Raw genomic sequence first — 461373 nt, 5'->3', positions numbered from 1 at the left:
TGCGAATTGTCCGAATGACTTCACTGTTGAAGAAACCGAAAAACTGTATGAGCTTGCATACGAGCTAGGCTGCAAAGGGGTTACGATCTATCGTGATGGTAGCCGAGATGTTCAGGTTCTGTCTACCACTGAAAAGAGTGATAAGAGCAACGAGGGCAATAAAGCTGAAACAAACCTTGTATCAACAACTAACCATACTACGGAGCCTGCTGTACAAACAACTGGAGCGATGGATGCAGGCGGCAACGTTCTGCCTGCTGTTAGTCAGGCTGACCGTCAATACAAGCGTCGTCCTCAAGTGCTGCATGGTGCAACGTATCGCATGAATACACCGTTAGGCATGGCGTACATTACTATAAATGATCTCGATCATGTTCCTTCTGAAATCTTCTTGATTGTCGGCAAAGCAGGGTCAGACGTTTTTGCTATGGCAGAAGCGCTTGGACGCGTGTGCTCGTTGTTCCTTCGTTACGGGGATCATGGCAATAAAGTGCAGCTGCTTATTAAGCACTTGAAAGGAATCGGCGGCACAGGCGCAATCGGCTTTGGACAAAATCGTGTTGAATCGATTGCCGATGCGGTAGCAAAAGCGCTTGAGCTTCACCTGCAAGCAAAGGAGCATGCTTCGTCAGTCGAGCTTCCGGGACACTTCCTCGCAGAGGATACGGTAGCGCCTGCCGGAGAAACGGCTGAGGCATATGCGGCGACGCCCGAAAGTGTCGACCTTTGCCCTTCTTGCGGATCCGCTGCTTTAATTAATATTGAAGGCTGCAAGCAATGCAGCTCTTGCGGCTATAGCAAATGTAATTAAGGTGTAAACAACTATCGAAGCCACTACGTATACAGGGTCATTTTAGATATGACTGTGCATACGTAGTGGTTTTCTTATTTTCCTTAAAACTACTCGTTTGAACTCGCAACAAATGATGGAATGAATGGGGCGAAACACTATCAGAAAATTTTATGGCAAAATATTAATTTGACTAACATACGATTGCTCTTCATTATAGTAATGATGTTGACAGCATAGTATTGATATTGACAGCTCTACAAGAGTTTTATTGCTACAGGGGGAGACAACTATGAATAATCAACCTTTACATAAAAATCAAGAGAGTCAAAGCAGGCTCTCCGGATTCTTTAAGCTGTTAAAACGATTCCGTATATGGCTTATCGGAATAGTTCTTTTATTTTTTTCGCTATTAGCAATCGGGGCCTATTGGATTCATACTCTTGATATCGAAAAGCTAGTTGTTCCGATATCTGCACCAACAAAGTTCATAGATCGGTACGGCGAGGTTAGCTCCGAGGTCACTTCTGAAAAGATCGAATATGTGTCGATCGATCACATTCCGCTGCATTTCCAGCAAGCGATCGTAGCGGTCGAAGATAAAAGATATTATGATCATACCGGAGTGGACATCTTCGGAATCGTTCGAGCAGCTTTCCGTAATGTAAAGGAAGGCGGTGCAGTACAAGGTGGTAGTACGATTACCCAGCAGCTTGCCAAAAACGTATTTTTGACGGGTGAAAAAACGTTCTCGCGTAAGCTGACAGAAGCTGCCTATGCAATCAAGATCGAGGCACTTTATGACAAAGACCAAATTCTCGAAATGTATTTGAATCAAATTTATTTCGGAGAAGGCCAATGGGGAGTGCAAAAAGCTGCCAAGCGGTATTTCGGCAAACAAACGACGGATTTGACGTTGGCCGAGAGTGCTTTGCTTGCTGCATTACCGAAAGCTCCAACTCGATATTCTCCGCTTAAAAACAAGGAGATTGCTTTAGAGCGTCGCAATCTTGTGCTCCGCTTAATGAAAGATGAGGGCTTTATCTCTGAAACCGATTATCAACACGCTAAAGCAGAACCGATTAAAGTGCTCAAGGAAATTCCCCAAGAGCATGTCAACCATTTGCTCGGTCAATACGCGTCTTATATGGATCAAGTAATCGATGAGGCGATTTCAGTATATGGATTTACCGAGCGCCAATTGTTGGCGGGGAATCTACTCATCTACACAGAGCTGGATCCAGTGGTTCAGAACGCAATGGAAGAAACGTACCGCAATGAAGCGCTATTCCCAGAAAGCACATCCGACCAGCTGCTGCAGAGCGGGGCAGTCATCATGGACCCGTCTACTGGGGGGATACGCGGAATTGTGGGGCAGCGAGGAGAGCATACATTCCGTGGTTTCAACCATGCAACACAGCTTGTAAGACAACCTGGATCGGTATTCAAGCCATTAATCGTCTACGCTCCTGCTCTGGAGAGAGGGTATGACAAAAATTCACAGCTTTATGATGGTCCATTAGATATCGGGGGTTACCGTCCTAATAATGTAGACAATCGAACGTTAGGGCAAGTATCGCTTCAAGAGGCGGTTATCCATTCGAGAAACATTCCAGCAGTATGGCTGTTGAACGAAATTGGACTTAATACCGGCATAGAGTTTGTAGAGAAACTTGGTATTCCGCTAGGAGAGGAAGATCGTAATTTAAGCTTGGCGCTTGGTGGATTATCTCAAGGGGTCTCTCCGCTTCAAATGGCACAGGGCTATAGTGTATTCCCTAACCTTGGAGTACAGGTTCAAGCGCATACCATTTCGAAAATTACAACTGTGGACGGCCAAGTTTTAGCTGAGGCTGAGCATCAACCTGTATCGGTTATGTCTCCGGAGAACGCATATGTGATGACCGAAATGCTGCAAAATGTTATCAAGGAAGGCACAGGAAAGAATGCGGCAATCGATCGTCCGGTGGCCGGGAAAACGGGAACGACACAGCTTCCGCGGAATAGTCAATTCGAAGGGATCACCGGCGGTGCCAAAGATGCTTGGTTTGTCGGCTATACGCCAGAACTGGTAGGGGCAGTTTGGATAGGCTACGATCAGACGGATAAAAATCATTATTTGACAACATCCGGTGGGCAATATCCTGCTTTAATCTTCAGAGAAATGATGTCTTTGGCCTTAAAGGACGTTCCAGCTTCTGAGTTTAAACGTCCTCTGCTCGAAAAATCGAAAGAAAATACGAGCATTGGGGGTAAGACAGATCAGGGAAATGGGGAAGAAGGGAAAAAAGAGAAGAAAAAGAAGAAAGAAGAAGAGAAAAAGAAAAGAGAAGAAGAGAAAAAGAAAAGAGAGGAAAAGAAAAAGGAGGAGAAAAAGAAGAAGGAGGAGAAAAAGAAAAAGGAGGAAGAGAAAAAGAAGAAAGAAAAAGACTAAATGATGACTGTTATGAACGTACACAGGTAACATCTACAATCATCTACAATAGCTCTATGCAGTATAACCGTAGCATGTAACATACATTTTTTGAATGATTTTTTGGGACAGTCCTATTTTGGGCTGTCCTTTCTTTATGATTTGTAGGACAATGCAGAAGCAAAACACGATCCATGAACTTCATCAAAAACATGATGTCGTAGTCCTTCCCCAAAGAGCGAAGTTGTCTGTTTTTAAGCATGAAGTGAAAAATAAAATTTCAAATCAAATGCAGTGTTTACGATTTAAAACCGGGAACGGTAGAAGTTTGATTTTTATGTTAGAGTAGATTTTGACCTCAGGGTATTACAAAAAAATTTTAATGCTAGACGAGGGCTGGAACCGTTTGATACAATATAATATAAGAACACTGTTTTATAATATAAAACATAGGGGGTGAGTCGTGTGCCGATTATTCAGTCGTTAGACAGGGCGCTTAACATACTAGATCTATTCGATGACCAGCATCGGGAATTGAAAATTACTGAAATTAGTTCGCGCCTGGGTTTGCATAAAAGTACTGTTCATTCTCTTCTTAAGACGCTTCAATTACATGGTTATATTGAACAGGATGATAATGGACTGTATAGACTCGGCATGAAATTATTAGAAAAGGGTCAGTTATTGTTAAGAGGTTTAGATATCAGAGAGGTTTCTAATGGGTATCTGAAAAAACTATCAGAGGAAACAGGACAAACGGTTCATCTAGTCATTCAGGATGGAGCTGAAGGTGTATACATCGATAAGGTGGAAGGAAGCAAAGCTGCCATTCGCTACTCTTGGATTGGTCGTAGAATTCCGCTTCATAGTAGTGCAGTAGGAAAAGTGCTCGCTGCATATATGGAACATGTTGAACGCGAAAAACTGTTGGAAAATTATACATACTCCGTTCATACTTCGAATACGATAACAACCGAAGACAAATTTCTAGCCGAACTGGAGCAGGTAAGAGAAAAAGGGATTGCCTACGATAGGGAGGAAAATGAAGTTGGAGTACGCTGCATCGCTGCCCCGATATATAATCATAGTCGGAAGGTTGTTGCAGCAATAAGCATGTCTACGTTAGTTACGTCCGTTAATGATCAAGAGCTTCAGGACTTAGTGCTGCGATTAATTGAAACGTCGAAACAAATATCGAATGGTTTAGGTTACAGAGAGATAGGGTAGGAGATCAAACTTCTCCCTCTTTATTTTATTATGATTCAAGAACGTTGTTTTATATTATAAAACAAATGACAGGAGTTGGATTACTATGAAGATTTTCCGTTACCGTGATGAGGGCAATGTTTATTTGGGGGCATTGGTGGAGCAAGGACAATTATATCAGCTGAAAGAATCGAATGTAATGGAGCTTGTTGCTGCAGCACGTCAAAATGGTAAGACAACGGAGGGATATGTGCGTGCTGCCTTGCAGCAAGCGACACCGATCCCACAGTCTATTGAGGAGCTTCACTTACTAACACCGGTAGACGCACCAGAAGTATGGGCAGCAGGTGTTACTTATCAACGCAGCAGAGAAGCAAGAAATTATGAAGCAACCGATGGAAAGCTGGATAGCACTACGTTTTACGATAAAGTGTATGATGCGCCTCGGCCAGAATTGTTTATGAAATCAACAGCCGCTCGTACGGTAGGTCATCGTGATCAGGTTTGTCTTCGAACCGATTCAACATGGCAAGTGCCTGAGGCAGAGCTTGGTCTGGTTCTGGATGAAAACGGTGCCATTATTGGATACACCGTTGGGAATGACATGAGCTGCCGTGATATTGAAGGTGAAAATCCGCTATATTTGCCGCAAGCGAAAATTTGGAAACGATCCTGCTCGATTGGCCCTTTTATACGATTAGCAGAAACGCTTGAGGACCCTTATGCGCTATCAATAGCTTGCCGAATCTATCGAGATGGCGAAAAAGTAGTTGATGAGCAAGCGAATACCAATCAATTGAAGCGTAAATTTACTGAGCTTGTAGATTACTTGAAAAAAGACAATGAATTGTTTGCAGGAACCGTGTTGCTGACGGGGACATGTCTCGTTCCGCCTAATCAATTCACATTAAATTCTGGCGACATCATTGAAATCGAAATCGAAGGCATCGGTACGCTCGTTAATGTTGCGGTTTATGAACAAGAATTAGGGTTTAACTAAAAATTTAGGAGGCGAAATTATGGGACGTGAGGTACAAGTGACAATCGAGAATTATATCAATGGAGAGTGGTGCAAGCCAGTATCTGAAAAGTATATTGTTAATAAAAATCCTGCTAATTTAGCTGAGGAAGTAGGCAATGTACCCGATTCGAACGAGCAGGACTTGGATGCGGCAGTTGCTGCCGCTTCTGGCGCTCGCAAAGCTTGGCGTAGCATGGCAGGAGCAGAGCGAGGAAACTTCCTTTACAAAGTCGCAAGCATTATGGAGCAAAATGTAGATATTATCGGAACTATGATGACAAGAGAGATGGGTAAGACATTAGGCGAAGCGAAAGGAGAGGTTTTACGAGGCATTGCCATCTTGAAATATTATGCAGGTGAAGGCATGCGCCCAGTTGGAGATGTCATTCCTGCAACCGATCCAACGGCGCTTATGTATACAACACGAGTACCATTGGGCGTTGTTGGCGTTATATCCCCTTGGAACTTTCCAGTTGCTATCCCGATATGGAAGATCGCTCCTGCCTTGATATACGGGAACACAGTCGTATGGAAACCAGCTCGGGAAACAGCTGTTACAGCCTCGTTAGTGATGAAATGCTTCCATGAAGCGGGTCTACCAGCTGGTGTTTTGAATATGGTCATCGGCGAAGGAAAGCTTATCGGACAAAAACTAACAGAGCATCGCCAAGTACAAGGTATTACATTTACAGGCTCTAATGCAGTAGGTAAGGTTGTTGGCCAAACTGCTGCAGCAAGAGGAGCAAAGTATCAGCTTGAAATGGGTGGGAAAAATCCTATCATTATTGCAGCTGATGCTGATCTGGAGCTTGCAGTTGAAGCAACGATTAGCGGTGGCTTGCGATCCACTGGACAGAAGTGTACAGCAACAAGCAGGGTCATCGTAGTCCGCGATATCTATGAATCTTTCCGGGAATTATTGATTGAGAGAGTTAAGCAGTTAAAAGTAGGAAATGGGCTCGATGGCGATACATGGCTTGGGCCTTGTGCGAATCAAAAACAGTATGAAACAGTGCAGCATTATATCGAAAAAGGTATAGCAGAGGGGGCAGAACTAGTAATCGGAGGCGAGCCTCAGCAAGAAGCCAGCTTACAGCAAGGTTATTTTGTAGCTCCTGTCGTTTTTGATCAAGTGACCTCGCGTATGACGATTGCTCAAGAGGAAGTATTTGGACCAGTGCTTGCGTTAATTAAAGCAGACAGCTTTGAAGAAGCAATTTCATTGGCGAATGATACGCAATACGGTTTAAGCGCATCGATCTATACGAAAAACATCGCGCAAGCGCTTGCCTTTATTAATGAGACTGAAGCTGGCCTAGTTCGAGTAAATGCGGAAACAGCAGGAGTCGAGCTGCAGGCACCATTCGGAGGATTGAAAAATTCAAGCTCACATTCACGTGAGCAAGGTCAAGCTGCTATAGAATTCTATACAGCGATCAAGACGGTATTTATCAAGCCCTAATAGAAGGAGCGATGTGCAATGAATGATCCTCTTCATCATGTCATGGGGAACGAGAGTACAGCGTTCTTTAATATCACAACCCATGCAGCTGGTCCTGAAGGTGTTTTGCCGTTAACGCATGATATGCTATTAAATGCGCCAAGTGGTGATCTTTTTGGTTGGAGTCAAAATGTAGGCATGGGCTGGAAGCCGAATCGACTCAATGGCAAGGAAATTTTATTACTTGGAACGCAAGGTGGAATTCGCTCTGAGGATGGTCAACCTGTTGCATTAGGCTATCATACTGGTCATTGGGAAATTGGATTGTTAATGCGTGAAGCAGCAGATGAAATTAATCAGAGCGGAAATATTCCTTTTGCGGGATACGTCAGTGATCCTTGCGATGGTCGTTCACAAGGCACGACAGGCATGTTCGATTCTTTACCGTATCGAAATGACGCCGCAATCGTCATGAGAAGATTGATACGTTCTTTGCCGAATCGCGCAGCTGTACTTGGCGTGGCGACCTGTGACAAAGGGCTGCCCGCCATGATGCTTGCATTATCAGGAATGAAGCATATACCGGGGGTTATCGTGCCAGGTGGCGTGACGCTTCCGCCTACTCATGGTGAGGATGCCGGCAAAATTCAAACGATTGGCGCCAGGTATGCTAACGGAGAGTTATCGCTGGAAGAAGCTGCTGATTTGGGCTGTCGTGCATGCGCTACACCAGGCGGTGGCTGTCAATTTCTCGGAACGGCTGGAACAGCACAGGTCGTTGCCGAGGCACTTGGCTTAACGGTCCCTCATGCTGCGTTATCGCCTTCAGGTCAGCCAGTGTGGCTGGAGATGGCACGTCAATCTGCTCGTGCTGCGATGCAGCTTGCCAATAAAGGCATGAAGATGTCTGATGTGCTTGTCGATGCGTCCATCCGAAATGCGATGGTTGTGCATGCAGCATTCGGAGGCTCTACTAATTTATTGCTTCATATTCCAGCCATTGCACAAGCAGCGGGCTTAGCAGTTCCTGATGCTGCCGAGTGGGCTCGAATCAATCGTAGTGTGCCGCGGTTAGTCAGTGTACTGCCTAATGGTCCTATTCCACATCCAACGATCCGTCTGTTTTTAGCAGGAGGTGTTCCTGAGGTTATGCTCCATCTAAGACGACTAGGATTATTGGAAGAGCAGGTAATGACCGTTTCAGGTGTTACCTTATCCGAAACACTTGACTGGTGGGAAGCTTCAGAGCGCCGCAAGCAAATGCGAGCGTATCTTCAGCAGCAGGAGGGAATTGATCCTGACACCGTTATTTATAGCCCTGAACAGGCTAAGGTTGCAGGATTGACGCCTACATTAACATTTCCTGTTGGGAATATAGCGCCAGAAGGCTCCGTTATCAAATCAACAGCGATCGATCCAGAAATGCTTGATAAGGATGGCGTATTCCGCCATGTTGGCAGAGTAAAAGTTTTCGCTACTGAACGAGAAGCTATTAAGGCAATTAAAACGGGCGGTATCGCAGCGGGTGATATTTTGGCCTTGGTAGGTCGAGGACCGTCGGGCACTGGAATGGAAGAAACGTACCAGCTGACCTCAGCCTTAAAGCATTTGTCATATGGGAAGCACGTCTCGCTTCTAACCGATGCACGCTTCTCCGGTGTTTCAACTGGAGCTTGTATCGGACATATCGGGCCAGAGGCTCTCGCAGGAGGACCGATCGGCAGACTTCGTAATGGAGATTGGATCGACATACGCATCGATACCCATAAGCTTGAAGGGGAAATTAATATGGTTGGGTGTGGCGAGTCGCCGGATACTCCAGCAGCAGGCACACATATTTTATCGAGTCGGACGATGCTTGATTCGATTCGAGAGGATGCGAATCTGCCGGATGACACTCGATTATGGGCAGCATTGCAAGCAGCGAGTGGAGGTACATGGAAGGGATGCGTATACGATACGGAGCGCATTATCTCTGTACTTGAAGCTGGCATGCGAGCAATTGAGACAGAAAAAGCGGAAACTAGCCATCCTTATCATCATTCAGCTGATCATGCAGGTATAGACTAAGAAGCAAGCAAAGCCGGATTCATTCTTGAATCCGGCTTTGCTATTACAACATTAAAAAGCAGCAGCTTATTCCAAAACTATTTCGTATACAGAGCAACAACGGATTGTGAGCTGCAATTCATTGTTATGAATATCCATTGATTCAGCTGTTTGAATGGCAATTTGATCTGGATGTTCAAATGTATTATGGTCGGTAATGGCTCCCGTTACATATCGTATATGAGCCTTTGTAAAGCTTCTTCCTTCCAGATAGCTGTGCAAGGCCACATCTGCATTAGCGGATAAATTCACAATCGTAAGGTGCATACGGTGATCTTCTCTTTCTGATGCACTCACATGTAAATGAGGAAGCTGAGCATCGTTGATGTGCAAGTCATCTGCTTGAATATAGCTTTCGACTAAGGTAGCATTTTGGTGCCCTTTATAGAGGTCGAATACATGATAGGTTGGCGTAAGAACCATCTTGTCCCCTTCTGTTAAAATAACAGACTGCAAAACATTGATCATTTGCGCAAGATTTGCCATCGTAACGCGATCACTGTGTAAGTTAAAAATGTTCAACGTAAGAGCAGCTACAATCGCATCTCGCATTGTGTTCTGCTGATATAAAAATGCCGGGTTTGTCCCTTCCTCAGCAAGGTGCCAAGTTCCCCATTCATCAACGATCAAAGCGACCTTTTTATCAGGGTCATATTGATCCATTATATGTTTATGTCGCGTTATTAGCTCATCCATAAAATAAGCTCGATCTAGCGTTCGATAATAATTGCTTTCATCAAAAGCTGTAGCGGAGGCTTTCGATTCCCATTTGTACTTATCTGTTTTATAGTAGCCAGGCATTGTATAGTAGTGCAGGGATAGGCCATCCATTCGATTGCCCGCAAGCTGCATGACGGTTTCTGTCCAATTTTGGTCATCTCCATCAGGTCCGCATGCCACTCGTTGAATGCGCTTACCATAGTGGCGAATAAAGCTTTCGAATTGTCTGTACAGGTCTGAGTAATATTCAGGACGCATTTGTCCGCCACAACCCCAGTTCTCATTCCCGATTCCGATAAAGTCTAACGTCCAAGGCTTTTCACGACCATTCTTACGTCTTAATTCGGTCATTTCGGATTCACCATCGAAGGTTATGTACTCGACCCATTCACTGACTTCTCTTGGCGTGCCGGATCCAATATTAGCTGCAATATAGCTTGAACATTCAAGCAGCTCACATAAATCAAAATACTCATGCGTACCAAATGAATTGTTTTCAATAACACCGCCCCAGCTGCTGTTTATCATTTTTTTGCGATGCTCACCAATGCCGTCTTTCCAATAATAATATTCGGCAAAGCACCCGCCAGGCCAGCGGATTACAGGTACGGCAATATGTTTTAGCGCCTGCAACACATCTGTTCGAATGCCTCGAATATTCGGTATGGGGCTGTCCTTGCCAACAAAGATTCCGTCGTAAATGCCTCTACCTAGATGCTCTGCAAAATGTCCGTATATATTCTTGTTAATGACCGATAGTTTTCGATCTGCACGTACAAATAATTTTGCCACGTAGCCACAACCTTTCTTGATTTTACGAATCACCCAAGCGGGATTAAGTCTATTATGACGATTAACGAAAGGTTTGGGGATTGCATTTTAAAAGATAGTAAAGAAATGACAATCATCTAAAGAAGTGAACGCTTAATTGGAACAATTTAGTAAAGAGATGAAAGTGAAGTCACAATTTGAAAATATACGTATCATTCTTCTTAAATTAAAATAAAAAACGAGCAACAAAAAAATGCAAATGAGAGAGGGGTATAAATGTGAAGTTTTCAAAAGCAAGTCTTATTCTGATTATACTAATGATCGCAACAGGGGTGCTTTCCGCTTGCAGTACCAATTCTAACAAAGAAACGAATTCCTCAACTCAGACAAACACAAGCAATAGTAATACCGGCAACAATGACTCGAATCCAACGGTTTCTGGGGATGCTAGTCCTTTAGGTAAGTATGAAACCCCGATTACAATTCGATTTACACGCGATGTCGATAATGACATGCAGGACAATATTATTCCTAAAACACCTGGTGAGACGGTTGAAGACAACAGATGGTTGAAAGCGTATTCAGAAAAACTTGGTATTAATGTAGTATATGATTGGACCGTTAGCGGCGGCGATGCCTATACGCAAAAAATGAACGTAACCTTAACATCTGGTGATTTACCCGATATGCTGCGAGTAACCCCAGCACAAATGAAGCAGCTTGCAGAAGCAGATCTGATTGAGGATTTAACACCATATTGGGAACAGTACGCGTCTGATGATCTGAAGGAGCTGTATGCTGAACAAGGACCGGCGGTCATTAATTCAGCTGTAGTTAATGGAAAGATCATGGGGATTGGTAAGGCAGACGTATATGGTGATGGTGTTTACTTATGGCTTCGCAAGGATTGGCTAGATAACTTAGGACTTCAAGAGCCAACTTCCATGCAGGATTTATTGAAAATATCGGAAGCGTTTACAACGCAGGATCCAGACGGCAACAATATCAATGACACATATGGCTTAGCAATAACAAAAGATTTATACGGCGGTGCAATGGGCTTGGATGGATTTTTTGCCGGCATGCATGCCTATCCGTATATGTGGATTGATGACGGCGAAGGCAATCTGGTATGGGGTAGTACGCTTCCTGAAGTAAAGGAAGCATTGAAGACTCTGTCAGAAATGTACAAAACGGGCCAGTTGGATAAAGAGTTTGGGGTTAAAGATGGTGGTAAAGTAGCTGAAAGTATTGCAGCTGGTAAAATTGGTATCAATTTTGGCGCACAATGGAATCCAATGTATCCGCTAATCAGCAATTATCAAAATGATCCGGATGCGAACTGGGTAGGGTATTCACTTGTTTCGATTGATGATAAACCTGCACTTTCTCCTCAGAGATTCCAAGCCGATAGCTATTGGGTAGTAAGAAAGGGCTTCTCTAATCCTGAAGCGCTTGTCAAAATGTTCAATTTACATGTGGAGCTTAACTGGGGTGAAACAGGAGATTTCGACTATTATTACATGCCAGCAGCCAATGATAGCGTAGGAGTATGGAAGTATTCTCCAGTACAGCCAGCGTCAGCATTTAAGAACATTCGAGCCTTCCAAGAAATTGAAGAGGCTAGAAAAAATAATAGCTTTGAGAGCTTAACGGGTGAAGCACTAGCTATTTATCGTAATATTACAGCTTTCGAAAATGGAGATACTTCACAATGGGGTTGGCCTAAAATCTATGGCGCAGAAGGCGTTTACAGACACGGGGTTAATTATATGGACAATGACCTATTTATGTATGAAGCGTTTGCTGGTCCACCAACAGAAACGATGGCTGAAAGATTGTCGACACTGGAATCGTTGGAAAAGGAAACATTTGTGAAAATTATTATGGGTGCGGCTCCTTTGGATGAATTCGATAAATTCGTAGACAACTGGTACAAAGTAGGCGGCACCGAAATTACGAAAGAAGTAAATGAATGGTATGCATCAACCAAATAATTCGTTAATGGAAAGCAAGGAGCTGCTCCTTGCTTTCCATCTTCTCAAACCATAGGAAAAGGTGATTGAAATGGGTATGAAAAAGTTTAAGAGAGAATTGCCGTTAAATCTCATGATATTGCCAGGGTTTATATTTATCATCATTTTTAGCTATGTTCCTATGGCTGGTATTATTATAGCGTTTCAGCGATTTATTCCAGCTAAAAAGCTTTTTGGTGATCAACAATGGATAGGCTTAGACAATTTTAGATATGTGATGAGCTTGCCTAATTTCGGCAATATTATGTGGAATACATTTTACATTGCGTCCATGAAAGTCATTTTAGGTCTGATCGTACCGATTATTATTGCACTGCTTTTAAATGAGATGAAGAACGCACTATTGAAACGAAGCATTCAAACCGCCATTTACTTGCCGCACTTTTTGTCATGGGTAGTATTAGGTGGAATTTTTATCGATATGCTCTCACCAACGGATGGTCTTATTAACACCTTTTTAAATAAGCTTGGCATAGAGTCCATATTCTTTTTGGGCGACAATAAATGGTTCCCGACTACGATGATCATAACGGATACCTGGAAAGACTTTGGATATGGAACGATTATATATCTCGCAGCTTTAACAGGCATTAATCCGAATTTATATGAAGCGGCACAAATTGACGGGGCTAATCGATGGAAGCAGACTCTACATGTTAGCTTGCCTGGAATCCAAATGGTCGTTGTCCTGTTAATGGTGCTTAGCCTTGGTAATTTGTTAAATGCGGGATTCGATCAAATCTTTAACATGTATAGCCCAATGGTCTATCAAAGTGGAGATATTTTGGATACGTTTGTCTATCGAATTGGCTTGCTAGATGCACAGTTTGGCGTAGCAACCGCAGTTGGCTTGTTTAAATCGCTTATTGCGCTAGTGCTAGTTTCGACTTCATACTATTTTGCTTATAAATTTGCTGATTACAGAATTTTTTAGGAGGGGTTCGTCATGCGAATCAAAAAAAGGATTGACTGGTTCCTTGTCATTAACAATATATTTCTCATTTTGGTCGCGGCCCTTTGTGTGCTTCCAATGATTCATATTTTAGCGATATCCTTCTCCTCAAGTGCAGTTGCGGCTACAGGGACGGTAACGTTTTGGCCCAAAGAGTTTTCGTTGACCTCCTATGAATTTGTCGCACAGCGTAAAGCGTTTTGGGATTCGATGCTGGTATCTTTAGAGAGGATCGCTATAGGTGGAGCAATCAATGTATTTCTTGCCACAACGATCGCTTACCCATTGTCGAAGGAGAAGAGGGAGTTTAGGCTACGAACCTTTTATGCATGGGTATTTTTTATTACGATGATTTTTGGTGCCGGATTGATCCCAACCTATATGCTAGTAAAGGAATTAGGGTTAATAGATACGATTTGGGCATTAATCTTACCAGGTGCAGTGCCTGTATTTAGTGTGATCATCCTATTGAATTTCTTCAGAACTACACCTAAAGAGCTAAGTGAGTCAGCCTTTATAGACGGTGCGGGTCACTGGAGAACATTATGGAGCATATATATACCCGTTTCGATGCCAGCCATTGCTACAATATTATTATTTTCTTTAGTAGGTCACTGGAATAGCTGGTTTGACGGCTTAATATATATGAACAACCCTAGCAATTATCCACTACAAAGCTATATACAAACAATCGTCGTACAAAAATCATTTACGACATTAACGCCTGAAGAAGCGAAGATTATGGCTAAAATTTCAGATAAAACGTTAAAGTCCGCTCAAATCTTTTTAGGTGCCTTGCCAATCCTTTGCGTATATCCTTTCTTGCAGCGGTATTTTGTAAAAGGCATGGTGTTAGGTAGTGTGAAAGGCTAAAGACTGATTTAACAAAATTATGTATTATGATAAAATATGTTAAATTGTATGATACGATTTTATCATAAAGGAGGGGGTGACGATTAGATCTAGCATTTTTGTTAGATTGATGGCAACATTTCTTGCTGCAATTATCGTCATAGCTGCATTAGGGATTTATATGTATAATTGGAGCTTGAAAACGGTTAAGGATGAAATTTTCAAGTCTACGACAGCTCAAGCAACCTTCTATCTGGAAGGTCTGGAGGCAGAAATTGATCGTATAAAAATATTGCAATATGATGCATTGAATGATGAGGATCTCAATAAGCTTGCGATTAGGTATCCGATTATGGACGAATATGAAACGATGGAAAGTATGAGAAAATTACTACATCGCCTTGTGTCCATTCAGAACAGTAATGCACATATTTCGAATGTTAGCGCACATATTGAGCCGATCCAAAAAACGATATCATCCAAGAAATCGGTAAGCATATTGGATCGCGATAAATTTCAGTCATTAAGAATACCTGAGGAGATGAAGGGCGCTCAATTATTAGTCTATAATCAGAACCTTCATCTAACCACTTTTTTAATGGGCAATATGGGGCTGAATCCACTGTATATGATAGAAATCGAATTGAATACTTCCGTATTTCGTGAAGCATTGAAGCAGCTCGACACCTATCCTGGAAGCGGCTCCCTTTTATTGGATGTAACAAATGGTCTAGCTATACATAGTAATGAAACCGTTCAACCATTTGTTGAATTGATTGATACATTCGAATCGAATGAAAGCGATTTCAAATATGGGAAAGTGTACAGCTATGGTGATACATTTATTGTTGCTGCGAAATCCGATTACTTGAATATGGTGCTGTTTAGATATATACCAAAAGATGTTGTTCTGGTTCCGATTGAAGACTTTTATGTTTGGCTATGGGTATTTACTGGAGTTGTAATCCTGCTTGTTGTATTTATTTATGTCTATACATATAAATTAATTCAGCGCCCAATGAAAGAGCTAGTTAAAGCGTTTCGTGGTGTTGAAAAAGGGAATTTTAATGTCAAAGTTGAAGTGAATCAAAACAACGAATTTGATTATTTGAACAAAGGATTTAATTCAATGGTTCAAAACGTATCAAATTTAATCGATCAGGTGTATAAGCATAAAATTCTTGAACAAAAAGCCGAGCTAAAGCATCTTCAGTCTCAAATAAGCCCTCATTTTTTATATAACAGCTTTTTCCTAATTAATACGATGGCGAGAGTCAAGGATGACAATTTAATTCCTTTCACCAAATTATTGGGGGAGTACTTTCAATTTATTACGAAAAACGATGCTGATTTTGTCACGTTATATGAGGAAATTGAGCATGCTCGTACGTATGCAGATATTCAGTTAATGCGCTACCCGAGTAAACTAACAATTGAGTTTGAAAGCTGTCCTGATCAATTTAAGGAGACTCATGTTCCCAGACTTATTGTTCAGCCTATTATAGAAAATGCATTCAAATATGCAGTTGAGCACTCTAAGGGGCCAGTTTTCATTTTAGTATATTTTCAATTAACTGATGATAGATTAACGATTGTTGTAGAGGACGATGGAACACAATTAACGAATGAGAAGCTAATCGAATTACAGAAGCAGTTTAATCAAGCTCATATGAGTGAATCTTCCGGTTTGAACAATATTCATCGACGAGTACAGCTAATATACGGTGATGAATACGGATTGCAGGTCGAAAGAAGTAGCTTGGGAGGATTAAAAGTCATGCTGCAAATTAATCCTGGGATGAGGGAGTAGTCATGTTAAGACTTTTAATTGTAGATAACGAAGAAATCATCGTTAATCATCTTTTTGAAGTTTTTCGAGGTATGGAGCATTTAGCATTAGACGTATACAAGGCATATAGTGGAGAAGAAGCGATAGAATGGCTGCATCGAACAAGAATAGATATTGTCCTAACCGATATCGATATGCCCAACATTAATGGCTTGCAACTGATGGAGGAGATTTTTAAAAGCTGGCCGCAATGTAAAATTATTTTTTTAACAGGACATAGTGAGTTTAGCTATATTTACAAGGCAATTCAGCATCCTGATGTAAGCTATCTGTTGAAAGTAGAGGATATCGACAAAGTTATACAAGTCGTAGAAGAAACCGCATCAAAGATTCGTAAAGAAATCAAGACGGGTGACTTGATTCGTGAAGCGAAAGAAAACATTCATATGGCATTAGAACTGTTTCAAGAGGATTATTTGTTGAGCTTGTTGAAAGGAAATAAATATGTTCAAGCAACAAAGGATCAATTTGATCAGCTCTCCTTGCCACTTTCTGTAAATGTTCCGGTCATTATTGTTGTAGGCAAATTAGATACAATTATTGAAGAAGCTGACTATATGCAAAAAATTCAGCAAGTTTACTCTGTCCGTCAAATGATCAAGAGATACCTTTCCGTTCATTTGAAAAGTGTCATTATTTTAGATCACTTTCGATTCACAATACTTGTGCAGCCTAAGGAATATAAGCAAGACCTGACAGGGGAGTATTATGAGCAAACACTCCAATTTTTGAAAGGTATGCTGGAATCCATTCAGCAGAGCTGCATGGATAAGCTTAATCATTCGATTAGCTTTACGGTAGGAAGCATGCCGACAAAGTGGAATGAGGTAGCCAAGCAGTACGCTGATTTGCATTCGCTCATAAATTATCGAATTGGTTCAGAAAGGTCAATATTATTGGTAGATAATGAAGTAAACCAAAAAGACGAACAATTGATAACATCAGAAAGTTCTGACTATGAAGAGAATACAGCAGAACAAAAATTGTTAGCTATGACGACGTCAAATCTGGTTTCCTTGCTGGAGCAATATTTGGAATCTGGACAGAAGGGGAAATATTTTGAAGAATTAGAGCAGATGTTACAGCCATTAGCGATCATTAAAAATAAAAACAACTTACTCGCACAACAAGCCTATTGCTCTATTTCCATGTACTTACTCTCCTATATGAATCGATGGGGGCTTCATGAAAAAATAAAGTTGAAACTCGGGGAAGTTCATCTATTAAATACAGCAATCTTTCATAGTTGGAGTGATGCTGCAACCTATTTAAGAGAGTTGTCCATGTGTGTGTTTGATTTACAAAAAAGTGAGCAGAAAAAAAGAGCAGACAACATGATTTCATTTATTCAGGATTTCATCGTTAATCACTTAGGTGAGGATTTGTCTCTCGTTAGATTGTCGGAGCAGGTGTATTTGAATCCATCCTACTTATCGAGAATTTTTAAGCAAGAAACAAAAAGAAATTTAACAGAGTTTATTGATGCTGCCAGAATTCAAAAAGCGAAAGAGCTGTTGGTTAACGAGAATATGAGAATCAATGAGATTGCAAGACAGGTTGGTTATGAAACCGCTACTTCATTTACGAGATTTTTCAAAAACTTGACAGGCTGCTCGCCACAAGAATTTAGAGATGCTCAGATTATACGGACGAAATGTACAGCCAAAGACGGCTCTTTGGCAGGTGCTGTAATAGATGACTAATTGGTATCAAGTTGTACTGACTGCTGACTGCAAAAGAACGAACAGCAAAAGGAGTTAACCGTTAATGAATAATCAAGCATGGCAGGAAGAAGCATGGGCGCATATCGTTAAGAAAGTCGAGAAAACAAGCAAGAGAATCCAAAATCAATTTCCACATGCGAGTGTAGGAGGCGTCTATCAGCTTGAGCCAGCCTCATGGTGGACAGCTGGCTTTTGGCCCGGCTTGCTCTGGTTGGTTTATCGTGATACGAAGGATGAGCGTCTAAGCGGCTATGCTAAGTCATGTGAACAGCAATTAGATCAAGTGATACTGGATTATGAAAAATTAGATCACGACATCGGATTTATGTGGATTCTGACAAGTGTCGCACGCTACAAGCTGCAGGGAGACGGTTCAGCGAAAAGAAAGGCGCTGCTTGCAGCTAATTTGCTTAGTGCTCGATTTAATCTGAAAGGCAACTACATTCGAGCATGGAATCCTTGGAATCCATCAGAAGATAACGCTGGATGGGCAATTATTGACTGCATGATGAATTTATCGCTGTTGTTTTGGGCCTCACAAGAAACAGGAGACCTGAGGTACAAGCATATTGCTAAGGCACATGCCAATACGGTACTTGAGCATTTCATAAGACCTGATGGCTCAGTCAATCATATTGTGCGTTTCGATCCTTTTACCGGAGAACAGCTTGAAGTGATAGGCGGGCAGGGCTATGCCCCGAACTCTGCATGGTCAAGAGGGACGTCATGGGCACTGTATGGACTTGCGCTTGCTTATCACTATACAAATGAGAGGAAGTATCTCGAAGCATCAAAGCGTGTTGCGCATTTCTTTATCGCTAATCTGCCAGGGGATTATGTGCCGCATTGGGATTTTCGTCTGCCAGAATCGATTGCAAGACCAAGAGATTCTTCAGCAGGTGCTTGTGCAGCATCGGGCTTGCTGCTGCTTTCTCGACTTGTTCCTGTAGAAGAACAGGGGTTGTATCGCCGTGCGGCTGAGAACATGCTCTATTCATTATATACATGCTATGGAACGTGGGAACAGCCGGAAGAGGAAGGGCTGCTGCTGCATGGCACGAGTCATTTTCCTGAACTACGCAATGTTGATGTGCCGCTCATTTACGGAGACTACTTTTTTGCAGAAGCGATTGCTCAATTGAATGGTCATACTGAGTTGTTTTGGTGAATTATAAAACCAGCTGGTTATCCAGCTGGTTTTTGTTATTTATTGAAATTTCAGGAATAAAAAATAAATCGATGGTTAAGTTAACATTACCAGAATAATAACAGGCAGGAGTGGAATAACTTGCATTCGCACTCAGATTCCCTAGCTGAGCTTGATTCCATGCAAACAAGTGAATTCGAAGTGATTCATGATCGCTTGGAGAAAAATCTTGATGCCCTGATGGCTGCTTCCGGTCATAGCACGGATGTTGTCGTTAGACGATTAAAACCTGTCGGTCATGCCCAGGAAATGGCGATTATTTATATTGCAGGATTAGTGGAAAATGATACGATTATGAACAATATTATTGAACCGCTGCAACAAATGAAAGCGTATCAGGCTTCTATTCTGGAAAGTGTTAAGCAGGCGGTAACGGTTAGCGAACTTAAAACTGCTCAATCCTTGCATGCCGCATTGATTAGCCTGTATGAGGGACACACCATCATCTTAATGGATGGTCAGGCAATCGCCTATACGGGTAACTCATCCGGCGGTGAACGAAGAAACATAACTGAGCCTACGACTCAAATGATTATTCGTGGACCACGAGACTCTTTCACTGAATCCATTATTACAAACACCGCCTTGATACGGAGAAAAATAAGGTCGCCCAAGCTATGGCTCGAAACGTTCCATCTTGGAACGGTTTCGAAAACAGCGGTCAGCATTATGTATATTGATGGTATTGTACAACCGTCAATTGTTGAGGAAGTTAAAAAAAGAATACAGAATATTAAAATCGATAGCATTCTGGAAAGCGGATATATAGAGGAGTATATTCAAGACAAAACATTAACACCATTTCCAACGATTCAAAATACAGATCGTCCTGATACATCTGCAGCAGCATTACTGGAAGGAAGAGTAGTCATAATTGTAGATGGCTCTCCTTTTGTGTTGATCGTTCCTACCTTGTTCAATCAATTTTTTCAAGCTAGTGAAGACTACTATCAGCGTTGGGATGTTTCATCGTTAATTCGTCTATTGCGCTACGTTGCTTTTTTTATTGCCAGTTTTGCACCTGCTATATATATCGCAATTACGACATATCATCAGGAGATGGTTCCTTCGCCATTACTGTTTACATTAGCAGCACAGCGTGAAGGCACACCCTTTCCAGCTTTTATTGAAGCCGTTATTATGGAGCTCGTATTTGAGGTGCTGCGTGAAGCCGCAATTCGAACGGGAAAGGCGATAGGCAACTCCATTTCAATTGTTGGAACGTTGGTCATCGGTCAGGCTGCTGTTGAAGCCGGTATTGTGGCCGCTGCGATGGTAATTGTCGTTGCGATTACAGCAATTTCCAATTTCGTACTGCCGTCATACAATCTGGGAATTGCTGCGCGCATTATACGGTTTTTATTTATGGCGTTAGCGGCAACATTAGGGTTATATGGCATCACAGTAGGGTTGATTGTAATGATCCTGCATTTATGCAACCTAAAATCATTTGGCATCCCTTATTTAAGCTCTTTGGCACCCTATTATAAAGATGATCAGCAGGATGTGCTGATTCGGTTGCCTCGCTGGATGATGATAAAACGTCCTGCGCCTTTTCGTAACTGGAATGAGAACCGTGAATCGAAAAATATATTGGAAAATAAGCTTGAAAAGAAGTGATATAGTTGAGAAAGCAATGGTGCAAGCTCATCCTGCTCTTTTTTAGTATGCTGCTACTGTCAGGCTGCTGGGATCGGCAAGAGCTGAATGATATTGCTATTGTGGTAGGCATGGGCATTGATAAGCAAGAAGATCAGATTAAACTGTCCGTTCAAATTGTCAATCCAGGCAGTGTGTCTTCCCAACGAAATGCCGGCTCGCAAGGTGCACCTGTATTGACCTATACGGAAACGGGCAAGACCATTATGGAGGTTATTCGGAAGCTAACGACAATATCTCCTCGCAAGCTATACTTATCGCATCTAAGAGTGGTCATTATTGGCGAAGAAGCAGCGAGAGAAGGAATAGCGCCGCTACTTGACTTTCTGGCAAGAGATCATGAAGTACGTACCGATTTTTACTTGATTGTTAGTCACGGTCATAGCGCAGAAGATGTATTAGATGTAGCAACACTCGTTGATAAGATTCCTTCTAATAAAATGTTTGACTCGCTTGAGACCTCTGAAGGACGATGGGCGGCAACAGGAAAAATTACGATTGATGAGGTTATCCATGACATCGCTAGTGTAGGGGAGGAGGCTGTTCTTACTGGAATTGTAGTGAAAGGCGATATAAAGCAAGGCTCATCTTACGAAAATTTAAACAGAATTGCCTTGCGTACCATGCTGCAATTTGATGGGATGGCGATGTTTAAAGATGATCGCTTAATCGGTTGGCTGACAACAGAACAAAGCAAAGCCTACAATTATATAAAGGGACATGTCAGGAGCACATTGGCAGTTGTCCCTTGCATGGATATGCAAGGAGAAATTGGACTTGAGGTGAGAAGAAGTTCCAGCAAAATAAAAGGAGCTATCAGAAACAATAAGCCGAGTATACATATATCATTGGACATAACAGCTAATATTGCAGAGGTAATGTGCCCCCTTGATTTATCTAATCCGAATGTCATTCGGCAATTGGAACAACAAACCGAGGAGTTAATGCAAACTCATTTAACAGGCGCAATTCAACAAATTCAAACGGTTGGCAGTGATATTTTTGGATTCGGAGAAGCAATTCATCGGTCAAATCCAACGTATTGGAGCAGTCATAAGACGGAATGGGACAGACTATTTAAGGAATTAGAGGTCAAGGTGCAGGTAGATGTACAAATAAAAAATATTGGATCCTACACTCGGTATATCCATATGAAGGAGGAATAACGTTGTTAAGTTCAATATTCGTTATAATCATTGTGATTATGATTATGAAATCCTCCTTCCCAACTCTCGTTAAAAACAAGCAATACAAGGAGCTGCTGCTAGCATCGTTCTTTTTATTCATTGGGACGCTGATGTGTATGCTTTACAGTCTGAAAATGATTAATTTCGATGCTACGGAGTGGCTGAATACGATGTTTTCACCGATTAGTCAGATGATTACTTCTTTATACCAAACGTAACAAGCGAGGGATGAATGATGGAACAAATTAGTCCAAGACAATTTACAATTCTGACAGTTCTATTTACGATCGGAACCTCTTTACTTGTCATCCCGTCCCAATTGGCCACTGATGTAGAGCAGGATACATGGATTGGATCGATGATCGCTTGTTTATTCGATTTTGCGTATTTGCTGCTATATATTAAGCTTCTCAATAAGTATCCTGATCAAAGCTTTATCCAAATCATAGAAGCGATATTAGGGAAGTGGATAGGTAAAGCTGTCTCTTGGGTGTACATTATTTTTTTTATAATGCTGACCATCTTTATCGTAAAGTTTTTGGGGGATTTTATTAAGACGATGATGCTTCCAGCAACACCTCCATGGTTTATATACCTTTCATTTCTTTTGGTCGTTGTCATCGCATTGAGATATGGTGTTGAAACGATTGCGCGCTCAGCGGAGCTCTTTTTTCCTATCGTCATCGTTTTCCTATCCATTATTATGGTGATGCTGATTAAAGATAGCGATATGAACAATATAAAGCCTGTTGGTGAGCATGGTATAATGGCGATTACTGTGGCAGGATTAAAAATGTCCCCTTTCCAGGAACACATTTGCTTGCTCATGTTAATACCGTTTGTCAAAAGAAATGGCAAGTATAGAGCAAATCGATCACTCCTAGTCGGTACAATGATTGGTTCTATATTTTTAATTGTTTTTTCTCTTTTTACGATCCTAATACTAGGCAACTATAACACGGCCAACATGTTGTATCCCGTGTTTATTATCGTACAAAAAATAAGTATTGGAGACTTTTTTCAACGCATCGAGGTCCTCATGATTGCAGTATGGTTTTTAGCTGTATTTATTAAAAGCTGCATTATCTATCACTCAGCTTTGACAGGAATCAGTCACGCCATGAATATTAAAGACTGCAAGCCGCTTATTCTGCCACTCGGTGTAGTGATTGCCGTTTTTTCAAACTTTATTTATCAGAACACGGCTTCGTTTTTAACACTTTCTTCAGAAGGCTGGTTTACCTTCGCGCTTATCTATTTATTGCTCATACCGCTATTGCTATTGGTCATTGATTGGATTAAATCAGCAATGACCAATAAAGACAGCTTTAATTTGGATGATGCATAACAACTTGGTTACGGCCCTTTCGCTTTGCTTCATACAAGGCTTGATCTGCTTGAATAAGCAGCTGTTGAAGCGATTGATCATGTCTACTACTACGTTCAGATAGACCAAAGCTTGCAGTAACGTTCCATGTATGATCTTCGATTGACATAGGCTGGTTAGCTAAAAGCTCGCGAAGCCTGTCAGCTAGTTGGAATGCTTGATCAGAAGAATGGCCGATTAATGAAATAACAAACTCTTCTCCGCCGTACCGAGCTAACCAGGCAGGCTCAGGCAAAGCTTGCTTTAATAAGTTTGCTACGTATGCAAGCAGCTGATCTCCGATATCGTGACCGAAATTATCGTTAATCTGTTTGAAGTAATCAATATCCAGTAACACTAGACTATAGGGCTTGTTTGCATGCAACGCTTGCTGAAATTCCTCGGAAGCAAGCTTGAAGAAATAGGTGCGGCTATAAACTTGTGTAAGTCCGTCGTAATACGCTAGCAATTCCAGCTCCTGTTGAAGCTTCACTTGTTCTGTTATGTCAATCATCATGATGAGAGAACCCGCAATCTTATCGTTTCTATGTCGAATGAGGGAGGTTCTGGCCTGGTAGTAAGTGGCATGACCGTTATCATGCTCAAGTGAAAAATCAAACAAAGCCTGCTCCTTCTGAGGAGAGATTGGAAAACTTGAGTCTGTTAGTTCCTTCCACGTTTCATCAAGTGGTTGTCCGATCATCGAAAGATTTAGCTTGGGAAAAATTATTTGTGCGGATGAGTTATAATCAATAAGTCGAGACCTATCATCAAGGACGATTACGCCCTCACGCATATTGTTAAACAGAGTGTCCTTCGCAACTGGCATTAGCGCAAACATATTAGAAGAAACGATTGCCCAAATATATAGAGCTGACGTAAGCCATATAACGAGCGGAACAGGATCAATACCCGCTGGTGTTGCACCAATTAAGTATAAAAACGCGGTTGTCATCGGTACTAATTGACCAAACAACAGGACAAGTAATTGAAGGCGATAAGAACGTAAGGTTTCCCTCCATTTTATAAGCAAGCTTAAAAATGCATAAAACATGCAGCTAAACGTAAAGATGCCGTGAACGACATACCATAACCCGATTTCAATATCTACGAAAGGCAAGGACATGCCTTCTCTTACGTTCATTGATTTGTAAAATAAATGGTGAAACTCATTTGTTGCGACGAGCAGAAAGGAGATGGACGGTATGATAAACAGCGCAGCCTTCTTTTTTCTATTCCATTCGACGCCTAAAAATTGCAGGACAATAAGTAAACCAAGTGGCGAGGCAGCGGGCATGCCAATATATTGAATCGTCGTCCAGAAAAGCATTTGTTCCATCGAGCTGCTCGTTAATGCAATCGCATAAGCAAAACAATAGATCGTTATTGCAAACGTATACAAGATGAATATACTTGACCCGCGTAAATGCTTTCTACGTGAATACGCATATAAGCAGAGGAATAAATTCAATACGCCTGAGACACTAACAAGTGCAATATAGGCTGTTAACGATGAATCCATATATGTTCAACTCCAATAGGCATTCATTTCACACCCTAGTGTAACATATTTTTTATTTTATATGAGTTAGTTGACAACATTTTTGGAATTCGGCTATACTGTCTGTAATCTTATATGAGCAATACTGTGAAAGAGCCCAGTAGCATTTTTGTCTCTGTTCTAGAAAGTCAGGGGTTGATGGAACCTGATACAAGCAAAGATTGCGAATTACACTCTGGAGTACTTGGGTAATGCCAAGCGGAAGCAGCGAACGATATCTCGCTAAGAGTGGCATAGGCATGTTTCTTGTTCTATGCAATTTGGGTGGTAACACGGTTCTAATCGTCCCTTTGTCTGCAATGCAGATAAAGGGACTTTTTTATTGCAATCGAGAAAAGAAAAGGAGTGTACTACGATGAATATTATTGATGAATTGGAATGGCGCGAAGCTATTAATCAGCAAACAGACGCTGAAGGCTTGCGTCAACTGACAAGCGAAAAGTCAATTTCACTATATTGTGGTGTCGATCCGACTGGAGACAGCATGCATATTGGTCACTTGATACCATTTATGATGCTGAAGCGTTTCCAGCTTGCCGGGCATCGTCCCGTGATTTTGATTGGCGGGGCAACAGGTACTATTGGCGATCCGAGTGGACGCGCATCCGAACGTTCACTGCAAACGCTGGAGCAAATTGAGCAAAACGTAGCGGCACTAACCGCTCAAATGAAAAAGCTGTTTGTTACAGAGGGTGATAATCAGGTACGTCTGGTGAACAACTATGATTGGATATCCAGTATTAACGTGATTGAGTTTTTACGCGATTATGGGAAAAACTTCAGCATTAATACGATGCTTGCCAAGGATGTCGTAGCAAGTCGTCTTGATAGTGGGATTTCTTTCACAGAATTCTCTTACCAAATTCTGCAGTCACTTGATTTCCTGCACCTTTACCAGCATGAGGATGTACAGCTGCAAATTGGCGGTTCTGATCAATGGGGCAATATTACAGCTGGCCTTGATCTGATTCGGAAAAAGGAAGGGGCAGAGGCTAAGGCATTCGGCTTGACGATTCCGTTGATGTTGAAATCTGATGGTACGAAGTTCGGTAAAACAGCAGGCGGCGCGATTTGGCTTGATCCCAATAAAACGACTCCATTCGAATTTTACCAATTTTGGGCAAATACAGATGATCGCGACGTTATTAAATACTTGAAATACTTTACATTCCTGAGCAAGGAAGAAATTGATGCTTTAGCTGAAAAGGTAGCAGCTGAGCCTCATAAGCGTGATGCGCAAAAGGCATTAGCGGAAGAGATGACCCGTTTTGTACACGGTGAAGAAATGCTGGAGCAAGCAAAACGTATTACAGCTGCGTTGTTCAGCGGAGATATTCGTTCGTTGACTGCTGATGAGATCGAGCAAGGCTTTAAGGAAATGCCGACCTTTACAGCGAATCGTGAGGAGAAAAATTTGGTTGATTGGCTTGTCGAGTTAGGCATAGAGCCTTCTAAGCGTCAGGCACGAGAGGATGTTACCAAAGGCGCGATTACACTCAATGGTGAAAAGGTTACGGATACTGCTTACGCAGTAACGGATGAACTGGCGATTGGTGGAAGATTCATTATTATTCGTAAAGGCAAGAAAAACTACAGTCTCGTTAGATTAGAACAAAATTAAAAAGTTTAAGATGTGTACACATAGCGTACACATCTTTTTTTTATAATCAATACATCAAAGTACAATAATAATGAGATCGAAGCGTTTGAGGTGAAAAGATGAAACGAACCCTTCTACTTGTAGAAGACGATGTGCATTTAAGAGAAATTATTCATGATTATTTTGCAGCAGATCATTGGGAAGTCGTGGAGGCTGACAATGGGGTGGCTGCACTGGAAGCATTCGATCACCAGTCGTTTGATCTTCTTATACTTGATATCATGATGCCATTATTGGATGGGTTTTCAGTATGTCGTTCGATACGCAAGCGTTCGGATATACCGATTATTATGATTACCGCTCGTGAAGCTGATGAGGATCAAGTACATGGCTATGAGCTGGGTGCAGATGAATATGTGACGAAGCCGCTAAGTCCGAAAGTGTTGGTTGCGAGAGCTAATGCATTAATCAAACGAGTCGAAGGAACAGTAGGCGCGGAAGATGATCGGCTCAATTTCGGATTGCTATCGATTCAGCTTCAATCTCATCAAGTAAAGGTGCAAGAGGATGAAATACACTTATCACCAAAAGAATATGAGCTGCTTGTGTACTTAGCCAAGCATCATGGGAAGGTGTTGAGTCGTGAGCGGCTGCTTACGGCAGTATGGGGCTTTGATTATGAAGGAGATGATCGAACGGTGGATACCCATGTAAAAAAATTAAGAGCCAAATTAGGAAGCGAAGGACACTTGATTAAGACTGTCATTCGTACAGGCTATAAATTTGATTCAAGATGTTGAAGCACCACTCCATAGCGCGCAAATTGTTTATCATCACCTCTCTTATTATTATTGGCTTATTATCGCTTGTGCTTGTTTTTGAAAGCTTGTTTTTTGAATCATTTTATCGACATGTCAAGCAGCACGAGCAAGAGACTGCAATAACAAAGCTGACTGGTCAATTAGAAGTCATGCAAGCTGATGAACAAGCGATAGCCTACACGATTGGGTCAGCAATGAACGAATATGATGCTAGCATTGCTTTGCTCAATGAAGACTATCGTATCAAGCAGTTGGATATTTATGTTATTCATCTCGTTTCTGGTGAGCAAACGATCAAAGTTATCATTAATGAAGAAGGATTAAGATACGGGGACCTTCCTGTAGAACTATTGCCTGGGGATAAGCTTGTCGTTGACGGGATTTTCATGGATCAGCACAATGCCGTTTTGCATCCTGTTCACTTTAATCCTGAAACCGTAGAGCCAGAAATCGGATTGGTTCGTGTACAAGGAACCATTACGAGCCTATTGCTGCCAGAGCAGCGATCTTACAATCCGATGTATCAGGATATGCTAATTTCCAATGTGCTTGCAGACTGGAAGCCATGGGAGCTTACTGATATACAATCAGCTCAATCTATGACGATGCAATGGAGAGATGCATGGAGCGGAGTACAATATATTGCAACGCTCGCCAAGATGAGTGACATTGACTCCTATGTGATCATGCTATCCTCGCTTCAGCCTGTTGATGAAGCCATTTCGATATTGCGGAAGTATGTACTGGTGTTGTTTCCATTTATCGTTTTGATTGTCATCATTCTTGCTGTAGTGTACTCGCGATATATCGCCCGACCATTGGTGAAAATCAATGCCTTTGCAGAAAAGCTTGCACAATTACAGTTTTCGGCAACGCCCCCCATCCAATCGAAGGATGAGTATGGGCAGCTCTCTCAGCATCTTGTAACGCTGTCGCACAATTTAGAGAAGGCGTTAGAAGAGGTAACTGAGAGAAATGAACAGCTTCAGGTAGAAATAAGCAAGAAGATTCATTTGGAGGAGCTTAGAAAAGAGCTGGTTGCGAATATTGCGCATGAGCTGAAAACGCCGCTCGCCGTTTTGAAAGGATATGCAGAAGGCTTGCAGGACGGGATTGCAAGCCATAAGCAAGAGGCTTATCTCGCTCATATCGTTCGCGAGACGGATGTTATGAATGAATTGATTATGGATTTACTGGAATTGTCGAAATACGAAGTGAACGCGATAACGTTGAAGCCAGCTCATTTTCATATCATTCGATTAGTACAGGATGAGGTTGATGCCTTAGCCATTCAGCTTACGGATAAAAATTTGCATGTTAAGATTGATACTACAGCATTAAGCAATTTGAATGTTATAGGAGATCGAAAGCGAATTAAACAGGTTGTTGTGAATGTATTAAGCAATGCAGTTCGCCATGCTAAGGCAGGCTCTACGTTACGTATAACCTTAACAACGCTCCCGCTTAATAAGGTTGAAGTTCGTGTGTACAATGAGGGAGATGCGATCCCTGTAGAGCATCTCCAACTGATATGGGAGAAGTTTTACCGCGTTGAGCAAGCACGAGATCGACGTTCTGGTGGAACAGGGTTAGGTCTGACGATTGCCAGACATATTTTACAGCTACACGAGAGTCAATTCGGAGCCAAGAATACAGAACATGGCGTAGAATTTTACTTTACACTAAAAGAGGGAAGTGCAAACCATGACAATGAAAAATAAGGGATTAATCGGAATTATCGCGCTAGCCATTATGCTAAGCGGATGCAACACAGTTCATGTAGAGCATCAAAATGGAAATAAGGGTAAGTCTGTCATAGATGGTGAAGAGCAACATGAAGATCGGAACGGCGCAGGAGAGACGACTAATGGAGAAGCTGGAGACGAGCAAGAGCACAAAAACGAGCAGGAGCAACCAGCAGCGAGCAACGATGACATTCTTATTATTATCGACCAAACAGAAAAGCCGATTGAGGGGAGCAAAAACAGCTTTGATTTTACTGTCCAAAAACGTCCAGAAGGCTATATGTTAACAACGATGGAGTGGAATTCAGCTAATCATAATGTTATAAACAGCCTTGAAGAAGCGATCCAGCATGGCGGGGACGGAGAGGATGGATTTTACGTTAGCGGCAACGGCCAATTTATGGGCTTTTTCTACGATAAAGCCTTCTCAGGTGAAACTGGAACTGTATCCTTTACATTTGAGAATGAACAAGGAGATTCATTAATTTGGAGCAAGGAAATTACATTGCATTAGTAATGGATAGAAAAGCGCTCAGCTTGTCACACTTGCGACGATACTGAGCGCTTTATCTGATTATAGAGGCTTATGAGCGACTAGAGCGCAGCTTAAAATGAACAGAAGCCGTGTATAGCATTTTCTCATGAAGCGGATGAAAAACAGCTTGATGCTGCACAGCTGCCGGCTCAAGCATAAGCGCTTTATTATTGTCGATTTGCTGAGCGATTTTCGCCTCCAGCTCTTTCAGTGAAAAAGCTTCGTAAAATTCAATTTTAGTTTCTAACAAATCAAGTCTGAATTCCATATCGTTTCTCCTTCGTTCGAAATTTGTTCAAATTTCCAATAATTTTCGAACCCGATTTCGTGTACACTGACTATAAGATGAGAAAGGAGGGGGAACTATGGCGGATGTACCGGGTTCAGTTTGGTTTTTTAGCGTTGTCATTATAGCCCTAATAACCTGGATCACACTATGGGTTACGAAAAAAGCTTATTCTAAAAAATGGGATGAATCGGATAAGAATGAAATTCAATAACTGCCGCAAATGCGGTAGTTTTTTTATTGGCTTTAATCCAGTATACAAAAAAACTTCTTCGCCAGCGGCAGAAGAAGTAACAGGAACTGATGGTGCCGCCTAGAGGACTTGAACCCCCAACCTACTGATTACAAGTCAGTTGCTCTACCAATTGAGCTAAAGCGGCGTGTTGTGATGCTTGATTATGTTGTAGTGGTGCCGCCTAGAGGACTTGAACCCCCAACCTACTGATTACAAGTCAGTTGCTCTACCAATTGAGCTAAAGCGGCACGCGCTGAACACAGAAAGTATTATCACACAGATATGCCAAATAATCAACCCCTCTTAGTAAAGATTAAATTTTCGGAAAATTCCACTGAAAATTGATACGATTATCAATAAAAAACAGACTATGCTGATTCAAAGATCATGCATAGTCTGCGGTATTGAACGTTTTATGCGGTTTCTTCATTCGTTGCTTCAAGCGGCTCATTGATTTGCATTTCAATTTTACGAATGCGGTTTTTACTCGTCTCACGAACAATAAAGGTCAAATGCTCATATTCAAGCTTCTTGTTTGGCTTTGGCTCCTGCAGATTACTGTAGATCCAACCACCAATCGTTTCGACCTCTTCTTCCTCGAAGGAAACTCCCGTAAGCTGATGGACTTCATCCAGCAATACCTTACCATCCAGCAAATAGCAATTTTCATCGAGAAGCTCAATTTCTTTTCTTTCGTCAGTGTCGAATTCATCGCGAATTTCCCCAACGATTTCTTCAATAATATCTTCAATTGTAATGAGACCTGAAGTTCCACCATATTCATCGACCAATATGGCGATGTGTACACGTTCCTGCTGCATTCGCTTCAGCAATGTTTTGACAGGAGTCACCTCAGAAACGCTAAGCACCGGATGAATGAGTGCTTTCATATCGAAGTTTTCTCCCTTTTGATACTCGAGAAAAAGCTGTTTGGTATGAATCATGCCAACGATATTGTCCTTGCTTTCCATTGCCACAGGAAAGCGTGTATATTGCTCTCGTTGAATAATGTCAAGATTTTCTTCCAATGTGTGATTCGCATACAAGCACACCATATCGGTTCGAGGCACCATAATTTCTTTGGCAAGCAACTCGTCAAATGCGAAAATTCGGCTAACATAACCATACTCTGTATTGTTGATTTTTCCACTTTGAAAGCTTTCATTTAATATAATTTGAATCTCTTCTTCGGTATGCGCGTCCTCGTGCTCTTTGGCGGGACGAAGTCCAAACATTCTGACAAGTGCATTAGCAGAACCGTTTAAGGACCATATAAATGGATATAGCAGCTTATGGAACAAAATAAGTGGACGGGCAATTAGGAACGTTACCTGCTCTGCTTTTTGAATCGCCCATGTTTTTGGTGCAAGCTCACCGACGACAACATGCAAAAAGGTAATGACGAAGAAAGCAATACCTATCGATAACGGGTGACTTAAAGAAACAGGCAATCCAAGGTCATGGAATACTGGCGAGAGAATAGCCTCTACTGTCGGTTCACCTAGAAAACCTAATCCTAGTGCGGTACAAGTAATACCTAACTGACAGGCAGATAAATAAGCATCCAGATTACTTGTTATTTTTTGAACGGAAGCGACACCTTTCTTAGCTTCTAGCACGAGCTGATCAATTCGGCTTGAACGTATCCGAACAATCGCAAACTCTGCTGCAACGAAAAATCCAGTCAAAAAAATTAATAAAGCAATCATGAACAACTTCAGACCTATGTCCATTTCTAATATTCACTATCCTTTTTATATAAATTTTTTTACCTATTATATATACTATATCGAATCAATCCATTGTCTATCAACTTAAGAAAGGCCAAATTCCGTGGATTATAGGGAATAAAGAGCATGAATAACTGATTAATACGGGCAAACAGTGCTATTTCACTCCAAAACCCTATAGTTTTCGCTCGAAAGCTTCTTTTTATGGATTTGACTGGTTAAATTTTACTTTTGAAATGCTGTTGAAATGAGAAATGACGATGCAGCTTGTTTATGGAAAATATGCTATAATACAGATTACATGTACATCGGTAGTTCACATGAAGCGCATTCATATATTGCAATCGTTGGATGAGATGGAGGTAAAAAAGTGGAAGCGAATGACCTGAAGGTTTTAAAGCAACAACAGCTGACAGCTCAGCTTGATTATTATACAGGCAAAAAGGTTATAAAGTCGGAGTCGGCAGTGTTTGACAAGCTGCTGGAGCAATCAGAGCAGAAGGTATGGGACCCGAATCAGACGGAATCGCTTGATCAGCAGCGTGTATGGGGCTATTTGCAGGCAACTGGTATAAGCCATGTTCAAAAGTATGGCGAATATGAGGCATCTGCCGTGTATAGTGGCGTAAATACGATTGCGAATGCGACTCAGCTAAACAAAGCATCTGCTAATAGCAGCTTTGATGGATTGATCGAGGCGTCAGCCGAAAAATATGGAGTGAGTGCAGCTTTAATACAAGCTGTCATTCAGACGGAATCCAATTTTAATCCTAATGCTGTTTCTTCAGCAGGTGCAAAGGGCTTGATGCAGCTCATGGATGGTACGGCAAGAGGTCTTGGCGTGACGAACTCGTTTGAGCCTGCTCAGAATATAGAAGGCGGCACGAAGTATCTAGCCATGCTGCTTAAAAAATACAATGGAAATGAAAATGTCGCATTAGCTGCATATAACGCAGGTCCAGGTCGCATCGATCGACTTGGAATAGCTTCGGAAATAGAGCTACAGCAAAAATACAATCTGCTGCCAGTCGAAACACAGCGATACATTAGCAAGGTACAAGCAGCAAGGGCTTAATTGAGGACGGGAATACGTTGTTCCACTTTTTGAGAGCTAGAGTGGGGTTTCGTAGCTCCCTTTTTTATTGTATATTGTACGTTGTAGCATGATTTTGAACGGAAGAAGGGTAAAAGGATGCTTTATTTTGACCATTGTGCATCGACTCCTCCACATGAGGATGTTGTGCGAACGATGATGGAAGTGATGACGAAGCACTATGCAAATCCTTCATCTTTGCATAGTGGCGGTGTTGCGGCCGCTCGTCTAATAGAGAAATCAAGAGAGCAGGTTGCTTCCTTGATGAAAACAAAACAAGGCAGGTGGATTTTCACTTCCGGAGGAACGGAGTCCAATAATCTGGCTGTAAAAGGAGTTGCGCGTACGTTCAGTAATCGAGGCAAGCATATTATTACAAGCAGCATCGAACATGCCTCCATCTACGAAACGATGCAGCAGCTAAAAGCAGAAGGCTTTGAAATTACCGAGCTGCCTGTTGACCAGACTGGTCATGTATCGCTCGATGATCTTGCTGCAGCTCTAAGAGAGGATACGATCTTAGTAAGTATTATGCATGTCAATAATGAGCTCGGCAGCGTGCAGCCGATTGCTGACATAGGCAAGTTCTTGAAGCAATATCCAAAGCTGCAGTTTCATGTTGATGCTGTGCAAAGTCTTGGCAAGCTTCCGCTTGAGATTGAAGAATGGGGCATCGATCTGTTAAGCGGATCGGCTCATAAAATAAGAGGTCCACGCGGTGTAGGCTTTTTGTACATTCGCAACGGGTTGCCATTATCACCAATGCAAGCTGGTGGTACACAGGAATTTAGTCTTCGCGCCGGAACTGAAAACATTCCTGCTATTGTGGCAAGCGCGAAAGCGTTGCGTCTTGCAATCGATGCTCAACAAGCTAATTATGAGCAAGCAGAGGCCCTTTCTTCCTATTTAAAAGAAGAGATTAGCAAGCTGCCCGAGCTGAAGCTGAACGGCGGAGCCCCTCAATCACCTTATATTGTTCATTTTTCTTATCCGGGAATGAAGCCCGAGGTTGTGATTCATATGCTTGAGCAGCGAGGGATATTAGCCTCTACACGCTCTGCTTGCTCATCCAAAGATGATAAGCCTAGCCGAGTGTTACTTGCCATCGGTGCAACGAGAAGTGAAGCAACGGGAGGTATTCGCATCAGCTTTGGGCAAGAGCATACTGAGAGAGATGTGGATCAGCTTATTGCTGCTATTAAAGATATTATACATTCATTGAAACCGCTTGAGAGGGGAAATACACGTTGAATTATGATCGCATCGTATTGCGTTATGGTGATTTGACCATGAAGGGACGCAATCGTAAAGTTTTTGAAGATAAAATGCTCAAGTCTGTGAAACGGGCGATGAAGCCATTTGAACAGGTGACCTATTGGAGAACGTATGGAAGATTGTATGTTTTGCTTAATGGCACCCCTCATCAGCCTGTTATAGATAGACTGAAGGATTTATTCGGGATCGTTTCTGTAAGTCCGGTTGTTTCCGTACCGACGGAGCTGTCTGCGATACAAGCTGCTGCTCTTGAGGTGATGGAATCGTTGGACTGGACGCCTAAAACCTTTAAAGTGAATACAAAGCGTGCTTGGAAAGGATTTGCCCATGGCTCGCATGAAATGAATCATCTTGTCGGCGGGCATATTTTGCCGCGCTTCCCAGAGCTGAGAGTTGATGTGCGACAGCCGGAGCTGGAGCTGAAAGTTGATATTCATGAAGAAGCGACGTATTTGTACTGGGATAGCATTCCAGCTGCCGGCGGTTTTCCTTACGGAACAAGCGGCAAGGCGATGCTGCTGCTGTCAGGCGGCATAGATAGCCCTGTAGCTGGATGGATGGCTCTCCGAAAAGGACTGGAGCTGGAGGCTGTTCATTTTCACAGTTATCCGTTTACGAGCGTTCAGGCAACTGAGAAGGTGAAAACATTAGCTAAAAGACTTTCTTACTATAGCGGTGTGCCGATTCGCCTTCACTTGGTTCCATTTACAGATATTCAAACGAAAATTGCACACGGCAATCAAGAAAATTTAACGATAACGCTTATGCGCAGAGCCATGCTTCGGATTACGGAGCAGATTGCTGCGAAGGTGAAAGCAAACGGGATTGTTACAGGTGAAAGCTTGGGGCAAGTGGCAAGTCAAACCCTGTCGAGCATGAATGTAATTGGCAGAGCAGCGGTTCTTCCCATGATTAAGCCGCTCATCATGATGGACAAGCAGGAAATTATCGAAATCGCGCGTAAAATTGACACGTTTGAAACTTCGATTTTGCCGTTCGAGGATTGCTGCACCTTATTTTTGCCGAAATCTCCTAGCACGAACCCGAACCTGCGCGTTGTAGAGCGTGTTGAAAGCAGCATGGAGGATTATGATTTGCTCATTCAGCAAGCGGTAGAAGGTACGGAAACCGTATTGCTTAGCTACAACGAGCCACAAAGCGAGCAACGTGACGAAGAGGATTGGTTCTAGTATTCCTATAAGAAAAGCACCCGTCTGTCAGAGGTTTGGAGGCTCGCTGCCTTCCAAGCATCTATACAGAACGAGGTGCTTTTTGATTATAGCTAGATTAGTTTAAGCTGCAGGCTGCGCTTTGTTTTGCTTGCGTTTATTCGTTAAGTATCCGCCTACCAGCACGCCTAATACGACAAGAATAATGAAAGCCCAATATAAAACGGGGCGATCTGCAAAATACCCTTTTAGGTTGAAAACAGCTGCCTTTTCGCCTGCAATCATTTTTGCTGCAGTAAAGGCAAGAACGCCTCCACCCACATACAAGATCCAGTTGAATCTGTTAACGAGCTTGATAAATAGCGTGCTTCCCCATACAACAACTGGAATACTAATAATAAGACCGATAACAACAAGCATCATATGTCCGCTTGCCGCACCTGCAACAGCAATAACGTTGTCCAATCCCATCGCAGCATCTGCAATAATAATAGTACGAATCGCCTGCCAAAGCGTAGCTCCTGCCTTAATGTCCTCGTGTTGTTCTTCTTGAACGAGCAGCCTTACGGCGATCCAAACAAGAAGAATGCCGCCAGCCAAATGCAGCCAAGGTAGATCTAACAGTTTTACGACAAGAAGTGTAGCTAATATTCTTATTGTTATGGCACCGACTGTTCCCCAAATAATTGCTTTTTTCTGTTTGTCTGCTGGCAAGTTGCGTGCCGCCAATGCAATAACGATGGCATTGTCTCCTGCAAGCACAAGGTCGATGAAAATAATGTTCAGCAGCGCAAACCACCATTCTGCGGATGTAATATCCATAAGTCGGTTCCTCCTTAATAAATGTCCATAGAGAAGCTTACACCAAAATCTGTTATTCGTGAAGTGAAATATTGCTAGATTCATATCATAAATGGTCAAGCTTCCTCATACCCCTAATACAGGGAGGGGAATCCGTGGACAGCTTCATTATTTTTAGTCAAATTGTGTTAATTAATCTGTTGCTAAGTGGAGATAATGCTATTGTCATCTCAATGGTAAGTAACCGGCTTCCAGCTGCGCAACGCAATAAAGCGATCTGGTTAGGAACGATGGTTGCCGTAGTGCTGCGTTGTGTACTTGTTTTTCTAGCGCTTCCTCTGCTGAAAATTCCTTTTCTTCAAGCGGCAGGAGGACTCATTTTGCTGTTTATTGCGATGAAACTGCTCGTTGATCTGCAAAAAGGCGATCATCACGAGCAGGAAGGTCAGCAGTTAACGATGCTTGGTGCAATTTGGACAATAATAACAGCAGATTTTGTTATGAGCCTGGATAATGTTCTTGCTATAGCTGCAGTTGCAAAAGGTGATCTAGTGCTTATTATGCTCGGAATTGCAATTAGCATTCCTATGATTATCTGGGGAAGCAAGCTGCTGGAGCTACTGCTCAAGCGATTTTCGTTTTTAGGTTATGTTGGAGCAGGGTGCCTGGCTTTTGCTGCAGGTGAGATGATTATTAAGGATCAAGGCCTGTACACCTTGCTTTTGTATAAAATGGAAAGTATGATCTCGATCATTCCATTCATGTGCATTCCGCTTGTCATAATCGTTGCGGTAATGGGCCAACAAGTAAAACAGCAGTGAAACTGAAAAACCATAAAAAACATATTTCCATTATTTTTTGAATGGGAATATGTTTTTTTGTGCAAACATAGTCTAAAGCCTAGTTTTTTTATCTCAATTCCGTTAAACTAAAAAAGATCAAAAAATGTAAGAAGCTTAAGGAGCGGAATGCAAAATGAACAATAGATATTCCGCTGGAATTATTTTGTTGATTGTTGGTATTGTAATTTTGTTAGGAAAAGCAGGATTATTCAGCTTTCTGGGAATGATGTTCTGGCCGCTTCTGGTACTTATTCCTGGTATTTTAATTCATGTGCTTTATTTCGGCAGAGTGCTTCCAGCAATAACATTGATTCCAGCTGGTATGCTGGTAGTGTATGCTGTACTCTTTATTTTCTGTAATATTTTTGGTTGGGATAGCTTGCGTTATCTTTGGCCGCTGTTTATTTTTGGAGTTGCCGTTGGATTGTTTGAATATCATCTATTCGGCTCGCCTAAGCAGCGTTATATAAAGACATCCGCCATAGGGCTTGGTGCCGCATCATTGATTTGCTTGTTATTAATAGCGCTTTGGGGCTGGGGCATTTATGTCGTAGCATTAATTTGCGTGTTAGTTGGGCTGTATTTAATGTTCGGATCTCGAGTACGTTGGTAATTTTACTTTAAAATGGAGTGGACACATCTAATATGAAAGCAAGAGAAAACTTACGCAACATTGCAATTATTGCACACGTAGACCACGGTAAAACAACGCTGGTCGACAAACTTCTTCAACAGTCAGGCACATTTAAGGAGCATGAAAGCGTTCAGGAAAGAGCAATGGATTCCAACGATATTGAACGTGAACGTGGGATTACCATTCTTGCAAAAAATACAGCTATTACGTATAAGGATTTCCTTATTAACATTGTAGACACGCCTGGACATGCTGATTTTGGTGGCGAAGTAGAGCGGATTATGAAAATGGTTGACGGCGTACTGCTTGTTGTTGATGCATTCGAAGGCTGCATGCCGCAGACGAAGTTTGTATTACGCAAGGCGCTTGAGTCTAATTTGACTCCAATCGTTGTCCTGAACAAAATTGACCGTCCTAATGCGCGTCCTGTAGAAGTTATCGATGAAGTGCTGGATCTGTTTATTGAACTGGGCGCGAACGATGATCAGCTTGAGTTCCCGGTTGTTTATGCATCAGCTCTGATGGGTACATCAAGTCTTGATCCTGAAAAACAAGATGAAAATATGTTGGCGTTATATGAAACAATTGTTGAACATATTCCGTCTCCTAAAGAGAGCGTAGATGATTCATTGCAATTTTTAGTCACGCTGCTTGACTACAATGAGTATCTTGGCCGTATCGCTATCGGTCGTGTAAACCGTGGTATTATTAAACAAGGACAACCAATTGCGGTCATTAACCGCGAAGGTGTTGTGAAGCAGGCTAGAATTGAAAAGCTGTTTGGCTTCCAAGGCTTGAAGCGTTTGGAAATTGAGCAAGCAGGTGCTGGCGATATCGTAGCGATTGCTGGTATTAAAGACATTAATATCGGAGAAACGATTGCAGATCCGGCTAACCCTGAGCCGCTGCCTGTCTTGAAAATTGATGAACCTACTTTGCAAATGACTTTCCTTGTAAACAACTCACCATTTGCCGGTCGTGAAGGTAAATGGGTAACATCCCGCAAGCTGCGTGAACGTCTATTCAAAGAGCTTGAAACAGACGTAGCGCTTCGTGTAGAGGAGACTGAATCGCCAGATGCCTTTATCGTATCAGGTCGCGGTGAGCTTCATCTTAGTATTCTGATCGAGAATATGAGACGTGAGGGCTATGAGCTTCAGGTTTCTAAGCCAGAGGTTATTGTTAAGGATGTTGACGGCGTAAGAAGTGAACCGTATGAGCGCTTGCTGATTGATATTCCAGAAGAAAGCATGGGTGCAGTAATGGAGTCTCTTGGCACACGCAAAGCTGAAATGGTCAATATGATCAATGATGGCTCTGGACAAGTGCGTCTTGAGTTTATTATTCCAGCTCGTGGCCTGATCGGATACCGTACGATGTTCTTGACGTTAACACGCGGCTACGGCATTATGAACCATGCATTTGACAGCTACGGTGAGTACGTTCCTTCAACAGTTGGCGGCAGACATCAAGGTGTGCTTGTTAGCAGTGAAAACGGCGTAAGCACCTTCTATGGCATGATGGGCGTAGAGGATCGTGGTGTACTCTTCCTTGAGCCTGGAACAGAAGTATATGAGGGAATGATCGTGGGCGAGCACAACCGCGATAACGACATCATCGTCAACATCTGTAAGGAAAAACAACTTACAAACGTACGTTCATCAGGCAAGGACGATACGGTTAAGCTTAAAACACCTGTGTTGTTCTCGCTGGAGCAGGCGCTTGAGTATCTGAATGATGATGAATATTGTGAAATCACGCCAAAAACAGTACGACTACGCAAAAAAATCTTGAACAAAAGTGAGCGCGAGCGTGCTGAAAAACATCGTAAAATGGCACAAGCCAATTTATAATGGCTTGAGGGAGGCATAAAGAATGCAAGCATGGTTAAGTGAGCATCCGCTCATTTCATATCTACTCATTCTTGGCATGACGTTTTACATTTTTCAAAATGTGTTTAGACCTCAGCAAGTTAGGCTGCCGCTGTTGAAGGCGATATTCATGTATTTGACAATGATCATCGGATCGGGAATTTTGCTGATATTGCAACTTGACCGTTTGCCAATCGTACAATGTATGGCTGTAGCAATTGTAATGATGGTTATGCTGCGTGCACGTCAAATTTATGATAAATGGAAAGGCAAATCAACGACGGCAGAGTAAAAATGGTGTACAAGCAAGCAGCATCTACCAACATAACCACGTTGGATGAAGGGTGCTGCTTTTTATTTAAGAATTTAAGACTAAATGATTGTAGGTGAAAGCATGGCTGCAAATAAACCTCAGCATGCTGGCGAACAACAACTGGCGAGCCGAGCTGCAACAAGAGGAAAAAAGAAACCTAAGAAAAAGAAACATCCGATTATAAAGGTATTAATATTCATTATTATAGTAGTATGTTTAGCAATTGTAGCAGGCGGTGTCTACATAGTAACAAAGGGTAATGAGTTCATGAATACGATTAGTATTGCTAAAGTAGATGACGAAACTGGCAAGGTCAATTCCATTCCTGTAGGCGAGTCTGTAAAGGAAAAACCACTTACGATGCTGCTGCTTGGTATTGATCAGCGTAGTGGTGGAGGTGGTTTGAACACGGATGTTATTATGGTAGCTGCACTGAATCCTACGACTAAAAAGGGCGCAGTGATTGCAATGCCGCGTGATACCCGTATTACTTATGACGGTAAAACGCGCAAAGCAAACGCGTTTTATGCGAATGCCTATGTAGCTGCCCAGCGGGGCGGTGCAGACCGAGTGGAAGTGATGCGCGAGGCTAAAAATACGGCAAAAACGATTTTTGGTGAGTTTTATGGTGTTCCGTTGCAGTATGCAGCTTCAATTAACTTTCAAGGATTTCAGGATGTAGTTGATGTTCTTGGAGGTATTCATGTCAATGTAGATATGCGGATGCAGTATAAGGATTCTCATGATGGCACCAATATTGACCTACAACCAGGCGAACAAACGCTTTATGGAAAAGAAGCGCTCGATTTTGTTCGTTTTAGAAAATCCAACTCGAATCCGAATGCTTCAAGTGACTTTGAACGTAACACACGCCAAACGGTTGTCATTAAAGCGATTATGAAAAAGATGATATCGTTCGGCGGCGTGACGAAGATTAATAAAGTCATTGATGAATTAGCAGAGGATGTTCACACGGATATGCCAAGTGAAGAACTATCTCGACTAATTAGTACTTATTACAATATTGATGTAGACAACATTACGTTTATGACCTTGCAAGGGAAATGGCAAAATCCTTATGTTGTTGCGGACGAAGCCTCTCTTGAAGAAGCAAGACAGTTATTGCAATCAATAATATCAGAATGAGTCTCCTCATTTGATCATATACTGTAGTAGTTAAGCAGCTACAGTCATACTAATGATCGTGAGTGAGGAGGCAGAGCTATGATGAAGATGAACTGGAAAAGGACAGAGCGTCATAAGCTGACACGTAAAGCCTAGTACAAGCGACTAGGCTTTTTGTGTTTTTATTTTCCTTTAATCCTTTGCTCATGCTCGTTAACTAATTCTTCAGGCGTGGAGTAGGTGCCTGTTTCATTCTGGGTATCAATCTCGTGTTCTTTTTGTGCAGGGATGAGATCAGATGGGATTTGCGGCACGATACGTCCAACGATGTCAGCTAGCTCCTCGGCTATGCCTTGAAACGGGCGGCCAGCACGAATGTCTTCACCCATTTCAGCGATGCGCTCTCTAAGATCAAGGTCAGCCGTCACAATGGCTTGAACCCCTAATGGGTCATTACTGAAGGCTTCAGCTACGGAGTATTTAATCGTTCCGACGCGTGTACGCTCTAGATCTGGATCAACATCTATACCGACTATTGCGCTATTGCCCATGATGACAACATGTGCATCCTGTACACCCTCAATGCCTTTTGCAAGATTTTCAAGATGAGCGATTGCTTCCTCTTGATTAGCAGCTATTGACTGGGGCTTAACTTGCTGCATCTGCATGGATTGATCATTATTATTATTGTTGTTGGAGGGTGGGGTTGCATTCGAATTACAGCCAGCAAGCAGAGCGAGCATCGTAGTTAATACAACAAGTTCCTTTTTCATATGTTTCACCTCGAATAGTTACCATACTAATATCGATTGTAGTGTGACCATCGCAGCTACTTTCTATGTACATTGCAGAGAATGAGGAGGGAGCTCCATGAGCCAAATTGTAGTTCTTGATACGAATGTGCTATTGCACGACCCACAAGCGATTTTCGCTTATCCGAAGGATGAAATCGTCATTCCCGCTATCGTATTGGAGGAAATTGACTCAAAAAAAAGGCTTGCAGACGAGCTTGGTCGCAATGCTCGCTCTGTATCCCGTTTATTAGATAAAATCAAGGAGGAAGGAAAGCTTCATAGCGGCATTAAGCTGCCAAACGGCAGTATTATTCGTGTAGAGCTCAATCATCGGAACTTTACTCAAGTACAGGATCTTTTCGGTGAAATAACGAACGATCACCGAATTATTGCAGTTGCAATGAATTACCATGTCGAGCAGCAGGCTTTGCCGGAACAAGAACGAAAGCAGGTTGTGCTTGTAAGCAAGGACGTCTTAATGCGTATTAAGGCCGATGTGCTCGGTCTTCCGGCAAAAGACTACATAAGTGATCCACATCTGCAAGCGGATGACCGTTATAATGGGTATTTCACGCTGCATGTTCATCCATCTATAATCGATGAGTTTTACACCTACCGATATTTGATGGTTCACAATCTTGGATTAAGGCATCAATTGAATCCTCATGAATTTGTCATTTTGAAGGATGAGCTTGGCACCACCAAATCCGCACTTCTTAAGGTAAATGCCAACGCAACCAAGCTGGAGCCGTTATTTTTAAGCAATGATCCTGTATGGGGAATTACGGCGCGCAATGCTCAGCAGCGTATGGCGCTTGAATTATTAATGAATGATGAAATCCCGCTAGTGACGCTTACTGGAAAAGCCGGAACAGGTAAAACATTGCTTGCTTTAGCTGCTGGACTTCTAAAGGTGGAGGATGAGCATAAGTATAAAAAACTGCTTATCGCTAGGCCTGTCGTGCCGATGGGGAAAGATATCGGCTATTTGCCAGGGGAGAAGGAAGAAAAGCTTCGCCCGTGGATGCAGCCTATTTACGATAATCTGGAATATCTTTTTGATACGAAAAAATCGGGCGATATTGATAAAATTTTAATGGGACTTGGAAGCATTCATGTCGAAGCGCTCACTTATATTAGAGGAAGATCGATACCCGGACAATTTATTATCATTGATGAGGCACAAAACTTAACCAGTCATGAAATTAAAACAATCGTATCACGTGTAGGTGAAGGTAGTAAAATTGTACTAGTGGGTGATCCTGAGCAGATTGACCATCCATACCTCGACTCCATGAGTAATGGTCTAACCTATGTGGTAGAAAGATTCAAACAAGAAGGCATAAGCGGCCATATTGCGCTTGAAAAAGGAGAGCGCTCCAAGCTTGCACAGCTTGCAGCAGACTTGCTGTAGATGTAACGTATTAAACCGTTCTTTACGTATGTGGCAATGGCTACCGTACTAAGGAACGGTTTTTTCTAATTTAAAATCTCGTTACGCTTGTGACATGTTAATCATTGGATGCAGACGATGATAATGGAATGAAAGCGATATACATTCTGCCGGGATCTTGCTATACTTAGTGTATCCGTATGAAAAGGAGACGAGCTGTGTTTACTAGAAAAACGATTCCGTTTGTTATTGGTTCTATTTTGCTAGTAGCTGTTGCGTTTCTGTTTTTAACGCGTGCACTTGATTGGACCTATGTGTCTGAATTATACAAGGACGAACCCGCGATCATTATGGAGCCTGAAGCGGTAGAGGTTCAAACGGTCGAGCTGGAAGTCTCAGTCATGCTGGATCAACAAAAGTATGATGAACTAGTGCTATTGTCCCAAAGGGTTAGTGATCGCTATCCGCATATTCACGTTACATTCAACAATTTGGTTGACCAACAGATGAGCTTTAAGGAGTGGGAGAGTGAAACTCAACTAGGAAGGCTTGGGGATATTCAACTCGTTCCGAATGAGTGGGTCGTTCCACTAGCTATCAAAGGGTTCTATCAACCGGTTGATCGTCTTATGAATAATGATGTGCTCACAGATCAACTGCCTTCAGTAATAGACGCACTTAGATGGAATGGCTATTTGTGGGCTGTTCCTTATGAAACGAATCCTTATCTTATTTTTATTCATCAGAAAGCGTACGAGGGTCTCAACATTAAGCCTGTCGTGATGGCGCCACCTGTCGTACTTGACAATAGCTTGGCTCTTAAGGATGTATCAGGTGCTTCTACATTTCCCGATGATCAGTCTGCGCAAGGCAGCGATGTTACCTTGCCGTGGGGCTTCACAGAGTGGCTGGAGCGATACGAAGCGACTGCCTTTAATGGTCCGTTGCTATCTTGGGATGAAGATCAGCTGTCCAGCATGCTTGCATGGCTTAGTATATGGAGAGAGGATAACGATCAACCAATGAAGCTTTCCGAGCTCAGTGAGCAGCAGCTGAAGGCTCTTCAATACTTGAAGCAGCACCCTGAGTTCGTACGACAATCTATTGATTGGGATGAAGAAGAGCTGCCATTGCTTTATATGACTACAGTTGCTGATTATTTTATGAAACGTGATCGGATTGATGCTCATTATGCAAGCAGTGCAGTTGCCGCTCCACTCCCTTGGCTGAATGGAAAAAGCTTCATGATGAGCTCGCATACGGTTCATTCCGAGGCTGCCATGCTATGGATCGAAACAATGAATCGTAATCAGCCTGAATCCACTGTCATCCATCGTAAAATGTACTCGACGTATAGCAGCGATTCCATGCAGCATGTATTACGGGAGCTGCTGCAGCAGAAGTTGTTGAACCGTCAATTGTTTGCTGTGGATTTGGATTGGGTTAATCAGTATGAGCAGCTGGACATAGCCTGGAAGGCCGCGGTAACCATTGAAGAAAAGCTTGCACTGCTGTTAGAAAAAGCAGATGCTGAGGAGTAAGAAAGAAGCATGACAGCGCGTATCGTGAAAAATGCGTTCAGTCATGCTTCTTTTGACTTTAAAATGCGAGCTTTAGCTCGATGCTAAGTTCATTTTCAGTTACAGCAACACTTCTCGCACGCAGAAACTTGACGAGCAGGCTAGGGTAGAAATTCAAATCAAAGCGTTGAGCAAGCTCCTGCTTAGTAGAATCTGGAAGAGAAAACCCATTGAAATACAGTTCATCAATCGTGAATTGAATGTAATTGGAAGGTTCTTCAACAATACTGTAATGCCCGCTAATTTCGATATCAATATCCTCTTTTTTGCCTCGGGCTGTAATCGAATCCTCTTTAAAATCAAACTCGAAGTAGCGAAACATCGGATCATAATCCTGCAAATACTGATTAAGTACCTCTTCTGGAAGTGTGATGGTGTAATTAAAGCCTTTATAGCTTAGGTATTGGCTGTTTTTTTGCAACCAGCCTGGAAGCTCATTCATGGCATATGCAAGTGCTTCAAAATAAGCCTCGACATGCGCGATTCCTTGCTGTTCCCAAAATTGTGTAAGCTGCTTGATTAGCAGCTCAACTCGCTCGGCATCCGTTCTACCGCTTAACTGGTCATCTATTTGCTTCTCAAGCGTTAATACTCGTTCTCGCTGCTGCTGCAGCTCCTGCTCAGCATAAAGGAGCTGTTCATTTTCTGCTGCGAATTGTTCATAAAGGCTTTGCAAATCCCGTTGCTCTTTGATGAACAGATCCAGCACTTCACGATCCTTCGATAAAATATACTCAATCATTTCAAATGAAAACAGGAATTGCTCCAGATTCCTGGATTTTAGCAAGCTTAGGTACAGATCAATTCGTTCTCCCTTATAGTAAGCGACAAGCACTTTGCCAGCTTGCTCGCGTTTCTGCTCAATGTCCATTTCTCGCTCATAGAGACGCAGCTCTGTATCGATAAGCTGCTCCTGCAGGATAAGCTGTCTCGCTTGAATGCGTTCAATTTCTTTATCTATTTCAACAATGGATAGGCTGGATTGCAAGATCTCCTGCAGCTCCTCATCTTCTGACACGAGAGGAGGTGCGGAATATGAAGAGGGTGGCTCTGCGGTTACAACGAGCCTCGACTCTAGCATAAGCGACACAATGACAAGAAGGCAGATCGCAAGCTTCATTAGTTTCCATTTATTCAAAACGTCCGACCCTCCTTATCCTCATTGTATGCACCAGGTTGGACTAATATTTCATAACGCTGAATAGAAAAAGGTCGTACAAGAGGAACTTGTACGACCTTTAGACAACTTAGATGTTTTAGAACGGTATGCTCATCTTGAAGACAGACCAATAGGTGAATCCCACAAACGAGATTGCCATATATCCCCAAAACATCGTTATGTAAGTTTTTTCTGAGAATTTCAAATAGCCAAGAAAAACGAATGCAGCAGCCTGCGCTAGAAATAGCAACGAAAATTCATACATATGACCAGCAAATGCCATCAAACCAATTACAAGGCACCAGAAGCCAAGTACACGATACATACGTGCCATATCGCTACCCCCTTTCTTGTTGAACGACCCAAATTCCTAAATCTCATTATATCGTTAGGTGTGAGAAGTGTAAACTATCCCCATGTCGAAAAAATGAAATTATTTCGTCCGAATTGTGAATTTGTTCATAGTATGTTCAACATTATGAAGTTATATGTATGAGAATTTTTGAAAATGGTTATACAAAATAGTAACCAATAGATTCTATGAACTCTACTAAGAACATAGAGATAAGTAAGTGCCTTTTACGTTAGGAGGTTATAAAAGCATGACAGCAATTAGACAGGACGCATGGACGCCAGATGATGATCTTATGCTGGCAGAGGTTACTTTGCGTCATATTAGAGAGGGCAGCACCCAGCTCTCAGCTTTCGAGGAAGTGGGTGAGCGAATTGGTCGCACATCTGCTGCTTGCGGCTTTCGCTGGAACAGTTTTGTTAGAAAACAATATGAGGAAGCGATTCAAATCGCGAAGCAGCAGCGTCATAAGCGTAATTACATGAAAAAGCAGGCAGCATCATTGCCGCAGGTTTCTTCATTAGTTACTTATGATACGGATGAACGTACTGTGAAATCGGAATCTTCCTCACTAGAGGAAAGTCTATCGATCGACGCCGTAATTCGTTATTTGCGTGAGTGGAAGGTTACGTATCAAGATCTCAGCAGACAAATTCGTAACTACGAAAAATCTCTGAAAGAAAAAGAAGATGAACTACATCGACTTCGTGTAGAAAATGAAAGATTAACAAAAGAAGTAAATATGGTTCAAAATGATTATCATGCTGTGAATGATGATTACAAAACACTGATTCAAATAATGGATCGTGCCCGTCGCTTAACCGTGCTTAATGCTGAGGATGAAAACAAGCCTCGCTTTAAGATGGATGCGAACGGAAATCTCGAACGAATTGAATAAGCTGTTCAAAAAAAGTGCTACTTGAGTAGCACTTTTTTTGTTGTTCCTGTATGCTGATATAGAGGATGAAGCAGGAGATAGGAGAACGTCATGAATATTGATGTCATAGGTTCAGGTTCAATTGGTATGCTAATGGCAGCAAAATTGCTGCAGACACCATATCATGTGCATCTATGGACACGCAGCGAGCAGGCTGCAGCTGTAATACGCAATAGAGGCATTGTCTTACATACGACGGATCATCAAAACCAACACGTATACCATTGTCCTTGCTCTTCCATGGAGCTCATTGTGGAGCAAGATGAGATTCTAGCAGGTCAGCAGGAAGAATGGTATGCCATTATAGCGGTAAAGCAAACCCATATACACGATCAGTTTCTTGAGCAGCTAGATCGACTTGCTAGACTAAGACGCTATCGTGCTATTATGGTCATCCAAAATGGTGTAGGTCATGTGCGAAAAATAGCCAGCATTATGGCGATGCCAATTATTTCGGTCGTAACAAGTGAAGGCGCAAAGCGGCAAGGGCTGAACGAGGTAGTACATGCTGGAAGCGGGACAACTGTACTCGGTGATGAATTAGGTCGAGACAAGGCGCGGTACTACCAGAAAAAATTGGGGAATGCCTTGGAAATAGCAGGATTTACCGTGTTCGTGTCGAAAAACATCAAAGAGCATATTTATCGGAAATTAATGCTGAATGCAGTAATTAATCCATTAACTGCATTATTTAATGTAATGAATGGCGAGCTTCCCGAATCAAGCACCCGACTGGTGCTTATGAAGCAGCTCTTTCAAGAATCGAAGGAGATATTGCTTGAAGAAGAGCCAGCACTAGCGGCGTGTACATTTGACGAAGTATTGGGCATTTGCCAAGCGACAGCAGCCAATACATCCTCTATGAGAGCAGATGTGTTAGCAGGAAGACGAACGGAGATTGCCAGCATCAATGGCGCCATAGCAACAATTGCAGCAACCAACAAGAAAAATGCGCCTCTGAATGAAAGCATGGTACATATCATCGAAGCACTACATCCTGAAAATAAGGAGTGAGCATTCAGAGTTTATGTGGGATATTATTAAATATATATTTTCCGCTATAGCAACGTTTCCTATTTTGCCATTTATTATCGTTTTTATTGGATATGAGTTGTATTCGAAAGATCGCAAACGCTCAATTCGAATGGCGATGGACGTTTCAACTGTATTTTTTATATTAAGTGTAGGAGCCCTATTCAATGAATTGTTCAATAGCGGCTTCGGTTTATACGGCATTATGCTTGCTATGATTATTGGGGCCGGCCTTCTCGGCAATGCGCATTATCGCAAAAATGGCACGATACCATGGAAACGCATGCTTCGCGTCATATGGCGAGTTGCGTTTTTTGTTACCGCGTTTTTATGGCTCGTTCTCATTACATTTGTTCTGCTCAAACTTGCTTTTACAGTGTGAAAATGGTATGAATAGAGCGTCTCTGCTGCTGCAGAGACGTTTTTTTACATCTAACATAATCCATATGTACAACAGTGCTAAGATCATGTATCGTTATCAGAGTGGGCTTCAATCCATTAGAGGAGGTAGAGGAGAAGTGAATGATCTACAGAAATATGAGCTGCCAGTTGCCCAGCAATTGACAGCTGATTATATAGAAGGAAAATCCGGCGTTATTGAGGCTTTATATGGGTATTACAGTGGGCATGAAGCGGATTGGGCGCTTCGTTCGAAGCGTTTGGATGAAAGCAAGGATAAACGGGCTTCATCTGCAGAGCTGGCTGCCGTTTTGCGTTCATATATGAGCAAATATGAACTGAGCGAGCAACAGCAGGCAAATCTTCTGCAAATTGAGCAAGGGGCGCAAGTTGTCGTTGGCGGTCAACAAGCTGGTCTATGGAGTGGGCCGCTGCTAGTGATGCATAAGGCGGTTTCCATTCTGCAGGCTGCCGCTTCTGCAAGCGAGCAGTTGAATCGACCAATTGTACCCGTTTTTTGGATTGCAGGAGAGGACCATGACTGGGACGAGGTTAATCATACATACATCGTTGCCGCTGATCAAAGCTTGAAGAAGCTTAGTCTTGCTAAAACAACAGATGGCCGTACGTCAGTTAGTCGCACCATAATAACTCAGGAACAGTGGCAGGAAGCGATCGCAGAGCTGAATGAACAGCTTCCGGGCTCTGAGTTCAAGGAAGGATTGATTGCACAGCTTAGTACGATTGCAGAGCAAAGCACTTCTCTGTCTGATTTCTTTGCTGCTATGATGCATACGTTGTTTGCGTCATATGGTCTGTTGTTTATTGACTCTGATGCTGAGCAGCTAAGAGCGCTTGAGAAGCCTATGTTTAAGGAAATTTTGAAACACAACGATCAACTGGAAGCAGCGTACGCTGAAGCGGCTTCACAGGTTAAAGAGATGGGGTATACACTCCAGGCCGACGTCAATGCCGGGAGCAGCAATCTATTTGTATTTGCAGAGCAGCTTGGCGGCGACCGTATATTGCTGTACAAATCAGCAGAAGGCTTTCAGGATCGAAAAGGACAGATTCAATACAGCTATCAGCAATTGGAAGAGCTAATCGAAACGAATCCTGCTGCTTTCAGTAACAATGTTCTGACACGACCGCTTATGCAGGACTACGTGTTCCCAGTACTTGCGACCGTGCTTGGTCCAGGTGAAATCTCGTACTGGGCACTAACGGGACGAGCATTCCAGGCGCTTGATATGCAAATGCCGATAATTGTACCTCGAATGTCCTATACGCTTATTGAAGGCATCATTGCTAAAAATATGGATAAATACAGCCTGAGCTTCCATGATGTTATGGGGAATTTCCAGGAGAAGAAGAAGCAATGGCTTCAGGAGCAGGATGAGCTTCATATTAAGGAGCAATTTGAATCTGTTAAACAACAGTTTACGTCGATGTATGCACCGCTTATTGAGTTGGCTGGTTCAATTCAAAGCGGCTTGGTGAAGCTCGGTGAAACCAATATGACGAAAATCGTTGAGCAAATTAGCTACATGGAATCGAAAACGATAGATGCGCAGGAAAAACAGTTCGAGGCAGCAATTAGACAGCTTGATCGCATAGAGCTTGCAATTAAGCCGGGCGGCAAGCCGCAGGAGCGGGTATTGTCGATGATCTCTTACTGGAATCGTTATGATCGTACATGGCTAGATTCCTTAATGCAGGCGCCGTATTCACGGACTGGCGGACATGAAATCGTGAAGCTGTAACTGAATGATAAATAGGAGGATTAAGATGAGTGCAAAAGAAAGAAGTGTAATAACGGATATATCTTTAGCCCCAGAGGGGCGTTTGAAAATTGATTGGGCAAGCTCCCATATGCCTGTTTTGAACCGTGTACGTAAGCAATTTGAAAAAGAGCAGCCATTTAAAGGACTTAAAGTTTCTATTACGCTTCATCTTGAAGCAAAAACAGCTTATTTGGCTAAAGTAATTCAAGCTGGCGGGGCAGAGGTTACGATAACAGGAAGCAACCCGCTTTCTACTCAGGATGATATATGTGCTGCATTAGTTGAGGACGGTATTACGGTATTTGCCAAATACAACCCTTCTCCTGAGGAGTTTAAGCAGCTTAACGTGATGGCGCTTGAAAGCAAGCCTGATCTGATCATTGATGATGGCGGCGATTTTGCTACATTGCTGCACGGCGAATACCCGCAGTATGCTGAAAACCTGCGCGGCGGTGCAGAGGAAACAACGACGGGTATTATTCGACTGAATGCTCTTAAGAAAGAAGGCAAGCTAAGCTTTCCGATGGTAGCTGTAAATGATGCGTACTGCAAATACTTATTCGATAATCGCTACGGAACAGGCCAGTCAGCATTTGACGGCATTATCCGTACGACGAATTTGATGATCGCAGGCAAAACCGTTGTTGTTGCCGGCTATGGCTGGTGCGGCAAAGGTGTAGCGATGCGCGCCAAAGGATTGGGTGCTCAAGTAATCGTAACTGAAATCGATCCAATTAAAGCGGTTGAGGCTTACATGGACGGCTTCTCCGTTATGCCGATGGTGGAAGCAGCTAAGCTGGGTGATTACTTCATTACGGTAACCGGCAATCGTGATATTGTTCGCAGGGAGCATTATGAAGTAATGAAGGACGGCGCGATCTTGTGTAATGCCGGCCATTTCGATGTAGAGGTTAACAAGATTGATCTGGCAGAAATGAGCGTCAGCAAGCGTGTTGTTCGTCGCAATATCGAAGAATATACGATGGAAGATGGACGCAAGTTTTACTTGCTGGCAGAAGGACGCCTTGTAAACCTGGCAGCTGGAGACGGACATCCTGCGGAAATTATGGATATGACGTTCGCCTTGCAAGCGCTGGGCTTGAAATACGTTAATGAAAATTATCAATCAATGGGGAACGACGTAGCGAAAGTGCCGTATGAAATCGATCAGCAAGTTGCGCGCTACAAGCTTGAAGCGCTAGGAATGAGTCTTGATCAATTAACAGACACGCAAATCGCGTATTTAGATAGCTGGAAATAATTACAACAGAATATTTTTAATAAATCCTGCTAACATTAGCAGGATTTTTGTTTTAGGTGGCGAATTATTCTCACTGAGTGGTGGAAAGTGGGGGAAAGTGGAGTAAAAAGGGGAAGGAGTGGAGCGAAATTATGTTTATGGGAGAATATCAGCATACGATCGATGAAAAAGGTCGGCTTATTATCCCTGCCAAATTTCGTGATCAGCTCGGAACCACCTTTATTGCAACGCGAGGCCTCGATAACTGTTTATTCGTTTACCCGGAAAGTGAGTGGACGATTTTGGAGCAGAAATTAAAAGCACTTCCATTGATGAAATCAGATGCACGTGCGTTTACACGCTTCTTCTTCTCGGGTGCTACCGAATGTGAGCTGGACAAGCAAGGACGGGTTAATATTCCGCCACATCTACGTGAATATGCCAAGCTTGAGAAGGATTGTATGGTGCTTGGCGTATCGAATCGGGTTGAGGTATGGAGTAAATCAACTTGGGAAGGCTATTATCAACAATCTGAGGAAGCCTTTAATGAGATTGCTGAAAAGCTCGTAGACTTTGATTTTAATTTCTAGCATGACAACGAGAATTGGGGGATGTAGGTGTTTGCGCACACAACTGTACTATTGAATGAAGCTGTAGAAGGCTTGAATATTAAGCCGGATGGCATATATGTGGATTGCACCTTGGGTGGTGCGGGGCACAGCTCTCTTATCGTAGAGCAGCTGGGCCAGCATGGACGACTGATCGCGTTTGACCAGGATGATTGGGCGCATGAGAATGCGAAGCAGCGACTTGCTCCACATTTGGATAAAGTAACACTTGTACGCAGCAATTTTCGCTATCTGGAAGAGGAACTGCTGAATTGCAATGTGCCTGTAGTAGATGGTGTGCCGCAGGTGGACGGCATCTTGTTTGATCTTGGTGTTTCAAGTCCGCAGCTGGACGAAGCTGAGCGGGGCTTCAGCTACAATCACGATGCGCCGCTCGATATGCGAATGGATCGCGAGCAGGAGCTGACCGCTTATCATATTGTAAATGAATGGGAAGAACGTGAACTTTCTCGCATTCTGGATCGGTATGGGGAAGAAAAATTTGCCCGCAACATCGCTCGCTCGATTGTGAAAAATCGGCAGTCTGGACCGATCACTTCAACTGCAGTGCTCGCTGAAATCGTGAAAAATGCTATTCCGGCAGCTACTAGAAGAACGGGTGGACATCCTGCCAAGCGCTCGTTTCAAGCGTTGAGAATTGCGGTTAATGATGAATTGGGTGCAGAGGAGACAGCATTAGAGGCGGCAGTACGCTGCACAGCATCAGGAGGCAGAATTTCCGTTATTACCTTTCATTCTCTGGAGGATCGAATCTGCAAGCAGACCTTTGCCAAATACGTTGAAAAATGTACATGCCCGCCTGACTTTCCGATGTGTGTCTGTGGAAATGAAGGGGTACTGAAATTAGTGAATCGAAAGCCAATCGTACCGAGTGACGCAGAGCTGGAAGCGAACCCTCGTGCTAGATCGGCTAAATTAAGAGTTGCAGAAAAGCTGTAGGGGGGAATATTCGTGGCCTATCATTATGGAAATCTAGCAGTAAAACCAAAGCGTAAGCAGCAAGAAGAATACGTCATTCGAGAAACGAGAAAAAAAGTAGTAAAAAGAAAATCAATACCAGTAGGAGAAAAACTGCTCTATCTAATGACGGTGCTAGTCTGCGTGATCGTCGCTAGTATAATCATTTCTAGGTATGCGGATATTTATAATATTAACCTACATATCAAGCAGGTCAATAGTGAGATGCAGAGCATGCAGCTTGACGTGCAGCAGCTAGAGCGAGAGGTTCAAACCTTAAATGATCCCGAGCGCATTCGCAAATATGCTGAGTCGCAAGGGATGTATAGCAGCCTTGAATCCGGTATCGTCGTTAAAAAGTCCGATGTTCTTGAAGGGACAGCAAGGGTGGAATAGAAAGTGAAGACGATGATAAAGCGAATGAAATTGCGCACATTGACACTGGGAGGGCTGATTACCCTCCTTTTTCTTTTTTTAATTTTTCATCTCTATAAAACTCAAATTGTTGAAGGGGCCAAATGGCTGGAGCTCGCCGAGAAACGCTGGTCAACATCTGAAACCTTCCAGGCTAAGCGTGGAACCATTACCGATCGTGATGGCAATGTGCTTGCGATGGACGCATTGGCCTACAATGTATCTATTAATCCGCGAGTCATTCATGAGCATGGCATGCAGGATAAAGTTACAGATGCACTGACCTCTATTTTAGAGGTAAGCAAGGACTATATTCAAGGTCATCTGAATGCGAAACGAGATGACGGCTCTTATTTTGCCAATCGCGAGCTGCGTCAAGGAGGCTGGCAAATTGAAAAGGAAAAGGCTGATTTGCTTCGTGCTTTTTCTGATGAATTGAAAAAGGAGCTGTCTGACAAAAAGCTCGGCAGTGATACCGGCATCTATTTGTCTGAAACCTATGAACGATTGTATCCTCGTCATGAATTGGCCTCGCAAATCATCGGGTATATTAGCCTCGATGGCGAAAACAAGATAGGGATGGAATCCACCTTCAATGACATATTGGAAGGCCAAGATGGCTATATATCCTATCAGAAGGACGGTCAGCGTGTACAGATCGTTGGTAGTGATGTCGAGTATGTTGCACCGAAGGACGGTCAGACGATTCAGCTTACGCTAGACGGCGAGATCCAAAACTATGCTGAAATTGCTTTGCGTAATGTCGTTGAGAAATATTCACCGAAAAGTGCAACGGCGATTGTTGCGAATCCGAAAACGATGGAAATTTTGGCGATGGCTAATATGCCTGAGTTCAATCCGAATGAATATTGGAAGAGCGCAGACAACTATGCGGCTATGTACAACCACGCTGTAGGCTCGCTTTATGAGCCAGGCTCAACCTTTAAAATTGCTACGCTTGCTGCTGCTATTGAGGAAGGCGTATTCGATCCAACTGAAGAGTACCAATCTGGTAGCATCAAGGTTGCGGGCGACCCTACGCCAATCAATGACCATAATCGAGTCGGCTGGGGAAAAATCAGCTTCCTGGAAGGCTTGAAATATTCCAGTAACGTTGCTTTTGTTAAACTCGGCTACGAGCGTTTAGGCGGTGAAAAGCTGAGAGAGTACTTTACGAACTTTGGCTTCGCTCAGAAAACCGGCATTGAAGTACCGAACGAGGCGGTTGGTACGATTCGCTTCCAATATCCGCGTGATATCGCGGCAGCGACATTCGGACAGGGCGTCGTTCTCGTAACACCGATCCAGCAAATTGCCGCGGTTGCAGCAGTTGCCAACGGCGGTGAGCTAATGAAGCCGTATCTTGTTAAAAGTGTTACCGATCCTGTAACGAAGACAACGACCGTAACCGAACCAACAGTCGTAAGACGTGTCATTTCTGAGGGAACGTCGAAGCTAGCTGGTGAGTATTTGGAGCAGGTAGTATCTGACCTTGAGAAAGGTACTGGTCGTAATGCATATATTGAAGGCTATCGTGTAGCGGGGAAAACAGGTACTGCGCAAAAGGTTGTCAACAACCAATACGCATCGGACAAGTTTGTTGTCTCCTTTATCGGCTATGCTCCGGTAGAGGACCCACAGCTCATTGTGTATGTCATCATTGATGAACCGAATGATCCGCTCGCTGGCGGTGGTGCAGTTGCCGCTCCTGTATTCCGTGAAATTATGCTGAAAAGCTTGCGTAAGCTGGAAATCGCGCCAAGCTATGAGGTAACGCAGAATCATTCTGACGATGAAGATGCAGCTCCAACAGTTGCGATGATCAAAGTTCCTGATGTGACAGGGATGAAGGGCGCGCTTGCGAAGGAGAAGCTGAAGGTAACGGGATTAAAGCATGAATTTATTGGTGATGGTGTTATCATCGAACAGCAAATTCCTGCTGCGGGATCGCTAGTGCATCCTTCACAGTCGATATATCTGGTAACAGAGCAGCAGGAAAAGCTCGTTGTCCCTGATCTGATCGGTGCTTCTCTGCGCGATGCAGTGGAAATTACCGCCCTGCTAGGGGTGAAGCTGAAAATAGAGGGCAGCGGCTATGTATATGAGCAGCAGCTTATTGAGGACAAGGGCACAAGGACGCTAACGGTCAAGCTGAAGCCGCTTGTTGAATCGGACTATGTGCAACCTGTGCAATCAAGCGACTCTGATTCGCAACAAGGAGAAGAGCAATCTGGCCAGGAGCAAACTTCTACTGAGGAAGATTCAGACAATCCTGCATCTGAAGACAACGCTGACGAGCAACCTACCTCTGATGACGAAGGCGGGAATGACTCAGCGCAAGCATAATGAATGAGGAGATGGCCGACAAGGTCATCTCCTTGTTTTGTTTTGTCCACGTACAAGTTCTATCTTGTCCTATGGTTGAATACGCATGAAGAGAGAGCAATCAGGAGCATCATGTAGATTCAACGATAGGGGGATCGTGATGAAAGTTTCAAATGTGACCGTAAGAAGACGATTATTTATCATCCTTATGATAGCGATCGTAGCATTTATCGGTTTAATTGTACGTCTTAGCTATGTGCAATTAATAAAAGGGTCGGAGCTGTCAGCGAAGGCAGAGGATTCATGGCGGCGAGATATTCCATATGTGGCAAAGCGTGGTGAAATCTGGGATCGCAATGGTGTGCGTCTCGCCTACAATATTAGTACACCTACGGTATGGGCTATTCCTGTTCAAGTAAAAGACAAGGAAGGTACTGCTAAAACGCTTGCTCCAATGCTTGATATGTCAGAAGAGGATGTACTGCAAAAAGTATCTAAAAAAGAAATGATCATTAGGCTTGGTCCAGGCGGAAGAAAGATGACGCCTGAGCAAGCTGCTGAAATACGGGCACTGAATTTGCCGGGGATTGTAGTAGCAGAGGATAATAAGCGCTATTATCCATACGATCAATTGGCGGCTCATATGCTCGGATTCACTGGAATTGACAATCAAGGTTTGACAGGGCTTGAGCTGACGCATGACGACAAGCTGACAGGCGTTGGCGGAATGGTGAGCTTCCTCTCAGATGCAGCGGGGCGTCAAATGCCTAACTCATCTGATACGTACGTAGAGCCGCATGAAGGACTAACCTTGCAGCTAACGCTTGATCAGCAAATTCAGACGGTAATGGAGCGAGAGCTGGATCAAGCAATGACCGGACTAAACGCAGATGCCGTTATTGCCATTGCGATGAACCCGAATACTGGCGAAATATTAGGCATGGCTAGTCGGCCGGGCTTCAGCCCAAGCAATTATCAGCAAGTAGATCCAGTCGTTTATAATCGCAATCTGCCTATTTGGATGACCTATGAGCCAGGTTCAACCTTCAAAATTATTACACTTGCTGCAGCGTTGGAGGAGAAGAAGGTAGATTTGATGAATGAGCGCTTTTATGATGGCGGTGCGGTTGAAATTGGCGGAGCAAGACTGCGTTGCTGGAAAAAGGGGGGGCATGGCAGTCAAACCTTCCTTCAAGTTGTTGAGAATTCCTGCAACCCCGGGTTTGTTGAGCTAGGCAATCGTCTTGGCAAGGATAAACTGTTCGAATATATTCGCAATTTTGGCTTTGGCTCAAAGACGGGCATCGATATTGGCGGCGAGGAGAACGGAATCCTGTTCAAGCTTAGTCAGGTTGGCCCTGTTGAGCTTGCCACAACCGCATTTGGTCAGGGGGTATCGGTTACACCGATTCAACAGATTACTGCGGTCTCAGCCGCCATCAACGGAGGTACCTTATACAAGCCATACGTGACCAAGTCGTGGATTAATCGGGAAACAGGCGAGGTTGTCCAAGAGGTAGAGCCGACGGTTGTACGGGAGGTTATCTCCGAAGAAACATCGAAGCAGGTGCGAGAGGCGCTGGAGAGCGTCGTAGCGCTTGGTACAGGTAGAAATGCGTTTATAGACGGCTATCGTGTTGGCGGCAAGACAGGGACCGCTCAGAAGGTTGTGAATGGACGTTATTCAACGACCGAGCATATTGTCTCCTTTATCGGCTTCGCCCCAGCGGATGATCCGCAGATCGTCGTGTATGTAGCTGTCGACAATCCCGAGGGCATTCAGTTCGGCGGCGTTGTTGCAGCACCGATAGTCCGTAACATATTAGAGGATTCCCTGCAAATTTTAGAGGTGCCCAAGCGTGAAAAGCAAATTGATCGCTTATACCGTTATGGCGAAACGCCAGTCGTTACCGTTCCGAACTTAATCGGGAAAACGATCACTGAAATTTACGAGGATTTGAATATGAACTTCAACCTGACTAGCGCGGGTTCCGGAAATACCGTGATTAAGCAGGCACCTGCTGCCGGAGAGCGTGTGGAGCGAGGCTCGACTATCCGCATTTATTTGGGAGATGAGTCGGATTTACCAGAGGGTGCGGTGCATCACCACAATTAATCGACCAAGTTATAAAGTGGCATAAGCGAGAGAAAATAGCGGAACCTTTCCTCTGATTCTCTCGCTTGCCGTTTCACATGCTATAATAAAAGAGCATGTTTCAGAGTCTATCTACATAATTGTTAAAAATAGCTATTGAATTGGCAAGCTATTGCGGGGTAGTATATTGTTCGGGCTATGTAGTTGGAAATCATTAGGCTCAGCATGTAGATCATGAAGAAGGAGTTAATGACATTGATAACAAGAACGATTGCGCAGCTGGTTGATATGAGCGGTGCAATATATAAAGGTGAGCATCGTGATCGCATCATAAAAGGTGTTAAGACTGATTCAAGAGCAGAGGCGGGTGAACTGTTTGTTCCATTAAGCGGTGAACGTTTTGATGGGCATCAGTTTATTCAGCAGGCAATTGAAACTGGTGCAAAGGCAGCGCTTTGGAAAAAAGGGGTTGCTGTGCCTGAGGAGCTTGCTGATTTTCCGCTGCTGTATGTTCGCGATCCTCTTGCTGCGCTGCAAAAGCTGGCGATGAGTTATCGAAGCGAGCTGTTTACTCGCGTTGTCGCAATTACAGGAAGCAATGGCAAGACGACGACTAAGGATATGACCGCTGCCCTGCTTGGCACAGCCTACAAGGTTAGCAAGACGGCAGGCAATCTGAATAACCATATCGGCTTGCCGCTTACCATATTGGCGCTTGAAGAGGATACAGATGTAGCAGTTGTTGAGCTTGGTATGAGTGGCTTTGGCGAAATCGAGCTGCTGACTAAAATTGCCCAGCCTGATGTCGCTGTTATTACAAACATCGGGGATGCGCATTTGCTTCAGCTTGGAAGCCGAAGGGGCATTGCCCAGGCAAAGCTTGAAATTGTTCAAGGCTTGGGGGATGAAGGAGTATTCCTATATAACGGGGATGAGCCACTTTTAGAGGAAGAAATGGCGAAGCTGCTCATTCCAAGCACAATTGAGAAAAAAACGTTTGGACTACAGGAAAAGCATGTCTGGTCAGCTGCCAACATTGAGCTGGATCCATTTCAAAGCAGCTTTGACGTGCTCTATTTGGGCAAGTCTTGTAGTGTGGGACAGCAACAAATCATGATCCCTGGACGTCATAACGTAAGCAATGCCTTAGCGGCGATCGCGGTCGCAAGACTGTTTGGCGTGTCGGCTGAGCAGATCAAGGAAGGCTTTAAGGCAATGCAGCTTACCGGGATGCGGATTGCACCTGCTAAAGCGTATAATGGCGCAACTCTGCTCAATGATGCATACAATGCCAATCCGACTGCGATGAAGGCCGCAATTGATCTGGTAGCCAGCTTGTCTGGATTCCGAAAAAAATGGGTTGTGCTTGCTGATATGCTTGAGCTGGGTCCAGACGAGATACAGCTTCACCGCGAAATGGGCGAATATGCTGATGCAACTAAGGTGGATGCCGTTATTACATGCGGTCCGCTTGGCAAGCATATCTCCGAAGGCGCAGCTGCTTCATTTAACGATAGCGAGCAGCGCAGTCATTTTGATACAAAGGAAGAGCTTATCGCCTGGCTGCTGCCTCGTGTAATGCCGGAGGACCTCGTGCTGGTCAAGGGCTCGCGAGGTATGAAGATGGAGCAGGTTGTCGAAGCTTTGGAAAAGGGGTGAGTGTATGGACATGGTGGTCATTTTATTATCATTAGGCGTTTCTTTCATACTAGCAGTCTTATTCGGACCATTGTTCATACCGCTATTAAGACGTTTGAAGTTTGGGCAGCAGATTCGTACAGACGGACCGCAAAGTCATTTGAAAAAAAGTGGAACGCCTACGATGGGCGGCATCATTATTATGCTTGCTTTGCTCATTACGTTTATCAAGTTTGCAGATAAATCCGATGAATTTTGGGTGCTGCTGACCGCATCGCTTGGGTTCGGCATTGTCGGGTTTTTGGATGACTATATTAAAATCGTATTCAAGCGCTCGCTTGGACTAACAGCAAAGCAAAAGCTTGCAGGTCAGCTGATTTTCTCAATTATTGTATGCTGGCAGCTTTTCAATATGGGGCACAGCACGGAGCTGCTGATTCCAGGCACATCCGTTGGCATTGATCTTGGCTGGCTTTATTATCCGTTTGTTGTCATCATTATGTTTGCAGCGAGCAACTCGGTCAACTTTACAGACGGTGTCGATGGACTGCTGGCAGGAACAAGCGCCATAGCCTTCGGTGCCTTTACGATTGTTTCCCTAACGGTAGTGGAATATGATGCAGCTATTTTCTCGGCTGCAATGGTTGGTGCCGTGTTAGGCTTTCTAGTCTACAATGCACACCCGGCTAAGGTGTTCATGGGGGATATGGGCTCGCTTGGCATCGGCGGCGGTATTGCCGCTGTTGCGATATTGACCAAGACAGAGCTGCTTCTGATTTTGATTGGCGGTGTTTTTGTATTGGAAATGCTGTCTGTCATCATTCAGGTGACATCCTTTAAACTCCGGAAGAAGCGCGTTTTCAAAATGAGTCCGATCCATCATCATTTTGAGCTTTCCGGCTGGTCGGAATGGAAGGTTGTTACGGTGTTCTGGTCAGTAGGTCTATTGCTTGCTGTGCTAGGACTATTGTTTGTGATATAGATATAGGCTACGGTTCTCGCAAGGCGGGAACCTTTTCAGCTATATAGGTAGGTTCAAAAGCTCGGCTTTGATGACGATGTGAAGCGTTGGAGATTATTCGACGGCGAAGCTTGAATTCATCGGGATTTTCCGATGCTCACGTACCAAAAACGTACGCTCCGCTTCTCAAATCCCTAGCTTCATTCAATCTTCTTGGTCCTGAAAGTAGAGCTTTTGAACCCTGATTTGAAAAGGTAGGTTCAAAAGTCCGGCTTTGATGACGATGTACTACTGAAAGCTTACTCGACGGCGAATATGTCACGCTACCGAAGGCTCCGGTGCTCACGTAGCTTGTGCCTACGCTGCGCGCCTCGCCTTCTAGTATCGTGCCATCTTCTTGGTCCTGAAAGCCGAACTTTTGAACCCTGATTTGAAAAGGTAGGTTCAAAAGTCCGGCTTTGATGACGGTGTGAAGCGCTGGAGATTATTCGACTGCGAAGCTTGAATTCATCGAGGGAACATGCTTCCGAGGTATGTTTTCTGCGAAAACATTGTAGCTCACGTACCAAAAACGTACGCTGCGCGCCTCGCCTTCTAGTATCGTGCCATCTTCTTGGTCCTGAAAGCCGATCCTTTGAACCCTGATTTGAAAAGGTAGGTTCAAATGTCCGGCTTTGATGACGATGTGAAGCACTGGAGATTATTCGACTGCGAAGCTTGAATTCATCGGGATTTTCCGATGCTCACGTACCAAAAACGTACGCTCCGCTTCTCAAATCCCTAGCTTCATTCAATCTTCTTGGTCCTGAAAGCCGAGCCTTTGAACCCTGATTTGAAAAGGTAGGTTCAAATGTCCGGCTTTGATGACATTGTGAAGCGTTGGAGATTATTCGAGGGTGAATATGTCACGCTACCGAAGGGTTATGCTTCCGAGGTATGTTTTCTGCGAAAACATTGTATCTCACGTACTCAAAACGTATGCTGCGATTTTCCAATCCCTACTTCGTCCAAGTTTCTTGGTGCTGAAAGTCGAATTTTTGAAACTTTTTGAGTTAAAAGTCCAACAACTTTTGAACATACTATCCGTACATATTGTCAAAGAGAGGTCGTTATTATATGAAGCATCCAACCCAGTATAAAAATAAAAAAATAGTCGTGCTAGGTTTGGCAAGAAGCGGGGTCAGCGTCGCGAAGCTGTTTCATCAGCTGGGGGCAGTTGTGACGGTTAATGATCGCAAATCTCGCGAGCAATCTCCTGAGGCTGACGAACTGGAGGCGCTCGGCATAGAGGTCATATGCGGACATCATCCTGACGATCTTGTGCAGGAAGATACCGCTTTGCTAGTAAAAAATCCAGGAATACCTTACTCTGCTCCTCCTATCGAGCGGGCAAAGCAATTAAAAATAGAAATTATAACAGAAGTAGAAGTAGCATATTGGATTAGCGAGGCTCCGATTATTGGCATCACAGGCTCCAACGGCAAGACGACAACAACGACGCTGATTGGCGAGCTGCTATCGGCGGCCAAGCTTCAGCCTGTTGTCGGCGGTAATATTGGCTTGCCGCTCTGTGAGATTGCACTAGAGGTGACGAAAGAGCAGTGGATTGTTGCTGAGCTTAGCAGCTTTCAACTGAAGGGGACCGTTGCGTTTGCACCGAAGATTGCGCTTATCTTGAATTTGGCAGAAACTCACCTTGATTATCATGGGGATATGCAGGATTATATTCAGTCAAAGGCGAAAATATTAGAGAACCAGACAGAGGACGATATCGCTGTTTTGAATTGGGATGATCCAGTTACGAAGGCGTTAATCTCCTCCTGTAAAGGAAGAAGCTTTCCGTTCTCGATTTATGACACGCTGGAGCAAGGGGTTTATATTGATCCGCCATTTGCCCCGATACAAGCTGGAGATCCGTTGCCTAACGCAGCTGAGGAAGCATCAATTCGCAGCATCGTATATCGCATGTCTTCTGATGACGAGCCGCAGCGCTTAATGCCGCTGGAGCGCTTGGGCATTCCAGGGCGGCATAATGCTGCCAATGCGATTGCAGCGATCGCAGCATGCCTGGTGGCGGGTGCTGAGCCGTCTGCCTTGGTAGAGCCGCTGGAGCAATTCCGAGGTGTGGAGCATCGCCTCGAATATGTGCGTCAGCTGGAGGGTGTGTCGTACTATAATGATTCAAAGGCAACCAATGCAACTGCGACGACGATGACCATTCGCTCGTTGTCAGCGCCTATCGTGCTAATAGCAGGCGGATTGGATCGCGGCTCGGACTATATGGAGCTGCTTCCCATTTTGCGAGATCGCTTAAAGGGACTTGTGGCAATTGGTGAAACCCGCAAGAAGCTTGCGTCAGTTGCAGAACTGGCAGGTTTAGAAGCGGTGCAGATCGTCGAACCTAAAGCTAGTGCCGAGGAAACGCTTGATGAAGCGGTTAAGCTTGCGGCAAAGCTGGCTGACAAGGGAGATATTGTACTGCTGTCGCCTGCTTGCGCAAGCTGGGATATGTTTTCTTCCTATGAACAAAGAGGAAGCATGTTTAAGAAATCGGTGCATACCTTGTAAGTAGGGGGCTAGTCCCTACTTCATTTGTGTAGAGGTGTGTATGATATGGTGAAGGCTCGCTCTGCCCCAGACATTTGGCTGCTCATATCCATTCTGATGATTTTAGGTATTGGGCTAATGATGGTGTATAGCGCCAGTGCAGTAAAAGCTTTTCATGAATTTGGCGATCAATTTTACTTTCTAAAGCGTCAAGCCATTTTTGCTGGGCTAGGTTTGGTTTCGATGCTGTTTTTATCTCGTATTCATTATACGATGTGGAAAAAGTGGGCTCCGATCATGCTAATCGTATGCTTTGGCCTACTGCTGCTCGTTCTTATACCGGGTGTTGGGGTTGTACGCGGTGGCGCGCGCAGCTGGCTTGGAATCGGCTCCTTCGGTATTCAGCCATCTGAATTTATGAAGCTTGCGATGATTATTTTTTTGGCGAAGTGGCTCTCGATTGAACAGCAAAAAATTACTCACTTTACGAAGGGATTGTTGCCGCCGCTTGGTCTTGTATTTCTCGCTTTCGGCTTAATTATGCTGCAGCCGGATTTGGGAACCGGGGCCGTTATGGTTGGCGCGTCCATGATTTTGATCTTTACTGCAGGAGCAAGACTGATTCATCTCGGCGGACTTGCAATGATTGGTGTAGTCGGTTTTGTAGGGCTTATTATTGCCGCACCGTATCGCTTAAAGCGTATAACAAGCTTTCTTGATCCGTGGTCCGATCCGCTCGGTGGAGGCTATCAAATTATTCAGTCGTTATTTGCCATTGGTCCGGGTGGTTTAGTTGGCTTGGGACTTGGCGCTAGCCGTCAAAAGTTCAGCTACTTGCCTGAACCGCAAACGGATTTTATTTTTTCCATTTTGGCAGAAGAGCTTGGCTTTATTGGAGGCGCAACGCTTATTCTGTTGTTTTTGATTGTTGTTTGGCGAGGGGTGCGCACTGCGATTTCGGCGCCGGACACATTTGGAAGTCTGATGGCAATAGGCATTACGAGCATCATTGGTGTACAGGTGCTGATTAATATTGGCGTTGTTATCGGAATGATGCCTGTTACAGGGATCACGCTGCCGCTCGTAAGCTACGGCGGATCATCGTTAACCCTTTTATTAACAGCTCTTGGCATTTTGCTCAATATTTCTCGGTATTCGAGGTGAAAGACATGAAAATTTTGTTGACAGGCGGAGGTACTGGAGGTCATATTTACCCAGCCTTGGCGATTGGTCAATATTTGAAGCAGCAGGATTCATCAACCGAGCTGTTATACATTGGAACAGACAAGGGAATGGAGAGCAAGATCGTCCCGAAAGCGGGCATTCCTTTTGAAAGTATAGAAATTACAGGTTTCAAGCGGAAACTGTCCTACGATAATGTACGGACAGTTATCCGTTTTTTACAGGGGGTATCACGCTCGAAGCAGCTGATCAAGCAATTTCAGCCAGATGTTGTTGTAGGCACTGGCGGCTATGTATGCGGGCCAGTCGTCTATGCGGCTGCCCGTTTAGGCGTGCCCACCTTTATTCATGAGCAAAATGCGATACCAGGACTGACGAATAAATTTTTGACGCGATTCGTTTCGCATGTAGGCGTCAGCTTCGAGGATTCTCTCGCAGCCTTTGCCAAAGCCAAGCAGGTGAGCTTTACAGGCAACCCTTGCGCTTCTCAAGTGCTGGAGGCCATTCCTGGTCGCGGAAGAGCCTCGCTTGAGCTGGGTCCTAACCAGCGTTATGCATTGATTGTAGGCGGCAGCAGAGGTGCTAAAGCGCTAAATGAAGCAGTTATTGCTATGGCTGAAGAGGAAGAGCAGCTGCAGAAGCTGAAGCAATTTGTGATTGTATTCGCAACAGGTGATACGTATTATGAGGGTACGCATGAGCGACTGAGGTCAACGGCCGCTTATCAGAGCGGTACCATCAAGCTGCTCCCGTATATTAACAATATGGCAGAGGTGCTGACGGATGCCTCGATCGTCGTAAGTCGTTCTGGCGCATCCTCGCTTGCTGAAATTACTGCGCTTGGCAAGCCGTCGATCCTTATTCCGTCGCCTAATGTGACGAATAACCATCAGGAGGCTAATGCACGCAGTCTGGAATCAGTAGGCGCAGCGGAAATTATTTTGGAGCGTGAGCTGAGCGGCAGCTCGCTAATTGACAGAATGTCGGCGTTGCTGCTTGATGATCATCGTCTTGCAAAAATGTCGCAGGCCTCGCAGTTTCTAGCAGTTCCTGATTCAGCCAGTCGCATTGCACTGGCACTTAGTAGAATTACAACAAATCGGTAAGATCGCTTTGGGCGATTGTCACATAAATGAGCGATGAGGCATAAGATACCGTATAATTCGTGATCAGAACTATGCGGCGCCTGTGTTTACGCTCATTGAACTGTGATTGCCATGAGAATATGTGCAGCTATTCTCAAAAGGAGGAGAACATAATGAATCTATTTATAGAGGAGCTTGAAGAGCAAAATGTTGGGGAATATCTCTTCAATGAACCACTATCCAAGCATACAACATGGAAGATTGGCGGCAATGCTGATCTGATGGTTATTCCTCGAGGCAAGGAGCAGCTCATCACGCTAATCCAACTGCTTAACAAGCATCAGCTGCCGTGGACGACAATTGGCCGCGGCTCCAATATGCTAGTAGGCGATAAAGGGATTCGTGGCGTCGTAATTAAGCCGGGTGAAGGGCTTGATTATGTTCGCTTTGATGGCACTACGGTAACTGCTGGAGCGGCGTATTCCTTCATTAAGCTTGCCGTTACTGCTGGCAGACAGGGACTTGCTGGACTGGAGTTTGCTGGAGGCATTCCTGGAACGGTTGGTGGCGCTGTCTATATGAACGCTGGCGCGCATGGATCTGATGTATCACGTATTTTCAAGTCAGCTGAGATTGTACTGTCAAACGGAGAATTGGTTACTTATTACAGCGAAGATATGAATTTCTCATATCGCCATTCCATTTTACAGGAGATGTCAGGCATTGTCGTGGAAGCTACCTTCGAGCTTGAAAAGGGCGACCGCGAAGCGATATCTGCTGAAATGGCGCGGCATAAGGAACGAAGATTGCAAACACAGCCTTTGAAATCGGCAACGTGCGGCAGTGTGTTTCGCAATCCGCCGGGGGATTACTCGGCACGGTTAATTGAGGAGGCTGGCCTCAAAGGGTTCCAATGTGGAGGAGCACAAGTATCCGAGCTTCATGCCAATTTTATCGTCAACACAGGACAGGCGACAGCTAATGACGTTCTCGCTCTAATTACTCACATACAAGGCGTTATTAAGGAGCGCAATGGTATCCTCTTAATTCCTGAAGTATTGGTGGTGGGCGAGCGGTAATTCGGAGGTGATACATTGGACAGATTGGTGATCGAAGGCGGCAAGCCTTTATCAGGAACTGTTATAATCCAAGGTGCCAAAAACGCGGTGCTGCCGATTATGGCTGCCAGTCTGCTGGCTGAAGGAACAACCGTACTAGAAAATGTTCCTCATTTATTGGATATCGAGGTTATGATCTCGATTTTACGTGAGCTCGGTTGTCGAGTTGAGCATAAGGGAAGTACGATTATCATTGACACAACAGGAGCATCTGCCTCGCATGTGCCCGAAGGGCTTATGAAGCGAATGAGGTCATCCATCTTCTTGATGGGGCCGCTTTTAGCGAAGTATGGCAGGACGCAAGTGTATCAACCAGGAGGGTGTGCAATCGGGGAACGGAAAATTGACATCCATCTGGAAGGTTTGAAGGCGCTGGGCGCATTGATCGAAGAAACGGGCAATTCGATCATATGCACGGCTGATCAATTGAAGGGCGCTGATATTCATCTGCATTTTCCGAGTGTAGGAGCAACGGAAAATATTATGATGGCGGCAGTGCTTGCTGAGGGTCGTACGACGATAACAAATGCTGCACGCGAGCCGGAAATACAAGATCTTCAGCATTTTCTCAATGCGATGGGCGCCAAAGTGCTTGGTGCTGGAACAGACACCATCACGATTGACGGCGTAACATCCTTAAAGCCGTGCGAGCACCGTGTGATCCCGGATCGTATAGTAACAGGAACGCTAATGATAGCCGCTGCTGCAACAAGAGGTCAAATCACGCTGCACAAAACTCAGCCTAGTCACATTACATCACTTATTCATGTGATGAGACGTGCAGGTGTTCAAATTCAGGTTGATGGTGATATAATTAAAATCGATAGTCGCGTGCGAAGCAAGGCTGTCGAAAAAATTGTAACTGCACCATACCCTGCCTTTCCTACAGATCTTCAATCCCAAATGATGGTGATGCTGGCGCTCGCAGATGGTGTGAGTGTCATCAAGGAAACGATCTTTGAAGGCAGATTGAAGCATGTGGATGAACTGGCAAGGATGGGTGCTGACATTAGAGTTGATATGAATACAGCCTATATTCGAGGTGTGCCTCGATTATATGGTGCAACGGTTGAAGCAACTGACTTGCGGGCAGGAGCGGCGCTTGTTATAGCAGGGCTTGCCGCACAAGGAAGAACAGTAGTAGAGCGTATTCATCATATTGATCGTGGATATGAACGAATCGAAGATACGCTGTCCTTGTTAGGTGCCCAAATAACGAGATTAACAGCACTTTCCAAAAATGAATCCTACGCGCAGTAGACTTTGGAATGATAATCGGCTTCCTCATCTTTGGTGAGGAGGCCGCGTTGTGTTAAGGAGTGGACGAGCATGCACATGCAAACGGATTTGCCGGTGCTTAAAGAGCCAGAACCGAAGAAAAAAAGCAATATTAAGCTCATTTCGATCATCGTTATCTTGTTTCTTGCACTATTAATTATTATATTTTTTAATTCTTCTCTTAGTAAAATTACAGAAGTGCAAATTACTGGCGGTCAATTTATTAGCAGCACGGAAGTCATGAAATATGCTGATGTAAAAGTAGGCGATTCTTTTATTTTTAGCTCATCTCGCAAAATAGAAGCGTCACTACTAAAAAACAGCAGTATTCAGGATGTAACGGTAAAAAAACAGTTTCCTGGCATTATTAAAATTACGGTGCATGAATATAAGGTCGTGGCGTTCGAGCTCTCTGATAATGGAGATCTAATCGCACTGCTCGCAAGCGGTGCAAGCATCGTAACGAATAGTGAGCGTATGCAAATTATGGACAAGCCGATTTTAACAGGCTGGGATCCGGATGATATGAATAAGAAAGAGTTAATGAAGCAGCTGGCAACGATTGATAGTGCGATGCTTTCCGATATTTCGGAAATCTCACCGATTCCGTCGTCTGCTTTTCCAGACCGTATTCTTATTTATACTCGTACAAAATACGAGGTTGTTACAGCAATTAGTTTGCTGAGAGAAAAAATCGGAACGATGAATGGTGTAATCGAAACGCAAGCTCCTGGTAGATTGACGCTGTTGCTCGCGGATACATTTGTTCCATTCGAGCTTGAAATGGAAGAAGAAGAGACGTCAAACCAAGCAAACTAAGTAAAAAGACACTACTCAAGCGGATCAAACAGTGGTAAACTTTTATGTGGGAAACTTTCAAAACATTCTGGTAGAACTTTATGCCTAGCTCTTATATTTTTGATGTTCATAATAGGGTTTTTTACCTAGATTTAATTAAAAGTTTCGAAAATAATGTTGAAAAAAGAGGGAAAGCACAAGATATGTTGAATAGATGATAGTGGGCTTTCCACAATTAGAATGAGAAGGCGATTGAATAACACCTATTCATCGTTACTACTATAAATATTTATTGAAACGGAGGTGCCGCGCAGTGAGCAACGGTGACATAATTGTCAGTTTGGACATCGGTACATCCAAGGTTCGAGCAATTATCGGTGAAATTAACGATGGTGCGATTAATATCATTGGTGTAGGTTCGGCAGATTCTGAAGGAATTCGCAAAGGTGCGATTGTGGATATCGATCAAACCGTCCAATCTATTAAAAATGCGGTTGAACAAGCTGAACGTATGGTAGATATCGAAATTTCCGAGGTGTATGTAGGTATTCAAGGCAACCATATTGGCGTGCAGACGAATCATGGAGTAGTTGCTGTGTCTAATGAAGACCGTGAAATCGGAGAAGAAGATATCGAGCGTGTACTGCAAGCAGCGAAAGTTGTTACCTTACCACCAGATCGAGAAATTATAAACCTTGTACCGAAGCAATATATTGTAGACGGATTGGAAGGTATATCTGATCCACGAGGCATGATAGGTGTAAGATTAGAAGTAGAAGCAACCGTAATAACAGGCGCGAAGTCTGCTGTACATAACCTTGTTCGATGTGTGGACAAGGCTGGCTTGAAAATTAACGGTGTAATTCTGTTAACGCTGGCATCCGGCGTAATGACGCTTTCCAAGGATGAAAAGGAAACAGGAACTGCACTCGTTGATATTGGCGGCGGCTCGACAACGATTGCGATTTATGAAAATGGAGGAATCAGTGCGATCTCCTCATTGCCAATCGGCGGTCAATTTGTTACCAATGATATCGCTTATGGACTTCGCTCACAAAGCGATCATGCTGAGAAGATTAAGCTGAAATTTGGATGTGCTAATGTTGCTGATGCAGCAGAGGAAGTGAAATTCAAGGTCACTCGAATGGGCAGTAATGTCGAGAAGGAATTTTCACAGAAGGATTTGGCGAGCATTATTGAGCCGCGCATGCAGGAAATCTTCCAGCTTATTAAAGCGGAGGTAGCAGCGCTAGGCTACGGTGATAAGGTTGATAGCTACGTGTTGACTGGCGGTTCAGTCACCTTGCCAGGCACACTTGCACTTGCCCAGATAGAGCTTGATGCTAGTGTAAGAATCGCAGTGCCGGATTACATCGGTGTAAAAGATCCATCCTTTAGCAGTGGAGTTGGAATGATACAGTATGTTTCAAAGTACATGGGTGTCCGAGGAGCTAGCACTACTACGAAAAAGCCGGTTAGTCGCAAGGGAAGTACTCCAGCTTCGTCCAAACCCCGTATGTTAGAACGAATAAAAAATATGTTTCAGGAATTTATTTGACAGGGGGAAGAGAGTAGATGTTGGAATTCGACTTAGAACTAGAGCAGCTGGCTCAAATTAAAGTAATCGGTGTAGGTGGCGGTGGCAGCAACGCTGTTAACCGAATGATTGAGAATGGGGTAAAAGGTGTAGAATTTATAACCGTTAATACTGATGCTCAAGCTCTGAATCTTGCAAAATCAGAGCACAAGCTGCAAATAGGAGATAAATTAACACGTGGGCTTGGTGCTGGAGCAAACCCTGAAGTAGGAAAAAAAGCAGCTGAGGAATCTCGTGATCTTATCGCTAATCAGCTGAAGGGCGCAGATATGGTATTCGTTACGGCAGGTATGGGAGGCGGTACAGGTACTGGTGCAGCTCCTGTCATAGCTGAAATCGCTCGCGAATGCGGTGCGCTAACTGTTGGTGTCGTTACTCGACCATTTACTTTTGAAGGACGCAAGCGTTTCGGACAGGCTGAATCAGGCATCGAGGCGCTTAAGGAAAAAGTAGATACGCTTATCGTTATTCCAAATGACCGTTTGCTGGAAATCGTCGATAAAAAGACGCCTATGCTTGAAGCGTTCCGTGAGGCAGATAATGTACTAAGACAAGCGGTTCAAGGCATCTCTGATTTGATCCAAGTGCCAGGACTAATCAACCTTGACTTTGCAGATGTGAAGACAATTATGACAGAGCGCGGCTCTGCTCTGATGGGGATTGGTGTGGCGACTGGCGAAAACCGTGCGGCAGAAGCTGCTCGCAAGGCGATCCAAAGTCCGCTGCTTGAAACTTCAATTGACGGAGCACGCGGTGTCATCATGAACATTACTGGCGGCAGCAACTTGTCCCTTTATGAAGTGAATGAAGCTGCTGAAATCGTAATCTCCGCATCTGATCCTGATGTCAACATGATCTTCGGTGCGATTATCGATGAGGAACTGAAGGATGAGATCAAAGTAACGGTTATTGCGACTGGCTTTGAAACAAAAGCAAGCGAAGCTCCTCCTCGTCGACCAGTAAGTCAAACGAGTGATGCCGGCGAATCAGCAAAAGCACAGTCTTCTAAACCAATCGGCACGAATTTGACGAGTGACTTGGAAATCCCTGCATTTTTACGTCGCAAACAATAGAATAGATTTCATATATAAGAATAGGAATTGAAAAAAGCTTGTTTATAGCAGTTGTGCTGCTATAAACAAGCTTTTTTTCATTGAATAGCCTCTCTTCTTTGACAAAATTAGAGCGAAAGGCGTGACATAAACTGACAGACTTTGGAATAGATATAACCTATACTGTTTACATTGTTCAGGTTAGACAAACGCAATATTAAAGCTGCGGCGGAGTTGAAAATCATGGCTATATATGCAGATATCATCTTTTTAAGAGAGCTGCTAGTAGATGGGATAATACTATTTTTAACTGGTTGGGTTCGAGGTATGAGACCCAAGCCGTGGCGATTGCTGCTTGCTTCTGCATTAGGTGCGATGTATACGCTTGCGATGCTAATTCCAAGTCTGGCCGACATGTATCATTTTTTTATTAAGCTGTTTATTTCATTCCTTATGATCTATATCAGCTTTGGCTATTATTCTCTGCAGACGTATCTTAAAGACTTAGTGAGCTTTTATTTAATCAGCTTTGTGCTCGCAGGCGGCTTGATGGGCATCTATTACATGCTGATGAGCAGCTCGCAGCAGGTGTGGGCCGATCTCATTTTTATTGGCGGCGAAGTGACAACGAAGCTGCAAATGGGAACCTTTTATGTGATTGTATGCAGTCTTATCATTTTTTATTTATGGATGCACTTTGTACGAAGTAAACGGAAGCAGCAGCTAATGGAGCAGCATTTGGCAGAGGTAGAGCTTCATCTTGCTGGACAGGTCGTTCACTGTCAGGGGTTGATTGATACAGGGAATCAACTCTATGATCCTTTAACGAAAACACCAGTTATGATCGTAGAAGTTAAACAGCTGGCACATATGCTGCCATCTGTGCTGGTGGAGCAGTTGAAGCAAGGCAATATGAATGATGTGCTGACAACGATTACCGATCATGCTGAGATGGAAAGCTGGCAGGATCGTATTCGAATCGTTCCTTATCGTGGAGTAAACCGCAATGCTCAATTTATGCTTGCGCTACGACCAGATCTTGTTCGAGTCAAGCATAATGATACCGTTTATGACGCAGTAAAAGTGCTGATAGGCTTTGATGGTGGACAGCTGAGCGCAGATGGTTCTTATCAAGCGATTGTTCATCCATCGCTAATGATCAATCAAACATCATCCGTAGGATAAGGGAGGAGCTTTTCATGCTAGTCAAATATAAATTACGCATGCAGCTTACGTATTATAAGATTTTATTTAAGCTGGGACTGAAATCCGAAACGATTTATTATATTGGAGGCAGTGAGGCATTACCTCCGCCGTTGACTAGAGAAGAAGAGGAATATTTACTCCAGCGATTGCCTTCAGGGGATGAGGCGGTGCGTTCGATGCTAATCGAGCGGAATTTGCGACTTGTCGTGTATATCGCCAGAAAATTTGAAAATACAGGGATTAATATTGAGGACCTTGTATCGATAGGAGCAATTGGCTTGATTAAAGCTGTCAACACGTTTGATCCTGAAAAGAAAATCAAGCTGGCTACATATGCGTCCCGTTGTATTGAAAATGAAATATTAATGCATTTGCGCCGCAATAACAAAACAAGAACCGAGGTCAGCTTTGACGAGCCGCTTAACATCGATTGGGATGGCAATGAGCTGCTGCTTTCCGATGTGCTAGGAACAGAAAATGACACGATATACCGCAATATCGAGGAGCAGGTAGACCGCAAGCTGCTGCAAAAAGCACTGGAAAAGCTGTCTGAGCGGGAGCGGGTCATTATGGAGCTTCGTTTTGGACTAGCAGATGGCGAAGAGAAGACCCAGAAGGATGTGGCGGATATGCTTGGCATATCGCAATCCTACATCTCACGCCTTGAAAAACGAATTATTAAACGACTCCGCAAGGAGTTTAATAAAATGCTTTAAGTGCTACCTGAACATGTTAGTGAACAGCAGCATATGTGGCAACAGCATAGCGCAATGAGAGGATGTGTAGAATCGCATGTCGAACAGTACGACTTCTCTGGAATCGGAAAGCGTCACGCTTGATGATAAGAATATAAGCCTTTCTTTTTCGGGGCTGGAATTGGAGCAGGACGCTCATTCGGTCATAGTCAAGATGGTCATGACCAATTGTTCGGCGCAGGAGCAGGTGATCAGCAGTCAGTACTTTGTCATAGCTGATGATATAAGGGTGATGTATCCGCAAGCAAGCTATTTGAGCGAGCCAAGCAAGCCGGGTATGCTGTGGTCATGGAAGCGGTTGATGCCTGGAGAAATATGCACCATCATTATGCGTTATGACCTTGTCGGCAAAGTCAAGCAATACGAATTAAAAATGATTTATCGGAATCATGAGTACCCGATTAAACGTTTTTATCAACCTTCATAAATGCGCGACAGTATGCGGGCTGCCCCCTTTTGGACAGCCCGCTTGCTGTCGCAAAATGTCAAAATAGGAATAAAATCGTCCCCCGAGGAGATAATGATTGTTAATGTTTCCCCTTGGGAGGTAATAAGAATGACCCGTAATAAAGTTGAGATTTGTGGCGTAGATACCGCTAAACTGCCAGTGCTTACTAACGTTGAAATGCGCGAATTGTTCACAGCTCTACAAACCCGCAACGAATGGGGAGCGAGAGAAAAATTAGTTAATGGAAATTTGCGATTAGTTCTCAGTGTAATTCAACGCTTCAACAACCGAGGAGAATTTGTCGATGACTTGTTTCAAGTCGGCTGCATCGGATTGATGAAAGCCATTGACAATTTTGACCTCGGACAAAATGTTAAATTTTCAACGTATGCTGTTCCGATGATCATTGGCGAGATCCGCAGATATTTGCGTGACAACAATCCGATTCGCGTATCTCGAAGCTTGCGTGACATCGCCTATAAGGCGCTGCAGGCACGTGACAGCTTAACGAATAAGTTTTCACGCGAACCTACGGTTCATGAAATTTCCGAGGTGCTGAATGTACCGAAGGAGGATGTTGTATTCGCTCTTGATGCCATTCAAGACCCTGTATCGCTTTATGAGCCTATTTTTAATGATGGCGGCGATCCGATTTATGTGCTTGATCAAATTAGCGATGATAAGAACAAGGACATAACATGGATAGAGGAAATTGCGCTTCGTGAGGCTATGCAGCGTTTGAATGAACGTGAAAAAATGATCTTATCTATGCGATTTTTTGAAGGCAAAACGCAGATGGAGGTAGCGGAGGAAATCGGAATATCGCAGGCTCAAGTGTCGCGTTTGGAAAAGTCTGCTATTGGACAAATGCAAAAGTACGTCAATGCGTAGCATTGACACAGCTAAGCTGCCAGGGGAAGCCTGGCAGCTTTTTTATGGTACAACTTCAGATATACTTTGCTTCAGCCCATCATATACTTAGGGCATAAGGATGAAGGGGCGTGAGGTCATGAAAATATCTGATTTGCAGGCCAAGGATGTCATTAATATTGTAGACGGTAAAAAATTGGGCAATGTTAGCGATATTGAACTCGACCTAAGACAAGGGAAAATCGATGCCATCGTTGTGCCACAGCTGCAGCGAATGTTCGGGTTCTTTGGCTCCCCCGGCACTGAAATTATTATTCCTTGGCGCAATATCGTGAAGATTGGCCAGGATGTAGTGCTTGTTCGACTGGAAGAAGCGAAATCATTGCGAAATGAAGAGGATGATTTGCATGTCCACTCTTAACAGGATAAACTAGGGTGTGTCTGAAACTCTGAGGACAGCAAATGCTGCCGAAAACCATGCAAGGCGCGCTGGTGAAGGCGTACGGGGGTACGTCAAGCAAGCGGAACGCAGCAGGGGGCGAAAAGGCGGTGAAAGGTGCCACTAAACGGGTTTTCAGATACGCCCTAGTTACAGCAAAAACATGAGGTGAGAGACATGGAACCGTTCGTTCAAGGTGAAGAGACGCATATGCTGCTGCTGCCACAATGGATGAAGCAGTATAAGCAGTTAACGGCTGGATTTACAACGCGAAAGGGAGGCGTAAGCAAGGCTCCCTTTCATTCGTTTAATATAGGATTGCATGTTCAGGATGAACCAGATGATGTACTCGCTAATCGCAAGAAGCTTGCTGAAAGTGTTGGCATGAGCTTCGAGGCATGGACGAGTGGGGAACAGATTCACGGTAATCAAATTGCGATAGTGACAAGCAAAGAGCGGGGCAGAGGAAGAGCGAGCATGCAGGATGCAATTATAGGTGTTGATGGCTTAGTCACCAATGAGAAAGATGTGCTGCTGACTTCCTTCTATGCGGATTGCGTACCGCTTTATTTCTGGGATGCTGAGCATCATGTGATCGGATTGGCTCATGCTGGCTGGAAAGGCACGGTTACAGCAATTGCCAGGGAAATGATTGAGGTTATGTCACAGCACTATGGAACAAAACCGGAGCAGCTTCAATGTGCGATTGGGCCCTCAATTGGTGCCTGCTGTTATGAAGTGAATCACGTTGTCATTGACCGTGTTGTAGGTCTTTGGGAGGAGCTTGAACTGCCTGAGGTCATACTGGAGTCTGTTTTTTTGAACAAGCGTGAAGGGAAAGCACATATAAACTTGAAAGAAATAAATCGACAGATTATGATAAAAGCAGGAATATTGCCGAGTCATATCGAAATAAGTGAGAGGTGTACTGGTTGTCAACATGATTTGTTCTACAGCCATCGCATGGAAAACGGCAAAACAGGCCGCATGGCAAGCTGGATTGGCATACGAAAAGGGTGAGCAGATTATGAGCATACAAAATCGCGTGAAAGAGATACAGCAGCGTATAGAAGCTGCTGCATTGCGCTCTGGACGAGCAGTTGCAGATATACATGTCATAGGAGTTACCAAGTATGTATCTACAGAACGAACCGTTGAGGCGTTGCATGCCGGTGTATTGGAGCTTGGTGAAAACCGCTGGCAGGTTGCAAAGCCGAAATGGGAATACATACATGAACATAAAGACAAACTGCCGGAGCCGATCTGGCATTATATCGGATCGCTGCAAAGCAATAAGGTAAAGGATGTTGTCGGACGCTTCGACTATATTCATTCCTTGGATAGAATTTCGCTGGCAGAAGCTATACAGAAGTATGCTGAGAAGCATGATCTAACCGTGAAATGCTTCATACAGGTTAATGTCTCTGGGGAACAATCTAAACAAGGCTTGAATCCCGAGGAAGTGATGGCCTTTGCAGAACAATTACAGGGCTATGATCGAATCATCCCGGTTGGGCTAATGACAATGGCGCCTTTCGAGATGAAGGCAGAGCAGACAAGACCGGTTTTTGCAGGCTTGCGAAAATTGCGTGATGAGCTGCTTCGTCAGCTCGGGGCCGATTGCACCATTAGGGAGCTATCAATGGGGATGTCGAATGATTTTGAAGTTGCAATTGAAGAGGGAGCCACCTACGTACGGCTTGGCACCTCACTTATTGGGACAGAGGAGGATGAAGGATGAGCGTTTTTGGGAAATTTATGAACTATTTCGGACTGCAGGAGGAGGAAGAAATTGTAGAACGTGAACGAGTTCCTGCACAGGATGAGCAAGAAGTTGAAACGAATTCGTTTGAACAACGTAAACAATCTAGGAATGCCCACCTGACGAGCGTAGGTGGTGGCAACGTAGTAAGCTTGCACACACAAAAAAATACACGTATGGTGCTTTGCGAGCCTAAAAGCTATGATGAAGCACAGCAAATTGCAGACGAGTTGCGCAACCGTCGCTCGGTCGTTGTCAATTTGCAGCGTGTGCGTTCTGATCTTGGTTTGAGAATTGTTGATTTTCTATCGGGGACAGTATATGCGCTAAGCGGCACAATTTCCAAGCTTGGGCCGAATATTTATTTGTGTGCGCCGGAGTCAGTTGAAGTTCACGGCTCTATTACGGAGTTGACGACCGAATAATAAATACATAAATGAGGTGACACACTTTTGGAATCAACGTTAATATCCATAGTATCTTTACTCTTTATGGTCTACAATTACCTAATCCTGGCATATATTTTAATGTCATGGTTCCCGAATGCGCGTGAAAGCTCGATCGGTCAATTTATCGGGAGATTGGTAGAACCGTACTTATCGATTTTCCGCCGCTTTATTCCGCCAATAGGCGGTGTACTCGATCTATCCCCGATCGTAGCTTTTATTGCACTTCGATTTATACAATCGGGCGTTATGTACTTGCTAGACATGCTTTTCAGCTTGTTTAGGTAATCAAATATGACTACTACTTTTCTAAGGTGAGTGTACAATGAATACAGGCTTTTACAGTCATTTTCATGCCGAAGAGAAGGCGTTTGTTGATCGAGCGCAAGAATGGATAGAACGGTCCGCCGAGCTTCATGAGCTAAGGCGGACTGATTTTTTAGATCCAAGACAGCAATTTATCATGTCAACGCTTTGTAATCGGAATGGATCTGTTACGATAAAATTAGATGGCGGTTACACGGAAGCAGAGCGAAAACGTGCGATTATTGCTCCAGATTATCGTGATCTTGAGTATGAGGATGCCGAGCTGGCCGTTCTCCAGGTCACAAGCCCCAGCGATAAATTTCATGAGCTGGACCATGGTGATTTTTTAGGCGCGCTGCTGGGACTAGGTATAAAACGTGATAAGGTTGGTGATATTCATCTTCATGAAACGTTTTGCCATATTGTCGTTGCACAGGAGCTTTCTTCTTATTTTGATTTGAACTTAAGACAGGTTCACCGCTTGTCGGTGTTAACCGACATTATAGCTGTTGATCAGCTGCAGCCTGCTGTGCAGCAGCTGGAGGAGCTAAGCTTTACAGTTGCTTCGATGAGACTGGACGGGATTGCAAGCGATGCGTATCGAATAAGCCGAGCAAAGATCGTTGATCCGATAAAAGCTGGCCGCTGCCGCTTGAATTGGAAAACGGAGGAGGACCCTTCTGCACAACTGAAGGAAGGCGATGTTGTCTCAATTAAAGGCTTAGGTCGCTTTAAGCTGTTGCAGGTGGATGGTGTCACAAAAAAGGGAAGAACACGCGTGAAAATCGGTAAATATCTTTAAATATATTGCAGGAAATTGCTTGGCGTTGTCGAATATGGAATGTTAACGACGATATAAGGTGATGCATTTTTTGATATATTCATAGGAGGTGCTCCAATGTCATTGACACCATTGGACATACATAACAAGGAATTTTCACGCAGAATTCGCGGTTACGATGAAGACGAGGTTAATGAGTTTCTTGATCTGATCATTAAGGATTATGAATCAATGATCCGCGAAAACAAGGAAATGCAAAATCAAATTCTTTCGCTGCAGGAGCGTTTAAATCATTTTTCCAATATTGAAGATACGTTAAGCAAGACGATCATTGTGGCACAGGAAGCTGCGGACGAAGTGCGCAACAACGCAAAGAAGGAAGCGCAGCTGATTGTGAAGGAAGCTGAGAAGAATGCGGACCGTATTGTGAACGAGGCGTTGAACAAGTCTCGTAAAATCTCGCTTGAAGTGGATGAGCTTAAAAAGCAAGCTTCCATCTATCGCGCACGCTTCCGTACATTAGTTGAAGCACAGCTTGAGTTGTTGACGGAAGAGGCTTGGGAGAGTCTTGATATCAACAAACCAGAAACACGTGTCGCAGCAGTAGAATAAGCTGCTGAACAATGGGCGATACTGTAGCTGAATAATCCGCAGTTTACATTTGACAACAACAATGGAATCCGCTATAACTATTGTATAATTGATAATTCGATGACGAGAACAAGTACATGGATGCTCAAGCCTCAGAGAGCCGATGGTTGGTGAAAATCGGTGCTATGGCATGTATGGAAGATCATCTCCGAGAAGCTGCGCTGAACATAACCGCAAGGTTTTAGTAAGCGTGGACGGATGTCCTCCGATAACAGGATGCAAATGACGCTGTCATTTGGCTAAGGTGCCGTTTTAGCTTGCTGATCTATTAAGCTTAAGCGGAACAAGGGTGGTAACGCGAGCAACCTCGTCCCTTTTAGGGACGGGGTTTATTTTTGTTTAAGGAACGAGAGGGGTTAGAACTATGCAACGTGTAGACGTAAAGGAACGCGCGCGTACTCGTGAAATGCGCGTGCTTGAAAAATGGCAGAAGGAAGACACATTTAAAAAATCTATTGAGAACCGCGAAGGCAAGCCGAACTTCGTTTTTTATGAAGGGCCTCCAACGGCAAACGGCAGGCCGCATATCGGTCATGTGCTAGGACGCGTAATCAAGGATTTTATTTGCCGATACCGTACGATGAGCGGCTACCGCGTTATTCGCAAAGCGGGATGGGATACACATGGCTTGCCAGTTGAGCTAGGTGTTGAAAAGCAGCTTGGCATCTCAGGTAAACAGGAAATCGAAGCATACGGTGTTGAAAAGTTCGTTAAGCAATGTAAAGCAAGTGTATTCGAATACGAAAAGCAATGGCGAGAGCTAACCGAAGCGATCGGTTATTGGACAGATATGGATCATCCATACATTACACTTGATAACAACTATATTGAAAGTGTATGGCATATTTTATCAACGATTCATGAAAAAGGCTTGCTATACCGTGGTCATCGCGTAAGTCCATACTGTCCTTGCTGCCAAACAACGCTAAGCTCACATGAGGTTGCGCAAGGCTATGAGGACGTTAAGGATCTAAGTGCTACCGTTAAATTCAAGCTTAATGATTCAGAGGAATCTATTCTTGCTTGGACAACAACACCTTGGACACTGCCTGCTAACGTAGCGCTTGCAGTAAATCCAGAGCTGGTCTATGTACGAGTTAAAAAAGACGGAGAAGTATATATCGTTGCTGAAAATCTAGTTGAATCCGTAATGAAGGAAAACTATGAAGTTATGGGTACGGTAAAGGGAAGCGAGCTAGTAGGTCGCAGCTACTTGGCACCATTCAATTATGTATCCGTTGAAAAAGCGCATGTCGTGATCGCAGGCGACTTCGTTAGTGACACAAGCGGTACTGGTATCGTTCATATCGCGCCTGCGCACGGGGAAGACGATTATCGCGTTTCTCGTCAAAATGGAATCAGTATGCTATCGGTTGTCAACAATGCTGGTCGCTATATTGATGAAGTAACAGATCTTGCTGGACGCTTCGTTAAGGATTGCGATGTGGATATCGTTAAAATGCTTAGTGAGAAAGGGCTGTTGTTCTCGAAAGAACGCTATGAGCACAGCTATCCATTCTGCTGGCGTTGTAAATCCCCGCTGCTTTATTATGCAACGGAAAGCTGGTTTATCGAGACAACCGCTGTTAAAGATCAGTTAATTAAAAACAATAGCGAGGTTGAATGGTATCCAGGTCATATTCGCGAAGGACGCTTCGGCAAATTCCTTGAGGATCTTGTTGACTGGAACATTAGCCGTAATCGTTATTGGGGTACGCCGCTTAACGTATGGATTTGCGAAGCGACAGGCAAGCAGTATGCACCGAAGAGCATTGCAGATTTGCGTGAGCGTGCAGTCGATTTTGTGCCCGAGGACATCGAGCTTCATAAGCCATATGTAGACGATATTTTGCTGAAGAGTCCATTTGCAGAAGGCGCTGTTATGCGTCGTACGCCAGAAGTGATTGACGTATGGTTCGACAGTGGCTCAATGCCATTTGCGCAGCAGCATTATCCGTTTGAAAATAAAGAGAAATTTGAAGAGCAATACCCTGCCGACATTATTTGTGAAGGGATTGACCAAACGCGCGGCTGGTTCTATAGCTTGCTTGCTGTTTCAACGTTGTTCAATGGTAAGGCGCCTTACAAGGCTGTTCTGTCCACAGGTCATATTTTGGATGAAAACGGACAAAAAATGTCCAAATCAAAAGGCAATGTTATTGACCCTTGGGAGATCATCAATGAGTTTGGTACAGATGCATTCCGCTGGGCGCTGCTGGCAGACAGTGCGCCATGGAACAGCAAACGATTCTCTAAAGGCATCGTAGCAGAAGCTAAGTCAAAAGTAGTTGACACCATCGTCAATACACATGCATTTTACGCACTGTATGCTTCGATTGACGGCTTTAACTACGACGAGCATAAGCCGATTGTGTCAACGAACAAGCTGGATCGCTGGATCATTAGTCGCTTGAACAGCTTGATTGGTACAGTTAAAAAGGGACTTGAGGTTAACGACTTCCTGAATCCTGCCAAAGCGATTGAGACATTTGTTGATGAGCTGAGCAACTGGTATATCCGCCGTTCACGTGATCGTTTCTGGGGAAGTGGCCTTTCAGAGGATAAGGTAGCGGCATATCAAACGCTTCACAATGTGCTGATTACGCTGGCTAAAGTAATTGCGCCATACACACCTCTTGTGGCAGAAGATGTGTATGTAAATCTTGGCGGAGGCGAAAGCGTGCATCTAGCAGATTTCCCGACTGCTGATGAATCGTTGATCGACGCTGAGCTTGAGCGTGATATGGAAAGCTCCAAAGTAATCGTTGAGCTGGCTCGCAATGTGCGCAATGAAACCGGCATTAAAACACGCCAGCCGCTTAGTGAGCTGATTGTATCGCTGGATCGCGAATTCGAGTTATCTTCTTATGAGGATATTATTAAGGATGAAATCAACGTCAAGCACATTATCGTTCAAAACTCGGACAGCGGCTTCGTTGACTTTACTTTGAAATTGAATCTTAAGGTAGCAGGACGTAAATTCGGCAAGCAGGTCGCTCCAATCCAGCAAGCATTCAAGGAAATGTCTGCTGATGAAACGAGAGCGATCGTTCAAGCTGGACAGTATGAATTTACAACGGCTGAAGGGGAACAGCTTACGGTTGAGCTGGAAGAAATGCTTGTAGAGAAGAAAGCGAAATCCGGCTTTGCTTCAGCATCTGGCAATGGTGTAACGGTAGCGTTGAATACAGACATTACACCTGAGCTTGAGCAGGAGGGCTGGGTTCGTGAAGTGATTCGTGCTGTGCAGGATACCCGTAAAAAGCTTGATTTGCCGATTGAAAAACGAATTGATTTGGTGCTTTCAGTAGATGAGGAGCTTCAACAGGCACTGCAGGCATTTGAAGAGGTTCTTCGTGACAATGTACTGCTTCAATCCGTGAGATACGAGGCAGTTGATCATATGGAAAATGTACAGCTAGGCGATAAAACGGTTGGCATTTTCATTAGCAAATAGGGATATATTAATACAAGCCCGCTTGCCTAAGTGGCAAGTGGGCTTGCTATTTGAATGCGTAATAGAAAGGATGACGACTGTTGCGAGAACAAGATCATGAAGAGCTCTCAAAGCTTAAACAATCATTGGATGCGGTTGAACAGCGCTTGATCAAAGTGACAAACGACCTTGAGCGTACGCAAATTGCTGATTATGTGAATTTAATGAATCGGCCATTTAAGCTAATGTGGCGCAACTTTATGGCAGGTATCGCAAGAGGTATCGGATCAGCAGTCGGTTGGGTATTTCTGGCAACAGTTATTTTATATTTATTACAAATGCTTGGTGCGCTTAACTTGCCAATAATCGGTGATTACATAGCAGATATTGTTCGAATTGTGCAGAATCAGTTGGATATTAAGCCGTAATCATTTACAGCTGTTCCAGCTCTTGATCCCCTTCATCACTGTGTATATAACGTTGATACACGTGATTGCGGACGATAAATACATCGTTGCCGGTAATATCCGTCGCGATAAAGCTTTCAATCGGCTCACAGAAGCCTTCAAGTTCATCGTCTAGTTCTCGTGCGAACTCGGTATCGAGCATCGTTATGGCTTCATCATAAGAGGAGTTTCCGTATTGAAGCAGGGAGCGCATTGTATCTTCACCATCATAAGCGGCGTAGTCCATATCATCTTTACTAATTTGCTCCATTTTGATCGGCTCGTACTCATAATTAGCTCGAAACTCTTCAATTCTAGGTGAATGCTGCTCACAGGTTGCAGTTTCTGGGACAGCTTCCAGACGCTCTATCGGAATAGGTTGGCTGCATACATTACATACCCCGTATTGATGCTCGTCAATACGCTTGATTGCATCCTCCAAGCGCGAGAGATGCCTTTGTTTAGCTCGGTAAAACGCAATATCGCGTTCCTGTTCAAACAGCTCGGTTCCCATATCGGCAAAGTGATTATCGTATTTCGCAAGCTCGGAGGACAAGTTTGGATCGCTGCTAATGGATGTTTCACGATGATGACGATCTATTTGGGCAAGCAGTTCCTCGCGCTCCTTAAATAATACTTTTTTAAATTGACCGAGCTGCTGCTCAGTTAAGTGCGATTGCATTTCGATCACCTCATTTCTTGATAGCGTGCACTATAGTGTGTGTCGGAATCGGTAAAACTAACAGGGCAAAGCTTGGATGGGCAGGTCATTGCAGGGAGTGCAGGTAGAATGTGAATTGCGGTTATGCTACACTAGCTATTATGAAGTTTATACCAGCCACGTATTAGGAGTGAAATCATGAGAATTTTGTTTTTCTTAATTGCCATTGTTGCATTCGTTCTCGACTTCATCACAAAGAAATGGATTGCGACAAATATGAAGATTGGTGAGGAGTTCAGCGTTATTGGCGACTTTTTTCTCATTACCTCGCATCGCAATCGGGGCGCTGCATTTGGGATATTGCAGGACCAGCGCATATTTTTCATCATTATTACAATTGCCATTCTTTCGGGCATACTGTATTATGCGCACATTATGAGAGAAAAAGGAACGAAAACGCTGCTGATTGGCTTAGCGCTTGTACTAGGCGGCGCGCTTGGCAATTTTATTGATCGTGTTCGCTTTGGTGAGGTTGTGGACTTTTTCAAATTCAATTTTGGCAGCTATACGTTTCCCATTTTCAATATTGCGGACTCAGCGATCGTGATAGGTGTCGGTTTAATTATGCTGGATACACTGCTTGATGTTAGGCGCGAACAGAAACAGAAAGGTAAGGTTGCATTAGAAAATGAAGAATGATGAACAGCTGCATGAAGAAACGTTCGAGTTTCAGGCTGAAGCCGAGCATAAAGGAATTCGAATAGATAAATTTATAACGGATCAGCTAAACGATCCTGCAATCTCGCGTACTCAGGTTCAGGATTGGATTAAAAACGGTCATGTGCTGGTTAATGATCAAGCTATAAAAAGCAATTACAAGCTACTCGCTGACGATCTTGTAACGGTTCGCGTTCCTGAAGCAACAAATTTGGAAATTGTTGCAGAGCCGATTGAGCTTGATGTGGTGTATGAGGACCAAGACGTTATCGTCATTAATAAACCGCGAGGCATGGTTGTTCATCCGGCTCCGGGTCACTCGAGCGGGACTTTGGTAAATGCGCTTATGCATCATTGCAAGGATCTGTCAGGCATTAATGGCGTGCTGCGTCCGGGCATCGTGCATCGTATTGATCGTGATACGACAGGCTTGCTGATGGTTGCCAAAAACGATCTTGCTCATATATCGCTTGCCGAGCAGCTGAAGGATCATACGGTAACACGACGTTATACAGCGCTTGTGCATGGCAATATGCCGCATGACGAAGGAACAATCGATGCACCCATTGGACGGGATACTAGGGACCGTAAGCTTTATACAGTGACCGATCATAATGCCAAGGATGCGATCACTCATTTTCGAGTGCTTGAGCGCATAGGCAATGACTATACGCTAGTGGAGCTGCAGCTGGAAACAGGAAGAACGCATCAAATCCGCGTGCATATGAAATACATAGGGTATCCACTGGCAGGGGACCCTGTCTATGGACGCAACAAAACGGTTCCATTGAATGGACAAGCGCTGCATGCGGGCGTGCTTGGATTTACACACCCGCGCACAGGAGAGCGTCTTCAATTCGAAGTGCCGCTTCCAGAGGATTTTGCTGTCATTCTGCACAATCTGCGATCTCGATAGGTCGCAGATTTTTTCATTTCTGTGGAGCTTTTCGTAAATATGTACAAAGATTTGATTAGTTACTGCATTATGTTTTATTTGGTTGTACGTTATCCTTAAACATAGTTAAACAGAGGAAAAAAGGATAGGTGATTTCGTATGACTACAGTAAATCAGCATTTTCTAGAGCTGCAGGGCAGCTATTTATTTTCAGAAGTAGCGAAGCGCAGAACAAAATATATGGAACAAAATCCTTCCGCTGACGTGATCAGCCTTGGAATCGGGGATGTAACACGCGGCTTGCCGCAAGCGGTCATTGATGCCATGCATAAAGCAGTCGATGATATGGTGAATCCTTCATCGTTCAGAGGCTACGGTCCAGAGCAAGGATATTCTTTCCTGATTGATGAAATTATTGCGGGCGACTATAATACGCGCGGCGTAACGCTTGGCAACGATGAAGTGTTTTTAAGCGATGGCTCCAAATGCGATGTCGGAAATATTCAAGAAATTTTTAGCACCAGCAGCATTGTTGCCGTGCAGGACCCCGTATATCCAGTATATGTCGATACGAACGTAATGGCTGGACGAGCAGGAAGCTTTGAGAGCGAGCTTGGCCGTTATGAGAAAATCGTATACCTGGATTGCTCTGCAGAAAATAATTTCAAGCCGAGTCTCCCGACTGAACGTGTAGACTTGATTTACTTGTGCTACCCGAACAACCCTACGGGCATGACGCTAACGAAGGATGAGCTGAAAGTATGGGTTGATTATGCAATCGAGAACGAGTGTATTATTTTATTCGACTCGGCTTATGAGGCATTTATTACAGAAGATAATGTGCCGCACAGCATCTATGAAGTAGAAGGTGCACGTCAGGTTGCAATCGAATTCCGCAGCTTTTCGAAAACAGCTGGCTTTACTGGAATCCGTTGTGCGTATACCGTTGTTCCAAAAGAACTAAAAGGCCGCGATGCAAACGGAGATTATGTTAGCATCAACGAGCTGTGGAACCGTCGTCACACAACGAAATTCAATGGCGTTTCCTACGTTACACAAAAAGGTGCAGCAGCGATTTACTCTCCTGAAGGCCGCGCGCAAATTAAAGAGCTTGTCGAGTATTACATGACGAATGCGGCAATGATTCGCGATGGTTTAAGAGAGGTTGGCTTTACCGTGTTTGGCGGTGTTAATGCCCCTTACATTTGGCTAAAAACACCTGAAGGCTACACCTCTTGGAGTTTCTTCGATTATCTTCTAAGCGAGGCTAATATTGTCGGAACACCAGGCGTTGGCTTTGGACAATGCGGTGAGGGTTACTTCCGCCTTACAGCATTTGGCAGCCGTGAAAACACAGAGCGTGCCATTGAGCGTATTAAAAAACTAAGCCTATAATTAGAATGAAACTGCTTGGGTTGCTTGGCAACGCAAGCAGTTTTTTCTTTTAGAATAATAGACAAAGAAATCTTGACTTATGCTGTCGAAAGTGAGATAATTTTTTCAATACAGATGTACCTTTAATTCAGTCCCGTGAGGCTGGCAAGGTAACGTGAATCATTAGATAGGAATAGCTGTCTCCATGCAGATATTTGTGCGTACGTACAAATAGGCTGCCAGGTCTTGACGGCTGGTTGTACCTGTCTGGATTTTCAGAACTCCTTGCGAAATCGCAAGGAGTTTTTTCGTTGCCCTGGGAAACAATCTGCACAAAGCGAAGAGGAAAGTGGTGAGATGCTGATGGTGGAAGGAGAACGCCATATTTTAATGGATGATACGGCAATTCGCAGAGCCTTGACAAGAATTGCGCATGAGATTGTAGAGAAGAATAAAGGAATTGAGGATTGCATTGTTGTAGGCATTAAAACGAGAGGCGTTTATCTTGCCAATCGCATCGCAGCTAGAATTTCTGACATCGAAGGCATTGACGTGCCGGTTTATGAGCTGGATATTACGAAATACCGAGACGATCTTGTTGAGGAGTATCAGCTCGAAGCAGCTCAGCAACTGGGAGAAACGGAGCTTGCTGGCATCAATGTCAAAAACAAAAAGGTCATTCTGTTCGACGATGTACTGTACACTGGACGTACGATTAGAGCAGCGATGGATGCGATTATGGATTGTGGACGACCACAAAGCATTCAACTGGCAGTTCTGGTTGATCGCGGGCATCGCGAGCTGCCGATCAGGCCGGACTTTATCGGTAAAAACGTTCCTACCTCCAAGCACGAGGTCATCCAAGTACAGTTGTCTGAGATCGATGGGATTGACCAAGTTACGATTTATCACTAGGGAGGCAACACAATAATGAGCATTGCAACCGTTCAAACAAGAAGCTTACTCGGGTTAAAGGACTTAAGCCAGCAGGAGATTCAATCAATTCTTGATCGGGCAGCATACTGGGAACAGCATCCAAGCAAGACACATGATCTGCTAAAGGGCAGATTTATCTCAAATATGTTTTTTGAAAATAGTACGCGTACGCGAACCTCATTCGAGGTGGCGCAGAAGCGCCTTGGGGCAGAGGTTATCAATTTTACAGCTGCAGCATCCAGTGTTGAAAAGGGCGAGTCGATCTATGATACGGTGCGTACGCTTGAGTCGATGGGAATTGATGCAGGCGTTATTCGTCTGAAACCTATTGGACTGCTTGCTCAGATGGCTGAAAAAATTAAAGTGCCACTGATTAATGCAGGAGATGGCAATAACGAGCATCCAACGCAAGCGCTGCTTGACCTATATACGATGCAAAAGCATTTTGGCTCCCTAAAGGGGTTGAAGGTAGCGATCATTGGCGATATTCTTCACAGTCGTGTAGCTCGAAGCAATTTATACGCGCTTCGTAAATTCGGAGCACAGGTTGTTTTCTGCGCGCCGGAGAATATGCAGGCTGCTGAGCTCGATGTTGAATACGTCAGTATGGAGCAGGCGATTAACGCCGATGTCGTGATGATGCTGAGAGTTCAGCTTGAGCGTCATGCAGCAGGCATGCTGAAATCAGCTGAGGCATACCGTGAAAGCTACGGCTTGACCGTGGAGCGTGCAGCTGCTATGCAGCCTCATGCGATCATTATGCATCCAGCACCTGTTAACCGAGATGTGGAAATTGACAGCGAGCTGGTAGAAGCTCCTACCAGCAAAATATTCCCGCAAATGTCCAACGGCGTGCCAGTTCGTATGGCAGTCGTGGAACGTGCAATGAACTAATTAAGCAAGCGAACGCCAATAATCATGTATGGTGATGAATCGGATGAGGGGGATTACGAAAAATGTCTTTGTGGATTTTGAACGGCAAGGTTTGGAATGAATCAATGGCTTCACTGGAAAGCAAGCATATCAAGGTTGAAAATGGTGTGATTGCAGCGATTGTAGATAATAACGAGCAGGTTTCAACCGAAGGCTCCGAAGTGATAGATGCAGCAGGCAAGCTTGTATCACCTGGTTTTATCGATATGCACGTGCATTTGCGCGATCCAGGCTTTACGCATAAGGAGGACATCGTAACAGGCTCTCAGGCAGCTGCAAAAGGCGGATTTACAACAATTGCTTGTATGCCGAACACACGTCCAGTCACTGATACGCCTGAGACGGTAAAATATATTATTGAAAAGTCAGAGGAAGCGAAGCTTGTCAAAGTACTTCCATATGCAGCGATTACAAAAAATGAGCTTGGCCGCGAGCTGACTGATTTTGCAGCGCTTAAGGAAGCTGGCGCAATCGGATTTACCGATGATGGCGTAGGTGTACAAAACGCGCAAATGATGAAAAACGCAATGGCGCTTGCTCATTCACTGGATATGCCGGTCATTGCACATTGCGAGGATGACTCGCTTGTTGAAGGCGCCTGGGCAAGCGAAGGAGAATTTTCACGCAAGCACGGCATTAAAGGAATCCCAAATGAATCAGAAGCGATCCATGTAGGACGCGACGTACTGCTTGCTGAGGCGACGGGTGTACATTATCATGTGTGCCATGTTAGTACGGAGCAATCGGTTCGCTTGATCCGCCTTGCAAAACAGGTTGGCGTTAACGTAACCGCAGAGGTATGTCCGCATCATCTTATTTTGTCTGATGAGGATATTCCTGGACTGGACGATGCGAACTGGAAAATGAACCCGCCGCTTCGTACGCCGCGCGATGTGCAAGCAGTGCTGGAAGCACTTGAGGACGGTACGATCGACATGATCGTAACCGACCATGCGCCGCACAGTTCGGAAGAAAAGGCAAAAGGTGTTGACCTTGCTCCTTTTGGAATCGTTGGATTGGAAACTGCATTCCCGTTGCTATATACGAAGTTTGTGGCAACTGGTCGCTGGTCGCTTGGCTTCCTTCTAAAGCGCATGACTGAAGATCCTGCGCGCGTATTCCGCTTGAATCAAGGCAGCATAGCAGTAGGCAAACCAGCTGATTTGACGGTCGTGGATTTGGAGTCTACACGCAAAGTTGACCCAAGCACTTTCCTGTCCAAGAGCACAAATACGCCATTCACTGGCTGGGAGCTGCAAGGCTGGCCTTGCGCGACAATCGTCGACGGAAATGTAGTCTGGACTGAATAGATAAGAACAACTTATGAGGAGTGAAACGGATGCAAGCAAGATTATTGTTAGAAGATGGAACGTTGTTTACTGGAGTATCATTTGGTGCTGAAACAGAAAAAATCGGTGAAGTTGTTTTCAATACAGGTATGACAGGTTATCAGGAGCTATTGTCTGACCCATCCTACTGCGGACAAATCGTTACGATGACGTATCCGCTAATCGGGAACTACGGCATTACGCGCGATGATTTTGAAGCGGTTCGTCCTAACTTGTTCGGAATGGCCGTACGCCGCTATGAGCCAATCCCAAGCAACTGGCGTTCTCAATTCTCGCTTGGCGAGCTGTTGAAAGAATATGAAATTCCAGGTATTGCTGGCATTGATACACGTATGCTTACTCGTAAAATTCGTCAATTTGGTTCTATGAGAGGCTTGCTTACTACAGGGCAAGAGCAGGTAGAGGAGCTGCTAGAGCGTTTGACATCATCGCCAGTGCCGCATGATCAAGTGGCGCGCACTTCGACTAACGTTGTATACTCTGTGCCAGGCAGAAAAGAGCGCATCGTTGTACTTGATTGCGGTTCGAAAAACGGTATCGTGCATGAGCTGTCTCAGCGCAACTGCGATATCATCGTTGTACCTCACACAACGACAGCAGACCAAATTCGTCGCCTTGCACCAGACGGTGTGCAGCTTTCCAACGGTCCTGGGGACCCGAAAGACAATCTGCATGTTGTAGAAACGATCAAGCAATTGCTTGGTGAATTCCCGATCTTCGGTATCTGTCTTGGTCATCAGCTGCTGGCACTGGCTTGCGGCGCAGATACAAGCAAGCTGAAATTCGGACATCGTGGTGGAAACCATCCAGTTAAAGAGCTTGAAACTGGCCGCTGCTACATTACTTCTCAAAACCATAGCTATGCTGTAACAGAAGAGTCTATCCAAAGCACGGACTTAGTTGTAACGCATATTAACAATAATGATAAAACGATTGAAGGCTTAAAGCATAAAACGCACCCTGCATTCTCAGTTCAGTATCATCCAGAGGCTGCTCCGGGTCCAAATGATTCAAGCTATCTGTTTGATCAATTCATTGAAATGATTCGCAAGCATAAGCAGGAAAATCCGCAAAGACCTCGTCAAGCTGTGTTGTCGGAAATGTTGAGAGGAGAACTAACAAATGCCTAAAAATACGAAACTTAAAAAGATTCTTGTAATTGGTTCTGGTCCAATTGTTATCGGACAAGCGGCTGAGTTCGACTATGCAGGAACTCAAGCATGTCAAGCGTTGAAAGAAGAAGGCTATGAGGTTGTGTTGATCAACAGCAACCCGGCTACAATTATGACAGACACGAATATGGCAGATAAGGTGTATATCGAGCCGATCACGCTAGACTTCGTATCGCAAATCATTCGTCAAGAGCGCCCGGACGGATTGCTGCCTACGCTTGGCGGTCAAACGGGTCTTAATATGGCGGTAGAGCTTGCCCGCGCAGGAGTGCTGGAGCAGGAAAATGTACAATTGCTTGGTACGCAGCTGACTGCGATTGAAAAAGCGGAAGATCGTGATTTGTTCCGTGAATTGATGCGCGAGCTTGAACAGCCGGTTCCGGAAAGCGACATCGTGACGACAGTCGAAGAAGCGGTAAGCTTCGCCAACCAAATCGGATATCCGATTATTGTGCGTCCTGCCTATACGCTTGGTGGAACAGGCGGCGGTATTTGTGCCAATGAAGAAGAGCTTCGTGAAACGGTAGCATCCGGCATTCGTTACTCACCAATCAATCAATGCCTAATCGAGAAATCAATAGCGGGCATGAAAGAAGTAGAGTACGAGGTTATGCGCGATGCTAATGATAACTGTATCGTAGTATGTAACATGGAAAACTTCGATCCAGTTGGCGTGCATACAGGCGACTCTATCGTTGTGGCACCGTCTCAAACACTATCTGATCGCGAGTACCAAATGCTGCGTTCAGCTTCCTTGAAAATTATTCGCGCCTTGAACATTGAGGGCGGCTGTAACGTTCAGTTTGCGCTTGATCCACACAGCTTCCAATACTATGTCATCGAGGTTAACCCGCGTGTATCTCGTTCATCTGCACTTGCGTCAAAAGCAACGGGTTATCCGATTGCGAAAATGGCTGCTAAAATTGCAATTGGCTACACGCTAGATGAAATCGTCAATCCAGTAACAGGCCAGACATATGCTTGCTTTGAGCCTGCACTTGACTATATCGTATCTAAAATTCCTCGCTGGCCGTTCGATAAATTTGTCGATGCGAACCGCAAGCTAGGTACGCAGATGAAAGCAACGGGCGAAGTTATGGCAATCGGTCGTACATTTGAGGAATCGATGCACAAGGCTGTTCGTTCCCTTGAAATTGGTGTACACCGCATGCATTTGAAGGAAGCTGCTGATCTATCTGATGATGTGCTTCGCACTCGTCTGCTTAAGCCGGATGATGAGCGCATGTTCCTTGTAGCTGAAGCATTCCGCCGTGGCTATGCGCTTCAAGAAATTCAAGACATTACAAAAATTGACTGGTGGTTCCTTGATAAGATCGAAGGTATCGTGAAATTCGAGGATAAGCTTCGCACAACTTCTGAGCTGTCTCAGGAGCTGCTATATGAAGCAAAACGACTTGGCTTCTCTGACCGCTCTATTGCAGAGCTTCGTCAAGAAGGGTTTCCAGGCGGTGCTTATACAAACGAGCATGATATCCGTGCGTATCGCAAGTCGCTGGAAATGGTGCCAGTATATAAAATGGTAGATACTTGCGCTGCTGAATTTGAAGCAGTAACACCATATTACTACTCCACTTATGAAGTAGAGAATGAAGTAACAGAAACAACGAAAGAAAAAATTCTGGTGCTTGGCTCTGGTCCAATTCGCATCGGTCAAGGGATTGAGTTCGACTACTCTACTGTTCATGCAGTATGGGCAATTCAAAATGCAGGATATGAAGCGGTTATCATTAATAACAACCCTGAAACGGTATCAACAGACTTCAGTACATCTGACCGCCTATACTTCGAGCCGCTATTCTTCGAGGATGTTATGAACGTAATCGAACAGGAGCAGCCTGTCGGTGTTATCGTTCAGTTCGGTGGTCAAACTGCGATAAATCTTGCAGCTCCACTTGCAAAAGCAGGTGTGAAAATTCTTGGCTCTAGCCTTGAAAGCATTGATACAGCAGAGGATCGCAAAAAATTCGAAGCATTACTTCGCAGCTTGAATATTGCACAGCCAGAAGGCAGCACGGTTACTTCGGTTGACGAAGCAGTAGCAACGGCACAACGTCTCGGTTATCCGGTACTTGTTCGTCCGTCCTATGTACTAGGCGGTCGCGCAATGGAAATCGTATATTCCGATCATGACCTGCTAAACTACATGAAGGTTGCAGTTAAAATTAATCCGGAGCACCCTGTGCTAATTGACCGCTATATGCTGGGCAAAGAGGCTGAGGTGGATGCGATTTGTGTTGGCGAAACGGTATTAATCCCAGGCATCATGGAGCACGTGGAACGCGCAGGGGTTCACTCTGGCGACTCCATCGCTGTATATCCGCCGCAATCGTTATCCGATGATATTAAACAGCAAATCGTTGACATTACAATCAAGATTTCTAAAGCGCTGAAGGTAGTTGGCCTTGTCAACATCCAGTTTGTTATTCATGACGATAAAGTATATGTAATCGAGGTAAATCCTCGTTCATCCCGTACCGTTCCATTCTTGAGCAAGGTAACGAACATTCCGATGGCTAATCTTGCAACAAGAGCGATCTTGAACGATAAGCTAGCTGATCTAGGTTATGTTGATGGTCTATGGAAAGAGGATGATCACGTATCTGTGAAGGTGCCTGTATTCTCCTTCGCCAAGCTTCGCCGTGTTGACCCAACTTTGACGCCTGAGATGAAATCAACAGGTGAGGTTATGGGCCGCGATGTGCAGTTTGCCAAAGCGTTGTACAAAGGCTTGCTAGGCGCAGGTATGAAAATTCCTACTTCTGGTACGATCCTTGTAACCGTAAGCGATAAAGATAAAGAGGAAACAGTCGAGTTGATGCGCGGTTTTGCTAACTGCGGATACAAGCTAATGGCAACTGGCGGTACTGCGGATGCGCTTGAAGCTGCTGGTCTGTTCGTAGAGCGTGTCAATAAACTAAGCGAAGGCACTCCGAATATTCTGGATCATATTCGCGAAGGCCATGCGCAATTCGTTGTCAACACGTTGACAAAAGGTAAAACGCCTGAGCGTGACGGCTTCCGAATTCGTCGCGAAGCAGTTGAAAATGGCGTAGTCGTGATGACTTCTCTTGATACAGTGCGAGCACTGCTATCCATGATGCAGACGATTAACTTCTCTTCTCGCTCCATGCCGGTATTACAACAAAAATAAGCAATGCTTACTCGATGCTACTTCACCTCGTGAGGTAGCATCGAACCCTATATAGCACTTTTTGGCAATAGTTAAAATGGATGAAGTGGAGGAGTATCGATGACAGCAATAACAAAAGCGGATGCAGCTGGAAAAGTGATGGTTGCGCTTGATTATCCAAGTGCTTCAGAAGCGGAGAAGCTGCTTGAACAAATTAGCGGAATTCCATGCTATATCAAGGTTGGGATGCAGCTGTTTTATGCATCGGGTCCTTCCTTCGTGGAAAGCTTAAAGCAGCGCGGGTTTAATGTGTTTCTTGACTTAAAAATGCATGATATTCCGAATACGGTAAAGGGCGGAGCTGCGAGCATTGCATCGCTTGGCGTGGATATGTTTAACGTTCACGCCGCTGGCGGAAGCACAATGATGGAGGCAGCAATGGAAGGCGTCCATTCAGTAAACGGTCTTGCCAAGCGTCCGACTGTAATCGCAGTGACTCAGCTGACAAGCACCTCACAGCAGATGATGAACGAGGAAATCGGTATTCAAGGTACGGTAGAGGATACGGTTATTCGTTATGCTCAGCTGGCAAAGCAAGCAGGACTGGACGGTGTTGTCGCTTCTCCTTCTGAAGTCGTTGCAATTAAGCAGGCCTGTGGAGTTTCGTTTCAAACGATTACTCCTGGCATTCGTCCAAAAGGGGCTGCCTTGAACGATCAGTCGAGAATTATGACGCCAAGCGAGGCATTGAAGCAAGGGACAGATTTTATGGTCATTGGCCGACCAATTACAGCAGCGGCAGATGCTAGAGCCGCATTAGAATCAATTATTGAGGAGCTGACGTCATATGAGTAATGTAGCACTAGAGCAATTGGCAAAGGATATTGCGCAAGCGTTATTGAACATTGAAGCTGTAGCGCTTCGCCCTAATGAACCCTTCACATGGACATCCGGCATCAAGTCGCCTATTTACTGCGATAATCGCTTGACGATGACGTATCCTGAAATACGCGAGCAGGTCGCTGACGGATTTGTAACCATGATCAAGGAGCTATATCCGAATGTTGAGGTCATTGCAGGTACATCAACTGCAGGCATACCACATGCGGCATGGGTTGCGCAAAAGCTTAATCTGCCTATGGTTTATATCCGCGATAAAGCGAAAGGGCATGGCAAGCAAAATCAGATCGAAGGACGCTTGCAGCCAGGACAAAAGGTTGTTGTGATCGAAGACCTGATTTCTACGGGCGGCAGCTCGCTAAAGGCGGCGCTAGCTGTTCGTGAGGCTGGAGCTGAGCCGCTGGCAGTGCTGGCAATCTTCACGTATCAATTCCAAACTGCAGTAGATGCCTTTGCAGAGGCAGGAGTTCCGCTCCATACGATATCAAACTATTCAGCATTAATTGAACAAGCTCTTGCTTCAGGGAAAATTGCAGAGGCAGACGTTGCATCACTGCAAGCGTGGCGCGAAAACCCGCAAGCATACGGGCAAGCTTAAAGTTCATTCTACAAAAAGGCTATTTTGATCGTTGATCAGAATAGCCTTTTTCTACTAATCTATGAAATAGAAATGAAATCCAGTTTTATTTTCAGAATTCTAATAATTCTTGTAACCTTTTTGCTGCAACCAACGTCTGTACATTAGATTAACTGTGGGGAGTGTCGTGAAATCAAATGAATAAAGAGACAGAAGTACATAACGATGCCGCTAGCAACGCTCCTTTATTAGAAGTGAAAGAGATGGAGCGAAGCTTTCAGGTCGGCAGTAAAGAGCTTCATGTGTTGAAAGGCATTAATATGAAAGTCGAGCGGCAGAAGCTTGTCATGCTCAAGGGTCGTTCAGGCTCCGGCAAGACGACACTGCTTAACAGCCTGGGCGGCTTGGATACGCCAAGCAAAGGAGCCATACATTTTAATGGCAAGCCGTTCAGTACATTAAGCGATAAGCAGCGAACGAAAATACGCCGCAATGATATGGGGTTTATTTTTCAGGCTTTTGCGCTTATGCCGCTGCTATCGGCCTATGAAAACGTCGAGCTTTCCTTACGCATGGCGAATAAGCCTAAAAAGGAGTGGAAGGACCGCGTAGAAGAATGTCTGGAGCTCGTTGGCCTGGAGAAAAGGATGCACCATCGTCCCTTTGAGCTTTCAGGCGGTGAGCAGCAGCGTGTGGCGATTGCAAAAGCAATTGCACATCGACCTATTTTGCTGCTGGCGGATGAGCCTACGGCAGAGCTAGATACAGCGATGTCAGCTCAGGTTATGGCCTTATTTCAAAACATTATTAGAAATGAACAAATCGCAATATGCATGACGACTCATGATCCTACAATTTTGGAGGTTGCAGACCATGTCTATGAAATGGTGGATGGAAAATTTATCTCGTAAAGCTGGTATCGTACTAATAGCCTCAGCAGTTATGCTAAGTGGCTGCAGTTTACTTCCAAACGAGAAGGAAGAAGAGGTGCTTCCTGAAATCAAACCGCCTCAAATATCGCAAAGACCGGAATATACAGTACAAACTAAAACATTAGAATCGACCGTATCCGTCATGGGTAAGGTGATCTCACTGGAAGAAGAAACGGTCTACTTCACCACGGGTGACCACAATGTTATGGATGTGTATGTGAAATCAGGTGATCAGGTAAAAGCTGGTGATTCGATTGCGACGCTTGATATGAGCGAGATGGAAAAAACGCTTCGTATGGAACGATTAGCGTTTCAGCGTGATGAGCTTGCGATGAAGGAATTGCTTCGTACACGCGATGAAATGGATCAGTCTGATTTTGAGCAGCAGCGAATTGCCTTTGAAGAAAAACGTCAAAAGCTGGCTGACATGGAAGCAGAAATCGCCAAATCGACCATTACTGCACCTTTTTCAGGAACGGTTGTCTCTTTGACTGTTAAAAAAGGCGATAAGGTAAAGGCCTATGATCCGATTGCGATTATCGCAAATACGGATATGCTTGTACCGGCTTCCAAGCTGACTAAATCAGAGCAGGAAAAAATCGCTGTAGGCATGGAGGCGATTATTACGATTTCCAATGGCGGCACAATTAGAGGCAAGGTGAAGCAGCTGCCTGTGCAAACCACCGAATCTGGTGGTGGTAATGGCGGCGGCGGAGGTGCAGCAGAGATTGAGCGCGTAGAGGACTTCATGATTATTGATGTGGAAAGTTTACCAGAAGGCGCAACTCGCGGTATTCCAGCTTCTATTAAAGTCGTGACGAAGCGTACCGAAAATGCGATCGTCATTCCGCCTTCCGCATTGCGCACGATCGGTAATCGCACCTATGTGCAGGTAACAGACGAGAATGGAAAACGTGAAGTGGATGTAGAGGTTGGACAGCAAACATCTACAGATGTTGAAATATTACAAGGGCTGACGCCTGGTCAGAAAGTTGTAGGTCGATAATCGATGAGGCTTCCTTTCTTTCGTTTTATTTTCCGCAAAATGTGGAATACACGTTGGCTTACGTTAAGTACACTTGCTGGACTTATCGTTGCTGTCGCATTTGCCACTAGTATTCCGATGTATGCGGATGGTGCGTTAAAGCGAGTGATCGCCAAACAGCTTGAAAATGACAGCGTTGATTCACCTGCAGGATCCTTGCTTATGAAGTATCAGGGAGTTGCTTCGGCTCCTACCAATTTGGAAGGCTTCCAAACGGTAGAACAATATATTCATGAGGAACTTCCTGAGACAATAGGCTTTGACTATCATACATTTGTACAGCAATACGGCATTCGCAGCAGTAATGTTCTGCCGACAGATACCTCGTTGGTGGATGCGAGTCGTACGCGTACGTTGACCATTCAGAGCATGAGCGGCTTGCAGGAGCATAATGAGCTTGTTCAAGGGCAATGGTTTAAGGATACGGTTGACGGTAGCGGCATGATTGAAGCCGTTATGCTGGAAGAGGGTATGTTCCGTACCGATGTTCACATTGGTGATATATATCAATACCGTATTGGCAATACTTCACAGAGTTTGCTTGTGAAAGTAGTAGGGGCCGTAACGCCCAATGATATGACGGATTCGTACTGGATGCTAGGCCTGGAGAGCAACTTTACGACACTGTTCATTTCAGAAAAAGTAATGAAGGAATACGTATTAGATAAACAGAAGATTGTGCTGCAAAATGCAGCTTGGTATTATAACTTTGATCTTTCACAAATTCAAAGCAGTCAAATTAATCCGTTATCGACGACCTTAAGTCGATTGGATATTGAGCTGTATCAGCGCTTGAAGGATACTCGTGTAGACCAATCGTTCGCTAGTACACTCGATCAATTTCGTCAGCAAAGCAATCAGCTTCAATCGCTGTTGTTTACTCTCGCAGCACCAATGCTGGCAATGGTCTTCTACTTTATTACAATGAATGCCAAGCAGGCACTGGATAAGCAGCGAAGCGATATTGCTGTGCTGCGCAGTCGTGGAGCGGGTACTAGACAGATCGTATGGATGTACGTCATTGAGAGCGTCATGCTCGGACTTGTTGCGCTTATCATTGGGCCGCTGCTCGGCTGGTTCATGTCGAAGAGCATTGGCTCGGCTGACGGTTTCCTGTCATTCGTTAATCGTAAGTCGATTACGATAGGCTTTTCGACAGAAACGATAATTGCAGGTTTAGTAGCGGTATTTATTGCAATGTTGGCAACCATCGTGCCTGCTATTCAATACGCGCGTGCTTCGATTGTCAGCTATAAGCAGGATCTTGCGCGTTCGGATAAAAAGCCGTTCTGGCAAAAATGGTTCCTGGACGTGGTGCTTGTTCTCGTATCAGCATATGGCTGGTACTTGTTCAATGAGCGTCAACTGCTCACCATGAATACAGGACTTGGCGCTGATGAAATGCAAGTACAGCCGTTTCTGTTTTTTGTTCCGGCCATCTCGATATTTGCAGTCGGACTTGTATGTCTTCGCATATTTCCATGGATATTGGCCTTGTTTAACTGGCTGGGCAAAAAGTTTTTGCCTGTATCGCTTTATTTGACCCTGACGCAGCTGTCACGCTCATCTAAAGGCTATTATCCTTTGATGACGCTGCTTATTTTAACTATTGGGCTAGGTGTTTATAACGCTTCAGCAGCAAGAACGATTGACTTAAACTCAACTGAGCGGACGCTATATCAATACGGAACTGATGTTGTGATTAAAACCGTTTGGGACGGCGTTCCAGAGCGCACTCCGAGCCAGCAGCCTGGTGGTGGTGGCGGTTCTGGCGGCGGTGGCAATGGCGGCGGTGGCAATGGCGGTGGTGGCAATGGCGGCGGTGGCTCAGGTGGCGGGCCTGGCGGCGGCGGACCCGGTGGTGGTGGTGGCGGAGGCGGCGGTGGTGGCAATCAGCCACCTGCCAAAATCCTTTACAGTGAGCCTCCATTCGAGGTGTTCCGATCCAGTCCGGGCGTAGAGGCTGCTGCTCGTGTATTGCAAACGCAACATAACATTATCGTCTCAGGTAAAACTGTTGGCAAAGGTACGATTATGGGAATCGACAACAAGGATTTCTCAGACGTTGCCTGGTTCGGTGAAGATCTGTATCCGGTGCATCCGGCCTATTATCTCGCGTATTTGGGTGAGTATGAGCATGGTGCGATTGTGCCGCAAAACATAGCGGATCGTTATCAGCTGAAGGTTGGAGATTTTGTTTCGGTTGCTTTTACGGATGGAACCGTGGAGTTTTCAGTAGTTGGTATCGTACCGTTCTGGCCGAGCCTGTACCCTGATGACGAACCTTTCATCATTGCGAATTTGGATTATATCTATGATCAACTGCCGCTTATCCCTTACGAGGTATGGCTGAAGCTGGACCCGGATGCGTTGGTTACGCCAATTGTTGAGAAGCTGCAGGCTGCCAATATGGATGTTGCGAGCGTAAAGGATGTGCGCAATGAGCTTATCGTCCAGTCCAAGCTTCCAACGCGCGGTGGAGTATTCGGGATATTAAGTCTTGGCTTCCTCGTGACGGTTGCGATTACACTTGCAGGGTATTTGCTATACTGGTTCTTTAACTTGTCTGGCCGCGTTGTACAGTTTGGTGTGCTGCGTGCAATGGGACTTTCAAAAAGTCAGCTGACGAGCATGCTGCTGCTAGAGCAGTTGTTTACAGCTGGTTTGGCGATTGCGCTTGGCTTCGGAATTGGCAAGCTCATTAGTTATCTGTTCCTTCCGTTTCTTCAAACGGCGGATTCGGCATCGAAAATGGTACCGCCTTTCCGCGTCGTGTTTGAATCCAGTGATACGAATCAGCTTCTTGCTGTCGTAATCACGATGATGCTAATTGGAGCAGCATTGCTGTTTATGCACATTCGCAAGCTTAAAGTGCATCAGGCAGTGAAGATGGGAGAGGAGCGTTAACAGATGATACATTGCGAAGGACTCGTGAAAATATACAAAACCGATGATCTTGAGGTTGTCGCACTGCAAGGTCTTAATCTAACGGTGACGCAAGGCGAGCTCATGGCGATTATCGGGAATAGTGGTAGTGGTAAATCTACGCTGCTTAACACGCTTGGTGGGCTTGATCGACCTTCTGCTGGTCAGGTTCGGGTAGGCAAATGGGATTTGCTGAAAATGACTGATGAGCAGCTCGTGGAATACAAACGCGATACTGTTGGCTTCATCTGGCAAAATAACGCGAGAAATTTGCTCCCTTATTTGACGGCTTTGGAAAATGTAGAGATGCCGATGATGCTATCGGGAAAGCTCGATCGTGCCTATGCCAAGCAGCTGCTGGAGTGGGTAGGACTTGGACATCGCATCAATAACAAGCTGCATCAGCTCTCCGGGGGCGAACAGCAGCGGGTAGCGATTGCTATTTCGCTGGCGAATCGTCCTCAGCTGTTGCTTGCCGATGAGCCGACCGGTTCGGTAGATACTGCAACGTCTGATATGATTATGAATATTTTCCGCAAGCTGAATAAGGAAATTGGCGTTACAATTGTGATTGTTACGCATGATATGGAACTGGCAAGTCAGGTAGATCGGGTTGTCGCGATTCGTGACGGCTTGACGAGCACGGAGTTCGTGAAGCATAACCCTGATCTTGCAGCGAATCGTGATGGCTTTGTCTCATTTTCTGCGCATCAGAAAGAGCAAAATGCTCACGTTGCTTATGTTGTTGTAGACCGAGTAGGTAGATTGCAGGTGCCTAAGGAGTACCTCAAGGCTATGAATATCAAGGATAAGGTGCTGATGGAATTTGATGGGGAGAAAATAACGATCACATCACCAGAGGCTCCTGCAGCTTCCAAGCAGAAGGAAGAGCAAGCAGATGAATCTCAGCCTGCTGAAGCTGATACAAGCGCTCAAGACGCTGCTGAAGCTGTCGAACGACACTAACACTTGCAAGGGTCTGACCTTAAGGTCAGACCCTTATATGTTTATCGCATGAATGCTTGGAAATTGGGTACTCTATCGGTAAAAATGATGGAGGTGCATTCAGGATGTGGGTGTATTGGATTCGTTTATATGAATCAAAGTTTCAAGCCAGCTGTGTCGTGCAGCGTATGGAGCATGATTACTGGATGTATGGTATGGACTGCCCAAAAGAAATTGAAATCTACAAATCCAATCGAGGCCGTTACGGCGTTAGATTTATGCCGGCGAGACAATAAAATAGCTGTAGTTAAGGGTCTATTTCTATAATGAATGTAGAATTTGAAGAAAATGTTGTAAAAAATGCTTGACGTGAGATGTTTATCTATAGTATATTAATTTATGTCGCCATTGCGAGTGACTTATTTTTAATGACGCGGGGTGGAGCAGTTCGGCAGCTCGTCGGGCTCATAACCCGAAGGTCACAGGTTCAAATCCTGTCCCCGCAACCAATTCTCTAGTCGGTAATGATTGCATTCATTATATGAACGAGGGCCCTTAGCTCAGTTGGTTAGAGCAGTCGGCTCATAACCGATTTGTCGGGGGTTCGAGTCCCTCAGGGCCCACCATTTTTGCCGGGGTGGCGGAACTGGCAGACGCACAGGACTTAAAATCCTGCGGTAGGTGACTACCGTACCGGTTCGATTCCGGTCCTCGGCACCACTAAGAAAACAAAGCTCTAATCATTGTTGAATATACATATTAAGCCGGGGTGGCGGAACTGGCAGACGCACAGGACTTAAAATCCTGCGGTAGGTGACTACCGTACCGGTTCGATTCCGGTCCTCGGCACCATTTGATAGATTTGTATATTGCACATATAGAGTGAATGTTTGTCCATTAAGCTAAGCTTAATGGTTTTTTTATTTTTTAGCGTTGCTGTGGCAGAACACAGCTGCATCATTACCAAAAGTTCCATCCTGTTATAAGGAATATACTCATGCTATAATGGAATCAGCAGAGGAGCAAGTCTCTTCGCTAAACAAGGAGCGTTGACGTTAGCTTGGCAGCTTGCGTTGAATCGCTCTTTTTGTGTTTTAAAGCCAGTTTGATTTTATTTAATGGTTCTAGGCAAGAGGTAGCTCGTATACTCTTCGGTTCGATCAAGCTACATACTTGAAATAGAACATACGTTCGGTTATAATGATTTCAAAGGCGGTGGTTATATGCAGCACGTAGTAGGTACATGGGTGCAGCTTATATATGTAGATAGCAAGCAACAAGTATCCATCAGGGATGTACGCGTATTGGCTGTTGGAGAGAAGCGTCTATTAGCTTATTGTGACACGGCTAAAGCCGTTCGGACATTCATGCTTGATAGAATTGTGGATATGGAGGGGTTGAAGTGGCGATTGAATGCAAAGCCTCAGAAGCAGCAGCAGGCATAGCCAGCTCCAATACAACTTGCTTGCAAGCGTGTAGCGGCAGATTTCCTGCTGAGCTAATCCGTTCCTTGCAGGAGCATATAGAGGTAGTCGTTATGATGCGTGACAGCCAGGAAGCAGAAGAGCTCAAGGTTGTAGGCACGGTAGAATGTATCGATCAACAGGCTGGTCGATTTCGTGTAGATGGTGAGTGGTTTAACGGTAATGAGATCGAGGCTGTTTATTTGAAAGAGCGAAGCTGATGGATTTACTAGCGCTTTTCGCTTCTAATTGTGTTAAGGTAAAAGGTTAATCAGTTTAAACAGTTTGAGCTCAAACAGCGTCATAAGCTCGAGCAACGTGAATCAAGTGTCAGTGCAAGCGTGCTGACGCTTTTTTGCGTTTAACTATTTATTTTTCTCGAGCTTCTTATCTGACAGACAACTATGTAAAGTCGATAATAATGAATACATATAAGGAAGGAATGTATGTATTTCCCCCGGAAGCTCGTTTAACAAACGCAACTTTCGGGGGATGCATCTTTTGGAGTTTATCACAATGGGGCTACTCAGTATCCTCGTTGAACGTATCCTGTGCGGCATTGCCTTTCCCTTGGTCATCTGGATATACACGTTCAGTTCCTTTATGCAGCGCCCGATTCTCATAATCGAATCGATTAGGTGGCCGCTGATCCTTGCGCCATGGTGTGCTTTTGCCAAGTGTTTCTGCGTTGATAGGCGAGCCGTAGGGGCCCTCTGCAAACTCCTCAGCCGTTAAGTCATTACGCTGGGACTCTACGGTAGCCAGATCCGTATACTCGCTTCGTTCTTCCTTAAGAAAGCCTTCCTCTTTTGTCATAGACACCCTCCTTAGCATGGTCATTAGTATACCCATTGGACGAGTGAAAATTGCAAATGTAGAAACCTATAGTACAGCTTTAAACGAAAGGTTAACATGGTTGGTGCAATGATACTGTGAAGAGCGCTACACAACGGTTTTAGGTTAATACGTATTTGATTCATATTGTGAAGGAGCGAATTACTAGTGACAATGCAATTTTTTTCATTCTTGACTACTACTAAATAGAAAAAACCGCCTTTTTCAAGACGGTTAGATTGAGTTGACAAACTGTTCCCTATCAATTGATGATTTTACCCAAATGAATACTGATCTCCTAATGTATCTAATCTACAAATTTCAGTATATCTAATGGCTTTTCAAACTTGTATTTTGCGGGTATGTTTTCATGATTTTTACATCCCCATAAAGCTAATCCGAAATCAACACCAGCATCTCTGGCACATTCAAAATCATAAATAGTGTCACCTATGTATATTGAAGATGAGGGTTCAGCTTTTGAAATCTCTAAAAACTTAATAATTGGTTCAGGATTTGGTTTATGTTTCTTTGTATCATCTGCACAAACTATATATGAAAGATAACTCATTAGGCCAAATGGTTCAAAATCATCTTTTAATTCTTGTTTCGTCTTTGATGTGACAATACCTTGGTCTAGACCCTTTTTCTTTAAAGTATCCAAAAGAATGTTGATTTCATTGTAAACATGAATTGAATGATAGAAGTCTTTCATAAAGAAATTCCATCTTTCATTAGCCTTATCAATATTATCTATACCAAGTTTAGGCAAAGAATCGGAACCTGGAATCCCTAATACAAATGACAATTCTGACCGTGCAACATCCTTGTTGTAATCTGTTTTTAGAAGCTTTTGAAGTGATCCCAAAACCGCATCTTCTGTATTAATAAGTGTTCCGTCAACATCGAAAATAATAGTCTTATACATTGTTCCACAAACCTCCTATAAATTGCCGTGTACTTCTAATTTTATAGTATCACTTAAGATTGATTGCTTTCAAATTTTTTAATTAATACTGGACAGTGTTATGAAGCGTTAGTTGGAATGCTGCACAGTACGACGAAACAATGAATGGGATTAGACTAGATATTGATTACAAAAAAATAAGTAAGAAACGTTTCAAGCCGCTGAAATTGTACATAATATTTTTATCTTGCTATGTAGAAATCGTTAGCTTGAAAAAAAGATTCTCTACGGTAAAAGTAATTAGGATCATAATATGGGTGGAGGACGTATTGGATTCATTCTCAATAAACAGGATGACAGGAGTGGACGATAGTTGGAGGAGAGTGGAAAACTGATAGAATCTAGCAATACTTTAAGATAACTGATAGTTCCTGGCAAAAGAATAGAAGACGAAAATGATAAGTACAAACGCTTAGTTTGTACTTATGTTCAATCGAATCAATAATAATTTCGTCCCCAAAAATATTAGGACATCATAACGATAAAAAACCAAGAGATAATTCACCTTGTAAAACAAGAAAACCCCTTGATATATCAAGGGGTTGAACGTTTATATTCTGGTAGGACGGGCGGGGATCGAACCCGCGACTTCTACCCTGTCAAGGTAGCACTCTCCCGCTGAGTTACCGTCCTATAGCACGTATAGCAACATTAGCTATATTATCACAGCGTATAGCAATTATCAAGCATTTTATATCAAAAACAGTTAGGCAATAACTGATATGAATAGGACAATAGACTTAAAATTTCATTGTTGCGCAACAATTTTTTGAGCTGCTTCGTTTAATCGTGTGAAACCAAATTAAAGGAGGAATTGATGTGAAAGGGAAACGTATGGCAGCAATCGTATTGTCGCTTGCAACGGTGATGGCCTTGACTCCTGTTGCTTCAGCTTTTAGTGATATTAAAGGACTGAAGGGAGAAAAGCATATTCTTCAATTGAAGGAGAGAGGCGTCATTAAGGGTGATGCGAAAGGGAAAGGTGCATATCATCCTCAAGACAAATTAAGCTACGCACAAGCAGCAGTCATGCTTGATGAGGCGTTCGAACTCAGTCTAGCTCATATCCTATTTGTAAAAGAGCCAAAGGCTAGTGATGTGTACACTAAAGTAAAGGATAATACATGGTATTCTCAAGCATTTGTAGATGGATATCACAATGGTCTTATCTTTGATAAAGACATTAATCCAAACGCACCAATTAGCCGTGAAGAGTTCGCTGCTCAACTAATGAAGCAAGTGGATCGTTTAGGCGACTATGCGTTAATTAAAATGTATGTTGGGTATACTGATGAAGATAAAGGCAAAGACGAATACAAGGGTGAAATCCAAAAGCTGCTATTGCTAAAATTCGCTGAGCTGAATAAGGACGGGTCCTTTAATCCAACAAAGCCGATCACCCGTGAAGACGCTGCGATTTGGGTAAGCAATGCTTTGAAATTTGTAGAAGAGCAATTTGGTGATAAAGAAGAAGAACAAGGTGACAAGCAAGTGGCATTGTCTGAGCTAACATTCAAAACTGAAAAAATCAACGATGATGTGAACAAGGTTACGGTTAGCGCAACTGTACCGCATCCAGGTTATGGCATGAATATTTCTGAAATCAGCTTTGAGGGTGATGTTGCGATTATCAAGCTGACGCAAGTAGATCCAAATCCGGATATGATGTATCCACAGGTGATCTCAACGGTAACAGCTGATACGTATATTTCATCTCAATACAAGATTAAGCTTATAGCTGAATAATAAACAGAAAAGAAAGATGGAGGAGATACCTTCCATCTTTCTTTTCTGTTTATTGACTTCTTACGAAAAAACTTCATAATATAACCATTACCAATTTTGAGGTGAGAACTGTGAAGGCTTTGATTGTCATTGATTATACGATTGATTTTGTTACAGGGAAGCTTCCTTGCGGTGATCCAGCGATTGCCATTGAGGAGCGGATAAGTGCTTTAACGGAGCAATTTGTGAAGGAAGGCCAATATGTGGTGATGGCTGTAGATCTTCACGAGGAAAACGATTCGTATCATCCGGAAACAAAACTTTTTCCTCCTCATAATATTAAGGGCACTTCAGGGAGACATTTATATGGTAAGCTGCAGCACGTTTATGATACGAATGCCAGCAGCATTTATTGGATGGACAAAACGCGATACAGCGCATTTTGCGGAACTGATCTGGAGCAGCGCTTACGGGCAAGAGGGATTCATGAGCTGCATCTCGTAGGGGTTTGCACCGATATTTGCGTGCTTCATACAGCCGTTGATGCATATAATAAAGGCTTCGCCATCACGGTTTATGAGGATGCAACGGCAAGCTTTAACGCTGCAGGTCATGAATGGGCGCTGGGACATTTCAAAAATTCGCTGGGTGCGAAGGTTTTGCGAGAAGGAGAGCAGGTGTAGGTTATGACAGAACAGCATTTAATGCTGCACACGGATAAATATCAAATTAATATGATGTATGCGCATTGGAAGCACCACACTCATCATCAAAAAGCTGTGTTTGATGTTTATTTTCGCAAGCTGCCATTTGGCAACGGCTTTGCTGTTGCAGCAGGCTTGGAGCGGATCGTTCGCTATATTGAAAATTTACGATTTACTGATGAGGAAATTGAGTTTCTCGCGAGGCAGGAAGAGCAGTACGACCTGGCCTTTCTTGAGGAATTGAGACAATTTAGATTCCACGGTGATCTGTATGCAGCAGTAGAAGGGACTTTGGTGTTTCCAAATGAGCCTATATTGCGAGTAGAGGCTTCTATTTTTGAAGCACAAATTATTGAGACGGCTATTTTGAACTTTCTTAATTTCCAAACCTTGATTGCGACGAAGGCTGCACGCATTAAGCAAGTTGCCCCGAATGATATATTGCTTGAGTTTGGCTCAAGAAGGGCACAGGAGGCTGATGCGGCGATTTGGGGAGCAAGAGCGGCTTGTATCGTAGGATTCCATGCGACGAGCAATTTACGAGCTGCGATGCTGTTTGGCCTGGACGCCAAAGGTACGCATGCACACGCATGGGTGCAAATTCATGAAAGTGAGCAAGAGGCGTTCGATCGTTATGCAGAGGCACTGCCAGATAATGTAACGCTGCTTGTTGACACCTATGACACGCTGCGTGACGGTGTGCCTCATGCGATTGAGACAGGTAAAAAGCTTGCAGCAAAAGGCAAAAGCTTGAAGGCAATTCGTTTGGATAGCGGTGACTTGGCTTATCTGTCCAAGAAGGCGCGCGTCATGCTCGATCAGGCAGGCCTGCAGGATGTGAACATTGTTGCCTCCAACGATTTGGATGAAAATATTATCGTGGAGTTGAAAGCGCAAGGAGCGAAAATCGACAGTTGGGGTATCGGCACGAAGCTGATTACCGCTTCAGACAATCCAGCGTTAGGTGGCGTATACAAGCTTGTTGCGAAGGAGCAGGACGGAGGCTATGAACCGGTCATCAAAATTTCCGGCAATCCCGAGAAAATAACGACGCCAGGGAAGAAAAATGTATATCGCATTATCAACAACGAGACAGGCAAGGCGGAAGCCGATTATATCGTGATGCATGATGAGGTGCTGGAGGGCAGCAAAGAGCCGCTGATGCTTTATGATCCTTCTCATCCGTTTATTCGGCGCAAGGTGGAAAATTATCGCGTACAGCCGCTGTTGACACCTATATTTGCTGCGGGACAGCGTGTATATGAGCTTCCAACTGTAACAGAAATAGCCGCTTATCATGTAAGCCAGCTCGATTTATTTTGGCCGGAGACACTCCGCAAGCTGAATCCTGAGAAATACGATGTTGTGTTAAGTGATAAAGTGTGGAATATGAGAAAAGAGCTGATTAATCAGCACGCCAAATAAAAAGAAGGTAGGATGAAGCAGGCGGCAAGCCTGACATCCTACCTTCTTTTCATTAAAAGGTTGGCAATTGATCTAGATTATTTGAAGGTGTATCGTCCGGAATCGACCGAATATGCTGTTCATGGTCGCGGCCTTTAAAAAGCTGCAAGTTTTTGATTTCTCCGTTTTTAACCATTTCCTGTGCCTGCAAATAATCTACCACTGTTCCGGAGGATAGCTTGAATTCTACAATATCACCCTCACTATTTCGTCTTACAGCGACAACCTCTTGCTGCATAGGATCAGCTCCTTATTCGATAATAGACGGTTTGCCTTGCTCGACAATTTCCATAGCACCCGTCTTACCGATATAGTTCCCAATTGTATCGCCATAATGCATGAGTTTAATTTTTCGTTGAAGCTCAACCGGAAGGGTTAGCAGCTCCTCAAGTGTTGCGTGCACTTGTCCAGGCGGCTCTAGCTGGCAATCATGATAAATCGTTTGGATTCCAGATTGGTGAAGCTCTATGAGCAGATTTGGACTGAACACCATATCTGCGGAATAAAAGAACGCATCATTAAAAATAAATGAGTAGCTATCTTTGTTTTTAATATGCTCGGTTTTTAACAGCTTCACCTTGAGATCAGGTGCGAGTTCAATATCGACATTCGGTTGAAGGGGGACAACGTGAAAGAAATCTTCTATCTGATTCAGTTCCCCCTGGGCCATTCCACCGCGCAAGGAATGGTTCCATAATGGCTTGATCAAGGATTCTGCTATGTACAGCGTAGGCTTGCGAGAATACGTGTACATCATCTGAAAAGCAAGTTCCTCAAGCCCTCCAATGTGATCGGCATGAATATGACTAATTAACACACCGTCCAAGTCAGAAAAATTTCTCCCTGATTGATATAAGGCATGAGGCAGAGTGATTCCACAATCGATCAAAAGCCTCAGATGTTTGGTTTCGATTAGAGCATTATTATTAAAAAAGTTTTTAGCAAAGGCGTTCCCTGTACCAAGCATTGTAATGTTCAATCAGAAGCCTCCTCCCACGACATTCATTTAAATATAGGGCATCTTTTTATGTACTGTCAGTAATATGGATCACAAAATTGGAAAATCGTATTAGTTGCATTTTATAGAAAGTACTTCGAATTTTCAATTAGTCAACAGATTTTCACAAACATACAGCTGTTGATTTCTAAAGATGAAAAATATTTTATCATTAATTTTCTTTCATTCTACGCAACTTTTTTACAGATTGCCAGTCTAACCTTGTATAGGAAAGCTCATATACTGGAGGTTATTCAGACAATGAAAGGTAAAAAAATAATGCTGTTCATTTGTGTCATCATGGTATGGGGCTCAACCATTGTATTCGCTAATGCATCCAGTCAGAAGATTAAAGTTCTTGTCAACGATGTGAGTTTGGGCGAGGTTGGTGCGCTTATCGATAACTCGACGTATTTACCGCTTCGTCGAATAGGTGAATCGCTTAATGCCATTATCGAGTGGAATGCTAGCAGCAAAACTGCGATGATCTACAGCCCGAATGTACATATGTTTGTCTATAACAGCAGCGGTGGTTCAGAGACAACGTTTGGCGAAGTATCCAAAGGCTTCAATGGAAAGATTAAAGTGTTTGCGCAAGTTGATGATGTTCAATTTAAATTAAACGCTGTTCGATTCACGATTGTTGACCCAAGCGGCAAAGAAACACAAATTCAAAGAATCCCCGTAGATAAAAACAGAGACAACTATTGGTTTGTTACGGATGAGACAAGCTATCGGTTTAGTTCTTCTGGCAAATATACGCTGCGCTGTTACATGCAAACAGAATTTAGTGAAGATTGGGTCGTTACTTCTGAAAAAATTATTACATCGACCTAATTCAGTTTGACCGTACCATCACATTCTGATAGGATGAGAATGGTGAATATACAAATTGAAAAGAGGTAACGACTGTGAGTGAACATCAACACGGACCAGACTGCGGATGCGGACATGATCACGATCATGAGCATGAAGAGCATGTGTTTATTATAGCAAATGATGAAGGCGAAGAGCGAGAGATGGTAATGGTCTACACGTTTGAGTCAGAAGATAATGTGTATGCTGTTTTGCTTGACCGTCAAGATCCAGAACGTGACGGTGTTATTTTCCGAGTCGAGGAAGAGGATGAAGAAACATTCCTGGTCGGCATTGAGGACGACCAAGAATGGGATCGTGTTCAAGCGATCTATGAAGAAATTGCTCGTACTGAAAACGGTGAATAAGCAAGAAGTGAAAGCGGCTGTGCATATCCATGCATAGCCGTTTTTTAACGTGTTCTGTGTGTCTAAAAAAAGAATTTTTTGCAAAATTAAGAAATTGTTAGAGACAAACGCTGAAATTTATTGTATATTATTATCACGATAAAACACAGCGGAATAATCGGATATAGTTCTCTACGGTTTTATCATGGTTAGTTCGGGTAGAGCTGCCAATCTATTGGTGTGCACATTGCACGTTGCGCGTTGGTAATCACAGGCTTCTTGTTTAGCATATAAAGGCAACTGAACAGGAATACTATCATCAACAACCTTCGCAGTAGAAAGGTCTGATAAACACGAATATATAACCTCAAGCAAGTAGGAGGTAACTCAATTGATACAGCTTAAAGAAATTACTAAAATATACGGGAAAAAAAACAAAACGACGACTGCGCTTTCCAAGCTGAGTCTTGATGTAAAAAAAGGAGAAATTTATGGCGTTATCGGCCATTCGGGTGCGGGAAAAAGTACATTAATTCGCTGTATTAATCTTCTTGAGCGTCCAACAGAAGGGGAAGTATGGGTTGGAGGCGTTGAGCTGACTCGATTAGGAAAAAAAGAATTGCAGCAGCAGCGTGGCAAAATCGGCATGATTTTTCAGCATTTTAATTTATTATCGTCATCTACTGTTTATGATAATATAGCTTTTCCGCTAATGCTAAGAGGAGCATCGAGAGCCGAAAGTAAACAAAAGGTTGATGAGCTGTTAAGCTTAGTAGGCTTGGAGGCTCACCGCAGCAAATATCCTGCCCAGCTGTCAGGTGGTCAAAAGCAGCGGGTCGGAATTGCTCGGGCCTTGGCCAGCGACCCTGATGTACTTCTATGTGATGAGGCAACCTCGGCATTGGACCCTCAAACGACAGATTCAATCTTAAGCTTGCTGCTTGATATTAATCGGCGGTTTAATTTGACTATTATGCTGATTACTCATGAAATGCATGTTATACAAACGATTTGTGATCGAGTGGCTGTTATCCATGAAGGCGGTATTGTCGAGGAAGGGCCCGTATCAGAAGTATTCCTAAAACCAAAGCATTTCGTTACGAAGGAATTCATCAATCGCAATTCAATTGGCAGTGAAGGAGTAAAGCTTGCAGAAGCGCTGTCAGGCCAAGCCTGGAATCGCTTGATTAAAATTACGTATCTTGGCGCTAAAACATATGAATCTGCACTTTCGCAAGTGGTCAAAGAAACGAACGTCAATTTTGCGATATTGCAAGGTGAAATCTCAACGATTAAGGACGTGCCGTACGGAAAGCTGACCGTATCACTTGAAGGAAGCGATGATGCCGTGCAGCGCACGATCGAGATGCTGAAACAACGAGAGTTAGATGTGGAGGTGATCGATTAATGGATTTCTCTAGTATCGACTGGTCTGAAATGAGACAAGCTACGCTAGATACGCTGTTGATGATGGGCTTCTCTACACTGTTTACATTTCTAATCGGGTTGCCTCTTGGCATTTTATTATATGTATGTTCACGAACGAATTCTATCGTCTTGCAATTTGTTTATAGGATCTTATCTTTTATTGTCAATATCATTCGATCTGTTCCGTTTATTATTTTGATTGTAGCTCTTATTCCGGTGACGCGCGCCATTATGGGAGTATCAACGGGAGTAGAGGGAACGATTCCTCCACTAGTAATTGCAGCTGCACCATTTTTTGCTCGTTTGGTTGAAACAGCTTTGAGAGAAGTCGACCGAGGCGTTATTGAGGCGGCATATTCGATGGGAGCTTCAACACTTCAGGTCATTCGCAAGGTATTGTTGCCAGAATCGTTCCCAGGACTTATTGCTGGTATGACGATTACAGCCATTACGTTAATTTCCTATACTGCGATGTCTGGTATGGTAGGTGGTGGCGGATTAGGGGATCTGGCGATTCGATATGGGTACTACCGTTATGAATCCGAAATTATGTTAATTGCAGTCGTATTAATGGTTGTGCTAGTGCAGATCCTACAAATGCTGGGCGACCGCCTTGTAATTTATTTTTCTAGGAAATAAGGACATTAACATAGATAGATTTTCCTTATTTATAAAAACAATGGAGGGTAAACTGTTATGAAAAAATGGTCATTATCTTTACTTACTCTGGTGATGGTACTAGTGCTTGCTGCTTGTGGTGAAGGCAACAATGGTACAGGCAACACATCGAATCAAGGTACAACAAATACTGGCGCAGCAAATGAGACGCCAACGGAGCCGCCTGCTGAACCAATTAAACTGGTTGTTGGTGCGACCGTACCACATGCCGACATTCTGAAATTTGTTGCTCCGTCATTGGAAGAGCAAGGAATTGAACTGCAAGTGAAAGAATTTACAGATTATGTCCAGCCAAACGTTCAAGTGTATGAAAAACAGCTTGATGCGAACTATTTCCAGCATCAGCCTTACCTTGATGATCAGAACGAAAAAAACAATTTTGATCTGGTATCTGTAGCGGGCATCCACGTCGAGCCGTTCGGTGCTTATTCCAAAAAGTACACATCTGCCGAAGAAATCGAAGATGGTGCGAAGGTAGCGATTCCAAACGATCCAACTAATGGCGGACGCGCACTGCTATTGCTTGAAAAGCAGGGCTTCATCACTTTAAGCGAAGATGCAGGGATTCAGGCAACAAAGAAGGACATTGTTGAGAATGTGAAAAACTTGAATATTATCGAAGTAGATGCAGCAATGCTTCCACGTCAATTGGATGAGGTTGATTTTGCATTAATTAATACGAACTTTGCGCTTGAAGGCGGACTAAACCCTACAACAGACGCATTGTTTATCGAAGATAAAGAGTCGCCATATACGAATATTGTAGTAGCTCGTCCTGATAACAAGGATTCTGAAGCGATACAAAAGCTGGTTGAGGCTCTAACAACTGACGAAGTTCGACAGTTCATCGAAGAGAACTATGAGGGTGCTCTTGTTCCAGTATTCTAATTCACATCATATAATTGAAGCTTTACGAGACGAGCCAGTGTTGGCGGACTAGTTCCCTAACACTGGCTCGTTTGCTTTCTTTTGCTTTTTAATTGGAAAAAGCTCGTGAAATGAAGTACAATATTGTGGTATTACTGAAGTCAGATTGTGTCTTAATGGAGGAAATTATGTTGAATTGGAAGCAGATGTTAAAGGGAATGCTGATGGGCACAGTGGAGACGGTTCCGGGCGTAAGCAGCAGCACGATTGCGATGCTGATGGGAATCTATGAGAAGCTGATAGAATCAATAGGGCAATTGACTTCGAAGCGCTGGAAGGAAGGGGTTGCTTACCTGATTCCGATTGGGATCGGCATGGTAGGCGGCTTTCTTGTATCGGTATTGTTAATTAGTTATTTACTTGAGAATTTTCAGCAGTTCACTCATTTCTTATTTATGGGGCTAGTAATTGGGATCTTGCCATCTCTATGGAATACTTCAAGACAGAAGGAGAACGGCACTTATAAATGGACACATTTTATTGCAATGGCCATTGCATTTGCAGTAGTAGCGGCGACACGCTTTTTTGATGATAAAGGGACTGCTATTATGACAGATCTATCTGTACTTGATTACGTGTTCTTATTCTTTTCGGGTTGGCTTGCAAGTACAGCCTTAGTGCTGCCAGGTATAAGCGGAGCGCTTGTATTAACAATTTTAGGTGTGTACTATACTGCAATTTCAGCGATATCTTCGCTTGATATTCCGATTATCTTGACGCTTGGAGCAGGGATCGTCGTAGGTGTGTTAATTACGAGCAAGCTGATCCGTTTTCTGATGAGTACGTATACGATGCTTATGTATGCGTTAATGATCGGTTTGATTGCAGGATCGAATGTCGTGCTGTATCCAGGCCTGCAAGGCGGCATTTTGAATGGATTCATCTGTCTGATTGCAGTCGCTGCCGGATTCATAATTGCTTATTATGGCGGGCGCATAAGCCGTCAAAGCAATACTAAATCAGAAGATTCGTCCAGTATAGCAAAAGTATCATAACATCAAGGCGAGATGCGAGTTTGCACAGGAATCATGACTAACCACGTCCACTCCAATTAAAGGGGACGTGGTTTTTATATTATTCGTACAAAAACTCTCCTACAAAAAACGAGCAGGAGGGAGGCTCGTGCTCTCCATTCCTGCTCGTTCACTTATTGACCAATCATGAGCAGCAATTAGAAGATCGCTTGCTCCTCGACGATTACTTTTACATATTCAATTGTTCGATCCTCAGGCCCTTTGACAGGCAAACCAACCTCAACATGCTCAATGATATAGTCGATGTTGTTCTGCGATATGACTTCGCCCGGCAATAGAATTGGAATGCCTGGCGGATAGACATAAATAAATTCAGCCATGATGCGTCCTGCAGATTCTTTGAACGGAATAACCTCCGTCTCTGCATAGAAAGCATCGCGAGGTGTAAGCGACAGCTGTGGAATTTCAGGGATTTTCACGACTAGCTCTCGCGCTTTGGCACCCTCGTAATAGGTTTCAGATAATGTTTTTAAGGCAATAATAAGCTTTTGTACCGACTCTGCATTGTCACCTGGAGTGATCAGACACAAGATGTTGTACATATCACTCATTTCGATTTCGAGATTGAAATGCTCACGCAGCCAATTTTCAGTATCGTAGCCTGTTACACCTAGATGACGAACGTGAATGGTCACTTTCGTAGGGTCATAATCATAGGTTGCTTCATCGCCCAAAATATCCTCGCCAAAGCAATATAGACCAGGAATTTGATTAATTGCTTCACGAGCCTGCTGGGCAAGCTCGATTGCCTGATTCGCGATTTGTTCGCCATATAGCGCAAGCTGACGGCGGGACGTATCAAGAGAAGCAAGCAATAAATACGATGTCGATGTTGTTGTCAGCATACTTAAAATCGTTTGGACGCGATGAGGATTAATAAGCCCTTTTTTTACATTAAGCACCGAGCTTTGTGTCATGGAGCCTCCAAGCTTATGCACACTAGTGGCTGCCATATCTGCCCCTGCCTCCATGGCAGACATCGGAAGCTTCTTGTTGAAATGAATAAGTACGCCATGCGCCTCGTCTACCAGTACTGGAATATGATAGCTGTGCACAAGGTCTACAATCTCTTTCAAATTAGCACAGATGCCAAAATAAGTTGGATTGATGACAAGCACGGCTTTTGCATCTGGGTGACGCTCTAATGCACGGCGAACGGAACGTGTTGTAATGCCGTGATCTATTCCTAGGTTTTTATCTTGAGCAGGTGATATGAAAACTGGACGCGCACCTGCAAATATAATCGCAGACAACACTGACTTATGAATATTGCGCGGAATAATAATTTTATCACCAGGCGCACAAACCGATAAAATCATCGTCATAATCGCGCCGCTTGTGCCTTGGACGGAAAAGTACGTATAGTCAGCACCGAAAGCATCGGCAGCGAGCTTCTGTGCTTCCTCAATAACGCCTGTAGGCTGATGAAGATCATCTAGTGGTGCAATGTTAATTAAATCAATGGACAGAGCATTTTCGCCGATAAAGGAACGAAATTCGGGATCACTTCCCATGCCTTTCTTATGTCCTGGGATATGAAACTGTACGGGGTTCTGCGCTGCATGCTCAGTTAGCGCGGTAAAGAGTGGTGTACGATGATGATCCATCGCTTACATCCCTGCCTTTCATCAGATGTACAAACATATAGAGTATAACAAAAACAAAATGATATGCAAGCTGTTTTTGTATGGAGCAGCGAGCACAGACTGATCACGTAAAAAAGTTGTGACGAAAAGTTCATAGTTTCACGCTGTGCAATTGTGTTACGATTAAGAAATGGAGGGATATCGAAAAATGGATAAACGCATGCTAGTTGTGATGGCAATTTTAATGATCACCTTTATAGGCTTTGGCATTATTATACCTGTTATGCCTGAAATTATATTAGATACAGCAGCAACGAATGCAGAAATACATAATGGAGCGATACTGGCGATCTATTCTCTTGTATCCTTTATCTTATCTCCGATCTGGGGGGGCTGGTCAGATCGGGTTGGTAGACGAAAAATTATTATTGTCGGCTTGATCGGTTTTAGCATCAGCTTTTTAATGTTTGGATTAGTAGCGGGCAATCTTGTCCTGATGTACGTCGCCAGAGCGCTTGGAGGCTTGTTCTCAGGCGCAGTCACATCAGTAATTGTGGCGTATGTAGCAGATATTACGACGGCGGAAACTCGGACGAAAGGAATGGCATTCGTCGGAATCTCGATTGGCTTCGGATTTATGATTGGTCCAGCTGTTGGCGGCATGTTGAGCGTCATCTCGCTAACGACACCATTTTATGTAGCAGCTGTGCTATCACTGCTAACGTCCATGCTGGCAGTCTTCGTATTAAAAGATACTGCGATTCGTGCAAGCGAAGAGCCAAAAATGTCTAGATGGAAGGCTTTCGAAGGGGTATCGAAATATTTGTACGTGCTTGCTTTTTTCGTTACGTTTACGCTGGCATTTCTGGAGGCCACGCTGCAGCTGTTTGGAATCGCTCGTTTTGATGTAACACCTGGACAAGTCGGCTTAATGTTCTTGTATTCTGGACTTGCCGGCGCACTTATTCAGGGAGGAGTCGTTCGCCGCTACGTTAAGCCTGGTCAAGAGCCCAAATTTATTGTAATCGGCCTTATCATATCTGCAGTTGGATTTTTTATGCTGCTTAGTGCGCATTCCTTTACATGGGCAACGATTTCTATTGTAGTATTCGGTATCGGAAATGCAATCACAAGACCTTGCATTACTTCACTTATTACATTAAAGACTCGGGTAAGCATTGGCGTTGCATCAGGGTTAAGCAATTCAATGGATAGCCTGGGACGTATTGCAGGACCGATCATTGGCTCGTTCCTGTTTGCCTTCTCCATTACACTCCCTTATGCGGTAGCTGGCGTGTTGAGCCTGTTGGCATTAATCCTTGTCTACTACTACAAGCTTGCTGACCGTAGAGCTCATTCAATCGCATCGTAAGCGTTTAGCCTGTTTATAGGAAACTAAAAAAACTGCCTCGGTTTCTACCGGGGCAGTTTTTTTAGACATTACGCATATGCAAGACATGCTTTTTTATAAAGAGGCATAAGCTGATGGTAGGTGCGCGCTGCAAATTCAATCAGCTTTTGTTCATCCTGCACAATCGGATCATCCGGAGCAAGATGCTGACCAATAAGCAGCTCAGCCTTGCCAACGTCGCGGAAGCGGCCGAGCAGCTTTTCCCAGTCCTCATAACCTAGCTCTGCAGCTGAGATTGCATCCTTTTTCATATGGTCGGAGGAAACAACATATTGCTTCGGAATTTGTGCGATGAAATCATCAAGCTCATTCAAATAAGCCGTCGCGATATTTCGTTTGCCTGGAACCTCATAGATTAAGGCAAGCCATATAAACAGATGGTCATCAAAAAGCCCTAATTGAAAATGGGGATGTGCTTTGTAGCCGCGCTTGGAAGCACATAGCGCGAGCCATGTGTCGTTCGGTGGATTAACCGTGCGGCGTGCGTGCTTGGCGATATGAAGATGCATTTCATTGCCGACAGCAGGGCTGATCTCTGCCGCAAGCTGTTCGCCAATGCTTTGGAATTTAGGTCTAATATGTTCAATAATGCCAGACATGCGTTCTTCCAGCCCAGGGAGATGAAATACTTCGAAATCTTTTTTGCTGAAGCCGGAAGCGGCAGTTGTTGTTTTGGTCATAGCGTACATCCTTTCTTTGTTTCAGGCCCCACAGTTGAGAAGTCTTATCATTTAATAATTATTATAACATAATGCTTCTATGATGTCTTGTCCCGCAATGAAAGTTTATGAAAATTTGTGAAAGTCAGTTTCGAACGATTAGGATGCGCCCAACCTGAGAAAAATAGTCAATAAACCAAGTTGCCAATACATAAGATGAAGTATAAGATAATGGTAAGAGCAAATAGTCAGAACATTTAGGCGATTTGCTTAGCAGTAAGATTAGGAGGGATTGCCGTGAATAGAAACTATGAAGTAGAATATTGCAACCTTGAGCTTCGTTTCGAGCGGCGGCAAATCCAAAATCTAATACGGGAGCTTATTCAAGAGGGCTATTCCCTATATTGGAGTGAAACGGATGGCAAATTTCTTGTTTCGATCCGAACGGGGCGAAAGCTGGTAAAGCTTCACTTCGAAAAGGTGAATGAACGCTACCGTATAGTTGGGGATTACATTATTAAGGATGAGCGATTATCCGAGCTGCTTGAGAAGTTGATTAATGATTCACGTGGGCATGCAGTGGTGAAAAGAATCAAGGATCGTCAAATTGTGATTGAGAACATTATGTTTGGAGAAATTATTCGATTGGTGGAGGTGTCTGGTATGGAGCATCGTATTATTTATCAGAAAAAGCCTTTTGTAACCTTTGAGGACATGATTCAAGCGTTTCAATCCAAGCGAGCAGAGGAACGTATTGGGGTTCTGCGCATGGAGCTCGATTACGAGTTAAGCAATTTGCATGAAGCCATCATGGAGCAAAATGATGAAAAAATTGAACAGATTACGACGAAGCTGCAGGCACTGAGACTTGAAATGCTACAGCTCGAAATGTGATTGAATCAATAGATGAAAAACGAGTGAACGGATGAATTCACTCGTTTTTTTTGTTCCAGAAATGGATACTATAAACTAAACTTAAGTGTATTATTGAGAAATGTGATGAGATTTTCATCACAAATTCATCGTTACCTGTTTTCTTCTTGTATTAAAAAGAGTAAAATATAGCTATTGTAAAAAACTAAAGAAGAAGGATGGAATAAACCAAATGTCTAAACAACAAATTGGCGTTATCGGTATGGCTGTAATGGGCCGTAACTTGGCTCTTAATATTGAAAGCCGTGGTTTTACTGTATCAGTATTCAATCGCTCCAGAGAAAAAACAGATGAGCTGATGACTGAAATTGAAGGACAAGGCAAAAATCTTGTGCCAACCTATACAATTGAAGAGTTCGTGCAATCTCTAGAAGTACCTCGCAAAATTCTGATCATGGTACAAGCTGGTGCGGGTACAGACGCGACAATCAACTCCTTGATTCCGCATCTGTCTGAAGGCGACATCATCATTGATGGTGGTAATGCTTACTTCCCTGATACTCAACGCCGCAGCAAAGAGCTAGAAGCACAAGGCTTCCGCTTTATCGGCACAGGTGTTTCCGGTGGTGAAGAAGGCGCGCTTAAAGGACCTTCCATCATGCCAGGCGGACAAAAATCCGCTTACGAGCTTGTTGAGCCGATTCTAACTGCGATTTCTGCAAAAGTTGGCGACGATGCATGCTGCACATACATTGGACCAGACGGTGCTGGACACTATGTGAAAATGGTTCACAACGGTATCGAATATGGTGATATGCAGTTGATTTGTGAAGCGTATGACCTATTGAAAAATGTACTTAATGTTTCAACAGAAGAGCTTCATGAGATTTTCACAGAGTGGAACAAAGGGGAACTGGACAGCTACCTGATCGAAATTACTCGTGATATCTTCTCTAAATACGATCCTGAAACTGGCAAGCCAATGGTTGATGTTATTCTTGACTCAGCTGGCCAAAAAGGTACTGGTAAATGGACAAGCCAAAGCTCTCTAGATCTAGGCGTACCATTGTCCATCATTACAGAATCTGTATTCACTCGCTTCTTGTCCGCAATGAAAGAAGAGCGTGTAGCTGCAAGCAAAGTGCTTAGCGGCCCAGAGCGCCCTCAATTTGCAGGTGACAAGTCAGAGTTTATCGAAGCGATTCGCAAAGCACTTTATGCAAGTAAAATTTGTTCCTATGCACAAGGTTTTGCACAAATGCGTGCAGCATCTGAAGAATACGGTTGGGATCTGCGCTACGGCGATATCGCAATGATCTTCCGCGGCGGCTGCATTATCCGCGCTCGTTTCCTTCAAAACATCAAGGATGCTTACGATCGTGATCCTAACCTTCGTAACCTTTTGCTTGATGAATATTTCAAAAACATTGTGGAATCTTATCAATCCGCATGGCGTGAAGTTGTTGCAACTGCTGTTAAATACGGCGTACCTGTACCGGCATTCTCAAGCGCGCTAGCTTACTTCGACAGCTATCGTTCCGAGCGTCTGCCTGCCAACCTGCTGCAAGCGCAACGCGATTACTTCGGTGCTCATACGTTCAAGCGTGTGGACAAAGAAGGAACGTTCCACTTCAACTGGTTGTCTTAATTTTTCATTTTAGTTTAATCCCGATGGAGTCCGTGCGATGCTTCGCGAAGCCAATCGCGAAGCCGCTCGGCTTCCTGTTCACTGCTTGCACGTCGATGAAGCAGAGCCATAGCGGCTTCCGCATAGGCGTGAAAGTTTTTCATCAATCGTGGCTGAGACAGCTCCAGTACTGCTGGGTCTGCATCAGCCACTTTTTTTGTAATATAACCAAGCATCCAGACCACGTCATCGCGTGACAGTGGATAAGTTGGATCAAGAATTTGATCTATTTTTCGCTTGGTCTGATCTTGAAACGTACGATTCGGTAGTTCTTTCATCGTTGTTCCTCCTTAGCGTGAAAAGTTAAGCTTTTCTCAACATTCATCTACCCTTCACAGAGCTAAAGTGTTATGATAATAAAGATGAGCATTGGTAAAGGATGATAACATGAGTACTCGCAACAAAATTATTTTAATTGGCTTTATGGGCACTGGTAAATCAAGTGTTGCCGCAGCCTTGTCACAATTGCTGCAGCTTCAAAGCCTGGATGTTGATAAAGAAATCGTATCAGTCGAGGGTCGCAGCATTCCCGATATCTTCTCTCAGGATGGAGAAGAAGCGTTTCGCTCGATCGAAACGAACGTACTTAGGCAGCTGCTGCAGTCACCACAGCCTGCTATTATTGCAACTGGCGGCGGGGCGGTTCTGAAGCAGGAAAATCGAGAGCTGATGCTCAAGCATGGACTAGTCGTACATCTCAGCGCTAGCGCGGATGTCATCATTGCCCGCGTATCTCAAGATCAGGGCCGTCCGTTGTTGCAAGGGGACGTATCAGAGCGCGTTCATGCCTTGCTGAATACGCGAGCTCATGCCTACGACTTTGCACCTGTTACCATTGATACATCGCATCGATCCATACCCGAGATCGCTGCTGACATTGCGAACGCTTGGCAACATGCCAATCAAGATACATAAGAAAAGGAGATTCGAGCATGGATGTAATTGTAACCCCAACTCCCAACCTTCAAGGTGAAATCGGAGCACTATCTTCTAAAAACTATACGACACGCTACCTGCTTGTTGCCGCTTTGGCAGAAGGGACAAGCACCATCTATTTTCCAGCACACAGCGAGGACAGTGATGCAATGCGACGCTGTATTCGTGACCTGGGTGCAATCATAGAAGAGGATGATGAAAAAATCGTCATCACTGGCTTCGGTCGTCAACCTAAGGATGTGAAGGAGCTGGATGTTGGCAATGCTGGCGCCGTGCTTCGCTTTTTAATGGCAATAGCTTCTTTATGTCCAGATGTAACGTTTATTAATCGTTATCCGGATTCTTTGGGCAAACGTCCGCACATGGATTTGATTGATTCGTTGACAGCAATGGGCGTGGAAATCGAGCATCAAGAGGGCAAGCTTCCGATCCGCATTAAGGGCGGTAAGCCTCGTGGCGGTCACATTAAAGTATCAGGAAATATTAGCTCTCAGTTTTTAAGTGCTCTTTTATTCCTTACTCCGCTGTTGGAAGAAGATAGTGAAATAGAAGTATTGCATGATTTGAAATCAAAGGTTGTTGTTGGACAAACACTTGAGGTGCTGGAACAGGCTGGTATTATCATTCATGCGAGTGATGACTACATGAATTTCAAGGTGCCAGGCAACCAGTCCTATCAGGCACGCGAATATACGGTGCAGGGTGATTATCCAGGCTCTGCGGCAATTTTAGCTGCTGCAGCTGTAACAAACTCTAATGTTATTGTACACCGTTTAATGGAAAATAGTAAGCAGGGCGAACGCGCAATCGTTGATGTTCTGAAAATGATGGATGTTCCGCTTACGCATGAGAATAATACGGTGCATGTCCAAGGCAACAGCAAGCTGAAAGCAGTCGAATTTGATGGCGATCATGCAACGGATGCCGTGCTTGCTATGGTAGCAGCAGCGGTATTTGCTGAAGGAACGTCACGCTTCTATAATGTCGAGAACTTGCGCTATAAGGAATGTGATCGGATTACAGATTACTTAAATGAGCTGCGCAAGGCTGGCGCTGATGTAGAGGAGCGTCAAGCAGAAATTATCGTTCATGGTCGTCCTGAAGGATTGCCAGGCGGTGTAGAAATTAATGCCCATTATGACCATCGCGTTATTATGGCGCTGACGATTGTCGGACTTCGTTCCGCCGCTCCGATTCGTATTAAGGATGCGCACCATGTCGCAAAATCTTATCCAAATTACTTTGATCATCTAAAAGCATTAGGTGCTCAAGTTGAGTGGGTTCCCGCTAAATAGCAGCATATGCTAGATATTAATTCTGGCGTAAGGAGGCTTATCCAAGACAACAGGATAAGCCTCCTTACATATATATCCATCATTCGAACATACTATGACAAGAGGTGATAAATCATGGCGTTTTCCAATCCAAGTCGCGAGCAAATCAAGCAGCTGCTTGAAGATACAGCTACGATAGCTGTTGTAGGGTTGTCCGACAATCGTGATCGAGTGTCATACATGGTGTCGGAGGCAATGAAAAAAAAGGGTTACCGCATCATTCCTGTGAATCCGAATGCAACAGAAATTTTGGATGAAACGTGCTATGCAAGCTTGTCTGATATTCCGTTTCCGATTGATCTTGTCAACGTATTCCGGCGTAGCGAGTACACGCCAGAGGTAGCTGAGGAGGCAGTAAAAATTGGAGCCAAGGCCTTATGGCTTCAATTAGGTGTTTATTCAGACGAAGCAGCGAGTATTGCAGAAGAAGGCGGTCTAACCGTTGTCATGGATCGCTGTATAAAAGTTGAGGATTCGATTTTGCTGCCACAGGGCAAGCAAGCCTAGGGGCGATCATTCTTACATGCGATAGTCGTGTTCGTCAAGCTGCTCCACTTGCTTTTATGCAAATGTGGCAGCTTTTTTATATTAAGCTTGTTTTGACAAATGATAGGATTACCCTTAACATCGAATTAGGGTTTTTACATAACATTAATCATTCGTCAGTTCGTCGCTTAATTCAGCAGGATGGAGGATAGTGATGGCGTTCATAGGGAATTTGCAGCAGCTTGGCAGGGCGGTAATGCTGCCGATGATTATATTGCCAGCCGCAGCTGTGTTTCAAAGTCTGGCTCAGCTTCCATGGGAACAGATTGGTTTGCCAGCAATGGCCTCGTATTTAGCAATCGCATCAGCATCCATCTTTCAGTTTTTACCGTATATTTTTGCGCTGGGCATCGCCTTGGGCCTTACGAGCAACGGTCTAGGTGCCGGGATGGCTGCACTGGTAGGCATGTTTATTTACTCAGGTATCACTGCAAAATTTGCACCGGATACAGAGCCTACCGTTTTAATCGGAACCTTTATAGGCATTGTGGCAGGTGTTTCTCATCTCAGATTCAAGGACCTGCGCTTGCCTGAATATATACAGTTTTTTGGTGGGCCACGGTTTGTACCGCTGTTCGTCAGCTTTTTTACGCTGTTGTTTTCAATGTTTATCGTAAATTTGTCAGAGCAGCTGGAATGGCTGCTAATTGAGCTAGGTGAAGTCGTTTCGCTTGCAGGAGGCTTTGGCGTATTTTTGTATGGCTTCATTCATCGCATACTTGTTATATTCGGACTGCATCATCTCGTTAGTCATCTGTTTTGGTTCCAGGTAGGCGGCTACGAGACAGCGGAAGGCTACATGGTATATGGAGATCTGCCGCGCTTTTTTGCAGGTGATCCAACTGCGGGCGTATTTATGGCAGGCTTATATCCTACCATGATGTTTGCGCTTCCGGCCATCGCGCTTGCGATTGTTCATGAAGCACGTGAGGATTTGAAGCCGCAGATCAGAAGAACCTTTACATTGGCGGCGCTATCTTCGTTCTTAACAGGAGTAACAGAGCCTGTTGAGTTCGCGTTTTTGTTCGTAGCACCATATTTGTATGTCGTTCATGCGCTTCTATCAGGCTTAATTATGTGGCTGACAAGCACGCTGGGCATCTTGCACGGTTTTTCTTTTTCGGCAGGAGCAATTGATTATTTGCTCAACATGCACCTTGCAACGAATGGCTGGCTGATTATCCCGATTGGGATTGTGACGGGAATTGTCTATTATTTCTTGTTTCGCTGGGCGATACGCCGCTTTCAGATTCCAACGCCTGGGCGCGAAGAAGGCTCTCAGCTTGATGAATGGGTTGGCGATATCCCATACCGCGCTCCGCTTATTTTGCAAGCGATTGGCGGCAAGAAAAACATTATTCAGATGGAGTCGTGCATCACGCGCCTGCGTCTAAAGGTTCATTCCGAGAAAGACATGGATATTAATGCACTGCGTAATTTGGGTGCTGCGGGAGTCATTCGCCTCGGCGGCGGACATGTTCAGGTTGTATTCGGTACATACTCTGAATTAATTCGTGAAGAAATGATGAAGACGATTCATCGCGATCAGCAGCAGGTTTCGTTCCATTCACCGATGCAAGGTCGAATGATTCCGCTGTCAGAGGTTCCTGATCCGATATTTTCTGCTCAGCTGGTTGGCAATGGCGTGGCGTTTATTCCAGACCGCGGAGAACTCGTATCACCAGTCAAGGGTAAAGTCATGCACATATACCCGACGATGCATGCGATTGGAATTCTGACTGAGGAAGGACTTGAGGTACTGCTTCATATCGGGATCGATACGTCAAAGCTGGTCGGGAAGGATTATTTTACAGCAGTTGTTAAAGAAGGCGAAGAGATCGAGCCTGGACAGCTTTTAATTCGCTTTAATCTGCATAAAGTTAAAAAAGACAGTAAGTCTCTTGCTACACCAATGGTGATAACGAACTCTGACCTGGTTAAGGCATGGCGCTTCGCTCCTTTTATGACAGTGAAAAAAGGACAGTCCTCCATTATGTCGGTTGTACTAGAGGATAGCAAGAATGAGGGGGAAGTACGATGATTCAAGGAATTGGCGCATCATCAGGCATCGCGATAGGAAAAGCGTTTGTGCTGCCGAACTGGGAGCTTGAAGTACCAGAGGAGCGCATCGATGTTGCGGATTTCGCTAGAGAATTTGAAAGAGTTTACGAAGGCATAAAAACCTCTAAGGATGAAATCAATCAGATCAAGGATGAGCTGAAGGATACGGTAGGCGTAGAGGAAACGCAAATTTTTGATGCTCATCTTGCGATTCTTGATGATCCAATTTTTATGAATGAAATCCAAGGCATTATTCAGCGGCAATACAAAGCGGCAGAGGTGGCGGTTAAGGAAGCGATTGATCACTTTGTCACGATGTTCGATCTGCTGGAGGATGAGTACATGAAGGAGCGGGCGCTCGATATACGCGATGTCGGCAATCGACTGCTGAAGCATTTGCTTGGCGTGCCGGAGATCCAGCTGCCGATTGACAATCAGCCCTTTATCCTGATCGCCAAAGAAATTTCACCTTCACAGCTTGCTCATCTTAATCCTGAAAATGTACTTGGCATCGTCACGCTGTCAGGCAGCACGACCTCGCATTCTGCAATTATGGCTCGAGCACTTGGCATTCCGCTTGTAGTTGGAGTCGAAGGAAAGCTGATAGAATCGGTTGTAACCGGTCAGAACATGGTTATCGATGGAAGTGACGGTTCGATCTACGTAGAGCCTGCAGAGCACATTGTAGAGCTTTACAGACAGCTTCAGCAGCAGCAGCAGGAAGCAAAGGAAATGCTCAAGCATTTGGCGGGTTATCGTTCTGTAACTGCTGATGGCAAGTACGTAAGGCTGGAGGCGAATATCAGCTCGCTGAAGGAGCTTGAAATTGCACTACAGGGCGGAGCACAGGGGGTAGGGCTGTTTCGTACAGAGTTTTTATACATGGATCGTCAGCACTTCCCTTCCGAAGAGGAGCAGTACAGCGTCTACGCGAGCGTTGCTGAAAAGCTGCAGGGAGGCTCTGTTGTCATCCGCACGCTTGATATTGGCGGCGACAAGCAGCTTGATTATTACGAGATCGACGAAGAGCAAAACCCGTTTATGGGCTACCGAGCGATTCGCATCTCGCTGGATCAGAAGCAGCTGTTCAAGACACAGCTTCGGGCTATCCTGCGGGCAAGCGTACACGGCTCGATCAAGATCATGTATCCGTTCATCACATCTGTTAATGAAGTGCGTGCAGCAAAAGCGCTGCTAGAGGAAGCGAAGCAGGAATTGCGCGAAGCAGGAATTATGTTTGAAGAGCACATCGCTGTAGGCTGCATGATTGAGGTGCCTGCGGCTGTTATGATCGCAGATGCACTAGCGAAGGAGGTTGACTTCTTCAGCATCGGGACGAACGATCTCATCCAGTTTACGCTTGCTGTTGATCGGATGAACGATCGCATCTCGCAAATGTATGAGCCGTATCATCCAGCAGTCATTCGCATGCTGAGTCTAATTGTTGAGGCAGCTAAGCGCAATCATTTGCCGATAAGCGTATGCGGTGAGCTTGCAGGGGATATTCGTGCCTTGCCGATATGGCTGAGCCTGGGCGTCGATTCATTAAGCATGTCGGCGCACTCAATCCTGCCGTTGAAGTCGCGATTGATCTATGCTTCACAAGAGGAATGCAAGGATATTTTTGCTGAGGTGCAGGAATGCGTCACAAGCGAGGAAATTAAAGCATGTCTTGACCAGTATATGGAGATTTTCGACCTGACAGCGAATGGTTAACCCATTCGCTGTTCTAGTGCTTGTACGAAAGCTTGTGCATATGGCGGCAAATCAGGTGGTCGGCGAGCCGAGATCAGGTTGCCGTCTACGACAACAGGCTCGTCGAGCCAAATTGCTCCCGCGTTTTCCATGTCGTCACGAATGCCTGGTGTTGACGTTACGGTGCGGCCTTGCAAAATTTTAGCAGAAATCAGCACCCAGCCAGCGTGGCAAATTTGCCCGATTGGCTTATTTTGAGCGTTCAGCTGCTGCACGACCTCAAGCACCTTTGGATAGCGTCTTAGCTTATCAGGGGCCCAGCCGCCTGGAACAAGCAGGCCGTCTATCGTATCGGCATCCAGCTCGTCAAACGAAAGATCAGCAACAGCCGGGACGCCGTATTTGCCGATGTGCTCGGCACCTTTTTTCGGTCCTGCAAATTGAACCGTTGCACCCGTCTCGCGCGTGCGATAGACCGGATACCATAGCTCCAAATCTTCAAATTCATCATCCAACAAGCAAATGATGTTTGCGTTTGCTAATGACATATAAACCCTCCTTATGTAGTGGACTAATGTCCATTGTAACGAAGCTGAAAGGTGGAGGCAAATGAATCAGACTAATCATCAACAATCCAATCAAGAAATTCATCAACAATTGAAGCAAGGTAGGTGGAGGAAGTGGCAACGAAAGCTGCGCTGGCTGCCTGCTATTGTGTGGATGGGCGTTATTTTTTATTTATCCTCGAAAACTGGCGATGAGCTTAATACGGTGCTGCCCTTTATTCAGCAATATTTCCCGTTTATCCAAGATTTTAATTGGGGGCACTATGTCAGCTACTTCATATTAGCAATGGCCGTAGATTACGGGTTTGGAGCAAGCGCTAGAAGCTGGCGTACAAAGCTGTACATTGTACTGATCTGTACAGTGTATGGGGTGACGGATGAAATTCATCAATATTTTGTCGGAGGCAGAATGATGGACATCTATGATGTGCGCAATGATGCGATTGGCGCTGCGGTTTGGGTACTGCTGGCGAAGGTTCCTTTTGTGGAAACGATATGGAAAAAATTAAGTTATGATCGCTAGCAGGAAATGAATCAAAAAATGTCGAATCCCTTAGGCATAGCACGATAGATTTAAAGCTGTTGTGAGAACGTGTGAGGGAGTGATATTCTCATGCAAAAGCAATGTAATTGTGGAGAATTGATGAATCTGAAACTGAGAACAGTTATTTTTTCAGGCAAGGTTGAGATCGATAACGTTCCTATTTATACATGTGCGATTTGCAGTCATAGTGAGGTTATACCAGAAGTAAAGGCAGATCTGTCAGGTCTAATACAGGAGCTTGGAGATCGTCCGGAAAAACAAAGCTATTTGTTTAACGAATGCAATGAGTGGGCAAATATATTAGTAGAGTATAAATTGGTGCAGAAAACGGCTCAATCCGCACAATACAAGCTGGAGCAGATGATCGAGCAGCGTACCAATGATTTGCTTGATCTTTATTTGCTTGCCCAGGGACTGAAGGATGAGGTTTGGCTGGATTCAATCCGTAAACGCTTGCTACAAATCGGGGCACAAATGAAGAATTGATGAAGGTTTCGAATACATAGTACGGAATATATAATCTTTGCAGGTTAGAAACGTAGAAACATTGCGAAAAATGTTATTTTACAGTATTATAATTCCAATATGTGTCGAACGTATCAATCAATTTTATAGTAAATGGAGAGAGTGCTCGTGACGGTAACCATATATGATGTAGCAAGAGAAGCGGGAGTGTCCATGGCAACAGTATCTCGCGTAGTAAACAACAATCCTAATGTTAAGCCTGCAACACGTAAAAAGGTGTTTGAGGCGATCGAAAGACTTGGCTATCGTCCAAATGCAGTAGCTCGTGGACTTGCAAGCAAAAAGACCACTACAGTTGGTGTTGTCATTCCTGACATTTCGAACGCAATCTTTGCAGAGGTTGCACGCGGTATTGAGGATATCGCAAATATGTACCATTACAATATTATTTTGTGTAATGCGGATAAAAAGAAAGAAAAAGAAATCCGCGTTATCAACACGCTGCTGGAGAAGCAGGTAGATGGCTTGCTGTTTATGGGCGGGGCTGTAACAGAGGAGCATCAGCAAGCATTCCGCACGGCAAATGTACCAATTGTGCTGTGCGCAACATCTGAAGAATCGGGAAATCTTGCATCTGTTGATATTGATCATGAGGCTGCGGCCTATGACGCGGTACAAGCACTGATCAAGCAAGGACATACCTCCATAGCAATGATCAGCGGCACGTTAGAAGATCCTTCCAATGGCTATGCTCGATTTAGCGGCTATAAAAAGGCTCTCGCTGAAGCTGGAATTACATACGATGAATCGCTGGTTCGCATCGGCAATTATCGTTATGAGTCCGGTGCTGATGCTATGCGCTACTTCCTGGATCTTGAACAGCGTCCAACAGCTGTATTCTCTGCAACGGATGAAATGGCAATTGGCGCTATTCACTCTATTCAGGATCGCGGACTGCAGGTTCCAGGCGACATTTCAGTAATTAGTGTGGACAATAGCCGCATGGCATCAATGGTCCGTCCGCAGCTGACAACTGTTGCACAGCCTATGTATGATATCGGTGCAGTATCAATGCGTCTATTGACGAAGCTGATGAAGAAGGAAAATGTAGATCAGGCACAAGTGGTGCTGCCGCATGAGCTGGTTGTTCGCCAATCAGTAGGAGGCAGCAAGTAATGACATTTACGCGCATTGGCATTATTGGAGCTATGGTTGAGGAAATCGAGCTGCTTCATCAAAATGTAAAAGATATTAAGGCATCTCAGCAGGCAGGCGTTACCTATTATGAAGGTAAGCTGCATGGGGTTGAGGTTATCTATTGCAAGTCTGGCGTAGGCAAAGTGAATGCGGCTATTTGTACCCAGGTGCTGTTATCGTCTTATCAAGTGGATTGCGTGCTGTTTACAGGCGTAGCTGGCGCACTTGATCCAGGCTTGAATGTAGGCGACATCGTCATTTCAAGCAGTGCAATGCAGCATGATATGGATGTGTCCCCGCTTGGTTTCAGCAAAGGGATTATTCCATTTCAGGAAATCTCTGATTTCCCTGCAGACTCATCGTTAGTTGAGCTGGCTAAAGCTGCTGGACAAGCACTTTTCCCAGGTCGTACCCTCGTAGGACGCGTCGTTTCAGGAGATCAGTTCATTGCCAGCGTCGATAAAGTAAAAGAGCTGCATGAGCATTTTGGTGGCGTATGTGCTGAGATGGAAGGCTCTGCTGTTGCTCAGGTATGCACAGCAAACGGCATTCCATTTGTTGTCATTCGTTCAATGTCGGATAAAGCAGATGGTTCTGCTGAAGTGACTTATAATGAATTCGTGGTAACAGCAGCGAACAATTCTTATGCGATGATCGATCATATGATTTCTAATCTATAGGATAGCTGCTTAGCAGTTAAGGCTGGTTGCATGCTCTGCATGCGACCAGCCTTTTATGTTTAATCCCTCCTCGTATACACGATATCTTCACACGTATGCAATGATCGCTGCAATGACTTGCTATAAATCCTGCACCGCAACCACAGCAATTTGCTTATTGCGAGCAGTAATTTCTTCGCGTCGCGGAATAGCCTCGATGCTGCCAGCAACATCCTGCCAATATTTTGGCAGCTGTTCAGGACTAAGCGATTGCCATTGCTGCACCCAGCTCTCAGGGAGGGGCGTAAGCACGTTGCTGCTTCGTGCGTGAAGCAGCTCATCACGTAATGGGTGATCGCTCATTTCAAGCCATACAAGCGACCAGGCACGCGGTACAACACGCCATAGATCATAGCCTCCACCGCCCAGAGCAACCCATTTGCCACCACAATACGTGTGTGCAAGCTCATGAATGATCATCGGAATGCGTTCATAGATGGCGATTGAGCAATGCAAATGCGACAATGGATCATAAGCATGTGCGTCACAGCCATGCTGGCTAATGATAAGGTCCGGTTTATAATAGTCAATCGTCTTTCGTAATGTATATTCAAAGCTATCCAGCCACGATTCATCCTCAGTGTAAGGTTCGAGCGGGACATTAATACACGTTCCGTAGCCTTGCTCAATGCCTCGCTCATATTGATATCCGGTGCCAGGGAACAGAAACTTGCCTGTTTCATGGATTGAATAGGTGCAGACGGATGGATCAGCGTAGAACGCTAGCTGTACGCCGTCGCCGTGATGCACGTCCGTATCGATATATAGCACGCGAGCTTGATGCTTTTGCTGGGCAGCCCGTATCGCAATGACAGCATCGTTGTAAATGCAGAAGCCCGCAGCTCGATTAGGAAGGGCGTGGTGCAAACCACCAGCCATATGATAGGCGTGCTCCGTTCGTCCGCTAAGCACCTCTTCTACGGCATGTACCGTACCAGCGACAATTGCACAGGCGGCTTCGTGCATGCCTGCAAAAAATGGCGTGTCGTCTGCATGAAATCCATAGAGCTCAGCATTTTCCCGCAGCTCGGAAGGCGCACTTGCAGCGCTTAGCTGTTGAATTGCTTCGACGTAGGATTCATGATGGGCAAGCCGCAGCATGTCTTTCATCTCATAAGAAGGAGGCTCCATGATAGCTGCAGCTGTTAAGGCGTGCACATGCTCTAATAAAGAAATGGACAGCGCATATCGGATAGGATGGAAGGGATGATTATGTTCAAATTGATAGCTATTGGCTGAGCTGGAATGGATAAATCGAATCTTGGGATTCGTCATAGCCTTGCGTTCATTCCTTTCTGCTTGGTGCGATGCTAATACATAAATCGATTGCGAAACCGGACACGGTCAAACTGCTCAATCGAGGATAAAGGAACCTCTGGTCCGATTTTCACCATAAGACAGTTCGCTGGATGTGCGCAAATTTCAGGATCATCTGTGGCGTACCAGATCATATCGACCGCTTGCATCAGCTTCTCCATCATCTTGCGGTAATCCCACACGTTTAGACCGCTGCCTTCCAAGTCCCAGTGCCAATAATACTCGGTTGTATAAACAATCATATTGTCAAGCTGCTGCTCGGCAAATGCGGTAGTAATAAGCTGCTTGCCTAATCCACAGCCTCTATAAGCATCAGCGACCTCAATAGCGCCAAGCTCAACCAAGTCCGGCATATTTCCTTCAGACCAACGCTCGTATTCATCAGGGTAATGAAAGGTAACATAACCGACAATGAGCCCATCGACATGAGCAGCAATAATCCGACCTTCAGGAAGTCCGGCAATTTCTATTAATGCTTCATGCTGATCTTTAGGCTTGCGAAATGCGTCCAGAGTCGTATCCAGCACTAAGCTCTTTAGCTGCTCTGGGGGGATAGGACCTTCAATTCGCAATGTTTGGTCTAAAGAAGGGACATAGTAGTCCTTTGATTGGAAACGTTTTCTATGCTCCATATGCCGTTCCTCTTTCTATAAGCTAGTTTATATTCTACTATACAGAATTGTTCGCGATATGGAAAGATATAGTGCAATGGATTATTTCATGTTATAATTATTCCATTGTAAGCGCATACTTTCGATTTTATTGAATGGATGGGAGAGTGAAACGATGATTGACCTACATCAAGAGCGTATTCCAGCAACTGTTACAGATGGTAATCTGCCAAATTACGAAGCTGCCCGCGAGCAATTTTCTTGGGAGCAGATTGAAGCACAATTTAGTTGGGCTAGTACAGGGAAGGTTAATATTGCCTATGAGGCAATTGATCGACATGTAGAGCAGGGACGCGGCGAAAAGCTTGCCCTTATATACAGTGATCAGCAGCGTGAGGAGCGTTATACGTTCCAGGAACTGAGCTTGCAAAGCAATCGTTTCGCAAATGGAATCCGCAGCTTGGGTATAGGTAAAGGAGATCGTGTCTTTATTTTTATGCCGCGAACGCCCGAGCTTTATGTTAGCGTGCTAGGAAGCATTAAAGTTGGTGCAATAATAGGTCCATTGTTTGAAGCATTCATGGAAACTGCGGTAAAGGATCGCTTACAGGATAGCGGTGCAGTAGCAATCGTTACAACCCCTGCTCTGCTCTCCCGTATTAAACGAGACGAGTTGCCTGAGCTAAAGCACATTATCGTGTTTGGCGACGAGGTGGAAGAGGGAGATGGCATTGTCAGCTATAGTCAGCTGATGACTGGACAAAGCGAAGAAGCCGAAATTGAATGGGTGGATCGCGAGGACGGCTTGATTCTGCATTATACCTCCGGCTCTACAGGTAAACCGAAGGGCATCTATCATGTTCACAACGTGATGGTGCAACAGAAGTATACAGGACAGATTGTTCTTGATCTGAAGGAGAACGATGTATACTGGTGCACCGCGGATCCAGGCTGGGTAACTGGAACCGCTTATGGAATTTTTGCTCCATGGCTGAACGGTGTGACGAACGTTGTACGCGGTGGTCGCTTTAGTCCAAGTGATTGGTATAGCGTGATCCAGAAATATGGCGTTACCGTATGGTACAGCGCGCCGACAGCGTTCCGCATGCTAATGGGAGCTGGAGATGACGTGGTGAAGGACTTTGATCTTAGCAGCCTTCGCCATGTGCTTAGTGTCGGTGAACCACTGAATCCAGAGGTTGTACGCTGGGGAATGAAGGTATATAATCAACGAATTCATGATACATGGTGGATGACGGAAACAGGCGGTCAGCTTATTTGCAACTATCCGTGCATGGACATTAAGCCAGGCTCAATGGGTAAGCCGATTCCTGGGGTAGAAGCTGCTATACTTGATGATCAAGGCAATAAACTGCCTCCATATCGCATGGGTAATCTTGCAATCAAGGCTGGCTGGCCTTCGATGATGCGCAAGGTATGGAACAATGATGCGAAATATGCAGAGTACTTCAGAATTCAGGATTGGTACGTCTCTGGCGACTCCGCATATTGTGATGAGGACGGCTACTTCTGGTTCCAGGGCAGAGTCGATGATGTGATTAACACGTCTGGTGAGCGAGTCGGACCGTTTGAGGTCGAGTCGAAGCTTGTTGAGCACCCAGCGGTAGCAGAGGCTGGCGTAATCGGCAAGCCAGACCCAGTACGGGGTGAAATTATAAAAGCGTTTATCGCGCTTCGTGACGGCTATACGCCTACGGAGGAGCTTGAACAGGAAATTAAGCAGTTTGTAAAGGTTGGGCTGTCAGCTCATGCTGCGCCAAGAGAAATCGAATTTAAAGACAAGCTGCCTAAAACGCGCAGCGGTAAAATTATGCGTCGCGTATTGAAAGCATGGGAACTGAATTTGCCGACTGGCGATTTATCGACGATTGAGGACTAATTGAATCAGTTATATCGTAACGTTTTATACACAAAAGCCTGTTGACCCTATTATTGGGTTGGCAGGCTTTACAATTTATGCGATGCTGTTTAGCATAGATACCAAGGATGCTTATAACACTTGCAGGACGTAAGGAGAGAAAGAGGATGGACCTAATACTGGAGGCTGCTGTGACAGAGCAGCAATATGAAAAGCTGGCAGCAATGGCTTCAAGCATTTGGAATGAATGCTACAGCAGTCTGTTGACGCCATCGCAGATCGAATACATGCTTGCTCGCTTCCAATCAGCTGAAGCGATACAGGAGCAGATTGAGCAGCAGGGCTATCGCTATTATTTCATTGTAGCGAACGGACAAAAAGTCGGCTATACTGCGCTAAAGATCGAGTTTCAAGCATTGTTTCTAAGCAAGCTGTACATACAAAGCAAGGTTCGAGGAAAGGGGTATAGTAAATTAGTCATTGGCAAGCTTGTAGAAATAGCTAATCAAGCGAAGCTGAAATCAATCTGGCTGACGGTCAATCGTTATAACGAAGCCGCGATTGCGGCATATAAACGCAGCGGGTTTGTGATAACAGATGAGAAAGTAACCGACATTGGCAACGGTTATGTGATGGATGACTATATTATGGAGCTTGCATTAGTGTAGTGTTGCATTCTAGTCCTTATAATACGAACACATGAAAAATGCAGGGCAAATGTCAGATTCGATCTAACATTTGCCCTGCATTGCTTTTATGTGGATAGAACGTGCTTCACAATTGAAGCTAACAATAAATTATTGTGCGACAAGCTTCGTAGAATAGCTGGATTCGCCTTCATCGTTGACGGCTGTCACGACATAGGCGCCGCCAGATTGAACCCCATTGTGTTCATAGAAGGCAGTATTGGTTGAACCAAGCTTCGTATAATGACCGTCGTTGTTTGCACTATAATAGACATTATACTGTGTAACCTGCTCGGATACGGAATTGCTCGACCAGCTAATAAGCAAGCTCATGCCAACATACTCAGCAGACAGTCCACCTGGAGCTGAAGGGATGGACAGCGTAGAGCTGTTTCCATTACCGTTGTTGCCCCCAGGATTACCGTTCCCGTTCCCATTTCCATTACCATTCCCGTTACCGTTGTTTCCAATATTGCCGTTGTTACCACTGTTATTGCTATTCAAGCTGTCTTCGTCTTCGTGTTCATCTTCCCAGTCAGAGCCAGGAAGTGTATGACTATTGCCGACTTCCACTTTAAGACTAGGCTCCGATTGCTTGCCTACAACATCCACTGCTACGACATAGAAGCTCGTATGTTGAGACTGATTTAATGAAACCGGAACAGAATAGCTGCTCTTGCTGTACAGAATCGAATCTCCAAATTTCTCATACGGTCCGCCATTAATGGAGCGGTAGATACGATAGCCAACAACATCACTAGAGCTGCTGTTGCTAAACGTTAGGACATATGAGCCATTGTCAGCTCGATTTAATCGAACATTCGGAGGGTAGGCTGGAATTTCACCATCATCCTCGCGTGGATCAATAACGGAAGGAGCATCCATTCCCGCATCAGCTGGCACGAATATCGACATATCGCGTCGGCTAGTAGCTGGAAGCTTCGCTTGTGCAGCCTGCAAGTCAAGCATAAGCTGATCAAGCGGTGTTTTCCGTACGATAACGAGCTTTTCCTTCAGCATATCATCCGGCGTTAACGGATTAGGCTTATAGTTGACACCGTTATATTCAATCACTTTAACATTTACAAGCGAATCATCTGTTTTGGTCGGCAAGTATTCCTTGTTGAACCAGTCTGTAACTATTAATCCTGCAGATTTGTTCAAGCTGGATGGGACTAAGCCGCTTGTTGATGATACCGAAGCCTTTACAATGTTATCTGGCTGCGTGAACTTCTTGTTTTCGAACAAATCTGGACGCTTTTCTGTTAATTCATTCATCACAATTGCCCAAACTGAACGAGCACGCGTACGGCCATTTGTCGTTAGCGTATGAATTGGTTTTTCATAACCAGCCCATACCCCTAGTGTTACGTCAGGGGTATATCCAACGAACCAAACATCACCATAGCTTTGCGTAGAACCAGTTTTACCAGCGAAGTCAATCGAGTTATACGCTTTTAATTGACCGCGCAACGCTGCACCAGTTCCAGAACCATCAGCGATAACGGTACGAAGCATATCCGTCATCAAGAATGCCGTTTGCTCGGAGAACAAGCGTTTAGGTGCTGGCTTATGCTCATAGATGACTTTTCCATTCGCATCTGTAATCTTCGAGATCATGTATGCATCATTAAATTCACCATAATTGGCAATTGAGCCGTATGCATTAGTAATTTCTTCAACGGTAACACCGCGCTCCAAGCCGCCAATAACGCCTGTTTTCGCATGATAATCGGAGTCTGTTATCGTCGTAATCCCAAGCTGCTTTACAAAATCCAGCGCAACTGGAATGGTTAAATCCTCATTGTAAATTTTCAACGCAGGAATATTTAATGAACGATTCAACGCAGTTCGAGCCGTAACAAGCCCCGCAAACTTCCGATTGGAGTTGAGCGGAATATGATAGCCCTTCTGTCCATCCTCCAGGATGAGCGGCGCATCATCAATAATGCTTGCAGGCTGCACAATGCCCATCTCAATCGCAGGCAAGTAAGCTGCAAGAGTTTTCATCGTTGAACCAGGCTGACGTATCATTTGCGTAGCATGATTGAGCTGTTCCTTGTAAAAATCTCGTCCCTCTAACATGCCAAGAATTTCACCAGTTGCATGATTGATAAGCATAGCTCCAACCTGCTCGATGCCCTTTTCAGGACTATCTGGCGTAAAGTTGTCGGGATTGCTGCCGATCTCATGCATAATGTCGTAAACCTCTTTATCGATCGTGGTGTAGACATGGTATCCACCGCGCAGCAATGTTTCGCGTGCTTCCTCGACCAGGTAAGCATTTTCTTCCTTATTCAGATCCTCAATTGTTAGCTCCTTATTATCCTGCAGCAAAAGTCGCTTCGCTGCTTCTCGCTCTGCCTCGAGCATCAAGAAAGGATACGTATTGTAGGCTTTTTCAGTTGGTTCTGTGATCGAAGAGCGAATATCAAAGGCTAACGCCTCGCTGTACTCTGCTTCAGTAATTTTTCCAGTGTCAAGCATTCGGCTTAAGACGAGCTTTTGACGTCTGATGGCATTTTCTATCCCTTGCTCGTTATACTGACCAGTTCCTGTAAATGCAGTATATTTGCTAGGCAGCTGCGGCAAGCCTACCAAGTATGCAGCTTGTGCAGTATTTAGTTGATTAAGGTCCTCAATGCCGAAGATTCCTTTAGCCGCGGCCTTGATCCCGAAAACTTGATAACCATTAGAACCATTACCGAAAGGCATTTTATTTAAATACGCAGTTATGATTTCTTCTTTTTGCAAATATCTTTCCATACGGATCGATAGGAAAATCTCTTTGATTTTTCTGCTTTCGGTTCTATCCAAATTCAAAAATACGCGACGCGCCAACTGCTGTGTTAGCGTGCTTCCCCCAGTTTGCGTATCTTCATTGAATAGGCGTTCCTTGACAGCACGTCCCAAACCATGCGCATCAACACCGATATGCTTCCAGAAGTTTTGATCTTCTGTTGCAACAAGGGCATCTAACACAATGGTTGGTATATCATCGTATGTAACGACAATTCGGTCCTCGTCGGTGCGAAGCTGACCGACTAATGTTCCATCATTAAAGTAAACATAGCCTGTCATTGAATATTCTTCGATTTTGCTTTGGATATAGGATTGGGGACGAATTTCCTCATCTTTCACATTAGCCGCAACATAACCTGCAATTGCGCCGCCTGCTAGCAAGCCTCCAAAAATCAGGAATAGCAAAATCCATTTGAAGGTTAAGAAGCTAATAAGGCTAAACCACCGAAAAGCGCCATAAGGCCTCGACTGTGATTTTTGTTCCTCTTCCATAAGTTCACATTCCTCCTCTAGCATAACATTCGTATTATACCATAAATGTAAAGGGTGAGTATATTACGGATGAAAGCGTCTGACACACTATAGTTGACGCGTTTTTCATAGCGAAAGTTGCTCGAATTTAGGAAATATTGACAAGCTATAACGAAATTAAATGAAACCTAACACAGGTAATTGATGTATAATCTAATAAGATGACCCATATTTTCAAAATATCATATTGGGAGGGAGGAGTATGGAAACTTTATTCTGGGTATGTTTTCTAATCGGCATTGTATACACCGTAGCAGTTGTCATTTTTGGAGACGCACTGGCAGGAGCGCTGGATGCTTCTCTTGAATGGCTGCAGCTCGATAATTTGCCGGTCCTGCAGCCCCTTACATTAATAAGCGGGCTTACGATTTTTGGTGGTTCAGGTATAGTACTTCTAAACTTTTCTCTCTTATCGATGGCATTAGTTATTACATTTGCACTTGTGATCGCAGTCATTGGCGTCATCATTGTTTACTTTGTCTATATTAAACCGATGGCGAATGCTGAAAATTCTACTGGCTACTCCATTTTTGATTTGGTAGGAAAAGAAGCCCAAGTGGTTGTTCCAATTCCTTCTAATGGTTATGGAGAGGTGATTGTCAAAACGGCTGGTGGTATATCGAATCACACAGCTGCCAGCTATGACCAAGTGGAAATAGTGGGTGATCAGTCAGTTGTTGTCATTGAGGTTAAGGAAGGCGTATTGTTTGTTTCACCACTTTCATTAGATTAGGAGGAATGTGGAAGATGAATGAGTTTTTGACGATCCCTTTAATCGTAGTAGGGGTAATAATTGTACTGGGATTGGCGTTTTGGGCAAGATACAAGACGGTCAGTCCAGATGAAGCAATGCTTGTAACAGGCTCATTTCTCGGGTCAAGAAACATATTGGTGGATGAATCAGGACGAAAGGTGAAAATTATTCGCGGCGGCGGTTCATTTATTCTCCCGATTTTTCAGCAATCTCAGTTTCTATCACTATTATCACATAAGCTCGATATTGCGACACCAGAGGTATACTCTGCCCAGGGGGTTCCTGTTTTCTCCAACGGTGTAGCAATTATTAAAATCGGCGGTTCAATCGAGGATATTGCAACCGCAGCAGAGCAGTTTCTAGGAAAACCGACTGAAGCGCTGCAATCCGAGGCGCAAGAGGTGCTAGAAGGTCATCTTCGCGCGATTCTTGGTACGATGACGGTTGAGGAAATTTATCGCAACCGTGATAAATTTGCGCAAGAGGTGCAAGGTGTAGCTGCACGCGATCTAAAGAAGATGGGTCTGCAAATTGTATCCTTCACGATCAAAGATGTGCGTGATAAGCACGGATACTTAGATGCGCTTGGTAAGCCAAGAATTGCAGCTGTAAAGCGTGATGCTGAAATCGCCGAGGCAGAAGCCGCGCGTGATGCAACGATTCAAAAGGCGCTCGCAACCGAGGCAGCACAAAAAGCACAGCTACTTACAGAGACGAATATTTCAGAGGCTGAACGCGATAAGGAAATGAAAATTGCGTCTTTCAAAAGAGACCAGGATACAGCTAAAGCGGAAGCGGATCAGGCTTACTCGATTCAAGAGGCGAAAGCTAAACAAATCGTGGTTGAAGAGCAAATGAGAGTAGAGCTTGTACGTAAAGAACGTGAAATCGATCTTGAAGCAAAAGAAATATTAAGACGCGAGAAGCAGTATGATGCGGAAGTAAAGAAAAAAGCAGATGCTGATCGTTATGCGGTCGAGCAGGCAGCGGAAGCGAACAAGGCTAGGCAGCTAAGAGAAGCGGACGCAGTTCAATATCGTATTGAAGCGGAAGCGAAAGCGGTAGCCGAGCAGAAACGATTGGAAGGTATTGCGGTAGCTGAGGTTGAGCGCGCACAAGGTACAGCAACTGCGGAGGTTATTAGACTGAAGGGGCTAGCTGAGGCTGAGGCAAAGGAAAAGCTGGCGCTTGCCTTCGAGAAGTTCGGCGAAGCAGCTGTACTCGATATCGTATTGAAAATGCTTCCTGAGCTTGCAGGCAAGGTTGCAGAGCCGATTGGCAAAATTGATAAGCTGTCTGTTGTCGACACGGGCAACGGGGAAGGCGCAGCAAGACTAAGCAATTATGTTACATCGCTAATGGCGACAGCGCCGGAAATGCTGGAAAATGTTACGGGTATTGAAGTGAACAATCTAATTTCCCGTCTTGCTAACGGCAAGGGTAAGCTGCAAAAGGACGGCTCTATCTCAGTAGAGCAAATTGCTGCAGCCGCAACAGCGCTGCAGGCCAACCAAACAAAGGAAACAAAAGTACCAAATGATCCAAAAGAAAATTAAAAAATAATTCATGTGTACTCATAAAATAAATAGTGAAACAAAAAAAAAGGACTGCAATTGCTTGCAGTCCTTTTTGTAGAGCTTATTAACGAGAGTAGAACTCGACAATTTGCTTCTCGTCGATTTCTTGAGAAAGCTCCGAACGCTCAGGCAAACGAACGTATTTACCTTCAACAGCTTGGTCGTTGAACTCAAGGTAACCTGGAAGGTGAAGACGGTTTTCTAGCGCTTCCTTAACGGATTTTAGACCGCGGCTGCGCTCGCGAAGACCGATTACGTCGCCAACAGAAACGGAATAGGATGCGATGTCAACTTTTTTGCCGTTAACTGTGATGTGACCGTGAGCAACTAGCTGACGAGCACCTGCACGAGAATTAGCAAAACCTAGACGATATACTAGGTTGTCTAGGCGGCTTTCAAGAAGCACCATGAAGTTTTCACCGGCAATACCTTTCATTTTTGTAGCTTTACCGTAAAGGTTGCGGAATTGTTTTTCGCCCAAGCCGTACATATGGCGAAGTTTTTGCTTCTCCATAAGTTGTAGACCATAGCCGCTAATTTTGCGACGAGAGTTAGGGCCATGTTGTCCCGGAGGGAATGCTCTCTTAAGATCTTTACCGTTTCCAGCTAGAGAAATTCCAAGACGGCGGCTTAGTTTAAATTTAGGACCAGTATAACGTGACATGTGTCGATTAACTCCTTCTTCAAATGAGATTATTGAGGATGGGGTTGTGTTTCGCGGATAAGAAGGTGCAGCTTGTACTGCACTGTCAGACACATCAGCCGCAGGTCCGACAGTCCTTGCAAATCCTGAGGGTGACACAAAACCGTACGCCCATAATACCATCACTAATATTATAAAGACTCCTATGGAAAAGTCAAGAAATGTTATATGGGAGCTTGATGCCGCATTTAACTTTGCAAAATATACCGTCTAAAGACCTAATAATTTGTAGGTTATTAGTGCAAAATTCTCAGAAATAGAGTATGATAATGTGAGAGAAAGCTCATCTCCTTAGGGCAGTAAAGGAAAGGGTTGGGTGCAAAATGATGGACGGAACTTTTGGAATGAAAAAACCAACAATCTGGTTTGCTAATGAAGACTTCCATGATGCAGATGAACCATACTTACCAGAGCTATTCAAGGAAAGCTTTCATGCATGGTTTGAGGATGCACAGGACTTGGATGTATGCCAATATGGAGTGTTCCGCCTGTATTCACGTTCAGCTTCCTTTTACAGCACAGAGCCCCGCAATCAGCAACAGTTGAACAGCGCAAATTGGGATGAGGTTATGAACAGGCTGGCTAACCAATGCATTCAAAGTGAATCGTATACGGTTTTGCTTGAGCAAAACGTACAATATAGTGCAGTTCCAATCCGTAGACGCAAGGACAATAAGATGTTTGCTGTATTTGTAAGTGCAGTGAACAAAGAGCACGCGATAAGCAAGGCCGAGCTGGAAGGCTACATGAAGCATTACCGCGTACATTTTTATCGTGCTTTCGAAAGTGTGTTTGTCAAAGAAATTATGCTTCAAAAATCAATGATTGATAAAGAAGCGACACATCGGGAGCGCCTTTTTTTAATTTCCAAACGATTATATGATCAGATCGATGCTGAAAGTGTAGTGCGTGAGATGCTGCATAGTTTGGAAGAACTGTATCAGGACTCGAAAATCCACTTGTATTTATCCCAGGACCATCTGGAAGGCGATAGCCGAGTACGTCCGCTTGAATTTCGAAATTCTACGAATAATATTGTGACAGAGGCGTTTCTTGAAGGTAAGCATTGCATTGACCGCGATCAGCCAGGCTATATCCGCTTGGCAATTCCGATGAATGGCAAGCAGGCCGCTTACGGGGTACTGTGTATTGAGATCAATCGAGTGCATTGGGATGAGTCGGATTTGCCGGCATTTATGCTTATCGCAGACACGGCAGGATCAGCCTTTGAAAATGCGAAATTATACGAGCAATCCAATATGCTTATTAATGAGCTTCGCATCATTAATGAGATGACGAAGCGCTTGAATCAATCCTTGCGTTCACGTGAAATTTTTCAATATGCTACAGCTGAGCTTTTGAAAGTATTTAATGCAGATTATTGCTGCGTGCTGCAGCTTGATCGCAAAAAGAATGAATTCAAGGTTCGGGCAAGCAATCTTGAATCACTGCTTGGCAAAGCCTACGCCAATGACTACGGGTTTACAGGCATTGTATACCGAACACGCGAAGCGCTAATTACATCAGACTATTGGAACAAGCAAAATGTATCGTCCGAGTTAATGGAGGATACCAATTCCAGGTCGCTGATTGGAGCGCCAATTTTTGTTGATGGTGAGGTCGCTGGCGTTATATTAGTGACGCATCGTCAGGCCAATTATTTTTCATATGATAACTTCAAGCTGCTTCAAGTCGTCAGCACGCATATTGGCTTGGCAATTACCAATGCATCGCTGCACGCTGAAATGCATAAGATGATTATTACAGATAATTTGACAAATTTGCATGCTCGCCACTATCTGGACGAACAAATTCAGCGCAAGCAGCGAGTAGATATGCAAGGATCGCTCATCCTTGTCGATATTGACTTCTTCAAAACGATTAACGACACGTATGGTCATCAGGTAGGCGACCGGATTCTGATACAAGTGAGCGCCATCATCAAGTCGTCGATTCGTAATGGGGATATCGCAGCTCGCTGGGGCGGTGAAGAGCTCGCAATTTATTTGCCCAATGTTCCCGCAACACGAGCAGTTCAAATTGCTGAACGTATCCGTATGAGAGTTGAGCATGAAACCGATCCCAAGGTTACTGTATCCTGCGGCATAAGCGAATGGGAAATGTCTCATGATAAAATAAGCGTTGAATCGCTGTTTTATCGAGCTGACATGGCATTGTACGAGTCCAAGAAGAATGGACGAAATCGAATCAACATCGGTTAACAGCAAAAAAGATAAGATGTAGTAGAGGGATAGGCATATGCTTATTCCTCTTTTTATTTTCATACGAATTGCGCATAACGAGCCATTAAATGAGAAACCCTACTGTGGTAAGTCTCGTTATAATTGAGGTGAATGATGCGTAAAAATAGTAGTCTGATTGGTGTGCTTGCCTGCTGTGTCATTATTGCAGCATGCAGCATCGTAACAGGTAATCGAACAGCAGAGCAATGGTTAGAGCTTTTACAAGCTGGCGTAGTGGCAGAGGATAATTTTCGCTTCAGCGGAACCGTTGTGATGGGATTTGAAGATGGTCTTGCGCTGACCCCCTTTGCATTTAACGGGGAAATTGAGGAACATAAGCAAATCGCACTGCACGCAGAGCAAAGCAGCAGTCTCGTTCACAATCCAGTCAATGAGATCGAATTTATTGCACAACACTATAAAGAGGCGGAGATTACGCATAACGGACTGGATGAAGCACATGCAAGCAATATTGTCGTGCTTCAAGTTCAGGTGGATGAAAAGGCGGCTACCGAACGGTGGAAGGAGCTGTTGAAGCAGGAATTAAGCAATGTAGGGTTAGAGGCACTCACATCAGCAAAAGAGCAAAACAAGCATTTGGCGCTTGTTCAACAGGAAATTGATCGTTCGCAACGAGAGCTGGAAGAGATGCTGAATAAGCTCAATGTAGAGATGCAGGTAGAACTTACAATTGATCCATCACGCATTGTACCGCTGCAAATGAATGAGAATATTACGATGAAATACGTGAAGGATGGTATGGACATTCATGAGTTTCGCAAAAGTAATATCAAGTTTGATCTAAGTCCAGATGAAGTGGTACGATAGAATGGCACAAGATAGCGGTAAGGGGGAATAACGAATGCGTGATGCTAGAATCGAGCAATTGGCAAAAAATTTAGTTCAGTATTCGATTGATGTACAGCCAAATGAAAATGTTTTGATTGAAATGGTCGGCGGAGAGGTAGAGCTTGTAAAGGCGCTTGTTGAAGAAGTCAGCAAGCGGGGCGGGCGCCCTTTTGTCGAACTTAGTGACCGTTCAGTAACACGCAGCCTGTTGAAGCATGCCACAAAGGAGCAAATAGAGCTGTGGGCAGAACTTGATCTGGCACGTATGAAACATATGCAGGCCTATATCGGCATACGTGCTGGCGACAATGTCAATGAGTTAAGCGATGTCCCCGAGCAGCAAATGAAATGGTTTGAGTCGATTCACCGACATCACGTACATATCGAGCAGCGTGTTAATCATACAAAATGGGTGGTATTGCGCTATCCGAATGCCTCAATGGCACAGCTTGCAGGCATGAGCACAGAGGCATTTGAAGATTTCTACTTTAACGTATGCAACCTGGATTATGCGAAGATGGAACGAGCAATGGAGGCACTTTATCAGCGTATGAGCAAGGCTGATCAGGTTCGGATTACAGCACCTGGAACTGATCTAAGCTTCTCGATTAAAGGGATCGGTGCAAAAAAATGTTCGGGTCATCGCAATATTCCTGACGGGGAAGTATACTCAGCACCTGTTCGGGATAGCGTTGAAGGAACAATTCATTACAATACACCGACGGTGTATTCCGGGACGACCTTTCAGAACATTAAGCTTACATTCAAAAACGGGAAAATCGTCCAAGCAGAAGCGGGTGATCAAACGGATAAACTGAATCAAATTCTCGATACAGATGAAGGAGCTCGTTATATCGGAGAATTTGCAATCGGCTTCAATCCATATATCTTACACCCGATGAATGATATTCTTTTCGACGAAAAAATAGCGGGCAGCCTGCACTTCACGCCAGGACAATGCTACAAGACATGCGATAACGGCAACAATAGCGCGATCCATTGGGATTTGGTTTTAATACAGCGCGCCGACTACGGTGGCGGCGAGATTTACTTTGATGGAGAGCTTATACGCAAGGATGGTATTTTCGTAACGGACGATTTGCTCGCGTTAAATCCTGAGCAATTGAAGGCGTAAACAAATTTATTTGGAAAATGCTTGAAGGATACCACTTTTCAGGGTATGATTGTATCTGATAATACTTATTTTTCTATGGAGGGATCTCCCATGTCAAATAACGCTGCAATTGTAGAAATCTCACAAACGGCGAGTAAGTTTACTTCTTCTATCGTGCTACAAGCAGATAGCAAGTACATTGATGTGAAAAGTATTCTTGGTCTATTCACAACATTAGTGGGTGGTCACGCATATGAGCTGCATGTTCACGGTCCAGATGCTGAAGAAGCTAAACAAGCAATGGCGGAAGTTTTCGCAAAGCACAGTTTGAATGTAAAGATTATTTCAGAGTAATGAAATAAACAGGCACTTCTCTTTTAAGAGAGGTGCTTTTTTATTGTTCGTACAGTTTATCCTTGTACTTCTCACATTTTTCGTCTAATATAAAGAGAGGTTAACTCGTTGGAGAAGCAGTGAAGGAGGGATTCGATGTCTGCACTAGAGCGTACGGAATTACTAACGGATCGAGCACTACGTCTTCTTCAGGAAGATGCAGCTAAAATAGAAAAGCTTATAGAAGTCCAGATGGCGAATCTTACTACCCGTCAGTGTCCATTATATGAAGAGGTACTTGATACACAAATGTATGGATTTTCACGCGAGGTCGATTTTGCCATTCGTATCGGATTAGTATCAGATAAGGATGGCAAGGACATTTTAAGTCGACTAGAACGCAATCTGGCCGTATTATACGAAGCATTGGATCAAAAGGGGCAGTCTCAATAGAGATTGTCTTTTTTTTGTTTCACAAAGTAGACCGCCGACAATAGGGCGGTCTTGACCTTGGTTCACGTTAAAGAACGATAAACATGATCCGTATAATTCGTAATTGCTTTATCGTAATCTGGATATGCATATCCGAGATTTTCTGATACAGCCTTGGAGTATTTCCTGAATAGCTCATAACAACTTAACAACGCATTCCACATTTTCTGATAGCCATCCTCAGAATAAGTTAGCAGAAGTTTTTCCCAATCCTCATTAGGAAGGTATCGGTTTATAAATTTATAGTTCTTCCCAACACTAAAGGTATATCCTTGCTCTGATCCGATTTTCCAAGCCATCATCCGCAATAAATTAGGTCTTGCAATCTCGTTTAAATGATCTATGGCAAAAAGAATTTCTTTTCGCGCTAGCCCCTTTACAACGTAAATCGAAACCATCCAGAACTCATTACAACAATCATCAAATTCTCTTGCAGTTGGTCTTTTAATCCAATACTGACGATCGGTTGCTACAACCTCATGTTTAATAAGAGTATCCTTATCGAGCAACACCTCAACTAAACCGTCGCTATTGATAAAATAATGATCAACCTCGGTAATCGGAATAAGTGTTAGATCTAATTTCGTCCCATCATCAAAGAGCATAATATATGAAAACCAATTACCTAATTCTGGAGGGAAAAGCTCCATGTCCTCAGGCTTTTGCATCATAATGCGATTCCCAAAGACTTGAAGCCATTGATCATTTTCCTTGAAAGAATCAATATCTGTTACAAAATATGAAATGTCATAATCTTGGAAAATGTCGGATTGAATATTTTGATTTGTACGCGAACCTTCCAAAGTTACCAAACGAATTCTAGAATCCTTGTTAGCAAAGTCCATAAGGATATGCATCATTTCTTGTTCACTTCTCAATATATTATCCCTCCGTTCTAATTCCTCCGTACTTGAATATGACCCCATTATAGAACAAATGTTTGTGAATTTCAAAAATCACGAACAGCCTTAACATTCCCTTTGTTACAAGCAATTAACAAAATAAGGTATAAATGAAAGAGGTTGTTTTATTTTTGGCTCTCGCTTGATTAAGGAAATGATATCCTATACAATGTACATATATGGCCTATTGAGGAGTGAATGACATGACCGAAGAACTTCAAACTGGTGTAATTCGTATTTCTGATGATGTAGTAGCTACAATTGCGGGACTTGCAGCACTCGAAACTCCTGGTATCGCAGCAATGTCTGGAGGCATATCTGAAGGGCTAGCTAAACGCTTAAGTGGTAAAAATGTACAAAAAGGTGTTACAGTCGAGGTCGGCCAGCTAGAAGCGGCGATTGATCTACGTATTATTGTACACTATGGAATCCCGATTCAAGAAGTTTGTCGTCAGCTGCAGCTGAACGTACGCGAAGCGGTTTCTAATATGACCGGTCTTCAGGTAGTTGAAGTTAACGTTAAAGTAGAGGGCGTAGCCTTCAAGGAAGAAGAACCAGAAGAGGTAGTAATGCGCTTGAAATAAAGCATAATCGAAAAACGACTGCAGCCTTTAGAAATCTAAGGGAGCAGTCGTTTTTTTTGTTGTAGTGGAAGTAATCGTTGTTTTGTTGACCACCAGATAGTACTCTCTGGAGATGCTCAGCAGCACGCCCATTCCTAGTAGTGTAGCAATCAAGGAAGAGCCTCCGTAGCTTATAAAAGGCAGCGTAACCCCTGTCAGAGGAATTGCGCCAGATATCCCGCCTATATTAATAAAGGTTTGGAAGGCCAGCAGAGAGACGATGCCAACGCCGGTAACCATCCCGAATGGATCAGGACAACGAACCGCAACGATAAATCCCCGCCATAGAAAAATAATCATGAAGATCAGAAAAAGCGCTGCGCCAATAAAACCAAGCTCCTCTGCAATAATCGCAAATATAAAGTCATTATAAGCATATTGCAAATAATGCAGCTTTTGAACACTTTCTCCAAAACCAGCCCCTGTTAAACCACCGTGACCAAACGCCTGCAGGGACGAGACGAGCTGCCATGCGCTATCCTGTGCATTTCCTAAAGGATCACGAAAAGCGGTAAAGCGGGCAATTCGATAATTCCAAGCTGCAGGATTAGTCAGCACCGAGATTGTAATTATTGGAGTAAGTATAACTGTCCCGCCAATCAGCGTTAACAATAAATGCTTCACCTTTGCCCCAGCCGCCCATATCATCATGCCGGAACTGCCAGCTATTACGATAACTGCCCCAAGATCGGGCTGAAGCATAATGAGACCGCAAATAAATGCAATGATGATCAGCACAGGAAGAAGGCCTCGCTTAAAATCACGAAATTTTTCTCCTTTTTTTGCAATCAATGCACCTAAATATACGACAAGGGCGAGCTTGGCGAGCTCGGTCGGCTGTATCCCTAGACCTGCGAATCCGAACCAGCTTCGCGCACCGTTAAGTTCCGTCCCAATGAAGGGTACGAGAAGAAGCAATACGGTCACTGGAATAAAGAAAAGAACTTGTAATTTTTTGAACCTGCGGAATGGAATGTTCATGATGAAGAACATAGACAACAGGCCAAGACCAGCAAAAACAAGCTGGCGTTTGGTAAAGTAAAGCGCATCGAAGCCGTATCTTGCTGATACGACCGCAATGCCTGAGCTCGCGCTAAACACCATTACAAGACCAAAACCGACAAGGATAAGTGTCATGATCAGCAGTAGAAAATCTGGTCTACCTTTACTTGATTTTTGCGGAGCTTTCATAGATTGTACCTCTTTATTAGCTTAATGCTGAATATAATGCTTCGATGCCTTTGTTCGCAATATTCATTACTTGTGTTGGAATTGGCGTTTCATACTCTAGACCATGCGGGAACGTAGAGCGACCAATATATACAGCTTCGATTTCAAGCACAGCGTGCGGATTTTCAAGTTTACCTTCAATAGCACGAGTATTTACACGAAGATAGTACACATTCTCCGATTGTGGATCTTCAATTTTCAAATCATATGTAGCACGGTAGTATTCCCATTGTCCACGGAAAAAGCCAGCTTTTTTTGCTACTTCATCCAGATAACCTAGCTCACTTTTTAGTCCGTTCAGTCCGGAATTTTCGATAATCATTCCATTTCCTCCTATAACATTTGTTGTGTGAAATCATTGCTATGATGTGACATCATTAACATAGCCTATTAACTCTAGTATCAAGCCATTCTTTCATAATGATAGTATGTTTCACAGGGTTGTGCAAGCATTACTAATAGACAAAATCCTTCATGTGCCACCATCGATTAAGCTCACGAGGCCGTAACAGTAGTGAAATTGAACGAATCTACTAGTTGCATTACCGCTTCACCCATTTTTCTGTTACACTAGAATAAGATTTTTGAACGATGGATGAGGAGGTAACTACATGAACATAATGGAACTGCTGGAACCGTACACCGAGCACAATTATAATCAGATGGTGGCGTGGCGTCGTTATCTTCACCAATATCCAGAGCTATCCTTTCAAGAGAAGCAAACATCTGCGTGGGTTCAAAAACAGCTAGAGGAAATAGGCTGTGAGGTAACGCGCTGTAAACATAGTCATGGATTAACTGTAACGATTAAAGGAGAAAAGGAAGGGCCTGTCGTTGCGCTGAGAGCGGATATGGACGGTCTGCCTATCCAGGATGAAAAAGATGTCGATTATGCTTCCAAAGTGCCTGGCGTAATGCATGCTTGTGGTCATGATGCTCATACTGCTGTACTGCTGGCGATTGCTCAGTTTTACAATCAGCATAGGCACCTGCTGGAGGGACAGCGCAGACTAATTTTTCAGCCAGCTGAAGAGCTCGCTCCAGGCGGGGCTGCTTCTATGATTGCTGAAGGGGCATTGCAAGATGTCGATGTTATATATGGGGTTCATCTCTGGACGCCACTTCAATATGGCAAGGTGGCGACAAAAGCTGGAAACTTCATGAGTGCCGTTGATGATTTCAGTGTAGAAATTAAAGGCTTGGGTGGTCATGGCGGAGTTCCGCATCATACAGTTGATGCCATCATTATTGGCTCGTCAATTGTCCAAGGCTTGCAAACCATTGTGAGCCGCAATATTAATCCAATTTCGCCTGCTGTTGTAACGGTGGGTACATTTCAAGCGGGACAAGCGAATAATGTTATTGCAGAACGATGCCTGATCAAAGGAACTATTCGTACTTTTGATGAAGAGAGCCGCCAAATCGCACAGCAGAAGGTCGAACGTACGATTCAGAAAATATGCGAGCTGCATGGTGCTACCAGCCGATACGAGCTAAAAAAGGGCTATCCTGCTGTTGTGAATGATGAACATGAAGCCAATCGGGTTTTGGAGGTTGCGCAGGTCGTTGTAGGTGCAGACAATACTGAACTTGCCGCACCAATTATGATTGCGGAGGACTTTGCATTTTATTTGAAAGAAGTGCCGGGGTGCTTCATGTTTGTTGGAGCAGGCAATGTGGAGATTGGAGCCAGCTATGCGCATCATCACCCTCGGTTTGATCTCGATGAACGTTCTATGAAGCTTGCATTAAAGATGCTGGTATCGTCAGCTGAGCATTATGTACAGCGGCAGGAATAATACACGAACAAAAAACGAGCTGAGTCGTTGATAGGGCGGAATTACTCCGTCCATTCAGCGATCAGCTCGTTATTGGTATTATACAACTCTGCGCTTTCCTTCTCGTCTATATCCCATACCATATCGTTGCCCCAATAAAAAGAAATGCTTTCTGGAATACGATCCATATTTCTCGAATATATGGCAGCTGATTCTCCAGGCTCAAGAATCAAATCCTCGAATATATAAATTTGATTGCCTGTTACACTAACGAGCTTCCAATGACTCAGATCAAGGTTTTGAGAGGTGTGATTGGTTACTAGCGCTTTCTGGTCATCCTTCACAACCGTAAGATGAATTCCGTTATAAGGTGCAGCCTTTAATGTAACATCCTCATTGCTTGTTTCCAGAGCATCGTACCAAATACCTACTTTGTTTGTTTTTGCAATCTGTTCACTCTTCTTATATACGTTTTCCATCTTGATGTTTGGCTCAACAATCAATACTTTCGCATATCCAGTTTCCAGCAGCATTTCATTAAGCTTGGTCCCATCCCTAAGCTGCACAATAGCTTGCAGTTGACCACTTTCGTTGCGCATTTCCTGGTCGAAGCCAAGCATAACCTCACCGGATTCATTCAACTTTTCAATTAAAAATTCATGTATTCGATCTCCAAGCAGATCATGGTTAACATGAACGACATCAATAGACAGAAAGGTGACTTGCTCAATATGATCGCCTACAACAATCTCAAAGGCGTTGTTGTTTATGAGTTTATTTATAGGATACCAGGTATTCTCTTTTATTGCGCTTGACGAAGCAGACGGCAGGGCGGAACATGCAGTCAGCAAAGTAAGAACAATACTAAGCAGCAAAGCGCCGTAAATCAAATTTTTCATGCAAAGAATATCCTCCGAAATGTCGAAAATCGTAAAAAAAGAACGATAATTATTGTTATTATACCATAGAATTGAAAGTTGAATATAGATTTCCTGTAAATGCGAGCCTGTGCAGGCATAAAACGAGTCTGAAACCTCAATACTTAACAGTAATAGGAAATACGTATGGAAAGGGAAATGTAATGCAACGCAAAAGTGTAATGATTATGCAGCGGGACATGTCGATATTACTGGATCGAGAATCGCCATATGCGGAAGAGGCGCGACAAGCAATAGGTCCCTTTTCTGAACTGCTAAAAATACTTGGTCAATTTGAAGTTTATGAATGTACACCAATAACGGTGTGGAATGCATTGGCGCTTGGCATGAAAAGCGAGCGGCTGCTCGACATTTTGCAAACCTATTGCAAAGGGGGGCTTAGTGCAGCATGTGAAGATCAGATAAAGCAATGGACATCACGCTTTGGAAGACTAACATTAAAGCTTCAAGATCAGGAGCTCGTGCTGCTAGGCGACAATGAAATTATGGATGAGCTTCGTCAATTGCGAGTTGGTGAAGACTGGGTGCTTGATCAGCTTGACTCCTGTACTTGGCTCATTCATCGAGATGGACGAGGATTTATTAAGCAGGAGCTAGCGAAGGCTGGATATGCGGTAAGAGATGAAGTCGGCTATCACACGGGTGAGACTGTTCAGCTCGAGCTAGAGCAGCATACCAAGGCAGGAAAAAGCTTTCAGCTAAGAGATTATCAGCGAAAAGCTATTGCCGCCTTTCATCGTGATCGATTAGGTGGGAGCGGCGTAATTGTATTGCCCTGCGGCAGTGGTAAAACAGTAACAGGCATTGGCGTAATGGCAAGCTTGCAGGCTGCTACGCTAATTGTTACCTCAAGCGTCACCTCTGCCAAGCAGTGGAAGGCTGAGTTGCTGGATAAAACCTCGCTAAAGGAAAAGGACATTGGCTTATATTGCGGAAAGGCGCGATCAGTTGAAAAAATAACGATAGCGACCTACACGATATTAACGCACCGCAATAAGCAATCCGAGCAATATGAGCATATGAAGCTGTTTTCCCATCGGGATTGGGGCTTAATTATTTACGATGAGGTGCAGCTGCTGCCTGCGCCAATTTTTCGAATGACGGCTACGATACAGGCTACTAGGCGTTTAGGCTTGACAGCCACCTTAATTCGGGAGGATGGCTGCGCCAATGATGTTTTTTCACTAGTTGGACCTAAGCTGTTTGATCTGAGCTGGAAAAAAGCCGAGGAGCAGTCTTATATTGCGAAGGTGCATTGCACAGAGGTGCGGGTTCCTCTGCCTGATTCTGAGATCGATCACTTTACAGCTGCAACAGCTCGCAAGCGCTTGAAGCTTGCTGCGATCAATCCCAATAAAATAAGAGCTGTAAAGCGGCTTATGCAGCTTCATAGCGGCATGCCAACGCTTATTATTGGGCAATACATAGATCAGCTTGAGGAGCTGTCAGAAGTATTGAAGCTGCCGCTTTTGACAGGCAGTACGAGCTATGAGCAGCGCGAAGCTGTTTTCAAACAATTTCGCAGCGGAACACTTACAGCATTAATCGTTTCTAAAATTGCAAATTTAGCTGTGGATTTGCCTGATGCCTGTGTTGCGATTCAAGTCTCTGGCAGTTTTGGCTCAAGACAGGAGGAGGCCCAGCGGATTGGAAGATTGCTGCGTCCGAAACAAGGCCTTAATGAAGCATGGTTTTATACACTAGTAACAGAAGGCAGCAAGGAAACAGAATTTGCATTGAAGCGAGGTATGTTTATGCTGGAGCAGGGCTATCAATATCGCTGCATACATGAACAAGAGGTGTTGGTATGATGACACTGCAAAGCTGGCGTGCTTTAGTACCAGCAAAAGAGCAGCAGTATTATATGCAGAGCACGCTGTGGCGTCGTTACAAAGAAGAATGGGTGTGGGAGCTTGCCGTTGTAGATCCTGAGATGCTTCTATCGCTTCATCAAGAGCTAACGGAGCCGCAGCAAGCGATACTGAAGGAGCTGCTTAACGGCTTGCTTCTTTTCCCGGTAGCAGAAAATGAATTGCTGGCGAGCTTAATCAAGAGGCTTGGTCTACCCTCATTGCAATGCAAACAAGCGCTTCAGCTTTTTGCTGAATCTGGCATCATATTGGCATTTCAGGAGCCCTGGCAAGGCTTGATGTGGTGGATGCCGCTACCGATTTTACATAATTGGCGGAATACGCTTGCAGAAAACGAGCCGCATCCTGATCGTCAGCCAGTCACTGTTTTGTTGAATTGTCACTATGAACACGAGGTCCCATTAGCGATTCGTTTTATGTTTTTTTTGCATCATATGCAGTATGTTTCTCTACGATTTACAAAAAAAGGTCAGTTGAATAAGGCTGCTGAAAAGCATCTGCAGCGTGGGCAGGACGTACTTGGCAGCTCTGAAAGCATCGAGCGGGCATGGAATCGTGTGTTTCACGGTTCAGGAGGAATGGTGACCTTTTTGCTTGAGCTTGCATATAATTTGAGCATTATTGATATCGAGAAGGATGGGATTGTATTCAACAAAGACAAGCTGTATGATTGGCTATCTTTAACGCAGCAGCGACAGCAGGATCTGCTGCGACAATGCCTGCTGCAGCTGCTGCTGTCATCGAGAGTGATCTCGCCAGACTGCTTGCTGATGTTAATTGATGTAAAGGCGCCGGAGCCCTCAGACAGCTGGAGAAAGTTTCCTGCAGCGAAAGAAAGCATCGAGAATACGCTTATTCTACTCGAATTTTGGGCGGACTGCGGCTATTTGTCTTATAGCTATCATGAGCATGAGGAAACAGTTAGTGTACGAGGCGCACGTGAAATAGAGTCGAGTTACAGCCTTCATGTTGAAGATAATGGAGAGCTGCTGTTAATGCCAGGGATCATGCCGCATTTGCTATGGTATAGCCTTGCTGTATCGGAGGTGGTATCTGTACAGGAGGTAATCGTTCTTCGCTTAACGATAAAGTCATTGCAAGCTCATGTGATGCGCGGATGCAGCGTTGACCGTATTCGCAGCTGGCTGGTCGGGCATACTAATGGTCAGCTTTCGCAGTTAGTAGAACAGCTGCTGCAAGCGGCGGCTACGCCGCAATCGTATTCCGTTGAAGCGAATGCCCGGTTAGTCACATTCGATCAGGAGTCTGATGCTGAATTGCGATCGAGAGAGGCAGACCCTTGTTTTTTTGAGATGCGTCCGCTGCTGCATTGGGGCCGAACCTGTATGAATCCGCTTGGAAAGCTGCAAGAGGCCGACTTGTTATCGGTGCAAAACATACAGCGGCATTTTCAAGTCGACGAGCTAGCAGAAGTAACGAGGAGCTGGCAGCAGGAGCTGCGCGATTATCATATGTCAACAAAGCGGCAGCTGATTGAGACAGCGATACGATTAGGGCTTGCCCTTGTCATTACGACGAAGCAGAAAAACATTACCATTGTTCCATTTTTACTGGAAGAGGACGATAATGGTGTTCCCGCTGTTCATGCGTTATTGTACAGGGAACCAAGAGATATGCCGCTGAGAATTCAGCTTAGCTCCATTGATGCCCTGCAGCTCTCAATCGAACGTGGGGCATAAATCTATTGGCAGACGACGAGTTGTATGATAACGTATAAATGTAGTATGTAGAAAGAGGTGGTAAGATGCACGAGCAAGGACAAGCTGTTGCCACCGAACCTGGAGCAGCGTCAATCGATATGGCGTCTTTGCTTCTTAAAGCCTACGAGCTTGGAGATACGATTATTGAATCAGCCCCTGTTGCTGAATATTTGCGTTGGCAGTCAGAGGTTGCTCAAAATACAGAGGTAAAAGCGATTCAGCGAGAGTTTGAGCGTGCGAAAGAGCTGTTTGAGGAAACACAGCGCTTTGGCAGGTTTCATCCCAATTATCATGAAGCGAAGGATCGTGTCAAAGCGATTGAAGCGAAGCTGAATGACATTCCGTGTGTGCGAGCGTTTAAGGAACACGAGAAGCAGCTCGATGAGCTGTTGCATGAGGTAGCTACAACAATTGCACGCGCTGTATCTGAGACAATAAAAGTTCCAAGTAATGAAAAAGCTGTAGGAGGCTGTGGCGGCGGAGGCTCATGCAGCTGCGGCAGCGGTGGTTGCGGTTAAGTTCATATCGGCTGAGAGGAGAAGTCATTTATGTTACCAGAACGCACAGGCTATATTGTGTGGGTGAGTGATTTGAAGGCAGCACGTGGCTTAGAACGCTTGGGTACGGTGCATTATATGTCTCGCAAGCTGCATTATGTTGTCTTATATATGAACGCAGATAAGGTGGAAGAGAACCTTAAACAGCTCCATCGTCTAGCGTATGTCCGCAAAGTTGAACGTTCTTATCGCAATGAGATAAAAACGGAATACAGCAAGGACGTAGAAGATAAGACAAGAGCATACAGCATTTAGTACGATCGCCTTGAATGTTCATGAAGAACATTCAAGGCGTTTTTTTATTGTCGCCATTTAGATAAACAAGATTTTTATTCTACGTCAATACGTGGTAAAATAGGCAATAGGAAATAGTTCTATAGACCTAAACAGGAGGTGTAGAATGAAGGAAAAGCAAACAAAACGCTGGAGCACATATGAATCCTTCTATGTCCCGTTGGGTAATTATAAGGTGGCAGATATACATATTACGAGGCATGCTGTTTCACGATGGAAGGAAAGAGTTGATCAACGAAACGCTCATTATGAACGAATTGCCGCATTTCTATGGGATAAGCTTAAGCAGCAAAACATAGCGCTTTATTATAAAGGTGAAGATGACTTATATATGATCGATGACGATCTAGTTTTTGTCGCCCAGTTTGATGCGTCGCCAAACGCAACCGACTTATTGGGCGAGCCTTTGCATCAGATGAACGTGATTACGTTTTTGGGCAAGCGCTCAGAGGTTGTTGAGCTGCAAGACATTAAACGCTACTACGCATGGCTGCGTCATAACCGACGAATGAATTTGAAGCGTAATGCCAGAACGACAAAATGATAGTAAAATGCGAAACAACTAAAACATACATATAACAAAACTGATAGACAACTTATCTTTATCCGCTACTTATTGTATAATGGCATCAACTAGAAAGGGTGAACACGGATGCCATTAAATTTTCATCAGCTGCATATTTTTCATACTGTAGCAGACCGCGGCAGCTTTTCAGCTGCTGCTCAAGCTTTATATATGACACAGCCTGCCGTGACGATGCAAGTACAGTCGCTTGAGGAGTATTTTGGTACAAAGCTGTTTATGCGTTCCACAAAAAAAATTGAACTGACTGAAGCGGGAAAGGTGCTGCTGCCTTATGCGAAGCGAAGCATTGATCTGATTCGCGATACCGATCAAGCGATGACCAGCTTTACGCAGCAGCAGAAGGGGCGATTGCTGCTTGGGGCGAGCTTAACGATAGGCGAATCGATTTTGCCGCGCTGGCTTGGCCCGTTTGGCAAGGAGTATCCGAATATCGGGATTAGTATGAAGGTTATGAATACCACTCATCTAATTGAAGAGATTGAAACGCATCAGCTGAATTTTGCCATCATAGAAGCGCCAATTCAACACCATGATATGCATATCGAAGCGGTGATGGAGGACGAGCTTGTGCTCGTTGTGCCAGCGGATCACCCGCTAACAAAGCTTGGTACGCCACTAAGCCTTGAGAACGTGTTGAAGTACCCTTTCATTTTGCGAGAGCAGGGGTCTGGAACAAGACAGGTCATGGAGGATAAGCTAATCGAAAACGGCTACGATCCACAGCAGCTTCAGATCGTAATGGAGCTGGGCAGCACAGGTGCGATCAAATCAGCTGTGGAAGCAGGACTAGGCATCTCGTTTTTGTCCGTATCCTCCGTGAAGCATGAGGCGGCATTAGGTCTTATATCTGTTCTTTCTATCGACAATGTAACATTCAAGCGCAAATTTTATGCCGTTTACTTGAAATCAGCCCTTTTGCCAATGAGTGCAGTTACATTTATGAATTTCCTAAGAGAGAGGGATTTGCGACAATGGCTTTAAGAGACTATATCGATATGCACGTTCATACTACTGCTTCAGACGGTCAGTATTCACCCGTACAAATCGTGGAAATGGCTGCTGAATTAGGGCTTGGCGGCGTTGCAATTACGGATCACGATACAACAGCTGGCGTAGTAGAGGCTGAAGCAGCTGCTTTAGGCTGCAGCATTAAACTGCTGCCAGGCATTGAGATTAGTACGGTTGCAGCTGGCAAGGATGTTCACGTGCTTGGCTACTTCACCAACAACAAGGACGAGCAATGGCAGCATAGAATCGCACAGCTTGGTGCAACTCGTGAAGCAAGAAACAGCATGCTGATTGATAAGCTGAATGAGCTTGGTATTTCCATAACTTGGGATGAAGTGAAAGCAGTCAGCGGAGAGGATGGCTCAGTAGGTCGTCCTCACTTTGCAGAGGTACTGATTAAAAAAGGCATCGTCAAGACAAAGCAGCAGGCATTTGATGAATATTTGGGCGAGCACGGCAAAGCGTTTGTACAGCCGAGGCGTATTCATCCGACAGAGGCCTTTCAATGGATTAGGGAGGCAGGCGGTGTTTGCGTACTTGCTCATCCCGGTCTATATAATGATGAATCCCTCGTAGAAGAGCTGCTGGCGGCAGGACCAGATGGGGTGGAGGTCAATCATAGCGATCATACTGAGCAGCAGATCGAACGGTACAGCAGGCTTGCAGAAAAGTATGGGCTTATTGCAACTTCAGGCTCAGACTTTCATGGAGCTAATGAAGACGGCAGCACGTTTCACGGTAGCTTAGGCAGTGTTGTTGCTCGTTTATCTGTATACGATCAGCTGCTTGAGCTTCATCGCCAGCGCGCAGGCAGTCTTGGCTTCATAAAAGATTAGCATATTACGTTACATTCCAGAAGTTTGATCACGATTACTTACAGCAAAAACAAGCCTGTTGGCTGCGCTCTACATGAGCAGCCAACAGGCTTGTTTTGTTATTTGATGCTATGCGGCAATGCCTTAAGTCTATCCTCATCGGGCGTAATAAAGACTGTTTTTTGATTATCGTAGATCACATATCCTGGCTTGGCCCCGCTTGGCTTTTTCACATGTCGTATCAGTGTGTAGTCAACTGGAACAAGACTTGATGATTTGGCCTGTGAGAAATGCGCAGCAAGCATCGCTGCCTCTTCCAGTGTAGGATCTCCAAACGCTGTCCCGCGAATGACGACATGCGAGCCAGGAATATCCTTTGTATGCAGCCAAGTATCGTTATTGCTAGCCAATCGATTCGTTAAATATTCATTCTGCAAATTGTTTTTTCCAACATAGATGTCGAGTCCCTCGGATGAGGTATAGCACAGCAGCTGCGGCTTATTGCTTTTTTTGCGCTTGGCGCCTTTTTTGGCCCGCTCGCGCAAGTAGCCTTCTGCTACGAGCTCTTCTCGAATTTCTTCAATATCGCTTAATGAGGCAAGCTCTAGCTGCTGGAGCAGAGTGCGAAAATACTCTAGCTCCTTGCCGGTCAGCTCAATCTGCTCGGTCACACTAACGAGTGAATTTTTTTGCTTCGTATAGCGCTTAAAATAACGCTGTGCGTTTTCCGACGGCGTAAGCTGCGGGTCAAGCTGCACATGCAGAATTGCTCCATTCTCATCATAATAGTTCACAAGCTCGACCTGCTCATCGCCCCGCTTGATTTGATGCATGTACGCGGTAATTAGCTCGCCGATTATTCGGTATTGATCCGCATCCTTAGCCTCCTCCAGTGTTGCCTGGAGCTTTTTCAGCTTTTGCTCATTTTTTGCAATTTCATTGCTGACATAGCGGATCAGATCGCCCGCGCGCTGCTTCACGACATCTCGTTCTGCTTTGTCCCCGTAGAAGGCTTCAAGCACTTCGCTTACAGAGCTGTATTCCTTAACCGCCCCTTCAATATGTGTGAGAGCCACCACGGAAAAATACTGCTTGTCGCGCTCGACATCCGTCACGATCATCGGTCGAAAGGTATTTGCTTTCACAGTTGACATGACGTGCTGAAAGCTGTTCCACAACGCATCAGCATCCTCAACGACCAACTGGCCATCAAGCTGAAGTGGTCTTTCCTCAGCGCTCAACCATTGATCATGCTGCTGTGTTAAGGCACGATAAGCGATCTCATTGGCAAGCAAGGGAGAGAATCCGCTGAAGCTTTTTACTAGCGTCTTGCTCGGTATGCTCTGCTCCTCTTCCAGCTTCAGCGCTTCGATGAAGGCTGCTTTCGAATCAACTGCCAGAGGATCAAGCTTATGCTGCTCAGGCGGTGGCGTGTACATGCTGCCTGGCATAACGATTCGATAGCTGCTTAGCGCTGGTGTTACATGGTGAATGCCGTCATGAATGATGTTGGTAGCAGGGTCCATCAAAATAATGTTGGAGTGACGCCCCATAATTTCAATAACGATGCGCTTGAAGGACGTATCTCCGACTTCATCGCGATGACGAATATCAAGATGGATAATCCGTTCGCGTCCAACCTGTTCAATGCGTTCAATTACTCCGCCTTCGCAATATTTCCGCAGAAGCATGCAGAACATTGGAGCCTCCATCGGATTGATGTATGTAGCTTGTGTGATGTGCACGCGAGGGTAGGTTGGGTTGGCGGACAATAACAGCTTGCTGTTGACGCCATTGCCTCTGACACTGAATACAAGCTCCTGGCTTGTGGGCTGATGTATTTTATGAATGCGAGCTCCAACGCATTGCTGCAGCTCATTTACAAGACCTTTAATTACGATTCCGTCTAAAGCCATAGTTTAATCCTCATTTCTCAGGTTCATATGTCTATCATGCCATATTCACAGCAAAAACTTAAGTGCTTTAGGGATATTTTATTGTTTGTCCGAATACATTTACGTTAGAAAGGTTGTCTAGGAAACTGGACAAAAACAGGAGGGAAGCAGAGGATGAGTCAACTATTTTGGCATCAAATGAATAAAGAGGAGCTCATAGAGACTCTGGGAAGCTCAGAAAAGTCAGGATTAAGCATCGATGCCGTGAACGAACGCTTGGCTGAGCATGGCGCAAATGAGCTTGCTGAGACGAAAAAGCTGTCACCACTCACCATCTTCTTGAATCAGTTTAAAGATTTCATGGTATTGGTGCTGATGGGGGCAACATTAATTTCAGGATTGCTGGGTGAGTATTTGGATGCCATTACAATCCTTGCAATTCTAGTGCTCAATGCCGTTCTTGGCTTTGTCCAGGAGTTTCGAGCAGAACGGTCGTTGATTGCACTCAAGGAGCTTTCGGCACCTACTGCAAAGGTTATACGTGAAGGCAAGCAACATAGCGTTGCGGCCAAGGAGCTTGTCGTCGGAGATATTGTACTGCTAGAAAGCGGCGACCGTGTGCCAGCTGATATTCGTTTCTTGGAGGCGAACAACTGCTACGTGGAAGAATCAGCCCTGACGGGCGAATCGATCCCGGTCTCCAAGCACGAGAGCACATTATATGAAGCAGAGCTGCCATTAGGCGACCAGCGCAATATTGGGTTTATGGGAACGCTGGTCACACGCGGTACAGCGCGCGGTGTCGTCATCCGAACAGGGATGGCAACGGAAATGGGGAACATTGCAAATCTCATTCAATCAACAGAAGAAATGCAAACCCCGCTGCAGCATCGCTTGGAGCAGCTTGGCAAAATATTAATTGCTGTTGCAATCGCACTTACCATTATGGTTATTGTGGCAGGGATTATGCATGGACAGCCAATGTACGGCATGTTCCTTGCAGGAGTAAGCTTGGCTGTTGCCGCCATACCGGAGGGCTTGCCAGCAATTGTTACGGTGGCGCTGGCGCTTGGTGTTCAGCGGATGATTAAGCGAAAGGCGATTGTGCGCAAGCTACCGTCTGTTGAAACGCTTGGCTGCGCATCCGTTATTTGCTCGGACAAAACAGGCACGCTTACTCAAAACAAAATGACGGTCACGACGCTATGGCTTAGCGATCGAACGCTGAACGTGACTGGTGAAGGCTATGAGCCTGTAGGGAAAGTATATGAAAACAATCAGGAGCTAGATATTAAGCATGACAATTCGATAAAACGACTCTTGCAAATTAGCGCGCTGTGCAACAATGCGAGGCTGGAGAAGCAGGAGGCGGTGCATCGCAAGGGCAAGGTGATGGTGGAGCAGGATGAGTGGGTGCTTAACGGTGATCCAACTGAAGGCGCGCTTACCGTGCTAGCAAGCAAGCTCGGTTCGCCAGCCAAACTGCTGGAAGCGCAATACAAGCGCGTTCAGGAATTCCCTTTCGACTCAGAGCGCAAGCTGATGTCTGTTGTGCTTGAGCATCAAGGGGGACGCATCATTCAAGTAAAGGGTGCACCTGATGTGTTGCTTGAGCAGTGTACGCACATCCTGTGGCAGGGGAAAGTTGTAAGCATGACGCCTGCCTTGAAAACCAAAGCTCAGAAGGCCAATGAGAAGATGGCGCAATCCGCGCTACGTGTACTGGCATTCGCCTATCGTGATCTTCATACACAGGAGACCTGCAGGGATGCAGGCGATGCAGAACGCAATCTCATATTTGTCGGGCTGACGGGAATGATTGATCCGCCTCGCGCTGAGGTGAAGGATGCGATCGCGACCTGTCGAGCTGCAGGCATAAAAACCGTTATGATTACAGGCGATCATCAATTGACCGCTGAAGCAATTGCGGCTTCTCTAGGCATCATTCCGCGCGGTGGAGAAACGATGTCCGGCAAGCAGCTCGATCAATTGTCGGATGAAGAGCTCGATCAGCGCGTTGAAAATATATACGTGTATGCGCGTGTGTCTCCTGAGCATAAGCTGCGAATTGTCCGTTCACTTCAGCGTAAAGGCCATGTCGTGGCGATGACAGGCGATGGAGTCAATGACGCACCTGCGATTAAAGCTTCCGATATCGGGATTGCAATGGGCATCAATGGAACAGATGTATCGAAGGAAGCCTCTTCATTGATTTTGAGTGATGACAACTTCTCCACGATCGTTGCTGCGATTGAAGAAGGGCGAGGCATCTACGAAAATATACGTAAATTTATCCGCTATCTGCTAGCGTCCAACGTGGGTGAAATTCTCGTCATGTTCCTAGCGATGATGGCTGGCTTGCCGCTGCCGCTTGTTCCGATACAAATTTTATGGGTCAACCTTGTGACAGACGGTCTGCCGGCTATGGCGCTTGGCGTCGATCAATCTGAGAACGATCTAATGAAGCACAAGCCGAGAAAGGCAAAAGAAAATATTTTTGCGCGTCGCTTGGGCTGGAAAATAATAAGTCGAGGCATTTTAATCGGGATATGTACACTGGGTGCATTTTGGATTACGCTGCAGGAGGGCGATTTGGTGAAGGCCCAAACAGTTGCATTTGCAACACTTGTTATGGCTCAGCTTATTCATGTATTCGACTGCCGCAGCTCGCGTTCGATTTTCCATCGTAATATGTTCGAGAACAAGTACCTCGTGCTGGCAGTTGTTTCTTCGCTTGTACTTATGCTTGGCGTTATGTATATCGAAGCGCTTCAGCCGATATTCAACACGGTATCGATTGGGCTTCGTGAATGGTGCCTAGTAATTGTTGCCGCTGCGTTCCCTACTGTATTTTTCGGCATTGGCAGTGTGCTTAGCGGCGGTAAATCCAAAAAGAAAAAGAAATGGCATCCGGCTGCTAATGCTGCATAGCTGATAATTTGTGCAAATAATCATGCACTTGTTTAATTCTCATTCTCCTCGTCTTTGATTATGCTTATCTAACAAAGATGAACTGATCAGACGAGGAGAGATTTACAATGGAATTTACAAAAATGCACGGACTAGGTAATGACTTTGTGGTGGTTTATGGCGAGAAGGAGTTGCCAAGCAACGCTTCTGAGCTTGCTATACAGGTATGTAATCGATTTTTTGGCATTGGTGCAGATGGACTTGTTTATATTCTGCCTTCTGAAAACGCTGATTTTCGGATGAGAATTATGAATTCAGATGGAACGGAAGCTGAGCAATGCGGCAACGCGATTCGTTGTGTTGCCAAATACGTCTACGACAATAGATTAGTTGATCGTGAAGAAATTACGATTGAAACTATAGGCGCTGGTGTGCAAAAAGTACAATTAACGATTGATAACGGAAAAGTAGAAAAAGTGCGTGTTGATATGGGCGAGCCGATTCTTAATGGCTTGCAGGTTCCAACAACGATAGATGCTCCGCAAGTGGTTGAGCATCCTATTGAAGTAAACGGACAGCAATATAGCTTCACTGCGGTTTCAATGGGCAATCCGCACTGTGTCATCCCTGTTGAGGACGCAGCCAATCTCGATTACTCCGTAATTGGACCTATTTTGGAGAAGCATGAGCTGTTTCCGAAAAAAATTAATGTTGAATTTGTAACAGTTTATAATCGCAATCATGTTGAAATGCGAGTATGGGAGAGAGGCGCGGGCCCAACGCTAGCTTGCGGAACGGGCGCTTGCGCTACATTGGTTGCTTCTGTACTTCGCGGCGCTACTGATCGTGAAGCCACGATATCTTTGAAGGGTGGAGACCTTTACATTGAGTGGAATTCAAGCGATAATCATGTATATATGACAGGGCCTGCACAAGAGGTATACCGCGGCAGGTTCGAGTAGAGTGATATAGGTGGCGTTGCAGGAATGGAATTGAATTTCAGAGATGCGCTCAAATCGCGCATCTTAATTGGTGACGGAGCAATGGGAACCTTTCTGTATAAGATGGGGTTCCCTATTGGTGTTCCATACGAACAATATGTCTCAATCAAGCCTGAAGCTGTGCTGGATGTTCATCGTCAGTATGTCGAAGCTGGTGCACAAGTGATCCAAACGAACACCTACCAAGCCAACGGTGTAAAGTTTGCACGTTATGGGATTGAGGATCAAGTCGAGGAAATCAATCGCATGGCCGTTCGCTTGGCTCGAGAAGCTGCTGGCGACCAAGCCTATGTTGTAGGGACGGTTGGATCAGTACGAGATGGAAAACGCGGAAATGTTAGAACGCTGCAGCTTACAGATGCGTTGCATCGACAAATTCATGCGTTGCTCTCTGAAGGTGTGGATGGTTTGCTGTTCGAAACCTTCTACGATTTGGATGAGATGAAGCTTGCCTTGCGCATCGCGCGCGAGGAGTCCAATGTGCCGATTATTTGTCAGTTTGCAGCTGAGGATTCGGGCAGAACGGTTGACGGTTTTACACTCGATGAAGCTTTCTCACAGCTTGTGCAGGAAGGAGCTGACGTCGTTGGCTTCAACTGTCGCACAGGTCCTAACGGCATCCTTAAGCTGATTGACGGGCTGCATTCGGACAAGCTTGCGTACTCGGTCTTTCCGAATGCAGGTGCAGCCAGCTTTGTAGACGGAAAATACGAATACACTGCGGGGCCAGACTATTTTGCGACTATGGCGCAAAAATTCGCGGACCGCGGCGCTTGCTTGATCGGCGGTTGCTGTGGGACTACGCCAGAGCATATTGCTGCGATTGCAGGCGCACTGGATGGTTATGTGCCAGCACCGCCGGTAGTAGCACCAAAGCAGTCTGCTGCTGTTGAAAAAACAGTTAGTGCTGTTGTGCAAGCCAAATGGGGCAAGGCTCGCCGCAATGAAGAAAGCATTTTGGATAAGGTAAAAGAACGGCATACGGTCATTGTTGAGCTGGACCCTCCTCGTGATCTTGATATTTCGAAATTCATGCAAGGGGCACAGGCGCTGAAGGATTGCAATGTCGATGCTGTTACAATGGCAGACAATTCATTGGCGGTTACGCGCATGAGCAATCTTGCACTTGCAGCGCTTGTACAGGAGCATATCGGCTTAACGCCGCTTATTCATATTGCGTGTCGTGACCGCAACTTGATCGGCACACAGTCTCATTTAATGGGACTTGATGCGCTTGGTATCGACCACGTCCTTGCGGTAACAGGGGATCCTGCACGATTCGGGGATTTGCCGGATTCCAGCTCCGTCTATGATTTGACAAGCTTTGAGCTGATTCGCATGACGAAGCAGCTGAATGATGGTGTAGCCTTCTCAGGCAAGCCGCTTAAGCAAAGCGCCAACTTTATTGTCGGCGGCGCATTCAATCCAAATGTGAAGCATTTGGACAAGGCGGTGCAGCGACTGGAACGCAAGATTGCAGCTGGCGCGGACTATATTATGACACAGCCTGTATACGATGTTGACTTAATTGAAAAAATGGCGCAGGCGACCAAGCATTTATCCGTTCCTATTTTTATCGGTATTATGCCGCTTGCCAACGGACGCAATGCGGAATACTTGCATAACGAGGTTCCAGGCATTCAGCTTTCCGATGCGGTTCGCGCACGGATGGCTGGACTGGAAGGGGAAGCAGGACGCGCCGAAGGCGTGAGGATTGCGCAGGAGCTGATTGACTGTGCAATTGAGCATTTCAAAGGCATTTATATTATGACGCCATTCCTTCATTACAATATGGCTGTACAGTTAACCACTTATATTCATGAGAAAACACGGGTAAATCGTTAAATTGCGTGAAAATTCGCCTTAACGCTTGTTCTGCATGCAAAAATCAATTAAAATGAAATTTATGTTATTGTATAGTGGATGCCTGTATGCTGGTGCACGTTTTCGTTAACACTAGCAATAGGAATCATTTTCTATACACAAGATTATGGTGTGTTGCCTTTGTATCTGAACAAGTTGAAGTTGAAGGATGCATGCGGAGGGGGATCTGGCTTGGCCATTAAGCTTATCAATATTGGGTTCGGTAACATTGTTTCAGCGAATCGTATTATTTCAATCGTGAGTCCTGAGTCGGCTCCAATTAAACGCATTATTCAAGAGGCGCGTGATCGCCATATGCTGATTGATGCTACATATGGCCGTCGTACACGTGCAGTTATTATTACCGATAGCGATCATGTGATTTTATCTGCTGTGCAGCCAGAAACTGTTGCACACCGCTTGTCCACTAAGGACGATGATAACGATGAATAGTACGAGGAGTTTAAATCAATGGGATTGTTAATTGTTTTGTCGGGTCCTGCCGGAGTAGGTAAAGGAACCGTATGCACAGCATTGCGCGCGCGTATGCCAGAGCTTGTATACTCCGTATCTGCTACGACTAGACAACCGCGACCAGGCGAAATTGATGGCGTGAATTACTTCTTCAAAACGAGGGAGCAATTTTTGGAATTGATTGAAGCGGACGCAATGCTGGAGTATGCGGAGTATGTCGGGAACTTTTACGGTACACCGCGCAGCTTTGTAGAAGAGACACTGGCGTCAGGTAAAAATGTAATACTGGAAATTGAAGTGCAGGGCGCTGTAAAGGTTAAGGAAAAATTCCCTGAAGCAATAATGGTATTTTTGCTGCCGCCATCTTTCGATGAGTTAAAAGCAAGAATTACTGGACGCGGCACTGAAACGCTCGATACGATTAATACGCGCATGGATGTTGCTGCTCAGGAAATGGGCTTGCTTAGTCATTATGATTATGCGGTAACGAATGATGAGATTGAGGTTGCTTGCGACAAAATTCGCAGTATTATTATTGCAGAGAATTGTCGTCGTGAGCGTTTGCCTAAACATATTTTGAATATGGCTGCAGCTGCAGAGAATGCATGAATGAGGTGAAGGAACAATGTTGTATCCGTCAATCGATGAATTAGTACAAAAAGTAGATAGCAAGTATACGCTTGTCGTAGCTGCATCAAAGCGTGCTAGAATGCTGCGCAATGGTGAAAAGTCCGAGCTAACGAATGCTCGTTCCCACAAAGCAGTAGGTTTTGCGCTTGAAGAAATTTATGCTGATCTGATCAAGGTTGAGCATATTCCTGGTAAGGAAAAGGACGAACAGAAGGATGAGCGTCAACAGGAGAAGGCATAACGAGGCGTCTTCTTCCATTCAGATGTGTGCAGCTTGCTGTGCACATCTTTTTTATTATTTATTTGCACAAAAAGAAGGTTAATTTAGACTTAATGTTGAATTACTATCCGTATAAGAAAATATGATATGATTAGGGGAAAATTGCAGAAGCCTTGTATTTCTTCGATTTATGCGATGACCACAACTTATTTTCTAGGAGGGATTATGATGGAAAACTTAACTTATCCGATTGGAAGATTTGTGTTTGAAGGCATGACCGCTGTACAAAAACAAGAGTGGATTCAGCTGATAGAGCAATATCCAGAGAAGCTGAAGGCGCTTGTTGGAGACTTAACGGAGGAGCAGCTTAATACTCCTTACCGAGCAGGTGGCTGGACGATACGTCAGGTTGTACATCATGTGGCTGATTTTTCTATTAACGCTTTAATCCGCTTCAAGCTGGCGCTGACAGAAAATAATCCGACAATAAAGCCTTTCCTTGAAGATCGTTGGGCGTTGCTAAGCGATACGAAGGATATGCCGATCGAAGCAAGTCTGGCTATTCTTCAGGGGACTTGTGCCCGAATGACAACACTGCTTAACTCGATGAGTATGGCGGAGTTTGAGCGCCAGTTCTATCATCCTGAAAAGGGCAGCCAAATGTCCCTAAAGCAGTTTTTAAGCTTTACAAGATGGCATGCCTATCATCATTTAGCGCATATTCAGCATGCAAAGGATCGCTTGAATTGGTGATAATGCCTCTTTCATACACTACTGAGCTATAGGACAGGAGATGGCATCGTGTTAAACGGTAAGACAATTATTCTGGGCGTTAGCGGCGGTATTGCAGCATACAAGGCGGCTACAATCTGCAGCAGGCTTGTTGGGCTAGGCGCTGAAGTTCACGTCATGATGACGGAATCAGCAACCAAATTCATTACCCCGCTAACCCTACAAACGCTTTCTAAAAATCCGGTCCATATCGATACCTTCGAGGAGCTTGACCCGAAGGTTGTTACACATATTGATCTTGCGGATCGAGCAGATGTTGTTTTGCTTGCACCCGCAACAGCCAATACAATCGCCAAGCTGGCTCATGGCTTGGCTGATGATATGCTGAGTACGACATTGCTGGCTGTAACCTGTCCAATCGTAATTGCACCAGCAATGAATGTACATATGTATGAGCACCCGACCGTTGTTCATAATATCGAGCTGCTTGCCCAGCGCGGCGTTCGTTTTATCGAGCCGGGGACCGGACAGCTGGCATGCGGCTACGTTGCAAAAGGAAGACTTGCTGAGCCTGAGGAAATTGTAGCCGCGCTGCATGGATGGCTTACGTTGCCTAAACCGCTGCAAGGAAAAAAGGTGCTCGTAACAGCAGGCGGTACCATTGAACGCTTTGATCCTGTGCGCTACTTGACGAATGATTCTTCAGGGAAAATGGGGTTTGCCGTTGCAGAAGCAGCAAGAGAAATGGGGGCGGATGTGACGGTTATTGCAGGGCGTACGAGCGCAGTAGAGCCGCAAGGGGTCCACTTGATTCGCGTTGAGTCGGCTGAGCAAATGCTTCAGGCGGTGCTGACTGAATTTGACGAAAGTGATATTGTGATCAAGGCCGCTGCTGTAGCTGACTACAGACCGAAAATAACCCATCATCAAAAGCTTAAGAAAACAGGCGGAGATGAGCTTGTGCTGGAGCTGGAGCGAACAACGGATATTCTCGAAACGATCGGTAAGCGGAAAACTGACCAAGTTATTGTCGGTTTTGCAGCAGAAACCGATAATGTGGAGGGATACGCGCTCGACAAGCTGAAGCGGAAAAATTGTGATTTTATTGTGGCCAATGATGTGTCTGCCGAAGGGGCCGGCTTCAATGGCGATACGAATATTATCTCGATATACAATGAGCAGGGATTGGTAGAGCGTCTACCACTTATGTCGAAGCAGGCAGCCGCACAGCGTTTGCTTCAGATTGTTGCACAGTGATGCTAAGGATGATGAACGTGATCGCGAATATTATTGTTGATGTGCCGAGCCGTCAAACGGATCGGCCTTTTGATTATGAAGTGCCGAGCGACATGCAGCCGTGGATCGAAATAGGCAGTCGGGTTGGCGTACCGTTTGGTCCACGCGTGCTGCAAGGGTTTGTCGTTGGTCTGTCGGATAGCTCTGACTTCGATACAAGCAGGCTGAAGCCGATTAAAGAGCTGCTTGACCCTGCTCCGCCGTTATTGCCGGATTTGATTGAGTTGTCCGATTGGTTAAGCAACAAGTACTGCTGCTCAAGGATTGCGTCACTGCAGGTGATGCTTCCCGCAGCGTTAAAGGGAAAGGAAGTTAAATATATCGCTTTATCTGATTCCTTTCAAGCTGGAGAGTACTCAGATAAGGTGTGGCTGCAAGCCTTGCAGGCTGAAGGGGGCGCGCTTTCCTTTGAAAAGCTAATGGCGATGTTCCCTCAGAACCATGCTGAGATTAAGCAAGCCTTGCAGCAGGGTATATTGACTTTATCAGCAAAGGTAAAGGATCGAATGGGAGTCAAGCAGGTACTGACCGTTTTCCCTCCATCTGACTTGGAGGCGGCGAAGCAGCAGCTTGATTCATTAAAAAAAGCACGCAAGCAGCAGGAAGTATTGCAGTACTTGATCGAGCATCCGGAGCCGATTGCGCTATCGCGTCTTGTTGCTGAGTTGAATACAAGCTCCAGCGTTGTGCATGGACTTGCTGACAAAGGACTGATCGACTTGGAGGAGGTTGAGCAAAAGCGTGATCCATACAAGGATCGTGCGTTTCCTTCAAGCACGCCTTTGCCATTGACAGGTATGCAGCAGCAGGTCTATGAGCGAATTGTCGAGCAGATGCACCAGCAAACCGGACAGACGATGCTGCTGTATGGCGTTACAGGAAGCGGTAAAACCGAGGTGTACCTGCAAAGCATTGCCGAGTGTTTGAGTGCTGGCAAGCAAGCAATTGTGCTTGTGCCTGAAATATCGCTTACCCCGCAAATGGTAGAGCGGTTCAAGTCGAGATTCGGCGATGAAGTAGCCGTTATGCACAGCAGACTATCTGATGGAGAACGATACGATGAATGGCGTAAAATTCGTCATGGTCAGGCTTCTGTTGTCGTTGGGGCTCGCTCCGCGATCTTTGCTCCGTTTTGCGAAATTGGATTGATTATTATTGATGAAGAGCATGAATCTTCCTACAAGCAGGAGGATACGCCAAAGTATCATGCGAGAGATGTTGCAGTTAGACGTGCTAGACAGCATGGAGCAGTTGTGGTGCTTGGTTCGGCGACCCCGTCACTTGAAACGTTTATGGCAGCGAGTCGTCAGCCAGCAGATGGCAGTGAGCCTCCGCTGCTTCCGATGCCGGATCGGGTGTCAGGTCAAGCGATGCCTGCTGTACGAATTGTGGATATGAGGCAGGAGCTGTCAAGCGGCAACCGCTCGATGTTTTCGAATCAGCTCTATGAATCGCTGAAGTTGCGGCTGGAGAAGGGAGAGCAGTCTGTGCTGCTGCTCAATCGCCGCGGTTATTCGACCTTCGTGATGTGCCGCTCCTGCGGCTATACTGCGGCTTGTCCGCATTGTGATATTTCACTTACCTACCATCAAAAAACACATGTTCTCCGCTGCCATTATTGCGGCTATACGGAGCAGGAGCCGAAGACCTGTCCTGCCTGTGAATCGGAGCATATCAGATTTTTTGGAACGGGTACGCAAAAGGTAGAGGAGGAACTGGCGAAGCTGTTTCCCGGCATACGCGTAATCCGAATGGACGTGGATACAACAACAGAAAAAAATGCACATGAAAAGCTGCTAAAAGCGTTTGGAGAGCGAAAAGCCGATGTACTTCTCGGCACACAAATGGTTGCAAAAGGTCTAGATTTCCCATATGTTACATTGGTAGGGGTAATTGCCGCTGATACAACCTTGAATTTGCCTGACTTTCGTTCTGCCGAGCGAACCTTCCAGCTATTGACGCAAGTAGCGGGGCGAGCAGGCAGGCATCATCTTGCCGGAGAGGTTATTATTCAGACCTATAATCCTGAGCACTATGCGATTGAAGCGGCTGCCGATCATAATTATGAGCAGTTTTTGGAGCAGGAGCTTCAGCTTCGAATGCAGCTGATGTATCCTCCATACTGCCGTTTGATCTGCATTACGATGTCTTCCGAGCGTCTCGATCAGCTTTCAGATACAAGTGCGAAGTTTGTGCAGGAGCTAAAGGAACTCGCTGAATACGAAGGCGTTCTCGTTCCACTGCAAAGCCGCATGACGCGTGCCCTGGAAATATTAGGACCTGTTGCTTCTCCGATTGCGAGAATCAAGGATCGATACCGTTACCAATGTGTGATAAAATATCGAGGAAGCATTGATGCTTCTTCACTTGTTGAGCGCGCCATGAAACCGTTCGTGGAAGGGAAGTCGAGCAAGCAGGTTCTCTTCAGTGTCGATGTGGACCCACAAGTGATTTTGTAGTGTGATGAATTCAACATCAGATACATGTAATAGATAGCAGATAAGCGAGGGAATAAGATGAGTATAAGACTAATTGTAAAGGATCCAGACCCGGTATTGCGCGAGGTCGCAAAAGAGGTTACAAAATTCAATCCGAATTTGAAAAAGCTGCTTAAGGATATGGCAGAGACGATGTATGATGCAGATGGCGTGGGTCTCGCTGCGCCACAAATCGGCATTTCCAAGCGGGTAATCGTAGTGGATGTCGGTGATGAGCATGGTTTGGTTGAAATGGTTAATCCCGTTATTCTGGAGCGTGAAGGGGAGCAGATCGGTCCAGAGGGCTGCTTGAGCATCCCGAATCTTAATGGCGAGGTGCTGCGTGCCGAGCGCATCGTTGTACAAGGTCAAAACAGTGACGGCGAAACGTTTACGCTAGAGGCTACAGGCTTCTTCGCTCGCGCTTTTCAGCATGAGATCGATCATCTGAATGGTGTATTGTTTACGGATATTGCATTAAATACGTACGATATTTCTGATCGTGTAAAAAAAGGCGGCGAGTAATGGATATGCGTATCGTTTTTATGGGGACACCGAGCTTCGCTGTCCCTTCTCTGCATGCATTAATAAAAGAAGGCTATCAGGTAGTAGCGGTTGTTTCTCAGCCTGATCGTCCAAAAGGGCGTAAAAAAGTACTTACTCCACCACCTGTGAAGGAAGCCGCTCTTGAGCTTGGACTTCCAGTACTTCAGCCAGAGCGTATGCGCAGCGAGGATGCGGTTGCTGAATTGGCTTCCTATGAGCCCGATCTGATTGTAACCGCTGCTTATGGACAAATTTTGCCGAAGGCGGTGCTTGAGCTGCCTAAGCATGGCTGTATAAATGTTCACGGTTCCCTTTTGCCAAAGTATAGGGGAGGAGCGCCCATTCAGCGCTCTATTATCAATGGGGAGTCCGAAACGGGTGTAACGATTATGTATATGGCTGAAGGCTTGGATACAGGCGATATGATCAGCTCTGTTGTGGTACCGATTGAGGATGAGGATACTGCTGGTACGATGTTTGACAAGCTAAGCCTCGCTGGTGCAAAGCTGTTGATCGAGACAATTCCTCCATTAGTTCGCGGTGAATTGAAGGCTGTTCCGCAAGACGATTCGCTTGCTACATATGCGCCTAATTTGACACGTGAGGATGAAAAAATTTCATGGACGGCTTCCGCGGTATCGATCTTTAATCAAGTTCGAGGACTATCGCCAATGGCTGGAGCATATACAACATTAAACGGAGATGTGTTCAAAGTATGGGGCTGCAAGCCGATTGCTGCGCATCAAAATGATGTACAGGCAGGAACGATCGTGAGCGCTTCTGCCGAAGGGATTGTCGTCCAGACAGGCGAAGGTCAGCTGCTGCTTACGATGATTCAGCCGGCAGGCAAGCGCATGATGAGTGTAAGCGACTGGATTCAAGGCGCACGTGCGATTGTAGGCTCGCGATTTGAAGTAGAGGGTCAAGCATGAGCAAACGAGACGATGCTGGCAAGCAGCATACAACGAAACAACATCATAAAGCCAAGCGGACTAGCACTTCAACAGCTGGTAAAACGGCACAACAACCAACGCCTGCTTCTGCCCGCAAGGTTGCACTGGATGTGTTGATCAAGGTTGAAGAAGCTGGTGCATACAGCAATTTGCAGCTTAATCGAACCTTGCAAGCTGAGCAGCTGTCGCGTCAGGATGCAGCGCTCGTAACAGAGCTTGTATATGGTACCATCAGCCGCAAGCTGACGATTGACCACTGGTTGTCGCAGTTTGTTGCCAAAGGACTTCATAAGCTTCAGCCTTGGGTTCATCAGCTGCTGCGCATGAGTCTTTATCAGTTGATCTGGCTTGACCGAATTCCAGCGCACGCCGTCGTAAACGAGGCGGTTAAGCTGGCGAAAAAACGCGGACACCAAGGGATATCCGGAATGGTCAACGGTGTGCTCCGCAACGTGCTTAGAAAGCAGGAGGAGCTTATTCCTGAACACATTCAGCTGCCTACTGTAGCAGAAACGCTTAGTGTGCGCTATTCGTTTCCAGTCTGGCTCGTAGAGCGCTGGCTGAACGAATTTGGAAGTGAAACAACCGAGGAAATGCTGCGAAGCAGCAATGAGTCGCCGCACAGCTCAATTCGAGTGAACACAATGAAGGCAACGCCGCAAGAGGTGCTAGAGGAATTGCAGGCGGCTGGTCTGCAAGCTGAGCTGTCGCCGATTGCCGCTGCTGGAATTAATGTCGATCGAGCAGGCAATCTGGCTGCATTGCCAGGCTTTGCAGAAGGCAAATGGTCGCTTCAGGATGAAAGCTCAATGCTTGTTGCCGAGGTGCTGCAGCCGAAACCAGGCATGCGTGTGCTTGATGCATGTGCTGCGCCTGGTGGAAAAAGCATGCATATCGGTGAGCTTATGAAGAGCGAAGGCGAGCTGCTTTCCAATGATCTGCATGAGCATAAGCGCAAGCTGATCGAGGAGCAGGCAGAGCGACTTGGCTTGACGCATGTTAAAACATCTAGCGGAGACGCTGTTGAACTGGCTGCCCGTCTCGAGAAGGAAAGCTTTGATGCTGTACTTCTCGATGCTCCTTGCAGTGGCTTTGGCGTAATACGCCGCAAGCCGGAAATCAAGTGGACCAAGCAATCTAGTGATGTAACGGCAATTGCACGCGTGCAATCCGAGCTGCTTGAGTCCGTTAGCGAGCTTGTGAAGCCGGGAGGCGTTCTCGTTTACAGTACATGTACAATTGCGAAGGAAGAAAATGAGGAGCAGATCGCACGGTTTTTAGCCAAGCATCCTGCATTCAGTCTGGATATCCAGTGGCCTCAGTCTCTGCTTGCTGCACTTGAGAAGCAAGGCATTGTGGGTGAGCGATTCGAGGGTCAGCTTCAACTGCTTCCGCATCATGCAAACAGTGATGGCTTTTTCATCGCACGCTTGAAGAAAAGCGAGCTGGTGTAGCTATATCGGCTTAATGCTGAGCGAGGAAAACAGGCTGAATAGCTCACAGCTACAGTTTGTGTTAAAATAGGTGCAGCTAATTAATTTGAATACAGGTGTGATAAAATGAAACCTTTTATTTATGACTATACACATGAAGAGCTTCAGCAGTGGATGAAGGAGAACGAGGAGCCTGTGTTTCGAGCTGATCAGGTGTTTGATTGGCTGTATGGCAAGCGGGTGAAAAGCTTCGAAGAGATGACGAATCTGTCCAAGGGCTTGCGCGCCAAGCTGAGCGAGCAGTTCGAATTTGTAACGCTGAGTGAAATTACGAAATTTGAATCCCGCGACGGAACTGTAAAGTTTTTGTTTGGCTTGCATGACAATCATGCAATCGAAACAGTTATTATGCGTCATAGCTATGGCAACAGCGTGTGCGTTACGACTCAGGTTGGCTGCCGCATTGGTTGTACATTTTGTGCCTCTACATTAGGCGGGTTGAAGCGCAATTTGACTGCTGGCGAGATTGTAGCGCAGGTCGTTACAGCGCAGCAGATGCTTGATGCGACACAGGAGCGTGTATCGAGCATTGTCATTATGGGCTCAGGCGAACCGTTCGAGAACTATGATGCAACGATGGCGTTTTTACGCAACATGATTCATGAAAAGGGCCTTAATATCGGTCAACGCCATATTACGGTTTCGACAAGCGGGATCGTGCCAAGCATATACAAATTTGCTGATGAAAACACGCAAATTAACTTGGCGTTGTCCATTCATGCGCCAAACGATAAGCTACGTTCCAAATTGATGCCAGTTAATCGACGTTACCCGTTTGATGAGGTGATCGAATCGATTCGTTATTACTTGGACAAGACAGGTCGACGCATAACGTTCGAATATGCGTTGATTGGCGGCGTGAACGACCAGGTGGAGCATGCGGAGGAGCTGGCAAGCGTCATTAAGGATATGCTTTGCCACGTCAACCTTATTCCGGTTAACCATGTACCAGAGCGCAATTATGTTCGCACACCGCGAAACGATATTTTTGCTTTTGCGAAAGTACTTGAAAAGCATGGCGTTAATGTGACAATCCGCAGGGAGCAAGGACATGATATTGCAGCAGCATGTGGCCAGCTGCGTGCAAAACATATGGAGTCTACGGCGAGGTGATGACGCTTGTTAATGGTTAATCGCAGTGATATAGGAAGAATCCGTCAGGTTAATGAGGATTCGGCTTTAACGGGTTTAATCAATGATCATATGGCATTCGCCATTGTGGCTGATGGCATGGGAGGTCATCAGGCTGGTGATGTTGCGAGTCAAGTTGCAGTGGAAGCCTTTCAACGGGTGCTGCAGCAGCATGTCGAGATCGCCAATTGGACAGCAGAGGATGCAAAGCGCTTAATGCGTATCGCGATTCGTCAGGCCAATGACGAAATCTATCATTTAGCCAAGCAGCTCACGCAGTATCATAATATGGGCACCACGATTGTGGCTGCCCTTATCATTGATTCGCTTGTTATAATCGGACATGTTGGGGATAGCAGAGCCTATCGAATCAACGCCGAGCAGCTGGAGCAGCTTACAGAGGATCACTCCTTGGTAAATGCCCTGGTGCAATCCGGGCAGCTTACTGCAGAAGAGGCCGAGCACCATCCGCGTAAAAATGTGCTTACACGCGCAATTGGCACGGATGATGATGTGGATATTGATGTGCGCATACTGGAGTGGAATAAGCAGGATCTGCTGCTTCTGTGCAGCGATGGTCTTAGCAATCGCGTAACTGAGGAGAATCTGCATCAAGTCGTTGTATCTTCTCTACCGTTATCTGAGCGTGCTGATCAATTGATTGAATTGGCATTGCAGGCTGGCGGGGACGATAATATTACACTTGTATTGTGTGATATGAACGATAGTCCCGACCGAAGGGAGGATACATGATGATAGGACATGATTTGGCTGGTCGCTATGAGATTATATCTCGTATTGGCGGTGGCGGCATGGCTTTGGTATATAAAGCGCATGATGTGCTGCTCAATCGAAAAGTAGCGGTTAAAGTACTTCGCCAGCAGTTTGTTAACGACGAGGAATTTATTAGCCGCTTTCGAAGAGAGGCACAAAATGCGGCTGCATTGTCTCATCCAAATGTTGTTAGCATTTATGATGTGGGACAAGAAGAAGATATTCACTATATTGTAATGGAGTATGTCGAAGGACATAATCTCAATGAAATTATTGTTGAGCGCGCTCCTCTTCAGATTGAAGAAGCGGTTCATGTCGCTCAGCAAATTTGTGATGCGCTTGATCACGCACATGCTAACCATATTATTCATCGTGATATTAAACCGCATAACATATTGATTGGTAATAATGGCCGAGTGAAGGTGACAGATTTCGGGATTGCCCGTGCTGCAACCTCTTCCAAAATTACACATACAGGTTCTGTTGTAGGTTCAGTTCATTATTTTTCACCAGAGCATGCAAAAGGTGTAAATACAGGCGAGAAATCGGACTTATATTCTTTAGGTATTGTTTTGTATCAAATGGTAACTGGCAATCTTCCGTTTTTTGGGGAAAGTCCGATCAGCATTGCGCTTAAGCATTTGCAGGATGATTTTGAAGAGCCGCGTGTCGTTAATTCGCATATTCCACAATCAGTGGAGAATATTATTCTAAAGTCGATGCGCAAAAATCCGAACGAGCGCTATGAGTCTGCACGTGCTATGATGTCAGACTTAGAAACATGCTTGCAGCCGCATCGATTATATGAACCGAAAATTACGTTTACTGAAGATGTTGATTTGCAGGAAACGAAGGTTATGCCTGCGATTCGCAGCTCAGCACTTCATACGGATATGAATACAGGGACTGTCAACAGCACCGCTTCTGCTCGGTTAAGCGATACTGGGTCGGTAATGATGCATACTGGTCGTTTAACGGAGGAAGAATCAGAGAAGGCAGCAGGAGGCTGGAAAAAACCGCTTTATGTTGTGCTGATTACGCTAGTATTTCTAGCGGCACTGCTATGGGGCTTTTTCAAGCTGCTTGATACGTTTAAGACGGAGGACGTTGACATTCCATACGTGGTTGACTTGACTGAGGAGGAAGCACGTAAAAAGCTTGCAGAGGCTGGTCTAAACGTTACGGAGCCAGTTACAAGAGAGACAAGCAAGCATGTGCCTAAGGACAAAGTCATAGCACAATCGAAAATGAATATGAAGGTGAAGGAAGGCTCGTTTATTGAGCTGACCATTAGTGCAGGACCTGAATTAAAGGAGCTGCCGAGCTATATCGGTTCGATGAAGCAGCAAACGATTAATGCACTAATTGATCTAGGTATTCAAGAAGACCAGCTTAACTTCACGGAGGTGTTCGATGAGGCGCCTGCTGGTACGATCCTGCAGCAAACTCCGCCTGCTGGAGAAGAAATTAACCCGGATGATGTCCAGATCAGCTTCACTGTAAGCAAGGGGCTGGAAACGGTTGATATGCCAGACTTGACGGACGCCCGCTTGAAGGATGCTAAAGTGCTTCTGCAGTCTCTTGGTCTTGTGCTGGAGGAGCAGGATATTACGTATGAGCCAAGCTACTTGTATGCGAAGGATCATATTATTAGTCAGGGTAATGCCCAGCCTAATGAAAAGGTTGAAAAGGGCTCGAAGGTAACTGTTAAAGTAAGCTCGGGCTATCCAAGCGATGCTAAAAGCTATCAGTTTAATGTGAAAATCTCGCCTGCGATTATTGGTACAGCTAGCGAAGTGAGGATTTATTACTCTGATGCGCGCGGCGAAAATATGGAGCTTGAATCGCGGACCATCACAAGCACCGTTGATATTCCGGTTATGCTTGTGCTTGATCCGGAAACAGAAGCTAAAGTTTCTGTCCACCGTGACGGAACATTTATGGATATTGTCTCTATCAAATATAGAGATATTGCGCAGGGTCCTCATGAAATGATCATTCCTGGTCAAGAGCCTGACCCTACACCACCCCCGACGCCTGAACATGAGTTCTTTCATGGCGGCGAGCATGACAATGATATGGAGGCATTTAACAACGATGAGCAAAGCGATCAACCGGCGAACAAAACAGAAGAATGAGGAAGTGCTGCCAGATTCTTCAGCGATGCTTCCAGGTGTGATTGTAAAAGCTTTGAGTGGGTACTATTATGTGCAGCCACAAGATGATCGATCTCCTTCTAGCACGGTGCAATGCCGTGCTAGAGGAGTATTTAAAAAGAAGGGCCTGTCGCCGCTAGTCGGTGACGAGGTCTATTTTGTACATACAGAAAATGGCGAAGGGACGGTTGTCGAGCTGCTTCAGCGCTCTACTGAGCTGATACGTCCGCCGGTCGCTAATGTTGATTTGGCGGTGCTTGTATTTTCAGTCGTTGAGCCATCTCTTAACTTACAGTTGTTGGACAAGTTCCTTGTACATATTGAACATGCGGGCATTAAGCCGCTGCTTTGCTTGAGCAAGCAGGATTTCGCTGAAAGCGCTCAGTCTCCAGAATTAAAAGAGGAAGCGCTAAGGGCGATGGAGGCGGTTAAGCGCATTTATGGAAAGCTTGGCTACGAAATATATAGTACAAGCTCTGTGGAGCGTGAAGGAATTGAAGCTCTGCATGAGCGCTTAAAGGGACATGTAGCAGTTTTTGCGGGGCAGTCAGGCGTTGGCAAGTCCTCCTTGCTTAATGCGCTCGTTCCAGGTCTAACACTGGAAACGAATGAAATCAGCAACAAGCTAGGACGCGGAAAGCATACGACACGCCACGTTGAGCTGATCGATATCGGTGGAGGATATGTAGCCGATACTCCGGGCTTCAGTCAGCTTGATTTTTCTGAGCTGGGCATTTCTGATTTGTCCTATGGCTTTATTGAAATGCGCGAGCTTTCCGTTGACTGTAAGTTTAGAGGCTGCATGCATGTGCAGGAGCCAGGCTGTGCTGTCCTTGATGCCTTGGAAAACGGCGAAATCGAATCAAGCAGACATGAACATTATCTAGCCTTTGTTGAAGAGCTAAAAGAACAAAAACGGAGGTACTAACTGATATGACGATTATTGCACCATCCATACTATCCGCTGATTTTTCACAGCTTGGGGCGGAGATTCAATCTATAGAAAAGGCCGGAGCCGATTGGGTACACATAGATGTAATGGACGGACATTTTGTTCCTAACCTTACGTTTGGTCCACCCGTGATTCAGGCGGTTCGTTCGACGACGAAGCTGCCTTTTGATGTGCATCTGATGATTGAGCGCCCAGAGCTTTCCTTACATGATTATATTGCTGCTGGCGCTGATCGCATTACGATTCACTTGGAAGCCTGCTCACATCTTCATCGCACCATCTATTCGATTAAGGAAAAGGGGCTGCCGGTTGGCGTAGCGCTTAACCCTGCTACGCCTGTGTCGCTGCTTGCGCCTGTGCTCGAGGATATCGACATGGTGCTTATTATGACGGTAAACCCAGGCTTTGGCGGTCAGTCGTTTATTCCTTATTCAGTAACGAAGCTTAAGGAGCTGCGCAGCATGCTTGAGGCTCGTTCCCTGTCACATGTCGATGTACAGGTAGATGGCGGCATTAATGCACAGACAGCTGCCCTAGTGCGTGAAGCAGGGGCCAATGTGCTTGTTGCCGGCAACGCTGTCTTCAACGCTCCTGATCGCGCTGAAGCCATTTCTGTGCTGCGCTAATTAAAGGGGGAGTCCATAGTTATGAAGGTTAACGCTTCGACTGTGTTTTGGGTGCTGCTCTATGCTGTAATGGCAGGAGGCTCGCTGGCATTATTCTCGCTCATCACAGCATTTGTGAAATACTTATTTTCTTTGCTGGCTATTTATATAGGGATTCGTTTTTTTCGCCGTTATGAAACAATCGGCTTGCGAATCACCTTCATCGCACTGGCGATTGTTATGTATTTTTTAATTGTTGTTATTATTGCTTCGATTCAATTTATTGTTGACAATCCTGATTTGTTTCAAGCTGCTGCGTTATAATAAAGTTTATTCTCTTTGGGCGAGTGTTGGTCTACGATTTCGAATTTCTGCATAATATGGTTTACAAGAGTGGGGATTTGAGCAGGTGGATCACTGCGCGTTTCAAGGAGGGATGGGCATGAAATTTTATACGATTAAGCTGCCGAAATTTCTAGGTGGGTTTGTCAAAGCGTTACTTAATACATTTCAAAAAAATTAATATCATAACTGACAGCTAAGAATATGGACTCGTCCAGTTAACAGTACAAAAAAAGCACCTGAATGATCAGGTGCTTTTGTCTATGGTAAAATTACACGCGTGTGATTTTACCAGATTTCAATGCGCGAGCACTAACGTATACACGTTTTGGCTTACCATCAACTAAGATACGAACCTTTTGTACGTTAACTCCCCAAGTACGGCGAGTCGCGTTGTTCGCGTGAGATACATTGTTACCTCTTTTAGGCGCTTTGCCTGTTACGAAACATTTGCGGGACATAAAAACACCTCCTTCACGAATTATGAGCGATGATAGCTTAACCGTTCATAGCACGAACAATATAGTAGCCATGCTTACTTTTCATTTTTTATATCATTACAAATATAAACACGCCTAAATATCGTAACATAAAGTTTGGCGGGGTTCAACCTTATTCTGGCGTTATTTAAGGGAAATTTCACAATTCTCTTCAATAAAGCTTAAGTTTATAGTACAATGGAATTCAGTCCATAATATAGGGCAAGGAGTGAGTAGTATGCCGATACAATTAAGCAATGAGTTTGGTCGCATTGATGTTTCGGATAGTTGTGTAGCTACAATTGCTGGTTTTGCTGCTTTAGAATGTTATGGGCTAGTTGGTATGGCATCACGAAACGGACTTAAGGATGGAATCGCAGTGCTTCTCGGTCGAGACAACTTGACTAAGGGTGTTGAAATAACGCAAGTTCAAGATGGCGTAAACATCGATCTTTACATTGTAGTAAGTTACGGAACGAAAATATCTGAAGTAGCCAATAATATACGATCTAAAGTAACGTATGTGCTTAATGATGTGATTGGCCTTGAAGTCAACGAAGTCAATATTTTCGTTCAGGATGTAAGGGTATCTACTTAGTAGGAAGGGGAATTTCTTTGGGTAAGCGAGCAATTAACGGATCTGATTTTGCGCAAATGGCATTATTAGGCGCCGACTTACTAAAGCGTAATGCCGAAATGGTAAACGCACTAAATGTATTTCCAGTACCGGATGGCGACACGGGAACGAATATGAATCTAACAATGACCTCTGGTATTACAGAGTTGAAAATCAAACAATCTGAGCATTTGGGTAAAACTGCGGAAGCGTTGTCAAAAGGGCTGTTGATGGGGGCTCGCGGCAATTCGGGCGTTATTTTGTCACAGCTGTTCAGAGGCTTCTCCAAGTCTTTGGCGAATTTGGAGCAAGCTACAGCAATGGATATTGCGGCTGCACTGCAGCATGGCGTCGATATGGCGTATAAGGCGGTTGTAAAGCCGGTTGAGGGGACAATTCTAACAGTTGCGAAGGAAGCTGCGCGACACGCTGTTCAATTTGCAAGACGCAATACTGAAGTGTTGGAGCTGATGGAAGAAGTATTGTTCCGAGCTAACGAAGCGTTGCAAAAAACACCGGATCTATTGCCTGTATTAAAACAAGTGGGCGTAGTAGATTCAGGTGGTCAGGGACTCGTATTTATTTATGAAGGCTTTGTCCAATCCTTATCAGGCTCGAAGGTTGAACAGCCGTATGAAATTTCTTCTGCTCCTGCTCCCGTTGCAGTGAAGCACGCAGAGCCATCGTCTGCTCAAGCTAAGCTAGAAACTTTAGATATTGAGTTCTTTTATGATATGGAATTTTTTATCAAACGCAACGTGTCGGAAAATTCCGTGGCAGTGTTTGATGAATCCGCTTACAAGAAAGCATTATCTAAGGATGGAGATTCAATTCTAGTCATTACAGATGATGATATTATTAAAGTACATGTTCATTCCCGCAAGCCGGGTGATGTCTTTAATTTGTCTGTACAATATGGCGAGCTGACGGATATTCATATCCTGAATATGCGTGAGCAGCATCGTGAGCTTCTTCTTGAGGAAGAAAACAGCCACAGCAGTGAGGTGAATCTTGCTTCTGCTGAGCTGCTGGCAGGACAGGCTACTCATAATCGCCCAGCTGAGCACGGCTTTGAACACGCTCCTTATGCTATGATTGCGGTTGCGTTAGGTGAAGGTGTAGCTGAATTGTTCCGCAGCAGTGATGTTGATATTGTACTGTCAGGTGGACAGACGATGAATCCAAGCACAGAGGATTTTGTGAAGGCGATTGAATCGTTGTCGGCAGAGCATATTTTCATATTCCCTAACAACAGCAACATTATTCTGGCGGCTGAACAAGCCGCTCAATTGACAGAGCGTCCCGTTACGGTTATACCTACTAAAACAATTCCGCAAGGTATTGCAGCCGTACTCGCTTTCAAAGAAGACGAAACGCCTGAACGGAACCAGGAGTGGATGGTTTCTGCTGCCAGCTCGGTCATCTCAGGACAAGTGACGAAGGCGGTTCGCGATACAAGCATCGATGGCGTGCAGATTACGGAAGGTCATTATATTGGCTTGAAGGAAAAGTCCATCGTAACGTCCCAGTCGGAGTTGCTTGACGCATGTCAGGAGCTGCTTGCAAGCATGCTTGAGGATGAAGGCGATATTGTTACGGTATTAACAGGAGAAGGGGCGACAGACGAGATTACTTCTGCTCTATGTCAGTGGATCAATGAGCACTATGCAGATTTGGAAATTGATCTGCAATACGGTGGTCAGCCGCTTTACCCGTATGTATTTGCAGTTGAATAAATGAGGTGCAGTACAGAAAGGAGAATGATGACGTTATGGGGAACATTCGAATCGTTACGGACAGTACGGCTGATATTCCAGTTGATGTGCGTGAAAAGTACGGGATCACGATGATTTCACTTAAAGTGCTTTTTGGTGAGGAAACGTATCGTGACGCTGTTGATTTGACACCAGAGGAATTCTATGCACGCTTGAAGACTTCGCCTGTTATGCCGACTACTTCCCAGCCTTCACCGGCTGATTTTGTGGAGGTATATGAAGCTCTGCTGAAGGAGGACCCGACAGGTCCTATTATTTCCTTGCACTTGGCCTCGGTACTTAGCGGTACTTTTCAGTCTGCGACGATTGCCAAGTCGATGATTGAGGTAGAAGGTGCGGATATCCATGTTATTGATTCCTGCTCTGCATCCTATGGTCATGGCATGCAGGTATTGCTAGCCGCGCAGATGGCAGAGGCTGGAGCGTCCGTAGAGGAGATTCTTGCTGCTATTGAGAATCGTCAAAAAAATTACGAGGTATATTTCCTCGTTGACACGCTTGATTATTTGCAAAAGGGTGGGCGAATCGGTAAGGCTGCTGCTATGATCGGATCTTTACTTAATATTAAGCCGATTTTATCGCTTGAACCTAATGGCGCTGTCACCTCTGTAGAAAAGGCAAGAGGCAGTAAAAAGGCGATGGCTAAAATCGTAGAAATGCTTAAGCAGAAGCTTGGTGATGAGCCTGTAGCGCTTATCGTTGCAGGTACGGATGATGAAGCGATTCGCAATGAGCTAGAAGCAAGAGTTACGGCTGAGCTGAATGTGAAGGAAGTACATCATACGACGGTGGGTACAGTTATCGGTACGCATACTGGTCCAGGCACTTCCGCTGTATTCTTATATAAGGTGTGAACGAAGGAATGATCAAACTCGATCATATTCCAGTAACGCAGTTGAAAGGCGTGAGTGCTCTTAAGGAAAAAGAGCTCCACGCCTTTGGCTTATTTACTGTGAATGATGTATTGCTATATTTCCCATTTCGCTATGAAGATTATCGTGTGCGTGACCTGACAGAAGTAAAGCCAGGCGAAAAAGCAACCGTGATCGGCATTGTGCGCGGCGTTCCGATGCTGCAGCGTTACGGTCGCTCCAAATCCCGCCTTACGTGCAAGCTGCAGGTTGGCTTACAGCTCATTACCGCCACTTGGTTCAACCGTCACTATTTGCGTGAGCAGCTAACACTTGATCGAGAGGTGCTGCTGACTGGAAAGTGGGAGCCTTCACGGCTGCAACTCACGGTGTCAGAATCCGAATTTATGGATCAGGCGAAGCCTTCCGGCAAAATGGATACACTTCAGCCAGTCTATTCAGTCGGCGGCAAAATCACGCAGCCCTGGATTCGCAAGTTGATTGCAGCCGTAATTGATCAGTATAGCTCGTTGGTAGAGGAAATTCTTCCTTACTCGCTTGTTGAGAAGTACAAGCTAATGAATCGGGCGGAAGCGATTAAGCTGATTCATCGCCCTGGTGATATGCAAGCTGGCCAGGAAGCGCGCCGTAGAATGGTATATGAAGAGCTGTTTTTGTTTCAGCTGCGGCTTCAGGCTTACCGTGCGCTTTCTCAGCGCAGGCAGTCAGGTATTGCGATGCCATTAAAAAGTGAGTGGATTCGGGAATTTGCTGCGACGCTGCCCTTCGAGCTGACAGATGGTCAGAAGAAGGCGATTAATGAGATTTCGGTCGATATGCGGCGCAATTACAGCATGAATCGCTTGCTGCAGGGGGATGTCGGCTCCGGTAAAACGGTTGTAGCTGCAATTGCCTTGTATAGTGCTGTTCGTGCAGGCTATCAGGGAGCGCTGATGGTGCCTACAGAAATACTAGCCGAGCAGCATATGAAAAGCCTAACTCGCCTTTTTGAGCATACGAATATGTCCATTCGACTTCTTACAGGCAGTATTTCTGAACGCAAGCGCAGAGATATGCTGGCAGAGCTGCAAATGGGGCTAGTAGACATTGTCGTTGGAACACATGCGCTTATTCAAGAGGATGTGTATTTCAATAAGCTCGGTCTAGTTGTTGTCGATGAACAGCATCGCTTTGGCGTGAATCAGCGCAGCATACTGCGGCGCAAGGGCATCCATCCTGATGTGTTGACAATGACTGCTACGCCGATTCCGCGGACACTTGCGATTACAGCGTTTGGCGATATGGACGTGTCAACCATTCGCGAGCGCCCGAAGGGACGTAAGCCGATCGAGACCTACTGGCTAAAATCTCAGTCTGTTGATCGTGCCTTGCAATTTATTCGCAAGCAGATTGCGGAAGGAAGGCAAGCTTATGTCATCTGTCCGCTCATTGAGGAATCAGACAAGCTCGATGTGCAAAATGCACTGGAGGTTCATGCGATGATTCAGGCAGCGTTTCCTGATTTGAAGGTTGGTCTGCTGCATGGCCGCATGAATACTGCTGAAAAGGATCAAGCAATGGGAAGCTTCGCAGCTAATGAGTCGCAGGTGCTTGTAGCGACGACTGTTGTTGAAGTAGGGGTGGACGTGCCGAATGCTACGGTCATTATGATTATGGATGCTGAACGCTTTGGGCTCTCTCAGCTGCATCAGCTGCGCGGACGCGTAGGACGAGGTGAGCATCAATCCTATTGTATTTTGCTCGCTGATCCGAAATCAGAGGTAGGCCAAGAGCGAATGAAGGTTATGACGGAAACGAATGATGGGTTTGAGGTGGCGCGTCGCGATCTTGAGCTGCGCGGCCCAGGTGAATTTTTTGGTACAAAGCAAAGCGGCTTGCCGGAGTTCAAGCTGGCGGATATGGTTGCTGACTATGAGCTGCTGGAGCAGGCGCGAGAGGATGCTGCTGCAATGGTCGCAACGGAGAGCTTCTGGAAGGATGCTGCTTATGCAAGATTAATAGATTGGCTGCGCCATGACCCATTATTTCAAGGAGAGCAGATAGATTAGTCAAGATTTCCATTGTTTTCGCATATAGTTAACTCATTAGGATAGAGTTGCCTTTGGAGGTGTCTAACGTATGAGTTATCAACGATACGGGATTAGTCCCCAATTTGTTGAGCGTGTGAAGCTGAAAATGAAAAATCCTGCTGTAAAAGAGAAAATTCGCAATTTGCTAGGCAATGTGACAAAGTTTGATCTGCAGGATCGGGCTAAGGTGCGCAAACTGACGCGTTCCTCCGCAGCGATTTTGCAGGAGAAGCTGACGGAAACACAAGAAGAGCAAATTATTAATTTTGTGCTGGCTCAAAAAATTGACCCGAATAATACGCTTCATCTGATTAAACTATGGGGCATGTTCCGATAGGCTGCACACAAGACCAGGCGAAGGCTGTCGTTAATACGATATGCTGAGCCTGGTCTTTTTGCTGTCATAATAAACTACAAGTTAACATTGACAAGAACGTTTTTTTTGTTAATGATCGAATGGTGTATGATGGTTGAAGGCATAGTTAGTATAAAGAAACAGAAAATAATGAAAGTATAACTGTGAATAATTTAAAAGTAATTTATGTATAAACTGGCTATAATATTATGATTAATTAGATCGTTTTTCTCTATAGAACGACGTTCTGTTTGTTTGACTTTAGCGCGGGAGCATATGGTATTAGAGAAATCTCTAAGGGGAGTAGTCATGAGAAGAAATATACAAGCTGTATTGTTATTGTCAGTAGCGATCTTACTATTGCTTATGGGGTGCGAAGGGAAGGGTAGACCAACGAAAGACGAACGAGATACCAGCCCAAAAGATATAAGCTTAGACAATAAAGTAGTAACGCTTACATTTTGGAGGAATTCTGGGAATAAAGCTGAAAATTATGCTTATGAATCGCTTATACTTGAGTTTATGGAAAAACATCCAAATATAAGGATAGATATGATGCCATTTCCTTATGCCGACTATGATACAAAGCTAAGGACAGCAGTTGCCACAGGTAACCCTCCTGATATCATGGCTATTGACGCTCCGAGCTTGGCTTCATACGCACAAGCGGGGGCGCTCATGCCATTAACAGAGCATTATCGTACTGATGGAAATTTGCATGATATCCCTACATCCACGATGGAAGGATATACGTATCGTAACGATATTTATTTAGCCCCATTGACGGAGTCGTCAATTGCCATGTTTTATAACATTAAAATGTTTGAGAAAGCAGGCTTATCGCTTCCTTCGTCTGATCCTAATGAAGCATGGACCTGGGAGCAGGTACTTGAGGCTGCAACTAAAATTAATGATCCCGATGAAGGGGTTTATGGAATTGATCCTGCGCAAGGCTTCCAAAATGCGGGTGCAACGGCTTATTTCAAATACCCGATTATATGGCAATTCGGTGGAGATGTCATGAATGAAGAAGGAACTTCAGCTCGCGGGGCATTGGATTCTCCTGAAACGAAACAAGCGCTCACCTTCTATTCAGAACTGTTCACTAAGCATAAAGTAGCAGCATTTGAATATCCGCTTGATGCATTCCCTAATCGTAAGCTTGGTATTACAATCGATGGTACATGGACGCTGGCACATATCGCAGAGAATTATCCTGAATTTAAGCTGGGTGTCGATTTTGGGGTTGCTCCTTTGCCAAAGGGCACACGACAAGCGGTAGCGAACGGAAGTTGGGCTCTCGGCATTTCTGCAAAAACTGAGTTTGCAAATGAAGCATGGACGTTCGTCAACTGGATGACCAGCTACGAGGGTTTGATGATTTATAGCAGGATTACGGGTGATATTCCAGTTCGTTATTCGGTAGCGAAGCAATTCGAAAAGCTGAACGAATATCCACTTAATATTTTTGTTGTACAAAATCAGAAATATGGAAGGCCGCGCCCGATTACTCCGATTTTTCCGCAAATGGCGGAGGCTGTTAAGGATCTATTCGAGGATGTTACACTGCAACAAAGAAATGTGGATGATGCAGTGGAGGAGGCAATTATTCGCATCGACAAGGCTTATGTAGACTCTCAGAGGTTGAGTTTGCAATAAGAAAGGAGAAACCGAATGCTATTTTCACTTAGAAGCAGATTAATGTTTGCTTTTTCCTTGCTGCTCATTATTCCATTTACGGCACTCGTTTTTCTGTTTAGTGAAGAGTCTTCACAAGTGATTAGAACCTCTATCGAAACATCAACTTCCCAAACGATCGAGCAATTTGGATCACATCTAACGACTTTTTTACAGCAGGTAGAGGAGGTTGGTAATCAGGTTATGAGTAATAGTGTGACACAAGCCTGGCTTACAACAGGGATGAATCCTGATAGTTCAATGGAGGACCGTCTTGTAACGAAGCAGAGACAGGTTGACTATATCTCATCCTATTCAATTAATAATTCAAATGGTATTTCTATTGGGATATTTTCAGATTTTTCAGGTGGTATTTGGACGCAGGACCGAACCTATGTCAAACAATTATGGTACGAGCAATTTATCGAAGAAGATGAACGATGGACAAGTGCTCATTATGAGCCTGACCAAGCAGATGAATTAATGAAAGTGCGACAGGTCAACAGTTATGTGCTGCCACTCGTGCAGCTTCAATCATTTACTCGCATTGGTGTTATAAAAGTCAATTACCCAACAGCTACTTTGCATGATTCATTGGATAAGATTCGATTTGGAGAAACGGGACGGGCATTTTTATTGAAATCAGATGGAAGCAATGTGCTTAATCAACAGGTAACTAACGCAGAGCTTTCCATTATAAATAATGGTCTTAAAGAGATACAAGAACGCAAGAATGATAAAATGGACGGTTTTTTCTCGGTACTTCATAGTGGAGAAACTTATTTATTGTTTTATCGTTACTTCCCAATCCAAGACTGGTATGTAATAGGAGCTGTACCTGAAAAGGAGCTATTCGTTAAAATTGATACTATACGCCGAACGATGCTGGTAGTTAGTACAGTGCTCGTTGGAGTGGCGATGCTCGTAGCTTTATGGCTTTCGTACGGTATTTCTAGACCGTTAACAGCGATGGCACGTGCAATGAAGCATGTCGAACGTGGTGAATTTGCTGGTGCTTTAGCGATGATGCCAAAAGTCAGGACAGGCCATAGCGAGGTTGGATATGTTACGCGAATATTTGAAAGTATGACGAATCGGCTGCGCTATTTGATAGAGACAGAGTTTGAAACAAATCTTCGCCGTAAAAATGCAGAATATAAGGCGCTGCTGTTGCAAATTAACCCCCATTTTTTTAATAATACATTGGAAATTATTGGTGGACTTGCTGCGATGAAGCGAAATGATGTGGTGATAGATGCAACAGAAGCACTAGGGCAGATGATGCGGTACTCATTGAATTTGAATAGTGATCTGGTCAAGGTAAGAGAAGAAGTAAATTATATTCGTGATTATTTATTTATATTGAAGCTTCGTTACGAGGATCAGCTTGAAGTAACAACCGAAGAAGAAGAACTTGCTAAAGAGTTGCTCATTGCTAAATTTCTATTACAGCCTATTGTGGAGAATGCTGTAAAGTATAGTCTGGAAAAAGGCGGCGTTGCCAAGATTAACATATCTGTTCAGTTGCTAGAAGAGCAATTGATATTGCGAGTAGCCGATAATGGGATAGGGATGAAGCCGGAATTTGTAACGGATTTAATGACTGAATTGAACAGTAATATGTCGATTGATATTTTGAGTAGCGAAGGTCAAAGCATTGGTTTGAGGAATGTGCTGTCTCGCTGTAGAATTTATTATGGAGAGAAGTTCCATATAAAAATTGACTCAAGATTAGGGGAAGGAACAGAAATCGTACTTGGTATTCCAGCGGTGAAAGGGTGAACAAAATATGAATAGCATCTTAATCGTTGATGATGAAATCGGAGTACGCAACAGCATTAAGGCAAAAATAAATTGGAATGAGGCAGGATTCTTCATTGCTGGTGAAGCGGCAAATGGTGCGGAAGCATTGCAGTTGCTGGAATCAGGTATGATGTTCGATGTTATGATGACAGATATACGCATGCCGCAGCTAGATGGTATTGAACTCATAAAAAAGTGCAAGCGGCAGTATCCTGGGCTGAAAATTATTGTTTTATCCGGTTACTCTGATTATGAATATATGCAGGCTGCTATACATGTTGGCGTTAAGGACTATTTACTGAAGCCTGTAGGCAGGCGTGAGCTTTTGGAATTGCTGCAAAAGCTATCGGCTGAGCTGCAGAGCGAGCAATCGGATGTGGCGCAGCAACAAATCGAGCAAGCACAACGCGTACAGCAGCTGCAATTAGCACGAGAAGCATTGCTGCTTCGGCTTGCAAAGGAAGAGAGCTCGGGGTTGCTAGCTGTGAAGGAGCGGATCATACAGCTTGGACTGTCACATTTATTAGAACTTGGAGAGCAACACCAAGCGCGCTTTATGACGGTGGAGATGAGAGTTCCTGCTGGGCGGCTCGATGGCAATGATCAGCATATGGACTTGCTTCGTCTAGCATTTGCGATGCTGTGTCGAGAAATCGCTGAGAAGATTGATGGAGTACTGCCATTTTACGATGCAAGCCATCCTACAATGATTCATTTTATCATTATAGAAGAGGTAGATGAGGCAGGAGTAGCATTAGAACCGAACGCTAAGCAGTTTGCTTCAGTCATTCGAAACAATATTTCTCATTATCTCAAGCTGGAGTGCGTTATCGGTTTGGGAGAGCCTATCAGTGATGTGCTGCAATTTAAGAATGGATTCTCGTCCTCTATGCTGTCTTGGAGCAGAAGTACGATGGGTGCCGTAGATAGTAAGAAAACAGGCGATCTACACAGTATGATGAACGTATTTACACCGGAGCTTGAGCGACAGTTGACGATTGCTTTAGAAAATGGAGATCGTGCCGCTTTTTCCACATATATGTTGCGCATCTTTCCACGTAATGTTGATTACGCGATGTTTTCTTTTACATTTATGGCAACACGGCTGTTGCTGCTGCTTCATGCCATAGCCAAAAAGTACGATGATGGCTCAGTCGATGATACACTGCAAAAGCGGCTCTGGGATTGTCAAATGACGATTGGAGATTTTCAATCTCGGGAAGCCGTCGCTTCCCATCTACAAGATCTTGGTCAGCTTGTAATGGATGCAGCAGTGAAAGCTCGCAGTGGAAGCTTTGGTTCGGTTGCTGCAGCTGTACAAAAATATGTAGATGAAAACTATACGTATGAGCTGACGTTGACAGGGCTTGCGGAGATGTTTTATGTAAATGAAACATACTTGTCAGGACTGTTCAAGCAGCATGCAGGGGTGACTTTTTCCGACTACGTGACGAGACTGCGTATGAATAAGGCAGGGGAGCTGTTGCGCAACAGTGACTTAAAGCTGACCGATATTGCGATGCTAGTCGGAATATCGAGCTCCAGTTACTTTAGCACCTCGTTCAAAAAGTTTTACGGAATGAGTCCGAAGGAATATCGAGAAAAGCACAAGTCAACTTAACACAGCGTTCAGTGCTTTTCTATTATTAAAGGAGAAGGAGGCTGTTGAAAAATTCAGCTATACAAATACATTAGCAATTAAGCATTGGGCCTTGCGGCTTGATGCTTTTTTTATTTTTCGTTTGCTTATATACGTGGCATTGCCTAAAAACTTTAAAACTCAACACCTAAGAATAATGAAATTAGTTGTCGCACCGATTTGTTATTCTTTTGCTACAGCACATTATGAAATAAGGAACGTGGGGGTTGGCCGTGAAAAAAGGAATCTGGTTTTATACGGTGTTGCTAACAATGATTGTTGTTATTGCTAGCTTGATTACAATAATTTCTTTTTCAGAGCAAGAAGTTGAGCCAGTACGCTCTTATTCGCTAAGCGATGCAGTTCAGCCGACAGAAGGTACGATTTTAACGGCTGATGCTCTCGTCCAGGGCCAAGACTCCATGCTTGCTGAATGGAAGGGCAGAAAAAACGTTGCAGAGTGGACAGAAGACACCACGCTGCAATGGAATGTAACAGCACCAGCTGCGGGAGAGTATGAACTTTCTATAGGCTACTTTCCATTGCCGGGCAATGGACAACCGATAGAGTTTCTTGTAGAGATCAATGGTGAATCTATAGGCGATTCTCTTGCTCCGTTAAAGCTGAATCGTATTTATCAGGATGAGCAAGGACCGTTGAAGCGCAGCAATGGGAACGAGCTGCGACCGAAACAGCTGGAAGGTGAAGTATGGCTGCATACAACGATCAGAGATTCCAGCGAAACAGGGACAGGAAGTCTTAAGCTTCAGCTGGAGCAAGGAGATAATTCGTTGCGACTGCATAATTTGAGGGAAGCCGCTGTTGTGAATTATATCCAGCTTACGCCAACCAAACCAGCGCCAAGCTATGAGCAGTATGTGAAGGCAGCGACTTCAGATGGCGCAGCACCAGTGAGCGGCAGTACAGCTAAAGATCATCTAATGTTAACGGTTCAAGCAGAGCATGCTTATGCAAAATCAGATGTTGGCTTGTATCCGACAGTAGATCGTACTTCCCCTCTAACGATGCCATACCATCCTTCAGAGCTGCGGATTAATACGATTGGAGCTTCCAATTGGGAAATTCCTGGTCAGTGGATAAGCTGGAAGTTTGAAGTGCCAGAGGACGGTTGGTATAAAATCGGAGCACGCTATCATCAATCGAAAGTTAAAGGTATGTTTGTTTCTCGAAAAATGGAGCTGGACGGGCAATTGTTATTTGACGGCATGGAGGCATTGCGCTTCCCATACTCGCTTAATTGGGCTGTCTATCAATTTGGAGAATCAGAGCAAACTGAGCCATACTTGTTCTACTTAACGAAAGGTGAGCATGAGATCAAGCTGGAGGTGACGCTTGGCGAGCTTGCCGAGCCGATTAATCAATTGCAGGACATCGTGTATGAGCTGAATCAGATTTATCGGAAAATCGTGATGGTTACAGGAACAAATCCCGATCTCTATCGCGATTACGATATCGACAAGAGTATTCCTGAACTGATAGAGCAGTTCCGTGAGCTTTCTAGTCGGATTGATGCGGAAGCCAATCAGCTTGATGCGATGGCAGGGCAGAGTAACACAGGTTCACGCTCGCTGCGAATCCTTGCGAGACAGCTGGATAGCTTCATCGAAAGACCAGACGGTATTCCAAAACGATTGAACAATTACAAGTCCAATGTAACAGCGATTGCCGACTGGCTGTTGACGGTAAAAGTGCAGCCGCTTGAGCTTGATTATTTATACATTGCTTCGCCAGACGTTGACAAGCCTCGGGCAGAAGCGGGGCTAATTGCAAAAGCTGCGCATGAAGTAAGAGCGTTTGCTGGTTCTTTCCTGCAAAACTATGACTCGATGGAGTCAGAAGGAGAAACTGGTGAATCGATTAAAGTGTGGATTGGTCTTGGTCGGGATCAGGCATATGTCCTGAAGCGGATGATTGATGAGTCATTTATTCCAGAGACAGGGATTGGCGTTGATCTCAATCTGGTAGGAACCTCGTTAGTTACTGCGGTAATGGCCGGTCAAGGACCTGATATCAACTTGTTTACAAGCAGAGGCGATGCAATGAATCTTGCATTCCGAGATGCACTTCAGCCACTAGAAAACTATGAAGGCTTTCAGCAGATGCAAGCGCAATACAAGGAAAACGCTTTTGTGCCTTATCAATATGAAGGACATACATTCGGAATTCCTGATGAACAAGAGTTTTTTATGATGTTTTATCGAAAAGATGTGCTCGAAGAGCTTGGCTTGACTCCTCCTCAAACGTGGGAGGACGTCATGAAAACCGCTCCAGTGCTGCAAAACAACAATATGGGGATCGGCTTGCCTTATGAAAATTTGGATGCTTTCCAATTGCTCACAAAAGGTATCGGGGCGCTTAATTTGTTCCCAACGCTGCTGATGCAGTATGACAGCACGGTGTATAACGAGGAGCAGACAGCAACGCGACTAGGTGAACCATCTGCTTATCAAGCGTTCAAGCAATGGACCGATTTTTATAATTTATATGACTACGCGTTGTATAAGGACGATTTGAACCGTTTCCGTACAGGAGAAATGCCGATTATTATTTCTTCTTATCGTCTGTACAATCGTCTTGCAGCGGCAGCTCCGGAAATTGCCGGCACTTGGGATATGATTCCGATTCCTGGAACTATTCAAGCGGATGGCAGCATCAATCGTGCCAGCGGAGCAACGGGCACAGCGAGCATTATGCTGAAGGATACGAAAAATAAGGAAGCAGCCTGGAAGTTTTTGCAATGGTGGAACTCTCCAGAGGTGCAAGCGCAGTTTGTTAATGAATTAGAGAATGAAATGGGTGTGCTCGGTAGAAGATTGCCTGCCAATAACATCTCTGTAGCTTCAACGATGTGGAGCAGAACAGAACAAGCACGTTTGAACGAGCAATGGGAGCAAATTATCGAAATCCCAGAGCTGCCAGGCGGCTACTATACACTGCGCAATATTGATAATGCGTTCCGTGAAGTTGTGTTCCAGAAGCGAAATGCGCGGGAAACCTTGTTCTATTGGAACAAAGATATTAATGAAGAGATTGATCGAAAAAGGTATGAATTCGGGGTGAAGCAATGAAGGACTCGAAGATCCGTACGCTAGGCAAGTACAAGGAAAGCTACCTGCTAATGGCGCCGTATATGATTTTTTTCCTAATGTTTACGATACTGCCAGTCGTCTTGTCGATCGTGCTTGGCTTCACTTATTACAACATGATCGAGCCGCCACGCTTTATCGGATGGTACAACTATATTCGTTTGTTTCTCGATGACGACATTTTTATTATTGCTCTGAAAAACACATTGTTTTTTGCACTGGTAACGGGACCGATCAGCTATATCCTCAGTTTTTTTGTAGCCTGGATGATTAACGATCTATCGAGGACGCTGCGTTCAATTGCAACATCCGTTTTTTATATCCCAACTGTTGTGGGCGCAGCGGTGTTTCCGATGTGGCGGCTGATCTTTAGCCCCGATGAATACGGCTACTTAAATGGGCTGTTGATGGGAATGGGCTTTATTAACGAGCCAGTTGCTTGGCTGCTGGATAAAGAATATGTGCTTGCGATTTTGATTCTTGTGCAGCTATGGATGAGTTTAGGTATTAGCTTTCTTGCATTTGTTGCGGGGCTGCAAACGGTTGATCGCAGCTTGTATGAAGCAGGTGTTATGGATGGCATTAAAAATCGTTTTCAAGAGTTATGGTATATTACGCTTCCATCGATGATTCCGCAGCTTATTTTCGGAGCTGTTATGCAAATTGTTGTTTCATTCAGTGTAGCCGATGTCTCGATTCAGCTTGCCGGTTTCCCGAGTACGGAATATGCGGGGGAAACGATGGTTACCCACATTATGGATTACGGCAGCATTCGCTATGAAATGGGCTATGCCTCAGCAATGGCGGTTGTCCTGTTTTTCTTGATGGTATTTACGAATCGCGTAGTTACGAAGCTGCTGAATAAGGTTGGGATCTAGAAGGAGGCGAGACAAGTGTTTACATTTACGAGAAAAAAAGCGGGAGCCAAAGCACGACGCTCTACTGCCGGAAATTTCTTTATCTTTTGCATTGTCGGATTGCTTGGTTTGTTTTCCGCTTTTCCATTATATTTTGCGGTTGTCACAGCATTCAAGCCGCTTGATGAGCTGCTATATTTTCCACCAAGACTCGTTGTGCTGCGACCGACTTGGACGAATTTTACCGATTTGTATCAGCTTGCTGCAAATATGTGGGTTCCACTCTCACGCTACTTGTTTAATACGGTATTCATTGCGGTAGCTGGTACCGGCTTGCATGTTGTGTTTGCAGCAATGGCTGCTTACCCGCTCGCGAAGCATAGATTTCCAGGGCGAAATGTTTTATTTTCGATCATCGTGATGGCATTAATGTTTGTGCCGCAAGTAACGTTCATTCCGCAATTTATTATGATGGCAGAGCTTGGCATGGTAGATAGCTATGCAGCGCTACTTCTGCCATGGATCGGTTCTTCACTCGGATTGTTTCTGATGAAGCAATTCATTGAACAACTGCCCGATGCAATATTGGAAGCAGCTCGGATTGATGGAGCGAGTGAGTATAAAACATTTTTCTCAATCGTATGGCCCAACGCAGTGCCAGCACTGATGACAGTCGTTATCTTCCAATTTGTGAATTTGTGGAACTATGCACCGAAAGAGTTGGTTTACAGCGAGTCGAACAAAGTGTTCCGCATGGCGCTGGAGCAAATTGTAGCTGGTGATCCAATCGCAAGGATGGGGGCTGGCGCAGCCGCTGCCGTTATTTTAATGATACCGCCTATTATCGTATTTGTACTGTTGCAGCGCAAAGTAGTAGAGACGATGACATTTGCGGGAATCAAGTGATAGGGGGAGCTACTGTGAGAATGAAACTAGCATTGGTCGTGGCACTGCTGCTGTTGTTGAGCTTCCCTGTCAAAGGAGAACGCGCGTATGCCGAGGCTCCCTATGAAGCCTATGTCTACAACGAGTGGGATCAGTCGAAGGCAGCGCCAGTCAGTTATTTGCCTGAGGATTCCTTCTCTGGCGTGCAACTTGGCGTTGGAGCGCTGCAGGAGCCGCAAGATTTGTTCGTTACATCAGATGGCGACATTTACATTGCCGACACTGGCAATAAACGAATTGTTGTACTGGATAAGCAGTTACAGCCAAAAAAGATTATCGATAAGCTGCCATGGAATGGTGCGGTAATTGAGCTTAGCTTGCCGACAGGCTTGTTCGTAGCTGACGATGGAACGCTGTATATTGCCGACAAGGAAGCGGGAAGAGTCATTCGTGTTAACGATTCGTTAGAGGTGGAGCTAGTTATTGAAGCACCGCAAAGCCCGCTCATTGCTGATGATTTCGTATTTAAGCCATTGAAGGTAGCGGCAGATAATGCTGGGCGGATTTATGTATTGTCAGAAGGACAATTTTTCGGCTTGATGCAATTTGATGACAAGGGAAGCTTTACGAGCTATTACGGCAGCAATCGTGTAGAAGTAACGCCTGCGGTTGTATTGGAAACATTTTGGAAAAATTTATTATCCAAAGAGCAGCGTGATTCTATGGTAAAGCTGCTGCCAATCGAATACTCCAATTTGCATATTGGACGTGACAATTTTGTTTATACAACGACAATCATATCGCAAAATTCTCGTGAAGAAATTAAAAAGCTGAATCCGCTCGGCAACAATGTGCTTGTTACAAGCCAAGGTGCAGCTGATTTTGGAGATAAGGAAATTAGCTACAAAAATAATGTTAAGCAGGATAGCTCGTTTATTGATGTAGCGGTTGATCAGGATGGCTTTATCATCGGGCTTGATCGCACAAGAGGCAAAGTGTTTGAATATGACGCGGAAGGCAATGCAATTGCCGTTTTCGGTTCACTCGGCTTTCAGCGCGGTACGTTCCAGCAGCCGGTTGCCCTTTCTTATTGGCAGGATAAAATTGTTGTGCTTGATGCTGGAAAACGCAATCTTACATTGTTCAAGCGCTCTGAGTATGGAGATTTAGTACGGCAAGCTACTGTTTTATACAATCAGGGGCTATATGAGGAAGCAGCCGTGCTATGGCAAGAAGTGATAAGACGCAATGTGAACAACTCTATTGCTTATCTCGGTGTCGCCAAAGCGCTGGAGAAGGAAGAACGATATGATGAGGCGCTTGCCTATTACAAGCTTGGTGCAGATCGTTACGGGTATTCCGATACGTTCGGGCTTAAGCGAATGGAAACCGTGCGAAGCAATCTTCCGTTAGTAATGACCATTGTGCTCCTAGCATTCGCAGCTTATTACGGCTTTAAAGGATTGAGCTTGATTCGCAGAAGGAAACGAAAGGAGGCTGCTCGCTTATGACAAAAACGGAAATCGAGACAACTGGCAAAAAATCGTCAACGCTGAAGGCGACGCTAGCAGAAGTCGTTAAAAAAGCTTTTACGGCTGACAAAGCTGCTGCCGATAGCGAGCAGCAGCCGGCATTCACGACAAAGCGATTGAACCCGCTTCGTGCATTGCTTCATCCTTTTGAAAGCTTTAACGCAGTTAAAGATGAGGGAAAAGGCTCGCTAATAGCATCGGCAGCGATCATTATTGTTTTCTTCCTTGCTACGATCTTTAAGCGGCAGAGTACAGGATATACGTTTAATATGGCTGATCTTAATGCGCTGAACATCTGGATTATTGCTGCAAAAACGGTGGGATTGTACGGGCTGTGGGTTGCTGCTAATTGGGCGGTCGCTACATGGATGGACGGAGAAGGCAAAGCCAAGCAAATTGCCGTTGTTAGTGCCTATGCAATCATTCCTTATGTTGCAGCGCTGATCGCAACGACGCTGCTGAGCAATACACTCGTTATGGAAGAAGGTATGTTTCTGCAATATATCGTAGCTGTCTCCGCGTTATGGAGTGCGCTGCTGATGTTCATCGGTATGAATATTATTCACGACTACGGCGCACTTAAGACGCTGCAATCCATTGCGCTTACTTTTGTTGCGATGGGAATCGCCGTATTTCTAGCGGTGTTGTTTTACACGCTGTTCAATCAAGTGTATCTGTTTTTCTATACGATCTATAACGAACTGCTATTCCGCTTATGATGATGGGCAGTTCATAGGATCTAGTTTACCAATTGGGATTACGCTTACGAAGTGCGTTTCATGTTAACCCATGAAACGCTGGGATTACGCTTACGAAGTGCGTTTCATGTTATCCCATGAAACGCTGGAGGAGGAAGCTTAATGAAAGTACGAATCATTGCTGTCGCTGCTATAGTGGCGTTACTATTAGCGTCCTCGCTATCACCTTATATGCTGGCAAACTCAGCTTTTGGCGAAGAGGCGGCTAATGGTGAAACAGTAACTCAACTGGAGGAGCTAGCGGGGAGCGCCAATAAGAATGTTGACGCTCCGCTTCCTCAGCCTGATATAAGCGGCTGGACGAAGGCAGCGGAAAGCAATTCACTTATGTTGCATGTTGATGCAGCAAGCGGTGAACTGGCTGTAACAGACAAAGCTTCTGGGGCAGTATGGAGCAGCAATCCGCCAGCTCGTGAAAGCGATGAGCTTGCTAAAGGTGTTAAGAAAATGGATTTAGGCTCGCAGCTGCTCATTGATTATATCGACGATCTCGGCAAACCGTTTCAGGCAAACAGCTTGACAGGAAGTGTCAATGAAGTGGCGCCTGAGGTGCGTGCGATTAAAGACGGCGTAGAAATTGTATTCCAATTCCCTAAAGCCGAGTTTTCAATTCCAGTACGCTATACCATCGAAGTTGATGCATTTTCCGCAATGATTGTAACAGCGGATATTAAGCAAGGAAGCAAATACAAGCTGGTCAATATTAGCCTGCTGCCGTTTTTTGGAGCGGGTGGCTTGCAGGAGGAAGGCTATCTGTTTGTGCCTGATGGCAGCGGGGCGCTCATTCATTTCAATAACGGGAAAAGCAGCTATCGCAGCTACAATGAACGAGTATACGGCGGCGAAGCAGCACTTGATCTGCCAACGAAAGCTGAAGTAAAGCAAGCGATCAAATTGCCAGTGTTCGGGTTGCAAAAAGGAAAGCAAGCTTATGTAGCTGTCTTTGCTCAAGGGGAGTATCAGGCAGGCATTGTTGGCGATACGAGCGGTAAAAACAATAGCTACAACAATGTATACAGCTACTTAAATCTTACGGAAATCGAAAGCAATTTGTTGTTGGAAGGAACGCTGAACGAAAAGCAGGTAACACGCTCATCGGCTTCGATGACGGGTGATGTGCCATTTGAAGTGCGTTACTACTTCTTAAATGGCGAGAAGGACGCTTCCTACGTTGGGATGGCGAAGCGCTACAAGCAGTATTTGCAAGATCAAAATGTACAAAATCAAAATGTGCAGGAGCAGGCTGAGCAGCAAGAGTTGGCAACAGCAGAGCGTTTGCCGCTGCTGATTGATTTTTTGGGTGGAGCAAAGAAGCGTGAAACGTTTCTTGGCATTCCGTACAACACGGTAGAAACGCTCACTTCCTTCAAGGATGTGTCGCTTGTTGCGAATGAGCTGCTTAATAAAGGAGTCAGCAGTCTGTCGATTCGCATGCAAGGCTGGAATAGTGGCGGGGCGAAAAGCAAAGTGCCAGTATCGTTAAGTGCTGAGGGCAATCTTGGCGGCAATAAAGGGCTGCAGCAGCTTGGAGAAGAGCTTGCTGCTAAAGGAGTGGCGTTTTATCCGAGCGTCAATCCTGTTTATTTGTATGAGAGCGGCAATGGCTTCAGCAAATTTTCCGATACGGTTAGAGGTATTAGCCGTGCGCCTGCACTTAAGTATGAGTACCGCCTTAGTGATCGCACAAAAAATAAAACAGCTTCGCGCTGGTATCTGATGAAGCCTTCCTCTGTAGCGGAAGCGATCGACAGATATACAACGGCGGCGATGAAAAAAAACTTTGGTGCAGTATCGCTTGAAGCGATTGGATCAATGGTTTATTCCGATTTCAAAAAAGACAGCAGCTCAAAAAATGAGACGGGAGCAGTGTGGCAGCAAATATTGCAAGAGGCTGCCGATAAAATGGATGCCGTTGCTTTCGATAAAGCAAACGCCTACACATTTCCTCATGCTGCGATGCTGACTGGCGTACCGCTTTATGACAGCGGCTTTGATGTTACGGATGAAACAGTACCGTTCTACAGTATTGTGACAAGCGGCTGGATTCCTTCTTACAGTGAGCCGATAAATTTGTCCAGCATGCCGCGTGATTATATGCTGAAGCTGATCGAGACCGGCACATATCCCGCTTATCAATTTATTGCACGTCATTCTGCCAAGCTGACAGGAACTGAATTCGATTGGCTGTACAGCGGAGATTACAATGCCTGGGAGCAAGTTATGCTTGAACAATATGAGGAGCTAGACGCAGCTATGCAGCATTATCAGGGCAGTTCGATCGTGGATCACAAGAAGCTACTTGCTGGGGTCTATGAGACGACGTTCGAAAACGGAGCAAGTGTCATCGTGAATTACAATGATGGAGCTGTCAATATACAAGGAACTGAAATTCCAGCCAATGGCTATCTCAAACGATAGGAGGTACGAACATGTTCAAAAGCTTGAGGGCGATGCCTTATACGAAGAAAAAAGAGCTGTACGGGCTATTGTTCGTACTGCCGTGGATTATCGGATTTATTCTGTTTTTCATTCGGCCGCTCATTACATCGATTGTTTACTCATTTCAAAATATGGAGCTTACGCCTGAGGGGCTTAAGGGAAGCTTTATCGGCTGGGAAAATTATATCTATGCGCTTTACAAGGACCCTAACTTCATACGTGAAGCGGTCAATTCCTTTGTCAATATGCTGTACGGTGTGCCGCTTATTTTGGTATACAGCTTGTTTATCGCAATTTTGATTAAAAATAAATTTCCAGGCCGTGGTTTTATGCGAGCAGTATCGTTTTTGCCCGTTATTATTGCCTCGGGAGTACTGATGCAAATTTTGAAGGAAGATGTGTTCTCGCAAGGGATGCGCGGCGGAGTAGAAAGTGTGTACTTGTTTACAGGCACAGGCATTAGCGGCTTGTTAGTTGAGCTTGGTCTTGGCGCAGGCTTGATTGAAGTATTTAACAATGTAATTGCGCGCATCTTCGATCTCACTTGGCGCTCTGGCGTGCAGGTGCTGCTGTTTCTTGCAGGGCTGCATACAATCCCATCCTATTTGTACGAAGCCTCGTCTTTGGAAGGTGCTCGTCCGTGGGAACAGTTTTGGAAGGTTACGCTACCGATGCTGACGCCCATGATGCTTCTCAATGTGGTGTATACGATTATTGATACGTTCACCGATTACGGCAACAGCGTCATTATGATGATTTACAACACGGCGTTCTCGCAAATCCGTTTCGGCTACAGCAGTGCGCTCGCCTGGCTGTACTGTCTGGCGATTGCGATATTCCTCGGGCTTGTCTACTTGCTGCTGAAGAAACGCATCGTGTATATGCAGGATTAAGGGAAGCGGGGGATTGAAAGTGAATGCTATTGCAGGCAAACGGCAAATTAAATTTGCCAAAAAATTTGTAGTCGTTACGTTGCGGTACATGCTGCTGGCAGCAGTTGCTTACCAGCTCTTGTATCCAGTGCTTTACATGCTCAGCATGGCGCTGCGCAAACCAGAGGAAGCGATTGATCCCAGTGTAATATGGGTGCCGAAGTCGTTTACGTTGAGCAATTTTGCTGATGCGCTGCGGGTGATGGATTTTTGGGATGCTTTGCAAAACAGTGTACTGATCGGTGTAGGCTGCGGGTTGTTCGATGTATTGTCTTGCGCATTCGTGGCGTATGGCTTTGCTCGATTCAAGTTTCCGCTGTCAGGCTTTATGTTTTCACTCGTCATTCTAACTTTGGTTGTCCCGATTCAGACTATTATATTGCCGCTCTATGCGGATATGCGCTACTTTGACGCATTTGGATTGATGAAGCTTACTTCTTCAACAATCGGAGGACCAGAATCAATCAGTCTTATCGGCAGCTATTGGTCGTTTTATTTACCTTCTATGTTCGCGATGGGACTGAGGGCAGGGCTGTTCATCTTTATTTTCCGTCAGTTTTTTAAGGGCATGCCGAACGAATTGGAGGATGCAGCCTATATGGATGGCTGCGGTCCTTTCAAAACCTTTTTTCAAGTTATGCTGCCTAATGCTAAAAATGCGATCATTACTGTATTTTTGTTCTCGTTCGTCTGGCATTGGAATGAGTACTACATGTCCAATTTGCTGCTAGGCAATTTGAAAAAAAACTTTGCGATTGCGATTTCTTCTCTTCGTGTTGATTTGCAATCTGTAGTTAACGCGCAGACGATTAGCGATCCGTTGTTAGTTGTAACCCGGATCCAAGCGGGTGCACTGCTGGCGATTGTGCCGCTGCTGCTCCTTTACTTTTTAACACAGCGCTATTTCACGGACAGCATCGAGCACGTCGGTATTAAATAGCGTAGATGTGCTTAAAGTCTAATCGCTATGAAGGGAGGCGAGGCTGACGACGTATGGAATGCTGCAATTATTTATAGCTGTAAAGGGAGTCAATGACACAGTAAGACACTAAAAATTGGGAGGGTTTTATAATGAACAAACGCATGAAATCATTTGCAACAATGCTGGCAGCAGTCACGATGATGACAACAGCTTTAGCGGCATGCTCTGGCGGCGGCAACAATCAGCCTGCGGCTACCAACGCTGGCGGCAACAATAGCGGGAACAACAATGCTGCTGTAACGGAAACGCCAAAAGAAGAAGTGAAGCTTGCTGATGGAAACATTACCGTACTATACCATACATCGCTGGAGCAGTATGCGGAAAATAAAGCAGCAAACCCAGATGCATACGACCCGTTGCTTGAATCGATTCCAGTGTTTGAGCAACAGCATGGCGGTAAAGTGACATTAATTGCCGTTCCATGGGGGGATCAGAAATCAACGCTAATTTCAATGGTGAATGCAGGCGAGCAAGTTGACGTAGCACAAGCTCATGACCAAAACTTCCCTGTCTATCCGTTGAAAAAAATGGTGCAGCCAATAAGTCAATATGTTGATCTGAATGATCCATTCTGGAATAACGCTGTAACGAATGCCTTTACGTTTGGTGGCGAGGCGTATGCAGTAGGTGTAGGAGCGGCCCCGATCGTGATGTACTACAATAAAACGCTATTCGATAACAACGGTGTTCAAACACCTGGAGAGCTTTTTGCTGAAGGCAACTGGACATGGGATACATTCCGCCAAATTGCAATGGAAATGACGCAGGATACAGATGGCGACGGCGTCAATGATCAATATGGCTTTGGCTGGTGGGATGGCGGTTACGCATTGATGGTAGGCTCTAACGGTAAAACTATTTTGTCCTACAATGAAGACGGTTCGATTTCTGCTAACCATACGTCCGACAATGTGAAAGAAGCGATGCAATTTACACAGGATGCTCTACTTAAAGACAAATATATCGATAAAGATAAAGAAGGCGACTACTTCGTCGCTGAGTTCAAAAACGGCAAGCTGGCAATGACAGCAGAATACGGCTTGAATGGCTTTAATGCATTCAAAGGCGACTATGAAATTGACTTTGTACCAGTACCAAAAGGTCCGAGAGGCGAGGATGGTGTTGGTCCGGGTGGATTGTCTGGCTGGTCTATTCCTGTCGTTTCGAAAAATCCAGAAGGTGCGGCTGCATTCATTAAGCTGCTTTCAGAAAATGAGAAGGAAGTTGCTACAGCGAAAAACGTTGAAACGTTTGGTCAAGAGCGTGTTGATCGCATCAATGAGCTTGCCCAAAACATTCTGTTTGCCCCGATTGGCGTTGAAATGTATTGGGATGCCAACGGTGCTGTGTTAGGCGGCATTAAAGATGGTACGCCTGTAGGTACATTCGCGGAAACTGCGAAAGGCATTCTTGAAGAAGGTATTAACATTACGTTGACACAATAAATCGGCACATTTATGGGGCTGTTCTATAAGTCATGGAAATGACGGAGGACGCCCCTTTTTACCAACATGTGAGGAGGGAGAAAAGAATGGAAAAAGTCGTGAAAACCGCGGCGACTGTTCTGCTTGGCGCTGCACTTGTGATGACGGCATGCAGTAAAGAAAGCGGGAACTCCGACAATAGCGCAGTGGTACCGCTTGAAAGCGAGAGCCCGATTCAGACGCCTCAGTCTACCGCTGCCATTGATGAGCAAGTGAAAATGTCATCGGATTCTTTGTTCTGGAAGCCGCCAGAGGGCTGGGTTGGGGATTTAATGCCGTTTAATGATGCGAATGGCGATTTGTATTTGTATTATTTGCAGGATTGGCGTGATGGAGCACCTGGATTTCACCCTTGGCATCTTGTTACTACAGCAAATTTGACTGATTACCATTATGAAGGTGAAGTGATACCAGTTGGCTTGGAGCATGAGCCAGATCTTGCAATTGGTACAGGCAGCGTAATTCAAGTGGGGGATACGTATCATGGCTTCTATACAGGTCATAACTGGAAATATCCCGACCAAGGCAAGCCAAAGGAAGCGATGATGCATGCAGTCAGCGATGATTTGAAAACGTGGACGAAGCTGCCAGCGCATACCTTTGTTGCGCCTGAAGGCTATGAAATTCATGATTTCCGTGATCCTTACCTGTTCTATCATGAGCAAGCTGAGGAATATCGCATGCTCGTAAGTGCCCGCAAGGAAGGCGTAGGCGGTGTGCTTGCCGTATTTGCCTCGAAGGATTTGGAGCAATGGGAAGTACGTGAGCCATTGGAAATCGAAGCTGCTACAAGCTTTTTTATGCTGGAATGCGCTGATATTTTCTATAGCGGTGATAAATGGTATCTTGTTTTCTCAGAATTCAGCGACAAAAAAGCAACCCACTACCGTGTCAGCGACAATATTGATGGTCCATGGATGCTACCTGAGGATGGAGAGGATCTGTTTGATGGACGCGCATTTTATGCTGCTAAGACGGGCACGCTTGGCGATAACCGTTATTTGTTTGGCTGGGTGCCGACGCGTAGTATGGAGAAAGACTTTATGAACTGGGATTGGGCAGGCAATCTAGTTGCTCATCAGCTTGTCACACATGCTGACGGTACGCTTGGCGTAAAGGTACCCGATCAAATTGATCAGTACGTATCTCAGGAAGTAGAGCTGCAAATGCAACAGCAGCTTGGACAAGTGTCGGCTGAAGGCAAGCAGTGGCAGCTTGATGGTACAGGAGATGTATCGGGCATCGTATTTGACAGCTTGCCGCAAATTTCCAAAATTACAGGGACATTCCGCTTTGAAGCGGGCACGCAATTTACTGGTTTTGTTGCAGGTGTCGGTGAGGAGCCTGAAAAAGCTTATGGCATACAGGTAGAGCCTGATAAACAACGAATCCGATATGATGCTGTACATGGTGCAGCGCTAACGAGTGTTGATCCTGATGTAAGTGTAAGCATTCCGTTTCAAGCAGGTGTAGAGTATCCATTTACGATCGTGATCGAGGATGATGTAGCCGTGTTTTATGTAGACGATTATGCGCTTACTACTCGCATATACAAGATGCCTGGTGGAGCTTGGGGCTGGTATTCGCGAGGAGGGACGACTACACTTTCTGATTTGCAGCTATTTACGCCTTAATTTTTGCAGTGTTGCTTTAATATAAATGCTATAGGAGGGGACAATGTGACAGCTTCCGTGCCACTTTATAAGGAAATGTTTCGTCCGCAATTTCATTTGACACCGCCGCAAGGGCCGATGAGTGATCCAAACGGAATGGTTTATGTAGCTGGCGAGTATCATCAGTTTTATCAGTTTACAGGACGTTGGGGACATGCTGTAAGTAAAGACTTGATTCATTGGGAGCATCTTCCGCTAGCACTGGTTAGTGACGAGCTTGGCGATATATGGTCGGGCAGCTGTGTTGTTGATCATCACAACAGCAGCGGGCTGTTTCACGATCAGTATGGCATGGTTGCTTTATTCACGCATTTTAAAGACGGATTGCAATCACAAAGCATGGCGTATAGTCATGATAAAGGGCGCAGCTGGATCAAGTATCACGGAAACCCTGTTATCGCTAATCCAGGCTTAAAAGATTTTCGTGATCCGAAAGTGTTGTGGCACGAGGAAAGCAGACGCTGGGTGATGATTGTGTCCGTTGATCGCGAAGTCTATTTTTATTCCTCGGAAAACTTAATCGACTGGCGCTATGAAAGCTCGTTCGGTCGCGATCAAGGCAGTCAAGCTGCAGTCTGGGAATGCCCTGATATGTTTAAGCTGCCTGTTGCAGGAGAAGAAGGTATAAGCAAATGGGTGCTGCATATTAGCATTGGCGATAATCGACAAACGGATGGCTCACATGCGCAATATTTTATTGGAGAATTCGATGGCTGCCGCTTTGTTAATGACGATGCTTCTGGCAAAGAGGTAAACTGGACCGATTACGGTCAAGACTTTTACGCAGCTGTGACCTACTCTGATATTCCCGAGCAGGACGGACGTACCATTTGGCTTGGTTGGACTTCCAATTGGAAATATCCGTTCGCTGGGCCAACTTCGCCATGGAAAGGCGGCATGTCCTTGCCACGCTCATTGTCTCTGAAGCGAAATGCGGAAGGGCAGCTGCGTCTTGTTCAACAGCCGGTTGCTGAGCTGAAGCGGCTGCGCAGGCTAGTGAGCGACATGCACGGTGTGGAGCTCTCAAGCGACAAGCTGCTGCTTGATTACAGGGGACGCTCCTTTGAGCTAGAGGCTACTGTGCACTGGGAAGCTGCAGCTGCTTTTGGTGTACGTGTCTGCTTATCTGACGAGGAAGCAACTGAAATTGGCTACAGACCAAAGTCTAGTGAAGTGTATATTGATCGTCATCGCTCTGGATGGAGTGAATTTATTAGTCGTGAAGGCAAGCCGTTTCATTTTGGCAAGCAATTTGTTGCGGCACATACAGCACAAGGCAAGCAAATTAAATTGCGGTTGTTTGTTGATGAATCTATAGTAGAGCTGTTTGTCGATGGTGGCGATACTGTATTTACGACGTTAATCTACCCTGGCCCATCCTCACAGGGAATAGAGCTGTTTGCTGAAGAAGGAGCTGTTACGTTTACTTCGGTTAACGTATATGAGATGCGCTCAATTTGGACGTAAGCAAGCAGACTGATGTACAGGAAGCCAAATTAAATAGATGATCTGAGAAAGCAAAATCAAGCAGTAACATAAAAAGCAAAGTATAGGCTTCCGTAGCAACTTTTTGTTAACAAGGAAGCCAATAGGGAAAGCAACAAAAAGTTTAGTAGATGCTTCCGTAGTACTTTTCATGTACGAAGAAGCAAAATTAAGCAAGTACCATGAAAAGTTGGAGGAGAATACAGGATGAGTAACTTAACTGCACGACAGCAAGAGCATGCGGTGTTGATCGCTAAAGCGGGAGAAGCTTTAAATAAGCTTGAAGCAGCTATGGATAACACGTATCGTCTTCATTATCATATGATGCCGCCAGCCGGGTGGATGAACGACCCTAATGGATTTATTCAGTTTAACGGCATATACCATCTGTTTTATCAGCATGATCCATATCAAGCAAAGCAAGGACCGATGCATTGGGGACATGCAACAAGTGTTGATCTGGTCAACTGGCTTCATCAGCCTGTTGCTCTTGCACCATCGGAGAGTTATGATAGCGGACCTTCTGGAGGTCAAGGCTGCTGGTCGGGAAGTGCTGTAGATGATAATGGGAAGCTAACGCTAATTTATACTGGGCATGTAGATGGACGCAAGCCTGAGGAAGTGCAATGTCTAGCTGTAAGTGAAGATGGCATCCAGTTCCATAAGGCTGAACATAACCCTGTTATTGGTGATTCGCCAGATACGGAGCGATTTGGCTTCCGTGACCCTAAGGTGTGGAAGCATGAAAATACATGGTATATGGTTATTGGTTATGGCAAGGATGGCTTAGGCAAAGCACTTATTTATACATCACAAGATTTGCGCAGCTGGACCTGCCAAGGAGCAGCCATTGAAAGTGATGGCACGATGGGCGATATGTGGGAGTGCCCAGACTTGTTCCCGATTGGCGAGGGGGATTCGCATGCTCTTATTATTTCTCCGATGAATACCGGCTCATATAAAAATCTGTATATTACCGGTACATTCGACTATAGTACTTGTCGCTTGCAAAAGCTGCACCAGGCGCAAATCGATTACGGTTTTGATTTCTATGCGCCACAAACGCTGGTGGATGAGCAAGGGCGGAGAATTATGATCGCATGGATGAATATTTGGGGAGCCAAAATGCCCGAACAGGAGCATGGCTGGTATGGGGCAATGACATTGCCGCGCGAGCTGACGTTGGAATCCGATGGTACGCTGCGCAGTCGCCCGGTTAAGGAACTGGAGCAGCTTCGCGGTGAGCATATTGCCGTTAAAGAATATGTGCTTGAGCAGCATGTTCAGACACGTATTGATGGCGTCCGGGGGCAAGCATTAGAGTTAATTGCTCGCTTTGATCCGCGATCTGCTACGGAAATTGGGTTGCGCATTTTTGCTTCTGCAGATGAGACGGCATATGTCGAGATAAGCTATTCTGTAGCTGAAAACAAACTTGTTATGGACCGCAATCAAGCGGGTGCTGGAGATGGCGGCATGTGCAGTGCTCCGTTAAGTCTGCTTGATGATGGTACAGTGGAGCTTCACCTTTATATTGATCGTTCTTCTGTCGAGCTGTTTGCTAATGATGGCATGATTGCCATGACAAATCGTATTTATAGCGATATTCACGCAGACGGCATATCGTTTTTTGCTCGTGGCGGCGAAGCGAAGCTGAAAGTGTTGCAAGCATGGCAGTTGAAGTCGATTTGGTAGTTTCTGGAGGAGGATGTTGCAGGATGGATGTAGTAGCACTGGGCGAACTGTTGATAGATTTTACACCAGGCGGCTTATCGGAAAATGGGGAGCCATTATTTGAACGAAATCCAGGAGGAGCTCCAGCTAATGTGCTTGCCGCGTTAGCGAAGCTTGGTCATCAAACTGCATTTGTCGGCGCAATAGGCAATGATGCCTTCGGAGCTTATTTGCAGCAAACGCTGCATCATGCCGGCATTAATGTTAATCAGTTATTCGTGACTGAGGAAGCACAAACGACGCTTGCTTTTGTGCATTTGGATGACAGCGGTGATCGATCCTTTACGTTTTACCGCAAGCCTGGCGCAGATCAATTACTGCGAGCGGAGCAGATTGATCGTGGTATGCTTGCAGCTGCACGCGTTTTTCATTTCGGGTCGTTATCGATGACGCATGAGCCATCACGTACAGCTACACTGACAGCGGTTGCCTATGCTAAGGAAAAGGGGGCTGTCATTAGTTTTGACCCTAATTTGCGCTTGTCGTTGTGGCGCGATGAAGAGCATGCCAAGCAAGCTATTTTGCAAGGGATGCATTATGCAGAGATCGTAAAGGTGTCGGAAGAAGAACTATTGTTTTTAACTGGTACAGTTGATCTGGAGCAAGGCTCGCAATTGCTGCTGCAGCAGTTCACTAATATAAAGCTGTTGCTCGTTACGCTAGGGGCAGAGGGCAGCTATTGTATAACTGGACATGTCGAAGGCAGTGAAAGACTGATAGCCAGACATCACGGCTTCCAGGTTAATACGATTGATACAACAGGTGCTGGCGATGCGTTTTTTGGTGGGGTGTTGCATTGGCTGCTCAACGAAGATAATGTGGCTAATCCGCAATGGACAGCTAAGAAGCTGCATGCCATGCTGGCTTTTGCCAATGCGATGGGGGCACTTACCGCTACAGGAAAGGGAGCCATCCCTTCATTACCGACTTTGCAGCAGGTGGAGCATTTGCTGCAAGTGAATCATTAAACAAGCACGCATTGGCTATGATTTAATCCGAGTTGACAAATTAATATTGATTTCATATAATTACCGTTAAATTATATTGTCAAATGTATCGATTAGAAATAGTAGAAGCACGTCGAACTTTCAGAGAGCCGCTGGCAGGTGAGAAGCGGTAGTGGAGATTGCTTTGAACTCGTCTATGAACAGCTGCCTGAATAAGTAGGGTAAGCCGGGTTTCCGCCGTTAAAAGGATAGATGGTGATGGCCATCGAAGAAGATTGTTTTACTTTACGTAAAATGAATTAGAGTGGTACCGCGGGTTAAACCTCGTCTCTATGTATAGAGACGGGGTTTTTTTGTTGGTCAAAGTCCGGGTTTGGCTAACCCCGCTTTATATAGATGATTGATATATGTATAAATGAGGAGGAGTTGCAATGACCCGCAACATTATTGTATTGGATACTACATTGCGTGATGGTGAACAAGTGCCTGGGGCTAAAATGAATGTTCATCAAAAGGTGGAATTTGCCCAGCAGTTAAAGCGGCTCCGTGTCAATATTATTGAAGCAGGCTTTCCCGCATCATCTGCGGGGGATTTTCAATCCGTGCAGCAGATAGCTCGCTCTGTAGGGGACAGCGTATCGATTACTGCGCTGGCTCGTGCAGTTAAATCGGATATAGATGCTGTATATGAAAGCATCAAGATGGCTCAGGATCCATTTATTCATATTGTGCTTGGTACTTCCAGCGTTCATGTCGAGAAGAAATTCAATCGCTCCAAGGATGCTGTGCTGCAAATGGGAATTGATGCGGTCAAGTATGCAAAAACGCTTTTGCCGCAAGTACAGTATTCAACCGAAGATGCCTCGCGTTCGGATTTTGAATATTTGTGGCGTACCATAGAAGCGGTTGTAAAAGCAGGAGCAACGATGATTAACATCCCTGATACGGTAGGTTATGCAGTGCCTGAGGAATTTGGCGAGCTGATCCGCAAAATTAATGAACGTCTTAAAAATTTGAATGACAAGGTGTTGCTGAGCGTACACTGCCACAACGACTTAGGGCTAGCAACTGCAAATACGCTTAGCGCAATCCTAAATGGCGCAGATAAAATCGAATGCACGGTGAACGGCCTAGGTGAACGAGCAGGAAACACCTCTCTAGAAGAGGTAGTAATGGCTTTGAAGGTGCGTGAAAATATTTATCAATGCTCCAGTAACATTGAAACAAAGGAACTGCTTCGTACTGCTAGACTACTGACTTACTTGACAGGCTTGGATGTGCAGGTCAATAAGGCTATAACTGGTGATAATGCCTTCGCGCATTCCTCTGGTATTCACCAGGACGGGTTGCTAAAGGATAAAAATGTGTACGAAATTATGGACCCGCGGGATGTCGGTGCAGAAAGCATGGAGTTGGTTTTAACAGCTCGCTCTGGCCGTCACGCCTTTAGGCATGCGGTTGAAAAGCTCGGTTTTGAGACTGGTGATACCGAGCAGTTTGAAGCGCTCTTTCAGAAATTTCTCACTCTTGCAGATTTGAAAAAAGAGGTCTATGACCATGATCTGTTCTATTTGATTAATAGAGACAGGGAGCAAGCAGCGAGTGGCACAGTATTGTATGAGCTGGCTGAATTTCATGTTGTAACAGGAAGTGTACAGCCTTCAGCGACGATTAAATTGAAGCGAGGAGAAGAGAGCTTGAAGGGAAGTGCGACAGGCGATGGACCGGTTGATGCGATATATAGTGCAATTAAACAATTGACAGGATTCAATACTGAACTTAAGCACTACAAAATTAACAGCATCTCACGTGGTCAGGAAGCGATCGGCAGAGTCAGCATTGGGCTTGAGGCAAATGGCAAGCATTATGCTGGACGGGCAATGGATACTGATATTATTAAAGCAAGCGCGCTTGCTTTCTTGAATGGCATTAACGCCGCTTTGCTGGATCGGGACTCGTAAATTAGCTCATTCTAAGCACTTGAATGGTATTCTTTGTTTTAGCTGAACATAGCGCGTATGTATTGTCCAGGCAATTGCTAACGTAGGTTGATAGCAATTGCCTGGTCTTTTTGCTGTCACAAATTACCTTTGCATCAAACTAGCTTTGGCAGTATATAATAGACAATACAGAACATGTGTTCTTATTCGTTGAATGTGTGAGCAAGGGAAGTGTTCATGATGCAGAAAAAACGGGAACGTGTCATTATGCTGATCGATTGCCAATCGTTTTATGCAACCGTCGAAAAGGTTGCGCATCCACAATATAAGCATCGGCCTGTCGTCGTAGCTGGTGATCCCGAGCGTCGCTCGGGCATTATTTTGGCAGCTTGTCCAATCGCCAAGTCTTATGGCGTTACAACAGCAGAGCCGCTGGGCCAGGCAATGGCCAAATGTCCTGATCTGGTCATTGTCAGACCGCGAATGGAGGAATATATTCGAGTATCGTTGCAAATTACTTCAATCTACAACAGCTTTACCGATCTTGTCGAGCCTTACAGCATAGATGAACAGCATCTAGATGTGACGGGAACCGTGCATTTGTTCGGCGGCAATGCGGCGGCAATGGCTGCAGCTATTCAACAGCGTGTGCTGCGAGAAACAGGGGTGAGAATACGGGTTGGCATAGGTGGGAATAAGGTGCTAAGCAAAATGGCCTGCGATCTTTTTGCCAAAAAAAATGAGTCAGGCGTTTTTGAACTGCGAACAGATAAGCTTGCCGATACACTTTGGCCGCTGCATGTAAGCAAGCTGTTTATGGTCGGCAGACGGATGACAAGACATCTTGAAGCGATGGGTGTACACACGATAGGAGAGCTCGCGAAAACCCCGCTTGCGGTGCTAAGACGGCGCTGGGGTGTGAATGGAGAGGTATTGTGGCGTATCGCAAATGGAATAGATGATTCGCCAGTAAGTGTAGCAACTCATCATACACAAAAGGAAATCGGTCACCACATGACGCTGCCGCGTGATTATATGTCGCTGGAAGAGTTGAAGGTTCCGCTGCAGGAGCTTACTGAATTGGTATGTCAGCGAGCACGTGCGAAAAGCGTAATGGGCAATGTTGTTTCCGTCAGCTGTCGGGGCGCTGACTTCGACCACCCGACGGGATTTCACAGGCAGCGCAAGCTGGACAATGCAACCTATGTAGCGGCAGCGATGTACAAAACGGTAATGGAGCTATTTCAAGCGCATTGGGATGGGATGCCCGTGCGAAGCATCGGTGTCTCGCTGGGAGGACTTGTGAGCGATCAGGTCGTGCAGCTGGCGTGGTTTGATCCTTATGAAGAGCAGCTGGCTTTGGAGCGGGTAACCGATCAGATTAAGGCGCGATACGGCAATACTGCGATTATGAGAGCTTCCTCGGTAACGCATTCGGGTCAGGCGCGTGATCGAGCAGGTAAAATAGGAGGGCATTACAAATGAGCAAAAAGCTGCAAGGGAACGGATTGTTCGAGTCTTCGCGCATGATGCTGCCAGAGCACAAGGAGGCGATTATCGCCTACCACAAGGAAATGACTAAAAAACAACGACCACAATTGGATGAGCAGGAGATTGGCAGGATATCGATGCTGCTTACAGAGTCGATGAGGCTTAAAAAACAAGTGGTTTTAGTTGTATTTGCTGAATATAATCGAACTGAATTAACAGGAGTTGTGACAAAGGTGAATCACCTGCAAAAAAGTATACAGTTGAGCCTTGAGGAAGATGATTGCTGGATTAAAATACATGATATTATCGATATCAGGAGCAGTGATTTCTAGAACATATCGGAGCAAGGAACGTCGTCATCACGGCATCTTCTAGTAATTTATATCGTTAGCGCAATCACTACGCTATCTAGCGACATGTTTTTCGGCGCTAAAGTGTGATAATATCTAAAAAAATAGAAGAGAATGCGGGTGAGGGATTGAGCACTAAACGATTACTGAATGTAACAGCATCAGCAGCAGGTTTATTGATAATATGGTTTATCGTTCATACGACTTTCATTGTAATAGATGGATTAAATGATGAGCTGAAGCCTGTTGATGCAGCGGTAGTACTTGGAAATAAAGTAGAAACGAATGGACAGCCTTCTGAGCGATTAAAAGCAAGATTAGATAAAGCAGCAGAGCTTTATGATCGAGGCTATTATACGTTTATCATTGTAAGTGGCGGGATCGGCAAAGAAGGATTCGATGAAGCAGCAGTTATGAAATCTTATTTAATAGATCAAGGAATAGCTGAGGATAGCATTATAGAAGACAATAATGGATACAACTCCTATATGACCGCTCAAAACACCAGCAAGATTATGGATGAATTAAAACTAGACTCCGTCATGATTATTACGCAATATTTTCATATATCCAGGACGAAATTAGCATTTGGAAAAATGGACATGGAAGAAGTGTATTCAGCTCATGCCAATATCTTTGAGTTAAGGGATATTTACTCTATAATACGAGAATTCCCAGCATACTATAAGTATTTGTTTAAATAGAAATATCGGCTTTCCCTCAAAATGGATCGTTGCCGCTATTGCTCGCATGAAGCAGCACATCAAACGGTAGGAGCAAGAGCATGCAAGACTGCATGGCAATTAGACGAAATGATAAGAATTCATCTACTGCTCGATAAAGAGGTAGTCGTCGCTTTTATCGGCATCAATGCCATTTCTCACTGCAAACTGCTCCAGCTCCTGCAGCCATCCGTTTCCTTTAAATAATCGAAGTGAGAGCTTCCGTCCTTCATACGGGATGATGTGGACGCATTTTTGAGAAACATGAAAGCGGCGAAAATGCAGCGCGGCAATTTGTTCAGCAGAAAAGGAGCGTTTATATAAACTCCAGCCCAGCAGCTTCGTATGATAGCTAATCGTATCGTTGTTGACAATAAGCACATAGCGGCAGAGAAAGGCATTGAGAATCGCGATCGCACCGAGTACGTATAGAGTGAATAAACCAATAGAACGTATCGGAAAAGCGAGGATAACGTTAATAACGAGACAGCACGCAAATAGAGACATCACGTATACATTTTCTTTTGTTATAAATCGCATCAAACATTCACCTCGCATAAGTAAAAATATGTAAGATTAATTGAGTGTAGCACAGGTTGCGCACGTCGTAAAGGTACTAGGGTGAAACCAACAAACGGCTGAAGACAAAAAGTCAGCAGCCGTTAATGTTGAGAGCACTATGATCTTTTAATGATCAGGAGCTAACTACAGGACACCCTTGTTTTTGAAATAGTTCTCGTTGTAATTCACGCTTGGATGCTTTGGATTCAATTCCTTTGCTTGCTTATGGTGCAATACCGCCTTTTCAGTATTGCCGATACGATCATAGCAGACTGTCAGCTGCAAATGAGGCAGCCATGTAGCCGTAGCGGGGTTATGGAAGCTCATATCGGTTGTATACATAGAAGTAGACAGCGCTTGGGAATACCAATAAATCGCTTCGCTGTAACGGTTTTGGTGCAAAAACAAATTGCCAAGCTGACAGCAGAAATCAGGTCTTGGCGGTGTATATTCGAGCGTTTGCAGTAGACTGCGAATAGCGAGGTCGTTCTGTTTCAGCTCTGCGTAGCAGAATGATTTGCGAGAGCAAGCCGCAATATTGTCTTCAACCCAGCCCTTTTTTCCGTCCAGGAAAACGTCATACCATTTGATCGCTTCCTCGTATCGTGCATGGTCACGCAGCTCATTAGCGAAATAAAATTGATCACGCGGCGTAAACTCTTCGCCCTGCTCCAATCGTGCCAAATAAATATTCAGGTTGCGATCAGAGGCGTGCCTAACCTTGCGATGTGTCACAGCAATATCAGAATGGTAGCTCGCTCCGTACACAGCCAAGTATTCATGAACTGGACCGAACCACTCAAAATTCATGGAGCGCTTCACTAGTCGATTGCGGCGATAGCTGTAGGTTGGATTGCCGTTTTCATCGAAGGACAGATGATATTTCATCGTTACGGTATCATAGTTGAAATCATCACGCTGCTTGAGCTCGATTAAGCGGTTCAGATCCTCGGGCAGCAGTACATCGTCTGCATCCAGCCAAAGAATGTAGTCGCAGGTAGCTTGCTTGAAGCTGAAATTGCGAGCCGCTGCAAAATGGTTAATCCATTCAAAGTCGTAAACTTTCGCTCCCAAGGAGGCAGCAATTTCCTTCGTACGATCTGTCGAGCCAGTATCTACAATAATCATTTCATCAACGGCGTCCTTGACACTCTCCAAACAGCGAGCCAGTACATCCTCTTCATTTTTTACAATCATACATAGACTAATCGTAATCAATACCATCACCCTTTATCACAAGTCTTGTATAGTCTATTAGTCAACTATATGAAAAGTGCTAGACAGCTCTAACGATTACCATGCTTTTTCAAGACCAATGTGGAAAGCGGCGGCGAGGACAAAGCGTTATTTTGACCTTAGGGGTATTCAAATAATGATGCGTTTGCTATAATGGGCGATAGATTACCAATTGAATACGACACTTCGGGAGCTAAGATGAACTTGGCTGAGAGGAGAACTGGACAGTTCTCGACCGTACCTGATCTGGATAATTCCAGCGTAGGAAATGTGCATCTCATTAACTGGCTGCCGTTTTCTGTGCCCGTTTATTTTTTGTCTTGTTGAACAAAGCAAGGGCATAGGCACACGAAATGATATTCATCCGTCTGCATGAACACTACCACAGCGTGGCAAGCTGTTCGTAGCAGGATGAACAGGCTGAACGTTAAAGGTTACAGGCATTCTTCCTTCGCGAAGAATGCCTTTTTATATACCTATAAAATCAGCGTGTCCAATTGGACGATCAAACACAGACAGAAATGGAGAGAGAAGACATGAAGGCACAAGGAATGAAATGGATTGCTGCATTACTGCTGCTGGCCATGCTTACAGCATGCGGGAGCACAGAAAAGGAAGGCAACACAACAACTGACCAGGAAACAGCTTCTCAGAACGAGCTACGCAAGGTGCAGTTGATGCTTGATTACACACCGAATACGAACCACACAGGGATTTATGTGGCGAGAGATCTTGGATATTTTGCAGAAAATGGACTGGATGTTGAAATTATAGCTCCTGCTGATGGCGGGGCCGATGCACATGTTGCTGCAGGGAACGTAGAGTTCGGCGTCAGCTATCAGGAAAATGTAACGCTATCTCGCATAGCAGGGTTGCCAGTTGTATCCTTGGCAGCTATTATTCAGCACAATACATCAGGTTTTGCTTCACCAAAGGAAAAAGGCATTGAAACGCCTAAGCAATTTGAAGGCATGCGCTACGGCGGCTGGGGCTCTCCAATCGAGCAAGCAACAATCGAATCATTGATGCTTGCAGCTGAAGCGGATTATAGCAAAATGGAAATCGTGAACATGGGCAATAGTGACTTTTTTGCGGCAGTAGAGCGCGACATTGATTTTGCATGGATCTTCTACGCGTGGACTGGGATCGAGGCAGAGCTGCGCGGGGTCGACTTGAACATGATATATATGAAGGACTACAATGAAAATTTGGATTACTATACACCTGTGCTTGTAACAGGAGAAACGATGATTGCTGACGAGCCAGAGCTGGTGCGCAGCTTTGTTGCAGCGGTAGCGAAAGGCTATCAGTACAGTATTGAACATCCAGCAGAAGCGGCAGATGTATTGATTGCAGCCGAGCCGGACTTGAATGAAGAGCTTGTTAAAGCGAGTCAAGAGTGGTTGAGCCCACTTTATCAGGACGACGCGCCGCGCTGGGGTGAGCAAAAGCTTTCTGTATGGGAAGGCTATGCAAATTGGATGTACACAAACGACTTGCTTGAAGGCGAGCTTGTAGCTGAAGATGCATTTACGAACGAGTTTTTACCGCAATAAGTTTGAGTCAATCAAAGACAGGAGTGAGGAAAATGGCAAACGCGCTACTTAGCATTCAAATGATCCCGAAAACAAACAATGGGGAAAGTGTAATTCCTTATGTTGATCAAGCGATTGCAATTATTAAAGCATCAGGTCTGCCGTATCGTGTAGCACCGCTGGAAACGACAATGGAGGGAGACCTTGAGCAGCTGCTTCACGTTGTACAGCGTATGCATGAAGCGATGATTGAAGCGGGCTGTCCAGGTGCGCTTTCACAAATTAAAATTTCCTATAATCCAGAGGGAGCATCGATGGAGAAGCTGCTGGAGAAATATCCGGATGGACAGTAAAAAACGAATTTGGAGCAGTATTTGGCCGCCAGCGGCTATGCTGCTGTTAATCGTGATCGTATGGGAGCTGATTGTGCGTTTTGAGCTCGTATATAGCTGGCTCATCCCTTCTCCGATCGGAGTAGCGGCAGAAATGGTCAAAAGCTGGTCAAGGTTGATGGAGCATTGGCTTGCCACAATGCAGCTCACGCTGCTGGGCTTTATGGGCGGCGCATTATGTGGCATATTGCTGGCGATGCTCCTGCATTTTATTCCGATTGTGCGTCGGGCCATGTACCCTGTACTTATCTTATCGCAGAACATTCCAGTCATTGTTATTGCACCGATTTTAACGATGCTGCTTGGTTTTGGCATGATGCCAAAGGTGCTGCTGATCGTATTGGTCTGTTTTTTTCCAATTTGCATCGCGATGCTGGGCGGGTTGGCACAGATTGACTATAGTTTAAGTAATTATATGGGGATGATCGGCAGCAGCCGCTGGCAAGCCTTTGTCCATCTTGAACTGCCGAGCTCGCTAAGCAGCTTGTTCAGTGGCTTGAAAATAGCAGCCTCCTATAGCGTGCTAAGCGCAGTTGTAGCAGAGTGGCTGTCTCCGAAGGTCGGCTTAGGCGGATTTATGATCTTATCCTCCCGTGGTTATATGCCGGAGCGAGTTTTTGCTGCGGTGCTGCTCATCGTTATGACGAGCCTGCTGTTGTTTTGGCTAGTCTCGTTTATTGAGCGCATGTGCATTCGCTGGCGACCGAGAAAGGAGGCGGCTTAATGCTGGAGCTAAAAGGAGTAGGCAAATCATTTGTCAATAGCGGGACAGTGCATGAGGTGCTCCGAGACATTGATATAACCGTGCATGATGGGGAATTTGTTTCAATTATTGGACCATCCGGCAGCGGGAAAACGACGCTGTTTCAGCTTATCGGCGGCTTAATGCCGCTTGATACAGGAGAGATCTGGCTTGATGGGCAGAATATATCCGGCAAACGCGGTCATATCGCCTATATGCCGCAGCAAGCTTCCCTTCTGCCGTGGTATACCGTCAAGCGCAATGTTGCATTGGCGCTGCAGCTGGCGGGAGCTGATAAAAAGGATGCGCTTCAGCAGGCTGAGCAGTGGCTGGAGCGAGTAGGTCTTGGTGAATATAGCGCTGCTTATCCGTACAAGCTTTCCGGCGGGATGAGTCAGCGTGTATCATTTTTGCGTGCACTGCTGTCTCCGCAAAAGCTAATGCTGCTGGATGAACCGTTTGGAGCGCTCGATGCGTTAACGAGGCTGCACATGCAGCAATGGCTGCTCTCGATATGGGAGCAGAATCGCCGTTCTGTTCTGCTTGTTACACATAGCATTGATGAGGCGCTGCTCCTCTCGGACCGTATCATGGTGCTGTCGAGTCATCCGGCAACGGTTATTAATGAGATCATCGTTCCGTTCGATCGACCGAGAAGCAGCGAGCTTTGGAGCTCAGCAATTTTTAATGAATTAAAGCAAAGCATTTATGAACAGCTTCAAGCTCCAGGTGCAGGCTAACGCCTGCGCCTTTTTTATAATTTTGTAAGCATACAGGGCTGTTGTTAAGGGACAAAACGGTAAGTGAAGAATAGGGGGAATACGCATGAATGTTGTAGATGCACATATTCATTTGGATCAATATGAAAAAGAGCTGCGCAACGAGCATCTGGTACGTGCGAAGGCGATGGGTCTAAAACATCTTGTAGCGGTATCAATGAATTTATCCTCGTCACAAGTGACGTGCGAGCTTGCTGCTGAATACGGACAACTCATTATGCCTGCATATGGCTTTCATCCTGAGCAGCCACTGCCGAAAACTGAAGATCTGCATCGCCTTATTGAGTGGATTCGCGAGCGTGCAAGCCGCAACGAACGATTTGCAATAGGAGAGGTCGGGCTTCCCTATTATCGCAGGCGGGAGTATGAGGAGCGAGGAGAGCCGTTCAAGCTGCAGCCATATGTAGATCTGCTTGAGCAATTTATTATCCTTGCCAAAGAGCTGGATTGCCCGATCGTGCTGCATGCGGTGTATGAGGATGCTTCTATTGCCTGTAGCTTGCTCCAGAAACATCAGATGGAACGTGCCCATTTTCATTGGTTCAAGGGCGATGAGGCTACGATTCAGACCATGATCAGGCAAGGGTATTATATTTCTATTACACCTGATGTTTGCTATGAACCTGAAATTCAAACCTTGGTCAAGCAGTATCCGCTGGAGCTGATGATGGTTGAAACAGACGGACCATGGCCGTATGAAGGCCCATTTCAAGGTAGATCGACAGAGTCTGCGATGGTTGTTCAGGTTGTTGAGAAGATCGCATCTATATTGGGCAAGAGCAGTGAAGTTGTTGCCGATCAGCTCTTTCATAACAGCAAAAAACTATATAGGCTGTAAAGATGTGGCTATTGAAGAGGAGCGTGCAAAAGCAAGACGTTTTTGCAGGCTCCTCTTCTGTCTTTTTAGGCGGATTGTGAGGCTGCCGAGACATACGCCGTTGCCGTTGAGAGGTTAGCAGCATAAATAGTAGAGATACTAGAGTCAAAATCTATAGAAAAGGAGAGAACAGGCATGGCAGAATTATCAAGGCAGCAATTTTTCGATACGATTGCACCGGTCATTGTTTTTGTCCGTCAGCAGGGTTCTCCGATTCTACCATCTGTTCGATTGGCTCAAAGCTTACTAGAAACAGGTGGAGTCATTCATGCATGGAATAATCTTGGAGGGATTAAGGTAGGGAGCGGAAGGCTAACTCCTTATTGGCGCGGGGAATCGGTAACGAGAGGAACCTGGGAAGTTCGCGGCGGTCAGGAAGTAAGAGAAAGCGCAGCGTTTCGCGCATACCGCACACTATATCATTACTTCAAGGATCAGGATGAGTTGTTCATGAACAGCCGTTACAGCAGAGTAAGGACGGCGACAACTCCGTATGAGCAGGCTGAACAGATGAGGCTTGCCGGATATGCAACCGATCCGAATTATGCGTCGAAAATTATGGCGCTCATCAGACAATATCAACTGGAAAGATATGACGCGGTTCCTCCGCTTGTTATTCCAGACGTGTTTGAAGGGGCAGAAATAGTTCCGATATATGTGAATCAACAATTTTTTGGCCCAGCATATTATGAGCGAGGTACGAATTATGTGCCTGTAAGAAGTGTGGCTGAGCATTTTGGAGCAAGGGTTATTTGGAGAGACGGCAATGTGTATGTGAACGGTGCACAACTGGAAACTCGATTAGCAAGGGGTACCAGCTACGCGACCGCACGAGAGCTGGCACGCCATATAAATTTGGCATTAGAGTGGGATTCCAATGCTAAAGTTCTTTTTGTCCATTAACTATGTAGACTTTAAGAACTGGGACGAGGAGGAAAGTGGAAAGATGGATGTGAATTATCGAGTGGATCATATACCGAGAACGACGCCAAATAACCGAAGACCAGGCACAAGGATGGAGCCAACAACCATTACGATACACAATACCGGCAATCCATCCAGTACTGCACGCAATGAAAGAGCTTGGTTGACGAACCAACTCAACACAAGAACAGCATCTTATCATATCGTCGTGGATGATAGGGAGGCGATTGAAGTTATTCCGCTAAATGAGGTGGCATGGCATGCGGGTGACGGCAGTCGATCATCTAGCGGAAATCGAACCTCAATCGGAATTGAAATCTGCGAAAGCGGAAACTATGAGCGGACACTGCAGCGTGCTGCACAGCTTGTAGCCGAACTGTTGCTCGAGCGGAACTGGGGGACGGATCGACTACGACGGCATTATGACTGGAGTGGCAAAAACTGCCCAAGAATTATGAATGCTGATGGCAATTGGTCAGGCTGGGACAGCTTTGTAAATAGAGTGTCGCAGAGCTTGAATGAGCTTAGAGGCGGTGGCGGCACTGTGAGTGATCAAGCTGATGATGACGCGCAAATCATTGATAATGGAGGGGTTACGATGACGGTAGAAGATGCAAATAAAATTATACGTTTTTTAAGTGCAGCTTATATGGCCACATCGGACAGGGAAGCAAGAAGGGAATTCAATCGGTTGGCTAACGAGCTTCGCAAGGCAAGTGGTCAGGAGCCAGTTTCAGGCTAGGAGCTAAATGGATCAGTGATGAAATGCTAGGATGAAAATCAGTTTACAGGGGATCAAAATAAGCGTGAACGAGGTTAAAAAAATAGCGAGGCCCTATTGCTAGGGCCTCTATCCAAAAAAATGGGAGAGGAGAAACCGGATGAAGAGCTTATGGGGAAACGTAAGTCCTCTACACGGTTTTCTACGACATCAAAGACGCCGATGAGTATATTGTGATCGGATTTAACATGAATTATACATAGATGCCTAACTTTTTATTTCGAATAACTTGTGGGAAGCTATCTTTCATCAGGAAACGTAGTATGGTACGATAAAAAAGATGAGCACTTAAGGGGGGCATACATTGAGAGTAATAGCTGGAAAAGCAAAGGGAAGGCCCTTAAAAGCTGTTCCGGGACAAGGAACGAGACCAACGACCGATAAAGTAAAGGAAGCAATTTTCAGCATGATTGGTCCGTTCTTCGACGGAGGCCTGGCACTGGATCTTTTTGCAGGTACTGGAGGTCTTGGCATTGAGGCATGGAGTCGTGGCGTAGACAAAGTAATAAGCATAGATAAAGAGAAGCAAAGCATCGATGTCATTCGCAGCAATGTACAGGCAGCAGGTGCTTCCGCTGATTTTGAAATATATCGTAATGATGCAGCACGTGCGTTGAAAGTGCTAGGCAAAAAAGGACAAGCCTTCGATCTCATTTTTTTAGATCCGCCTTATCGCATGGAGGATATGGATCAGTGGCTCCTGAACATGCTGGAGTTGCAGTTGATTGCTGAGCAAGCTGTTGTAGTTATAGAACATGATTCCAAGGTAGATTACCCTGAATGCATCGGACAGCTGATGCAGCAGCGGCATGCGCAATACGGTGAAATCGCGGTCACAATTTATCGACATATATCTGAGCAAGAGGTGCAGGAAGAAAAGGATTCGCAACAATCATAAAACGAAGCATGAACTAACGAGTCTACGGCGCAACAATTGATTTGTTTCAAAAAGCACCCATAGAGGTAGGAGAGATACTATGAAAAACATCACACATCATCAGGAACGGGTTGCTGTATATCCGGGCAGTTTTGATCCTGTTACATATGGACATCTAGATATTATTCATCGGGCAGCTCGGCAGTATGATCGCATAATTGTTGCTGTACTAAACAATACAAGCAAAAATCCGATGTTTTCAGTAGAGGAGCGCAAGGAGCTGCTGCGTGCGGTAACAAAGGATATTCCCAACGTAGAAGTAGACAGTTTCCGCGACTTGCTCGTTCGTTTCATGCGGATGAAGCATGCAAGTGTCATTATTCGAGGTATACGATCAGTAACAGATTTTGAATACGAGCTGCAGCTTGCTTCCACCAATCATATGCTTGATGAGGGTATTGATACTGTATTTATGATGACCAATCCAAAGTATTCGTACTTAAGCTCCAGCATCGTCAAGGAGATTGCTAATTTTCAAGGTGAAGTGTCTAAAATGGTGCCGCCCGAAGTAGAGCGCCGATTAAGAGAAAAATGTGGTCCTGAACAGCCGTTGCGATAAATGATCGAGCATAAACCAACTGCCCGTTGATCTGCAGCCTGCTTGGTGCAAAAAACGGGCAGTTCACTTTTAAATCGAAACCAGTTCTTTAAATGAAGTGCGCCTTGCGGTTAAGATCCAACTTCTATTATGCTTTGCGATGACGTGAGTACTGCCAGATCAACTGAAGGATCATGACCAGAGCTGCGAGAGCCATACAAAGCATTAAGCTTGAGGGCCATAGGCTGCTCCACTGAAGTGCAGTGCCTTGAGCTGGAGGTTGTTCAAATACCGTTCTATCCGATGAGCCCATAGTTGCAGTCCAGACGTTCGTAAAAGGCTTCCATAGCAGAAGCAACAGTGCAAAGCTCGCAGCAGCATGCATAAGTCGATAGCTGATAAAAGGTAAAAGCTTGATCTCTTTTTGCTTATAGGTATAGTAGGATACCTGCAGCAAGCCGCTAATGCCAGTGAAGCTGAGACAAGCTGCTATCAGTGCTAATACAAGGGCGATATTCGATTGTTTCATCGTCCAGTCTGCTATGGCGAAGCTGCCGATATGCTGTTCAAGCAGAGCTTGTTCAAGAAAGGGAAGCTGAGGCGCAATCACATCAAAAACAGGATGTGCAAAAGCAGCGATAACCGAGGCGAAAATAATAAATCCGCCAATGATAAACAGTTTTTGTACGCTGTCATAAACACTGTCGCCAAGCACGCGACCAAAGCTGCGGCCATCAAGCTCTCGTCCAAGCTGCATTGCATTGGCGAAGTAAGGCTCGATATGCTGTGAATCCTTTTTGGCGGCTAAAGAATCCTTTCGACTGACGAGTTGCGCATGAAGCACCATAAGCAAAAGCGCAGCTAGCCACACACTAGCCAGTATGATGTAGCCATAAAGTGAAAGCTGAAATAAACCCGCTCCAACAATCACGATAATAAATATCGGATTAGGCAAATGAATATACGATAACAGGCGCTGAGCTTGCTTCGTCGTAAGTTGTCCGTCCTTTAATAGCTTCATCGTCGGTTCAACACCAGTTGGAAAGCCGCTGCTCAAGCTCATAAGAATCGGGATGCCAGCAGCTTGCGGCAGACGAAGAAGGCGTCTGACTATTGGACCAAGAAGCGCATTTATGCCATGAAACAGACCGAAGGCGAGCATAATCTCATAAAGGATGAAAAAAGGCAAAAGTCCCGGAAACACAAGATTCCACCAAATCGAAATACCAGATAAAGAGGCTTGGAGTGCAATGTCTGGGGAGAGTACAACAGACAGCACAAGGAAAAGCATCATAAGTGCGATAAAAACAGTTTTTTGCAAAACAATCTCTCCTTTTTGAACATGAAGATGGACAACTCAGTCCATTATTGTTACGCGAAAATCTAATGAAATAGAACAAGCTGGGAGTGAAAAGGGAAGATGAAACCTACTTATATTCATGTGCGGACTGTACTCATAACCGTTATCGTTACTGCCATCATGATGGCAATATTGCTGTATGCTCCCTCTCCCTTTGTTGTGATGAAGCCAGGTATAGCCGTGTCGACGCAAAGCTATGTAAAAGCCAATATCGAGTATGAAGACGATTTTAAGCTTCAGGAGCCGAATGGTGCTCATGGCGGGGAGCTGCTGCTGACTGCAGTACTGATGGCGACACCTAATATATGGGGTACAATCGGTTCGTTGTTCTCTCCGAAGGAAGAAGTGCGGTTGAAGGTGGATGTGCTTGGTAAGTCCTCTCTAAATGAGTTTTCATCTGCAGTTACCACGATGATGAGAGGCTCTCATGATAATGCGCTGGAAGCAGCATATCGGTATTTGCACATTCCGTATACGGTCGAGCCGAAGGAGCTGTATGTGCAGCAGCCTGCTCAGCGATTAGGAGCAGAGAGGCTTAAGGCTGGAGATCATCTGAAAGCAATTATTAATGATGAGGGAGAGTCGACCAATATAAGCAGCATTGCTCAGCTTGCGGAGTTGATCAGACAGCATGTAAATAGGCAGCAGATCCAAGTGGTAATAGAGCGCAATGAGCAGCTGCTGGAACAATCCTTCAACATTCCAGAGCGAGCGGGGGAGATAACGGATGAACAGCTAATATCTCGCACGCTAGGTGTGGACAACTTTATCGAATTGCGTATGGTTAAGCCTGAGGATCCGAGGTTTGAGGTACAGATTACGACAGATAATATAGGCGGTCCCTCGGCAGGGCTGGTTTTAGCTATGACGATCGTAGACAAGCTGACGGAAGGCGACTTGACGTTTGGCAAAAAAATAGCTGCTACGGGAACAATTGATTCGAACGGCAATGTTGGGCGAATTGGAGGTATTGTGCAGAAGGTGTATACGACGAGCGAGCAGGGTGCACACGCCTTTATCGTGCCGCAGGGTAATGAAAAGGAAGCACGGCAAGCGTTGAAGAGAATTAATACAGCTATGGAGGTTTACGCTGTATCAAGCTTGGAGGAAGCGCTTCAGGTTGTCGCTTCTCTCCAATAGTTTCAGCAGCAAATGGGCATACTCACATGTGAACAGGCTTACTGGCTTTACAGGCGTATAGGCGGCTTGTGGTAATCAGCAAGCTGGAGCTTAGGATTCTTTGCTTCGAACAGCTGCATATAGCAGCTTGTTGCTGCAACATCCAGCTGCAAGTAATCCGAGCTGCCTAATAATTGAGCAGGCGAATGGATGACAGGCAGCTTGGCTTTTTTCTTCATGTCTTTAAGTAGCTGCTGACCTTTTTCAGTGAAGCCGAGCACTCGAATATACTGGATGCCTTGTGTCAGCTGCTCGCGTGTGAATTGTTGCTTATGATGTTGAAGAAGTACGGCAAGCAGGGCACGTTGCAGCTTAGTGCGCGTATAACGCTTCGTTTTGACCGCGCTTAGCAGTTCCTCAACCGAGTAGCGGGATACCTGTTTCGCGTATTGGGTGAATCGATGCTCAAGTCCTTCCTCCATTTCGCGATAAGCGGATAAAGCTGCAGGAGGCATAACAGAAAGCTGGTAAAATAGCTGAGCCGTAAACCGCTCCCAGTGCATTGGCTGCCTTGCTTCTTTAATTAGTGTACGCTCTAATAGGTCAAGCGTTGTACGAGGGACATAGGCAGAGATGGATTCCAGGTTTTGATTTTGCGCTTCCAGAAGCATTTTGCGAATGGCCGTGGCGCTTGCAATGGCGTGATGATTGGGCATAGGATCATGATACTGAGCCTGTTCACGTGCAATCGTATAGGGCTTGATCGAGCTGTTTAGACGTTCTAGTGCTACCATATAATGCAGGCCTAATGTATGATTGGGCTGGTCAAGCGCTATAGCATTTTGCTGCCAGTCAGTTGCTTGCGTTAACAATTGCGTAAGCGCATTACTGTATGCTCTGGGGTAGCTTGCTCCAAGGTTCAGCTGTTCCTGCAGCAGTTGCTTCAGTGAAGTGGAATTAGAAGCTGCCAGCTTTGCAGCAGAGGCAAGCGGGGCAAGCTGACCACTTTCAGTACCAAAGCATATTGCATCAATGACACCAGTCGCTTCCAATAAAGCAACAGCACCATGAGCAAACCATTCTGCGGAAGAGGTAGCATAGGCAACAGGCAGCTCAATGACAAGATCACATCCGCCTGCTAACGCCATTTCGGCGCGTGTCCATTTGTCGATAAGAGCAGGCTCGCCGCGTTGCAAAAAATGGCCACTCATGACTGCAACGACAGCATCACAGCCTGAAACGTATTTGGATTGCTGTAAATGAAATAAATGTCCATTATGAAAGGGATTGTATTCAACAACCAAGCCTACCGCCTTCATCATACATTCCTCCAAGTCATTTTTCTGCTATCACTATAGCATATTGCTGATAACGGGGACAAAGAAATGTCGTGAAGGCGCTCTAATAAAACGAAGCAATATTCTTGACAAAATGGGAACATGATGGATATAATAAACTTTGTCTGTTTGGGGTGATACTATGCAATTTCGTTTGCAAGATTTATTAGCGAAAAATCAACCAGTGATCGTGAATGAACAACTAGATGTATCAGAGCTTTTTTCTCATCGTCAAGATGTAGTTTCGACGGGCCCTGTACATATCAGCTTAACGGTGGACCCGCAAGGTGATATTGTTGTAGTAGAGGGAAATCTTGAAATAGATATGGAACTAGCCTGCTCTCGTTGCCTTGAGCCGACACATACGCACTCAAGCATTCCATTCGCTGAGCAATTTAAGCCCGCTTCATCAGCTTCTGCGGTAGAGCTGTCAGAGGACGATGAAGAAAATGATGTGATCGAGATTGCTAATGATCGCCTGGACCTCAAGCCTTTTGTGGAGGAGTATGTGCAATTATTTATGCCTTTTGCTCCACTGTGCAAGTCAGATTGCCAAGGCTTATGTCCGCAGTGCGGCAGCAATCGCAACGATAACTCATGTCAATGTAGTAATGAAAGAATCGATCCGCGATTAGAAGCGCTGAAAGATTTTTTTAAGGAATAAGTATTCCTTGAATTTGTGAAGGAGGTGGGAAATATGGCAGTACCTCAACGTAGAACATCCAAGACTCGCCGCGACAAACGTCGTACGCATTTCAAGCTTGCAGTACCAGGTATGGTGAAATGCGAGCAATGTGGAGAGCTTAAACTAGGTCACCACGTTTGCAAAGTTTGTGGATATTACAAAACGAAAGAGATTATTTCTCAATAATCTCGTTTATAGCATCTTATCTTCGGATAAGATGCTATTTTATTTTTAGTAAACATGAACAAATAGATTGCTATAGCGGCTATAATCCTCTATACTAAATTAGTACCAGGTATTAAACTTTGATACTAAACGAATACAATACATAGTCAATCTTAAACAGGAGAGTGGTGCCGTCATGGCGAAGTTAAATAAACGCGAGCGGCATCAGCTGCTGATACAATACATTAAAGAAAACCCATTTGTCACCGATCGAGAACTGACAAGAGCTTTAAAGGTCAGCATTCAAACAATACGGCTTGATCGGATGGAGCTAGGCATTCCCGAGCTGCGGGAGCGCATGAAGGAAATGGCGGAGCGCTCATATGACTCCGTTCGTTCCTTACAGCTGGATGAGGTCATCGGTGAAATCGTTGATCTTCAGCTCGATCGCAGTGGAATCTCATTGTTTGAAATTCGCGAGGAGCACGTATTCGCCAGAACAGGAATTGCGCGAGGGCATCACTTGTTCGCTCAAGCCAATTCATTGGCGGTAGCTGTTATCGATTGCCCGATTGCATTGACAGCAAGCAGTGATATTCGATTTTTAAGACCCGTAAAACTTGGGGAAAAATGTATAGCAAAGGCTAATGTCCGCAAGAACGATGAAGAGAGGAATAAATCGAAAGTCGAGCTGAATACGTATGTAGGAGACGAGCTTGTCTTTCAAGGACATTTTGTCATTTATCGTTCTGATGCGAGTATCACCCAAGGAGGAGAAAGAACGTGAAAATTGCAATAGATGCAATGGGTGGGGATTACGCACCAAAGGAAATTGTTGCAGGAGCGGTAGCTGCTGCTAAAGATAATCAAGATGTTGAGATTTTGCTTGTCGGAGACGAAAGTCAAATTAAAGCTCAGCTTACAGAGACGCAGCCAAGCAATTTGCGCATTATACACGCATCCGAGATTGTTGAATCTGAGGATGAACCAGTTCGAGCGGTTCGCCGCAAGAAAGACTCCTCTATGGTTGTAGCGGGTAGACTTGTGAAGGAAAAGGAAGCTGACGCCATGCTGTCAGCCGGCAACACAGGAGCGTTAATGGCCACGGGGCTGCTTGTCGTTGGTCGTATTCCCGGCATCGAACGCCCTGCGCTTGCTCCGCTATTGCCATCACTGGATGGCGTAGGCATGCTGGCGCTTGATTTGGGCGCGAATATGGATGCTACGCCCGAGCAGCTCTATCAGTATGCGGTTATGGGCAGCATTTATCGTGAGCGTGTCCAGGGGATGAAGGCACCGCGCATTGGATTGCTCAATATCGGTACAGAGGACATGAAGGGCAATGAAGCAACGAAAGCGGCTTACGAGTTGCTGAAGCAAAGCAAGCTCAACTTTGTCGGCAACGTGGAGTCGAAAAACATGCTGGAGCGTCCGTGCGACGTGCTTGTGTGCGACGGCTTCTCGGGAAATATTATGCTGAAGTCCTATGAGGGCGCGGCATCGCTTATTTTCAAGGAGCTGAAGAAGTCTTTCACGCAAAGCTTACTTACGAAGCTCGCTGCTGCGATTATGCTGCCAAAGCTGAAGGGACTTAAAAAAACATTGGATCCGAACGAATTTGGGGGCGCATTGCTGCTGGGCATTAATGGCTGTGTCATGAAAATTCACGGCTCCTCTGATTCAAGAGCTGTACAAGCTGCTGTCAAGCAAGCGAAAACGGCGATAAAAGGATCGTTAATTGAGTCGATAACTGCAGAGATTAACAAGGAGTGATTAGGGTAATGAATGCTAGACCAGTAGGTATTCTCGGAACAGGTAAATATGTGCCAGAGCGAGTGTTAACGAATCAACAGCTCGAGCAAATGGTCGAAACAAACGATGAGTGGATCGTTACACGTACGGGCATTAAGGAAAGACGAATAGCGGCAAGTGATGAGGCAACCTCTGATCTAGCCTTCAAAGCTGCGCAGCAGGCGCTGGACAATGCCGGTTTAACTGCGGGTGATATCGATCTGATTATCGTTGCGACGATTACTCCAGATATGTTCTTTCCATCAACGGCATGCCTAGTTCAGGACAAGCTTGGTGCAACATGTCCTGCGTTTGATGTATCGGCGGCATGCTCAGGCTTCATATACAGTCTGGCAACGGCTAACGGATTTATCCAAAGCGGACTATATCGCAAAGTGCTTGTGATCGGCGCAGAAACGTTGTCTCGCATTACCGATTATACAGATCGCAATACGTGCATTCTGTTCGGCGATGGTGCAGGCGCGGTTGTGCTTGGCGAGGTTGAAGAAGGTAGAGGCTTCCAGTCATTTGTTCTTGGTGCGGATGGTTCAGGTGGAGAATTGCTTAAAGTGACAGGCGGCGGCTCTCGCAAGCCAGCTTCTGCCGATACGGTTAACAATAAGGAACATAGCATATACATGGCGGGCAACGAAGTATTCAAATTCGCAGTCCGCATTATGGGAAGCGCCGCTGAAGAGGCGGTTGAGAAGGCTGGTCTAAGCAAGGCGGATATTGATCTGTTGGTGCCGCATCAAGCCAACATTCGGATTATCCAGTCAGCCTTGAATCGTTTGGAGCTGACTGAGGACAAGGCGCTTATTAATATCGATCAATACGGAAATATGTCAGCGGCGTCGATTCCGGTTGCTTTAGCTGAAGCGGTAGAGCAAAACCGCATTAAAGCAGGCGACACGCTCTGTTTGGTCGGCTTCGGTGGCGGATTGACTTGGGGCTCTACCGTTTTGAAATGGTAAGCTAAGTCCTCGTATGATGATCAAATACTAGATTGGGAGGCCATTGAAGTGGGGAAAATTGCTTTTGTATTTCCAGGGCAAGGCGCTCAGGCGGTCGGCATGGGCAAAGATTTATACGAGCATGATGCAGAAGCGCGTGCTATTTTTGAGCAGGCGAATGAGACACTTGGTTTTTCACTAACAGATATTATGTTTAACGGGCCTGATGCAGAGCTGAAGCAGACAGCGAATACACAGCCTGCATTGTTAACGGCAAGTGTCGCTTTTCTTGCCATGCTTGAAAGAGCCGGGGTGAAGGCGGACTATGTGGCTGGTCATAGCTTGGGTGAGTATAGCGCACTTGTAGCAGCGAAGGTGCTGAGCTTCGAGGATGCGGTTCGTACGGTTCGTGCGAGAGGTCAATTCATGGAGCAAGCCGTTCCAAACGGGCAAGGTGCAATGGCAGCCGTGCTTGGCGCTGAACGGGATGCATTAAAGCAGCTGTGTGATCAGATAACAGCGGATGGCAAGGTAGTAGAGCTGGCAAACGTCAACTGTCCAGGGCAGATCGTCGTATCCGGGTCTGCTGAGGGCGTCAATGAAGTTGTAGCCCGCGGCAAGGAAATTGGTGCAAAGCGTGTCATTCCGCTTGAGGTTAGTGGACCGTTCCACTCGTCCTTGATGGAAAAAGCGGCAATCGCGTTAGGCGAACAGCTCAAGCAAGCTTCGATGCAGGACGCAGCTATTCCGGTTATTGCCAATGTGACTGCAGCTCCAGTAACAGCAGCGCAAGATATTGCAACGCTGCTAGAGCAGCAGGTTTGTGCACCAGTGCTATGGGAAGATAGCGTCAAGGCATTGATCGAGCTTGGTGTCGATACCTTTATCGAAATTGGATCAGGCTCTGTGTTAACAGGACTAATAAAAAAAATAGATCGTAATGTAACGATTGTAACGATCAACAGTCTGGATGCACTTCAGGGTTATGTTCAGCCTGCTCAAGCCTAGTGGAATAGAGCTGGGTCTAAACTAGTAATATGAAGGAGGATGGACACATGTTTGCAAGCTTAGAAGGTAAGAAGGCGCTCGTGACCGGAGCTTCAAGAGGCATTGGACGCGCGATTGCAATTGCTTTGGCAGAAGCAGGCGCAGATGTCGCGGTGAACTATTCAGGAAGCGAACAGGCTGCAGCTGAGACGGCAGAAGCAATTCGTGCACTGGGACGTCAAGCAATCATCATCAAGGCAAATGTAGGTCAAGCAGCTGAATTCGAAGAGATGGTGAAGCAAGTCGTCGAGCAGCTAGGTTCGATTGATATTCTCGTTAATAATGCAGGAATTACGCGTGACAATCTGATCATGAGAATGAAGGAAGAAGAATTTGATCAAGTCATTGAAACGAATTTGAAAGGCGTATTTAACGGTATCAAGGCTGTTACACGTCCAATGATGAAGCAGCGTTCAGGCAAAATCATTAATATTTCCTCTGTTGTTGGGGTGCTTGGCAATCCAGGTCAAGCCAACTATGTTGCTGCCAAGGCAGGTGTGATCGGCTTGACTAAAGCGAGCGCGCGTGAGCTGGCTGCAAGAAATATTACGGTCAATTGTGTTGCGCCAGGCTTCATTCAAACCGATATGACGGACAAGCTTCCTGAGGAGCTCAAGGAATCATTATCTGGTCAAATTCCACTTGCCAAGCTTGGAGAGGCATCTGATATCGCCAATGCGGTACGCTTCCTTGCCTCTGATGCAGCGTCCTATATGACGGGGCAAACGATCCATGTCGATGGCGGAATGTATATGTAAGCTTTTACCCTCTTCATCATGAAACTTATATTTAGTTGTGATGAAAGATAGCTATTTTTTAATCGTTTTCGTATAATACGTAGAGGAGGTGAATCGGATGTCCGATGTACTAGATCGCGTAACAAGCATTATTGTTGACCGCCTAGGTGTAGATGCAGAAAAAGTTACTCTAGAAGCTTCTTTCAAAGAAGATTTGAACGCTGACTCACTAGATGTAGTTGAGCTTATCATGGAACTTGAAGATGAGTTCAACCTTGAAATTTCTGATGAAGATGCAGAGAAGATCTCTACGGTAGGAGAAGTTGTAAATTACATACAATCTCATACCTAAAGATGGTCGAGTCCCGTTAATCTTAACGGGACTCAATCCTTATTTTTATGCACAAGGCTTGAAGTCACATTTGAAAGAACCTCATAAGAATGGCTTGACATTCTTATTGCATATATAGATGAAATATTGTTGATCAATAGGGGGGAACAAATATGAAACGCAGAGTTGTTGTTACAGGAATGGGCGTCTTGACTTCATTAGGCTCTGAGCTCGAGCAGTTTTGGGGCAATTTGCTTGAAGGCAAATCAGGAGTTTCGCTAATTGAAGCGTTTGATGTTTCCGAGTATCCGACCCGTATAGCGGCAGAGGTTAAAAACTTTGATCTTGCCGATTACGGTATTGATAAAAAAGAAGCGCGTCGTATGGATCGCTTTGTACAGTTTGCGGTTGCAGCAAGCATGAAAGCGATTGAAGATTCCAGCATTAAAATTGGTGAGGATGTACCTGCTGAGCGTATTGGTGTTATGGTTGGTTCCGGTATTGGTGGTCTTGGGACTTGGGAGGATCAGCATCGACTATTGCTTGAGAAAGGTCCTAAGCGCGTTAGTCCATTCTTCATTCCGATGATGATCGCGAATATGGCATCTGGTCAAGTTTCGATGATTGCTGGCGCGAAAGGTCCAAATACTACCGCAGTAACGGCTTGTGCGACAGGCACTCACTCCATTGGAGATTCCTTCAAAATTATTCAGCGCGGCGATGCTGACGTTATGATCGCTGGTGGAGCTGAGGCAACAATTCGCCCTACAGGCCTAGCTGGCTTCTGCTCGATGCGTGCGATGTCTACGCGCAATGATGAGCCGGAAAAAGCAAGCCGCCCGTTCGATGTCGAGCGTGACGGATTTGTTATGGGTGAAGGCTCAGGCGTTCTTATTTTGGAGGAGCTTGAGCATGCAATCGCACGCGGTGCGAAAATTTACGCAGAAGTGATTGGCTATGGCATGAGCGGCGATGCTCATCATATGACCGAGCCAGACCCTGCGGGAGCAGCGCGTTGTATGGCAAGCGCATTGAAGGATGCTGGCATTGACCCTTCAGAGGTTGATTATGTCAACGCGCATGGAACCAGTACACCTGTTGGTGACGTTTCTGAATCAACTGCCATTAAAAATACGTTTGGCGAACATGCTTACAAATTGGCCGTAAGCTCTACGAAATCAATGACGGGTCACCTTTTAGGTGCAGCCGGCGGTGTGGAAGCAGTTATACTTGCCCTTACATTGAAAGATGGAGTAATCGCTCCAACGATTAACCTTGACAATCAAGATCCTGAGCTTGATCTGGATTATGTGCCGAATGTTGCACGCAAGGCTGATGTCAAGGTCGCATTATCCAACTCATTTGGTTTTGGTGGACATAACGCGTCCATTATGATGAGAAAATATGAAGCATGATGTATTTGATGAGCTGCAGCAGAAGCTGCAGCTCAATTTTACAAGGGTTAAGCTTCTACGTCAGGCGTTTACGCACACTTCCTATGTAAATGAACATAAGCGCGGCTCTGTTCAAGATAATGAACGATTGGAGTTTCTCGGTGATGCAGTGCTGCAGCTGCTTGTTTCTGAATATTTGTACAAAACCTATCCGAAGCGTCCTGAGGGCGAGCTGACTCGCATGCGTGCTTCGGTTGTATGTGAACCGTCGCTGGCACATTTTGCTGAACGACTGGATTTTGGACAATATGTGCTGTTAGGGCGAGGAGAGGAACAGCTTGGCGGGCGTCATCGACAGGCACTTCTAGCGGATTTGTTCGAATCCTTTGTTGGTGCGCTGTATTTGGATACAGGCATTGAGCAGACAAGACAATTTTTAGAGCAGCATATGTTCCCGTATATCGATTCCAACAACTACGGCTTGCTCATGAAGGACGCCAAATCAAAGCTGCAGGAGCGTGCGCAGCATATCGGGCTTGGCAGTATTGAGTATCGTATTTTGGAAGAGCGCGGTCCGGCTCACGATCGAGAGTTTGTCATTGAGGTTTATCTCGATCAGACCTGCTACGGAGTTGGAGTAGGCCGTTCCAAGAAGGAAGCTGAACAGAGAGCAGCAGCAGAAGCATGGGGTAAGCTTGCTGGACAAGAATTGAAAAATGTGTAAGAAAAGCGGCCGTGAACATACACAAAGCATTTCGGTGGACTAACGTCCAAAGGGATGCTTTTTGTATGTATGCGGTGGCAGTAAAGGATATCGGGCTTGTACTTTCTGTGGTACAATGTTCTGTGAGGTGACAGCCAATCTATGTTTTTGAAAAGAATTGAATTAGCAGGGTTTAAGTCGTTCGCAGATAAGACAGAGCTTGAATTCGTAAATGGAATAACAGCAGTGGTTGGACCTAACGGATCTGGAAAAAGTAATATTTCAGACGGTATCCGTTGGGTTCTTGGTGAGCAAAGTGCAAAAAGTCTGCGTGGCGGTAAAATGGAAGATATTATATTTGCCGGAAGCGATGCGCGCAGAGCGGTTAACTACGGTGAGGTTTCACTTACGCTGGACAACTCTGATGGTGCGTTGCCGCTAGAATATAATGAAGTTACCGTCACAAGACGCGTACACCGCAGCGGTGACAGCGAATATATGATCAATAAACAGGCTTGTCGCTTGAAGGATATTACAGAGCTGTTTATGGATACAGGGATCGGCAAGGAAGCGTACTCGATTATAGGACAAGGACGAATCGAAGAAATATTAAGTACGCGCTCTGAGGATCGCCGAGGTATTTTCGAAGAAGCGTCAGGAATCGTAAAATATAAATCAAGAAAAAAAGAAGCAAAGCGAAAGCTTGATGATACAGAACAAAATTTGCTGCGGATTCATGATTTGGTGATGGAGCTTGAGGATCAGGTTGAGCCTCTGCGCAAGCAGTCTGAGGTTGCCTTGCACTTCAAGGAGCTTAAGGAGCAGCTGAAGTCCAAGGAAATCTCGCTTTACGTGCACCAAATTGAAACGCTGCACAACGCATGGTCAGAATCAACAGCGAAGCTGGAGTCGCTCAATCAGGAGCAGCTTAAGCTCTCGGCGGTTGTAAGCAAGCACGATGCGCTTTTGGAAAGTGATCGACTGCAGCTTAGAGAGATTGAAAAAGAGCTGGATGAGCTGCATCAGTCTATGCTGCAAATTAGCGAGGAAGTTGAGAAGTGCGAAGGCTACAGCGAGGTCATTAAAGAAAGAATCCGTCATAACGAAGAAACGCGTACCAGTGTAGAGCAAGCGATTGCGGTGAGCGATCAACGAATTATGAATCTTTCGAAGGAAGAGGTTGCAGTTCGCAGCAAGGCCGCGGAGCTGGAGGATCGCTTAAAAGGCTTGCGTATTACGCTGCAGGCAGAAGAGCAGCGGATGCAGGGCGTAACTACGGGAAGTGCTCAGGATGCGGAAGAACGCTTGAAGGGTGAACTTCTTCATGTACTTAGTACGATGGCACAGCTTCGCAACGAGATCCGTTATGCGCAGCAGCAGCAAGAAGCGCTTGAACGAAAAATGGAGCGCATTGGCGAGGACGAAGCAAAGTGGAATCAGCAGCAGCGTGCGCTGGATGCTAAAAAGTTTGAGCTAGAGCAGAAATTAGCAGCGCTTATCAATGAGCATGAGAAAATTCGTACGAAAATGCTGGAGGAAGCTGATGAGGCTCGCAAGCTCAACGGAACGATCGAGCAAACGATGACTCAGCTTCGCCGTTATGAGCAAAAGCTCGACAGTGACATGTCGCGCCGCGATACGATGAAGGAAATGCAGGACGCGATGGATGGCTTTATGCATGGGGTTAAGGAAATTCTCAAAGCATCGCGCCGCTCGCAATCAGCGATTACAGGGGTACACGGTGCAGTTGCAGAGCTGATCGTCGTTCCTGAGCGAATCGAAACAGCTGTTGAAACGGCGCTTGGCGGTGCTTTGCAGCATATCGTCATGGAGGATGAGAAAAGCGCGCGTGCCGCGATTAGCTACTTGAAGCAGCGTCAGCTTGGACGAGCGACCTTTTTGCCGCTCGACGTTATACGCGGGCGCAGACTTAGCGAAATGGACAAGCGAATCGTCTCCGAGCTGGATGGATTTGTCGGTGTAGCAGCTGAGCTTGTGCAGTACGAGGACTGCTACAGGGAAATCGTATTTAACTTGCTGGGCAATGTATTGCTTGCTGAAAATTTGGAGCAGGCCAACCGCATTGCCGCTCGCTGTCAATATCGTTACCGCGTTGTAACACTTGAGGGTGACGTAGTCAATGCGGGCGGTTCTATGACCGGGGGCAGCTCGCAGAAAAGAGGAGCTAGTCTGCTCGGACGTCATCGTCAAATCGAGCAGCTGGATGAAATGATCGCTTCTGCGAAGCAGCAAATTGAGCAGGAGCGCTTAAAGCTGGTAGACCTGCGTAAGGAAATGTCTATCCGTTCACAAAATGCAGAACAGGCTCGTGAGCGTCTGGAGCAAAAGCGTCTGGATGAACAAGGGCTAAAAGGTGATTTGCAGCAGCTGCAGCAGGAAATGAAGTTCTTAAGCGAACAGCAGGCCTTGTCGAGTACAGACAAGCAGGCTCAAGCTAAGGAGCAGCAGGAAGCTGCGCAGCGCATCGCGGACGCTGAGCGTCAGCTTGCAGAGCTGTCGACGAAAGAAGCGGAGCTGCAAGAAACGATTAAGCAGGCTGAACAGGCGCGCAAGGTTAATGAAACGCAAAAGGAAGAGCTGCAGGTTCAACTGACCGACCTGAAAATTAATGTAGCAAAGCTTGATCAGGAATATAGCAACTATGAGGATCAATCGGCTCGTTTGCGTGATGAAATTAGCCGTGCCAAGCAGGAGTTGAAAACACAGCAGCAGCAGCTGTCGAATTTGCAGGAGCAGGCGGCAAGTCTTGCCCTGGAAGCAGAAGAGCAGGTCGTTCGCTTGGCTCAGCTGAAAGAAAACAAGCAGCAGTGCAGTGATCGCACGGATTCGATCCGTTTGCAGCGTGTTCAAAAGCTTAGCGGTCTTGAGCAGGGCGAAAATGAAACGAAAGAGCAGCGCAATGCGCTTCGTTCGATAGAAGAGCAAATGCGTCAGACGGAGATCGTATTGAACCGTCAGGACGTAGAGCTGGATCATACGATCAAAAAGCTGTCTGAGGAATACGGGTTTAGCTACGAGCTGGCAAAGGAGCAATACCCACCGCCAGAGGAAATCAACGCGGTGCAGCTGGATGTTAGAGAACTGAAGCGTAAAATCAGCTCGTTAGGTGAAATCAATCTTGGTGCGATAGAAGAGTATGAGCGCGTGAAGGAACGATATGATTTCCTATCCGAGCAGAAAAATGACCTGATGGAAGCAAAAACGACATTGTATGAAGTCATCAAGGAAATGGACGATGAAATGTCGAAGCGCTTCAAAACAACATTTGAAGAAATTCGCAAGCATTTTATCGTCGTGTTTGGAAAGCTGTTCGGCGGCGGTCGTGCCGACCTGATTTTAGTAGAGCCTTCCAACATTCTTGAGACGGGTATCGATATCGTTGCGCAGCCGCCAGGCAAAAAGCTGCAAAATCTGCAGCTGCTATCTGGGGGAGAGCGAGCATTGACTGCGATTGCGCTGTTGTTTGCGATTCTACAGGTTAAGCCTGTGCCGTTTTGTGTGCTTGACGAGGTTGAAGCGGCGCTGGATGAGGCGAATGTTACACGTTTTGCGCAGTACTTGCGAGAGTTTTCCGAGCTTACACAGTTCATCGTTGTTACGCATCGTAAAGGAACGATGGAGGAGGCTGATGTGCTGTACGGGGTAACGATGGAAGAAGGCGGCGTTTCGAAGCTGGTATCCGTTCGTCTTGAAGAAGATCATCCTTTCAATGACATGGAAACAGCGTAGTGATAAATAGACGAAATACTTACTGGGGGTGCCGGAGCGTACATGAGTTTTTTCAAAAAGTTAAAAGAAAGCATTGCAGCTAAAACAGAAGCAGTAACCAACGTCTTCAAGGAAGGCTTGTCCAAAACGAGAACAGCGCTTGTTGAGAAGGTTGAAGAGCTGATCACGCGTCGCAAAAAAATTGATGAGGAATTTTACGAGGAGCTCGAAGAAATTCTGATCGGGGCAGATGTAGGGGTCACTACCGTTATGCAGCTGATCGATGAGCTTCGTGATGAAGTGAAAAAACGCAAAATTGAAGATGCGTCCGAATTGCAGCCCGTTCTGTCTGAGAAGCTTGTAGGCATGCTGAAAGGCGAGGACAATCCTAAGCTGGCAACAGCGCCTGAAGGCGAAATAACAGTGTATTTGTTCGTTGGCGTTAACGGTGTAGGGAAAACAACGACCATCGGCAAGCTGGCTCATAAATTAAAAAGCGAAGGCAAGCAGGTGCTTTTGGCGGCAGGCGATACATTCCGCGCTGGCGCAATCGAGCAGCTTGAGGTATGGGGCGAACGTGTAGGTGTTGACGTCATTAAGCAGTCGCCTGGCTCTGACCCTGCAGCCGTTATATTCGATGCCGTGCATGCTGCCAAGCAGCGTCAAGCCGATGTGTTAATCTGCGATACGGCTGGACGCCTGCAAAACAAAACGAATCTTATGGAAGAGCTAAACAAAATCTTCCGTGTCATTCAACGTGAAATGCCAAATGCTCCGCATGAAGTGCTTCTAGTGCTTGATGCGACAACTGGTCAAAATGCGTTGAGCCAAGCGAAGCTGTTTGGCGAAAAAAGCGGTGTTACTGGGCTTGTGCTGACCAAGCTGGATGGCACAGCGAAGGGCGGTATCGTCATTGCGATCCGCAATGAGTTGAATCTTCCTGTTAAGCTTGTCGGACTTGGTGAAAAAATGGGCGATCTTCAAGAATTCGATTCCGAGCAATTTGTTCATGCGTTGTTCGCAGGGTTAATTCAAAAGGCTGAGGAAGAGGAAGAAGAGGCTGCTCAACAAAACTAGTAAGCTGTAAACCATACTGTTAGAAGCTAATGCTATGAAAAAAGCATCTGTTCCTTGCTTGAACTGTACCTGCATTATCGTTGTCACAAACTTGTGGAGCGATAGAGGCTCAGTTCAAATGAGAGACAGATGCTTTTATTTTTCCGAGTAACAATTGCTTACTTGTACAAACGTGTTGCATGCTGGCTGCGTAACGGATCGTTCAGGAAATGGAAGCGCTTATTGAATAATTGGGACGCAAATTTCGCAGTAGCTTTCATCGTTCATTATGCCGATATATCGTTCGATGATTGGCTTGTGGTCAATAACAAGCCCCTCATGATCGATCATTGACATCATATTGTTCCAAGCTTGCTGAATATGCTCAGGGGTATGCTTCACACAATGGACGAAATAAGTACCGCCCAAAAGCATTCTTTCTTCAATAGTGTCCTCCGTGTTCATTGTAAAATGCTCGTCGATAACAATAGATGCGTCATATCGGCATTCCTTTGGTGAGACATATTGCGGATTGTCTAGCGAAATGCCAAGAAGGACCGTAGAAGCTGTTAACAAGTTATTGCGCTTTGCCCATGCTTTTAATGCTGTCATTACCTCATAATTGCTTAGGCCATAAGGGCCAGTTTTTCGTAAATATGCAATACGGTAATTAGGAAGCTGCTGTACATGATCACTCATCATTTTTCTTTCCTTTCATTTACAATTTTATCGTGCAGATGGAGCGTAGCATGGTATAAAAATTAATGCAATTTATGAAAACGAAAATAGCATAATCAAAGTTAATAGCTGACAAGGGAAAATACTTGACACAGATTAGGCGTTGCGATATGATAGTTGAGGTCGAGGGCGTGTAAAGGTTAACTCCTTGACAGTATCATACGGGAGGGATTAAAATGGATCAGATGGAACCAGATGCCCTAACGAAAACGACTCGTATGAATATGTTGCTTGATTTTTACGAGGAGCTGCTTACTGAAAAGCAGCGCACAATACTTAACTTTTATTACCGCGACGACTTTTCGCTAGGCGAAATTGCTGCTGAATTTGGCATTAGTCGGCAAGCGGTGTATGATAATATAAAACGAGCTCAGCAGGCCCTGGAGTCTTATGAGCGCAAGCTTCGTCTCTTAACAAGATATGAGCGGACGAAGCAGCTGACGACACAGCTTGAGCATCAGCTGGATTCGCTTAGCTTGCAGTCAGAGCAGCGGGAAGAGCTGCAGCAAATTATTGAACAACTTCGAACAATTGAGATTACGGCAGAAATGGAGGCGATAAAGGATGGCAGCATTTGAAAGCTTGTCCAGCAGATTGCAGAGCGTATTCAGCAAGCTGAAGGGAAAAGGGAAAGTAACTGAAAATGATGTCAATGATGCGATGCGTGAAGTTCGACTCGCTTTACTTGAAGCGGACGTTAACTTTAAGGTCGTGAAGGACTTTATAGCCAAAGTTAAAGAACAAGCGATTGGCTTGGAAGTATCAAAAAGCTTTACGCCAGGCATGGTTATTATTGATATTGTTAATAAAGAATTAACAGAGCTGATGGGCGGAACACAAGCTAAGCTGGCGAAGGCGAACAAGCCGCCTACCGTCATTATGATGGTCGGTTTGCAAGGTGCGGGTAAAACGACCTCAACTGGTAAATTAGCTCGATTGCTGCAAAAGAGCAATCACAAGCCGCTGCTTGTAGCCTGCGATATTTATCGTCCGGCAGCGATTAAGCAGCTTCAAGTACTGGGCGAGCAAATTAAAGCACCTGTATTTGCGCTGGGTGATCAGGTTTCGCCTGTTGAAATTGCGCGTCAAGGCTTGCAGCACGCGAAGGATAACGGAAATGACTATGTTATTTTCGATACAGCGGGTCGTTTGCATATTGACGAAGCGTTGATGGATGAGCTTAAGCAAATTCATGAAATTGTAAGCCCTGATGAGGTATTGCTTGTTGTCGATGCGATGACAGGTCAAGATGCTGTTAATGTCGCGCAAAGCTTCCACGAGCAATTAGCGCTAACAGGTGTTGTCCTGACGAAGCTCGATGGCGACACACGCGGTGGTGCTGCGTTATCGGTTAAAGCCGTTACAAGTCAGCCGATCAAATTTGCGGCGATGGGTGAGAAAATCGACTCGCTTGAGCCTTTCCATCCAGAACGCATGGCATCCCGTATTCTTGGTATGGGTGATATGCTGTCGCTGATTGAAAAGGCGCAAGCAGGCATTGATGCTGAAAAAGCGGCCGAAATGGAACGCAAAATGCGCAATGCGGAATTTACGTTTGAAGATTTCCTTGAGCAGATGGAACAGGTTCGCAAGCTGGGTCCACTGGATCAAATTATGGATATGCTGCCTGGCATGGGTAAAATGAAAGGCAACATGAAAGATTTGAAGGTCGATGAGAAGCAGCTTGGACGCGTTGAAGCGATCGTCAAATCGATGACTAAGGAAGAAAAGCAAAACCCTGATTTGCTCAATCATAGCCGCCGCAAGCGTGTTGCAGCGGGAAGTGGCGTAAGCGTTGTAGAGGTCAATCGCTTGATTAAGCAGTTTGACGATATGCGCAAAATGATGAAGCAGTTCAGCTCCATGATGGGCCCGAACGGACCGAAAGGGATGAAGGGCATGAAGGGGAAGAAGGGTTTGAAAGGGCTCATGGGCAAAAACATGAAGTTCCCATTTTAGAGGATGTTTTATGACCGAACTTTGATCACGATGTTATGCGCTGTAGCTTAGTCGACGTCGAAGATCGCATTCATCGTTAGCTGTAGTGCTCACGTACTAAAAGCGTACGCTGCGCGCTTCGCGTCACTAGCTTCATGCGATCTTCTTGGTGCTGAAAGCTCGAACATAAAACTTCGATTAGAAGTTCGAACTTTGATCACGATGTTATGCGCTGTAGCGTAGTCGGCGTCGAATATCGCATTCATCGCTTGCTGCAGTGCTCGCGTACAAAAACGTACGCTCTGCTCCTCGTTTCCTAGCTTCACGCAATCTTCTTGGTGCTGAAAGTCCAATCATAAAACTTCGATTAGAAGTTCGAGCTGATTGCAGCACTGAAAGATAAAACTTCTATTGAAGTTTTGATTTGAATGTATAGCTCCGTAGTGAAAGCTAGAGTTTTCACTACGATGTGATAGTTTGTATTTTGTTGAAGGAGGTGAATTTTCCATGGCAGTACGTATTCGTTTGAAGCGTATGGGTGCTCACAAGGCTCCATTCTACCGCGTAGTTGTATCTGATTCTCGTTCTCCACGTGATGGACGTTTTATCGAGGAAATCGGTACTTATAATCCAGTTGCGCAACCAGCTCAAGTATCCATCAACGAAGAAAAAGCGTTGAAATGGCTACAAACAGGTGCTCAAGCATCTGACACTGTTCGCGACCTACTTTCTAAAGCGGGTGTATTGAAAAAATTCCATGAGCTTAAACAACAGAAGTAATAAGCCTCAAGCTTATTACTGTTGAGAAGCGGAGGGCTTAGTCATGAAGGAGTTAATTCTTGTCATTGCGAAAGCTTTAGTGGATCATCCGGAAGACGTGCGCGTTCAGGTGAAAGATGATGAGCGCAGTACGATTTATGAGCTTTCGGTTCATCCATCTGATGTCGGTAAAATTATCGGTAAGCAAGGGCGTATTGCGAAAGCAATGCGTACAGTGGTGAACTCGGCTGCTACAAAATCGAATAAGCGTGTCATCGTTGATATTCAATCATAAAATGCGCTGGTCGAGGGGGGTTAGGATGAAAATCCTACCCCTTTTTTGGTATGATAAGAGTAATAAGTACGCAGGTAAGGGATGATACAATGGATACGAACTGGTTTAATGTAGGAGTAATCGTCAACACGCACGGCATTCGTGGAGATCTCAAGGTGCTGTCTAAAACGGATTTTCCTGAAGAGCGCTTTGCCAAAGGAAAGAGACTTATGATGTTTCATGATGAAACAGGACAGTCTATGCCTGTTGAGATCGAGCAGGCTCGCGAACAAAAAGGTTTGTATATTATTAAGCTTAAAGGCTATTCCAACATAAATGAAGTAGAGAAGTATAAAGGCTGGGTTCTTCGCGTTTCTGCTGAGGAGCAAGGAACGCTAGATGAAGGCGAATATTTTTATCATCAAATTATTGGTTGTGAAGTTTATACCGATGAGGATGAGCGACTCGGAACAGTGAAGGAAATCCTCACACCTGGTGCGAATGATGTGTGGGTTGTCGAACCAGACAATGGTTCAGGGAAGCCGATTTTGCTGCCTGTTATTGATCCGGTTGTATTGAACGTTGATGTCGCTGCAAAACGGATCACGGTGCATCTGCTTGAAGGGTTGATTTAATATGAAAATTGATGTGTTGACCCTGTTCCCTGAGATGTTTACAGGTGTATTCAATAGCAGCATTTTGGGGAAAGCACAAGAAAAAGGCATCGTCGAGCTATCAGCGATTAATTTTAGAACGTATTCCAACAATAAGCATCTCACTGTAGATGATTATCCATATGGCGGCGGTGGCGGCATGGTGCTTAAGCCAGAGCCTGTATTTGCAGCTGTTGAGGACCTGCAGGCTCAAGCGGATGAACCGCCGCGTGTTATCTTAATGTGTCCACAGGGAGAACGCTTTTCACAGCGCAAGGCCGAGGAGCTCAGCCAATACAAGCATATGATTTTTATATGTGGTCATTATGAGGGGTATGATGAGCGTATTCGTCAGCATCTTGTAACAGACGAAATCTCTGTCGGCGACTATGTGCTCACAGGCGGAGAGCTGCCTGCAATGACGGTCATTGATAGTGTTGTACGTCTGCTGCCTGGAGTGCTAGGTAATGAAACGAGTGCCGTAACGGATTCTTATAGCACAGGTCTGCTAGAGTATCCGCACTATACGCGTCCAGCCGTATTTCGCGATATGAAAGTTCCTGATGAGCTATTATCAGGACATCATGCTAATATTGAAAAGTGGAGACGACAGCAATCGCTTTTGCGTACATTGGAGCGTCGTCCTGATTTGCTTGAAGAAGCGGAATTGACTGATCAAGAGCGAAAATGGCTGGAACAAGTGAAAAGAAGTCGCGATAAAAACTAAATTAGCATTGTATTATGTAGCCTTTTGTGCTATAGTTTATAATGTTGTTTTCGTATAACGGATGGTCCGCTATAAGTGATGAGAGAATCATGGGATTAAGGAGCTTATAAGAACATCTATGGTGAAAGGAGTTGAATGTAATGAATATCGTACAAGCAATTACTCAAGAGCAACTTCGTCAAGACGTACCTAGTTTCCGTCCTGGTGACACGTTGAAAGTGTATGTAAAAGTAATCGAGGGATCTCGTGAACGTATTCAGCTATTCGAAGGCGTTGTTATCAAACGTCGCGGTGGCGGAATTAGCGAAACTTTTACAGTACGTAAAATCTCTTACGGTGTTGGCGTGGAAAGAACTTTCCCTCTTCATTCACCAAAGCTTGATAAAATCGAAGTAGCACGTCGTGGTAAAGTTCGCCGCGCTAAATTGTACTACCTTCGTAACTTGCGTGGTAAAGCTGCAAGAATCAAGGAAATTCGCTAAAATGAAGCATCAGGAGGAGCTTGTTCTATCAAGCTCCTTTTCGTGTTTCAAGACTCTGAAACATATGACATAGGAGGATGAAGGAATGGAGCCTAACGATAAATTGCCTCAACAACACGATGAACATACTGAAGCAGCAGAACGTGAAAATCAAGATCACAATCCTGATCAACCTGTCTCTATTCCAAACGAAAAAGAAGCGAAGCAGAAAAAGGCTTACCATGAAATTGTCGAGTGGATTAAGGCGATCTCTATCGCTGTTCTTTTAGTTTTTGTCGTTCGGACTTTTCTATTCTCGCCGTTTATTGTAGACGGGGCTTCCATGGAGCCAAACTTTCATACAAAGGAAAGAGTCATTGTAAATTTATTAGTGTACAGGTTCAGTGAGCCAAGTTATGGCGATGTTGTCGTGTTCGATGTTCCTGAAGAAGGACGTCGCTTTATTAAACGTATTATTGGAGTGCCCGGTGACACAATAGAAGTACATGGCGATGATGTGTATATTAATGGCGAGGTCATTCAAGAGCCATATTTGGCGGAAGCGATCGCGCAAAGTCACGCAAATGGTGAAACCTACAATGGTGTAGGGGACTATTTCAGCTTTCCTAACGATTACTATCAAGAAAATATCGTGCCAGAAGATCATTACTTCGTAATGGGCGATAATCGCGGGGACAGCAAGGATAGTAGAGCAATTGGTTATGTATCTGAAGATGAAATTATTGGTCGCGCAGATGTGGTAATGTGGCCTTTAAATAAAGTGAAATTAATTAAGCATTACAACTAGATGAGGTGAACAAATGGCAATCCAATGGTTTCCTGGTCACATGACCCGTGCCAAACGACAAATTCAAGAAAAGCTGAAGCTGATTGATATCGTAATTGAGCTGTTAGATGCGCGTGTGCCGATCTCAAGTCGCAATCCAATGATTGACGAGATTCTATCGGGTAAGCCAAGGCTAATTATTTTGAATAAATCTGATTTGGCTGATCCACGTATGAATGAGCAGTGGAAGCAGTATTTTGAGCATGAAGGCCATACATGTGCCATTGTCGATTCCAACACAGGAACCGGAATAAATCAGATATCGGTGTTGACGAAGGAAATCCTTAAAGAAAAAATTGACAGGCAAATCGCAAAAGGCATGCGACCACGTCCAGCAAGAAGTCTGATTGTCGGTATCCCGAATGTAGGGAAATCAACACTAATTAACCGCTTGGCTGGAAGAAACGTTGCGATAACAGGCGATAAGCCAGGTGTAACCAAAGGTCAGCAATGGATTAAAACGGGCGGAGACTTGGAGCTTCTTGATACACCGGGGATTTTGTGGCCTAAGTTTGAGGATCAGATGGTAGGCTATCGCTTAGCGATTACCGGAGCGATCCGCGAGCAGATATTGAATATGGATGATATCGGGTATTACGCTGTTAAAATTCTCGTTGAGCGATATTGGGATACGCTGGCAGAACGATTTGGGTTGACCGAGCCTCCGACAGATCTTGAAAACAATCTGGAGATCGTGCGTATTATGGAAGAAATCGGACGCAAGCGCGGATGTTTGATTAGCGGCGGAGAAGTTGATTTGGAAAAAACAGCGGGCATTATTTTGCGCGAGCTTCGTGCAGGCAAGCTCGGCAGAATTACTTTGGAAGCGCCATATGACGATATGCCGGTAAGAGAGGTTAAGCAATGACGGATACAATGGACTTGCTTGCGTATGAAAAGCAGCTGTGGGCGCAGCAAATTGAATTTATAGCCGGTATTGATGAGGTGGGTCGCGGCTGCTTGTTTGGCGATGTCGTAGCAGCAGCAGTCATACTGCCTCGCGGATTTGTACTTGAAGGAATAAATGATTCGAAAAAGCTGACCGAAAAGAAAAGAGAGCAGCTTTACAATCAAATTGTTGAAAGTGCCATAACGTATCACATCTCTTGTGTGCCCTCGCAGGTGGTCGATCGGTTGAATATTAAGCAGGCAGCACGGCTGGCAATGAGGAAAGCAGTTGAGGGCCTGAATATAAAGCCCGAGCATTTGCTTGTTGATGCTGAAACGATTGATCTACCTATTAGCCAGCAGGCGATTATCAAGGGAGATGCAAGCAGTCAGTCGATTGCAGCAGCATCGATTCTTGCGAAGGTAACTCGTGATCGTCTGTGCAAAGAGGAATGGGACGAGCAATATCCGCAATATCAACTTGCGAAGCATAAAGGCTATGGGACGAAGCTACATAATGAATTGATCCTGCAGCACGGTCCTTCACCGATGCATCGAAAAACATTTTTGAAGAAGCTGCTTGGTGACGAACTGGATCAAATTTGGGAAACCTTGTATGCAAAAACAGGCGATTGATCATTCAATCGTCTGTTTTTATTTTCCAAGCAGAAAAATATAATGCAAGCTCTTCAAGAAACATAGCTGCTCAGCCGATAATGAATAGTAGTAGAAAGAGGTGAGCAGCGTACATGAATATTAATCATATGAAGGGCATATTAGGCGATGCAGTAAGCAATGAAGTGAGAACACTTGAGCTGCGTGTCGGACAAGTTGTACGCGGCGTTGTTCTACAGCAATTTGCAAATAATGAAGCGACGGTTTCGATTAACGGGGTGCAAGTGCGTGCCAAGCTCGAGGTGCCGATTATGGAGGGTCAAGCCTCTTTGCTTCAGGTTCAGCCTGATTCAAAGAGCGGACATATTCATTTGAAGCAGGTCGACCCAACAACGCTCGGATTGCAAGACCCGATGAAAGATATATTGAAGACACTCAATCTTCCGGACAAAGCATGGGCCAATGATTTGGTAAAGGATTTGCGCAAGGAAGGCTTTGCATTGAATAAGGAAACAGCAGCTGCGTTTCAACGGGCAGCTCAGCTTCAACCAGCAGGAGTTACGCAAGAGCAGTGGATGACAGCAGCAGCTACCGCATTCAAAAGAGGATTGCCTATGACAGAGGCAACGATTGCAGCGATTCATCAGCTGCAAAGTGGTACGCAGGCGCATAGCTTAATCGATCAGCTGCGTGGACAGCTTCAACAGGCGTTACAAGGGAATTTGTCGCAGCAGTCCCAAGCTTTGTTGTCAAGGGTTGTTGCGTTGCTGAATGAAGGCTCTGGGCTGTTAGGACAGCTGTCAGGACAACAAGCGACGGGGAGTGCTGGAACACAGCTGCAGCCAGCTGCCAATCCATCGATAATGGCTACTCCGCAAACAAATAGTCAAGCGCAGACAGCTGTTTCAACGCAACAGCAAGGGACGGGTTTCAATCAATTGCAGACACAAGCTCTACAATCAACTGTTTCCGCACAGCCGGCAGCTGCAGCAACTGCCAATTCAAATGTGAATCAAGCAGCAGCGACTACAAGTCAACCTCAGCCTCAAGCAGAGTCCGTTGCAGCGAATCCAAGTCAGCAAGCGGCAGCACAAGCTAATCAAGGTGCTTCTGGGCAGGTAACGACAGCAGGTACTACAAACCAGACATTACTGCCACAGCTGTTAAAATGGCTCGGAGTGAATTACGAAGCAGCACTAGGAAAACAGCTTGTACAGCAGGACAATGCTTCAGCTTCGCAAGCAGCGCAGTCCACTGGAACGGGGAATATGACGCAGACGTCAGGTCAGCTAACCGCATCAGCTCCAGGAGGTTCGTTCATTGCGCAATCTGGTGTGGGTCAACAAACGGTTCAGTCTACCTTAATTTCCAATACAGGGAACCAGGTGGCAGCTCAATTGAACAGCTCGCCGCTGGTTCAACCGCAAACAGGCGCCAATATAATGCACGTGCAGCAAGCGCCAGCAGAACAAGCGAGTGTGACAAATGCGCAGCCGCAGCAAGCTGCAACGATGCCGCAGATCGCAGGCCAGCCGAACGGTCCAGCATTAGCGGCTGCTAATAGCCAGATGCCAGCTATGCCAGCAGATGCTGCTGCTAACGCAGCTGGGGCACAAACGGGTAACGCTAATGGAAGCAGCGCTCAAGCAGTAATGCAGCAAGCAACATTGCCAGCTGACACTTCTGCATTGCATGCTCAGCAGCAGTCTCAGCTGGCACAGGCTCAGCCTCAAACTGTGAACCCGTCACAGCAGCCAAATATGCAGCACATCGTACAGGATAACGTAAAATCAGCATTGATTCAGATGCTGCAGCAGCAAGATATTCCTGCACAAGTAAAGGAAACAGCGCAGCAGCTTGTTCATGCGATTACAGGGCAGCAGCTCATGCTGTCTGCTGAGCGCAATCATTCCGTATTTTCACATATTACGATGTTCATTCCGATAAAGGATGCGAGTAATGGGCAGACTGCATCGGTGCATATCCAAACGCGCAGAGACCGCAAGGGGGAGCTCGACTCCGAAAACTGTCGGATCGTATTTGATCTGCAGATGAATGCGTTAGGTCCTACGCTAGTTGATATGAATATCGTAAACAAAATTGTCAGCTTAAACCTATGGAATGATCACCCCGCAGCTGCGCCAATTGTAGAAGCCTTCAAGCCTGAAATCAGTGAGGCGCTTTACGGTCTTGGCTACATGATGTCATCAATGCGTGCAACACCAATTCCGATTAAGGAAGAGGGGACGAATGGTCAGGAGACGAATAGTCAGGAGGAAGGGAAGCTCGTTATCATCCCGCCTGATATCGATCAGCTGAACTCCGCTAGATATAAAGGGGTCGACTTTAAAATATGAATGAAAAAATGTCCAAGCTGAAAAAAGCGGTAGCGATGAAATACGATCCGTTATCGGATACTGCTCCTGTTGTCGTTGCAAAAGGGCAGGGTGAGCTTGCAGAACGGATTTTGGAGTCAGCTAAGGAGAATGGAGTGCCGATCCAGGAGGATCGTTCATTAGTCGAAGTGTTGTCCAAGCTCGATATCGATCAGGAAATACCGCCTGAGCTTTTTGCGGTAGTAGCAGAAATACTAAGCTTTGTATATCGTGCCGATCAACGAGCGAAAGAGTGGGAAGAGTATGAATCGTAAGCAGTTAGGTCAGCTTGGCGAAGCATACGCAGCGCAGGTGCTTCAAGAGCATGGCCTTCATATCATGAAGCGAAATTGGAGATGTGCTTCCGGAGAGCTTGATTTAGTTGCGAAGGATGGAGATGTGCTTGTATTTGTAGAGGTGCGAACAAGATCGACAGCTAAAGCAAGCAACGAATCAGCAGAACTTCGTTACGGCTCTGTGCTGGAGGCTGTAACATGGCAAAAGCAGCAGCAGGTCAGGCGATTGGCAGAGATTTATCTATATCAGCATCGACTACACGATCAGCCTGTACGATTTGATGCAGTATTGGTTGAGAAAATAGGAGAGCAGCTAAAGGCAAATTATATCCAGCATGCATTTTAAAGGGGCTTCTAATGGTATGTGACGTCTAAAACGCAGACCATTAGGATCCCCTTCTATCAATTCAATTCATCGTAACGTGCGATTCAGTTACTGGTATTAAAACAAATCAAGCTTTCGATATTGAACAGCCTCAGCCACATGGGCAACGTCAATGTTGCTGGATTGCTCCAAGTCTGCAATTGTACGAGCGATTTTGACGATGCGATTGTATCCTCGCATGCTTAATCCAAGCTTGTTGAAGGCATGCTCAAGCAGCTGGGCTCCTTCCTTCGGCAGCGCAGCATATTTTTTCAATGCAGAGGAAGGCAGATCGCTGTTGAAGGAGAAATGCTGACCCTTATAGCGCGCCTGCTGAATTCCGACCGCATGCATAACCTTTTCTCTTAGCTTGGCCGAACTATATGCTTGATCCTGCTGATTGGCAGCAAGCGTTGCGGGGCGTGCCATATCCAGTTGAATATCAATGCGATCGAGCAGTGGGCCAGATAGCTTTGAACGATAGCGCTGAATCATTTGATGGGTGCATGTGCAGCTGATTTGCTCGGTAGCGAAGCCATGATAGCCGCAAGGACACGGATTACAAGAAGCAGCAAGCATGAACGAAGCGGGGAACGTGATATGATGACGCGCGCGTGATATCGTCACGCTGTGCTCCTCCAGAGGCTGGCGCAGCAGCTCCAACACTTGTCGTGAAAACTCCGGCAGCTCGTCAAGGAACAATACGCCGTGATGCGATAATGTCACTTCTCCCGGCTTCGGTATCGTGCCACCGCCAATAAGGCCAGCCGTTGATATCGAATGATGGGGTGCGCGAAAAGGCGGATGTCGCTTGATCGAACGGTCCTGCAGCGTCAACTTGCCGGCAACGCTGTGGATTTTCATCACCTCAAGCGCCTCCTGCTCGCTAAGCTTTGGCAATATCGTAGGCAATCTTCGCATCAGCATCGTTTTTCCAACGCCGGGTGGTCCTGAGACGATAATATTGTGACGACCTGCTGCCGCGACGAGCAGAGCGCGTTTCGCTTCCTGCTGCCCAACGATATCGGCAAGATCAAGCTCGGTGGTGTAGCTGATCAAGTTAGTGTTCGTACGCGAAGAGCCATTGGTAGGTTGATAGGCAAGCTCCTTCAGATCACGCAAATGAGAAATTGGGTAAATGTGAAGATCCGACAGCAAATGAGCTTCCTGTTCATTTTTAGCTGGTAGTATAATCTGGTGATAGCCGCTTTGCTTCGCGTGTTGCAGCAAAGCAAGAGCGCCTTGAATTGGACGGACGGTTCCATCCAGCGAAAGTTCTCCAATTAATAGTGTTTGCTTAAGGTCAAGCGTTAACTGATTGGATGCTTGCAGCAATCCAACTGCAATGGCAAGATCAAGGGTCGTGCCTTCCTTGCGTAAAGCGGCGGGGGCAAGATTGATCGTTACTCTCTCAAGCGGAAACTGAAAGCCGCTGTTGCGAATAGCGGAGCGAACACGCTCCACGGATTCTCGAACGGCTGAATCAGGCAAACCGACAATCGCAGTTTGTGGGATGCCATGCGCAATATCGACCTCGACAGCGATGCCAACGCCGTCAACGCCTACTACGATTGCGCTATGAATCGTTGTGTACATAAAAAGAGAAGCACCTCCAAAATAATGGAGGTGCTTCCTCACGTGTTTCATCTAATTTCTTTCTATCGTAGCACAAATTGGAATGAACTGTCATACTTTTCGCATAAATTGTTGTTGGAAATTCAAATTCTGTCATTATTATGCATATATATGGGTACAATCTCATTTTGAGATAAATATGATAGCAAAATTAGCTCACTATTTTTAAAGAAAAAGAGGATTAAATCAAAGAAAAATGTTACAATGTAAGCAGTTTCTTTGTACATATGACTGCAATAAGTCAGTGAAATGGAGGATTTCAACATGAACATCCATGAGTATCAAGGCAAAGCTGTACTAAAACAATACGGCGTCGTTGTACCTGAGGGCAAAGTAGCCTTTACAGTTGACGAAGCGGTGAAAGCTGCAGAGGAGCTGGGTTCAGGTGTAGTTGTCGTTAAAGCCCAAATTCATGCTGGTGGCCGAGGTAAAGCTGGAGGAGTTAAAGTAGCAAAAAATCTTGATGAGGTACGTGCTTTTGCAACCGAGATTTTAGGGAAAACACTTGTTACTCATCAAACAGGTCCTGAAGGTAAGGAAGTAAAACGACTTCTAATCGAGCAAGGCTGCGATATTAAAAAAGAGTACTATATTGGTGTAGTGCTTGATCGCGTAACAGGCCGTGTCGTTATGATGGCATCAGAAGAAGGCGGTACGGAAATTGAGGAAGTAGCTGCCCGTACTCCAGAGAAAATTTTCAAGGAAGTGGTTGATCCAGCAATTGGCTTGCAAGCATTCCAAGCTCGCAAATTAGCATATGCAATCAACATCCCGAATGAACTGATTAACAAGGCTGCAAAGTTTATGGTTAGTTTGTACAGCGCTTTCGTGGAAAAAGATTGCTCTATTGCAGAAATTAACCCGCTTGTTGTGACAGGCGATGGACAAGTTATGGCTCTAGATGCGAAGCTTAACTTCGATTCCAATGCGCTGTTCCGTCACAAGGACATCCTTGAGCTGCGTGATCTAGACGAAGAGGATCCAAAGGAGATCGAAGCATCGAAATTCGATCTTAGCTATATTGCGCTTGATGGCAACATTGGCTGTATGGTTAATGGTGCTGGTCTGGCGATGGCTACAATGGATATTATTAAATATTACGGTGGCGAGCCCGCTAACTTCCTTGACGTAGGGGGCGGTGCAACGACTGAAAAAGTAACAGAAGCATTTAAGATTATTCTATCTGATGAAAAGGTAAAAGGGATTTTCGTGAACATCTTTGGCGGTATTATGCGTTGTGATGTTATCGCTAACGGTGTTGTAGAGGCTGCTAAGCAGATCGGCTTAGATCGTCCGCTAGTTGTTCGCCTGGAGGGCACGAACGTTGAACTGGGCAAACAAATTCTAAATGAATCAGGTCTAAACATTGTAGCAGCTGATTCTATGGCAGACGGTGCTCAGAAGATTGTCGCGCTTGTGAAATAGTGGATTGAGTCATAGCTTATACACGAAAACATTCAGAGGATGTGAGTTAAGTGGCAATTTTAGTGAATAAAGATACTAAAGTTATTACGCAAGGGATTACAGGCGCAACGGGCTTGTTCCATGCGAAAGGCGCGCTAGATTACGGCACACAAATGGTTGGTGGCGTGACGCCAGGAAAAGGCGGCACGAACGTTGAGATTACGCTAGAAAATGGTTCAGTAGTCTCTCTGCCAGTATTTAATACAGTAGCGCAAGCGGTTGAAGGCACGGGTGCGACAGCATCTGTTATCTACGTACCGCCAGCATTTGCAGCTGAGGCAATAATCGAAGCAGTTGATGCAGGTATTGAGCTTGTAATCTGTATTACTGAAGGCATTCCGGTTCTTGATATGGTAAAAGTAAAACGCTATATGGAAGGTAAGGATTCGGTGCTAATCGGTCCAAACTGCCCAGGTGTTATTACGCCAGGCGAATGCAAAATCGGTATTATGCCAGGCTATATTCATGCTCCAGGTCATGTCGGTGTTGTATCACGCTCAGGAACGCTTACGTATGAAGCTGTTCATCAGCTAACAACTCGCGGTATCGGTCAATCTACAGCTGTCGGTATCGGCGGCGACCCTGTTAAGGGCTCTGAGTTTATCGATATTTTAAGTCGTTTCAATGACGATCCTGATACACATGCTGTTATTATGATCGGTGAAATCGGCGGTACGGCTGAAGAAGAAGCGGCTGAATGGATCAAAGCCAATATGACGAAGCCAGTTGTAGGCTTTATTGGCGGGGCAACAGCTCCTCCAGGAAAACGCATGGGTCATGCAGGTGCAATTATTTCGGGCGGTAAAGGTACTGCTGCTGAGAAAATTGCAACGTTGGAGGCATGCGGCATTCGTGTTGCGCCAACGCCTTCTGAGATGGGCTCTACGCTTGTGAGCCTGCTAGAAGAAAAAGGAATGCTTGATCAAGTAAGAACGGTTAAATCATAATTACAAAGAGTATAAATGGTTAGGCAAGAAGCCTTATCTTCATGACATGGAGATAAGGCTTCTTTTCGTATTTTTTAGAAAATTTATTCTATTTCAGGAGCAATACTTGCAATTACTATTTAAAATAAGGCACAATGTAGAAGTGCGATTGCAAGATTTGCTCGATGTGAGGGTGAATCGATGAATAAACTGCAGCTTAAACATTTTGTTATAGAGGTCATGAAGCAGCAGGGTGCTGGATGGCATACCGTACATAAATTAATAGAGCATCATTATATTGAACAGGAGAAGTGGACACTAGAGGAGCTGCAAGCTTTGGGTTTTTCTAAAAAGCTGTCTGCCAGCCTGATTCATTTTCAACAAACATATTCTTACCCTGAGCAGGATGAACTGCTTGAAATGGAAGCGGGACTTTCGTTTCAGTCGATTTCGATTTGGGATGACGAATATCCTGAGCTACTTAAGCATATCGCCCAGCCGCCATGGGTTTTATTTGTGAAGGGCAGAACAGAGCTGCTGGGGCGTGAAGCTGCAGCGATTGTAGGGACAAGATATCCAACATCGTATGGTGCTCGCTGCACGAAACAATTTAGCCGTGATTTTTCATTAGCTGGCTTAACGATTGTCAGCGGCTTTGCTAATGGTGTTGATACGATCGCGCATACTGAAGCGATAAACACGGAAGCGAGCACGATCGCGATACTGCCCTGTGCCATTACTCAATGCTACCCTGCTCATAATTTTGCATTATACGAACAAACGGCAGAGCAAGGATTGCTAATATCTGAAAGCATGGTTGCTGCTCCTATTCATCCCGGACAATTTCATCAGCGTAATCGAATTATAGCCGGATTAAGCAGAGCAACGATAATCATTGAGGGAGAAATGAAGAGTGGTTCAATGATCACGGCAAGGCATGCAATGGACATGGATCGTGAGCTTTTCGCTGTGCCTGGCTCGATCTATTCACAGAAAAGTAATGGGCCAAACTTCCTTATTGAGAAAGGATATGCTAGAATGCTATTGTCCTCACAACAGTTGTTTGAGGAACTATCATGGTTGAAAAAAGATGTGAATCGTTATGATGCCTCCAATGAGCCTGCGCTTCAAGAGACTCATCGGCAGGAGAGTACATTAACAGAAGAAGAGCAAGTTATCTATTCCTATATAAAAGAACAGCCTCGCTCCATTAATGAGATTCATGAGCATACGTTAATCCCATTTGGACATTTAAACGTTCTTCTGCTACATTTATGTATAAAACAATTCATAGAGCTACAGCCTGGATCGATATATATTGCATTGTAACTTGTTTTAAAGAGGAGGCACCTCGTATGGCAGATTCGTTAGTCATTGTAGAATCACCCGCCAAAGCCAAAACGATTGGTAAATATTTAGGTAGCAAATACATTGTGAAAGCGTCCATGGGACATATACGTGATTTGCCTAAAAGTCAATTTGGTGTAGATGTGGAAAATGGTTTTAATCCAAAATATATTACAATTCGCGGAAAAGGTTCCGTTCTGAAAGAGCTTAAAGATGCAAGTAAAAAAGTGAAACGCGTATATCTGGCAGCCGATCCCGATCGCGAAGGGGAAGCGATTGCTTGGCATCTCGCGCATTATCTTGAGGTTGATGGTACGGAGCCGTGCCGAGTTGTATTTAATGAGATTACGAAGCAAGCTGTAAAGGAAGCATTTAAAACGCCTAGACAAATTAATATGGATTTAGTGAATGCCCAACAGGCTAGACGTATTCTGGATCGATTTGTCGGTTATAAAATTAGCCCTTTATTATGGAAGAAAGTTAAAAAGGGATTGTCTGCTGGTCGTGTGCAGTCCGTTACCGTTAAGCTTATAATTGACCGCGAAAATGAAATTGACGCCTTTGTACCAGAGGAATACTGGTCGATTACAGCTAAGCTCAATCATTTGAACCAAACGTTTGATGCGAAGTTTTATGGTCTAAACGGAAAGAAAAAAGAGCTGAATAATGAAGCAGAAGTAAATGAAGTTCTTCGCTCCATTGATAATGAAAGCTTTACCGTATCTGAGGTGAAGGAAAAGGAAAGACTTCGTCACCCTTCTCCACCATTTATTACGAGTTCATTACAGCAGGAAGCTGCGCGCAAGCTTGGATTCAGAGCATCGAAAACGATGTCAGTTGCTCAGCAGCTCTATGAAGGTGTTGAGCTAGGCAAGGAAGGCACAGTCGGTTTAATCACTTATATGAGAACGGACTCAACGCGGATCTCACCTGTTGCACAGGAAGAGGCGCGAGAGTACGTAACGGAAAAGTACGGTGCAGATTATATTCCTGCAGAACCTAAACAGTATACGAAAAAAAATAGCGGAGCCCAGGATGCTCATGAAGCGATTCGTCCGACTTCAATTTATCGAGATCCTGAGACGATGAAGCCCTTTTTGTCTAGAGATCAGTTTAGACTGTATAAACTGATTTGGGATCGTTTTGCTGCAAGTCAAATGTCTTCAGCAGTTCTGGATACCATGACCGTAGACTTTAAAGTGGGAGAGGCAACGTTCCGCTCCTCCGGCTCTAAAATTAAGTTTGCAGGTTTTATGAAGGTCTATGTTGAGGGTAATGATGATGGAACGGTTGAGGAGTATACCTTTTTACCAGCACTTCAGAAGGATGAACAATTAACGCCCGCAGATATCGATCCGAAGCAACACTTTACTCAGCCTCCACCTCGTTATACGGAGGCTCGCCTAGTAAGAGCGCTAGAGGAATTAGGAATAGGCAGACCTAGTACGTATGCCCCAACGCTAGAAACGGTACAAAAGCGTGGCTATGTTGCTCTTGAAGAGAAAAAGTTTTTTCCAACCGAGCTGGGCGAGCTGATTAATCAATTGATGGAAGAGTTTTTCCCGGAAATTCTAAACGTAGAATTTACAGCAAATATGGAAGACAATCTCGACCATGTTGAGGAAGGCACAGAGGATTGGGTAAAGGTTCTAAGTGATTTTTACGAAACCTTTGAAAAGCGTCTGCAGGTCGCGGAAGAAGAAATGAAGGAAATCGAAATTCAGGATGAGGTTTCCGACGAGTTATGTGAAAAATGTGGCAAGCCGCTCGTTTATAAAATGGGGCGCTTCGGACGTTTTCTTGCATGCTCAGGTTTTCCGGATTGCCGAAACACGAAGCCTATTGTTAAAGACATTGGAGTTGAATGTCCAAAATGTCACAAAGGTAAAGTGGTTGAACGACGTAGCAAAAAAGGCAGAATTTTTTATGGCTGCGATACCTATCCGGAATGTGACTATGTATCATGGGATAAGCCTACCAATAAAAACTGTCCGAACTGCGGACAGGGGCTCGTAGAGAAGCGTAATCGTAACGGCGCTCGTCTGCAGTGTCCTGGTTGTGATTATAGTGAAGAAATCGTTGAGGAAAACGATGAGTAAAAGTGACGAACCATCCTCCCACTATTGGGAGGATATTGTCTTTCTATACGAACAAGTCTTACAAGGGGATGAATGAATTGAATAAGCAAAAAGTTACAGTCATTGGTGCAGGATTGGCGGGGAGTGAAGCTGCCTGGCAAATTGCCAAGCAGGGCGTTGAGGTTGTACTTTACGAGATGAGACCAGTGAAAAAAACGCCTGCACATCACACCAGCCAGTTTGCAGAGCTTGTGTGCAGCAATAGCTTGCGCGCCAATGGCCTAACGAATGCAGTAGGAGTACTTAAAGAAGAAATGCGCATGCTGGATTCGATTATTATGAGCTGTGCGGATCAACATGCGGTACCAGCTGGAGGCGCATTGGCAGTAGATCGTGAAGGGTTCTCTGGTGAAGTGACTGCACGCTTGCATCAGCATCCGTTAATCGAGGTTCGCAATGAAGAAGTAACGGAGATTCCAAAAGATGGAATCGTTGTCATTGCAACAGGTCCGTTGACAGCTGAGTCGTTGTCGAAGGAGATTCAAGCATTGCTGGGAGAGGAATATTTCTATTTCTATGATGCAGCTGCACCAATAATCGAAAAAGATTCTATTGATATGAACAAGGTGTATCTGGCTTCTCGTTACGATAAGGGAGAGGCGGCTTATCTGAATTGTCCGATGACGGAAGAGGAATTCAACGCTTTCTATGAAGCGCTTATTACTGCAGAAGTCGCGCAATTGAAAGAATTCGAAAAAGAAGTATATTTTGAAGGCTGCATGCCGATTGAAGTAATGGCAGCAAGAGGCAGACAAACGGTACTATTTGGACCGATGAAGCCTGTTGGTCTTGTTAATCCTCATACAGGAAAACTGCCTTATGCGGTTATTCAGCTCAGACAGGATAATGCAGCAGGTACGCTGTACAATATGGTCGGATTCCAAACTCATTTGAAATGGGGAGAGCAAAAGCGAGTGTTTCAGATGATTCCAGGTCTTGAAAATGCGGAGTTTGTTCGCTATGGGGTCATGCACCGAAACACATTTATCAATTCACCAAGCTTGCTTAAGGCGACCTACCAAACGAAAAAGCGTGAAAACCTGTTTTTTGCTGGTCAGATGACAGGCGTAGAGGGCTATGTGGAATCCGCAGCTTCTGGATTAATAGCAGGAATTAATGCTGCCAAGCTGGCAAAAGGAGAGGAGCTTGTAGAGCTTCCGCAGCAAACTGCGCTTGGCAGCATGGCCAACTATATTACTACAGCAGATTTCAAACATTTTCAGCCAATGAATGCAAACTTCGGTCTTTTTCCTCCTCTTGAGAATAAAATTCGAAATAAGAAGGAAAAAAATGAAGCTATCGCTAATCGTGCGTTGGAGCATATTCAGCAATTCAAGCAACAAATTCTGTAATTTGCGTTCAAGATGGAGTTCACTCAGATAGCCAATATGGAATAAGGAGGAATCATAATGGAAATGCAATTTCACGCCACTACAATATGTGCGGTTCGACATAATGGCAAAGGTGCAATAGCTGGTGATGGTCAGGTTACTTTTGGCAACTCAATGGTCATGAAGGGGACAGCAAAAAAAGTGCGTCGTCTGTATCGCGGACATGTTGTCGCTGGCTTCGCTGGCTCAGTCGCTGATGCGATTACGTTGTTTGAGAAGTTCGAAGCAAAGCTTGAGGAGCATCACGGCAACTTGCAGCGTGCAGCGGTGGAGCTTGCCAAGGACTGGAGATCTGATCGCGTGCTGAGGAAGCTTGAAGCGATGATGATTGTTATGGACAAAACAGGCATGCTGCTTATTTCAGGAAACGGTGAAATTATCGAACCTGACGATGATGTCATTGCAATCGGTTCAGGCGGCAGCTTTGCACTGGCAGCAGCTCGTGCATTGAAGCGCCACACTACTGATATTGAAGCGAAGGATATGGCTCGTGGCGCATTGGAAATTGCGGCTGAAATTTGCGTATATACAAATCACAATATTATTGTGGAAGAGATCTAAACTAGAAGCGGAGGCGATAGGATATGAATAATAAGGCTCTTACGCCGCGCGAAATTGTCGCGGAGCTGGATAACTATATCGTTGGTCAAAAAGATGCTAAGCGCTCTGTTGCAGTAGCGCTTCGTAATCGTTATCGCAGAAGCATACTTGATGAAGGCTTGCGTGATGAGATCGTTCCAAAAAATATATTAATGATTGGACCTACTGGCGTCGGTAAAACAGAAATTGCACGCCGCTTGGCAAAGCTTGTCAAGGCTCCTTTTGTCAAAGTAGAAGCAACGAAATTTACGGAAGTCGGTTATGTAGGCCGCGATGTTGAGTCAATGGTGCGTGACTTGGTAGAGACGGCAATCCGTATGGTGAAATCAGAAAAGGTTGTATTCGTTCAAGATGAGGCTGAAAAGCTGGCAAATGAGCGAATTGTCGATTTGCTTGCACCTGCCGCTTCCAAGCAGAAGTCGAACAAAAATCCGTTTGAGATGCTGTTTGGCAACATGCAGGGAGAGCAAGAGGAAGAGAAGGATTCAACGATTGATCAAGGTCTTTCTGAGCGTCGTGCCAAGGTTAGAGAAGACTTGGCAGCAGGTAGGCTGGAAAATGAAAAGGTGCAAATCGAGGTTGAGGACAATATGCCGTCCATGATGGATATGCTGGCAGGCGGTCAAGGCATGGATAGCATGGGCATGAATATGCAGGATCTATTAGGCTCTTTAATGCCGAAAAAACCTAGAAAACGCAACTTGCCTGTTAAGGAAGCGAGAAAGGTGCTTATCCAGCAGGAAGCGAATAAGCTGATTGATATGGATGAAGTAATCGCAGAGTCTGTCATTCGTGCTGAACAAAGCGGAATTATCTTCATCGATGAAATTGATAAAATTGCAGCTCCTTCTCGCGGCTCAGGACCGGACGTATCGCGCGAGGGTGTTCAGAGGGATATATTACCAATAGTAGAGGGTTCGACGATTATGACGAAGTATGGGCCCGTTAAAACGGATTATATCCTCTTTGTTGCGGCTGGAGCCTTTCATATTGCTAAACCATCTGATCTCATTCCAGAGCTTCAAGGACGTTTCCCGATTCGGGTTGAGCTGACATCACTTTCCGAGGAAGATTTTGTACGAATTTTAACGGAACCGCAAAACGCCTTAACGAAGCAGTACACAGCACTTTTGGAAACAGAAGGCATCAAAATTGATTTTTCTGAGGATGCGATTAAGGAGCTGGCTTCGATTGCAGCAGATGTGAATCGCAATATGGAAAACATCGGAGCAAGACGTCTGCATACAATTCTTGAGAAATTGCTTGAGGATTTATCCTTTGAAGCACCGGAATTAACGCTGGAGCAGATGACAATCACGCCTGAGTATGTGAGAGCAAAGCTTGGCGGTATTGCCAAAGATCGCGACTTGAGTCAATATATTTTATAGCAGCAACAGTTTTTAGGAGGCACTTCTTAATGAGTCTATTAAGTAAAACACGTACATTGAACCGGCTTCTTCAGCGCGCCGCGGGAAAACCGGTTAGTTTTAGGGAAATGGCTGAAGTATTAAGCTCTACGATTCAGGCGAATGTTTTTGTTGTTAGCCGTCGTGGAAAAATACTGGGATGCGCTGCGCTTGACGTTCACGCTCATGATTTTCTGCGTTCCTTGCGTACAGAGGAATTGCGTTTTTCCAATGAAATGAATAACGTAATGCTGGACATTGATGAAACAAATACCAATGTCTCTTCCCCTGTAATGGAATCAGACATTCTTCACAGATTAGGCGATACGGAAATTATGACTATAGTACCAATAATTGGCGGCGGGGATCGGTTGGGCACATTGTTGCTGACTCGGCATTTTGGTAGCTTGACAGAAGAGGATCTAGTGCTAGCGGAGTATGGTAGTACAATTGTTGGTATGGAGATTTTAAGGGAACGAAGCGAGGAGGTTGAACAGGAGGCCAGAAGCCGTGCTGTTGTATCGGTCGCAATCGGTTCTTTGTCGTATAGCGAGCTAGAGGCAGTAGAGCACATTTTCGAAGAATTGGAAGGGAAGGAAGGCCTACTTGTTGCTTCGAAAATTGCAGATCGTGTTGGCATCACTCGCTCCGTAATCGTTAATGCGCTGCGTAAATTGGAAAGTGCTGGAGTGATCGAAACCAGATCGCTGGGAATGAAAGGGACGTACATTAAAATCTTGAATCATCAGTTGCTTCAGGAGCTTGAAAAGAACAAACAGTAGTAGAAAAATGTAAAATCAAATATTAGTTAAAAAGCCCTAACTCATTTGGAAGTTAGGGCTTTTTTCTTATTGTATATTTTTAGGAAATTAAAGATGATATAAGTGTATGTTTCGACTTTTTATTATATTTTTTTAATGTTCTTGTATAAAAATAGAGGATTTTGCGGTTTCATGTTGAATAAATCTTCCTAGTGAGGAAGAATGAAAGTGGTGAATTTAGTGAAAATTGTCAACAACGCTTCTTTCCAACGAATGGAATCTGCACTGTATGCTGCAGAATCCAGACAGCGTGTCATTTCCAATAACATCGCGAACGCTGAAACCCCTAACTTCAAGCGGTCGGAGCTCGTTTTCGAGGATCTGATAGCAAAACATCTGGATAATAACGCCGAAACAATCAGTGGAAAACGGACTCATGAGAAGCATATTCCAATTGGAAAAGGGAATTTACGACTACCTACTGCACAGTTGGTAACAGATCATTCGACATCAATGAACAATACGACCAACAACAATGTCGATTTGGATGCAGAAATGGCACTACTAGCCAAAAACCAGTTGAATTACAATTTTTATGTCCAACAATTGAACCATGACTTTACGATGATGAGAATTGCAATTACAGGAGCTAAGTAGTACAGGAGGTAATCATACGTGAAAATTACGAATGGGTTTGATATTAGTGCTTCTGCGCTAACCGCAAATAGAATGCGAATGGATGTTATTTCCTCGAATATTGCGAACGCAGAGACGACTAGAGCAGACTATGTGAATGGGGAATATGTCCCATATAAACGAAAAATGGTCGTTATGAATTCAAATGAACAATCATTCTCTACTCTGTTCAATCATGCATTGAATGGTAAAGATGCAACCAATAAGTTCAAGGGAGTAAATGTGACGAAAATCGTCGAAGACGCTTCGCCGACAAAGCTGGTATATAATCCTTCACATCCAGATGCGAACGAAGATGGGTATGTTCACATGCCTAATGTCGACATAGCGACTGAAATGGTCGACATGATTGCCGCGGTTCGAGCTTATGAATCTAATGTGACTGCATTAAATGCTACAAAGTCAATGTTTATGAAGGCTCTTGAATTAGGGAAATAAACAGTTATAGAGAGGATTGAGTGGATTAATGATTGAGCCAATTTCTACAAATGCCATTAATGCTTTGAAAACGATCCAGCCTACCAACAATGCCAGCCAAAAAACAACAGCAGAGATCACGAAGTCATTTGGAGCGTATTTGAATGATGCATTGAGCAATGTGGCTGCGCAGGAAGCTGAAGTTCATAAAAAGAATGATTTATACTTAGCGGGTCAAGTGGATGCTACTGAAGTATTGATTGCAGCAAATCAATCTCAATTAAGTTTGCAACTAACCTCGGAGATTCGCAATAAAGTGGTCGCAGCGTATCAAGAAATAATGAGGATTCAAATTTAAGCTGCTTGCATAGAACGCGGATGAGGTGAAGACGTGAACGAAAGAGTCGCCCAATTTGTAAATAAAGTGAAAACCAGATTTCAGCAAATGGGGAACAAACAAAAAATCTGGCTAGGCGCATCAATTATTGGCTTAATTGTTGCAATTGTATTAGCGACAGTTATATTTACACGTACGGAATATGAAGTTGCATTCAAAAACTTGGATGCGACAGATTCTGCTGCAGTTATCAACTACCTGGACTCGTCAGCGATTCCCTACAAGTTGAATGCAACAGGTACCCAAATCTCTATTCCTTCAAAGGATGCAGCGAAAGTGCAGATTGCTGTTGGTTCCCAAGGTTTAATTCAGAACGGCTCACTAGGCTTTGCTGAAACGTTTGGGATTGGAGCAAGCTCGCTCGGAACAACTGAGAATGAATTTAATGTGAAATTACAAAGTGCAACAAATGGTGAAGTGCAAAAGTTGCTAAATAACTTAAATGGCGTTGAAAGCTCCAAAGTGCTGGTCACCAAGCCTGAGGAAAGTGTGTTTTTAACGACTAATGATATGAGCAAGTCTTCGGCTGCTGTTGTATTGACTTTTACGCCTGGTTATCGTCCAACTCAAAAGGATATTGATGGATATTATAATTTGATCAGAGCAGCTGTTGGTGACATTGATATTCAGGATATTACGATTTCCAGCCAACAGCTAGGCGAATTAATCTCTTCAGAAACAAGCAACCTGCTAAGCGGCGGAACGAATGTTATCGAGACGCAATTTAATATTCAACGAAAATATGAGCAGGAAATTAAAACACAAATTCAGCAATACTTAAGTCAAATCTATGGTGTTGACAAAATCGTTGTTAGTATTTCAAGCAGCTTGAACTTTGATAAGAAATCAAGTCAGGAAAGCCTGGTGCTGCCGCTTGAAAACAACAATAATAATGGAATTATTATTAGTGAACAGCTCGACTCCAGCTCTAGCACAAGCACAGATTCAGCAGGCGGTGTGGTAGGCACTGGAGAAACGGATATTCCAACGTATCAAACGGGTACAAGCGGTGGAGAAAACGCTTCAGAGAGCAATACAACCATCCGCAACTACGATGTCAATCGTATTAATAACATTATCGAATCACAAGCATATGTGGTCAAAGACCTATCCATTAGTGTTGGATTTGAAGCTGAAGAATTAGCAAGTGAAGCTGACCAAGCCGCTATCACAAGTTATTTATCCAGCTTTGTTAGAAGTCAATTGGCTAACTCTGGTCAAGATTTAACAAGTGATGATATTGTTCAGCAAAAAGTAACGCTCATCGCTCGAAACTTTGATGCAGAAACGACTGCTACGGAAGAAGGCGGATTCTCAACAGCCTGGATAATTGGATTGTCTGCGTTGGCATTGGCAGCCATTATCGCATTAATTATTGTGTTGCTTAGACGTCGTAGAGCAGCTGAAGTTGAAGATGTTGTCGTCGAGGATATTCCTGAACGACCAGTTTATGAAACGATGGATTTTGACAGTCTGCAAAATGACAGTCAAGCTCGTAAAAATCTTGAACAACTTGCCAAACGCAAACCTGACGAGTTCGTCAACTTGCTACGTACCTGGCTAGTAGATGAATAGAGGTGCTGTAATTGTCTAAAATGGCTCAAGGATTATCGGGACGTCAAAAGGCAGCGATCTTATTGATCACGTTAGGCCCTGAGGTTTCTGCACAAATATTTAAGCATTTGCGTGACGACGAAATCGAGCAGTTAACGCTTGAAATCGCAAACGTTCGTAAAGTTGACAGTACTGATCGTGATTTCATTCTGCAAGAATTTCATCAAATATGTATGGCTCAAGAGTATATCTCTCAGGGTGGTATTGCATATGCCAAGGAAATTCTAGATAAGGCGCTCGGTGAAGACAAGGCAAAAGAGGTTATAACCCGCTTAACTGCAACGCTGCAGGTTAGACCTTTTGATTTTGCACGTAAAGCAGACCCTGCACAAATTCTTAACTTTTTGCAAAATGAAAATACGCAAACGATCGCGCTTGTTCTCTCTTATTTACAGGCTGAACAGGCTGCTACGATCCTTTCGTCACTGCCTCAGGACAAGCAAGCGGATGTTGCTAAGCGCATTGCGTTGATGGACAGCACGTCACCAGAGGTCATTACTCAGATTGAAACGATTCTGGAACAGAAGCTATCATCAACTGTGACACAGGATTATACAAATGCAGGCGGCATCGATTCAATCGTACAGATTTTGAACGGTGTCGACCGCGGAACAGAAAGAACAATTTTGGATGCATTGGAAATCCAAGATCCAGAGCTTGCTGAAGATATTAAAAAGCGTATGTTTGTCTTTGAAGATATTGTCAACATTGATAATCGTTCGATTCAACGCATTATTCGTGATGTTGAAAATGCTGATTTGCAGCTTGCACTTAAAGTGTCCAGTGAAGAAGTTCGTGAAGCAATCTTCCGCAATATGTCCAAGCGAATGTCGGAAACGTTCCAGGAAGAAATGGATTTTATGGGCCCAGTACGCTTACGGGATGTAGAAGAAGCTCAGACACGTATCGTTGCTATTATTAGACGACTAGAAGAGTCTGGTGAAATCATCATCGCACGTGGCGGAGGAGATGATATTATTGTCTAATTTGATCAAATCCTCACATGTTATGACGCTAGAGGAACTTAAAAAGTTGCGCTTGAATCATCAATATATGCCACAACAACCAAATCCTTCCCACCTTGATTTCGAGGAGCAGGAAATTGAACAGCCGGATGAGGCGACTATTTCCTTAAAGGAGCAAATTATTGCAGATGCCATGGCTGCAGCTGAAGCCCGCATCAAAGATGCTGCCGATGAATGCGAAAGAATGCTGCAGGAAGCGCAGCAGCAAATTGATGTGTGGTGGCTGGAGAAGCGCAACGAGGATGAAGAGATAAAAGCAAGAGTTGAGCAAGAAGGCTATCAGTCTGGATATCAGCATGGGATAGAAGAGGCAAGAGCAGAGGTCCAAAAGGAATGGGAGCAGAATCTCTCGGAAGCCTCAGTTATTCTGAAGGAAGCTTATCGTACGAGGGAACAGATCATACAGGAAGCAGAGCCTTTCATTATAGAGCTGAGTTGCTCGATCGCCGAGAAGGTTATCGATAAGCAGCTTTCGCTCGAGCCAGCCATGGTGCTGGATATCATTACTCGGACACTTGCACGTCGTAGAGAGCAGGGCGAAATTACATTATGTGTGTCGCCTGCTTCCTTATCCTTCGTTCAGGCCGCACGTGAAGAGCTGAATGCAACCATCGATTCACAGGCCGAGCTGGTTATTATACCAGATACATCTGTAAAGGATCACGGGTGTGTGATTCGCTCTAAGTTTGGTAGTATCGATGCGAGAATCGACACTCAGTTATCTGAAATTAAGCGAGAGTTGCTCGTTATTGCTCATCAAAGCGTAGAAGAAAGAGGTCAGGCCAATGACCAAGCTTAATTTGGAATTGGACAAATATCGGGATCATCTAAAAAACATCGATCCGGTGCGCATAAATGGCAAAGTAACTCAAGTTATTGGATTAACCGTTGAGTCTCAAGGTCCTGATGCCAGTATAGGCGATCTCTGTTATATCTATCCAACTAAATCTTCTAAGCCCCTAAAGGCTGAGGTAGTTGGATTTCGAGAAAATAAAGTAATATTGATGCCGCTGGGTGATCTTCATGCGATAAGTCCTGGCTGTGATGTAGTAGGAACAGGAAAGCCGCTCACCGTACAAGTAGGCTCAGAGCTGCTAGGAAAAGTATTGGATGGTCTAGGCAATCCGCTTGATGGAAGTTATTTGCCGAGTCGCATGCCCAGCTACTCTACACATCACGCACCGAACAATCCATTAGCGCGTCCGCGAGTATTGAATCCTTTGGGGACGGGCGTGAAGGCGATTGACGGATTGCTTACAGTCGGTCGAGGACAGCGTGTCGGGATTTTTGCAGGTTCAGGTGTTGGTAAAAGTACGCTGCTTGGGATGATTGCGCGTAATACTACCGCAGATGTTAACGTCATTGCACTCATTGGAGAACGTGGGCGTGAGGTGCTTGAGTTCATTGAAAAGGATCTTGGGCCAGAGGGATTAGCACGATCGGTTGTTATCGTAGCGACCTCAGACCAGCCTGCTCTTATACGAATGAAAGGCGCAATGATTGCGACTTCTATTGCAGAATATTTTCGAGATCGCGGCTTGAATGTCATGCTGATGATGGATTCCGTGACACGTTATGCCATGGCGATGCGCGAAGTTGGACTAGCGATCGGTGAGCCTCCTGCTACAAGGGGGTATACGCCTTCAGTATTTGCAGCACTTCCAAAGCTGCTGGAACGAGCTGGTACTGGGAAAAAAGGCTCCATAACAGCCTTTTATACCGTGCTAGTGGACGGCGATGATATGAATGAGCCGATCGCAGACGCTGTTCGAGGCATACTTGACGGACATATTGTATTAAGTCGTGCGCTTGCACATAAGGGGCATTATCCAGCGATTGACGTTCTCTCATCTGTAAGTCGCGTCATGAATGAAATTGTAAGTCGAGAGCAATTGGATGCTGCTAATGAGCTTAAACGATTGCTTGCGATTTACAGGGATTCTGAAGACTTGATCAATATCGGCGCCTATCAGCATGGCTCCAATCAAAACATCGATATGGCCATACAATATATTGATATCATTCATTCATTTGCGAAACAAAGAACGAATGAAAAAGTAACATTAGAAGAAGCACAACAGCAACTGATTGCGAATTTTAGTAGGAGTTGATTAGTTCATGGCGGCTTTCAAATACACCTTTCAAAAGATTGTAGATTTGAAGGAAAGCGAGAAAACTCATGCTGAATGGCTGTTGTCTGATGCAGTTGGCGAGCTGAATCGCGAAAAGGAACAGCTAATCGAGCTGAAGAGACAGCAAGAAGAATGGCAAGATAAGCTTGAGCAATCTGTTCTGGAAGCTACACCATTGTCAGAGGTTGTTGTAATTAATCAGTATATCGAATATTTCGCTCAAATGATTAAAAGCAAGCTGCGGGATATTCAGAAGGCTGAACATAAGGTAGCGCTTAGAAGAGATGAACTAGCCTCGAAGATGAAGGAAGAAAAGGTTTGGCATAAGGCTAAGGAGCATGCTTTTACAAAATTCCAAACGAGTATGCTGCTTAAGGAACAAAATGAATTGGACGAGATGGCCACCATCCGTTTTATGTCACCTACCCCATAAGTGATCATCGTGCAAGGGAGTGAATGGATTTGGCAGCCACGGAGGAAGAGAAAGAAGGAAGCAGTTTTGTTGAGAAAGCTGCTTTGATCGCAACACCGGTGTTGTTTGTAATTGTGCTGCTTGGACTATTTCTCAATTTTTCTGGTGTGGATATAAAAAATAAAGCACTTGAAATTGGACAAGGCATCCCTGGTGTTCGCAATATATTGCCTGAACCAAGTACCAGCGCCTTGAGTTCTGATGAACAGATTCGTACGGAGAAGTTCAGTGAACGCATTGTTGAATTGGAAACGCAACTTGCAGCTCTGCAAAATGAGCTTAACGCTGCTACTACCAAAACACTTGAGCAGGAAGAGTTGATTGCGACGCTTCAAGAACAGACCAATTCACCTCAGACTCAAGCTCAGGCAGCTGTGGGCAACTCGCTGACGGATGAGGAATACACAGCACGTATTCAGGAGCTTGCCAGCATGTTCGCGAGAATGACGCCAAGTAAAGCGGCACCGATCGTTCAAAGTATGACCATTGAAGAAATGGCGCTTATTTTTAGTCAGATGCGTGCGGACGACCGTGTACGTATTATGGAAAAAATGACGCCGCAAGTTGCTGCCGATGTAACGCTTCGCTTAAAGGACAGTGAAACAGCAAAGGATATGGAAATTGCAGCATTGCAGGCACAAGTGGATAAGCTTCAGACAGCGGCTGGTTCTGGCACAGCAACGAGTCAAGTAAGCGATGCGGATTTAGCCGCAACGTTTTCATCTATGGAGCCGGCAGCAGCAGCAGACATGTTAATGAAGATGATGGATATTAGCTCAAGCAAAGTGCTTCGCATCCTGAAGGTGACCGGAAGTGCCGCACGCTCTGCGATCTTGGAGGAAATGTCCGCCCTCAATCAAAACACAACAGCGCTGCTTGTAACAAGACTGATGGAAGATTAGTTGTTGCAGGTTTTATGAAAGGAGGTGAAAAAATGGATGTGATGAATCTGTTGACAGGTGGTGCACTCGTTGGCAACCCCGCTCAAATTGCAGCTTCTAACTCAACTGCTGTAGATGGTGCTGCTTTTCAGAAGCAACTGCAGTTCAGTCTGGCGGGCAATGAGCAAGCGGAAGCAGAAAAAGAAGCTAATGCAAGTCAGCTGTTTGCTTTTATTGCTCCTGAATTAACCGGATCTAAAGGCTCTGTATCAGCAGGCCCCATAACTGCTGAACAATTAAATGCACTGCTGGAGAAGCTGTTGGATCAGCTTGAAGAACTGGATCAGCTGGAACTCGGAGGCGAGCATCTGGAAGTGATTGATTCGCTTCTACAGCAAATACAGGCATTGATTGCTGTAATTTCATTAAACAGTGATACATCGAGAATGACAGCTGATGATGCAATTAGCAATACGAATCAAGATGCCAAGATCGAAATGGTTGTTAAGCTTCAAGATCAATTGCTAGTCCTTCAACAAGCTTTGCAGTCTGGAGCAAGCAAGGTATTAAATGGGCAATCAGTAGAACAGCTTGTTGCAGATCAACTGCAGGTTGTACAGGATAAAGTAACGGTCTTGCTGCAAGATGCTAAGATGAAGCAGTCTGCTGCAGTACATAATGACACGCTTGAAGCTACTGAATCAGGAACTACTGCATTTGTCGCAAAGGATCAAAAAGCAGCAGCCTCTGAACAAATCTCTCATTTGCAGCGTTTAAGCCAGGAAGCCTCTTATGCACAGGCGGCTAAACCGACTGCTGGTGCAAATGCTTCAGTAAGCGCACAAACTGCAGGAGAAGACAGCATGGAGCTTTCTGCTTCTGTGTTAACCTCGCAAGCAGATGGCGAGCAGGAAACACAGCCGCAAGTTACCAGCAAAGCAAGCGAAGCAATTACAGCTTCAACTGGAACACAAGCAGACGATATGATCCAGCCCACGACACCGGTAGCGTTGCTGCGAGCTGATCAAGTACGCGACTTGCTTCCGCAGCTTGTTAGAACGGATGGGACTTTGTCCAGCGCTTTCGTATTAGCTGATGAATTTGCCGATACGATGGAGGGATTGATTGTTCATCGTTTTAACGTTTCAGAGCTTAATGGCGTGACAGAAGCTAGATTAATGCTTACGCCAGAAAATTTGGGTCATGTTGATGTGAAAATTTCGATGCAAAACGGTGTTTTGACAGCAATGTTCCAAACCGAAACCGCAATGGCAAAGGATGCTCTTGAAAATCAAATGCTTCAGCTTCGCGCTTCATTGGCAGCACAAGGAATTACTGTTGAAAAAATTGAAGTATCGCATAGCGAATTCGCTTCGCAGCTGAATCAGCAGCAAAAACAAGGATCTCAAGGCAATCATGGCCAGGATGGCAGCTCGAATCGCGGAAACAGAGAAGAGCGATTTGAAGATGAATTAATTCTAAACACGGCAAGTCAGGAGCTTGGCTTTGGACGAGCGGTTAACGAAACGATATAGCTTCTGATAAAGAGAAGAGTGGAGGTGACAAAATGTCGAGTTATTATCCTACTGTTGTATGGCCTAACTACAGTACATCGAATGTACAGAAGGCTGCTACCAAGTCAACGGCACTTGGCAAAGACCAATTTTTGAATCTATTGGTTGCGCAATTGAAAAATCAGGACCCGCTATCTCCAATGGATAATACCCAATATATCGCTCAAATGGCGCAGTTCTCCTCAGTTGAGCAATTAATGAATATGTCAGAAGAAATTTCAATGCTGCGATTAAACATGGGAACAGCATCTAGTCTAATCGGGAAAACAGTCACATGGAACGAGTATGACTCCGCAGGGAAAGTTGTTCAGAAAAGCGGAATTGTGGATTCTATTATTTCACAGGATGGACATTTGTTCGTTGAAGTTGGCGGCAATAAGGTTGGCCTCGATTACATTGGGCAAATTTCAGTGACAGCTCCAGCTGACAATTCACCTGATGTGGGCGACGATGACAATGAGCAATCGGATGGTAGTGAATCATCTCCTGGTGAAGAGGTGAATCAGGATGAATGATGGCATTAAAATTGGACAGCTTTACCCGATGCAAGTAAACCCGAATGCATTCAAGCGTAGCACTCCAGGCGTTCATAACCAATCAGCAGCTGGCAAAAATAGCTTCTCGGATGCATTAGATCGCGAGCTACTAAAATTCAGTCATCACGCAGAGGTAAGAATGGCGCAAAGAGGCATTACCTTGCCGCAGGAAAGCATTCATCAAATTAGTGAAGCAGTTGATTCAGCAGCACAAAAGGGAGCGAAAGATTCCTTGATCGTGCTCGGAGATATTGCCATGATTGTCAACGTTCCAACGAGAACCGTTGTAACTGCGCTTGACGGCGGACAAATGCAAAGTAATGTGTTTACAAAAATTGACAGTGCAATCATTTTGAAATAGGCTGGACCTAACAGGAGGCCTACTGCTGCTGACCGACTGATGCAGCAAGAGATTGTAATTATTAGGAGGATGAATCATGCTAAGATCAATGTATTCTGGAGTTTCTGGTATGAAAGGATTTCAAGTCAAACTTGATGTAATTGGTAATAACATTGCCAATGTTAACACAATCGGCTTTAAGTCTGGCCGAGTCATGTTCTCGGACATTCTTAGCCAAACGATTAGTGGTGTTACAGCTCCTGAAGAGGGTGTTAGCGGTGGTGTGAATGCTAAGCAAGTAGGTCTTGGTGTTAATATTTCCTCTATTGATACAGTGCATACGGCTGGTAGTGCAATGTCTACAAATGAACCAACAGACTTACGTATCAATGGTGACGGGTTTTTCGTTCTATCTGCTGGGGATGGTGCGGAGCTTGTTCTATCGCGTGCTGGTAACTTTAGGATCGATGCGAACCGTCAGCTAGTGAATGGCGATGGACTATTCGTGCTCGACGTAGGTGAGGCTCCAATCGTGATAGATGAGGAGATTACAGGATTCAGTATCTCTCAAGACGGTATGATTATAGGTGTAACCGCTGATGGACCAGTAGAGGTTGCGCAAATCGGGGTTGCCCGTGTCGTAAACCCAGCCGGTCTTGAAAAGCTTGGTGGTAACCTTTACCGTATGACTGTCAATGCCAATCCAGATGGAGAAATTGAAATTTTGGCGCCAAATGATCCTGAGACAGGAACTGGCGGCATTATTGCCGGGCAGCTTGAAATGTCCAATGTTGATCTTACAAGTGAATTTACTGAAATGATTGTTGCGCAGCGTGGATTCCAGGCAAACTCAAGAATCATTACAACTTCTGATGAAGTTCTGCAGGAAGTTGTAAACCTGAAACGATAAGTAAAATAGGGTAGCAGGGAGATCGCTATGATCTCCCTCTAAATTAGGAGGGTGCATATGATTACTGTAACGCGTTTGAATGGACAGTCTGTTACAATTAACGCGCTGCTAATAGAATTGGTAGAAGAAGCAGCTGATACGGTCATTACGCTTACAACAGGTAATAAACTTGTAGTAAAAGAAACAACTGCAGAAATCGTTGCGCTAAATCAGCAATATCTTCGAACAATAGGCCTAGTTGCTGCGGCCCAAAAGAGTGAATAGTTAAAGGAGCCTTCGCGATGAAAAAGATGCTGCCATGGTTGATTACAATTTTGCTCTCTATTGCACTCATTGCTGTAGTAGGGGTGGTTGCGTACAAAACATTATTTGACGATGAGAACTCAGCTGCTGCTGAAAACAAACCGGTCGAGGTCGAAGTACTAAGCGCCGACAAGCGTGTTGAAGTAACCTCCACATTGACGGAATTCCGTAGAAACTTGAAGGATACTAAAGATCTTGTAATTATTAACTTCGCCTTTCAATTAGATAGTAAGAAGGCAAAAGAAAGCTTTGATAAAATTTTAGAAATTGAAATAAAACCTATTATTAGCCGTACTCTTGCTGACATGACTGCAGAGGAGTTAAATGGCTCAGCAGGTGAAGATCAGCTTGAAGCCAAGCTGTTGAACTTAATTAATCCGATTTTGCCTACTGGAAAGCTTGTAAAAGTTGAGATTACTGATTTTATGATTACAAGAATTTAGCTTCTAGCGAATTCCTCTAAGGAGGTGAGAGACATGGTAGATGTATTATCTCAAAATGAGATTGATGCGCTGCTTGCAGCGTTGTCATCGGGTGAGATGGATGCAGAAGATTTGAAAAAAGAGGAAACTACGAAAAAAATAAGCGTCTATGACTTTAAACGTGCTGTGCGCTTTTCCAAAGATCATATTCGCAGCTTGACTAGAATCCATGAAAATTTTGCGCGTTATTTAACAACTTATTTTTCTGCGCAGCTTCGAACGTTTGTACAAATCAACGTCGTTGACGTAGAGCAATTGCCTTATGATGAGTTTATTCGTTCAATTCCGAAAATGACGATTCTTAATATCTTTGAAGCAGAGCCTCTCGAAGGACGTATGGTGCTAGAAGTTAATCCAAACGTTGCTTATGCCATGTTGGATCGCTTGCTTGGTGGTCCAGGGACCGCGCCTTCGAAGATGAATGCTCTTACTGAAATTGAAACAATCGTAATGGAAAAAGTATTTGCCAGAGCATTCGATAGTTTGCAGGAAGCGTGGAAAACGGTCATCGATATTACGCCTAAGCTTGAAGGGCTGGAGACTAATCCGCAATTTATGCAAATTGTATCTCCAAATGAAACGATTGCGTTAATTTCTTTTAGTACAAAAATCGGGGATACAACTGGGATGATTAACTTATGTATACCTCATGTTGTACTAGAACCAATTATGCCAAGACTGTCTGTACATCATTGGTTTGTTTCTCAAAAGAAAGAGCGCATACCAGAGGAAGTTGAAATTCTTGAGCATCGTGTGAAAAAGACAAAGCTTCCGATAATTGCAGAGCTAGGTGAAGCAACTATTACCATTCAAGAATTTTTAGGCCTGGCTCAAGGTGATGTATTGACGCTAAACAAATCAGTAGATGAAGGACTTAAGATAAAAGTAGGGGAAAAACTTAAATTTATTGGAAGTCCAGGATCAATTAGAGATCGTGTTGCGATCCAAATTGATGAGATTGTAAACGAAGGAGCGGAAGAAGACTATGACGAGTAAAGATTATTTGTCTCAAGAGGAAATCGATGCATTGCTTCGTCAATCCTCCGGTGACCCTGAGCCTAGTGATTCAGCTCCGGCTGAAGAAGAAACCGAGGTGCTGGAAGACTATTTGTCAATAATGGAACAGGATGCACTGGGAGAAATAGGTAATATTACATTCGGAAGCGCAGCGACTGCTCTGTCAACATTGCTAGGCAAAAAAGTAGACATCACAACACCTTCCGTATCCTTAGTCAGAAAAAGCGAGCTTGGCGATGTGTTTCCGAAGCCGCATGTAGCGGTTAGCGTTGAGTACGTGGACGGGTTTGAAGGCATCAATTCTCTTGTTATCCGTACGAAGGATGCTCAGGTTATCGCTGACCTTATGTTGGGTGGAGAAGGGCAAATAACGGAACAAGAATTGAACGAGATTCATATTTCGGCAGTTCAAGAAGCGATGAATCAAATGATGGGTTCTTCAGCAACGTCAATGTCTACGATTTTTAACCGTCTAGTAAACATCTCTCCTCCTGGAATAAATATTTTAGATGTGACTAGTGGTGACGGTGTTGATCATCTTCCTCCTGAAGATGTCATGATAAAAATTTCATTCCATCTACGAATCGGAGATTTAATTGATTCTACCATTATGCAGCTGCTTCCAATTTCATTTGCAAGACAAATGGTAGCAACCTTAATGGGAACAGACACTGAGCCTTTAGCACCAGCTGCTGTCGAAGCTCCACCAGCACCCGCGGCACCAGCGCCACAAGCTGCACCGCCTGTAGCACCAGCTGTACAACCGCAGTACGAAGCACCGCAGCAACCAGCTGCACAACAGCCGTTTGCACAGCAACAGCCTGCTCCGCAACACTATGCACCACAGCAGGATGCATACGCGCAACCAATGATGAATACTGAGATGCCGAATCAAGCGATGGGGATGAATCGCAATGTAAATGTTCAACCCGTGCAGTTCGCTTCGTTCAATCCAGGACCATATACCCAAACAGATGGGACAAATCTAAATTTACTACTCGACATACCCTTAAAGGTCACTGTAGAATTAGGAAGGACCCAAAAGCAAATCAAAGACATACTAGAGCTTTCGCAAGGCTCTATCATTGAGTTAGATAAGCTGGCAGGTGAACCGGTAGATATTCTTGTCAATAACAAGCTTATTGCCAAAGGTGAGGTTGTCGTTATTGATGAGAACTTTGGTGTTCGTGTTACAGATATCGTAAGTCAATGGGACAGAATTCAAAAACTACAATAAAGCAATTCTAGGAGGAAGAAAAATGGCTAATCGTATTCTAATTGTTGATGATGCTGCATTTATGCGAATGATGATTCGAGATATTTTAAGCAAGAACGGCTATGAGGTAGTAGGAGAGGCACCAGATGGAGCACAAGCGGTTGAAAAGTTTAAAGAACTAAAGCCAGACCTTATAACGATGGATATTACGATGCCAGAAATGGATGGTATTTCAGCATTGAAAGAAATCCGTAAAATCGATCCAAACGCGAAAGTAATCATGTGTTCTGCGATGGGGCAGCAAGCAATGGTAATTGATGCGATTCAAGCAGGAGCAAAAGACTTTATTGTTAAGCCTTTCCAGGCGGACCGTGTTATTGAAGCAATTAAGAAAACGTTAGGTTAGTGAGAAGGCTGATGATGCGAACATTAGCTCTAAAAATCGCAAGTAGTAGTAGTTTATTAATTTCACTTCCAGGCATCGCTGTTGCTGCATCCAGTAACAGCGGTCAGGCAAGTGATCTTTCTATCGATGGGTCTCCAGGAATACAAACGAATCTTGTTTTTGATGTAATAAAAGTTTTTGTTGCATTAGCAGTTGTGATTGCGTTGTTATTAGTAACGATAAAATGGCTGTCCAAACGGAATCGTGCGTGGGGTAATCAGCGCGGGATGCGTTCGCTTGGTGGAATTAGCTTAGGTCAAAGCAGTTCGATGCAGGTCATAGAAGTTGCTGATCGGATTTATTTTGTTGGAGTTGGGGATACGGTAACCTTGCTTGACAAGGAAGAGAATCCGGAAAAAGTTTCACAGATCATTGCTTCTCTTGAACTGAGTGAGCAGTCAAATATGAGTTTTGCTACATTAAAGGACTTTTTGTCATCTCGTAAAAAGCGAAATGATCAGCATGCTGCTGAAACTGAAGCTGACGGAATGTGGAATGAACCTCGTACATTTGAAGATTTGCTGCAAACAAAGCTGGATAAACAAGCTGAGCGAAAGCAAGAGCTTGAGTCCTTGTTAAAAGATAATAAATAATGAATGGTTGATGGACAATGAAAAAAAAGTGGATGCTTATCGTACCATTTCTTTTAGTGATGCTTCTCGTAATGGTACCATACGCTCACGCTGAACCGCTTCCTGATATCTCCATTAACATTGGCAATGAAGATGGTGGGGCTTCAGGTACAAGCACACTATCGATATTATTGCTTATTACAGTACTTAGTGTTGCACCAGCGATTTTGGTGCTTATGACGAGTTTCACTCGAATTGTCATTGTACTGGGCTTTGTCAAAACATCAATGGGTACGAATACCATTCCACCAGCACAAGTGCTAGTTGGACTAGCGATGTTTTTAACTTTCTTTATTATGGCGCCGACGTTTAGTGAAATTAATCAAACTGCGCTTCAGCCATATATTCAAGGAGAGATCACACAAGAGGAAGCCTTTGAAGAAGCGTCGAAGCCGATCAAGAAGTTTATGTTTAACCATACGCGTGAAAAGGACTTGCTTCTGTTCATGAACTACACAGGAGAAGAAAGACCTGCTTCGTATGAAGATATACCGATAACGACGCTAATTCCAGCCTTTGCAATAAGTGAATTGAAAACGGCATTTCAAATGGGTTTCATGATTTTTATCCCGTTTTTAATTATCGATATGATTGTTGCAAGTACTTTAATGGCAATGGGAATGATGATGCTTCCGCCAATTATGATCTCACTACCGTTTAAAATATTGTTGTTCATACTTGTGGATGGCTGGTATCTCATTGTGCGATCGTTACTACTAAGCTTTAACCCTTAAAGCTAGTTCAGGAGGGGAAAACATTGAGTGCAGATTTCATAATCGGGATGGCCGGACAAGCTGTTTTTACCGTCCTAAAGGCGGCAGCGCCTATGCTTGTGCTTGCACTGGTGACAGGTTTAGTAGTGAGTGTGTTCCAGGCGACAACCCAAATTCAAGAGCAGACGCTTGCGTTTGTTCCAAAAATCGTAGCAGTATTGCTGGCTGTTATTATTTTTGGGCCATGGATTCTTAATACGGTTGTTGACTTCACGTATACGATATTCAGTAATTTGCATCAATATATCGGTTAGGCTGTGAATTCGATGACAACAGATGTATTTTTAGAAGCACTTCCTATTTTTTTGCTCATATTTTGTCGAGTAACAGCTTTTTTCGTCGTAGCACCGATATTCAACCACAGCAATGTTCCGGCGATGTTTAAGATTGGACTCGGCTTTTTTATTTCCTTGCTTATTTTTTCGATGCATGGAACCAATCAAGCGCTAATCATGGATGCACAATATATGCTGCTTATTATTAGAGAAGTATTAATTGGAATCATGTTCGGCTTTGTTGTGTATTTGTTTTTCGCTACAATGCAAACGGCTGGTGGTCTTATTGATATGCAAATTGGATTCGCGATGGCAAATATCGTAGACCCAGTATCCGGTGTATCCATTCCTTTGCTAGGTAATTTCAAATACTTGCTTATGCTCGTCGTATTTCTTATGATGAACGGTCATCATTTCCTGCTTATCGGTTTGATGGATAGCTATTTGTATATGCCGATTGAAAATGAATGGTTTTCAAGAATGGCAGATGGAAGTCTAGCCCAATTTATAACCAATGCAGTCATATCCAGTCTAGTAATCGGGATACAGGTAGCATTACCGATGGTTGTAGCGATGTTTATTACGGACGTAGGACTCGGTTTTCTAGCTAAAACAGCACCTCAATTCAACGTTTTCGTTATTGGGTTTCCAGTAAAAATTATGCTTGGCTTATTTTTACTAGTGCTGTTGATGCCAGGAATGGCAATCATTTTTGAGAAGATCTTCTCTGTTATGTTTAATACGCTGGAGCAAATGCTCGGCGTCGTGCAAGGTCCGCCTGCATAGAATGGAGGCAAATGTGTGCATAAGTATCGTTTAGTTGTCGATCTGCAGCTGTTCAATCAAGAGAAAACTGAAAAAGCGACACCGAAAAAAAAGCAGGAATCTAGGAATAAAGGACAAGTCGCAAAGTCGCAGGAGCTTCCAGCTGCCCTGATTCTAATGCTATCCTTTGCATCCTTCCTGTTGCTTGGTGATTATTACAAAACTCATTTTAATAGTCTATTTACAGATATTTTTGAAAATTGGCTTACAATGGAAGTGACAATTACAAATTTAGGTGACTTTTTCATTAATGTCATGCTGCAATGCCTGCTTGTTATTGCGCCGATAATGGCCATCGTCGTTATCACTGGGATTGTTGGAAATGTGGCGCAGTTTGGATTTCTCTTAACGAATGAAACATTAAAGGTTCAGTTGAAAAAACTGAATCCAATTGAAGGATTTAAGCGCATTTTTTCGATGCGAAGCCTGGTTGAATTTTTGAAAAGCCTGTTAAAGGTAACGATTATTGCAGTTGTCGTTTATACCCTTATAAAGGGAGAATGGCAGACGATAACGAGTCTTGGACTTCAGTCTATTGAAGCAGGTGTAGCGTATTTGGCTTCACTTGTTATACGTATGGGGATAACGACTGCGGCAATTTTGCTTGTACTGGCTGTATTTGATTTTATTTATCAAAAATATGAGCACGCAAAAAGCATTCGAATGTCAAAGCAGGATATTAAAGACGAACATAAAAAAACCGAAGGTGATCCGTTAATTAAACGGAAAATTCGTGAAAAGCAGCTAAGAATGGCAATATCTCGCATGATGCAGGAAGTTCCTAATGCAGACGTCGTTATAACGAACCCGACACATTTTGCCGTCGCCTTGAAATACGATGCTACCAATATGGAGGCACCGATAGTAGTGGCGAAAGGGATGGACCATCTTGCATTGCGAATTAAAGAGGTTGCCAAAGAGCATGATGTCATAACTATGGAAAATAAGCCGCTGGCACGTGCGCTGTACAGTCAAGCCGAAATCGGTGATTCGATACCTGCTGATTTATTCCAGGCTGTAGCAGAGGTGCTGGCCTATGTATATAAGATTAAAGGTAGAAAGCATGCTAAAAAATAAGTGAGGGAGGGAACATCATGAAATTAAAAGAGCTTATTATCACATGTGGAATTATCGGTATTATTCTCATGATGATTGTACCGCTCCCTATTCTATTAATTGACTTTCTTCTGATCATTAATATTACGGTAGCAATCACCATACTACTTGTTGCAATGAATACGAAGTCGGCCCTTGATTTTTCGATTTTTCCCGCAATTCTTCTAGTAACGACTATTTTCCGCTTGGCGCTTAGTATTTCAACAACAAGAATGATCTTGACACATGCCACAGGTGGAGAGGTTATTGAAACCTTTGGTAAATGGGTTGGCGGCGGTGAAGTTGTAATAGGTTTCATCGTATTCTTAATTTTGGTTGTTGTTCAGTTCATTGTTATTACAAAAGGTTCTGAGCGTGTGGCAGAGGTTGCTGCTCGCTTTACACTCGATGCAATGCCTGGTAAGCAAATGAGTATTGACGCTGACTTGAACTCTGGTCTAATCAATGAACAAGAGGCGAAGGATCGCCGTTCTGCGATTGAGCGTGAAGCTGATTTCTACGGTGCAATGGATGGTGCGAGTAAATTCGTAAAAGGTGATGCCATCGCAACGATTATTATGATGATCATCAACCTAATCGGTGGTTTTATTATCGGTATGGTGAATTGGGATCTTTCATTTACAGAATCACTTGCAACCTTCACCATTTTAACGATTGGTGACGGACTTGTTGCCCAAATTCCTGCCTTACTTATTTCTACTGCAGCGGGTCTAATTGTGACACGTTCAGCATCAGAAGGGAATTTGGCGGATGATATTACAGGTCAGCTATTCAAATACCCTAAGCTGCTTTATGTTGCTGCTGGCACGATCGCCCTGTTGGGTCTAACACCAATTGGCCCATTGCGTACATGGCCGTTCGCCATAGCGCTGGCCGTCGGAGCATACCTGCTTAGTCGATCTCAGCTCAAAAAAGCAGAGCAGGACGAGCTGCTTGTTGAAGAACAGCAAATTGAAGAGGTTCGAAGTCCTGAAAGTGTCATAAGCCTGCTACAAGTCGATCCGATTGAATTTGAGTTTGGTTATGGCTTAATCCCGCTTGCTGATACACAGCAGGGAGGAGATTTGCTGGATCGAATTATTATGATAAGACGCCAATGTGCGCTTGAGCTTGGATTAGTTGTTCCAGTTATTCGGATTCGAGACAATATTCAGCTTAAACCGAATGAATATGTAATCAAAATCAAAGGCAATACCGTTGCACGTGGTGAATTGTTATTGAATCATTATTTGGCCATGAGTCCAGGGTTTGACGATGATTCCATCCATGGTATTGAGACAACGGAGCCAGCATTTGGTTTACCTGCAATCTGGATTGATGAAATGACGAAAGAACGTGCTGAGCTTTCCGGCTATACGGTTGTCGATCCGCCTTCTGTAGTAGCGACGCATTTAACGGAAATTGTAAAACGTCATGCTCATGAATTGATTGGTCGTCAAGAAACGAAAGCGTTGATCGAAAATGTGAAAACGAACTATCCAGCGTTGGTTGATGATTTGATTCCAGGAGTTATGTCTGTTGGCGATATACAGAAGATATTGACAAAGTTGCTTCAGGAAAAGGTTTCGATTCGCGATCTCGTAACGATCTTCGAAACACTGGCCGATCACGGACAGTACACGAAGGACACCGATATATTAACCGAGTATGTAAGACAAGCTTTATCGAGACAAATTACGCATCAATATGCGCCTGATGGACAATCACTAAGAGTCATTACACTTGGCGCGCAGTTGGAAAAGAAAATAATTGATTCCGTTCAGCAAAGCGATCAAGGCAGCTATGTATCACTTGATCCTGTTTCATCACAGCAAATTTATCAGCGTCTGACCGAACAAGTGAATCGTCTGCTGCAATCTGGTCAGCAGCCGATCGTGCTTGCTTCGCCAACCATTCGCATGTACTTAAGACAGATTGTTGCGCGTACGATGCAGGATTTACCGATTTTATCCTATAGCGAGCTAGAGCCTAATATCGAAGTACAAAGTGTTGGGGTGGTTAATCTGTGAGAGTGAAAAGATATGTCGTAGATGCGTTGTCAGATGCAGTCCCTCTAATTAGAAATGAATTAGGCAAAGATGCGATTATCCTTGAGTCTAAGGAAGTTAAAATTGGCGGTTTCATGGGGATGTTTCGCAAACGTAAACTTGAAGTGCTTGCTGCGGTAGAGCCTCAACCCGAAAAGCAGGGAAATAAAGGTGCTTCGAAAAAGCTGGACGCTGAGCAGGTGGATCTTGTAATTGAGCAAATTCTAAAAGCATCCAAAAAGTCGAAGCCAGAGGAAGCAGGTGCTGCAGCAGCAGTAACAGCCTCGACTCGTACGTCAACTGCTGCAAACGGACAGATCAAGGAGCTGGATCATCCGAATGCATCATTTGCTTCAAGATTATACAGTGTTGGAGCAACGCAAGCACAATCTCAAAGTACTGCAAAGCAGGATATTCAGGAGGAAAAGCTTCCTGCTCCATCAAGCAAGGTGCTTGCTTATAACGAAGAAGTGCTGCAAGCTTCAAAGCCAATGTCCTCCACAGAGCAATTTATCGTGAATGAGCTGAAAAACTTGCGACAAGAAATGGTACGATTGGCTCAAAAGGGAGGTCAGCATGAAACGCTGCCTTCGGAAGCGATTTTGGCACTTCAAGCAAGATTAGAGGAACAAGAGCTTGACAAGCAATGGGTTGAGATGCTGTCTGAAGCATTAATCCAGGAGGAAATCGAACGAGGTGAGCAACTCGATATTGAATCGGTCTGGAGTAAGTCTAAGGAACGATTGCTAGAATGGCTTACGCCGTATCAGCACGGGGTCGTTTCAGCAAATACGCATACGGTACAGTTTGTTGGTCCTACGGGCGTAGGGAAAACAACTACCATTGCCAAGCTGGCTGCTAACTTTTCAATTAAGGAAGGAAAAAAGCTAGGCTTGATTACAGCTGATACATATCGTATCGCAGCAGTTGAGCAGCTTCGCACCTATGCCAATATTCTTAATATTCCGCTCGAGGTCGTGTTTTCGCCACTAGAGCTGGAAAGAGCATTAACTTCATTAGAGCATACTGAATTGATTTTAATGGACACAGCTGGTCGGAATTTCAAAAGTGATCTTCATGTCTCAGAGGTTAACAGCTTGCTTCCTCAACAAGAGCAAAGCGAGTCTGTACTTGTTTTAAGCTTGACGAGCAGAACTGCAGATATGAGAATCATTGCTGAAAAATTCAGCAAGTATGGCATTAGAAAAGTGGTCTTTACAAAACTCGATGAGACGTCGGTGTATGGAGCGATTTTTAATATGGTATTGATGTTTGGACTAACGCCGCTATTCATTACAAGTGGTCAAAATGTACCAGATGATATATCGCCTTTCCATACAGAGAAATATATTGAGCTGTTGTTAGGAGAACCACCTCATGAATGATCAAGCAGAGGCATTACGGCAATTAGTAAAGCAGCAGTCAGACCAGCACTATCAGGAAAAAACAAAATTCATTTCCGTTACGAGCGGTAAGGGTGGAGTAGGTAAATCGAACTTCAGCCTGAATTTTAGCCTAGCCATGCAGCGTCTTGGCAAGCGAGTTCTTGTCATAGATGCAGATATTGGGATGGCTAATATAGACGTTCTTATGGGGACGAGCTCACGCTATAATCTGTACCATTTGGTGAAAAACGAAAAAACGATATGGGATATTATTAGTGTAGGTCCAGAAGGATTGCATTATATTGCAGGGGGCTCAGGCCTCCTTGATCTTATACGATTATCTGATGAAGAAGTAGCCCGATTCGGCACAGAAATCTTAAAGCTTCAAGGGCAGTATGATTATATCATTTTTGATACCGGTGCAGGGTTGTCGAAGGAAACAGCCCAGTTCATTACAGCATCAGATGAAACAATCGTCGTTACGACGCCAGAGCCGACATCCATTACAGATGCATATGCTCTAATTAAAATGGTAAATTCGATAGATGAAACTGTACAATTTAAAATTGTAGTTAACCGTTCAAGCGATCGTGCAGAAGGTGAGCGGACTGCAACCAATATGGCAAGTGTAACGAAGCGCTTTTTGAACATCGAGCTGCCAGCAATCGGTTATATTTATGATGACCCTCATGTTTCAAAAGCCGTTAAAAAACAAGTGCCTTTAATGATTCTATTTCCTGAGAGCAATGCTGCTCGCGCGATCAATCAGATTGCGATGGAATATCTTAATATGCCTCAAAGCTCTTCCACTGGAATTAAAGGGTTTTTACATAAATTATTGAAGCGATCAAGATAATCCTGTGATTGGAGGATATAATATGGAGCCATATCGTGTTTTGGTTGTGGACGACTCAGCCTTTATGAGAAAAATCATTTCTGATTTGATTGAGAAAGATCCACAGTTTACTGTTGTCGCAACAGCAGTCAATGGGATCGAGGCCATCACGAGCGTTGAACAAACCAAGCCTGATGTCATAACATTGGATCTCGAAATGCCTCTAATGAATGGTATCGATGCCCTTCAGCATATTTTGAAAAAGCATAAGATTCCGATAATTATGCTCTCAGGAATAAGTGAGGCCAACACAAGAGATACGATAAAAGCGCTGCAGTTTGGCGCGTTTGACTTTATACGCAAGCCGACTGGTGTAGGAGCAAAGGCGCAGGATATACATGTCGTAAGCGAAATGCTGCTTGAAAAGCTTAAAATTGCAATGCTGACACGTAAACGAACATCTATTACTAGGCCTATTGCACCAGCTACTAGATTTGAAAATAAAAAACAAGATATTTCAACAGAAAATGCGCCAAATCTCCTAAAAAATGATAAAATTAAAAGTAAAACGATTACATCAAAAAAATCAGCCGCTTCGAATAAAGCAAACGAAAGCAAGCTTGACCACTTATCAGCAGCTTTACCTAAGAAACAAGCTAAGGAGGAAGCTGAACAGAAATCAACAGTTGTTGATTCTTCAATAAAGCCAAAGCCTAAGCAAAAGGCAGTAGAGTTAAAGCCGAAAGCAAATACAGGGAGTATATCCTCAATCATTGCAATTGGAACGTCTACTGGCGGTCCGAGAGCATTGCATGAGGTGATTAGTCATTTACCAGCTAATTTAGCCGCGCCGGTAGTTATTGTTCAGCACATGCCTCCAAGGTTTACAAAATCACTTGCTCAGCGTCTGGATTCGTTCAGTGAGCTGGATGTTTGTGAAGCAGAGGATGGCATGAAGCTGCAAAATGGTAGAGCGTATGTAGCGCCTGGCGGCTATCATATGAAGGTTTCACGCCAGCAGGATCAATATGTTATTTCGTTAAGCAGTGAGCCTCCTCGCAGCGGTCATCGACCATCAGTAGACATGCTATATGAATCACTACTAGATTTCCAGGAGCTTGAACGATACATCGTTTTAATGACAGGGATGGGAAGCGATGGGGCACAAGGGATGAAGAAACTGGCTGACCAAGGCGTAGCTGCAACCATTGCCGAAGCAGAAGAAAGCTGTGTCGTTTATGGCATGCCAAGATCAGCTATTGAGCTGGGCGCAGCTAGCAAGGTGCTCCCTCTGTCACACATTGCACCTGAATTAATGAAAATCATGTCGAGAGTTTAAAGCAGTACATACTTATAGGAGGTGTCATGTTATGGATATGAATGCTTATTTATCAATGTTTATTGACGAATCAAATGATCACCTGCAGGCGTTGAATGATAATCTTATGAGACTAGAAAGCGCACCTGAAGACATTTCTATCGTGCAGGATATTTTTAGATCTGCTCATACACTTAAAGGTATGTCTGCAACGATGGGGTTTGAAGACCTAGCTTCCCTTACGCACGAAATGGAAAATGTACTGGATCTAGTGCGCAACGACAAGCTGAAAATGGATAGCTTTATATTCGATACGCTATTCCAGGGCTTGGATGCGCTGGAATCAATGGTAGAAGATGTTATTCAAGGCGGTACAGGCAAGGCGGACGTATCCCATATCGTTGCTAATCTCGTTAGCATCGTCAAGGGCGAACATAAAAATGGAGCCCCAGCTACAGGTACAGCGACAGCGGGAACCTCCACAGCTTCAGGTAACAGTGGTGGCTTGCTGGATGAGTTTCAGTCCTCTGTATTAAAGCAATCGATTGAAAGTGGACATCAAGTGCTGTATATCAAGGTTACGCTTACCGAGTCTTGTGTTCTTAAAGCGGCACGCTCCTATATGGTATTTGATGTGTTGGAAAATACAGGCGAGGTTATTAAATCAGAGCCACCCGTTGAAGATTTGGAGCAGGAAAAGTTTGACCGCTCCTTTACAGTGTTTACGATTAGCACGGTCAGTGCAGATGAGCTTGCTGCGAAAATTAATAGTATCTCAGAAATTGAAACGGTTGAGGTGCTGCCGCTTGATGCGGAATCACTAGCTACGCTATCCAGTGGAGGCAATCAAGCAGCAGCGGCTGCAGAGGCTCCAGCACCTGCGAAAGTAGAGGCATCTGCTGAATCAGAATCGAACACACAGGGTGAGCAAAGAAAGGCTCCTGCTAAGAACGGCGCTCCAGTTGCAAACCGTACGATCCGTGTAGATATTGATCGTTTGGATTCATTGATGAATTTATTTAGCGAAATGCTGATTGATCGTGTTCGTTTGGAACAACTGGCAAGTGAAGTGAAGCGTCAAGACTTGATTGAGACGGTAGAACATATGGCCCGGGTCAGCTCGGACCTGCAAAATATTGTTCTAAAGCTCCGCATGGTGCCAGTGGATACAGTATTCAACCGCTTCCCGCGTATGGTGCGTGATCTAGCCAAGTCGTTGGATAAAAAAATAGAACTAATTATCACGGGAGCAGATACTGAGCTTGACCGAACGGTAATCGATGAAATCGGCGATCCACTTGTGCATTTGCTGCGCAACTCTGTGGACCACGGGATTGAAACGGTAGGCGAACGTATTGCTGCCGGCAAGCCAGAGGTAGGTACAGTTCACTTGCGAGCATTCCATAGCGGCAACCATGTATTTATTGAGGTTGAAGAAGATGGCAAAGGCATTAATGCCAAAAAAGTGCTGGAAAAAGCGATTAGCAAAGGCATCGTTACGCCAGAAGAGGCTAACAAGCTATCGAACGATGAGATTAGCAATCTTATTTTCGCTCCAGGCTTCAGTACAGCTGATGTCATTTCCGATATTTCGGGTCGAGGTGTTGGTCTCGATGTTGTTCGTACTAAAATCACATCGCTTGGCGGTAATGTTTCCGTAACGTCGGCTGAGGGTAAAGGAACGAAGTTTTCTGTTCAGCTTCCGCTAACGCTATCTATTATATCTGCTATGCTGATTAAGCTGGGTGATGAAAAGTTTGCGGTACCATTGTCTTCGATTGTGGAAACAGCGATTATTCAACGCTCCAGCATCTTGACAGTTCACGGAAATCGGATGATTAAATTTAGAAATGCAGTAATTCCAGTAATTTCGCTATCTGATTTATTTGAATCTCCGAATTATAGTGAGGCAAATGAAGAAGAGCACGAAATTATTGTTATTCATAAAGGCGATAAATGGGCAGCTGTCATTATCGATGAATTTATTGGTCAAAGCGAAATCGTCTTGAAATCACTAGGCAAGTATTTAACGAATATATCTGGTATTTCAGGTGCAACTATTTTAGGTGACGGTCAGGTAGCACTAATTATTGATCCAAATGCTTTAATCAAATAAGGAGGGATTACTATGAGTGAAGAATTGAAAGTTATTGTTTTTGGTCTTGCAAATGAAGAATATGGCATCGAGGTTGACAAAGTACGCACGATAGAACGCATGATGCCAATTACACGCGTCCCTAAAACGCCTTCCTTTATTAAAGGTGTGATCAATCTTCGTGGAATTGTTGTTCCCGTTCTTAACCTGAGCGGACGCTTTAATCTACCTGAAACAGAAGAAACAGAGCACACTAGAATTATTGTAGTGTCAGTGAACGAAATGGAAGTTGGTTTTATTGTGGATTCCGCTAATGATGTTATTGATCTGGATCGAGACATCATTGACACACCACCAGAAATTGTTGGAGGCATTCAAGCAAAATACTTAGATGGAATTGCTAAAATTGGTGAAGATCGCTTGTTGATTATGCTAAACCTATCTGAAGTACTTAATTTATCAGAAATCGTGCAGCTAGAGCAGTTAGAGGTGTAAACATTGGCGAACTTTAACCGGTTTAAGGCTTTTGAGATAGATGTGTTAAAGGAAGTAGGAAACATCGGAGCAGGTAATGCGGCAACCGCATTATCTACACTTCTCAATAAGCCGATCGATATGTCAGTGCCTAGCGTAAGGCTGCTTCCCTTTGAGGAAGTGGCCGAACGGGTAGGAGGATCGGAACAAATCGTCATTGCAGTATTTCTCCGTGTCGAAGGGGATGCACCGGGCAATATGTTCTTCATTATGCAGGAGCATTACGCTCTGCAGTTAATGAAGCAGCTTCTGCCAAATGAGCATTTAGATGATGGCACATATTCTGAGTTGGAAATGTCGACCTTGTGTGAAATTGGAAATATTTTGGCAGGCTCTTATTTGTCTTCGCTAGCAGATTTTACGAAGCTGCAGCTGCAGCCTTCCGTTCCAGTTGTCGCTCAGGATATGGCAGGTGCGATTTTAAGCTTTGGATTAATGCAGTATGGAGAGATGGGCGACTCGGCACTCCTTATTGAAACTAGCTTTCTTGAGGACTACCAAAATGCTTTGGAAGGACATTTCTTTCTTATTCCTGATCCAAACTCTTTTGAAACCATTTTCCGTGCATTAGGAGTAGGATTGGAATGATTAGTGAAAAGCTAGTAAAGGTTGGGATGGCCGACCTGAATACTGCCAGCAATGGTGAATTTCTTAAAACAACGGGACTGGGCTCATGCGTCGGTATAACGTTGTTTGATCCGGAGAAACGTATTGCTGGCATGGCTCATGTTATGCTTCCATCATCTAGCATAGCAAGAGAAACTCCTATTAATGTAGCAAAATATGCGGATACAGCTATTCCAGAGCTTATAAAGCGTATGTTGGCTCTCGGGGCAGTTACGTCAAAATTGCAAGCAAAAATGGCAGGCGGCTCTCAAATGTTCTCTTTGCCTGGTCATACCGATTCACTGCGTATTGGACCAAGAAATGTGGAATCCTGCGCATTGATGCTTGAGGAGTATCGCATTCCTTTGCTGTCACAGGACACGGGAGGAAATTATGGACGAACGATTGAACTGGACTCCAGTAATGGAGTACTTAGCATTCGCAGCGTTCAGCACGGTATAAAGGAGATTTAACAATGTATGGAAACTGGCGTTGGAATTTAGGATTTGGACTATTTGGCTTGCTTATCGTATTTATTATTGGACTAACTAATAATCCATGGGCCGTTTCATTATTGCGTGGATTTTATGCATGCATTGCTTTTTTTCTGTTGGCATATCCTTTAAGATATATAATCGGCTTACTGTTAGCATCGGATAACGACCATGCTGAAACGATTCATTCAATGGAAGAACCGTCGCTTGCTGGAACCAATGTTGATTATGTAACACCAGAAGGTGAAGAGGATTTGAATGAGATGCTGCGTAAGCAAATGGCACCCGGCGAGCCGAAATCTGATGTGAAGCCACCAACTGCTGAAAACGATCCAAAGGCGGAACAGTTTCAACCGTTAAAACCAACCAGACTTGTATCGACTGAAAATATGCAGGCAGCAGACCTGACAAAAGCAGTACGTCACCTAACAGGAGAGTGAGACCATGAAAGATCAGAAAGCTTCACATCTGACCAATTTGCCACTCTGGCAAGCATGGCGTGAACATGGTGATATCGATGCAAAAAAGGATCTTATTGAAAATTACTTGCCGTTAGTCGATTATGTAACCAATCGCATGTCTATAGGTTTACCGAAAAATGTAATAAAAGAAGATCTGGCAAGTCACGGCGTTATGGGACTAATAGACGCCATTGAAAAATTTGACTATTTGCGTGGACTACAATTTGAAACTTATGCATCATGGCGGATACGTGGAGCAATCATTGATGGATTGCGTCAAGGCGATTGGGTTCCACGTTCCGTTAGAGAAAAAGCGAAAAAAATTGAAGAGGCATATCAATTTCTTGAGCAAAAACATATGAGATCCATTACAGATACCGAAATTTGTAATTACTTAGAGTTGAATGAAAAAGAGTTTGCTGCAATTGTGCAGGACATTTCGATCTCAACTGTTTTTTCATTAGAAGAACCATTACGCGAGGAAGAATCAGAGACGAGAATGTCTCTTTTAATAGATCAGTCAGCCAAACGTCCAGAATCAACAGTAGATGATGTTTTTCTAAAAGCAAGCCTAGAGAAAGGAATTGACCGTCTTACAGAAAAAGAGCGTACAGTCATTTCATTGTTCTATTACGAAGATCTTAGTTTAAGTGAAATTGCTGAGGTTATGTCGCTTTCACCATCAAGAATATCACAGCTGCATTCAAAAGCGATTCAACGGTTAAGAGGGGTGCTTGAGCAATACAAAGCCGAACTATTTCGTTCGTAGAGAGGGGTGCAGTAGGATGGACATAAATAAATTTGAGTCCAGTGTGAATTTAGAGCTTTCACCGGATAAGTTAGCTGCATACATCAGCTTTAAAACGATTTTTGACGATGAGCTGTATGTTCAGGAGGAGCTGGAAAGTTATCTACGCTCAAAAGGAATTGTCCACGGATTGTTGCATGATCAGATTCGCTTAGCCTGCAAAGAGCCGATTCGCTACATGAATCAAAAGATAGAGGTTGCCAAGGGCAGTGCGCCCGGAAAAGGGATCGACGGCCGTGTTGAGTTTGTTGATGTCGAGCATAAACAGGATGAGCATGATTATTCTGAATCAGCAATCATCGACTTTAAGCAAGTAACGAAACTGGATAACGTGAAGAAAGGCCAATTGATCGCTCAGCTTGTTCCACCGCAGGTCGGATCGTCCGGGATGACAGTTACAGGAGATATTGTACCCGGGGTGCTAGGCAAGCCTGCTCGGTTTAAAGTTGGTAAAAATGTTGTCGTTAATGGAGAAGGAGATTCGATGTATTCTGCCATTGACGGCCTTATTTCTTTAACCGATAAAGATAAAATCAACGTATTTCCGGTCTTTGAAGTTAAAGGAGATGTAGATTACCGTGTAGGAAATATTGACTTTGTCGGCACAGTCGTCATACGTGGTAATGTTCTTACCGGATTTAAAGTAAAGGCAGCAGGCGATATAAGGGTTGTAGGTGGCGTAGAAGGAGCGGAGATGTCATCTAACGGCTCCATTGAAATTACTGGCGGCATTATGGCATCGGGCAAAGGTGTCGTGAACGCTGCACAAAATATAAAGTGCTCCTTTATACAGGACGCGAATATTTCAGCAGGCGGCGATGTAATCGTAACGCAAAGTATATTGCACTCGAACGTAAAAGCCGGACAAAAGGTCATATGCGATGGTTCTAAAGGACTAATTGTCGGTGGTGTGATTCAAGCAGGTGATGGTGTATCTGCTAAAACAATCGGTAATCCGATGTCAACCACTACTACGATTGAAGTTGGTGTAAATCCGACACAACGTGATGAACAGGTACAGCTTCGCGCAGCGATTAAAGAGCACGCAGAAAATCTGGATCGCACGGAAAAAGCATTAGTCATATTGGATCAGCTTGCTGCTTCCGGCAAATTAACACCGGATCGCTTAGCCATGAGGCAAAAGTTGATTCATACGAAAAGCCAATCTGCTGCATTATTGAGTGAAGCAAAAGAAAGAATGCTGGAAATAGAAAAACAGCTTGAAAATAGCGAATTAGCTACGGTTTCAATACGAAATCAGGTTTTTGGCGGGGTGAAAATTGTCATCGGCCGCTACACGCGTTATATTAAAGATAGCACGAGCAGCATCGTATTTAAGTATGAAGACGGTGAAATCGTTATGGTTCCTTATTATTAACGATAGGAATAGGGGTGAGTTGAATGGGATTAAATCCCTTGAATCTCCAGTTATCCGTACCGCGAGCTCCTGAGCTGAGCAACTTGCAGCAGCAGGCGATGAATCGCCCGGCGATGGAGCAAACTTATCTAGAATCTACTGTCGCGAAGGAAACAGAGCAAAAACGAACACAAACCTCTGCCGTTGACGAAGCGGAAAAAGGCATAATACGCGATCAGGAAAAGGATCGGAGTGGTCAATTCTCTTCCAAGAAGAGAAATGCCAAAGATGACAAGGGGCAGGAGAATGAACTGTCTTCAGATCATCCTTACAAAGGACATCATTTAGATATTAGACTATAATTTTCAAGGCGGGATCATATGCAGGCGTGGCAATATGTTGCACTATTAGGAGCTGTTGTTGCAGTAGCGGCCTTTTTGCTGCCAAGAGGAACAGAAAAGCAGAAAAACGCTGGTTCAGGCGCTCAAATGGAGCAGCTGGAGCTGGCGTTTGAGCAGTTTATGAACAATATGGAGCAAGAGCATAATGATCTTGTTAAAATGCTTACACAATCGCTTCAGCAGCTGCGAGAAGAGGATCGTGTAAAGCGCGAGGCATTGGCAAGGTTAGAGCAGCGTAATGCTCAAGCTGAAGAACAGTTATCCAAGCTGGCTCAGCAGATTGCGGTATTAGAAGCCAAGCTGCAAATGCTGACCGCACAACCCGAGAAGCTGCAAGCTCTCGCATCTCCAACGAGTGAGACAGCTTCGCAAGTTGGACAAGGTGTAGGAGCAGAAGTAGAAGAGGCAGAAGAATGGCCGGCTGACAGCATTAAGAAACGGTACGCTGAGCTGCTGGACATGCATCATGCTGGCAAATCCATTGAAACAATTGCGCGAAAGCTAGGGAAAAACAAAGGTGAGGTTCAACTTATTTTGCAGCTCGCGATGCAGGAGGAGAAGACTCGCCATGCATAGACGATCATTTATACTTGGAATCGGAATTGGCATTATCATCGGTGTGTTGCTGCTTGAGCTTTTTTCAATTGGTGAGAAGAGCAAGCAGCAGCTTAATGCCATTGAGCAGCAGATGAATAGCGGCGATGCAACTTCATCACCCTCACCATCACTTGTAGAGGAATCAGAAGAGCTGGAGTCAGCACCTGACGTTTCTCCGCAAGCACCAGAAGCCCCTGAGACTGATGGAGACGTTCTTTCAGATCCCCCGCCTGCTCAGCCGCAAACACCAACAATTGAGCCCGTCGAGACGGATCGTGTGACAGCACCCGAGGCGGCAACTCCTCCGAAAGTAGGATACATTTATCGGGTTCATCCTGGTGACACCATCACTGAAACAGCTGCGCGATTGGCGGAGAACAGCATCATCGACAATCGCGAACAGTTTATTCAATATTTCAAGAACAACGATGTTTCTATACGAGCTGGTTTTTTCTATATCGAAGGACCAACCGAGCTTGAGCACTTTCGCACACTCTTTACTAGTAAGCCATTGACAGAAATCGAGGCCAATGAACAAATAGCTACAAAAGGACTAACACTTATTCAATAAGAGACAAATTGTTTTTCAAATAGCTTGCTTCTGAAAGTCCATTGTGGTATATTAGATCACGGTGTTAAAAACACACGTTTTTCAATTGGGCTATCGGTGCCTGTACTCGGTACAGGTGGTAGTGCAAGATGCGAGAAGCGGAGGACACAATAAACCAAAATAGGAGGTGCAGATCATGGCGGTTATCTCTATGAAACAGCTACTAGAAGCTGGGGTTCACTTCGGTCATCAGACTCGTCGTTGGAATCCAAAGATGGATCGTTATATCTTCACAGAAAGAAACGGAATTTACATTATTGACCTACAAAAAACAGTTAAAAAAGTTGACGAAGCTTACAACTTTATTAAATCTGTTGCTGCTGATGGCGGCACAGTGCTTTTTGTTGGTACAAAAAAACAAGCTCAAGATTCTGTTAAAGAAGAAGCTGAGCGTTGTGGAAACTACTACATCAACCAACGTTGGTTGGGTGGTACGCTTACTAACTTCCAAACAATTCAAAAACGTATCGATCGTCTAAAGCAGCTTGAAAAATGGGAGCAAGACGGTACGTTCGAAGTTCTTCCTAAAAAAGAAGTTATCCTTCTTAAAAAAGAGCAAGAGCGTCTTGAGAAGTTCCTAGGCGGAATCAAAAACATGAGACAGCTTCCAAGTGCGTTGTTTGTTATCGATCCTCGTAAAGAGCGTATCGCAGTAGCAGAAGCACGCAAATTGGGTATCCCAATTGTAGGTATCGTTGATACAAACTGTGATCCAGACGAAATTGACTACGTTATTCCTGGTAATGACGATGCAATTCGCGCAGTTAAATTGCTTACAGCTAAAATGGCTGATGCAATCGTTGAAGCTAACCAAGGCGAGCAAACAACTGCTTAATTACGCATGACTGGATAAACAACAAAGGGTGGTCAGATGGTGAAAACCTCTCACTACCCTTTTTTTGAACAAAATTAGATATACAACATTTAGGAGGTTTTTTACATGGCAGTAAATGCGAGTGCAGTAAAAGAACTACGTGAGAGAACTGGAGCAGGCATGCTTGATTGCAAAAAAGCTCTTGAAGAAGTTGGCGGCGATATCGATAAAGCGATCGCTCACCTTCGTGAAAAAGGTTTGGCGGCTGCAGCGAATAAAGCTGGTCGTATTGCAACAGAAGGCGCTGTTGAAGCTTATATCCACAGCAACGGCCGTATCGGCGTTCTAGTTGAAGTTAACTGTGAAACAGACTTCGTAGGTAAAACAGATCAATTCAAAGAGTTTGTTAAAGATGTAGCAATGCACATCGCAGCTTCTAACCCTAAATATGTTCGTCGTGAAGAAGTTCCTGCTGAAGAGCTTGAAAAAGAAAAAGAAATTCTTAAAGCACAAGCACTTAACGAAGGCAAGCCAGCTCACATCGTTGAGAAAATGGTAGAAGGCCGTATATCTAAATACTATGAAGAATACTGCCTACTTGAGCAGTCTTTCATTAAAGATCCGGACAAAACAATCGGTACACTTGTAAATGAAAAAATCAGCACTATTGGTGAAAATATCTCCATCCGTCGTTTCGCTCGCTTCGAGCTTGGTGAAGGTCTAGAGAAAAAAGTTGAGAACTTCGCTGAAGAAGTTATGGCTCAAGTTAAACGTTAATCCGAACTCAACTAAGAGGGGCGGGGCTTCTGCCCCGCCTTACGTGTATCATGGAACATAATTGAATGCCTCTAAGCAAGAGGTGTAAGATGGAGGTAAAAAAGTTGGAACATCCAGTATATAAACGCATCGTATTGAAGGTTAGTGGTGAATCGCTAGCTGGTCAAGAAGGCTATGGTATTGAAGCATCCGTTATTTCTTCAATTGCTAGTCAAGTGAAAGAGGTAGTTGCACTAGGAGTAGAAGTGGCTATTGTAGTTGGGGGCGGCAACATTTGGCGCGGAATTGCCGGTACTGAAAAAGGGATTGACCGTGCAACTGCAGACTACATGGGAATGCTAGCTACTGTTATGAATTCATTGGCATTGCAAGACGCATTGGAGCAAATTGATGTGCCAACTCGTGTTCAAACCTCAATTGCCATGCAGCAAATTGCAGAGCCTTACATTCGTCGTCGTGCAATTCGTCACCTTGAAAAAGGACGCGTCGTTATTTTTGCTGCAGGTACAGGCAATCCGTTCTTCTCCACCGATACGACAGCTGCGCTTCGTGCTGCCGAGATCGAAGCAGAAGTAATCCTGATGGCTAAAAACAAAGTAGATGGCGTATATTCAGCAGATCCGTTCAAAGATGCTTCAGCTGAAAAATTTGAAGAACTAACATACTTAGATGTGCTAAACCGTAACTTAGGCGTTATGGATTCTACAGCTTCTTCACTGTGTATGGATAACAACATTCCGTTAATCGTATTCTCGATTACAGAAAACGGAAATATCAAACGTGTGGTACTTGGTGAGAAAATTGGTACAATTGTGAAAGGGAGTGGAAAGTAATGCCACAAGCGATTAAAAAATCTGCAGAAGAGCGTATGGAAAAAGCAATCGCAGCCTTGAAACGTGATTTTTCCACACTGCGCGCAGGCAAAGCAAGTCCTTCACTGTTAGATCGTATTCAAGTAGAATATTATGGAGCGCAAACTCCTTTAAATCAATTAGCGAATATTACAACACCAGACTCTCGTACCTTGATCATTCAGCCTTGGGATAAATCTTCGCTAGCTGAAATAGAACGTGCTATTTTGAAATCAGATGTAGGCTTAACACCATCCAATGACGGTACCTTGATCCGTCTAACGGTACCGATGCTGACAGAAGAGCGCCGCGTTGAACTCGTAAAAACAGCTAAAAAAATCGCTGAAGATGCGAAAGTAGCAATCCGCAACATCCGTCGTGATGCGAATGACAGCATTAAAAAGCTGGAGAAATCAGAAATCTCTGAAGACGAATCCAAACGTTATCAGGATGAAATTCAAAAGCTTACCGATAAATACATCACTGAGAGTGATAAAGTACTAGCAACAAAAGAAAAAGAAATATTGGAAGTTTAATGAAGAGCGGCCCCTCCTTAAGGTGGGGTTCTTTCAGTAAATAGCGATGTTTCTAGGATTTTTGCTGGGGGGGAGCCTAATGTTAAAACGACTATGGTCTAAAAAAGGGGAAACGGACTCTCAAGCTACATTGCCAATTCAGCCAGATAATATACCTGAACATATTGCCATTATTATGGATGGCAATGGAAGATGGGCAAAGCATAAGGGATTGCCTCGAATTGCAGGACATCATACGGGCATGAAAACAGTCAAGCGCATTACGATCGCTGCCAATGATCTCGGTGTGAAATTTTTAACGCTTTACGCGTTTTCTACTGAAAATTGGAAGCGACCAAAGGATGAGGTGGAATTTTTAATGAAGCTGCCTCAACAATTTTTAGAGCTTGAAATCGAAGAGTTAATGGAAAACAATGTACAGGTACGTATGATGGGGGATAAGGATCAGCTACCTCCTCATACTAGAAAAGCAGTTGAAGATGCCATGAGCCGTACCGCTAATAATACAGGACTTGTACTTAATTTTGCATTGAATTATGGCGGAAGATTGGAACTGATTAAAGCAGTGCAGGCTGTAGCTGAGCAGGTACAAAACGGACAGCTGCAGGTTGATCATATTAATGAGGATTTGTTCTCGACTTATATGCAATCCAAGGAAATGCCGGATCCGGATTTGCTCATTAGAACGAGTGGGGAAATTCGTTTGAGCAACTTTATGCTCTGGCAGCTTGCTTATAGTGAGTTTTATTTTACTGATGTTTATTGGCCAGAGTTTTCGGAAGCACATTTCATGGCAGCAATCCAAGAATATCAGCGGCGTGCACGACGTTTTGGCGGAGTGTAGCCTCATCACATTAGAGGTGGAGTAATGCAATGAAGCAAAGATTGGTTACTGGTGTTCTGGCGGGTGCTCTCTTTTTAGGACTAATGATCCTGGGCGGGCATTATTATGCGGCATTAATTGTTGCGATGGCGTCGATTGCGATGTTTGAGTTTTCCAGAATGAACAAAATCAGCTGGAAAAGCCCTATACATATTGCGGCGCTAATTGGCCTGCTTGCATTGGTTGTACCGTTCGACTGGTATGGCATTAGCTGGCTGAGCGACATAACGATTATATGGCTGCTCATGTTCGCTATGCTTGCATTGACGGTGCTTACCAAAAATCAAATTACGATTGATGAGGTAGCACTTACGTTCTTAGGCACAGTCTACCTAGGAATCGGCTTTGCTGCAATGATCAATGTACGATTAATGGATGAGCATGCTTTATGGTGGAGCTTTATCGCGTTTTGCTCGATATGGGCGAGCGATATCGGCGCTTACTTTGTTGGACGTCTTATTGGAAAACGCAAGCTATGGCCGCTAATCAGTCCAAATAAAACAATAGAAGGTGCGATAGGTGGTGTCGTCAGTTCGATTATCGTTGCACTGTTGTTCGCTTTGATTGCTCCTGAATTTATCGAGCTATGGCGAGCAGTTTTATTAGGCTTGGTAGCTGCAGTTGCGGGTCAATTAGGCGATCTAATGCAATCTGCCTATAAGCGTGTACGTGGAATTAAGGATATGGGGAATTTATTGCCAGGTCATGGAGGCATTATTGATCGAACGGATAGCTGGATCATCGTGTTCCCAATTCTTGTGCTCACTCATCTCATACCGTTGTAAGTGGGGGGAGTCAATTGAAGAAAATCTCATTACTAGGATCAACTGGTTCAGTTGGAACGCAAACATTGGATATTGTTGATCAGCATTCAGATAAATTTGAAATTGTTGCGCTCTCTGCTGGAAGTAATATTGAGCTTCTGAAACAGCAGGTTGAAAAATTTAGACCGAAGCTCGTAAGTGTGGCAACAAAGGAGCTTGCAGAGCAGCTAATGTCCTCTCTGCCCGCTTCTATTCGGGTTGTATACGGTGAAGAGGGTCTAGTGGAGGTTGCGACTGCTCCGGACGCAGAGATGGTCGTAACCGCGATTATGGGCAGTCGTGGACTGCCTGCGACGATTGCAGCCATTCATGCAGGCAAGCATATCGGACTTGCTAATAAAGAAACACTAGTAACGGCAGGTCATCTTGTGATGCAGCTGGCACAAGACAAAGGGGTTACTATTCTTCCAATTGATAGCGAGCATTCCGCTATTTTTCAATGCTTGAATGGTGAGTCAGTGAAGCAAATTGAGCGTATTACATTAACTGCCTCTGGCGGCTCATTTCGCGATTATTCAAGAGAGCAGCTGACGAATGTAACCGTTGAGCAGGCGTTGAAACATCCGAATTGGTCGATGGGAGCCAAAATTACGATTGATTCTGCAACGATGGCTAACAAGGGGCTTGAAGTGATTGAGGCGCACTGGCTGTTCAATGTTAACTATGATCAGATCGAGGTCGTTATTCACCCAGAAAGCATCATTCATTCATACGTAGAATTTGTTGATTCTAGTGTGATCGCTCAGCTCGGCCTGCCTGATATGAGAGTGCCGATTCAATATGCGTTAACTTATCCAGATCGGATTGCGAGCAATGTTGACAGGTTAAGCTTGTCACGTATTGGGCAATTGAATTTTCGACCAATCGATTTTGAACGCTATCCGATGCTTAGACTGGCGTTTGAGTGCGGCAAGGCTGGACTATCAGCTCCAACAGTATATAATGCCGCGAATGAGGTTGCTGTTGACCGCTTCTTAAAGGGTGAAATTTCATTTCTAGGAATTGAACATGTTGTAGAGGCTGTTCTTTCCAAGCATAACAACTGCAAGGTCGATTCAATCGAAGCTATTGTTGCGGTAGATCAAGAAGCTAGAGCGATTGCTTCAAAGATTTAGTCTTTAATCTAGTTCTCTTGTGTCGCATAGTGGAATAATGATAATCTATGTACAGGCCGTAACGATAGGAGGCTATTCACACATATGCAAATGATACAAACAGTGTTTTTAACGGTGCTAGTGTTTTTCGTTATCGTAACCATTCATGAATGGGGACATTATTTTTTCGCGAAACGGGCAGGAATTCTTGTTCGTGAATTCGCAATCGGCTTTGGGCCTAAAGTTTTCTCCTTTAAACGAGGTGAAACACGATTTACATTAAGGCTGATCCCTGCCGGCGGCTTTGTTCGCATGGCTGGCGAGGACCCTGAAATTGTCGAGGTACAGCCAGGCCAGACCGTCGCCGTAAGGCTGAAGGACGGCATCGTACACCGTATTTATCTGGATCGCCTAGACGAGCGTAAGGACGTATTGCGCGGCGAGGTTGTATCAATTGATCTAGAGCGCAATCTACATATCGATCTTGATGTTGAAGGCGAAGTTGAAAAATACGCCGTGCATCCTTCAGCGCATCTCATCGCTAGAGGCGGTGAAACGCAAATTGCTCCGATTGATCGTCAATTTGGAAGCAAAACAGTTGGACAGCGGGCAATGGCTATATTTGCTGGTCCGCTGATGAATTTTATTCTAGCTTTCGTTTTGTTTCTCGTTTATGTGCAAATGGCGGGAGTTAGAGATAATATTCAGGTTGGCGAGCTTTCAGCAAACATGCCTGCAGCCGAGGCGAACCTGCAAGTAGGAGACGTAATTACTGCTGTTGATGGCGAGCAAATCGGCACAGATGTCTACAAAATGATTGATATTATTGCAGAGCATCCTAATGAGTCGATTACGCTAAATATTATCCGTAATGGCAGCCAGCAAACAGTCACCATCACTCCAATTCCTAACGAACAGGGAGAAGGGAAAATTGGTGTGACCCCGATGTACGGTACACGTACGCCATCGCTTGGTGAGACGTTTACTGGCGGTGTTACGCTAATGAAAGAAATGACTGTACTGATTATGGATGGTATTAAGATGCTCGTTACATTGCAAGTAGAACTGGACGATCTTGGCGGTCCAGTCCGAACAGCGGAAATAACAAGCCAAATCGCAAGACAAGGTATTGTACAGCTTACGAGCTGGACTGCGACACTAAGCTTGTATCTAGGGATATTCAATTTATTGCCTGTTCCTGCATTGGATGGCAGCCGTTTAATCTTTATAGGTCTTGAAGCAATTCGTCGAAAACCAATTAATCCGAATAAGGAGAGCCTTGTTCATTTTGTCGGGTTTGCGTTGTTAATGCTTCTCATGCTCGTTGTTACCTATAATGATATTGCAAGATTAATTCGAGGGGAGTAAGAGCTGCTCATGGCTAAAGATAAACAATTTGTAACGGAGATTACGCCTCAATCTGAGGATTTCTCTAAATGGTATATTGATGTAATCAAAAAAGCGGAATTAATGGATTACTCTCCTGTTCGCGGATGTATCGTATTTCGTCCGGAGGGCTACGAAATTTGGGAGCATATTCAGCGCGATCTTGATCGCCGTTTTAAAGAAACGGGTCATCGCAATGCCTATTTCCCAATGTTCATTCCCGAGAGCTTTTTTCAGAAGGAAAAGGATCATGTAGAGGGCTTTAATCCTGAGCTCCCTTGGGTGACTGAAGCGGCGGGAGAGGTGCTTGAGGAGCGTCTGGCGATTCGTCCTACCTCTGAAACGATGATCGGACATATGTATTCGAAGTGGATTCAATCCTATCGTGATCTGCCAGTGCTCATTAACCAATGGGCAAACGTTGTCCGTTGGGAAAAACGTACGCTGCCTTTCCTTCGCACAAGTGAATTCTTATGGCAGGAAGGTCATACTGCGCATGAGACGGAAGAGGAAGCGCGTCAGGAAACACGCCAAATGCTGGAAATCTATACACAGTTCGTAGAAGAGGTACTGGCTATTCCTGTTATTAAAGGGGAGAAAACACCTTCTGAACGTTTTGCTGGTGCAGTCAATACGTACTCGATTGAGGCGATGATGAAAGATGGTCGTGCTGTTCAAGCAGGTACTTCCCACTATCTGGGCAACAAATTCGCTGTTGCATTTGATATTAAGTATTTGGATCGCAACAACGAGCTGCAGTACTGCCATACCACTTCCTGGGGTGTCAGCACACGTCTAATTGGCTCACTCATTATGGTGCATGGGGATGATCGCGGACTAGCACTTCCTCCTAAAGTAGCGCCTACACAAGTCATTATGATTCCGATCGGACCTGCCAAAACCCGTGATGCGGTAGTCGCTCGTGTGGATGAGCTGTATGCACAGCTTAAGCAAGCTGGGGTACGTGTACGCGTGGATGATCGTGCTGACGTTAGTCCTGGCTGGAAATTCAATGAGTATGAAATGAGAGGCGTTCCGCTTCGCCTGGAATTAGGTCCTCGCGATATGGATAATGGACAAGTCGTGCTTGTATCTCGCATTACAGGTGAAAAGCGTGTCGTAGCTCAGGATCAGCTTGTGGAAGAGGTTCAAAAAATGCTTGATGAGACGCAGCAGGCGATGTTTGATCGTGCGAAACAATTCCGTGCAGAAAACTCTTACTCTGTCGATACCTTGGAAGAAATGAAGGCAGCGATGGAGAAAAAACGCGGCTTTGTTGAAGCAGGCTGGTGCGGCTCTGAGCAATGCGAGAAAACGGTGAAGGAAGAGACGGGAGCAACGAGCCGTAACATTCCATTTGAACCGGAAACACATAAATCTAACTGCTTGGTATGCAACGCTGAAGCCAAGCACACGGTTATTTTTGCTAGAGCGTATTAATAGAGGATATGGTAACATAGCTAAGTAACAATGATGAACGTCAGGAGTGGATAATATGAACCAAACCGACGGCAAGCGTCAGCGCTTTGAAATGCTCGTAGAGCAGTCAGGGCTGCCGCAGGAACTCATACAGGCTTACTTTGAAGATGGTTACATTGAGCAAGTCATCGTTAATAAGCATAACAATGATTGGACGTTTTGCATTCGCAAGACGTCCTTAGTTCCTTTACAAGCCTACAATGGATTTACGCATCAGATCCGCAAAAAATTTGCGCATATCGCAAATACGTCCTTTATATTTATTTATGATGATATCGTACAAACAGAAAATATCGTGTTGCAGTATTGGCCGCTCTTTCTGGAGTGGGCACAAAAGAATATACCGTCGGTTAACGGCTGGCTGCAAAAAGCCGATGTGCAGGCGGAAGGCGGCGTTTTGACGATCAGCCTGCTTGACAATGCAGGACTTGATCTCGCCCGAAAAAAGAAGATAGATGAAGCGGTAAAAGGTTATTATAACCATGCCTTTACTAGAGAAATTCATGTAAAGCTACAGCTCTCTGAACGTAATGAGGATGTCTACAATCAGTTTATGGAGCAAATCGAGCAGGAAAATCATGAGGCGATTCAGCAGCTTATGGCTCAAGCTCCAGCTGAGCCCGAGCCTGAACAGGCAGCAGGTGATGAAGAGCCAGTGCGACTTGCGATTGGTTATGATATTCGTGATGAAATTATTCCATTAATGAATGTAGTAGACGAAGAGAAGAAAATTGCTGTTCAAGGGATGGTCTTTAATTTGGATGTGAAGGAACTGCGTAACGGAAGCACGCTGTTCACATTTAACTTAACAGATTTCACGGATTCCTTGGCAATGAAGGTGTTTGCTAAAACGAAGGAAGATGTAAAGATTTTAAGCAAGCTCAGCAACAAAAAGTGGATTCGTGCCAGAGGAAAAGTAGAATATGACCGCTTTATGCAGGATCCCGAGCTTGTCATGATCCCGAACGACCTTCATGAGGTTAGCGCACCGCCAAGTCGCATGGACCATGCAAAGGAAAAACGGGTAGAATTCCATCTTCATACAACGATGAGTACGATGGACGCCGTAACGCATGTTGGCGATTATATTGCGATGGCAGCCAAGTGGGGACATAAGGCGATTGCGATAACCGACCATAGCAATGTGCAATGCTATCCGGATGCGGTAAAAGCTGCGAAAAAGCATGACATGAAGGTGCTGTTTGGCGTAGAAGCGAATCTCGTCAATGATGCAGTGCCAATTGTATTAAATGCTCGCGATCAGCTGCTGGCAGAAGCAACTTATGTCGTATTCGATATTGAGACAACAGGTCTTTCTGTTATTAACAATAAAATTATCGAGATTGCAGGCGTGCGGATGCGAGATGGGCAGGAGATTGACCGATTTACGTCATTTATTAATCCGCATGAAAAGATTCCGTACAATATTCAGCAGCTTACGAATATTACGGATGACATGGTTGCCGGTGCACCAGAGCTAGAGCCTACGCTGCGCGGTTTTATCGAGTTTGTAGGCGATGATATTTTAGTCGCGCATAATGCACGTTTTGATATTGGCTTTATTCAGGCAAACTGCAAGTCGCTTGGCATGCCTGAGGTAACCAACCCTGTGCTGGACACGCTAGAGCTAGCTAGATTGCTTCATCCCAACATGAAAAATCACCGACTGAATACATTAGCGGATAAATACAAGGTAAGCCTGGACAATCACCATAGAGCGATTGATGATACGATTGCGCTGGGTGGAATTCTAAACGGCCTGCTAAAAGATGCGGTTGAGCGCAATATCGTCAAGCTAACACAGCTTAACGATTATGTCGGGCTGGATCTGTCCAATGCTCGTCCATTCCATGCTTGCATTTATGCACTAAACAGTGTTGGCAAAAAGAACTTATTCAAATTAATAAGCTTATCTCATACTGAATATTTCAAAAAAGTAGCGACTATTCCGAAAAGCAAACTCATGGAGCTAAGAGAAGGTTTGCTTGTCCTGTCGGGCTGTGAAAAAGGCGAGTTTTTTGAGACAGTGCTCAACAAATCATTAGAAGAAGCCGAGGAAACGGCTCAGTTTTATGATGTGCTGGAGATTCAACCGATTGATTTCTATATTCATCTAGTAGAAAAGGGCCTAGTCGGTAGCCGTGCCCAGTTAGAGGATGCGTTAAGAAGAATTTATCAAATCGGCGTTAAGCTGAACAAGCCGGTCATAGCGACAGGCAATGTTCATTACTTGAATCCGATGGACAAGATCTATCGCGACATTACGATTCATGGCATTACGGGCTTTAGTCCGCTGAAAAATATGCGGAAGCCAGATGCTCATTTCCGTACAACGGATGAAATGCTTCAGGAATTTAAATTCCTCGGAGAAGAGATCGCTTATGAAGTCGTGATCAAAAACACAAATGAGCTTGCAGAACGCTTTGAGCAGTATCCGATGTTTCCAACTGGACTGTTCGCGCCTAATATTGATGGAGCGGATGATGAGATCCGCAACACGTGCTATTCAACGGCAAAGTCGATGTATGGAGAGGACTTGCCGCAGGTTGTTATTGATCGCTTGGAGAAAGAGCTTGTGCCGATTATTAAATATAAGTTCTCCGCCAACTACCTGATCTCTGAAAAGCTCGTAAAAAAATCTAATGCAGATGGCTATCTGGTAGGCTCGCGTGGCTCGGTTGGTTCATCGGTTGTTGCAACCTTCCTCGGTATTTCCGAGGTTAATCCATTGCCAGCACACTATCTATGTCTGAATAAGGAATGCAAATACAGCGAGTGGTTCCTTGACGGCAGTGTGCCCAGTGGCTTTGATCTGCCGAACAAGGATTGTCCAAATTGCGGACAGCCTTTAAAAGGCGAGGGACAGGACATTCCGTTCGAAACGTTCCTTGGCTTTAAGGGGGACAAGGTTCCTGATATCGATCTTAACTTCTCGGGTGAATATCAGCCGGTTGCCCATAATTACACCAAGGAGCTGTTTGGTGAGAAAAGTGTGTTCCGTGCAGGAACGATTGGTACGGTTGCTGAGAAAACAGCATATGGCTTTGCTAAAAAGTATGAAGAAGATCAAGGTAAGAAGTGGAGAGGTGCTGAACTGGCTCGTTTGGCCAGCGGCTGTACGGGCGTTAAGCGCAGTACAGGTCAGCATCCCGGCGGTATCGTTGTTGTGCCTGATTATATCGAGGTAGAGGATGTCACCCCTGTACAATATCCGGCAGATGATACTTCTGCTGAATGGAAAACGACACATTTTGATTATCATGCCTTCGATGAGAACCTGCTGAAGCTCGATATTCTCGGCCATGATGATCCGACAATGATGAGAATGCTTCAGGACTTGACTGGTGTAGACCCGACAACAATTTCGATGAACGACCCGAAGGTTATGAGCTTGTTCAACTCGACCGAAGCACTGGGCGTGACGCCTCAACAAATTCGTTCCTCCGTTGCAACCTACGGTGTGCCTGAGATGGGTACGAAATTTGTAAGACAGATGCTTCAGGAAACACAGCCGTCAAGCTTTGCCGACTTGCTGCAAATTTCAGGCTTATCCCATGGAACAGGCGTATGGCTTGGCAACGCGCAGGAATTGATTAAAAACGGAACATGTACCATCAAAACCGTTATCGGTTGTCGTGATGATATTATGCTGTTTCTTATCTATAAAGCGGGTATGGATGCGTCGCTAGCGTTCAAAATTACCGAAAGCGTTCGTAAAGGTAAAGGTCTTACGCCAGAGTGGATAGAAGAGATGAAGCGCTGCAATGTACCGCAATGGTATATCGATTCCTGCTTGCGTATTGAGTATATGTTCCCGAAAGCCCATGCGGCAGCTTACGTCATTTCCGCAGTGAGAACAGCTTTCTTCAAGCTTTACTATCCAATTGAGTTTTATGCGACTTACTTCACCGTTCGCGCGGACGACTTTGATTTGGAGCTGCTATGCCAGGGCTATGATGCGATATACAAGCGCATTGAAGAGATTGAAAGCAAGGGCTTTAGCGCAACTCCGAAAGAAAAAAGCATGCTTTCCCAGCTTGAAATGAGCTTAGAGATGACGGCTCGCGGCTTTACATTCAAACCGATTGACCTGTATCGCTCGGATGCTGAGAAGTTCCAGGTAGACGGCACGGCATTAATTCCTCCATTTTCGGCAGTAGCGGGAATTGGCGTCAACGCTGCGCGCAATATTGCCGCGGCAAAGGGAGATGGCGAATTTTTGTCAATCGAGGACTTCCAAATGAGAACGAAGGCTTCCAAGACGATTATTGAGCTTTTGACGAATATGGGCTGCTTCCGTGGATTGCCGGAATCCAACCAGCTTTCATTGTTTTAATGCGTTTTGCAACTAGAAATCATTTCTTGTCACTGTATTGCGATTATGTTATAATTTTTGTGGCAATGATGTTGATATGACTTTCGTGATTAAAGAGTGGGGAAACCCACTCTTTATGTGTTGTTTAACCCAATTTTGATGAATCAACGCTTTTAGGAGGAACGCATTTGAGTACATCAGCAATCAAAACCGCAATTGAGGAAATGATCACGCCGTTTCTAGAGGAAAATAACTTTGAATTGGTGGATATTGAATACATAAAGGAAGGCAGCAACTGGTTCCTTCGCATATTTTGCGATAAGGAGGGCGGCATTGATATCGATGAGTGTGTCCGTATCAGTGAGTATGTTAGCGAGCAGCTGGATATTCATGAGCCGATAACAGGAGCTTATTTCCTTGAAGTATCCTCTCCTGGTGCGGAAAGACCGCTTAAAAAACCTGAGGATGTACAAAAAGCGATTGGGAAGAACGTCTTTATAACGACCTATGAACCAATCAATAAAATGAAAGAATTTGAAGGCCAGCTTCTTGCATTTGACGGTGAGACCATTACTGTCCGTGTAGGAAATCATGAGCATACATTACCTTACGCTAAAGTTGCAAGTGCAAGACTTGCGATCATTTTCTAGTTTTTTATTCGATGAAAGGGGGAACATGGTTCCGATGAGTATGGATTTTATTGAAGCACTTCAAGAGATCGCAAAAGAGAAAGGCATCTCTCAGGAAGTGCTTTTAGATGCCATTGAAGCTGCGCTTATCTCCAGCTATAAGCGTAACTTCAATACTGCACAAAATGTAAGAGTAGAAATTAACCGTCATAATGGTGTAATTAAGGTATATGCTCGTAAAACAGTAGTCGAGGATGTATTGGATTCAAGATTAGAAATTTCACTAGAGTCTGCGCGCGAGGTCAACCCGCATTATCAGCTGGATGACATTGCAGAGATTGAGGTGACTCCTCGTGATTTTGGTCGTATCGCTGCTCAAACTGCGAAGCAAGTTGTGACACAACGCATTCGCGAAGCAGAGCGTGGTCTTATCTATAATGCGTTTATCGATAAAGAGGAAGATATTGTTACGGGCCTTGTACAGAGACAGGATACAAGAAATTTATTTGTAGACCTTGGCAAAGTGGAAGCAGTACTGCCGCTTACAGAGCTAATGCCTACAGATAAGTTCAAGCATCTTGATCGTGTTAAGGCCTTTATTACGAAGGTTGAAAATACGACAAAGGGTCCTCAAATTATTTTATCTCGCACGCATCCTGGCCTTTTGAAACGTCTTTTCGAGTTGGAAGTGCCGGAAATCTATGATGGTGTCGTTGAAATTCGCTCTGTTGCGCGCGAAGCTGGCTTCCGTTCAAAGATCGCAGTTCATTCTCGCAACAGCGAGGTCGATCCTGTAGGCTCTTGTGTTGGGCCAAAAGGCATTCGCGTACAGACAATTGTAAACGAGCTTAAGGGCGAGAAAATCGATATCGTTCGCTGGTCTGATAATATTGAAGAGTATGTCGCTAACGCGCTTAGTCCTTCAAAGGTGCTGGAAGTAATCGTTTTTGAACAGGAAAAAATGGCGCGTGTCATCGTGCCAGACTATCAACTGTCACTTGCAATTGGCATTAAGGGGCAAAATGCTCGCCTGGCTGCAAAACTGACTGGATGGAAGATTGACATCAAGTCAGAAACACAAGCTGAGCAGGAGTATGGTCGTCCAAAAACGTCTCAGGAAGCGATGCATCAGGATTCCGTATCGTTTGACTAATTGAATCAGAATGGAGGGTGTACGAGTGAGACCAAGAAAAGTGCCACTTCGTAAATGCGTTGCTTGCCAAGAGATGATGCCGAAGAAGGAACTCATTCGGGTCGTACGGACACCGGATGAAGAAGTTCTGATTGATCTAACAGGCAAAAAATCTGGTCGCGGCGCTTACCTGTGCGGCAAGCTAAGCTGTTTTAAGCTGGCGAAGAAAAGCAAGGCGCTTGATCGTGCCTTGAAGCAGCCGGTAAGCGGCGAGCTGTATGATCAGCTTGAGGCGGATTTCGTGAAAATTGAGGATGAATTTATTGCGAACAAGGAGTTAGTAGATGAAGAATGATAAAGCTTTGTCAGCCTTAGGGATGGCGATGAGAGCCGGAAAGCTAGCGACTGGCGATGAAATCGTGCTGAAAGCAATTCGAGCTGGAAAAGCAAAGCTTGTTGTTTTAGCTGCTGACGCTTCAGAAAATACGAAGAAGAAGTTCCGTGATAAATGTTCAAGTTATCAAGTTTCATTAAAGGAAGCTTATGATAGAGAAAGCTTAGGTAGAGCAATTGGAAAAGCAGAGAGAGTTGTAATCGCAGTAACTGACGTGCAATTTGCACAATTGATTGCAGGTCATTTAAGCCAAAATATGGAGGTGGATCTTACTTGAATAATAAACAAGACGGTAAGGAAAATAAAGACAAGCTGCGTATTTATGAGTATGCAAAATCCGTGAATATGAGCAGCAAGGAAATAATCACCATTCTTAAAAGGCTGGGTTTACCTGTAAACAACCATATGAGCGTCATGGAAAATGAAATGGTATCCAAGGTAGAAGGGTTTTTTCGCGAGATCAAAGAAAATGCTGCTGTGAAAAAATCCAACGAGCCATCTACTGCCAAGGCGAAACCCGTTAGCACGACAAATGCGGACTCGCCACAAGATAAAAAGCAGAACACAGATGAAAAAAGACAGGGGACAATGAATTCTATTAATATGAGCGAAAATCAAAAACGTGAACAACGACCACAATCAAATCAAGCGACACGTGAACAGCGTGAGCAAAAACCTAGAACAGGGCAAAATAGACCTCAAGGCGGCCAAGGTCAAAGTCAAGGCGGCCAGGGCGGAAACCGTCCGCAAGGTCAGCGATCCCAGAGCGGAACGGGCTACCAAAACCGTTCGCAAGGCGGTCAGGGCGGCCAAGGCGGCCAAGGCGGCAATCGCAGTGGTTCAACCCAATCCCAAGGCGGCAACCGCAGTCAAGGCGGTTCGCAGGGCACAGGAGCTCGTCCACAGGGCCAAGGCGGTCAAAACCGCGGTACTACAACGACAACCACATCAAAAGCGTTTGAATCTCGCTTTGAAAACAGCCGCAGCACAAGCGATGACCGCAATCATAGCGGCCATGGCAATAAAGGAAAGCATAGCAACAAACGCTTCGAGGATGGACGCAACAATTCGAACTTTAGAAACAAAAACAACAGAGGTCGCAACGGAAGAAATAATCAATCACAGCCTCCTCGTGAGAAGGTTGACAATACACCGAAGAAGATTATTGTACGCGGTACACTAACTGTAGGTGATCTGGCGAAGCTGCTTCACAAGGATGCTTCCGAAGTAATCAAGAAGCTGTTGTTCCTTGGCGTAATGGCTACGATCAACCAAGAGGTTGATATGGATGCAATTTTGTTGATCGCTGGTGAATATGGTGTTGAGGTTGAAGTGAAAATTCCTGTAGAGGAAGACAACTTCGAAACGGTTGAAGAGGTTGATGAAGAGGCAGACTTGGTTACTCGTCCGCCAGTCGTTACGATTATGGGTCACGTTGACCATGGTAAAACGACATTGCTTGATGCGATTCGCAAAACAAGCGTTACTACTGGTGAAGCAGGCGGTATTACACAGCATATCGGTGCATACCAAGTAGAAATCAACAGTAAAAAGATTACGTTCCTCGATACACCTGGTCACGAAGCATTTACACTAATGCGTGCTCGTGGTGCTCAAGTAACGGATATTACGATTATCGTCGTTGCAGCTGATGACGGGATTATGCCGCAAACGGTTGAGGCAATCAGCCATGCGAAGGCTGCGAATTGTCCAATTATTGTTGCAGTTAACAAAATTGACAAACCAGAAGCTAACGCTGATAAAATCAAGCAAGAGATGACAGAATATGAATTGGTCCCTGAAGAATGGGGCGGTGATACAATCTTCGTTGAAGTATCCGCGAAGCAGCGCATCGGTCTTGAAAACTTGCTTGAAATGATCCTCCTTGTAGCGGAAGTGAATGAGTACAAAGCAAACCCTAACAAGCGTGCTCGTGGTACGGTTATTGAGGCTGAGCTTGATAAAGGTAAAGGCCCGGTAGCGCGCGTGCTTGTACAGCATGGTTCGCTTAAAGTGGGAGATGCCTTTGTTGCAGGCAACTGCTTTGGTCGCGTTAGAGCGATGGTGAACGATCGTGGTCGCCGCTTGAAGGAAGCGGGTCCTTCTACACCTGTTGAGATTACAGGCTTGACTGAAGTTCCACTTGCAGGCGATCCATTCATGGTGTTTGAGGATGAGCGCAAGGCTCGTGCCATTGCAGAGCGTCGTGCGATCAAGCATCGTCAGACGGAAATTGGAGCTAACACTCGTGTTACCCTTGATGACCTGTATAACCATATCAAGGAAGGCGAAATGAAAGAGCTGAACGTGATCATTAAAGCTGACGTTCAAGGCTCGGCAGAGGCGCTTAAGGGCTCTCTGGCAAAAATTGACGTTGAAGGTGTTCGCGTGAAAATCATTCACAGCGGCGCGGGTGCAATTACAGAATCCGATGTTATTTTGGCATCTGCATCCAATGCGATTGTAATTGGCTTTAACGTTCGTCCAGAGCCGCAAGCTGAGTACACGATCGAGCAAGAAAAAGTCGATGTTCGTATGCATAGTATCATCTATAAAGTGATTGATGAAATTGAACAGGCGATGAAAGGGCTGCTTGAGCCAGTTTACAAGGAAGTGGTTACCGGCCACGCTGAAGTCCGCAACATCTTTAAGGTATCCAAAGTGGGTGCGATTGCTGGTTGTATGGTTACGGATGGCAAAATTGTTCGTAACGCAGAGGCACGTGTTATTCGTGACGGCATCGTAGTCTATACAGGTAAAATTGATTCCTTGAAGCGTTATAAGGATGATGCGAAGGAAGTTGCTCAAGGCTTTGAATGCGGGATTACACTGGAACGCTTCAACGATATTAAGGAATCGGATATTATCGAAGCCTTCGTAATGGAGTCAGTTGAGAGGTGATAAGCTATGGCAAAAATACGTGTAGGACGTGTAAGCGAGCAGATCAAAAAGGAATTAAGTCAGATTATACAATCTGAGCTTAAGGATCCTCGTATCGGCTTTATTACGGTAACAGGCGTTGAAACAACGAATGATTTGTCGCAAGCAAGAGTGTATCTAAGCGTACTGGGCAATGACGATCAGAAAGAAGAAACATTAAAGGCGCTGTCGAAAGCTACTGGTTATTTACGTTCCGAGCTCGGTAAGCGAATCAAATTGCGTCACACTCCGGAGCTGCAATTCAAATTCGACAGCAGTATTGAATATGGCAGCCGCATTGAATCATTACTTTCTGAAATTAATCAGGATGCTGGACAAAAATGAGCATAGCTGCAAATTATGAAGCGCAACTGAAAGAAGCAATAGCCTTTTTACAAGGCTATTCTTCTTATCTTGTTGTTGCTCATGAAAACCCTGACGGGGATGCAATTAGCTCATGTGCTGCGATGAGCTGGTTACTGGAGCAATATGGCAAGAGCGTTACAATCGTAAATCAAAGTGAGTTGCCGGGTCGATTAAGTTATTTATATCATTATGACGATATTATTCAGTATCAATCTGATCTTGAGCTGCAATTTGATGCGGCAATTGCATTGGACTGCGCAGATGCCTCCAGACTAGGAGATGTTTTTGCTCTCATTCAAGAGCGCAATGTACCCCTGCTTAATCTGGATCATCATGCGAGCAATCATGGTTTTGGGACGCTTAATATTATTCGTCCAAATGCTGCTGCTACGGTTGAAATGGTCTACGATATGATTAAGCTTACTCCACATACACCTAATCTCGAATGCGCTAAAGCTTTATATACAGGTTTACTAACAGATACTGGAGGTTTTCGCTACTCGAATACCTCGCCCTCCGTTATGGCAATGGCATCAGATTTGCTTGCATTAGGTGTGTCTGCTTATGAGCTTGCTGATCATTTGCTGGAAAAAATGACGATGGGAAAACTTAAGCTTTTACAAACCGCGCTTTCTCGTATTACCTTTCATGAGGACCAAACAATTGGTTGGGTTACGATTATGAAGGATGATTTAGCGAACTGCGGGGCAGTGAGTGAAGATATTGAAGGCATCGTCAACTATATACTTAATGTTGAAGAAGTCGAGGTTGGCATTCTATTCAAAGAGTCGGATTCTGGTGTAATAAAAGCCAGCATTCGATCAAAAGGCAAGGTTAATGTGTCCGAAGTTGCTCAAAGCTTTGGCGGTGGCGGTCATGTAAGAGCTGCCGGCTGTCGCTTGACCACGAATATGGAAGAAAGCGTAAATAGCCTAGTTGAAGCAATTCGAAAGGCGTTGACATAGATGGACGGAATATTGGCGATATGGAAGCCGGAAGGCTGGACGTCGCATGATGTAGTCGCTAAAACGCGGCGTCTATTAGGAATGAAACGAATTGGACACGCGGGTACACTTGATCCTATGGTGACGGGTGTGCTCCCGCTTTGTTTAGGTAGAAGCACGCGTGTTGTTGAATATATACAAGAGCGCCCGAAGGCTTATGAAGCTACGATTACGCTTGGTTTGGCAACTGATACGGAAGATATGACGGGCGAGATCATTGAGCGGGCTGATTCCGTACAGGTTACAAAGCAGCAGGTTGAGGCTGTGCTTTCACAATTTATTGGCAGCATTGATCAGGTTCCTCCCATGTACTCAGCAGTAAAAGTAGACGGCAAACGTTTATATGAGCTTGCCAGAGAAGGCAAGTCGGTTGAACGAAAATCTCGAACGGTTACGATTCATCATATTGAGCTGCTATCGCTTGATCTTGAGCAGCAGTATCCGCAATTTACGTTTTCGGTGCTATGCTCAAAAGGTACATACATACGTACATTATGTGTCGATATCGGAAAAGCGTTAGGTGTGCCAGCTGCGATGGCTAAACTGGTTCGTACAATGTCAGGCGGTATTACGAAAGAAAGCTGTGTGACACTGGAACAGGTTGAGGATCATATGCGTGAAGGCACGATATCTGAGGTGCTTGTCGCTCCAGAGCAGGCGATTGATCATATTCCGTCTGCGACTGTTAAAGCGATCAAGCGAAAATACGCGATTCAGGGGCAGCGTCTTTATTGGACGGACCTTTCAGGGCATCAGGAGCTGGAGGATCACGCTCTCGTACGTGTGTTTGATGAAGAGGGAATTTTTCTAGGAATATTCCAGCTGGATAAAAATCAGCATGCTGTTTTGCCGATCAAAGTATTTTCTTAAGGAAAAATGTTAAAGATGAAATGTAGGTGTGTCAACTTTGAAAATCATAACATTGACTTACCCTATCTCTCCAGATGATATAGAGCTTAATGATCAGCCTCTATCCATTGCACTTGGTCATTTCGACGGTGTGCATCGCGGACATCAGCAGGTGATCAATACGGCGATTGAAACAGCGAAGCGAAAAGGGCTGGCTTCTGCTGTTATGACATTTGATCCGCATCCGAAGGCGATCCTCGGTCAAGGCGAGCAATATACCCAATGCTTGACACCGCTGGATATGAAGATGAAGCTGTTTGAAGAGCTGGGTGTAGATTACGCATTTGTCGTACAGTTTAATCTGCAATTTGCTGCGATTACTCCTAAAGCATTCGTCGATGAAATTCTGCATCGTTTGCAGGTGGTGAATGTCGCGGTAGGCTTCGATTTCCGTTTTGGAGCCAAAGGTGCAGGCACGCCTGAAGTGCTGAAGCAGCTGGGTGAACCTAACATACAGGTTGAGATGGTAGACGCGTATATGCTGGATGGCAAGAAAGTGAGCAGCACCATTATTCGTGAATACCTCGAGCAAGGAAACGTTGAACGTGCAAATGAACTGCTCGGTCGAAATTTTCAAGTAGAAGGCATCGTCGTGCAAGGGGATCAGCGTGGCCGCACCATCGGATTCCCAACCGCGAATTTACGGCTTGACTCACCATATTTAACGATTCGTCTTGGCGTGTATGCCGTTATTGCGCATTTAGGCGATCGAACGTTTTATGGCGTGTTGAATCACGGGATGAAGCCGACTTTCTATGCTGAAGATATCGTGCCGGTCATGGAGGCACATTTATTCGACTTTTCGGAGGATATCTATGGTGAGCATGTTGTTATTGAGTTTGTGACGTTTATCCGTCCCGAGCAGCGCTTCTCTGGCATTAACGAGTTGATTGCTCAAATTGGGAAGGATGCAGAGCAGGTGAGAACGCTGCTGTCGCAAACATAATCTCGACAAACCATTTTCATCTATGCTATACTATGAACTGTTGTCAGGCGTACATTTTGTACAAGCTTGTTCAACTGAACCTTAGCTTGGATATCGAGCTCACCGCCGATTGCTAGGCTAATGGCGATTATGATAAGGAGGTGAATCAGGATGGCAATCACTCAAGAACGCAAAAACGAACTAATCGAGACTCATAAGACTCACGCAAGTGACACTGGATCTCCAGAAGTTCAAATCGCTATCCTAACGGAAAACATCGTTAATTTGACAGATCATCTACGTACGCACAAGAAAGATCATCATTCGCGTCGTGGTTTGTTGAAAATGGTAGGTCAACGTCGTAAACTACTTGCTTACCTTAAGAAGAAAGATGTTAAACGTTATAGTGCATTGATTGAAAAACTTGGCCTACGCCGCTAAGATCAGTGTAATGAAAAGCAACCTGGCAGTCCTTGAGGTGGTCCATTCATGGATCTAAAGGCTTCGGGTTGCTTTTTGTAATAGAAGAGGAGGGTTTGAATGCAACATCGTGTTGAAACGACGCTAGGCGGAAGACCACTTGTTTTTGAAACAGGTCGTTTGGCGAAGCAAGCTAATGCAGCTGTTATGGTTCGTTATGGCGAAACAGCAGTGCTATGTACCGTTACTGCTTCATCAGAACCAAAGGATTTGGATTTCTTCCCATTAACGGTAAACTATGAAGAACGCTTATATGCGGTAGGTAAAATTCCAGGCGGATTTATTAAACGTGAAGGTAGACCAAGTGAGAAAGCAATCCTTTCTAGTCGTCTAACGGACCGTCCAATTCGTCCATTGTTCCCTGAAGGCTTCCGCAACGATGTTCAAATTGCGAATATCGTCATGTCTGTAGATCAGGACTGCGCACCAGAAATCGCAGCGATGATCGGAACCTCTGCAGCGCTTACGATCTCTGATGTGCCATTCGATGGCCCAGTAGGTGGCGTTGTTGTAGGCCGCATCAACGGTGAATTTATTATTAATCCAACCGTTGCACAGGAGCAGGAATCTGACATCTATGTAGTGGTTTCCGGTACGAAGGATGCCATTATGATGGTAGAGGCTGAAGCAAATGAAGTGCCTGAGGATGTTATGCTTGAAGCGATCATGTTTGGTCATGATGCGATTAGAGAGCTGATCACCTCGATTGAAGAGCTTCATAAGCTTGCAGGTAAGGAAAAAATGGAAGTTGTTTTACATACTGTAGATGAAACAGTAAATGAGGCTGTACGTGCGTTCGCATCTGCACGTCTTGTTGAAGCTGTTAAAATTGCTGAAAAGCATGCTCGTCAGGATGCAATTGATGCGATCAACGAGGAAACAGTAGCGCATTTTGAAGAAGTGTATGCAGAGACCCCTGAGCTTATCGCTGATGTGAAAGAAGTACTGTATGACATCGTGAAGGAAGAGGTACGTCGTCTTATTACGCATGACAAGGTACGTCCTGATGGTCGTGCTTTGGATGAAATTCGCCCAATTGAATGTGATGTTGCGCTATTGCCGCGTACGCATGGCTCCGGCTTGTTTACACGTGGACAAACTCAAGCGCTAAGCATCTGTACGCTAGGTGCGCTTGGCGATGTGCAAATTTTGGATGGAATTTCTGCTGAAGAAACGAAACGCTTCATGCATCATTACAATTTCCCTCCGTTCTCTGTTGGTGAGGCTAGACCGCTTCGTCCACCAGGACGTCGTGAAATTGGTCATGGTGCGCTTGGTGAGCGCGCGCTTTCTAAAGTCATTCCTTCTGAGGAAGAGTTCCCGTACACGATTCGTCTTGTATCTGAGGTGCTTGAATCTAATGGTTCGACTTCACAGGCAAGTATTTGCGCAAGTACGCTTGCAATGATGGATGCAGGTGTGCCGATTAAAGCACCAGTTGCAGGTATTGCAATGGGTCTAATTAAAGACGGCGATCACTTCTCTATCCTGTCTGATATTCAAGGCATGGAGGACCATCTTGGCGATATGGACTTTAAGGTAGCTGGTACTGCTGAAGGCGTAACAGCCATTCAAATGGATATCAAAATTGCAGGTATTGATCGCGAGATTCTGTCGCAAGCTTTGGATCAAGCTCGTGAAGGTCGTCTTCACATTCTAGGTAAAATGAGCGAAGTAATGACTACTTCCCGTGGAAGCCTGTCCAAGTATGCGCCTAAAATTGTTAGCATGAAAATCAATCCAGATAAAATCCGTGACGTTATCGGTGCAGGCGGTAAAATCATCAATAAAATTATTGAAGAAACCGGCGTGAAAATCGATATCGAGCAGGATGGTTCAGTCTTTATCGCTTCTTCAGATGAAGAAATGATTCAAAAGGCTAGACAAATTATCGAAGGCATCGTGAAAGAGGTTGTGGTTGGTGAAATCTACCTCGGTACAGTTAAACGAATTGAGAAATTCGGCTGTTTCGTAGAAATTTTACCGAACAAAGACGGCCTGGTGCATATTTCACAGCTGTCTACAGAGCGCGTAGCAAAATGCGAAGATGTTGTTAAGATTGGTGATCAAATTACGGTAAAAGTAACGGAAATTGATCAGCAGGGTCGAGTTAACCTGTCTCGCAAGGCTGTGCTTCAGGCGGAAGAAGCTCCTAAAGCATAATTTAGCCCCAACATCATATAACATGCGAGGAAGAGTCAGATACTATCTGCCTCTTTTTTTGCGTTTCATTCATAAAGCACTTTTTGTCCACATAACATGTACTACAGCCGAGCTTGTACGGATTTGTCGTATTCTATGATGATGTGGAGTGAGTAGGTTGAGGCATATATGGTGGAAAAGAGCTTCCTTTATCGCAGCGAGCGCGTTAATGCTCGTCGTATTAATTAAAATGAACGGCAACATATCCAGCTTCATGAAGCACGTGAAGGAGCAGGATGCGGTCTATGCCTTTTTTCAGGTAAATCGTTCTGAAGAGGAAAAGACACTGCTGCTGAAGCAGATAAAAGAAGAGGCGGAAAAGCTAAAAATTGAGCCGATTAATGCGCGCATAGACCGGGTTTACAAGGCTGTGCCTGGTTATAATGGACTTGAGGTTGATATTGAAGCGACTTATGAATTGAACGTGAATGCGGTTCGCGGCGCTCAGCTTCGCTACATTTATCGAGAAGTGGAGCCGGCGATACAGCTGGAGGACTTGGGAAGTTATCCGATCTATAAGGGGAACCCGGAAAAACGCGCAGTCGGTCTTATGATCAATGTCGCATGGGGCAATGAATATTTGGATTCGATTCTAAATACGCTGAAGGATGCTGATGTGAAAGCGACATTTTTCTTTGATGGTTCATGGTTGAAGAAAAATAAGGAGCTCGCCCAGCGTATTGCTGAAGAAGGTCATGAGCTATCCAACCATGCTTATTCACACCCCGACATGGCGAATCTGTCCCATTTTGAGCAAACTCAGCAAATTGTAAAGACTGAAGCGCTCTTAAAGGAAATGAATGCATCCAACAAATGGTTCGCGCCACCTTCTGGCTCCTTTAATGCAACGACAGTGAAGGCAGCAAGAGAGCACGGTCTGCTGACGGTGCTATGGACGATCGATACAATTGATTGGCGCAATCCGTCGCCGGAGCAGGTAATGACAAGAATACGATCAAAGCTCGAACCTGGAGCTTTAATATTAATGCATCCAACTGCAGCAACTGAAAAAACATTACCTATGATGATTCAATATATGAAAGAACAAGGTTATTTTCCTGGTACAGTATCCCATACACTCTCCTCTGACCGTCTGCAAGACGGAGTTGAGGGAGTAGACATATTTTGATATAGTGATATCATTGTAATTGTCTTAAATGGAGCAGACACGCTTTAATAGGAGGATTGCAATGAAGTCACAAGTACATAAAGAAACAGAAGCTAGAGGACTTGATCTAGCCTGGGAGCAAGTACGGGATTTTCAACTCGCATTTAACCATCCTGCAAATGATACGCCAATACTGCTAGATGCTGAACGAGCAGTTAAACGGATGAACTGGGTTCAGGAGGAAGTGCAAGAGTTTCTTGAAGCTAAAACAATCGTCGATCAAGCGGATGCTATGATTGATGTTATTTATTTTGCAATTGGTACATTAGTAGAAATGGGTGTACGTCCCCAACAATTGATGGATATCGTGCAGCATGCCAATATGAGCAAGCTGTGGCCTGATGGAAAGCCACATTATAAGCCCGACGGAAAAGTGATGAAGCCCGAAGGATGGGAAGATCCTTACCCGAAGCTTAAAGAAGCGATTGCTGAGCAGATGAAAAAGGGCGAGACCATCAAGTAATTGACACGAAAAGTTTAAGCATATGCTTCCGAAGTAACTTTTCGTTGCGAGGAAGTATAGGCGGGGAAGTTACGAAAAGTTTTTAGGAGGGCGCTTGGTGGAAAAATACCAGCTAAGCAATGGCATGCGTGTCGTTGTGGAACAAATTCCTACAGTACGTTCGGTTTCATTCGGGATCTGGGTCAAAAATGGATCTCGTAACGAGACGGAGCAAAACAACGGGATTTCACATTTTATAGAGCATATGCTGTTTAAAGGAACTGAAAAGCGCAGTGCGAGAGATATCGCGGATTTATTTGACGGAATTGGCGGTAATGTCAATGCCTTTACTGCGAAGGAATATACATGTTATTTTGCGAAGGTGCTTGATTCTCATTTGCCGTTAGCGGTAGATGTGCTTGCCGATATGTTCTTTCACTCCAAAATGGATAAGGATGAACTGGCAAAAGAGCGTAACGTGATTTTGGAAGAAATCTCAATGTATGAGGATACCCCAGATGATCGTGTGCATGATGAAGCAGCAAAAGCTGCATACGGCAATCATCCGTTAGCCTATTCGATTCTGGGAACACAGGAAACGCTGGAGTCCATGGGTTCTGAGGATCTGCTGAAATTTATGAAGGATCGTTACACGATTGAAAATATTGTGCTGAGTGTAGCGGGTAATATAGAGCCTAAAAGTCTGCTGGACCTGCTAGAAACCTATTTCGGACATTATCAAAATCATGAATCTACGCCAGCAATCGTGACAGCCCCAAGCTTTGTAGGCGATTATTCATTCTTTCAGAAAAAAACGGAGCAGAATCATATCTGTATGTCCTTTCAAGGTTGTGCCATGGGGACACCGCTGCAAAATGCGATGATCTTATTGAACAATGCGCTGGGCGGCGGCATGAGCTCGCGATTGTTTCAGGTGATTCGTGAGGAGCGGGGGCTAGCCTACTCGGTTTATTCCTATCATAGCGCAGCTGTTGATTCAGGGTTATTTACGATTTATGCAGGTACAGCACCTAAACAGACGAAGGATGTTATTGATCTGACTATGGAGCTTATGCATGAGGTGGGTAAGAACGGCTTGACGGATGCAGAGCTAATTAGAGGAAAGGAGCAGCTGAAGGGCTCGCTCATTCTGAATCTTGAGAGCACTAGCAGTCGGATGAATCGCAATGGCAAGCATGAGCTTATGCTAGGCAAGCACAATACGATTGATGCGCTGCTTACGCGAATCGATGCGATTACGATGGACGATATCAAGGAAGTTACGAAACAAATGCTGGCAACACCTTTTGCCGTGTCAATGGTTGGGACAAGCGATAAAGCAGTTGTCAATCTTAGGAGGGATCAGCTTGTATCAAGTGTTGTTTAAGAGAATGCCGGGAAATGAGGATCTGGCCATTCCGAAGCGTATGACAGAAGGCTCAGCCGGTTTTGATCTGCAGGCGGCAGTAAATGAGCCGGTAACGCTAGCTCCTGGCGAGCGCAAACTAATCCCGACGGGATTTGCAATGGCTATGCCGAATGAGCTGGAAGCGCAGATTAGACCTCGCAGTGGACTAGCTTACAAGCACGGCATTACATGCTTGAATTCCCCGGGAACGATTGATGCGGATTATCGAGGCGAGGTAAAGGTGCTATTGATCAATTTGGGATCAGAGTCTTTTACGATTGAACGCGGTGAGCGCATTGCGCAAATGCTGTTTGGTCTTGTGCCTAGTGTAAGGAATGAAGAAGCGGAAGAACTGCCTGATACAATCCGTGGAGCCGGTGGTTTTGGTCATACTGGCGTTTAACTATAAACATATAGCAGCTAGCTATGCAAGATGGCAGATCTTGTATATGCAGCTATGAGTAAAGAGGGGTTCAGAGTTTATTCTGAATCCTTTTTTATTTATGGTGGAGTCATCAATTTGCAATGGTTTTAATATGTACTAGCCCTATCGAGCTATAGCTAATTCGTGGCGCGATGCCATAAAATGAAGCAAAAGGCCAGTTCATAGAAGGGATGAATGAAGTTGCGATTGAATACTCCGAATGTTTGGTTAGGTGTTGCTTGGCTGACAGCGTTAGTGGCTACTATGGGAAGCTTGTATTTGAGTGAGGTATGGCATTTTGTACCTTGTGAGCTTTGTTGGTATCAACGAATTTTTATGTACCCTTTGGTTGTTATATTAGGCATAGCATCGTATCGACAGCAAACGGTGATGGTTCCGTATGTGCTCCCCGTTGTCGCGATTGGTGGATGCATATCGATATATCATATTATCATTCAGAAGCTTCCGAAAAACTCGGATATAGCGGCTTGCGGGGTTGGAGATGTTTCCTGTCAGGATGATTATTTATACTGGTTCGGCTGGATCACCATTCCGATGCTGGCGCTTGCTGCTTTTGTAATCATTGCCATATCCTTGATGCAAGCTCGTCGTCTTGACAGAGGGAATGAGGACACATTGGAATCAGAAGCGTAGAATGAAAAATAAACAGGACTCGGTTAGTGAGGCTTCATCGGAGGCAGGATCTAGTTAATCCAGCTTAAAAGACCAGGGTCAATATAATGCTTATCAATAAGGTGCAGCTTATGGCTGCGCCTCTTTTTGTTGAAGAAAAGTTTCCAACTTAGTTATACACCTATCATTGCGATGCCGCATAGTATAGCATATATTTTTGAGCCAGAAAGGAGTGTGCCCCATGTTAACGGGCGTCAATGTACTTCTGCTTGGCGGAGATGCGAGGCAGCTTGAGATCATAAGCAAGCTTTGTGAACACAATGCGACTGTGAGCATATGCGGTTTTGAACAGAAAAAAGAGCTGCCTGAAGCGGCGATTCCTGTTGAGTTGAATCGTAGAGCCTTCTCGAAGCTTGATGCTTTATTGCTGCCGGCTGTTGGTTGTGACGACGATGGTTATGTACACACCGTCTTCAGTAGTGAATCCATTCGGCTTACCGATGAGCTGCTAGCTGCCCTGCCTAAATCTTGTGTCATCTACGCAGGCATGGCAAAGCCCTATCTAAAGGAGTTATGCGCACGCCAACAATTGCAACTCGTTGAGTTGTTTGAGCGGGATGATATTGCGATATTCAATTCAATTCCAACCGTAGAAGGTGCGCTCATGATGGCGATTCAACATACAGATTTCACCATCCATCGTTCAAACTCGATGGTGCTTGGCTTTGGCAGAACTGGTATTTCTATGGCAAGAGGCCTGCATGCGCTTGGCTCGCACGTGTTGGTTGGTGTAAATCGTTCAGAGCACTATGCCCGTGCCTATGAAATGGGCTTTGAGCCTTTCTACACAAAGGATCTTGAGCAATATGTGATGAATATTGACTTGCTTTTTAATACAATTCCGACTATGATTATCACAGCACAAATAATCGACAGACTACAAAAAAGCGCAGTTATTATCGATCTTGCAACGAAGCCAGGCGGAACTGATTTCGACTATGCTGAGTTGAAAGAGATAAAAGCGTTGCTTGCACCAGGACTGCCTGGTATTGTAGCACCGAAAACCGCAGGTCTAATTCTCGCCGATTGCTTAAGCCAATTAATTTTGGAACAAACGAAGCGGAGGGAATTATGATGAGTTGGAACGGAAAAACAGTTGGTTATGCCTTGTCTGGTTCGCATTGTACATTTGAAGAGGTTATGCCGCAAATCCAGCGTTTTGTTGATGCTGGAGCAAATGTCATACCCATTGTGACCAATACGTTGATCACAACGGATACGCGTTTTGGCACTGCCGAAAAATGGCGCAATGAACTTACTAGAATTACAGGTAATGAAATTATTTCAACGATTGTGCAAGCGGAGCCGCTCGGTCCATCGAAAATTATTGATGTTCTGACGATTGCACCGTGTACTGGAAATACGACAAGTAGACTTGCTAACGCGATTACGGATAGCGCAGTGCTTATGGCTGCCAAATCTCAAATGCGAAATGGCAGACCGATTGTCCTCGCGATCTCAACCAACGATGGGCTTGGTCTAAATGCGGCCAATATTGCCAAGCTGCTTGTTACGAAAAATATTTATTTTGTGCCGTTCGGTCAAGACGATCCTATCAATAAGCCAAACTCACTAGTTGCTAGAATGGACTTGATTATGGAAGCATGTGAAGCAGCCCTGCAAGGAAAGCAATTACAGCCTTTATTAGTCGAGCGGCATTAATTATATAAGCTTAAGCTATAGAGGGGAGAAAACATCGTATGTCAAATCAAAAATTATACAATGTCGCAGTTGTTGGCGCAACTGGAGCAGTAGGGGAACAAATTATTAAGTTGTTGGAGACGAGAAGCTTCCCTATTAATGAGATTAAGTTTCTATCATCAGCACGTTCAGCAGGTAAAACTATTTCATTCAATGGTCAGGAGTATGTGATCGAGGAAGCGACACCAGACAGCTTTAACGGTGTAGAGATTGCCTTGTTTAGTGCTGGCGGTGATGTAAGTAAGGCGCTAGCTCCTGAAGCTGCTAAGCGTGGTGCTGTATGTATCGATAATACGAGCGCGTTCCGTATGGACCCGAATACGCCGCTTGTTGTACCTGAAGTAAATCCGGAAAAAATTAAAGAGCACAACGGAATTATTGCCAATCCTAACTGTTCTACAATTCAAATGGTAGCTGCGCTTAAGCCGCTTCATGACCGTTATGGCATTAAACGAGTAATCGTTTCAACATACCAAGCGGTATCTGGCGCTGGCGCACGCGCTATTGACGAAACGCTTCGTCAAACTCGTGCAGTGCTTGATGAGCAAGAAGTAAATCCTGATGTGTTGCCAGTAGGTGGTCTGCCGGTGAAACATCAAATCGCATTTAATGCGATCCCGCAAATTGATAAGTTTACAGACAATGGCTATACATTTGAAGAAATGAAAATGACAAACGAAACGAAGAAAATTATGGGTGATGATTCAATCGAAGTTTCTGCAACTTGTGTGCGAATCCCTGTAATTTATGGTCATTCCGAGTCTGTATATGTGGAATTCAACGAGCAATACGAGGTTGAGGACGTAAAAGCATTGCTGGATGCAGCTCCTGGCGTAACGCTAGTTGATGATCCTGCTAACCAGCAGTATCCTCTTGCAACAGATGCAGCAGGCAAACCTGATGTATTTGTTGGTCGTATTCGTCGTGATATTACAAGCGAAAAAGGTCTAAATATGTGGATTGTATCTGACAATCTATTAAAAGGCGCAGCTTGGAATGCTGTACAAATTGCAGAATATATTGCGAACGAGCAATAATAGTTTTTTATAGTCATCATAGGTACACTTCCTGGAGGCGAAGTTATGCGAATTATTGTGCAAAAATTCGGCGGTACTTCATTGTCAACTAGTCAGGCTAAGGAACGTGTTATCCAACATATAAAACGCGAACGAGACAACGGCTATGCCGTTGTCGTCGTTGTATCTGCAATCGGTAGGCGTGGTGAGCCGTATGCTACAGACACGCTGTTGGATCAGCTGCAACCGTACGGAGATTATATTGATTTGAAGGAGCGCGATATGCTCCTGAGCTGTGGAGAAATTATTAGTGCGACGCTGATTGGCGCTCAAATACGTGCGGCGGGAATTCCCGCCGTTGTATTATCGGGAGCTGAGGCGGGTATTGAGACGGATGATGATTTTGGCTCAGCTAAAATTACCGCCATCACTCCAGAGCGAATCATTCAGCATCTGAATAAAGGTAAGGTTGTTGTTGTAACAGGCTTTCAGGGGAAGACCAAGCAAGGGGCTGTTACGACGCTCGGAAGAGGAGGCAGTGATACTTCTGCTACCGCATTAGGTGCTGCGCTTCATGCAGAAATCGTAGATATCTATACGGACGTCAACGGGGTTCTGACAGCCGATCCGAAGCTGGTAAGTGATGCTAAGCCAATCTCGAAAGTAAGCTATGCTGAGATTTGCCATATGGCGCGAGAAGGGGCGAAGGTGGTTCATCCCCGTGCTGTGGAGATCGCTCAGCAGGCGCGCATTCCGGTTCGAGTTCGGTCAACCTTTTCGGATGATGAAGGGACGCTCGTACAGGACGCGACGTGGGAGCATAATGAGCATGCTGTGCTTGACCGTCATGTGACGGGCATCGCCTATGCATTAGGCATTACTCAGCTTCATGTATCGGGCACCGATAAACAATTGCACGATCCCCAGCTAATATTTGAAACACTTGCCCAACATGATATAAGCGTTGATTTTATTAATGTTTCTGCCTCGCATTCCTTATTTACCGTGCAAGCACAACAGGATCAGCTGGCATATACCCTCCTGACTGAACGAGAATTAGCAGTAACATTAAACCGTGAGTGTGCGAAGATCTCGATTATAGGTGGAGGCATGAATGGGCAGCCTGGTGTTATGGCACGTATTGTAGCTGCATTAACGAAGGAAGGTATTGCAATTTTGCAATCAGCGGATTCGAACGCTGCAATATGGGTACTGGTAAAAGAGGAGCAGATGGCTAAAGCATTGACATCGTTGCATTCGACGTTTGACCTGAATCGGTAAACGTTTTACAATGAATGCATATGATGTTCGACATAAGGAAATGGTAGGAGGAGTTCGGATGGAGTTCGGAAGATTGATTACCGCGATGGTAACGCCTTTCGATAGCGAAGGTAATATTGATTGGTCGACTGCAGAGCAGCTAATGGAGCGATTAATTGTTGATCAGCAAAGCGATAGCATTGTAGTTGCTGGTACTACAGGTGAATCGCCTACATTGACGCATGATGAAAAGCTTGAGTTATTCAAATTTGCTGTGAAACAAGCGAATGGGCGCGTGAAAATTATAGCAGGCACAGGAAGCAACAATACGCAAGCATCGATTGAGCTGTCTCAAGAGGCTGAGCAATGCGGAGTAGACGGGTTGCTGCTTGTTGCCCCTTATTATAACAAGCCTTCGCAGGAAGGGTTGTATTTGCACTTTAAGGCGATTGCCGAAAGCACGAAGCTCCCGGTTATTTTATATAACGTGGAAGGAAGAACAGGGATCAATATTTCTGTTCAGACGACCCTTCGATTGGCTCAGCTTTCAAATGTTGTAGCGACCAAGGATTGCGCGAATTTGGAGCAACTGACTGCAATTGCTGCCGAAGCTCCTGAAGGCTTCCGCATTTATTCAGGAGATGATAGCGCAGCGTTGCCTGCGCTGGCTGTTGGTGCATATGGTATTGTCAGTGTAGCGTCTCATATCATCGGTAAAGAGATGAAGGAAATGATAAACCGATATCTAGCTGGTGATGTTGCAGCAGCTGCGAAGCTTCATCAAGAGCTATACCCTGTATTCAAAGGATTGTTCCACTGTCCTCATCCTACACCTAATCCAGTACCGGTTAAGCACGCTCTTTCATTGGTTGGATTGCCAGTCGGTTCGGTACGACTTCCGCTAGCGCCGATTACGCCAGAGGAAGCAGCATTTGTTGCGGCTCTAAAACCAATTCAAGCTCGTATATAATGATCGTATCGTAAAGCTGCATGTCACAAGCTGACATGCAGCTTTTTTTGTGAATATAACGATTAGTACCTTCATGAACGATATCGTGCATACATAATTAAGCAAATTGTACAATTTGCTTGCCGATACTTAACATTGCACGAGTGGTATGAATAGGGACTGTCTATTCACATTCACATTGCATTTTGAAGTAAAAGAAGGGGAATGCTATACCTAACAACAAGCAGCAGCTCTCGTCGGTTGGGAATGAACTGTATCAGAATAGGACACTCCAATATACCAAAAAGATCATTTCAAAGGCATATTTTGTATCTCGACTTGTGTAATCGCTTTTTAATCATGTATAATGGAATTAAGTGAATGGGTGCGGCAAATAAATATTGAGTTATGTAAATTCCGTCAGAGCGGCATCTGGCGTTTTTTAGTAATATACGCAACACAAATAAACGGATAAAAGACTATAGGAGGTATAGATTCACTTGTCAAAAAAGAATAACCAAGACAAATTACTGGTCTTCGCTCTGGGCGGTGTCGGTGAGATTGGCAAGAACATGTATGTTGTTCAATACAATGATGATATTGTCGTTGTAGATGCTGGTCTTAAATTTCCAGAGGAAGACATGCTAGGGATTGACATTGTCATTCCAGACGTTGCCTATCTTGTAGAGAATCAAGATAAGGTTCGCGGGATCATTATTACGCATGGTCACGAAGATCATATTGGCGGATTGCCATATGTATTGAAAAGCCTGAATGTTCCTGTTTATGCTACGAAATTAACATTAGGCTTGATTGAAGTAAAATTGAAGGAAGCAGGAATTTTGGGGGATACCAAGCGCATTTTGATTTCTGCTGACAGCGAGCTGCAGCTTGGTTCGATCACAGCAAGCTTCTTCAAAACCAACCACAGTATTCCAGATTCCGTCGGTGTATGTCTTGATACACCAGAAGGAACAATCGTTCATACAGGAGACTTCAAGTTTGATCATTCTCCAGTTAATGATCAATATGCAGATCTTCAGCGTATTGCTGAAATCGGCAAAAAAGGAGTATTGGCGCTGCTTTCTGATTCAACAAATGCTGAGCGTCCAGGCTATACTCCATCTGAGAAAAATGTTGGAAATCGTTTGGAGGAAATTTTCCGTACCGCTACTCAGCGTGTTGTTGTTGCCACGTTTGCATCCAATGTGCACCGTATTCAACAGGTCATTAACGCTGCGATTGCAACTCGCCGCAAGATTGCAGTCGTTGGACGCAGTATGGTCAATGTCGTTACGATTGCTAATGAACTGGGCTATCTGAACATTCCTGAAGGCATGCTAATTGAGCCGGAAGAAGTGAATCGACTAGCAGCTGATCGAGTTGTTATTTTGTGTACAGGCAGCCAAGGCGAGCCAATGAGTGCACTTACGCGCATGGCACGTTCTACCCACCGCAAAGTAGATATTTTACCTGGAGATACTGTGATCATTGCCGCGACACCTATCCCTGGTAATGAGCGTTATGTAGGTAGAACAGTAGACGAGCTGTATCGTTTAGGTGCAAATGTAATTTATGGTTCAGGTTCTGTATCTGGAGTTCACGTATCTGGTCACGGAAGTCAAGAAGAGCTGAAGCTCATGCTGAACCTTGTAAAGCCGAAGTATTTTATTCCAATTCACGGTGAGTATCGTATGCTTCGCATCCATGCAGATCTTGCTGAAGAGGTTGGAATTGAGCCTGAAAATGTATTCGTCCTTGATAATGGAGATACCGTTGAGTTTCAAAACGGTCAAGCTGCAAAAGGACAAAAAGTGCCTGCAGGCCGTGTGCTGATTGATGGTCTAGGTGTAGGTGATGTTGGTAACATCGTTTTGAGAGATCGCAAGTTGCTGTCTCAAGACGGTATATTGGTTGTAGTCGTTACGCTAAGCAAAGAAGATGGCACGATTTTATCTGGCCCGGATATTATTTCTCGTGGTTTCGTATATGTTCGTGAGTCTGAAGGATTGCTGGATGAAGCAAACCGTATTGTTACATCAACATTAAATAAATTGATGAACGATAAAGTGAATGAATGGGCATCCCTGAAAACTAACGTTAAGGATTCGCTAGGTCGTTTCCTCTATGAGCAAACACGTCGTCGCCCAATGATTTTGCCAATAATTATGGAAGTATAACGATTGCTTACCATTCACCTAAATAACTAGCTATTCACTCCATGTTTGGAGCTGAATAGCTAGTTTTTTTATTTATTTAATACTTAGCAGGATGCGCCTTATAAAAAGGATATTGGAGCTTCGGATAAAAAATGATATTAAAACCATACTAACAGCATACATTTATTACGTAAGGGAGAGAACAATCAATGTCATCCAAGTCTGAACTGTCAATGAATGAGCAACAACAAGATGATAAGCCTTCGCAGGATCAAAATCCAAGCCCTGGCCCAAATCAAAACCCTAACTCCAATCCTAACCAAAATCCAAATCAACCTAATTTGGATCAATCACTTAACGCGATTCAGCAGCTAGGGACTACTGGAATTCCGCAATTCCAGGAAAGCAACATTCATTGCATTACGATAATCGGACAAATTGAAGGGCATATGATTTTGCCGCCACAAAATAAAACAACCAAGTATGAGCATATCATTCCACAGCTTGTTGCAGCTGAGCAAAATAATAAAATAGAAGGCATTCTTATTATTTTAAATACGGTTGGCGGAGATGTCGAAGCGGGGCTTGCTATTGCTGAAATGATTGCATCAATGTCCAAACCTGCTGTAACACTTGTCTTAGGTGGCGGTCACTCTATTGGTGTGCCGATAGCGGTTTCCGGGAACGTCTCCTTTATTGCAGAAACTGCTACCATGACCATTCATCCAATACGTATGAACGGTCTAGTCATTGGTGTTCCGCAATCCTTCGAGTACTTGGAGAAAATGCAAGAGCGTGTAACCAAATTTGTGGTGACTCATTCCAACATTACGGAAGAAACATTCAGGTCGCTTATGTTGAAAACAGGTGAGCTGACAAGAGACATCGGCACGACGATTATTGGCTCTGAAGCGGTATCTCATGGTCTCATTAACCGAGTTGGAGGGATCGGTGAGGCGCTGAATGAGCTGAAGCTGCAAATTGCAAGAGCGAAGGGAGAAGTTCATTAATGCTGCACTCGATTATGCCTATGGAGTTTATTTACGGAGAGCAAACGCCAGAGGACCATGTCGTTGATTATGTGTACCAAGGATTGTTAATGGAAGTAAAGCCGTTAACTACTGGGAAAGCGATCATTGTGCGATTGATTAATCCGCCGCTTGATTGTTATCTGGATCAACGCTATGCACCCGGTGCGCTTATTCCGTTCCAACAATAAGCAATAATTATTTAATGGCATTAACTAAAACCACCTGGCAGCAAAATGCTTGCTAGGTGGTTTTGTTCGTTATTGGGTGTTAAAGTCCAGAGTTCTCCGCTGTCATAGCCCCACATCTATCCATGTGATATAATGGAAGGCAGGGGGGAGAATATTGGCAAAAAAACGAAAAAAGAAGCGCTCAATTGGTGCGCAATTAAAGTATGAAGTATATGGCATTCTAATCATTACGATATCTATGATCGCCCTCTCTGGTGAAGCTGCGGTTGGACGAGCACTTTCCAGATTTTTCGGTATTATTCTAGGGAAGTTTTATTTTGTATTGGCTATAGCAGGAATAATTATAGGGCTGTCCGTTATGATTAAGCGAGCTTGGCCCAAGGGCTGGACGTCTCGTAAAACGGGTATTGTAATCGCGGTGCTGGCATTCACGTTAAGCAGCTCTATCTCACATATCAATGCAAGGTATATGGGGCTCGATGATGCCGCTGTAACAGGCAGTATGATTTTCAAAACATTAGATGAAGAGCTGCGATCACAGCTATTTGCTTCCAATGTGGATGGTCAACAGCCTTCAATTAGAGATTTGTCGATTAGCGGAGGATATGTAGGGGCCTTGCAATATTCCTTACTATTCATGCTTTTTGGCTATTATGGCGCGCTTATTCTAAATATCGTGCAATATTTGATTGCGTTTTTATTAATTACTGGCAAGTCTTACGTAGATATGCTGAGATTTGTCAGAACGAAAAGCTTGCGACTGTACAAGCTGCTTACTGCCAAGCTGAGTCTGATTCGGGCGCGAAGAAAAGCAATATCCAAAGCTCAGCAGGCCTCGTACACTGAAGATGTAATGGATGATGATGAGGAGGAAACATATCAGCCAGAGCAAACTGCGAAAAAGCAGAAGAAGTCTTGGTTTTTCCAGACGAACACGGATACGACAACAGTGCAGGATGATTGGGAGCTGCATCATCGAGCTGAGAATTCATTTGAGCATGAAGAAGAAGCGGTGCTTGAAGGCTATGTTGCAGCAGATGATGATAAGCAGCAGGAAACACTGCAAACAAATATGAGAGCAAGAAGCGAATCACCATCTAATGAGGCTTACATAAATGAGCAGGAATCTTCTGAGTATAATAATACAAGCTATAATGACTTGGAGGAGCAGCAAGCCTATGAGAATGAGCTGGAATGGCAGGCAGCAGAAGGCTCTTCACTTGATGCTGCGAACAATCAACCAGAAGGACATCATGCCATCGCTCATTTGGCAGATCAGCTTCTTGCAGAACAGCAGCATGAGACTGAACCGCCAGAGATCGAGCATGATGATGAGGCCTATTCATATCCTGAAGGACAGGCTGTAACGTCAGATGCGCTTATTACGGAAGCGGATATTAACGATTCAACGAAGCTCGTACACGCTCCGCTTGCATCAACGCCAATTCCATATGAGATGCCTCCATTTTCACTGCTTAGCATGCCCAAGCATACAAACAAAGCAACAGACGGGCATGAAATGTATGATGCGAGAAGAAAGCTTGAGGCCACGCTGGAGAGCTTTGGCGTACGTGCCAAAGTGCTTGACGTTGTTCGGGGGCCAGCAGTTACTCGTTATGAAGTGCAGCCCGCAACTGGGGTTAAGGTAAGTCGTATTGTCGGACTAACCGATGATATCGCGCTAGCGCTCGCAGCGAAGGATGTGCGAATGGAGGCGCCGATTCCAGGCAAGTCTGCAATCGGAATTGAGGTGCCTAACGGCGAAGTATCCGTTGTTACGATGAGGGAAGTAATGGAAACGCCTGTATTTATGAACGCTCAATCCAAGCTGTCGATTGCTTTTGGTCGGGATATATCAGGTCAAACGATTGTAGGCAATCTTGCGAAAATGCCGCATTTATTAGTAGCAGGAGCTACCGGTTCAGGTAAATCCGTATGTATTAATGGCATCATTGCCAGCATATTGTATAAAGCAAAGCCTGATGAAGTGAAGTTTCTTATGATCGATCCTAAAATGGTTGAGTTGAATGTGTATAATGGCATTCCGCACTTGATTGCGCCTGTCGTGACGAATCCGAAACGGGCATCACTGGCTTTGAAAAAAATTGTGGTAGAGATGGAAAAACGCTATGAGCTATTTTCAAAATCAGGGACACGCAATATTGAGGGCTATAATCAGCTTATGAAGGATGATCCAAGCTTAGTGCTTCCATATATTGTTGTTATTGTGGATGAGCTTGCCGATCTTATGATGGTTGCCTCCAATGAGGTGGAGGATTCTATTGCTCGACTGGCGCAGATGGCGCGTGCTGCGGGCATACATCTTATTATAGCGACGCAGCGCCCTTCGGTTGACGTTATTACGGGGGTCATTAAGGCGAATATACCTTCCCGAATTGCGTTTGGCGTATCGTCACAGGTGGACTCGCGAACGATACTGGATTCAGCTGGAGCAGAAAAGCTGCTTGGACGCGGAGATATGCTGTTCTTGCCTATGGGTATGAATAAGCCAATTCGTGTCCAGGGAGCGTTCCTGTCCGACGAAGAGGTAGAGGCGCTAGTGACATTTGTTCGCGGGCAAGGCGAGGTCAAGTACAATGAGGAGCTCGTGCCAGAGCTTGACGAAGATACGGATGAAGCACAGGATGATGATATGGATGAGCTGTTTGACGAAGCAGCCCGCATCGTGATTGAAGGCAATCAGGCTTCGGTTTCCTTGCTGCAACGCAGAATGAGAATAGGGTATACGAGAGCTGCAAGACTGATTGACCAGCTTGAGGCAAAAGGAATTGTTGGACCGTATGAGGGCAGCAAACCTAGAACAGTACTCGTTTCGCAAGAACAATGGAATGCGAAGTAAAGGATAAATTGTAAGATTAAAGTATATTATTCAATCTCTTTTCTCATACTATGTGCATGTCAGCTACTGACTATGAAAATGCATCAGGAGAAAGGCGATTGAATATGAAATTTCGCAAGATTATGGTGTTCGGTATCGTTGCAATGCTATTTACGAGTCTTATGGTGTACACAAGAGCATGGGAGCAGCCGACGACTCCTACCTTCAGCTCAGCTGTACTGAAGTTTGGCTCATCGGGTAAGGACGTGACCGAGCTTCAAGGTAGACTTAAGTACTTAGGCTATTACAACGGAGAGATTGATGGTCAATTCGGCTCCAAAACGAAAAATGCTGTAACTTGGTTTCAATGGGAATTCGGCTTAACGTCTGATGGAGTAGTCGGTTCAGCAACGAAAAACAAGCTTGTCAATGCAACTAAAAATTGGAATCCATCGTTAGTTGCGGAGTCCGCTAAAGGTTCTGGTTCCACAGGAGGCTCTGGTTCTGGTGGAGGCGGCGGAGGCGGCAATCAAAGCTCTGCTGCACAATCGAATTTGCTTGGATTTACGGAAAACGACATTCAGCTAATGGCCAACGCTGTGTATGGTGAAGCACGTGGCGAACCATACGAAGGTCAGGTTGCTGTAGCGGCTGTTATTTTGAATCGACTGAAGCATCCTGATTTCCCGAATACAGTTTACGGCGTTATATTTGAACCGAGAGCCTTTACTGCAGTAGCCGATGGTCAAATTTATTTGACGCCAAATGAAACGGCGAAGCGGGCTGTAAGAGATGCAATTAACGGCTGGGACCCAAGCTATGGCTGCATCTATTACTTTAATCCGGATACAGCAACGAGTGGATGGATCTGGACGAGACAACAAATCCTCACAATCGGTAAACATATATTCTGTAAGTAATAGCTAAAGCAAGGGGAGAAGCAATCATTGGGAAGGTAGTCTCATGGTTGCTTCTTCCATTTGTAATACGGTAGAATAAATGAACAGGCAAAATGAAAGGGGCCATGATCTAATGGAATTCCAAGTTGGGAAGGTTCAAAATATTACGATTCATGTACTTCCGACGAATCGCTTTAAAACGTATGCGATCACGCTATTTGCTGGAACTCCGCTTGCGGAGCAAACTGTTACTTCAACCGCACTTATCCCCTTTGTATTGCGTCGTGGCACCGCTCGATTCCCTGAAACCATTGAGTTAAGAAAGCAACTTGACGATATGTATGGAGCTGGATTTGGCTTTAACATTGTTAAGCGTGGCGATACTCAATTTGTTCAGTTTCGAATGGATGTCATTAATGATCGTTTTGTAAAGAGTGAACAATCACTGTTGGAAGGTGCACTGCAATATATGGGGGATGTCATTACGAACCCATTATTAGACAATGGTGGATTTCGGGCAGCTTATGTAGATGCTGAAAAAAGCACATTGAAGAAGCAGCTGGAATCTATCATTAACGACAAAATTCATTATGCAGCTGAACGCTGCATTCAGGAAATGTGTGAGAATGAGCCATATCGGTTGAATGCATCAGGCAGATTAGAGGACTTGCCGCTTATTGATGCAGCTAATTTGTATGCTCGTTATATGAGCTGGCTGACTGAGGCTCAATTTGATTTGTACGTCGTCGGAGATACGACGCTGGAAGCGGTGTCTGAGCTTGTCAAGCAGCATTTTAGCATGCCCGCTGTAGCTAATCCGATCTCGTATCAAACGGTTGATCCCGTTCATCCCGTGTCATCGGTTAAAACGGTTGTTGATCGCCTTGAGGTTAGTCAAGGCAAGCTGAATCTGGGCTTACGCATGAATGTCGGTTATTCAGATCCGGATTATGTTGCTGCGCTCGTATATAACGGCATATTAGGCACGTATCCGCATTCCAAGCTGTTTGTCAATGTTCGTGAAAAGGAAAGCTTGGCTTATTATTGCTCGTCTCGTTATGACGCTCACAAGGGCATCATGACGATTCAATCCGGCATTGAATTTAATAACTACGAAAAAGCGTTAACAATCATTGAAAAGCAGCTGGAGGATATGAAGGCCGGACTCATTTCTGATGTGGAGCTGGAGCAGACTAAGGCGATGCTGACCAATGCAATGCGAGAAATACTGGACAATGCCAATGATATTGCAGGCTTTGACTTTAATAAGCAGTATTCCAAGGTAGATCGGTCCGTTGAAGATGTGATCAATCAAATTGCAGCCGTAAGCAAGGAAGATGTGCAGCAGATTGCCAGCCGTGTTGCTTTAGATACTATCTACTTTTTACGTGATCGTCAGGAGGTGTAAGGATGGAGACGCTTAGTTATCCGCACGTTGAGGAAACGTTGTATCGTGAGATTCTAGACAATGGTCTTGAGATTATAGTGCTGCCCAAGGCGGGCTTCCAAAAAACCTATGCTACATTTGCAACGAAATACGGTTCCATAGACAACCATTTTGCAGTTGGAGATCAAGAGCCGGTCAAGGTACCCGATGGCATCGCTCATTTTTTGGAGCATAAAATGTTCGAGGAGCCAGATGGAATGGATGTTTTCGCGAAATTTTCCAAACAAGGCGCTGCGGCCAATGCTTATACTTCATTTGATCGCACCGTTTATTTGTTCTCTGCTACTGAAAATATTGACGAAAACTTAACGACATTAATTGACTTTGTGCAAACGCCACATTTTACAGAGCAAAATGTTGAGAAAGAAAAAGGAATTATTGCACAAGAAATTAATATGTATAATGATAATGCGGACTGGCGCGTCTACTACGGATTGTTCGAGGCATTGTATCAGAAGCACCCGATATCGATTGATATCGCGGGAACCGTCGAGTCCATTTATCAAATTGATAAAGATATGCTGTACTCTTGCTACAACACGTTTTATCACCCTTCTAACATGCTGTTGTTTGTAGTAGGAGGTGTAGATGCTGCGCATATTATTGAGCTTGTAAAAAACAATCAGGCATCTAAAAATTTCGAGCCTCAAGGCGAAATCAAGCGTTTCTTTGAGGAGGAGCCTGACCAAATCCGCAAAGCTCGAGTTGAAAAGAAACTGCAGGTTTCACTGCCTAAATGCATGCTAGGTTTTAAAGAGCCAGCTGTTAGTAAAACAGGCGAGGAGCTGCTGCGTCAAGAAGTGACAACGAAGCTGCTGTTCGATATTATGTTTGGAAGCAGCTCTCCGTTTTATCAATCTTTGTATGACCAACAGCTTATATTTGACTCGTTCGGTCATGAATACAACTGCTCTGAGCAATATGCCTTTTCGATATTAGGCGGCGACACGCCAAATCCTGACGCGCTTGTAGAACGTATTCGCAATTACATTAGCGAAACGCTGCAAAGCGGAATTGATGCAGAGCGATTCGAACGCGTTAAGCGTAAAAAAATTGGAAATTATTTGCGTATGCTAAATTCCCCTGAGTCGATTGCAACTGAATTTACACGTTACCGTTTCCGCAATTGCGATATGTTTAATGTGCTTAAGTATTATGAGGAAAGCACATTGGAAGATGTCAACACAAGATTAAAGGAGCATTTTGACTTTAATCAGCTGGCAATTTCAATTGTGGAATCGCCTTCGACATAGGTGGTTAAGCCGCTAAGTGAGCTGACGGTGTTGATTACTGGGGGAAGCCGAGGCATAGGCGCAGCGATCGCTAAGCGTTTTGCCAAGGAAGGTTATCGCATCATCATTCACTATTTGCAAGGACATGAGCAAGCGAATGAAACCGCTCGTGAGTGTATTGCTGCCGGAGCCGAGGTGCTGACAATCTCGGCCGACTTGAGCTCGAAGGAGCAGCTTGAGCGCATGAAGGAAAAGCTCGACTCGCTAGGCATGAAACCCGATATTATCGTCAACAATGGCGGTATCTCGCATTATGGGATGCTGATCGATGTGACGGAGGAACAGTGGGATCATGTGATGAATGTGAATCTGAAGGGAATGTTTTTATGCACCCAGCTCTTCATGCCGCATATGATCGCACAGAAATACGGAAGAATCATTAATGTTTCCTCTGTGTGGGGAATGACAGGAGCAGCCTGCGAGGTGTTATATTCGACGACAAAGGGCGGCATGAATGCATTTACGAAGGCGCTGGCGAAGGAGCTTGCGCCATCAGGAGTAACGGTGAATGCTGTGGCGCCTGGCGTAGTCGAGACGGATATGATGAGCACATTTGACTCGGCAGAGAAGGAGGCGCTAGCTCAAGAAATTCCTGTAGGGCGGTTTGGCTCTACAGAGGAGATCGCGTCGCTTGTTTATTTTTTATCACTGCCTGAGTCATCATATATTACTGGTCAAATTATAAGTCCTAACGGGGGCTGGCTGACGTAGTACAGTTTCCCAGCAGATGTAATTACTTACTGGCATAGCTTCGCATTGATTGCACACAATAAACTCTGTTGAGTGATTCAACAATTGAGTTTAGGGAGGCGAAGGCAATGTCTACAGTATTGGACCAATTTGACTCATGGAAAAAGTTTCTGAAAGATCGCGTCGCACAAGGTAAGAACATGGGCTTGTCTGAAGATACGATTACTAATCTTGCGTATGAGATTGGTTCGTTCCTTGATGAGCGTGTCGATCCGAAAAACAATGAGCAAGCCATATTGAAGCAGCTATGGGATTGCGGTGATGAAAGCGATCGTCACACGATTGCTAAATTGATGGTTAAGCTGGCTGAAAAGTCATAATTAAACTCGTTGTCAATCATTCTAAGCAATATCTGTTGCGAAAGCCTCCATTTTTCGGGGGCTTTTCGCCGATGAATTTAGCAACTTTGCAGGAAAGTGTTGAATTTTGTAGAATACATAACGTTAGAAAGATTTACATACATATAGGATGGTGACAGGATTGGAATGGAAGCAATGGTATATGGAGTATACAATTCATAAAAACAGACCGGGTCTGCTTGGAGATATTGCCTCTTTGCTCGGAATGGTAGAGGTCAATATTTTGACGATTAATGGCGTAGACAATCATACGAGGGGTTTGCTGCTGCAAACAACAGATGATGAAAAGATAGAGCTTTTGGGCAAGCTACTTAAAAAGGTCGATGATATTACCGTAAACAAGCTGAGGACTCCAACCATTGTTGATATATTAGCAGTACGGCACGGACGTTACATAGAACGTGATTCAGATGACCGCAAAACGTTTAGATTTACCCGTAATGAACTTGGACTTCTTGTTGATTTTCTGGGCGAGGTGTTCAAGCGTGAGGGCAATTATGTGATTGGGCTTCGTGGCATGCCTCGAGTAGGGAAGACAGAATCGATTATAGCCGGCAGTGTGTGCTCTAATAAACGATGGACCTTTGTATCCTCTACGCTGCTCCGTCAAACTGTGAGATCTCAGCTTTCTGATCAGGAAATGGACCCTAACAATATTTTTATTATTGATGGTATTGTCAGCACGATTCGGTCCAATGAGCGACATTATGCACTTATTCAAGAAATTATGGAGATGCCTTCTACAAAGGTGATTGAGCATCCAGATATTTTTATTCGTGAATCGAATTACGACTACAGCCATTTCGATATTATTGTAGAGCTAAGAAATTCACCGGATGAAGAAATTACGTACGACACATTTACAAGCTATTCCGAGGATTTTTAGAAGAAGATGACAAAATAAAAAAGGAGGTTGTCCTGTGTCAGAGCTAGGTGCTTTGCTGAAAACTGCACGTCAAGAGAAAGGGCTGTCCTTAGACGATATACAAGAACAAACGAAAATAAGAAAACGGTACCTGGAAGCATTAGAGGAAGGCGATTATGATGTTCTTCCAGGGAAGTTTTACATACGGGCCTTTATTAAAAACTATGCAGAGTGTGTTGGTCTTGATGCTGACGAGGTGCTGAGACATTATCATGTAGAGGCGCCCGAGCTGGAAATGCCTGTGAGCGAAACATTGCCTGCCCGCAAGCCGAAACGCATGCGCTCGGCTGCTTCTGAGCGATTCGGCAAGATCGGATTTACGATTTTAATGTGGGGCTTTCTATTTCTTGTAATCGGAGTAATTTGGTTTTACTACGTAAATAAAGAGGAGCCGCCAGAGAATCCTGCTGATTCTTCACAATTTACAGACAATAAAGATGTAGCGGCAACACCAACGCCGACGCCGGATCAGGAAGCTACACCAACGCCTACTCCAACGCCAACACTGCCTCCTGTTACGATTACGTTTCAGCAGCAAAGCGGTCGTGATGAAATTTTTTCCGTTACTCCTGCTAAGGAGAGCTATGAGCTTGTCGTGAAAAATAGTGGCGAAGCAAGCTGGCTTGAGATCTATGAAAATGGAAAGAATGGTACCAGACTGTATTATGCCAATATTAAAGATGGTGAGCAAGCGAGCTTTACGGTGAAAAGCGATGTGTATCTCGTGCTCGGTCGCCCGGGAAATTTGGAAGTAACGCTAGATAACGTTGTCGTCGAAGATGGAGACAACAACAAAAATACGAAGCGAATTTTATTACAAATGCAAGCGGCAGAGACGACAGCACCATAGCTGTCGTTTTGCGTGAAAGGAGTAAAAAATGAGCGATTATTCATTTGACATTGTATCCAAGGTGGATCTGCAGGAATTGAGCAATGCAGTTGTGCAGGCTGAAAGAGAAATTGCTACACGTTTTGATTTTAAAGGCAGCAAAACGCAAATTACGCTAGACAAAGACGAGCTGACTATTGTAAGCGACGATGATTACAAGCTGAATTCGGTAATCGATATTTTGCTTGGCAAAATGGTAAAACGCAATGTACCAACGAAAAATTTGGATTATGGCAAGATTGAGGGAGCATCAGGCGGTACCGTACGGCAAAAAATAAAAATTCGCCAGGGCATTGAGCAGGACATCTCTAAAAAGATCAATACGATCATTAAAGACTCAAAGCTGAAGGTGAAAAGTCAAATTCAAGGCGATCAACTCCGTGTTACGGGCAAAAGCAAGGATGATTTGCAGGCCATAATGCATCTGCTGCGGAATGCGAAGCTTGAGCTAGATTTGCAATTTACTAATTTTAGATAGATAATATCTACATAGTAAATGTGATAGGTTCAGGTGCAGGCAAGTTGAATGCGGATGAACGGTAATGGAGGGAATACGTTGAATTTAGCTAACAAAATTACGATAGCTAGAATTTTTTTGGTGCCTGTTATTTTATTTTTTTTATTAGTCAGATTTGACCTTGGCTCACTAGCGATTGGTGAGGTCAATATCTCCTATGCGCAAATTATCGCAGTTCTTATTTTTATTATTGCTGCAAGCACAGACGGTTTGGATGGCTATATTGCGCGCAAAAACAAGCTTGTTACAAATTTGGGAAAGCTGCTGGACCCGTTGGCGGACAAGCTGCTCGTTGCATCTGTACTGATCGCGCTAGTCGAAATGGACAAACTAAGCGCGCTTGTTGCGATTGTCATTATTTCACGCGAGTTCGCGGTAACAGGACTTCGGCAGATTGCACTTCTTGAAGGCAAGGTTGTTGCAGCAAGCACCTGGGGCAAGTGGAAAACGGCGATTCAAATTACGATGATTATCGTAATTCTACTTAACAATTTCCCGTTCGCGCTTATTCATGTTCCATTTGATATCATTTGCTCATGGGCAGCTGCCATTATTACGATATACTCGGGTATCGATTATTTTGTGAAAAACAAATCACTTATTCCAGTGGAATAACATAATGCACGCTCTCGACTATTCGGGAGGGTGCATTATTTGACTTAAGGATATGACTAAACATAAGGGGTGTGTATATGAAGGCGGAAATTATTGCCGTTGGAACAGAAATGCTGCTTGGACAAATCGTAAATTCAAATGCGCGTGATCTGTCGCTGAAGCTGGCAGAGCTGGGCATTGATGTATATTTCCAAACCGTTGTAGGCGATAATGCCGAGCGAATTGAGCAGGCGATTACGATAGCACGTTCACGTGCAGACCTGCTTATCTTTACTGGCGGGCTTGGACCGACACAGGACGACCTAACAAAGGATGTGCTGGCGAAGTATCTTGGACGCAAGCTTTCGATTGATGAGCCCGCGATGCGTAAAATCAAGGCGCTGTTTGAAGGGCGCGGTGTTGAGATGGTACAAAGCAATGTGCGCCAGGCTCATACGATTGAAGGGGCAGCTCCGCTTGTAAATGAAGCGGGCTTAGCAGTCGGGAATGCGCTCGTTCAAGACGGCACGTACTACATTCTGCTGCCAGGGCCGCCTAAGGAAATGAATACGATGCTGAGTGGTCCTGTTGTTGTATGGCTGCGCGAGGTGCTGGGAAAAGAACAGCCGCTTTACTCCAAGCTGCTGAAATTTGCCGGTATTGGCGAGTCGAGCCTGGAGGCTAAGCTACTGCCGCTAATCGACCAGCAGGTGGATCCAACGATTGCTCCTTACGCGAAGGAGGGCGAGGTTACGGTTCGCGTCTCGACTAAGGCAGCCAGCAGCGAGGAAGCGGAGCTGAAGCTTAATCAGACCATCGATCAAATCAAGCAGATTGTCGGCGACCATCTGTACGCCGAGGAGGACATTCCGATTGAGCGCCAAATTGTAAGAATGCTGCAAAGCAAGCACTTTACACTTGCTTCAGCAGAGAGCTGCAGCGGCGGCTTGTTCGCTGAGCTGATCACCAAGGTGCCTACAGGCTCCTCCTGCTTTGTTGGTGGTGTCGTCACCTATACGAATCAAATGAAGCACAAGCTGCTTGGCATCCCGATGTCTCAGCTTGATGGCGATGATGCTCCCGGTGCGATTAGCAGCTCTACCGCGAAGTTGATGGCAGAGCGGGTACGCGAGCTTCTAGATTCTACCTTCGGTGTTTCGATTACAGGAGTAGCTGGACCTGGAACGAGTGAAGGGAAACCGGTTGGACTTGTCTATATCGGCATCGCTGAAAAAAACAAGCCTACAAATGTAATGGAGCTGAAGCTTGCTGGCGATCGGGCAACGATTCAGCTTCGAGCGGTCAAGCATTTGCAATATCGCTTGTGGCAAGCGATCAAGGCTCACGGCATCGATATCAATTTGGATTAGAAATGTATGCTGACCGAACTTATTTATTGTGAGAGATTCAATCGTTTGCTATAATGATGGAAACATGGAAGAACCGTGGTACAGCCTGCTGGCTATGCTGCGGTTCTTTTTTTGTAATATAGGGCTGAGGTGATGACACAAAAAAATACGAATGTGTGTTCGAAAAAAGTGTTGGCAAGAGCTCTGAAGTAGGTTATTATACTATTATAAATATTGAAGGATGTGAATCTCGTGAGTGATCGTCGTGCGGCATTAGACAATGCATTGCGTCAAATTGAGAAGCAATTTGGTAAAGGCTCTATCATGAAGTTAGGTGAATCTACACATATGCAAGTTGAGACCATTTCTAGTGGCTCTCTTGCTCTAGATATTGCATTAGGCATAGGTGGATATCCACGTGGACGTATTATCGAGGTATACGGTCCTGAATCATCTGGTAAAACAACAGTTGCGCTACATGCGATTGCCGAAGTACAAAAAGCGGGTGGACAAGCTGCATTTATTGATGCGGAGCATGCGCTTGATCCATTGTATGCAAGCAAGCTGGGCGTCAACATTGACGAGCTGCTGCTTTCACAGCCGGATACAGGCGAGCAGGCACTTGAAATCGCGGAAGCGCTTGTACGAAGCGGCGCTGTTGATATTATCGTTATTGACTCGGTCGCAGCGCTAGTTCCGAAAGCAGAGATTGAAGGAGACATGGGGGATGCTCACGTTGGTTTGCAGGCACGACTAATGTCCCAAGCATTGCGCAAGCTTTCAGGTGCGATCTCCAAATCTAAAACGATTGCGATATTCATTAACCAGCTTCGTGAAAAGGTTGGCGTTATGTTCGGCAACCCGGAAACAACGCCTGGTGGACGCGCTCTTAAGTTCTACTCCAGTGTTCGTCTTGATGTGCGCCGCGTAGAAACCTTGAAGCAAGGCAATGATATGGTTGGTAACCGTACACGTGTTAAAGTCGTAAAAAACAAGGTTGCGCCTCCGTTTAAGCAAGCGGAAATTGATATTATGTATGGGGAAGGCATCTCGAAGGAAGGCAGCATTATCGATATCGGTGTTGAGATGGATATCGTACAAAAAAGCGGTGCATGGTTCTCCTTCGGTGGCGAACGTCTTGGACAAGGCCGTGAAAATGCAAAGCAGTTTTTGAAGGATCATCCGGAAATTTCATTAACGATTGAACAGCAAATTCGTGAAGCATCCGATATGAATGCGATGCAGCAAGCCGACTTCTCATCCAATGATGAGGATGATGATTTGGACGATTTGCTATAAGTCGAATTGCTATAATGATTTGCAATCGCCGTTCTGTTGAGGAACGGCGATTGTTTGTATAGGGGGAGAGTAACAGAAAGATGAGCAGTGAACATGAATTGCGCATTACATCTGTTAAAGTTGACCGCAAGCAGAGCAAACTTTACCTTGTGACTGTTGAGTCGATTCCAGAGCCGCTGATCGTGCATGAGGATCTATTTATTTCTTATCGTTTAGTGAAAGGAAGAGGTTTAACTTCCTCATTAGTTGACGAAATTAGAGAAGAGAGCGCAAAATATTTGGCCTACATTAAAGGAATCAAGTATTTGGCGCCTAAGGCGCGCAGCAGCCAGCAGGTTGCCCAGTATTTGAGAAGACAGGAAATAAGTGAGCCGAACATAGCCGCTGCTGTTGCAAGGCTTATAGAGGAAGGCTACATCGATGATTTGTCATTCGCTAAGCTATATGTGCAATCAAAGCTGAACCGCCAAGGAAAAGGCAGGCTGAGAATTGCACAGGAGCTGAAAGCGATTGGCATTGCACAGCAGCATATCGCAGAAGTGTTGCAGCATGTTGATGACGATCAAGAGCTTGAGGCTGCCTATGAAGCGGCATTGAAAAAACTGAGAAGCTTGCGCGGCGACAAGCTCGAACGTGGTCGAAAAATCATGCAATTTCTCCTTAGACGCGGATATTCTGGAGCTATTAGCCGTAAAGTGGTGCAAAGAATAGAAAAAGACGACAAAAACAGCTTAGAAGTGGATATATATGGAGAATTGCTTGACAACTGATTTTATGAACAGATACAATGAAGAAGTATTCTTTTTGTTTCAATTTTACTTCCAAGAATTGAACCAAAATCATCATTTTTCGTCAAATGGCGTAATTGAGACGGTTAAAAGCCGGTTAAAACCAAATAACATCCCAAGCAATGCCTTGGTGTATGCAACAAGGAGGTGAACTAGATGCCAGATATAATCTGGGTTCTCATTTGTATCCTTGTTGGCGCAATTTTCTTTGGGATTGGTTACATGATACGAAAGTCGATTGCCGAGGCGAAGATTTCTAGTGCAGAGCAGGCAGCACTTCAAATCGTAGAAAATGCGAAGAAGGAAGCAGATGCTCTGAAAAAGGAGACCGTACTTGAGGCGAAAGACGAAGTCCACAGACTACGTACGGAAGCTGAAAAGGACATTCGTGAGCGTCGTAACGAAACACAACGTTTAGAAAGACGATTGCTTCAAAAAGAAGAATCGCTTGATAAAAAGTTAGAAACACTAGAACGCAAAGAAGAGTCTGTAGCCAGCAAGGAGAAACGAATTGAGGAAACACAGCAACAGATCGATTCGCTCTATAAGCAACAGCTCAGTGAATTAGAACGTATTTCCAACTTGACGATGGAGGATGCAAGATCCATCATTCTATCGAATGTTGAACAAGAGGTACGTCATGAAACTGCACAAATGATTAAGGATATTGAACAGCAGGCCAAAGAAGAAGCAGATAAAAAGGCTCGCAACATTATCTCACTTGCGATTCAGCGTTGTGCCGCTGATCATGTAGCAGAAACGACGGTTTCCGTTGTCACACTGCCGAATGAGGAAATGAAAGGTCGTATTATCGGGCGCGAAGGCCGTAATATCCGTGCACTAGAAACATTGACTGGTATCGATCTTATTATTGACGATACACCGGAAGCGGTCATATTGTCTGGTTTTGATCCAATTCGACGTGAAATTGCTCGCACATCTCTTGAGAAGCTCGTTGCAGATGGTCGTATCCATCCTGCGAGAATCGAGGAAATGGTCGAAAAATCGCGTAAAGAAATTGATGACCGAGTACGTGAATACGGTGAACAGGCTACGTTTGAGGTTGGAGTCCATGGCTTACATCCAGACTTGATCAAAATTCTTGGTCGCTTGAAGTATCGTACAAGCTATGGTCAAAATGTGCTTAAGCATTCGATGGAAGTTGCTTATTTAGCTGGACTTATGGCAGCTGAATTAGGCGAAGATGTCGTGCTTGCTAGACGTTCAGGCTTGCTTCATGATATCGGGAAAGCACTTGATCATGAAGTGGAAGGCTCACACGTTGAAATCGGTGTAGAGCTTGCTAAAAAATATAAAGAGCATCCAGTTGTTATTAATAGTATCGCATCTCATCACGGTGATACGGAAGCGACGTCAGTTATTGCAATGCTCGTAGGCGCAGCAGATGCGCTATCGGCTGCGAGACCTGGTGCTCGTCGTGAAACGCTTGAAACATATATTAAGCGTTTGGAAAAACTTGAAGGCATTACTGAATCATTCGATGGTGTTGAAAAATCATATGCGATTCAAGCAGGTCGTGAGGTTCGCGTCATGGTTCAACCTGAAAAAATCGATGATACAGAAGCATTCCGTCTTGCTCGCGATATAACGAAGAAGATTGAAAACGAGCTTGACTATCCAGGACATATTAAAGTAACGGTCATTCGTGAAACGCGTGCCGTAGAATATGCTAAGTAAGAATGCGCATAGAGAAGTGGCTGCCAAACAGCCACTTCTCTATTTTTAAGCTTATAGAGAATTAGTACACGTACATAAAATAAAGGATGATAAACCATGAAAGTATTATTTATTGGCGATATTGTAGGGAGTGTTGGGAGAGAAGCGGTTAAGCAGGTCCTGCCTTCACTGAAAGCAAAATACAATCCGCACGTCATTATCGCTAATGGTGAGAATGCAGCAGCAGGCAGAGGGATTACTCGACAAATTGCAAATGAGTTTTTTGAATGGGGCATCCATGGCATCACAATGGGCAACCATACATGGGACAATAAAAATATTTTCGAATGGATCGATGAAGAGCCGCGGATCGTGCGCCCAGCTAATTTCCATCAATCAGCGCCAGGCAAGGGTATGGCAATCATAAGTGCTAATGGCAAAAAGCTTGCGATCATTAATATCCAGGGCAGAACGTATCTTCCAGTCAATGATGATCCATTCACACTAGCTGAACAGTTGATCGAGGAAGCTCATGCGACTACACCGAATGTTTTAGTAGACTTCCATGCTGAGGTAACAAGCGAGAAAATCGCTATGGGCTGGTATTTGGACGGAAAGGCGTCTATGGTGGTAGGCACGCATACGCATGTTCAGACCAATGACGACACCATATTGCCGCAGGGTACAGCCTTTATTACAGATGTCGGCATGGTTGGATCCAGGGAAGGCGTTCTTGGCATGCAGCGCGACGCCGTACTTCATCGCTTCCTGACAGGAATGCCTGCTCGTTTTGTCGTAGATGAAGGGAAATGGCATCTGCATGCTGTTGCTGTAGAGCTTGACGACAAAACGGGTCGCGCACTAAAAATCGAGAAAATACGACTAACAGAAGATTCATGGCTGCTTATGGGATAAGCAGTCTTTTTTTAATGACTTCAAGTATTCAGAGTTCGGTCCGATTGCACCCGATAATAGCCGTTGCGAAATAAGGAGTTCTTCGGTTTAATCGCAATTAAAAAAGAATTAACAATATCTGAGGCAGAAAACATAGCATTTATCCAGCTTATAAAAAATAAGATTGACTTGAATTCCCCAGTTGCAAAAAACGAGATAATAAAAGGCAAGACCGATAATGCAATAAATGGAAGACTCATAAAGAACCAAAATCTTAATTTGGATAATATTGCATTTGTATGTAGCCAGAAAAATATACCGCTAAACGTTAAACTAATATCCCCTTTTTTGTAAATGACAATGATGTGAAGGGCTTCATGAGTGATGAATACAAGGATGCCAATTAAAATAAGGACAAATAGATGGACATGAGGGAGCCATCCACCATAAATAAAAGGAAACAGAAATATGACGAACTGTAGGAAATAAACAAGCTTCATATAGTTCTCTCTGAACCAACGATGTTGTATAAAAGGGTTCCATTCTACTAAATCCATATGTAATTCTGGTAAGTGTCTAAACCACAAAATCATAAATGTTCACTCCTCTAATTTTTACACCCCACCATATATTACCATATTATAATAATAACTGCTCGTAAGGTTCAACAGCTAGATGACGATCACAATTATAGAACGAGCGTTTGTTTTTGCCAATGATCGATACTATCGTACAACAAGTTATAAAATTCTGAATAATTGAAATTATAAAAATTTTTAGGGCAGGAATCTTTCTCAATTTCACGAATAGTAATATTAAAGTAAAGTCCATCAAACATTCCAGGGGAGGTTCTTAACATGGATGTATTAAAAGTTTCAGCCAAATCGAATCCAAACTCAGTAGCAGGAGCATTAGCAGGTGTGCTTAGAGAGCGTGGCGCAGCTGAACTGCAAGCAATAGGAGCTGGCGCTTTGAACCAAGCAATCAAAGCAGTAGCAATTGCTCGCGGCTTTGTCGCACCTAGCGGCGTCGACTTGATCTGCATTCCTGCGTTTACTGATATTGTTATTGATGGAGAAGATCGGACTGCGATTAAGCTTATCGTGGAACCTAGATAAGAGAAGGTCCATATGGATACACGGATAGGATAATAGGCCTGTTTACTTCTTAAGTAAACAGGTTATTTGCTGTAGTACTGAGCAGAGGAGGCGTAGGTTTTGCGCAAAATCGACTTTCATTGTGATGTCATAAGTAAGCTGCTCGTTGATCACAGCTTGGACTTTCATAAGGAGCATTTTGCTTCCAGATTGGATGTCACATTGCAAGCACTGTTGGATGCGGACTATATGATTCAGGTGTTTGCGGTATATATTCCTTCCAATCACCCTAAAGATATGGTAACGGTTTTGAAGAGTATCGACATTTTTTATGAACGAGTGGCCAAGCATCCTAATATGATTGTCGTCGATTCAGCAATCGATGTGGAGCGTTGCAAGGCAACCAATAAGGTCGGAGCGATATTGTCTCTTGAAGGCGTAGATGGCTTGCAGGGGCATGTGTTTATGGCTTCGATCCTGTATCGCTTAGGCGTTCGATTTGCTGGGCTAACGTGGAATGCAATGAATTGGGCTGCGGATGGTGTAATGGAAGCGAGCGGAGCTGGCTTGTCCAGTCTTGGAAGAAGCTTTGTGGAGAAATGCAATGAGCTCGGCATTACGATTGATGTGTCGCATTTATCTGAAAAAAGCTTCTGGGATGTTTGGCAGCTAAGCAGCAAGCCGATTATTGCCTCACATTCCAACGCAAAGGCGATATGCAATCATCCCCGGAATTTGACAGACGATCAAATTCGGGCGATCGTCCAGTGTGAAGGCTTGATTGGGCTGACCTATGTGCCGTGGTTTGTTACCGATGGACAAATGGCTCGGATGGAGGATTTAATGAAGCATATTAACCATATGCTAGCACTTGGCGCAGAGAATCAATTAGTGCTAGGATCTGACTTTGATGGCTTCGACAACAATATTGAAGGATTGCGTACGCCTAGGGACGTCAACGATCTTGAGCAGCTGCTGCTGCAGCACTATGAACGGGAATTTGTTGAAAAATTAATGTGGCGCAATGCCTATCAATTTCTTATTCAGAACTTGAATCCAAAACGTTGACAATTTTTTGAAAAGTTTATACTTATTCTTGCTATTGCTTGTTCTCATAATTAAAGAAGTGGTATGATGAAGGCATATGAACATGATTCATATGCCTTGCGTGTGTGAAGCACGAAAGAGACAAATATATTGGAGTGTACAGAGAAATGGAAAAATTAATACCTGTAGGCGTATCAGCAAGACATATTCATCTATCCCAAGAGCATGTTGAAGTGCTATTCGGAAAAGGTTATCAATTGACTGAATTCAAGCCATTATCTCAACCTGGTCAATATGCAGCAAATGAAACGGTAGAGGTTGTTGGAGCAAAAGGCTCCTTTCCAAAAGTTCGTATTTTAGGACCTGCTCGTAAAGCTACTCAACTGGAAGTATCTCGCACAGATTCCTTTGCGCTTGGCGTTAAGGCTCCAGTTCGTGAATCAGGAGATATCGTTGGTTCTGCTGGCATTACGATCAAAGGACCTGCCGGAGAAGTTACTATTGAAGAAGGCGTTATTATTGCGGCACGCCATATTCATTTCCATACATCAGATGCAGAAAAATGGGGCATCGCAGACAAGCAAAAGCTGCGTGTTCGTGTAGGTGGAGAGCGCGGCGTTGTATTTGAAAACGTCATTGCGCGTGTATCTGCTGATTTTGCGCTAGATATGCATATCGATACAGATGAAGCCAATGCAGCTGGCGTAAACAACGGCGATACAGCTGAAATTATCGACTAGTCGATCCCTTTGCGGATTACTTATAGATGAAATCTAAAAGTCCTCTTATCCCAGGTCATGAACGAGTTGCATCGTATCATGATTCGGTTAAGAGGATTTTTTTGTAGCGACAGGCAGATGGGCTTAAATAAAAAACTATAAATCTAATTTCGGTCAATCGTCGTGTCTATTTCGTATTGGGTGTATACTGTATACAGGCATTATTATATGATATAATGGGATATTGGTATGATCTGATCTTTGGATGCAAGCTGGAGAAACGATTTTTAAAGGGAAGTGAATAGATAGATGTCATCGGAAAAAAAGGATTACTCCAAATACTTTGACTTCTCGAATGTAAAGGTTATCAGCGAAGAGGACGGAAAAAAAACGATTCGTGTCAACGGCCGGAACATTCAGCTTAATGCAGCGCCTAATTATCGAGAGGAAAAGCGCCGCGGCAAGGAGGATGTACAGGTCCATTACGACTTTAACATTCCTGAAGAGATGAAGAAATTCGGTCACGGCAGATTCTATTTAATCTATACGTACGGATGTCAAATGAACGAGCATGATACCGAGGTCATGAAGGGCATGTTCGAGGAAATGGGCTATCAGCCAACAGAAGATCGCAAAGAAGCAGACGTAATCCTACTGAATACGTGTGCAATTCGTGAAAATGCTGAGGATAAAGTATTCGGCGAGCTAGGCCATCTTAAGGCGCTTAAGCTTGAGAAGCCTGATTTGATATTGGGTGTATGCGGATGCATGTCGCAAGAAGAAACGGTTGTCAATCGTTTACTTCAAAGCTACGCCTTTGTTGATCTTATTTTTGGTACACACAATATTCATAGACTTCCGCAATTGCTGCATGACGCATACTTCAGCAAGGAGCTTGTTGTAGAGGTATGGTCCAAAGAAGGCGATATTATTGAAAATATGCCTAAAAAACGCGATGGCATGCGTGCTTGGGTTAATATTATGTATGGCTGCGATAAGTTCTGCACGTACTGTATCGTACCTTACACAAGAGGAAAAGAACGCAGCCGCCGTCCGGAGGATGTTATAGCGGAGGTTCGCCAGCTAGCGCGTGAGGGCTACCAAGAGGTGACGCTGCTAGGGCAAAATGTAAATGCTTATGGCAAGGACTTTGAAGATATCGACTATCGTTTTGGCCATCTCATGGACGATATTTCGAAAATAGACATTCCGCGTGTTCGCTTTACAACAAGTCATCCTCGTGATTTTGATGATCATTTGATCGAGGTGCTGGCAAAGGGCGGCAATCTGGTAGAGCATATTCATTTGCCAGTGCAATCAGGCAGCTCTGCGATTCTAAAGCGTATGAGCCGCAAGTACAATCGTGAGCAGTATTTGGAGCTTGTCGCTAAAATTAAAAAAGCGATTCCTAATGCTGTGCTAACGACAGATATTATTGTGGGCTTCCCTGGAGAAACCGAGGAGCAATTCGAAGAAACCTACTCACTTGTTAAAGAAGTAGAATTTGATTTTGCATTCTCATTCATCTATTCTGCTCGTGCAGGCACGCCTGCTGCGGAAATGGAGGATGATGTTCCGCTAGAGGTGAAAAAGCAGCGATTGTATCGCTTGAATGAGCTGCTAGCCAACATTTCACGCAAGAAAAACGAAGCGATGCTCGGTCAAGAGGTAGAAGTATTGATTGAAAGTGTGAGTAAAAACAATGACAAGGTGCTGTCAGGCCGCACAAGATCCAATAAGCTGGTACATATTGAAGGGCCAGAGGAATGGATTGGCAAGCGAATGATGGCTAAGGTTACGGTTGCGCAAAGCTTCTATATTAAAGCGGAACCTCTGGAAAGCTCACTACTAACAAACTAACGAATAGGGGCGAACTCAATTGATGAATAGACTGCAACTTTCTATGGATTCCAAGCTGTTTCAGCATGGTGGAGAAGGTGGAGGCGCTTGTACGCACAATGGCATTCATGCACAAGTCGAATCCTTTGACATTATCGACTTGCGTGTAAAGGAAGAGGTTCAAGAGAAGGCGAAGGAGCTGGCAAATATGCTGGCACAATCTGAAGAGGTTGCTCATTACCGCCGTGCAGAAGACAAAATTAACAGTCATCCACGTGTGCAGCAGCTGATTGCCGCAATTAAGAAAAAGCAAAAGGAAGCTGTTGCCTTCGAAAATACATTCAAAAATCCTGAGATGGTTAAAAAAATCGAAGCTGAGATCGAAGAGCTGCAGGATGAATTGGACAGCATTCCGGTTGTAACGGAATTTCAGCAAAGCCAAGCTGATATCAATTACTTGCTTCAGCTTGTCATTACGATTGTACGTGATACGTTAACGGATAAAATTAATTTGGACGATGCTCCAAAAGAGGAAGCAGACGACTGTCTGGATTAAACTTAGATTCAAGCCTAGTGAAAAGCACTTGCAATGTAGATGAGCTCTGCTGGTAAAAGAAGCAGAACGACTACATGCAAGTGCTTTTATTATAAGTACGATTGATAATATCATTGCAGTAAAGCAGCAGCTGGAAACGAACTTGAGCTATGGCCAGTCTTTATGCTGCACCAGCCGTGGTAGTTGGTGAGGCCGGTGCTGTATGCTGCTGAGCGCGCAGCTTCATAATAGGCTTGTACAACGCTGCAAAGATCGCTACGGAAACAACGGCTTTGATTGCATCTCCAAGCAAATAAGGATAGCAGGCTAGTCCGAGTGATTCACCCAGTGACATCTTCAAGTTATACATAAACCACGGTACGCCAACAACATACGCAAGCCATGAGCTGAACAGTAAAAATATCACTAGCAAGCTAATTATTTTTTTTACTGTAAGGCCGCTTGTCCGTTTTTCCAATGCCTCGATACAAACGCTAACCAGCATCGCTCCAAAAGGAAAATATAACAGGAAGCCGCCAGTCGGTCCTAAGATATGAGTAAGTCCGCTTTTCCCGCCAAACACTGGCAATCCGAACAAGCCAAGTACGAGTACGATCGCGACGCTTACAAAGGCTGCACGTGGCTTTAGCAGCATGCCGGCTATAATGAGGGCCATCGTTTGCAATGTGATCGGAACAGGTGAAAATGCCATTTTTAACTGAATTGCCGAAAATACGATAAATACTGCGCTGCATAGTGCGATATACACCAGGGAGCGAATGGATACTGCGTTCATGCTTTACATCCTTTCATCTTGCATTTTTATTGTTAACCAAATATAATTTATTAAAGGTTAACAATACGGAGTTTAGCATATCTTGTTTTCGTTGTGAAGAGGGAGATTGATATTTTTTGAATCATTATATTTATGAAGCGGAGCAATGTCAGCCTATTAGGCGTCATGATGCTTATCCGCTATTAGAACCGTTTACCGTTTCAATAAAAAAAGGTGAGTGGATTACGCTTGTTGGACATAACGGCTCGGGGAAAAGCACCCTGGCACGCTTTATAGCTGGTCATCAGCGTACAGGTATGGACCTGAAGGGCTCGGAGCAGCGATACGGGCAGGGCGCATTTCCGATGGTCACCCAGCTTACATCTCAGTACCTGCTAGGTTCAACTCCTTATGAGGACTTGGTTATTTGCTATGAGCAGTACGGTGAACCAATGGATAGAGATAGGCTTGAGCAGTATATAGACGAATTGCTTCAGCAGCTTCAGCTTCAGCATCTCAAGCATGTTCCGCTAACGCAGCTGTCAGGCGGTGAGAAGCAGCTTGTTGCTGTGGCAGGAGCGCTGCTGATGAAGGCGAACAAGCTGCTTGTGCTTGATGAAGTGACGAGCATGCTTTCGGAACGAAACAAGTGGCAGGTATGCCAGTTGATCCGCGACCTGGCAGCTGTGAAGGAGCTCTCCGTGATCTGGATTACGCAGCAGCTTGATGAGCTTAAGGCAAGTGATACGATATGGGTGATGGACAAGCTGGAGCTTGTCGCCCGGCAGCGTGCTTGCGAGCTGTTCGGCTGCAATAAAGAGGACGGGCGATCTACGGCTAGTGAGCTGGGATTGCCTATTCCGTGGAGCGTGTACAAGAGCATGGAGCTGGGGCTTTCTTCAGAGCAGATCCAGTTCAATCCATATGATCTGGCTAAGGCGGTGAAGCACGATGCAGTCAGCATACGATAGAAAGGCGACTGGAGCTCATATACGGCTACTGAGAGCACGATTTTATTCGGAGCACTCAAATGCGATTGATTTTGAATTTGAAGCGGGCAAGACGTACTTGATAAGAGGGAATAATGGGGCTGGCAAGTCAACGCTGCTTAAGCATTTGGCAGGGGTGGAGTCGGTTGTAGACGGTTCCGTTCAACTTGGCGAGCTGCCTTACATGATTTCGAACTGGCGCGGCAAAAAAAAGTGGAATCGCGCAGCGCTAGAGCGCATACAGAATGTACCTCAGCATGTAGAGGAGCTGTGGTTCGGCGGAACGGTTGCACAGGAGCTTCAGCTGGTTACGCAGCAATATGTGAAGCGGGATGAAGCGTTTCAGGAGAAGCTTGAGCAGCAGCTTAAGGCGTTTGGCATTGACGATGGGCTGCGCGAGCAGGAGCTTGTTAGCTTAAGTGTAGGTCAGCAAAAGCGTCTTGCACTAGCGATAGCCTTTGCCCTTCCAGCAGATTGGCTGCTGCTCGATGAGCCCTTCTCTGGATTGGATCATGAGGGAAAGCGACAAATGCTTGTAAGTATAGCAGAATGGAAACGCGACCGAAAAGGTCTTATAATTGTAAGTCATCAGCTGCAGGAGCTGGCAGCTGTGGCAGATGAGAAGCTGTTGCTGGATGAACGAGGGATTCACCATGATGATCATGTAGACTTGATCTCGGAGGAAGTGATCTTTCAGAGCTTACTGGAGCAAGAGGAGCCCGCTGTTGACAAGCAGCAGCCTCTCTCAGGTGGGGAAGATGTTCATGGAAGAGATCGGGATGGACGAAAGTTAGAGACGTTATTCGATCCTAGAGTGCTCATGCTCGGCATGCTAATTAGCTCTATTAGTCTTGTTGTATGGGATAGCTGGTGGTCGGTTATGCTCTACGGTGTCGTTGCGCTTGTAACGAGTCTGCTGCTGCGACAAGGCTTGCGTCAATGGCGAGGACTTATAATTGCTTATAGCTTCATGTCGCTGCTTTTTGTTATCGTAGGTGGCGTTTCGCTGTCACCGCTTGACTTTGACAAAGCGTCCGCTTTATTTATCGCGCAGCGTATGCTGTCACTGCTCGTCGTAATGGTGCTCGGCTTGCCGTTGCTTTCGCTGATGACGCCGTTTCGCCTTCAACGCGCGCTGCAGCAGAGCTTGAGTCCGCTTAAGAAGCTGCACATATCGGTGGACAGCTATGCGCTTCTCGTATCATTGATATTTAGGCTGGTTCCGATTCTGTCCGATCGCTGGAATGTATTGGTCTCGATCTGCCGCACGCGCTACAAGCAAATTGGCATCATGTCCTGGTCGATGATTAATGCGCTTATGCTTGCTTATATGCGCAGCCTGCTGCACGTCGCCGATCAAGTCGCAACAAGCCTTGAGTTCAGAGGGTTCGACCGTGTCAATCATAAGCCGCTTATGCATGCCAAGGTTGCATGGCAGAAGCAGGACAATCTGCTTCTGCTTGCGATCCTTGCTATTGCGGGTGTGAATGCAGCCATTCATCTACTTCGCTAGTCCAATTGCCAGCGGAATCAGCAAGAGTGGCAAGCCAGCCAATATGTGCTGCTGCGGCAAGATTTCTTTCACTGTCATCCACAAAGCGTACGCTGGATGGTTTTGAGATATGCTGATCCACGTGCTGAAACCATGCCGGATCGGGCTTGGATAACCGATCCTGATCGGAAATATGAAGCCTTTCAATATAGGGTAGGTAAGGAGCGAGAAGTGGCTGCAGCCACTCCGTCCGATGATTGCTCATGATGAAGATGCGGCATTGCTCTGCCCATTGGGGCAGCTTGTTCAGTGCTGGCAGCGGCGTTAAATGCTGAGCAATCAAGCTTGTTCTCAGCTCGCTGGCAACATTAATGCCGCGAGCTGAAAGCCATTCCCACCATTGCCGCTCCGTTACTTCTCCAACCCACAGCCTTCCGCTAATCTCCTGCTTGTAGGCAGCATAGAGACGCTGCTGCTCACATTGTCCAATGCAGGAGAGCTGCTCCCACAGCCCTGGCGACAGATTACTTGCCAGAACACCGCCTACATCAAGAACTAATGTTTTGTCCATGTGCATGCCTCGCTTTTTTCTCGCGTTTTTGATCGTTGATCAGCCAATACAGCACATTAACAGCGGCAACAGCAGCAAGAATTCCACCGAGTATGAAGCCGTACTCAATGCCATAGGCCTTGTTCAAGTAACCGGCGACAAACGGCCCTGAGAACATGCCAAGCGCATATATTGCCTGGTATAAGCCCATCGCGGTTGCTTTCATCTGTGGGTTGATGCCGACAATTGCCAAGCTCAAAAACAATGGCAAATGCAAGCCCTGTGCAAAACCGTTAAATGCCTGCGTTGCGTACATCCATGGCAGGCTTGGCGACCATATAAGGCCAAATGTACACAACCCGCTTACGACAAAGGCAATCAATATCGTGCGTTCCGCCCCGATTAACGGGATCAGCCACTTCGTCGCGACAATGGCGGCCAGTGCGTGCGGCAGCATAAAGCATAATACGAGCAAGGTAAGCTCGCTTCCGCTGGCGCCCAGCTCCGTTGCCTTAAGCGGTGTAAATCCGAACATCGTAATAAACAACACACCATGCGCCAATATCGATAGCCAGCTGGCACGAAGCAGCGGCTTGGTACGAATGACCTCTTTAATTAAGCCAGGCGACATGCCGTTCTCGCGTTTGATGCCGTCTTCAGGCTCATACAGCAGGAATGACAGTAGAAGACCTGCAATCCCGACAGCAGCACCCCCAATAAATGGAGCAGATGCTCCCAGCAGATCTGTGAGCCAGCCCGAGAGCAGCATGCCGATCATTTGTCCAGTTACGGTTAACAGACTAATTTGTCCCATTGCTTTAGGGATTTCTTCATGTGAAAACTGATTTGCGTACATAATGGTAAAAGCAACCCATGTGGAAGCGCAGATGCCTGCAACGGCGCGACCAAGCAAGGGCCAAACCCACAAATTCGGTATGAGAAACAGCAGACAGCTTAGTGTAGTGGTAAGCATACCCATAATAATAAACGGCTTTCTTTTGCCGAGTGTATCCGATAAAATACCAATCGGAAACCGAAATAAAAGCTGAATCAATCCGTAGCTTCCAAGAACAATTCCAATAAATTTTAAAGAATAGTCCAAGTTGGATAAATATGGTGATAAAATAGGTACATAAATGTACATCGATACCCAGTACAGAATGGTTACAATAGGAAATAGAATACGCTGTACAGTGGGCTGATGAATTGCTTGCATAGTATCAACTCCCTCAACTTAATGTACTGCAAGTTCCGACGGTTGTCACGCTATTTGCAGAAAGTAGCTGAATGCAACATTTGGACTGAATAAAGCGTTAGGAAAAGGAATAGTTAGGAGTGAAACGCAGCCAAGCAGCATAAAAGAAAAAGAAGCTGAAATGGAAGGGGTCTAATTGTGGCAAAATATCAACCTAATGTCGTTGTAGCAGTTGATCGCTATAATCAGTTGCACAAGCTTATCACATGCAGCATCATACTTGCGCTGCTGGTCATGGTATTTGGTAACACGGGAGAAGCACATGCAACGGAGGCTGGCGACAGTGCGCTTGCAAAAAAGCTTCACATTGAAACGAGTGTAGGCTATAACGGGTTGTATGCTCAGGATAAGGGCGTACCCGTTTATTTTAAACTAACAAATGAGCTGAAGCGGGATCTGAAAGGGGATCTCGTTCTCAATATTAGAGATTCGCGAGGTACGTCGACTGCACATATTATGCCGCTTGAAATTTCGCAAGGCAGTACGGTTGAGGCGCATATGACTGCAAGCGGTATATTTACGAAAAATGATACGTGGATCGAGTTTTATCATGGAGGCGTTGATCGGGGAGAAGCGATTGAGATTACAGGAACGCGAACCGTTGAAGGTCAACCTGTACATTCTGCCAATGTTTTTGGTATTGTCGCTAACGATCCGGACACACTGAATTTTGTAGCGTTTTTCCAGAATCAAGGCTTTGCTTCTACGCCTATTGTACTGGAGCATGATTTTTATGCGTCAACGATGCATGATCTGGATATGTTTACAGTGCTTGCAATTAATGATGTGGCTACTGCTGATTGGCCTGAAGAAAAGATTAATGCCATTAAGGATTGGGTCGCTAACGGTGGCACACTACTTATCGGAGGCGGAGCTGGGTACAGTCAGACAGCTGCGGCTTTTGCAGCCCTTGTTCCTGTAGAAGGCCGCACGAACAGGCAATGGGAAAATACAGCAAGCTTGTTCAGTTTCACGAGCAGCACAGAGGAGCTTCAGTCTTTAACGATAACTGAAGGCAGATTGATCAGAGGAAAAACGATTATCGAAGATGGAGATATTCCGATTGTAGCTGCTGCCACGCATGGCAATGGTGCAGTTTATTATGTCGCCTTTGATCTTGCACTTAAGCCTTTCTCGGTCTGGGAAGGTAGAACCTCGTTTGTACAATCGCTGCTAAGTGAGCGCATGCTGCTTGGTGACGTTATGTATACGCCTAATGATCAATATGTGTTGGAAAGTGCCTCTAACTACTTTCCGCGCTTGCAGCAGCCAAAGGTAAGCGTATTGCTGTCGATTTTTTTCCTATACATTCTGCTCGTTGCGCCGCTGCTTTATGTTGTTTTGAAGCGTCTAGACAAGCGCGAATGGTCATGGTGGATGATCCCAGGACTTGCAGTTTTGTCTACGATCATTATTATTATGATCGGCACACAGGACAAATCAGAGCTGTATGTGCATGGCATTAGAGTGGTAACGATTGACGACGACAGCGCTCGTGTGCGCGGCATTAACAATATATTCATCCCCAATAGCAAGGATATAACGATGGAGATCTCGAAGGATGATTTTCCTACGTTCAACTCGGCAGGCTTTAGCGGAGCTTCAGGGGTGAGTCTCAATAAGCAGCAGCGAATCTATCATTTTGCAGATCGCAAGGAAGTTGAATTTACTAACAACAAGTACTGGACGATGAAATCCTATATGCTGCAGGAGCGGGTTCATTCCGCGGCTCAGTACGGAAAGATTACGGCGAAGCTATCAAGAACGGACAATGATATGCTGCTGACAGTTCAAAATGAAACAGGCAAGGATCTTAAGCATATAACGCTGCTGGCATTTTCTCAGCCGTATTATATCGCGGATTTGGCATCTGGCGAGCAGCTTGAATATAAGCTTCCTCCTTCCCTTTCACAGAACACCATCCAGCAAGGAAGGTATTACAGCTACAGCTATGGTTATGATCTGATTCATGCTGCTGGTCTCAACGAGGATGAAATGAGGAGAGAGGTGAATCTGCTTAACAACAGTTCCTTTGTTCAAGCGCCGGTTATGCTCGTTGCATTCAGCTATGATGATACGTCTCAGTTTCATGTGAATGGAAAGCCAGTAAAAAGCGACGAACTTATGATGTGGCTTGTTGATCTGGAAAATGAATTTGCAGAAGGATTAGGAAATCAGTTAAGTATTGCGCCATCAAGCATGCAGGTGGAGCGAGGTGAATTTCATCACTCAAGGCAGGCACAGAGCTATTTCACACTCGTTGAAGGAGCAGTCGAGCTGAAATATGTAGTACCTACAGGAGATCATGAAGTTGCTGAATTCCTCGGTAGTCCTGATCCGATGTATGGACCGATTACTATGCAAATATACAATGTTCAAAGCGATACATGGGAGAGTGCGCCTGCTGGCGAATTCGAGCTTGAGCCCTATGTGGACGAGTGGAACAACATAAAACTGAAACTTGAATCAACAGGATACTACGAGGGCAGCTTGCCAATGCTGCTGCTGGATCGAGAGGTGCAATCATGACAGAGGCAATGATCGAAATTCAAGGTCTAAAAAAATCGTTTGGCTCCTTTCAAGCTGTTAAGGGAATTGATCTATTCATTCCAAAAGGGTGTGTGTTTGGATTTGTTGGACCGAACGGAGCTGGCAAATCCACTACAATGTCCATTCTAGCCACACTGATGCTTCCTGATGAAGGTCTTGTAAAGGTGGATGGGATAGACGTAACCGAGCAGCCGCATGAGGTACGCAAAAGAATTGGCTATATGCCGGACTTTTTCGGTGTATATGATCAATTGAAGACGGATGAATACTTGCATTTTTATGGTGGAAGCTACGGGATTCCATGGAAGGAGCGGGAAGAGCTTATTCCGCAGCTGCTTGAGCTTGTAAATCTGTCGGATAAGCGACATGCTTATGTTGATTCGCTATCACGCGGAATGAAGCAGCGTTTGTGCTTGGCTCGTTGTCTGGTCCATGATCCTGATCTGCTTATTTTGGATGAGCCAGCTTCTGGACTCGACCCGCGTGCAAGAATCGAAATGCGCGAGATTCTGAAGGAATTGAAGAGCATGGGAAAAACGATCATTATTTCCTCGCATATTTTGCCTGAGCTTGCGGAGATGGTAGACGAAATTGGCGTTATCGAGCACGGGCAAATGATTGCGGTAGGCAATATTAATCACATTCAACGACAATTGATGGCGAAGCGCCAGCTCAGTATTAAAACTAGAGGTCGTCAGGAGGAGCTCAAGTCGTTTCTGCTTGACCAACCGTTGGTGCAAGGCGTATTTATAGATGGCGACAAGCTTGAAGTACAGTTCTCAGGTCAGGATGACGAGCAGGCTGCGTTACTTAAGCTTATTGTGCAGTCTGATTACGAGGTTATCTCGTATCAGGAGCATCAATCAGATCTTGAAGACATATTCCTCGCGATAACGAAGGGAGGAGGAGCGGAGCATGCGTAATATGAATGCTGTACAATCCTTGAAGCAGTTCTTTTTGAATCCGGTGATTGATAAGGAATATCGATTGCGGATGCGTACGTCGCGGACGATGTGGACGCTTCTATCCTATCTTGTCGCGATGGGATTGTTTGCTGCGGTTGTTTTTTCTATCATTGGTGTGGAGATGCGAGGCAGCGTGTATGCCAGCAGCTCTGCAGGTATTACCTTTATTGTGATGTCTTTTGCTCAGCTTGGCTTAATTGCCTTTATGTCGCCGGGTCTTACGGCAGGCGTAATAAGCGGTGAACGTGAAAAGCAAACCTTGAATTTGCTATTGACGACCCAGCAATCCTCGTTCACGATTATTGTTAGCAAACTCATTTCCAGCATAAGCTTTATGCTGCTTATTGTGTTTAGCACATTGCCCTTGTATGGCATCGTATTTCTATATGGTGGAATTGCGCCAAGTCAGCTGCTGAGTGTATTCGCCTTTTATATTTTCAATATGCTCGTATTTGGTTCCTTCGGCGTGTTGTTCTCGACCTTGTTCAAACGGACAATGCTTGCCGTAATTGTCACGTATGGCGTTGTGCTGTTTATGTTTGTCGGGACGGGCGTGATCTTTTTGATCCTGCTGCTCTCATACGAGAACTACGCTCAAACCAGTCAGAGCGTCATCGATTATTCATGGATTCTTCATATTCTTGCGATCAATCCAGGAGTTGCGTTATACAGCGTGCTTGACCAAAATTTCATTCATACTGTACAGCTTGGAATAAGGGGCGTATCTGGACAAAACTTTTTCAACTATGTCCCACTGTGGCTGGAGTTTATGATATTCTATACCATTGTTCTCGTGTTAGCCTTGTACGGAGCGATTCGCAAGCTAAGACCAATTAAAAGAAGAAAGAGAGGAGTCTAGTATTTAGACTCCTTTTCCTTCATTTCAGGAGGTGATGGGGACAGCATGTCTTCTTTGCAGCAGTTATTAACGAGAATTGCACGACGCTGGAACCAAACAAGGCTGCTTGCCGCTGGCATTAGAGGAATTGTCCTTGGTGCGGCTTTACCGGTTGCCTTGCTGATCGTCTCTCGGTTTGTACCGATTCTTCATAGCAAATGGATAGCCCTATCGCTTTGGCTTCTTGGCATCCTCACCCTTGAGCTGTATGCGTGGAGAAAAGGAATCCAGATCAAGCAAGCCGCCAGATTAGTAGACGTCGAGCTCGGAGAGGATGCCGTAATTACGGCGCTTCATCTGGATGCTGATGAGCAAGAAAGCTCGATAGGTAAACGGGTGATGAATCAGGCGAAGCAAGCGGCAGAGCAGTATGTGCACGAGCTGGACCAGCGGATTCCGCTGCGACGGGGCTGGAATATGAAGCTATGGATATACTTAATGGTGTTAACTATTATTGGGACGGGTACGCTGCTTGTGCTGCCCAATCATCAGGACGTTGTCGCAAAGCAAGCGCAGGAGCAAGAACAACAGGTCGCCAAGCTGGAAGAAACACTAGAAGAAATGAAATCAGAGCTTGATCAATCTGAATTAGACGATACCAGTAAGGAGCAGTTGCTCGCAAGTATTGAGGAGCTGCTGCAGCAGCTTGAAGAGAATAAGTCGCTTACGCTAGAGCAGGCAAATGAGCTGGAAGAGCTCTTGAATCAATTAAAGGAGCTTGAACAGCAAAACAACCAATCATCGCAGCTGATGGAGCAGGTTAATGGCGCGCTGTCGCAGCATCAGGCGCTGGATAAGCTGCAGCAAGCCTTCGAGCAGGCGAAGGAACAGCACCCAAGCGAGCGGCAAGAAACGCTGCGTGAGGCGTTGAAGCAATTAACCGAAGAGCAATCACAGGCGTTGAAGGAGCTGGCGGAGCAGATACAAGCATCAGATACAGAGCTGAATGAATCGCTAGAGCAGGCAGTAGAAGAACTAATGAGCGATAATGAGCTGTCTGATCAAACAATGGAAGAGCTGCTTGAGCAATTAGACGCATTGTTGTCGTCAGCAGCTGGTGGTGCGATTGGCGCAGCTGGTACTCAGTTGGCTGGTCAGCTTGCACAGCTTGGAAGCTCGCTTGCTGCGTCCAATCCAAATTTAAGTGAACGCTTGAATACTGCGGCATCTAACTATTTGAATAGAGACCAAGGACAGAATCAAGGCCAAGGACAGAATCAAGGCCAAGGACAAGACCAAGGCCAAGGCCAAGGCCAAGGACAAGGCCAAGGCCAAGGCCAAGACCAAGGTCAAGGTCAAGGCCAAGGTCAAGGCCAAGGACAGGGCCAAGGACAGGGCCAAGGCCAAGGCCAAGGTGGTCAGGGCGCTGGCAATTCTCCTGGTCAGCACGCAACGATTACGACACCTCGAATCGAAGGGAACGGTGGAGATATTTCTGTTGATGGAGGACCGAGTTCAGGTGGTCAGGTAACCTCTGGCGGAATATCCCCGACCGTAGAGGGTCAGCAAGGAAATTACACTGACGTATTTAGTGAATATGAGGCAGCTGCGAAGGATGCTTTGCAGCGTTCAGCAATTCCGTCTCATATGCAGCAGAAGGTTCAGCAATATTTTGATTCTATCCAGCCAAGTGAGTAAGGCTTATTGAAATGGAGGAGACGAGATTGGAAGAAACGCTGCAAATTGATGAAGCGAAACAACTGCTTATTGAAATAAAAAATGAAATTGCTAAAGTCATTGTGGGACAGGAAAAGGTTGTTGAGCAGCTGCTATGGTGTGTTGTAGCTGGCGGGCATGCCTTGCTTGAAGGCATACCCGGACTAGGCAAAACGATGCTGGTGCGTACCGCAGCAAGCGCGATGGAATTGCAATTTTCACGCATTCAGTTCACACCGGATCTGATGCCTGCAGATATTACGGGAACGATGCTGCTCGACTTGAATAGCCATACACAGCGCTTTAATAAGGGGCCGATATTCGGGAATATCGTGCTGGCCGATGAAATCAATCGAGCTACACCGAAAACACAAAGCGCGCTGCTGGAAGCCATGCAGGAAGGTACGGTTACAGCAGGAGGAGAAAGCTATCAGCTCCCTAAACCGTTTTTTGTACTCGCTACACAAAATCCGATTGAGCAGGAAGGAACGTATCCACTGCCAGAAGCTCAGCTCGATCGTTTCTTGCTGAAAATCGGAATCGAGTATCCAACGCGTGATGAGCTGAAGGAAATTGTGAAGCGTACAACTGGCATGCAGCAGTTGTATGCTGCTCCAGTTATCGATGGTGCCCGTCTTGAGGCATTGCAAAAGCTCGCCAAGCAAATTATTTGTTCAGACGAGGTGCTTGAGTTTGCTGTCAGCTTTATTATGCGTACCCATCCGCATGAAGCAGATGCGCCTAATTCCATTAAACAATTTGTTCGCTACGGAGCGGGACCGCGTGCGCTGCAAGCGTTAATTGCGATAAGCCGTGTTAGAGCGCTGTCGCAGGGCAGAGGCCATGTCGCATGGGGGGATCTGGTGTATGCGTCCAAGCCCGTGCTGCGTCACCGTATTGGACTTGGCTATGAAGCGATCGCACAAGGGATCACAACGGATCAATTAATTGAACAAATTGAGCAGTCAATCGAGCAGCAGAGAGCAAGTGTTTAAGGAGGGCATCTATATCTATGACCACATCCGGCTCTACGTCATTATTAGAAGACTTGCAGCAATTATTTCCGTATGACGATTGGCTTGCAACGCTAGACGCAATGGCGATGCATGATGGGAAGAGAATGAAAGGGTTGCTGGCAGGAAAACGACGATCCAGCAGTCTTGGCAGTTCGCTCGAATTTGCAGATTATCGGCCATATATTGAAGGCGATGATATTCGCAGAATCGATTGGAATTTGTACGGGCGAACGTCGAAGGCATATATTCGTCAATATTGGGATGAGCAGGAGCGAAGCTTCCATCTTTATGTGGACGGCACTCAATCCATGTCGAGAATCGGTTTCGATTTGGATAACAAGTGGCGATTTGCCCTGCGTGTAGCAGCCAGTGTAGGGTATTTGGTGCTGCAGGGCGAGGATCGTTTGACGATTCAGCAATTCAATGAAACGACTGTTCGTCGTCAAACGCCTATGCTGCACGGCAAGCATGCTGTTTTTACGATGATGAAGCAGCTTGCAGGCTGGATGCGCGAGGCACAGGAAGCTTCCACTGCTCCATCGGTAGAAGTAAGTGATCTGTCTATCCCGTTTGCTAAGGGACTTCATATGCCGCGTAGAGCAGGTGTAACATGGATATTTTCTGATGCTCTGTATGAGCGCGGAGTTGAAACCTTGTTATCCAGCCTGCAGGCAAGGCAACAGCAGGTGGTATTTGTTCATATCCTGCACGGGGAAGAGCTTGACCCGAAGCTTGAAGGAGAATGGCGACTCGTAGACATTGAAACAAGCTTGACTAAAGAGGTCGCGATGTCACCAGCTATATTGAACGATTATAAAAAAGGCGTTTATGCTTTCCGGGAACGGCTTCGCCAGCTATGCGAGCAAAGAGGGATAGCGTATTATGCGATGAATAGCAGCGAGCAGCTGCCAGCGAGCTTTCTTAAGCTGCTTGCAGCAGGCGAGCATATACAGTTTCGTTAAGATGTTCTGGATGTGAATGGGGGTGAAAGCTTGCACTGGCTTTCCTTGGGATCGGCATGGCTGGCACTATCCTGCTTATTGATTATAGCCATGTATATATTAAAAAAGCGCTATGAGCCTAGAAACATATCAAGCCATCTTCTGTGGCGTCAGGTTCTCCAGGAGCAAGAGGCGAATCGTCCCTGGCAGCGCTTGAAAAATCAGCTCCTGTTATGGCTGCAGCTGTTAATCGCGATCTTGATTGTGCTGGCGCTGATGGAGCCTGCTGTCGAGAAGGAATTAACCCGAGATACGCATGCCGTTATTTTGCTGGATCGTTCAGCCAGCATGGCGACGAGCGAAGCTGAACGCGGCGAGACTTATCTGGAAAAAGCTAAGCAGGAGCTGCTGGATTGGATTGACAGGCAATGGGATGGCGGAGCGGTTACGCTTGTCGTAAACGGACAATATCCAACAATCGCGCTGAGTCATGAGAGCGATAAACAGCGATTGACGCAAGGAATTAAATCAGTAGAGCCGTATTATGGCATATCGGATGATGAAACAGCATTAAGCCTTGCCCAAGCCTTGGCAGGTCATGATGATCAGGCCTATCTTCATTATTATGTGGATGAACGGTTTAAGCTGATTCAAGAAACTGTTGATCAGACTGCAGCCTATCGAGAGCAGTGGCATCTCTATGACTCGACGCTTACTGGCTACGATGATCGAATTCGCAGCTTTACGCTGACACAAGCTTCAGACGCCGAGCAGCAAGTCAACGGCTTCGTAACGGTGTTGCATGAAACGAATCGCCATCAAGAGCTGGAGCTAGCCGTTACTGCATACAATGAGCGAGGCTCCGTTATGATTGAGCAGCGCTATACGAATCGTGCTGATTCCAGCGGCATGACGATCTTTACAATCCACGATTTGCCGCAAGCGCAGTATTATGCGGCTGAACTGATTCCGCTTGCAAGCGACCCAAACTCCTTCAATAACAAGCAGTACAGTTTATTGACCGCCGAGCAAACGTATCAGGCGCTTCTTGTAAGCGAGGGGAATTTATTTTTAGAAAAAGCGATGCAGCTAATGAATGTAGGGATGACGAAAATTGCTTCCTCCGCTGAAGCGCCAGGAGCGGAGCTGTTAAGCGATATTCATTTCATTATCGTGGATGGCAGCTATGCTCAATTAGCGCAAAAGGAGGAGTGGCGTGTCATACTGGAGCAATATCCGCTATGGGTTATAGATGATCCTGACCGCTCACAGGCAGCAGCACTAACGAATGAGCCTGCTGCTGTTCATGAGCATCCGGTTACGCAATATTTTAATATGGATGATGTTTACATCTCCTTAGTAGCTGCTATTTCTTCGCAGGAGCTGTCTTCTACTGATGTGGTGGTAGAGTACGGCGGAGCGCCGGCTATTCTCGCTGGGATGAGAGCGCAAAAGCCGTACTTGCGTTATGCTTTTTCTTTGCAGGACAGCGATCTGCCGCTGCGTGCAGCATTTCCTGTTTTAGTGATGAACAGTGTGGAATATCTGGTGTCGGGCTCAGCGCATCAGCTTGGCAGCATGCTTGTTGAAGCGGAGCCGACTTTGTCATTATCCGCTCAGACGAGCAGCAGCTATTGGAAGCGATTGGATCAAGCTGATAGCGGCCAAGCAATGCGTTTTACTAGCGCTGTGACGGCTCCAAGCATTCCAGGGGTATACGCGTTGATTGAGGAGGATGAGCGAGGGCAAGTCATTCAGCAGCGAACGGCTGTTATTCAGGCGGATAGCTCAGAGTTTGCCTCCCCTAGCATAGCAGCAATCGTACACGATTACGAAGGAAACCAGCAGATGGGTGAACGTAATGCAGGATTAAGCAAGCTGACGGCGTGGTTGGCAGCAATCTTGCTTTTGGTGCTGGTGTTGGAATGGGAGGTGTATCGACGTGGGATTTAATGTTGCGTCACCGTGGCTGTTGCCACTGCTTCTCCTGTTTCCGGTTTATATCTGGCTGCTTTATCGCTATACCACTCGATTGACGGGTGTGCGCAAGCATACTGCAATTGTGCTTCGATCCATTATTTTATTGCTCATTATCGTGTTGCTTGCTGGCATTACGCCTTATTCCTCCGAAAAGCAGCGCAATGTCATTGCGCTTGTTGACCGATCGGATTCAGCGCGCAGTTCGAATGAAGCGCTGCAATTTTTACAGCAAGTAAGCAGTGAGGATAAGCAGGATCATCTGGCTATTTTTTCATTTGGTCGTAATGTGGTCATTGATCGGGCGCTTCAGCCATTGCTCGGACAGCAAATGCCGCAATCGTTCCATACGATTGTTGATCCGACTCAAAGTGATATCGCAGCAGCGCTGCGTCAGGCTGGCGGCTTGCTTCATCAGTCTGGTGGCGGGAAGATCGTCTTGCTGACGGACGGACAAGAAACAACAGGCAGCATGCTGAAAGAGGTGCAGCTGCTACAAGCGATGAATGTTTCAGTAGACGTGGTCCCGTTATCGAGCCGTGTAGGCAAGGATGCTGCCATATCGAGACTTCAAGTGCCTGGACAGCTGAAGCAGGGGGAAAAATACCAGCTTGCAGTTACTGTTGAAAGTACGGGTCAGGCAGAGGCTGAGCTTTATCTATATGAGGACGAGGCTTTACTTGCACAGCACCACGTATCGCTTGTTCAAGGAAGCAATACGTATGTGATCGATGCGATTGCATCTTCCCCTGGATTGAAGCAATATCGTGCCGTGATCCAGATGCCGGATGACACGGAAGCAAAAAACAATTCAGCTTATGCGTTAAGCCGAGTCGATGGACCTGCTGGCGTATTAATAGTTGAAGGAGAGAAGGGCAGCTCTCACAATATTGAAGCGGCACTGGCAGCTTCATTTATCCCATATGAAACGATCTTGCCAGAGCAACTAAGCTATGAGCTTGCACAATATGTGCAATATGATTCTATTGTTTTTAACAATGTCAGCGCGGTAAAGCTGCCTCAGCTTAAAATGGAGCACATTGAATCTGCTGTTCGCAACTATGGCGTCGGCTTCGTTATGATCGGCGGAGATAACAGCTTTGGTCTGGGCGGCTATTTCGATACGCCTATCGAATCCATTCTCCCTGTCGACATGCAGCTGTCAGGCAAGAAGCAAATCCCTGATCTGTCCTTAATGCTTGTCATTGATCACTCAGGCAGTATGGAAGGCATGAAGATGGAGCTCGCCAAGGAGGCAGCAGCTCGGACCGTTGAGCTGATGCGTCCCGTTGATTCCGTCGGCGTGATTGCGTTTGATACGATTCCGAAATGGATCGTTTCACCTACAAAACTGGATGCGCCAAACGATGTTATTGACAGCATTATGTCAATTCAAGCAGCTGGTGGAACAGAGATTTATCCTGCGTTACTAGAAGCGTATAACGGGTTTGATCTTGATGCGCCAGGCAGAAGGCATATCATCCTGCTGACAGATGGGATGTCGTCTTATACGCCTGCGTATTCGCAGCTCCTGTCTGACTTGACCAGCAACGGGATTACACTGTCAACGGTTGCTGTGGGCGGGGATTCTGATATTCAATTTCTAGCAAATTTGGCTGAACAGGGAGCTGGTCGATTCTACTTTACCGAGGATGAAACGACACTGCCAGCAATTTTCTCTCGCGAAGCAACTCTAATGTCCAGGGCGTACATTGTCGATGAACGTGTCCTTCCGCTGGAAGGCTATGCTGGCTCATGGAATCAATTGTGGCGCAATGGGCTGCCGCATATTGATGCTTATATTGCAACAAGCGCCAAGGCTACCTCTGAGGTAGCCCTGTGGACACCGCAGGAAGATCCGCTTTTGGCGCGCTGTCAAATCGGGGCAGGGAAAAGCGTTGCCTTCACATCGGATTTGAACGGCAGATGGAGCAGCGATTGGGTTATGTGGAGCGAGTTTCCGCAAGTATTTACCGAATGGGTCAAATGGACGTATCCGCAGTTCAGTCATTCACCGTATGACCTGAAGCTTCAGGAGCAAGGCAGACTGCTTGTTACGAGCAGAGCGGATGCCACTCATTCGAATTTGGCGATGACGGTCGATCAGGATGGTGAATCAACGATTGTTCCACTTGTTCCTGTAGGAGAAGGCGAATATGAAGCGGATATCAAGCGCCTAGAGAGTGGCATCTATATGACGCAAATCGGCGAGTACCGTACTACCGAGGACGGGGCTGTTGTGCAGGACGGTGTAACGACCGGATTTGTCGTTCCTTATTCAGATGAATACCGACTTGATCGTCAACCAGAAAAGGTGAGCGAACAGCTTGCAGCACTTGCTGAGCTGACAGGCGGCAAGCTGCTTGAGCAGCAGGAAACGCAGCAATTGTTCCAATTCGAGCCTATTACGGTAAAGCAGCCTTATGATTGGTCGCGTTCGCTGCTATTGCTGCTGTTGCTGTTATGGCTTATCGATATTGCCAATCGCCGCTTGATGCTCCCTTGGGGACATTGGATAACAAGGCTCCGTACAGCTGTGGGGCTAAGAATGTCCAGTACCAGTGAACAGTCTTCTCCTTCAGCTGCTCCCCAGCAGGGTAAGGCATCGCTACAGCGCTTAAGTGCCCGCAAGCAGCGCGTTTCTCAGCGCAGTCGTGAGCTCCACAGTCTGGACGATGATTGGTCAGCTCGCGCAAATGAGCAGGTGAGTGCGAAAGCGAGGGCAAATGCCAATGCCAATGCAAATGGGGACGGTAATGCGAATATAGATGCTAAAGCGAAAGCTGACGAGAGAGTTGTGTCACCATCACATGTTCAAGGCCAGACCAATCAGCAGGCACATGCACAGGCAGATCGCGCACACCGCAGGCAAACCGATTCAGGTGATCAGCGTTCTTACCAGTCAACCTTGAAGCAAGAAGCAGCACGATCTGCTGAGTCGAAGGAGACAGAAGCAGCCACTGAGAGCAGCAAGGATACGATGAACCGTCTGCTGGCTGCGAAAAACCGCCGCAAGCGATAGCTAGATAGCGGAAAGTCGCCTTGCAGCAACAGTCAACACAGGTGATTGCTAGACATTCAAGCTCGCATTAGGTAAAATTTGATCATATGAAAGAGAGGATGTTGGCACCTATGTATAAAGAAATTACTGCAGATGAGCTTCAGCAGCGCTTAGAAGCTGGCGAAGTCATTAACTTGATCGATGTTCGAGAGCTTGATGAATGGGAAGCCGGTCATATTGCTGAGGCAAGACTGATTCCGTTGTCTGAATTCGATGCCCGTCAAAATGAGGTGCATGAAGTAGATGGCGACGTTATCGTCATCTGCCGCAGCGGTGCGAGAAGCGGACGTGTATGCGAGTACTTGGCACGCCAGGGCTTTGACGTGACCAATGTAAGTGATGGCAATCTGGGCTGGCATGGTCCTGTCGTATACGGGAAGTAAGCTTACAGCATTGGCTTTAGTCGAAAATTACAAAACAGAATGAATAGAGGAGCTGCACGTGCCAAGCAATTGGCGGTGCAGCTTCTCTTTTAAATGTGTGATGTACTGGACATAGGGCTGTCTATGGCATGTCTGATTCGTGATCAGTGGGAACTTTCACTGTTTATTTGATCCTATGCTTTGTTCCGTTTGCTTGATGTACCGTGCAAGGCACGCCTTCACAAGCGCACCTTGCACGGTACGAACATTCGGCAAAATGAACTGTCGTCACAGTTCACGGACACGCCCTAGTATTTCCTGTAATTTCATGTTATATTAGCTAACAACCAAGCGTTGCATGCGGGTTTACATAAGAAGGTGAGTGATTATTAATGACATTAACTATTGAAAAAATACAAGCGATGCCCAAGGTTGAGCTGCATTTACATCTGGATGGCAGCGTACTGCCGCAAACGCTGCTTGAGCTGGCCGCCGAGCAGGGTGCTAAGCTTCCAGCAGCATCGGCTGAAGAGCTGTCACGCTACATGAGTGCACCTGAATCATGTCAGGATCTCAACGAATATTTGAGAACCTTTGATTTTGTGCTGCCTTTTTTACAAACAACGTCCGCACTGGAGCGGGTAGCTTATGAGCTTGTTGAGCAGTGCGCTGCTGATCAAGTCGCATACGTTGAGGTCCGGTTTGCTCCACAGCTTCATCGTCTGCAAGGCTTGACTGTACTTGAGATATATGAGGCTGTATTACGCGGTCTTGCACGCGGCGAGCAGCAATTCGGTGTTATTGCACGCTGCATTGGCATATGTCTGCGCGGTCATTCTGAGGAGCAAAACCTTGAAGTGATTGAGGCTTCTGGTCATGTTCTCCATAAAGGGCTAGTTGCGGTTGATTTGGCAGGTGCGGAGGCGTTATATCCGCCTGAACTGTATGAATCAGTATTTGCCCTTGCGCAAAAGCTAAGTCTGCCGATTACGATCCATGCAGGAGAAGCTGCAGGTGCAGACAGCATTGCAACAGCCGTTAATCGATTAGGCGCGACTCGAATTGGTCATGGCGTACGTTTAAAGGAAGATCTGCATATTTTGCAACAGGTTAAGGAGCAGGGCATTCCATTGGAATTTTGTCCGATAAGCAATCTTCAGACGAAGGCTGTTGCGGCATGGTCATTATATCCGATTATTGAATATATGGAGCAAGGAATTACGGTCACGGTCAATACCGATAATTTGACTGTATCGCAAACCTCCTTGTCCAAAGAGCTGTACACGCTGCAGCAGCAATGCGGCTTGACGACTGAAGGCATGATACAGCTGCAAAGGAACGCGGCAGCAGCAATTTTTCTCGAAGAGCCAGCAAAGTCAAGGTTCGCAGCCCGTTTTGAGGAAAAGCTGGAGCAGTGGATACGTCATCTGCAGCAGGACGCATAAGTCAGCATAGAGAGGAGGAAGCAGAATGAAGAGTATACGCAAATACCGACTGAACGATATTGAGCATACGAAGTCGAGTGAGGATCGCGAGGAGTATGAAAAGGATTACGCAAGACTGATTCAGTCTCCAGCCTTTCGCCGCATGCAAGGCAAATCACAAGTGTTTGGTGCGGGCTCAGGGGATTATTACCGTACGCGCCTAACGCATTCGATTGAGGTATCGCAAATTGCTCGTGAGCTGTCGCGCAAGCTGGGCAAGCAGTATCCTTTCTTGAATCAGGATATTCATCCAGGACTGAAGCTTGTGCCTGAGGTCGTTGAGATTGCCGCGCTCGCACATGATCTTGGGCATCCGCCTTACGGTCATCGCGGTGAGGAAGTACTCAATGAAATTTTGCAAAGCAGGTATCAAGACCATTATGAGGGCAATGCGCAAAACTTCCGCATCCTTATGTTTTTGGAAAAACGCGCGGGCAGTGACCGCGGGCTGGACTTAACAGCTGCCTCGCTGCTCGCTGTTAATAAATACCCGTTTTTGCTTGGCAGCGATGGCCAGCAAAAGGGGGTATATGCATCGGAATGGGAAGGCATTTCGTATTTGCGAGATTTGTGGGAAATGCCGAAGGAAGGTCGTACACTGGAGGCTCAACTCATGGATTTGTGCGACGACATTGCTTACTCAACTCATGATCTGGAGGATGGGATTCGGGCAGGCAAGATCCAGCTATCAGAGGACTTTCTGCTTGATCCTCGCAGAATAGACAGTGTTACGAGAGAAATTATTGAAGATCCTGCGAGCGCATCTGCCTTGCACTGGTCCAATATTAATGTACGAGACATGGTTAGCAATGTGCTGGATGAGTATTACAAGCAGTGGAAAAGCATCTATGAGCAGTTTGGTCGTGAAATGTCGAGATCTCGCCGCGAGATGAAGGCGCAGTGGGTCAATCACTTTGCGCTAAGAGTTGGCATAATAGAGGACCCTAATCTATCGGGCTGGAAAAAAATCACGTTTGTCAAGGATGGCGTCGAGGACGTTAACACGCTGCGAACGATGGAAATTTTGAAGAAGCTGGCATGGGTGACGATGATTAAGGATTTCCGCGTGCAGCGCCTGCAAAAGCGCAGCGAAAACATGCTTCGCAAGCTGTGGGAAAGTATGGAGGACGAGGCAACCGGACGCTTGATCCTGCCGTCTGACTGGATCGAGGCTTACGACCATCATAAACAGAATTATAGTTGGCATCGCTTGATTGCGGACTATATCGCAGGGATGACCGACCACTATGCGGAGAAGGTATATACGGAGCTGTTCGCAAGCAGAAGCGGTTCGATCTATGAGCGTGATTAACGATTTTAAATTGAATATGAACTTAAAACTAATAAAGCAGAGGCTGCACGGCGCAGTCTCTGCTTTTTTGTTGTATCGGAAATGAGACAAGGTAGCATGTACACGCGAGAACGCGCATATAAGTAAGGGATAGAATGTCCGACATGGATGCGAAAAGGAGGGATACGATGCAGCAGCATGAGGAAATAGAAGACGAGCTGGTTTTATCGGTAAGCGGAATGAGCTGCTCGGCCTGTGCAACGAGAATCGAACGCAGCTTGTCAAAGCTAGAGCATATCGAGCACGTTGCGGTCAGCTATCCGCTGCGCACAGCCTGGATCAAGGGCGATCCTTCCAAGCTTGATATGGCGAACATCATTGCCAAAATAATAGCGCTTGGCTTCAAAGCCAAGCCATATACCTCCTCGATTGACGAGATGAAGCAGGAAAAGCGCTTGCTGCAAAGGCGTCTGCTGATCGCGATTGTGCTGACCTTGCCGTTGCTTTGCTCGATGGCTGAACATATACCGCTGCTGCATCCGCTTCTCTCGCTGTTGCCTAAGTGGATTTTTGCCCCGTGGCTGCAGCTGCTGCTCGCGACATGTGTGCAATTCATCGTCGGTATTCCCTTTTATATTAGTGCTTATCATGCCATTCGTGAAAAGCTTGCCAATATGGACGTGCTCGTTGTAATCGGGACAACGGCAGCTTATTTATATAGTCATTATGAGGTATTTGCAAATGGGCTGGAGGGACTGCTTCGCTATGCAAGCTTCGATCAGCCGCAGCTCTATTTTGAAACATCAGCCGTTGTCATAACCGTTGTCTTGCTTGGCAAATACATTGAACTGACGGCCTCCCTTCGTCTGCAGGAGCAGCATGAGCCTTTCGCGCAGCTTCAGGTCCAGGAGGTTATTGTTGAGCGCGACGGTCATATTTTCCCGCTCCGCGTTGCTTATGTCGTCCCTGGTGATATTATTCATCAGTCGAATGGACAGGTAATCGGCATCGATGGCATTATTGTGGATGGCGAGGCTTACATTGATGAAGCGCTTCTCACTGGGGAGCAGCAGTTCATCTACAAGACAAGAGGAGACCAGGTATGGGCAGGCACGGTCATTAGTCAGGGCGAGCTGCGCATTCAAGCTACGTCGGCGGGCAATGATACGCTGCTGCAGCGCATTCGCGAGCTGGTCAAGCAGGGGCAGCGCTCGAAAACGAATATCCAGCGGCAGGTTGATGCTGTCGTTCGCTGGTTTGTGCCGCTTATTATTTTGCTGGCTCTAGCTACAGGTGCAATTTGGCTTTTGGCTGGAGCGCAGCAATCTACCGCTGTGCTGAGTACGCTGGCAGTTATGCTTGTCGCATGTCCGTGCGCGCTTGGTCTGGCAGCTCCGATCTCGCTATCCATCGCCAGCAGCAGAATGGTTAAGCACGGTGTTATCGTTAAGGATGCCAGCGTTATCGAAAGGCTGCATCATGTCGATGAAATTATTTTTGATAAAACAGGGACGCTGACAGAAGGCAAGCTTAGCGTCAGTTTTGTCCATAGCTTTTATCGATCAAAGCATCGGCTGCTGTCGATTGCAGCCAGCCTGGAGCAGGTTGCAGAGCATCCGATCGCACAAGCGATTAGAAGCTATGCTGAGGCAAACGAGATCGAGCTGCTAGCGATACATGATGCCAAGCATCAGCTTGGATACGGGGTGATCGGGACAGATGGCAAGCATCGCTATCTGATCGGCAATGAACGATTGCTGGTACGTGAAGGGAAAGTGCTGCAGCCTTATGTTACGCCGATTGTCAATGCCAGACTCCCGCTAGGCGAAACATTGACTTACGTATACGAGGATGATCGCTGCATTGGCCTTATCGGGCTGTCTGATCAAATTAAAAGCACAACCATTCCCGCAATTGCCGAACTGAAACGAATGCATGTAGCGGTCAGCATGGCAACCGGCGATCAGGAGGGAACGGCTTATCGAATTGGCAAGGATACTGGCATCGAGCAGCTTCATGCCAATTTATTGCCCGACCAAAAGCTGGAGCTCGTTAAGCAAAAACAGGAGAGCAAGCGAGTTGTCGCTATGGTAGGGGATGGTTGGAATGATGCGCCTGCGCTGGCTGGCGCACATATCGGCATTGCGATGAGCAATGGAACTGAGGCTGCGCTTCACGCAGGACATATGACGCTGCTTCATTCCCAGCTTACCAGCATCCCGCTTTCGATTCAGATGAGCCGCACGACTGTAAAAAATATTAAGCAGAATTTGATGTTTGCATTAATCTATAACTGCTTTATGCTGCCAGTAGCCGCGCTTGGCTACTTGAAGCCATGGATGGCGGGAGTTGCGATGTCTCTCAGCTCGTTATGTGTCGTGTTCAATGCATTGCTGCTCCATCCACGCTTGAATAAGCTGGAGGGATCGAAGGATGACAATAAGTAGTCTGGTGCTCGTACTCGTAACGGGTCTCATGAGTGCCGCACATTGCATCGGCATGTGCGGTCCAATTGTAACAGCAGTTACGCTGCAATCAAAGCATTCCGCGCTGCTTGCTAATATGCTGTATCATGCAGGGCGTGCCTGCTCCTATACGTTCTTTGGACTCGTGCTAGGCACAATTGGAAGCTTCGTTGAGGTCGCGGGTGCCTGGAGCGGGTTAAAAGGGATCGCCTCGATTATTGGGGGGTGTCTGCTGCTGCTCTGGGTATGGCGGAAAATTCAGGTTCCACAGCTAGAGATTGTCTCGGCTGAGCTGCACGCGCAATTAATTAAGGTCGTTAAATATATAAGGGGCGGCGATCGGTTGTATACGTTCATGACGGGCATTGCCTTCGGATTTATGCCTTGCGGGTTAACCTATGCGATGGGCATGCAAGCGGCAGCAACTGGATCATGGTATGAGGGAGGATTGACGATGCTTGTCTTCTCGCTTGGCACGCTGCCTGCACTTGCGCTTACTGCTTCGATATCAGCTCTTGCCACCAAGCAATGGCGCAGAGCAATGAACAGAATCGGTCATGCGGCAGCCATTGTGATCGGCATCCTGGCGATTATGAAGGGACTGTCAGCCAACGATATTATTCCATCGATTCATCACTGGCTATGGTAAAGCAGGCAGCTATTGTCTGCCAACATCACAACATCAATGAAGTTGATATAACATAAATGAAGATGACATAACGAAAACGCGAGCAGAAATTGTGCTCGCGTTTTTGTTATGTCGACTCAATGTCAAACTGATTCATGAAAAGCTACTCGAGTCCAAGCTGCTCGCGAATCAAATAAAGTCCATTTACAAGCGGTTCGGCTGGATCACGATTCATTAAATGTAACGTAATCAAATACGGAATAGGCATGGCACATACATTGTTGCCTTCCTTAATATCCGGAAAACCAGCTTCCAGAACAGCGCCAGCTTTTTCGTGCATCGCAATGTTCACATACACCTTTTCCGTACTGAATTCTTCACGGACAGATGTAAGGCAATGCGGAATAATATGCTGATCCAATAGCTTTTTGCTTTCCTCTTGGGTTTGAGGCGGTATTGGCAGTGGTTTGCTCACCTGCTCGCTGATCATATCGACGAAAAATGAAGCAAGCCATTGCTGTGCTGTCGCGGCATCCTTATGTTTTTCAAGCATTTCATTAATGAAGAAGCCACATGCGTAGACGTTTTCAGTGCTGTTGTCAGTTAGCTGATAGGCAAACAAAGGCCCGAAGTTCGGATGATTGATTAACTGCCCTTTAACCTGATAGCCTTCGAATTCGATTTGAAGCATTTTAAGAGAACGATTATAGAGCTCGGCGATGAGCTTTTTTGCGTCATCGTTCAGTTGTTCCTTTTTTTCATTGTTTTCATTTGCGTTAGTTGTCATGTTTGCCTCCTTCCCAGTTCATTTGATTCTACCATGTTCTATAGAAATATGAAATTATTACGCTGTTTCAGTGAGACAAGCGTGAAGGTAAAGAATAAATTTGCCAGTTTACTACAAAGTCTATAAACTATTAGGATAAGACATTAGTAATGAAGTGAAGTTGAAAAAAAAAGTGAGGTTTTACAATGGCGGTTGCCACAATATTGATGGTTGACGATGAAACGGAGATCATCAAGTTAATGGAAATTTATTTTACGAATGAAAACTATAGGCTGCTCAAGGCAAGCAATGGGCTAGAGGCGTTAGAGCTGCTCGAAAAAAATGCTGTAGATCTCATCGTTCTGGATGTGATGATGCCGACGATGGACGGGATCGAGGCCTGTATGCGAATACGAGAGAAAAATCATATCCCGATTATTATGCTGTCAGCAAAAAGCCAGGATATCGACAAAATATCAGGACTAAGTGTTGGTGCTGACGATTACGTAACGAAGCCGTTTAGTCCATTGGAGCTTGTTGCGAGAATTAAGGCGCTGCTTCGGCGTGTTAATCACTTTCAGACGACGAGAAAAAAGAACGAGGATGAAATTCGGATAGATGGTCTGGTCATTAATCAGGCCTCTCATGTCGTGACGATCGATGAAAAAATCGTAAAGCTAACTCCTCGTGAATTTGCGATCTTGTTATTGCTTGCTCAGCATGCTGGGAAGGTGTTGAGTATGGATCAAATTTATGAGCAAATATGGCAGGACCCTATTATGGAATCGAAAAATACGGTAATGGTTCATATTCGTAAGCTTAGAGAGAAGCTGGAGACTAATCCACAAAATCCGCGTTACATTAAAACGGTATGGGGCATTGGTTATAAGCTTGAGGGTGAATCCGAGGTGGATCATGATGTCTAGGCGCTGGATGTTATCAATACGCTGGAAGCTGCTACTGGCGATGCTGCTTAGCGCACTGATCACCGGTATTTCTTTATTCGTAACATTTACGCTTGCTTCAAGCTTGATTGAAAGAGAGCCGTACAGCGGACTTATTAAATGGGGGATTAACACACTTGGTTCCACCGTAATTTTAATCATCATAGGAGGAGCTCTGTTTGTAACGTGCTACACCGTATTCACTCGTTCTATAATTGCACAATTGCTGCAGGTACAGGAGGATTTGAAGCAGATAAGCGAAGGCAACTTTCAGCTGAAAGCGCACCGATATTCTCATGATGAGATTGCAGATATTTCCCGTCGCGTCCATACGGCGGCTGATGAGCTGAATCGGTATATTAACGAAATCATTGATGGGCTTCGTTCCATTGCAGATGGAAAACTCGATCATACGATTCCAGTAAAGGAAAATCATAAGCTGGGTGATGTTGCCGAAAGCATTAATCTTATGGCGCAGCAGCTAAAGCAGCTAATCGAGGAAGAGCGAAGGGCAGAGCAAAGTAAAAACGACCTGATTACCGGCGTTTCTCATGATTTGCGAACACCTTTGACCTCGATTCTCGGATTTTTGGAAGTTCTTAAGGATGAGCATTACCGTGATGAAGTTGAGATGATGCATTATGTTGATATTGCATACAGCAAGTCAGAGCATCTTAAGCATTTGATTGATGATTTGTTTGAGTATACACGTATGAATAACGGCATGCCGTTAGCAAGAGAACCGCTGGCGCTGGATGATTTCTTGCATCAGTTGATGGGAGAGTATGAACCTACACTGCAGAAGGCGGGGCTAATGGGGAGATTAATTATTGAGCATCCTCACCTTAGAATAAATGCGGATGGTTCCCTACTCGTTCGAGCGTTTGGCAATATTATTCATAACGCTATGCAATACGGCAAGGAAGGGAAAGTTGTCGATGTCACCTTGCGTCGGGAACATGAGCATGCAACAGTAACGATTGCCAATTATGGTAATCCGATACCTGCAAGCGACTTGCCATTTATTTTTGATCGGTTTTACCGTATAGATAAATCGAGATCGCTCGAGACCGGCGGTACGGGGCTCGGACTAGCGATAGCCAGAAGCATTGTTGAGCTGCACGAAGGGACGATACGAGCGGAAAGTGACTCCTATCGTACCGCCTTCAAGCTGAGCTTCCCCATTGACAATTAGGCCTTGCTAAACCACTTCTATGTACTCAATTAAAAAACGATAGTATTTCTTAAGAAAATGTTAAGAATTCCTAGCCTTCAATGTTAAGTTTTGTCCGCTATACTTAACGAGAACTAAAACACATTGGAGGCGTTATTGTTGAACAGGTTATCCCAATTATTACTATTATTTGCAATGCTAGCACTAGTTTCAGCTTGCACAACTGTCCCTAAAGCAACCGCGAAGCTTGAACCCACTCTCGTACTGAATGGAGTAGAAATTGAAAAAGCTGGCCTAGTGGACAAAAACGACATGATGTATGTGCCCGCAACATTTATTACCGATACACTTGGTGCGACGCTTGAGAAGCCGAAAGATAATGATCTGCACATCGATAACGAGGAACTGGTGGAAGGCGTCTATTATCGCGATCAGGTAGCGGTTTTGATGTATCACGCGATTATGGACGAGCCTACCGATAGCAGTATCATTTCAGCCAAGCAATTCCGCGAGCATATGCAATGGCTGAAGGATGAAGGCTACGTGCCAATTACGATCGAGCAATATGTCGCTTTCCTTCATGAGGGCGAAGAGGTTCCGGACAATGCCGTATTGATTACGTTCGATGATGGCTATGAAAACTTCTATACCTATGCCTTTCCGATTCTAAAGGAATTCGACTTTGCTGCTGTTAACTTTGTAATTGTATCGGGCGTTGATGATCCAAGCCTGCCAGGAATTAAAAAGCTGTCTTGGGATCAGATGCGAGAAATGAAGGAGCACCGCATCGCGTTTCACAATCATACGTATAATATGCATCACTATGCCGCAGTCAATGCAGAAGGAATTGAACAGCCTGTAGCGATTAGCAAGCTGTATGTACCCGAAGAGGGCAGAAGTGAAACAGATGAGGAGTATGTTGCGAGAGTGACAGCGGATCTAGGCAAGGCTGAGCAACGACTGAAGGATGAACTTGGTAATACATTATCGGTCATTGCTTTCCCGTATGGTGCATACAATGATCGTCTTCTTGATTGCTTGGAAGCACTTGGGATTGAGACCTCATTTACAATTCAAAAGGGGATCAACAGTAAGGAAGATAAGCTTGGCTATCGGATTAATGCAGGTCGCTCTGATCAATCTGCAGAGAAGCTGCTTGCAGCGCTGAAGCCAAAGCCGATAGACATTAACGATCATACAATGCTGCTCAATGGCAAGCTAATCGCTTTCTCCAGCATTATAGCGGGAGATGATAATCAGCCAGCGCTTTACCCGCTGCGCGAGGTAAGCAACGAGTTGGGCTTGTTTATTGGATTTAATAAAGAGACGAGAACCGTTACGCTGGCGAATTGAACGACAGACCTATGAACGATAGCCATCTAGACTACAGCACCTCAAACGTGTAATGCAGCTGATGCACCTCATCAGTGTGGCCTTCCAGTTGAAAGGTTGCTGTCGCAACCCATACCCCCTTCATTAATGGCGCAGCCGAGGCGCTATAGTGGAAGGGGGTATCGGCTTTTGCACGGGATGTTACAATGCCGCAATCCATGTGCAGCATTTCAAGCTGAATGGAAGGATTGATCAGCTTGGGAGCGTCAGACTTGTCACCGGGTAGAGTGGATGTAAGCTGCAGCACAAATTCACTGTGCTGCAGGGCATGATGCTCCAATGTAGGCGAGCTGATTGCGATTGTCATATGTTCGAGGGTAATAGATTGAGAGGCTTCGATTGCTGCCGAAGATAGAGAAGGTTTCGACAAGGCTGTGAACAGGATTCCGATTAGAAGCAGCAGAAGGACAAGCAGCAGCAGCGGGGTTGATAGACCCTTCGAGTTTGTTTTTGAATGAGTCATTGCTGTTCATCCTCTCGTCATAGATTCGTCATTTCTAGCTATATGCGCATAAACTTGTTTACTATTCCTCCATAGACACAATGCCAAGGAATGTGTATAGTAATAAAGTACAATTACATAATGTGAGCTTAGGTTCTATACCGATTGCGATTGCAGCTGTATAGATGAAAAGGGAAGCTGGTGCAACTCCAGCACGGACCCGCCACTGTAACGATGGATACGACAGTATCAGGCATGCCATGAGTCACTGGTTGAAAACTGGGAAGACGGCATCGCTGATCATCGAAGTCAGGAGACCTGCCTAAGTTAGTACAAACATATTCCTACGAGGATTTAGGAGGTGTTGGATTGCATAGTTTTGGATCATTTCGTCGAGATGATTCTTTTGCAGCGTCTCCAACATGGGGACGCTTTTTTATTTTGCTGTAGGGTGAGGAACTTCACTACAGGATGCAACTAACAACAGAAAAGAAGGATGAGGAAAAGAGATGAAACAGAAATTTTTGCAATTTATTTTAGTAGCAATATGTGCGATGCTTGTGCTTGCAGGTTGCGGTAATCAAGCGAATTCTGGAAATGAGCCAACCCCAACTAATGTTGTGGAGGAAACGAATACACCAGAAGCTAGCGAACCTGCTGATTCGAATGAAGCATCTGATCTAGAGACAGAGTATCCGTTAACGGTTACTGATATTACAGGTACAGAGGTTGTCCTTGAAGAACAACCTGATGCAGTTGTATCGCTTGTACCAAGTGAAACAGAAATTTTATTTGCAGTAGGTGCTGGCGAGCTGGTAGTTGGCGTCGATGAATACAGCAATTACCCAGCTGAAACTGCTGATATCGCGAAAGTTGGCGATATGAATACGAATATTGAAGCTGTTACTGCACTGAATCCAGATGTGGTGTTTGCCAGCAATTCTATGAACGGTGCGGCGATTGAAAAGCTTCGTGAGCTTGGTCTTGTCGTATACGTTTCAGATCCATTGACGTATGACGAAACCGTTGCTCATATTGAGCAGGTTGGCGTATTATTAAATAAGCAGGAAGATGCAAATGCTGTTGCTGATCATATGAAGCAAGTGAAGGCGGATATCGAGGAAAAGGTTGCTGCGGTAGACAAGCGCAGCGTATACTTGGAGTTTTCGCCAGGCTGGACTGTGGGCAGCGGAGTATTTTTAGATGATCTAGTTAATATCGCAGGCGGAAGTAATGTTGCGGCTGGACAAGCTGGCTGGTTTGAAATTGATAGTGAGGCAGTAATTGCGCAAAACCCTGAAGTCATTATTTATCCTGATTTTGGAGAGGAAGAAAGCTCCATTCTTGCTGGTATTATGAGCAGACCAGGCTGGGATGTGGTCAATGCTGTACAAAACAATAGAATGGTTATGGTTGACAATGACCCGCTTGTTCGCGTTGGTCCTCGCTTAGTGAACGGCCTTGAGGATATCGCTGCAGCCATTCATCCGGAGCTGTTTAATTAACATATGAGAAGAAAAATGATCGCTTACGGAGGAGCAGCCATGCTCCTTCTTTTTGTAATAATCGTGATTTCGCTATCACTTGGTTCATCGGGCATCTCGATTGTGGATGTATGGCGTATATTGTGGCTCAGTCTGCCTTTTAATGATGAAGCGACCCTGCATTACAGTGCTGGGGAGGTTGCGATCGTAACGCAAATTCGCTTGTCGCGCGTTTTGCTCGCTGCGCTAGTTGGTGCTTGTCTGGCTCTTGCTGGCGTTGGCTTTCAAGGTGTGCTGCGCAATCCGCTAGCTGATCCATATACGCTGGGCGTAGCATCTGGAAGCTCGGTCGGTGCGGCATTTGTTATTCTTATGGGCTATCAGATGCTGCTTGGACTGTGGACGATTCCGCTTGTTGCATTCACAACGGGGATCGTTACGCTGCTCGCTGTCATTGGACTTGCGAGATATAAGGGAACGATGCAAATCCAGACGCTTGTACTGGCAGGTGTTATTATTCAATCCTTTCTAGGCTCTTTCGTGTCTCTTATGGTTGCGATGTCTAACGGTGTTGTCAACGAAATCTTATTCTGGATTATGGGCTCCATCGCGATGAAAAACTGGGAGCATGCTGCGCTATTGCTTCCTTTCGTGTTTATTGCGCTGCCTATTCTAATGTACTATAGCCGCACATTGAACCTGTTCACCTTAGGTGAACGTGAAGCGTCCTATATGGGGGTCGATGTAGAGCGTAGCAAGCTGGTTGTATTGGTACTGTGCACGCTGCTGACAGCAGCGGCAGTATCGGTGTCAGGCGTGATTGGATTTGTCGGTCTTGTCGTGCCTCATTTGCTGCGATTAATGGTTGGGCCTGATTATCGTTTATTAGTCCCATTGTCTGCTGTTGGCGGTGCGATTTATATGATTATGGCGGATACGACTGCAAGACTTGTATTAAGTCCGAGAGAACTGCCGCTTGGCGTTGTGACCGCGCTGATCGGTGCTCCGATCTTTACCTACTTGCTAGTCAAGCGCAATAAGAGAGAGGGAGGAGTAGATTCCTTATGATTAAGGTTAATGAGCTTTCCTTTCGCTATGGTGAGCGAGTCATTTTAGATCGATTCAGCTATTCATTTGAGAAAAATCGATTTTATGGCATTATCGGACCTAATGGCACAGGAAAATCTACCCTGCTTCAGCTTATTGCAGGCGTGCTCACACCAGCAGCGGGCTCGGTTTCCTTTGAAGGCGTTCCACTTCCCCGTATTCCGCGCAAGCAGCTTGCGCAGCGAATTGCGGTGCTGCAGCAGGGAGGCTTGCCTGCTTTAGGCTTTACGGTACGCGAGGTTGTCGCGATGGGGCGTTATCCGTACCAGAACTGGCTAGGCTCAGAGAAGAACGATTTCGAGAAGCTGATTGATGACGCGCTGCAATTGACGGGGCTGACGCATTTGGCTAATCGGACGCTTGAGCAGTTAAGCGGCGGAGAACGACAGCGGGCGGCACTTGCTAAAGTATTCGTGCAGCAGCCTGATGTCATCCTGCTGGATGAGCCAACGACGTACCTGGATATCGGCTATCAGCAAATGATTATGGAGCTCGTTCAACAGTGGCAGCGTGAGAAGAAGCTGCTCGTTGTTGCGGTGCTGCATGATCTTAATGCAGCCGCATTGTACTGCGATGAGCTAATCGCGCTCGACAACGGCAAGCTGCTGGCAGCAGGATCGGCAAAAACGGTGCTGACGAGCGCTCATATCGCAGAGCTGTATGATGCGCATACCGTTATCATTACGCATCCTGAGCAGGATGTACCGCAGCTGTTGCTGCAGCCCAATAAGGAGAGATGATGAATCATATGGAATGGACCGAACAGCAATTACAGCTTTATATCCAAGAAATCCAAATGCCAAGCCAGGCACATGCAGAGGCTGCACAGCAGCATAGTGACCAGCTTACGAAGCCTCCTGGAAGCTTGGGCAAGCTGGAGCTCGTTGCGTCTCAGCTTGCTGCGATAACGGGGGAGCTGTGGCCGGATATGTCGAAGCGCACCGTTGTCATCATGGCTGGCGATCATGGTGTGTGTGAAGAGGGAGTAAGTGCATTTCCTTCTAGCGTAACCCCGCAAATGGTATATAATTTTCTTAATGGCGGCGCTGCTGTCAATGTGCTTGCCAGAGCCGCACATGCAGACGTTGTCTGTGTCGATATCGGAGTTGCAGCTAAGCTTGAGCATGAAGGTCTCGTCTCACGCAAGGTGATGCTTGGGACGAACAATATGGTAAAGGGTGCGGCCATGACGCGTGAGCAGGCGATCCAAGGCATTGCAGTAGGCATCACGCTTGCTGAAGACCTCTATGCCAAAGGAACGCGTATGTTTGCTACTGGCGAAATGGGCATTGGCAATACGACAGCAAGCGCTGCAATTGTATCAGTGATGACGGGCTTAACGGTCAAGCAGGCTGCGGGAAGAGGCACAGGCATTCATGACAGCATGCTGCAGCATAAAATTTCCGTAATTGAAAAAGCGATAACGCTTAATCATCCGAGCAGCAGTGATCCGCTAGACGTATTGAGCAAGGTGGGCGGAATGGAGATCGCTGGCTTGGTAGGCGTGATCATTGGAGCGGCAAAGCTGCGCTGTCCTGTCGTGCTCGATGGTTATATTTCAACTGCCGCGGCGCTACTAGCAGCAGCTCTCGCACCAATAAGCAAGGGCTATATGATCGCATCTCATCAATCGCAGGAGCCGGGACATATTCATGCGCTATCTGCGCTTGGACTCGCGCCATGTATTCAGCTTGATCTTCGAGTTGGTGAAGGAACAGGAGCTGTGCTGTGCTTCCACTTTATTGATGCAGCGCTAAAGCTCATGCAAGAAATGGCTACATTTGCAAGTGCGGGTGTAGATGGACGTACGGATACATAGACACGTAAATGGAAGAAGGGAAGCTAGACGTGGCAATTTTCGTAACAGGCGGCGCACGCAGCGGCAAAAGTCATTTTGCCGAGCAGCTTGCGCAAAAAAAGTATAGCAGTGGCATATATATCGCTACATCCGAAGCGTTGGATGAAGAAATGACTGCTCGGATTACGAAGCATCAAGCAGATCGCAAGCACAGCGGATTTCCGTGGGAAACACTGGAGGTTCCATTAAAGCTTGGCGACTGCCTCCGTGAGCTCCGCAGCTTGGGAGACTCGAAGATGCAGCAGCGTGTTGTCCTCGTAGACTGTCTCACCCTGTGGCTCAGCAATTGCTTTTTCGCGCTTGATGTGGAGCTTAACGGCACCGATCGGCTGCATGAAATGACCAGAGAGCTGGCCGAGGAAATTGCACGTTATCCTTATCCGTTAATAATCGTCAGTAATGAGGTCGGCGATGGTATTGTGCCGATGGATGCCTTAAGCCGTCAATATCGCGATGAAGCGGGACGTTTGAATCAGTTGATTGCGAAGCAATGTGAACAGGTATTTCTAGTTACAGCGGGCATTCCCGTTGACTTGAAGAAGCTGGAATTTCGCTGGGAGGAGCTATGATCCTCTACAGCATGCAGGAGCTGCTGCTGATGATTGCAGCAGCAATTATTATCGATTGGATCATCGGCGATCCCAAGTGGCCTACACATCCTGTCATCCTTATCGGTCGCTGGATCAAGTGGCTGGAGGGGCGACTGAGGCAGCGTGACGATTCGTTATCAGATCGCAGTCGATTGCTTAGAGGCTGCGTGCTAGCGATCAGCACATTGGCTGTAAGCACGTGCGTCATGCTTGCACTTGTCAAGATTAGTGGCTGGATTCATCCATGGCTTGGTTATGCGGTCAATACATGGTTTATCTCGACGACGATTGCCGTCAAAGGGTTGAAGGATGCCGCTATGCTTGTGTACAATCCACTTGTACAAGGCAAGCTGGAGAAGGCTAGAACCTATATTGGTTATATTGTAAGCCGTGACAAGGAAACGATGGATGAGCCTGAGATCACGAGGGCTGCGGTGGAGACGGTGTCGGAGAACATTGTCGATGCGTTTGTTTCACCTATCTTTTGGGCTTTACTAGGGGCGGCTCCGCTGGCGATGTGCTATCGGGCAGCCAACACGCTTGATTCAATGGTAGGCTATCGAAATGAAAAATATGAGTATTTTGGCAAATGCTCTGCTAGAATAGATGATATGATGAATTTTGTACCTGCTCGCATAACGGGAATATGTATTGTACTCGTAGCTTGGGTAACACCAGGACTTCATGCCAAGCGAGCAATCTCCTCCATCACCCATTTTGCCAGCAAGCATCCTAGCCCGAACAGCGGCATTCCAGAAGCTGCGGTTGCAGGTGCGCTAGGTATTCAGCTAGGAGGTCGAAATCGCTACTTCGGGGTATGGCATGATCGCGCTATAATGGGCTGGGAGATCGAGGCTTTGAAGGCGGACCATATTAAGAAAAGCGTGCGGGTACTATATGGTGTATCGATACTCATTTGGATCGGAGTGATGTTAGGGTGGCTACTGTTGAGCGCGACCAAGTGAAGGAATACGGTCTTGCATGTATCGCTGCGTTTCAATTTCTAACCCGGATTCCTATACCGATTGAGGTATCCTTTGACAAGCAGACGCTTCAGCGAAGTGTCTTGTTTTTCCCAGTTGTCGGTGTTGTGCTTGGTGTCATTGTTAGCGGAATGGCAGCATTGCTGGCTTATGTTGCACCTCCCTCTATCGCGGCAGTGTTAACACTGGCGTTGTGGGTGTTTCTTACAGGCGGTTTGCATCTGGATGGATTGATGGACACGGCAGATGGCGTGCTTAGTGGCCGCAGCCGAGAGCAAATGCTTGACATTATGAAGGACAGCAGAGTTGGAGCGTTCGGTGTGCTTGCTGCATGCTTTGTCCTATTGCTGAAATTCGCTGGATTACAGTATCTATTTCAGCAGCATATCGAGCAGCAATTAAGTATAACCTGGCTGTTGCTCGCAATCGGCGCGGCAACTACGTGGAGCCGGTGGTGGATGGTCATCAGCATATCAAGCTGGAAGCCTGCGCGGCCAAGCGGTTTAGGGGAATTATTTAATGGCGTTAAGCTTAATCATGTCAGCATTGCAACGGCGATCTCGCTTTTTATTTATTTAATGGCATTAATGATCTACGTTAGCACAACTGGCGGTAATTTGTATTATGTGTGGTTATCCTTGCTGATTCCAGTCTGTACGGCGATTGTCGGTTGGTTAATTGCCAAATGGCTGAAGCGCAAACTGGGCGGATTGACTGGCGACACATACGGGGCAATGAACGAAATTGTTGAGGCGCTTAATGTAACGCTAGTCGTTGTTTTTATTTATACGATTTTATAGCAGACGGCTGGTAGTCGCTATGAAAGAGCAATGAACTAATCTAGGACGGAACAATGTCGATCAACATATAAAACGATGAAATGTGCATGCGCAATAATACGCTGCACATTTTTTTGATAAAAGGAGAATACGATATGCTTGAGAAATACGGACATGGCGGCGACCTTCGATCTGCCTCTGAGCTGTTTGGTATAGCGGAGGGCGAGCTGCTTGATTATAGCTCCAATATGAATCCGCACGGCCCGCCAGCATCATTTAAAACGATTATTGAGCGGTATTGGCATGATATTATTCATTATCCAGACCCGGTGCAGCGTGATGTCATAGCCGCGATTGCGAGCCGTCATCAACTAGCACATGAGCAGATTATTGTTGGCAACGGCGCTGCTGAGCTCATTGATTTGGTCGTTCGCTATATCAAACCAAGTAAAGCGGCAATTATCGTTCCTTCGTTTGTAGAATATGAGCAGGCCATTGTGAAGGCTGGCTGTGAGCTTGTTACGATTGAAACATCTGAAGCGACACAATTCATGCCAACTAGAGAGCAGCTTTCCCGTGTGATTGATGAATGCTCTCCGCTCCTGTATCTGCTTGGCTACCCGAACAATCCTACAGGTACGCTGCTGCCAATTGAGCAGCTGCTAAAGCTGCTAGACTCTGGAGCATATGTCGTCGTGGATGAGGCCTTTCTTGATTTTCATCCTGACGAGGATCGTCTCACGATGTTTCAGTGGCTTAATCGTTATGAGCGTTTATTCGTGATCCGTTCGATGACGAAGTTTTATGCGATTCCAGGCATTAGGCTTGGTTATATGGCTGGTGCAAACCAGCATATACAAGCGATGAAGCAGCTGCAATCGCCATGGAGCGTAAATTCGCTGGCACAAAAGCTGGGAGCTGCTGCTTTTGATGAGACGGCATATATCGCAAAGACGAAAGCTTGGCTGGTTGAAGAGATAAGCTGGCTGACAGGCGAGCTAGAGCAGCTCGGTTTACAGCCGCATCGTACGGTAACGAACTATATGCTTGTTAGACTGACAGAGCAGATTAACGTCAATAGCAAGCAGTTGCAGCAGGAGATGGGCATGTATGGTGTCTTGATACGGGATGCCTCTACCTTCCGCGGCTTAACGGACCGTTATATAAGACTAGCGATCAAGGATCGGACGAGCAATAAGAAGCTGCTGCACATTTTAGAGCAGATATTGAAGCGCCATCGAAGGGAAGGTTGGCAAGGATGAGCAGTTTATATAGGTTTAATAACGAAACAGCTCCGCTTAATGCCGTCCAGCCGTTTCGCAGCGGAGGCAAGCACTACCGATCGGCTTGCATCCAAGATGTGGATGTGCATTACGAGGAACCCAGCATTATAATGAAAAGTAACCAGCTATGGGAAGTGCTAAGCAATGCCGTTCATCAAGGCGGGCTGGTCAAGGCGAACACGGCAGTCAATGTTCGAGTCCCCTTGACGTATGAAAGCGAGGAGCCGCAGCATGATTTTATGCGCTTCTTGCACAATCGCCAGCTGAGCCCAGCGCATACAACCGGTTTTATGACAGCAGCCAAGCTGTCTCATGCTGCATGCTGCGATTATGCAGCGGAGGATTTCTCGCTGTTGGCGATTGCTACCGCGGGAACGTCCAATGCAGCACGTGCTGGGTTGGAGCGTGATACATATCCTGGCTACCATGCAGGGACCATTAATCTATTTCTATGGATAGATGGAAGAATGAGTCAGGCCGCAATGGTCAATGCTATGATGACGGCGACTGAAGCGAAATGCGCTGCGCTTGCGGATGTCGGAGTGATGGATTCTGTGCATGATCTAGTCGCTACAGGCACGACAACGGATGCGGTATGTTTGGCGGTTAGCCAATCTGCACGTTATATGCATGAGCATGCCTATGCAGGCACTGCGACAACGCTAGGCTGCCAGCTTGCTAGGTTAGTATATGCAGTGATCTATAAGGCGGTATATACACAGCAACATGACTAAGCATCAAGGAGAGTACGATGAAACAAAAACTACTTGCATTTGCAACCATTGTTAGCTGCTCGGCAGTATTGGCAATGGCGCCAATTGCCGAAAGAGCAGTAGAAGCTGCGGCAACGAAAACGTCTCAGGTTATCTTTTATTTGGACCAGAAGGAAGCTTACCGCAATGGCGAGCTTGTTGTGCTTGACTCGCCAGCAACGGCTATTGCAGGGAAATCATACTTGCCTGCCAAATTTCTCGGAGATTCATTCGGAATGAAGGTTTCCTACGACAGCCAGACGAAAAATGTAACGCTAATTTCCGATCAGGTGCATATCGTGTTTGACATTGCAGGCAATACGATTACGGTTAATGATGAAAAAATGTCTAATGACAATATTGCTCGAATAATAAACGGCAGAATTATGGTACAGCTAACATGGCTGTGCGACTATATGGGTGCTTCTTATACGTACACGCCTGCACAAAAAAAGGTGATGGTCACGTATGTACCGAAAGCCGAGGAAAATATTGATGAAGCATTAGGCTCAGCACCTGTTGCCAAGTTTTCGGTGGATAAAGCTTCCTATGCAATCGGCGAAACGATTACGTATACGAATTTAAGCTATGACCCTGATTCTGAGGGTGTATCGCTATCGTGGACTAACAAGCAGGATGCATTTTTTACACCAGGCGAGCACCAGGTTAGTCTGGTGGCAATCGATCGCAATGGCAATAAAAGTGAGCCTTATACGAGAACGATTATGGTAACGGACAAGGTGTTGTTTGAGGAATTTGAATATGGCGTATATACGAGTGGGCCCGGCGGCTATATTAAAGCGACTGACGAGTTGTTCAACGCATCTGTTCTATCGATCCCAGAAGCAAGCAAAACGGTTCAGTATGCCACTGATCGCAAGCTGCTGGTAAGCGATAGTCCTGAGATCATTACGAAGCAGGGAATTCTCTATGAGGACAGCATCAATGGCAAGGCTCGCCTCTATGCGAATCATGTTAATGAATCTGGTCAGTCGATGGAGTTTGCGATACTGGCAACGAATAATACGACGAAGCCGATTACGCTTAAAACAACGAACCAAGGCGAGGTATATCCGTCCAAGTATGCGATGCTGCTTGGCAGTGAAGCGGTAATTGACTTTCTGATGTACAACCAGGTGAATGAAGCCTTTACGGTTGCCCCGGGTGAAACGATTGTATACCGCCAGTTCCCGACGTTTCGTAATGGGTATGGCATGAACACCGTGTATGATGTTGAATCGTCGGGCGAGCTGCTTGTATCGTTTGTTGCTGCAAGCAAAATTGATCGATCAGCACTTGCGTTGCCGAAGCTTGCTTACAATGGGCATGTGCGCGGCAGCTTCAGTCAATCTGATATTACATGGACAGTAGATCCAAGCAAGCAGGGCAAAACCCGCGTGCAGAGATTAGTGATAGGTGACGGAACGAGTGATCCGTTTATTAAGGGCTACGATCCGCTTCGCAAGGAGCAGACAACGCTATCAGGCAACTATGGTGCTGTATATCATATGACGATCAAGAAGCCGGGCAATATGGCCATTATGGTAATGGCGCGCGGCGGTCAATTTAAGGGAGCGTTCAAGGTGAATGGACAATTTGTCCGCGTTCCGGCATCAGGTGTTCTGACGCCATTTGACGGTCTCGTTACAATTGCCAAAACAAAGGAAAGCGATGAGCAGGTGACGATTGAATTCAGTCCGCCAGCAGGCTCTTCCTTCCCGTTGAATCTTATTCTTTATCCGCTTGATGCGAGAGTGAAGCAGCTTCAATAGTGAATGATCAAGACGATTTGTCTTAGTAGAATGTTGAATTCGCAACGTTTTGTAGAGAACTGCTAGCCGCAGTTCTCTATTTTTCTTTTGCAATGCTTCTCTACTCTTTGGTTATGGATTATAGTAGAATGGATGTATTGTGCGTACTGTAATAGATAGGGGGATAAACAATGGAAAATACGTTGCTATGGGTCGTTGGATATGTGCTTTTTCTGAACATTTATTTGTACTGGCTAATGGGAAAGGACAAGGATGCCGCTAAGAAAAACTTGCCTCGCATTCCAGAACGGCATTTTTTTCTGTTTAGTATTTTAGGCGGCGCGACAGGCGCTTACCTGGGCATGCAGGCGCATCGTCATAAAACCCAGCACCGTAAATTCAAGATTGGTTTGCCGATTATAATTGCTGTTCAGGTGCTGCTGGCTGTATGTATCATTGTAGTGTTGTCAATTTAATAGCAGGAGTGTTATAGAATGGATTTGCGAATGCAATATTTGTCTTTTTTCGTTATTCAATCTGAAACGGAAAAAGGAGCAGGCAGCTTTAAATCGTTTAAGCATTTTCAGACGATGGACGGAGAGGAATATGAAGAAAGTGCGTTAAAGGAGTTTCTGGACGAGGAATTTATAAAAATTATTAAGCGAAAAGCCGAACGGCATCCAAACACACCTAATCCGCCTACGAAGGTCGGGATGTTTATTGTGGAGCCAGGCTATGAGCTTGACAGCAATCCGAATTACAATTTGTTTCAGCGCATCCGAGAAGCGGGAGACAAGGAGCGCTTCCATAGCTTAAGTGATGAGATGATTCGCATCTATATGGATACCTCTGCAGTGCGTGGTGGGGCTTTTATTGTCGCGCAGGCTACGCTTAATACGTTTTTTGATGAGCCGTTCTTATTTTTGCTTAAATGTGATTTTGAGCCGAAAATCGCACGAATTTCGGATGAGAAAAGCTTGATCTCACAGGTAGAAATGGCGATTAGTGCACGCAGCATTAAAAGTATTCAGTACCCTCATATGGAGCAGGATGGTATGATGGAGCGTTGGGAGCTGAAAATTCATCAAGCTTCCCATGCGCGCTACTTTGAGGATTTCTTGAAATATGTTAGCTATGAGAAGCCAATTCCTGAGGTGATGAGCGAGCAGGTTGTGGAAATGGTTCATCAGTTCATGGAGACGAAGTGGCAGGAGACAGAAAGCACGGAGCGTGCTGAGCAGGAAAATGCGATTGAGGTATGGGCTGCCAGTGAAAAACGCGAGCTTCAGGAATGGTGGAGTCAAGAGCAGGTTGAGGAAGCGAACTACAGCTTGATTCAGCAGAAGGAAGATCTGCAAATGAGCTTTAAGCTTGGTAGTGTTACGGTGAAAGGGCTATTGTCTGATTTTGGTTTGAGTGTGCATCTGGCTAAGCATAATGGTCGTTATGTTGCGGTTATTGAAGGCGATGCGATTCAATTTGAAAAGGGGATGTCTCCGATCGAGCTGCTGTCTCCGCCTGAGCTTGAGGAACTGTTACCCGTAATTGGAACGAAGAGTCTGGAGCGAGAGCCAGCTATTGACCAGGAGAATCCACATGCTTATCTTGAGCGTGCTCAAGCTGAGGTGGCTGCTGATGATGAAGGTGAAGCTCAAGTGATTCAGCGTGAGGATGATTCGCCGCCCTGGTAACGGTTGAGGTAACGTTGCGTATTGGCAAGAGACGTGGCAACTGCTAGGCAAAATGTGAATATTTTGAGTGGTAAGAGGCAAGCTAAGTCGGTATATTGACTTGAGAGGGGATCTAACGATGTACGTGAACCTTATGCTATTCGTCTTGCTATTAGTCCTTACCGCCTTCTTTGTTGCTACGGAATTTTCAATTATTCGCGTTCGTTCCAGCCGCGTGCATCAGCTAATGGATGAAAATGTGAAAAATGCAAAGTCGCTAGAGGAAGTTACGACTCATTTGGATGGCTACTTATCGGCTTGTCAGCTAGGGATCACGATTACAGCGCTTGGTTTGGGCTGGCTAGGCGAGCCTACGATTGCCAAGCTGCTTCATCCTTTGTTTGAATACATCTCAATTACGAAGGAAATGAAGGATATTACGGCATTTCTTGTTGCGTTCCTGCTTGTAACGTATTTGCATGTTGTGCTAGGGGAGCTAGCGCCTAAAACGATAGCGATTGTCAAATCAGAACAGGTGGCGCTCAAGCTGTCGCCGTTCATTATTTTTTTCCATAAGATTGCCTTTCCCTTTATATGGCTGTTGAACGGCTCTGCCAATGCCCTTGTCGGAATGTTCGGCTATAAGTATGAGTCCGAGACAGAAGCGCATAGTGAGGAAGAGATCAAATTAATTTTGAACGACAGCTATGAAAGTGGAAAAATCAATTCGAGCGAGCTCGGATATATGAACCGAATCTTTGAATTTGACACGAGGCTGGCACGCGATATTATGGTCCCTCGAACGGATATGGTTTGTATATATGTAGAAAATTCAAGGCAAGAAAATATCGATACCATCATGCAGGAGCGCTATACTCGGTTCCCTGTTGCACATGGACACAAGGATAACATTATTGGAATTTTGAATACAAAGTCATATTTGTTTCATGTGATGGGCAAGGATGAATCAGAAGGGGAGCAAGATGTTCGCAGCTTAATGCAGCCGGTTATTGCGGTGCCGGATACGATACCGATTCGCAAGCTGCTGACAAAAATGCAGGGCGAACAGCTTCATATGGCGATTCTGCTCGACGAATACGGTGGTACGTCAGGCCTTATTACGATAGAGGATATTATCGAGGAAATCGTAGGTGAAATCCGCGATGAATTCGATACCGATGAAAAAATGGAAATCGACCGAATCGATGAATGGCGCTTTCTCGTTGAAGGTCGCGCTTTAATTTCCGATGTGAACGAGATGACAGGCTTAGAATTAGAGGGCGGGGAGACACATACGATTGGCGGCTGGCTATACCAGCTGCAGCCGAATTTGGAGCAAGATGTAGAGTGGGCTTATGATTCTGCAACCTTTATTATTCGCGAGCGAGATGAAAATCGGATTCGCAGTATTGAAATTATTGTTGACGCACAAGATGAGGAAATGTCTGGGCTCGGTCATGCATAGAATAGAGAAAGGACAAGTAGCAATCTTTCTCATTCTATAACAGAGTAGGAGCGTGTGATCGTGTTTGATATTATTTCAGCCATTATTATGGGGATTGTTGAGGGCTTAACGGAATTTTTGCCGGTATCCTCAACAGGACACTTAATTTTAACGGCGCATTTGTTAGGTTTTGAAGGGGAGCGTGCCAAAACGTTCGAGGTTGTGATTCAGTTTGGCGCGGTGTTAGCGGTGCTTGTACTGTATTTCAAAACCTTTACAAAGATTTTAACGTTCAGACTTGGAAACGGCATTAATTTTCTTCATGTGCTAATAGCGATGCTTCCTGCTGGTATTGTTGGTGTGCTGGCACACTCTCTAATTAAGCAGTATTTATTTGGACCGCAGACAGTACTAGTTGGTCTGGTGCTAGGTGCGATCCTTATGATTGTTGCCGATCGCAGCAAGATCACAATCACTTCGGAGGAAATGAACGATATTACGTACAAGCAGGCCTTTATTATTGGCTGCTTTCAAATTTTGGCGCTATGGCCAGGCTTCTCACGCTCGGGTTCAACGATCTCTGGCGGGATGCTGGCAGGTACAAGTCAAAAGGCGGCAGCAGAGTTTACGTTCATTATCTCCGTACCAATTATGGGCGGTGCTAGTTTGCTTGACCTGATAGATAATCGTGCAGGGCTGACAGGCGAGGATTTGCCGCTGTTTTTGATTGGCCTATGTGCTTCCTTCGTAGTCGGCATGCTTGCGGTAGTCACCTTCGTCAATCTGATGAAGAAGCTGCGCTTGTCCTGGTTTGCGTATTATCGCTTTGCGCTTGCGGCAGTCTTTTTCTTTATTTTACTTTAGGACACTGTCTCTTCATGATTCAAAGTTCTTTCAGATCTATAGTCACTAGCTTCACTCATAAAAGCAGCAGCTTGTTACGAACAGGCTGCTGCTTTTTACATGCGTATTGATGTATCTATGGCTTGGACGCTGACTTCTGCATAGCGCCTTCCCAAAAGATATGAATCGTCTGTTCAACCATCTCCTGAAGCGGCAAGGCCTTAAGCTTCAAATGGTTTTTCATCGTTAAAATCGCTGTAAAGAGATGAGCCAATAGTAAAGGCTGATGCACGGCATTAATCTCGCCGCGCTCGATTGCTTGTTCAAATGCCTCGATCAGCGCCTGTTCTAGCTTACCTTCGGCATCTCGAATCTGTTGAATTTGTTCCTCGCTTAAATCTTTTGCAGCATCCCGCATCATCGTCTCAAAATCAAGGTGAGCGTTGCTCATTTGCTTAAAGGCAATCTCAGTTAAACGCTCCTTTAACGGAATCGGCTTCTGCAGAATCGATATCGTTGCAGTATAGGCAATATGCATTACATAACTCAAGCATTCAGTGAATAGAGTAGATTTATTGCTGAAATAGTAGTAGACGCTTGCTTTTGTAATGCCGCATTTTTGCGCAACAAGCTCAAGCGATACTTTATCATATCCTATCTCCATAAATAAATAGGAGGCAGTACGCAGAATATTAATTTTTGTTTCAGATTGCTCAAGTTTCGGTCTGCCTGGTTTTCTCTTCGTTGGCTGTGTCGGTTGTTTCATGTATGACTGTATCCTTTCATAAATTATTCATAATTACAGGATTGATTAATATACCTACCAGTATATATAATTAATTTACCGAACGGTATATATAAATAATGGTTTAATGAAATGGAGGAGTTTACATGCTTCAACGATTGGCTGCTGTCTTTACTGGAAAGATAAGCAGATGGGTTACGCTAGCCGTATGGATTGCACTAGCGATGCTACTAACCTTCGCCTTGCCAAGCGCTAATGAAAATGTACAAAACAATGCAGAAAATCTTCCTGATGCTTCTCCATCCATTGCAGCTGATCATATGCTGCAGCAATATTTCCCTGATTCCTCAGGCGTTCCTGCATTACTTGTGTTGCAGCGGGAAGGTGGACTAACGGATACCGATCTGCAAGCGATTCAAGCACTAACGGAGCAGCTGACGAATCAGACGCTTCCAGCACAGGAATCGGTAATTCCGCTTCACCTTATGCCTCCAGTAGCACTGCAGAGCATTATCTCGGAGGATGGCAGCACCATCCTGGTTCCAATTGCCTTCGCACAGGAAACGGAAACAGATGTGCTGAAAGAGAATTTAAGCTTTATTAAGGGCTGGCTGCAAGAGCACACGGGCAGCGATATATTCGCTGCTGATATTGGTGACGGCTTGACGGCTCGCTTTACGGGACCAGTCGGAATTGCAGTTGATGCAACGGATCTGTTTCTGGATGCGGATATCATTCTGTTGATTGCAACCGTACTGCTCGTGCTGTTATTGCTGTTGATGATTTATCGTTCGCCCTTACTTGCTATTATACCATTAATTGGCGTTGGATTTGCTTATCTGGTCACAAGTCCAATACTAGGCTGGATGGCAGCTCAAGGGTGGATCTCGATTGATTCGCAATCAATCAGTATTATGACGGTGCTGCTATTTGGGGCAGGTACCGATTATTGCTTGTTCCTCATTACGCGTTATCGCGATGAGCTTATGCATGAACGGGGCACTAGATCAGCGCTTATTCAGGCATTCAAAGGATCATCAGGTGCGATTGCAATGAGCGGATTTACAGTTGTCATTGCGCTGCTTGCATTGCTGCTTGCGCAGTATGGCTCCAGCCATCGGTTCGCGATTCCGTTTTCACTGTCCATTTTTATTATGGGTCTTGCTAGCTTGACGCTTGTTCCAGCGTTGTTAGCGATACTTGGTCGCGCTTCCTTCTATCCGTTCGTGCCTCGAACCGAGGAGATGGAGCGTGAACGCGCGGCAAGATTGAACCGACCAGTGAAGCCTCGCCAGGAAGCGCACAAGCTGTGGAAAAAAATTGGCGGCTTCGTAACAGAAAAGCCATGGACGGTTATTGTTACGAGTATGATTGTGTTGCTTACTCTTGGTGCATTTGCAACGCAAACACAGTATAAGTACGATCTCCTCTCCTCCTTCCCGGCGGATATGGAATCTCGCGAAGGATTCAAGCTGATAGGAGAGGCTTACAGCCAAGGAGAGCTTGCTCCGCTTACGGTCATTACGAAGGGACTGGATGAAGCAGCGCTGCAAAGCACGATTGAGCTCGTTAAGGACGATGCGCTTGTCGATCATGTGACGGAAGCAACCGTTAGCGCGATTGATGCAAGCTACAGCAGCTTTAAGATTGTGCTTGAGATCGATCCGTATTCCCTTGAGGCAATGGATTATATCGGCACGTTGCAGCAGCAGCTGGATAGCATAGCAGGCGATAGCTCGTACTGGATCGCTGGTCAAACCTCTGAGCAATATGATACACAGCAGCTCACGATACGCGACAATGTGATCATTATGCCAACTGTTGTCGTATTGATTGTTCTGCTGCTGCTTGTGTACCTGCGTTCCATCATTGCTACGATCTATCTGGTCGTAACGGTATTGATTTCGTTTGCGGCCTCGCTTGGGCTAGGATGGATCATATTGCATGTTGGACTTGGCTATGATGCGATTCAAGCGGCAATTCCGCTATATGCGTTCGTATTTCTTATTGCGCTCGGCGAGGACTACAATATCTTTATGATTTCAGGGATATGGAAAAAGGCAAAGCATATGCCGCTTAAGCAGGCTATTCGAGAGGGCGTAGGAGAGACAGGCGCGGTCATTAGCAGCGCGGGATTAATTTTGGCGGGAACGTTTTTTGTATTATGTCAAATGCCTATTACGATTCTCGTTCAATTCGGCGTGATTACAGGGATCGGCGTTTTGATTGATACATTTATCGTTAGACCGTTTCTTGTGCCCGCTATTACGCAAGTATGTGGACGCTGGGCGTTCTGGCCAAGCAAGCTTAAGCTGCAGGCTGAAAAACGGAGTGAGCAATAACCAAAGTGTAAAATTGATATGGAATTATAATCGTATACGACGTCCAAATTAAATTTGATAGGAGCTGAGGGCGTACTAATTCGAAGCTTTGAATGGAAAATATTGAGCATGTAACCTTTTGCCCCTTCTTCTCGTTTTAAGGATAAGATAACAGAAAAGGGGGTTGAGTATGCAAACGATGAGAAAGCTGATCGCGGCAGTATTGCTTTCCTTCATGCTGCTTTCCATACTAGGGGCTATTGGCGCAGAAAAAGCCTATGCATGCTCCTGTTTGCCTCCAGAGAGCTATGAAAAGGAGCTTGAAAAGAGCAGCCATGTTTTCGATGCGGTTGTCGTTTCAGAGGAAGAAGACACGGATGGTAATCTGGATATCACGCTTACGGTAAATGCAGTGTGGAAAGGTGAATTGCAGCGCGAAACGCATGTGACGACTCCAGGCAGTTCTGCGTCTTGCGGCTATTACTTTGAGGTGGGAGAGCGATATGCGGTGTTCGCGAATGAGCATGAAGGCAAGCTTCGTGTGTTCTTGTGCAGCGCAACGACAAAAGTGTCTGATGACTCTTCTATTTTTGAAGAACTTGGAGAGCCGAAAGAGCTTCCAAAGTTATCGAATGAGCCGATAGAAACAAGCGGGGAGCCCTCAGCACCAGCAAGTACGGTGGGAGTAAATCAATCGGACTCGCTTAATCCAGATCAAATTAAGCTGAACGTTACTGCAGAGGAATTAGAGCAAAAAATGGACGCTCATCAATCAAGGATGCCTATTTTGTTCGTCGTCATCGGTGCTTTGCCAATTGTCGGAGCAATCGTACTGCTAGTAAGCCGTAAAAGACGCTCGTGATGCGCCTGAGCATTCAGCTCGATTGATGAAGTTATGGATGGATGGTAAGCGGTTAGTAATGTAGTCGATGCTGCTGTCAGGGCTGCATGAGGTTGAGCGCGAGATAAAATGAGAACAAGCCGCCAGACTGCTGGGCGGCTTGTTCTCATTTGAATAGTTTATATTGTACCTGATTAAAGGTTGTTATTCCCAGATCATACTACAATCACCTGCTAAAACATAATGAGCAGGATGGCTACAATCGTTGTAGCGGTTAACCCGAGCAGAACAGGCTTGATGTTGCGTCTTGCCAGCTCAAACGGGCTTACGCCGCATATTGCAGCGGCAGGGATAAGCGCCCAAGGAATAATTGTTCCACCGCCGACCCATATGCCAGCAATTTGACCAAGTGCAGTCAAGGTAGCAACACCGCTGCCAATTGCATTGCCGAATAGAAGAGCAATCGATCCAACGAGCGAGATGCCAGAGAATCCAGAACCGTCCAGACCTGTAATGGCACCAACGACTGTGAGGGTAATGCCTGAAACGACCTCATTTACCGGTACATAGTGCGCTAATGCGAGACCAAGATCGTTAACAATCCCCGTGGATAGCTCAGGCAGCTTTTCGCCGAACAATGCGAAAAATCCACTGTCGCCCAAGTAGAAAAATGCCGCTATCGGTATAACAGGGCCAAATACCTTAAAGCCGAAAAGAAACCCGTCAATTAAATACTGTGTTGCTTTCTCCAGTCCAGCGCTGCGATGTGAAAGCATCGTAATGATAACCATAAGCAATACGGCGGTACCGCCGACGAGTGCTGTTGCATCCCCGCCTTGCAAATTAAGCAGAAACATCGCTACGACATCTAGTGCAAAGCATAGAGGGACGATAATCGCAAGCAGCCGCTTGGCTGGAAGACTTAGATGGTCCTGTTCATCTTCAGCTTGACGATTAACCTGATTATCGTTCGTCTCGACAAGCCCATCCTGCCAGGTGCCGCGCTTCATATCACGACGCATTAGCCAATAGGCGCTAATGGTCGTCACGAGGCCCATTGTAATGACGAGTGGCACGCTAGCTTGCATCACATCGCTTACTGGCAAGCCAGCTGCGTCTGCGGTAAGCTTGGGAGCACCCTGAATAATGTAATCGCTGGACAGAGCTATACCGTGACCAAATAAATTCATCGCAACTGCTGCTCCTAAAGCAGGCAATCCGACGCGTGTTGCGACTGGAAGCAGTACCGCACCGATAAGGGCTACTGCAGGTGATGGCCAGAAAAACCAGGATACGGTCATCATGATGATGCCGATTCCCCAAAATGCCAGTGCGGGCGTTTTCATAAATACAGTAAAGGGAGCGACCATTATTTCATTGATGCCTGTTCGAATTAATATGCGACTAAGCGCAACGATAATGGAAATGATCAGGATTGTGCCCAGCAGCTCCTTAATCGCATAGATAAAGCTGTTGAATACGCCGCTAATCGATCCCTCTAACGTTAAAGTAGCCAAAGCTCCAAGCGTAATAATCGCAGCGATACAAATGATGGTTGTATCCTTGCGAGCAATCATAAATCCAATAATGGCAATCACGAAGCATAAATACACAATATGAATGGCAGTTAATTCGAAGACCATAGCGTTCGACCTTCTTTCGCATAGTGTGAACTGCACCTTGGAGTAGGTATATGCATAGTGTATGCATGGGCGCGACCAGGCGTTAATACAGGGGCGATCCATTATGCGACAATGGGAACGTTTTATTAGCCTATCTTGCATTCGTAGAATAGACATGCTATGTTACTTTATGATGCTTCATTTGGGTAAAAACGGGAGGAAGCTACAATGAACGTAATGATCAACCATGCAAAAATGACAAAATCAAAAGAAGACGGCTATGTAGGAGCTGTGCATTTTGAAGTTGAAGGACATCAGCAAGCGTACGAGATCACGTTACATAGTAAAAGAGGATCAGACTGGGGCTATGGTCTGTTTTTCTTAGAAGGCTCAGGCAATGAGGAGCAGTTGCTTGAGGTCGAGGATGAGATAGAAGAGAATGATGAACTGTTCGAACGGCTGATTGAAGCTGGTCTGGCAGCATTGGAGGAATAGCATCAAGCTGGCATTAAGATGGGCCGTATCAAGGAAAGTGATACGGCCCATTACCTATTACATATCATGGTGATGATTAATCGATTGTTTGTCGATTCGTTTGGCACGAAGCTTACGGTACAGTATCAAGCCAGCAGCCAAGACTGCAACGGCTAAAATAATGTAAAAGACGGTTTCATAACGATTGATGGTGCTGATGATTTCAGGCATGTTGTCCCCAACAAAATGACCGAGCGTAAAATAGACAGCTGTCCAAACCATAGCCGCGGGAAAGCCGATAAGCGCAAAACGAGCATACTTCAACCGGTTGACACCCATTATGTATGGTGTTGCGTGGCGTAAAAACGGAAAAAACACGCTAATGGGTATTGCATAAACGCCGTATTTATTAATTAATTGCTCGGATTTGTCTATAAATGTACCCAGCTTTTGCTTGTCTGCAAAGCGGCGGCTGAATTTGCTGCTTGTAAATCTGCCTAGACTGTAGTTAAATGTCATAGCGGAACAGATGCCAAGCGATAGCATGATATAGGCTAGAGCTTCATCTAGCATTCCACTCTCCGCTAATGCGCCGCCAGTGAGTGCTACTGCTTCGTTAGGAATGGGGAGTCCAATAAGTCCTAGACAGAGCACTAAAAAAAGTGCGAGCGGTCCGAAATACTCGATGATGTCAAGTAAAAGATCGTAACCCACAATCATTCTCCTAATTTGATTTTTTAGACATTAAGTATAATACGTAAACAAGCAATGAAATGTTTCATTTACTTATGAAGGGAAGAACGTCCATGTTTAAGGATGGTAGATTTAAAGTTGTCATAGCACTCTATGTGGCAACGTTTTTAGCAGCGATAGAGGGAACGATTGTGTCAACGGCTATGCCGATCATAACGTCAGAGCTAAAAGGCGCGCATTTATTAAGTTGGGTAAACTCTATCTATTTGCTAGCGATGGTGATCGCAACGCCGCTTTTTGGCAAGCTTTCTGATTTGTATGGTAGAAAACGGATGATTATTCTGGGAACCATTGTCTTCCTGGTTGGCTCTGCAGCCTCTGGAATTGCCTGGAGCATGGAATCATTAATTGTGTTTCGTGCCATTCAAGGGTTCGGCGGTGCAGCGCTATTGACGCTTCCGATGATTATTATTACGGATTTGTTCGAGCTGGAGACGCGTTCAAAAGTGCAGGGCTGGGTATCCAGCATCTGGGGTGTTGCTGGTATCCTTGGACCGCTAGTTGGCGGAATGCTCGTTGATTACGTCTCCTGGCGTTCTATTTTCTATCTAAATGTGCCTTTTGCATTTATTGCGCTGCTGCTGCTCAATATTTATATGCCGAATCAAACGGAGCGAAAGCAAATCAGTATCGATTATCCAGGCATATTTACATTCTCGCTAGGCATTTTGCTGCTGTTGTTCGGCTTGAATCAATGGGTTGAGACTGAAGCGGGCCCATCGATGCGTATCGTGTACGGCATTGTGATGGCTGCTGGTATCGTGCTGCTTATTGTGTTTCGCGGCGTGGAGAAGCGAGCTAAGGAAGCCTTTATGCCGCTTGAGATTTTCACGAATCGTCAGTTTTTGTTTATATTAATTACTGGATTTGTTATTAGTGTCATCAATGTTTCGATCATCTTTTATATTCCGTTATGGATGCAGCATGTCAACCATGTATCAGCAACGGTGTCGGGAAGCATTATGATTCCGTTATCGATTCTATGGCCGCTTGGATCGATTGTAGCGGGAAATCTGACGGTGAAGTATGGCGTGAAGCGAATGATTGCGCTAGGCAGCGTATTTTTATGTGCAGGCAGCATCGGAGTGTCAATTGTTACACAATATACGTCGTACCCGATTGTTATGCTGTTTATCGCGTGCTCTGGTTTTTCATTCGGAATATTGTTAACGGCGTTAATGATTCTCTCGACTACGGTTGCGTCCGAGCGTATTAGAGGCGCTGGCATGTCGGCAGTACAATTGTTCCGCACATTGGGACAAGCAGTAGGGCTTGTTATCTTCGGTTTGTTCTTATATAGTGATACAGAAAATCCGAATTATGCAGCGAACTTGAATGAAAGCCTTCATGTCATATTTATGATGATTGCTGGTTTATCTATTCTGCTAAGCGTATATATGATGTGGGTAACATGGACTCAAGATCAGTCTTCTTATGAAGGCAAGGCAGCGATAGCAAGCAAGCAAAAATGAGGAGAATAGGAGAGAGTGAATTGGAATTTAGACCTTGTATAGACCTTCACGACGGTAAAGTGAAGCAAATTGTAGGAGAAACACTGGATAACGGGTTAGTTGAGAATTTTGTCTCTGAGCATACATCAAGTTATTATGCTGAACTGTTCAAGCGCGATGGCTTGAAGGGCGGTCATGTCATTATGCTGGGGCCGAATAATGAAGCGGCTGCCAAGGAGGCACTTTCCGCTTATCCAGGCGGCTTGCAAGTGGGAGGCGGAATTACCGCTAATAATGCGACGGAATATTTGGAGGCTGGTGCGTCACATGTGATCGTCACCTCTTACATTTTCAAGGATGGCAAGCTGAATTGGGATCATCTGCATGCGATCGTGGATAAGGTTGGCAAAGAACGTCTTGTTATTGACTTGAGCTGCAAATCCCGTGACGGTCGCTGGTATGTCGTGACCAATCAGTGGAAGCTGTTCAGTGATTTTGAAGTAAACGCGGAAAACATTGCAATGCTGGAGCAATATTGTGATGAGCTGCTTGTACATGCTGTCGACGTTGAGGGCAAGCAGTCGGGGATTCAGCAAAGCTTAGTACGTGATCTGGCTGCTTGGACAACGATTCCAACAACGTATGCTGGAGGAGCGAGATCACTGGAGGATATAGCGTTATTCTATACGCTGAGCGAAGGCAAGCTGGGGCTTACAATTGGCAGCGCGCTTTCAATATTTGGCGGGTCGTTGCCGTATGAAGAAGCGCTAAAAGCATTTGAGCAGTATCAATAATGATTCAAGACCGATTGCAGCAGCAGTCGGTTTTTTTGTTGAATAGGGAAACTGATAGAGTATAATTTCGAGATGTTTAATGTCATTAAACAAACATAATAACTGTTATGTAAACTAATTGAGGGCTATAGATTTTGTAGGAAAGATGAAGCGAGTAACTATATAATTCGTATACTGATTGGTACAAAACGATAAATTTGGTTGCCTTCGTTTAAGACGCATAGAAGATGGAGGGGAGGATTCTTAGAAGAAAATCGAAGGGGAATTTTATAATAATGAGGGACTTCTTGCATGGATTGTGCATAATAATGATATTGTGCCTATGCATATTTAATTATAAACTGATCGTAACTAATAGGTTTTCCATTGAAAACCTATGTAGAATCGGCTAAACATAGTAAAATAAATAAGTATGCTAACAGTGTCTAATCCTTTGCGAAGCAATAAGCAGCAATGGAGGAAATCTTGTTGAAGGAGCAGATGTGATGGTAAGTGCATTAATCGGTAGTTTTATCTCAGCGATGGCCACGGTGCTTGGCGCTTTGCCATTATTATTTGTTAAGAAGCTGTCTGAAAAGTGGAAGGATATTTTAGTTGCATTTACTGCGGGCATCATGGTTAGTGCTACTACCTTCGGTCTAATCCCTCAGGCACTTGAAGAATCATCGTTGTGGATTCTAACGATTGGATTATTAGTTGGGATTATAGTGCTGGATATGATCGAAAAAAATGTACCACATATTGATGTTGAACGCTATAAAAGTGTGAAGCAATTTGACACCAAGTCATTGCTCGTGATTATCGCGCTCATCATTCACAACATTCCTGAAGGGTTAAGTACCGGATTCAGCTACGCGAGTGTCAATGACGGACTAGGACCGATGATTGCAATCGCCATTGGAGCGCAAAACATACCTGAAGGTCTAATACTGGCTGTATTTCTTATTCAATCAAGCGTAAGTAAGCTGCGAGCGATTCTTATTGTCACAGTAACAGGCTTAGTTGAAGTAATTTCAGCTATAATCGGTTATTTTGCAGCTTCATATATTTCATGGTTAATCGGCTTTGGATTATCCTTTGCAGCTGGCGCCATGCTTTTTATCGTATATAAGGAATTAATACCTGAAACCCACGGTCATGGCTTCGAACGCCCAGCGACCTATTCCTTTATCATCGGGTTAATTTTAATGATCTATATCAGCTATTTCTTCGGATAGAAAATTTTGGCGATCAAGCTTAGTTGATCGCTTTTATTTTGAAAACATACATAAATATAATTATGTAAACTAAATTCCCAAAAGATGCAATTGTTAAAACAGTAAGCGCGGAACATATGTTCTGTTTTGATCGATTGAGTGTTAATAAAGGTTCTCCCTTTCTCCCTTCAAGAGGTTGTATAAATCTGTGAAGCTCTCCCTACCCTGCAAGTTTATATTTAATTTATATTGCTGTGATAAAGTAAGCTGGACAATATAAGAGGGGGTAATTACGTTGAGGAAGCTATTAAATCCCATCACAGATTGGGTGTCAACCAAGAGAGGGATGTGGATTACTATTCTAGTTTGGCTAATCGTTATGATTGGCCTTAGCGCTGGACCACGGTTAAACGATTATAAAGTAACGAACTTCCAATCTCTACCGAATGAAGCGCAATCCATTATTGCAGAGAACAAAATGGAGCAGCTGTTTCCTAATGATCAAGGAACACCGGGTATCCTTGTATTTCACAATCCATCTGGAGAAGTGAATCAGGATGAGGTTAAGCAAATATTGGAGAGCATTAGAAATGCCAATATTTCAGGTGTCAACACCATTGTTGATATTGCCGCATTGCCACCACAAGCCATTGCCGGCTTCGTGTCAGAGGATCTTTCAACGATGATCGTTCCGATGAATCTGGAGGCAGGGCTTGGCAACAGTGATTACGCAGATATTAATGACGAGGCGTCTAAGATCGGCAATGAGACTGCCAAGAATATGAGTACGGATTTTTATATTACAGGACCGGCTGGGATTGCAGGGGATACGGTCAAGTTATTTGAGCAAGCTGATGTGGTATTGTTGCTTGCTACGATTGTGATCATTCTAATCTTATTGATAGTCATCTACCGTTCACCATTGCTTGCTTTTATTCCACTGCTTGCAACGATTATCGTGTATCAAGTGGCAAACCAATCGATAGCCTTGATGGGATCGTTTGGACTTGAAATCAATAACTCAACGACTTCCATTATGAGCATCTTGCTGTTTGCAGCCGTAATCGATTACTCGTTGTTTGTATTCTCACGTTATCGCGAGGAATTGAACAAATATGAGAGCAAATATACCGCGATGAAGTACGCCATGCGCGCGACTGGAGAGCCTGTATTTTTTGCAGGAGGTACGGTGCTTGCGGCTATGCTTATTTTATTCTTTACAGATTTTCGTGATTATCAAAACTTTGCGCCAGTGTTTGGCATGGCGATCTTTGTAATTATTCTTGCTTCCATTACGCTTGTCCCTGCGTTATTTGCATTATTTGGAAGGAAGGCATTTTGGCCGAGAGTACCGAAATTCGGTCATGATAAAGAAGTGAAGCATGGCATCTGGGGAGCTATTGCCAAATTTGTAGTGAACAAACCCATGCTGTGTGGCAGTGTTGTAGCTGTATTCATGTTCATTACGGCACTAAATGTGTTTAATCTCACATATGAATTTGACACTGTAAAAAAATTTCCGAAAGACTTGCCTTCACGTGTAGGATATGAAATCGTCGAATCGAAATATAACAAAGGCGAGCTGGCGCCATCAAGCATTTTAGTGGAGTCTAATCCTGCGATAACTGATGAACAGATTGAGCAGATTGTGATGAAGCTGGAAAGCTATGATGAGATCAATTCTGTGCGATTATCTGGCATTACAGAAGATACAAAAGCAGTAAAATTGAGCGCAGCATTAACGATGAATCCATATTCAACTGAGGCAATCGATTTTATGGAGCAATTGCAAACACAATCTGATTCCCTCCTTAACGAATTGTCGATAACAGGCGATCTGTATTATGGTGGTGTGACAGCCAAATTAGTTGATGAACGGTCCGTAAACAATCGTGATATTGTTACGGTCGTGATCTTGGAAACGGTGCTTATTCTTGTACTGCTGATCGCTATGACGCGCTCCATCAAAATGGCGATGTATATGATCGCTACAATACTAATCTCATACGTATCTGCTCTTGGTCTAGGGATTTTCTTAGTTGATGTGTTGTTCGGATATGACGCCATAAGCACTCGTGTACCTGTATATGCGTTTATCTTCCTCGTAGCACTAGGCATTGACTACAATATTATAATGGTGTCTCGCTTCCTCGAGGAGAGAAAAACATTGAACGTAAAGGATGCGCTTGAGGTGGCAATTCGCAATACAGGAGGAGTCATTTCATCAGCAGGTGTGATCCTTGCTGCAACGTTTGCCGCACTGACTACAATGCCGATAGCCGATCTGTTTGTTTTCGGATTTATCGTTGCAGTTGGCATATTAATTGATACATTCCTGGTGAGAGGCTTACTGCTGCCGTCCTTAATCTTATTTTTCGAAAAGAAGAAGGATCGTACAGTTACCCAGGGGTAATAACTTGAACTGGGAGGAATTATGAGAATTTTAGTCGTGGACGATGATCGTGATATTTTGCAGCTTGTAACGATACATCTCATGCGGGAAGGCTATGAGGTGCTACAAGCGCAGAACGGACTGCAAGCGCTGGAGCTGCTCGAGGAATCCGAGGTTAATTTGGCTATTGTAGATGTTATGATGCCTGGGATGGATGGCTTCTCCTTGACTAAAATATTGACGAAAGAGCTGGACGTTCCTGTTATTTTGTTAACAGCAAAGGGACAACTATCTGACAAGGAGCAAGGGTTTAACTCAGGCTCCGAGGATTATCTAGTGAAGCCATTTGAGCCAAAAGAATTGCTGTTTCGAGTTGCGGTTGTATTACGACGCTACGGACGATCGATGGAAGACGTCTTGAAAATCGGAAACGTTAAAATTAATCGAAACGATTATGAAGTTATTATTAACGATAAGACGATATTATTCCCTCTTAAAGAGTTTGAATTGCTCGTAATGCTCGCGACCAGAGCTAATAAGGTTACAACGCGATCATTTCTGATTGAGCAAACGTGGGGAGAATTTCAACAGGGGCATGAAATGACATTAAATACGCATATGAACCGAATTCGCGATCGTCTGAAACGATATCAGGCTACAGTGGAAATCCATACGATACGTGGCATCGGTTACAAACTAGAGGCTGTAGAATGAGAACATTATACCGGGAGTTTATATCGGCGACACTGCTTATTTTAGGAGTAAGCTTGTTAATTGGTTTTGTACTGGCGAATGTCGTATATGTCGTGTTTACGAAAGAGAAGATCACCATTAAAAATGTGGAGGTTGCAGAGCAGATCGTTCTCAACCTAGAGCAGCTTCATCCATACAGTGATACGTTTCAACCATTTCTAGAGTCAATTTCACAATTGGGATATCAGCTTTATTTAACAAATCATTCTGGTGAGCAATTCTATTTTGGAGAGCCATTTGAGCATAGCAGTCTCCCGCAACACATAAAAGATCAAGTGTTAAGCGGCAATGCGTATATGGGTAAAGAAGGAATGCTGGATCAGATCTGGATGATGGGGCATTTTTCTAATGATATCCGCAACACGATAGGTCTGCCGCTGAAGATCGGCGATCAGCACTATGCATTATTTGTCAAACCGGACAGCAAGATGCTTTTTTCAGATATTCATATGATCCTGGCCGTGTTTATTGTAGCCATTGCGTTAGTTAGTTTATTGGGTGTAATTAAAATGACGAAACGACTGATACAGCCTATTTCTGAACTGTCTGAAGCAACTAAAGCGATAACGAACGATGATTTTACGTATTCGCTGGGCATAGATCGCAAGGATGAGCTTGGACAACTGGCTGAAAACTTTATCATGATGCAGCAGCAGCTGCAGCACAATGACATCGCAAGAAAGGCATTTATCAGCAATGTATCTCACGATTTCCAATCGCCTTTAATGAACATACAAGGATATGCCGACCTGCTTCATAGTTCAAAGCTCGATGAGAGCGAACGGAAGCTGTATGCTGGTATCGTGAGCGATGAAGCGAAAAGATTGTCCAATCTAACGAAGCAGCTGCTGCTTATTACATCGTTGGACCAGTCCGGTTACCCGGTGAAATTGAGTCGGATCAGGCTGGATCAGCAAATCAAAGAAGTGATAAAGAAACATCTATGGAGCGTACAGGACCGAAACTTAACGATATCTTATGAGCTGGAGGAGGCTGTGCTGCTCTCTGACCGCGAGCTGCTCGCGATCGTGTGGGACAACTTAATTACAAATGCGATTAAGTACAATCAGCCTAACGGACAAATTTCCATTACATGCAGCAATGAAAAGGACAAAATCATCGTGACATTTGAGGATACTGGAATTGGCTTGTCCGAAGAGTCTGCCAGTCAGGTTTTTGACCGATTCTACCGAGTAGATACAACCCGAAAGAAGGATGGAACGGGGCTTGGTCTATCAATTGTAAAGGAAATTGTGTCTCTGTTAAATGGAACCCTATCGCTGGATAGCGAGCTTGGTAAAGGAACGACCTTTACTATTACTTTAATGAAGGAAGGACTGAATGAAGCATGGAACAAAAATGGAGTTTAATTTTAATTCGATACGCTGCGTTATTCGGGATCATCGGTACTTATATTGGATCTAAGATGTCAGGTGAGATGGATTATTCCTTACGACCGATTCACGCTCACATTTTATTAGTAGGCTGGTTGTCAGTCTTTGCATGGGGGATATTTTACAAGAATTACAAAGTGAAATATAAAAAGCTTGTTACGCTTCATGGCTGGCTGGCTATTTTAGGGTCGCTTGGTTTAACCTTTGGGATGTGGATGTACAATTTGAATCCGTTCCAATTAAACGACACGTTCGTGATGGTATTGTTTATTGTAGGCGGCTCGCTTCTTCTGCTAGCTTTTCTATTGTTTGCGATCATTACATTTTGTACGGAAAAAGCTCAAGCTTAAGAGCATGTATGAATCATTAGGTTGTAGTTAACGAAACAAAGGAATCGGTAGCTTTAACTGGTTGTTGATGAACACTATCATAACCAAGGCTACTTGTTCCTTTGTTTTTTATTGTTTAATGAATTGATCTATAAATAGGCTTAATCTTGGGACGAGTAGCCTTAAACCATTGTAAACATAGTAAAAACACAATGGCAGCTTCAATGATATCTCCTCCGTAATACATCAGCATACCACCCAGCTCTGCCTGATGGTCTGGAACGCCTGAAGGCGGGTGCGCATAGATGAATTTGGAAAGTACGCCATGTCCAGCCAATGCAGCAATGAATACGATGGAACGATACAAGAAAGATGTTCGGTGTGGTGCTGGGTCAAAATAGATCATCGACACGGTAAACAAATACCCAGCTAAAAACAGATGAACATGAACGAGCACATATAATAGAACGTACTCATGCATGAGTCTGTATAGGTCCGTTGTGTATAAAACCCACAATCCACCGACATTAAGCAAGGCAGCTGTAACTGGATTTGAAAGTACTCGTATTGGACTGCTTCGCAGAAGCTTGGATAATGTTCTAGCTAGCCTTGTGTTTAACGTTCGCATCAATAGCGTTATGGGTGCAGATAGTGCGAAGAGTAGCGGCGCAAGCATCCCTAAAAACAAGTGGCCCAGCATATGCGAGGTGAAATCTAGGTGCGCACGTGCAGCCAGAGGACCTGTAACAGAACTAGCAGCGAAAAAAACGCCTAAAGTCCAGCATATGATCCGATATCGAGGCCATGGTTTGTATCGTTTATTCGAAGCAATGACCGCGGCAATGTACAAGATCATCGCTAGCACACATGGCAGCAAAAAAAGCAGCTGTGGCATAGAGTCAATCGTAGGGTGATGATGTGTTCCTTCTACAACTGTCGTGTCCATGTATCTAAGAAATTTCCCTTCATGATTGGTGTTGAGCTTTTTTGTAAACAGCAAGATAGATTCCAATTAAGAGCATGATAAGCGCAATAACATTCCAAATTACATCGTAAATTACTACGTTTTCTACATATCGTATTTGGTGGAGCCTCATGAGCTTATGCTGAATCGTTCCGTCATACAATTGAAATCCTCCTGCACCGATTAACAGGCCAGCATACCATCGCCTCATCCAAAATATTCGACGTCTATGAAGATCAGCTAGAAGAAATAAGCTTGCAATCGTTGCAAACCAACTAAAGGCATGGAAAATCCCATCCGAAATCAAGCCAATATCCGTTGTGGATTTGTCATAAAAATGATGCCATCGTAGAAGCTGATGAAAAACCGCTTCATCGACAAAGGCTGCTAAACCAATGCCAAATAGTGCGCCAGACCATAAGTTGCGAGATGAAGCGCCCTTGCTAGGTCGAGTTGTACGATCTGTTGCAGTCATGTCCGTCTCCTTTAAAAGGTCTAAGTATCATGAGTGTTTCCTTCAATAAACCCAATTAAACGCTAGTACATGTAACAATCACATTTGGATAAGCACACTCTGTATCATTTAACTCCGTATGTTGACAAATGTGAGTGGTAGGACTTACAATCATTTAATCGTAACAATTACGATTAAAGTCAAAGTTATAGGAGGAATTGAACATGTCGGATAATAAAATCCCTGTTACCGTGCTAAGCGGATACTTGGGAGCTGGAAAAACGACGGTATTGAACCATGTATTGAACAATCGCGATGGGCTTAAGGTTGCAGTTATTGTTAACGATCTAAGTGAAGTAAATATAGACGCCGACTTGGTGCGCGATGGTGGAGGCCTTAGTCGAACGGAAGAAAAGCTGGTTGAGATGTCAAATGGGTGTATCTGCTGTACGCTGCGTGACGATCTACTGCAAGAAGTTGAACGATTAGCTCAGGAGGGACGATTCGATTACATTTTGATTGAATCAACAGGGATTGGCGAACCTCTGCCTGTTGCACAAACCTTTACTTACGTCGACGAAGACCAGAATATCGATTTGTCTAAGCTGACTCGCTTGGATTGTATGGTTACAGTGATAGATGCCTACCATTTTTGGCGGGATTTCAACTCTAAGGACTCACTGCTGCAGCGTAATCAGGAGGCTGGTGAGGGAGATACGAGAAACGTCGTGCACCTGCTTACCGACCAGGTTGAATTTTGCGATGTGCTAATCATCAACAAATGCGACATGGTAAGCGAGGAGGAGCTCGATAAGCTTGAGAAGGCGCTAAGAGGCTTGCAGCCACGTGCAAAAATGATTCGTGCCAAGCATGGGAAGATTAACCCTAAAGAGATTCTAAATACAGGCTTATTTGATTTTGAGCGAGCAAGCCAGTCTGCAGGTTGGATCCAAGAGCTGCAGAAGGAGCATCATACACCTGAAACGGAGGAATACGGTATCTCATCATTCGTGTACACACGGAAAGTTCCGTTTCACCCTGAGCGACTTCTAAAGTGGATGGCAAAATGGCCAAAGCCAGTCGTTCGATCTAAAGGGATACTTTGGCTTGCTACGCGTAATAAGCATGCGATCTCATTTAGTCAGGCAGGTGTGTCACGACAGCTGGCTCCGGCAGGTCTATGGGTAGCGTCGTTAACGGATGATGAGAGACGTGCTTATTTCGGTGAGGAATTTCCTAAGTCTCCTGATTGGGATGATGTATGGGGCGATCGCGTAACGAAGCTAGTCTTTATAGGTGTTGATCTAAATAAGGACAGCATCGTACAGTCCTTGGATGAAGCATTACTGACACCTGAGGAGATGCAAGGGAATTGGCGGGAGCTTTCAGATCCGCTGCCCACGTTTTAGCCTTAAGGAGCGTGTGAAATGGGCTATATAAATGAAACTGTAGATACGGAAGTTGTAGTTAGCGAGCATAGTCAGGAACGTTGGCGCCGAAGAGATGAGGAGCTGTCCAGATGGGTCGCTGCTCCAAAGACTCGTAAGCGTGCAAAACAGACTGTATTATTCGGGGGAGCCGAGATCGATGCGGAGCTTCTGAAAGCTCTTATGCTGCTCAAACAAATGGGAATCCAAACGGAGTATTCATGCGCTGGCGTTAGTCTGCTGGATGAGCCTGAAGAGCACTCCCTATATGCGTACATTACATTTCAGAAGACTGAAAAAGCAACAGCATTCATCAACTATGCCATGACGAGAATGAAGCATCGGTTGCTCGTTACATTCGAGCCTAAACGAAATCGGTACGATTTGTCCTCCTTTTATATTGGACATAACCGCTCTTTTTGCTTTCTGATAGAGCGTTGTGCGAAAGTTATGAAGGAATTAGAATCGATGGAAGCTCCCCATGAATGAATGGTTATATGAGGAGAGCTGGAACAAAAGAGCAATATCGTACTCGAATCGGATCGACGGATTAATGAATGAACCAGGGCAATCGCATTTATGGAGACAAAGTTTGCAGTCGATATTAGGTGAGCAAGCAGAGCTAGAGGTGCTAGATATTGGAACTGGCACAGGCTTTCTCGCTATTCCAATAGCTGAGCTGGGGCATTGTGTAACAGGGCTGGATTTTTCGGAAGAAATGGTGCGACTGGCAGCTGAAAAGACAGTTGCTAAAGGGCTTGATGCTAGATTTGTGATCGGTAGAGCTGAGAAGCTTCCTTTTGCTGATCGTGTTTTCGATGCTATAGTGAGTCGCAATCTCCTTCAATATATAACGAATCGGCAGATTGTTTTTGAGGAATGGCTGCGCGTTTTGAAGCCTGGAGGCAGCATTACGCTATGGGATGGCGACTGGATCGCCAGAAATCTTGCACCCTATGCACTAAAGCAAACGAACCAAAAGCGCGTGCCTAGTCGTCATGGAATGATAAAACGTCAAGGAACGGTCCGCGTTAGATGCATGAAAGCTCAAAGCTCGCTGTTCGATGAGGTGGCTGCGGATTTGTCGGCAGCAGGCTTCTCAAACATTCGATCAATAGAGCAACAAGATCAGGCAAGGTTAGCACGGATAAGCAAGGTGCTGTTAACATGTGAAAAAGTTGAAATTACAGCTTACAGGCGTAGTTTTGGATCATGTTTATTACACTCGCATCCAATTGCATTTGCTTTTTGAAGAGCGAACAAATACGGATTGACAATTATATTCGTAACTGTTACGATTAATAATCGTAATGATTACTTATATGAAGTGAATAGTACGGCTTTTGATTATCTGTACTTATATTATTTAATGAACCCGAGGTGTTATGGAATGATTGAAGAAAAAAAACTACCCGTTACAGTCCTTAGTGGGTATTTGGGTGCTGGAAAAACAACGATATTGAATCATGTGTTGAACAATCGGTCAGGTTTGAAGGTTGCTGTTATCGTCAATGATCTAAGTGAGGTTAATATTGATGCTGACCTCATTCAAGGCGGCGGAGGTTTAAGTCGAACGGATGAAAAGCTCGTCGAGATGTCTAATGGCTGCATCTGCTGTACGCTCAGGGAGGATCTGCTCCGAGAGGTAGAAAGATTAGCGATGGAGAACCGTTTCGATTACATCTTAATCGAATCAACTGGCGTTGGTGAGCCTGTTCCCGTTGCACAGACCTTCTCGTATATTGACGAAGAGCAGGGAATTGATCTAACAAAGTTTTGTAGACTTGATTGTATGGTTACTGTTGTGGATGCTTATCGTTTCTGGAATGATTTCGCCTCTGGCGAGACGTTGATGGATCGTAAGCAAGAAGTTGGTGAAGACGATACGAGAGAAGTTGTTGACCTGCTGATCGATCAAATTGAGTTTTGTGACGTACTGATTCTGAACAAATGTGATCTGGTTGGAGAGCAGGAGCTCGAGGAGCTGGAAAAGGTGCTTCGAACGCTGCAGCCTCGTGCAAAGTTTATTCGTGCTACACGTGGCGAAGTGAATCCTGCTGATATTTTGAACACGGGGCTGTTTGACTTTGAGGAAGCAAGCCGCTCAGCTGGTTGGATGCAAGAGATGGAGAAGGGTCATCATGTACCGGAAACTGAAGAATACGGCATAGCATCATTTGTTTATGAGCGTGTGAAACCGTTCCATCCTGAACGCTTAATGAACTGGATGAGTGAATGGCCTGAAGAAATTGTTCGTGCGAAAGGCATTGTGTGGCTCGCTACACGTAACGATATGGCGCAAAGCATTAGTCAGGCAGGACCTTCCATTCAGTTCGGGCCTGCAGGACAATGGGCTGCTGCTCTGCCAGAGGCGGAGCGTCTGGATCTGCTGCAGACAGATCCAGAAATTGCTGAGAATTGGAATGACACATTCGGTGATCGAGTGAACAAAATCGTATTTATCGGTATTGAGATGGATCGTGCTGCAATTGAAGAGGAATTAGATCAGTGCTTACTTACTGATGAAGAATTGAACCTCGACTGGAGTAGCTTTACCGATGAATTTCCGAATCAATCCGAGGTTCAGCTGGAAGAGCAATTTCAATAATTAGTAAGAAAGGAGGAAAATCAATGCGAGTTACTATTACATTGGCATGTACGGAATGCGGCGATCGCAATTACACGACAACGAAGAACAAACGAACTAATCCAGAAAGACTGGAATTCAGGAAGTATTCGCCACGCCTTAAAAAGTACACGATTCATCGTGAAACTCGTTAAGACGAGCAAATTAACAAGCGCTACTCATAAATAACTTGATCTTCGATTGTTGATTTTTGTTTCAATAGGAGACGAGTTTCAACATGAGTAGCTTTTTTTTAATTAATTTCATAATGAAACGTCATAATTAACCTTAATTAGAACATGCATATTAAGATCATAAACACGTTATGGAGCATGTTATAGGCTTAATGCCATTATTTTTATATATGTTTCGGTTATATTTTACTGCGCCGAGATCCGGGAGTTTAGTTCGCTATCACAAGAAGCTCTTGATTGACCAAGTGTAGTTAGTAATATACACATAGGAGTATTAGTATGATATCAACAATATATGCTATACTATAGCTACATGTATAAAATATGGAGGCGTTAAGACGATGTCTATTCAATATGATGATAATGTAAAACGCAGACTAAAGCGTGTTGAAGGTCAGGTACGCGGGGTTCTAAAGATGATGGAAGAAGACAAAAACTGTAAGGATGTTGTAAGTCAGCTTTCAGCTGTTCGAAGTGCAGTCGATAAGGCTATTGCTTATGTCGTTGCTGTTAATTTGGAAAAATGTATTGTAGAAGAGAAAGAAGCAGGTAACGATACAGGAAAAGTCGTAGCAGAAGCAATTGAGCTCTTAATTAAAAGCAGATAATGTCCTATTATAAAGGTGATCCAGTGAGTGTTCAGCTGTTAAACGTTCATATATAGCCGGTGAGTTTATCTCATCGGTTAGGCGTCAATATGTTAACATCGACAAAACGGGATACTAGCTGCATATGACGGACAGATCGTTGTACTCAGAATCGTTACTCGAATTTTAGAGAAGTACAATGAATTTAACAAGTTGACAAAATACCCTACGGGGTATAGTATTATATTCATCAAGGCGAAACATAATAAACGATTTCGAATGGAGCTCCTCCATTTTTTATTTTCGCCACTATATACCCATAGGGGTAATCGTATTACAAATTTATAGGAGGGCAATACAAATGACTGAAAAGAAAAAAACAACGATCGTACTGTTTAGTGGTGATTATGATAAAGCTATGGCTGCGTACATTATTGCGAACGGTGCTGCAGCATACGATCATGAGGTTACGATATTTCATACGTTTTGGGGATTGAATGCTCTGCGTAAGGATGAACCTATCGCTGTGAAGAAAAATTTTATAGAGAAAATGTTTGGCAAGATGATGCCTCGTGGTGCTGAAAAAATGGGCCTCTCTAGAATGAATTTTGCGGGTGTGGGACCAAAAATGATAAAGGATATTATGAAGAAGCATAATGCGTTGCCGCTGCCACAGCTGATTGAGATGGCTCAAGAGCAGGATGTTAAGCTCGTTGCATGCACAATGACGATGGATCTGCTTGGCCTTCATAAAGATGAATTGTTAGATAACATTGTATACGCTGGCGTTGCTGCATATCTTGGCGATGCACAAGATGGTAACGTAAACCTATTTATCTAAAAGGACGGTGAGCGAGTTGGAATATGTGAACTATATATTTAGTGTTCTCATTGTTGGATGGCTATTACTAAAAATGATGCCTGTTAAGGGCATAAAGCAAATTACGACCGTCGACTTAAAGAGCGAGCTAAAAAATAAGCAAAAGCAATTTATTGATGTAAGAACGACTGGGGAGTTCAGTAGCGGACACATTTCTGGGTTTACCAATATTCCGCTTCATGAACTTACCGAAAGAGCAGATGGTCTGTCCAAACAAAAAGAAGTCATTGTCATATGTCAAAGCGGAATGAGAAGTCAAAAAGCATGTAAAACATTAAAGAAATTAGGCTTCACGAGCATTACTAACGTTAAGGGCGGCATGAGTTCCTGGAGAAACTAAGGAGGTTTCAAGATGCAAACAGTAACAGCAAAAGAAATTCAACGATTGTTAGAAGACAATCAAAAGCTAAATCTTATTGATGTAAGAGAAGTAGATGAGGTTGCTGCAGGTAAAATTCCTGGCGCACTTCACATTCCATTAGCATTGCTTGAATTCCGTATGCAGGAGCTGGATAAATCAAAGGAATATATTATGTTATGCAGATCTGGTGGAAGAAGCAGTCGTGCAGCAGAATTTCTAGCGTACCATGGATTTAACGTAATCAATATGACTGGCGGAATGTTGGATTGGGAAGGACCAGTTGAATAATTTTTTTGTAATAAATAATACCTATACGGGTATTTGTATATTAGGAGGTTGATTGATAATGAATTCGATTAAGACAGATGTAGTATTAGATGCAAAGGGTCTAGCCTGTCCTATGCCGATTGTTCGAACAAAAAAACAGATCAATGCGATGGAAAACGGTCAAATTTTAGAGGTTCTTGCAACAGACAAAGGATCTAAAGCAGACATCAAGGCATGGGCTGAATCAACAGGTCACCTATATCTTGGGACATTAGAGGATGGGGATGTATTAAAGCACTACATTCGCAAAGCTAATGGAGAGCTTTTAGACGAACCAAAGCATCCTAATATTGTAACGAATGCAGCACTTGAACAGATGCTTTCTGAAGGTAGAGTTAAGATTATCGATGTGAGAGAAGAGGCTGAATATGCCTTTAGTCATATTCCTGGTTCGATATGCTTGCCACTTGGTGAATTAGAAGAGAAATGTGAACAGCTAAATAAAACAGATGAGGTTTATGTCGTATGCCGTACAGGAAGCCGTAGTGACCTGGCAGCTCAAAAATTAAGCAAGCTAGGTTATACGAAAGTGTTTAATGTTGTACCCGGAATGAGCGAGTGGAAAGGCCAGACAGAAGGGCTGTAAGTCTTAATAATAGATCGATATATGGAGGGAAATAAAGTGACAGTAAAAGCTATGAATGCTAAAGACGTAACACAAAAGATTTTTAATAAAGAACATCTCTTTATTCTAGATGTTCGCAATCATGCTGATTTTGAAGACTGGAAAATAGAAGGCCATCTTTTTAATTACTTGAATGTTCCTTACTTTGAACTGCTTGATGGCGTTGAAGAGATTTTACCGAAGCTTCCCAAGGATCAAGAGCTATTAGTAGTTTGTGCCAAAGAAGGCTCATCTATCATGGTGGCTGAAATGCTGGTCGAAGCAGGCGTTGCTGATGTGTCCTATCTTCAAGGTGGAATGAAGGCTTGGAGTGAGCACCTGGAACCGGTAAAAGCTGGTGACTTATCTGGCGGCGGTGAAATGTATCAGTTTGTTCGTATAGGTAAGGGATGCTTATCCTATATGGTTGTATCGCAGGGGGAAGCAGCGATCATTGATGCTACTCGAATGACTGACAAGTATATGGATTTGGCAAATCAGTTAGGAGTAAAGATTACGCACGTGTTTGACACGCATCTTCATGCGGATCACATTTCTGGTGGACGAACCATTGCTGAGATGACAGGCGCGTCTTATTGGCTTCCACCAAAAGATGCAGAAGAGGTAACGTATGAATTTAGCCATTTGGAAGATGGACAAGAAGTGGCTATTGGAAGCACCACTATTACGATAGATGCGCTGTATACACCTGGCCATACGATTGGATCGACATCGTTTATCGTAGATGAGAAGTTCCTGTTATCCGGTGACATATTGTTTATTGATTCCATCGGACGACCTGACTTGGCTGGCATGGCAGAGGATTGGGTGACGGATCTTAGAGAAAGCTTGTATTCCCGCTACAGAGCACTATCCGACGAGCTTGTTGTTTTGCCAGCTCATTTTATGATTATCGATGAATTAAATGAAGACGGTACTGTTTCTGAACGATTGGGCACTTTATTTGCTAACAATCATGGCTTGAACATTCAGGACGAACAACAGTTTAGGGCTTTGGTTACTGAAAATTTACCGCCACAGCCTAACGCTTATCAAGAAATTCGTCAAACCAATATGGGGAAAATTACGCCCAATGAAGAACAGCAGCGTGAAATGGAAATTGGTCCCAACCGTTGTGCCGTACGATAATGATTAACAGCATTAAATAAAGGGTTATTAGGAGGAAATAACGATGGAAGCTAAAAAAGTGTTGGATGCAAAAGGGTTGGCTTGTCCAATGCCAATCGTAAAAACAAAAAAGGCGATCAATGAACTAAGCTCGGGTGAGGTACTAGAAGTTCTTACAACGGATAAAGGGGCGAAGGCTGATTTGTCTGCCTGGGCGAAAGCCGGCGGTCATGAACTCGTGAAATTTGATGAAGAAAACGATGTATTAAAATTTTGGATTAAAAAGGCGTAATCGCATACAGGGGAGTCTATCCACACTTAGGGTTCCCCTGTAAAAGGAGGGAACCCTAGTGGATGTTAGTTTTATTATTGTAATTTTCTTTATAGGTTTTATCGGATCATTCCTATCAGGCATGCTCGGCATCGGTGGATCCATCATTAAGTATCCGATGCTTCTGTATATCCCGCCACTTTTTGGGCTAGCTGCATTTACAGCGCATGAAGTATCAGGCATTAGTGCCGTGCAAGTGTTTTTTGCAACGATCGGCGGGGTATGGGCTTATCGTAAGGGCGGATACCTTAACAAAACATTGATTGTGTATATGGGTGCAAGTATCTTAATTGGGAGCTTTATCGGCGGCTATAGCTCGAAATTGCTGCCTGAGGCCGGGATTAACATCGTTTACGGTATTCTCGCTCTAATTGCTGCAGTTATGATGTTTATTCCTAAAAAAGGAGTCGACGACATCCCGCTTGATCAAGTGACATTTAACAAATGGGTAGCCGCAGGTTTGGCTCTAATTGTAGGGGGCGGTGCAGGAGTTGTAGGGGCTGCAGGAGCATTTCTGCTTGTACCGATCATGCTCGTCGTTCTTAAGATACCGACACGTATGACCATTGCTTCATCGTTAGCAATTACTTTCATTTCATCTATCGGTGCAACCGTAGGTAAACTAACGACTGGTCAGGTGGATTACTTTCCGGCACTCATAATGGTTATTGCTAGTTTGATGGCATCGCCGATGGGTGCGATCGCTGGGAAAAAAATCAATACTAAAGTACTTCAAGTCATATTAGCTGTGTTAATTGCGGCAACGGCAGTGAAGATTTGGTTGGATATCCTATAGATTAATGAAGTTAACGAAACTCGTATTTATAGGTATTATTAGCAGTGTTACGATTTATAATCGTAAACATTACGCATATGGCGCAGAGCTCAAGCCAGGAAGGTGTGTCGATTTCTTTTGCTCCAACAGGGCAATGGGTCGCAGCATTGCCGCAAGATATCTAGAGAAGGATGCTCGACGATGAGCCAGAGCTGGAGCAAGGCTGGCATCCGCAATTTGGCGATAGGCTGAACAAGCTCGTTCTGATTGGAATTGAAATGGATAAGCAGGCGATTACAGCCGAGCTTGATGAATGCTTGTTGACTGATGAAGAGATGTCGCTGGACTGGAGTCAGTTTACCGATACCTTTCCGAATCCAACACAGCTGGCATAGTCTTGACGGGGAAACTAGTAGCGACACCGCATACAACCTACCATAATAATAATTATGTAAACTAAATTCAAAAAACTCAGGCTTTTGTAGAAGGGTGATCGTTGCAAGTCAGCATTCATTACTTTGCTAGGCTTGAGTTTTTATTTGGTATAAAAGCGGAGTCTGAACAAGGTCAGAGCTCCAAAAGGATCAAGTCTGATCATTTAACGTTATCCAGTTTTATTCAACCGCTATAGCAACCCTGTAGCGGCGCGACATAGCAATGACAATGATCGTGCTATGCGTGCTGATCACCAGTCTACTCTTCTAATCCCGCTCCAGCAAGCAAGCTACTGCTCGCTTGCTTCAAGCTCTAATGCATTGAGGTAGGCCACCAGCTGCGCGGCAGCCTGATACTGTTCGTTTAATTTTTTGTGCATATTTTGAAATGCGGACTGAAAGGACTTTTCAACGCTTTCGATCTGCTGGTTGTCGAGATCATGCAGGAGTTGCTTCATCTGACCAATAAAATAAATGGTTTTCCTCAAGCTGCTAATGATCAAAATTTTCCGTATTTCATACGGCGAGAATACGCGATATCCATTGTCTGGATTTCGTTCAGACTGAATTAACCCTTCCTTTTCCCAGTGCCTGATCGCAGAAGCATTAACTCCGGCTGCGGCAGCCGCCTCGCCGATGCTCATCTGTTCCTTTAGCTGTCGCCCTTTTAATGAAGAGAAGTCGGACGCTTGCAGCATGCTGACAATGCTTTCTACTCTCATTTTCTCCAGCTGTATGTTGTATTGCTGCTTATTGATAAGCCAGAGCGCTTCATCCTTATGCCCTTGCTTCACCTTTCTCATAATGTCATAGGCAACGTTAACGCTATATGCCTGCAATAATGCGCGAATCGTAGTGAAGGCCTGCAAATGGATGGAGGTATAGCTTCTGCGATTGCTTTTCGTTCTTGGTACATCAGGGATCAAATCCAGATCTTCGTACTTTCGCAATGTTGTTGTACTAACGAGAAGCATGCTGGCGATTTGCTTCGGTGTATAGAGTGAGCTCATCAATCCTACATCTCCAATCCTTAAAGTTTAACCTTAAACTGCTACGTTAATATTTGAAGGGGAAGTTTATTGTAATTCATAGCGATTGTTTTTGCAATCCGAAAGATTGCATCAATGTTATATGATAGTTGCGTAATCACTTTCTACAAACGTTGAATCGAATGGAGGCAATGCGTATGTCTAGTATTAAGGTTAGAGGAGCGAAGGAAGGGAATTTGAAAAGCATTAGTTTGGATATTCCGCGCGATCAGCTAGTTGTATTAACCGGGTTATCTGGCTCGGGCAAGTCTACGTTGGCTGTCGATGTTATTTTTCAGGAGTGCCAGCGGCAATATTTAGAGGCGATCGGGCTGCAGGGGATACAAAAACCGCAAATTGACTCGATTACGAATGTGTCCCCGGCTATTATGATCTCCCAGCACCAAACGAATAAAAATCCACGTTCCACTGTTGGCACGCTCACCAATATTTACACAGATTTGCGCATGGTTTACGAAAAGCTGGCCGTTAGAGCTTGTCCAAGCTGCCACACCCTTATTTCAGCCGCTGCCTGCAAGGAGGAAACCGAGAAGGTAGAAGGCGATTTTAAAGTATATATGGTTTGTAGCGCCTGCGGCTATAAAATGGACAAGCTGACGCGATCACATTTTTCCTATAATACCATGGAAGGCGCATGCTCAAAATGTGAAGGGCTCGGTAAAGTTATGACCTTGAACAAGCCGGCCATTATTCAAGAGCAACTGTCGCTGGAGGAGGGAGCCGTTCACTACTGGGATCATGGCGCCTACAAGGAATACCAGATTGCTGTGCTGTACAGCGCATTCGAGCATTACGGTGTTCCCGTTGCTCCAGGAACTCCAGTAGCGGCCTATAGCGAAGCGCAAAAAGAACTGCTGTATTATGGTGTAGACGCTGACGAGGTTAAAAAGCGTTTCCCAGATCTTGCGCCACCGAAAACGGTGAGCGGAGGCAAATTTGAAGGCATTTATACAACGCTTTGGAGGCGGCTGTCTGAAAAAGGCGGAGAGGACAATCGGCTAAGCGTATTTTTTGAATCGGCGGTTTGCCCGGACTGCAACGGCGAACGACTGGCACATTTAAGCCGCCATGCAACGGTTGCAGATGTGCGACTGCCTGAGCTTACGGTCAAATCGCTGGAGCAGCTGCTGGAATGGATTGTATTACTTGAGCAAAGCTTGAGCGCTGACAGCGATGAGCTGGTGCAGGTGTATTTGCTCGATATTAAAACGAAGGTGCAGCGCTTGCTCAATGTCGGCTTGGGCTATCTGTCGCTCGATCGTGCAACGGTTACGCTATCTGGCGGCGAGCTGCAGCGCATTAAGCTGGCGGCAGCACTCGATTCGGATTTGACAGGGCTCATTTATATTTTGGATGAACCGACGATTGGGCTGCATGCCAAGGATACGCAGGGCATTATCGAGGAGCTGAAAAGGCTGAGAGATAAAGGCAACTCTGTGCTCGTCATTGAGCATGATCCGGATGTAATGCAGCAGGCGGACTATATTATCGATATTGGGCCGGGCTCAGGCAAGCATGGCGGTCAAATTATTGGCGAGGGCACGCTGCAGCAGCTTATGGAGCAGGAAGGCTCGGTAACAGGAGCGTATTTGCAGCGGAATGAATCTCCTAAGATCAGCAACCGCAAAGGCTCAGGCGAATATCTCGAAATTAAGCATGCAACGGCTCATAATTTGCAAAATGTCCATGTGCGCTTTCCGCTTGACTGCCTTATTGCAGTTACGGGCGTGTCGGGATCAGGAAAATCAACACTTGTGTTCGATGTTCTGGCAGAGGCTGCCGCACAATCAAGCTCCAGGCAGCAAGAGAACGTTGTACTGGGCAAGGAGCTATTCGACCAGCAGATTACAATCGAGCAATCGGCGATTAGCAAAATGAAGCGCTCCAATGTTGCGACCTATTCTGAGGTATATACCGAAATAAGAAAGCAGTTTGCAGGGGTGGAGGAAGCTAAGGAAAAGGGGCTTACGGCTAAGCATTTTTCTTTCAACACACCAGGTGGACGCTGTGAAAACTGTCAAGGGCTCGGCTTTGTTACGAGCAATATGCTGTTCTTTAAGGACATTGAGGTGAAATGTCCGGTTTGCCAAGGGCATCAATTCAATGAAGAGGTGCTTTCGGTCAAATATGAAGGCTTGTCGATTAGAGATGTGCTGCAATTATCGGTCGAGGATGCGCTGCAGCTGTTTTGCAAGCACAGTAAAATCCAACGCATTTTACAGCTGCTGCACGAGGTTGGGCTGGATTATGTGCAGCTTGGTCAAACGTTAACGACCTTGTCTGGCGGTGAAGGACAGCGCTTGAAGCTGGCCAAGGAGCTGATCAGCAACAAGGGCAAACGCAGCCTGTATTTGATGGATGAGCCAACGACTGGCCTGCATCCTGTTGATGTCGACAACTTTATCGTCTTGCTCAACCGCATTGTCGATCAAGGCAACACCGTGATCATCGTCGAGCACAACCAACAGGTGATCGCAGCAGCGGACTGGATTATTGATCTTGGTCCTGAAGGAGGCAACCAAGGCGGTCAAATCGTGTTTGAAGGAACGCCGGCTGAGATGATGGCTGGCAGCCAAACCTCAACTGCGCAATATTTACGGCAAAGCTATAGTGTTGTCTAAATGTGGAAAAGTGATTCAAGTGATGTGCTTGAAAATGATCTACTAATCCTGTCCAGCAAAGAAAATCTAAATTCCAGGTTTTCAGGATAGGAGAGGTATGGGCTTTTATAGATTTATCATGAGGTTCTGCTGCTTCTAAGCAGCAGTCTATCTTATTGTTTGTGCTGCCTCCTGTCCGTTAACTCGGAAGGAGGTTTTTTATATGGTCGTTGGCGATTACTCGTATTATGCTGCGCTGAATGGCGAGTCGTTTGAGGATCTTATCATTATGAAGTGATTGGAACAAAGTTGATCATCGGCAATGATGTTTGGATTGGAAGACTTGCAACGATTATGCCGGGCGTACAGATTGGCGATGGGGCGATCATTGCTGTGGAAGCCGTTGTGACAAAGAATGTGGAGTCTTACACGATTGCAGGAGGAAATCCTGCCTGGCCAATACGCAAACGGTTCTCTCCAGAAATCATTCAAGAGCTGAAGGGGGGGCGAAACGCTTCAAAATCATCCTCGAAAGCCGGATTTCCAAAAAGGCTATAAACGGTTTTTTGAGCAACGAAGCTAAGCAAATCGTAAACATCGGCAACATACTGATAAAAGGAGCGATAGAAAACCGTTTGGTGGTCAATTACACCAAAGTTCATTATAATGAGAAAATGGCTTGAAGCTAGCTATAAGAAATTTGACACAAGGAGGCCACGGTTGAAATGTATAACACGCTTATTTCATTCCCGGCTGGTTTTTGGACTAGTTTAGGGCATTTGGGGATAGATGCTCAAGATATCATTCGAAAAGGTCGGCTTCCTAACACAATTAGGACACAACAAGCAGTTACGGTCGCCCAATATTTTGCAATTTGGCAGGCATATTCTGATCTGGTTGGCGACATAGCTAAAGGTATCGTGAGCCTTGCGTCGGCCTTTGAAACCGCGAAATTCCCGCCGCCTGTCCTGGCGACTTACCATGCAGGCAGCTACCGGGAAGCGCTAAGCTTCATGGCTCGCTATAAGCAAATGTGTCCTCCCGATTCGATGCGAATAGCAGAAGAAGGCGAGCTGTGCACCATTGATTTGGGGTGGGGTCAGCCAGAGCAAGTTGGTCCGGCGATTTTGACCGGCATCACGCTGGCATTTCTTCTCGAGCTTGGACGTCGAGGAACAGGGAGACCATTGTCGGCTCGTTCCATTGAGTTTGCTCAATCCATGGGAGATGTACAGGTGCTGGAAGAATATTTCGGTTGCCGCGTTCGGACGAGCAGTTCCACGAATCGGATGGTACTGCATCGGAGAGATTTGGATCGCATCTTCGTGTCGAACAACGCAGAATTGATGGAAGTTCTCACTCCTGTTCTGGATAAGACTTTGGAGGAACAATTAAGCAGCAGCTCCTTCTCCGAAACGGTCAAACAGCTAGCAAAACAGAGCCTCGCCGAAGGGAATGCCAGCATTCATGTTATTGCCAAGAAGCTCGCAATGAGTGAGCGTTCCTTGCAGCGGCGCCTTGCCGACGAACATACAAGCTTTAAACAGCTGTTAACTGAAGGGAAACAGGAGCAGGCTCGAGCATATTTGACAGATCCTTCACTTCCTATAAAAGAAGTGGCCTATTTATTAGGCTATAGAGACCAGAACTCGTTCTATCGAGCCTTTCGCCAATGGGAAGGCGAGACTCCGTTAACATGGCGTGCTGAACATATGATATAAAACGAGATCATTAAACATATGGCGCGTGAAGCATGAAGGTTGGCGTTATGTGCTAGTTTATGAACTTGCTCAATCCTGTACTATAACCATAACCCGTTACGAAAATTACAATGTTAAGGAGATATGGATAATGGATATGGGATTACGCAATAAAACGGCACTAGTTACAGGATCGACGAAAGGGATTGGCAAGGCTATCGCACTTGAATTGGCGAGAGAAGGGGTTCATGTACTCATTAATGGGCGAAATAAAGAGGAAGTAGAACGAACGGTTGAGGAGATTAAATTCAATTTTCCTGAAACTAATCCGCAAAATGCTGCGTCAGATCTTGTATATCCTCAACAACGGAAAGCTTTGTTTGAAAAGTTTCCTAATATAGATATTTTAGTAAACAATATGGGAATTTATGAGATTATGCAGTACGAAGACATTAACGATGAGATATGGGAAACCTACTTCCGCACCAATGTGCTTGCCGCCAATGGATTGTGTAAATTTTATATGCCTAAGATGCTGGAAAGCGGCTTTGGCCGTATTCTTTTTATAGCGAGCGAAGAAGCATTGATGCCATCAGGACAGATGCCGCAGTATTGCATGACGAAAACGATGCTATTGTCCTTAGCAAAGAGTTTATCGAAGCTAACAGCTGGTACAGATATAACCGTAAATACGATCATGCCAGGACCTACACTTTCCGAGAATGTGCATCAAATTATAGACAGTGTTTACCAGGATGAGACATTAACATTTGCGCAAAAAGAGAAGCTTTTTATGGATACTAATTTGCCTCAATCCGAAATTCAGCGATTTATTAGGCCTGCTGAGATCGGAAGACTGGCTGCTTTTGTAAGTAGTCCATATGCCGCTGCGTTTCGAGGCTCGCCGATTCGTATGGACGGAGGGATGATTCCGACAATATTTTAGTGTAACGCCGATTTATGACGCTGATATATATCGAAAGACTGAAACGATAGGCTGTTATACTTGTCATAACGTTGTAATTGGAGGTATCTATGAATGTAACATTTAACCAAGCAAAAATCGCGTTTATATTGCTTATTTTGTTAATAACCATTACCGGATGCGCTACACAAAAGCCCGTACCTCAAAATGAAGATCAAGCCCTATCTAATCCACCTCAAGCTACAGACCCTATAAGCGAGACTGTAAATGAGCCTCCAGCTGCTGAGGAGACAAGCAACCCGTCAAACCCACCTGTTGAGTATGACCCTGCCTGGCCGGATCAAACGGTCAGTTCCTCTAAAGGGCATCTTGTGAATAGCTGCGTTCCGGATGAGCTGCGGGATAAAGCAACTACATTGACAACCAGTGAGGGGGTGCATCTGTCGGCACTTGTGCTTGGTAGCGGAGATAAAGGGGTCCTGCTTGCACATGAGCAGGGCTATAGTATTTGCTCATTTCTTGACATGGGAACTGAGCTGGCAGACAGTGGATATCTAGTCGTAATTCCTGAATATCGCAATCATGGTGCCTCGCAAAATTTCGAAGAGGATAATCAGAATATAGATCGTGATGCAGATGCGGCCTTAAGCGAGCTTAAACGTTTGGGGGCCAAAAGTGTATTTTTGGCCGGAGCATCATGTGGAGGAAGTACAGCCATCATTGCAGGCGTTCGTCAGGAGCTGCCAATTGAAGGACTAATCATTCTGTCATCTCCTGCACAATGTGGACCGCTTGATGCAATACCAGGCGTCAAACAGATTGAAGCACCATCCTTATTTGTTTTTTCTCCTGGAGATTATGGGGGCTCAATTGAAAAAGAAGTACGCAAATTATATCAAGAATCCGGAGCAACGGATAAAGAGCTAATTGTGGACGAGAGCGGTTATCACGGAACTGATATGTACCGTAGGGGCGAGCAGGGGGACGCATTAAAGTCCAAACTAATAGACTTTATTAAAACATCATTTAATTAAAGGAAATCCTTTTTAGCCGCTAATAGCGGCTTTTTTTGTTTGACAGAGCAATCAATTAAATTGAATTTTCCTTTCTATACACTCCAGGTGTTACTCCAACTTCTAATCTAAACATCCTAATAAAATAGCTGGTAGAATGATTCAATTCAACTATTATGTATGATTGATAGGATCGGTCTGAAATTCGTCAAACTTTGTACTAAGTATGGATTGGCAAGGCCAAAAATTATGGATGAATTACATGTCAGAAACAATAATACTGTCAAGTACGACTTAATTGAATTTTTAAATGTGTATGGATATGGAGTGCTACGTGTGCAGTAACGTAAAACTCCGAACTTTTACGTTTCATAACATTCAATTGCAGACTTTTGCGAGTAATCGTACAATTGGAATATATTGGAAGAATCATAGAAGATCGGAATGTAGATTATGGACTAGAAGTACACCCCAATAATCAAGTTCAGGCAAACCCGGTACGGTAGTAACCCCCATCAATCCCAAGAATGACAAAACGCTTAAGCAATATTTTATATCAAATACAATGGTGCGAAGAAAATGATATCGAGCATGTTGCCCGATTAAGGGAAATTAATAAAAGAATAATCGTCGAGTTAATTTTCTCCGTAATGATATTATGGAAGTCGTCAGGAGGTGAGAGGTATTGGAAAAATACTCAACAATACAAACAGTACTGGATTATATTGAGGACAACATGGAGGCATGTTTAGACAGTGATACCCTTGCGGAAATCGGCTTTTTGTCGAAATCCCATTTTTTTAAGCTATTCACCCTTCACACAGGCTATACACCAATGAATTGCGTTCTTAGACGGAAGCTTCAATATGCAGCGAAACGGATAATCGCATGCAAAGAGAAGATCGCCGATATCGCTTTCCAGTTTGGGTTTGAATCGCATGATGTTTTTAGTCGCGCGTTCAAACGTGTCTATGGCATTACACCTGAAAGCTACAGAAAGAGAGGATACACACTGCACGAAATGAAAAAAGTGGTAGTGGATAATAAAAATGAGGGAGGGAAGGAGAAGGTGGATGTGCAAATCGTAGAAAGACCTTCTATGTGCTTTCTCGGAGTTGAGAGACAGATCGGTCATAGAGATGGAGAAGCGACCATCGCACACGTTTGGGAGCAATATTTTCAAAATTATCAGCATTTATTTGGTAATGTTATTAACCGAGTGAAGCCGGAGGAGGATGCGGAATACGCATTGGCTGTATTTGATCATGATGGAAAGCTAAGTTATTTCGTTGGCTTCGAAGTGGAGGACCTTGAGAATACTCCTGCAGGGGCGGTAGGAAGAAAAGTGCCTGCTCTTACTTATGCCAAGGCTACCCATGTAGGTCTGCCTGCTGAAACTTTAGGCCAAACCTTGGATTATGTTTATGGAGAGTGGTTCGCCAATAACGTTTATCGAACCGCGCATTTGTGCGATTCGCCCTATTCCGTAATCGAGTATTACGATAGACGTTGTTCATTGACACCGCCGGAGATGGATATTTATGTACCTATCAAATCACCATCCGAGAACAAAATCGAAATCGTACCTTCCTTTGAGGCCGTGTACTATCGAGCAGTAGGTAACAATCTAGCCAAACTGAAATACGAAGCGTTTGATGTAATGATCAATTGGGTGGAGAAGAATGGTTTCGCAAACGATACATCCTTCAAACTAGGAGTGAAGTATGGTGAAACAGACGATCACGAATCATTTTGCGAGATATTTTACAAACTCACTAAAGCAAAAGCTATGTTCATAAATTCGGATAAAGTAAAATTAAAAACATATGTTGGCGGAACATATGCGGTAGCTCCCGGAGTACACCATTTTCTTGAGAAAGATTGGGCTTCGTTTGTGCGCTGGTTGGAGCAGCATTCCGAATACAAGCCGGTTGGAGGATGTTATGAAGAGTTTTTGATCAAGAGCGGTAAAGTGGACTATTATACCAACATTCAATTGTATGAAAGGGTAGAGAAAAGGTGATGGTAAGCGCTTACGAAGAAGTGTGCATTTGGGAGAAGACCGAGGCCGTACAGTCAATGCAAAAATGTGGACTCGGAAATGGCATGATTGCTATGGATTTGGGTTGTGGCTTAGCACATTACACTATTCCTGCTGCAATTATTGTTGGTAGAGAGGGGAAAGTAATCGCGGTAGATCATGACAAGAAAATAACCAAAACCACTTATAATCGTCTCATGGATGCTGGTATAACGAATGTTGAACTAGTTTGTGCAAATCATCTTGAATTGAATCACATTCCAGATAGTAGCATCGATTTTCTTATTATCTACGATATGATACATACGAATCCAAGAATAGAAGTTTATCCGGTAATTAAACGTTTATTGAAAAAGGGTGGGATATTATCTTTCTTAGCCTTTGGTGAGATTCGCATTCGGAAAAACCCAGAAGGTCAATTAATAAAGTCTGATAAAGGTAAAAATATCACAGATACGTATGATGCTGCCTTAATGAGAATACATGATGAAATTAATTTCAATGGTTTTGAGCTTGTTAACATTATAGAGAATGGCGGCGATCACTTTGATCATTTCCACAGTCCATACCATTGGAAAAAATATGGTGAGGTTAGATTGAAAACACTCGAACGCGGTAATATATACAATTATAAAAATTATAAGTGAAAACTCAAAAAACGGTCGCGGTTGATTACTGATTTGAAGTGACCCCTAAAAGTTAGACACGGTTATTTCGTTAGGCTGTAATTAATCAAATCAAGTAATCATTATTGAGCTAAGTCTGACTATGGCGGCCACGGTATGTCACTCCTTTTTGGAAGCACGCGGGGTAGAGTAATCCTCTTCTGGTTGTTATATGAAAATATTAACCTGAATGAATTTGTTAGGGAACTAACTCACACCCGCTTGCTTGCGGATTGCTTTAAGGAAATGTTTTATTTGTTTTCGGGATGTAATGGTGATCAACCAATTATAAGTTAAGTGTTGGATGGCGAAGACGGAGAAGAGGATTCCAATTTGGTATTAAATTGACCAAAATGGTCAATTTCCATATAATATAAGAATGGAGGTGCTTATGTACGATTATTTTCATCGAATTAGCGAGGAAAAGCAACGGCACATTATCGATTCTGCCATGCAGGTATTTGCCCGGCACGGCTACCATAAGGCTTCGACCAATGAGATTGTGAAGCTCGCAGGCATTTCCAAAGGCTTGCTTTTTCATTATTTCGGGTCTAAGCCGGGATTGTTTTGTTATCTGTACCGTTATTCACTCGACTACACAATGACGAATGCGCCGGGCTACGATTACAGCAACAAGGATTTGTTCGATACGATTGATCGGATCAACAACGCCAAGCTGAATATGATGATCGATTATCCCGCCATGGCCCAATTTATGGTTAAAGCTTACTTTGAGACTCACTCAGATGTCGCTGACTTCATACAAAAGGCCAACCAGTCTTATTCCTCTACAAACCTCACCGTCATTAAAGACGGGATCAATACCGATCACCTCAAGGAAGGGTTGGATATCGACGCGGTATGGGATGCCTTGATGTGGATATCGGATGGGTTTATGAAAATGCAGGTTGAGCGCGGTATTACCGATGCGAAGCAACTGTTTGAGGAATTCGAAATCTATAAGAGCATTCTCAAATACGGAATCTACAAGGAGGAGTGACATGGAGGAGAGAACATTTCGAACGGATGGCTGCGAGCTCCGTTACTGGGTGAGACCTGCCGATTCTCGCAAATGGATCATATTCTTACACGGTGCTGGCTGCGACCACCTCATGTTCGAACGGCAGTTTCCGGCAATGCCGGAGGATTACAATATTGTCGCCTGGGACGCCCGGGGCCATGGGCAGTCGCGGCTCGACCCCGGCAAGCGATTTAATTACCAGGACATGTTGAAAGACTTCCAACGGCTGACAGAGCACTATAACATGGAGGACATCGTGTTGATCGGGCAGTCGATGGGCGGCAATCTGTCTCAGGACCTGCTGGCCCAATATCCTGAACGGATAAGGAAGGTAGTCCTTATTGGCTGCACCGACAATGCTCAGTCGCTATCCTTTTCGGAGCGCGTTCAATTGAGCTTGGCCATACCGACCTTAAGGCTGATCCCGTGGACGTCGCTGGCGAAATTGAGCGGCGATGCTAGTGGTGAAACAGAATATGCCAAAGCCTACACTCGAAAAGCCATTATGTCACTGGGCAAGCAACGTTTCGTGGACGTCATGAAGACGCTCCGCATCGCACTGCGGCACGATCCACAGTATACGTTCCCGATTCCCGTGTTGCTCATACTCGGAGAGAAAGATAAGACGGGCAACATTGTAAAGGCAATGTCGGGCTGGCCACGAAAAGACCGCAACGCCGTCTTGAAGCTGATTCCGAATGCAGGACACAACGCTAACATGGATAATCCGGACCTCGTCAATCGGCATATTATCAACTATCTCGCTCAACCTTGACCTCATCAGAAGAAAACAAAGACTAACGATGCTTGCCTTCGGCGAACGAGGCCACGGAGGCAGATAGCGCAATCTGAAAACCAAGATTCTCCAGCCTTCGTACGGCTTGTCTTACGATCGTTTCTTGCTGCCGCTGCTCAAAGTAGTAGCTGCCTAAATCTTTGTAATCCTACTTAGGTGGGAAAGAATGAATAATAATTATGAAACTCCTGGATGAACAAGAGAAAGACTAAGACATGAGGAGTTGAAAAATAATCCATTTGGACATATCAATGATGGAACTAATATGGATCAATCTGGTAGTCTAGTCGATTTAGTATATATCAAGAAGGGAGAAAACAAATGTTTGACTTTTTAACTTTGTTTACGTATGTAATCGTTGTCCTTGGTCTATTTTTAATTCCAGGACCAGCCGTTCTCCTTACTATCACCCAAACAGTTCAAAATGGGCGAAAAGGAGGGATCATGGCAGGACTTGGCATAGCAACTGGGGATTTTTTTCATACGTTATTTGCTACTTTGGGGCTCTCAACAATACTTATGACCTCTGCTTTTGCATTCAATTTTGTTAAATATGCAGGTGCGGCTTACTTATTGTATCTAGGGATTCGCTCAATGTTAAGTAAGTCTTCAGAGCCACAACTTCCTGAGATTGAATCGGCAGGGGCTATAAAGTCGTATGTCTCGGCGACTGTCGCCGAGATACTTAATCCAAAAACTGCACTATTCTTTCTGGCTTTCTTGCCTCAATTTATTAACCATGAACGAGGTGAAGTATTGGGGCAATTTTTGATACTTGGCCTCATCTTTGTAACCTTAAGTGCATTGTATACGACAGTGATCGTATTGAGTGTTTCGGCCATTGGAAAAATGGCCAAACGGATGAAATGGGTAGTCCATTTGAGTCGTTGGAGCGGCAAGCTGGTCGGAACGATCTATATCGGGCTAGGTTTAAAGGTTGCATTCCAAAGACAATGATTCTATGAAGTTAAGGTTTTAAAGATAATGGACGTATGAGGGGGAGTTCAATCAAACAACGGCATGTCGGCGGCCAAATGGGGCGGGTCACGTTCGAAGTAATGGCCTCTGCTAGCCGTTTTTCAGTGCATAACGCCTCTAGCGGCGAGGTTACCTTCCTCAATCTCATGGAGGCGAGCCGTGGGGACGTGGAAGTGATAGATATCGAGTAGCGCCTTTGATCTTTTAATTAGGAGACTATGCTTATAAACATACAGAGGAAAAGTGCGTTCTTCCTATAGGTATTCGAAATCTTAGCTGTCGGGGACAAGAATTTGTACCGATTGCCGTAAAGGACACGAACATGAGCCGATTACCGAATGGGTAGTTTCAATTTTATCAATCAGGACTGACAGGATTTGAATTCGTGTTCGGAATTTTCATTACCAACGAAAGTGTATCAATAATATGGCTTTGAAGTTGTCAAGAAAAGTGCAGTTCGAAAACACACTCATAAATTCCACATACTACTTCACAAAACTCGTATTTTGTACATATGTATATAAATCGAATTAAAGCCACGCCCTATATGATTTTTTGTTTTGTCGGATGACAAGAACTTTAGGTCATAAATGACAAGAACTTTATCCCATTCCCTCGATGTCTTTTCCTGAAGGAAACAAAAAATCGGTACATTAGGTACCGATCATTAGTCGTTCTTTAATTTCAAATTGTCAGTCGAGATACGTAAGCTTCAACGTAATCACGCTGCAGTTTATTTTCTTTTGATGGATTATCAAAAATTCGCATAGCTGCCATCATTGGTGTGATAGATTTCATGTTTCGATATGACTTACGCACATGTTTTGTTCTTAGTTTACATTTTACATTTTCTAAATTCTCAATAATTATAATATTGGGCAAGGCAAACAACTCAACTGTTAGATTTACACTTCCATCTAACTGTATTTTGTATAAAGATTTTGGTAAACTATTTTCAACCATCTTGAGAACTTCAGTCCAAGAAGGTGTCGTTATCGCTTCAGAATGTTTTTTCGCGATATTGAGCCATTGGTAGAAATAGTTTAAGCAAAATTCTGTAGTAAACCGATTTATAGTCCAATGGACTAAGTTCTTATTAAAATAGTTACTAATTGAGATTTTGTTTAATATGTCAATAATATGGTCTTGTATCAAACCAGTTACAAATTTTAATCCTGAATACTGTCTTAACTTTATACTATCCTCTTTCCTACCCTCAATATAAAAACGATCATTCTTTAGAAGAGTATGCTTCCAGAAAACATATGCATAAGCAAATGGGCAAATAGGTGGAAAATTTTCACCCTCCTCTTTTTTCAATTCCTGAAGAATTCGAACACATTCACGATGCTTGTACAAAATTTTAGATTTAATGTAGCGGTCAATGTTTCTAAAGCAATGTTCATTTTCCTTGTAAATATTATACTGGTATTCATTGCTTTTTGCGTACAATTGATAATCAATCGTTTCTTCCCGTCTAAATTTTGAGTATATTATTGGAGCTAGATTTAGTAGATGAACACTAGCAGCAGCTGTATTAAATATCAAATATGTGTTTTGTTCATCATTAATAACGTCCTGTTCGAGCCAGTTGATTACAGAATTATCAACTAATTCAATTGAATTTTTCCAATCTGTCCACCCTCTCCCTTCAAAGTTGGCTAATCGATATCCGCATGTACATGTGAAAGGCTCTCCGAGTCTTTTATCACTTAATAAAAATGGAATATCGTTTTGACATGAAGGACAGGAGTCTAGCAATTTTGTCTGGTGAGATGGACAATAATGAATTAATGCGAATTGATGTAGCCAACTATGATACCCAAATTGAATACACTGTTCACACCATTGCAATTTAATTGGAAACCATATCACATCTCTTTCAATAAAATTATTTATCGGTAATAATAACTTTGAAATTATTTTTTTGTTGTGACCGATTAGATCATAATTTAATATATCTTCTAATTGTTGCGGATTAAAACTACTTAATTTAATTAGCTCCCTCCTCTTATCCCCAACTAGACTTTTGATTCCTTTTACTTCAGCGTCTCCCAATTTTTTTAGTATGTCCGTCCGTCCTACATGGTTCGCATAACATACTTTTTCAAAAACGGACCAAGGTGTTTCAAAATCATTTATCCAATCTCTTCTCCACACGATCATTTAGTTCGCCTTCTTCGCTAATGCCATATAGATTTCTGATTCAATGTAACCCGATCTTTGTATAGCCTCTTTCCATTGGTCCATGGATAACCATTCTGAACATTTCCCATTGGCACCATTTAGTTTTATAGCATTTTCTACTGTAAATGCAACGTATTCCATAGGCAGTTCAACTTCTTTTCTTGAAAGACCGAACTCCTCTCTAATGGCTAAGAATAAATCAAACAAGCTAGTAGCATAGTCGGCAAGTCTTTTTCCTGAATCGAATGCATTTGGGAAGTAAAAGCGTGTGTAATTCCATCCACTATTTAGAGGATATTCTGATTCATCATAACTTTGAAGGACGAACTCCATCTCTTCTTTTGTAGTGATACCTCTAAAGCGGTATTCAGTTGGCATGAACCTTCCAACAATCTGTGATTTCTCATTAGCAAGGAAGAATGAGCGACGATTGACAAGTTGCTCTTGACCTATTGTTATCGTAGTCATTCTTATATTTCTTCTTATTAACTGATTGTAAATGTCGATTAAACAATCGTATTGCCACTCCGTTAATTTCTGGCCTTCATCCATTATTAGAACCAATCTTCGAAGATTTGAGCGCTCGGCTTTCTCATGCATTAAGTTCACGATTTGATTTCGAAGTACGATTTCATCTCTTTTCCCTTCAAATACAAAACGGAAGTCAGCCAGCATATCTCGAAAAAATTTCTCTGCAGAAGGAATTTTATAGCTTTTACTATCAGCAACAAAAACTGGTAAAGGACTTTCTAACAGTTCGGGTAAATAGGTAACAGCGAACATGGTTGCTCTTGTTTTACCTAACCTAGGGCGCCCATGTACAATCATGCCTGGAGCACCGTCTTTAATAATCTGAACAATTTTATCCATTAATCTGTTTATCTCCAAGGTCGGCAATATATATTGTCCTTGCTCAATCGGATGTGTACCTGGAGGTATAATTGGTCTAACCATTCCAAGTTACTCCTTTCTATAATGTTATTGTTTTAAATCGTCTGTTGACAGTAGGCGTTTTTGATGTAGACTGTGTCTTTTCTTGTCGCTCCCTTGCCTGCTCAAGTGCATTAATATCTTCATGTGCTTTCGCCAATGCAACGTTTTTGTTAATTTCTTCATCTCTTTTTCGGAGGACTTTCTGGACTTTTGCAATTTGGTTTGCAGTAGCCTTTTTCTTTTTCTTTTGCGACAACAAATATTCGTGATACACAAAGATGGGATCTTCCCATTGAGTAAAGTGAATTAATTTCTTGTTTTTCAACAGATTAATTGCCTTTCTCATCTGCAAGTTATGAGGTGTTAATGACCACTTCCCTGTGGCTACGACTTCGCCAAACTCACTTCCATCTGGCAAAAACACTCGGATTGTGCGTAGATCATCAACATTTATATGTATCGTTACCTTTGTGTTTATCAAATGGGCAGATTGAGCCAATAAATCGTTCCGGTATTCGACCCCCATATATTCGATGTATGGACGCTTACCAGATTGGTGACTTCCGCGAATAGTTCGATTTTTTTCAATTTGCGTAAATAGAAATTCTGAGCGTTTCGATTCATTTAACAATCTAGGTATCATCCCTTTATTTATTCGTTGCTCCAATATTTCAAGAGGTGAATTGTAGAATATTGCACCATGTGGAGTGCCGTTATAATTGGAAACAGCAACGTCTAAAATTTCCTCTAAATGTTCGTATGTAATCCTATATTGAATGGCCATCTCTTCAGGATTTTCACGCCTTGGGTCATTAGGGTGGCTACCTGTTGTATTCGGCATACGTTGAACACTGCTTGAAGTAAGTGTTTGATGGAAACGTTCAATATGCGGACGTCTCATCGGTTTACCTACTGCCCCCAAACATGTAGTACATCCAATTAAGTTACGAAAACGTTCTCTCACCAAATCAGCTAGATGTGCTTGAGCATTATCGAAATAAACAACATCCCAAACAGCCCATTCTATTTCAGGGAATCGTTCAGATGGGTAGCCACCGGGCGGTTGATATGTAAGTCCTGGAATAGTAAGATTCATTTTTTTAACAGGCATTACTGCCTTTTTAGCAGCAATCATGACATCGCTAGCATTATATTCTTTGTTTAAACATATATGTGGTCTACCGATAACTGAATGTGTTGCTCTATCTATAAAACTTAAAAACCAAAGTCTATCTAGTGTAAGAACTGCATCATCGCCTTCTAAGGTCTTCACCGTAATTACAAATATTCCATCTATTCGATGACCGTCAAATTCAACATCTTGATATGGTGTTAAGGTCGAAGGATAGTTTTGCTTTCCTATCCCTGCATTTTTTGCTTTTTGTTCAGCGTCTCGACCATAACGACGTGATGCTGTACCAAAGTGCTTATTCCTAAGTTGAGTTAGGAATCGACATAACGCCCTATATCCTAAATGGTTTGTATTAAACGGATATTCACTTCGGGATATACCCACTTCTTTACACATTTCAACAAATTTCTTATGGATATATTTTGGCCTCATGACCGGTTCGGACAGTTTTTTTCGACCAAGAAATAAATTTTCAATTTCATCACGAATTTTTGGGTACTTTTCAAGAAGTAGACTAAACTCCCCTGTTTTTCTGGAATCATTAATTTTTTTTGATAACGGATTTAATTCGTATTTCTTTATCTTCTTATTTGGGATCAATCCTCTGTATCCCCAAGGTATGCCATTTGGATCGAAAGAGATACATCTTGTGTATAATCGATTAATTTCCCTTCGATTAATACCGATTAAAGAGTGGATCTCTTCATGGCTTTTCTCGTTTGCTACATAAAGGTCTATTGCTTCTTTACGTTTAAGAAACAGTGCCCTCTCCTCTTCTTCCATTCCTGCAATATCTACTTGAAGCCACAGCTCCTGGTCTTTTTGTCCAAGTGATAGTTCCCCGCTGTCAACTACCTTAACACGGCTCACGTAACCATACCTCCGTTTTTCTACAAATTATTGATTCGTCAAGATTGAGCTGAATTACTCCCTGATAGCACAACCATAAGCACGCATTATGTACTAGTGGGTATGGTATTGAGGATAAATCCGTTAAATCTTGCATGCTTTTACGTTCATTTCGTAAATATTTTCTTAATTGCGCTGTGGCACTTGGCACAGGATTGTTCTTAACAAATGAGATTATCTTCAATCTGTTCTCTAATTCATAAGGATTTTGTCTTAAATGCTTGTCCGTTACTATTTCATAATGGATCCCGTGTTTTTCACAATAGGCTCGTTGTGCTTCAATTTGACGAAGTGTTCGTTCGTACTGTGGATTCTCTGAAGTAAGTTCCGATTCGTACTTGATCTCACAACATTTAATCGATCCATCTCTAAGCTGTATCCACATATCGAATACACTAGTGTGAAGCTCACCATTCAAAACATAAGAGATCTCAGGATATTGTTCGCAATATTTTTCAACCTCTGGTTCAGTCTCTACATAAACCCAATGATCAAATTCAAGATCACTATAAAATGTGACTTGCCTCATTCCCACTTTTGGTCCTTCTGAGATCCAGTAGTTACTTCCGTATTTAGAGCCTCTCGGCATAATTTTGGGCTGCTGCATAACAAACACCTCTTTCTCTACTTGCTTCTTGTTGATTGCTTATAATTATCAACATTTATATCCATATTTATGCAAACAAGTGGTATCTCAGCAAAACTATTTGAACATAATAGATTAATAGAAAAGAAAAATAGGAGGAGTAATTAATGCATGAAGATGAATTTTATCGTTGGTTAGGAAGGTATATTAAAGAGTTACGTAAGAAGAAAAATCGTACTCAGCAAGATATATGTTATGTATTTCGGCTGTCACGTTCTTCCCTTTCCAATATTGAAACTGGTAGACATCGCTTGAGTATTTTTGCATTATATGAGCTACTATGTGTTTTGGATGAACCTTTTGAAAAAGTAATCGATTCAATGGTTGTTCATCATCGTCATTCGAAACTTTAAATTATTTATAGCGGTTTGATACGTTGCTACTAGGTAAGGGCCGATTTGTTTATATCAGTTATGAACGTGGCAATTTCAGGTGTGTAAAAATCATGTATATGACATGTTTAGAATCGTATTCATCGTATAATACAAGGATAGTTCAACTCCCATTTGTTCAGCGATTGTGAACCATTGCATTCTAATCAACTGGGAGATTATGTATTAAATACCATTGAGTAATAATCCTATTGACGTTACTTTTGCCAGGAACTTAAAATATCCACTTACTTTATTACATTCACCTCAGTAAAATTATTACCATGTCTAACGGGTATAATACATATAAGTATCATATCACTAATAAAAATACTAATATGTATTATACCTGATGCAATGCTATAATTACTCTTAAACTTTAGAAAACACGATCGACGTTCTGTGATGATTAGGAATACGGATCGCGTTTTTGTAAATACGATGGTTTTTACCTTTCAGTTCTTTTAACTCGAGTAGTTTAAATATGCGTTAAGAAGGAAATAAATTACATTGACGTTGATCATGAACTTAGAGGTGAAAAATTGTGAAAATTCAGGAGCAGAAAGATTTTGATTCACTCCAGACCAAAATAGAATCCCTTCCCCCGACAGTCAAGGATTATGTTCACTACAAATTAAGTGAAAACTTGTCTCCCTCTTCCCTACTTGAGTATTCGCGGGATTATGAATTTTTTTTCTCTTGGATGATTATGGAGATAATGCCCGATATTAAACGGATTCTTGAGATCACAATTAATCATTTAGAGCAGTTAAACCTTAAAAATATAGTTGATTATGAATCATACCTCAGAGTGGTCGAAGGAAATAAGGAGCGTACCATCGCTAGGAAGTTACAATCACTCCGATCTTTATTTAACTATCTCCACGATGTTGCAGTTAATACTGAAGGAGAACCTTTACTGAGGAAGAATGTGTTTCGTAAAATCACTTCGAAAAGATTAACAGATCCACTTTCAACTGCCCGTGCTATTCAAAAGAAGGTATTAGTATCGGATGAATCAGAAGATTTTATAAACTATATTCGGACAGGCTACAGAGTCGAAAATTCTACTAATTTACAAGCGCTATGGTTTTATGATCTGAATAATTTACGAGATATCTGTATTATTAGTTTAATGCTAAAAACAGGTTTACTTGTAAGTGATATTGTTAACATGAATCTCTCAGATGTTTCACTTCAACATAAACAAATCACTATCATTCGCCAGGGAGCTGGGCTAAGGAGCACCCACATCGTATTATTCAGTAACTCCATATCTGAAGACTTAGTCAATTATCTGAATGTTCGAGAAAAAAAATATCGTCCGGAGATTAACGAAAAAGCGTTTTTCTTAGCTATTCCAAATGGACGAACGATCGGCAATAGAATAACAAAAAGAGCTATACAAGTGTTAGTGAATAAATATTCCGCTAAATACGGTAAACCAGAAGTAACAACTCGACAATTAAGGTATTCTTTTGGTTTGGAATATCAGAATAAGAGCGACTTCGTACAAACAAAACAGCAACTTGCATTAAGAAATATTGAAAATACGGAAAAGTATGAACTTCTTTCTAAAATGTTAGGTCTAGAAACATAAAAGCTAAGATAGACGCTATCTTAGCTTTTATGTTATTAATGCGTTTAGGTATTTCTTTAGTAAATTATATTACATAGAACTCCCGATAGAATTCCATACCGCAGATATAATGATGCTGCACGCATCGAACACTCCTCCACGCCGATAATTGGCCTTACATGAGATCCACAACAAAAGGCGTCTTTTTTGATCCCATAGTTCTTGGCTGCAGCTGTAACACCAATCTCGTGATTTGCTATTTGACCAAGGAAAGTGAGTTTTCCGTAGCAATGAACTGTTTTTGAGATGAAAAAGCTCCCCTCACAGTAGCTGATTTTATTATTTCACCTGTCTACAGTAAGGGGAGCGTGCCAATATATATAAATCTTTTATTAATAGAAAAAGGCCAAGCCGTTAATTTATTAATTTGGCCACCTTTCTCATATTATTAGATCACTTCACTCTTATCGGATGTACTTTTTTGTGGCTTAACTTTTTTAGGTCTTCCTCTTTTCTTTGCAGGAGGTTTAATATTGTTTTGATCTAAAGCCTCAAGACTAGCCTGGAGAGCAGACATTAAATCTAATACATTATTCTTAGGTTTATTGACTGTATATTGAATCTCGTGCCCTTGTATTTTTTTATTAATAACCTCTATCAATTGATCTCTGTAATCGTCTTGATATTTTTTTGGCTCAAAAGTAACTGATAGCTGCTGGACAATAGTTTGAGCCATCATTAACTCTTTTGGATCAACGATAGGATCGGCCTGGATATTAGGAACGTTTTCAATAGGTCTAATTTCATCCGAGTAATATAGTGTCTCTAAAACCAGACAGTTATTGATAACTCTTATTGCTCCTAAACTACTTTTCGCTCTAATGGAGACATTGCAAATACCTATCTTACTCGTCGTCTTAAGTGCTTTCATCAAAAGAGTGTATCCTCTGTCAGCCTTGTTATCAGGTGATAGGTAATATGTTTTTTGAAAATAAATCGGATCTATCTCATCCATATCCACAAAATCTAGAATTTTAATTTCTTTACTCGATTCAGGCAGAAGAGCATCTAATTCATCTTTTTCAAAAAAGATATAGTGCTCCTTTTGATATTCATAACCTTTCACTAATTCTTCAGTAGTTGTTTCTTTATTGCAATTTTTACAGAATTTAAGTGATGATATAGGTGAACCACATGTTCGGTGTATTTGTTTCATTGTAATATCTTTGTCTTCTGTTGCAGAGTGCATTTTAACCGGTAGATGAACTAATCCGAAACTTAATGCCCCTTTCCACAATGTATGCATATTATATCTACCTTTCTATTTTTTACAAACATCCTTTCCAATTTTATGCAACATTAATCAATCGACTTGATATAAATTTTTTCACTCCTGTAGTTCAAGTGTTTTCTTTTGTTTAATGGATTCTTTTAATATATTTATTTGCTTAAAGTACTCTGAGTCCTCAGAAGTAATCCGCTTATTGAGTTGCCATACTTCATGAATTTTGCCGGTATTAGGAGATGTCACAGCAATTACTCTATTTTCTTTAATATTAATTATCACAATAGTGTAAGTTGTCTCGTCTGTCATTAATGAGTAATTAAACCAGTTTTCTTTAATTGCTATAGGACATGAATAATACATGTCTTGATAACAAATTCCCTTATTGGTAATTACAGCTTTCTTCAGTATAAAGTTATCTGTTTTATCCACAATCATTCTCCCTATGAAAAATTATAGCCTAACATTCTTATTATTCTAGCCGCATATACAACAATTTAATACTTATAAGTATCATAAAGATTAAATGATATTTATCTACGTATGTTTTGGCTTCTAGACGTTGTATACACTTCAGATAGAGGTGTTAAAATGTCAAATAACATACTTAAACTAGTTGGTTCGAAGATTAGAGACTTGAGGAAAGAAAAAGGGTTATCGCAAGAACAACTTGGCGAAATTGCTGGGTTTCACTTTTCATACATAGGTGGGATCGAGAGAGCTGAAAAAAATATCTCCTTATTGAACCTAGCGAAGATAGCAGATGCATTAGATACTGAAATTTATGAGCTTTTTTCCTATACTCGATTGATTAAAGTATCTGATCATACAGGAAGTAAAGAAGATGAAATAAATAAGATCTTGGAATTGCTCTCCTCAAGAAATATGAATGATATTCGAAAAGCGAGGCTTATCATAAAAGAAGTTTTTAAACAGGATTAATGTAATAAGATGGGTATAAGCTTATACTTAGAACTTAAAGGGGCGGAATATTCCGCCCCTATTGTCATTCTATTATTTCTTATAGATATATATTGTAAAATTCAAAGAAACTAAGCTATCTGGTTAGACTATCAAGTTCATGATTGAAAATTATTAATTGGTGCTCTGAAATCGTTTATTTATTAGGATTTAACATTAAGACTTAGGATGGACTACCGTCTAAATCTAAAATAATTCTTTGGCCACAAAAATCAGGTAAATATTGTCGGATCATTTCTGATGCCTAACCATAACCTCTTGTTTCAAGCTCTCTAAGGTAATAAGGCCACGGTGGAATATTACTTCGATAGATATTTGTAGAGGAAGTGGACATGCCTCCGCCTATTTTCGGCTAACCATACAAGTTCTTGTCCTGAGCAATAGTGCATCCTCTGTATTAATTAATGTTCCGTCAATATCAAAAATTATCATTTTGTACACGATAGCACCTACTCTCTTATTAGAACGCCTCTTACCAATCTGCATAAAGGAAGTTTTGGCAATGTTTGATATTATTTTCTCATTCGGTAAATTTGTTTGTTCTCAATGATTCTAAGTGGCTGCGTCCATTCTTCGGTATCAGGTGTCGAATCTAAAGCATCCTCAACAGCCTGAAGCTTTGCATCTAGCGTATCAATATAATGCAGAGCAACTGCCTCAGGTATTTGCGGCTGCACCGGGCTGCCCCATTCTCCAAGATTGTGATGAGAAAGAATCAAGTGTTGAAGTAAAACGATTTTCTCATCCGAGGTATCCAACCCCAGAGCAATAGCTGCTTCAATAATCCAGTTTGCTGCTAGCGAAATATGCCCGAGCAGCTTTCCTTTAAAGCTATAGTCCTTTACAATGCCGAGTTCTGCGTCCATTTCCTCAGGTTTAGCTATGTCGTGCAGTATAATGCCCGCTTTGATTAGATCAGGATTAAGGAAAGGACGCTGTTTTACCACAAATTCTCCTAGCTCAAGCATTCGACAAATATGATAAGCTAGTCCGGCATAGTAAGCATGGTGCATTACCTTAGCAGCTGGATAATGCATAAGCCTTTCTTCTACCTTGCTGACACAGTACTCCACTACACGTCTAACTTCGCTGTCTTGAATGCTGACTGCAGTTTGCTTGATCATGTGTACTAGATCAATCGGTTGAATCGGAGCTGATCTGATAAAGTCTGTCAGGGTGTAACCATCCTCTTCAGTAGCCTTACGAATTCGATTAATCTTAATTTGAGGTTTGTCACGATACATTTGAACAAATCCCTGAACTTTCACTAGCATCATCGGGAAGTATGTCTCTTTATCGACAGGAGAAACATCCCAGAGCTTAGCTGGAATCTCTCCACTAGTATCAGCCAAGACAAAATCAAAATAATCTCTCGGAGGTGTTGAGTTGGTTTGCTTTATATCTGCTTTTTTCAACAAATAAAAGCCGATAAGTTCTTCACCTTCGGTAAATGTTTTAATCATATTCAATGTATTGTCGCTCCTTACAATGTGGTTTATGAGTTATTTTACAAAATAAAGATTATTACCTTCTCTAAGAAAGATGGTATCCGAGTATCCCCCATTGACAAGTATATATGTTGTTGACTTATCCAATAAAATATATAAATCCGAACTCTTGTAACAATACCTACAAACGATCTGTTAGTTTCAAATAAAGCTCGCAAAAAGCATCAGTACCTCAAATTGGCTTATGCAGCATGTAGTGTTTTTCTTGAATCTGTTGAATAATCTTAGGGTGAATGTAGGAGCGTCCGCTGGACCATTCTTCACTGTACTCGATGAGATAGCTAGTCACTAAGCGAAGTATGAATCCTGGTTGGGAAACACGCCTACGACATGAGTGCGTCTTCGGATTTCTTTATTCAATCGTTCAAGCAGATTGGTAGACGAAATCTTGCGGCTATCCATCTCCTCGAAGTTAAAGAATTGAAGCGTATCCTCCAACCCTTCCTCTAACGTTTGAATGGCAGCTGGGTGCTGTTTTTCTTCTCCATGAAGTGCTTCGCATAAGAAAGGGCAGCTTGGTAATCGGGTCGTAGCCAGATCTGTTTCAAACTAGCAGCGAACCGCTCTTTGTCACGACTTGGAACATGTGCGAGTACATTCCGCATCATATGCACCTTGCAACGTTGCCAAGAGCAGTCGAGGAACGATTCACGGATAGCCTTGGCAAGTCCTTTGTGAGCATCACTTACGACAAGCCAAACGTCCTGAACGCCTCTAGCCTTCAGCCCGTCAAATAAGGTTTTGTAGGTCGCTTCGGATTCTTCCAACATCGGCTCAATCGCTAGAATGTCACGCTAACCTTCTAGATCCATACCGATGACAACCTGTACCGCCATGTTCACGACACGGTGCCCATCACGAATTTTCTCATACAAGGCATCGACCCACAACACAGGATAGGTGTCTGCTAGTTGACGATTGCGGAAGGCTTCTACCTGCTCGTTGAGTTCCTTGGTGATGTGAGAGACTTGACTGTGTGAGATGGTTTCAATGTCTAATGAGCTTGCTAACTTCTTGATCTTTCGAGTGGATACGCCTTGAATATAGGCTTCTTGGATCACCTGAAGCAAGGCGGTTTCTGAACGTGATTTCTCCGTAACAAAGAACGGCACATAGCCTCCTTTCCGCAATTTCGGTACAAAGAGATACATCGTACCCATACGTGTGTCAAAACGTCGTAGACGGTAGCCTGAGCGATAGGCTTCCCGACTGTCGGTACGCTCTGATTTTTGAGCTTGTACTTTAGCAGTGACTTCCGCTTCCATCAGTTGCTCTCAGAGCCATTGTAGCATCGACAGCATGGGATCCTGCTCGGACATAAATTGCAATAGCATTTGTTCAAGGTTTCCATTAAAAGAGGGTAGGTCATCGGTTATCTCTCCTTCTGGTTTGCTGGACACTTACCATTTCGGAGGTACCGATGACTTTTCCTTTTTATTTTTGCGAACTTAATTGTACGTTATCAAGTACGAATTATAGTCGAAGGAATATAAAGTCCTAGACAGAAAAACCTGAACTAACGGGATTTATGAGGATTGAATATCGTCAGAATCCGAAAAATAATTTAATAAAAATGAAACAGCGGCGGACCGAGACTTGAAAAATAAAGTCTTAGACTGCCGCTTTCTTTGTGTAACTAACGTTCTTCGTTAGTCCAATTAGTTACTTGTGTTTTATTCATTAATCAAGCATTATCAAATACGTAAATTGACTGTATTGGAACAAGCATTTTGTCTAATACACTATAGTCATCCACTACATCCATTAATTCGAAACAAACTCCATGTATTCCAAAGATGAGATAAACATATTTCTTACCAAAATTGATTTCAACATCCCTGTATCGCCAATTTTCAGCAATATTACTACACATACAAAAACCTATGCCAAAAGCAGCGCCTCGGATACACTGTGTTTTAATTAAAGATCGATCATATACTATTTCTCATCCCCATAATTAGTAAATACGCTCTTGAAGGGAGAAACTGAATTGAGGATTGCTTGAAACGTCCCTATTTGAATAACTAGTATACCTTTCTACTCGAAAAAATTTGTCCTCAGTATCTTTATTTGTTAACGTTTTCTAAATTTCTTTGCCCCAGGTACGAAATCATTTCGGCACCATCTGACAAAGTTGTTGGAGTGGAGTAGGTACGTCTTAACTGTCTTTTCCTCAAGAATACCATCATGCTGCCTCTCCATAACCTCTTTCTCATACTGCTCAAACAATAACTCCAACTGCTTGATAAAATCTGGCGATGCCTTCATAGGTTCTGCCCTCCTCAGTATCTAGGTTCCTCGTTCATCTTCTCAATCTTTTCGGCTATTTCTTTAAGATCTTTTCGTCCTGTGCTATTCAACTCATAACTCAAAGTATTCAACTCATGCTTACTCAACACGAACTCTTTTTCGACTACCTTGTTAAGGAATCGGATCTTAAAATCTAGATCAGCGTAATGAGCGATTGACTTGAAGAAGTTATCCCTTGACCCAATCTTCTTTAGGACACTATTAAAGACCTCCGCACTAGAAAGCAGATGCTCTTGAAACAGCTTAAGGCTCGATGATATTGGCTTAAATCCATTCTTAATCAAAGCCTCGGCTGCTCGGGATGGGTAAGAATAACCTCCTGCGGTATAAATGGCATAGATCAACTCGAGATGGTCATCAAAGGTGATATGTTCAAAGATCGGTGTATCCCACTCCAATAACAGCTCGATACCCGCATTCTGGTCACTGAAATAGGGACTTTTAATTATTTCAATGATCTTACTAAAACAAATCCTGTGCAATTCATCTTCAACAAACTCTCTTGAAGGAGCAAGGTATTCTTTTAGTTTTGATGTGTTGGAGTAAGAACGAGTTCCATCCAGTCTAAACCTTAGTTGAGAAATTTCAATCATGAGTCGTTCTGCTTCAACATTAACCGCGAGGTCTAATCGTCTGAACAACATCGATGCAAAGTATAGCTGCTCTAGCGCTTCCTGCTCTGATGGATGTATCGAATGATCATGTGCTAATATATTCCGAACCCCCATTACTGCACCAGAAAATAACCACATCGCACCTTGTTGAGGGTCATCACCGCCAGCTACCTTAAGAATTGTTGCCCTTTCATTAGTTCCCTTTTTATTATTAATTGTAAAAGCTTTTTGCATTAGCTCTGTCCCATCATATTGCAGCCTACTTTTGTGCTTAACATCATTATCTAACGCTACATACGTATCGAGGACAGCTGAACGATAATGACCATCTTGGAAAAGCTTTTGTGCGACCCCCAAAACTCTCGGATGCAAACCATCCAACTTGTTTGGTTGAGCGGCGACTGGAGTCGATTCCTCGTTCACAGAAACTTGATGTGCTGGTGTTAAAGCTATTGGAACTGCAGGAGCTGCTTGATCCCTCAATAGCGTGTTTCCTTTTTCCGTTACCGTAAGCTGTGTAGGGAATTTTACCTCACCAGAAACTAAACCTTCTTCCACTAACGTCTGCATCATCATCAGGCTCGGTTGCTCTTCATTTACCTCAGGAAAGAATATGGAGTAATCCTTGCGATCAATCGCAACCGAATCACCCCAATATTTCGAAAGTCCCTGAAGGTTCTGCAGCGCTTTAAATTTTCGTTCCGGCACTGTAGGGAACTGATCGATGATTTGTTGAATGGAGAACCCATCTGTGCCACGTGGAGTCCCAATGAATAGTGTTGCTACCGGCTCTTTGTTGATCGTGCGGTATCGTGTGAATGCCGATACCTTCATCAACTGGGGCAGAAGTTTACGCTCACCGGGTAGATCCCCCAAGCATTCTCGGGTGATTTGGAAGTCACCACAACTTTGGCATTTTATCAGATAAACCTCTGACCTATCTCTCATTTGTACCGCTTCATTACCGCAAAGCGGACAAGGAATCTTCGACGTCATACAATCACTCCATACGTTGAATTCACATGCAATGTAATAAATAAATATTTACCATATAGTAACTTAACTCCTGCCCCGAAAGCATTTATTGCTTGATCGGAAGTAGCGCGTTATGAATGGGATGTCCACCAATATCATGATAGTCATTAATTCGAACGATTTCCCACCCAAATTTTTCCGCATTAGCTATATCTTCTTTTAAGATATTATTTTCGTGTATTGCTACACCTGCAAAGTAACGAGGTCTACTTAATGCTACATAAGCTAACTTTAAAGTATCCCTTATTAGTGGTTCAATATCAATTAGTTCAGGAATATATCTTCCTGTAAGGAAATTAATAATCTGTTGTATATCAGATATATCGTCCCGAATTGATTCGAGTAAAAGAGTAGAAAAATGCGTTTCCCCTTTTACCCCATGTATTGTATTTAATTCCACTTCAATATTTGAAGTATTATCTTGAAAAATATTTTGTGAAAGTTCATTGATGTTATTAGATTCTAATATATTAATAATCTTAAATCTTATAGTTTCCATATTACTTATATCTATTTCTGCTTCATAACTCTTGTTTAATATTTTTTTAATCAGGTTATTATGACTAGTAAATATACTATTTTTGATAGCTTCATCATCTATGCTCGTTTTAATGGACATTACCCACTGACTTAAATATGATTTTATTTCAATGTACTCTGATAAGTAATTGTCATTCAAAAAAGCTGTTAAGTTTTTCAAGTGTTTTTTGGGAAGGCTAGGGTCTTGATCGTCGTTTAATCTTAAGTCATCAGTTAATACACGATTGTAAACACTAGTTAGAGCTTGTAGTTCAGATTGTAGAGGTTTATTACTTTTAGTTCGTTGATAAGTATCATAATAACCTTCTAAACTATCATGATGATGACATACAGCAGCTACTTTCCCTTTAACTTGGTTTGAACTTAATTTTCTCTTTAATTCGCTAACTATTAAAGAATAAACTTTTAGGATCTCTTTTTTATTATGATCATTATAAATGAATAGGTGCGGAGAAAATGAATTAATTGAATTATTAGCCTTTAGGACTTTATATTCTTCAATACATGTAGTACGAAGAACTTTGGCAATGTTTTCTCCAAACCTGTTACTGTAGTTTATTTGAAGGGTATTTTCAAGACTAGGCATCCATGCATCTTCTTTACCATACAGACTATATAATGCTTGGTAAGAATCACCATACCACTGACAAATAATTTCGCTGTCATCAGTAAGCATTTTCAATGAATCAAATTGTTCAATACTAGTATCTTGGGCCTCGTCTATAAACATATACTTAAAACGTGATTGAAAAGCATTTTTAATTGCTTCTTTATTTTTTCTAATATACCAATGGGCTAATTGAATAGTATCAGAATGTCGTATAAACCCTTTATTAAACATTTGGTGAAAAGTTACAGGAACAGACTTATGATAATTGCTACCATCTCTCTTTTTGGAGATAATAGTTAGATTATTCTTATCATCGATTTTTATTTCTGTTCTATCAACTGCTGAGACTGGTGTATTAACACTCCAAAAAGTTGGTTTATTACGTTCAAAGAATTTACTGAAATACGCTTTATATTCATCATTTTCCATTAGGTAGTACTTATCCTTATTTGTGTATAGGTTGTATGCTTTTAAAGAAAAGAATGTGTTGAAAAAATCGTGAATTGTACCAATAAAGTGAGGATATGAAACATTACTAATTCCTAATTTGGCTAAAGAATTAATAATCTCTTCAACTGCGACATTAGTGTGTGTAATGATACAAATCCCTTTTTCTACTCTCTCATTAATGATTTTTTCTAAGAGCAATGCAATTTTTGCAGTTAGAACCGTAGTTTTACCGCTACCTGGACATGCCATAATATTAATCGATTTATCTGAATTTATTACAGCAATTTGTTCGTCTGAAAAGTTCCTTCCAGCTCCGAGCAAAGCTGATTCAACATTAATTCTATTTAACTCATTTATTAGCATTACTCGGTATCCCTCCTGTAACATGATAGATACTATTTCGTAAATAAGCTAAAGAGTCATCATATAACAAACTCTTTTTAGCTTTTTCTGAGTTTTTCTCATTCTGCAAGATAATAGCTAAATACTGTGCGGTGGTCGCTTTAGACACATTTTTTTTCAATAATGGTCTATATATTTGATACGCTCTTTCTTCGGGTGGTAAACTTAAAAGTGTTTGTGTATATTTTTCAAACTCTATAATTCTTTCATCAGGTGTTAATTTATTGTGTTGGATTGTGTATATTGCTTCAGCTAGCATCATATCTAGGCCACTTAATGCAATTTCGTATTCTAGTGTCCAATTTGATGCTAAATTTAGTTGTATATTTTCTTGTAGATCACCATACTTATCTTTTATAGACTTTTCTTTTGCAAGTTTTAGAAATTCAACTGTTTCTTCTGTTAGGTTCTCCTTTACAAGTTCTATTATTGAATTAAATGTACTGATTGAGACTTTGACATAGCTTTGAATTTCTTCTTTAAAACTAGACTTCGTTGCAAACGCTTGATATAACAAATGACTTATTTGTTCAGTCTCCACGCCTAATAGTTCAGCAACTTGTTCAAAATTTTCATTTTTAATGATATATATAACTGGTGTATTAGAATCATCATCATCACTTTTTCTCTTTTTATCTTGGTAATAAGTAATTGGTCGAACATCAAGATCAGTAACTACAGAAACTGGCATTGACATTTTCGCATACGGGAATTTGGTTATCCAAGAATCAGATCTAGAATATATATTTACATAACGCTTAAAAGCTGTATTTCCAATATTAACAATTGACACTCCGAATTTGTGTAATGGTCTATCTAACAATTCAGCAATTGTAGGAAGTAGTAAATTTTCTGCATCTCCTTCTACAAAGATAACACCTTTAGCGAAAAAGAGATTTGATTTTGTAGCATCTAAAAATCGTTCAAGAAATTCGTAGTCTTCTTTTTTTAGTTTAGTGTATTCAGGTCCCATAGGGTAAGCAATTCCATCATGTAATAATATATTATGATTTAACATAGTAGAGGCTGCTAAAATAGTACTATGAGTGCTTAATATAAATTGGCCTCCTATTCCTGAATCAGAATTTGCTTTTTGTTGTAAATATTTGATCAGTCTTAATTGAGCTTGAGGGTGAAGATGGGCTTCAATTTCTTCAATTAATGTCAGATTAGGTCCAATTGCTAATTCATTCTCATGTAATAGTAACTCAGCAGCAATAAATAACAAATTTAAACTACCTAAACCAGAGGGCACTTCTTCAAGCAATAAGCTTAGTTTTCTTAAAATATCATTTAATTTAACTGTTGTAATTTTAAACATTGAATTAGGTTCGGTTTGAGTTCCACTCGGTGCATTGAAAAATTCTTTTAAATATTGTAATAGTTGTGACTGAATCGTTTTTGATTGATTATCACTGTATGGCTTATTAAAAAATGCCTCCACTTCGGCATTAGCTTCTTCAAATGTAATTTCTAATTCATGCTTATTCGAAGGATTTTTCTTATAAAAAGCTGGATGACTTCTTAATATTTGAGCTAGTCTAGAGCGCACTCCTGGTTGAAGTTCACTTTCGGCGTTTCTTAAAGGTTTTAAGTACGTAGAACGCAGTATCTCTTTTGCCAATCCCTCAAGTCTCATTGCGGAAATCTCAGATCCTGCTTTGATGCTTTTTTCGATACGTTCAGGTAGACCAGCTTCTGCCTCTCTCTTTTTTGCTGTTAGTCTAACCTGTAACTCATAATTACCATTTTCGTCAAAAGTCAACCATTCTAAGAAGATACCAGCCTCTTGACTTGTTAGACCAGATAAGATACATTCAATTTTTAATTCAGTTGCACTAACTCCATCTTTATTCACATGAAAATCTTCTTCAGTTAGCCACAAATTATCGTCACTAGTTGTTCCAAGTGTAAATTTAATTGAATCAATTATTGCGGTTTTACCAGAATCATTTTCACCTATTAAAAGATTAAATGTTGGACTAAAATAAACCGTCAAGCCCGGTGCATTTTCCTCGCGAACTCCGTATTTTCTGAAATTCCAAATTCTCAGTTCTTTTAAATACATTTTTGTTCCTCAATTCTAAATATAATTTTATACAATAATAATAAAATTATCAGTGATAGATTAATTAAGATCGTATTTTGTTTTACTTTCCCTATTTTTATGTGATAGATTGTTAAGCTAATTGCGACAGCTCTTCCATAATCGCTTCGTAAGAAGTTTTCCAATTCAGACATTTGCGTGGTCAACGGTTGATTAAATCTAAAGCACATTCAAGTTCCGCTTGGTCTACGGTGTTTAAATCATATTTCTTAGGATAGAACTCTCGTAGCAGTCCATTTGCATTCTCGTTACTGCCTCTTTGCCAAGAAGAATACGGATCAGCAAAGTAGACCGTCAAACCATGCTCTTCTAGCAGATTTTCATGACAAGCGAACTCTTTACCACGATCTACCGTAGCGCTAAGCATAGGTAAGGTTAGTTCCTCTAAGACGGTAGCAACAGCTTGTTCCATGGATGAGGCTGAGCGGTCTGGCATCTTTACAGCATAGTAGTAGCGTGTTTTACGCTCGATAAAAGTAGCTAAACATCCTTTACTTTTACCACGGCTAGACACAACGGTATCAAGCTCCCAGTGACCAAATGTTTCACGCTGTTTCACTTCTCTAGGACGTTGCCTAATCGATAGTCCTAGATTAAAGCGACCTCTGGTTTCGCGCGGTTTTCTACGTTTACCTTTGTGTCTCAAGAAGATCGTGTTACCTTCGACTAACTTCCCTTCATAAATCCAACGGTAGATGGTTTTGAAGGATACAGCATGTTGTGGCTGCTCTAGCTTCAAACGACCTTCCATTTGTTCAAGAGACCATGTTGCTGCAAGGGCTTGAGTAAGATGATGTGCTCTAATCGGTGTGAATTTGCCTTTAGGCTAACTGTTCATACGTTTGTGATGATAGTCCTCTTGGGCATCAGTAGCCTCATAAGTAGAGGAAAGGCTAGTCATACGATTAAGCACAAGAAACCGTAGAATGGTGACGCCTAATATGAAGTGCTATAGCCCTAGCACTAAACCCTAATTGAAATAACGTTTCTATTTTAGTACGCTCGTTTATGGTAAGATGGGTATAGCTCATGACGAGCCCTCCTTGTAGATGGTGTGTGGTAACTTCATTCTACACGAGTTTTCGTCATGGGTTATTTTTTTAGGTGTCGCACTTCATATTACAATCTGTCATATCGATTAATTTTGTCGGAATGTAGCTTTTCAAAATTTGCGATAACATCCTTTATATCAATACCAGGAAACTTATCTTTTTTACTTTCATACCACGTCATGATTAATTCTTGTAGGTCAAATTGTTCTAACTGGGCTACTGTCATAGTTGCATTCTTTCCACCATGAACTACACTTATTGATGCAAAAACGTTGCCTTAGTGTTTTTATCAAATGAGTCAAAACGTTGATATTAATTGCTTCTATTAGAACCTTTTAATACTCGCTGAAGATGGCTTTCTGTTACATTACTAGGTTTTTCAATAAAAAACTCTAACTCTTTTTGCTTTGAATTTATTATTAACTTCTCATAGACCAAAAAATCATTAGGGCTAAAATAAATCCCACCTCTTACGTTTTTCCAACCATATTTGCTCATACAATCTAATGTCACTTTATTTTCCATTTTAGTTGCCTCAGTTTCAGTGCATATCCCAACATCAATTACATCAGTGGCTTGTATAACAAAGTCCAAGCAGCTCCATGTTTTTTTCCATGCTTTATAAATCTCTTCTATATGTTATCTGTTGCCCCTATGTAGTATTTACCCTCTGATAATTCAAGAATATAAACCCATCTTTGTGTTAGTTCAAAGCTAAACATAATTAAATACTCTCCATCGTTATAATACATTTACTTCTAATATAGAATTACTTTAATTTAAAAATGTTCTGTTTCGGTAATATGTAGAATTTATTAAGTAAACCTCTCAAATTGTGCCTTCAACCATGTGCTTCATTTTGTAGAGAGACATATGTTTCAAGTGCAATAATTCTTTCTATCAGCTCAGATTTCGTGTATATTTGGTAGCGCACTCTCACCTTTGTAATGTCTCTATCTAACTTGAACCTTAGGAATTCATTTGTTTCTAGTTGTTTCACTTTGCTTTTGAAATGTTTTTTTGAAGTGTTAGTGACAAAGAAGCGTATGCGACGTTGTATTAATATGGTGTTATCATATGTGAGTTCCTTCTTCAAGTAACATTTGTTAGTTAAATTGATCATATAAAGACATATCCCTCAGCATATGATTTACATATCGATTTCGATTTAATTCAAGTAATTCATCTACTTTCTGCTGGCAATATATATAGGTATCTATCTGAAAGCCTGTTAAATCAGATATTATTGATTGGTTAACCCCTTTTCGTATCATTTTAATAATTGCATATTTAGCTAAGCCCGTTTGTGTAAAAGAATTTATCATTTCTTTCTCATCAGGATTCAATATTAAATAATCACTTCTAATCTTATCTAAGTAACCTTTTATGAAGTTATATGATATTTGACCTCCATTTGTGGTTACAAATAGGAAACTACTACTAAAGTTGAAATTGTTTCGCATTTCTATATACTTCTCAATATATTTATGCAATTTATATGGTATTTCTATCTGTAGCAATCTTTTAGGTTGATTTTGGTAAGTTATTTCAAGCTTTCTTTCATCCAGATGGTAATCTGTAACTTCAATCCTCTTAATATTATCAAAGCTGAAACCATATAAAAGATAAAATTGAATTAGCAATTTATATTGCATCTTTGTGAAGGTTTCTTCTTTGTCATTCATCAGATGATTAATTATATAGTTTGCTTGATCTTCATTTATCTCAGGACGACTTTGACGGGGATTAAGGTGCATACCTCTAGATTCTGCTATTTTCTCAATTTCCTTACTTAATGAAGTAAATGGCCTAATCGATATTAAATTCTGATTAGGATAGTTAATATATATCTCCTCATCGAAAAACCTATTAAGTACAATTAAAAAATCGTCTATGGCTGACTTGCTTCTTACATTTGTGTTCTTCTCAATATAGTAAAGTGTACTTTGAATAATATCATTACGAGTTATTTCATACTTTAAGACATTCTCCAAATCGGATTCTGACTTTTTCTTTATGAGATATGGTACAAAATAATCTCGAATTTTTGGAATGTACATATCATATTTAGATTTAGTTAGGCCATTACCAAAATTATTTACCAAATTCATTATTTCTTGTATTTTCATTTTTTCACCATATTTCTTATTAGGTTTCGTAAGTGACAAAGCAACACAGTGACCAAGTCAAAGCCGTCGAGTAATTATTATGTTAGCTGTTGTCATTTCCCTCTTGAGATACTTCTTTCAAGAAATCTTCACAATTTATTCTCATTGGCTTCATTGTTGAATATGAGAATAATCTATCATCTGAAACGATTACAAAGTCCTCATCTCGTAAATAAAGTAAATGTTCTAAGTCAATACTGTCGTTCTTGCCAGCAGGCATCATTTTACGACTCCTATGCCAGTAATAAAAATTCCTACCCAAAATATATGCTACGAGTTGTTTTCCATCATATTTTAGCATTGCATTCTTAAGCTCGGATTCTTTAAAATTAATATTGCATACCTTCAGTACTTCCACGAGCATTTCTCTTTCAATCATTCGATTAGGTTCCTTTTCTGGATCATGGACTAAGTCCTCAATACTAACATTATAATACTCAGGACATCTTACTCTTTCTTCTTCTATTCTTTTTAAATTAATATGATTCTCTCTTATAGTGGAAGTTGCTATATTCTGATTCACGTACTTTCGCTCACTCATATAGTGTTTTACGTTTTCAACATCAATATCATATAACTCACTTAATTTTTGAGCATATTGCTGATAGTTATCACAAGATATTACAAGATTAACTTGTTCCCAAAGTAATTTCTTTTCTTCGATTACAATAGGTAAATTTGAAATATCTACTTGGAATGCAATCGAAATGCATTCAATTGGTAAATAAGGGTATAATTTTAAACCTGAAGATTTAAGTTTTAGTAATAATGTTCTTCTCTTATGATATTGTTCTTCATTTATTCCCCATATTATCTCTTGATAGGCAAGTAATGACGTTGTAACGTCTACATTACCAACAAATAAATGAATTTTGTTAACCAATGAGTATAAAACATTAGTTTCTAAATAATATCTTTTTCTCATAATTATTTATATCTCACTCCTGTTCACAAGAAACACAATATGTCATTTAATTATTTGTAATCTTTAATAAATTGATTAAAACACATTTCTGGGGTTTAACTAATCTTTTCAATAGCCCTTAATAAATTCTCTTCAACTGTTTCACCTAACGTTGTTATATTCACGTACCCTCACTGGCTTAAGGGGCGCTAGCCCCGGGTCCAAATGACTTAACCAATGAAGGTGTCAGCTGAATCCGATTCTTCGAAATGCTTCTGCAGACCAAGTGCCTCCAGGCCCACCGTATGAATACGGCATTAAGTGGTGTATCATCCCTCTTAGCATTTACTAAAATAAAGATCCTATATATCCCCCGAGTATTAAGGTAATTCCAGTCCATAATAATCCTATCAACCAATTATCTTTAATCATTTCAGCAATACCTTGTGGGCTTATTCCATAAATATCATAGAATTTAGAGTTGTTCTTCAAAGATCCACTCGCTGTTCTTTCCAATATTGTTTGTAAGCAATCGACTTTCCTTAACGTTGATTGGTGAAGCTTGACGTATTCCTTATCATCAAATGCTTTTGCTTCAGCAGATCCATCTAACATATCCTTATCTGTTATACTATTAAATTCGATCAGCTTTTGAAATCTTGGATGCCCTATGGATAGGTTACACTAAGTTGGACAAAAATTATGTGGGCTAGTAGACTGAGATTAATATCTAGAAGGAGCGTTT

General features: G+C 44.4%; 427 protein-coding genes, 7 tRNA genes, 4 pseudogenes, 2 riboswitches and 3 other annotated features (1 of these 443 only partly in view). Of the genes and pseudogenes, 372 read left to right on the top strand and 66 right to left on the bottom strand.

Going from position 1 to position 461373, the window contains the following annotated elements:
* The 6 genes from ACFP56_RS02190 to ACFP56_RS02165 all read left to right on the top strand — a co-directional run.
* Nucleotides 1–811, top strand: partial view of an adenosylcobalamin-dependent ribonucleoside-diphosphate reductase gene (locus ACFP56_RS02190; RefSeq protein ID WP_379230638.1) — the 3' end only. 1778 nt of this gene lie to the left of the window's left edge; 811 of the gene's 2589 nt are visible here — the last part of the coding sequence; the start codon falls outside the window, past its left edge; it ends in the stop codon at nucleotides 809–811.
* Nucleotides 812–1082: 271 nt separating this feature from the next.
* Nucleotides 1083–3224, top strand: coding sequence for a transglycosylase domain-containing protein (locus tag ACFP56_RS02185; protein ID WP_379230636.1), 2142 nt, complete (start codon nucleotides 1083–1085; stop codon nucleotides 3222–3224).
* A gap of 444 nt (nucleotides 3225–3668) precedes the next feature.
* Nucleotides 3669–4430, top strand: a complete 762-nt coding sequence (locus tag ACFP56_RS02180; protein WP_379230634.1) for an IclR family transcriptional regulator — start codon at nucleotides 3669–3671, stop codon at nucleotides 4428–4430.
* Between the two features lie 85 nt (nucleotides 4431–4515).
* Nucleotides 4516–5409, top strand: a complete 894-nt coding sequence (locus tag ACFP56_RS02175) for a fumarylacetoacetate hydrolase family protein (RefSeq protein ID WP_379230632.1) — start codon at nucleotides 4516–4518, stop codon at nucleotides 5407–5409.
* Nucleotides 5410–5428: 19 nt separating this feature from the next.
* Nucleotides 5429–6892 carry an alpha-ketoglutaric semialdehyde dehydrogenase GucD gene (gene gucD / locus ACFP56_RS02170; protein WP_379230629.1) on the top strand — a complete coding sequence of 488 codons (1464 nt, stop codon included), beginning with the start codon at nucleotides 5429–5431 and terminating at the stop codon, nucleotides 6890–6892.
* A gap of 18 nt (nucleotides 6893–6910) precedes the next feature.
* Nucleotides 6911–8941 (top strand): YjhG/YagF family D-xylonate dehydratase, encoded by a 2031-nt coding sequence (locus ACFP56_RS02165; RefSeq protein ID WP_379230627.1) that lies wholly within the window; start codon nucleotides 6911–6913, stop codon nucleotides 8939–8941.
* A 66-nt stretch (nucleotides 8942–9007) separates the two neighbouring features.
* Here ACFP56_RS02165 and ACFP56_RS02160 read toward each other — a convergent pair whose 3' ends face one another.
* On the bottom strand, nucleotides 9008–10492 hold the full coding sequence (locus ACFP56_RS02160) for an alpha-N-arabinofuranosidase (protein WP_379230625.1): 1485 nt from the start codon (nucleotides 10490–10492) through the stop codon (nucleotides 9008–9010).
* A gap of 257 nt (nucleotides 10493–10749) precedes the next feature.
* On the opposite strand from ACFP56_RS02160, the gene ACFP56_RS02155 reads away from it, so the two are divergent.
* From ACFP56_RS02155 to ACFP56_RS02110, 10 genes are all read left to right on the top strand, one after another.
* Nucleotides 10750–12468: an extracellular solute-binding protein gene (locus ACFP56_RS02155; protein WP_379230623.1), complete on the top strand. Its 1719-nt coding sequence runs from the start codon at nucleotides 10750–10752 to the stop codon at nucleotides 12466–12468.
* A 70-nt stretch (nucleotides 12469–12538) separates the two neighbouring features.
* Nucleotides 12539–13441, top strand: a complete 903-nt coding sequence (locus ACFP56_RS02150; protein WP_379230621.1) for an ABC transporter permease — start codon at nucleotides 12539–12541, stop codon at nucleotides 13439–13441.
* Nucleotides 13442–13453: 12 nt separating this feature from the next.
* On the top strand, nucleotides 13454–14332 hold the full coding sequence (locus ACFP56_RS02145; protein WP_379230618.1) for a carbohydrate ABC transporter permease: 879 nt from the start codon (nucleotides 13454–13456) through the stop codon (nucleotides 14330–14332).
* Nucleotides 14333–14408: 76 nt separating this feature from the next.
* Nucleotides 14409–16121 carry a sensor histidine kinase gene (locus tag ACFP56_RS02140; RefSeq protein WP_379230615.1) on the top strand — a complete coding sequence of 571 codons (1713 nt, stop codon included), beginning with the start codon at nucleotides 14409–14411 and terminating at the stop codon, nucleotides 16119–16121.
* Nucleotides 16122–16123: 2 nt separating this feature from the next.
* Nucleotides 16124–17863, top strand: coding sequence for a response regulator transcription factor (locus ACFP56_RS02135; RefSeq protein WP_379230613.1), 1740 nt, complete (start codon nucleotides 16124–16126; stop codon nucleotides 17861–17863).
* Nucleotides 17864–17927: 64 nt separating this feature from the next.
* A complete protein-coding gene (locus tag ACFP56_RS02130; protein WP_379230611.1) occupies nucleotides 17928–19052 on the top strand; it encodes a glycoside hydrolase family 88 protein in 1125 nt (374 codons plus the stop codon).
* A 120-nt stretch (nucleotides 19053–19172) separates the two neighbouring features.
* The gene (locus ACFP56_RS02125) at nucleotides 19173–20711 is read left to right on the top strand and encodes a spore germination protein (RefSeq protein ID WP_379230609.1); all 1539 of its coding nucleotides are present in this window, start codon (nucleotides 19173–19175) and stop codon (nucleotides 20709–20711) included.
* A gap of 5 nt (nucleotides 20712–20716) precedes the next feature.
* Complete coding sequence (locus ACFP56_RS02120) at nucleotides 20717–21916, top strand: Ger(x)C family spore germination protein (protein WP_379230607.1); 1200 nt, start codon at nucleotides 20717–20719, stop codon at nucleotides 21914–21916.
* 2 nt (nucleotides 21917–21918) lie between these two features.
* Nucleotides 21919–22155, top strand: coding sequence for a hypothetical protein (locus ACFP56_RS02115; RefSeq protein ID WP_379230605.1), 237 nt, complete (start codon nucleotides 21919–21921; stop codon nucleotides 22153–22155).
* A 17-nt stretch (nucleotides 22156–22172) separates the two neighbouring features.
* Nucleotides 22173–23285, top strand: a complete 1113-nt coding sequence (locus ACFP56_RS02110) for a GerAB/ArcD/ProY family transporter (RefSeq protein ID WP_379230603.1) — start codon at nucleotides 22173–22175, stop codon at nucleotides 23283–23285.
* Here the strand turns inward: ACFP56_RS02110 and ACFP56_RS02105 are convergent.
* Complete coding sequence (locus ACFP56_RS02105; protein ID WP_379230600.1) at nucleotides 23266–24825, bottom strand: histidine kinase N-terminal 7TM domain-containing diguanylate cyclase; 1560 nt, start codon at nucleotides 24823–24825, stop codon at nucleotides 23266–23268. The two genes, ACFP56_RS02110 and ACFP56_RS02105, sit on opposite strands and share 20 nt — an antisense overlap.
* Before the next feature lie 117 nt (nucleotides 24826–24942).
* Nucleotides 24943–25157 (top strand) — a binding site (T-box leader).
* A gap of 62 nt (nucleotides 25158–25219) precedes the next feature.
* Between ACFP56_RS02105 and tyrS the strand changes: the two genes are divergently transcribed.
* The 4 genes from tyrS to ACFP56_RS02085 all read left to right on the top strand — a co-directional run bounded on the left by tyrS (nucleotide 25220) and on the right by ACFP56_RS02085 (nucleotide 29544).
* Nucleotides 25220–26485 (top strand): tyrosine--tRNA ligase, encoded by a 1266-nt coding sequence (gene tyrS / locus ACFP56_RS02100; RefSeq protein ID WP_379230598.1) that lies wholly within the window; start codon nucleotides 25220–25222, stop codon nucleotides 26483–26485.
* Between the two features lie 98 nt (nucleotides 26486–26583).
* Entirely contained in the window at nucleotides 26584–27264 is a 681-nt protein-coding gene (locus ACFP56_RS02095) for a response regulator transcription factor (RefSeq protein ID WP_379230596.1), read from the top strand.
* Nucleotides 27261–29006 carry a sensor histidine kinase gene (locus ACFP56_RS02090; RefSeq protein ID WP_379230594.1) on the top strand — a complete coding sequence of 582 codons (1746 nt, stop codon included), beginning with the start codon at nucleotides 27261–27263 and terminating at the stop codon, nucleotides 29004–29006. The genes ACFP56_RS02095 and ACFP56_RS02090 overlap by 4 nt, the downstream gene beginning before the upstream one ends.
* Nucleotides 28990–29544, top strand: a complete 555-nt coding sequence (locus tag ACFP56_RS02085; protein ID WP_379230592.1) for a hypothetical protein — start codon at nucleotides 28990–28992, stop codon at nucleotides 29542–29544. The genes ACFP56_RS02090 and ACFP56_RS02085 overlap by 17 nt, the downstream gene beginning before the upstream one ends.
* Before the next feature lie 70 nt (nucleotides 29545–29614).
* Here the strand turns inward: ACFP56_RS02085 and ACFP56_RS02080 are convergent, their stop codons facing one another.
* A complete protein-coding gene (locus ACFP56_RS02080) occupies nucleotides 29615–29833 on the bottom strand; it encodes a DUF2536 family protein (RefSeq protein WP_379230590.1) in 219 nt (72 codons plus the stop codon).
* A gap of 97 nt (nucleotides 29834–29930) precedes the next feature.
* Here ACFP56_RS02080 and ACFP56_RS02075 point away from each other — a divergent pair, with 97 nt between their 5' ends.
* Nucleotides 29931–30065, top strand: coding sequence for a hypothetical protein (locus ACFP56_RS02075; protein WP_379230588.1), 135 nt, complete (start codon nucleotides 29931–29933; stop codon nucleotides 30063–30065).
* 90 nt (nucleotides 30066–30155) lie between these two features.
* On the opposite strand, the gene ACFP56_RS02070 is transcribed toward ACFP56_RS02075, so the two are convergent.
* The 3 genes from ACFP56_RS02070 to ACFP56_RS02060 all read right to left on the bottom strand — a co-directional run bounded on the left by ACFP56_RS02070 (nucleotide 30156) and on the right by ACFP56_RS02060 (nucleotide 31795).
* Nucleotides 30156–30231, bottom strand: a tRNA-Thr gene (locus ACFP56_RS02070).
* 27 nt (nucleotides 30232–30258) lie between these two features.
* Nucleotides 30259–30334: transfer RNA gene (locus ACFP56_RS02065), tRNA-Thr, on the bottom strand.
* A gap of 165 nt (nucleotides 30335–30499) precedes the next feature.
* Complete coding sequence (locus ACFP56_RS02060) at nucleotides 30500–31795, bottom strand: hemolysin family protein (protein ID WP_379230586.1); 1296 nt, start codon at nucleotides 31793–31795, stop codon at nucleotides 30500–30502.
* Nucleotides 31796–32186: 391 nt separating this feature from the next.
* On the opposite strand from ACFP56_RS02060, the gene ACFP56_RS02055 reads away from it, so the two are divergent.
* The 3 genes from ACFP56_RS02055 to thiI all read left to right on the top strand — a co-directional run bounded on the left by ACFP56_RS02055 (nucleotide 32187) and on the right by thiI (nucleotide 35374).
* Nucleotides 32187–32891, top strand: coding sequence for a lytic transglycosylase domain-containing protein (locus tag ACFP56_RS02055; RefSeq protein WP_379230584.1), 705 nt, complete (start codon nucleotides 32187–32189; stop codon nucleotides 32889–32891).
* Between the two features lie 117 nt (nucleotides 32892–33008).
* The gene (locus ACFP56_RS02050) at nucleotides 33009–34160 is read left to right on the top strand and encodes a cysteine desulfurase family protein (protein WP_379230582.1); all 1152 of its coding nucleotides are present in this window, start codon (nucleotides 33009–33011) and stop codon (nucleotides 34158–34160) included.
* Nucleotides 34157–35374: a tRNA uracil 4-sulfurtransferase ThiI gene (gene thiI / locus ACFP56_RS02045; protein WP_379230580.1), complete on the top strand. Its 1218-nt coding sequence runs from the start codon at nucleotides 34157–34159 to the stop codon at nucleotides 35372–35374. The genes ACFP56_RS02050 and thiI overlap by 4 nt, the downstream gene beginning before the upstream one ends.
* A gap of 102 nt (nucleotides 35375–35476) precedes the next feature.
* On the opposite strand, the gene ACFP56_RS02040 is transcribed toward thiI, so the two are convergent.
* On the bottom strand, nucleotides 35477–36175 hold the full coding sequence (locus ACFP56_RS02040) for a TerC family protein (protein WP_379230578.1): 699 nt from the start codon (nucleotides 36173–36175) through the stop codon (nucleotides 35477–35479).
* Between the two features lie 134 nt (nucleotides 36176–36309).
* Here ACFP56_RS02040 and ACFP56_RS02035 point away from each other — a divergent pair, with 134 nt between their 5' ends.
* The 5 genes from ACFP56_RS02035 to ACFP56_RS02015 all read left to right on the top strand — a co-directional run bounded on the left by ACFP56_RS02035 (nucleotide 36310) and on the right by ACFP56_RS02015 (nucleotide 40960).
* Complete coding sequence (locus tag ACFP56_RS02035) at nucleotides 36310–36975, top strand: TerC family protein (RefSeq protein WP_379230576.1); 666 nt, start codon at nucleotides 36310–36312, stop codon at nucleotides 36973–36975.
* Nucleotides 36976–37129: 154 nt separating this feature from the next.
* Entirely contained in the window at nucleotides 37130–37609 is a 480-nt protein-coding gene (locus ACFP56_RS02030; RefSeq protein WP_379230574.1) for a hypothetical protein, read from the top strand.
* Nucleotides 37610–37641: 32 nt separating this feature from the next.
* Entirely contained in the window at nucleotides 37642–39483 is a 1842-nt protein-coding gene (gene typA, locus ACFP56_RS02025) for a translational GTPase TypA (RefSeq protein WP_379230572.1), read from the top strand.
* Nucleotides 39484–39505: 22 nt separating this feature from the next.
* Nucleotides 39506–39793 (top strand): YlaH-like family protein, encoded by a 288-nt coding sequence (locus tag ACFP56_RS02020; RefSeq protein WP_379230569.1) that lies wholly within the window; start codon nucleotides 39506–39508, stop codon nucleotides 39791–39793.
* 102 nt (nucleotides 39794–39895) lie between these two features.
* Nucleotides 39896–40960: an LCP family protein gene (locus ACFP56_RS02015; protein WP_379230567.1), complete on the top strand. Its 1065-nt coding sequence runs from the start codon at nucleotides 39896–39898 to the stop codon at nucleotides 40958–40960.
* A 161-nt stretch (nucleotides 40961–41121) separates the two neighbouring features.
* Here ACFP56_RS02015 and ACFP56_RS02010 read toward each other — a convergent pair whose 3' ends face one another.
* Nucleotides 41122–41712 (bottom strand): YhcN/YlaJ family sporulation lipoprotein, encoded by a 591-nt coding sequence (locus tag ACFP56_RS02010; RefSeq protein WP_379230565.1) that lies wholly within the window; start codon nucleotides 41710–41712, stop codon nucleotides 41122–41124.
* A 97-nt stretch (nucleotides 41713–41809) separates the two neighbouring features.
* Here ACFP56_RS02010 and ACFP56_RS02005 point away from each other — a divergent pair, with 97 nt between their 5' ends.
* Together ACFP56_RS02005 and ACFP56_RS02000 are read left to right on the top strand one after the other, a co-directional pair.
* Nucleotides 41810–43147 carry a PhoH family protein gene (locus ACFP56_RS02005; RefSeq protein ID WP_379230562.1) on the top strand — a complete coding sequence of 446 codons (1338 nt, stop codon included), beginning with the start codon at nucleotides 41810–41812 and terminating at the stop codon, nucleotides 43145–43147.
* Nucleotides 43148–43344: 197 nt separating this feature from the next.
* Complete coding sequence (locus ACFP56_RS02000; protein ID WP_379230560.1) at nucleotides 43345–44667, top strand: hypothetical protein; 1323 nt, start codon at nucleotides 43345–43347, stop codon at nucleotides 44665–44667.
* A 58-nt stretch (nucleotides 44668–44725) separates the two neighbouring features.
* Here the strand turns inward: ACFP56_RS02000 and ACFP56_RS01995 are convergent, their stop codons facing one another.
* Nucleotides 44726–45844: a coiled-coil domain-containing protein gene (locus tag ACFP56_RS01995; RefSeq protein WP_379230558.1), complete on the bottom strand. Its 1119-nt coding sequence runs from the start codon at nucleotides 45842–45844 to the stop codon at nucleotides 44726–44728.
* A 118-nt stretch (nucleotides 45845–45962) separates the two neighbouring features.
* Complete coding sequence (locus ACFP56_RS01990) at nucleotides 45963–46199, bottom strand: DUF2626 domain-containing protein (RefSeq protein ID WP_379230556.1); 237 nt, start codon at nucleotides 46197–46199, stop codon at nucleotides 45963–45965.
* 268 nt (nucleotides 46200–46467) lie between these two features.
* On the opposite strand from ACFP56_RS01990, the gene ACFP56_RS01985 reads away from it, so the two are divergent.
* The 33 genes from ACFP56_RS01985 to ACFP56_RS01825 all read left to right on the top strand — a co-directional run bounded on the left by ACFP56_RS01985 (nucleotide 46468) and on the right by ACFP56_RS01825 (nucleotide 82813).
* Nucleotides 46468–47115 (top strand): RsfA family transcriptional regulator, encoded by a 648-nt coding sequence (locus ACFP56_RS01985; RefSeq protein ID WP_379230554.1) that lies wholly within the window; start codon nucleotides 46468–46470, stop codon nucleotides 47113–47115.
* A 90-nt stretch (nucleotides 47116–47205) separates the two neighbouring features.
* Nucleotides 47206–48168 (top strand): ketopantoate reductase family protein, encoded by a 963-nt coding sequence (locus tag ACFP56_RS01980; RefSeq protein ID WP_379230552.1) that lies wholly within the window; start codon nucleotides 47206–47208, stop codon nucleotides 48166–48168.
* Nucleotides 48169–48181: 13 nt separating this feature from the next.
* On the top strand, nucleotides 48182–48568 hold the full coding sequence (locus ACFP56_RS01975; RefSeq protein WP_379230550.1) for a DUF3397 domain-containing protein: 387 nt from the start codon (nucleotides 48182–48184) through the stop codon (nucleotides 48566–48568).
* A gap of 136 nt (nucleotides 48569–48704) precedes the next feature.
* Nucleotides 48705–50348: a bacillithiol biosynthesis cysteine-adding enzyme BshC gene (bshC, locus tag ACFP56_RS01970; protein WP_379230547.1), complete on the top strand. Its 1644-nt coding sequence runs from the start codon at nucleotides 48705–48707 to the stop codon at nucleotides 50346–50348.
* A gap of 25 nt (nucleotides 50349–50373) precedes the next feature.
* Nucleotides 50374–51630 carry an adenosylhomocysteinase gene (locus ACFP56_RS01965; protein WP_379230545.1) on the top strand — a complete coding sequence of 419 codons (1257 nt, stop codon included), beginning with the start codon at nucleotides 50374–50376 and terminating at the stop codon, nucleotides 51628–51630.
* 131 nt (nucleotides 51631–51761) lie between these two features.
* The gene (gene mraZ, locus ACFP56_RS01960; protein WP_379230543.1) at nucleotides 51762–52199 is read left to right on the top strand and encodes a division/cell wall cluster transcriptional repressor MraZ; all 438 of its coding nucleotides are present in this window, start codon (nucleotides 51762–51764) and stop codon (nucleotides 52197–52199) included.
* Between the two features lie 27 nt (nucleotides 52200–52226).
* Nucleotides 52227–53177 carry a 16S rRNA (cytosine(1402)-N(4))-methyltransferase RsmH gene (gene rsmH / locus ACFP56_RS01955; protein ID WP_379230540.1) on the top strand — a complete coding sequence of 317 codons (951 nt, stop codon included), beginning with the start codon at nucleotides 52227–52229 and terminating at the stop codon, nucleotides 53175–53177.
* Nucleotides 53178–53189: 12 nt separating this feature from the next.
* Nucleotides 53190–53591: a cell division protein FtsL gene (gene ftsL, locus ACFP56_RS01950; RefSeq protein ID WP_379230538.1), complete on the top strand. Its 402-nt coding sequence runs from the start codon at nucleotides 53190–53192 to the stop codon at nucleotides 53589–53591.
* A gap of 12 nt (nucleotides 53592–53603) precedes the next feature.
* Nucleotides 53604–55955 (top strand): penicillin-binding protein, encoded by a 2352-nt coding sequence (locus ACFP56_RS01945; protein ID WP_379231752.1) that lies wholly within the window; start codon nucleotides 53604–53606, stop codon nucleotides 55953–55955.
* A 139-nt stretch (nucleotides 55956–56094) separates the two neighbouring features.
* Nucleotides 56095–58050 carry a stage V sporulation protein D gene (locus ACFP56_RS01940; protein WP_379230536.1) on the top strand — a complete coding sequence of 652 codons (1956 nt, stop codon included), beginning with the start codon at nucleotides 56095–56097 and terminating at the stop codon, nucleotides 58048–58050.
* Between the two features lie 228 nt (nucleotides 58051–58278).
* Nucleotides 58279–59688 (top strand): UDP-N-acetylmuramoyl-tripeptide--D-alanyl-D-alanine ligase, encoded by a 1410-nt coding sequence (locus ACFP56_RS01935; RefSeq protein ID WP_379230534.1) that lies wholly within the window; start codon nucleotides 58279–58281, stop codon nucleotides 59686–59688.
* A 4-nt stretch (nucleotides 59689–59692) separates the two neighbouring features.
* Nucleotides 59693–60649, top strand: coding sequence for a phospho-N-acetylmuramoyl-pentapeptide-transferase (gene mraY, locus ACFP56_RS01930; RefSeq protein WP_379230532.1), 957 nt, complete (start codon nucleotides 59693–59695; stop codon nucleotides 60647–60649).
* 1095 nt (nucleotides 60650–61744) lie between these two features.
* Nucleotides 61745–63196 (top strand): UDP-N-acetylmuramoyl-L-alanine--D-glutamate ligase, encoded by a 1452-nt coding sequence (gene murD, locus ACFP56_RS01925; protein WP_379230530.1) that lies wholly within the window; start codon nucleotides 61745–61747, stop codon nucleotides 63194–63196.
* Nucleotides 63197–63241: 45 nt separating this feature from the next.
* Complete coding sequence (spoVE, locus tag ACFP56_RS01920) at nucleotides 63242–64339, top strand: stage V sporulation protein E (protein ID WP_379230527.1); 1098 nt, start codon at nucleotides 63242–63244, stop codon at nucleotides 64337–64339.
* A gap of 5 nt (nucleotides 64340–64344) precedes the next feature.
* Complete coding sequence (gene murG, locus ACFP56_RS01915; protein ID WP_379230525.1) at nucleotides 64345–65463, top strand: undecaprenyldiphospho-muramoylpentapeptide beta-N-acetylglucosaminyltransferase; 1119 nt, start codon at nucleotides 64345–64347, stop codon at nucleotides 65461–65463.
* A 152-nt stretch (nucleotides 65464–65615) separates the two neighbouring features.
* Entirely contained in the window at nucleotides 65616–66521 is a 906-nt protein-coding gene (gene murB / locus ACFP56_RS01910; protein WP_379230523.1) for a UDP-N-acetylmuramate dehydrogenase, read from the top strand.
* A 15-nt stretch (nucleotides 66522–66536) separates the two neighbouring features.
* Nucleotides 66537–67820, top strand: a complete 1284-nt coding sequence (murA, locus tag ACFP56_RS01905) for a UDP-N-acetylglucosamine 1-carboxyvinyltransferase (RefSeq protein WP_379230521.1) — start codon at nucleotides 66537–66539, stop codon at nucleotides 67818–67820.
* 69 nt (nucleotides 67821–67889) lie between these two features.
* A complete protein-coding gene (locus tag ACFP56_RS01900; RefSeq protein WP_379230518.1) occupies nucleotides 67890–68657 on the top strand; it encodes a cell division protein FtsQ/DivIB in 768 nt (255 codons plus the stop codon).
* Nucleotides 68658–68949: 292 nt separating this feature from the next.
* Nucleotides 68950–70194: a cell division protein FtsA gene (gene ftsA, locus ACFP56_RS01895; RefSeq protein ID WP_379230516.1), complete on the top strand. Its 1245-nt coding sequence runs from the start codon at nucleotides 68950–68952 to the stop codon at nucleotides 70192–70194.
* A 17-nt stretch (nucleotides 70195–70211) separates the two neighbouring features.
* The gene (ftsZ, locus tag ACFP56_RS01890) at nucleotides 70212–71306 is read left to right on the top strand and encodes a cell division protein FtsZ (protein WP_379230513.1); all 1095 of its coding nucleotides are present in this window, start codon (nucleotides 70212–70214) and stop codon (nucleotides 71304–71306) included.
* A gap of 222 nt (nucleotides 71307–71528) precedes the next feature.
* Nucleotides 71529–72470: a sigma-E processing peptidase SpoIIGA gene (gene spoIIGA, locus ACFP56_RS01885; protein WP_379230511.1), complete on the top strand. Its 942-nt coding sequence runs from the start codon at nucleotides 71529–71531 to the stop codon at nucleotides 72468–72470.
* Nucleotides 72471–72484: 14 nt separating this feature from the next.
* On the top strand, nucleotides 72485–73207 hold the full coding sequence (gene sigE / locus ACFP56_RS01880) for an RNA polymerase sporulation sigma factor SigE (protein WP_379230509.1): 723 nt from the start codon (nucleotides 72485–72487) through the stop codon (nucleotides 73205–73207).
* Between the two features lie 76 nt (nucleotides 73208–73283).
* Nucleotides 73284–73673, top strand: a complete 390-nt coding sequence (locus tag ACFP56_RS01875; RefSeq protein WP_379230507.1) for a hypothetical protein — start codon at nucleotides 73284–73286, stop codon at nucleotides 73671–73673.
* Nucleotides 73674–73802: 129 nt separating this feature from the next.
* Nucleotides 73803–74585 (top strand): RNA polymerase sporulation sigma factor SigG, encoded by a 783-nt coding sequence (sigG, locus tag ACFP56_RS01870; RefSeq protein WP_379230505.1) that lies wholly within the window; start codon nucleotides 73803–73805, stop codon nucleotides 74583–74585.
* Between the two features lie 118 nt (nucleotides 74586–74703).
* Nucleotides 74704–74985: a PRC-barrel domain-containing protein gene (locus ACFP56_RS01865; protein ID WP_379230502.1), complete on the top strand. Its 282-nt coding sequence runs from the start codon at nucleotides 74704–74706 to the stop codon at nucleotides 74983–74985.
* A gap of 195 nt (nucleotides 74986–75180) precedes the next feature.
* Nucleotides 75181–76023: a peptidoglycan editing factor PgeF gene (gene pgeF, locus ACFP56_RS01860; protein ID WP_379230500.1), complete on the top strand. Its 843-nt coding sequence runs from the start codon at nucleotides 75181–75183 to the stop codon at nucleotides 76021–76023.
* Nucleotides 76024–76030: 7 nt separating this feature from the next.
* On the top strand, nucleotides 76031–76744 hold the full coding sequence (locus ACFP56_RS01855; protein ID WP_379230498.1) for a YggS family pyridoxal phosphate-dependent enzyme: 714 nt from the start codon (nucleotides 76031–76033) through the stop codon (nucleotides 76742–76744).
* Entirely contained in the window at nucleotides 76741–77190 is a 450-nt protein-coding gene (locus ACFP56_RS01850) for a cell division protein SepF (protein WP_379230496.1), read from the top strand. Before ACFP56_RS01855 ends, ACFP56_RS01850 begins: the two co-directional genes overlap by 4 nt.
* Before the next feature lie 66 nt (nucleotides 77191–77256).
* Nucleotides 77257–77499: a YggT family protein gene (locus tag ACFP56_RS01845; protein WP_379231750.1), complete on the top strand. Its 243-nt coding sequence runs from the start codon at nucleotides 77257–77259 to the stop codon at nucleotides 77497–77499.
* Between the two features lie 37 nt (nucleotides 77500–77536).
* Complete coding sequence (locus tag ACFP56_RS01840; protein ID WP_379230493.1) at nucleotides 77537–78319, top strand: YlmH family RNA-binding protein; 783 nt, start codon at nucleotides 77537–77539, stop codon at nucleotides 78317–78319.
* Between the two features lie 96 nt (nucleotides 78320–78415).
* Nucleotides 78416–78910: a DivIVA domain-containing protein gene (locus tag ACFP56_RS01835; RefSeq protein ID WP_379230491.1), complete on the top strand. Its 495-nt coding sequence runs from the start codon at nucleotides 78416–78418 to the stop codon at nucleotides 78908–78910.
* 90 nt (nucleotides 78911–79000) lie between these two features.
* Nucleotides 79001–79267, top strand: a binding site (T-box leader).
* Between the two features lie 46 nt (nucleotides 79268–79313).
* Nucleotides 79314–82406 carry an isoleucine--tRNA ligase gene (gene ileS, locus ACFP56_RS01830; protein WP_379230489.1) on the top strand — a complete coding sequence of 1031 codons (3093 nt, stop codon included), beginning with the start codon at nucleotides 79314–79316 and terminating at the stop codon, nucleotides 82404–82406.
* Nucleotides 82407–82483: 77 nt separating this feature from the next.
* Nucleotides 82484–82813: a DUF5665 domain-containing protein gene (locus tag ACFP56_RS01825; RefSeq protein ID WP_379231747.1), complete on the top strand. Its 330-nt coding sequence runs from the start codon at nucleotides 82484–82486 to the stop codon at nucleotides 82811–82813.
* A gap of 4 nt (nucleotides 82814–82817) precedes the next feature.
* Here the strand turns inward: ACFP56_RS01825 and ACFP56_RS01820 are convergent, their stop codons facing one another.
* On the bottom strand, nucleotides 82818–83513 hold the full coding sequence (locus tag ACFP56_RS01820) for a hypothetical protein (protein ID WP_379230487.1): 696 nt from the start codon (nucleotides 83511–83513) through the stop codon (nucleotides 82818–82820).
* 183 nt (nucleotides 83514–83696) lie between these two features.
* Between ACFP56_RS01820 and lspA the strand changes: the two genes are divergently transcribed.
* From lspA to ACFP56_RS01715, 21 genes are all read left to right on the top strand, one after another.
* On the top strand, nucleotides 83697–84191 hold the full coding sequence (gene lspA / locus ACFP56_RS01815) for a signal peptidase II (RefSeq protein WP_379231745.1): 495 nt from the start codon (nucleotides 83697–83699) through the stop codon (nucleotides 84189–84191).
* On the top strand, nucleotides 84181–85125 hold the full coding sequence (locus ACFP56_RS01810; protein ID WP_379230485.1) for an RluA family pseudouridine synthase: 945 nt from the start codon (nucleotides 84181–84183) through the stop codon (nucleotides 85123–85125). The genes lspA and ACFP56_RS01810 overlap by 11 nt, the downstream gene beginning before the upstream one ends.
* Nucleotides 85126–85263: 138 nt before the next feature.
* Entirely contained in the window at nucleotides 85264–86499 is a 1236-nt protein-coding gene (locus ACFP56_RS01805) for an LL-diaminopimelate aminotransferase (protein ID WP_379230482.1), read from the top strand.
* A gap of 336 nt (nucleotides 86500–86835) precedes the next feature.
* Nucleotides 86836–87393, top strand: coding sequence for a bifunctional pyr operon transcriptional regulator/uracil phosphoribosyltransferase PyrR (gene pyrR, locus ACFP56_RS01800; protein ID WP_379230480.1), 558 nt, complete (start codon nucleotides 86836–86838; stop codon nucleotides 87391–87393).
* A gap of 15 nt (nucleotides 87394–87408) precedes the next feature.
* Entirely contained in the window at nucleotides 87409–88308 is a 900-nt protein-coding gene (locus ACFP56_RS01795; protein WP_379230478.1) for an aspartate carbamoyltransferase catalytic subunit, read from the top strand.
* A gap of 62 nt (nucleotides 88309–88370) precedes the next feature.
* Nucleotides 88371–89657: a dihydroorotase gene (locus ACFP56_RS01790; protein WP_379230475.1), complete on the top strand. Its 1287-nt coding sequence runs from the start codon at nucleotides 88371–88373 to the stop codon at nucleotides 89655–89657.
* A 29-nt stretch (nucleotides 89658–89686) separates the two neighbouring features.
* The gene (carA, locus tag ACFP56_RS01785; RefSeq protein WP_379230473.1) at nucleotides 89687–90826 is read left to right on the top strand and encodes a glutamine-hydrolyzing carbamoyl-phosphate synthase small subunit; all 1140 of its coding nucleotides are present in this window, start codon (nucleotides 89687–89689) and stop codon (nucleotides 90824–90826) included.
* Nucleotides 90819–94040: a carbamoyl-phosphate synthase large subunit gene (carB, locus tag ACFP56_RS01780; RefSeq protein ID WP_379230470.1), complete on the top strand. Its 3222-nt coding sequence runs from the start codon at nucleotides 90819–90821 to the stop codon at nucleotides 94038–94040. The genes carA and carB overlap by 8 nt, the downstream gene beginning before the upstream one ends.
* Nucleotides 94041–94139: 99 nt before the next feature.
* The gene (gene pyrF, locus ACFP56_RS01775; RefSeq protein ID WP_379230468.1) at nucleotides 94140–94874 is read left to right on the top strand and encodes an orotidine-5'-phosphate decarboxylase; all 735 of its coding nucleotides are present in this window, start codon (nucleotides 94140–94142) and stop codon (nucleotides 94872–94874) included.
* The gene (gene pyrE / locus ACFP56_RS01770; RefSeq protein WP_379230466.1) at nucleotides 94867–95517 is read left to right on the top strand and encodes an orotate phosphoribosyltransferase; all 651 of its coding nucleotides are present in this window, start codon (nucleotides 94867–94869) and stop codon (nucleotides 95515–95517) included. The genes pyrF and pyrE overlap by 8 nt, the downstream gene beginning before the upstream one ends.
* A 176-nt stretch (nucleotides 95518–95693) precedes the next feature.
* Nucleotides 95694–96407, top strand: a complete 714-nt coding sequence (locus ACFP56_RS01765) for an ABC transporter ATP-binding protein (protein WP_379230463.1) — start codon at nucleotides 95694–95696, stop codon at nucleotides 96405–96407.
* Nucleotides 96370–97434, top strand: coding sequence for an efflux RND transporter periplasmic adaptor subunit (locus tag ACFP56_RS01760; protein WP_379230461.1), 1065 nt, complete (start codon nucleotides 96370–96372; stop codon nucleotides 97432–97434). Before ACFP56_RS01765 ends, ACFP56_RS01760 begins: the two co-directional genes overlap by 38 nt.
* 3 nt (nucleotides 97435–97437) lie before the next feature.
* On the top strand, nucleotides 97438–100380 hold the full coding sequence (locus tag ACFP56_RS01755) for an ABC transporter permease (protein ID WP_379230459.1): 2943 nt from the start codon (nucleotides 97438–97440) through the stop codon (nucleotides 100378–100380).
* 3 nt (nucleotides 100381–100383) lie between these two features.
* Nucleotides 100384–101364, top strand: coding sequence for an ABC transporter ATP-binding protein (locus ACFP56_RS01750; RefSeq protein ID WP_379230457.1), 981 nt, complete (start codon nucleotides 100384–100386; stop codon nucleotides 101362–101364).
* Between the two features lie 104 nt (nucleotides 101365–101468).
* Nucleotides 101469–101639 (top strand): hypothetical protein, encoded by a 171-nt coding sequence (locus tag ACFP56_RS01745; RefSeq protein WP_379230455.1) that lies wholly within the window; start codon nucleotides 101469–101471, stop codon nucleotides 101637–101639.
* Between the two features lie 136 nt (nucleotides 101640–101775).
* Nucleotides 101776–101852 (top strand) — tRNA-Met (locus tag ACFP56_RS01740).
* A gap of 40 nt (nucleotides 101853–101892) precedes the next feature.
* Nucleotides 101893–101969 (top strand) — tRNA-Ile (locus tag ACFP56_RS01735).
* Nucleotides 101970–101974: 5 nt separating this feature from the next.
* Nucleotides 101975–102063, top strand: a tRNA-Leu gene (locus ACFP56_RS01730).
* Nucleotides 102064–102106: 43 nt separating this feature from the next.
* Nucleotides 102107–102195, top strand: a tRNA-Leu gene (locus ACFP56_RS01725).
* A 371-nt stretch (nucleotides 102196–102566) separates the two neighbouring features.
* Nucleotides 102567–102788: a hypothetical protein gene (locus ACFP56_RS01720; RefSeq protein ID WP_379230453.1), complete on the top strand. Its 222-nt coding sequence runs from the start codon at nucleotides 102567–102569 to the stop codon at nucleotides 102786–102788.
* On the top strand, nucleotides 102746–103027 hold the full coding sequence (locus tag ACFP56_RS01715; protein WP_379230451.1) for a hypothetical protein: 282 nt from the start codon (nucleotides 102746–102748) through the stop codon (nucleotides 103025–103027). The genes ACFP56_RS01720 and ACFP56_RS01715 overlap by 43 nt, the downstream gene beginning before the upstream one ends.
* A 301-nt stretch (nucleotides 103028–103328) precedes the next feature.
* Here ACFP56_RS01715 and ACFP56_RS01710 read toward each other — a convergent pair whose 3' ends face one another.
* The 3 genes from ACFP56_RS01710 to ACFP56_RS01700 all read right to left on the bottom strand — a co-directional run bounded on the left by ACFP56_RS01710 (nucleotide 103329) and on the right by ACFP56_RS01700 (nucleotide 105240).
* Complete coding sequence (locus ACFP56_RS01710; RefSeq protein ID WP_379230449.1) at nucleotides 103329–103622, bottom strand: hypothetical protein; 294 nt, start codon at nucleotides 103620–103622, stop codon at nucleotides 103329–103331.
* A 325-nt stretch (nucleotides 103623–103947) separates the two neighbouring features.
* Nucleotides 103948–104568 (bottom strand): HAD family hydrolase, encoded by a 621-nt coding sequence (locus ACFP56_RS01705; RefSeq protein ID WP_379230446.1) that lies wholly within the window; start codon nucleotides 104566–104568, stop codon nucleotides 103948–103950.
* Nucleotides 104569–105165: 597 nt separating this feature from the next.
* A tRNA-Val gene (locus ACFP56_RS01700) sits at nucleotides 105166–105240 on the bottom strand.
* A 186-nt stretch (nucleotides 105241–105426) separates the two neighbouring features.
* Here ACFP56_RS01700 and ACFP56_RS01695 point away from each other — a divergent pair.
* The 3 genes from ACFP56_RS01695 (at nucleotide 105427) to ACFP56_RS01685 (ending at nucleotide 108461) form a co-directional block, all read left to right on the top strand.
* Entirely contained in the window at nucleotides 105427–106353 is a 927-nt protein-coding gene (locus ACFP56_RS01695; protein ID WP_379230444.1) for an S-layer homology domain-containing protein, read from the top strand.
* Nucleotides 106354–106463: 110 nt separating this feature from the next.
* Nucleotides 106464–107015 carry a cysteine hydrolase family protein gene (locus ACFP56_RS01690; RefSeq protein WP_379230442.1) on the top strand — a complete coding sequence of 184 codons (552 nt, stop codon included), beginning with the start codon at nucleotides 106464–106466 and terminating at the stop codon, nucleotides 107013–107015.
* A gap of 3 nt (nucleotides 107016–107018) precedes the next feature.
* Entirely contained in the window at nucleotides 107019–108461 is a 1443-nt protein-coding gene (locus ACFP56_RS01685) for a nicotinate phosphoribosyltransferase (protein WP_379230440.1), read from the top strand.
* Between the two features lie 52 nt (nucleotides 108462–108513).
* Here the strand turns inward: ACFP56_RS01685 and ACFP56_RS01680 are convergent, their stop codons facing one another.
* A complete protein-coding gene (locus tag ACFP56_RS01680; RefSeq protein WP_379230438.1) occupies nucleotides 108514–108738 on the bottom strand; it encodes a DUF3892 domain-containing protein in 225 nt (74 codons plus the stop codon).
* Between the two features lie 12 nt (nucleotides 108739–108750).
* Complete coding sequence (locus ACFP56_RS01675; RefSeq protein WP_379231743.1) at nucleotides 108751–109467, bottom strand: MBL fold metallo-hydrolase; 717 nt, start codon at nucleotides 109465–109467, stop codon at nucleotides 108751–108753.
* A gap of 291 nt (nucleotides 109468–109758) precedes the next feature.
* Here ACFP56_RS01675 and ACFP56_RS01670 point away from each other — a divergent pair, with 291 nt between their 5' ends.
* The 6 genes from ACFP56_RS01670 to ACFP56_RS01645 all read left to right on the top strand — a co-directional run bounded on the left by ACFP56_RS01670 (nucleotide 109759) and on the right by ACFP56_RS01645 (nucleotide 114727).
* Entirely contained in the window at nucleotides 109759–110334 is a 576-nt protein-coding gene (locus ACFP56_RS01670; RefSeq protein WP_379230435.1) for a stalk domain-containing protein, read from the top strand.
* Between the two features lie 74 nt (nucleotides 110335–110408).
* Nucleotides 110409–110720 (top strand): DUF1292 domain-containing protein, encoded by a 312-nt coding sequence (locus ACFP56_RS01665; protein ID WP_379230433.1) that lies wholly within the window; start codon nucleotides 110409–110411, stop codon nucleotides 110718–110720.
* Between the two features lie 370 nt (nucleotides 110721–111090).
* Entirely contained in the window at nucleotides 111091–112107 is a 1017-nt protein-coding gene (locus tag ACFP56_RS01660) for a methionine ABC transporter ATP-binding protein (RefSeq protein WP_379230431.1), read from the top strand.
* The gene (locus ACFP56_RS01655) at nucleotides 112107–112766 is read left to right on the top strand and encodes a methionine ABC transporter permease (RefSeq protein WP_379230429.1); all 660 of its coding nucleotides are present in this window, start codon (nucleotides 112107–112109) and stop codon (nucleotides 112764–112766) included. The genes ACFP56_RS01660 and ACFP56_RS01655 overlap by 1 nt, the downstream gene beginning before the upstream one ends.
* Nucleotides 112767–112823: 57 nt before the next feature.
* Entirely contained in the window at nucleotides 112824–113693 is an 870-nt protein-coding gene (locus ACFP56_RS01650) for a MetQ/NlpA family ABC transporter substrate-binding protein (RefSeq protein WP_379230426.1), read from the top strand.
* A gap of 167 nt (nucleotides 113694–113860) precedes the next feature.
* The gene (locus ACFP56_RS01645; RefSeq protein ID WP_379230424.1) at nucleotides 113861–114727 is read left to right on the top strand and encodes a DUF368 domain-containing protein; all 867 of its coding nucleotides are present in this window, start codon (nucleotides 113861–113863) and stop codon (nucleotides 114725–114727) included.
* 176 nt (nucleotides 114728–114903) lie between these two features.
* Here ACFP56_RS01645 and ACFP56_RS01640 read toward each other — a convergent pair whose 3' ends face one another.
* Nucleotides 114904–116373, bottom strand: a complete 1470-nt coding sequence (locus ACFP56_RS01640; protein WP_379230422.1) for an aminotransferase class I/II-fold pyridoxal phosphate-dependent enzyme — start codon at nucleotides 116371–116373, stop codon at nucleotides 114904–114906.
* Nucleotides 116374–116560: 187 nt separating this feature from the next.
* Here ACFP56_RS01640 and ACFP56_RS01635 point away from each other — a divergent pair, with 187 nt between their 5' ends.
* A complete protein-coding gene (locus ACFP56_RS01635; RefSeq protein WP_379230420.1) occupies nucleotides 116561–117724 on the top strand; it encodes an MFS transporter in 1164 nt (387 codons plus the stop codon).
* A gap of 68 nt (nucleotides 117725–117792) precedes the next feature.
* Here the strand turns inward: ACFP56_RS01635 and ACFP56_RS01630 are convergent, their stop codons facing one another.
* Nucleotides 117793–118443 carry a YktB family protein gene (locus ACFP56_RS01630; protein WP_379230418.1) on the bottom strand — a complete coding sequence of 217 codons (651 nt, stop codon included), beginning with the start codon at nucleotides 118441–118443 and terminating at the stop codon, nucleotides 117793–117795.
* Between the two features lie 276 nt (nucleotides 118444–118719).
* Here ACFP56_RS01630 and ACFP56_RS01625 point away from each other — a divergent pair, with 276 nt between their 5' ends.
* Complete coding sequence (locus ACFP56_RS01625; protein ID WP_379230416.1) at nucleotides 118720–119316, top strand: hypothetical protein; 597 nt, start codon at nucleotides 118720–118722, stop codon at nucleotides 119314–119316.
* Nucleotides 119317–119527: 211 nt separating this feature from the next.
* Nucleotides 119528–120943: an NADP-dependent phosphogluconate dehydrogenase gene (gene gndA, locus ACFP56_RS01620; protein ID WP_379230414.1), complete on the top strand. Its 1416-nt coding sequence runs from the start codon at nucleotides 119528–119530 to the stop codon at nucleotides 120941–120943.
* A gap of 14 nt (nucleotides 120944–120957) precedes the next feature.
* Here the strand turns inward: gndA and ACFP56_RS01615 are convergent, their stop codons facing one another.
* Nucleotides 120958–121260 (bottom strand): hypothetical protein, encoded by a 303-nt coding sequence (locus ACFP56_RS01615; protein ID WP_379230411.1) that lies wholly within the window; start codon nucleotides 121258–121260, stop codon nucleotides 120958–120960.
* A 109-nt stretch (nucleotides 121261–121369) separates the two neighbouring features.
* On the opposite strand from ACFP56_RS01615, the gene ACFP56_RS01610 reads away from it, so the two are divergent.
* From ACFP56_RS01610 to ptsP, 5 genes are all read left to right on the top strand, one after another.
* On the top strand, nucleotides 121370–121897 hold the full coding sequence (locus ACFP56_RS01610) for a shikimate kinase (protein ID WP_379230409.1): 528 nt from the start codon (nucleotides 121370–121372) through the stop codon (nucleotides 121895–121897).
* A gap of 17 nt (nucleotides 121898–121914) precedes the next feature.
* Nucleotides 121915–123213 carry a 3-phosphoshikimate 1-carboxyvinyltransferase gene (aroA, locus tag ACFP56_RS01605; protein ID WP_379230406.1) on the top strand — a complete coding sequence of 433 codons (1299 nt, stop codon included), beginning with the start codon at nucleotides 121915–121917 and terminating at the stop codon, nucleotides 123211–123213.
* A gap of 114 nt (nucleotides 123214–123327) precedes the next feature.
* Nucleotides 123328–123759, top strand: a complete 432-nt coding sequence (locus tag ACFP56_RS01600; RefSeq protein ID WP_379230404.1) for a CoA-binding protein — start codon at nucleotides 123328–123330, stop codon at nucleotides 123757–123759.
* Between the two features lie 193 nt (nucleotides 123760–123952).
* Nucleotides 123953–125839: a glucose PTS transporter subunit IIA gene (locus ACFP56_RS01595; RefSeq protein ID WP_379230402.1), complete on the top strand. Its 1887-nt coding sequence runs from the start codon at nucleotides 123953–123955 to the stop codon at nucleotides 125837–125839.
* Nucleotides 125836–127575, top strand: coding sequence for a phosphoenolpyruvate--protein phosphotransferase (gene ptsP / locus ACFP56_RS01590; RefSeq protein ID WP_379230400.1), 1740 nt, complete (start codon nucleotides 125836–125838; stop codon nucleotides 127573–127575). Before ACFP56_RS01595 ends, ptsP begins: the two co-directional genes overlap by 4 nt.
* On the opposite strand, the gene ACFP56_RS01585 is transcribed toward ptsP, so the two are convergent.
* A complete protein-coding gene (locus ACFP56_RS01585) occupies nucleotides 127572–128102 on the bottom strand; it encodes a type 1 glutamine amidotransferase domain-containing protein (protein ID WP_379230398.1) in 531 nt (176 codons plus the stop codon). The genes ptsP and ACFP56_RS01585 overlap by 4 nt on opposite strands.
* A gap of 61 nt (nucleotides 128103–128163) precedes the next feature.
* On the opposite strand from ACFP56_RS01585, the gene ACFP56_RS01580 reads away from it, so the two are divergent.
* From ACFP56_RS01580 to ACFP56_RS01565, 4 genes are all read left to right on the top strand, one after another.
* Complete coding sequence (locus ACFP56_RS01580) at nucleotides 128164–128643, top strand: VanZ family protein (RefSeq protein ID WP_379230396.1); 480 nt, start codon at nucleotides 128164–128166, stop codon at nucleotides 128641–128643.
* Between the two features lie 90 nt (nucleotides 128644–128733).
* Nucleotides 128734–129150, top strand: a complete 417-nt coding sequence (locus ACFP56_RS01575; protein WP_379230394.1) for a hypothetical protein — start codon at nucleotides 128734–128736, stop codon at nucleotides 129148–129150.
* A 147-nt stretch (nucleotides 129151–129297) separates the two neighbouring features.
* The gene (gene ccpA, locus ACFP56_RS01570) at nucleotides 129298–130305 is read left to right on the top strand and encodes a catabolite control protein A (protein ID WP_379230392.1); all 1008 of its coding nucleotides are present in this window, start codon (nucleotides 129298–129300) and stop codon (nucleotides 130303–130305) included.
* Nucleotides 130305–131006 (top strand): 5'-methylthioadenosine/adenosylhomocysteine nucleosidase, encoded by a 702-nt coding sequence (locus ACFP56_RS01565; protein WP_379230389.1) that lies wholly within the window; start codon nucleotides 130305–130307, stop codon nucleotides 131004–131006. The genes ccpA and ACFP56_RS01565 overlap by 1 nt, the downstream gene beginning before the upstream one ends.
* Before the next feature lie 120 nt (nucleotides 131007–131126).
* Here ACFP56_RS01565 and ACFP56_RS01560 read toward each other — a convergent pair whose 3' ends face one another.
* Nucleotides 131127–132320, bottom strand: a complete 1194-nt coding sequence (locus ACFP56_RS01560; RefSeq protein WP_379230387.1) for an acetoin utilization protein AcuC — start codon at nucleotides 132318–132320, stop codon at nucleotides 131127–131129.
* Nucleotides 132321–132355: 35 nt separating this feature from the next.
* The gene (locus ACFP56_RS01555; protein ID WP_379230385.1) at nucleotides 132356–132994 is read right to left on the bottom strand and encodes a GNAT family N-acetyltransferase; all 639 of its coding nucleotides are present in this window, start codon (nucleotides 132992–132994) and stop codon (nucleotides 132356–132358) included.
* 154 nt (nucleotides 132995–133148) lie between these two features.
* Here ACFP56_RS01555 and acsA point away from each other — a divergent pair, with 154 nt between their 5' ends.
* Nucleotides 133149–134873, top strand: a complete 1725-nt coding sequence (gene acsA / locus ACFP56_RS01550) for an acetate--CoA ligase (protein ID WP_379230383.1) — start codon at nucleotides 133149–133151, stop codon at nucleotides 134871–134873.
* A 146-nt stretch (nucleotides 134874–135019) separates the two neighbouring features.
* Nucleotides 135020–135520 (top strand): GNAT family N-acetyltransferase, encoded by a 501-nt coding sequence (locus tag ACFP56_RS01545; RefSeq protein WP_379230380.1) that lies wholly within the window; start codon nucleotides 135020–135022, stop codon nucleotides 135518–135520.
* A gap of 129 nt (nucleotides 135521–135649) precedes the next feature.
* Here ACFP56_RS01545 and ACFP56_RS01540 read toward each other — a convergent pair whose 3' ends face one another.
* Entirely contained in the window at nucleotides 135650–138832 is a 3183-nt protein-coding gene (locus ACFP56_RS01540) for a transglycosylase domain-containing protein (protein WP_379230378.1), read from the bottom strand.
* A 241-nt stretch (nucleotides 138833–139073) separates the two neighbouring features.
* On the opposite strand from ACFP56_RS01540, the gene ACFP56_RS01535 reads away from it, so the two are divergent.
* A complete protein-coding gene (locus ACFP56_RS01535) occupies nucleotides 139074–139604 on the top strand; it encodes a protease (protein WP_379230376.1) in 531 nt (176 codons plus the stop codon).
* Between the two features lie 14 nt (nucleotides 139605–139618).
* On the top strand, nucleotides 139619–141181 hold the full coding sequence (locus ACFP56_RS01530; RefSeq protein WP_379230373.1) for a flotillin family protein: 1563 nt from the start codon (nucleotides 139619–139621) through the stop codon (nucleotides 141179–141181).
* An 85-nt stretch (nucleotides 141182–141266) separates the two neighbouring features.
* Here ACFP56_RS01530 and rpsD read toward each other — a convergent pair whose 3' ends face one another.
* Complete coding sequence (gene rpsD, locus ACFP56_RS01525) at nucleotides 141267–141866, bottom strand: 30S ribosomal protein S4 (RefSeq protein ID WP_379230371.1); 600 nt, start codon at nucleotides 141864–141866, stop codon at nucleotides 141267–141269.
* A 365-nt stretch (nucleotides 141867–142231) separates the two neighbouring features.
* Between rpsD and ACFP56_RS01520 the strand changes: the two genes are divergently transcribed.
* The 5 genes from ACFP56_RS01520 (at nucleotide 142232) to ACFP56_RS01500 (ending at nucleotide 146897) form a co-directional block, all read left to right on the top strand.
* Nucleotides 142232–144127, top strand: coding sequence for a sensor domain-containing diguanylate cyclase (locus ACFP56_RS01520; protein WP_379230368.1), 1896 nt, complete (start codon nucleotides 142232–142234; stop codon nucleotides 144125–144127).
* Between the two features lie 135 nt (nucleotides 144128–144262).
* Nucleotides 144263–144976, top strand: coding sequence for a hypothetical protein (locus ACFP56_RS01515; RefSeq protein ID WP_379230366.1), 714 nt, complete (start codon nucleotides 144263–144265; stop codon nucleotides 144974–144976).
* A 34-nt stretch (nucleotides 144977–145010) separates the two neighbouring features.
* A complete protein-coding gene (locus ACFP56_RS01510; RefSeq protein ID WP_379230364.1) occupies nucleotides 145011–146132 on the top strand; it encodes an aminopeptidase in 1122 nt (373 codons plus the stop codon).
* A gap of 90 nt (nucleotides 146133–146222) precedes the next feature.
* Complete coding sequence (locus ACFP56_RS01505) at nucleotides 146223–146465, top strand: HPr family phosphocarrier protein (protein ID WP_379230361.1); 243 nt, start codon at nucleotides 146223–146225, stop codon at nucleotides 146463–146465.
* 135 nt (nucleotides 146466–146600) lie between these two features.
* A complete protein-coding gene (locus ACFP56_RS01500; RefSeq protein WP_379230359.1) occupies nucleotides 146601–146897 on the top strand; it encodes a DUF1507 family protein in 297 nt (98 codons plus the stop codon).
* A gap of 62 nt (nucleotides 146898–146959) precedes the next feature.
* Here ACFP56_RS01500 and ant(6) read toward each other — a convergent pair whose 3' ends face one another.
* Complete coding sequence (gene ant(6) / locus ACFP56_RS01495) at nucleotides 146960–147814, bottom strand: aminoglycoside 6-adenylyltransferase (RefSeq protein WP_379230357.1); 855 nt, start codon at nucleotides 147812–147814, stop codon at nucleotides 146960–146962.
* A gap of 227 nt (nucleotides 147815–148041) precedes the next feature.
* Between ant(6) and ACFP56_RS01490 the strand changes: the two genes are divergently transcribed.
* Nucleotides 148042–148422, top strand: coding sequence for an Asp23/Gls24 family envelope stress response protein (locus ACFP56_RS01490; RefSeq protein ID WP_379230355.1), 381 nt, complete (start codon nucleotides 148042–148044; stop codon nucleotides 148420–148422).
* A gap of 27 nt (nucleotides 148423–148449) precedes the next feature.
* On the opposite strand, the gene ftsW is transcribed toward ACFP56_RS01490, so the two are convergent.
* Together ftsW and ACFP56_RS01480 are read right to left on the bottom strand one after the other, a co-directional pair.
* Nucleotides 148450–149652, bottom strand: a complete 1203-nt coding sequence (ftsW, locus tag ACFP56_RS01485) for a putative lipid II flippase FtsW (RefSeq protein WP_379230352.1) — start codon at nucleotides 149650–149652, stop codon at nucleotides 148450–148452.
* Between the two features lie 16 nt (nucleotides 149653–149668).
* The gene (locus ACFP56_RS01480; RefSeq protein ID WP_379230350.1) at nucleotides 149669–150013 is read right to left on the bottom strand and encodes a YugN family protein; all 345 of its coding nucleotides are present in this window, start codon (nucleotides 150011–150013) and stop codon (nucleotides 149669–149671) included.
* Between the two features lie 289 nt (nucleotides 150014–150302).
* Here ACFP56_RS01480 and ACFP56_RS01475 point away from each other — a divergent pair, with 289 nt between their 5' ends.
* Nucleotides 150303–151490, top strand: a complete 1188-nt coding sequence (locus ACFP56_RS01475; protein WP_379230348.1) for an amidohydrolase — start codon at nucleotides 150303–150305, stop codon at nucleotides 151488–151490.
* A gap of 41 nt (nucleotides 151491–151531) precedes the next feature.
* Here the strand turns inward: ACFP56_RS01475 and ACFP56_RS01470 are convergent, their stop codons facing one another.
* The gene (locus tag ACFP56_RS01470) at nucleotides 151532–152368 is read right to left on the bottom strand and encodes a thermonuclease family protein (protein WP_379230346.1); all 837 of its coding nucleotides are present in this window, start codon (nucleotides 152366–152368) and stop codon (nucleotides 151532–151534) included.
* Nucleotides 152369–152550: 182 nt separating this feature from the next.
* Between ACFP56_RS01470 and ACFP56_RS01465 the strand changes: the two genes are divergently transcribed.
* From ACFP56_RS01465 to ACFP56_RS01435, 7 genes are all read left to right on the top strand, one after another.
* Nucleotides 152551–154218, top strand: a complete 1668-nt coding sequence (locus tag ACFP56_RS01465; RefSeq protein WP_379230344.1) for a DNA repair helicase XPB — start codon at nucleotides 152551–152553, stop codon at nucleotides 154216–154218.
* Complete coding sequence (locus ACFP56_RS01460; RefSeq protein WP_379230341.1) at nucleotides 154215–155978, top strand: hypothetical protein; 1764 nt, start codon at nucleotides 154215–154217, stop codon at nucleotides 155976–155978. Before ACFP56_RS01465 ends, ACFP56_RS01460 begins: the two co-directional genes overlap by 4 nt.
* Before the next feature lie 65 nt (nucleotides 155979–156043).
* Nucleotides 156044–156517, top strand: a complete 474-nt coding sequence (locus ACFP56_RS01455; protein WP_379230339.1) for a YlbF family regulator — start codon at nucleotides 156044–156046, stop codon at nucleotides 156515–156517.
* A gap of 30 nt (nucleotides 156518–156547) precedes the next feature.
* Complete coding sequence (locus tag ACFP56_RS01450) at nucleotides 156548–156811, top strand: YlbG family protein (RefSeq protein ID WP_379230337.1); 264 nt, start codon at nucleotides 156548–156550, stop codon at nucleotides 156809–156811.
* Between the two features lie 145 nt (nucleotides 156812–156956).
* Nucleotides 156957–157394, top strand: a complete 438-nt coding sequence (locus tag ACFP56_RS01445; RefSeq protein WP_379230335.1) for a hypothetical protein — start codon at nucleotides 156957–156959, stop codon at nucleotides 157392–157394.
* Nucleotides 157395–157502: 108 nt separating this feature from the next.
* On the top strand, nucleotides 157503–158417 hold the full coding sequence (locus ACFP56_RS01440; protein WP_379230332.1) for a selenium metabolism-associated LysR family transcriptional regulator: 915 nt from the start codon (nucleotides 157503–157505) through the stop codon (nucleotides 158415–158417).
* Entirely contained in the window at nucleotides 158408–159280 is an 873-nt protein-coding gene (locus tag ACFP56_RS01435) for a PHP domain-containing protein (protein ID WP_379230330.1), read from the top strand. Before ACFP56_RS01440 ends, ACFP56_RS01435 begins: the two co-directional genes overlap by 10 nt.
* Nucleotides 159281–159378: 98 nt before the next feature.
* On the opposite strand, the gene ACFP56_RS01430 is transcribed toward ACFP56_RS01435, so the two are convergent.
* Complete coding sequence (locus ACFP56_RS01430) at nucleotides 159379–161175, bottom strand: Rqc2 family fibronectin-binding protein (RefSeq protein ID WP_379230328.1); 1797 nt, start codon at nucleotides 161173–161175, stop codon at nucleotides 159379–159381.
* 153 nt (nucleotides 161176–161328) lie between these two features.
* On the opposite strand from ACFP56_RS01430, the gene ACFP56_RS01425 reads away from it, so the two are divergent.
* The 19 genes from ACFP56_RS01425 (at nucleotide 161329) to spoVM (ending at nucleotide 181890) form a co-directional block, all read left to right on the top strand.
* Complete coding sequence (locus ACFP56_RS01425) at nucleotides 161329–164085, top strand: calcium-translocating P-type ATPase, SERCA-type (protein ID WP_379230326.1); 2757 nt, start codon at nucleotides 161329–161331, stop codon at nucleotides 164083–164085.
* Between the two features lie 107 nt (nucleotides 164086–164192).
* The gene (dapF, locus tag ACFP56_RS01420; RefSeq protein ID WP_379230323.1) at nucleotides 164193–165026 is read left to right on the top strand and encodes a diaminopimelate epimerase; all 834 of its coding nucleotides are present in this window, start codon (nucleotides 164193–164195) and stop codon (nucleotides 165024–165026) included.
* 24 nt (nucleotides 165027–165050) lie between these two features.
* Nucleotides 165051–166910 carry a bifunctional homocysteine S-methyltransferase/methylenetetrahydrofolate reductase gene (locus ACFP56_RS01415; RefSeq protein ID WP_379230321.1) on the top strand — a complete coding sequence of 620 codons (1860 nt, stop codon included), beginning with the start codon at nucleotides 165051–165053 and terminating at the stop codon, nucleotides 166908–166910.
* 210 nt (nucleotides 166911–167120) lie between these two features.
* Entirely contained in the window at nucleotides 167121–167381 is a 261-nt protein-coding gene (gene remA, locus ACFP56_RS01410; RefSeq protein WP_005548256.1) for an extracellular matrix/biofilm regulator RemA, read from the top strand.
* 18 nt (nucleotides 167382–167399) lie between these two features.
* Nucleotides 167400–168011: a guanylate kinase gene (gene gmk / locus ACFP56_RS01405; RefSeq protein WP_379230319.1), complete on the top strand. Its 612-nt coding sequence runs from the start codon at nucleotides 167400–167402 to the stop codon at nucleotides 168009–168011.
* A 16-nt stretch (nucleotides 168012–168027) separates the two neighbouring features.
* Complete coding sequence (rpoZ, locus tag ACFP56_RS01400) at nucleotides 168028–168273, top strand: DNA-directed RNA polymerase subunit omega (protein WP_379230316.1); 246 nt, start codon at nucleotides 168028–168030, stop codon at nucleotides 168271–168273.
* A gap of 207 nt (nucleotides 168274–168480) precedes the next feature.
* On the top strand, nucleotides 168481–169005 hold the full coding sequence (locus ACFP56_RS01395; RefSeq protein ID WP_379230314.1) for a YfiT family bacillithiol transferase: 525 nt from the start codon (nucleotides 168481–168483) through the stop codon (nucleotides 169003–169005).
* A 48-nt stretch (nucleotides 169006–169053) separates the two neighbouring features.
* A complete protein-coding gene (coaBC, locus tag ACFP56_RS01390) occupies nucleotides 169054–170241 on the top strand; it encodes a bifunctional phosphopantothenoylcysteine decarboxylase/phosphopantothenate--cysteine ligase CoaBC (RefSeq protein WP_379230312.1) in 1188 nt (395 codons plus the stop codon).
* A gap of 11 nt (nucleotides 170242–170252) precedes the next feature.
* Nucleotides 170253–172739 (top strand): primosomal protein N', encoded by a 2487-nt coding sequence (gene priA / locus ACFP56_RS01385; RefSeq protein WP_379231741.1) that lies wholly within the window; start codon nucleotides 170253–170255, stop codon nucleotides 172737–172739.
* A gap of 57 nt (nucleotides 172740–172796) precedes the next feature.
* Entirely contained in the window at nucleotides 172797–173282 is a 486-nt protein-coding gene (gene def, locus ACFP56_RS01380; protein ID WP_379230310.1) for a peptide deformylase, read from the top strand.
* Nucleotides 173283–173287: 5 nt separating this feature from the next.
* Complete coding sequence (fmt, locus tag ACFP56_RS01375; RefSeq protein WP_379231739.1) at nucleotides 173288–174235, top strand: methionyl-tRNA formyltransferase; 948 nt, start codon at nucleotides 173288–173290, stop codon at nucleotides 174233–174235.
* On the top strand, nucleotides 174232–175710 hold the full coding sequence (rsmB, locus tag ACFP56_RS01370; RefSeq protein ID WP_379230307.1) for a 16S rRNA (cytosine(967)-C(5))-methyltransferase RsmB: 1479 nt from the start codon (nucleotides 174232–174234) through the stop codon (nucleotides 175708–175710). Before fmt ends, rsmB begins: the two co-directional genes overlap by 4 nt.
* Before the next feature lie 105 nt (nucleotides 175711–175815).
* Nucleotides 175816–176862: a 23S rRNA (adenine(2503)-C(2))-methyltransferase RlmN gene (gene rlmN / locus ACFP56_RS01365; RefSeq protein ID WP_379230304.1), complete on the top strand. Its 1047-nt coding sequence runs from the start codon at nucleotides 175816–175818 to the stop codon at nucleotides 176860–176862.
* A 12-nt stretch (nucleotides 176863–176874) separates the two neighbouring features.
* Nucleotides 176875–177633, top strand: a complete 759-nt coding sequence (locus ACFP56_RS01360; RefSeq protein ID WP_379230301.1) for a Stp1/IreP family PP2C-type Ser/Thr phosphatase — start codon at nucleotides 176875–176877, stop codon at nucleotides 177631–177633.
* Nucleotides 177633–179792, top strand: a complete 2160-nt coding sequence (gene pknB / locus ACFP56_RS01355) for a Stk1 family PASTA domain-containing Ser/Thr kinase (RefSeq protein WP_379231737.1) — start codon at nucleotides 177633–177635, stop codon at nucleotides 179790–179792. The genes ACFP56_RS01360 and pknB overlap by 1 nt, the downstream gene beginning before the upstream one ends.
* 25 nt (nucleotides 179793–179817) lie before the next feature.
* Nucleotides 179818–180738: a ribosome small subunit-dependent GTPase A gene (rsgA, locus tag ACFP56_RS01350; protein WP_379231735.1), complete on the top strand. Its 921-nt coding sequence runs from the start codon at nucleotides 179818–179820 to the stop codon at nucleotides 180736–180738.
* Nucleotides 180739–180743: 5 nt separating this feature from the next.
* Complete coding sequence (gene rpe / locus ACFP56_RS01345) at nucleotides 180744–181388, top strand: ribulose-phosphate 3-epimerase (RefSeq protein WP_379230299.1); 645 nt, start codon at nucleotides 180744–180746, stop codon at nucleotides 181386–181388.
* 21 nt (nucleotides 181389–181409) lie between these two features.
* Complete coding sequence (locus tag ACFP56_RS01340) at nucleotides 181410–181691, top strand: hypothetical protein (protein ID WP_379230296.1); 282 nt, start codon at nucleotides 181410–181412, stop codon at nucleotides 181689–181691.
* Between the two features lie 118 nt (nucleotides 181692–181809).
* Nucleotides 181810–181890: a stage V sporulation protein SpoVM gene (spoVM, locus tag ACFP56_RS01335; protein ID WP_123039970.1), complete on the top strand. Its 81-nt coding sequence runs from the start codon at nucleotides 181810–181812 to the stop codon at nucleotides 181888–181890.
* Between the two features lie 91 nt (nucleotides 181891–181981).
* Here spoVM and rpmB read toward each other — a convergent pair whose 3' ends face one another.
* The gene (gene rpmB, locus ACFP56_RS01330) at nucleotides 181982–182170 is read right to left on the bottom strand and encodes a 50S ribosomal protein L28 (protein WP_379230294.1); all 189 of its coding nucleotides are present in this window, start codon (nucleotides 182168–182170) and stop codon (nucleotides 181982–181984) included.
* A gap of 256 nt (nucleotides 182171–182426) precedes the next feature.
* Between rpmB and ACFP56_RS01325 the strand changes: the two genes are divergently transcribed.
* The 25 genes from ACFP56_RS01325 (at nucleotide 182427) to ACFP56_RS01205 (ending at nucleotide 216294) form a co-directional block, all read left to right on the top strand.
* Entirely contained in the window at nucleotides 182427–182786 is a 360-nt protein-coding gene (locus tag ACFP56_RS01325) for an Asp23/Gls24 family envelope stress response protein (protein WP_379230292.1), read from the top strand.
* Between the two features lie 17 nt (nucleotides 182787–182803).
* Entirely contained in the window at nucleotides 182804–184540 is a 1737-nt protein-coding gene (locus ACFP56_RS01320) for a DAK2 domain-containing protein (protein WP_379230290.1), read from the top strand.
* Between the two features lie 35 nt (nucleotides 184541–184575).
* Nucleotides 184576–185433, top strand: a complete 858-nt coding sequence (locus ACFP56_RS01315) for a DegV family protein (RefSeq protein WP_379230287.1) — start codon at nucleotides 184576–184578, stop codon at nucleotides 185431–185433.
* 8 nt (nucleotides 185434–185441) lie between these two features.
* On the top strand, nucleotides 185442–187499 hold the full coding sequence (gene recG, locus ACFP56_RS01310; RefSeq protein ID WP_379230285.1) for an ATP-dependent DNA helicase RecG: 2058 nt from the start codon (nucleotides 185442–185444) through the stop codon (nucleotides 187497–187499).
* Between the two features lie 70 nt (nucleotides 187500–187569).
* Nucleotides 187570–187857 carry a stage VI sporulation protein F gene (locus tag ACFP56_RS01305; RefSeq protein ID WP_379230283.1) on the top strand — a complete coding sequence of 96 codons (288 nt, stop codon included), beginning with the start codon at nucleotides 187570–187572 and terminating at the stop codon, nucleotides 187855–187857.
* A 327-nt stretch (nucleotides 187858–188184) separates the two neighbouring features.
* Nucleotides 188185–189534, top strand: coding sequence for an ABC transporter substrate-binding protein (locus ACFP56_RS01300; protein ID WP_379230280.1), 1350 nt, complete (start codon nucleotides 188185–188187; stop codon nucleotides 189532–189534).
* Nucleotides 189535–189549: 15 nt separating this feature from the next.
* A complete protein-coding gene (locus tag ACFP56_RS01295; protein WP_379230278.1) occupies nucleotides 189550–191334 on the top strand; it encodes a cache domain-containing sensor histidine kinase in 1785 nt (594 codons plus the stop codon).
* A gap of 7 nt (nucleotides 191335–191341) precedes the next feature.
* The gene (locus tag ACFP56_RS01290) at nucleotides 191342–192976 is read left to right on the top strand and encodes a response regulator transcription factor (protein WP_379230275.1); all 1635 of its coding nucleotides are present in this window, start codon (nucleotides 191342–191344) and stop codon (nucleotides 192974–192976) included.
* 251 nt (nucleotides 192977–193227) lie between these two features.
* The gene (locus ACFP56_RS01285) at nucleotides 193228–196083 is read left to right on the top strand and encodes an extracellular solute-binding protein (RefSeq protein ID WP_379230273.1); all 2856 of its coding nucleotides are present in this window, start codon (nucleotides 193228–193230) and stop codon (nucleotides 196081–196083) included.
* Nucleotides 196080–196979, top strand: coding sequence for a carbohydrate ABC transporter permease (locus ACFP56_RS01280; protein ID WP_379230271.1), 900 nt, complete (start codon nucleotides 196080–196082; stop codon nucleotides 196977–196979). Before ACFP56_RS01285 ends, ACFP56_RS01280 begins: the two co-directional genes overlap by 4 nt.
* A gap of 15 nt (nucleotides 196980–196994) precedes the next feature.
* A complete protein-coding gene (locus tag ACFP56_RS01275) occupies nucleotides 196995–197864 on the top strand; it encodes a carbohydrate ABC transporter permease (protein ID WP_379230269.1) in 870 nt (289 codons plus the stop codon).
* Nucleotides 197865–197884: 20 nt separating this feature from the next.
* Complete coding sequence (locus tag ACFP56_RS01270; RefSeq protein WP_379231732.1) at nucleotides 197885–199354, top strand: hypothetical protein; 1470 nt, start codon at nucleotides 197885–197887, stop codon at nucleotides 199352–199354.
* Nucleotides 199351–200094 carry a Yip1 family protein gene (locus tag ACFP56_RS01265; RefSeq protein ID WP_379230267.1) on the top strand — a complete coding sequence of 248 codons (744 nt, stop codon included), beginning with the start codon at nucleotides 199351–199353 and terminating at the stop codon, nucleotides 200092–200094. The genes ACFP56_RS01270 and ACFP56_RS01265 overlap by 4 nt, the downstream gene beginning before the upstream one ends.
* Before the next feature lie 141 nt (nucleotides 200095–200235).
* Nucleotides 200236–202551, top strand: a complete 2316-nt coding sequence (locus tag ACFP56_RS01260; RefSeq protein ID WP_379230265.1) for a DUF5696 domain-containing protein — start codon at nucleotides 200236–200238, stop codon at nucleotides 202549–202551.
* Nucleotides 202552–202562: 11 nt separating this feature from the next.
* Nucleotides 202563–203465: a carbohydrate ABC transporter permease gene (locus ACFP56_RS01255; protein WP_379230263.1), complete on the top strand. Its 903-nt coding sequence runs from the start codon at nucleotides 202563–202565 to the stop codon at nucleotides 203463–203465.
* A gap of 19 nt (nucleotides 203466–203484) precedes the next feature.
* Nucleotides 203485–204444: a carbohydrate ABC transporter permease gene (locus ACFP56_RS01250; RefSeq protein ID WP_379231730.1), complete on the top strand. Its 960-nt coding sequence runs from the start codon at nucleotides 203485–203487 to the stop codon at nucleotides 204442–204444.
* Nucleotides 204445–204575: 131 nt separating this feature from the next.
* On the top strand, nucleotides 204576–205931 hold the full coding sequence (locus ACFP56_RS01245; protein ID WP_379230261.1) for an ABC transporter substrate-binding protein: 1356 nt from the start codon (nucleotides 204576–204578) through the stop codon (nucleotides 205929–205931).
* Nucleotides 205932–206017: 86 nt separating this feature from the next.
* Nucleotides 206018–207604 (top strand): glycoside hydrolase domain-containing protein, encoded by a 1587-nt coding sequence (locus ACFP56_RS01240; RefSeq protein ID WP_379230258.1) that lies wholly within the window; start codon nucleotides 206018–206020, stop codon nucleotides 207602–207604.
* 45 nt (nucleotides 207605–207649) lie between these two features.
* Entirely contained in the window at nucleotides 207650–209110 is a 1461-nt protein-coding gene (locus ACFP56_RS01235; protein ID WP_379230256.1) for a glycoside hydrolase family 32 protein, read from the top strand.
* 225 nt (nucleotides 209111–209335) lie between these two features.
* The gene (locus ACFP56_RS01230) at nucleotides 209336–210823 is read left to right on the top strand and encodes a glycoside hydrolase family 32 protein (RefSeq protein ID WP_379230254.1); all 1488 of its coding nucleotides are present in this window, start codon (nucleotides 209336–209338) and stop codon (nucleotides 210821–210823) included.
* A 23-nt stretch (nucleotides 210824–210846) separates the two neighbouring features.
* Nucleotides 210847–211830: a carbohydrate kinase family protein gene (locus ACFP56_RS01225; protein ID WP_379230251.1), complete on the top strand. Its 984-nt coding sequence runs from the start codon at nucleotides 210847–210849 to the stop codon at nucleotides 211828–211830.
* A 79-nt stretch (nucleotides 211831–211909) separates the two neighbouring features.
* Nucleotides 211910–212144, top strand: a binding site (T-box leader).
* Between the two features lie 96 nt (nucleotides 212145–212240).
* Nucleotides 212241–213770, top strand: coding sequence for a 2-isopropylmalate synthase (locus ACFP56_RS01220; protein ID WP_379230249.1), 1530 nt, complete (start codon nucleotides 212241–212243; stop codon nucleotides 213768–213770).
* Nucleotides 213771–213986: 216 nt separating this feature from the next.
* Entirely contained in the window at nucleotides 213987–215234 is a 1248-nt protein-coding gene (locus tag ACFP56_RS01215; RefSeq protein ID WP_379230247.1) for a DNA polymerase IV, read from the top strand.
* Nucleotides 215231–215572: a YolD-like family protein gene (locus ACFP56_RS01210; RefSeq protein WP_379230245.1), complete on the top strand. Its 342-nt coding sequence runs from the start codon at nucleotides 215231–215233 to the stop codon at nucleotides 215570–215572. Before ACFP56_RS01215 ends, ACFP56_RS01210 begins: the two co-directional genes overlap by 4 nt.
* A gap of 104 nt (nucleotides 215573–215676) precedes the next feature.
* A complete protein-coding gene (locus tag ACFP56_RS01205) occupies nucleotides 215677–216294 on the top strand; it encodes a YdcF family protein (RefSeq protein WP_379230242.1) in 618 nt (205 codons plus the stop codon).
* A 123-nt stretch (nucleotides 216295–216417) separates the two neighbouring features.
* On the opposite strand, the gene ACFP56_RS01200 is transcribed toward ACFP56_RS01205, so the two are convergent.
* On the bottom strand, nucleotides 216418–216852 hold the full coding sequence (locus tag ACFP56_RS01200; RefSeq protein ID WP_379230240.1) for a hypothetical protein: 435 nt from the start codon (nucleotides 216850–216852) through the stop codon (nucleotides 216418–216420).
* A gap of 165 nt (nucleotides 216853–217017) precedes the next feature.
* A complete protein-coding gene (locus ACFP56_RS01195; RefSeq protein ID WP_379231728.1) occupies nucleotides 217018–218097 on the bottom strand; it encodes a glycosyltransferase in 1080 nt (359 codons plus the stop codon).
* A 188-nt stretch (nucleotides 218098–218285) separates the two neighbouring features.
* Nucleotides 218286–218395, top strand: a riboswitch (TPP riboswitch).
* Between the two features lie 250 nt (nucleotides 218396–218645).
* On the opposite strand from ACFP56_RS01195, the gene ACFP56_RS01190 reads away from it, so the two are divergent.
* The 9 genes from ACFP56_RS01190 (at nucleotide 218646) to coaD (ending at nucleotide 225635) form a co-directional block, all read left to right on the top strand.
* Complete coding sequence (locus ACFP56_RS01190; RefSeq protein ID WP_379230238.1) at nucleotides 218646–219665, top strand: ABC transporter substrate-binding protein; 1020 nt, start codon at nucleotides 218646–218648, stop codon at nucleotides 219663–219665.
* A 32-nt stretch (nucleotides 219666–219697) separates the two neighbouring features.
* Nucleotides 219698–219997, top strand: a complete 300-nt coding sequence (locus tag ACFP56_RS01185; RefSeq protein ID WP_379230236.1) for a thiamine-binding protein — start codon at nucleotides 219698–219700, stop codon at nucleotides 219995–219997.
* Nucleotides 219987–220760, top strand: a complete 774-nt coding sequence (locus ACFP56_RS01180) for an ABC transporter permease (RefSeq protein ID WP_379230234.1) — start codon at nucleotides 219987–219989, stop codon at nucleotides 220758–220760. Before ACFP56_RS01185 ends, ACFP56_RS01180 begins: the two co-directional genes overlap by 11 nt.
* Entirely contained in the window at nucleotides 220760–221518 is a 759-nt protein-coding gene (locus ACFP56_RS01175; RefSeq protein ID WP_379230232.1) for an ABC transporter ATP-binding protein, read from the top strand. Before ACFP56_RS01180 ends, ACFP56_RS01175 begins: the two co-directional genes overlap by 1 nt.
* Nucleotides 221519–221603: 85 nt before the next feature.
* Complete coding sequence (locus ACFP56_RS01170; protein ID WP_379230230.1) at nucleotides 221604–222395, top strand: TatD family hydrolase; 792 nt, start codon at nucleotides 221604–221606, stop codon at nucleotides 222393–222395.
* A gap of 174 nt (nucleotides 222396–222569) precedes the next feature.
* Nucleotides 222570–223337 carry a glucosaminidase domain-containing protein gene (locus ACFP56_RS01165; protein ID WP_379230227.1) on the top strand — a complete coding sequence of 256 codons (768 nt, stop codon included), beginning with the start codon at nucleotides 222570–222572 and terminating at the stop codon, nucleotides 223335–223337.
* Nucleotides 223312–224100: an N-acetylmuramoyl-L-alanine amidase gene (locus ACFP56_RS01160; RefSeq protein ID WP_379230225.1), complete on the top strand. Its 789-nt coding sequence runs from the start codon at nucleotides 223312–223314 to the stop codon at nucleotides 224098–224100. The genes ACFP56_RS01165 and ACFP56_RS01160 overlap by 26 nt, the downstream gene beginning before the upstream one ends.
* Nucleotides 224101–224443: 343 nt before the next feature.
* Complete coding sequence (gene rsmD, locus ACFP56_RS01155; RefSeq protein ID WP_379230223.1) at nucleotides 224444–225037, top strand: 16S rRNA (guanine(966)-N(2))-methyltransferase RsmD; 594 nt, start codon at nucleotides 224444–224446, stop codon at nucleotides 225035–225037.
* A gap of 79 nt (nucleotides 225038–225116) precedes the next feature.
* Nucleotides 225117–225635, top strand: a complete 519-nt coding sequence (gene coaD / locus ACFP56_RS01150; protein ID WP_379230220.1) for a pantetheine-phosphate adenylyltransferase — start codon at nucleotides 225117–225119, stop codon at nucleotides 225633–225635.
* A gap of 127 nt (nucleotides 225636–225762) precedes the next feature.
* Here coaD and ACFP56_RS01145 read toward each other — a convergent pair whose 3' ends face one another.
* A complete protein-coding gene (locus ACFP56_RS01145; protein ID WP_379230218.1) occupies nucleotides 225763–226935 on the bottom strand; it encodes a hypothetical protein in 1173 nt (390 codons plus the stop codon).
* A gap of 99 nt (nucleotides 226936–227034) precedes the next feature.
* Between ACFP56_RS01145 and ACFP56_RS01140 the strand changes: the two genes are divergently transcribed.
* Entirely contained in the window at nucleotides 227035–228114 is a 1080-nt protein-coding gene (locus ACFP56_RS01140; protein ID WP_379230216.1) for a S16 family serine protease, read from the top strand.
* A gap of 47 nt (nucleotides 228115–228161) precedes the next feature.
* Here the strand turns inward: ACFP56_RS01140 and ACFP56_RS01135 are convergent, their stop codons facing one another.
* Nucleotides 228162–229415, bottom strand: a complete 1254-nt coding sequence (locus ACFP56_RS01135) for a nucleotidyltransferase (protein ID WP_379230213.1) — start codon at nucleotides 229413–229415, stop codon at nucleotides 228162–228164.
* 157 nt (nucleotides 229416–229572) lie between these two features.
* Here ACFP56_RS01135 and ACFP56_RS01130 point away from each other — a divergent pair, with 157 nt between their 5' ends.
* The 12 genes from ACFP56_RS01130 (at nucleotide 229573) to ftsY (ending at nucleotide 242042) form a co-directional block, all read left to right on the top strand.
* A complete protein-coding gene (locus ACFP56_RS01130; protein ID WP_379230211.1) occupies nucleotides 229573–230094 on the top strand; it encodes a YceD family protein in 522 nt (173 codons plus the stop codon).
* A gap of 33 nt (nucleotides 230095–230127) precedes the next feature.
* The gene (gene rpmF, locus ACFP56_RS01125; RefSeq protein ID WP_015845071.1) at nucleotides 230128–230301 is read left to right on the top strand and encodes a 50S ribosomal protein L32; all 174 of its coding nucleotides are present in this window, start codon (nucleotides 230128–230130) and stop codon (nucleotides 230299–230301) included.
* A 175-nt stretch (nucleotides 230302–230476) separates the two neighbouring features.
* A complete protein-coding gene (gene fapR / locus ACFP56_RS01120; RefSeq protein ID WP_379230208.1) occupies nucleotides 230477–231067 on the top strand; it encodes a transcription factor FapR in 591 nt (196 codons plus the stop codon).
* On the top strand, nucleotides 231064–232053 hold the full coding sequence (gene plsX / locus ACFP56_RS01115) for a phosphate acyltransferase PlsX (RefSeq protein WP_379230205.1): 990 nt from the start codon (nucleotides 231064–231066) through the stop codon (nucleotides 232051–232053). The genes fapR and plsX overlap by 4 nt, the downstream gene beginning before the upstream one ends.
* A gap of 8 nt (nucleotides 232054–232061) precedes the next feature.
* On the top strand, nucleotides 232062–233045 hold the full coding sequence (locus tag ACFP56_RS01110; RefSeq protein WP_379230203.1) for a beta-ketoacyl-ACP synthase III: 984 nt from the start codon (nucleotides 232062–232064) through the stop codon (nucleotides 233043–233045).
* 48 nt (nucleotides 233046–233093) lie between these two features.
* The gene (fabD, locus tag ACFP56_RS01105) at nucleotides 233094–234032 is read left to right on the top strand and encodes an ACP S-malonyltransferase (RefSeq protein ID WP_379230201.1); all 939 of its coding nucleotides are present in this window, start codon (nucleotides 233094–233096) and stop codon (nucleotides 234030–234032) included.
* Between the two features lie 47 nt (nucleotides 234033–234079).
* On the top strand, nucleotides 234080–234829 hold the full coding sequence (fabG, locus tag ACFP56_RS01100) for a 3-oxoacyl-[acyl-carrier-protein] reductase (protein WP_379230199.1): 750 nt from the start codon (nucleotides 234080–234082) through the stop codon (nucleotides 234827–234829).
* Between the two features lie 97 nt (nucleotides 234830–234926).
* Nucleotides 234927–235160, top strand: coding sequence for an acyl carrier protein (gene acpP, locus ACFP56_RS01095; protein ID WP_379230196.1), 234 nt, complete (start codon nucleotides 234927–234929; stop codon nucleotides 235158–235160).
* A 152-nt stretch (nucleotides 235161–235312) separates the two neighbouring features.
* Entirely contained in the window at nucleotides 235313–236554 is a 1242-nt protein-coding gene (fabF, locus tag ACFP56_RS01090; RefSeq protein ID WP_379230194.1) for a beta-ketoacyl-ACP synthase II, read from the top strand.
* The gene (gene rnc / locus ACFP56_RS01085; protein ID WP_379230191.1) at nucleotides 236544–237257 is read left to right on the top strand and encodes a ribonuclease III; all 714 of its coding nucleotides are present in this window, start codon (nucleotides 236544–236546) and stop codon (nucleotides 237255–237257) included. Before fabF ends, rnc begins: the two co-directional genes overlap by 11 nt.
* Nucleotides 237258–237398: 141 nt before the next feature.
* Nucleotides 237399–240986: a chromosome segregation protein SMC gene (smc, locus tag ACFP56_RS01080; RefSeq protein ID WP_379230188.1), complete on the top strand. Its 3588-nt coding sequence runs from the start codon at nucleotides 237399–237401 to the stop codon at nucleotides 240984–240986.
* A gap of 42 nt (nucleotides 240987–241028) precedes the next feature.
* Entirely contained in the window at nucleotides 241029–242042 is a 1014-nt protein-coding gene (ftsY, locus tag ACFP56_RS01075) for a signal recognition particle-docking protein FtsY (RefSeq protein WP_379230186.1), read from the top strand.
* Nucleotides 242043–242261: 219 nt separating this feature from the next.
* On the opposite strand, the gene ACFP56_RS01070 is transcribed toward ftsY, so the two are convergent.
* Nucleotides 242262–242720: an AraC family transcriptional regulator gene (locus ACFP56_RS01070; protein ID WP_379230183.1), complete on the bottom strand. Its 459-nt coding sequence runs from the start codon at nucleotides 242718–242720 to the stop codon at nucleotides 242262–242264.
* A 215-nt stretch (nucleotides 242721–242935) separates the two neighbouring features.
* On the opposite strand from ACFP56_RS01070, the gene ACFP56_RS01065 reads away from it, so the two are divergent.
* Both ACFP56_RS01065 and ffh read left to right on the top strand, forming a co-directional pair.
* Complete coding sequence (locus tag ACFP56_RS01065; RefSeq protein WP_379230181.1) at nucleotides 242936–243337, top strand: putative DNA-binding protein; 402 nt, start codon at nucleotides 242936–242938, stop codon at nucleotides 243335–243337.
* On the top strand, nucleotides 243324–244718 hold the full coding sequence (ffh, locus tag ACFP56_RS01060) for a signal recognition particle protein (RefSeq protein WP_379230178.1): 1395 nt from the start codon (nucleotides 243324–243326) through the stop codon (nucleotides 244716–244718). Before ACFP56_RS01065 ends, ffh begins: the two co-directional genes overlap by 14 nt.
* A gap of 89 nt (nucleotides 244719–244807) precedes the next feature.
* Here the strand turns inward: ffh and ACFP56_RS01055 are convergent, their stop codons facing one another.
* Nucleotides 244808–245023 carry a hypothetical protein gene (locus ACFP56_RS01055; RefSeq protein WP_379230176.1) on the bottom strand — a complete coding sequence of 72 codons (216 nt, stop codon included), beginning with the start codon at nucleotides 245021–245023 and terminating at the stop codon, nucleotides 244808–244810.
* Between the two features lie 181 nt (nucleotides 245024–245204).
* Between ACFP56_RS01055 and rpsP the strand changes: the two genes are divergently transcribed.
* The 11 genes from rpsP (at nucleotide 245205) to ACFP56_RS01000 (ending at nucleotide 252938) form a co-directional block, all read left to right on the top strand.
* Nucleotides 245205–245477 (top strand): 30S ribosomal protein S16, encoded by a 273-nt coding sequence (gene rpsP / locus ACFP56_RS01050; protein WP_262674681.1) that lies wholly within the window; start codon nucleotides 245205–245207, stop codon nucleotides 245475–245477.
* Nucleotides 245478–245520: 43 nt separating this feature from the next.
* Nucleotides 245521–245751, top strand: coding sequence for a KH domain-containing protein (locus ACFP56_RS01045; protein WP_379230173.1), 231 nt, complete (start codon nucleotides 245521–245523; stop codon nucleotides 245749–245751).
* A gap of 89 nt (nucleotides 245752–245840) precedes the next feature.
* Nucleotides 245841–246365: a ribosome maturation factor RimM gene (rimM, locus tag ACFP56_RS01040; RefSeq protein WP_379230170.1), complete on the top strand. Its 525-nt coding sequence runs from the start codon at nucleotides 245841–245843 to the stop codon at nucleotides 246363–246365.
* A 1-nt stretch (nucleotide 246366) separates the two neighbouring features.
* Nucleotides 246367–247110 carry a tRNA (guanosine(37)-N1)-methyltransferase TrmD gene (gene trmD / locus ACFP56_RS01035; RefSeq protein ID WP_379230168.1) on the top strand — a complete coding sequence of 248 codons (744 nt, stop codon included), beginning with the start codon at nucleotides 246367–246369 and terminating at the stop codon, nucleotides 247108–247110.
* Nucleotides 247111–247250: 140 nt separating this feature from the next.
* Nucleotides 247251–247592, top strand: coding sequence for a 50S ribosomal protein L19 (rplS, locus tag ACFP56_RS01030; protein WP_379230165.1), 342 nt, complete (start codon nucleotides 247251–247253; stop codon nucleotides 247590–247592).
* A gap of 85 nt (nucleotides 247593–247677) precedes the next feature.
* Nucleotides 247678–248379 (top strand): signal peptidase I, encoded by a 702-nt coding sequence (lepB, locus tag ACFP56_RS01025; RefSeq protein ID WP_379230163.1) that lies wholly within the window; start codon nucleotides 247678–247680, stop codon nucleotides 248377–248379.
* A 13-nt stretch (nucleotides 248380–248392) separates the two neighbouring features.
* A complete protein-coding gene (gene ylqF / locus ACFP56_RS01020) occupies nucleotides 248393–249286 on the top strand; it encodes a ribosome biogenesis GTPase YlqF (protein ID WP_379230161.1) in 894 nt (297 codons plus the stop codon).
* Nucleotides 249283–249942 carry a ribonuclease HII gene (locus ACFP56_RS01015; RefSeq protein ID WP_379230159.1) on the top strand — a complete coding sequence of 220 codons (660 nt, stop codon included), beginning with the start codon at nucleotides 249283–249285 and terminating at the stop codon, nucleotides 249940–249942. Before ylqF ends, ACFP56_RS01015 begins: the two co-directional genes overlap by 4 nt.
* A 113-nt stretch (nucleotides 249943–250055) precedes the next feature.
* A complete protein-coding gene (locus ACFP56_RS01010; protein WP_379230157.1) occupies nucleotides 250056–252278 on the top strand; it encodes a hypothetical protein in 2223 nt (740 codons plus the stop codon).
* A complete protein-coding gene (locus tag ACFP56_RS01005; RefSeq protein WP_379230155.1) occupies nucleotides 252275–252571 on the top strand; it encodes an EscU/YscU/HrcU family type III secretion system export apparatus switch protein in 297 nt (98 codons plus the stop codon). The genes ACFP56_RS01010 and ACFP56_RS01005 overlap by 4 nt, the downstream gene beginning before the upstream one ends.
* Nucleotides 252561–252938: a YraN family protein gene (locus ACFP56_RS01000; protein ID WP_379230153.1), complete on the top strand. Its 378-nt coding sequence runs from the start codon at nucleotides 252561–252563 to the stop codon at nucleotides 252936–252938. Before ACFP56_RS01005 ends, ACFP56_RS01000 begins: the two co-directional genes overlap by 11 nt.
* A gap of 96 nt (nucleotides 252939–253034) precedes the next feature.
* Here the strand turns inward: ACFP56_RS01000 and ACFP56_RS00995 are convergent, their stop codons facing one another.
* Nucleotides 253035–254552, bottom strand: coding sequence for a YifB family Mg chelatase-like AAA ATPase (locus ACFP56_RS00995; protein WP_379230150.1), 1518 nt, complete (start codon nucleotides 254550–254552; stop codon nucleotides 253035–253037).
* A gap of 303 nt (nucleotides 254553–254855) precedes the next feature.
* Between ACFP56_RS00995 and sucC the strand changes: the two genes are divergently transcribed.
* The 94 genes from sucC to ACFP56_RS00525 all read left to right on the top strand — a co-directional run bounded on the left by sucC (nucleotide 254856) and on the right by ACFP56_RS00525 (nucleotide 349127).
* Entirely contained in the window at nucleotides 254856–256016 is a 1161-nt protein-coding gene (sucC, locus tag ACFP56_RS00990) for an ADP-forming succinate--CoA ligase subunit beta (RefSeq protein WP_379230148.1), read from the top strand.
* Between the two features lie 50 nt (nucleotides 256017–256066).
* Complete coding sequence (gene sucD / locus ACFP56_RS00985) at nucleotides 256067–257002, top strand: succinate--CoA ligase subunit alpha (RefSeq protein WP_379230145.1); 936 nt, start codon at nucleotides 256067–256069, stop codon at nucleotides 257000–257002.
* A 180-nt stretch (nucleotides 257003–257182) separates the two neighbouring features.
* Nucleotides 257183–258310 carry a DNA-processing protein DprA gene (gene dprA, locus ACFP56_RS00980; RefSeq protein WP_379230142.1) on the top strand — a complete coding sequence of 376 codons (1128 nt, stop codon included), beginning with the start codon at nucleotides 257183–257185 and terminating at the stop codon, nucleotides 258308–258310.
* 26 nt (nucleotides 258311–258336) lie between these two features.
* Nucleotides 258337–260427 carry a type I DNA topoisomerase gene (gene topA / locus ACFP56_RS00975; RefSeq protein ID WP_379230140.1) on the top strand — a complete coding sequence of 697 codons (2091 nt, stop codon included), beginning with the start codon at nucleotides 258337–258339 and terminating at the stop codon, nucleotides 260425–260427.
* 68 nt (nucleotides 260428–260495) lie between these two features.
* Nucleotides 260496–261818: an FADH(2)-oxidizing methylenetetrahydrofolate--tRNA-(uracil(54)-C(5))-methyltransferase TrmFO gene (gene trmFO, locus ACFP56_RS00970; protein ID WP_379231726.1), complete on the top strand. Its 1323-nt coding sequence runs from the start codon at nucleotides 260496–260498 to the stop codon at nucleotides 261816–261818.
* A gap of 57 nt (nucleotides 261819–261875) precedes the next feature.
* Nucleotides 261876–262418, top strand: a complete 543-nt coding sequence (hslV, locus tag ACFP56_RS00965) for an ATP-dependent protease subunit HslV (protein WP_379230137.1) — start codon at nucleotides 261876–261878, stop codon at nucleotides 262416–262418.
* 23 nt (nucleotides 262419–262441) lie between these two features.
* Nucleotides 262442–263845, top strand: coding sequence for an ATP-dependent protease ATPase subunit HslU (gene hslU / locus ACFP56_RS00960; protein WP_379230135.1), 1404 nt, complete (start codon nucleotides 262442–262444; stop codon nucleotides 263843–263845).
* Nucleotides 263846–263874: 29 nt separating this feature from the next.
* Complete coding sequence (gene codY, locus ACFP56_RS00955; protein WP_379230132.1) at nucleotides 263875–264645, top strand: GTP-sensing pleiotropic transcriptional regulator CodY; 771 nt, start codon at nucleotides 263875–263877, stop codon at nucleotides 264643–264645.
* A 207-nt stretch (nucleotides 264646–264852) separates the two neighbouring features.
* Entirely contained in the window at nucleotides 264853–265281 is a 429-nt protein-coding gene (flgB, locus tag ACFP56_RS00950; RefSeq protein ID WP_379230130.1) for a flagellar basal body rod protein FlgB, read from the top strand.
* A gap of 18 nt (nucleotides 265282–265299) precedes the next feature.
* Nucleotides 265300–265758, top strand: coding sequence for a flagellar basal body rod protein FlgC (gene flgC, locus ACFP56_RS00945; protein WP_379230127.1), 459 nt, complete (start codon nucleotides 265300–265302; stop codon nucleotides 265756–265758).
* Between the two features lie 28 nt (nucleotides 265759–265786).
* Entirely contained in the window at nucleotides 265787–266095 is a 309-nt protein-coding gene (gene fliE, locus ACFP56_RS00940) for a flagellar hook-basal body complex protein FliE (protein WP_379230125.1), read from the top strand.
* A gap of 33 nt (nucleotides 266096–266128) precedes the next feature.
* Nucleotides 266129–267709: a flagellar basal-body MS-ring/collar protein FliF gene (gene fliF, locus ACFP56_RS00935; RefSeq protein ID WP_379230122.1), complete on the top strand. Its 1581-nt coding sequence runs from the start codon at nucleotides 266129–266131 to the stop codon at nucleotides 267707–267709.
* 20 nt (nucleotides 267710–267729) lie between these two features.
* On the top strand, nucleotides 267730–268734 hold the full coding sequence (gene fliG, locus ACFP56_RS00930) for a flagellar motor switch protein FliG (RefSeq protein WP_379231724.1): 1005 nt from the start codon (nucleotides 267730–267732) through the stop codon (nucleotides 268732–268734).
* Complete coding sequence (locus ACFP56_RS00925) at nucleotides 268727–269572, top strand: FliH/SctL family protein (RefSeq protein ID WP_379230120.1); 846 nt, start codon at nucleotides 268727–268729, stop codon at nucleotides 269570–269572. The genes fliG and ACFP56_RS00925 overlap by 8 nt, the downstream gene beginning before the upstream one ends.
* A complete protein-coding gene (gene fliI, locus ACFP56_RS00920) occupies nucleotides 269559–270884 on the top strand; it encodes a flagellar protein export ATPase FliI (RefSeq protein ID WP_379230118.1) in 1326 nt (441 codons plus the stop codon). The genes ACFP56_RS00925 and fliI overlap by 14 nt, the downstream gene beginning before the upstream one ends.
* A 7-nt stretch (nucleotides 270885–270891) precedes the next feature.
* Complete coding sequence (gene fliJ, locus ACFP56_RS00915) at nucleotides 270892–271338, top strand: flagellar export protein FliJ (protein WP_379230115.1); 447 nt, start codon at nucleotides 270892–270894, stop codon at nucleotides 271336–271338.
* Nucleotides 271339–271367: 29 nt separating this feature from the next.
* Nucleotides 271368–272279 carry a MotE family protein gene (locus ACFP56_RS00910; protein ID WP_379230113.1) on the top strand — a complete coding sequence of 304 codons (912 nt, stop codon included), beginning with the start codon at nucleotides 271368–271370 and terminating at the stop codon, nucleotides 272277–272279.
* Nucleotides 272280–272311: 32 nt separating this feature from the next.
* A complete protein-coding gene (locus tag ACFP56_RS00905) occupies nucleotides 272312–273793 on the top strand; it encodes a flagellar hook-length control protein FliK (RefSeq protein WP_379230111.1) in 1482 nt (493 codons plus the stop codon).
* A 32-nt stretch (nucleotides 273794–273825) separates the two neighbouring features.
* Entirely contained in the window at nucleotides 273826–274347 is a 522-nt protein-coding gene (locus tag ACFP56_RS00900) for a flagellar hook capping FlgD N-terminal domain-containing protein (protein ID WP_379230109.1), read from the top strand.
* Nucleotides 274340–274729, top strand: a complete 390-nt coding sequence (locus ACFP56_RS00895; RefSeq protein WP_379230107.1) for a TIGR02530 family flagellar biosynthesis protein — start codon at nucleotides 274340–274342, stop codon at nucleotides 274727–274729. Before ACFP56_RS00900 ends, ACFP56_RS00895 begins: the two co-directional genes overlap by 8 nt.
* A gap of 76 nt (nucleotides 274730–274805) precedes the next feature.
* The gene (flgG, locus tag ACFP56_RS00890) at nucleotides 274806–275618 is read left to right on the top strand and encodes a flagellar basal body rod protein FlgG (RefSeq protein WP_379230105.1); all 813 of its coding nucleotides are present in this window, start codon (nucleotides 274806–274808) and stop codon (nucleotides 275616–275618) included.
* A 57-nt stretch (nucleotides 275619–275675) separates the two neighbouring features.
* Entirely contained in the window at nucleotides 275676–275882 is a 207-nt protein-coding gene (locus ACFP56_RS00885) for a flagellar FlbD family protein (RefSeq protein WP_379230103.1), read from the top strand.
* 17 nt (nucleotides 275883–275899) lie between these two features.
* On the top strand, nucleotides 275900–276364 hold the full coding sequence (locus ACFP56_RS00880; protein ID WP_379230101.1) for a flagellar basal body-associated FliL family protein: 465 nt from the start codon (nucleotides 275900–275902) through the stop codon (nucleotides 276362–276364).
* Between the two features lie 33 nt (nucleotides 276365–276397).
* Entirely contained in the window at nucleotides 276398–277399 is a 1002-nt protein-coding gene (gene fliM / locus ACFP56_RS00875; protein WP_379230099.1) for a flagellar motor switch protein FliM, read from the top strand.
* A complete protein-coding gene (fliY, locus tag ACFP56_RS00870) occupies nucleotides 277389–278657 on the top strand; it encodes a flagellar motor switch phosphatase FliY (protein WP_379230097.1) in 1269 nt (422 codons plus the stop codon). The genes fliM and fliY overlap by 11 nt, the downstream gene beginning before the upstream one ends.
* A 22-nt stretch (nucleotides 278658–278679) precedes the next feature.
* Nucleotides 278680–279042, top strand: a complete 363-nt coding sequence (locus ACFP56_RS00865; protein WP_379230095.1) for a response regulator — start codon at nucleotides 278680–278682, stop codon at nucleotides 279040–279042.
* Nucleotides 279043–279056: 14 nt separating this feature from the next.
* Nucleotides 279057–279674: a flagellar biosynthetic protein FliO gene (locus tag ACFP56_RS00860; protein ID WP_379230093.1), complete on the top strand. Its 618-nt coding sequence runs from the start codon at nucleotides 279057–279059 to the stop codon at nucleotides 279672–279674.
* Between the two features lie 17 nt (nucleotides 279675–279691).
* Nucleotides 279692–280447 carry a flagellar type III secretion system pore protein FliP gene (gene fliP, locus ACFP56_RS00855; protein ID WP_379230091.1) on the top strand — a complete coding sequence of 252 codons (756 nt, stop codon included), beginning with the start codon at nucleotides 279692–279694 and terminating at the stop codon, nucleotides 280445–280447.
* Between the two features lie 23 nt (nucleotides 280448–280470).
* The gene (gene fliQ, locus ACFP56_RS00850) at nucleotides 280471–280740 is read left to right on the top strand and encodes a flagellar biosynthesis protein FliQ (RefSeq protein WP_379230088.1); all 270 of its coding nucleotides are present in this window, start codon (nucleotides 280471–280473) and stop codon (nucleotides 280738–280740) included.
* 12 nt (nucleotides 280741–280752) lie between these two features.
* Nucleotides 280753–281547: a flagellar biosynthetic protein FliR gene (gene fliR / locus ACFP56_RS00845; RefSeq protein ID WP_379230086.1), complete on the top strand. Its 795-nt coding sequence runs from the start codon at nucleotides 280753–280755 to the stop codon at nucleotides 281545–281547.
* A gap of 15 nt (nucleotides 281548–281562) precedes the next feature.
* A complete protein-coding gene (gene flhB, locus ACFP56_RS00840) occupies nucleotides 281563–282663 on the top strand; it encodes a flagellar biosynthesis protein FlhB (RefSeq protein ID WP_379230084.1) in 1101 nt (366 codons plus the stop codon).
* A 17-nt stretch (nucleotides 282664–282680) separates the two neighbouring features.
* Nucleotides 282681–284711 carry a flagellar biosynthesis protein FlhA gene (gene flhA, locus ACFP56_RS00835; RefSeq protein WP_379230081.1) on the top strand — a complete coding sequence of 677 codons (2031 nt, stop codon included), beginning with the start codon at nucleotides 282681–282683 and terminating at the stop codon, nucleotides 284709–284711.
* Nucleotides 284708–286114 (top strand): flagellar biosynthesis protein FlhF, encoded by a 1407-nt coding sequence (flhF, locus tag ACFP56_RS00830; protein ID WP_379230078.1) that lies wholly within the window; start codon nucleotides 284708–284710, stop codon nucleotides 286112–286114. Before flhA ends, flhF begins: the two co-directional genes overlap by 4 nt.
* Nucleotides 286107–286970 carry a MinD/ParA family protein gene (locus ACFP56_RS00825; RefSeq protein WP_379230075.1) on the top strand — a complete coding sequence of 288 codons (864 nt, stop codon included), beginning with the start codon at nucleotides 286107–286109 and terminating at the stop codon, nucleotides 286968–286970. Before flhF ends, ACFP56_RS00825 begins: the two co-directional genes overlap by 8 nt.
* 22 nt (nucleotides 286971–286992) lie before the next feature.
* Nucleotides 286993–288288 carry a protein-glutamate methylesterase/protein-glutamine glutaminase gene (locus tag ACFP56_RS00820; protein ID WP_379230073.1) on the top strand — a complete coding sequence of 432 codons (1296 nt, stop codon included), beginning with the start codon at nucleotides 286993–286995 and terminating at the stop codon, nucleotides 288286–288288.
* A 31-nt stretch (nucleotides 288289–288319) separates the two neighbouring features.
* Nucleotides 288320–290383: a chemotaxis protein CheW gene (locus tag ACFP56_RS00815; RefSeq protein WP_379230071.1), complete on the top strand. Its 2064-nt coding sequence runs from the start codon at nucleotides 288320–288322 to the stop codon at nucleotides 290381–290383.
* Nucleotides 290384–290395: 12 nt separating this feature from the next.
* Nucleotides 290396–290857, top strand: coding sequence for a chemotaxis protein CheW (locus ACFP56_RS00810; RefSeq protein ID WP_379230069.1), 462 nt, complete (start codon nucleotides 290396–290398; stop codon nucleotides 290855–290857).
* Nucleotides 290858–290860: 3 nt separating this feature from the next.
* Nucleotides 290861–291484, top strand: a complete 624-nt coding sequence (locus ACFP56_RS00805; protein WP_379230066.1) for a chemotaxis protein CheC — start codon at nucleotides 290861–290863, stop codon at nucleotides 291482–291484.
* Nucleotides 291481–291975 carry a chemotaxis protein CheD gene (locus ACFP56_RS00800; RefSeq protein WP_379230064.1) on the top strand — a complete coding sequence of 165 codons (495 nt, stop codon included), beginning with the start codon at nucleotides 291481–291483 and terminating at the stop codon, nucleotides 291973–291975. The genes ACFP56_RS00805 and ACFP56_RS00800 overlap by 4 nt, the downstream gene beginning before the upstream one ends.
* 2 nt (nucleotides 291976–291977) lie before the next feature.
* On the top strand, nucleotides 291978–292436 hold the full coding sequence (locus ACFP56_RS00795; RefSeq protein ID WP_379230062.1) for a hypothetical protein: 459 nt from the start codon (nucleotides 291978–291980) through the stop codon (nucleotides 292434–292436).
* Between the two features lie 4 nt (nucleotides 292437–292440).
* The gene (locus ACFP56_RS00790; protein ID WP_379230060.1) at nucleotides 292441–293226 is read left to right on the top strand and encodes a FliA/WhiG family RNA polymerase sigma factor; all 786 of its coding nucleotides are present in this window, start codon (nucleotides 292441–292443) and stop codon (nucleotides 293224–293226) included.
* A 16-nt stretch (nucleotides 293227–293242) separates the two neighbouring features.
* Nucleotides 293243–294643, top strand: coding sequence for a DUF342 domain-containing protein (locus tag ACFP56_RS00785; protein WP_379230058.1), 1401 nt, complete (start codon nucleotides 293243–293245; stop codon nucleotides 294641–294643).
* A 23-nt stretch (nucleotides 294644–294666) separates the two neighbouring features.
* A complete protein-coding gene (locus tag ACFP56_RS00780; protein WP_379230056.1) occupies nucleotides 294667–294984 on the top strand; it encodes a hypothetical protein in 318 nt (105 codons plus the stop codon).
* An 18-nt stretch (nucleotides 294985–295002) separates the two neighbouring features.
* A complete protein-coding gene (locus ACFP56_RS00775; protein WP_379230054.1) occupies nucleotides 295003–295599 on the top strand; it encodes a DUF6115 domain-containing protein in 597 nt (198 codons plus the stop codon).
* Entirely contained in the window at nucleotides 295592–296191 is a 600-nt protein-coding gene (locus ACFP56_RS00770) for a hypothetical protein (protein WP_379230052.1), read from the top strand. Before ACFP56_RS00775 ends, ACFP56_RS00770 begins: the two co-directional genes overlap by 8 nt.
* A 175-nt stretch (nucleotides 296192–296366) precedes the next feature.
* The gene (rpsB, locus tag ACFP56_RS00765; RefSeq protein ID WP_379230049.1) at nucleotides 296367–297065 is read left to right on the top strand and encodes a 30S ribosomal protein S2; all 699 of its coding nucleotides are present in this window, start codon (nucleotides 296367–296369) and stop codon (nucleotides 297063–297065) included.
* A gap of 105 nt (nucleotides 297066–297170) precedes the next feature.
* On the top strand, nucleotides 297171–297821 hold the full coding sequence (gene tsf / locus ACFP56_RS00760; protein WP_379230047.1) for a translation elongation factor Ts: 651 nt from the start codon (nucleotides 297171–297173) through the stop codon (nucleotides 297819–297821).
* 104 nt (nucleotides 297822–297925) lie between these two features.
* Nucleotides 297926–298654, top strand: a complete 729-nt coding sequence (gene pyrH, locus ACFP56_RS00755; RefSeq protein ID WP_379230045.1) for a UMP kinase — start codon at nucleotides 297926–297928, stop codon at nucleotides 298652–298654.
* The gene (frr, locus tag ACFP56_RS00750) at nucleotides 298654–299208 is read left to right on the top strand and encodes a ribosome recycling factor (RefSeq protein ID WP_379230043.1); all 555 of its coding nucleotides are present in this window, start codon (nucleotides 298654–298656) and stop codon (nucleotides 299206–299208) included. Before pyrH ends, frr begins: the two co-directional genes overlap by 1 nt.
* Nucleotides 299209–299287: 79 nt before the next feature.
* A complete protein-coding gene (locus ACFP56_RS00745) occupies nucleotides 299288–300052 on the top strand; it encodes an isoprenyl transferase (protein WP_379230041.1) in 765 nt (254 codons plus the stop codon).
* A 29-nt stretch (nucleotides 300053–300081) separates the two neighbouring features.
* On the top strand, nucleotides 300082–300876 hold the full coding sequence (locus ACFP56_RS00740; protein ID WP_379230039.1) for a phosphatidate cytidylyltransferase: 795 nt from the start codon (nucleotides 300082–300084) through the stop codon (nucleotides 300874–300876).
* 14 nt (nucleotides 300877–300890) lie between these two features.
* Complete coding sequence (locus ACFP56_RS00735) at nucleotides 300891–302030, top strand: 1-deoxy-D-xylulose-5-phosphate reductoisomerase (RefSeq protein WP_379230037.1); 1140 nt, start codon at nucleotides 300891–300893, stop codon at nucleotides 302028–302030.
* Nucleotides 302031–302114: 84 nt separating this feature from the next.
* A complete protein-coding gene (rseP, locus tag ACFP56_RS00730; protein ID WP_379230035.1) occupies nucleotides 302115–303377 on the top strand; it encodes an RIP metalloprotease RseP in 1263 nt (420 codons plus the stop codon).
* Nucleotides 303378–303386: 9 nt separating this feature from the next.
* Nucleotides 303387–304835, top strand: coding sequence for a proline--tRNA ligase (proS, locus tag ACFP56_RS00725; protein WP_379230033.1), 1449 nt, complete (start codon nucleotides 303387–303389; stop codon nucleotides 304833–304835).
* Between the two features lie 55 nt (nucleotides 304836–304890).
* A complete protein-coding gene (locus ACFP56_RS00720; RefSeq protein ID WP_379230031.1) occupies nucleotides 304891–309210 on the top strand; it encodes a PolC-type DNA polymerase III in 4320 nt (1439 codons plus the stop codon).
* A 167-nt stretch (nucleotides 309211–309377) separates the two neighbouring features.
* Nucleotides 309378–309839, top strand: a complete 462-nt coding sequence (rimP, locus tag ACFP56_RS00715) for a ribosome maturation factor RimP (RefSeq protein WP_379230029.1) — start codon at nucleotides 309378–309380, stop codon at nucleotides 309837–309839.
* 34 nt (nucleotides 309840–309873) lie between these two features.
* Nucleotides 309874–310971 (top strand): transcription termination factor NusA, encoded by a 1098-nt coding sequence (gene nusA, locus ACFP56_RS00710; RefSeq protein WP_379230027.1) that lies wholly within the window; start codon nucleotides 309874–309876, stop codon nucleotides 310969–310971.
* A gap of 25 nt (nucleotides 310972–310996) precedes the next feature.
* Nucleotides 310997–311305 carry an RNase P modulator RnpM gene (gene rnpM, locus ACFP56_RS00705; RefSeq protein ID WP_379230025.1) on the top strand — a complete coding sequence of 103 codons (309 nt, stop codon included), beginning with the start codon at nucleotides 310997–310999 and terminating at the stop codon, nucleotides 311303–311305.
* Nucleotides 311295–311621, top strand: a complete 327-nt coding sequence (locus ACFP56_RS00700) for a L7Ae/L30e/S12e/Gadd45 family ribosomal protein (RefSeq protein ID WP_379230023.1) — start codon at nucleotides 311295–311297, stop codon at nucleotides 311619–311621. Before rnpM ends, ACFP56_RS00700 begins: the two co-directional genes overlap by 11 nt.
* Nucleotides 311618–314245 (top strand): translation initiation factor IF-2, encoded by a 2628-nt coding sequence (gene infB / locus ACFP56_RS00695; RefSeq protein WP_379230021.1) that lies wholly within the window; start codon nucleotides 311618–311620, stop codon nucleotides 314243–314245. Before ACFP56_RS00700 ends, infB begins: the two co-directional genes overlap by 4 nt.
* A gap of 6 nt (nucleotides 314246–314251) precedes the next feature.
* Nucleotides 314252–314608, top strand: a complete 357-nt coding sequence (rbfA, locus tag ACFP56_RS00690) for a 30S ribosome-binding factor RbfA (protein ID WP_379230019.1) — start codon at nucleotides 314252–314254, stop codon at nucleotides 314606–314608.
* Complete coding sequence (locus tag ACFP56_RS00685) at nucleotides 314605–315594, top strand: DHH family phosphoesterase (protein WP_379230016.1); 990 nt, start codon at nucleotides 314605–314607, stop codon at nucleotides 315592–315594. Before rbfA ends, ACFP56_RS00685 begins: the two co-directional genes overlap by 4 nt.
* Nucleotides 315595–316503: a tRNA pseudouridine(55) synthase TruB gene (truB, locus tag ACFP56_RS00680; protein ID WP_379230014.1), complete on the top strand. Its 909-nt coding sequence runs from the start codon at nucleotides 315595–315597 to the stop codon at nucleotides 316501–316503.
* Between the two features lie 37 nt (nucleotides 316504–316540).
* A complete protein-coding gene (locus ACFP56_RS00675; protein WP_379230012.1) occupies nucleotides 316541–317488 on the top strand; it encodes a bifunctional riboflavin kinase/FAD synthetase in 948 nt (315 codons plus the stop codon).
* 150 nt (nucleotides 317489–317638) lie between these two features.
* The gene (gene rpsO, locus ACFP56_RS00670; protein WP_379230010.1) at nucleotides 317639–317908 is read left to right on the top strand and encodes a 30S ribosomal protein S15; all 270 of its coding nucleotides are present in this window, start codon (nucleotides 317639–317641) and stop codon (nucleotides 317906–317908) included.
* A gap of 99 nt (nucleotides 317909–318007) precedes the next feature.
* Entirely contained in the window at nucleotides 318008–320110 is a 2103-nt protein-coding gene (gene pnp / locus ACFP56_RS00665; protein WP_379230007.1) for a polyribonucleotide nucleotidyltransferase, read from the top strand.
* Nucleotides 320111–320258: 148 nt separating this feature from the next.
* The gene (locus tag ACFP56_RS00660) at nucleotides 320259–321278 is read left to right on the top strand and encodes a polysaccharide deacetylase family protein (protein WP_379230005.1); all 1020 of its coding nucleotides are present in this window, start codon (nucleotides 320259–320261) and stop codon (nucleotides 321276–321278) included.
* A gap of 61 nt (nucleotides 321279–321339) precedes the next feature.
* Nucleotides 321340–321780, top strand: coding sequence for a pyrophosphohydrolase domain-containing protein (locus ACFP56_RS00655; RefSeq protein WP_379230003.1), 441 nt, complete (start codon nucleotides 321340–321342; stop codon nucleotides 321778–321780).
* A gap of 97 nt (nucleotides 321781–321877) precedes the next feature.
* Entirely contained in the window at nucleotides 321878–323146 is a 1269-nt protein-coding gene (locus ACFP56_RS00650; RefSeq protein WP_379230000.1) for a M16 family metallopeptidase, read from the top strand.
* A gap of 4 nt (nucleotides 323147–323150) precedes the next feature.
* Entirely contained in the window at nucleotides 323151–323570 is a 420-nt protein-coding gene (dut, locus tag ACFP56_RS00645; RefSeq protein ID WP_379231722.1) for a dUTP diphosphatase, read from the top strand.
* Nucleotides 323571–323786: 216 nt separating this feature from the next.
* A complete protein-coding gene (locus ACFP56_RS00640) occupies nucleotides 323787–324245 on the top strand; it encodes a disulfide oxidoreductase (RefSeq protein ID WP_379229998.1) in 459 nt (152 codons plus the stop codon).
* Nucleotides 324246–324465: 220 nt separating this feature from the next.
* Nucleotides 324466–325359 (top strand): dipicolinate synthase subunit DpsA, encoded by an 894-nt coding sequence (dpsA, locus tag ACFP56_RS00635; RefSeq protein WP_379229996.1) that lies wholly within the window; start codon nucleotides 324466–324468, stop codon nucleotides 325357–325359.
* Complete coding sequence (locus ACFP56_RS00630; protein WP_379229993.1) at nucleotides 325359–325946, top strand: dipicolinate synthase subunit B; 588 nt, start codon at nucleotides 325359–325361, stop codon at nucleotides 325944–325946. The genes dpsA and ACFP56_RS00630 overlap by 1 nt, the downstream gene beginning before the upstream one ends.
* Before the next feature lie 38 nt (nucleotides 325947–325984).
* Complete coding sequence (locus ACFP56_RS00625; protein ID WP_379229991.1) at nucleotides 325985–327022, top strand: aspartate-semialdehyde dehydrogenase; 1038 nt, start codon at nucleotides 325985–325987, stop codon at nucleotides 327020–327022.
* A gap of 45 nt (nucleotides 327023–327067) precedes the next feature.
* Entirely contained in the window at nucleotides 327068–328282 is a 1215-nt protein-coding gene (gene dapG / locus ACFP56_RS00620; RefSeq protein ID WP_379229989.1) for an aspartate kinase, read from the top strand.
* 58 nt (nucleotides 328283–328340) lie between these two features.
* Entirely contained in the window at nucleotides 328341–329231 is an 891-nt protein-coding gene (dapA, locus tag ACFP56_RS00615; protein WP_379229987.1) for a 4-hydroxy-tetrahydrodipicolinate synthase, read from the top strand.
* Nucleotides 329232–329710: 479 nt separating this feature from the next.
* Entirely contained in the window at nucleotides 329711–331390 is a 1680-nt protein-coding gene (locus ACFP56_RS00610; RefSeq protein WP_379229985.1) for a ribonuclease J, read from the top strand.
* 188 nt (nucleotides 331391–331578) lie between these two features.
* Nucleotides 331579–332379, top strand: a complete 801-nt coding sequence (locus ACFP56_RS00605) for a ClpP family protease (protein WP_379229982.1) — start codon at nucleotides 331579–331581, stop codon at nucleotides 332377–332379.
* Nucleotides 332379–332588, top strand: coding sequence for a YlzJ-like family protein (locus ACFP56_RS00600; RefSeq protein ID WP_379229980.1), 210 nt, complete (start codon nucleotides 332379–332381; stop codon nucleotides 332586–332588). Before ACFP56_RS00605 ends, ACFP56_RS00600 begins: the two co-directional genes overlap by 1 nt.
* Before the next feature lie 154 nt (nucleotides 332589–332742).
* Nucleotides 332743–335448 (top strand): DNA translocase FtsK, encoded by a 2706-nt coding sequence (locus ACFP56_RS00595; protein WP_379229978.1) that lies wholly within the window; start codon nucleotides 332743–332745, stop codon nucleotides 335446–335448.
* Between the two features lie 161 nt (nucleotides 335449–335609).
* Nucleotides 335610–336347: a spore cortex-lytic enzyme gene (gene sleB / locus ACFP56_RS00590; RefSeq protein WP_379231720.1), complete on the top strand. Its 738-nt coding sequence runs from the start codon at nucleotides 335610–335612 to the stop codon at nucleotides 336345–336347.
* Nucleotides 336348–336459: 112 nt separating this feature from the next.
* Nucleotides 336460–337734 (top strand): EF-P 5-aminopentanol modification-associated protein YfmF, encoded by a 1275-nt coding sequence (gene yfmF, locus ACFP56_RS00585; protein ID WP_379229975.1) that lies wholly within the window; start codon nucleotides 336460–336462, stop codon nucleotides 337732–337734.
* Nucleotides 337735–337736: 2 nt separating this feature from the next.
* Nucleotides 337737–339026 (top strand): EF-P 5-aminopentanol modification-associated protein YfmH, encoded by a 1290-nt coding sequence (gene yfmH / locus ACFP56_RS00580; protein WP_379229973.1) that lies wholly within the window; start codon nucleotides 337737–337739, stop codon nucleotides 339024–339026.
* Nucleotides 339027–339776, top strand: coding sequence for an elongation factor P 5-aminopentanone reductase (gene ymfI / locus ACFP56_RS00575; protein ID WP_379229971.1), 750 nt, complete (start codon nucleotides 339027–339029; stop codon nucleotides 339774–339776).
* A 107-nt stretch (nucleotides 339777–339883) separates the two neighbouring features.
* On the top strand, nucleotides 339884–340135 hold the full coding sequence (locus ACFP56_RS00570; protein WP_379229969.1) for a DUF3243 domain-containing protein: 252 nt from the start codon (nucleotides 339884–339886) through the stop codon (nucleotides 340133–340135).
* A gap of 160 nt (nucleotides 340136–340295) precedes the next feature.
* Nucleotides 340296–341060, top strand: a complete 765-nt coding sequence (locus ACFP56_RS00565; RefSeq protein ID WP_379229967.1) for a DUF3388 domain-containing protein — start codon at nucleotides 340296–340298, stop codon at nucleotides 341058–341060.
* A 34-nt stretch (nucleotides 341061–341094) separates the two neighbouring features.
* Nucleotides 341095–341949, top strand: a complete 855-nt coding sequence (locus ACFP56_RS00560) for a helix-turn-helix domain-containing protein (protein WP_379229965.1) — start codon at nucleotides 341095–341097, stop codon at nucleotides 341947–341949.
* Nucleotides 341950–341977: 28 nt separating this feature from the next.
* Nucleotides 341978–342466 carry a YajQ family cyclic di-GMP-binding protein gene (locus ACFP56_RS00555; protein WP_379229962.1) on the top strand — a complete coding sequence of 163 codons (489 nt, stop codon included), beginning with the start codon at nucleotides 341978–341980 and terminating at the stop codon, nucleotides 342464–342466.
* Nucleotides 342467–342544: 78 nt separating this feature from the next.
* Entirely contained in the window at nucleotides 342545–343120 is a 576-nt protein-coding gene (gene pgsA / locus ACFP56_RS00550) for a CDP-diacylglycerol--glycerol-3-phosphate 3-phosphatidyltransferase (RefSeq protein WP_379229960.1), read from the top strand.
* Nucleotides 343121–343197: 77 nt separating this feature from the next.
* Complete coding sequence (locus ACFP56_RS00545) at nucleotides 343198–344469, top strand: competence/damage-inducible protein A (RefSeq protein ID WP_379229958.1); 1272 nt, start codon at nucleotides 343198–343200, stop codon at nucleotides 344467–344469.
* Nucleotides 344470–344700: 231 nt separating this feature from the next.
* A complete protein-coding gene (gene recA, locus ACFP56_RS00540) occupies nucleotides 344701–345747 on the top strand; it encodes a recombinase RecA (RefSeq protein ID WP_379229956.1) in 1047 nt (348 codons plus the stop codon).
* Nucleotides 345748–345827: 80 nt separating this feature from the next.
* Entirely contained in the window at nucleotides 345828–346517 is a 690-nt protein-coding gene (locus ACFP56_RS00535; protein ID WP_379229954.1) for a regulatory protein RecX, read from the top strand.
* Nucleotides 346518–346691: 174 nt separating this feature from the next.
* Nucleotides 346692–348233 (top strand): ribonuclease Y, encoded by a 1542-nt coding sequence (gene rny, locus ACFP56_RS00530; protein WP_379229952.1) that lies wholly within the window; start codon nucleotides 346692–346694, stop codon nucleotides 348231–348233.
* Nucleotides 348234–348329: 96 nt separating this feature from the next.
* Entirely contained in the window at nucleotides 348330–349127 is a 798-nt protein-coding gene (locus ACFP56_RS00525; RefSeq protein ID WP_379229950.1) for a TIGR00282 family metallophosphoesterase, read from the top strand.
* A 20-nt stretch (nucleotides 349128–349147) separates the two neighbouring features.
* Here the strand turns inward: ACFP56_RS00525 and ACFP56_RS00520 are convergent, their stop codons facing one another.
* A complete protein-coding gene (locus tag ACFP56_RS00520) occupies nucleotides 349148–349699 on the bottom strand; it encodes a DUF3267 domain-containing protein (protein ID WP_379229948.1) in 552 nt (183 codons plus the stop codon).
* 264 nt (nucleotides 349700–349963) lie between these two features.
* On the opposite strand from ACFP56_RS00520, the gene ACFP56_RS00515 reads away from it, so the two are divergent.
* From ACFP56_RS00515 to ACFP56_RS00495, 5 genes are all read left to right on the top strand, one after another.
* Nucleotides 349964–350224: a stage V sporulation protein S gene (locus ACFP56_RS00515; RefSeq protein WP_025335291.1), complete on the top strand. Its 261-nt coding sequence runs from the start codon at nucleotides 349964–349966 to the stop codon at nucleotides 350222–350224.
* A 99-nt stretch (nucleotides 350225–350323) separates the two neighbouring features.
* The gene (locus ACFP56_RS00510; protein WP_379229945.1) at nucleotides 350324–351271 is read left to right on the top strand and encodes a dipeptidase; all 948 of its coding nucleotides are present in this window, start codon (nucleotides 350324–350326) and stop codon (nucleotides 351269–351271) included.
* A 146-nt stretch (nucleotides 351272–351417) separates the two neighbouring features.
* Nucleotides 351418–351990, top strand: a complete 573-nt coding sequence (locus tag ACFP56_RS00505; protein ID WP_379229943.1) for a phosphate propanoyltransferase — start codon at nucleotides 351418–351420, stop codon at nucleotides 351988–351990.
* Between the two features lie 288 nt (nucleotides 351991–352278).
* Nucleotides 352279–353829: a tRNA (N6-isopentenyl adenosine(37)-C2)-methylthiotransferase MiaB gene (miaB, locus tag ACFP56_RS00500; protein WP_379229941.1), complete on the top strand. Its 1551-nt coding sequence runs from the start codon at nucleotides 352279–352281 to the stop codon at nucleotides 353827–353829.
* 22 nt (nucleotides 353830–353851) lie between these two features.
* Nucleotides 353852–354364: a RicAFT regulatory complex protein RicA family protein gene (locus ACFP56_RS00495; protein WP_379229938.1), complete on the top strand. Its 513-nt coding sequence runs from the start codon at nucleotides 353852–353854 to the stop codon at nucleotides 354362–354364.
* Nucleotides 354365–354524: 160 nt separating this feature from the next.
* On the opposite strand, the gene ACFP56_RS00490 is transcribed toward ACFP56_RS00495, so the two are convergent.
* A complete protein-coding gene (locus ACFP56_RS00490; protein ID WP_379229936.1) occupies nucleotides 354525–355139 on the bottom strand; it encodes a biotin transporter BioY in 615 nt (204 codons plus the stop codon).
* Nucleotides 355140–355255: 116 nt separating this feature from the next.
* Here ACFP56_RS00490 and ACFP56_RS00485 point away from each other — a divergent pair, with 116 nt between their 5' ends.
* Together ACFP56_RS00485 and ACFP56_RS00480 are read left to right on the top strand one after the other, a co-directional pair.
* Nucleotides 355256–356089 carry an ABC transporter ATP-binding protein gene (locus ACFP56_RS00485; RefSeq protein WP_379229933.1) on the top strand — a complete coding sequence of 278 codons (834 nt, stop codon included), beginning with the start codon at nucleotides 355256–355258 and terminating at the stop codon, nucleotides 356087–356089.
* Nucleotides 356070–357620, top strand: coding sequence for an ATP-binding cassette domain-containing protein (locus tag ACFP56_RS00480; RefSeq protein ID WP_379229931.1), 1551 nt, complete (start codon nucleotides 356070–356072; stop codon nucleotides 357618–357620). Before ACFP56_RS00485 ends, ACFP56_RS00480 begins: the two co-directional genes overlap by 20 nt.
* Here ACFP56_RS00480 and ACFP56_RS00475 read toward each other — a convergent pair.
* Together ACFP56_RS00475 and ACFP56_RS00470 are read right to left on the bottom strand one after the other, a co-directional pair.
* On the bottom strand, nucleotides 357580–358170 hold the full coding sequence (locus ACFP56_RS00475; RefSeq protein WP_379229928.1) for an HAD family hydrolase: 591 nt from the start codon (nucleotides 358168–358170) through the stop codon (nucleotides 357580–357582). The two genes, ACFP56_RS00480 and ACFP56_RS00475, sit on opposite strands and share 41 nt — an antisense overlap.
* On the bottom strand, nucleotides 358148–359365 hold the full coding sequence (locus tag ACFP56_RS00470) for an MFS transporter (RefSeq protein ID WP_379229926.1): 1218 nt from the start codon (nucleotides 359363–359365) through the stop codon (nucleotides 358148–358150). Before ACFP56_RS00470 ends, ACFP56_RS00475 begins: the two co-directional genes overlap by 23 nt.
* A 177-nt stretch (nucleotides 359366–359542) precedes the next feature.
* On the opposite strand from ACFP56_RS00470, the gene ACFP56_RS00465 reads away from it, so the two are divergent.
* The 13 genes from ACFP56_RS00465 to ACFP56_RS00405 all read left to right on the top strand — a co-directional run bounded on the left by ACFP56_RS00465 (nucleotide 359543) and on the right by ACFP56_RS00405 (nucleotide 378719).
* Nucleotides 359543–361933: a hypothetical protein gene (locus tag ACFP56_RS00465; protein WP_379229924.1), complete on the top strand. Its 2391-nt coding sequence runs from the start codon at nucleotides 359543–359545 to the stop codon at nucleotides 361931–361933.
* A gap of 8 nt (nucleotides 361934–361941) precedes the next feature.
* Nucleotides 361942–362877, top strand: coding sequence for an ABC transporter ATP-binding protein (locus ACFP56_RS00460; RefSeq protein WP_379231718.1), 936 nt, complete (start codon nucleotides 361942–361944; stop codon nucleotides 362875–362877).
* Entirely contained in the window at nucleotides 362870–363778 is a 909-nt protein-coding gene (locus ACFP56_RS00455) for an ABC transporter permease (RefSeq protein WP_379229922.1), read from the top strand. Before ACFP56_RS00460 ends, ACFP56_RS00455 begins: the two co-directional genes overlap by 8 nt.
* Before the next feature lie 45 nt (nucleotides 363779–363823).
* Nucleotides 363824–365455 carry a hypothetical protein gene (locus ACFP56_RS00450; RefSeq protein ID WP_379229920.1) on the top strand — a complete coding sequence of 544 codons (1632 nt, stop codon included), beginning with the start codon at nucleotides 363824–363826 and terminating at the stop codon, nucleotides 365453–365455.
* A gap of 11 nt (nucleotides 365456–365466) precedes the next feature.
* Complete coding sequence (locus tag ACFP56_RS00445) at nucleotides 365467–366468, top strand: AAA family ATPase (RefSeq protein WP_379229917.1); 1002 nt, start codon at nucleotides 365467–365469, stop codon at nucleotides 366466–366468.
* A 17-nt stretch (nucleotides 366469–366485) separates the two neighbouring features.
* Nucleotides 366486–367451: a DUF58 domain-containing protein gene (locus ACFP56_RS00440; RefSeq protein ID WP_379229915.1), complete on the top strand. Its 966-nt coding sequence runs from the start codon at nucleotides 366486–366488 to the stop codon at nucleotides 367449–367451.
* 30 nt (nucleotides 367452–367481) lie between these two features.
* On the top strand, nucleotides 367482–369383 hold the full coding sequence (locus ACFP56_RS00435; protein ID WP_379229913.1) for a vWA domain-containing protein: 1902 nt from the start codon (nucleotides 367482–367484) through the stop codon (nucleotides 369381–369383).
* Nucleotides 369373–372429 (top strand): VWA domain-containing protein, encoded by a 3057-nt coding sequence (locus tag ACFP56_RS00430; protein ID WP_379229910.1) that lies wholly within the window; start codon nucleotides 369373–369375, stop codon nucleotides 372427–372429. Before ACFP56_RS00435 ends, ACFP56_RS00430 begins: the two co-directional genes overlap by 11 nt.
* Nucleotides 372430–372539: 110 nt before the next feature.
* A complete protein-coding gene (locus ACFP56_RS00425) occupies nucleotides 372540–372851 on the top strand; it encodes a rhodanese-like domain-containing protein (RefSeq protein ID WP_379229908.1) in 312 nt (103 codons plus the stop codon).
* 371 nt (nucleotides 372852–373222) lie between these two features.
* A complete protein-coding gene (gene add, locus ACFP56_RS00420; RefSeq protein ID WP_379229906.1) occupies nucleotides 373223–374275 on the top strand; it encodes an adenosine deaminase in 1053 nt (350 codons plus the stop codon).
* A gap of 25 nt (nucleotides 374276–374300) precedes the next feature.
* On the top strand, nucleotides 374301–375626 hold the full coding sequence (locus ACFP56_RS00415; RefSeq protein WP_379229904.1) for a deoxyguanosinetriphosphate triphosphohydrolase family protein: 1326 nt from the start codon (nucleotides 374301–374303) through the stop codon (nucleotides 375624–375626).
* A 167-nt stretch (nucleotides 375627–375793) separates the two neighbouring features.
* Complete coding sequence (locus tag ACFP56_RS00410) at nucleotides 375794–378052, top strand: heavy metal translocating P-type ATPase (RefSeq protein ID WP_379229901.1); 2259 nt, start codon at nucleotides 375794–375796, stop codon at nucleotides 378050–378052.
* The gene (locus ACFP56_RS00405; protein ID WP_379229899.1) at nucleotides 378039–378719 is read left to right on the top strand and encodes a sulfite exporter TauE/SafE family protein; all 681 of its coding nucleotides are present in this window, start codon (nucleotides 378039–378041) and stop codon (nucleotides 378717–378719) included. The genes ACFP56_RS00410 and ACFP56_RS00405 overlap by 14 nt, the downstream gene beginning before the upstream one ends.
* Nucleotides 378720–378861: 142 nt before the next feature.
* Here the strand turns inward: ACFP56_RS00405 and ACFP56_RS00400 are convergent, their stop codons facing one another.
* A complete protein-coding gene (locus ACFP56_RS00400) occupies nucleotides 378862–379485 on the bottom strand; it encodes a hypothetical protein (RefSeq protein WP_379229897.1) in 624 nt (207 codons plus the stop codon).
* A 185-nt stretch (nucleotides 379486–379670) separates the two neighbouring features.
* On the opposite strand from ACFP56_RS00400, the gene ACFP56_RS00395 reads away from it, so the two are divergent.
* The 3 genes from ACFP56_RS00395 (at nucleotide 379671) to ACFP56_RS00385 (ending at nucleotide 382935) form a co-directional block, all read left to right on the top strand.
* On the top strand, nucleotides 379671–380390 hold the full coding sequence (locus ACFP56_RS00395; protein ID WP_379229895.1) for a response regulator transcription factor: 720 nt from the start codon (nucleotides 379671–379673) through the stop codon (nucleotides 380388–380390).
* Nucleotides 380383–381603 (top strand): sensor histidine kinase, encoded by a 1221-nt coding sequence (locus tag ACFP56_RS00390; protein WP_379229892.1) that lies wholly within the window; start codon nucleotides 380383–380385, stop codon nucleotides 381601–381603. Before ACFP56_RS00395 ends, ACFP56_RS00390 begins: the two co-directional genes overlap by 8 nt.
* Before the next feature lie 138 nt (nucleotides 381604–381741).
* Nucleotides 381742–382935: a polysaccharide deacetylase family protein gene (locus tag ACFP56_RS00385; protein ID WP_379229890.1), complete on the top strand. Its 1194-nt coding sequence runs from the start codon at nucleotides 381742–381744 to the stop codon at nucleotides 382933–382935.
* A gap of 31 nt (nucleotides 382936–382966) precedes the next feature.
* On the opposite strand, the gene ACFP56_RS00380 is transcribed toward ACFP56_RS00385, so the two are convergent.
* Nucleotides 382967–383437 carry a hypothetical protein gene (locus ACFP56_RS00380; protein WP_379229888.1) on the bottom strand — a complete coding sequence of 157 codons (471 nt, stop codon included), beginning with the start codon at nucleotides 383435–383437 and terminating at the stop codon, nucleotides 382967–382969.
* A 113-nt stretch (nucleotides 383438–383550) separates the two neighbouring features.
* Nucleotides 383551–383756: riboswitch (cobalamin riboswitch) on the top strand.
* A 169-nt stretch (nucleotides 383757–383925) separates the two neighbouring features.
* Between ACFP56_RS00380 and ACFP56_RS00375 the strand changes: the two genes are divergently transcribed.
* From ACFP56_RS00375 to ACFP56_RS00310, 14 genes are all read left to right on the top strand, one after another.
* Entirely contained in the window at nucleotides 383926–384921 is a 996-nt protein-coding gene (locus ACFP56_RS00375; protein WP_379229886.1) for an ABC transporter substrate-binding protein, read from the top strand.
* A gap of 3 nt (nucleotides 384922–384924) precedes the next feature.
* Nucleotides 384925–385968, top strand: coding sequence for a FecCD family ABC transporter permease (locus ACFP56_RS00370; protein ID WP_379229883.1), 1044 nt, complete (start codon nucleotides 384925–384927; stop codon nucleotides 385966–385968).
* On the top strand, nucleotides 385965–386747 hold the full coding sequence (locus ACFP56_RS00365) for an ABC transporter ATP-binding protein (protein WP_379229880.1): 783 nt from the start codon (nucleotides 385965–385967) through the stop codon (nucleotides 386745–386747). The genes ACFP56_RS00370 and ACFP56_RS00365 overlap by 4 nt, the downstream gene beginning before the upstream one ends.
* Before the next feature lie 8 nt (nucleotides 386748–386755).
* A complete protein-coding gene (cobT, locus tag ACFP56_RS00360) occupies nucleotides 386756–387826 on the top strand; it encodes a nicotinate-nucleotide--dimethylbenzimidazole phosphoribosyltransferase (RefSeq protein ID WP_379231716.1) in 1071 nt (356 codons plus the stop codon).
* Between the two features lie 29 nt (nucleotides 387827–387855).
* Nucleotides 387856–388434, top strand: coding sequence for a bifunctional adenosylcobinamide kinase/adenosylcobinamide-phosphate guanylyltransferase (cobU, locus tag ACFP56_RS00355; protein ID WP_379229878.1), 579 nt, complete (start codon nucleotides 387856–387858; stop codon nucleotides 388432–388434).
* Nucleotides 388431–389420 carry an adenosylcobinamide-phosphate synthase CbiB gene (gene cbiB, locus ACFP56_RS00350; RefSeq protein ID WP_379229876.1) on the top strand — a complete coding sequence of 330 codons (990 nt, stop codon included), beginning with the start codon at nucleotides 388431–388433 and terminating at the stop codon, nucleotides 389418–389420. The genes cobU and cbiB overlap by 4 nt, the downstream gene beginning before the upstream one ends.
* On the top strand, nucleotides 389393–390238 hold the full coding sequence (gene cobS, locus ACFP56_RS00345) for an adenosylcobinamide-GDP ribazoletransferase (protein ID WP_379229873.1): 846 nt from the start codon (nucleotides 389393–389395) through the stop codon (nucleotides 390236–390238). Before cbiB ends, cobS begins: the two co-directional genes overlap by 28 nt.
* Before the next feature lie 134 nt (nucleotides 390239–390372).
* A complete protein-coding gene (cobD, locus tag ACFP56_RS00340; RefSeq protein WP_379229871.1) occupies nucleotides 390373–391479 on the top strand; it encodes a threonine-phosphate decarboxylase CobD in 1107 nt (368 codons plus the stop codon).
* Nucleotides 391476–392234, top strand: a complete 759-nt coding sequence (locus ACFP56_RS00335; RefSeq protein WP_379229868.1) for an adenosylcobinamide amidohydrolase — start codon at nucleotides 391476–391478, stop codon at nucleotides 392232–392234. Before cobD ends, ACFP56_RS00335 begins: the two co-directional genes overlap by 4 nt.
* A 17-nt stretch (nucleotides 392235–392251) precedes the next feature.
* Nucleotides 392252–394024 carry a stalk domain-containing protein gene (locus tag ACFP56_RS00330; RefSeq protein WP_379229866.1) on the top strand — a complete coding sequence of 591 codons (1773 nt, stop codon included), beginning with the start codon at nucleotides 392252–392254 and terminating at the stop codon, nucleotides 394022–394024.
* Between the two features lie 170 nt (nucleotides 394025–394194).
* Nucleotides 394195–394479 (top strand): DUF1294 domain-containing protein, encoded by a 285-nt coding sequence (locus ACFP56_RS00325; RefSeq protein ID WP_379229864.1) that lies wholly within the window; start codon nucleotides 394195–394197, stop codon nucleotides 394477–394479.
* A gap of 18 nt (nucleotides 394480–394497) precedes the next feature.
* On the top strand, nucleotides 394498–395694 hold the full coding sequence (locus tag ACFP56_RS00320; RefSeq protein WP_379229861.1) for a DUF3900 domain-containing protein: 1197 nt from the start codon (nucleotides 394498–394500) through the stop codon (nucleotides 395692–395694).
* 118 nt (nucleotides 395695–395812) lie between these two features.
* Nucleotides 395813–397138, top strand: a complete 1326-nt coding sequence (locus tag ACFP56_RS00315; RefSeq protein WP_379229859.1) for a hemolysin family protein — start codon at nucleotides 395813–395815, stop codon at nucleotides 397136–397138.
* Between the two features lie 60 nt (nucleotides 397139–397198).
* Entirely contained in the window at nucleotides 397199–397981 is a 783-nt protein-coding gene (locus tag ACFP56_RS00310) for an undecaprenyl-diphosphate phosphatase (protein ID WP_379229857.1), read from the top strand.
* A gap of 115 nt (nucleotides 397982–398096) precedes the next feature.
* Here ACFP56_RS00310 and ACFP56_RS00305 read toward each other — a convergent pair whose 3' ends face one another.
* Nucleotides 398097–398726 (bottom strand): TetR/AcrR family transcriptional regulator, encoded by a 630-nt coding sequence (locus ACFP56_RS00305; RefSeq protein ID WP_379229855.1) that lies wholly within the window; start codon nucleotides 398724–398726, stop codon nucleotides 398097–398099.
* Between the two features lie 125 nt (nucleotides 398727–398851).
* Here ACFP56_RS00305 and ACFP56_RS00300 point away from each other — a divergent pair, with 125 nt between their 5' ends.
* On the top strand, nucleotides 398852–401047 hold the full coding sequence (locus ACFP56_RS00300) for an MMPL family transporter (RefSeq protein WP_379229853.1): 2196 nt from the start codon (nucleotides 398852–398854) through the stop codon (nucleotides 401045–401047).
* 169 nt (nucleotides 401048–401216) lie between these two features.
* The gene (locus tag ACFP56_RS00295) at nucleotides 401217–401888 is read left to right on the top strand and encodes a hypothetical protein (RefSeq protein WP_379229850.1); all 672 of its coding nucleotides are present in this window, start codon (nucleotides 401217–401219) and stop codon (nucleotides 401886–401888) included.
* A gap of 212 nt (nucleotides 401889–402100) precedes the next feature.
* Here ACFP56_RS00295 and ACFP56_RS00290 read toward each other — a convergent pair whose 3' ends face one another.
* The gene (locus tag ACFP56_RS00290; RefSeq protein WP_379229847.1) at nucleotides 402101–403510 is read right to left on the bottom strand and encodes a hypothetical protein; all 1410 of its coding nucleotides are present in this window, start codon (nucleotides 403508–403510) and stop codon (nucleotides 402101–402103) included.
* Between the two features lie 207 nt (nucleotides 403511–403717).
* On the opposite strand from ACFP56_RS00290, the gene ACFP56_RS00285 reads away from it, so the two are divergent.
* On the top strand, nucleotides 403718–403984 hold the full coding sequence (locus ACFP56_RS00285; RefSeq protein ID WP_379229845.1) for a hypothetical protein: 267 nt from the start codon (nucleotides 403718–403720) through the stop codon (nucleotides 403982–403984).
* A gap of 57 nt (nucleotides 403985–404041) precedes the next feature.
* Here ACFP56_RS00285 and ACFP56_RS00280 read toward each other — a convergent pair whose 3' ends face one another.
* Nucleotides 404042–404677 carry a DedA family protein gene (locus ACFP56_RS00280; RefSeq protein ID WP_379229842.1) on the bottom strand — a complete coding sequence of 212 codons (636 nt, stop codon included), beginning with the start codon at nucleotides 404675–404677 and terminating at the stop codon, nucleotides 404042–404044.
* Between the two features lie 92 nt (nucleotides 404678–404769).
* On the opposite strand from ACFP56_RS00280, the gene ACFP56_RS00275 reads away from it, so the two are divergent.
* The 7 genes from ACFP56_RS00275 to ACFP56_RS00245 all read left to right on the top strand — a co-directional run bounded on the left by ACFP56_RS00275 (nucleotide 404770) and on the right by ACFP56_RS00245 (nucleotide 413046).
* Nucleotides 404770–406188, top strand: a complete 1419-nt coding sequence (locus ACFP56_RS00275; protein ID WP_379229840.1) for an MDR family MFS transporter — start codon at nucleotides 404770–404772, stop codon at nucleotides 406186–406188.
* A 20-nt stretch (nucleotides 406189–406208) separates the two neighbouring features.
* On the top strand, nucleotides 406209–406961 hold the full coding sequence (hisA, locus tag ACFP56_RS00270; RefSeq protein WP_379229838.1) for a phosphoribosylformimino-5-aminoimidazole carboxamide ribotide isomerase: 753 nt from the start codon (nucleotides 406209–406211) through the stop codon (nucleotides 406959–406961).
* A 485-nt stretch (nucleotides 406962–407446) separates the two neighbouring features.
* Complete coding sequence (locus tag ACFP56_RS00265; protein WP_379229836.1) at nucleotides 407447–408178, top strand: ZIP family metal transporter; 732 nt, start codon at nucleotides 407447–407449, stop codon at nucleotides 408176–408178.
* Nucleotides 408179–408452: 274 nt separating this feature from the next.
* Nucleotides 408453–410570: an MMPL family transporter gene (locus ACFP56_RS00260; protein WP_379229834.1), complete on the top strand. Its 2118-nt coding sequence runs from the start codon at nucleotides 408453–408455 to the stop codon at nucleotides 410568–410570.
* Nucleotides 410571–410591: 21 nt separating this feature from the next.
* Nucleotides 410592–411263: a response regulator transcription factor gene (locus ACFP56_RS00255; RefSeq protein ID WP_379229832.1), complete on the top strand. Its 672-nt coding sequence runs from the start codon at nucleotides 410592–410594 to the stop codon at nucleotides 411261–411263.
* Nucleotides 411260–412672 (top strand): ATP-binding protein, encoded by a 1413-nt coding sequence (locus ACFP56_RS00250; RefSeq protein ID WP_379229829.1) that lies wholly within the window; start codon nucleotides 411260–411262, stop codon nucleotides 412670–412672. Before ACFP56_RS00255 ends, ACFP56_RS00250 begins: the two co-directional genes overlap by 4 nt.
* The gene (locus tag ACFP56_RS00245) at nucleotides 412651–413046 is read left to right on the top strand and encodes a hypothetical protein (RefSeq protein WP_379229827.1); all 396 of its coding nucleotides are present in this window, start codon (nucleotides 412651–412653) and stop codon (nucleotides 413044–413046) included. Before ACFP56_RS00250 ends, ACFP56_RS00245 begins: the two co-directional genes overlap by 22 nt.
* A 115-nt stretch (nucleotides 413047–413161) precedes the next feature.
* Here ACFP56_RS00245 and ACFP56_RS00240 read toward each other — a convergent pair whose 3' ends face one another.
* Nucleotides 413162–413971: a cytochrome c oxidase assembly protein gene (locus ACFP56_RS00240; protein WP_379229825.1), complete on the bottom strand. Its 810-nt coding sequence runs from the start codon at nucleotides 413969–413971 to the stop codon at nucleotides 413162–413164.
* A gap of 19 nt (nucleotides 413972–413990) precedes the next feature.
* On the bottom strand, nucleotides 413991–414464 hold the full coding sequence (locus ACFP56_RS00235) for a DUF2243 domain-containing protein (RefSeq protein WP_379229823.1): 474 nt from the start codon (nucleotides 414462–414464) through the stop codon (nucleotides 413991–413993).
* 203 nt (nucleotides 414465–414667) lie between these two features.
* On the opposite strand from ACFP56_RS00235, the gene ACFP56_RS00230 reads away from it, so the two are divergent.
* The 14 genes from ACFP56_RS00230 (at nucleotide 414668) to ACFP56_RS00165 (ending at nucleotide 424078) form a co-directional block, all read left to right on the top strand.
* The gene (locus ACFP56_RS00230) at nucleotides 414668–415852 is read left to right on the top strand and encodes a GTP-binding protein (protein WP_379229821.1); all 1185 of its coding nucleotides are present in this window, start codon (nucleotides 414668–414670) and stop codon (nucleotides 415850–415852) included.
* Nucleotides 415853–415870: 18 nt separating this feature from the next.
* Nucleotides 415871–416359: a hypothetical protein gene (locus tag ACFP56_RS00225; protein WP_379229818.1), complete on the top strand. Its 489-nt coding sequence runs from the start codon at nucleotides 415871–415873 to the stop codon at nucleotides 416357–416359.
* Entirely contained in the window at nucleotides 416352–417122 is a 771-nt protein-coding gene (locus ACFP56_RS00220; protein ID WP_379229816.1) for a class I SAM-dependent methyltransferase, read from the top strand. Before ACFP56_RS00225 ends, ACFP56_RS00220 begins: the two co-directional genes overlap by 8 nt.
* A 138-nt stretch (nucleotides 417123–417260) precedes the next feature.
* Nucleotides 417261–418478: a GTP-binding protein gene (locus ACFP56_RS00215; RefSeq protein WP_379229813.1), complete on the top strand. Its 1218-nt coding sequence runs from the start codon at nucleotides 417261–417263 to the stop codon at nucleotides 418476–418478.
* Nucleotides 418479–418501: 23 nt separating this feature from the next.
* Nucleotides 418502–418651, top strand: coding sequence for a 50S ribosomal protein L33 (rpmG, locus tag ACFP56_RS00210; protein ID WP_379229811.1), 150 nt, complete (start codon nucleotides 418502–418504; stop codon nucleotides 418649–418651).
* 380 nt (nucleotides 418652–419031) lie between these two features.
* Nucleotides 419032–419298, top strand: coding sequence for a metal-sensitive transcriptional regulator (locus ACFP56_RS00205; RefSeq protein ID WP_379229809.1), 267 nt, complete (start codon nucleotides 419032–419034; stop codon nucleotides 419296–419298).
* Nucleotides 419299–419638: 340 nt separating this feature from the next.
* Nucleotides 419639–420118 carry a DsrE/DsrF/DrsH-like family protein gene (locus ACFP56_RS00200; protein ID WP_379229807.1) on the top strand — a complete coding sequence of 160 codons (480 nt, stop codon included), beginning with the start codon at nucleotides 419639–419641 and terminating at the stop codon, nucleotides 420116–420118.
* 16 nt (nucleotides 420119–420134) lie between these two features.
* Nucleotides 420135–420497 (top strand): rhodanese-like domain-containing protein, encoded by a 363-nt coding sequence (locus ACFP56_RS00195; RefSeq protein ID WP_379229805.1) that lies wholly within the window; start codon nucleotides 420135–420137, stop codon nucleotides 420495–420497.
* A 12-nt stretch (nucleotides 420498–420509) separates the two neighbouring features.
* Complete coding sequence (locus tag ACFP56_RS00190) at nucleotides 420510–420806, top strand: rhodanese-like domain-containing protein (protein ID WP_379229803.1); 297 nt, start codon at nucleotides 420510–420512, stop codon at nucleotides 420804–420806.
* 58 nt (nucleotides 420807–420864) lie between these two features.
* Nucleotides 420865–421431, top strand: coding sequence for a sulfurtransferase TusA family protein (locus ACFP56_RS00185; RefSeq protein WP_379229801.1), 567 nt, complete (start codon nucleotides 420865–420867; stop codon nucleotides 421429–421431).
* Nucleotides 421432–421467: 36 nt separating this feature from the next.
* Nucleotides 421468–422598 (top strand): MBL fold metallo-hydrolase, encoded by a 1131-nt coding sequence (locus ACFP56_RS00180; RefSeq protein ID WP_379229799.1) that lies wholly within the window; start codon nucleotides 421468–421470, stop codon nucleotides 422596–422598.
* Between the two features lie 43 nt (nucleotides 422599–422641).
* Nucleotides 422642–422869, top strand: coding sequence for a sulfurtransferase TusA family protein (locus tag ACFP56_RS00175; RefSeq protein WP_379229797.1), 228 nt, complete (start codon nucleotides 422642–422644; stop codon nucleotides 422867–422869).
* 58 nt (nucleotides 422870–422927) lie between these two features.
* Nucleotides 422928–423704: a sulfite exporter TauE/SafE family protein gene (locus ACFP56_RS00170; RefSeq protein WP_379229795.1), complete on the top strand. Its 777-nt coding sequence runs from the start codon at nucleotides 422928–422930 to the stop codon at nucleotides 423702–423704.
* 170 nt (nucleotides 423705–423874) lie between these two features.
* Nucleotides 423875–424078 (top strand): GTP-binding protein, encoded by a 204-nt coding sequence (locus ACFP56_RS00165; RefSeq protein ID WP_379229793.1) that lies wholly within the window; start codon nucleotides 423875–423877, stop codon nucleotides 424076–424078.
* A gap of 329 nt (nucleotides 424079–424407) precedes the next feature.
* Here ACFP56_RS00165 and ACFP56_RS00160 read toward each other — a convergent pair whose 3' ends face one another.
* Nucleotides 424408–425127, bottom strand: a complete 720-nt coding sequence (locus ACFP56_RS00160) for a MerR family transcriptional regulator (protein WP_379231714.1) — start codon at nucleotides 425125–425127, stop codon at nucleotides 424408–424410.
* Between the two features lie 176 nt (nucleotides 425128–425303).
* Here ACFP56_RS00160 and ACFP56_RS00155 point away from each other — a divergent pair, with 176 nt between their 5' ends.
* The 11 genes and pseudogenes from ACFP56_RS00155 (at nucleotide 425304) to ACFP56_RS00105 (ending at nucleotide 436884) form a co-directional block, all read left to right on the top strand.
* Nucleotides 425304–427787, top strand: coding sequence for an ATP-binding cassette domain-containing protein (locus ACFP56_RS00155; protein WP_379229790.1), 2484 nt, complete (start codon nucleotides 425304–425306; stop codon nucleotides 427785–427787).
* A gap of 154 nt (nucleotides 427788–427941) precedes the next feature.
* A pseudogene (locus ACFP56_RS00150) lies at nucleotides 427942–428264 on the top strand (hypothetical protein); the annotation flags it as partial.
* 227 nt (nucleotides 428265–428491) lie between these two features.
* Nucleotides 428492–429487, top strand: coding sequence for a helix-turn-helix domain-containing protein (locus ACFP56_RS00145; RefSeq protein WP_379229788.1), 996 nt, complete (start codon nucleotides 428492–428494; stop codon nucleotides 429485–429487).
* Nucleotides 429488–429617: 130 nt separating this feature from the next.
* The gene (locus tag ACFP56_RS00140; protein WP_379229785.1) at nucleotides 429618–430412 is read left to right on the top strand and encodes an SDR family NAD(P)-dependent oxidoreductase; all 795 of its coding nucleotides are present in this window, start codon (nucleotides 429618–429620) and stop codon (nucleotides 430410–430412) included.
* An 89-nt stretch (nucleotides 430413–430501) separates the two neighbouring features.
* Entirely contained in the window at nucleotides 430502–431425 is a 924-nt protein-coding gene (locus ACFP56_RS00135) for an alpha/beta hydrolase (protein WP_379229783.1), read from the top strand.
* Between the two features lie 664 nt (nucleotides 431426–432089).
* Nucleotides 432090–433427 (top strand): effector binding domain-containing protein, encoded by a 1338-nt coding sequence (locus ACFP56_RS00130; protein ID WP_379229780.1) that lies wholly within the window; start codon nucleotides 432090–432092, stop codon nucleotides 433425–433427.
* Nucleotides 433427–434092, top strand: coding sequence for a class I SAM-dependent methyltransferase (locus ACFP56_RS00125; protein WP_379231712.1), 666 nt, complete (start codon nucleotides 433427–433429; stop codon nucleotides 434090–434092). The genes ACFP56_RS00130 and ACFP56_RS00125 overlap by 1 nt, the downstream gene beginning before the upstream one ends.
* A 409-nt stretch (nucleotides 434093–434501) precedes the next feature.
* A complete protein-coding gene (locus tag ACFP56_RS00120) occupies nucleotides 434502–435110 on the top strand; it encodes a TetR/AcrR family transcriptional regulator (protein ID WP_379229778.1) in 609 nt (202 codons plus the stop codon).
* A 1-nt stretch (nucleotide 435111) separates the two neighbouring features.
* Nucleotides 435112–435906 carry an alpha/beta fold hydrolase gene (locus ACFP56_RS00115; protein WP_379229776.1) on the top strand — a complete coding sequence of 265 codons (795 nt, stop codon included), beginning with the start codon at nucleotides 435112–435114 and terminating at the stop codon, nucleotides 435904–435906.
* Nucleotides 435907–436135: 229 nt separating this feature from the next.
* Nucleotides 436136–436264 (top strand): annotated as a pseudogene (locus tag ACFP56_RS00110) (DUF6366 family protein); the annotation flags it as partial.
* Complete coding sequence (locus ACFP56_RS00105; protein WP_379229773.1) at nucleotides 436249–436884, top strand: LysE family translocator; 636 nt, start codon at nucleotides 436249–436251, stop codon at nucleotides 436882–436884. The pseudogene ACFP56_RS00110 and the gene ACFP56_RS00105, both read left to right, overlap by 16 nt.
* Nucleotides 436885–437589: 705 nt before the next feature.
* Here ACFP56_RS00105 and ACFP56_RS00100 read toward each other — a convergent pair.
* From ACFP56_RS00100 to ACFP56_RS00085, 4 genes are read right to left on the bottom strand one after another with little or no spacing between them, the layout of a single operon-like run.
* Nucleotides 437590–439071: a hypothetical protein gene (locus tag ACFP56_RS00100; protein ID WP_379229771.1), complete on the bottom strand. Its 1482-nt coding sequence runs from the start codon at nucleotides 439069–439071 to the stop codon at nucleotides 437590–437592.
* Nucleotides 439072–440046, bottom strand: coding sequence for an ATP-binding protein (locus ACFP56_RS00095; RefSeq protein WP_379229769.1), 975 nt, complete (start codon nucleotides 440044–440046; stop codon nucleotides 439072–439074).
* A 16-nt stretch (nucleotides 440047–440062) separates the two neighbouring features.
* Nucleotides 440063–442027: a hypothetical protein gene (locus tag ACFP56_RS00090; protein ID WP_379229767.1), complete on the bottom strand. Its 1965-nt coding sequence runs from the start codon at nucleotides 442025–442027 to the stop codon at nucleotides 440063–440065.
* Nucleotides 442014–442673 (bottom strand): TnsA endonuclease N-terminal domain-containing protein, encoded by a 660-nt coding sequence (locus ACFP56_RS00085; protein ID WP_379229764.1) that lies wholly within the window; start codon nucleotides 442671–442673, stop codon nucleotides 442014–442016. The genes ACFP56_RS00090 and ACFP56_RS00085 overlap by 14 nt, the downstream gene beginning before the upstream one ends.
* 146 nt (nucleotides 442674–442819) lie before the next feature.
* Between ACFP56_RS00085 and ACFP56_RS00080 the strand changes: the two genes are divergently transcribed.
* Nucleotides 442820–443065 carry a helix-turn-helix transcriptional regulator gene (locus ACFP56_RS00080; protein ID WP_379229762.1) on the top strand — a complete coding sequence of 82 codons (246 nt, stop codon included), beginning with the start codon at nucleotides 442820–442822 and terminating at the stop codon, nucleotides 443063–443065.
* Between the two features lie 562 nt (nucleotides 443066–443627).
* Nucleotides 443628–444683, top strand: a complete 1056-nt coding sequence (xerS, locus tag ACFP56_RS00075) for a tyrosine recombinase XerS (protein WP_379229759.1) — start codon at nucleotides 443628–443630, stop codon at nucleotides 444681–444683.
* Between the two features lie 427 nt (nucleotides 444684–445110).
* On the opposite strand, the gene ku is transcribed toward xerS, so the two are convergent.
* Both ku and ACFP56_RS00065 read right to left on the bottom strand, forming a co-directional pair.
* Nucleotides 445111–445968, bottom strand: coding sequence for a non-homologous end joining protein Ku (ku, locus tag ACFP56_RS00070; protein ID WP_379229757.1), 858 nt, complete (start codon nucleotides 445966–445968; stop codon nucleotides 445111–445113).
* Between the two features lie 81 nt (nucleotides 445969–446049).
* Nucleotides 446050–446379 (bottom strand): hypothetical protein, encoded by a 330-nt coding sequence (locus ACFP56_RS00065; protein WP_379229755.1) that lies wholly within the window; start codon nucleotides 446377–446379, stop codon nucleotides 446050–446052.
* 159 nt (nucleotides 446380–446538) lie between these two features.
* On the opposite strand from ACFP56_RS00065, the gene ACFP56_RS00060 reads away from it, so the two are divergent.
* The gene (locus ACFP56_RS00060; RefSeq protein WP_379229753.1) at nucleotides 446539–446889 is read left to right on the top strand and encodes a helix-turn-helix domain-containing protein; all 351 of its coding nucleotides are present in this window, start codon (nucleotides 446539–446541) and stop codon (nucleotides 446887–446889) included.
* A 551-nt stretch (nucleotides 446890–447440) separates the two neighbouring features.
* Here the strand turns inward: ACFP56_RS00060 and ACFP56_RS00055 are convergent.
* From ACFP56_RS00055 to ACFP56_RS00005, 11 genes and pseudogenes are all read right to left on the bottom strand, one after another.
* Complete coding sequence (locus tag ACFP56_RS00055; RefSeq protein WP_379229751.1) at nucleotides 447441–448397, bottom strand: 3'-5' exoribonuclease YhaM family protein; 957 nt, start codon at nucleotides 448395–448397, stop codon at nucleotides 447441–447443.
* A 211-nt stretch (nucleotides 448398–448608) separates the two neighbouring features.
* A pseudogene (locus ACFP56_RS00050) lies at nucleotides 448609–449770 on the bottom strand (IS256 family transposase).
* Nucleotides 449771–450509: 739 nt separating this feature from the next.
* Nucleotides 450510–450704 carry a hypothetical protein gene (locus ACFP56_RS00045; RefSeq protein WP_379229749.1) on the bottom strand — a complete coding sequence of 65 codons (195 nt, stop codon included), beginning with the start codon at nucleotides 450702–450704 and terminating at the stop codon, nucleotides 450510–450512.
* A gap of 14 nt (nucleotides 450705–450718) precedes the next feature.
* Nucleotides 450719–452356: a TIGR02391 family protein gene (locus tag ACFP56_RS00040; protein ID WP_379229747.1), complete on the bottom strand. Its 1638-nt coding sequence runs from the start codon at nucleotides 452354–452356 to the stop codon at nucleotides 450719–450721.
* Nucleotides 452357–452441: 85 nt separating this feature from the next.
* Complete coding sequence (locus ACFP56_RS00035; RefSeq protein WP_379229745.1) at nucleotides 452442–454358, bottom strand: UvrD-helicase domain-containing protein; 1917 nt, start codon at nucleotides 454356–454358, stop codon at nucleotides 452442–452444.
* Nucleotides 454345–456465 carry an AAA family ATPase gene (locus ACFP56_RS00030; protein WP_379229742.1) on the bottom strand — a complete coding sequence of 707 codons (2121 nt, stop codon included), beginning with the start codon at nucleotides 456463–456465 and terminating at the stop codon, nucleotides 454345–454347. Before ACFP56_RS00030 ends, ACFP56_RS00035 begins: the two co-directional genes overlap by 14 nt.
* Before the next feature lie 112 nt (nucleotides 456466–456577).
* Nucleotides 456578–457535, bottom strand: a pseudogene (locus ACFP56_RS00025) (IS30 family transposase).
* A gap of 333 nt (nucleotides 457536–457868) precedes the next feature.
* Nucleotides 457869–458081 (bottom strand): hypothetical protein, encoded by a 213-nt coding sequence (locus ACFP56_RS00020; protein WP_379229740.1) that lies wholly within the window; start codon nucleotides 458079–458081, stop codon nucleotides 457869–457871.
* A 581-nt stretch (nucleotides 458082–458662) separates the two neighbouring features.
* Nucleotides 458663–459685: a tyrosine-type recombinase/integrase gene (locus ACFP56_RS00015; RefSeq protein WP_379229737.1), complete on the bottom strand. Its 1023-nt coding sequence runs from the start codon at nucleotides 459683–459685 to the stop codon at nucleotides 458663–458665.
* An 82-nt stretch (nucleotides 459686–459767) separates the two neighbouring features.
* A complete protein-coding gene (locus tag ACFP56_RS00010; protein ID WP_379229735.1) occupies nucleotides 459768–460649 on the bottom strand; it encodes a hypothetical protein in 882 nt (293 codons plus the stop codon).
* Nucleotides 460650–460976: 327 nt separating this feature from the next.
* The gene (locus ACFP56_RS00005) at nucleotides 460977–461243 is read right to left on the bottom strand and encodes a hypothetical protein (RefSeq protein WP_379229733.1); all 267 of its coding nucleotides are present in this window, start codon (nucleotides 461241–461243) and stop codon (nucleotides 460977–460979) included.
* Nucleotides 461244–461373 lie beyond the last annotated feature (130 nt).

Source organism: Paenibacillus septentrionalis (genome assembly GCF_042659865.1).
GTDB classification, from domain to species: Bacteria; Bacillota; Bacilli; order Paenibacillales; family Paenibacillaceae; genus Pristimantibacillus; species Pristimantibacillus septentrionalis.
This window is presented reverse-complemented; position numbering and strand designations above follow the sequence as displayed.

Coding starts and splice junctions, on each gene's coding strand:
- ACFP56_RS02185 (WP_379230636.1), top strand. CDS start 1,083: ATGAATAATCAACCTTTACATAAAAATCAAGAGAGTCAAAGCAGGCTC.
- ACFP56_RS02175 (WP_379230632.1), top strand. CDS start 4,516: ATGAAGATTTTCCGTTACCGTGATGAGGGCAATGTTTATTTGGGGGCA.
- gucD (WP_379230629.1), top strand. CDS start 5,429: ATGGGACGTGAGGTACAAGTGACAATCGAGAATTATATCAATGGAGAG.
- ACFP56_RS02165 (WP_379230627.1), top strand. CDS start 6,911: ATGAATGATCCTCTTCATCATGTCATGGGGAACGAGAGTACAGCGTTC.
- ACFP56_RS02150 (WP_379230621.1), top strand. CDS start 12,539: ATGGGTATGAAAAAGTTTAAGAGAGAATTGCCGTTAAATCTCATGATA.
- ACFP56_RS02145 (WP_379230618.1), top strand. CDS start 13,454: ATGCGAATCAAAAAAAGGATTGACTGGTTCCTTGTCATTAACAATATA.
- ACFP56_RS02135 (WP_379230613.1), top strand. CDS start 16,124: ATGTTAAGACTTTTAATTGTAGATAACGAAGAAATCATCGTTAATCAT.
- ACFP56_RS02130 (WP_379230611.1), top strand. CDS start 17,928: ATGAATAATCAAGCATGGCAGGAAGAAGCATGGGCGCATATCGTTAAG.
- ACFP56_RS02110 (WP_379230603.1), top strand. CDS start 22,173: ATGGAACAAATTAGTCCAAGACAATTTACAATTCTGACAGTTCTATTT.
- ACFP56_RS02105 (WP_379230600.1), bottom strand. CDS start 24,825: ATGGATTCATCGTTAACAGCCTATATTGCACTTGTTAGTGTCTCAGGC.
- tyrS (WP_379230598.1), top strand. CDS start 25,220: ATGAATATTATTGATGAATTGGAATGGCGCGAAGCTATTAATCAGCAA.
- ACFP56_RS02095 (WP_379230596.1), top strand. CDS start 26,584: ATGAAACGAACCCTTCTACTTGTAGAAGACGATGTGCATTTAAGAGAA.
- ACFP56_RS02085 (WP_379230592.1), top strand. CDS start 28,990: ATGACAATGAAAAATAAGGGATTAATCGGAATTATCGCGCTAGCCATT.
- ACFP56_RS02080 (WP_379230590.1), bottom strand. CDS start 29,833: ATGGAATTCAGACTTGATTTGTTAGAAACTAAAATTGAATTTTACGAA.
- ACFP56_RS02075 (WP_379230588.1), top strand. CDS start 29,931: ATGGCGGATGTACCGGGTTCAGTTTGGTTTTTTAGCGTTGTCATTATA.
- ACFP56_RS02060 (WP_379230586.1), bottom strand. CDS start 31,795: ATGATTGCTTTATTAATTTTTTTGACTGGATTTTTCGTTGCAGCAGAG.
- ACFP56_RS02050 (WP_379230582.1), top strand. CDS start 33,009: ATGCTTTATTTTGACCATTGTGCATCGACTCCTCCACATGAGGATGTT.
- ACFP56_RS02040 (WP_379230578.1), bottom strand. CDS start 36,175: ATGGATATTACATCCGCAGAATGGTGGTTTGCGCTGCTGAACATTATT.
- ACFP56_RS02030 (WP_379230574.1), top strand. CDS start 37,130: ATGAACAATAGATATTCCGCTGGAATTATTTTGTTGATTGTTGGTATT.
- typA (WP_379230572.1), top strand. CDS start 37,642: ATGAAAGCAAGAGAAAACTTACGCAACATTGCAATTATTGCACACGTA.
- ACFP56_RS02020 (WP_379230569.1), top strand. CDS start 39,506: ATGCAAGCATGGTTAAGTGAGCATCCGCTCATTTCATATCTACTCATT.
- ACFP56_RS02015 (WP_379230567.1), top strand. CDS start 39,896: ATGGCTGCAAATAAACCTCAGCATGCTGGCGAACAACAACTGGCGAGC.
- ACFP56_RS02010 (WP_379230565.1), bottom strand. CDS start 41,712: ATGAAAAAGGAACTTGTTGTATTAACTACGATGCTCGCTCTGCTTGCT.
- ACFP56_RS02005 (WP_379230562.1), top strand. CDS start 41,810: ATGAGCCAAATTGTAGTTCTTGATACGAATGTGCTATTGCACGACCCA.
- ACFP56_RS01990 (WP_379230556.1), bottom strand. CDS start 46,199: ATGGCACGTATGTATCGTGTACTTGGCTTCTGGTGCCTTGTAATTGGT.
- ACFP56_RS01985 (WP_379230554.1), top strand. CDS start 46,468: ATGACAGCAATTAGACAGGACGCATGGACGCCAGATGATGATCTTATG.
- ACFP56_RS01980 (WP_379230552.1), top strand. CDS start 47,206: ATGAATATTGATGTCATAGGTTCAGGTTCAATTGGTATGCTAATGGCA.
- ACFP56_RS01975 (WP_379230550.1), top strand. CDS start 48,182: ATGTGGGATATTATTAAATATATATTTTCCGCTATAGCAACGTTTCCT.
- ACFP56_RS01965 (WP_379230545.1), top strand. CDS start 50,374: ATGAGTGCAAAAGAAAGAAGTGTAATAACGGATATATCTTTAGCCCCA.
- mraZ (WP_379230543.1), top strand. CDS start 51,762: ATGTTTATGGGAGAATATCAGCATACGATCGATGAAAAAGGTCGGCTT.
- ACFP56_RS01945 (WP_379231752.1), top strand. CDS start 53,604: ATGATAAAGCGAATGAAATTGCGCACATTGACACTGGGAGGGCTGATT.
- ACFP56_RS01940 (WP_379230536.1), top strand. CDS start 56,095: ATGAAAGTTTCAAATGTGACCGTAAGAAGACGATTATTTATCATCCTT.
- ACFP56_RS01935 (WP_379230534.1), top strand. CDS start 58,279: ATGACATTGATAACAAGAACGATTGCGCAGCTGGTTGATATGAGCGGT.
- mraY (WP_379230532.1), top strand. CDS start 59,693: ATGGACATGGTGGTCATTTTATTATCATTAGGCGTTTCTTTCATACTA.
- murD (WP_379230530.1), top strand. CDS start 61,745: ATGAAGCATCCAACCCAGTATAAAAATAAAAAAATAGTCGTGCTAGGT.
- spoVE (WP_379230527.1), top strand. CDS start 63,242: ATGGTGAAGGCTCGCTCTGCCCCAGACATTTGGCTGCTCATATCCATT.
- murG (WP_379230525.1), top strand. CDS start 64,345: ATGAAAATTTTGTTGACAGGCGGAGGTACTGGAGGTCATATTTACCCA.
- murB (WP_379230523.1), top strand. CDS start 65,616: ATGAATCTATTTATAGAGGAGCTTGAAGAGCAAAATGTTGGGGAATAT.
- ACFP56_RS01900 (WP_379230518.1), top strand. CDS start 67,890: ATGCACATGCAAACGGATTTGCCGGTGCTTAAAGAGCCAGAACCGAAG.
- ftsZ (WP_379230513.1), top strand. CDS start 70,212: ATGTTGGAATTCGACTTAGAACTAGAGCAGCTGGCTCAAATTAAAGTA.
- spoIIGA (WP_379230511.1), top strand. CDS start 71,529: ATGGCTATATATGCAGATATCATCTTTTTAAGAGAGCTGCTAGTAGAT.
- sigE (WP_379230509.1), top strand. CDS start 72,485: ATGCTAGTCAAATATAAATTACGCATGCAGCTTACGTATTATAAGATT.
- ACFP56_RS01875 (WP_379230507.1), top strand. CDS start 73,284: ATGTCGAACAGTACGACTTCTCTGGAATCGGAAAGCGTCACGCTTGAT.
- sigG (WP_379230505.1), top strand. CDS start 73,803: ATGACCCGTAATAAAGTTGAGATTTGTGGCGTAGATACCGCTAAACTG.
- ACFP56_RS01865 (WP_379230502.1), top strand. CDS start 74,704: ATGAAAATATCTGATTTGCAGGCCAAGGATGTCATTAATATTGTAGAC.
- pgeF (WP_379230500.1), top strand. CDS start 75,181: ATGGAACCGTTCGTTCAAGGTGAAGAGACGCATATGCTGCTGCTGCCA.
- ACFP56_RS01855 (WP_379230498.1), top strand. CDS start 76,031: ATGAGCATACAAAATCGCGTGAAAGAGATACAGCAGCGTATAGAAGCT.
- ACFP56_RS01850 (WP_379230496.1), top strand. CDS start 76,741: ATGAGCGTTTTTGGGAAATTTATGAACTATTTCGGACTGCAGGAGGAG.
- ACFP56_RS01845 (WP_379231750.1), top strand. CDS start 77,257: ATGGTCTACAATTACCTAATCCTGGCATATATTTTAATGTCATGGTTC.
- ACFP56_RS01840 (WP_379230493.1), top strand. CDS start 77,537: ATGAATACAGGCTTTTACAGTCATTTTCATGCCGAAGAGAAGGCGTTT.
- ACFP56_RS01835 (WP_379230491.1), top strand. CDS start 78,416: ATGTCATTGACACCATTGGACATACATAACAAGGAATTTTCACGCAGA.
- ileS (WP_379230489.1), top strand. CDS start 79,314: ATGCAACGTGTAGACGTAAAGGAACGCGCGCGTACTCGTGAAATGCGC.
- ACFP56_RS01820 (WP_379230487.1), bottom strand. CDS start 83,513: ATGCAATCGCACTTAACTGAGCAGCAGCTCGGTCAATTTAAAAAAGTA.
- ACFP56_RS01810 (WP_379230485.1), top strand. CDS start 84,181: ATGAAGAATGATGAACAGCTGCATGAAGAAACGTTCGAGTTTCAGGCT.
- ACFP56_RS01805 (WP_379230482.1), top strand. CDS start 85,264: ATGACTACAGTAAATCAGCATTTTCTAGAGCTGCAGGGCAGCTATTTA.
- pyrR (WP_379230480.1), top strand. CDS start 86,836: ATGCTGATGGTGGAAGGAGAACGCCATATTTTAATGGATGATACGGCA.
- ACFP56_RS01795 (WP_379230478.1), top strand. CDS start 87,409: ATGAGCATTGCAACCGTTCAAACAAGAAGCTTACTCGGGTTAAAGGAC.
- ACFP56_RS01790 (WP_379230475.1), top strand. CDS start 88,371: ATGTCTTTGTGGATTTTGAACGGCAAGGTTTGGAATGAATCAATGGCT.
- carA (WP_379230473.1), top strand. CDS start 89,687: ATGCAAGCAAGATTATTGTTAGAAGATGGAACGTTGTTTACTGGAGTA.
- carB (WP_379230470.1), top strand. CDS start 90,819: ATGCCTAAAAATACGAAACTTAAAAAGATTCTTGTAATTGGTTCTGGT.
- pyrF (WP_379230468.1), top strand. CDS start 94,140: ATGACAGCAATAACAAAAGCGGATGCAGCTGGAAAAGTGATGGTTGCG.
- pyrE (WP_379230466.1), top strand. CDS start 94,867: ATGAGTAATGTAGCACTAGAGCAATTGGCAAAGGATATTGCGCAAGCG.
- ACFP56_RS01765 (WP_379230463.1), top strand. CDS start 95,694: ATGAATAAAGAGACAGAAGTACATAACGATGCCGCTAGCAACGCTCCT.
- ACFP56_RS01760 (WP_379230461.1), top strand. CDS start 96,370: ATGTCTATGAAATGGTGGATGGAAAATTTATCTCGTAAAGCTGGTATC.
- ACFP56_RS01755 (WP_379230459.1), top strand. CDS start 97,438: ATGAGGCTTCCTTTCTTTCGTTTTATTTTCCGCAAAATGTGGAATACA.
- ACFP56_RS01750 (WP_379230457.1), top strand. CDS start 100,384: ATGATACATTGCGAAGGACTCGTGAAAATATACAAAACCGATGATCTT.
- ACFP56_RS01745 (WP_379230455.1), top strand. CDS start 101,469: ATGTGGGTGTATTGGATTCGTTTATATGAATCAAAGTTTCAAGCCAGC.
- ACFP56_RS01720 (WP_379230453.1), top strand. CDS start 102,567: ATGCAGCACGTAGTAGGTACATGGGTGCAGCTTATATATGTAGATAGC.
- ACFP56_RS01710 (WP_379230449.1), bottom strand. CDS start 103,622: ATGACAAAAGAGGAAGGCTTTCTTAAGGAAGAACGAAGCGAGTATACG.
- ACFP56_RS01705 (WP_379230446.1), bottom strand. CDS start 104,568: ATGTATAAGACTATTATTTTCGATGTTGACGGAACACTTATTAATACA.
- ACFP56_RS01685 (WP_379230440.1), top strand. CDS start 107,019: ATGACAGAACAGCATTTAATGCTGCACACGGATAAATATCAAATTAAT.
- ACFP56_RS01680 (WP_379230438.1), bottom strand. CDS start 108,738: ATGCAGCAAGAGGTTGTCGCTGTAAGACGAAATAGTGAGGGTGATATT.
- ACFP56_RS01675 (WP_379231743.1), bottom strand. CDS start 109,467: ATGCTTGGTACAGGGAACGCCTTTGCTAAAAACTTTTTTAATAATAAT.
- ACFP56_RS01670 (WP_379230435.1), top strand. CDS start 109,759: ATGAAAGGTAAAAAAATAATGCTGTTCATTTGTGTCATCATGGTATGG.
- ACFP56_RS01655 (WP_379230429.1), top strand. CDS start 112,107: ATGGATTTCTCTAGTATCGACTGGTCTGAAATGAGACAAGCTACGCTA.
- ACFP56_RS01650 (WP_379230426.1), top strand. CDS start 112,824: ATGAAAAAATGGTCATTATCTTTACTTACTCTGGTGATGGTACTAGTG.
- ACFP56_RS01645 (WP_379230424.1), top strand. CDS start 113,861: ATGTTGAATTGGAAGCAGATGTTAAAGGGAATGCTGATGGGCACAGTG.
- ACFP56_RS01640 (WP_379230422.1), bottom strand. CDS start 116,373: ATGGATCATCATCGTACACCACTCTTTACCGCGCTAACTGAGCATGCA.
- ACFP56_RS01635 (WP_379230420.1), top strand. CDS start 116,561: ATGGATAAACGCATGCTAGTTGTGATGGCAATTTTAATGATCACCTTT.
- ACFP56_RS01630 (WP_379230418.1), bottom strand. CDS start 118,443: ATGACCAAAACAACAACTGCCGCTTCCGGCTTCAGCAAAAAAGATTTC.
- gndA (WP_379230414.1), top strand. CDS start 119,528: ATGTCTAAACAACAAATTGGCGTTATCGGTATGGCTGTAATGGGCCGT.
- ACFP56_RS01615 (WP_379230411.1), bottom strand. CDS start 121,260: ATGAAAGAACTACCGAATCGTACGTTTCAAGATCAGACCAAGCGAAAA.
- ACFP56_RS01610 (WP_379230409.1), top strand. CDS start 121,370: ATGAGTACTCGCAACAAAATTATTTTAATTGGCTTTATGGGCACTGGT.
- aroA (WP_379230406.1), top strand. CDS start 121,915: ATGGATGTAATTGTAACCCCAACTCCCAACCTTCAAGGTGAAATCGGA.
- ACFP56_RS01600 (WP_379230404.1), top strand. CDS start 123,328: ATGGCGTTTTCCAATCCAAGTCGCGAGCAAATCAAGCAGCTGCTTGAA.
- ACFP56_RS01595 (WP_379230402.1), top strand. CDS start 123,953: ATGGCGTTCATAGGGAATTTGCAGCAGCTTGGCAGGGCGGTAATGCTG.
- ptsP (WP_379230400.1), top strand. CDS start 125,836: ATGATTCAAGGAATTGGCGCATCATCAGGCATCGCGATAGGAAAAGCG.
- ACFP56_RS01585 (WP_379230398.1), bottom strand. CDS start 128,102: ATGTCATTAGCAAACGCAAACATCATTTGCTTGTTGGATGATGAATTT.
- ACFP56_RS01580 (WP_379230396.1), top strand. CDS start 128,164: ATGAATCAGACTAATCATCAACAATCCAATCAAGAAATTCATCAACAA.
- ACFP56_RS01575 (WP_379230394.1), top strand. CDS start 128,734: ATGCAAAAGCAATGTAATTGTGGAGAATTGATGAATCTGAAACTGAGA.
- ACFP56_RS01565 (WP_379230389.1), top strand. CDS start 130,305: ATGACATTTACGCGCATTGGCATTATTGGAGCTATGGTTGAGGAAATC.
- ACFP56_RS01560 (WP_379230387.1), bottom strand. CDS start 132,320: ATGACGAATCCCAAGATTCGATTTATCCATTCCAGCTCAGCCAATAGC.
- ACFP56_RS01555 (WP_379230385.1), bottom strand. CDS start 132,994: ATGGAGCATAGAAAACGTTTCCAATCAAAGGACTACTATGTCCCTTCT.
- acsA (WP_379230383.1), top strand. CDS start 133,149: ATGATTGACCTACATCAAGAGCGTATTCCAGCAACTGTTACAGATGGT.
- ACFP56_RS01545 (WP_379230380.1), top strand. CDS start 135,020: ATGGACCTAATACTGGAGGCTGCTGTGACAGAGCAGCAATATGAAAAG.
- ACFP56_RS01540 (WP_379230378.1), bottom strand. CDS start 138,832: ATGGAAGAGGAACAAAAATCACAGTCGAGGCCTTATGGCGCTTTTCGG.
- ACFP56_RS01535 (WP_379230376.1), top strand. CDS start 139,074: ATGGAAACTTTATTCTGGGTATGTTTTCTAATCGGCATTGTATACACC.
- ACFP56_RS01530 (WP_379230373.1), top strand. CDS start 139,619: ATGAATGAGTTTTTGACGATCCCTTTAATCGTAGTAGGGGTAATAATT.
- rpsD (WP_379230371.1), bottom strand. CDS start 141,866: ATGTCACGTTATACTGGTCCTAAATTTAAACTAAGCCGCCGTCTTGGA.
- ACFP56_RS01520 (WP_379230368.1), top strand. CDS start 142,232: ATGGACGGAACTTTTGGAATGAAAAAACCAACAATCTGGTTTGCTAAT.
- ACFP56_RS01515 (WP_379230366.1), top strand. CDS start 144,263: ATGCGTAAAAATAGTAGTCTGATTGGTGTGCTTGCCTGCTGTGTCATT.
- ACFP56_RS01510 (WP_379230364.1), top strand. CDS start 145,011: ATGCGTGATGCTAGAATCGAGCAATTGGCAAAAAATTTAGTTCAGTAT.
- ACFP56_RS01505 (WP_379230361.1), top strand. CDS start 146,223: ATGTCAAATAACGCTGCAATTGTAGAAATCTCACAAACGGCGAGTAAG.
- ACFP56_RS01500 (WP_379230359.1), top strand. CDS start 146,601: ATGTCTGCACTAGAGCGTACGGAATTACTAACGGATCGAGCACTACGT.
- ACFP56_RS01490 (WP_379230355.1), top strand. CDS start 148,042: ATGACCGAAGAACTTCAAACTGGTGTAATTCGTATTTCTGATGATGTA.
- ftsW (WP_379230352.1), bottom strand. CDS start 149,652: ATGAAAGCTCCGCAAAAATCAAGTAAAGGTAGACCAGATTTTCTACTG.
- ACFP56_RS01480 (WP_379230350.1), bottom strand. CDS start 150,013: ATGATTATCGAAAATTCCGGACTGAACGGACTAAAAAGTGAGCTAGGT.
- ACFP56_RS01475 (WP_379230348.1), top strand. CDS start 150,303: ATGAACATAATGGAACTGCTGGAACCGTACACCGAGCACAATTATAAT.
- ACFP56_RS01470 (WP_379230346.1), bottom strand. CDS start 152,368: ATGAAAAATTTGATTTACGGCGCTTTGCTGCTTAGTATTGTTCTTACT.
- ACFP56_RS01465 (WP_379230344.1), top strand. CDS start 152,551: ATGCAACGCAAAAGTGTAATGATTATGCAGCGGGACATGTCGATATTA.
- ACFP56_RS01460 (WP_379230341.1), top strand. CDS start 154,215: ATGATGACACTGCAAAGCTGGCGTGCTTTAGTACCAGCAAAAGAGCAG.
- ACFP56_RS01455 (WP_379230339.1), top strand. CDS start 156,044: ATGCACGAGCAAGGACAAGCTGTTGCCACCGAACCTGGAGCAGCGTCA.
- ACFP56_RS01450 (WP_379230337.1), top strand. CDS start 156,548: ATGTTACCAGAACGCACAGGCTATATTGTGTGGGTGAGTGATTTGAAG.
- ACFP56_RS01445 (WP_379230335.1), top strand. CDS start 156,957: ATGAAGGAAAAGCAAACAAAACGCTGGAGCACATATGAATCCTTCTAT.
- ACFP56_RS01440 (WP_379230332.1), top strand. CDS start 157,503: ATGCCATTAAATTTTCATCAGCTGCATATTTTTCATACTGTAGCAGAC.
- ACFP56_RS01435 (WP_379230330.1), top strand. CDS start 158,408: ATGGCTTTAAGAGACTATATCGATATGCACGTTCATACTACTGCTTCA.
- ACFP56_RS01430 (WP_379230328.1), bottom strand. CDS start 161,175: ATGGCTTTAGACGGAATCGTAATTAAAGGTCTTGTAAATGAGCTGCAG.
- ACFP56_RS01425 (WP_379230326.1), top strand. CDS start 161,329: ATGAGTCAACTATTTTGGCATCAAATGAATAAAGAGGAGCTCATAGAG.
- dapF (WP_379230323.1), top strand. CDS start 164,193: ATGGAATTTACAAAAATGCACGGACTAGGTAATGACTTTGTGGTGGTT.
- ACFP56_RS01415 (WP_379230321.1), top strand. CDS start 165,051: ATGGAATTGAATTTCAGAGATGCGCTCAAATCGCGCATCTTAATTGGT.
- gmk (WP_379230319.1), top strand. CDS start 167,400: ATGGGATTGTTAATTGTTTTGTCGGGTCCTGCCGGAGTAGGTAAAGGA.
- rpoZ (WP_379230316.1), top strand. CDS start 168,028: ATGTTGTATCCGTCAATCGATGAATTAGTACAAAAAGTAGATAGCAAG.
- ACFP56_RS01395 (WP_379230314.1), top strand. CDS start 168,481: ATGGAAAACTTAACTTATCCGATTGGAAGATTTGTGTTTGAAGGCATG.
- priA (WP_379231741.1), top strand. CDS start 170,253: ATGAACGTGATCGCGAATATTATTGTTGATGTGCCGAGCCGTCAAACG.
- def (WP_379230310.1), top strand. CDS start 172,797: ATGAGTATAAGACTAATTGTAAAGGATCCAGACCCGGTATTGCGCGAG.
- fmt (WP_379231739.1), top strand. CDS start 173,288: ATGCGTATCGTTTTTATGGGGACACCGAGCTTCGCTGTCCCTTCTCTG.
- rsmB (WP_379230307.1), top strand. CDS start 174,232: ATGAGCAAACGAGACGATGCTGGCAAGCAGCATACAACGAAACAACAT.
- rlmN (WP_379230304.1), top strand. CDS start 175,816: ATGAAACCTTTTATTTATGACTATACACATGAAGAGCTTCAGCAGTGG.
- ACFP56_RS01360 (WP_379230301.1), top strand. CDS start 176,875: ATGGTTAATCGCAGTGATATAGGAAGAATCCGTCAGGTTAATGAGGAT.
- pknB (WP_379231737.1), top strand. CDS start 177,633: ATGATAGGACATGATTTGGCTGGTCGCTATGAGATTATATCTCGTATT.
- rsgA (WP_379231735.1), top strand. CDS start 179,818: ATGCTTCCAGGTGTGATTGTAAAAGCTTTGAGTGGGTACTATTATGTG.
- rpe (WP_379230299.1), top strand. CDS start 180,744: ATGACGATTATTGCACCATCCATACTATCCGCTGATTTTTCACAGCTT.
- ACFP56_RS01340 (WP_379230296.1), top strand. CDS start 181,410: ATGAAGGTTAACGCTTCGACTGTGTTTTGGGTGCTGCTCTATGCTGTA.
- spoVM (WP_123039970.1), top strand. CDS start 181,810: ATGAAATTTTATACGATTAAGCTGCCGAAATTTCTAGGTGGGTTTGTC.
- rpmB (WP_379230294.1), bottom strand. CDS start 182,170: ATGTCCCGCAAATGTTTCGTAACAGGCAAAGCGCCTAAAAGAGGTAAC.
- ACFP56_RS01325 (WP_379230292.1), top strand. CDS start 182,427: ATGCCGATACAATTAAGCAATGAGTTTGGTCGCATTGATGTTTCGGAT.
- ACFP56_RS01315 (WP_379230287.1), top strand. CDS start 184,576: ATGGGGAACATTCGAATCGTTACGGACAGTACGGCTGATATTCCAGTT.
- recG (WP_379230285.1), top strand. CDS start 185,442: ATGATCAAACTCGATCATATTCCAGTAACGCAGTTGAAAGGCGTGAGT.
- ACFP56_RS01305 (WP_379230283.1), top strand. CDS start 187,570: ATGAGTTATCAACGATACGGGATTAGTCCCCAATTTGTTGAGCGTGTG.
- ACFP56_RS01300 (WP_379230280.1), top strand. CDS start 188,185: ATGAGAAGAAATATACAAGCTGTATTGTTATTGTCAGTAGCGATCTTA.
- ACFP56_RS01295 (WP_379230278.1), top strand. CDS start 189,550: ATGCTATTTTCACTTAGAAGCAGATTAATGTTTGCTTTTTCCTTGCTG.
- ACFP56_RS01290 (WP_379230275.1), top strand. CDS start 191,342: ATGAATAGCATCTTAATCGTTGATGATGAAATCGGAGTACGCAACAGC.
- ACFP56_RS01280 (WP_379230271.1), top strand. CDS start 196,080: ATGAAGGACTCGAAGATCCGTACGCTAGGCAAGTACAAGGAAAGCTAC.
- ACFP56_RS01270 (WP_379231732.1), top strand. CDS start 197,885: ATGAAACTAGCATTGGTCGTGGCACTGCTGCTGTTGTTGAGCTTCCCT.
- ACFP56_RS01265 (WP_379230267.1), top strand. CDS start 199,351: ATGACAAAAACGGAAATCGAGACAACTGGCAAAAAATCGTCAACGCTG.
- ACFP56_RS01260 (WP_379230265.1), top strand. CDS start 200,236: ATGAAAGTACGAATCATTGCTGTCGCTGCTATAGTGGCGTTACTATTA.
- ACFP56_RS01255 (WP_379230263.1), top strand. CDS start 202,563: ATGTTCAAAAGCTTGAGGGCGATGCCTTATACGAAGAAAAAAGAGCTG.
- ACFP56_RS01245 (WP_379230261.1), top strand. CDS start 204,576: ATGAACAAACGCATGAAATCATTTGCAACAATGCTGGCAGCAGTCACG.
- ACFP56_RS01240 (WP_379230258.1), top strand. CDS start 206,018: ATGGAAAAAGTCGTGAAAACCGCGGCGACTGTTCTGCTTGGCGCTGCA.
- ACFP56_RS01230 (WP_379230254.1), top strand. CDS start 209,336: ATGAGTAACTTAACTGCACGACAGCAAGAGCATGCGGTGTTGATCGCT.
- ACFP56_RS01225 (WP_379230251.1), top strand. CDS start 210,847: ATGGATGTAGTAGCACTGGGCGAACTGTTGATAGATTTTACACCAGGC.
- ACFP56_RS01220 (WP_379230249.1), top strand. CDS start 212,241: ATGACCCGCAACATTATTGTATTGGATACTACATTGCGTGATGGTGAA.
- ACFP56_RS01215 (WP_379230247.1), top strand. CDS start 213,987: ATGATGCAGAAAAAACGGGAACGTGTCATTATGCTGATCGATTGCCAA.
- ACFP56_RS01210 (WP_379230245.1), top strand. CDS start 215,231: ATGAGCAAAAAGCTGCAAGGGAACGGATTGTTCGAGTCTTCGCGCATG.
- ACFP56_RS01200 (WP_379230240.1), bottom strand. CDS start 216,852: ATGCGATTTATAACAAAAGAAAATGTATACGTGATGTCTCTATTTGCG.
- ACFP56_RS01195 (WP_379231728.1), bottom strand. CDS start 218,097: ATGGTATTGATTACGATTAGTCTATGTATGATTGTAAAAAATGAAGAG.
- ACFP56_RS01190 (WP_379230238.1), top strand. CDS start 218,646: ATGAAGGCACAAGGAATGAAATGGATTGCTGCATTACTGCTGCTGGCC.
- ACFP56_RS01185 (WP_379230236.1), top strand. CDS start 219,698: ATGGCAAACGCGCTACTTAGCATTCAAATGATCCCGAAAACAAACAAT.
- ACFP56_RS01180 (WP_379230234.1), top strand. CDS start 219,987: ATGGACAGTAAAAAACGAATTTGGAGCAGTATTTGGCCGCCAGCGGCT.
- ACFP56_RS01175 (WP_379230232.1), top strand. CDS start 220,760: ATGCTGGAGCTAAAAGGAGTAGGCAAATCATTTGTCAATAGCGGGACA.
- ACFP56_RS01170 (WP_379230230.1), top strand. CDS start 221,604: ATGAATGTTGTAGATGCACATATTCATTTGGATCAATATGAAAAAGAG.
- ACFP56_RS01165 (WP_379230227.1), top strand. CDS start 222,570: ATGGCAGAATTATCAAGGCAGCAATTTTTCGATACGATTGCACCGGTC.
- ACFP56_RS01160 (WP_379230225.1), top strand. CDS start 223,312: ATGCTAAAGTTCTTTTTGTCCATTAACTATGTAGACTTTAAGAACTGG.
- coaD (WP_379230220.1), top strand. CDS start 225,117: ATGAAAAACATCACACATCATCAGGAACGGGTTGCTGTATATCCGGGC.
- ACFP56_RS01140 (WP_379230216.1), top strand. CDS start 227,035: ATGAAACCTACTTATATTCATGTGCGGACTGTACTCATAACCGTTATC.
- ACFP56_RS01135 (WP_379230213.1), bottom strand. CDS start 229,415: ATGATGAAGGCGGTAGGCTTGGTTGTTGAATACAATCCCTTTCATAAT.
- ACFP56_RS01130 (WP_379230211.1), top strand. CDS start 229,573: ATGCAATTTCGTTTGCAAGATTTATTAGCGAAAAATCAACCAGTGATC.
- rpmF (WP_015845071.1), top strand. CDS start 230,128: ATGGCAGTACCTCAACGTAGAACATCCAAGACTCGCCGCGACAAACGT.
- fapR (WP_379230208.1), top strand. CDS start 230,477: ATGGCGAAGTTAAATAAACGCGAGCGGCATCAGCTGCTGATACAATAC.
- ACFP56_RS01110 (WP_379230203.1), top strand. CDS start 232,062: ATGAATGCTAGACCAGTAGGTATTCTCGGAACAGGTAAATATGTGCCA.
- fabG (WP_379230199.1), top strand. CDS start 234,080: ATGTTTGCAAGCTTAGAAGGTAAGAAGGCGCTCGTGACCGGAGCTTCA.
- acpP (WP_379230196.1), top strand. CDS start 234,927: ATGTCCGATGTACTAGATCGCGTAACAAGCATTATTGTTGACCGCCTA.
- fabF (WP_379230194.1), top strand. CDS start 235,313: ATGAAACGCAGAGTTGTTGTTACAGGAATGGGCGTCTTGACTTCATTA.
- rnc (WP_379230191.1), top strand. CDS start 236,544: ATGAAGCATGATGTATTTGATGAGCTGCAGCAGAAGCTGCAGCTCAAT.
- smc (WP_379230188.1), top strand. CDS start 237,399: ATGTTTTTGAAAAGAATTGAATTAGCAGGGTTTAAGTCGTTCGCAGAT.
- ftsY (WP_379230186.1), top strand. CDS start 241,029: ATGAGTTTTTTCAAAAAGTTAAAAGAAAGCATTGCAGCTAAAACAGAA.
- ACFP56_RS01070 (WP_379230183.1), bottom strand. CDS start 242,720: ATGAGTGATCATGTACAGCAGCTTCCTAATTACCGTATTGCATATTTA.
- ACFP56_RS01065 (WP_379230181.1), top strand. CDS start 242,936: ATGGATCAGATGGAACCAGATGCCCTAACGAAAACGACTCGTATGAAT.
- ffh (WP_379230178.1), top strand. CDS start 243,324: ATGGCAGCATTTGAAAGCTTGTCCAGCAGATTGCAGAGCGTATTCAGC.
- rpsP (WP_262674681.1), top strand. CDS start 245,205: ATGGCAGTACGTATTCGTTTGAAGCGTATGGGTGCTCACAAGGCTCCA.
- ACFP56_RS01045 (WP_379230173.1), top strand. CDS start 245,521: ATGAAGGAGTTAATTCTTGTCATTGCGAAAGCTTTAGTGGATCATCCG.
- rimM (WP_379230170.1), top strand. CDS start 245,841: ATGGATACGAACTGGTTTAATGTAGGAGTAATCGTCAACACGCACGGC.
- trmD (WP_379230168.1), top strand. CDS start 246,367: ATGAAAATTGATGTGTTGACCCTGTTCCCTGAGATGTTTACAGGTGTA.
- rplS (WP_379230165.1), top strand. CDS start 247,251: ATGAATATCGTACAAGCAATTACTCAAGAGCAACTTCGTCAAGACGTA.
- lepB (WP_379230163.1), top strand. CDS start 247,678: ATGGAGCCTAACGATAAATTGCCTCAACAACACGATGAACATACTGAA.
- ylqF (WP_379230161.1), top strand. CDS start 248,393: ATGGCAATCCAATGGTTTCCTGGTCACATGACCCGTGCCAAACGACAA.
- ACFP56_RS01015 (WP_379230159.1), top strand. CDS start 249,283: ATGACGGATACAATGGACTTGCTTGCGTATGAAAAGCAGCTGTGGGCG.
- ACFP56_RS01010 (WP_379230157.1), top strand. CDS start 250,056: ATGAATATTAATCATATGAAGGGCATATTAGGCGATGCAGTAAGCAAT.
- ACFP56_RS01005 (WP_379230155.1), top strand. CDS start 252,275: ATGAATGAAAAAATGTCCAAGCTGAAAAAAGCGGTAGCGATGAAATAC.
- ACFP56_RS01000 (WP_379230153.1), top strand. CDS start 252,561: ATGAATCGTAAGCAGTTAGGTCAGCTTGGCGAAGCATACGCAGCGCAG.
- ACFP56_RS00995 (WP_379230150.1), bottom strand. CDS start 254,552: ATGTACACAACGATTCATAGCGCAATCGTAGTAGGCGTTGACGGCGTT.
- sucC (WP_379230148.1), top strand. CDS start 254,856: ATGAACATCCATGAGTATCAAGGCAAAGCTGTACTAAAACAATACGGC.
- dprA (WP_379230142.1), top strand. CDS start 257,183: ATGAATAAACTGCAGCTTAAACATTTTGTTATAGAGGTCATGAAGCAG.
- topA (WP_379230140.1), top strand. CDS start 258,337: ATGGCAGATTCGTTAGTCATTGTAGAATCACCCGCCAAAGCCAAAACG.
- trmFO (WP_379231726.1), top strand. CDS start 260,496: ATGAATGAATTGAATAAGCAAAAAGTTACAGTCATTGGTGCAGGATTG.
- hslV (WP_379230137.1), top strand. CDS start 261,876: ATGGAAATGCAATTTCACGCCACTACAATATGTGCGGTTCGACATAAT.
- hslU (WP_379230135.1), top strand. CDS start 262,442: ATGAATAATAAGGCTCTTACGCCGCGCGAAATTGTCGCGGAGCTGGAT.
- codY (WP_379230132.1), top strand. CDS start 263,875: ATGAGTCTATTAAGTAAAACACGTACATTGAACCGGCTTCTTCAGCGC.
- fliE (WP_379230125.1), top strand. CDS start 265,787: ATGATTGAGCCAATTTCTACAAATGCCATTAATGCTTTGAAAACGATC.
- fliG (WP_379231724.1), top strand. CDS start 267,730: ATGGCTCAAGGATTATCGGGACGTCAAAAGGCAGCGATCTTATTGATC.
- fliI (WP_379230118.1), top strand. CDS start 269,559: ATGACCAAGCTTAATTTGGAATTGGACAAATATCGGGATCATCTAAAA.
- fliJ (WP_379230115.1), top strand. CDS start 270,892: ATGGCGGCTTTCAAATACACCTTTCAAAAGATTGTAGATTTGAAGGAA.
- ACFP56_RS00905 (WP_379230111.1), top strand. CDS start 272,312: ATGGATGTGATGAATCTGTTGACAGGTGGTGCACTCGTTGGCAACCCC.
- ACFP56_RS00900 (WP_379230109.1), top strand. CDS start 273,826: ATGTCGAGTTATTATCCTACTGTTGTATGGCCTAACTACAGTACATCG.
- ACFP56_RS00895 (WP_379230107.1), top strand. CDS start 274,340: ATGAATGATGGCATTAAAATTGGACAGCTTTACCCGATGCAAGTAAAC.
- flgG (WP_379230105.1), top strand. CDS start 274,806: ATGCTAAGATCAATGTATTCTGGAGTTTCTGGTATGAAAGGATTTCAA.
- ACFP56_RS00885 (WP_379230103.1), top strand. CDS start 275,676: ATGATTACTGTAACGCGTTTGAATGGACAGTCTGTTACAATTAACGCG.
- ACFP56_RS00880 (WP_379230101.1), top strand. CDS start 275,900: ATGAAAAAGATGCTGCCATGGTTGATTACAATTTTGCTCTCTATTGCA.
- fliM (WP_379230099.1), top strand. CDS start 276,398: ATGGTAGATGTATTATCTCAAAATGAGATTGATGCGCTGCTTGCAGCG.
- fliY (WP_379230097.1), top strand. CDS start 277,389: ATGACGAGTAAAGATTATTTGTCTCAAGAGGAAATCGATGCATTGCTT.
- ACFP56_RS00865 (WP_379230095.1), top strand. CDS start 278,680: ATGGCTAATCGTATTCTAATTGTTGATGATGCTGCATTTATGCGAATG.
- ACFP56_RS00860 (WP_379230093.1), top strand. CDS start 279,057: ATGCGAACATTAGCTCTAAAAATCGCAAGTAGTAGTAGTTTATTAATT.
- fliP (WP_379230091.1), top strand. CDS start 279,692: ATGAAAAAAAAGTGGATGCTTATCGTACCATTTCTTTTAGTGATGCTT.
- fliR (WP_379230086.1), top strand. CDS start 280,753: ATGACAACAGATGTATTTTTAGAAGCACTTCCTATTTTTTTGCTCATA.
- flhA (WP_379230081.1), top strand. CDS start 282,681: ATGAAATTAAAAGAGCTTATTATCACATGTGGAATTATCGGTATTATT.
- ACFP56_RS00825 (WP_379230075.1), top strand. CDS start 286,107: ATGAATGATCAAGCAGAGGCATTACGGCAATTAGTAAAGCAGCAGTCA.
- ACFP56_RS00820 (WP_379230073.1), top strand. CDS start 286,993: ATGGAGCCATATCGTGTTTTGGTTGTGGACGACTCAGCCTTTATGAGA.
- ACFP56_RS00815 (WP_379230071.1), top strand. CDS start 288,320: ATGGATATGAATGCTTATTTATCAATGTTTATTGACGAATCAAATGAT.
- ACFP56_RS00810 (WP_379230069.1), top strand. CDS start 290,396: ATGAGTGAAGAATTGAAAGTTATTGTTTTTGGTCTTGCAAATGAAGAA.
- ACFP56_RS00800 (WP_379230064.1), top strand. CDS start 291,481: ATGATTAGTGAAAAGCTAGTAAAGGTTGGGATGGCCGACCTGAATACT.
- ACFP56_RS00795 (WP_379230062.1), top strand. CDS start 291,978: ATGTATGGAAACTGGCGTTGGAATTTAGGATTTGGACTATTTGGCTTG.
- ACFP56_RS00790 (WP_379230060.1), top strand. CDS start 292,441: ATGAAAGATCAGAAAGCTTCACATCTGACCAATTTGCCACTCTGGCAA.
- ACFP56_RS00785 (WP_379230058.1), top strand. CDS start 293,243: ATGGACATAAATAAATTTGAGTCCAGTGTGAATTTAGAGCTTTCACCG.
- ACFP56_RS00780 (WP_379230056.1), top strand. CDS start 294,667: ATGGGATTAAATCCCTTGAATCTCCAGTTATCCGTACCGCGAGCTCCT.
- ACFP56_RS00775 (WP_379230054.1), top strand. CDS start 295,003: ATGCAGGCGTGGCAATATGTTGCACTATTAGGAGCTGTTGTTGCAGTA.
- ACFP56_RS00770 (WP_379230052.1), top strand. CDS start 295,592: ATGCATAGACGATCATTTATACTTGGAATCGGAATTGGCATTATCATC.
- rpsB (WP_379230049.1), top strand. CDS start 296,367: ATGGCGGTTATCTCTATGAAACAGCTACTAGAAGCTGGGGTTCACTTC.
- tsf (WP_379230047.1), top strand. CDS start 297,171: ATGGCAGTAAATGCGAGTGCAGTAAAAGAACTACGTGAGAGAACTGGA.
- frr (WP_379230043.1), top strand. CDS start 298,654: ATGCCACAAGCGATTAAAAAATCTGCAGAAGAGCGTATGGAAAAAGCA.
- ACFP56_RS00745 (WP_379230041.1), top strand. CDS start 299,288: ATGTTAAAACGACTATGGTCTAAAAAAGGGGAAACGGACTCTCAAGCT.
- ACFP56_RS00740 (WP_379230039.1), top strand. CDS start 300,082: ATGAAGCAAAGATTGGTTACTGGTGTTCTGGCGGGTGCTCTCTTTTTA.
- rseP (WP_379230035.1), top strand. CDS start 302,115: ATGCAAATGATACAAACAGTGTTTTTAACGGTGCTAGTGTTTTTCGTT.
- proS (WP_379230033.1), top strand. CDS start 303,387: ATGGCTAAAGATAAACAATTTGTAACGGAGATTACGCCTCAATCTGAG.
- ACFP56_RS00720 (WP_379230031.1), top strand. CDS start 304,891: ATGAACCAAACCGACGGCAAGCGTCAGCGCTTTGAAATGCTCGTAGAG.
- nusA (WP_379230027.1), top strand. CDS start 309,874: ATGAGTATGGATTTTATTGAAGCACTTCAAGAGATCGCAAAAGAGAAA.
- ACFP56_RS00700 (WP_379230023.1), top strand. CDS start 311,295: ATGAAGAATGATAAAGCTTTGTCAGCCTTAGGGATGGCGATGAGAGCC.
- rbfA (WP_379230019.1), top strand. CDS start 314,252: ATGGCAAAAATACGTGTAGGACGTGTAAGCGAGCAGATCAAAAAGGAA.
- ACFP56_RS00685 (WP_379230016.1), top strand. CDS start 314,605: ATGAGCATAGCTGCAAATTATGAAGCGCAACTGAAAGAAGCAATAGCC.
- truB (WP_379230014.1), top strand. CDS start 315,595: ATGGACGGAATATTGGCGATATGGAAGCCGGAAGGCTGGACGTCGCAT.
- rpsO (WP_379230010.1), top strand. CDS start 317,639: ATGGCAATCACTCAAGAACGCAAAAACGAACTAATCGAGACTCATAAG.
- pnp (WP_379230007.1), top strand. CDS start 318,008: ATGCAACATCGTGTTGAAACGACGCTAGGCGGAAGACCACTTGTTTTT.
- ACFP56_RS00655 (WP_379230003.1), top strand. CDS start 321,340: ATGAAGTCACAAGTACATAAAGAAACAGAAGCTAGAGGACTTGATCTA.
- dut (WP_379231722.1), top strand. CDS start 323,151: ATGCCGGGAAATGAGGATCTGGCCATTCCGAAGCGTATGACAGAAGGC.
- ACFP56_RS00640 (WP_379229998.1), top strand. CDS start 323,787: ATGAAGTTGCGATTGAATACTCCGAATGTTTGGTTAGGTGTTGCTTGG.
- dpsA (WP_379229996.1), top strand. CDS start 324,466: ATGTTAACGGGCGTCAATGTACTTCTGCTTGGCGGAGATGCGAGGCAG.
- ACFP56_RS00630 (WP_379229993.1), top strand. CDS start 325,359: ATGAGTTGGAACGGAAAAACAGTTGGTTATGCCTTGTCTGGTTCGCAT.
- ACFP56_RS00625 (WP_379229991.1), top strand. CDS start 325,985: ATGTCAAATCAAAAATTATACAATGTCGCAGTTGTTGGCGCAACTGGA.
- dapG (WP_379229989.1), top strand. CDS start 327,068: ATGCGAATTATTGTGCAAAAATTCGGCGGTACTTCATTGTCAACTAGT.
- dapA (WP_379229987.1), top strand. CDS start 328,341: ATGGAGTTCGGAAGATTGATTACCGCGATGGTAACGCCTTTCGATAGC.
- ACFP56_RS00605 (WP_379229982.1), top strand. CDS start 331,579: ATGTCATCCAAGTCTGAACTGTCAATGAATGAGCAACAACAAGATGAT.
- ACFP56_RS00600 (WP_379229980.1), top strand. CDS start 332,379: ATGCTGCACTCGATTATGCCTATGGAGTTTATTTACGGAGAGCAAACG.
- sleB (WP_379231720.1), top strand. CDS start 335,610: ATGGTGTACACAAGAGCATGGGAGCAGCCGACGACTCCTACCTTCAGC.
- yfmF (WP_379229975.1), top strand. CDS start 336,460: ATGGAATTCCAAGTTGGGAAGGTTCAAAATATTACGATTCATGTACTT.
- yfmH (WP_379229973.1), top strand. CDS start 337,737: ATGGAGACGCTTAGTTATCCGCACGTTGAGGAAACGTTGTATCGTGAG.
- ACFP56_RS00570 (WP_379229969.1), top strand. CDS start 339,884: ATGTCTACAGTATTGGACCAATTTGACTCATGGAAAAAGTTTCTGAAA.
- ACFP56_RS00555 (WP_379229962.1), top strand. CDS start 341,978: ATGAGCGATTATTCATTTGACATTGTATCCAAGGTGGATCTGCAGGAA.
- ACFP56_RS00545 (WP_379229958.1), top strand. CDS start 343,198: ATGAAGGCGGAAATTATTGCCGTTGGAACAGAAATGCTGCTTGGACAA.
- ACFP56_RS00535 (WP_379229954.1), top strand. CDS start 345,828: ATGAGCAGTGAACATGAATTGCGCATTACATCTGTTAAAGTTGACCGC.
- rny (WP_379229952.1), top strand. CDS start 346,692: ATGCCAGATATAATCTGGGTTCTCATTTGTATCCTTGTTGGCGCAATT.
- ACFP56_RS00525 (WP_379229950.1), top strand. CDS start 348,330: ATGAAAGTATTATTTATTGGCGATATTGTAGGGAGTGTTGGGAGAGAA.
- ACFP56_RS00520 (WP_379229948.1), bottom strand. CDS start 349,699: ATGATTTTGTGGTTTAGACACTTACCAGAATTACATATGGATTTAGTA.
- ACFP56_RS00515 (WP_025335291.1), top strand. CDS start 349,964: ATGGATGTATTAAAAGTTTCAGCCAAATCGAATCCAAACTCAGTAGCA.
- ACFP56_RS00505 (WP_379229943.1), top strand. CDS start 351,418: ATGGAAAAATTAATACCTGTAGGCGTATCAGCAAGACATATTCATCTA.
- miaB (WP_379229941.1), top strand. CDS start 352,279: ATGTCATCGGAAAAAAAGGATTACTCCAAATACTTTGACTTCTCGAAT.
- ACFP56_RS00495 (WP_379229938.1), top strand. CDS start 353,852: ATGAATAGACTGCAACTTTCTATGGATTCCAAGCTGTTTCAGCATGGT.
- ACFP56_RS00490 (WP_379229936.1), bottom strand. CDS start 355,139: ATGAACGCAGTATCCATTCGCTCCCTGGTGTATATCGCACTATGCAGC.
- ACFP56_RS00480 (WP_379229931.1), top strand. CDS start 356,070: ATGCAGTCAGCATACGATAGAAAGGCGACTGGAGCTCATATACGGCTA.
- ACFP56_RS00475 (WP_379229928.1), bottom strand. CDS start 358,170: ATGGACAAAACATTAGTTCTTGATGTAGGCGGTGTTCTGGCAAGTAAT.
- ACFP56_RS00470 (WP_379229926.1), bottom strand. CDS start 359,365: ATGCAAGCAATTCATCAGCCCACTGTACAGCGTATTCTATTTCCTATT.
- ACFP56_RS00460 (WP_379231718.1), top strand. CDS start 361,942: ATGATCGAAATTCAAGGTCTAAAAAAATCGTTTGGCTCCTTTCAAGCT.
- ACFP56_RS00455 (WP_379229922.1), top strand. CDS start 362,870: ATGCGTAATATGAATGCTGTACAATCCTTGAAGCAGTTCTTTTTGAAT.
- ACFP56_RS00450 (WP_379229920.1), top strand. CDS start 363,824: ATGTCTTCTTTGCAGCAGTTATTAACGAGAATTGCACGACGCTGGAAC.
- ACFP56_RS00445 (WP_379229917.1), top strand. CDS start 365,467: ATGGAGGAGACGAGATTGGAAGAAACGCTGCAAATTGATGAAGCGAAA.
- ACFP56_RS00440 (WP_379229915.1), top strand. CDS start 366,486: ATGACCACATCCGGCTCTACGTCATTATTAGAAGACTTGCAGCAATTA.
- ACFP56_RS00425 (WP_379229908.1), top strand. CDS start 372,540: ATGTATAAAGAAATTACTGCAGATGAGCTTCAGCAGCGCTTAGAAGCT.
- add (WP_379229906.1), top strand. CDS start 373,223: ATGACATTAACTATTGAAAAAATACAAGCGATGCCCAAGGTTGAGCTG.
- ACFP56_RS00415 (WP_379229904.1), top strand. CDS start 374,301: ATGAAGAGTATACGCAAATACCGACTGAACGATATTGAGCATACGAAG.
- ACFP56_RS00410 (WP_379229901.1), top strand. CDS start 375,794: ATGCAGCAGCATGAGGAAATAGAAGACGAGCTGGTTTTATCGGTAAGC.
- ACFP56_RS00405 (WP_379229899.1), top strand. CDS start 378,039: ATGACAATAAGTAGTCTGGTGCTCGTACTCGTAACGGGTCTCATGAGT.
- ACFP56_RS00400 (WP_379229897.1), bottom strand. CDS start 379,485: ATGACAACTAACGCAAATGAAAACAATGAAAAAAAGGAACAACTGAAC.
- ACFP56_RS00395 (WP_379229895.1), top strand. CDS start 379,671: ATGGCGGTTGCCACAATATTGATGGTTGACGATGAAACGGAGATCATC.
- ACFP56_RS00390 (WP_379229892.1), top strand. CDS start 380,383: ATGTCTAGGCGCTGGATGTTATCAATACGCTGGAAGCTGCTACTGGCG.
- ACFP56_RS00380 (WP_379229888.1), bottom strand. CDS start 383,437: ATGACTCATTCAAAAACAAACTCGAAGGGTCTATCAACCCCGCTGCTG.
- ACFP56_RS00375 (WP_379229886.1), top strand. CDS start 383,926: ATGAAACAGAAATTTTTGCAATTTATTTTAGTAGCAATATGTGCGATG.
- ACFP56_RS00370 (WP_379229883.1), top strand. CDS start 384,925: ATGAGAAGAAAAATGATCGCTTACGGAGGAGCAGCCATGCTCCTTCTT.
- ACFP56_RS00365 (WP_379229880.1), top strand. CDS start 385,965: ATGATTAAGGTTAATGAGCTTTCCTTTCGCTATGGTGAGCGAGTCATT.
- cobT (WP_379231716.1), top strand. CDS start 386,756: ATGGAATGGACCGAACAGCAATTACAGCTTTATATCCAAGAAATCCAA.
- cbiB (WP_379229876.1), top strand. CDS start 388,431: ATGATCCTCTACAGCATGCAGGAGCTGCTGCTGATGATTGCAGCAGCA.
- cobD (WP_379229871.1), top strand. CDS start 390,373: ATGCTTGAGAAATACGGACATGGCGGCGACCTTCGATCTGCCTCTGAG.
- ACFP56_RS00335 (WP_379229868.1), top strand. CDS start 391,476: ATGAGCAGTTTATATAGGTTTAATAACGAAACAGCTCCGCTTAATGCC.
- ACFP56_RS00330 (WP_379229866.1), top strand. CDS start 392,252: ATGAAACAAAAACTACTTGCATTTGCAACCATTGTTAGCTGCTCGGCA.
- ACFP56_RS00325 (WP_379229864.1), top strand. CDS start 394,195: ATGGAAAATACGTTGCTATGGGTCGTTGGATATGTGCTTTTTCTGAAC.
- ACFP56_RS00320 (WP_379229861.1), top strand. CDS start 394,498: ATGGATTTGCGAATGCAATATTTGTCTTTTTTCGTTATTCAATCTGAA.
- ACFP56_RS00315 (WP_379229859.1), top strand. CDS start 395,813: ATGTACGTGAACCTTATGCTATTCGTCTTGCTATTAGTCCTTACCGCC.
- ACFP56_RS00305 (WP_379229855.1), bottom strand. CDS start 398,726: ATGAAACAACCGACACAGCCAACGAAGAGAAAACCAGGCAGACCGAAA.
- ACFP56_RS00300 (WP_379229853.1), top strand. CDS start 398,852: ATGCTTCAACGATTGGCTGCTGTCTTTACTGGAAAGATAAGCAGATGG.
- ACFP56_RS00295 (WP_379229850.1), top strand. CDS start 401,217: ATGCAAACGATGAGAAAGCTGATCGCGGCAGTATTGCTTTCCTTCATG.
- ACFP56_RS00290 (WP_379229847.1), bottom strand. CDS start 403,510: ATGGTCTTCGAATTAACTGCCATTCATATTGTGTATTTATGCTTCGTG.
- ACFP56_RS00285 (WP_379229845.1), top strand. CDS start 403,718: ATGAACGTAATGATCAACCATGCAAAAATGACAAAATCAAAAGAAGAC.
- ACFP56_RS00275 (WP_379229840.1), top strand. CDS start 404,770: ATGTTTAAGGATGGTAGATTTAAAGTTGTCATAGCACTCTATGTGGCA.
- ACFP56_RS00265 (WP_379229836.1), top strand. CDS start 407,447: ATGGTAAGTGCATTAATCGGTAGTTTTATCTCAGCGATGGCCACGGTG.
- ACFP56_RS00255 (WP_379229832.1), top strand. CDS start 410,592: ATGAGAATTTTAGTCGTGGACGATGATCGTGATATTTTGCAGCTTGTA.
- ACFP56_RS00250 (WP_379229829.1), top strand. CDS start 411,260: ATGAGAACATTATACCGGGAGTTTATATCGGCGACACTGCTTATTTTA.
- ACFP56_RS00245 (WP_379229827.1), top strand. CDS start 412,651: ATGGAACAAAAATGGAGTTTAATTTTAATTCGATACGCTGCGTTATTC.
- ACFP56_RS00240 (WP_379229825.1), bottom strand. CDS start 413,971: ATGGACACGACAGTTGTAGAAGGAACACATCATCACCCTACGATTGAC.
- ACFP56_RS00235 (WP_379229823.1), bottom strand. CDS start 414,464: ATGACTGCAACAGATCGTACAACTCGACCTAGCAAGGGCGCTTCATCT.
- ACFP56_RS00230 (WP_379229821.1), top strand. CDS start 414,668: ATGTCGGATAATAAAATCCCTGTTACCGTGCTAAGCGGATACTTGGGA.
- ACFP56_RS00225 (WP_379229818.1), top strand. CDS start 415,871: ATGGGCTATATAAATGAAACTGTAGATACGGAAGTTGTAGTTAGCGAG.
- ACFP56_RS00220 (WP_379229816.1), top strand. CDS start 416,352: ATGAATGAATGGTTATATGAGGAGAGCTGGAACAAAAGAGCAATATCG.
- ACFP56_RS00215 (WP_379229813.1), top strand. CDS start 417,261: ATGATTGAAGAAAAAAAACTACCCGTTACAGTCCTTAGTGGGTATTTG.
- rpmG (WP_379229811.1), top strand. CDS start 418,502: ATGCGAGTTACTATTACATTGGCATGTACGGAATGCGGCGATCGCAAT.
- ACFP56_RS00205 (WP_379229809.1), top strand. CDS start 419,032: ATGTCTATTCAATATGATGATAATGTAAAACGCAGACTAAAGCGTGTT.
- ACFP56_RS00200 (WP_379229807.1), top strand. CDS start 419,639: ATGACTGAAAAGAAAAAAACAACGATCGTACTGTTTAGTGGTGATTAT.
- ACFP56_RS00190 (WP_379229803.1), top strand. CDS start 420,510: ATGCAAACAGTAACAGCAAAAGAAATTCAACGATTGTTAGAAGACAAT.
- ACFP56_RS00185 (WP_379229801.1), top strand. CDS start 420,865: ATGAATTCGATTAAGACAGATGTAGTATTAGATGCAAAGGGTCTAGCC.
- ACFP56_RS00175 (WP_379229797.1), top strand. CDS start 422,642: ATGGAAGCTAAAAAAGTGTTGGATGCAAAAGGGTTGGCTTGTCCAATG.
- ACFP56_RS00165 (WP_379229793.1), top strand. CDS start 423,875: ATGCTCGACGATGAGCCAGAGCTGGAGCAAGGCTGGCATCCGCAATTT.
- ACFP56_RS00160 (WP_379231714.1), bottom strand. CDS start 425,127: ATGAGCTCACTCTATACACCGAAGCAAATCGCCAGCATGCTTCTCGTT.
- ACFP56_RS00155 (WP_379229790.1), top strand. CDS start 425,304: ATGTCTAGTATTAAGGTTAGAGGAGCGAAGGAAGGGAATTTGAAAAGC.
- ACFP56_RS00145 (WP_379229788.1), top strand. CDS start 428,492: ATGTATAACACGCTTATTTCATTCCCGGCTGGTTTTTGGACTAGTTTA.
- ACFP56_RS00140 (WP_379229785.1), top strand. CDS start 429,618: ATGGATATGGGATTACGCAATAAAACGGCACTAGTTACAGGATCGACG.
- ACFP56_RS00135 (WP_379229783.1), top strand. CDS start 430,502: ATGAATGTAACATTTAACCAAGCAAAAATCGCGTTTATATTGCTTATT.
- ACFP56_RS00125 (WP_379231712.1), top strand. CDS start 433,427: ATGGTAAGCGCTTACGAAGAAGTGTGCATTTGGGAGAAGACCGAGGCC.
- ACFP56_RS00120 (WP_379229778.1), top strand. CDS start 434,502: ATGTACGATTATTTTCATCGAATTAGCGAGGAAAAGCAACGGCACATT.
- ACFP56_RS00115 (WP_379229776.1), top strand. CDS start 435,112: ATGGAGGAGAGAACATTTCGAACGGATGGCTGCGAGCTCCGTTACTGG.
- ACFP56_RS00105 (WP_379229773.1), top strand. CDS start 436,249: ATGTTTGACTTTTTAACTTTGTTTACGTATGTAATCGTTGTCCTTGGT.
- ACFP56_RS00100 (WP_379229771.1), bottom strand. CDS start 439,071: ATGATCGTGTGGAGAAGAGATTGGATAAATGATTTTGAAACACCTTGG.
- ACFP56_RS00095 (WP_379229769.1), bottom strand. CDS start 440,046: ATGGTTAGACCAATTATACCTCCAGGTACACATCCGATTGAGCAAGGA.
- ACFP56_RS00085 (WP_379229764.1), bottom strand. CDS start 442,673: ATGCAGCAGCCCAAAATTATGCCGAGAGGCTCTAAATACGGAAGTAAC.
- ACFP56_RS00080 (WP_379229762.1), top strand. CDS start 442,820: ATGCATGAAGATGAATTTTATCGTTGGTTAGGAAGGTATATTAAAGAG.
- ku (WP_379229757.1), bottom strand. CDS start 445,968: ATGCATACATTGTGGAAAGGGGCATTAAGTTTCGGATTAGTTCATCTA.
- ACFP56_RS00060 (WP_379229753.1), top strand. CDS start 446,539: ATGTCAAATAACATACTTAAACTAGTTGGTTCGAAGATTAGAGACTTG.
- ACFP56_RS00045 (WP_379229749.1), bottom strand. CDS start 450,704: ATGAAGGCATCGCCAGATTTTATCAAGCAGTTGGAGTTATTGTTTGAG.
- ACFP56_RS00040 (WP_379229747.1), bottom strand. CDS start 452,356: ATGACGTCGAAGATTCCTTGTCCGCTTTGCGGTAATGAAGCGGTACAA.
- ACFP56_RS00035 (WP_379229745.1), bottom strand. CDS start 454,358: ATGCTAATAAATGAGTTAAATAGAATTAATGTTGAATCAGCTTTGCTC.
- ACFP56_RS00030 (WP_379229742.1), bottom strand. CDS start 456,465: ATGTATTTAAAAGAACTGAGAATTTGGAATTTCAGAAAATACGGAGTT.
- ACFP56_RS00020 (WP_379229740.1), bottom strand. CDS start 458,081: ATGGAAAATAAAGTGACATTAGATTGTATGAGCAAATATGGTTGGAAA.
- ACFP56_RS00015 (WP_379229737.1), bottom strand. CDS start 459,685: ATGAAAATACAAGAAATAATGAATTTGGTAAATAATTTTGGTAATGGC.
- ACFP56_RS00010 (WP_379229735.1), bottom strand. CDS start 460,649: ATGAGAAAAAGATATTATTTAGAAACTAATGTTTTATACTCATTGGTT.
- ACFP56_RS00005 (WP_379229733.1), bottom strand. CDS start 461,243: ATGTTAGATGGATCTGCTGAAGCAAAAGCATTTGATGATAAGGAATAC.